The sequence below is a fragment of the Streptomyces puniciscabiei genome, from assembly GCF_006715785.1.
In the GTDB taxonomy this organism is placed as follows: domain Bacteria; phylum Actinomycetota; class Actinomycetes; order Streptomycetales; family Streptomycetaceae; genus Streptomyces; species Streptomyces puniciscabiei.
Genome location: NZ_VFNX01000001.1, coordinates 5,659,101 through 6,120,473 on the forward strand (window position 1 = coordinate 5,659,101; position 461,373 = coordinate 6,120,473).

Genomic DNA, 461,373 nt, shown 5'->3' on the forward strand with positions numbered 1-461,373 from the left:
CTTGTCAGGGGGCATGCATGTTCGCAACCCGGCGCGCCCCCTGGCTGCGCCTCACCGGCCCCGACCCCACGCGGGCCCCCGACTTCCCCTGGGAGGGAACGAAAAGTGAGGATCAAGCGCAACACTCCCCACATCGGCACTGCGAGACGGACCCGGCTGATCGCCGTGGCCACCGGTCTCCTCGCCGCGGCCGCGTTCGCCGCCCCCACCGCGAACGCCGACGGCGACCACGCGTTCAGCGCCGCCCAGCTCAGCAAGGCCAACGACGCCGTTCTCAAGGCCGACGTACCCGGTACGGCCTGGGCGGTGGACAGCAGGACCGACCGCGTCCTCGTCACCGTCGACAGCACCGTGTCCAAGGCCGAGATCGCCAAGATCAAGCGGCAGGCCGGCGCCAACGCGAACGCGCTCACCATCAAGCACACCCCGGGTAAGTTCAACAAGCTGATCTCCGGCGGCGACGCCATCTACGGCGGCCAGTACCGCTGCTCGCTCGGCTTCAACGTGCACAGCGGCAGCACGTACTACTTCCTCACCGCCGGTCACTGCGGCCAGGTCGCCTCGACCTGGTACAGCAACTCCAGCCACACCACGGTGCTCGGCACCAACGTCGGCTACAGCTTCCCGGGCAACGACTTCGCCCTGGTGCGGTACACCAACTCCTCGATCTCGCACCCGAGTGCCGTGGGCAGCCAGTCCATCACGAGCGCGGCCACGCCGTCCGTGGGACAGACCGTGTACCGGCGTGGTTCCACCACCGGTACGCACAGCGGCCGGGTCACCGCGCTGAACGCCACCGTCAACTACGGCAGCGGTGACATCGTCTACGGTCTGATCCAGACCACGGTGTGCGCCGAGGGCGGCGACAGCGGCGGTCCGCTGTACGGGGGGACCGTGGCCTACGGGCTGACCTCCGGCGGCAGTGGTGACTGCACCTCCGGTGGTACGACGTTCTTCCAGCCGGTGACCGAGGCGTTGAGCTACTACGGGGTCACGCTGCCCTGACGGGTTCGGCTTCGAGTCCGGTTTCGGGTTCTGGTTCGGCGAGCCCCCGCATGCCGCTTGGCGTGCGGGGGCTTCCTCGTGGGTGTCGGGCGTTCGGTTTCGGCCAGTCGGTGTCGTCACCGTCCGGTGTGGGTCACGTGCGCGTCGTGTTTGCTGTGCGAATTCCCCCTGGGCTGACTGTCCACGGTCAAGCAGGGAGGGGGCGCAAGGCCTCTCTACGCGCGTCCTGAAGTCAACCTTGTGTGCTCCCCGCGTCGTTCGGAAGAGTGGACGCTCGTCAACCAGCCTTCCGGTCCGGCGAGTCCCCACAGCTCGCGGACCATCCCCCCACAGGAGGACGTGAGTTGAAGCACCGACGCATACCCAGGCGGCGGGTCGCCGTGGCCGGCGCGGGCATCGCCGCACTGGTCGCCGCGGGTGTCACCTTGCAGAATGCGAACGCCAGTGAGCCTGCGAAGTCGGCTACGGAGACGAAGGTCCTGTCCGCTCCGGCGGCCGGAAACCTCGCCTCGACGCTGCTGAGCCGCCTCGGGTCCGAGGCCGCGGGTGGCTACTACGATGCCTCGGCCAAGAGCCTCGTCGTCAACGTGGTCGACCAGAAGGCGGTGCACGCCGTCGAGGCGGCCGGGGCCAAGGCGAGACTCGTCGCCAACTCGTCGGCCGAACTGGACGGCGCGCGGACCGTCCTGAAGAAGGACGCGACCATTCCGGGGACGTCCTGGGCGACCGATCCGGTGAGTAACAAGGTCGTCGTCACCGCCGACAAGACGGTCTCCGGCGCGAAGTGGGCCAAGCTGAGCAAGGTGGTCGGCGGGCTCGGCGGCAGGGCGGAGCTGAAGAGGTCGAAGGGGGAGTTCAAGCCCTTCATCGCCGGTGGTGACGCGATCAGCGGGTCCGGCGGGCGCTGCTCGCTCGGGTTCAACGTGGTCAAGGACGGGCAGCCGTACTTCCTGACCGCCGGGCACTGCACCGCGGCGATCTCCGCCTGGTCGGACTCCAGTGGCCAGGAGATCGGGCAGAACGCGGAGTCCCACTTCCCGGGGACCGACTTCGGGCTCGTGAAGTACACGGCGCAGGTGGACCACCCGAGTGAGGTCGATCTGTACGACGGGTCCACGCAGAAGATCACCGGGGCCGCCGAGGCGACGGTGGGGATGAAGGTGACGCGCAGTGGGTCGACGACCCATGTGCACGACGGTACGGTCACCGGGCTGAACGCCACGGTGAACTATCAGGAGGGCACCGTCAGCGGTCTCATCCAGACCGATGTGTGCGCCGAGCCGGGGGACAGCGGTGGGTCGCTGTTCTCGGGGAGCAGCGCCATCGGGCTGACGTCGGGTGGTAGCGGCGACTGCACCTCCGGCGGGGAGACGTTCTTCCAGCCGGTGACCGCCGCGCTCTCCGCCACGGGGGCGCAGATCGGCTGACGCCTTCTTTGGATGTGCGTTCCGTGGAGTCCCGTCCCGCCGTGCGTGGGGGCGGGGCTCCGTCGTATGTGGCGGGCGTGGACGGGGGCCGCCGTCGTATGCGTCGGGCGTGGGTGGGGGCCGCCCCGGACGCCGTTTGTGCAGGTCGGAAGCCGTCGAGCGGATGTCGTACGCATGTTCGAGAATGGGGGTATGGTGGGGGTGGAAGTAGGGAACTGATGTTCGAGAGCTGTTCGGGGCTCACGAGTGCGGGAGGTGCGTGTGCCGGGCTTCGCGCATCTGCACACCGTCTCCGGGTTCTCCCTCAGGTACGGGGCATCCCATCCGGAGCGGCTGGCCGAGCGTGCCTCGGAGCGGGGGATGGATGCGCTCGCGCTCACCGATCGGGACACCGTCGCGGGGGCGGTGCGCTTCGCCAAGGCCTGCGCCGGGGTGAGGGTGCGGCCGGTCTTCGGGGTGGATCTGGCCGCGGCCCCCGCGGAAGCGCTCCGACGGGAAAAGCGCCGCGCCCCGGTCCGGGGTGGCGCCTTCATCGACGAGTCGACCCCCCGGGTCACCTTCCTCGCCCGGGACGGCGCCCGGGGCTGGGCCGACCTGTGCCGGCTCGTCACGGCGGCGCACGCGGGAGAGGGAGCGCCCCTGCTGCCCTGGCCGGACAATCACGGCGACGGTCTGACCGTACTGCTCGGTCCGGGGTCGGACGTGGGGCGGGCCCTTGCCGCGGGGCGGCCCGATCGGGCCGCGAGGCTTCTCGGGGCCTGGCGTGAGGTCTACGGCGATGCGCTGCGGCTGGAGGCCGTGTGGCACGGGCGCGGGGGCACGGGGCCCGGCTCGCTGCGGCTGGCCGCCCGTACCGTGGGGTTCGCCGCCGAGCAGGGTGTCCGGCCGGTGCTCAGCAACGCCGTCCGGTATGCCGATCCGGGGGCGGGGCCCGTTGCCGATGTGCTGGATGCCGCGCGGCGGCTGGTACCGATCGATCCGCGCGGGGAGCTGGACTCCGGGGAGGCCTGGCTGAAGGACGCGCGGGCGATGATGGGGGTTGCCGAGCGGGTCGTGGAGGCTGCCGGGTACCGGCGGGACACCGCCCGGCGGCTGCTGGAGCAGACCCTGGCCGTGGCCGAGGAGTGCCGGGTCGACCCCGAGGGGGATCTCGGTATCGGGACCGTGCACTTTCCCGAGGCGCATCTGGTGGGTGCCGGGCGGCGCACCGCCCAGCGGGCCCTTGCCTCGCGGGCCGTGGCGGGGATGGTGCGGCTCGGGTACGACGGACGGCGTGCGTACTGGGAGCGGATGCACCATGAGCTGGACATCATCGCCCACCATGGCTTCGCCTCCTACTTCCTGACGGTTGCTCAGGTGGTCGACGACGTACGGAAGATGGGGATCCGGGTGGCCGCCCGGGGGTCCGGGGCCGGATCGCTCGTCAATCACCTTCTGGGGATCGCGCACGCCGATCCGGTCGAGCACGGGTTGCTGATGGAGCGCTTCCTCTCCAAGGAGCGGGTGGTGCTGCCCGACATCGACATCGATGTGGAGTCCGCGCGGCGGATCGAGGTGTACCGGGCGATCATCGGGCGGTTCGGGGAGGAGCGGGTCGCGACCGTGTCCATGCCGGAGACCTATCGGGTGCGGCATGCCATCCGGGATGTGGGTGCCGCCCTGTCCATGGATCCGGGTGAGATCGACCGGGTGGCCAAGTCCTTTCCGCACATCCGGGCCCGGGACGCGCGCGCCGCCCTGGCGGAGCTGCCCGAGCTGAAGCAGCTGGCGAGGCAGCTGCAGCGGGAAGGGGAGCGGTACGGCAGGCTGTGGGAGCTCGTCGAGGCGCTCGATGCCCTGCCGCGCGGGGTCGCCATGCATCCGTGCGGGGTGCTGCTGTCCGACGCCACGCTGCTCGCCCGGACGCCGGTGGTGCCGACCAGCGGTGAGGGGCTGCCCATGTCGCAGTTCGACAAGGAGGACGTGGAGGACCTCGGGCTGCTCAAGCTCGACGTGCTGGGCGTGCGGATGCAGTCGGCCATGGCGCACGCGGTCGCCGAGGTGGAGCGGGTGACGGGGGAGCGGATCGATCTGGACGCGGTGCCGGCGGGGGATCCGGAGACGTATCGGCTGATTCGTTCGACCGAGACGCTGGGGTGCTTCCAGATCGAGTCGCCGGGGCAGCGGGATCTGGTGGGGCGGCTGCAGCCGAGTACCTTCCATGATCTGGTCGTCGACATCTCGCTGTTCCGGCCCGGGCCCGTCGCCGCCGACATGGTGCGGCCCTTCATCGAGGCGCGGCACGGGCGGGCGCCGGTGCGTTATCCGCATCCCGACCTGGAGCGGCCGCTGGAGGGGACGTACGGTGTCGTCGTCTTCCACGAGCAGGTCATCGACATCGTCGCCATCATGACCGGGTGCGGACGGGGCGAGGCCGACCGGGTGCGGCGGGGGCTGTCCGACCCGGAGTCGCAGGGGCGGATCAAGGTGTGGTTCGCACAGCAGGCCGCGGCCAGGGGATATGACGCGGAAACGATTCGGCGTACCTGGGAGATCGTGGAGGCCTTCGGGTCCTACGGGTTCTGCAAGGCGCACGCGGTCGCGTTCGCCGTGCCGACGTATCAGTCGGCCTGGCTGAAGGCCCATCACCCGGCCGCCTTCTACGCCGGGCTGCTCACGCACGATCCGGGGATGTATCCCAAGCGGCTGCTGCTGGCCGACGCGCGGCGGCGCGGGGTGCCCATCCTGCCGTTGGACGTGAACGTGTCCGGGGTCGCTCATCGGATCGAACTGGTGTCCGGGTCCGGGGTGTGGGGGCTGCGGCTCGCCCTCTCCGATGTGCACGGCATCAGCGAGGCCGAGGCGAAGCGGATCACGGACGGGCAGCCGTACTCCTCCCTGGTGGATTTCTGGGAGCGGGCCCGGCCGAGCCGGCCGCTGGCGCAAAGGCTCGCCCAGGTGGGGGCCTTGGACGCCTTCGGCGCCAACCGGCGCGATCTGCAACTGCACCTGACCGAGCTGCACCGGGGCGCCCGGGGCGGCGGGGGCGGTCAGCTCCCGTTGGCGGGTGGACGCAAGACCGCACCTGCGGGGCTGCCGGATCTGACGTCGGCGGAACGGCTCAGCGCCGAGCTGGGCGTGCTGTCCATGGACGCCTCGCGCAATCTGATGGACGACCACCGGGAGTTCCTGAAGGAGCTGGGCGTGGTCTCCGCGCGTCGGCTGCGCGAGGCGCGGCACGGCGAGACCGTGCTGGTCGCGGGCGCCAAGGCGGCCACCCAGACCCCGCCGATCCGCTCCGGCAAGCGGGTCATCTTCTCCACGCTGGACGACGGCACGGGGCTGGTCGACCTGGCGTTCTTCGACGACTCGCACGACGCGTGCGCCCACACCGTCTTCCACTCGTGGCTGCTGCTGGTGCGGGGAGTGGTGCAGCGGCGCGGGCCGCGCAGCCTGAGCGTGGTGGGCTCCGCCGCCTGGAACCTCGCAGAGCTGGTCGAGCTGCGTGCCGAGGGCGGGCTCGAGGAGGTGGCGGCGCGGCTCGCGGAGCCGGTGGCCGCGGGCACGGGTGACGATCCGACCGGTGGACGGCGGATCCAGCTGCCGACCGGATACGAGATGCATCCGTGGGCCGATCTGCGGCCCGCGGGGCAGGAGGCCTCACAAGGGCCCGCTGCCGTACGGAAGTTGTGGCACCAGAGTCCGGGGAGTGCGGGATGACCATCCTCTGCGTACGTTTCCAGCTGCCGCCCATGTACGAGGCGGCCCTGCCCGGACTGCTCGGGTTGCTGGAGGACTTCACCCCGGTCGTTCAGGCGCTGCCGCCGGACGGGGCGCTGGCCGATCTGCGCGGTGCCGAGCGCTACTTCGGGCGCAGCGCGGTGGAGCTGGCCTCGGTGATCCGGGTGCGGGCCCTCGCGCGGTACGGCGTCGACTGTGTGATCGGCGCCGGTCCCGGCCCGATGCTGGCCCGTATGGCGCTGCAGGGCGCCCGGCCCGGGGTGACGTGTGTCGTGCCCGAGGACCCGGAGGGCATCGCGGAGTTCCTCGCCGAGCGGCCCGTCTCCGCGCTGCCCGGCGTCGGCGCGGCGACCACCCGCACCCTGGGCGAGTACGGCCTGGACACCCTGGGCCTGGTCGCCGCCGCGCCGCTGTCCACGCTCCAGCGGCTGATCGGCGCGAAGGCCGGCCGCGAGCTGCGCGAGAAGGCGAGCGGCATCGACCGGGGCCGGGTCGTGCCGAACGCCGTCTCGCGGTCGCTGGCCACGGAACGCGCCTTCGACCTCGACGAGCTGGATCCCGGCCGGCACCGCGGTGCGCTGCTGTCCGCCGCCGAGGAACTGGGCGCCCGGCTGCGCGCGGTGGAGAAGATCTGCGGCACCCTGACCCTCACCGTGCGCTACGCCGACCGCTCCTCCACCACCCGCAGCCGCACCCTGAAGGAGCCGACCGCGCACTCGGCGGCCCTGACGAAGGCGGCCTACGGCATGTACGAGGCGCTCGGCCTGCAGCGCGCCCGGGTCCGCGCGCTCGCCCTGCGCGCCGAGGGTCTGGCCCCCGCCGACCAGGCCTCCTACCAGCTCACCTTCGACCCCGCGGACGAGAAGGCCCGCCGCATCGAGGAGGTCGCGGACCGCGCGCGGGCGAAGTTCGGGCCCAGGGCGGTGATGCCGGGGGCCCTGGGGCGTGGCGGCGGCTCCACGGCGGTCAGTTGGCCCAGGGCGGCGTGATACGGGTGCCGTCGGCCAGCTCCGCCTCCAGACCGATGGAGGTGGTGACCCAGGAGAGCGCGGTGTGATCGGTCGGGTTCTCCACGCCGAAGGCCGTGCCGGGGCCGACGATCACCGTGTCGCCCGCGCCGATGCGTTCGGTGCGGCCGTCGAGGGTGATCAGCAGTTCGCCCACGAGCAGATGGAAGATCTCCTCGCGGTTGACGGTGTGGGCCGGCGCCTTGGTGCCCGCCGGGATCTCCCCGCGCCAGGCGCAGAGCTCCTTGCTTCCGGTGAGCGGGGTGGCGTACGAGACGAAGCGGGCGCCGTGGATCTCATGGGTCGTGGCCTGGGACGAGCGGACGACGGGCATGCGGTGATCTCCGTTCATGTGGACAAGCGGGCAAGTGGTCAAGTAGCTTGACTATATGGTCAATCTGCTTGACCAACCTGTCAAGGGTGTTTCAATGCCTCCGTGCAGAACTCCGAAGCCATGGCCCTGTCCGCCGCCCTGCTCGCCGTCGCCGGCGACCTCACGCAACGCATCCACGACGGGGTCGTGGCGCGCGGCTTCACCCATCTGCGGCCGGCGCACGGCTTCGCCTTCGCGCGGCTCGCGCCGGACGGCGCCACCGTCACCGATCTCGCGGCGCACCTCGGGGTGACCAAGCAGGCCGCGAGCCAGCTCGTGGACGAGATCGTACGCAAGGGGTACGCCGAACGGCGGCCGCATCCGCAGGACGCGCGGGCCCGGCTGATCGTGCTGACCGAGCGCGGCTGGGCCTGCACCCGCGCGGCGGAGGCGGCGGCGGCCGAGGTCGCGGGCAGGTGGGCCGAGGTGCTCGGTGAGGGTGAAGTGCGCGCACTCGGGGAGCGTTTGGCGCGGATCGCTCCCTCTGGTCCGATCAGACCGGCGTGGTGACGGTCTGTCAGGGGTGGATGGCGCTCCAGTTATCACTGGAAGTTTTACTGACGCGTAACTTCTCAACTCGGGCTACTCGCCCGTAACTTGACAGGTGAACAGCATCCTCGTGATCCGGATCACAGGGTTAGGCCCCCACCTCCCTTGAGCCGCAAGGAGATCACCCGATGCTGCCCTGGAAGCGAGTGCTCAGACCCCTCGCCGCGCTGCTCCTCACCGCCGCAGTCGCCACCGTGCCCGCCGCAACGGCTGCCGCCGCGGACACGGCTCCCAGCAGTGGCTGGAACGACTACGACTGCAAGCCCTCCGCCGCCCATCCCCGCCCGGTGATCATGGTGCACGGCACCCTGGGCAACTCGGTGGACAACTGGCTCTCCCTCGCCCCCTACCTGAAGGACCGAGGTTACTGCGTCTACTCCCTGGACTACGGTCAGCTGACCGGCGTTCCCCTCTTCTACGGCCTCGGCCCCGTCGACAAGTCGGCCGAGCAGCTGTCGGCCTTCGTGGACAAGGTGCTCGCCGCGACCGGAGCCGCCAAGGCCGACCTGGTCGGCCACTCCCAGGGCGGCCTGATGCCCCGCTACTACCTGAAGTTCCTCGGCGGAGCCGCCAAGGTGAACGCCCTCGTCGGACTGGCTCCCGACAACCACGGCGCCTCGCTGAGCGGACTCACCAACCTGCTGCCGTACTTCCCCGGCGCCTCGGACCTCGTCAAGGCCACCACCCCAGGCCTCGCCGACCAGATCCCCGGCTCCGACTTCCTCACCAAGCTCAACGCGGACGGCGACACCGTCCCCGGAGTGCACTACACGGTCATCGCCACCAAGTACGACGAGGTGGCCACTCCCTGGCGGAGCCAGTACCTGAGCGGCTCCGACGTCCACAACGTCCTGCTCCAGGACCTCTGCCCGCTCGACCTCTCCGAGCACGTCGCCATCGGCCTGTTCGACCGCATCGCCTTCCACGAGGTGGCGAACGCGCTCGACCCGGCCCACGCCGGCGCCACGACCTGCGCATCCGCCTTCAGCTGACGTGCCGCCGGGACCTGTCCGGCCTGAGCCGCCGGACAGGCCCCGGGAACCTCACCGGCGGTGCGCGCCACCCGCCGCACGCCGCCGCACCGACAGGAACAGCGCCGCCGAGCCGAGCGCCAGCGCCGCCGCGCCGCCGATCGCGACGTACGAGGTGCCGGAGGAGGCGCCGGTCTCCGCGAGATCACGCGAAGTACCGGCCGCCTTGGGCGAGTTGGGCGCGCCGGGCGCGGTCGAGGGCTGCCCCGCGGGCTTCCGCGCCGCGGTCGGCGTGCCCTCACCGCCGTGACCGTGGTGCCGCATCGTCGACTTGTCGGCACCGGCCGCGATCTGCCGCTCGGAGGGCGCGGAGGCGGTCGGAGCGGGGCCCGGCCCCGTGCTCCCCGCGCCGGTGCCGCCGAAGTCCACGTCCGAGCAGGAGTAGAACGCCTCCGGGCTGTCCGAGCGCTGCCAGATCGCATACAGCAGCTGCTTGCCGGACCGCTCGGGAAGCGTGCCGGAGAACGTGTAGAAGCCGCCCGAGGCGACCGGGTCGGTGACCGTCGCCACCGGGTGCTCCAGATCCAGCCCGGACCAGGCCAGCGGCCCCGCGGGGTCGTAACCGGGCTTGGTGAGATACACCTTGAAGGTGCCCTTGTGCGGTGCCGTCACCCGGTACCTGAAGGTGTACGACCCGCTGTGCACGCGCGTCGCCGGCCAGTCGGCGCGGGCCAGGTCGAGGCCCTTGAACTCCTCGTTGTTCGCGCTGCACAGCTTGCCGTCCGGGATCAGCTTCCGGTGCTGCCCGGCGGCGTCGCCGATCCGGATGCCGTTCCAGTCGTACAGCGCCTGGGTGCCGCCGGCCGCCACGGCCGCCCTGCACGCGGCCGACTTCGGGCTCTCCGGACCCTCCGCGTAGCACTGCGAGACACGGCTGACCGGGTCGCCCATCGAACCGTGCGCGGACGCCGGAGCGGCGGCGAGCACGGTCAGGGCGAGGGGTGGCAGACCGAGCACGGCGACGACGGCGGCCGCGCGACGGGCACGAGCGGGCATGCGGAACTCCTCGGAAAACGGTCCTTCGATGGGGGCGGAACCCGGGGGAACCCGTGGGGGTGATCCGAAGCTAGCCCCGGGAAACCGGGAAATCGCCTGGTGCAGGCGGAGGATGGAGATCCTTATGGTGCCGTTAAGGCGGGACTAACCGGGGGCTCAGGAAGGGGGGAGAGACCCGGTGGCTCACCTGCTCCCAAGCAGCGCGGCTGTCCACGTCGGTTCGGGTTCGTTCGCAGCCGGACGCCTCAGTTGGCTCCCCGATTGGCTCCCGGCAGCGCGTACACGTGTTGCCTCGCTGAGCCTGGGCACATGGCTCCGGAGGGCAGGCGCCAGGAGCACGGACATAGGCCTCTGAACTGGGTGAACGTCTAAGGTGCTCCCGCCGCACACGTCCCTCACTCGCTGCTCTCTCGGCGGGTCCGCACGGTGAGCGCTACGGCGGTCTACCGCCTGCAGGGGGCGCCTTGGCGGCGGACGGGCACGGTTGTGGCTCGCGCTGAGCGACCGGGCGCTTAGAAGAGAGGCGGGCGCTTCCACTCACCTAGGCCATTGACCTGGGCGTGTGCAGGTGCAGGTCAGCGGACCACGCCAACTTAGCCGTGTATTCACCGGAGGGGGGTATTCCAGTGGAATCTCTGGGCATCCCGCTGACTGTCGTAAACAAGGTGTTGTAGCACTCAGGGGGCAGCCGCACGATCCCGGCTACGCCGTCCAGGTCCGCGTCGGGCACCCTCGCACGACAGTGAGGACATACCCGGTGCGTCGAGGTCTGTGTCGGAGGTGTGGCAGGCGTCCCGCAGTAATTGCCCTTGACGGTCGGTGGGTAGTTCCTCCACCGGCCGCGAGTCTGGTTCTCTGCCCACGGCATCAACCACAACGAGCGATTCGTGACCGACAAAGGTGCTTGCTACCGGGCTCACTCATGCGCTTGGGCCCTGCTCGGGTCACGCCACCAGCGGATCACCCTGTGTAGATCATTGAGCCTTTTCAGCGTGGCCACCGATCGGGTGATGACCTTGGTGCCCGCAACGGACAGGGCTCCCGTGCCGTTGGGTGAGGTGTTCGAAGTCTCAACCTGCCGGTCCAGGAGCCCTGTTGGTTCCCTATCCTGCCGCACTCGACCTGCCTCATGCGCTGGTCGAGTGGGTCACGATGCTTATCGTCACCCGCGAGGGTGACCGCCGCTGCAAGCTCCCGCCGCACCAGCGCGCCCTCGTCGCTCTCGCCTACCTGCGCAAGCACGAGACTCTCGCGCAGATCGCCGCCGGGTTCGGCATATCCGTCGGCACCGCCCACGCCTACACCACCGCCGTCGTGCGGCTCCTCGCCGACCGGGCGCCGGGCCTGCTCAAGACCCTGCGCGAGCACGACCCGGACTACGTACTCCTGGACGGCACCCTCAGCGAGTGCGACCGCCTGGGCGACGGACGCGCCGATTACTCCCACAAGCACCGGCGCCACGGCGTGAACGTGCAGGTCGTCACCGATCCCGTAGGCCAGCTTCTGTGGATCTCGCCGGCCTTGCCGGGCCGTGCTCACGATCTGACCGCCGCACGCACCCACCGCATCATCCGAATCTGCGAACGCCAGGGCGTCCCGATCGTCGCCGACCGCGCCTACATCGGCGCCGGCTCCTGGGCCACCACCGCCATCCGCCGCCCGCCCAACGGCGAACTGTCACCGACCGAGCGGACGCTGAACCGGGCACTCGCCCAGGCCCGCGCTCCCGTCGAACGAGGTGTCGCCCGCCTGAAGTCCTGGCGGATCTTCCGCCGCAGCCGCTGCAGCCCGAACCGCATGACGGACATCGCCGCCGCAGTCCTCACCCTGGAGAGGCAACGTTGAAAAGGCTCATTGGCCGGCTTCCTTTGGTTTGTAGCACCCGGGGGTGGGGTGAGGTTCTAGGCTGATCAGACCTACTGATAGCTCGTCAAGGGGGGCGTGGTGCTGGTAGAGGCGTTGTTGGCGTTGGCGGCGACGGGTGGCGGTGCCATCGTGCAGGCGGCCGGGACGGACGCCTGGAACGGGGTGCGCGATGGTATCGCTCGAGTGCTCGGTCGTGGTGAGCCAGCACGGGAGCAGGCGGAGTTGGAACGACTAGACCGGACGCGGGTGGTTCTGGATGCAGCGAGTGAGGGCGAGTACACGCTGGTCCAGGCGGCCCAGGCTGCGGTTTGGCAGAGCCGGTTGGAGATGCTAATGGAGGAACTGCCGGATGTGCAGCGGCAGCAGGTTGCGGCGGAGCTTCAAGCTGTGATTGAGCAAGCCAGTGCGGCCAGCAGAGGGTCGTCCGTGCACAACGACTTCAGCGGTTCGACGTTCGAGAAGTCTGCAGTGCTGGGTAGTGGCACGCAGCACAACACCTTCAACTGACAGACGGAGGTGAATCCGGTGGGGGGTAAGAGCAACAAGGCCAAGCGGCGGAACAAAAAGGGCACCGTGCCTGCCCAGCGCGCTGGTGCATGGGCCGGGGGCGGTTCGGGGCAGGGAGTTGACTTCTCAGGGAGTCAGTTCAGTTACGCCGCTGCTCAACAGCGTGGGACGCAGTACAACACGTTCGTGCAGCAGTACGCACCGGCGCCGTCCGCGCTCGACGCTCTGCCGGACTTGCCGCCGGAGTTCATGGGCCGGGACGAGGACCTGGCGCCGCTAGTGGACCTGTTCGACCCCGATTCTGGTGTCGGACGCCCTGTGGCTGTGGTCGCAGGCATGGGCGGAGTTGGCAAGACGACCCTCGCTCACGCCGTCGGTCACGAGGTCTTGAAACGAGGGTGGTTCACCGGCGTACTTCTGGTGGATCTGCGCGGCTACGATCCCCAGCCGGCCCAGCCGGAGCAGTCGCTGGATGCGCTCATGCGCCGGCTGGGGGTACAGCCCAAGCACATCCCCCCCACTGCACCTGACCGAGAGGTGTTCTACCGCTCCCACCTCGCCGATCGTGGCCGGAAGGGGGAGCGGCTTCTTGTGATCGCCGACAATGCCTCCAGCGCAGCCCAGGTCAGGCCTCTCCTGCCCCCCGCACCACACGGCCTGATCGCCACCTCCCGCAAATACCTGCCTGGGATCGGACGGCCGAGGTCCCTGCACCAGCTCCAGCCCGAGGACGCAGTCGCCCTGCTGGACCTGGCCCTGCGCGAAGCGAACCCCGACGACCAGCGCGTTGAAGAGGATCGGGAAGCTGCCGAGCGGGTGGCAATGGCCTGCGGATGCCTGCCTCTGGCCTTGCAGATCGTCGCTGCGCTCCTCGTGCAAGACCCGGGCCAGCCTCTCGCCGAACGCGCTGAACGCCTCACTGCCGGTGAGGGGCGACTGGACAGCATCAACGACGGCGAACGCGACCTGCGCGCCGTGTTCGACCAGACCCTCGACAGCCTCCTCCCTCAGCAGCAGGATCTCTTCCGCATGCTGTCCCTGAACACTGGCCCCGACATCTCCACTCCGGCGGCAGCAGCCCTTACCCACCACCCCGAAGCGGCGATTGACAACCAGCTTGGCCAACTTGCCGCCGCACACCTCATCAGCCGCAGCACCACCCGAGGCCGATGGCAAATGCACGACCTCCTCCGCGACTACGCTCAAGAACAAACTCAAAGACATCTGGAAAATAATCGCACCGCCCGCCGTAAATTCGGCCAAGCGCGTCAACGCCTCGCCGACTATTATGTCAAATGGGCAGAAAGCGCAAGAACTCACACTGATTTCTCCGGCCAGCTGCAGCCTTCTGTAGAATTCGATGGCCGGGAAGAGGCGTTGCGATGGATGGATGGTGAGCGCGCCAACCTCATCGCGATGGCGCATTTCGAGGCTCCTTCCGAAAACTCCGCTCGCCTCTGTTTTGCCCTCACTGAATATCTGAAGTATCGTGAGCGTCATTATGACGCTTTGGTGGTAAGCGCACTAAATTTGGACTCGCTTCGCGCCCTGAAAGATCGTCGCAATGAACCCGGCGCGTGGGGCAACCTTGGCTATGCCTTGGATTCCCTACATCGCTACGACGAGGCGCTCTCCGCTCACACCACCGCGCTGTCCCTCTTCGAGCAGGCCGGCGACACTGTCGGCCAGGCAGGGGCCTGGGGCAACGTTGGCAACACTCTGGAGTCGCTGCACCGTTACGACGAGGCTCTCGCTGCTCACACCACTGCTCGCACCCTCTTCGAGCAGACCGGCGATGCGCGTGGCCAGGCCGCCGCCTGGGACAGCACTGGTGATGCATTGCGGCAGCTACACCGTTACGACGAGGCTCTCGCTGCTCACACCACCGCTCGCGCCCTCTACGAGCAGACTGGAAATACTGAGGGTCAGGCCATCTCCTGGTGCAACACCGGCTACACCCTGGAGTCGCTGCACCGTTACGATGAGGCTCTCTCTGCTCAGGCCACTGCTCGCGCCTTCTACCAGCAGACCGGCGATGCGCGTGGCCAGGCCGCCGCCTGGGACAGCACTGGCACCACTCTGAGGTGCCTGCACCGTTACGACGAGGCTCTCGCTGCTCACACCACCGCTCGCACCCTCAGCGAGCAGACCGGCTACATTCATGGCCAAGTCGTCTCCTGGGGCAGCACTGGTGGTGCATTGCGGGATCTGCACCGTTACGACGAGGCTCTCGCTGCTCACACCACTGCTCGCACCCTCAGCGAGCAGACCGGCTACATTCGTGGCCAAGCTACAGCTTGGGGCGATATCGGCAACACTCTGGAGTCGCTGCACCGTTACGACGAGGCTCTCGCTGCTTACGCCACTTCTCGCACTCTCTACGAGCAGATTGGCTACGTTCGCGGTCAAGCCATCGCCTGGAACAATACTGGTGATGCATTGCAGGATCTGCACCGTTACGACGAGGCTCTCGCTGCTCACACCACCGCTCGCACCCTCTACGAGCAGGCCGGCGACACTGACAGCCAGGCAGGGGTCTGGGGCAATGTCGGCAACACTCTGAGGCTCGTGCACCGTTATGACGAGGCTCTCGCTGCTCACACCACTGCTCGCACCCTCTTCGAGGAGACTGGAAACACTGACGGTCAGGCTGCCGTCTGGAACGGCACCGGCAACGCATTGCGGAAGCTGCACCGTTACGGCGAGGCTCTCGTTGCTTACGCCACTTCTCGCACTCTCTGTGAGAAGGCTGGTAATACTGATGGCGAGGCCATCGTCAGTGACAACGCTGGTGAAGTGTTGCGGGAGTTGCACCGTTATGACGAGGCTCTCGCTGCTCACACCACTGCTCGCGCCCTCTATGAGCAGACTGGCGACGTGGATGGCCAGGCCGCCGCTTGGGACAACGCTGGTGAAGTGTTGCGGGAGCTGCACCGTTACGACGAGGCTCTCGCTGCTCACACCACTGCTCGCGCCCTCTATGAGCAGACTGGCGACGTGGATGGCCAGGCCGCCGCTTGGGACAACGCTGGTGAAGTGTTGCGGGAGCTGCACCGTTACGACGAGGCTCTCGCTGCTCACACCACTGCTCGCGCCCTCTATGAGCAGACTGGCGACGTGGATGGCCAGGCCGCCGCTTGGGACAACGCTGGTGAAGTGTTGCGGGAGCTGCACCGTTACGACGAGGCTCTCGCTGCTCACACCACTGCTCGCACCCTCTACGAGCAGACTGGTAACAACCAGGGCCAAGCCGTCGTTTGGAACAACACCGGAGCGGTTTTCCGAGGTCTCCATCGCTATGACGAAGCCGTGGCCACTGGCCGGCGTGCGGCAGAGATGCTGGAGCACTTAGGGGACTTCACAAATACTGGAGTGGCTTTTGGCGAGCTGGCGAAAAGCCTCGATCTAGCTGGCTCCACTCCCACGGTGGTAAGGGAGACCTGGCTGCGTTCGGCGAGCGCCTATGACACAGCTGGCGCAACGCAAAAAGCGGATCAGTCACGTGCAAGCGCAGACAATGGCGTCTAGATACCTGGCCATTTCATTTGGGCAGTCTGCGGTAGCAGATGAGTGTGGCTGCCAGGGCGGTGAAGGCCAGGAAGTGGCTGGCCTTGCGTTCGTAGCGGCGGTGTAGCCGTCGGCATCCGCTGAGCCAGGCGATGGAGCGTTCGACGACCCACCGGTGTCGGCCCAGATGTTGGGAGCTCTCGACTCCGCGTCGGGCCATGCGAGGGATGATGCCCTGCGTGCGTAACCATCGCCGCAGGTGAGAGTAGTCGTATCCCTTGTCGCCGTGGAGTTTGGTCGGGCGTCGTCTGCGGGGTCCGCGTCGGGAGCGGATGGGCGGTATCCCGCGGACGAGGGGCTCGAGGGCCTGGCTGTCGTGCAGGTTGGCGCCGGAGGTGCCGATTGAGAGGGGTAGCCCGTTCCGGTCGACGATGAGGTGGATTTTCGATCCGGTCTTACCGCGGTCGGTCGGATTCGGTCCCGTCAGTGTCCCCCTTTGACCGCGCGGACACTGACGGAGTCAATCGCGCACCGCGACCAGTCCAACTCGCCCTGACCACCCAGTTCGTCGAGCACCAGGCGATGGGGCTTGGCCCACACACGAGCCTCGGACCACTCGGTGAACCGCCTGAACGCGGTCACCCCAGACGGGCCGAACCCGGGAGGGAGCTGGTTCCACGTGCAGCCTGACGTGGCCACGAACACGATGGCGGCCAAGACTTCGCGATCTCCATGGCTTCGACGCCGACCACCACCCTGCGGGCGGGTCGGAGCCGGCGGCGCAACCCGCTGGAACAACTCCCGCAAACGGTCCGGCACCAACCGCTCGACAAGCTCACTCGCCATCCCGCCAGCATCCCGCAAGATCACACCAAACGAAATGGGCTGTAAGGCCGGACTAACCGGGGGCTCATGCTGCCCACTCCCGGTGACTTCGTCACTGCGGGCCGTAGTACAGGCGCAGGAACTCCTCCATCGCCGCGTTGACCCCGGCCCGGTCGCCGGTGGCGAGCAGGTCGAGCAGCAGACCGCGGACGGTGGCGAGTCCCAGCCTGGCGCGGTGCCGGGCCGTGACGGGATCCGCCCCCGCGCCGGTCTCGGCGGCCACGAGCGGCTCCAGCCAGTCCGACACGAGCCCTTCGAGGACCGGGACGGCCTCGGGACGGCCGCGCAGCGCGTGTCCGCAGATCTCGAAGAAGAGCCGCTCCTGACCGGCCAGCCGAGGGTCCGTCAGCTGCCGCCACAGCAGCCGCGCGACATCGGCGGGCGAGAGTCCGGGCTCCAGGTGGAGCCGGGACAGCAGCTCACGCCGGCGCCGCTCCGACGCCCGGACGATCTCCACGAGCAGCTGTTCCCTGGAGCCGAAGTAGTGGATCAGCATGCGGTGGCTGACGCCGATCGCGGCGCCGAGGCGGCGCAGGCTCAGATCCGCGATGCCGTGCGCCGCGACGTGGTCGACAGCCGCGTCCACCAGGCGCGCGCGCCGGTCCCGGTCCGCGCCCTGCCCGGCTTCGCCCTGCCCGGCCTCGCCCTCGGGATCCGGGTCGCCCGTGTGTGACACGACGCGAGTGTACCCATCGGTACAGGCCACATGTACCGTGTGGTACATGAAGCCTGTCACCGTGTCGATCGACGTGGCACAGACGCCCGAGCAGGTCTACGACTTCCTCGATGTCATGGCTCACCACGAGCGGTTCACCGACCACTACCTGACCGGCTGGCGTTACAGCGGCCCCCGCCGGGGTGTCGGCTCAGGTGCCGCGGTCACCGCCGCACTGGGCGGTGTGCGGACCGACGTCACCATCGAGGTGGTCGAGGCCGAGGCGCCGCGACGGATCGTCGAACGCAACGTCAGCGCGGCCGGCCGCCGCCAGGCCCATGGCACCTACGTCATCGCCCCCCTGCCCGCGGGCGGGAGCCGTGTCTCGTTCACCTACACCTGGGCCCGCGCCCCGCTGGCCGACCGGCTGCTCGCCCCCGTCGTGCGGACCGCCATGCGGCGCGCCAATCGCACGGTCATGCGGCGCCTGGCCACCGAACTGGCTCACCACGTCCGCACCACCGGATCCTGACGGATAGCGTGCGTCCATGATCGAAGAGAACCCGGAGCGTGTGCGGCCGGCCGTCGCCGAGGAGGTGCCGGCCGTCAAGGCGGTGACGGACGCGGCCTACCACCACTACATCGAGCGCATCGGTGTGGTGCCGCAGCCCATGGAGGCGGACCACGCCGCGAACGTGGCCGCCGGCAAGGTGTTCGTCACCGGGGAACCCGTCGACGGACTGGTCGTGGTCGAGGCGTTCGCCGGCCACCTCTTCCTGGACAGCATCGCCGTCCATCCCGACGCCCACGGCCGGGGCGTCGGACGGCGGCTCCTGCACTTCGTCGACGCACGCGCGCGTCAGCTGGGTCTCGGCGAGATCAGGCTCTACACGAACGCGTTGATGTGGGAGAACCAGAAGATCTATCCGAAGTACGGATACGAGGTCGTGGAACGCCGTGTCGACGGGCCCTACGACCGGATCCACTACCGCAAGCGGCTGGAGTGACGGCCGCGGCGGGTCAGCCGTCGGGCCACCAGGTGCGCGCGATGTCCTTGCGCACCTCGGGTCGTCCCGCGGGGCGGTCCTCCGCCTCGTCGCGGAGCCGGCGGCTGTCCGTCTTCTTCAGGGGCTTCTGCACGGTGACGCGGCGCATGGCTGCCTCCTTCAGTGCCTACCGGGTTTCCGCGTTGTCACGGTGGTAGACGCTTTTGGCGAGAGTTCCTCATCGGAGCCGGGTTGTCAGTGGCGGCTGTCACTCTTCGGGTACGACGAGCACGCGTGAGGGCACGGTTGCGGTGCGTACTCGAAGGGGTGCCAAGCTGACCGAGCGTGTCAGACCAGCAACCCTTCGAAGCCACCGGTGCGGGCCAGCCGCTCCAGTTCGTCCAGGGCGGCCACGGCGGCGGACGCGGCCTCCGGGTCCGTCTCCGTCAGGCCGCTCTCGGCGAACTCGTCCTCGTCCAGCCGCCGTACGTCCGCGCCGTCGGCGGAGCGCCACAGGTCCAGGTCGAGGTCCTCCACGACCAGTTCGCCGTCGGTGCGGACGGCCGGCCGGGTGATGTCGCAGTACCAGCCCTTCAGGGTGCCGTCGGCGGCGCGCACCTCCTTCACCGAGTACCAGCGGTTCCGCCAGTAGTACTCGGTGAAGACGTCGCCCGCCTCGAAGCGGACGAAGCCGAAGTCGCGGACGCCGGAGCCCGCCCAGGGCGCGCGTACGGCGATGCGGGTGCCGTCGTCCCGGAGCAGCCCGGCCGGGTAACGGATCTTCGTCCGGCCCGCCTTGACCAGGACGATCTCCAACCGGGCCGTCGGTTCAGCCGAGTTCGCGGACATAGCGCACCTCCGTGGCGCAGATCTCGTATCCGAGCCATGCGTTGACCGCGAGCATCGGGCCGTTGCCGGTGTCGTTGCCCGTGAGCGCCTCCGTGCAGCCGGCGGCGCGGGCGCGGTGCAGTGCGTGGACCTTGGCGAGCTTGGCCAGCCCCCGCCCGCGGTACGCCCGCGCGGTGCCGGTCATGGCGGTGCCGTACCGGGAACCGCCGTCGGTGTAGGCCACGCTGAAGGCGGCGGGCCGGCCGTCGGCCAGCACGACGGTGGTCAGCTCACGGTTGAGCAGCGGGTGCTCCCAGGTCTCCTCGATCCAGGCCTGGTAGTCGGTGAACTCCGTGTCCACGTCACTCGGTTCGTCCGCCGTCGTCTCCGCGTCCAGCTCGAACAACGGGCGCGGGTCGGCCACGAAGTCGGCGGCCGTACGCACGTCGACGCCGGCCGGGGGAGCCGGCAGGGGCGGCAGCGCGGTCCGGGCCAGATCCAGGCGCAGGAAATGGGCGGACCGCCCGGGCCCGTAGCCGCGCCGTTCGGCGAAGGCCCGGTTGGCCGGCTCGTCCAGCAGCCAGGCGAACAGCTTCGTCGCCCCGTGTCGGGCCAGGTGCTCCTCGGCCGCACGGACCAGCAGGCCGCCCGCGCCGCGCCGCGTCCGGTCCGGGCGCACATAGATGTTGAGCAGCCCGTGACCCGGCTCCGGGCTGTCGTGCGCGAGGGCCACCTGCGCGGTGCCGATGACCTCGCCGTCCTCCTCCGCGACCAGGGATCTGAACCGGGCCTCGGGCGGTGTACGGGTGAGGTGGTGGAGGATGGCGTCCGGGGGCCACAGGATGTAGGGCAGGGCGAGATGCCGTACCCGGGCGAAGGCCTCGACATCGGATCGGTCGGCGGGGCGCAGGTCGCGCACGATCACTGTCATGGGCAGGCACGGTAGGCGCAGGCGTACCGGGGATGCCTCTTATTTTCCGCCGGGTACGGGACAATCGGCCCGTGAGCCTGAAGATCCGCATCGATGACAGCGCGCCCCCGTACGAGCAGGTGCGGGCGCAGATTTCCGAGCAGGCGCGGTCCGGGGCACTGCCGGTGGGATACCGGTTGCCGACCGTGCGGGGGCTGGCCGAGTCCCTGGGCCTCGCGGTGAACACGGTGGCCAAGGCGTACCGGGCGCTGGAGAGCGACGGGGTGATCGAGACGCGGGGACGCAACGGAACGTTCGTGGCCGCCGCCGGCTCGGCCGCGGAGCGTGAGGCCTCCCTGGCCGCTCAGGCGTATGTGGAGCGGGTGCGGAGGCTGGGGCTGGGGGAGTCCGAGGCGCTGGCCGCCGTGCGCGATGCCCTGCGGGCGGCTTACGGGGAGTAGGGGGTTCGCGGGTTTCGGGCGGAGGCGGCCGGCGGCGGTCACCGGACTTCGGCAGGTTCCGGGACCCGTGTCACCGTCAGCCCAGCCCGTCCCGCCGCTCTCCCGAACGTCACCGCGTCCCGCACCGCCGCACCCCCCGGATCGTTGTTGAAGTACGCGTACACGTCCGCCGCCTGCTCCCATGTCGTCGCGATGCGGTCGACCCATGTCTCCAGGGACCGCTTGCCGTAGCGCGGCCAGGGGCGGGCCCGGCCCTGGTGGAAGCGGACGTAGCCCCAGTCGGTGGTGCGCCACAGCGGGGTGACCGGGCGGGCCAGGACGTCCGCCCAGCACAGGGCCGCGCCACGGGCCGACAGGACGTCCCGCACCTCGGGCGTCCACCAGGAGTCGTGGCGCGGCTCGACCGCGACCCGCGTACCGGACGGGAAGCAGGCCAGGCAGGCGTCCAGCAGCATGGGGTCGGCGCGCAGGGTCGGGGGGAGCTGGAGGAGGACGGGACCCAGGCGGTCGCCGAGGCCGGCCGCGTGGCTCATCAGGCGGTCGACCGGCTCCTCGGGATCCTTCAGGCGCTTGATGTGGGTCAGATAGCGGCTGGCCTTGACCGCGACCACGAAGTCCTCCGGCACCCGGTCCCGCCACGCCTCGAAGTTCTCACGCGAGGGAAGACGGTAGAACGCGTTGTTGACCTCCACCGTCGCGAAGAGGCGTGTGTACTCCTCAAGCCACAGCCGCGCCGGGACCCCGGCCGGATAGACGAGGTCCCGCCAGTCCTTGTACTGCCACCCGGAGGTGCCGACGAACCAGGTCACAGCACCATCAAAGCACTACAGGTACAGACCCGCGTCCGCGCCGTCCCGTGCCCCCGGCACCGAGGTCGGTGCCGTGCCCCGGCGCAGCGCGTACAGCTCGGCCAGCGTCGCCCCGTCCCGGCCGATGGCATCCTCCCGGCCGGGGGCCTCACCGCCGAGCCAGTCCACCGCCTCCCGGTGGGTCAGCTTGCCCACCTCGATGCGGGCCAGACAGCGGCCGGGGCGGACCACGGCCGGATGCAGGCGCTCCAGGTCCTCGTTGGTGGTGACGCCGACCAGGACGTTGCGGCCCTGTCCGAGCAGGCCGTCGGTGAGGTTCAGCAGCCGGGACAGGGCCTGGCCCGCCGTGTGCTTGGCCTCGCCGCGGATCAGCTCGTCGCAGTCCTCCAGCAGCAGCAGACGCCAGCGGCCCTTGCCCGCCGAGTCCTCCTCGCCGATCGCGATGTCCATCAGATAGCCGACGTCGGAGAACAGGCGCTCGGGATCCAGCACGCAGTCGACCTGGCACCAGTCGCGCCAGGAGCGGGCCAGGGTGCGCAGCGCCGAGGTCTTGCCGGTGCCCGGAGGGCCGTGCAGGAGGAGCAGACGGCCCGCGATGTCCTCCGGGGTCGTCCCCATCAGGCGGTCCATCGCCTCCGCCACGGGTGCCGTGTAGTTGGGCCGGACCTCGTCCCAGGTGCCCGCGGAGATCTGCCGGGTGGTGCGGTGCGGGCCGCGCCGGGGGGAGACGTACCAGAAGCCCATGGTGACGTTCTCGGGCTGTGGCTCGGGCTCGTCGGCGGCGCCGTCCGTGGCCTGGTCGAGGACCTTCTTGGCCAGTTCCGCGCTGGTCGCGGTCACCGTGACGTCCGCGCCGCGGTTCCAGCGGGAGACCAGCAGGGTCCAGCCGTCGCCCTCGGCGAGGGTGGCGCTGCGGTCGTCGTCCCGGGCGAGCCGGAGCACCCGGGCGCCGTCGGGCAGCAGGGTCGCGCCGGACCGGACGCGGTCGATGTTCGCCGCGTGCGAGTACGGCTGCTCGCCCGTCGCGAAGCGGCCGAGGAACAGCGCGTCGACGACGTCGGAGGGCGAGTCGGAGTCGTCGACGTGGAGCCGGATCGGCAGAGCGTCGTGTGGGTTCGCAGACATGCGGCCATGATCCGGCAAGGGTGCGCTCCGCGCACGGCATTTCCACCGCTTGTCCCGGGTGTTCCCGGACAGCGCCCAGTGTTTCCAAGACCTGCCCGAGCCGTCGGTTCCGCCGTTACTGTTGTCCCCGATGGGACGTCATGGGTGGGAATCGGATACTCGGCGGTGGCGGCTCACCGCCCTGCTCGGAGTGGGCGCCGCCGTGCTGGCCCTGGCGGTGACCCTGTTCGGCACGCTGTCCGGCGGGCCCAGCACGGCCGGCACCATACGCGACGGCGACACGGTGCACGGCAGCCCCGCGAGCCCGAGCGCGAAACCGGAGCCGTACGTCGGCTGGGGCTTCACGCACACCCAGTACAGCGCCGACGAGGGTGCCGGGGCGGCGACCGCGCGCGTGGGGAAACTGCTCGGGCAGAACGCCGGGCTGGCGCAGAACCAGCACATCATGGGCTGGGGCGCCGACAACCCCGAACCGGTCAAGGGCCACTACGACTTCGGCGCGCTGGACCGCCGTGTCGACTTCGTGCGCGCCTCCCGCGGCACCCCGGTGATCACCCTGTGCTGCTCCCCGGACTGGATGAAGGGCGGCAGTGCCGGGGTGGACAACACGAACTGGAGCCAGGCGGCCCTGGAGACGGCGCCCACGCCCGACCACTACCAGGACTTCGCCGACCTCGCCGCCACCGTGGCCCGCCGCTACCCGGACGTGAAGCACTTCATCGTCTGGAACGAGTTCAAGGGCTTCTGGAACGACGCCCGGTCCCGCTGGGACTACGAGGGTTACACGAAGCTGTACAACCTCGTGTACCGGGCGCTGAAGAAGGTCGACAAGGACATCATGGTCGGCGGGCCGTACCTGGTGATGGACAGCGTCGATCCGCGCGACCAGAACGCCTCCGGCGCGCTGAAGGGTCCCTGGGGCGCCATGGACCAGCGGGTGCTCGACGCCTTCTCCTACTGGAACGCGCACAAGGCGGGCGCCGACTTCACCGTGGTCGACGGCTCCAGCTACACCCGCGACGACGACCTGCTGCCCGACGAGTTCGCGGCCACCGACAAGCTGACGGCGGTCAGCGAGTGGGTACGCCGGCAGACCCACGGGCTTCCCCTGTGGTGGGCCGAGTACTACGTGGAGCCCGGCGACGGCAACGACGACCGCAAGGGCTGGACCGAGCCGCACCGGGTCGCCGTCCAGGCCACCGGGATGATCGCCATGGTCAAGGGCGGCGCGGAGTCCGGCTTCTACTGGAACCCGGAGGAGAAGACCGGCACCGGCTGCGCCGGCTGTCTGTGGACGCCCACCGACGGCGGCGGCGGGGGCCAGGCGCTTCCCATGTACGACCTGGTGTCCCGGTTCGCCAGGGCGTTCCCGCCCGGCACCACGTACGAGACGGTCCAGGTCGCGGCCGACGACGTGCCGGTCGTCAAGGTCCTGGCCAGTGCCAAAACCGTCCTCGTCGTCAACACGCGGAACCGGACGATCAGCGCCCAGGTGGACGGCAAGCGGTTCGACATGCGGCCGTACGAGGTGAAGTGGCTCGACCGCTGATCCGGCCGAGCCGCCCTCACTTCATGGTCAGGAACCGCTGCACCAGCGAGGCCAGCACCACCGCCAGCAGCGGCAGCGCGAACCAGAACGTGCCCTGGAGCAGCCGCAGTTGACGTACGCCGGGCCCGACCGCGACCCGTACGACCTCCCGCGCGGCGAGCAGCAGCATCAGGACCACGGCGGACAGGGCGCCGATCACCGACCACGGGGTCCAGGTGACCTGTGGCCCGATCGGCCCGGGCTTCGGCCTCGGTACCGCGCCCGCCGGCTGCTTGCGCAGGGCGAACACGGTGACGTCGTCGTTGACCAGGACCTTCGTCAGCTCCTGCCGGTTGTCCAGGTTCTCGATCAGCCGCGGCCCCCAGGCCGTGGCGTAGCCCGCGTCCAGCTGCAGATAGGTGACCTGGCTCTTGTTGATCATCAGGTACGAGTTCGGGCCGGCGTCCTTGAGCGCCTTGACCAGGCCCGAGACCAGCACCGGGTCGGTCGGCGCCAGGGTCGGCACATAGTTCACCCGTTCCATGTCCTTCGATCCCCACGGCATGGCCGGGGTCACGTCGTTCACCGTGTCCTGGGTCAGCCACAGCAGCCGCAGGGTGGGCTTGTCGTGGGCGTACACCCAGTTCATGGCCGCGACCTCGCCGGGCCGGGTGCGCTCGAACGGCTCGTTGCCCCAGCGGGCCACCAGGAAGCCGCCCATCAGCAGCAGCCCGGCCAGCAGCGCGGCCAGCGGCGCGAGGCTCACCCGGTCCTTCTCGCGCTCCTTCGCCGTGACGCCGGTGCGCGGGAACAGGGCGAGCGCGCCGAGCAGGGCCGCGCCCGGCACCGCGAACATGAAGACGCGCAGCGCCATCTCACCGCCGTACGACTGCATGCCGAAGCCGAGGAACGGCACGAAGGTGAGCACCAGCAGGGAACGCTCGCGGTAGCGGTGGAAGCGCCGGCGCCACCAGCCCCAGCAGGCGAAGGCCATGACCGAGCCGGCCAGCAGCACCCGGGTGTACAGCACCAGCTTGTGGGTCGAGCTGCCGCCCTGGATCCGGCCGGAGACGGAGGTCGAGACGTTGCTGCCGACTCCGCCGACCCCGCCGAACAGGTCGTTGAAGTGCCCGGACCAGTACGGCTCGGCCATGAAGCCGACCCAGACGGCGACGACCACCGCGAACAGCAGCGGCAGGCCGCGCAGTTCGGACCGGCCGAGCAGGACGAGGGCGGCGAGCACGCCGAGCATGACGAACGGGGTGAGCTGGTGGGCGGGGACGCTCGCCGCGTACAGGCCGATCAGCACCAGGAGCAGGACGGCCCGCTGGCGTCGGTCCGCCGGCTCCACCTCCGCCTCGCCCGGGCGGAACTTCGTCCAGATGACGCGCGGCGGGCGGAACCAGACCAGCAGGATCGCCACGAACATCAGGTACAGCAGGTAGGTGAAGCCCTGCGGGGAGAAGTAGTCCTGACCGACCCAGCCGCACAGCACGAACAGCCAGACGCCGGTCCACTTCGCCCGCCAGCTCGCCCGCAGCGACCGTGTGATCAGGAACATCGGCGCCAGGTAGGCGAGTTGGACGGCGGTCGGCCACCAGCGGATGACCTCGGTGAAGTCGGTGACCCCGCAGGCCCGGCCGACGAACGCGGCCACCGCGAAGAAGCCGGGCCAGCTCCAGCGGGCGTCCAGGTCCGGTACGGCGGACCCGGTGCGGTCGATGTAGTCGATGAACCCGAGGTGCTGCCAGGCCGTCGGGAACCGCGGCTCGGTCTCGATCACCGCGGGCAGCGCGTGCAGCGAGACGACCGTCGCCACCAGCGTGAGCAGCAGCAGCGCCCGGTGCTCGCGGCGCAGCCACAGCAGCGCGGCGAAGACGGTGACCAGCAGGGCCGCTCCGACGAGGGTCGGCAGCGGCAGCACGGAGACCAGCCCGAGCCCGCCCATCCGGTCCAGATCGGCCTCGCCGAGCCGCAGCGCGGGCACCCAGTACAGCAGCAGCGCGGCGATCAGCAGACAGCCGAGGACGACACCGGTACGGGTGGGCAGCAGCCGCTGCCCAAGCGGCACGGGAGCCCGCGGCTCCTCGGGCGCGGGCCCCTCGGCCTCGGGTCCGTCCGGTACGGGCTCCTGCGGAAGGGGCGCGTCGCTCTCCACCACGGAGTCCATTTTCCCGAGGGACACCGCCAACTCCTCCTCGGTGAACGGCGCGTCGACCTCCGCCGCCTCCGCCTCCCTCAGCAGTTCGGCCTCGGCCGGGCCCAGCGAGGCCTCGCTGCCGGGCTCTCGCTCTTCCACCGGAAGCCCCACCGGACGGCCCACCGGAAGCGCCCGTGGCGGCACCGGCGTGCCGGCGGGCGGGGTGCCGGGGCCCGGGCGGACGTCCGGGCGGCGCTCCACATGGTCGAAGTCGACATGGATGCCGAGGGCGAGGGTGTCGGAGTCCAGCGCCCAGGCCGGGCTGTGCCGGCGCGCCGGGGCGGAAGCCGGGACCTCTCGTGTGCCCAGGTCGGCGAGGTCCCCGTCGGGCGGAGCCGTGTCGGGCACGGCGTCGGTCGCCGTCCGGACCGTCCGCCACAGCCTCGGCGCGGCGATCGCGGCGATCACCGCGAGGCTGGCGGCCTCGGCGACACCCGCGCCGGTCAGCCCCATCCGGGGCAGGAGCAGCAGGGTCAGGCCCAGCACCAGCACGCACAGCAGGCCCTGGAGCCAGGCGAGTCCGGCGGTGCGGCTGCGCGCGCGCAGCACCGCGAAGTAGGTCTCGATCACGACCCGCAGCACCGAGCCGACCGCGAGCCAGCGCAGCAGCGGGGTCGCCGCGTGCGCGTAGCCCGAGCCGAACACGCCGAGGATCCAGGGCGCGCCGATGATCCACAGGGCCGCGATCGGCAGCATGATGCGGGCCATCCGCTTCAGTGCGGCGCGGGTGTAGCCGGCCAGCCGTCCCGGGTCGTGCGAGCCCTCGACCGTGAGGGACGCGCCCATGTTGATGGCGAGCAGGTCGGTGGTGCCGCCGATGGTGGTGGCGATGTAGAAGTAGGCGTTCTCGGCGGAGCTGACCTGGGAGGCGACGATCACCGGGACGAGGTAGATCACCGCGAGCGAGAACAGCGAACCGGTGTAGTCCCCGGCCAGGAACCTGCCGACCTGCTTCAGTGTCGGCGGTCCGGCGTGTCCCTCGGTCGCCTCGACGTGCCGGGGCACCAGGCGCCGGAACACCAGCCACCCCAGCGGCACCGCCGAGGTGGCGATCGCGGCCACCCAGGAGACGAAGACTCCGGTGGTCGCGAGGGCGGTGGCGAACGCGACGAGCAGGGCCAGCTTCACGGCCGAGAACACCGTGTTGCCCACCGGCACCCAGGTCGCGCTGCGCAGTCCGGTCAGCACACCGTCCTGCAGGGTGAGCACGTTCCAGGCGATGACGGCCAGGATGAAGCCGAGCCCGTTGACCGTCCCGTGCAGGAACCGGTACGACGGCCCCCAGGTGTCCAGGGTCAGCAGGAACACCCCGGCGGCCACCGCCACCAGCAGCGAACTGCCCGCGTACGTGCTGAAGATGAGCCGCCCGGTGCGTCTGCCGGCCACCGGGATGAAGCGGGCCAGGGCGCCGGTCAGGGTGACCGCGGTCAGGCCGGCGAGGAACTTCATCGCGGCGATGGCGGCCGACCCCTGCCCGACCGCGTCCTCGGAGTAGTAGCGTGCCGCGGCCAGCCAGAAGCCGAGCCCGAGGACGGCGGAGATGCCGGTGTTGAGCATCAGCGCGTAGGCGTTGCGGAACAGCGGGCTGCCGCCGGGGGACCGGCCCGTCCGGGGCAGCCGGAGACGGCGCCCGGACCTCTCGGGCGCCTGTGCGTCGGTCGTCGTGGACTCGGTCGTGGTCGTCGTGTCAGACACGGGAACGGATGGCCTTCCGGCGGACCTGACGTGCTCTGCGGACGAGGGCGTAGCCCTTGGTGAGGGCGCGGTCCCTGGCGAAGGTGCGGGCGACGGCCCGGCCGTGCAGCAGCCGCTCGAACTCCTCCACGCCGGTGGAGCGCCGGACCGTGACCCGTTGCAGCGCGTACGGCCCCTGGCGGCGGCGGGCGAGGGCGTTGCCGACGGCGAGGGCCTGGACGTAGCCGTCCTCGCGCACGGCCCGGCGGACCCTGCGGTCGGAGTAGCCGTAGGGGTAGGCGAACGACACCGGCCGGGCACCGAGTTCGTCGGTGAGGATCCGTGTGCAGCGGGCCAGATCCGTGCGCAGGGCTTCGTCGCCCAGCTGGTCGAGCTGCGGGTGGGTGTGGCTGTGCCCGCCGATCTCGACCCCGGCGGCGGTCAGTTCGCGCACCTGCCGCCAGTCGAGCATGGCGTCCAGGCCGCCCCCGGTGTCGTACGCGCCCCTGATCCAGCCGGTGGAGACGAACAGGGTGGCCGGGAAGCCGTGCTTGGCGAGGACGGGCAGGGCGTGCCGGTGCACGCCCTCGTAGCCGTCGTCGAAGGTGATCAGCACCGGCCGGGCGGGCAGCGGGCGGCCGGAGCGCCAGCGGTCCGCGAGCTCGGCGGTGGTGACCGGGGTCAGCCCCAGGTCGCCGATGAGCGCCATCTGCTCCGTGAACGCCTCCGGCGCGACCGACAGGGCACGGGTGGCGTCGTTGGGGGCGGTGGCCACGGAGTGGTACATCAGGATCGGTACGGGAGTGTCAGCCATCGGTGCCCCCTTGGTGCCGTTCGCCGCCGTGTCCGGCGCGCTCGATGGCGTCGGCGTCGGCCGCTACGTCCCGGTCGCCGGTCGGTCCACCGCCGACCGGGGCCGCCTCGGCGCTGCCCGTGGGCCGCCGGCCGACCTGCTGGACCGGCGCCGACGAGAAAGCCGTACCGTTCCGGCGTGCCTTCAGGGTCCCCACCGCATAGCCGCCGGCGGCGCTCAGCACCCCGGCGACGATCGCGCCAGCGCGTCCGGCGCCGCCCGGCCGGGCGAGCAGGGCGTCCCGCAGGCCACGAGCGACCCCGGCGGGCAGCACCCTGGTGGTGTACCGGCGTTCGGACTCCAGGCCCTTGTCCGCGCCGACGCTCCTCGCGACCAGCGCCTTGGACAGGCCCTCGGCGTAGGTGCGGGTGCGGAAGTAGGCGAAGTGCTCACGGGGTTCGGGGACCCGGTGGTGGATCACCGCGCGGTCGTCGATGAGCAGCACGGCGTCGGGGCGGGCCCGGGTGAGGCGGATGCACAGCTCCGTCTCCTCGCAGCCGAGGGGGCGCCGGTCGCCGTCACGGCCGATGCCGGTCGCGAAGCCGCCCGCCGCCTCGAACGCCGTACGCCGGAAGGAGGCGTTTCCGCCCAGGACGTTGCGGACCCGGACCCGGCCCGGCGGCAGCCCCTTGTAGGTGCAGCCCACCACCCAGTCGAACTCCTCCGGGAACCAGGCCGGCCGCCGGCCCGAGGCCCAGACGGGCACCGTGCGGCCGCCGACCGCCATGACCCGCGGATCGGCGTAGCCCTCGGCGAAGCGGCGCAGCCAGTCGCGTTCGGCCACGGCGTCGTCGTCCAGGAAGGCGATGACCTCGCCGTGGCAGGCGGCGATGCCGGTGTTGCGGCCGGCGGACAGGCCGCGCGGGCCCGCGTTGGCCAGCACCCGGACGTCCGCGCTCTGCTTGTACTCGCGCTCCAGCCGGTCCTTCAGGGCCGGGTTGTGGTCCACGACCAGGAGCGTCTCCAGCGCCGGATACGACTGCGCGCGCACCGAGGAGACCGCCGCGAGGATGTCCTCCCAGCGGTCCTCGGTGTACACGCAGATCACGACGGAGATGCCGGGATCTCTCAAGACACCTCTCCCCGGACCGCGTCGAGCATCGGCGAGTGGTGTTCCTGGCGGCGCAGCTCGCGCCGGTTGGAGCGTTCCTTGAGGATGACCTTGAGCACCCGGAACCCGTCGCGCACGGCCCGCAGGTTGCTGGTGCCGTGGATGCGCAGGTACTCGTGGCTCGGGATCTCCTGGACCTTCAGACCGGCCTTGACCACTCTGATGTTCATCAGCGTCTCGACCTCGAAGCCGGTGCAGTCGAGGTCGATCTTGTCCAGGCAGTGCCGCCAGAACGCGTTGTAGCCGTAGCACAGATCGGTGTAGCGCGCGCCGAACTTGCGGTTGACCACCGCGCACAGGGCCCGGTTGCCGAGCTTGCGGATGAAGGTCATGTCGTCGGTGCCGCCGCCGTTGGCGAAGCGCGAGCCCTTGGCGAAGTCGGCGCCGGAGACCAGCGCGGAGACGTAACTGACGATCTCGCCGCCGTCGGCCGAGCCGTCCGCGTCGACCATCACGATGATGTCGCCGCTGCACGCCTCGAACCCGGTGATCAGGGCATCGCCCTTGCCCCTGCCGTGCTGTTCGACGACCTTGACGTCCGGCCACAGGGAACGGGCCACCTCGACGGTGTCGTCCGTGGAATTGCCGTCCACCAGGACGACTTCGTGTATCCAGTCCGGGAGTGTCTTGAAGACGTAGGGCAGATTCTCCGCCTCATTCATGGCGGGAATCACCACGCTCACCGGCGGAGTGATCGCCAGGTGGGAGGAGATCGGCCGGTAGTGCGTGGCGATTAAAGGATCTTGCCCGGCACTGGGCGGGCGCAGGACGGAACTCATGAGTCTTTTCCCTCTCGTCCGGTGGACCGCCCACCCCCGGGCGGCCCGGCTCTTTGTCCGGTTCGAAAGGGGGGTTCTCATCTTCGGCACGGAACACCGATCTCCCAATCGGTCTCTGTGCACGCCGATGAGCTGGCAAAGTGGCCGGTCCGCCGGAGAAGAACGGCAGCCGGTCGCGCGGCACGACTCGGTCACAGTTGCGGTCACCGAGCACGGCACCCCCCTACCGCGCCCCGCGCCGGTGGACGCCGCGGCCCTGAGCCCTCCCCTGGAGCCGTGTGCCGACGTGCCGGTGCGGGTGAGATGTACGACGGTATTGACGATTGAACCCGAAAGGCAACCCCTGGGGGACTGCCTCACAGTTTTGTTGGTTTGGCCGTTACACAACTTTGGCCGGTGTTGCTCGCTGTTGTGTGCGTTTTCCGGAAATCTGTTCCCGGATCACGACCAGGAGCAGAAGCAGCAGGCTCAGCACGGTCACCGCGATCACCCCGCCGCGGACCGACCAGCGGTGCACCGCGAGCATGCCTTGGGCGATCAGCATGTTGACGACGACCGAGCCCGCAAGGGCGCACAGCGCGCGGCCGAAGGGATCCAGCCCGCGCAACGCCGCGGCGAGCGCCGTGGCCGGCGCCGCGAGCAGGAAGAGCAGGCTGCACGGGCCGCGCAGTGGAGAGTCGGAGTCGGCGAGAGCGAGCAGCGCGCCGGTCAGTGCCACGGCGGTCGCGGCCCCCGCGAGCAGCGGCAATGAAGATGTCTTGGTGTGGATGGTCTGCATGGCCGACTTTGCCCCCCGACGTGCCGGATGCCGGGCTTCAATGTGGCGCAGTCCATGGGGGGCCGTCAAGACGGCAATTGTCGAACCGTCAACAGGGCTCCATGTCCATGTAATAGGTGAGCGGTGAACGTTTCGCGTTGATCCTGTTGAGACCCCAAAAGTCTTGGCATGGACACTTCCCGTCAACACGCGTAGTTGCTACGACAGTTGTGGCAGAGATCCTGCTAAAGGGAGGTTCCATGAGACGTTCCCGACTTACCGGATTCGTGACCTCGCTCCTCCTCGCCGCCGGCCTCGGTCTCACCGGCGCCGGCCATGCGGCCGCCGCCACCGGAGGCTATGTGGCCCTCGGCGACTCCTACTCCTCCGGAGTCGGCGCGGGCAGCTACATCAGCTCCAGCGGCTCCTGCGATCGCAGCACCAAGGCGTACCCGTACCTGTGGAACGCCGCCCACAGCCCGTCCTCGTTCGCCTTCAACGCCTGCTCGGGCGCCACGACGGACGACGTCATGGCGAACCAGCTCGGCTCGCTGAACTCCTCCACCTCACTGGTGTCCCTCACCATCGGCGGGAACGACGCCGGCTTCTCCGACGTCATGACGACCTGTGTGATCCAGTCCGACAGCGCCTGCATCGACCGGATCAACACGGCCAAGGCGTACGTCGACTCCACGCTCCCCGGCAAGCTGGACACCGTCTACAACGCGATCAGCGCCAAGGCCCCCGGCGCCCGGGTGGTCGTGCTCGGCTATCCCCGCTTCTACCTGCTCGGCCAGACCTGCCTCGGGCTCTCCGACACCAAGCGGTCCGCGATCAACGGCGCGGCCGACTACATCGACGCCGCCATCCAGAAGCGCGCCCAGGCCCACGGCTTCGTCTTCGGCGACGTCCGCACCGCCTTCTCCACCCACGAGATCTGCTCCGGCGACTCGTGGCTGCACAGCGTCAACTGGCTCGACATCGGCGAGTCGTACCACCCCACCGCCGCCGGTCACTCGGGCGGCTATCTGCCGGTGTTCACGAACAACGCGTGACCCGAACGGGCTCGCCCCTCAGGGTGAACTCGACGGCGAGCCCGATGCCGATGCGGAGGCCCCGCCCGACGGGGTCTCCGTCGCCGTGGCCGTCTTGCAGCTCACCGAGAACGGGACCGCGTCCGACGTGGTCTGCACCGGAGCACGCACCTTCACCTTGATCCGATCCTCGGTCGTCCCGCTGCCGCGGTACACCGTCAGGGTCACCCGCACCTGCCGGGTCTTCCCGCCTCCCTCCGGGAACGACAGCGTGTGCCACCCCGGGTCGGACACGGATCCGCGGGTCGTCACCCAGCGGTACTCCACCTGCGCGGGCAGCCGCCCCACCGTGAACGTCGCCGTGAACGAGGGCGTCTGCGCGGCGGGCGGCGGACAACTCCCCGAGTACGTCGTGTGCGCGCCGGCCACCGTGACATCCACGGACTGCGCCGGCTGTGTGTCCGACGACGTGCTGCCGCTCGACGGCGGCGGCGACGACGTGCCCGCGTCCGTGCTGCCGTGCGCGGTCGGCGTCCGCGCGCCGCCGGTCACCCGGGTGCCGCCGCCCGCGTTCTGCTGACCGCCGCCGTGGTGACGGTTCAGCAGCGCGTACGTCAGCCCCGCCAGCGCGAGCGCCAGCACGAGCAGGCCCGCCACCAGTACCGCGCCCGCCCGGCGGGTGCGCTGCGGCCCGTCGGGCGCCATGGACGTCGTGGGTGCCGGAGTGCCGGACACGGGCAGCGGCGGCGTGGGGGAGAGCTGTGGGTGCGGGGCCGCGACCGTCGGGGCGGTGTACGGCGGCACCGGCAGCGTGGCCGCCCGGGGCGTTCCCCCGGCCGCGACGATCCGCAGCTCGTGTTCCGCCCGTTCGGCGCCGAGCCGCTCGGCGGGGTCCTTGCGCAGCAGCCCCTCGATGACCTCGGCCAGCGGACCGGCCCGGTGCGGCGGCGGCAACTCCTCGTCCACCACGGCCCGCAGGGTGCTGATCGGGGTGTCGTACCGGAACGGTGAGACGCCCTCCACCGCCGCGTACAGCAGCACCCCCAGCGACCACAGGTCCGACTCGGGCCCCGGGGTCCGCCCCAACGCCCGCTCCGGAGCGAGGAATTCGGGCGAGCCGATCACCTCGCCGGTCATGGTCAGCGCGGAGCTGCCCTCGACCGAGGCGATCCCGAAATCGGTCAGCACCACCCGCCCGTCGTTCGCGAGCAGCACATTGGCCGGCTTCACGTCCCGGTGCAGCACCCCGGCGGCGTGCGCCGCGCGCAGCGCGGACAGCACCTCGGCGCCGATGTGCGCGGCCCGCTGCGGCGACAGCGGACCCTCCGCCTCCAGCTGGTCGGCCAGCGACAGCCCGCGCACCAGCTCCATCACGATCCACGGCCGGCCGCCCTCCAGAGCCACGTCGTACACCGTGACCACATTGCGGTTCGCGACCCGCGCCGCCGCCCACGCCTCCCGCTCCAGGCGCGCGTACATCCGCTCCACGTCGGAGGCGGGCAGCCCGGCCGGGGCCCGTACCTCCTTGACGGCCACCTCGCGGTGCAGCACCTCGTCCCGGGCGCGCCACACGGTGCCCATGCCGCCCTCGCCCAGCGGGGACAGCAGACGGTAGCGGCCCGCGATCACACGTTCGCGGCCCGGCTCTTCGGACACGGGCGCCCCCAAGGCAAGTCGCGGTGATGTCTCTCCGTCGCGTGATGTCACCTCAAGTTAGCTCAGCCGAGCGCGGATGCGGCCCCTTTGACCACCAATCCGGCACCCAGCGCCATGACGATCAGCGCGGAGGCGAGCGGCACGCAACGGCGCACCAGCCCGGCCACCGGGTGGGCGGTCCAGCGCGGCCGCCGCTCCAGCACCCGGCTCACCCCCGAACCCAGCCGCACCACCGCGAACCCGGCCGCGGTGAGCGTCAGCGCGAGCCCGGCGCCGTAGGCCACGACGAGCAGCAGCCCGAACCAGGCCTTCCCGAGGGCGGCGGCACCGACGAGCACCACCACGGCGGAGGGACTGGGCACCAGGCCCCCGGCGAACCCCAGCAGGATCGTGCCGCGGAGGGTGGGGGCGGTGGGGTGGGTATGGGTGTGGCCGCCATGGGTGTGCGTATGGCCGCCGTCGTCGTGGGTGTGGTTCCCGTGGCTGTGGGCGTGCCCTTCATGGGCGTGGGCATCACTGGAGTGGTCGTGACTGTGGGCGTGTCCTCCATGTGTGTGCTCACCATGGCTGTGCTCCCCATGGAGCGCGGGCTGGTGATGGCGGGCCGACCACACCCTCCGTACGAGGCCCGCGCCCGCCAGCAGGACCAGCGCCCCGCCCGCGACTCCCAGCCAGGCGATCACCGAGGGCGTGGCCGCGGAACCGGCCGTGACGAGCAGGCCCAGGGCGACCACGCCGAGGGTGTGGGTCACGGTGACCGAGGCGGCCAGCGGCAGGACGTCCCGGAGCCTCGCCCGGCCCCCGCGGGCCGCCGCCGCCGCGGCCATCAGGGTCTTGCCGTGGCCCGGCGCGAGCGCGTGCAGCGCGCCCAGGACGACCGCGACGAGCAGCGCGAGGACGCCGAAGCCGACGGTGAGGTCGTGCCGGGCCACCAGGTCGTCCAGCGCCCGGGTCCAGCGGTCGGCGCCCCGCGGCAGGATCGCCGCCCCCGGCGCCGCCTGCCGCTCCTCCGCGAGGGCCGGCCCGCCGGGGCGCAGCCGCACGGAGGCGGCGGTGGTGTCGGCCGGGGAGGACAGCAAGTCCTTGGGGTACACGGTCAGTTCGTGCGACACCGACGTCTTCGGCACGTCCGTCGCGGTGAGTGTCATACGGTCGCCGCGCGCGGTGATCTCCCGCCAGCCGGGTCCGCCGCCGGTCCCCGCGCTGTGGAAGCCCAGGGTCACGGTGGCGCCCCGGGGGAGCGGGGCGGTCAGCCGGCACTCCACACGGAGGGTGTGCAGCCCGGCCTGGCCGGGACGCAGCCGCGCCGTGGCGCCGGCGGCGGTCAGGGGGGCCGTACGGCCGTCCACGGTGAGCCTGCTGTCCTCGGCGGCCCGCGCACACCGCTGCCGGGCCCACTCGCCCGTGCCCAGCCGCTCGAGGTCGGGCCCGGCCTGGGTGGCCGGGATCTCGGCGAGGTCCTCCACATGGTCGACGCGGAGCTGTCCGGGAGCGGCGACCAGGCCGTCGTAGCGGTTGACGGTGAAGTTCCCGAGCGGATGGGCGCTCGCCGTGCCGGCCGGCAGCAGCGCGAGCGCGCACCCGGCGAGGAACAGGAGGGGCAGGCGCAGGGACGAGGGACGCAGTTTCACTTCGCCGCCCCCAGGGCCTTGCGGGCCTCGGCCGCGCCGAGCGGGGAGAAGCCGGGGTTCAGGCGCAGGGCCGAGGTGAGGGAGGCACGGCCGGCCGCGCGGTGGCCCGTGGCCAGCTCGATCATGCCGCGGTGGTAGAGGAAGGCGGCGTTGCGGTATCCGGTGGCGGTGGCCCGGCGGGCGTACGGCAGCGCCTCGGCGTCCCGGCCGTTCGCGTGCAGCGCCCAGGCCAGCGCGTCCGCGGTGTGCACGGTGTGCCGGCGGGCCCATTCGGCGCGCGCCGCGCGCAGGGCGGCCGCCTTGTCGCCGTGGTCGGCGGCGGCCAGCGCGGTGTCCAGGTCGGCGTTGACGCCGTTGGCCCGGGCCAGCGCGATCCACGCGTCCACGAGGGCGTACTGCCGTCGCGCCCTGGCCCGGTCGCCGGCCGCGCCCCGCGCCTCGTACAGCTCGCCCAGTTCGACGAGCGGGCCCGGCAGCGGATACCTGGACACCACCGTCTCCATCCCCTTGATCGCCGATGCGCGGTCGCCGCTCGCCGCCTGCGCCCTGGCCCGGCCCTCCAGCGCCGGCAGATAGGTGTCGTCGGCGGCGAGAGCACGGGCGTAGTAGGTGAGGGCTGTCCTGTAGTCGCCCTGGTTCCAGGCAAGTTGGCCGAGCTGGGCGGCCACGTACGCGGTGTCGCCGGGTGACGTGGCACCCGCCAGCGCCTGTTCGAGGACCCGGCGTGCGGTCGCCACGTCACCCCGTAGTTCGTGCACATACGCGTACCGTGTGAAGACCGGCACTCCCGGCTTGCGCGCGTCGGCGGTCCCGGCGGCCTTCGACGCCTGGGCGTACTGGCCGAGTTCGACCAGGGCGTCGACCCGTGAGGACAGCGCGCGCTCGCTGTACGGGTTCTGCCGCAGCGCCCGGTCCGCGTAGGTCAGGGCGTCCTTGAAGTCGTGCCGGGCGGCGGCGAGGGCGGCCTGGCCGGCCAGCGCCTGGTCGTTGCCCGGGGCCAGCGCGAGGGACCGCCGCAGCGCCTTGTCCGCCTGCGGGTACCGGGAGGGGTCGCCCTTGGTCCGCGCCTGCTCGACGTAGGCCAGGCCCAGCGTGGCCCAGCTCCCGGAGTCCTTCGGCTGGGTGCGCAGGTGCGCCTGGAGGGTGGCGATGCCCGCGTCCAGGTCACCGCCGCCGAGCGCGCCGGGGTCCACGGCGGTGGAGGCGGCCGGCACGGTGGCGGGCGCCGGGCCGGCCCCGAGGGCGATGGCCCCGCCGGTCAGCGCGACGGCCAGCAGAGCGGCGCAGCCGGCGAGTTGCGCGGTCCGCCAGCGCCGCCCCGCAGCAGCGAACCGCCGAACGGCGGCCACCCGCTGGTCGGGGCCGACGTCCGAGGCCGATTCCGAGGGTTCTTCGGCCGCCACCGTCGGGCCGGCTGCCAGTACCGGCTCGGTTGCCACCGTCGGGCCGGTTGCCGGTGTCGGTTCGGTTGCCACCGTCGGCGCGGTGGCCGGTGTCGGTTCGGTTGCCACCGTGGGCCCGGCTGCCGGTGTCGGTTCGGTTGCCACCGTCGGCGCGGTGGCCAGTGTCGGCCCGCCGCCCGCCGCTGGCCCGCCGCCCGCCGCTGGCCCGCCGCCCGCCGCCGGCCCGCCGCCCGTCGTCGGCCCGCCGCTGTCCTTCTGCCCGTCCATGTCCTCGTCCTGTCCGCGCGGGCCCATGCCGTCTCCTGCGTCCGTCTGTCGTAAGGGAGGCGCGGCCCGCCGTGGGGGAGGGGAAGGTACGGGCCGCGCCGGTATGGGGTGGGTGGGGATCAGTAGGGGCGCCGGATGCGCCGGCGCCACCAGCCGACGGCGGTGCCGAGGAGCAGGATCCCGGCAGCGCCCGACGCCGCCGACGCGGCGATCAGCACGGTGTTGTCCGAGCCGCCGGCGGAGGACCCGGCCGGTTGCAGGGCGTCACCCAGCTGGCTGCGCACGTCCGTGCCCGCGGTCGTGCCCTTGGCGAGCGGGCCGCGCGAGCCGGAGGTGGGCTCGGCGACGTACGGGAAGTACTTCTCGAAGCCCTTGTCGTTCTTGTCCACCGCGTCGCCCAAGTCGTTCTTCGAGCCGACCAGTTCGCCCTCGACGACCTGCAACGCCTCGTCGATCACGTCATCGGTGAGCCGGCGCCCGTTCGGGAAGCCCGCGTTGTCGCCATCGAGCACGCCGAGACGCTTGGGGTGCATGGCCGGCTTGACGGAGGTGTTCAGGCGCAGTTCCTCCGAAGCGCGCACGTTCGGGGGCTGGTTGAGGCCCTTGACGCCCTTCAGGAAGACGTCGACCAGGTCGTTGCGGGGCTCGCTGGGGGCCTTGATCTTGTAGATCGACTCGATGAGCTTCGGGAGCTCGGGGTTGGTGACGTTCTTCAGGAACTGGGCGTCGTACGCGGGCTGGGAGGCGTTGAACCTGTCCTTGTCCTTCTGCGGGTTGACGACCTCGTTGACCAGCGGGTTGCCCAGGCGCGAGACCTGGGTGTAGTACCCCTGCGCGTTGCGGCGCTGGGTGGTGGACCAGATGCCGACGATCGGCTGCCCGGCCGACTCGCGGATCAGGTCGTTGGGCACCTGCAGGGCGATGGTGTTGACGTTGTAGCCCTTGAGGGTGTCCCGGCCGACCTCGCTGAGGTTGCCGCCGTAGAGCAGGTCGAAGACGCGCAGGTCCGCGAAGAACGGGTCGTCCGCCTGTCCGGCGAAGGTCGCGGCACCCCCCGGCGTCTTGTAGACGGCCTGCGCGCGCAGCTTGCCGTAGTCCGGCATGGACGCCTTGCCGACGTCCGAGGGCGCCACCGGCACGTTGTCCGCGAGCCGCGTCCTCGACATCACGTGGTCGTTCTTGAGCCGGAGCAGATCGATGTCGTACGTCTGCGTGATGTTGAGGTCGGGGTCGTCGAGGCTGGTGACCGGGCCGGTGTTGTAGAGGAACGTGTTCCCGTTCTTCGTATGCGTCTTGAAGGTGTAGCGGAAGACCATGTCGTCCCGCGCGTCACCGTTGCTGTCGATGTGCAGGTCGTACTGCGCGTCGTCGGCGAACGTGTAGAAGTTCGGCCCGCCCGCGGGCTCCTCGAACGGGATCCAGTTCGCCACGATCGTCGTGGTGTCGGGCTTGTCCGGGCTGACGAACGCGTACAGGTCGGTGTTGTCGTACTGCGGGGTCCCCGAGATCAGCGGGGCCTCCCGGTGGGAGGAGGCGGAGGCCGCCCCCGGTGCCAGCGCGGCGGCGCCGGCGGCGGTGAGCCCTCCGGCGGCCAGCGCGCCGCAGATGAGCGTGACCACACCGGTGCGTCCCGTCCCGCTCCTGGAGAAGAGAGGTGTCATGCCGTCCGTCCTCAGTGCCGACTTGCCTTTGACGGACGGGTATACGGAGCGGAAGCACCGATCGGATTGGTCGGCGGAGAAAAAGTTTTGGGCACCTCGTGACCCGCGTTTTCGGCCCGCTGATCCGTATCTCCCGCGGGAGGTGTGCGTTCGTGCGGATGCGTGGAGTGCACGGCAGGGCCGGCTGCGGCCACAGAGAGGGGGCCCGGGCGCGGGCGGACGAGCTGCTGGTGCTCGTCGCGGACGGCGACCAGCGGGCGTTCGAGGAGCTGTACGCACTGGTGTCCGGGCCGGTGTACGGGCTCGTACGGCGGGTGGTGCGCGACCTCGCCCAGTCCGAGGAGGTGGCCCAGGAGGTGCTGCTGGAGACCTGGCGCTCGGCCGCCCGGTACGACCCGGGCCGGGGCAGCGCCCTGTCCTGGATCCTCACCCTCGCCCACCGCCGCGCCGTGGACCGGGTGCGCAGCGCCCGCGCGGCCGGCGAACGCGAGCAGCGCGAGGCCCTACGGGCCGGGGAGCCCGCGTTCGACCAGGTCGCCGAGGAGGTCGAGGCCGGCATGGAGCGCGAGTGGGTACGCCGCTGTCTGCGCCGGCTCACCGATCTGCAACGCCAGTCCGTGACCCTCGCCTACTACGACGGCTACACCTACCGTGAGGTGGCCGAGCGGCTGTCGCTGCCGCTCGGTACGGTCAAGACGCGGATGCGCGACGGGCTCACCCGGCTCCGCCAGTGCCTGGGAGGCGCCGCATGAGCATCCTCGGCAAGCTGCTGCGCCGCGAGGACCTGCACTCCCTCGCCGCGCCCTACGCGCTCGACGCCCTCGAACCGGGCGAGCGGCGCCGGTTCGAGAAACACCTGCAAGGGTGCGACCGCTGCGCCGGCGAGGTACGGGAGCTGGCCGAGGACGCGGTCCGCCTCGCCTGGTCCACGGCGGCCCACGCGCCCCCCGCGCTGCGCGAGCGGGTGCTGACCGCCGTACGCACCATCCCGCAGGAGCAGGTCCGGACGCCGGCCCAGGAGCGCACGCCGCAACTGCCGCCGCACGTCTGGGGCACCCAGCCCCCGCCGGGACGCACCCGTACGCCCCGCCCGCGCCCCCTGTTCGTGCCGCTCGCCACGGCCACCGCGGCGGCGGCCCTCGTCGTCGCCTCGCTCTTCGCCGTGCAGGCCCAGCGCACCCAGGACCGGCTCACCGCCGAGCAGGCCCGGGGACGTGAGATCGCCCACGTTCTGGCCGCACCCGACGCCCGCGCCACCACCGGCAAGGACGCACGGGGCCGCGCCATCGGAGTGATCGCTTCCGCCTCGCAGGGAGAAGCCGTCGTCACCCTCAGCGGATACGGCAGCCCGCCCGCCGGCCGCGTCCGTCAGCTCTGGCTCATGCGCCCCCGTGCGCAACCGCGCTCCCTCGGGCTCTTCGCGGGCGACACGCCCTTGGTCGCGAAAGGTCTCGACACCTCCTCGACGTCACTCGCCGTAACCGTCGAGCCTGACGGCGGGTCAGCGCAGCCGACCGGCCAGCCCATTGTCCAACTCACCCTGAAATCGGTCGGATTCGGAGAGTAGTCAACGAAGGATGGTCAACCGCCTTGCGGGGAAGGTGAATCCTGTGGACGCGATACACGCGTGCCCCCCTGGGGCGATAGGGTTACTCTGCCCGGGCCGGGTGGACTCGTACGGGTGGGGAGTGACATGGAGCAGATAACAGTGCGCAGCAGGGCCAGGGTCCCTGCGATCACCTGTGGCAGCAGCGCGACCAGTTCGCGCCTCGACCGCCATCTGTCGGTGCTGGCGGGTCCCGCCGTTCCGCAGCGGGAGACGGCCGAGGCGACCTCGCTGATGCGTGAGCTGACGGCGCGTGACACCGCACAGCAGCGCAGCGACCGGGGCAGGCGGGTCAGCCGCGTCTCCCTCTTCGCGCCGCTGCGCCGACTGCGTCGTTCGCTGTTCGGCGGTCACTGAACAGCCGCTGAGCGGCCATGGAGAGCCGCTGAGCAGCCGCTGAGCGACCGTCGAGCCACCACCGAGCCGCCGCCGACCCGGCCGGGCGGCCCCCGGAACCGCTCCGGGCCGTCGGCGCTCAGGCCACCACACCGTCCCGGCGCATCGCTGCGATCTCGTCGTCCGTCATCCCCACGGCATGCAGCAGCGCCCCGGTGTGCTGCCCGAGCGCGGGCACATCACCCATCCGAGCCTCGTCCCCGCCCGGCAGCGTGATGGGAGGCAGCAGCGCCTTCAACGGCCCCACCGGCGACCCCACCTCACGCCACCGCTCGCGGGCCGCCAGCTGTGGATGCCCGGCCAGTTCGTGCAGGTCACGCAGCCGGGCACAGGCGATCTGGGCCTTCTCCAGCCGGGCCAGCGCCTCCTCGGCGTCCAGCGCGCCGAGCGCCTCCGCCACCAACGCGTCCGTCTTCTCGCGGTTCGCGACCCGTGACGCGTTCGTGGCATACACCGGGTCCGTCCCCAGTTCCGGGCGACCTATGACCTGTTCGGCCAGCCGCCGCCACTCCCGGTCGTTCTGCACGGACAGCAGCACCCGCCCGCCGTCCGCCGTCGGATAGGCGTCGTAGGGCGCGATGACGGCGTGCGCGAGGCCGGTGCGCGCCGGGGGCTCACCTCCGTGCATCGCATGGTGCAGAGGATGCCCCAGCCACTCGGCGAGCGCCTCCAGCATCGACACCTCCACCGGCCCGCCCCGGCCGGTCGTCCCGCGCCGGACGAGCGCCGCCAGGACCCCCGAGAACGCGTACATGGCCGCCGCGATGTCCGCCGCCGGCACGCCCGCCTTCACCGGCTGATCCGGCGTCCCGGTGACCGACACCAGCCCCGCCTCGCACTGCACGAGCATGTCGTACGCCCGCTTGTCCGCGTACGGGCCGAAGGAGCCGTACCCGGAGATGTCCACGGCGATCAGCCGCGGATGCGCCGCGCACAGCGTGGGCGCGTCGAGGCCGAGCCGGGCCGCCGCCCCGTGGGCGAGGTTCTGCACGAACACGTCCGCGTCCGCGATCAGCCGCCGTACGACGTCCAGGCCCCGCGGATCCTTCAGATCCACGGCGATGGACTCCTTTCCGCGGTTGCACCACACGAAGTGCGAGGCGAGACCGCGGGCCGCCGTGTCGTACCCGCGCGCGAAGTCGCCGCCGTCGACCCGTTCCACCTTGATGACCCTGGCCCCCAGATCGGCGAGCTGCCGGGTCGCGAAGGGCGCGGACACCGCCTGTTCGACGGCGACGACGGTGATGCCCTCCAGGGGCAGGGGCTGGGTGTCCGTGGGCTGTTCCATGCCCGGATCATGGCTCGTGACCGACGGGTTTGTCAGTAGTGCGGCGCCGGCCCGTCACCGTTGCCCGTGCGCGTACCGGCGCACGGCGAGCGGCAGGAACAGCGCGGTCAGGGCCAGGCTCCAGGCGAGCGCCCCGGCGACCGGGTGGGCCACCGGCCAGGCGGAGTCCGGCGGGACGGCGGCGTTGCCGAACAGGTCCCGCAGGGCGGCCGTCACCGCGCTGATCGGGTTCCACTCGGCGAGGGTGCGCAGCCGGCCCGGCAGGTGGTCCGTGGGGATGTAGGCGTTGGACAGCAGCGGCAGCACGAAGGAGGAGGCGCCGAGCTGCCCGGCCGCGTCCTCGCTGCGGGTGAGCAGCCCCAGGAAGATCCCGGCGCAGGTGCAGGCGAACCGGAAGAGCAGCAGCAGCCCCACCGCACCGGCCGCGTCGAGCACGGACCCCTCGATCCGCCAGCCCACCGCGAGCCCCACCAGCAGCAGGGGCACGGTCCCGACGCTCGTCACGACGAGGTCCGCGGCCGCCTGTCCCAGCGGGACGGCGGCCCGGCTCACCGGCATCGCGCGGAACCGGTCCGTCACGCCCCGGTGGGTGTCCGCGGCGGCCTGGAACATGCCGGTCATCAACCCGCCCGCCGCGGTCGCGACGAGCAGCCCCGGCACCAGGAAGGACCGGTACTCGCGGCCGGGCATGGCCAGCGCGCTGCCGAACACATAGCCGAAGAAGAGCAGCATGTTGACCGGCATCATCTGGGTGAGGATCGCCAGCCCCGGACTGTTGCGGACCCGGCGCAGCTGCCGGCCGGTCATCGCCAGTCCGTCGTACGCCAACGCGCTCATGCGACAAGCTCCTTGCTGTCGGGGGATCCCTGGCCGGACTCACCGGTGAGCCGCAGGAAGACCTCGTCGAGGGTGGGCGGGCGCAGGCTCGCGTCCAGCAGCGGCACGCCCGCCGCGTCGAGGGCGCGCACCAGGCGCGGCAGGGTGAGGGTCGGGTCGGTGCTGACGGCGCCGACGGCGTTGCGTTCGCGGTCGAACACGGGCTCGCTGCCGGTGAGTTGATCGAGCACGCCCGCCGCCCGCGCCAGTGCCTCCGGGTTCGCGACCACGGCCTCCGCGCGGGACCCGATGAGCGCCTTGAGCTCGGCGGGCGAGCCGGTGTGCGCGACCCGGCCCCGGTCCACCAGGGCGATGTCGTCCGCGAGGTGGTCCGCCTCCTCCAGGTACTGGGTGGTCAGCAGCACGGTCGTACCGTCCGCCCGCAGGTCGCGCACCGCCTGCCAGATGCGGGCGCGGCTGGCCGGGTCGAGTCCGGTGGTCGGCTCGTCGAGGAACAGCACGTCGGGGCGGCGGACGAGACTCGCCGCGAGGTCCAGCCGGCGCCGCATGCCGCCGGAGTAGGTCGAGGCCCTGCGGCCGGCGGCCTCGGTCAGCCCGAAGCGCTCCAGCAGCTCGTCCGCCCGCCCGGCCGGCCCGCGCACCCGGTGCAGCCGGGCGAACAGGCGCAGGTTCTCCCGGCCGGTGAGGTCGCCGTCGACCGAGGCGTACTGCCCGGTCACGGCGATGTGGCGGCGCACCGCGTCCGCGTCCCGGACGAGATCGTGTCCGGCGACCCGCGCCGAGCCGGCGTCCGGCCGCAGCAGCGTGGTCAGCAGCCGTACGGCCGTCGTCTTGCCCGCGCCGTTCGGCCCGAGCAGCCCGCAGACCGACCCCTCGGCCACGGCCAGATCCAACCCGCGCAGGGCGTGCACAGCGCCGAAGCGCTTCTCCAGACCTTCACTAAGTACAGCGTACGTAGTAGCCATGCGGCGACCATACCGCACTACGTACGCTGTACGTAACTAGGATGGTGGCCGAGGTGATGATCCATGGCAGTCCGAGGGGCCGTCCCCGAGGTGATCTGGGCGCGCCCCGAGCGCACCGGCCGGGGGCCCAAGCCGGCGTACACCCGCGACGACATCGCGGCGGCCGCCGTCCGGATCGCCGACGCACGGGGGCTCGACGCGGTGTCCATGCGGCACGTCGCGGCCGAGCTGGGCTGCGGCACGATGTCGCTGTACAACTACGTCCCCCGCAAGGAGGACCTGTACGAGCTCATGGTGGACGCGGTCAGCGCGGAGCAGGTCCCGTGGGAGCCGAGCGGGGACTGGCGGGCCGACATGCTCCGGGTGGCCCGGGAGACGCGGTCGCTGATGCACCGGCATCCCTGGGTGCCGCGGCTGATGTCCCCGGTGTACGGCGTGAGCCCGCATGCTCTGCGGTATCTGGAGCACTGCCTGGCCTGCCTGGACCCGCTGGAGGAGTCGTACGGCACCAAGCTGGAGCTCGTCGCGATGCTGAACGGCGTGGTGACGACGTACGTCCGCAATGAGCTCGACACGGCGGAGCGGGTGCGGGCGCTGCCGTGGTCGGAGGACGAGGAGAACGCGGTCCGGGTCGCGTATCTCGGGCGGCAGGTCGCCTCCGGCGCGTATCCGAGGATGGCGGCGGCGTTCGCGGAGGACGCGGGGCCGATCGATCTGGAGGCGGTGTTCGAGCGGGCGTTGGGGCGGGTGCTCGACGGCTTCGACCCGCACCGCGGCGACCGGTGAACCGGGAGCGCGTGGGGCGTCAGCTCATGCTCGTCGAACAGACGCTGACGGCCGCTCGCCGCCACGGCGTCCCGCTGTGGCTGCGAGGCGGCTGGGCCATGGACTTCTTTCTGGGGGAAGTCACCCGGGACCACGGCGACATCGACTGGTTCGCCCGGGCCGAGGACGCGGCGTCGCTCGCCGGGCTGCTGGCGGGGCTCGGCCACACACCGGTCCCCGGACCCCCGCCCGACCTCCAGCTCGACCTCGTCAAGGACGGGCTGGACAGCAGCTTCACCCTGGTGGACCGGGACGCGGCGGGACGCGTGGTCGTCGCGGGCGGGCCCTGGGCCGGAACCCCGTGGCCGGACGGGCTGTTGGATGCGGAGCCGGGCCGGATCGGAGACGTCGAGGCGCCGATCGTCAGCCCTCCGGCCCAGATCGAGATCAAGCGCATGATGCCCGTCTGGGATCCCTCACGGCCTCGTCGTGCCAAGGACGCCGAGGACGTCGCACGGCTGGAGGCCGCCCTGAAGCTCCGCTAGACCAGGGTGAACTGGCCTTCCGGGCCCTCCTCGTGATGGTCCAGGACGGAGGCGGGGCGGCGGGAGGCGTCGGGTACCGGCAGGACGCCCGCCTCCCGGAGGTCGGTCGCCGTGATCGGGGCTGCCACCTTCAACTCGGCGCGCCGGGGCCGCAGTTCGGCCAGCAGGGCCAGGACCGTGATCAGTTCCAGGAGTTCCGACGTCCAGGTCTGCGGCCAGGTGGCCGGGCGGATCGCGGCCAGGGTGCCTGGTTCGGCGGGGGTCGTGCGGGTGGTGAACCAGGACTCCAGGACCCGGACTCCGGCCACCTCGTGGTCCCAGGCCTCCGGCGGGACGGGGGAGATGCGGCCCTCGTCGAGGTGGAGGGTCTCGTCGTCCGCGTCGTAGAGCAGAGTGCCGGGCCGGGGCGGCAGGGGCGCGCGGACGTAGGGGCGGCGGCCGCCCGGCAGCTTGGGGCGTTCACCGTCGCGGCGCATCAGCCACAGCATGCGGCGGCCCACTTCGACTCCGGCCGACCAGAGCTCGGGGTCGTCGGTGAGCGGGACGGTCAGGTCGGGGCCGGTGGCGGTCAGGATCCAGGCGAGGACGTCGACCGGAGCGGGCATCCCGCCCAGGCGGTCGCCGAGGTGGGCCGTCAGGCCCGGAGCGAGATTCGGTTCACTGCCGCCGGGGCGGCGGTACAGCGGGCGGACGCGGCCGGTGCGCAGAGTGGGCAGCAGCGAGGTCGCCAGGAGCGGGTCGGCCCCGTCCCCCGTCTCCACCGTGAAGACCTGGTGCGCGTCCGCCACCCGCCACAACTCCGGGCGCGCGGTGTCGATCAGCCGGTGGTCCGGGATCAGCCACTGCTCGTCGAAGGGCGCCGCCAGGACGCGGACCGGCTCGGCGCAGGGTCCCTCGGCGCGGGCCAGCCGCTCGGTTCCGGTGGAATGGCCGGGGAGTTGGCCCACCGCCGAGCCGAGGGTGCGGGCCCGGGTCGGCTCGAAGAGGGCCTCGCGGTCCGGGCCCTCGGCCTTGAGCAGCGCCTCCCAGCGGGCCTTCAGCGAGCCCGGATCAGGAGCCGTCGGCCAGGCACGGCCCGGTCGCAGCGGTGCGACGGACCACGGCATGAGGTCCGCCAGCAGCGGAGCGTCGTCGTGCGTCACGCAGGGCATGGTACGGCCTGGACCGGACCCGGTATCAGGTCGCGTCCAGGGTCACCGTGAACGAGAAACGGTCCCCCCGGTACTGGATCACCGCCACGTCCAGCACCCGTCCGTCACTGTCGTACGTCACCCCCGTGTAGTGCAGGATCGGACTCAGCAACGGAACCTGGAGCAGCCGGGCGGTCTCCGGATCGGCCAGCCTCGCCTCCACCGTGTCCGTGATGCGGCTGATGTCCGCCCCGACCACGTCCCGCAGCACCTTCGTCATCGGCCAGCGGACCAGGTCCTCCAGGTCGATGCGCGCGCCGAGTTCGGGGCGCACGTGGTTCACCGCGTGGTTGGTCGGCTCGCCGGTCTTCTCGTCGCTGCGGAGGCGGTGGTACGTCATCACCTCCGCGAGGCCGGGGAAGTACTCGGTGACACCGGCGGGCACCGGTGTCATGCCGTGGTCCAGCAGTTCCGTCGTCATCCCGGACTGCTGGGCCACGATCGCGTCGACCGAGCCCAGCAGCCGGACGGGCGCGCCCCGCCGGACGCCGGGCTCGATGAACGTGCCGCGCCGCCGGTGGCGGCTGATCAGTCCCTCGTCCTCCAGCTCCTTCAGCGCCTGCCGCATGGTGAGCACGCTCACGCCGTAGTGCTCCGCCAGCTGCTCCTCCGTGGGCAGCCGCAGCGGGTCCTCGGGGGAGCGGCCGAGTATCGAGGCGCGCAGCGACTGCGACACCTGGTACCACAGCGGCAGCTTGCGGTTCAGGACGATCGAATCCGGAGCGAAGGAGGTCACTTGGCTATCCGTACCCGTCGATGAACGTCAGGCGCAACACAGGCGTCATGGGGGCTCAGCCGCGGAAATGGCGCTCGAGGCCCCGCCACACGTCGTCGTAGCGCTGCTGGAGGTGGTCCGCGCCGGCCGCGTGCGGGGTGAGGGTCACCGGCCAGCGGGTCTCGAACATGAACGCCAGCCCGTCGTCGATCTTCTGCGGCTTCAGCTCGGCCGCGCTCGCCCTGTCGAAGGTCTCCCGGTCCGGGCCGTGTGCCGACATCATGTTGTGCAGCGAGCCGCCGCCGGGCACGAAGCCCTCCGCCTTGGCGTCGTACGCGCCCTCGACCAGGCCCATGTACTCGCTCATCACGTTCCGGTGGAAGTACGGCGGCCGGAAGGTGTCCTCGCCCACCAGCCAGCGTGGGGCGAAGACGACGAAGTCGACACCCGCCAGGCCAGGGGTGTCCGAGGGGGAGGTCAGGACCGTGAAGATGGACGGGTCCGGGTGGTCGTAGGAGATGGTGCCGATCACATTGAAACGGCGCAGGTCATAGATGTACGGCACATGGTTGCCGTGCCAGGCGACCACATCGAGGGGGGAGTGGTCGTAGGTGGCCGTCCAGAGGTTGCCGCAGAACTTGTTCACCACCTCCACCGGGCCGGTCACGTCCTCGTACGCGGCGACCGGCGCCTGGAAGTCCCGGGCGTTGGCGAGACCGTTGGCGCCGATCGGGCCGAGGTCGGGGAGCTGGAAGGGCGCGCCGTAGTTCTCGCACACATAACCCCGGGCGGAATCGTCCATCAGCTCCACACGGAAGCGCACCCCACGGGGAATCAGCGCCACATGGGCCGGCTCCACGGCGAGCCGGCCGAACTCGGTGTGCAGCAGCAGACCGCCGCGCTCCGGCACGATCAGCAGTTCGCCGTCGGCGTCGGAGAAGACGCGCTCCATCGAGGCGTTGGCGTGGTAGAGGTGCACGGCCATGCCGGTGCGCTGGGTGGCATCGCCGTTGCCGCCGAGCGTCCACAGGCCGGCCAGGAAGTCGGTGCCGGCCGACGGCTCGGGCAGCGGGTTCCAGCGCAGCCGGTTGGGGTCGGGCACGGTCTCGGTGAAGGGGGCCGTGCGGATCGCGCCGTTGTCGGTGCGGGTGAACACCGGGTGCGCGGCCGAGGGGCGGATGCGGTAGAGCCAGGAGCGGCGGTTGTGCGCCCGCGGCTCGGTGAACGCCGTGCCGCTCAGCTGCTCCGCGTACAGCCCGAGCGGTGCCCGCTGGGGCGAGTTGCGGCCCTCGGGCAGCGCGCCCGGCACCGCTTCCGACGAGTGTTCGTTGCCGAAACCGGTCAGGTACGACAGTCCCGCGGCGGTCTTCCGCGCGTCCCCGCTCATGATCGCTCCCTTGCGCTCCTGATTCCTATGCAACACCGTAGGAATAGGTGGACGCGGACGCAAGAGGGCCGCGCGTACTCCGCCGGAGGGACGCCGAGGGGTGGACGGAACCAGACTTCAGGCGGATCCGGGAGGCCGGAGCGTTGTCCTAATCTCCGGAACATGCCGAGGACGCCGTGGACCCGCAGGACCCTCGCCGCGCTCGCGGCGGGCGTCCTGCTGCCGCTCGGCGTGGCGGCCTGCTCGAGCGGGCACGCCCACGGCGGCACGGTCGCGTCCTCGCCGGTCGGCAAGGTCCTGGACGACACCGACGGGACCGGCCGGCATCTGCGGGAGGTCGGCAGGAAGGACGCGCCGCAGGTCGCGGTCGAGGTGACCCCGGACTCCGGCGGCGGCTGGGACGTCCGGCTGACGTTCCACCGCTTCCGCTGCTCCGTGCCCGGTGCGCGGCCCACGGCGGTCGGCGGGCGCGGGCTCGTGTACCTCTTCGTCGACGGCCGCCGGATCACCCCGCTGCGTTCCCGCGAGTACCACCTGCCCGACGGTCTCGTCCGGCACGGCACCCACCACGTCACCGCCCGCCTGTACGCCGACGACGGCACCGTGTGGGCCGTGCACGGCAAGCCCGTGCAGAGCACCGCCGACATCACGGTGTCCGGCGTGGACACGGCGTCGGCGAAGCCCTCGGCCCACGCGGGCGCGGCGTCGGTGCAGCCCTCGGCGTCGGTGCAGCCCTCGGCCCACGCGGGTACGGCGTCGGCGAAGCCTCCCACCGGCGCGGGCACGGCGTCGGTGAAGCCTCCCACCGGCGCGGCGACCCCGACCGCCGGGGAATGAGTGCATCAGCCACTCTTCTTCGTACAGGAGGGCGAGGTTCACCCCGCCCCGGCGGAGAGGCATCATGAAGCCCGTGCCCCACGCGACATCGCTCCGCCGCGCGCCCGTCCAGCGGCGCAGCGCCGAACGCCTGACCAGGATCCTCGACGCCTGCGCCGAACTCCTCGACGAGGTCGGCTACGACGACCTGAGCACCCGCGCCGTCGCCCTGCGCGCCGGCGTGCCCATCGGCTCCGTCTACCGGTTCTTCGGCAACAAGCGGCAGATGGCCGACGCCCTCGCCCAGCGCAATCTGGAGCGGTACACCGAGCGCGTCACCGAGCGGCTGAGGAAGGCGGACAAGGGCGACTGGCGGGCCGCGATGGACGCGGTCCTGGACGAGTACCTGGCCATGAAGCGCACCGCACCCGGCTTCTCCCTGGTCGACTTCGGCAACCAGATACCCGTCGGCGCCCGGCACGCCGAGCCCAACACGCGCGTCGCCGACCGCCTCACCGACCTGCTCTCCGGCTACCTCGGCCGGACCCCCGACGAGGACCTGCGCCGGGTCTTCCTGGTCGCCGTGGAGAGCGCGGACACCCTCGTCCAGCTGGCCTTCCGGACGGACCCGCACGGCGACGAGGCGATCATCACCGAGACCCGGGAGCTGCTGCGCGCGTATCTGGGGCGCGTGCTCGACTGACGATCACCGGAGACACCTCCCCTCCGTGCATACCGGTCGGTATGCTCACCTCGAGCCGCCACGCGCTCACCCGGCACCGCCGCCGACCCCCGGGAGGACCCGTGTCCCGCACCGCCCTGCGAATCTGCCCCCTGTGCGAGGCCACCTGCGGGCTGACCCTCACCATCGAGGGCACCCGAGTCACCGGCGCCCGCGGTGACCGCGAGGACGTCTTCAGCAAGGGCTTCATCTGCCCCAAGGGCGCGTCCTTCGGGGCCGTCGACTCCGACCCCGACCGGCTGCGCACCCCGCTCGTGCGCCGGGACGGCGAACTGCGCGAGGCCACCTGGGAGGAGGCCTTCGACGCGGTCGCCGCCGGTCTGCGCCCGGTCCTGGAGGGGCACGGCCCGAACGCCGTGGGCGTGGTCCTCGGCAACCCCAACGTGCACACCGTGGCCGGCGCCCTCTACCCGCCGGTCCTGCTCGCCGGCCTCGGCACCCGCAGCGTGTTCACCGCCTCCACGGTCGACCAGATGCCCAAGCACGTCTCCAGCGGGCTGCTCTTCGGCGACGCCAACGCCATCCCCGTACCGGACCTGGACCACACCGACCACCTGCTGCTCATCGGCGCCAACCCGCTGGAGTCCAACGGCAGTCTGTGCACCGCCCCCGACTTCCCCGGCAGGCTCAAGGCGCTCAAGGCGCGCGGCGGCCGGCTGACCGTGGTGGACCCGCGCCGCACCCGCACCGCGAAGCTCGCCGACCGGCACCTGGCCATCCGCCCCGGCGCCGACGCCCTGCTGCTCGCGGCGATGGCGCACACCCTCTTCGCGGAGGACCTGGCCGACCTCGCCGACCTCGCCCCGCACGTCCAGGGTCTCGCCGAACTCCGGGAGGCGATGAGCGACTTCACTCCCGAAGCCGTGGCCGAGGCCTGCGACATCGACGCGGAGACCATCCGTACCCTTGCCCGTGAACTCGCCGCCGCCCCCACCGCCGCCGTCTACGCCCGCATCGGCAGCTGCACCGTCCCGCACGGCACCCTGGCCAGCTGGCTGGTGGACGTCCTCAACATCCTCACCGGCAACCTGGACCGCCCCGGCGGCGCCCTCTTCCCGCAGGCCGCCACCGACAGGACGCCCCGCCCGGCCGGACCCGGGCGCGGCTTCGCCCTCGGCCGCTGGCGCTCGCGGGTGCGCCGACTCCCCGAGGCCAAGGGGGAACTGCCGCTCTCCGCGCTCGCCGAGGAGATCGACACCCCCACCGGCGAGGGCGAGCCGGTCCGCGCACTGATCGTGGTGGCCGCCAACCCCGTGCTGTCCGCGCCCGACGGCGACCGCCTCGACAAGGCCCTGGACTCGCTGGACTTCATGGTCAGCGTCGACCCGTACCTGAACGAGACCTCCCGGCACGCCCACGTCGTCCTGCCCCCGCCCCCGCCCTCGCAGAGCCCGCACCACGACTTCGCCTTCAACACCCTCGCCGTGCGCAACCAGGTCCGCTACACCCGCCCCGCGGTCCCGCTGGAGCCAGGCCGCATGGCGGAGAGCGAGATCCTCGCCCGGCTGATCCTGGCGGCCACCGGCATGCACGGCGCCGACCCGGGCGCCGTCGATGCGATGGTCATCGACCAGACCCTCGGCAAGGCCGTGACGGAGGCGCATTCGCCGGTGTACGGCCGCGACCCGAAGGAGCTCACCGGGCAGCTCACCGGCGACACCGGCCCCGAGCGGCGGCTGGACATGATGCTGCGCCTCGGCCCGTACGGCGACGGCTTCGGCGTACGGCCCGACGGGCTGAGCCTGGCCAGGCTGCTCGCCCACCCGCACGGCATCGACCTCGGCCCGCTGCGCCCCCGCCTGCCCCAGCCGCTGAAGACCCGCAGCGGCAAGGTCGAGCTGCTGCCCGAGCCGATCGCCGCCGACCTGCCCCGCTTGCGTGAGGCCCTGCGGGAGCGGCCGGAAGGGCTCGTCCTCGTCGGCCGCCGCCACCTTCGCTCCAACAACAGCTGGATGCACAACGTGCCCGCTCTGACCGGCGGTTCCAACCGCTGCACCCTGCACATCCACCCCGAGGACGCGGCCCGGCTCGGCGTCCGGGACGGTGCGGACGTACGGGTGAAGGGCGCCGGGGGAGAGGTGGTGGCGCCGGCCGAGGTCACCGACGCCGTACGGCCTGGGGTGGTGAGCCTGCCGCACGGCTGGGGCCACGACCGTCCCGGCACCCGCCTCGGCCACGCCGCGACCGCGCCCGGAGTCAACGTCAACCAGCTCCTCGACGGCAGCCTGCTGGACCCGCTCTCGGGCAACGCTGTCTTGAACGGGATCCCCGTCCACCTCACCGCAAGCCTGTGACCTGGACTTTCGCGCTTATTGCTCACACGTCAACGTCTTGTTAACGCCAGTCGACGGGACCTAACGTCATCGCACCGCCGACCCCCAGGTGGGATGTTCAAGGGCGAACGTTAGGTATCCATTCATGCTGACCATCCTCGGCTTCGCCATGATCGCGACCTTCCTGGTCCTGATCATGCTGAAGAAGATGTCGCCGATCGCGGCGCTCGTGCTCATACCCGCGCTGTTCTGCGTGTTCGTGGGCAAGGGCGCCGAGCTCGGCGACTACGTCATCGACGGCGTCACCGGCCTCGCCCCCACCGCGGCGATGCTCATGTTCGCGATCGTCTACTTCGGTGTGATGATCGACGTCGGCCTCTTCGACCCGATCGTGCGGGGCATCCTCAGGTTCTGCAGGGCCGACCCGCTGCGCGTCGTCGTCGGTACGGCGGTCCTCGCCGCGATCGTCTCCCTGGACGGCGACGGCTCCACCACCTTCATGATCACCGTCTCGGCGATGTACCCGCTGTACAAGCGCCTGAAGATGTCCCTGGTCGTGATGACCGGTGTGGCCGCCATGGCCAACGGCGTGATGAACACGCTGCCATGGGGCGGCCCGACCGCCCGTGCCGCGACCGCGCTGAAGGTCGACGCGAGCGACATCTTCGTGCCGATGATCCCGGCCCTCGCCATGGGCCTGCTGTTCGTCCTCGTCCTCGCCTACGTCCTCGGCCGCCGCGAGCGCCGGCGGCTCGGCGTGCTCACGCTGGACGAGGTGCTGGTGGAGGAGCCCGCCGAGACCGTTCTCGTGGGCGCCGGCTCCGGCAAGTCACCGGCGCGGACGGGCGGTTCGGGTCACGGCAGCGGCGCCGGCCTGCCCGAGGACGAGGGCTTCCAGGGCCTCGACCCGCACCGCCCCACCCTGCGTCCCGGGCTGTACTGGTTCAACGGGCTGCTCACGGTCGCCCTGCTCACCGCCATGATCATGGAATGGCTGCCGATCCCGGTGCTGTTCCTGCTCGGCGCGGCACTCGCGCTGACCGTCAACTTCCCGCACATGCCCGACCAGAAGGCCCGGATCGCCGCGCACGCCGAGAACGTCCTGAACGTCTCCGGCATGGTCTTCGCCGCCGCCGTCTTCACCGGCGTCCTCCAGGGCACCGGGATGGTCGACCACATGGCCAAGTGGCTGGTCGGCAACATCCCGGCCGGCATGGGCCCGCACATGGCCCTCGTCACCGGCGTGCTGAGCATCCCGCTGACGTACTTCATGTCCAACGACGGCTTCTACTTCGGCATCCTGCCGGTGCTCGCCGAGGCCGGACACGCGCACGGGGTGTCCTCGCTGGAGATCGCCCGAGCCTCGATCATCGGCCAGCCGCTGCACATGTCCAGCCCGCTCGTGCCCGCCGTCCACGTCCTGGTCGGCATGGCCAGGGTGGAGTTCGGCGACCACACCCGGTTCGTGGTCAAGTGGGCCGCCCTGACATCCCTGGTGGTGCTCGGGGCAGCGATCCTCTTCGGCCTCGTCTGACACCTCAAGGAGGAAGATCCATGGCGCCCGGTGGGAACCGCGGCTGGCTGCTCCGCCTCGTCCTCGCCTTCGGCTTCGCACAGGGGGCGGTGTCGATGGCCAGGCCCGCGGTCTCCTACCGGGCGCTCGCGCTGGGCGCCGACGAGCGGGCGGTCGGCGTCATCGCGGGTGTGTACGCGCTGCTCCCGCTGTTCGCCGCCGTACCGCTCGGCCGGCGCACCGACCACGGCCGCTGCGCACCCCTGCTCCCGGCGGGCGTGGTCCTGATCTCCGGCGGCTGCGCGCTCAGCGGGCTGGTGAACTCCCTCTGGGCGATGGCCCTGTGGAGCGGGGTGATGGGCCTCGGCCACCTCTGCTTCGTCATCGGCGCCCAGTCGCTGGTCGCCCGGCAGTCCACGCCGCACGAACAGGACCGCAACTACGGCCACTTCACCATCGGCGCCTCCCTCGGCCAGCTCATCGGCCCCATCGCCGCCGGCGCCCTGATCGGCGGCCCCGACATGGCCCGCAGCAGCGCGCTCGCCCTCGTGGCGGCGGGCGCGGTCGCGGTGGTCGCGTTCGCCTCGCTGTGGCGCATCGAGGACCGTACGGCCCTCACGTCCTCCGTGCCGCAGGGCGACCGTGTGCCGGTGGGCCGCATCCTGCGCGCCCGTGGCGTGCCCGCGGGCATGCTGATCAGCCTCTCCGTCCTGTCCGCGACGGACATCCTCACCGCGTATCTCCCGGTGGTCGGCGAGCACCGGGCCATCGCCCCCTCGGTGGTCGGCGTCCTGCTCAGCCTCCGCGCCGGCGCCACGATCGCCTGCCGTCTGGTCCTCACCCCACTGCTCCGGCTGCTCGGCCGCCCCGCGCTGCTCACGCTGACCTGCCTCCTGGCGGCGGTCCTGTGCGCGTCGGTCGCGTTGCCGGTGCCGGTCTGGGCGCTCGGGCCGATGCTCACGGCGCTGGGTTTCTGCCTGGGCGTGGGCCAGCCGCTGTCGATGACGACCGTGGTGCAGGCGGCGCCCGAGGCGGCCCGCTCCACGGCGCTCGCGCTGCGGCTGACCGGCAACCGGCTCGGGCAGGTCGCCGCGCCCGCCGCCGTCGGCCTGGGCGCGGGCGTGGCCGGGGTGGCGGCGCCGTTCGTGATGCTGGGGGCGCTGCTGCTGCTGTCGTCGGCGGTGGCGCTGCGGTCGCCGGAGCGGCCCGAGGGGCGGAGGGACCTCCCGAGGCGGGGGCGGGCGCGCTCCGGATTGCGCCGGACGAGCGGTCTCTGACGGCCCGCCGGGTGTCGGTTCGTCAGGAAGGGTGTGCATCAAGCACAGTCCAGTCGAAAGAACGATTTGTATGAAAATCGTCTGACTCGGAGGAATGTGCATGTCCACCCAGACCTCTCCACGTGCCTTTCGCTCCCGTGCGGGCGCCACTGTCGTTCTCACCGCCCTCGCCGCGGCGGGTGCGTCGTGGGTGGTGGCACCGACCGCGGCGGCCCAAGGGGCGAACGGCGACATCAGAGTGCACAGCGTGGGCGGGCGGCCCGGAACGGGGCAGGACGATCCGGTGGTCTGCAAGTTCTACCTCGACGCCGTCAACTTCGACATCCTGCCCAACATCCCCTACATCATCCAGGCGCAGCCCCCGCTGCCCAGCGCCGCCACCGTCACCGGTGTCATCCAGCTCGCCGAGGGCGCCGGACACACCGACGTGATCGGCCTGGCCGACGGGAACTACAAGCTCACCTGGGTCGCGGCGGGTGCCGTCAAGGAGAAGCTCTTCCGCGTCAACTGCCACGACCGCCACGACGAGCACGGTCCGAACGGGCAGATCGAGGACCACGACCACGACCACGACCGCCACGACCACCGGCAGGACGGACCGGGCTGGGGCGACAGGGACGACAACGATCCGCCGCGGGGCGGTGTGCACGCGGGCGGCGGCGGGCTCATCGACAAGGCCGCCGCGTACTCGCCCGTGGCCGCCGCGGGTGCCGTGGGCCTGATCGCGGTCGGCGGTGGCGTGTACGCCCGGCGGAACCGCCGGCGGCCTCATGGCGCCGCGTAGCCGCCGCAGACGCAGGCCCTGGTACCGGACCCGCGCCTACCGCCTCACCAGGACGGCACTGCTGGTGACCGTCCTGGTGGCGGTGGGGAGCCGGTGCGGCGGCGGACACCCCGGGCCCGGCCGGGCGGGCGACCCGGACGCGGTGGCGGCCGCCGGCGGACCCGGCGCGGACGGGGAGGCGTCCTGCGAGCCCCCGCCCGGACCGCCGCCGCACCCGTTGCCCCGGTCCCGGCCGACGTCCTTCCGCATCCCCTTCCTGGGCGTCGACGCACCGGTCACGGCCCTCCGGCTCGACAAGGACCGGCAGCTTCAGACCCCGCCCGTGGACAAGCCCAGGCTGGTCGGCTGGTACGAGGGCGGCCCGACCCCGGGCGAGCCCGGCACCGCGATCGCCGTCGGCCACCGGGACACCACCACCGGCCCGGCCGTCTTCACCGCGCTCGCCCAGGTCAAGCCCTGCAAACTCATCGAGGTGGGGCGCGCCGACGGCCGTACCGCCGTCTACACCGTGGACCGGATGAAGGTCTTCGACAAGGCGGGCTTCCCGGACAAGGAGGTCTATGCCCCGGCCGGACGGCCGGAACTGCGCGTGCTGACCTGCGGCGGCTTCTACAACCGACGGACGGGCTACACGAGCAACGTCGTGGTCTTCGCGCACCTGACCGCGACCAAGTGAGGGGACGGGCCGTGCGATGTCTTCCCCCGGCCCACGACAGTCCGTTAACTTCCGTGACTCACAGGCCCCGTTCGACCCGCGGGGTCTTCGGACCACGGAGCAGCGGCGCTCCGGACAGCCCCCGGGGGCGGCAGGCATGACACGCGCCATCGAACTGCACGACGTGAGCAAGTCCTACACACGCGGCACGCGCGTGGTCGACGGGCTCTCGCTGGACATCGCGCCCGGCGAGTTCCTGGTCCTGCTGGGCCCGTCCGGCTGCGGCAAGTCCACCGTGCTGCGGATGATCGCCGGCCTGGAGGACATCGACGAGGGCGAGCTGCTGCTCGACGGCGAGTACGCCAACCACTGGCAGCCCTCCGAGCGGGGCATGGCCATGGTCTTCCAGAACTTCGCCCTTTATCCGAACATGACCGGCCGCGACAACATCGGCTTCCCGCTGCGGATCGAGGACCCCGGCACCGACCCCGCCCCGCGCGTCTCGGCCACCGCCCGCATGCTGGGCATCGAGGACCTGCTCGACCGTTTCCCCAGCCAGCTCTCCGGCGGCGAGCGCCAGCGCGTCGCCATGGGCCGGGCGATCGCCCGCCACCCCTCCGCCTTCCTGATGGACGAGCCGCTGTCCAACCTCGACGCCAAGCTGCGGGGCCATCTGCGCGCCGAAATATCCCAGCTGACCCGCGAGTTGGGCGTCACCACGGTGTACGTCACCCATGACCAGGCCGAGGCGATGTCCCTCGGCGACCGGGTCGCCGTGCTGCGCGGGGGCGTGCTCCAGCAGGTCGGCGCCCCGCGCCAGGTCTACGCACTGCCCCGCAACGTCTTCACCGCCGCCTTCATCGGCACCCCGCGCATCAACCTGCTGCGCGGCCTGGTCCGCGCCCCGCTGGACGGCGCCATGACCATCAGCCTGGGCAAGCAGGCCCTGCGGCTGCCCGAACCGCTCTGCCTGGACCACCAGTTGCTGCGGGTGCAGCAGGGCCGCGAGGTGATCGTGGGGGTGCGCTCGGAGGCCGTGCGCATCGCCAGGCACAGCTCCGCCCGGGCGGGCGAGGTGGCGATCACCGGGCTGGTGGAGCACGTGGAGTTCCAGGGGCACGAGATCCTCGTCCACTTCGACACCGGCTCGCGCCCCGCCGTCGTACCCGAACTGGAGGCCCCGCGGCCCGCCGCCCGTCCGGCGCGCCGGCGGCGCGGGGAGGGCCCGACCGTGCTGGACCGGCTGCGGGAACGGGCCGGTTCGCGGCGCGCCGGGCCGGTGGTGGTGCTCGAACACCCCGGCGACACCGGGCCCGAGCCCGCGCCCCCGGAGGGCCGGCTCCCCGGCGACCTGGTGGTGCGCACCACCCCGGACCTCCGGCTGCACCACGGCATGCAGGTCCCGCTCCTCGTCGACCTCGCCCATCTCTTCGTCTTCGACCACCAGGGCGACCGCATCTGCCCGTCCCCCGACCGGCTGCCCGACCTGGACGAGTGAGGTACGGCACCTGCGCGAATGAGCAGTCACCTCCCCGGCGATGATGTCCTGGTACGTCCGGCGCCGAACCGCGCCCGGCGCCGGGGGTGCGTCTGGCGCAGAAAAACTAACGCCGCTAGTTTGTGTGCCGGACCACGCAGACCCGCCGGGAGGAAGCAGCATGAAGGCACACGACGGCCTCTACATCGACGGCGCCTGGCGCCCCGCCGAGAGCACGGATGTCATCGAGGTCGTGAACCCGGCCGACGAGCAGGTCATCGCCCGGGTCCCGGCGGGCGGCGCCCTGGACGTCGACACCGCCGTACGCGCGGCCCGCGCCGCCCTGCCCGCCTGGGCCGCCACGCCCCCGGCCGAGCGCGCCGCACGACTCACCGCCCTCCGGGACGTCCTCGTGGCCCGCAAGGACGAGATCGCCGAGACCGTCACCGCCGAGCTGGGCGCCCCGCTGCAGTTCTCCCAGGCCGTGCACGCGGCGGTGCCGATCGCCGTCGCCGGCTCCTACGCCGAGCTGGCCGCGACCCACTCCTTCGAGGAGAAGGTCGGCAACTCCACCGTCCTGCACGAGCCCGTGGGCGTGGTCGGCGCGATCACCCCCTGGAACTACCCGCTGCACCAGATCGTCGCCAAGGTCGCCCCGGCGCTCGCCGCCGGCTGCACGATCGTCCTCAAGCCAGCCGAGGACACCCCGCTCACCGCCCAGCTCTTCGCCGAGGCCGTGCACGAGGCGGGCGTACCGGCCGGTGTGTTCAACCTGGTCACCGGCCTCGGCCCGGTCGCCGGGCAGGCCCTCGCCGAGCACCCCGGCGTGGACCTGGTCTCCTTCACCGGCTCCACGGCCGTCGGCCGGCAGATCGGCGCGGTGGCGGGCGCGGCCGTCAAGCGGGTCGCCCTCGAACTCGGCGGCAAGTCCGCCAACGTCATCCTGCCGAGCGCCGACCTCGCCAAGGCGGTGAACGTCGGCGTGGCCAACGTGATGTCCAACTCCGGGCAGACCTGCAGTGCCTGGACCCGCATGCTGGTCCACCGCGACCGGTACGAGGAAGCGGTCGAGCTGGCCGCCGCGGCCGCCGCCAAGTACGGCGACCGCATCGGCCCGGTCGTCAACGCCAAGCAGCAGGCGCGGGTGCGCGGTTACATCGAGAAGGGCATCGCCGAGGGCGCCCGCGTGGTCGCCGGAGGTCCCGAATCCTCGCGCGAGAAGGGCTACTTCGTCAGCCCCACGGTCTTCGCGGACGTCACCCCGGAGATGACCATCGCCCAGGAGGAGATCTTCGGCCCGGTCCTGTCGATCCTGAGGTACGACGACGAGGAGGACGCCCTGCGTATCGCCAACGGCACGGTGTACGGCCTCGCGGGCGCCGTCTGGGCCGGCGACGAGGCCGAGGCCGTGGCCTTCGCCCGCCGCATGGACACCGGCCAGGTCGACATCAACGGCGGCCGCTTCAACCCCCTCGCCCCGTTCGGGGGATACAAGCAGTCCGGGGTCGGCCGGGAACTCGGCGCGCACGGACTCACCGAGTACCTCCAGACCAAGTCCCTCCAGTTCTAAGGAAGTACCCGACCCATGGCCGTACGAGCCGCCGTCCTGCCCGCCATCGGCGCAGCCCTGGAGATCACCGGCATCGAGCTGCCCGACCCGGGCCCCGGACAGGTCCGGGTGCGCCTCGCCGCCGCCGGTGTCTGCCACTCCGACCTGTCCCTGTCCAACGGCACCATGCGTGTCCCCGTCCCGGCCGTCCTCGGCCACGAGGGCGCCGGCACGGTGGTGGCCGTCGGCGAGGGCGTCAGCCATGTCGCCGAGGGCGACGCCGTCGTCCTCAACTGGGCGCCGTCCTGCGGCAGTTGCCACGCCTGCGCGCTCGGCGAGGTCTGGCTGTGCGCCAACGCCCTGAACGGCGCCGCCGACGTCTACGCCCGCACCACCGAGGGCACCGACCTCCACCCGGGCCTGAACGTGGCCGCGTTCGCCGAGGAGACGGTGGTGTCGGCGTCCTGCGTACTGCCCCTCCCGCAGGGGGTGCCGCTGGTGGACGCCGCCCTCCTCGGCTGCGCCGTCCTCACCGGCTACGGCGCCGTCCACCACTCGGCGAAGGTCCGCGAGGGCGAGACGGTCGCCGTCTTCGGTGCGGGCGGCGTCGGTCTCGCCACGCTCCAGTCGGCCCGCATCGCGGGCGCGTCCCGGATCATCGCCGTGGACGTCTCCGAGTCGAAGGAGGAGCTGGCCCGCGCGGCCGGCGCCACGGACTACGTCCTCGCCTCCGAGAACACACCCCGCGAGATCCGCGCCCTCACCGGCAGGCAGGGCGTGGACGTCTCGGTGGAGTGCGTGGGCCGCGCGATGTCGATCCGCGCCGCCTGGGACTCCACCCGCCGGGGCGGCCGTACGACGGTCGTCGGCATCGGCGGCAAGGACCAGGAGGTCACGTTCAACGCGCTGGAGATCTTCCACTGGGGCCGCACCCTGTCCGGCTGCGTCTACGGCAACACGGACCCGGCCCGCGACATCCCGGTGCTCGCCGAGCACGTGCGGGAAGGCCGCCTGGACCTCTCCGCGCTGGTCACCGAACGGATCGCCCTGGAGGGCATCCCGGCGGCCTTCGAGAACATGCTCGCGGGCAAGGGCGGCCGGGCGCTGGTGGTCTTCTGACACCAGGCGCAAGGCTCAGCCGACCTTCTCGGGCCGCGGCTTCCCACCGGCCGCGACCCGGGAAGCGCGGCCGCCGCGGGCCCGGGACCGCGACACCGCCACACCCGCGAGACACAGCACCCCGCCGCCCAGCATGAGCACGCCCGGCACCTCGCCGAGCACCAGCCACGACATCAGCACCACCAGCGCGGGCACGGCGTACGTCGTCGCGCCCATGCGGCTGGCGGTGGTGCGGGCGAGGGCGTAGGCCCAGGTGGTGAAGGCGAGCGCGGTCGGGAACACGCCCAGGTAGACCATGCCCAGGGTGGCCGACAGGGGCGCGTGCCCGGCCTGGTGCACCAGTTGCCCGGCGAACGGCAGACACGCCACCGCCCCGACCAGACACCCGAAGGTCGTCACCTGCAGGGCGCTCGCCCGTCCCAGGGCCGGCTTCTGCGCGACGACGCCGGCGGCGTACGCCACGGCGGCGAGCAGGCACAGCACCACGCCGAGTACGGAGTTGCGGCCGCCGCCCGACATGGACAGCCCCACGGTCACCGCGCCCGCGAACGACACGGCCATCCCGGCCAGCAGTCGCGGCGGCATCGGGTCACCGAGGAGCCGGGCGCCGAGCAGGGCGATCAGCAGCGGGCCGACGTTCACCACGAGGGCGGCGGTGCCGGCGTCCACCTGCTGCTCGCCCCAGTTCAGGACGACCATGTAGAAGCCGAACCACAGCACACCGGAGAGCAGGATCCCGCGCCAGGCGGCCCTCGGGGGCAGTCCCTCCCGGCGTACGGCCCAGATGACCCCCAGCGCGAGCGCACCCGACGCCAGCCGCCCCAGGGCCAGCGCGCCGGGGGAGTACTCCCGCCCGGCACTCCGGATCGCCACGAAGGCCGACGCCCAGAGGACGACGGTGACGATTGCTGCGCAAGCCGGCAGCAGGTGTTGGCGTGGGGCGGTGTTCATCATGCTCCCGAGGTTAGGTATGGGTGTGTGTCCTGGCTGGCGGATATCGGACAGGACGCCCGGGGTGGGGCTGGGCGGGGGTTGGGTCGCTTACTGGCGCTGGCGAGGTGCCGCTGCGCCCACCCGTGCCGCCTGGGGGTCACCCCAGGCCCTTAAGGCACTGGGGGAGGCACGACTGCCCGCAGCGGCGGCGGTGCTTCGAAGGCGCAGGGCACTGCAGTTCCCTGAGGGGCGCGGGGAACTGCGTGACCAGCCACCGACGACCCGCACCCGGCAGACAACGCAACCCACCGCCCCAGTAGCCGAACTCAGCGCAGGCCGCCAGAAGGAATACCGAGCAACTCCGACAACTCCCGCTCCCCCGACGGAGTCACCTTCACGGCCCGCGCGGAGCCGATCCGCACACACCACCCGACCTCCAGCGCGTGCCGGCACAACGCGGCCCCCGCCGCCCCCGCGAGATGGGGCCGCCGCTCGGTCCAGTCCAGGCACGCACGGGCCAGCGGCCGCCGACTCGGCACGTCCAGGGCAATCCCCGCCGAGGCGAACCACTCCAGCCCCGCGTCCGTGAGCGCGAACCCGGTGTCCTGCCGCAGCAGCCCCCGCAGAGTCAGCGCATCGGTGACCGCGATACCGAGCCGCCCCGCGAGATGGTCGTAACAGGTACGGCCCCGGGCCATGGCCGACCCGGCACTCGACTCACGCAGGGTACGAGGAGCCCGCCGTACGGCCGCCGGAGGCACCTGCGCCGCCAGGTCCTCGACAAGCTGTGCCACATGCGCGTCGGCCAGCCTTACATACCGGTGCCGCCCCTGCCGTTCCTCCGTGAGCAGGCCCCCGGCCACCAGCTTGCCCAGGTGCTCGCTGAGCGTCGACGCGGCGACCCCCGCGTGCCGGGCCAGCTCACCGGCCGTCCAGGCCCGCCCGTCGAGCAGCGCCAGCAGACACGCGGCACGGGTCTCGTCGGCGATCAGGGAGGCGAGCGCAGCCAGTCCGGCGGCCTGCGGATCCTTGGCGGTCATAGCGCCCAGCATGCGGCACGGACACTTCGGCGCCCACCGAACTATCGCTGCACGCCCTGCTGCACCTGCTGCCGTACCTGCTCGTACTGCTGCGCCAGCCCGTCCAGCAGCGCGGTGAGCCCCGTCTCGAAGGCCCGCTCGTCGATCTTCTCCTGCTGCTCGGCGAGCAGATGGGCCTGGCCGAGGTGGGGATAGTCGGCGGGGTCGTACGCGCTCGCGTCGTCCACGAAGCCCCCGGCGAACGAACCGAGTGCGGAGCCCATGATGAAGTACCGCATCAGCGCGCCGATGGAGGTCGCCTGGGCGGGCGGCCAGCCGGCGTCGACCATGGCGCCGTACACGGCGTCGGCCAGTCGCAGGGCGGCCGGCCGCCGCCCCGGACCCCGGGCCAGCACCGGGACGATGTTCGGGTGGTCGCGCAGGGCGGCCCGGTAGGAGACGGCCCAGTCGTGCAGCGCGGTGCGCCAGTCCCGGCCGTCCTCGAACATCGACAGGTCCACCAGAGCGCTCACCGAGTCGGCGACCGCCTCCAGGATCTCGTCCTTGGTGCGGAAGTGGTTGTAGAGCGACGGCCCGCTCACCCCCAGCTCGGCGGCGAGCCGGCGGGTGGAGACGGCCGCCAGGCCCTCCCGGTCCACGAGTTCCCGGGCCGTCTCGACGATCCGGTCGGTGCTGAGGAGGGGCTTGCGCGGTCGGGCCATGGCGCACATAGTAGGGCTGCAGCTGTAAACTAGCAGTGCTAATTTAAATGTACGGTTTTCAAGATTCGTCATCGGTGTCGTCTTCTGTGGGGTGATCGCATGGTGAACCTGGGGCTCAGCGAGGAACAGGCCGCCGTACGGCAGCTGGCGCGGGACTTCGTGGAACGCGAGATCGCCCCGCACGTCGTCGCCTGGGACCGCGCCGAGGAGGTCGACCGGGGCATCGTGAAGAAGCTCGGCGCGGTCGGCTTCCTCGGGCTGACCATCGACGAGGAGTACGGCGGCTGTGGCGGCGACCATCTCGCGTACTGCCTGGTCACCGAGGAGCTGGGGCGCGGCGACTCCTCCGTGCGCGGGATCGTGTCCGTGTCCCTCGGGCTCGTCGCCAAGACGATCGCCGCCTGGGGCGACGAGGAGCAGAAACGGCGCTGGCTGCCGGGACTGACGGCCGGCGAGCACGTCGGCTGCTTCGGCCTCACCGAACCCGGCACCGGCTCCGACGCGGGCAACCTCAGCACCCGCGCCGTACGCGACGGCGACGACTACGTCATCAACGGCACCAAGATGTTCATCACGAACGGGACGTGGGCGGACGTCGTGCTGCTCTTCGCCCGCTCCACCGACGCCCCCGGCCACAAGGGCGTCTCCGCCTTCCTCGTGCCGGCCGACACGCCCGGCCTGACCCGCCGCACCATCCACGGCAAGCTGGGCCTGCGCGGCCAGGCCACCGCCGAACTCGTCCTCGAGGACGTGCGGGTGCCCGCGTCCGCGATGCTCGGCGAGGAGGGCAGGGGCTTCTCCGTGGCCATGTCCGCGCTGGCCAAGGGGCGGATGTCCGTGGCGGCGGGCTGCGTCGGCATCGCGCAGGCCGCGCTGGACGCGGCCGTGCGGTACGCCGGTGAGCGCGAGCAGTTCGGCAAGCCCATCGCACGGCACCAGCTCGTGCAGGAGCTGATCAGCGACATCGCCGTCGACGTGGACGCCGCCCGGCTGCTCACCTGGCGCGTCGCCGATCTGATCGACCGCGGTCAGCCGTTCGCCGTCGAGTCCTCCAAGGCCAAGCTGTTCGCCTCCGAGGCCGCCGTCCGCGCCGCCAACAACGCCCTCCAGGTCTTCGGCGGTTACGGCTACATCGACGAGTACCCGGCCGGCAAACTCCTGCGCGACGCCCGCGTGATGACCCTCTACGAGGGCACCAGCCAGATCCAGAAGCTGCTCATCGGGCGTTCCCTGACCGGGGTTTCGGCGTTCTGAGTACCGATCTGAGTACGCGAGCGGATGTGGCGCAGGCCACATCCGCCGATGCTCTTCCCATGAGTGACACACCGGTCAAACAGCAGAGCACGGCCGCCTTCTACGGTCAGGCCGTCGCGTCCTTCGCAGTCGCCATGGTGGCCACCGCCGTCGGCATCTACCAGCTCGGCGCCGACGCATGGGTGCGCGCCTTCCTGGCCATCGCCGTCCTCTATCTCGTCACCTCCGCCTTCACCCTCGCCAAGGTGATCCGGGACCGGCAGGAGGCCGGGCAGATCGTGAGCCGGGTCGACCAGGCGCGGCTGGAGAAGCTCCTCGCCGAGCACGACCCCTTCGAGAAGATCTGAGCAGGCACGCTAAGCGCTCGCTCACCGTCGGCGGTATGGTGGTGCTCCTGTCATCGAGAGGGGCGAGCGAGCGATGAGTACGGCGGAGGAGACGACCGGCGGCGAAGTGGAGCCGTGGGAAGAGGTCACCCCGGACGCGGCCCGGCGGCTGCTCGTCGCCGCCGTGGAGGCCTTCGCCGAGCGCGGCTACCACGCGACGACCACCCGAGACATCGCGGGCCGCGCCGGCATGAGCCCGGCCGCGCTCTACATCCACTACAAGACCAAGGAAGAGCTGCTCCACCGGATCAGCCGGATCGGCCACGACAAGGCCCTGGACATCCTGCGTACGGCCGCGCAGCGCAAGGGCACCGCGACCGAGCGGCTGGCCGACGCGGTCAGCTCCTTCGTCCGCTGGCACGCGGGACGGCGCACCACCGCCCGGGTCGTGCAGTACGAACTCGACGCCCTCGGCCCCGAGGCCCGCGCCGAGATCGTCGCGCTGCGCCGCCAGGTCGACGCCGAGGTGCGCCGGATCATCGAGGACGGCGTGGCCTCGGGCGAGTTCGACGTCCTGGACGTCAAGGGCACCACGCTCGCCGTGCTGTCGCTGTGCATCGACGTGGCCCGCTGGTTCACCGTGGACGGTCCGTTCACCCCCGAGGAGGTCGGCGCGCTCTACGCCGACCTCGTGCTCCGGATGGTCGGGGCGAAGTAGCCGCCCGCGCTCAGAGGTAGTACCGGGCCACCGACTCCGCGACGCACACCGGCTTGTCGCCGCCCTCGCGCTCCACGGTGAAGGCGACGGTCACCTGGAGGCCGCCGGTGACGTCCTCGACGCCGGTGATCTTCGCGGTGGCGCGCAGCCGGGAGCCGACGGGGACGGGAGAGGGGAAGCGGACCTTGTTGGTGCCGTAGTTCACGCCCATCTTCACGCCCTCGACGCGCATCAGCTGCGGCCCGAAGAGCGGGAGCAGGGAGAGCGTGAGATAGCCGTGGGCGATGGTCGTCCCGAAGGGGCCCGCGGCGGCCTTCTCCGGGTCCACGTGGATCCACTGGTGGTCCCCGGTGGCCTCGGCGAACAGGTCGACGCGCTTCTGGTCGACCTCCAGCCAGTCGGTGTACCCCAGCTGCTCGCCGACGGCCGCCTTCAGCTCGTCGGGGGAGGTGAAGGTCCTCGGTTCTGCCATGTTCCCGGCCTCTCGCTCGCATCTCACTCGCGTGTCTAAGCAACTGCTTAGCATGGTCGGGTGAGGGGCGCCTGTCAACGGATCGCGGCCGGCACCGGGCGACTAGGCTCTGAGGAGTGCCCCAGATCCCCGAGAAGATCCACGAGCTGACCGTCGGCCAGTTGTCCGCGCGCAGCGGCGCCGCCGTCTCCGCCCTGCACTTCTACGAGTCCAAGGGCCTGATCAGCAGCCGCCGCACGTCCGGCAACCAGCGCCGGTACAGCCGCGACACCCTGCGCCGGGTCGCCTTCGTGCGGGCCGCGCAGCGCGTCGGCATTCCGCTGGCCACGATCCGGGACGCCCTGGCCGAACTGCCGGAGGAACGGACGCCGACCCGGGAGGACTGGGCGCGGCTGTCGGAGAAGTGGCGCTCGGAGCTCGACGAACGCATCAAGCAGCTGAACCGGTTGCGCGATCACCTGACCGACTGCATCGGGTGCGGGTGTCTTTCCCTGGAGAACTGTGTGCTGTCGAACCCGGATGATGTGTTCGGGGAGCGGTTGACCGGGTCGCGGTTGTTGGCGGAGGGGCGGTCCGGTCCGGCCACCGGGGTGGGGTGAACTGCCGTCCGCCGGGTGCGGGCCGAGTGCGGCTGGTCGCGCCCACGCGGCGGAGCCGCATGTCAGCACAGCCCCGCGCCCCTTACGGGGCGCCGGGTGAGCGACCCCACCCTGGCCCCGCCCCGGCGGACGGCACCTCACTCGTACTCGGTGCCCCCCTTGCGCGTCAGGTACGCCGGGCTCACCGCCTTGGCGATGGCCCTGCCCCCGGTCACCGGGCTGTACCGCTCCACCGCGGGCCGTATCACCACCCCCTCCCGCAGATGCAGCCCCCGCCCGGACACCGTCTCCCGCCCGCTCGCGAACTCCAGCACCCGCTCGATGTCGTACGGCCCCGCGTACAGCCGGGGCACCACCGGCAGCTCCCCCTCCAGCAGCTCCGCCGCGTCCAGCCAGCGCACGCTGCCGTCCACGTCCGCCGAGACGTCGAACGCCGCGTACCCCAGCGTGTCCCGCCGCCCGTCGGCGCCGTACGACAGGTCCTGCACCCCCGCGCCGTACACCTCCCCGAAGACGCCGACCCGGCGTGCCCCGAGCCGCTCGGCCAGCCTCGCCGCCGCCTCGGCGACCCCGTGCCCGCGCACCGCCCGCCAGTACAGGTTCCGTGGATCCTCCTTCAGCGCCAGGGACTTGGCGCCGAACCCCTTGGAGGACACATACACCCGGCCCTCGTCCGCGACGTACGTCAGCAGGCAGGCCGAGCCGTGCAGCTTCTCCGTCAGGACGACCGGCTCGCCCGGGGTGAAGATGTCCGGGTACCGCTGGACGTTCTCGATGTCGACCCACGGCAGCAGGTCGGGAGCCGACTCCACCTCGCCGTTCATGGTCGGCGGGATCGGCGGCACCCACTTGGTGATGCCCAGCCGCTCCGCGAAGTCCGTGCCCTCGGCCGCCGCCCGCGCCAGGTCGACGTCCGCCAGCGCCTTCGGCCGGCACACGATGCCCTGCGACAGCTCGCCGCGCAGCCGCACCGCCTTGACCCGGTTGGCCTCGCCGCCCGCCAGCCGCCCGGTCAGCCCCAGCTCCTCGACCAGCCCGGCCGGGAGCACGGACTGCTCCGCGATGTAGACGGCGGCCTCGCCCGTGCGGTACGCGCCCTTGGCGACGACGGCCCGGTACAGACCCACCTGGGCCAGTTCGAGCGCGTCGGCGTTCGGATGCTCGTGGACGGTCAGCACTTCCGCGGTGACCCGCAGCGTGGACATGGGACTCCCCGTGTTCATCGGTTCGGTTTCATCGACTCCACTGTCCGCACGGGAATCGGGTGGAGCCAGCCGATTTACGGCTGGTAGCGTCGCTCGGGGAACGAGCCGTACTGGACCAGCCCCTCCGCGACCAACTGGGCGTTGCCGGACGCCCGTTGACCGTCGGGGAGGAACAGCGTGTCCTCCAGGCCGATGCGGGTGGCGAGGCCCAGCCTTCCGGCCAGCCGCAGCACCGGCCAGGTGCCGCCCTCCTCGCCGTGCAGAAGCACCGGCCGGTCGTGGGCGCTGCCCAGCTCGGTCAGCAGGGTCCGCGCCGAGGCCTCGGCGGACGCCGGGTCCGGGTCGGTCACCTCCGCCAGCACGCGCAGCACCCTGGGCCCGAGGGGTGAGACCGCGAACCGGGCCGCGCCGTCGGTGCCGGACCGGATGCCCGCCTCGACGCCCACGCCCATGGCGATGAGCTGTTCGGCGACCGCTTCGGCCCCCGGCTCATGCCAGTTGACCGAGGCGAAGTCGGGCAGCACGGGCCAGGCGCGCACCCGGGCGAGCCGCGCCGCCGGGTCGGGCTCGGCCCAGGCACCGGTCGTCACCCCGACCGGCACCGGCACCCGCGCCCGGATCGCCTCCAGCGCGGGGGCGAGGACGCGCGGGGAGAGACTGTCGTGTCCGCACGGCGTCTTCGGGTGCACGTGGACTTCCGTGGCACCGGCGGTCACGGCCTGCGCTGCGGAACGGGCGAGGTCGTCGGGGACCATCGGCACGTTTGAGCTGTCCGCTGGGGAACGACGGCCGTTCAGGCATACCTGCATGGTGCTCCGGGTGAGGTGGCCGTGATTCCGGGGTGCCACGACAGGTCGTGGGTCGTGTGCGGCGCGGTCGTGACTGGTCGCGCCCACGCGGCGGAGCCGCATATCAACACAGCCCCGCGCCCCTTTGGGGCGCTGCAGTGCCGTCGGCCTTCAGCGCCGGCAAGCGGCCTCCCCCGGGCCGAGCCCCCGCAGGGGTGCGGCATCCCCCTACGCACCCCCCAACCCCCTGTCCTCAGGCCGACATCAGCAGTCGCCCCCGCCTGGCGTACTCCAGTGCCTGCGGAGTGAGCACGGGGCGCGGGACGAGGATGCCGCAGTCCGTGCAGACCGGGCCGGACGACGGCTCGTGGTCCAGGCCGTACCGCCAGACCAGGCGGTCGCCGCCGCACACCGGGCAGGTTGAGCCCGGCTCCCGGTTCAGCGCGGCGATCAGCCGGCGCAGCACCTCTGCCAGTGGCGCGTCCGGGTGCAGCCGCGGGTCGTCGCACCAGGCGACCCCGAAGCCTCCCCAGGTCAGCCGGTGCCAGTCGTCCACGCTGCCCGGCCGGCGCAGCCCGTCGTGCTTCTCCTTTCTGCGCCGCTCGGTGAAGTCGGTCTCATAGGCGAGCCAGACGGACCGGGCTTCCTCCAGCTCCTCCAGTGCGGCCACGAGCCGCGCCGGGTCGGGGGAGCGGTCCTCGGGGCCGAAGCCCGCCCGGGAGCACAGATGGTCCCAGGTCGCCCGATGCCCGTAAGGGGCGAACTTCTCAAGGCACTTGCGCAGTGAGTAGCGCCGTAGTGCCAGATCGCAGCCCGGATCGCGTACCTGTCTCGCCAGACTCCGGAAACCGGCCATCGCCCTGCACCTCCGTCACACCTGCACCTGTACTTCGGTCACTTCGGCGTCGTCGCACGGACGTCGCCGAATAGACGTATCGACAGGCGATTCGGCTCCATCTCTTCGCGTGCTGTCTTCTGCTTTCTGCTTGCGGACTCCGGAAAGTGACGCATGTTCATCTTTAAAGCTGGGGATACCGGCGGTAACCTTCGGCCACCCCTGTCGCTAGGAGCTGCCATGCCACGGCGAACCCCACGTACCACGCTTGACAGACTGAGAACGTCCCGCCGCTTCGCCGGGTTCCTGAAGACGGCGTCCATATGCGTCCTCGTCGCCGGACTTCTCTCCCCCCTCTCCCAGACCGCGGCCGCCGCCACCGCCTCGAACGACTACTGCGGCGGCCAGTGCTCGGACATCCTGCCGCCCGGTGAGAACGGCAACGCCACGCTCGCCCAGATCCTGCTCAACCAGGCCTTCGGCACCCAGCCCTCGCACGCCGAGGACCAGCTCGGCCCGTACGCCGGCCTGGCCACCGGCTACAAGGGCCTCACGGACGCCACCATCGACAACTTCTTCAACGACGCCTCCTTCGGCGTCCCGTCCGACCAGGTCGCCTCCACCGAGAAGCCGGGCGGCCGCGGTGACGTGACGATCGTCCGGGACAAGAAGACGGGTGTGCCGCACATCACGGGCACGACCCGGTACGGCACCGAGTACGGCGCCGGTTACGCGGCGGCCGAGGACCGGCTGTGGCTGATGGACGTCTTCCGGCACGTGGGCCGCGGCCGGCTGACCTCCTTCGCGGGCGGCGCCGCCGCCAACCAGGGCCTGGAGCAGCAGTTCTACCGCAACGCGCCCTACACCGAGGCCGATCTGCAGGCGCAGATCGACAACGCGGTGGCCAGGAACGGAGCCCGCGGGCAGCAGGCCCTCGCCGACGTCAAGGCCTACCTGGACGGCGTCAACGCCTACATCGACGCCTCCGACAGCGGCCGTTACTTCCCCGGCGAGTACGACCTGACCGGCCACAAGGACCCGATCACCAACTCCGGCACCATCGACCACTTCAAGGTCACCGACCTCGTGGCGCTGGCCTCCGTCATCGGCTCCCTGTTCGGCTCCGGCGGCGGTGGCGAGGTCAACAACGCCGTCTCCCTGCTCGCCGCGCAGGCCAAGTACGGCGTCGAGGAGGGCACCAAGGTCTGGGAGTCCTTCCGCGAGCGCAACGACCCCGAGGCCGTCCTGACCGTGCACGACGGCCAGAGCTTCCCCTACGGCGGCAAGCCCGCCGACGCCAAGGGCGAGGCCCTGCCCGACGCCGGCTCGGTCACCCAGGAACCGCTGGTCTACGACCGTACGGGCAGCGCGACCAGCGCGGCCGCCAAGGCCACCTCCGCCACCGCCGCGAGGACCACGCTCAGCTCGGCCAGGCGTGGCATGTCCAACGCCCTTGTCGTGAGCGGCAAGTACACCGCCGGCGGCCACCCCATCGCCGTCTTCGGACCGCAGACCGGCTACTTCGCCCCGCAGCTGCTCATGCTCCAGGAGATCCAGGGCCCGGGCATCAGCGCGCGCGGCGCCTCCTTCGCGGGCCTGAGCATGTATGTCGAACTCGGCCGCGGCCAGGACTACTCCTGGAGCGCGACCACCTCGGGCCAGGACATCATCGACACCTACGCCGTCGAGCTGTGCCAGGACGACCACCACTACCTCTACCACGGCACCTGTACGGCCATGGACGAGGTCGAGCAGAAGAACTCCTGGTCACCGACCACGGCCGACAGCACGCCGGCGGGGTCGTACACCATGCGGGTGTGGCGGACGAAGTACGGGCCGGTGGAGTACCGGGCGACCGTCGGCGGCAAGAAGGTCGCCTACACCACGCTGCGGTCCTCGTACCTGCACGAGGCCGACTCGATCATCGGCTTCCAGATGCTGAACGACCCCGGCTTCGTCAAGGGCCCGAAGGACTTCCAGGCCGCGGCCCAGCACATCAACTACACCTTCAACTGGTTCTACGCCGACTCCCAGCACACCGCGTACTACAACAGCGGCGACAACCCGGTCCGGGCGGCCGGCGTCGACGCCGAGTTCCCGGCCTGGGCGCAGCCGGCGTACGAGTGGCGGAACTGGGACCCGGCCACCAACACCGCCGACTACACCCCGGCCTCGGCCCACCCCAACTCCATCGACCAGGACTACTACGTCTCCTGGAACAACAAGCAGGCCCGGGACTACTCGGCCGCAGGCTGGGGCGACGGCTCCGTGCACCGCGGCAACCTGCTCGAGGACCGGGTGAAGAAGCTGGTCGCGGCCGGCGGGGTGACCCGGACCAAGCTGGTGCAGGCCATGGCGGACGCGGCCCTCGCCGACCTGCGGGCCGAGGACGTGCTGCCGAAGCTGCTCAAGGTGATCAACTCGTCGACGGTGACCGACTCCACGGCCGCCGCGGCGGTGAGCAAGCTGCAGGCGTGGGTGGACGCGGGCGCGGGGCGCACGGAGACGTCGGCCGGCTCGCACACCTACGCCAACGCCGACGCGATCCGCATCCTGGACGCCTGGTGGCCGCTGCTGGTCAAGGCCGAGTTCGAACCGGGCCTCGGCAGCGACCTGTACGCGGCCTTCACCGGCAACCTGCCGGTGGACGAGGCCCCGTCGGCCGGCCACGGCCCGACCGGCTCGCACGCCGGAAGCTCCTTCCAGTTCGGCTGGTGGAGCTATGTCGACAAGGACATCCGGGCGGTGCTCGGGGAGAACGTGCAGGGCGGGCTCGCCCAGAAGTACTGCGGCGGGGGCAGCCTCAGCGCCTGCCGGGACGTGCTGATCAGCACCCTCGACCAGGCGGCCGGGACGACCGCCGCGCAGGTCTACCCGGGTGACGACCAGTGCTCGGCCGGCGATCAGTGGTGCGCCGACTCGATCGTCCAGCGCACCCTGGGCGGCATCAAGCACGGCAGGATCAGCTGGCAGAACCGGCCGACGTTCCAGCAGGTGGTGGAGTACACGTCGCACCGGTGACCAAGGGGTGGCGAACCGGCGTCGGCCAACGGCTGTTGGCCAACGCCGGTGGGCCGCTGCCAACGGCCGTTGGCCACCACCGGCGGGCCAACGGCCGTCGGCGGCGGGTCACGTGACGCGGCCCGCCGCCAGCACCAGCCGCGCCAGTTCGGGGTGCACGATGTCGCTGTGCGCCCCGGCCGGCGGGCCGCCGTGGCAGACGACCGAGGCCGCGTCCACGTTCACGCACCCCGCCGCGGGCAACGGTCCGCCCAGGGCCGCCGCGAGGTCCAGCCGGGTGGTGCCCGGCACGGCCTGCACCCCGTCGTGCCCCATCGCGCCCCACTCCGGCCCCAGCACGGCCGCGATCTCGCTGCCCGCGCACGAGCGGTCGTCCCCGGACAGCCGGGACGCCAGCGGATAGAACGTGCCGAGCGCCGCGTCGAAGTGCGAGTAGCAGCACACCAGCGGGCCGTCGATCCGCCCCTGCCGGCCCTTGAGCGCCCCTGCCTTGTCCGGGGCCTGCGGCAGCCGGTCCGCGAAGGCGTAGTGGGAGAAGGCACCCTGGAGGAGCGTCACGGACTTCACCGTGCCCACCCCGTCCGGCAGCCCGCGCAGCGCGAAGGAGACCAGCCGCCCGCCGAAGCTGTGCCCGACCAGATGCACCCGCACCCCGGCCGCCGCACGCGCCAGCTGCCCGATCACCGGCCCGAGCCCGTGCTCGCCGACCGTTCCGGCCCGCCGCTTCATCGTGTAGTACGTCGCCTGCCGCAGCAGTTCCTTGGCGCCCTCCCAGGGGTTCGGGATGCTGAACCCGGCCGGTGCGCCGGGCGACCGGACGGCCGCCAGCGCCTCGGCGAACTCGTCGCAGGCGGTCGCCGGGTCCTCGGTGAACACCAGCGGCTCGCCCTCCTCGTCGGTGTCGGCCGCGCCGCGTCGCCGCCCCTCGTCCACCAGCAGCCGTACCAGCCGCCCGAAGTCGGCCAACCCGTCGGCGCCGCCCGGCCGTTCGTCCAGCATGCGGGCCAGCTGGTCGATGACCGGGGCCCGCCCCGGGAAGGTGTCCAGCAGGGCACGCCGGGTGTCCTTGTCCAGCGCCGGGCCCGGTGCCGTCTGAGCCGCAACTGCCGCCACCGACTTCGGGAAGTCGGGGATCGGCTCGTCGCTGAACCGCATCGACGGCCAGATCACACCGACGTACCCGAGCCGGGCCCGGGGCGCGAGTCCCGGGACCGGCGCGAAGAACTGCCGGTACAGCGCGGTCGCGCCCGAGCGGTCGTTGTTCCAGCCGTGCGCGAAGACGATCAGGTCACGGACGCCGTGCTCCGTGACCTGCGCCATCAGATGGTCGCGTTCGGGGCCGTCCACGTCCCCGTCCGCGTCGAAGGTCAGCTCCCAGTAGGGAGTCACGCTCATCCCGGGATCCGCCATGCCAGGCTCCCTCGTCCCGCCGGAAACGATGCGTCACACTGTGTCGCGGACGCATCGTCCTGCTCCGGGGCAAGGTTGGCCATACACCGCGCCTCAGCTGTACAGCAGATATTCCTTGCGAAGCCGCCGGAACGCGGCCAGCTCCTCCTGCCAGGCGCCGGTCACCTCGTCGGTGGTCGCCCCGGCGTCGATCATCGTGCGCACCCGGGTGGAGCCGGTGAGCTTGTCGATCCAGTTGTCCGGCCGCCAGGCGAAGCCGGACCAGGCCTTCCGGACGGTCACCAGCAGCGCGATCCCGGTGCGGACCGGGTCGTAGGCGGCCCGGTCGTGCACGTGGATCTGCACCCCGCCGACCGTCCTGCCCTGGAACTTGGAGAACGTGGGCGCGAAGTACGCCTCCCTGAACCGCACGCCGGGCAGCGCGAGTTCGTTCATCGCGGCGGCCCAGCGGCCGTCGACGCCCTCGGCGCCGAGCAGTTCGAACGGCCTGGTCGTGCCCCGGCCCTCCGAGACGTTGGTGCCCTCGAACATGCAGGTGCCGGAGTAGACGAGCGCGGTGTCGGGGGTCGGCATGTTCGGGCTCGGCGGCACCCAGGGCAGCCCCGAGGCGTCGTGGAACCGGGTCCGCCGCCAGCCCGTCATCAGGACGGTGTCCAGCGCGACCGGCCTGCTCAGGAACTCCCCGTTGAACAGCCGGGCGAGCTCGGCGACGGTCATGCCGTGCGCCTGCGCGATCGGCTGCCGGCCGACGAACGTGGCGAACTCCTTGTGCAGGACCGGCCCCAGGGCCTCGCGGCCGGTGACCGGATTGGGCCGGTCGAGGACGACGAACCGCTTGCCCGCGAGCTGCGCGGCCTCCATGCAGTCGTACAGCGTCCAGATGTAGGTGTAGAAGCGGGCGCCGACGTCCTGGATGTCGAACACGACCGTGTCGACGCCGGCGGCGGTGAAGACGTCGGCGAGCTGCTGTCCGCTCTTCAGGTAGGTGTCGTAGACGGGCAGCCCCGTCGCCGGGTCGTCGTAGCGGCCCTCGGAGCCGCCGGCCTGCGCGGTGCCCCGGAAGCCGTGCTCGGGGCCGAAGACCGCGGTCAGCCGGACGCGCGGATCCCGGTGCATGACGTCGACGATGTGGGTGGTGTCCTGGGTGATGCCGGTGGGGTTGGTGACGATGCCGACGCGCCGGCCCTTGAGCAGGGAGTAACCGTCGGCTGCGAGTCTTTCGAAGCCGGTGTGCAGTTCCGCACGGTGGGCGGGCGTGGGCGTGAGGGCCGCCATGGTTGCCGATGCGAGCAGGTTCCGTCGGGACAGATGCATGACCAGAGGTTGGTGCGGTGGCCCTTCCTTCACACATACCGACCGGTTAGTCTGAGGCGTCAGAGCCGACGCGCGCCGCGCGAAGTCGTGTCGAGGGAGACCGATGGTGGAAGCCGTGCAGGATGCGGGAGTGGTCGTCACCGGGGCCGGCGGAGGGATCGGGGCCGCGCTGGCCCGGCGGTTCGCCGCCGAGGGAGCCCGGGTCGTCGTCAACGACCTGGACGGCGACAAGGCCAAGGCGGTGGCCGAGGAGATCGGCGGGATCGCCGTGCCGGGTGACGCCTCCGCCGTCGTCGCCGACGCCCGTGACGCGCTCGGCGGCACCGTCGACGTCTACTGCGCGAACGCCGGTGTCGCCTTCGAGGACGGCGGCGCGGGCGGGCCGCTCGACGAGAGGTCCTGGGCCCTCGCCTGGGACGTCAATGTGATGGCGCACGTCCGCGCCGCCCACGCGCTCCTGCCGGACTGGCTGGAGCGGGGCGCCGGGCGGTTCGTCTCCACCGTGTCGGCCGCCGGGCTGCTCACCATGATCGGCGCGCCCTCCTACAGCGTCACCAAGCACGGCGCCTACGCCTTCGCCGAGTGGCTGTCGCTGACCTACCGCCACCGGGGCCTGAAGGTGCACGCGATCTGTCCGCAGGGCGTGCGCACCGACATGCTGGCCGCGACCGGCAGCGCCGGGGACCTGGTGCTGCAGCCGACCGCGATCGAACCGGAGGCCGTTGCCGACGCCCTGTTCCGGGGTATCGCGGAGGACCGTTTCCTGGTCCTGCCGCACCCCGAGGTGGCCGAGTACTACCAGGCGCGGGCCACCGACCCGGATCGCTGGCTGAGCGGCATGAACCACATCCAGCGCAAGTGGGAGGGGGCCCGGTGAGCGCCTCCCCGTACGCGGCGCGCCCCTGGCTGGCCCTGCTCGACGACGCCCAGCGCGGCCCGATCGACCCCGCCGACTCGCTGGTGCACGCCCTGCGGGCGGCTGTGGCCGAGGCGCCCGAGCGCACCTTCCTCGCCTACTTCGACGCGCGGCTGAGCTACCGCGAGGTCGACGAGCTGAGCGACTCCGTCGCCGCCCACCTCGCCGCGCGCGGCCTGGAACGCGGTGACCGGCTTGCGGTGCTGCTGCAGAACTCCCCGCACTTCGTGCTCGCCGTCCTCGGCGCCTGGAAGGCCGGCGCGACCGTCGTCCCGGTCAACCCGATGTACAAGTCCGCCGAGATGGAGCACATCCTGCGGGACGCCGAGGTGGCCGCACTGGTCTGTTCCGAGCGGGCCTGGGAGTCGTACCTGCGGCAGACGGCGGCCGGCTCGCCGGTGCGGATCGTGCTCACCGCATCCGAGTTGGACTTCCAGACCCGCGACGACGCGCGCGTGCTCGGGTTCGAGCGGCTGCCCCAGGCGCCGGACACCGACGACCTCGTGGCCGTCGCCCGGCAGAGCGGCAGGGCGCCCGAGGGCCGCGACCCGCGCCCGGACGACATCGCGCTGATCAGCTACACCTCCGGCACCAGCGGCACCCCCAAGGGCGCCACCAACACGCACGGCAACATCATGCACAACGCCGAGCGGCAGCGGACCGGGCTCGCACTGCCGCAGGCGCCGGTCTACTACGCGCTCGCGCCGCTGTTCCACATCACCGGCATGGTCTGCCAGTTCGGGGCCTGCCTGAACAGCGCCGGCACGCTGGTGCTCGCCTACCGCTTCGAGCCCGGACTGGTCCTGGAAGCCTTCGCCGAGCACCAACCGCACTACACGGTCGGCCCGTCCACCGCCTACATGGCGCTGGCCGCCCACCCGGACGCCACCCGCGAGCACTTCGCCTCCTTCGTGAACCTCTCCTCCGGCGGCGCGCCCGTGCCCCCCGCGCTGGTGGAGAGGTTCCGCGAGCGCTTCGGGCCGTACATCCGCGTCGGCTACGGCCTCACCGAGTGCTCCGGCCCGTGCGCCGCCGTCCCGCCCGGCCTGGAGGCGCCCGTGGACCCCGTCTCCGGCACGCTGTCGGTGGGCGTGCCCGGGGCCGACACGCTCGTGCGGATCGTGGACGAGCAGGGCGAGGAGGTGCCCTTCGGGGAGCAGGGCGAGATCGTCGTCCGCGGGCCCCAGGTGATCCCCGGCTACTGGCGGCGCCCGGACGCCACCGCCGAGGCCTTCCCGGACGGCGAGCTGCGCACCGGCGACATCGGCTTCATGGACCCGCAGGGCTGGCTCTACGTCGTCGACCGCAAGAAGGACATGATCAACGCGTCCGGCTTCAAGGTGTGGCCGCGCGAGGTCGAGGACGTGCTGTACACCCACCCGGCGGTGCGCGAGGCGGCCGTCGTCGGCGTCCCCGACGGCTACCGTGGCGAGACCGTCAAGGCGTACATCAGCCTGCGTCCGGGCGCCGGGACGGACCCGGATGAACTCGCGGTGTACTGCAAGGAGAGACTGGCCGCCTACAAATACCCGCGGCAGGTGGAGATCCTGCCCGACCTGCCCAAGACGGCAAGTGGGAAGATCCTCCGGCGGGAACTGCGTTCCCGAGCGCAGGACATTCGGTAAGCATCACGGAAAGGCAGGTGGCGGCAGTGCCCAGGACGACGGACGGAGACGGGACGCCCGTTCCGCAGCGGCTGCTGGCCGCCGCCACCCGGCTCTTCGCCGAGCAGGGATACGACCGCACCTCCGTGCAGGAGATCGTGGAGGCGGCCGGGGTCACCAAGGGAGCGCTGTACCACTACTTCGGCTCCAAGGACGACCTCCTGCACGAGGTGTACGCGCGCGTGCTGCGCATCCAGCAGGAACGGCTCGACCACTTCGCCCGCATGGACGCGCCGGTGGAGGAACGGCTCAGAGCCGCCGCGGCGGACGTGGTCGTCACCACGATCGACAACCTCGACGACGCGATGATCTTCTTCCGGTCCATGCACCACCTCAGCCCGGAGAAGAACAAGCAGGTCCGCGCCGAGCGCCGGCGCTACCACGAACAGTTCCGCGCGCTGATCGAGGAGGGCCAGCAGGCCGGCGTCTTCTCCACGGCGACCCCGGCCGACCTGGTCGTGGACTACCACTTCGGCTCCGTCCACCACCTGTCCACCTGGTACCGCCCCGACGGGCCCCTCACCCCGCAGCAGGTCGCCGACCACCTCGCCGACCTGCTGCTGCGGGCGCTGCGTCCGTGAGGTGACGGACGAGGGCCGCGGCAGCCGGGTTCCGGGGCTGCGGGCCGCGACCCGCGAGAACGACCGTACGGCCGGGCTCCGGCTGCCGTATGCGCACGCACGGCAGCCCGGCCCGCTCGCCGATGGCCCGGGGCACGAACGCCACCCCGATCCCGGCCCGGACGAGGTCCACCAGCAGCCCGATCTGGGTGACGTCACAGGTGATACGGCGGTCCAGGCCGCAGTGGGCCGCGAGGCGCCGTACGGCCGTCTCCAGGCCGGTTCCCGCACGGAAGTCGACGAAGGGCTCGTCGGCGAGGTCCCTGATGAGCGTGCGGCCCGCCTCGGCCAGCGGATGTCCCGGCGCGGTGATCAGCACCAGCTCCTCGTGCCAGGTGGCGTGCGCGTGCAGACCCTCGGGCAGGTCGCGCGCCTCCGGGGCGACGAACGCCAGGTCCAGCTCGCCGGCTCTCAGCGCCTCGGTCAGCTCGGCGACGGTCGCGTCCCGCACGGAGACCTGGATGCCGGGGAAATCCCGGTGGAAGCCGGCGAGTTCGGCGGGCAGGTCCACGCAGGTCAGGGTCTGGATCGTACCGATGGACACGCGGCCGACGGCCAGTCCCGCCACGGCCGCGACCGCCTCCCGGGCCGCTTCGGCGCCCGCGAGCAGCGCGCGGGCCTGGGGCAGCAGGGCCCGGCCGGCCTCGGTGAGCACCACCCGGCGGCCCGCACGGTCGAACAGGTCGGCGCCCAGCTCCCGTTCCAGGTTCCGGACGGACGTGCTGAGTGCGGACTGCACGATGAGCTCGGCGCGTGCGGCGGCGGTGAAGCTGCCCTCGTTCACCACCGCCATGAAGTGGCGCAGCTGACGCATCTCCATCCATCTATTCTAGAGATGCGGACCAGCGAAACCATCTGTTGGACCGGTGGGCGGCCTGCGGGCCACGCTGGACGCATGACTCGCAGACCGTATCTCCTGCACCGGTTCCTGGCGTTCCTCCGCACCCTCGCCCGCGAGGACCACCATTACTCAGGCGGCTACTAGAGGTAGCTCACAGGTACTTCTTCAGCTCCCGCCGCGCCAGCGACCGCTGGTGCACCTCGTCCGGGCCGTCGGCCAGCATCAGGGTGCGGGCGCTCGCGTACAGCTCGGCCAGCGGGAAGTCCTGGCTCACCCCGCCCGCGCCGTGCAGCTGGATCGCGCGGTCCAGGATGCCGGCCACCGCGCGCGGCGTGGCAATCTTGATGGCCTGGATCTCGGTGTGGGCGCCCTTGTTGCCGACGGTGTCCATCAGCCAGGCCGTCTTCAGCACCAGCAGCCGCAGCTGCTCCACCGTCACCCGCGCGTCGGCGATCCAGTTCTGGACCACTCCCTGCTGGGCCAGCGCCTTGCCGAACGCCGAACGGGAGACGGCCCGCCGGCACATCAGCTCGATCGCCCGCTCGGCCATGCCGATCAGCCGCATGCAGTGGTGGATCCGGCCGGGGCCGAGCCGGGCCTGGGCGATGGCGAAGCCGCCGCCCTCCTCGCCGATGAGGTTGGTGACCGGCACGCGCGCGTGGTCGAAGACGACCTCCGCATGGCCGCCGTGCGAGTGGTCCTCGTAACCGAAGACCTGCATGGCGCGCTTGACGGTCACGCCGGGGGTGTCGCGCGGCACCAGGACCATGGACTGCTGGCGCCGGATGTCGGGGCCGTCCGGGTCCGTCTTGCCCATCACGATGAAGATCTTGCAGTCCGGGTTCATCGCGCCGGAGATGTACCACTTGCGGCCGGTGATGACGTACTCGTCGCCGTCGCGCTCGATGTGCGTGGTGATGTTGGTGGCGTCGGAGGAGGCCACCTCCGGCTCGGTCATCGCGAAGGCCGAGCGGATCTCACCGGCCAGCAGCGGCTCCAGCCACTGCTTCTTCTGCCGCTCGTCGCCGAACTGCGCCAGCACCTCCATGTTCCCGGTGTCGGGCGCGGCGCAGTTGGTCGCGGTGGGCGCCAGATGCGGGGAGCGGCCGGTGATCTCGGCGAGCGGCGCGTACTGGAGGTTGGTGAGTCCCGCGCCGTACTCGCCGTCGGGCAGGAACAGGTTCCACAGACCCTGCCTGCGGGCCTCGGCCTTCAGTTCCCCGACCACGGCCGGGGTGTCCCACGGGGAGGCGAGCGCGGCCCGCTGCTCCTCGGCGACCGCCTCGGCCGGGTAGACGTACTCCTCCATGAAGGCGAGCAGCTTGGCGCGCAGTTCCTCGGTGCGCGCGTCGAACGCGAAGTCCATGTCCGGTCAGCCTTCCTGAAGGGTCGTCAGTCCGTGGTCGATGAAGACGGGCACGAGGTCGCCGATCCGGTCGAAGCCGCGCCCGACCGTCTGGCCCAGCGTGTACCGGTAGTGGATGCCCTCCAGGATCACGGCCAGCTTGAACCAGGCGAACGCCGTGTACCAGGAGACGCCGGAGACGTCGCGCCCCGAGCGCTCGGCGTACCGCTCGATCAGCTCCCGCGGGGAAGGGTGCCCCGGGGCCTCGGCGGTGGTGGAGACGGGCGAGTCGGCCATCCCCAGCGGCCGGCTGTACATCACCAGCAGGCCCAGGTCGGTGAGCGGGTCGCCGAGCGTGGACATCTCCCAGTCGAGGATCGCCTTGATCTGGTCGTCGTCCCCGATGAGGACGTTGTCGAGCCGGTAGTCGCCGTGCACGACGGCCGGGGCGGGGGAGGCGGGCAGCTCTCTTCCCAGGGCCGCGTGCAGTTCGTCGATGCCGGCCAGTTCGCGGTTGCGGGAGGCGTCCAGCTGCTTGCCCCAGCGGCGCAGCTGCCGGTCCAGGAAGCCCTCGGGGCGGCCGAAGTCCTCGAGGCCCACCGCGGCCGGGTCCACCGCGTGCAGGTCGACCAGCGTGTCCACCAGGGACAGCACCGCGTTCCGGGTGCGCTCGGGGCCGAGCGGGGCGAGCTGCTGGGCGGTGCGGTAGGGGGTGCCCTCGACGAACTCCATGACGTAGAACGGCGCCCCGAGAACCTTCTCGTCCTCGCACAGCAGCACCGGGCGCGGGACCGGCACCCGGGTCGGGTGCAGGGCGCTGATCACGCGGTGCTCGCGCTTCATGTCGTGCGCGGTGGCCAGGACGTGGCCGAGCGGGGGCCGGCGTACGACCCACCGGGAGGTGCCGTCGGAGAGCGCGTAGGTGAGGTTCGACCGGCCGCCCTCGATCAGCCGGCCGGTGAGGGGGCCGGTCACCAGACCGGGGCGCTCGCGGTCGAGGTGGGCGCGCAGCCGGTCCAGGTCGAGTCCGGGCGGGTGGTCGGCGCTCATGCATCACTCCTACGAACGGATGAACAGGACCCGACCCATGATGCCGACCGGTCGGTATGCCGTCCAGTATGCGGAGCGATCAGGCGGCCGAACGTGACGGGAGCCACGATAGGCCGACGGCCCCCCGGCGCGCTGCCCGGAGAGCCGTCGGCCCCGGTTGCGGTGTCGTCAGTGGTCGTCCCAGTGGCCCTCGTGCTCGGCGTGCCGGTGGCCGCCGTGCAGATAGTCCACGTGATCGCCGTGCGGCACCTGCGCGTGCCCGCACTCGTCGTAGTGCACGTGCTCGTGGCCCTCGTGGACGGTGTGCCCGGCCGGCTCGCACTCGTCCCAGTGGCCCTCGTGCTCGCGGTGCAGATGCCCGTCGTGCGCGTAGTCCAGGTGGTCGCCGTGCGGCACGGCGCAGTGCCCGCAGCCCGGACCGTGGCTGTGCGTGCGGTGTTCGGTGTGTTCCTGGTGAACGGTGGTCATGGTGCTCACCTTCGGGGGTACCACTTGCGTGGCCGACGAGTACCCCGGAGGGTCGAGTGCATGAAGGGCATCAGCTACCGCCGCTACGGCGGACCGGAGGTGCTGGAGTACGGCGAGGTGCGCGACCCGAAGGTCGGCCCCGACCAGGTGCTGGTCAAGGTCCGTGCCGCGGCCGTCAACCCGGTCGACTGGAAGTGCCGCGAGGGGTATCTCGACGCGCTGCTGGACGCCGTCTTCCCGGTGGTCCCCGGCTGGGACGTCAGCGGGGTGGTCGTCCGGCCCGGCGCCGCGGTCACGGAGTTCGCCGTCGGCGACGAGGTCATCGGCTACTGCCGCGAGGACTTCCTCTCCCGCGGCACCTTCGCCGAGTACGTCGCGGCGCCCGTGCGCACCCTGGCCCGCAAGCCGCGCAACCTGTCCTTCGAGGAGGCCGCCGGCCTGCCGCTCGCCGGGCTGACCGCCTACCAGGTGCTGGTGAAGGCGCTGGAGGTGGGGCGCGGCGAGAGCGTGCTGGTGCACGCGGCGGCCGGCGGCGTCGGCTCCCTCGCCGTCCAGATCGCCGCCCACCTCGGCGCCCGGGTCATCGGCACGGCGAGCGAGCGCAACCACGACTATGTGCGCGGCCTCGGCGGCGAACCGGTGACCTACGGCGAAGGCCTGGCCGGACGGGTGCGCGCGCTCGCCCCCGAGGGCGTGGACGCGGTCTTCGACACCGTCGGCGGTGACACCCTGAAGACCTCGGCCGACCTGCTCGCCCCGGAGGGCCGGCTGGCGTCGATCGCCGACCCGGAGGTGGTGCGCTACGGCGGCCGCTACTGCTTCGTCCGCCCGGACGCCGAGGACCTGGGCACGCTCGCCCGGCTGGCCGAGCGGGGCGTCGTCTCGGTGCACGTCCAGGAGACGTTCCCGCTGGAGCGGGCCGCGGACGCGCACCGGCTGAACCAGGAGGGCCGCACCCGCGGGAAGATCGTGGTCACCGTGGACGGGCAGGAAGCGGAAGGCAGCGTCTGGACCAGGGGTGAGGAGCGCACCCTGTACCGCACCAGCCAGGAGGGCACGCTCTAGGACAGGACCTAGACGACCAGCGCGGCCGCGCACACCGCCAGTGCCACCGCGCACAGCGCCGCCGCCGTCGCGTGCCGGGGGGCGAGCACCGGCGGACGGGGACCGGTCGCCAGGGTCCGGATCCGGCGGTGGGCCACCCACAGAAAGCCCAGGAAGAGCACGCAGCACGCGGCGCAGACCGTCGCCCCGGTGACCGAGGCGCCGCCGTGCAGGGCGGCCCTGAGGGCGAGCACGGCGGCCACGGCGGCCGAGAGGGTCGTACGGCGCCAGGCCAGCCGGGTCCGCTCCGGCTGCAGCCCCGGATCGCGTCCGGCCGCGCTCACCCCGCCCATCCGGCCAGCACCACCACGACCATCGCCACGGCCACCACCGCGACGACCAGGCTCAGCAGCGCCGGGAACCGGGACGCGGGCAGGTCCTCACCGCGCCGGATCGCCCGCTCGCAGCGCACCCAGTGGTTCACCGCGCGCAGCGAGCAGAGCACCCCGGCGCCGAGCAGGGCGAGCGCGAGACCGACCCGCCACGCCCAGCGCAGGTCCGGCAGGAACTGGTCCACCGCGAATCCGCCGCCGATCAGCGCGAGCGCCGTGCGCAGCCAGGCGAGAAAGGTGCGCTCATTGGCCAGCGAGAACCGGTAGTCGGGCGTGCCGCCCTCGTCCCGCACCTGTTCCGGCGCGAACCACAGCCGGATGTTCGTCACGAAATCGCTCACGCGGCCGACCCTACCGGGCGGTCACCGGCTCGCCCGGAACGCCTTCAGCCGCTCGTACGCCGCCAGCCCGTCCGGCACCCACTCCCAGTCGCCGAGCCGCCGCTCGACCTCCTCCTCGGGCAGGAAGTCGTGCCACTGGACCTCCTCCGCCTGGGGGTGCACGGGCAGCTCGCAGCGCACCTCGTACACCGCCGACCACCAGCTGTTCCCGGCCCCGTCGTGGTACAGGAACTTGAAGAGATACGTCGGCCGGGGCAGCCCCGTCACGCCCAGCTCCTCCTCGGCCTCCCGCAGCGCGGCCTCGTCGTAGGACTCGCCCGCTCCGACGACACCGCCGACGAACATGTCGTACAGCGCGGGGAAGACCAGCTTGGTGGCGGTGCGCCGGTGGACGAAGAGCCGGCCGGCCGCGTCCCGGGCCTGGACGAACACGCACCGGTGACGCAGTCCACGGGCGTACGCCTCGCCGCGCGGGCACTGGGCGATCACCTGGTCGTGCTCGTCGACGATGTCGAGGATCTCGTCAGCAGGATTCATGCCCCACATCCAAGCAGGCGCCCGCTCAGCGTCGCTGCAGGTCCCGGGCCGGCGGCTCCGCCTCCGTCGCGCCGCACGGCATCGCCGGGTGCAGGCCGAGCAGCACGATGCCCGCGACCACCGCCGCGAGCCCGGCGGCCTCCCAGGCCAGCGCCGCGGTGTCGGTGCGCAGCCGGTCGCCGAGGAAGCCGACGCCGCACAGGATCCCGGCGAGCGGCTCGGCGGCGGTGAGCGCGGGCAGCGACATGCGCAGCGGGGCGGTCTCGAACGCGCTCTGCACCAGGACCAGACCGGTCACCCCGCAGGCCAGCACGCCGTACGGCTGCCAGCCGGTGAACAGCTCGGTGAAGCCGCCCTCGGAGAAGCGGATGCCGCTCACCCGGGTCAGCGCGTCCTGCACGCCGTACAGCAGCCCGGCGGCGGTGGCCAGCAGCACCGGGCCCCAGCTCAGCCGGGACCGCTTGCCGTACGTGGTGAGCACCAGGGCGGCGCCGACCATCGCGCCGATGATCAGCCAGTGCCGCAGTGGATCGGAGATGGCGCTGCCCGCCCGCGGCTCGCCCGCCATGATGAACGCGCTCACCCCGCCCGCGAGCAGCAGCAGCCCGGCCCAGCCCTGACGGCCCAGGGGCTGCCCGGTCTGGTACCGGGAGAGGGCCAGGGCGAACAGCAGATTGGTCGCGAGCAGCGGCTCGACCAGGGAGATCTCGCCCTTGCCGAGCGCCATCGCGCCGAGCACCATGCCGGCGATCATCAACCCGAGCCCGCCCAGCCAGCGCGGCACCCGCATCAGGTCGAGCAGCAGCCGGAAGGACAGGAAGTCGCTCATCGGTGCCTTCTGCGCCGCGTTCTGCTGGAGCACGAACCCGAAGCCCAGACAGCAGGCAGCACTCACGGCGAGAAGGAGAACCAGAACGGACACGCTGCGTACCTCGATCATCCGGCCGGACCACGGGTGCGTAGTGGCCGACTGTAGCGTTCCCGGGACGGCAGTGACCCGGAAGTGCGCGGAACAGGGCAGTGGACTCGCCATGCTCCGGGGCCGGCCGGCCCGGCGCCATGGCGTACGCCACAGCGGGCCGTCGGGTACCGCCGCCCGGGCCCGGGGCCACCTGCGCGGAGTTCCCCAAGTTCCCTGTGAGTCGCGGTAGTTGAAGCCAGTAACAGCCCTGTTCTGCTTGACGCAAACCTTGGCTGGGGGTTTGCTGTGCGTGATCGGTCGATGGCAGCCCGAGAAACAGGAAGTCCCGCGGTGCCCCCTCTCCCACCCCTGCTCGGCGCGCGCCGGGCCCCCACGGACCAGTCCGGCGACACCGCCCCGGACGACTCCGGCCCCTTCGACGGCGGCTTCGACGACACGTTCGACGACACGTTCGGCGACGCCCGCGCCGACGGCTTCGACGACGCCCTCGACGACGCCGAACTGCGCACCGCGCGCGCCGCGTTCACCCAGGGCCGGCGGCAGGCCGCCCGCTCCCTGCTCCGGCACACCGGCGACGACTGGGACCGCCGCGGCCACCGCCTCACCGTGCTCGCCCGGGACCCGTACGCCGTGGCCTGGGCCCGCGACTGGCTGCACGCCGAGCCCGGCTCGGCCGACGCCGCCGCGCTGTACGCCCTCGCCCTGGTCCAGCGCGCCCTGCGCGGCAAGGAGGACCCCGACCGGGCCCGGGAGGCCTGCGCCACCGCCGCCGCGCTCGCCCCGGCCGACCCCACCCCCTGGCTCGGCCGGCTCCAGCTCGCCCACGGCCTCGGCCCGGAGTGCGAGGTGCTCGCCGTCTTCGCCGAGCTGTGCCGCCGCCACCCCGAGCACCACCACGCCCACCATCTGCTCCTCGCCCGCCTGGCCGAACGGCCCGCCGGCGGCCGGGCGGCCGAGGATCACGAGGTGTACGACCTCGCCGAGCTGTCCGCCGCCGAGGCCCCGGCCGATTCCCCGCTCGCCGTCCTGCCGGTCGTCGCCCACGCCGAGCGCTACCGGGTCCTCGCCGCCACCGGCCTCGCCCCGGCCGACCCCGCCGCCTCCGGACACTGGGCAGGGCCCCGGGCCCGCCGCATCCTGCGCGCCTGCTTCGACTGGTGGCTGGAGTGGGAGCACGACGAACACCCCCGCCGCCACATCGACCTCAACCACCTCGCCTTCGCCCTGTCCTGTGCCGGCCGCCCGGCCGAGGCGGCGGTGCTGTTCCAGCGCATCGGCCGGCATGCCACCCGGGCGCCCTGGTCCTATGCCCACCGCGACGCCCGCGCGGCCTTCCGGGCGGCCCGCGCCCGGGCCCTCGGGCACTGAACGGCACGCCTCTGCGGGACGTACGTAAGAAGTGATTACAGAACTCTGACCAGTGACCCGATTCCCTGGCCCCGCGGGGCCCCGAGTGCTCGAATGAATGAGTGAACTCTGAACAATCCGAGGAGCAGGGCGGCAAACCCGTCGGCCGCCGCGTCTTCCTCGGCACCCTCGGCCTGGGCGCGCTCGGCGTGGTCGCCGCGCCCACGCTGCAACGCGGCCTGGAGGGCTTCCTCGGCTCGGTCGCCGGCAAGGACCCCACGGGCCTGACCGGCCTGCTGCCCAACGGCGGCGGCTTCCGCTACTACTCCGTCGCCGCCTCGGTGCCGCACCTGAACGCCACCGACTACCACCTGAAGATCGGCGGCCTGGTCGACCGCCCGCGCACCTACAGCCTGGCCGACCTGCGCGCCCTGCCGCAGACGCGGCTGGTCAAGGACGTCCAGTGCGTCACCGGCTGGCGGGTCCCCGGCACCCCCTTCGAGGGCGTCCGCCTCTCCGACCTGCTGGACGCGGCCGGCGTCCGCCCCACCGCCAGGGCGATCCACTTCACCTGCTTCGACGGCACCTACACCGAGAGCCTCACCCTCGCCCAGGCCCGCCGTCCGGACGTCCTGGTGGCCCTGCGCATGCAGGACAAGGACATCTCCCACGACCACGGCGGCCCGGTCCGCCTCTACGTCGCCCCCATGTACTTCTACAAGTCGGCCAAGTGGCTGTCCGGGATCACGGTCACCGACCGGGTCGAGCCCGGCTACTGGGAGAAGCTCGGGTACGACGTCGACGCCTGGGTCGGCCGCTCGAACGGACGCACCGATGAGCCTACGAGCTGACACCCCGGCCCCGCCCGGCACCCGTGTCCGCCGCTTCGGCCCGGCCCAACGCTGGGTGCACCGCACCACGGCCGCACTGATGGGGATCTGTGTGGCCACGGCGGCCGTCCTCTACATCCCGCAGCTGGCGGTCATGGTCGGCCGCCGGGAACTGGTCGTCCGGATCCACGAGTGCGCCGGCGTGGCCCTCCCCGTCCCGGTCCTGCTGGGCCTCGCCTCCCGCGCCTTCCGGGCCGACCTGCGCTTCCTCAACCGCTTCGGCCCGCACGACCGGCTCTGGCTGCGCGCGGCGCTCGTCCGCGACAAACGCCGTTCCTCCCGTCCGGCCGGCAAGTTCAACGCCGGCCAGAAGATCTACGCCGCCTGGATCGCCGGCGCCACCCTGGTCATGCTCGGCACCGGTCTGCTGATGTGGTTCACCCACCTCGCCCCGCTGATGTGGCGCACCTCGGCGACCTTCGTCCACGACTGGCTCGCCCTGACCATCGGCGTGGTCCTGGCCGGCCACATCGGCATGGCCCTGGGCGACCCGGAGGCGAGACGGGGCCTGCGCACGGGGACGGTGAGCGCGGAGTGGGCGAAACGGGAACACCCCCTGTGGCGTGGTTAGTGCGCGAAGTCCAGCAACACCTTGCAGGACCGGCTTCGGTCGGCGGCCAGCGCAAACCCCGCCTCGGCGTCCCGCAGCGGAACCACCGCACTGACCAGCCCGTCGAACTCCCCCCGCCCGGCCAGCAGTTCCAGCGCGTGGCCGAACTCGGCGCCGAACCGGAACGCCCCCCGCAGCTCGATCTCCCGGCTCACCAGCAGATTCCCGGCGAACGGCGACTGCCCGGGCGGCAGCATCCCGAGCTGTACGACGACACCTCCGCGCCGCACCAGCCGCAGACACGTGTCCAGCCCGGCCGCGACCCCCGACGCCTCCACGGCCACGTCCACCTCCCCGGGCCACCCGGGATCATCCGGATCGTCGGCCCGTACGAGCGTGTCCGCCCCGGCCACGGCGGCGTGACCCAGCGCCTGAGGCACCAGGTCCGTCACCGTCACCCGCGCCGCGCCGGCCGCCTTCGCCGCCGCGACGACCAGGCACCCGATCGGCCCCGCGCCGGTCACCAGCACATGGGCCCCGGACACGTCCCCGGCCCGCCGCACCGCGTGCAGCGCCACCGACAGCGGCTCGGCGAGGGCGGCCCGCCGCAGCCCGAGTCCCTCCGGCAGCGCCCGCACCTGCCCGGCCTGTACCGCGATCCGCTCCGCGAAACCGCCCTGGACGTGCGGAAAGCGGGCCGCGCTGCCCAGATACCGGGTGTCGCGGCACACGTTCGCCCGCCCGTCGGCGCACTCCGGGCAGCGCCCGCACGGGGTGGCGGGGTGCACGGCGACGGCCGTACCCGGCGCGGGACCCGTGGCCCCGGCGCCGTAGGACACCACCGTGCCCACCACCTCGTGCCCGAGCAGCAGCGGCTCCCGGAGCCGGAAGTCCCCGACCCCGCCGTGCCGCCAGTAGTGCAGATCGGAGCCGCACACCCCGCCGTAACGGACGGCCACCAGGACCTCGCCGGGCCCGGGTTCGGGCGCCGGCAGCTCCGCCAGCCGCAGCTCGCCCGCGCCGTGGATCACACAACCCAGCATCGCCGCAGCCCCTTTCACAGGACGCTCGTCATGCCACCGTCTACGTACAGGATCTGGCCGCCCATGAAGTCGGAGGCCGGCGAGGCGAGGAAGAGCAACGCGCCCACCAGGTCCTCGGTACGGCCCCAGCGGCCCGCCGGGGTGCGCCGGCGGACCCAGGCGCTGAACTCCTCGTCCTCCACCAGCGGCCGGGTCAGCTCGGTCTCGATGTAGCCGGGTCCGATGCCGTTGACCTGGACGCCGTACGGCCCCCAGTCGGCACACATGCCCTTGGTGAGCATCTTCAGTGCGCCCTTGGTCGCCGCGTACGGCGCGATACCGGGCCGTACGACCTCGCTCTGCAGCGAACAGACGTTGACGATCTTGCCGTGGCCGCGTTCCGTCATCCACCGGGCGGCCTCGCGGCCGACGAGGAACGCGCTGGTGAGGTTGGTGTCCAGGATCCGGTGCCAGTCGGCCTCGGCGAACTCCAGCAGCGGAGCGCGCAGTTGCATGCCCGCGTTGTTGACGAGGATGTCGAGCGGGCCCACCCGCTCCTCGACGTCCGCGATCCCGGCGGCCACGGCCGGTGCGTCGGTCACGTCGAACACCGCCGTGTGGATCCGGTCCCCGGGCAGTCCCGAGGCCGCCTCGGCCAGCCGGTCCGGGTCGCGCCCGTTGAGGACCACCGTGCAGCCGGCCTCGGCCAGGCCCCGGGCCAGCGCGAGGCCTATGCCCCGGCCGGCGCCCGTGACCAGGGCGGTGCGGCCGCTGACGTCGAAGAGCGGGTGACTCATGCCCGTACCCCTAGATGATCAGTGAGAGCAGCAGGACCAGGCCGCCGGCGACCACCGAGAGGATCGTCTCCATGATCGACCAGGTCTTCACGGTCTGCCCGACACTCAGCCCGAAGTACTCCTTCACCAGCCAGAAGCCGGCGTCGTTGACGAAGCTGAAGAAGAGCGAGCCGGCGCCGATCGCCAGGACGAGGAGGGCGGTGTGGGTGGTCGACGTGCCGGCCGCGAGCGGCGCGACCAGTCCGGCCGCGGAGACCGTCGCCACCGTCGCCGAGCCGGTCGCCAGCCGGATCACCACCGCGATCAGCCAGGCCAGCAGCACGGCCGGGATCGACCAGTTCCTGGAGATGTCCAGGATCATCTGGCCCACGCCGGAGTCGATCAGCGTCTGCTTGAAGCCGCCGCCCGCGCCGACGATCAGCAGGATGCCGGCGATCGGCATCAGGCCCTTCTCGACGGTCTGCTGCAGCCGCTCCTTGCTGAACCCGGCGGGCCGGCCCAGCGTGAAGAAGCCGACGAGCACGGCGGCGAGCAGGGCGATCAGCGGGGAACCGATGACGTCGAAGACGCGCTGGGTCGTGTTCGCCGGGTCGTCGACGACGATGTCCACCAGCGCCTTGAGCAGCATCAGCACCACCGGCAGCAGCACCGTGGAGAGCGTCGCGCCGAAGCCCGGACGGCGCTGCAGCTCCTCCGAGGGGCGCTGGGGCAGCATCCGGTCGGGGGCCTGGACGTCGACCCAGCGGGCAGCGACCTTGGAGAACAGCGGACCCGCGACGATCACCGACGGTATGGCGACCAGGATGCCGAACGCCAGGGTCACGCCCAGGTTGGCGTGCAGCGCGTCGATCGCGACCAGCGGGCCGGGGTGCGGCGGGATCAGGCCGTGCATCACGGACAGACCGGCCAGCGCCGGGATCCCGATGCGCATCAGGGAGTAGTTGCCGCGCTTGGCGACCATGAGCACGACCGGGATCAGCAGCACGATGCCGACCTCGAAGAACAGCGGCAGGCCGATCACGGAGGCGATCAGCACCATCGCCCAGGGCATCGCCCGCCCGCCGGCCTTGGCCAGGATCGTGTCGACGATCTGGTCGGCGCCACCGGAGTCGGCGAGGAGCTTGCCCAGGATCGCCCCGAGCGCGATCAGGACGCCCACGCCGGCCACCGTGGTGCCGAGCCCGGTGGTGAAGCTGGTGATGGCCTTGTCGAGCGGCGCTCCGGCGGCCGCCCCGAGCGCCAGTGACCCGATGGTCAGCGCCAGGAAGGCATGGAGCTTGAACTTGGTGATGAGCAGGACGATCACGGCGATGCCCACCAGGACGGCGATGCCCAGCTGGGCGTGTCCGGCGGAGGTGATCGGCGGAGGCGCGTCCGCTGCCAGCATCTCGACGCTGAGTCTGGTCACGGGGGTTCCCTTGCGTTACGGGGGACGGGGGTGAGTGCTACGCGGTGGTGTCGGGAAGCGCCTCGAGTGCCTTCACGGCACGCTCGGTGATCTCCTGGGGGCTGCCGTTGACGTCCACGGCGACTCCCGCCTCGTCCGGCTCCAGGGGCTGCAGCGTGGCGAACTGGGAGTCCAGCAGCGCGGTCGGCATGAAGTGCCCCTGCCGCTGCCTCATCCGGTCCTCGATCAGCTTCCGGTCCCCGGTGAGGTGCACGAACACCACTCCGGGAGCGGCGGCCCGAAGCCGGTCGCGGTACGCCCGCTTCAGCGCCGAGCTGCTGACCACCCCGCCCAGTCCGGCCCGCCCGTGCGCCCAGTGGCCGATGGCGTCCAGCCAGGGCCACCGGTCGTTGTCGTCGAGCGGGATCCCGGCCGACATCTTGTCGATGTTGGCCTGCGGGTGGAAGTCGTCGCCCTCGCCGTACGGGACGCCCAGCCGCGCGGCGAGCAAGGGACCGATCGTGGTCTTGCCCGTCCCCGCGACGCCCATCACGACGACGACCTGGGGGGTTCGCATCACTGCCTCGCTGTCTTCCTCGACATCCGACGCCACGGCGGCGTCGCCACACTGAAACCCATTAGGTACGACGAATTCAAGAGTCTGTGACATATAAGTCTGACTTTTTCCGTCGGTGATCCACGCCGTACGCTGACTGCATGACCACACCGGGCCGGGGCCTGCACGGCCATGTACTGGACACCCTCGGCCCCGCGATCACCGCGGGCGAGTACCCGCCGGGCAGCGTGCTGCGCACCGACGAGCTGGCACAGCACTTCGAGGTGTCACGCTCCGTGATGCGGGAAGCGGTCCGGGTCCTCGAATCCATGCACCTGGTCGAGTCCCGCCGCAGAGTGGGCGTGACGGTCCGCCCCAAGTCCGAGTGGAACGTCTACGACCCGCAGGTCATCCGCTGGCGGCTGGCCGGCGCCGACCGCCCGCACCAGCTGCGCTCGCTGACCGTGCTGCGCTCCGCGGTCGAACCGGTCGCGGCCGGGCTCGCCGCCACGCACGCCACGGCGGAGCAGTGCGCCGAACTCACCGAGTGCGCACTCGGCATGGTGGCCAACTCGCGCGGCCACAAACTGGAGGAGTACCTGGTCCACGACATCGCCTTCCACCGGGTCATCCTCAGCTCCTCGGGCAACGAGATGTTCGCCCGGCTCGGCGACGTCGTCGCGGAGGTCCTGGCCGGCCGCACCCATCACGAGGTCATGTTCGAGGACCCCGACCCGGCGGCGGTCACCCTGCACGTCCAGGTGGCGGAGGCGGTCCGGGCGGGCGACGCGACCCGCGCCGAGCAGCTGACCAGGGAGATCACCGTGGGCGCCCTGCAGGAACTGGACATCCTCGCGCCCTGAGCGGGGCTGTTCCAACGGGTCTATTCCAAGAAGTCCCCGTCCACGTACACCCAGGCCCCGTCGACCCGCTCGAACCGGCTCCGCTCGTGCAGCGAGCCGCCCCGGTAGGAGGCGCGGAACGTCACCGTACCGGTGCTGTGGAAGGCGGACCCGTCGGTGGCGTCCAGGATCTCCAGCCCCGTCCACCGCATCTCCGGGTCGAGCTCCAGCCGCGCGGGCCGGGTCCGCGGATGCCAGGTGCGCAGCAGATACCCCGCGTCCCCCTTCACGAACGCGCTGTACCGCGACCGCATCAGCAGCTCGGCGGTCGGCGCGCTCGCGGCTCCCGCGTGGAAACGGCCACAGCAGGCGTCGTAGGGCTGGGGGAGTCCACAGGGACAGGTGCGCGAGGTCATGGCCCACATTGTGCCCGGAGCAGGGGAGGCGTCCGTCGCGGGCGGGGTGCACAGTGGAAGGGCAGTGCAGCCCAGGGAGGCGGACCATGACCCGACCCGCGACCAGCCGTCCTCCGGCCGTCAAGGAGTGGCGGCTGAACCTGTACCTCTCCGAGCACGACCCGGACACCACCGCCCGGATCGTCCTCGACACCGGCGACAACGTCCTGGAGAGCCACGCGGAGGCCCGCCGCAACCCGTACGACCCCGATGTACCGGAAATAGGCGACGAACTCGCCGCCGGACGCGCCCTGATCGCCATGGGCCGGATCCTGCTGCGCGCCGCCGACGGCGACATGAAGGCCGTGGGAGCGGCCGACACCGAGGAGGACCTGTCCCCCCTGTGGCTGGACCGGGAGTGACCCCGGGCCGAGAGTGACGCCCTTCACCTGCCCTTGCGCAGGAACCGCCGCAGCCTCGTCAGCGGCCAGGTGTTGATCACGTCGTCCCGGCCGAGCCAGCCCCGCTCCGCCGTGCCGACGCCGTAACGCAACTGCCCGAGGTGCGGCACGGAGTGCGCGTCGGTGTTCACGGCGAACTTCACGCCGTGCTCCCTGGCCCGCAGGATGTCCTTGTCGCACAGGTCGAGACGGTCCGGCTGGGCGTTGACCTCCAGCGCGGTGCCGGTGCGCGCGCAGGCCGCGAACACCTCGTCCCAGTCGGCGTCGACGCCCGCCCGCTTGCCGATCAGCCGGGTCGTCGGGTGCCCGATGATGTTGACGTACGGGTTCTCGCAGGCCCGGACCAGCCGCCGGGTCATGGCCCTGCGGTCCAGGTCGAAGTGGGAGTGCAGCGAGGCCACGCAGAGGTCGAAACCGGCCAGGAAGTCCTGGGGCCAGTCCACCCCGCCGTCCGGGTCGATGTTGAGCTCCGTGCCGTGCAGCAGCCGCATCCGGTGGTGGGTGCCGTCCAGCTCCCGCAGCCGCTCCCGCTGGGCGAGGACCTTCTCGTCGGTCATGCGCTGCATGTACAGGTTGGGCGCGTGATCGGTCACCGCGTAGTACGCGTACCCGCGTTCGGCGGCCGCCGCCACCATCTCCTCCAGCGGGGCCAGCCCGTCGGTGAGATCGGTGTGGGTGTGCAGGTCGCCCCGGACATCCTTCTCGGTCACCACCTCGGGCAACTCGCCGTGCAGGGCCGCCTCGATCTCCCCGCGGTCCTCCCGCAGCGTCGGTGTGATCCACGGCAGCCCGAGCCGGGCGTACACCTCCTCCTCAGTGCGGGAGGCCAGCGAGTTCCCGCTCTCGGCGTCGAACAGGCCGTACTCGGACAGCTTCAGCCCCAGATGCACGGCGATGGTACGGGTACGGATGTTGTGCGCCTTCGAGCCGGTGAAGTACTGCATCCCGGCGCCCCACGACTCCGGCGGCAGCACCCGCAGATCGACCTGGAGCCCCTTGACCGTGCGGATCGACGTCTTCTTCGAGCCCCGTGCGACGACCTCCGCGGTGGCCGGCAGCTCGCACAGCGCCGCCATGAACGGCTCGGACTTCCTCGCCGCGACGATGACGTCCAGGTCCCCGACGGTCTCCCGCATCCGGCGCAGCGAGCCGGCGTACGAGCACCGCTTGCACCCGGTCACCCCGGACAGCTCGGCGACGACCTCCTCGGCCGTGTCCAGGGCCAGCGACAGCGGCACCCGGGCGCCCGCCCGCTGCAGCAGCTCGATGCCGTGCCGGATGTTCTCCTGCGTCTTCTCGCCGAAGCCCTTCAGATCGGCCAGCGCGTCCGCCTCGATCGCCGCGGTCAGCTCGTTCACCGACGAGATGTGCAGGTCCTCGTAGAGCCGCAGCGCCTTCTTCGGGCCCAGGGTGGGGATCGTGATCAGCTCCCGCACCCCGGCGGGGATCTTCGCCCGGCGCTCCTCGACCACCGCCATCTTCCCCGTGCGCAGGTACTCGGCCACCTTGTCGGCGATCGACCTCCCGACGTTCGGGATCTCCTTCAGGCCGTCCTCGTCCAGCTTGGAGATGTCGGCCGGATACCCGCCGATGGCACGCGCCGCCTTCTCGTAGGCGCGCGCCTTGAACGCGTCGCCTCCAGTGATCGCGATGAGGTCCGCGTACTCCCGCAGGAGCGCCTCGACCTCGTCATTGGGCCGGGCCACCCCACAAGTGTGGAACCCGGCCGAGGGGAGAAGCAAAAGGCCCCTGCTGAGCAGGGGCCTTGCTGGTGTCCGAGGGGGGACTTGAACCCCCACGCCCGATAAAGGGCACTAGCACCTCAAGCTAGCGCGTCTGCCATTCCGCCACCCGGACAAGGTGTCTGTCGTGCTCCGGAATCCCTTTCGGCGGGGTTTCCCTCGCGGCGACGAAGGAAACATTACCAGGCTTTCGGGGGTGGCCGATCACCCCCCCGCCGGAGCCCGGCGCACGTGAACGGCGTGTGACGGGCCGGGACCGGTCTTGGGCGGCGGACGGGGGAGAGGGAGGATGAGGAGGACCACCAGCAGCGACAGCGCGGGAGGAAGCACGTGAGCGAGACGGACACGGCCAGGAGCGTCACCGGCGAGGACGAGGTCGTGGACCTCTGCCGCGAGCTGATCCGGTTCGACACCAGCAACTACGGCGACCACTCCGGCCCCGGCGAGCGGGCGGCCGCCGAGTGGGCCGCGGAGAAGCTCGCCGAGGTCGGACTCGAACCGAAGATCTTCGAGTCGCACCCCGGCCGCGCCTCGACGGTGGCCCGCATCGAGGGGGAGGACCCGTCCCGGCCCGCGCTGCTGATCCACGGCCACCTGGACGTCGTACCGGCCAACGCCGCCGACTGGACCCACGACCCGTTCTCCGGCGAGATCGCCGACGGGTGCGTGTGGGGGCGCGGGGCCGTCGACATGAAGGACATGGACGCCATGACCCTGGCGGTCGTGCGCGACCGGCTCAGGAGCGGGCGGCGGCCCCCGCGGGACATCGTGGTCGCCTTCCTCGCCGACGAGGAGGCCGGCGGCACCTACGGCGCCCGCCACCTGGTCGACCACCACCCCGAGCTGTTCGAGGGCGTCACCGAGGCGATCAGCGAGGTCGGCGGCTTCTCCTTCACCGTCAGCGAGCAGCGCCGGCTCTATCTGATCCAGACGGCCGAGAAGGGCATGCACTGGATGAAGCTGACCGTGGCCGGCACCGCCGGGCACGGCTCGATGATCCACCGCGACAACGCCATCACCGAACTGTCCGAGGCCGTGGCCCGGGTCGGCCGGCACAAGTGGCCGGTGCGGGTCACCAAGACCACCCGGGCCTTCCTCGACGAACTGGGCGACGCCCTCGGGACCGAGCTGGACCCGGAGGACATGGAGTCCACCCTGGCCAAGCTCGGCGGCATCGCCAAGCTGATCGGCGCGACCCTGAGCAACACCGCCAACCCGACCCAGCTGAACGCCGGTTACAAGGTCAACGTCATCCCGGGCCAGGCCACCGCGCACATCGACGGACGCTTCCTGCCGGGCCACGAGGAGGAGTTCCTCAGCGACCTCGACCGGCTGCTCGGGCCCCACGTGCGACGCGAGGACGTGCACGCCGACAAGGCCGTCGAGACCAGCTTCGACGGCGCCCTGGTGGAGGCCATGCAGTCCGCGCTGCTCGCCGAGGACCCCACCGCCAAGGCGATCCCCTACATGCTCTCCGGCGGCACCGACGCCAAGTCCTTCGACGACCTCGGCATCCGCGGCTTCGGCTTCGCCCCGCTGAAGCTGCCGCCGGAGCTGGACTTCGCCGGCATGTTCCACGGCGTGGACGAGCGGGTGCCGGTGGACGGCCTGCGGTTCGGCGTCCGCGTCCTGGACCGGTTCATCGACGCGTCGTGACGCTCTGGGCCGAGATGACCCGGATATTCGGCCGCTCGTACGAGATCGACTGGAACGGGTGAATGCGACGATCGGTTCGTAGCTTCATTAGTTCCTCCTCGTTACAGGTGATGTGACTCCGCACCTTGGGGTCGCTTTGCCAACAAGGAGGAATAATGATCAAGAAGGTCGTCGCTGCTGCGGCTGCCACCGGTGGGCTGGTTCTCGCGGGCGCGGGCCTCGCTGTCGCCGACGCCGGAGCCCAGGGTGCCGCCGTGCACTCCCCGGGTGTCGTCTCCGGCAACGTCGTTCAGGTGCCCGTGCACGTCCCGGTGAACGTCTGCGGCAACACGGTCAACGTGATCGGGCTCCTGAACCCCGCCTTCGGCAACACCTGCATCAACAAGTGACGGCGACCTCCTGAGGGGGGCGTCATTTTCGAGCCGTCGGCCCCGGAGCGCGTGCCATGCGCTCCGGGGCCGACCGGCCTATTGCGCGCGGGAGCGATCCGCCAGGGTCGCCACGCGCTCGCGAGGCACAGCAGGATCGAAGGCAGGGGAAAATCAGAATGCGACACGGCACCCGCAAGGGCCTGATGACAATGGCGGCGGCCACCGGTGTGATCGCCGCCGCGAGCGGCTATGCCCACGCCGACGCGGGCGCGTCCGGCGCCGCCGTCGGCTCGCCCGGCGTACTGTCCGGCAACACCGTGCAGGCGCCGGTCCACGTGCCGGTGAACGTATGCGGCAACACCGTGAACGTCGTCGGGCTGCTCAACCCGGCCGCGGGCAACACGTGTGCCAACCACGGCGGTGCCTCGGGCGGTCATGGCGGCTCCGGCGGCTCGCACGCGGGCGGCCACAGCAGCGGCTCGCCGGGCGTCGGTTCCGGCAACACGGTCCAGGCGCCGATCGACGCCCCGGTGAACGTATGCGGCAACAGCGTGAACGTCGTCGGGCTGCACAATCCGGCCGCGGGCAACACGTGCGTCAACCACGGCGGTGCCTCGGGCGGTCATGGCGGCTCCGGCGGCTCGCACGCGGGCGGCCACAGCAGCGATTCGCCGGGCGTCGGTTCCGGCAACACGGTGCAGGTGCCGATCGACGTCCCGGTGAACGTATGCGGCAACAGCGTGAACGTGATCGGAGTCGGCAACGACGCCGCGGGCAACGACTGCGGCAACGGTGGCGGCGACCACAGCCGGCCACCGGGCGGCGGTCACGGCAACCCGCCCGGACAGCCGGGTCACCCCGGACAGCCGGGTCACCCCGGACAGCCGGGTCATCCGGGTCACCCCGGTCACCCGGGACACCCGGGTCACCCCGGAAGCCCGGCGACGCCGCCCGGCCACGGCGGCCACACGCCTCAGGGGCCCCATGGGCCGAGCCAGGTCCACCAGCAGGGCGGTCGCTCCGGCCACTCCCTGACCGGAGGCCAGCTCGCACACACCGGCAGCGATCTGCCGGTGGGTCTCGCGCTGCCGGTCGGCGCGGGCGCGCTGCTCGCCGGCGCGGTGCTCTACCGCAAGGCGCGGGCCACGGCCTGACCCGCGGCACCTCCCGGTGCCGTACGGCGCGGCAGACGGAGCGGGCCCGGCCAAGGCGGCGGGGCCCGCTTTCGTTCAGATGTGCCGCCTCACCACGTGGCACGCACCTGGCGGATGATCCGCCGGCGCAACCGCACCCTGCGGCTGCCGTCGCGCAGCAGGCTCAGTCGGTCCAACTCCCAGTGTCCGTACTCGGCATGGTCCGTCAGCAGACGCGTGGCCTCCTTGCGGGACACCCCGCGAGGCACGTACACGTCGACAAATTCGTATTCCGGCATCGCATCTATTGTGCGGGCTGGGGCCCGGTACGGATAGCGTCTGCACTATGTCTGATGCTGCGCAGCCCACCGCTGCCGAGGTACGCGCCGCCGCCGAGGCCGTCAAGACCGCGCTCGACCGTCATCTGGCCGCGGTCGAACGCAGGTCGGGTGAGGACGACCCGGCCGTCCTGGAGGCGTTCAACCAGCTGGCCGCGGCCGCCGAGGTGTACGACGAGCTGCTCTACGACCGCTACGACGAGGTCACGCCCTTCGAGATCCCCGGTGCGGAGGAGCTGCCGCCGTACGCGGGCCCCGAGGAACCGAACGCGATCAGCGTGCTGATCCGCCGCGACTACGCCGTGGTGGAACCCCAGCGCCTGCTGGCGCAGGCCCAGCGGGTCGAGGCGGCGGAGTACGAGGCCGCGGGCGGCCTGACCGAGGACGCCGCCGCCACGGTTCCGGGCGCGCTGGGCATCCTGTTCGGCGAGTTCGAACCGGACGAGATCGCCTCCCGGCACAAGGAGTTCGGCCTGGAGGAGGGCGACTCCACGCTCTGGGTGACCGCGGCGGACGAGGCACCCGAGGCGGGGGAGTGGCTGGAGGCGCCGTTCGAGCACATCGATGCGCAGGGTGTGGTGTGCCGGTTCGACGTCAGCGCCGTCTTCGACGAGGAGGACGAGTCCGACGAGGAGGACGATCTCGAGTTCGTCGAGGACGAGGCGGAGGACGCGGACGAGGACGTGGACGAGGTCGAGGACGGGGTCGAGGTCGAGGGCGCCGAGAGGTGAGGCCGGCCGGCGGTGCCGTGGGGCCGGCCTGAGGCCGGTACGGCACCGCCGATCTCCGCCGTCATGGCTGATCGCCGTTGCGAAGGAGACGGCCTGCGCGGCCGAAACAGGGTGCGCCCCGGGAAACAGGGCGCGCGGCGCAGGGAAGATCAGCTCGCCGGCACCTGTGTGCGCAGCAGCGTCTGCAACCGGGTCGTGCGGGGCTTGGCCCGCGTCTGGGCCACCGCCTTCGGCAGGGCCTGTTCCACGCCGTGGACCACGGACAGATGCCGCTCCGCCCGGCCGAAGGCCGTGTACACCCAGGGTCTGCTGAGCGCCTGCGCGGCGTCGCCGGGCAGCACGACGACCGCCGCCGGCCAGCGGGCGCCCACCGCCTGGTGTGCGGTCAGCGCCCAGCCGTGCCGTACGGCCCCCTCCACCTGCTCGCGCGGTACGACCACCGGGGCGCCCGCGCACGACAGGTGCAGCCCCTCCGCGTCGGCCTTCACCACCACGCCCGGCACCGTACGCCCCGGAGCGGGGGAGTAGGCGATCCGGTCGCCGGGGTCGAAGCCGCCGAAGCGGCCCGGGCCCGGGTTGAGGCGCTCCTTCAGCGCGGAGTTGAGGGCGCGGGTGCCCGCGGCGCCGCCGTGCCCGGGGCTGATCACCACGGTCTGGTCGGCCGGGACACCGATCGCCCGCGGCACCGAGTCGGCGACCAGCTGGACGGTCCGGTGCACGGCCTCGCCCGCGTCCCGCACCGGGACGATGACGACCTCCTTGCCCGGAGCGGCGACCTGGTTCAGCTCGCCGATGCCGATGCCGGACACCAGCTCGCCGATCGGGCCCGGGTCGGGCAGGCGGGAGGCCAGCTGCGGGCAGACCCGGGCGGCGAGCAGGTCGGCGAAGACCCGCCCCGGTCCGGCCGACCACAGCAGAGCCGGGTCGCCGCTGAGCACCAGCCGGGCCCCGTCGGGCAGCGACTCCACCAGCATCGCGGCGCTCTCCACGTCGAGCTGCGGCGCGTCCAGCACGATCAGCAGGTCCAGGTCCAGCGCGCCGTCCGCGTCCCGGCCGGGTCCCTCGGCGCCGGACAGCAGGCCGGCGACCGTGCCCACGCCGTGTTCCGCCGGGTCCGGGCCCAGCAGGGCGGCGAGGCGGTGGCGGCCGTCGGGCGTGTGGCAGACGGCGAAGGCCCGCAGTCCCGCGGTGCGGGCGGCACCGAGCAGGGCGGCCGGTTCGGCGCGGGCCGCCTCCCCGCCGGTGTGCAGCACCAGGCCGTGCCCGGCGACCGCGCGGACCAGCTCGGCCGCGCCTCCCGAGACGCCGTCGGCCGCCGCCTGCCAGGCCTGCTCGGTCTCCTTGGGCAGCGAGTTGACCAGCCGGGCCAGGCCGTCGGCGAGGCTCTCCTCGGCCAGTGCGTACCGCTCCAGGCCGACGAGGACCCTGACCGGCCGCTCCTCCGCGTCCTCGCCCTCGTCCTCCTGAGCCGTCTGCGGCGCGGCGGCTCCCGGTTCCTCCAACGCGTCCTGGAACGCCAGCGCCTCGCCCTCGGCGAGCGTGCTCTGCACCGCCGCGTCCGGGTCGGGCACGCCCTGCTTGCCCAGTGCCGAGGCGAGCGTGGGCAGTTCCAGCGCGGTGTGCCCGGCCAGGGCCGCCTGCTCCAGCAGCCAGACGGTGATGGCGCGAGCCCGCCGCTCGTCGCCCGGGCCGCAGGCCGCGCCGAGCAGGGCCCGGGCGAAGCCGTCGGCCTGGTCGGGCCGTACGCCGCTGATTCGCAGCAGCTGCCAGGGGTCCTCGCGCAGCGCCGCGCCGGCGCCCTCGCCGAGTGCCGCGGCCACCTGGGCAGCCAGGGTCTCGGGCGCACCGCCCTCGGCCAGCACCCGGCGGACGCCGTCCACCGTCTCGGGTGCCGGGGCGGTGGCCGCGACGGCGGCCGGGGCGGGCGCGGGCTGCGGCCGGCGTACGGGCTCCGGGGCCGGGCGGCGCGGCGCCGGCGCGGGCTCGGCGAACACCGTGGCCACCGGCTTCTCGCCGCTCTCCACCGCCCGCACCGCCGCGAGCAGGTCGGCCGCCTTGCCGCTGAGCTTGGCGCCGCTCTCGACGGGGCCCCTCTTCTCGGCCTTGCGCCGCTCGATCCGCTCCCGCTCGAGCCGCTGCGCGGCCAACTCCGCCTCGGCCTCGGACAACTGACTGGAGTCAGAGCCTTCGCTCTCGCCGCCGCCTTCGCTCTCGCCCTCGCCTTCGCCCTCGGCCTCGGACGGCTGCGCGGAGTCGGCATGTTCGCCTCCGGCCCCGGGCTGCAGGGTGCCGCCCGCGGCTTCGCCCTCGGTGCCGCCCGAGCCCGTCGCCTCCGCGGCGCCCTCACCCCCGGCACCGGTGGGACCGCCCGCGGCGCCGCCACCGCCGGCCTTCCCGGCCTGCTGCGCCGCACCCCTGGCGTCCGCACGGCCGTCCTCGCGCGCCGCGTCCTGACCCGCGGCCTCCGGGCTGTCCGGCGTCCCCGGCCCGGCTTCCTCCGTGGTCTCCGGCTCCGTGCTCACAGCGTGCTCCAGTCGTGATCGGGATAGCGGTGCACGGGCGCCGACACATCGTCCAGCGCCCGGCAGATCTCGTCAGGAAGACTAAGGGCCTCCACTGACAATGCCGCCGTGAGCTGCTGCGCGTTGCGCGCACCGACGATCGGCGCGGCCACGCCGGGCCGGTCCCGGACCCAGGCGAGGGCCACCTGGAGCGCGGTGACGGCGAGCCCGTCGGCGGCCGTCGTGACCGCGTCCACGATGCGGGTCGCCGTGTCGTCCAGGTACGGCTCCACGAACGGCGCGAGATGCTCGGAGGCGCCGCGCGAGTCCGGGGGAGTGGCGTGCCGGTACTTGCCGGTCAGCACGCCCCGGCCGAGCGGGGAGGAGGGCAGCAGGCCGACGCCGAGGTCCAGCGCGGCGGGCAGCACCTCCCGCTCCACGCCCCGCTGCAGCAGTGAGTACTCCATCTGCGTGCTGGCCAGGCGGGTGCGGATGCCCGGCGCCGCGAGCTGCCAGGTGGCGGCCTTGGCGAGCTGCCAGCCGCAGAAGTTGGAGACGCCCGCGTACCGGGCGCGGCCGCTGCTGACCGCTATGTCCAGGGCCTGGAGGGTCTCCTCCAGCGGGGTCCCGGGGTCGAAGGCGTGGATGTGCCACACGTCGACGTAGTCCGTGCCCAGGCGGGCCAGGGAGGCGTCGAGGGCGGCGAGCAGATGACCGCGGGAGCCGTCGAAACGGCGGTCGGGGTCGGGAACGCTGCCCGCCTTGGTGGAGATCACCAGGTCCCGGCGCGGCACCAGGCCGTCCATCAGCTGCCCGAGCAGGTACTCCGCCTCGCCGTTGCCGTACACGTCCGCGGTGTCGACGAGGGTGCCGCCGGCCTCCCAGAACGCCTTCAGCATGTCCGCGGCGTCGTGCTCGTCGGTGTCCCGGCCCCAGGTGAGGGTGCCGAGTCCGATCCGGGACACGCGCAGGCCGGTACGGCCGAGATGCCTCTGCTCCATGCGGGCGAGATTACTGGCCAGAACCGGTGCGGTGGGTGGCCTGTGGACAACGGAGTCGGGCCGTGGGCCGGTGCTTTCGGGTGCCCTGTGCCTGCCCCCGGCGTCCGTCCCCGCGCTAAGGTCACCCCGACAAGGACGTTACTCACGGGTAAGGGGAATCGGCCATGCAGCTCGGGATCAACCTCGGCTACTGGGGTGCCGGAATGGACGGGGACAATCTGGCCGTGGCCCAGGAGGCCGACCGGCTGGGCTTCTCCGTGTGCTGGGCCGCCGAGGCCTACGGCTCGGACGCGGCCACCGTGCTCAGCTGGGTCGCCGCCCAGACCGAGCGCATCGACGTCGGCTCGGCCATCTTCCAGATCCCGGCCCGCCAGCCCGCGATGACCGCGATGACCGCCGCGACGCTCGACTCGCTGTCCGGCGGCCGTTTCCGGCTCGGTCTCGGGGTGTCCGGACCGCAGGTCTCCGAGGGCTGGTACGGCGTCAGGTTCGACAAGCCGCTCGCCCGCACCCGCGAGTACGTGGAGATCGTACGCAGGGCCATGACCCGGGAGCGGCTGACGTACGAGGGCGAGCACTGGACGCTGCCGCTGCCCGGCGGCCCGGGCAAGCCGATCAAGCTGACCGTGCATCCGCAGCGCGAGCACATCCCGCTGTACATCGCCGCCATCGGCCCGAAGAACCTGGAGCAGACGGGTGAGATCGCCGACGGCGCCCTGCTGATCTTCCCCGCCGCCGACCACCTGGAGGAGACCACCCTGAAGCACCTGCGCGCCGGGCGCGAGAAGGCCGGCAAGACCCTCGACGGTTTCGACGTCTGCCCGACCCTGCCGATCGCCGTCGGCGACGACAAGGACGTGGCCCGGCTCGCCGACACCTTCCGGCCCTACACGGCGCTGTACGTCGGCGGCATGGGCAGCGCCAAGCAGAACTTCTACAACCAGCTCGCCCAGCGCATGGGATACGAGAAGGAAGCCGCCGAGATCCAGCAGAAGTACCTGTCCGGCGACAAGCAGGGCGCCGCCGCCGCGATCCCGCAGGACCTCATCGACAAGACGACCCTGCTGGGTTCCGTCGACCGCATCGCCGACCGGATGAGGGCCTATGCCGCCGCCGGCGTCACCACGCTCAGCCTGTCCCCGGCCGGATTCACGCTGGACGAGCGGCTCGCCTCCCTCCGGGCCGGTCACGAGGCCCTGGAACGCGCCGGGCTGGCCTAGGTCTGCCCCGGGGAGCTTCAGCGGCCGTGGTGGGGGCTCGGGGGTCTTCCCCGCCACGGCCGTCGTGAGGAACAACGCGCCGCGCGCCGCCGGGTTACGACTCCGGTGTCATCCTTTCGGCCGAGTGGGCGTGCACAGCTGTTGCGGGTCCCCAAATGCTCGCATTTGACTCATTTCATGCTTTCGGCCAAGAGTGTGTTCCAGGAGATCCTCGACAACGACGAGTCGTTCCGGCTCTTCTGCTCCATCGCCGCCGGCGGGGAGTCCCAGGGCGGCTGGGAGAACGGGCGGATCGCCGCGCTGGTGCCGCAGGGCGAACGCGCCCTGGCACCGAAGATCGCCCGGCACGGAGCCGACGAGGACAAGCACGGGCGCATCTTCACCGCCCTGCTGAGGAAGCGCGGGCTCACCCCGGTCGCCGTACCGCCCGAGACCGACTACACGATGCTCCTGGAGCGGCACGGCATCGGCCTCGCCCACGACCGGCTCAGGCGGGACGAGCCGCTCGGCGAGCGGGACATCATCGTCTACCTCGCCCACAGCCGCGTCACCGAGCAGCGCGCCGCCGAGCAGATGAAGCTGCTGCTCACGCTTTTCGCCGACCATCCCGAGGTGGGCAGGGCCGTCCGCATGATCTCCGACGACGAGGACAGGCACCTCGCCTACACCCACGAGGAACTGCTGCGGTTCGCCGCCGCCGGGCACGGCCGGCTCATCCAGCGCACCCTGCGCGAGTGCGCCCTCGCCGAGATCCGCATCCACCGGGACGTCAGCCTGGCCGTGATGGCCCGCATGGGCCGGGTCCTGGGCTGGTCCAGGACCCGATACGCCCTGCTCGCGGCCGGCATCCACGCGCTGTACGCCTACGAGCGGCTGGCCGGCTGGCGCCGCATGGTCACCCTCCGCATGCCCGAGCGCCGCGACCCCCTCGGCGGCCCCGCCACCACCGCCCCCGAGTTCGCCTGAGCCGCCCCCAGGGGCCTCACAGCCAGCCGCGACGCTTGAACAGGCGGTACAGCAGCACCTCCAGAGCCGCCATCACGGCGATCACCGCCGGATACGACCACAGCCAGTGCAGCTCCGGCATGTGGTCGAAGTTCATGCCGTAGATCCCCGCGATCATCGTGGGGACCGCGGCCATCGCCGCCCACGCGGAGATCTTCCGCATGTCGTCGTTCTGCCGCACGCTCATCTGCGCCAGATGCGCCGACAGGACGTCCGACACCAGCCGGTCCAGGGCTTCCACGGACTCGTTCACGCGCGTCAGATGGTCGCCGACGTCCCGGAAGAACGGACGCGCCTTGTCGTGCACGAACGGCACCGAGCCGCCGAGCGCACCGGTGCCGGCCAGCCGGTTCAGCGGCAGCGCCAGCGGGCCGGTGGCCCGGCGGAACTCCAGGATCTGCCGCTTGAAGCCGTAGATCCGGGACGCGGTGCCCCGCGAGCCGCCGCCCTCCGGGCGGAACACCTCCGCCTCCAGCTCCTCCAGATCGGTGCCCAGCTCCGTCGCCACCTCCAGATAGTGGTCGACGACGGCGTCGGAGATCGCGTACAGCACGGCGGTCGGGCCCTTGTCGAGCATCTCCGGCTCCTCCTCCAGCCGGCGCCGTACCGCGGCCAGCGGCGAGATCGCGCCGTGGCGGACGGTGACCACGAAACAGTCGCCGACGAAGACCATGATCTCGCCGGCCGAGACGGTGTCGCTCTCCGTCTCGTACGCGACCGGTTTCAGCACCATGAACAGCGAGTCGTCGTACACCTCCAGCTTCGGCCGCTGATGCGCGTTCAGGGCGTCCTCGACCGCCAGCGGATGCAGCCCGAACTCCTCGGTGACCAGGTCGAACTCCCGCTCGGACGGCTCGTACAAACCGATCCACACGAACCCGCCCTCGGCCCGAGCCTCGGTGAGCGCGTCCGACAGGTCCTCCGGGCCCTCGGTGCGGTGCCCGTGCCGATAGATGGCGCAGTCGACGATCACGGAGCGCATTCTCCCTTCGCCCGGTCTCCGGTGCATGTGCTGATACGCCTACCCTGGGCCGCATGCCCACGCTGATCCTCGTCAGGCACGGACGGTCCACCGCCAACACCTCCGGAGTGCTCGCCGGATGGACGCCAGGTGTCACCCTGGACGAGCGCGGCGCCGCCCAGGCCGCCGCGCTGCCCGCCCGGCTCGCCGCACTGCCGATCTCCGAGGTCGTCACCAGCCCCCTCGAGCGCTGCCAGGAGACCGTACGGCCGCTGCTTCAGGCCCGCCCCGGCCTGCGCGCCCACACCGACGAGCGGATCGGGGAGTGCCACTACGGCGACTGGTCCGGCCGCAAGCTCGCCGAGCTCAAGGACGAGCCGCTGATGGAGGTCGTCCAGGCCCATCCGTCCGCCGCCGCCTTCCCCGGCGGCGAGTCCATGCGGGCCATGCAGACCCGCGCCGCCGAGGCCGTACGCGAGTGGAACGCGCGCGTGGAGCACGAGCACGGCGCCGACGCCGTCTACCTCATGTGCTCCCACGGTGACATCATCAAATCCCTGGTCGCCGACGCCCTCGGACTCCACCTCGACCTGTTCCAGCGGATCTCCGTGGAACCGTGTTCGGTCACCGCGATCCGCTACACCAGGCTGCGGCCGTTCCTCGTTCGCCTCGGCGACACCGGGGATTTCGCCTCGCTCGCCCCGCGCGAGGATCCTGGTGAGGACGACGCACCGGTCGGGGGTGGTGCGGGCGCACCGTGATCGTCGGCCGCAGTAGGGTGAAGCGATCCACACAGTCGCGTGTCCGCAGGCGGCCCGCACCGCTGAAACCCCCAACCCGCCCCCCGCACTCACTCTCAGCACTCACTCTCAATGGAGACAGGACGTGTCCCGTCAGGTGTTCCTCTACGACCCGCCGGACCGCTTCGTGGCCGGCACGGTCGGACTGCCCGGACGCCGTACGTTCTTCCTCCAGGCCACCGCAGGCTCCCGGGTGACCAGCGTGGCTCTGGAGAAGACCCAGGTGGCCGCGCTCGCCGAGCGCATGGACGAACTGCTCGACGAGGTCGTACGGCGCAGTGGCGGCAGCGCCGCCGTCCCCGCCATGGCGCCCACCGAGATCTCCGACACCGCCCCGCTGGAGACCCCCATCGAGGAGGAGTTCCGCGTCGGCACCATGGCGCTGGCCTGGGACGGCGAGGAACAGCGCATGATCGTCGAGGCGCAGGCCCTGGTGGAGCTGGACGCCGACACCGAGGAGGACCTCGCCGAGGCCGAGGAGCGCCTCCTGCAGGACGAGGAGAACGGGCCCCCGATGCTGCGGGTCCGGCTGACCGGCGCGCAGGCCCGGGCCTTCGCCAAGCGCGCCCTCGACGTCGTCAACGCCGGGCGGCCGCCGTGCCCGCTGTGCAGCCTCCCGCTCGATCCGGAAGGACACGTATGTCCGCGCCAGAACGGATACCGCCGCGGAGCATGACGCCCACCGACGCCGCAGCCGGCTCGGCCGTCGCCGAGCTGCTCGCGCGGGGTGAGCTGACCGTACGCGGCCGGATCCGCGAGGCGTCCAACGCCGCGCTGTTCTGCACCATCGCCCTCGACGGACAGGAGGCCACCTGCATCTACAAGCCGGTGGCCGGGGAGCGGCCGCTGTGGGACTTCCCCGAGGGCACCCTGGCCGGCCGCGAGGTGGCCGCCTTCGAGGTCTCCGAGGCCACCGGCTGGGGACTCGTCCCGCCGACCGTGCTGCGCGACGGGCCCTACGGCGAGGGCATGTGCCAGCTGTGGATCGACGTCCAGGCCGAGGCCGAACTGCTGGCCCTGGTCGACGCGGAGGAACCGGAACCGGGCTGGAAGGCGATCGGCCTGGCCGAGGTCGGCGAGGGCCGCACCGCGCTCCTCGTGCACGCCGACGACGAGCGGCTGCGCCGGCTCTCCGTCCTCGATGCGGTGATCAACAACGCCGACCGCAAGGGCGGCCATCTGCTGCCCACCCCGGACGGCCGGCTCTACGGCATCGACCACGGCGTCACCTTCAACGTGGACAACAAGCTGCGCACCCTGCTGTGGGGCTGGGCCGGGGAGCCGCTGACCACCGAGGCCGTCGACGTCCTCGAGGGACTGCGGGGCGCCCTGGGCGGGCCGCTGGGCGAGCGGCTGACCGCGCTGATCACCCCGGCCGAGATCGACGCCACACGCGCGCGTGTCGAGGCGCTCCTCACCGCCGGAGTGCATCCCGGGCCCAGCGGTGAGTGGCCCGCGATCCCCTGGCCACCCGTGTGAGCACGATCGTGGCCCCGCAGTGAGCACGGTCGCCGCCAGCACATCGCCCGCGGATGTACAAGACCGCAGAACCGGCCATCAGCCGTGATCCCGTTCGTATACGCAGCTGGTGGCCGGTTAGGCTCATGTACATGCATGCCTGGCCCGCTTCCGAGGTCCCCGCCCTGCCTGGTCAGGGCCGCGACCTGAGGATCCACGACACCGCGACCGGCGGCCTCGTCACCCTCGACCCCGGTCCCGTCGCCCGTATCTACGTCTGCGGCATCACCCCGTACGACGCGACCCACCTGGGGCACGCGGCGACCTACAACGCGTTCGACCTCGTGCAGCGCGTGTGGCTCGACACCAAGCGGCAGGTCCACTACGTCCAGAACGTCACCGACGTCGACGATCCCCTCCTGGAGCGCGCGGAGCGGGACGGCGTCGACTGGGTCGCCCTCGCCGAGAAGGAGACCGCCCTCTTCCGCGAGGACATGACCGCCCTCAGGATGCTCCCGCCGCAGCACTACATAGGTGCCGTGGAGGCGATACCCGGCATCGTCCCGCTCGTGGAGCGGCTGCGCGACCTCGGCGCCGCCTACGAGCTGGAGGGCGACATCTACTTCTCCGTCGAGTCCGACCCGAACTTCGGCAAGGTCTCCAACCTCGACGCGGCCGCCATGCGGCTGCTGTCCGCCGAGCGCGGCGGCGACCCGGACCGTCCGGGCAAGAAGAACCCCGTCGACCCGATGCTGTGGATGGCGGCCCGTGAGGGCGAGCCCAGCTGGGACGGCGGCTCCCTCGGCCGGGGCCGGCCCGGCTGGCACATCGAGTGCGTGGCCATCGCCCTCGACCACCTCGGCATGGGCTTCGACGTCCAGGGCGGCGGCTCCGACCTCGCCTTCCCGCACCACGAGATGGGCGCCTCGCACGCCCAGGTGCTCACCGGCGAGTTCCCCATGGCCAAGGCCTACGTCCACGCCGGCATGGTCGCCCTGCACGGCGAGAAGATGTCCAAGTCCAAGGGCAACCTGGTCTTCGTCTCCCAGCTCCGCCGGGACGGCGTCGACCCCGCCGCCATCCGCCTGGCCCTCCTCTCCCACCACTACCGCGCCGACTGGGAGTGGACCGACCAGGTCCTCCAGGACGCCCTGGCCCGCCTGGGCCGCTGGCGCGCGGCCGTCTCCCGGCCGGACGGCCCGACCGCGGACGCGCTGGTGGAGGACATCCGAGAGGCCCTGGCGAACGACCTGGACGCCCCCGCCGCCCTCGCGGCGGTGGACCGCTGGGCGGCCCGGCAGGAGGAGCAGGGCGGCACCGACACGGGCGCGCCGGGCGTGGTCACGCGCGCGGTCGACGCACTGCTGGGCGTGGCGCTCTAGCTCCGGCGGGTGTGACGCACGCGTAAGGGGCGGTTCCCCCCTGGGAACCGCCCCTTACGGTGTCCTCACTCCTCCGAGCCGTCCTCGTCGTCACCCTCGGCCGCATCCGGCCTGGGCGGTTTCGGGGGCCGGCTCCTTCCGCCGGGGTTGTCCCTGCGGAACGAGCCGCCGTCCCCGCCGTCGGCTGTCGCGTGCCCGCCCGGCGGGCTCACGTCCCGGCGCCGCAGATACCGCTCGAACTCCCGGGCGATCGCCTCGCCCGACGCCTCCGGCAGCTCCGCGGTGTCCCGGGCCTCCTCCAGCGTCTGCACGTACTCGGCGACCTCGCTGTCCTCGGCGGCCAGCTGGTCCACGCCCACCTGCCAGGCCCGCGCGTCCTCCGGCAGCTCGCCCTGCGGGATCCGCAGGTCCAGCAGGTCCTCCAGGCGGTTGAGCAGCGCCAGCGTGGCCTTCGGGTTGGGCGGCTGGGAGACGTAGTGCGGTACGGCCGCCCACAGCGACACCGCCGGGACACCGGCGTGGGTGCACGCCTCCTGCAGGACGCCGACGATGCCCGTCGGGCCCTCGTACTTGGTCTCCTCCAGGTCCATGCGCTGGGCCAGGTCCGGGTCTGACGTCACGCCGCTGACCGGCACGGGACGCGTGTGCGGGGTGTCACCGAGCAGCGCGCCCAGGATGACCACCAGCTCCACGCCCAGCTCGTGCGCGAAGCCGAGCAGCTCGTTGCAGAACGAGCGCCAGCGCATGGACGGCTCGATGCCGCGGACCAGCACCAGGTCGCGCGGCTTCTCGCCGCCGACCCGCACCACCGACAACCTTGTCGTCGGCCAGGTGATCTTGCGCACACCGGCGTCCATGAACACCGTGGGCCGGTTCACCTGGAAGTCGTAGTAGTCCTCGGCGTCCAGCGCCGCGAACACCTCGCCCTTCCACTCGCGTTCCAGATGCGCGACCGCCGTGGAGGCGGCGTCGCCGGCATCGTTCCAGCCCTCGAACGCGGCCACCATGACTGGGTCGATCAGCTCGGGAACCCCCTCCAGCTCGATCACCCAGTGCCTCCTTCCGACGTGCCCTCGCTTGACTCACCAACCTTACGGCGTCCGGCGGGGGCGCCCGCAGCCCCCTTGCGTGGGCCAGTGACCGGATCACTGCCCCGTTCGCCACCGCGGAACACCCCCCGTCAACGGGAGCCCGGACGGATCCGCACAGGTGTGTCCCCGCTGTCACCGGGTGCTGAGCAGCGGTTTCACAGGGTGCTGCGCAGCCACTGCTCCACGCTCGCGATGTGCACGGTCGCCCAGGAGCGGGCCGCCTCCGCGTCCCGGTCGCGCAGTGCGGCCAGGATCGCCCGGTGCTCGCGCAGGGTGCGGCCGACCGCGTCCTCCTGGGTGAGGCCCCGCCAGATCCGGGCCCGTGTGGTCGGCCCCGACAGGCCGTCCAGCAGCGAGCACAGCACCGAGTTGCCGGCGCCGCGCACGATGCCGCGATGGAACTCCAGGTCCGCGGCGACCAGCTCCTCCACCGACGGTTCGTCACCGAGCGCGTCCAACTGGGCCGACAGCGCCTCCAGTTGCTGTTCGCCGATCCGGAAGGCCGCCATCGCGGTCGCGGCCGGCTCCAGGATCCTGCGCACCGCGAGGAACTCCAGGACGGTGTCGTCGCGGTGGAAGTCCACGACGAAGCTCAGCGCCTCCAGCAGCAGTTGCGGATCGAGGCTGGTGACGTACGTGCCGTCGCCCTGCCGTACGTCCAGGATCCGGATCAGCGACAGCGCCCGTACGGCCTCCCGCAGCGAGTTCCGCGACAGGCCCAGTTCGGCGGCCAGCTCGCTCTCCTTGGGCAGCCGGTCCCCAGGCCGCAGCGCACCGGAGACGATCATGCCCTTGATCTTCTCGATCGCCTCGTCGGTGACTGCCATGACCGGCCTCCCTGGTCGCCCGGACATCGGATGTCTCAGCGGCCATTATGCGGGCGGTGCGTCGAACCACTCCTTGCCGCAGGCACAGTGCCGCACCCAGCCGGCGAAGCCGGGCCCGGCGGTGGTGCACCCGAACTCCGCCGCGAAGGGAAACGCGCCCTCACCGGTGATCTGCCATATGTGACCCCGGTGCGGACCGGTGACGATCAGATGCCCGTCCATGCCGCAGCCGTCCGTGCCGAGCAAGAGCGAGCCGTCTCGGCCGACCCGCTCGATGACGGCGTCCGGATCCTCGTAGGGCCCCTCGTCCTCCTCCCACAGCCATGCCTCGCAGAGCGGGAACGGCTCGGCCAGGTCCTGCTTCGCGCCGCCCTCGACCAGCCCCACCAGCCCGTACTCCGGCGGCCCCTGGCAGGATCCGTCGGTCACCTCGGCCACGAACGTCCGGTACGGCTCGGGCAGCACCACGCGGTGCTCCGCCTCGAAGGCGTGCACGGCCGCCCAGCCGAGGGCGGACGCGCCGCCGTCGTCCACCCCGAAGGCCTCCCGCAGCGCCACCAGTTCGGCGGGATCCGCCTGATCATTGTTCATGCCCCCGTTGTTCATGCCCTCCATGGAAGCACCCGGCACTGACAACGCCCCCCGGGCAGGCGAGAGGGGCGGCCCCATCGGCGTGGGGTCGCCCCTCCCGGTCGTCCGGACCCGGTGCGGCGGTCCGGCGCTGCGGAGACGGCCGGTCCCGGTCAGGGGGGCGGACCGGCCGTCACCGAGGCCTACTTCTCGTCGAGCAGGTCGGCCTACTTCTTGTCGAGCAGGTCCTGCACCTTCGCCCGGACATCGTCCGTGGCCAGGCCCCGGATGGTCAGCGTGGTGCGGCGGCGCAGCACGTCGTCCGGCGTCTCGGCCCACTCGTGGTCGCGGGCCCAGACGACCTGCGCCCAGATCTCCGGCGCGTCGGGGTGGACGCGCTCGGCCAGCTCCGGGTTCTCGTTCGCCAGGCGGGCGATGTCGAAGGCCAGGGAGCCGTAGTGGGTGGCCAGGTGCCGGGCGGTGTCGGCGGCCATGCGCGGGCCCGGAGCCGGGCGGTCCACCAGCAGGCGGTGGGCGACGGCGCGCGGGTTGGCGACACCGGGCAGCGGCAGCTTCTTCGGCAGGGAGGAGATGGGCTCGAAGTCGTCTCCGAGCGGGTGGCCCGGCAGCGCCTCCAGCTTCTGCATGACCGTACGGCCGATGTGCCGGAAGGTGGTCCACTTGCCGCCCGCGACGGACAGCATGCCGCCCTTGCCCTCGGTGACGACCGTCTCGCGCTTGGCCTTGGCGGTGTCGCCGGGGCCGCCCGGCAGCACGCGCAGGCCGGCGAAGGCGTAGGTGATGAGGTCCCGCTGGAGCTGCTGGTCCCGGACGGAGAACGCGGCCTCGTCCAGGATCTGGGCTATGTCCTTGTCGTTGACGGACACGTCCGCCGGGTCGCCCTCGTACTCCTCGTCGGTGGTGCCGAGCAGCAGCATGTCCTCCCAGGGGAGGGCGAAGGTGATGCGGTACTTGTCGATCGGGGTGGCCAGCGCCGCCTTCCACGGGGACGTGCGCTTCAGGACCAGGTGCGCGCCCTTGGACAGGCGGATGGACGGCGCCGCGTTCGGGTCCTCCATCCGGCGCAGGTGGTCGACCCAGGGGCCGGTCGCGTTGAGCACCAGGCGGGCGTTCACGCCGAACTCCTCACCGGACAGCCGGTCGCGGAGGTCGGCGCCGGTGACCCGGCCCTTGGTGAAGCGCAGGCCGGTGACCTCGGCGTGGTTGAGGACGACCGCGCCCGCCTCGACGGCCGCGCGGACCGTCATCAGCGCCATGCGGGCGTCGTTCATCTGGTCGTCGCCGTACACGGCCACGGCCTTGAGGTTCTCGGTGCGCAGCTCGGGCACGTCCTGCGCCGCCTTGGCGGGGGAGAGCAGGTGGCCCACGCCGTCGCCGAACGCGGAGAGCGCGGAGTAGGCGAAGACGCCCGCGCCGAGCTTCGCCGCGCCGTGCGGGCCCCCCTTGTACACGGGGAGGTAGAAGGTGAGCGGGTTCGCCAGGTGGGGGGCCACCTGGCGGGAGACCGCACGGCGCTCGAAGTGGTTCTCCGCCACCAGCTTCACCGCGCCGGTCTGCAGGTAGCGCAGACCGCCGTGGAGCAGCTTGGAGGAGGCGGAGGAGGTGGCGCCGGCGAAGTCGCCGGCGTCGACCAGAGCCACCCTCAGGCCGGACTGCGCGGCGTGCCAGGCGGTGGAGATGCCCAGGATGCCGCCGCCGATCACCAGAAGGTCGTACGACGCCTTGGAGAGTTGCTCCCTGGTCTCGGCCCGGCTCGGGTTGGAGCCGGAGGCCGGGTGCGTCCCCAGGGCAGGCACGGAACTCAGGGTGGACTGACTGGTCATGTCGGGTACTTACTCCTCGTCAGAGATGTCTGAGCCGGTGCGGTCCGCTCAGCTCTCGTCCTCGATCCAGCCCATGGTCCGGTCGACGGCCTTGAGCCAGTTCTTGTACTCACGGTCGCGGGTGTCCGCGTCCATCTGCGGGGTCCATTCGGCGGCCCGGCGCCAGTTGGCGCGCAGTTCGTCGGTGCTGGACCAGAAGCCGACGGCGAGACCGGCGGCGTAGGCGGCGCCGAGGCAGGTGGTCTCGGCGACCATCGGGCGCACCACCGGTGCGTCCAGGACGTCGGCGAGGGTCTGCATCAGCAGGTTGTTGGAGGTCATGCCGCCGTCCACCTTCAGGGCCACCAGCTCGTCGCCGGAGTCCTTGACCATGGCGTCGGCGATCTCCCGGGTCTGCCAGGCGGTGGCCTCCAGGACGGCGCGCGCGAGGTGCGCCTTGGTGACGTACCGGGTCAGACCGGCGATCACACCGCGGGCGTCGGAACGCCAGTGCGGGGCGAACAGACCGGAGAAGGCCGGCACGAAGTAGGCGCCGCCGTTGTCCTCGACCGAGAGCGCGAGCGTCTCGATCTCGGCGGCGGTGGAGATCAGGCCCATCTGGTCGCGCATCCACTGCACCAGTGAGCCGGTGACGGCGATCGAGCCCTCGAGGGCGTAGACCGTCGGCTGCTCGCCGATCTTGTAACCGACCGTGGTCAGCAGACCGGCGTAGGAGTTGATGATCTTGTCACCGGTGTTCATCACCATGAAGGTGCCGGTGCCATAGGTGGACTTGGTCTCGCCCTCGGAGAAGCAGCACTGGCCGAACAGGGCCGCCTGCTGGTCGCCGAGCGCGGAGGCGACCGGGATGCCGCCGAGCAGGTCGCCCAGCTTGCCGCCGGTGACCTCGCCGTAGACCTCGGCGGAGGAGCGGATCTCCGGCAGGATCTGCAGCGGCACGCCGATGGACTCGGCGATCTTCTCGTCCCACTCCGTGGTGTGCAGGTTCATCAGGAGGGTGCGGGAGGCGTTGGTGACGTCGGTGACGTGCTTGCCGCCGTTGACACCACCGGTCAGGTTCCAGATGACCCAGGTGTCCATGGTGCCGAAGAGGATGTCGCCGGCCTCGGCGCGCTCCTTCAGGCCGTCGACGTTGTCGAGCAGCCAGCGGGCCTTGGGCCCGGAGAAGTACGAGGCCAGCGGCAGGCCGGTCTCGCGGCGGAAGCGGTCCTGGCCGACGTTGCGGCCCAGCTCCTTGCACAGGGCGTCGGTGCGGGTGTCCTGCCAGACCAGGGCGTTGTAAACGGGCTCACCGGTGTTCTTGTCCCACAGCACGGTGGTCTCGCGCTGGTTGGTGATGCCGATGGCCTTGATGTCGTCGCGGGTGATGCCGGCCTTGGCGATGGCTCCGGCGACGACCTCCTGGACGTTGGTCCAGATCTCGTTGGCGTTGTGCTCGACCCAGCCCGGCTTGGGGAAGATCTGCTCGTGCTCCTTCTGGTCGACGGCGACGATACGGCCGTCCCGGTCGAAGACGATGCAGCGGCTGGAGGTCGTGCCCTGGTCGATCGCGGCGATGAAGGGGCCTGCGGTGTGGGCGTCGGTCACTGTGTTCTCCAAAAGATCCGTGGTGATAGGCGGTGCGTACGGCGCGTGCTTCGAAGTGATTTCTAAGCGAAGGCGACGTTGTATATGCCTGCGGCGATGGCGCCGCCGACCAGCGGACCGACCACCGGGATCCAGGCGTACGCCCAGTCGGAGCCGCCCTTGTTGGGCAGCGGCAGCAGGGCGTGCACGATGCGCGGGCCCAGGTCACGGGCCGGGTTGATCGCGTAGCCCGTCGGGCCGCCGAGGGAGAGACCGATCGACACCACCACGAGCGAGGTGATCAGTCCGCCGAGGATGCCCAGACCGTTGCCCTTGTCGTTCAGGCCCTGCGTGAGGACCGCGAGGATCAGCACGACCGTGCCGATGATCTCCGTGGCGAGGTTCTGCGCCGCGTTCCGGATCTCCGGACCGGTGGAGAAGATGCCGAGGACCGGGCCCGCGCCCTTCTCCTGGGCCTCGACCGCCTTGGCCGCGGTGGCCTGCGCGCCCGGACCGCCGACGATCTCCTTGTCGGTGAGGTGGGCGTGGAACTGGCCGTAGTAGGCGACCCACACCAGAGTCGCGCCGATCATCGCGCCGAGCAGCTGACCGGCGAGGTAGACCGGGACGTTGCTCCAGTCGCTGTTCTTGATGGCGAGAGCCACCGTGACGGCGGGGTTGAGGTGGGCCCCGGACAGCGGTCCGGAGATGTACACGGCCGTCAGCACGGCGAAGCCCCACCCGAAGGTGATGGCGAGCCAACCGGCGTTACGGGCCTTGGAGGCCTTCAGCGTGACGGCCGCGCAGACGCCGCCGCCGAGCAGGATGAGTATGGCGGTACCGATGGTCTCGCCGATGAAGATGTCGGAGCTGGACACCCGCGACTCCTTTGTCCTTCGTCCAGGGGTAGCCGAACCCCGGGTCCCTCCGGTGGTTCTGGCGCCCTCGGGGGTGAGAGCGATTGCCGGCCCTTGGCGTTGTCACACTCTAGCGCGTATTGCCGGTAGGTGTTCGACAATGCCGACCGATGGACGGGAGTCTTGCTTCGGCGTTACGCATGCGTCAAGGGTTCTGTTATCGAAAACAGGATCGTTATTGATCGCTGACGGTTATCACTCTTCGTACGCTGACGTGCGCATTAGCCCGATATGCCGGTTTCAGGGTAGGGCGAGAACCGGAACGCCGCCCGGCGTTCCGATCGTCCCCCCGGGGGATCTCCCGGCCTGTCTGCAAGGAGCGCCGAGCGCTCAGAACCGTCCCGCGCCCAGGTCCCTGGACACCGCGCGGGCACAGTCGCGCACCGCCGCGATCAGCTCGGGACGCAGCTCCCCGTCCCGGCACAGCCGCTCCACGGCACCGGTGATGCCGACGGCGCCCACGGGCATGCGGCGCCGGTCGTGGATGGGCGCGGCGACCGACGCCACGCCCTCCCAGGTCTCCTCGACGTCGGCCGCGTACCCGCGCGCGCGTGTCACGTCGAGGAGGTGCTCGAAGTCCGTCCAGTCGCACACCGTGCGGTCGGTGAAGGGCTTGCGGTCGGCCTCCAGCGCCTCGCTGTGCGCCACCGGGTCGTAGGCCGAGAGCACCTTGCCCAGCGCGGTGGAGTGCAGCGGCTGCATGGCGCCGATCTCCAGCACCTGCCGGCTGTCGTCCGGCCGGAAGACGTGGTGCACGATCAGCACGCCCTGCTGGTGCAGGACCCCCAGGTACACGCTCTCCCCGCTGGACCGGGCCAGGTCGTCGGTCCACACCAGGGCCCTGGCCCGCAACTCGTGCACGTCCAGGTAGGTGGTGCCCAGCCGCAGCAGCTCCGCGCCCAGCTGGTAGCGCCCCGAGGCGTCGTCCTGCTCCACGAAGCCCTCCTGCTGGAGGGTGCGCAGAATGCCGTGGGCGGTGCCCTTGGCGAGGCCCAGTGACGAGGCGATGTCCGACAGGCCGAGCCGCCGCTCGCCGCCCGCGAGCAACCGCAGCATCGCGGCCGCCCGTTCGAGCGACTGGATGTTCCGTGCCATCGCCGTCCTGCCTCCGTCCCCTTCGACAACCGCTCGGTATTCAACACCGTTCGGCAATGTCGAACACTACCGGTCCATGCCGACCTCCCGCTAACCGTCGGTCGACACTTGTTACATCACAGGTGACCTGCGCTTGACACACCCGCCACCGGCGTCCGCCTCGTGGACGCCGGTGCCCATCCAAGCCGACTCCCGGTTACGCTGACGCCGTGCGGCATGCCCGCCTGCCAGGAAACCCTGCCCAGGGGCACCGCATAGCCGACAGCCGTCGCACAGAGGGAGCCCCTTCATGGCCTCGTTGCCACCGTCCCCTTCCGCCGACAGCCGGACCCGTGCGTCCGCGCTCCGAGAGGCGCTCGCCACCCGCGTGGTGGTCGCCGACGGAGCCATGGGCACCATGCTCCAGGCCCAGGAACCCACTCTCGACGACTTCCAGCAGCTCGAGGGCTGCAACGAGATCCTCAACCTCACCCGCCCCGACATCGTCCGCTCCGTCCACGCGGCGTACTTCGCCGTGGGCGTCGACTGCGTCGAGACCAACACCTTCGGGGCCAACCACTCCGCCCTCGGCGAGTACGACATCGCCGAGCGCGTCCACGAGCTGTCCGAGGCCGGCGCCCGGGTGGCCCGCGAGGTCGCCGACGAGTTCACCGCCGAGGACGGCCGGCCGCGCTGGGTGCTGGGCTCCATGGGCCCCGGCACCAAGCTGCCCACCCTGGGCCACGCCCCCTACACCACCCTGCGCGACGCCTACCAGCGCAACGCGGAAGGCCTGGTCACCGGCGGCGCCGACGCACTGCTCGTGGAGACCACCCAGGACCTGCTGCAGACCAAGGCCGCCGTCCTCGGCGCCCGCCGCGGCCTGGACGCCCTCGGGCTGGACCTGCCGGTCATCGTCTCGGTGACCGTCGAGACCACCGGCACCATGCTCCTCGGCTCCGAGATCGGCGCCGCGCTCACCGCGCTGGAGCCGCTCGGCATCGACATGATCGGCCTGAACTGCGCCACCGGTCCGGCCGAGATGAGCGAGCACCTGCGCTACCTCGCCCGCAACGCCCGCATCCCGCTGTCCTGCATGCCCAACGCGGGCCTGCCCGTCCTCGGCAAGGACGGCGCCCACTACCCGCTGACGGCGCCCGAGCTGGCCGACGCCCAGGAGACCTTCGTCCGCGAGTACGGCCTGTCCCTGGTCGGCGGCTGCTGCGGTACGACGCCGGAGCACCTGCGTCAGGTCGTGGAGCGGGTCCAGGGCCTGACCCCGCCCGCGCGCGACCCGCGCCCGGAGCCCGGTGCCGCCTCGCTGTACCAGTCGGTGCCGTTCCGGCAGGACACGTCCTACCTGGCGATCGGTGAGCGGACGAACGCCAACGGCTCGAAGAAGTTCCGTGAGGCGATGCTTCAGGGCCGCTGGGACGACTGTGTGGAGATGGCGCGGGAGCAGATCCGCGAGGGTGCGCACATGCTCGACCTGTGCGTCGACTACGTCGGCCGGGACGGCGTGGCGGACATGGAGGAGCTGGCGGGTCGTTTCGCCACCGCCTCCACCTTGCCGATCGTGCTGGACTCCACCGAGGTGGATGTCATCCGGGCCGGGCTGGAGAAGCTGGGCGGCCGTGCGGTGATCAACTCGGTGAACTACGAGGACGGCGCCGGCCCGGACTCCCGGTTCGCGAAGGTCACCCAGCTGGCCCGGGAGCACGGCGCCGCACTGATCGCGCTGACGATCGACGAGGAGGGGCAGGCCCGTACCCCGGAGAAGAAGGTGGAGATCGCCGAGCGGCTGATCGAGGACCTGACCGGGAACTGGGGCATCCGTGAGGAGGACATCCTCATCGACACCCTGACCTTCACCATCTGCACCGGTCAGGAGGAGTCCCGCAAGGACGGCCTCGCCACCATCGAGGCGATCCGCGAACTGAAGCGGCGCCACCCGGATGTGCAGACCACCCTCGGCCTGTCGAACATCTCCTTCGGTCTGAACCCGGCCGCCCGGATCCTGCTGAACTCCGTCTTCCTGGACGAGTGCGTGAAGGCAGGCCTGGACTCGGCGATCGTGCACGCGTCGAAGATCCTGCCGATCGCCCGGTTCAGTGAGGAAGAGGTCGCCACGGCCCTGGACCTGATCTACGACCGCCGCGCCGAGGGTTACGACCCGCTGCAGAAGCTGATGCAGCTGTTCGAGGGTGCCACCGCGAAGTCGCTGAAGGCGGGCAAGGCCGAGGAGCTGGCCGCGCTGCCGTTGGAGGAGCGCCTGAAGCGGCGGATCATCGACGGTGAGCGCAACGGTCTGGAGGCCGATCTCGACGAGGCCCTGGAGGACCGGCCGGCCCTGGACATCGTCAACGAGACGCTGCTGGACGGCATGAAGGTCGTCGGTGACCTGTTCGGCTCGGGGCAGATGCAGCTGCCGTTCGTCCTGCAGTCCGCCGAGGTCATGAAGGCGGCCGTCGCCTACCTCGAACCGCACATGGAGAAGTCCGACGCCGAGGGCAAGGGCACCATCGTGCTGGCCACCGTGCGCGGCGACGTGCACGACATCGGCAAGAACCTCGTCGACATCATCCTGTCCAACAACGGCTACAACGTGGTCAACCTGGGGATCAAGCAGCCGGTCTCGGCGATCCTGGAGGCGGCCGAGGAGCACCGGGCCGACGTGATCGGCATGTCGGGGCTGCTGGTGAAGTCCACGGTGATCATGAAGGAGAACCTGGAGGAGCTCAACCAGCGCGGTCTCGCGGCCCGTTTCCCGGTCATCCTCGGCGGCGCGGCCCTGACCCGCGCCTATGTCGAGCAGGACCTGCACGAGATCTACGAGGGCGAGGTCCGCTACGCCCGTGACGCCTTCGAGGGCCTGCGCCTGATGGACGCCCTGATCGGCGTCAAGCGCGGCGTGCCGGGCGCCAAACTGCCCGAACTCCGCCAGCGCCGGGTCCGGACCACCGCCGCCGTCGAGGTCGAGGAACGCCCCGAGGAGGGGCACGTCCGTTCCGACGTCGCCGTCGACAACCCGGTGCCGAACCCGCCGTTCTGGGACACCCGCGTCGTCAAGGGCATCCAGCTCAAGGAGTACGCGAGCTGGCTCGACGAGGGCGCGCTGTTCAAGGGCCAGTGGGGACTCAAGCAGGCCCGCACCGGCGAGGGGCCGACGTACGAGGAACTGGTGGAGAGCGAGGGCCGTCCCCGGCTGCGCGGCCTGCTGGACCGGCTGCAGACGGAGAACCTGCTGGAGGCGGCCGTCGTCTACGGCTACTTCCCGTGCGTCTCCAAGGACGACGACCTGATCATCCTGGACGAGCACGGCAACGAGCGCACCCGGTTCACCTTCCCGCGCCAGCGCCGTGGCCGCCGCCTGTGCCTGGCCGACTTCTTCCGCCCGCAGGAGTCGGGGGAGACCGACGTCGTCGGCCTGCAGGTCGTCACCGTCGGCTCGCGCATCGGCGAGGAGACCGCGAAGCTCTTCGAGGCCAACGCCTACCGCGACTACCTCGAACTGCACGGCCTGTCCGTCCAGTTGGCGGAGGCGCTCGCCGAGTACTGGCACGCGCGCGTGCGCGCCGAACTCGGCTTCGGCGGTGAGGACCCGGCCGACATGGAGGACATGTTCGCCCTGAAGTACCGGGGTGCCCGCTTCTCCCTCGGCTACGGCGCCTGCCCCGACCTGGAGGACCGCGCCAAGATCGCCGAGCTGCTGAAGCCCGAGCGGATCGGCGTCCACCTGTCCGAGGAGTTCCAGCTGCACCCCGAACAGTCCACGGACGCGATCGTGATCCATCATCCGGAGGCGAAGTACTTCAACGCGCGGTGAGCCGTCCGGCGGTGGGGCCGGTTCGCCGGCGCCTCCGGTTCGCCCCTCCGAGGCGCCTCACCCGGGCACAGCGACGGCCCTCCGGCCTGCGCCGAGGGTGAATTTCGGCATACCCCCGTGCACGAGTGATAAACGAGGCGTTTCCGTCGCCGGAGACGTACACTGGTCGGTCCACCAGGCCGGTTCCCTGTCCGGGAGCCGGCCTGATCGTCCCTCAAGGAGGTGCGCCCGGATGACCAGCACGGTTCCCGCGCTCGGAACCCTTACGGCCGAAGGCTCCGCCCTGCAGGCGGTGCTCCTCGACATGGACGGCACCCTGGTGGACACCGAGGGCTTCTGGTGGGACGTCGAGGTCGAGGTCTTCGCCGCCCTCGGCCACACCCTGGACGAGTCCTGGCGGCACGTGGTGGTGGGCGGGCCCATGACCCGCAGCGCCGGCTTCCTCATCGAGGCCACCGGCGCCGACATCACCCTCGCCGAACTCACCGTGCTGCTCAACGAGGGCTTCGAGGACCGCATCGACCGTGCCCTGCCGCTCATGCCGGGCGCCGCCCGCCTGCTCGCCGAACTCCACGAGCACGGCATCCCCACCGCCCTGGTCTCGGCCTCACACCGGCGCATCATCGACCGCGTGCTGAGCATCCTCGGCGCCCACCACTTCACCCTGTCCGTCGCCGGCGACGAGGTCTCGCGCACCAAGCCCTTCCCCGACCCGTACCTGCTCGCCGCGGCCGGGCTCGGCGCCCGGCCGGACAGATGCGCGGTGGTCGAGGACACCGCGACCGGTGTCGCCGCCGCCGAGGCCGCCGGCTGCCGGGTCGTCGCCGTACCCTCCGTCGCCCCCATCACCCCGGCCGCCGGACGCACCGTGGTGACCTCTCTGGAACAGGTCGACCTGGCATTTCTGCGCGGCCTGATGACGGAAATGCCCTAGTCGTTCACCCAGCGTGAAAAGTCCATTGGCCCGGCTGGACAAATTTCCGAGGAAGTACACCCAAGTGGAATTCAGGGGCGGTCGCCCGGCCGAATTCCACTGACTCCCCACACAGTTGGAAGCGTGACGTTCCTCACCCTGAAAGCCCTCGACAACTCCGGTCCAGTGTGCTGAACGGCCCCGCTCGGCCCGCATCGACGGGTCTTTGTGTCCCGATTGATGGGATGCTGCACTAATCCTGCCGCTGTCGGGTTTTCGGTGTGTCCGCACCCGGTTTCACTGCGTGATGGGGGGTCAACTCACGCGGCCGTGAACCCTCGTGCGGGCGCGGACTAATCTCATCGCGAGAACATCGCCGCAACCCCCCGTGATCCGCCGCACCACCCATGCATGTCGGATACACGGACCCGAACAGCTCTGGAGAAACTCCCGCATGAACCGCAAGACTTTGGTGCTGCCGGCGGTGGCCGGCCTGCTCACCCCGGTTCTCGCCGCGTGCGGCGGATCCGGCAGCGGGAGCAAGGGCGGCGACGCCATCGTCGTCGGCACCACGGACCGGTTCACCACCACCAGCGACGCCCCGGCGCCCCTCGACCCGGCCTACGCCTACGACGTCGGCACCTGGAACATCCTGCGCCAGACCGTGCAGACGCTGATGGCCCAGCCCAAGGGCGAGGGCGACCCCGTGCCGGACGCCGCCGAGAGCTGCTCCTTCACCGACAGCGGCAGCGAGCGCTACGCCTGCAAGCTCCGCGACGGACTGAAGTTCGCCGGCGGCGACCCGGTGACCGCCCAGGACGTCAAGTACTCCATCGAGCGCGCCCTGCGCATCAAGTCCAGCAGCGGTGTCTCCTCCCTGCTGAACACCATCGACACCATCGAGACGCAGGGCGACCGCGAGGTCATCTTCCACCTGAAGACCGCCGACGCCACCTTCCCGTACAAGCTGTCCACCCCGGTCGCGGGCATCATCAACCCGAAGGACTACCAGAAGGACAAGCTGCGCGACGGCTTCGAGGTCGACGGCTCGGGCCCCTACACCTTCCAGGCCGACGTCAGCGGCAACGCGATCACCACCGCCACCTTCACCAAGAACCCCAACTACAAGGGGTCCGTGAAGGTGAACAACGACAAGGTCGTACTGCGCTCCTTCACCGACGCCGACGCCATGGGCGCCGCCATCGACAAGGGTGACATCGACGTCATGACCCGCACCATGTCGCCCGCGCAGATCCAGAAGCTGGACGCCGGCAGCGACGACAAGGTCGACCTGGTCGACATGCCGGGCCTGGAGATCCGCTACCTCGCCTTCAACACCGACGCCTCCAGCGTGAAGTCCAAGGCCGTACGCCAGGCCATGGCCCAGATCGTCAACCGCGCGGAGATCGTCTCCAAGGTCTACGGCACCCAGGCCGAGCCGCTGTACTCGCTCGTCCCCGCCACCGTCACCGGCCACTCCAACTCGTTCTTCAACAAGTACGGCAACCCCAGCGTCGCCAAGGCCAAGGACCTGCTGACCAGGGCCGGCATCACCACCCCGGTCAAGCTGACCCTGCACTACACCACCGACCACTACGGCTCCGCCACCAAGAAGGAGTTCGAGGTCCTGCAGAAGCAGCTCAACGACAGCGGCCTGTTCGACGCGTCCATCCAGGGCCACCCCTGGGAGACCTTCCGCCCCTCCGAGCAGAAGGGCCAGTACGACGTCTACGGCATGGGCTGGTTCCCCGACTTCCCGGACGCCGACAACTTCCTCGCGCCCTTCCTGGACAAGGACAACTTCCTCGGCTCGCCCTACTCCAACAGCACCATCCAGCACACCCTGATCCCGGAGTCCCGCCGCGAGGCCGACCGGCTCAACGCCGGCAAGAGTCTGACGGCGATCCAGGACATCGTCGCCGACGACGTTCCGATCCTCCCGCTGTGGCAGGGCAAGCAGTACGTCGCCGCACGAAGCGACGTCACGGGCGTCGCCTACGCCCTCAACTCCTCGTCTACGCTGCAGCTGTGGGAGCTCGGCCGCGGTGTGAGCGGCTGACGGCTCTCTCGTCCGGGGCCGGCGACGGCTGCCCCGGACTGCCCGGGACCAGGACGGCGGCCCCGGGGTGACGAACCGACGACAAGGCACATTTCAAGTGAACATGCGCAACCAGTGGCCAGTCCTGCCCATCGTGGCGGGACTGGCCTCCGGCCTGTTGACCGGCTGCGGCTCGGGGAGCGGTGATTCCGGGGGTACCGGCTCCTCCGTGGTGATGGGGATGTCCGACGACGTCCTCGCCACGGACCCGGCCTCCGGCTACGACCCCGGCTCCTGGCTGTTGTTCGACAACGTCTTCCAGTCGCTGCTCAGCTTCCCCAAGGGCCAGACCGAACCCCAGCCGGAACTCGCCAGGCAATGCACCTTCACCGACTCCCGGGCCACCGTCTACCAGTGCATCCTCAAGGACGGCCTGAAGTTCAGCAACGGTGACCCGCTCACCTCGAAGGACGTCAAGTTCTCCTTCGACCGCATGCTGAAGATCAACGACCCCGCCGGGCCCGCGGTCATGTTCCCGATGCTCGGCAGCATCGACACCCCGGACGCGAAGACGGTCGTCTTCCACCTGAAGTCCTCCGACGCCACCTTCCCCAGCAAGATCGCCTCGGGCGCCGGCTCCATCGTCGACCACCTCCAGTACGACGCGGGCGGCCTGCGCACCGACCACCAGGCCGTCGGCTCCGGCCCCTACAAGCTCGACTCGTTCGACAAGGACAAGGCGGTCTTCTCCGTCAACGGCAACTACCGGGGCACCGCCAAGGTCAAGAACTCCGGCGTCACCCTGAAGTTCTTCCACGGCGACCGGGCCGCCCTGAAGAAGGCCCTCCTCGACGGCAACGTCGACATCGCCTACCGAGGTCTGTCCGCCGCCGACATCGCCGGACTCGACCAGCAGGAAGGCAAGGGCGTCGACGTCATCGAAGGCAGCAGCGCCGAAGTGCAGCACCTGGTCTTCAACATGAACGACCCGGTCGCCGGAAAACTCGGCGTCCGCAAGGCCATGGCCTACCTCGTCGACCGCGACGCCCTCATCAAGAACGTCTACCAGGGCACCGCCACCCCGCTGTACTCGATCATCCCGGCGGGCATCGTCGGCCACAACACGGCCTTCTTCGACACCTACGGCGCCCGCCCCTCACAGGCCAAGGCCGCCGCGGCACTGCGCGCCGCCGGCATCACCGGCAAGGTCAGGCTCACCCTGTGGTCCACGCCGTCGCGTTACGGCCCCGCCACCGACGAGGAGCTGAAGGCCATCGCCGGGCAGCTCAACGCCAGCGGCCTGTTCGACGCCGACGTCAGGTCGGTCGCCTTCGACCAGTACGAGAAGGGCATCGCGGCCGGCAAGTACGGCGTCTACGTCAAGGGCTGGGTCCCGGACTACCCGGACGCCGACAACTTCACGGCCCCCTTCTTCGGCAAGGGCAACGTGCTCGACAGCAACTACAGCAACCGCACCATCACCGGCACCCTCATCCCCGACACCGCCGCGCAGAGCGACCGGGCCGCCACCGACAAGGACTTCGGCAGGCTGCAGAACATCGTCGCCACCGAACTGCCCGTCCTGCCCGTCTGGCAGGCCAAGCAGTACGCGGTCGTCCGCGACGGCGTCTACGGCCTGGAGTACTGCCTGGACGCCTCCACGGTGTTCCGGTTCTGGGAACTCAGCAAGAGCTGACGGCCGTTGACACCGAGGGCGCCCATCTCCACGCGGGAGGGGCGCCCTTCGCCGTCGTACGGGACCGGTGCGCCCTTCGCCGTCGTACGGGACCGGTGCGCCCTTCGCCGTCGTACGGGACCGGTGCGCCCTCACTGCGCGCCGGGACGCACCAGACCGCTCTCGTACGCGTACACCGCCGCCTGCACCCGGTCCCGCAGACCCAGCTTGGTCAGCACATGCCCCACGTGCGTCTTCACGGTGGTCTCGCTGACGAACAGATCAGCCGCGATCTCCGCGTTCGACAGACCGCGCGCCACCAGCTTGAGCACCTCCACCTCACGGTCGGTGAGGGTGTTCAGCGTGTCCGGCACCGGCTCCTCACCCGAGGGCAGGTGCCCGGCGTACTTGTCCAGCAGCCGGCGCGTGATGCTCGGCGCCAGCATCGCCTCACCGGCCGCCACCACCCGGATCGCCTGCACCAGTTCGTTCGCCGGCGCGTCCTTCAGCAGGAAGCCGCTCGCCCCGGCCCGCAGCGCCTCCACCACGTACTCGTCCAGATCGAACGTGGTCAGCACCAGCACCTTCGCCGGACCGTCCCGGCCCGGACCGGTGATCTGCCGGGTCGCCTCCACCCCGTCCATCCGCGGCATACGGATGTCCATCAGCACCACGTCCGGCTGCAGGGCCCGCACCTGATCGAGAGCCTGCAGGCCGTCACCGGCCTCGCCCACGACCGCGATGTCCTGCTCGGCCTCCAGGATCATCCGGAAACCCGTACGCAGCAGGGGCTGGTCGTCGACCAGTAGGACACGGATGGCCACCTGACACTCCTTCGCTAGTCCGGGCCCATTCTGCCCTGCGACACACTCCCGGACTCGCGCACCCTCACCGGCAACGGATACGGCGGGGGAGTACCGCCGAACTCCGGGCAGTGCGCCTGGTGGTCGCACCAGCCGCACAGCTTGGTCGGCCGCGGCCGCCACTCCCCGGTCTCCGTGGCCTGCCGGATGGCCTCCCACAGCGCGTGCAGCTTGCGCTCCACCCGCTCCAGATCGGCCGGCACCGGGTCGTACGTCCGCACATCCCCGCTGCCGAGATAGACCAGCTGGAGCCGCCGCGGCACGACCCCCTTCAGCCGCCACACCACCAGGGCGTAGAACTTCATCTGGAACAGGGCGCCCTCGGAGTACTCCGGCCGCGGCGCCTTGCCCGTCTTGTAGTCGACGATCCGCACCTCACCGGTCGGCGCCACGTCCACCCGGTCGATGATCCCGCGCAGCCGCAGCCCCGACTCCAGCTCGGTCTCCACGAACAGCTCCCGCTCGGCCGGCTCCAACCGCGTCGGATCCTCCAGCGTGAACCAGCGCTCGACCAGCCGCTCGGCCTCCTGAAGCCAACCGGCCAGCCGCTCCCCGCCCGGGTCGTCCGCGAACAGCTCCATGAGCTCCGGCCTGCTCTCCCGCAGCCGGTCCCACTGGCCCGGAACCAGCGCCTTCGCCCGGGGCGCGGTCCGCTCCGCCGCGGGCGCGTCGAACAGCCGCTCCAGCACCGCGTGCACCAGGGTGCCCCGGGTCGCCGCCGCGCTCGGCTTCTCCGGCAGCCGGTCGATCACCCGGAACCGGTACAGCAGCGGGCACTGCATGAAATCGCCGGCCCGGGACGGGGACAGCGAGGTGGGCGGCACGGCGACGCGCTCGGTGCCGTCCCGGGGCGCGGCGGCCGCGGTCACCTCCGGCCCGGGTGGTGCGTCGGAAGGGGCGGGGGTCCCGGGCGCGGAGGGTGCGCCGGAGCCGGACGGCGCCTCCGCAGAGGCCGGCACCGCAGCGGCCGGCACCGCAGAGCCGGGCCCGGGGGCCGCGCCGGAAACGGTGGGTGCCCCGGCCGTGGGGGATGCCCCGGCCGCCTCCGCAGCTCTCGAGGGACCCGGCACCGGCGCCGGCACCGGGACCGGCTGAGCCGTCATGGGCGTCGGCTGCGGCGCCCTGGCCGGATCCCTCTGCTCGGCGCCCCCCGGCAGGGCTCCCGCGTCCTCGATGCTGCTGTCCATGTCCACAGACCTTACGGCCCACCACTGACAGTGACCCAGCCGCCGCCCGCGACCGGCCACGCGACCGTGGGGCGAACACAAGGGGTGCCGGGGCGAAACGCGTCACCAAGGCCGCATACCATCGACCACAGACCCTTCCGTCCGCCAGGTACGGAAGACGCTTCGAACGAGGGGACACCGTGGACGTGAGCGGCGGGAGCGGGCAGCCGCGGTCCGGCAACGACAAGCCGGCCGAGCACCCCGCGGGTCCAACGGCCCCGACGACCGACCCCACCCACACCGGCCCGGAGCCCCATCCCGACACGCCCACCACGAACGCCGGGGACACCGACGACACCGGCGCGGACACCACCACGACACCCCAGGGCACAGACAGCACCCACGGAGTCCCGGACACCACCCCGACCGACGCCGGGCCGGCCGGCACCGGCGCCACCACCGGGGACACCGACCGCACGGACACCCCCAGCGGCGCAACGACCGGCCCAGCCCAGACCCCCGACACCCCCGGCCCGCCCGCCCCACCCGAAGACACTCCGGCCGGCACCGGCACCCCGCCCGGCACCCACCCCGAGCACCGCTCCCTCGCCCACTCCGGGATCGCCAAGGGCGAGCCGCCCCGGCCGAGGCCCAAAGAGCCCGGCGGCGGCATCCTCATGGGCCGCCCCTTCGGCGTGCCGGTGTACGTCGCACCGAGCTGGTTCCTCGTCGCCGCGCTCATCACCTGGGTCTTCGGCGGCCAGCTCGACCGCGTGCTGCCCGAACTGGGCGCCGCCCGCTACCTGGTCTCCCTCTTCTTCGCCGTCGCCTTCTACGCCTCCGTACTGGTCCACGAGCTCGCCCACACCGTCGCCGCGATCCGCTTCAAGCTCCCGGTCCGCCGCATCCAGCTGCAGTTCTTCGGCGGCGTCTCCGAGATCGAGAAAGAGGCCGAGACCCCCGGCCGCGAGTTCGTCCTGGCCTTCGTCGGCCCCCTGCTCTCCCTCGTCCTGGCCGGCCTGTTCTACCTCGCCATGAAACCCGTCGAGCCCGGCACCGTACCCGGCGTCCTCCTGGCCGGCCTGATGATCTCCAACCTCATCGTGGCGATCTTCAACCTCCTCCCCGGTCTGCCCCTCGACGGCGGCCGCATGCTCCGCGCCGTCGTCTGGGCCATCACCGGCAAACCCATGAGCGGCACCGTCGCCGCCGCCTGGGTCGGCCGCGCCCTCGCCGTCGCCGTCCTGATCGGCCTGCCACTGCTCAACCAGTCCGGCGCCCTCGGCGGCAGCAGCGAGGACACCGGCGGCATGGACACCGTCACCGACGCCCTGCTCGCCGCCATCCTCGCCGCCATCATCTGGACCGGCGCCGGCAACAGCCTGCGCATGGCCCGCCTGCGCGAACACCTCCCCGAACTGCGCGCCCGCACCCTCACCCGGCGCGCCGTACCCGTCGGGACCGACACCCCGCTGTCCGAGGCACTGCGCCGCGCCAACGCCGCCGGCGCCCGCGCCCTGGTCGTCGTCGACGCCCACGGCAACCCCCTCTCCCTGGTCCGCGAGTCCGCCATCGTCGGCGTACCCGAGCACCGCCGCCCCTGGGTCGCCGTCAGCGGCCTCGCCCAGGAACTCACCGACGGCATGCGCGTCTCCGCCGAGCTCGCCGGAGAAGAACTCCTCGACGTCCTGCGGGCCACCCCCGCCACCGAATACCTGGTGGTCGAGGAGACCGGCGAGATCTACGGCGTCCTGTCCGCGGCAGACGTGGAGAGGGCCTTCGTCAAGGCCATGGCCCGGCCCAGCTAGTGGTCGGTGACCCGCCCGGCTGCCGGTAGTCTGGTCACATGTCCGAACCGACCGGTGCCGCCCGCAGGCGCGGGCCCTTCAAGGTCGGGGACCAGGTACAGCTGACCGACCCCAAGGGCCGCCACTACACGTTCACGCTCGAAGCCGGGAAGAACTTCCACACCCACAAGGGTTCCTTCCCGCACGACGAACTGATCGGCGCTCCCGAGGGCAGCGTTGTCCGCACCACCGGCAACGTCGCCTACCTCGCGCTGCGCCCCCTGCTCCCCGACTACGTCCTGTCCATGCCCCGCGGGGCAGCCGTCGTCTACCCCAAGGACGCGGGGCAGATCCTCGCCTTCGCCGACATCTTCCCCGGCGCACGCGTCGTCGAGGCCGGCGTCGGCTCCGGCTCGCTCAGCAGCTTCCTGCTGCGCGCCATCGGCGACCAGGGCATGCTGCACTCCTACGAGCGCCGCGAGGACTTCGCAGAGATCGCCAAGCAGAACGTGGAACGCTACTTCGGCGGGCCCCACCCCGCCTGGCAGCTCACCGTCGGCGACCTCCAGGACAACCTGTCCGACACCGACGTCGACCGCGTCATCCTCGACATGCTCGCCCCCTGGGAATGCCTCGAGGCCGTCTCCAAGGCACTCGTCCCCGGCGGCATCCTCTGCTGCTACGTCGCCACCACCACCCAGCTCGCCCGGACCGTGGAGTCCATCCGGGAGATCGGCTGCTTCAACGAGCCGACCGCCTGGGAGACCATGATCCGCAACTGGCACATCGAAGGCCTGGCCGTCCGCCCCGACCACCGCATGATCGGCCACACCGGCTTCCTGCTCACCGCCCGCCGCCTCGCCGACGGCGTCGAGCCCCCCATGCGCCGCCGCCGCCCCGCCAAGGGCGCCTACGGCGAGGACTACGCCGGACCCAACGCCGACGGCGGCGCCGGCCGCTGACCCACCCGCACAGAGCACAACGCCAAGGCGCCGTGCCGCAGTTCCCGCACACTCACGGGAACCGCGGCACGGCGCCCGCACGTTGACGGGGCACCAGGGACACCGCCCCACGGCGCGCACGCCCGCCACCCGCGCGAGCCCGCCCGCAGCAATCCCCGACCCCGCCGTTCCCCCGCACTGTGACGTGTGGCACCATGCTGGCCACCCCCACCGGCACAGCCCTCACAGGAGACACTCCTAGTGCAGCAATCCGCCGTTCCGGAGCTCGCCCACACCCACACCCGGCCCATCCACTGGGTCGCCACCGCCACAGCCGTCGCCGGCGTCGTGGCCCTCTCCTCCGTCGTACAACCCGGATCGGCCACCGCCGCCCAGGCCCACACCGACACACGCGGCAAATCCGCTCCCGCGGCCCTCGCACCGCCCAGCACCACCGGCGTGGACTTCCCCCTGTCATGCGGCCCCGTCAAAGCCGTCGTCGCCAAGAAGGCCACCGGAGACCTCGACGGCGACGGCCGGCCCGAAACCGTCGCAGTGGTCCACTGCGACTCCGCCATGGGCACACCCCCCGACGGGGTCTACGTCCTCACCCGCTCCCCGGACAACGACACCCCCCGCGTCGTCGCCACCCTCGTCGACCCCGAGGACCGGCTCACCGTCACCGACTTCTCCCTGCACGCGGGCACCGTCGGCGCGACCCTGCTCGGCTACTCCTCCGACGCCGTCCCCAACTGCTGCCCCGACCTGAAAACCCCCACCACATGGCACTGGAACGGCAACGCGTTCGTCCGCTCCACCCCCTCCGACGCCCACAGCGTCTGAGCCGGGGCAGCGCCTGACCCGGGGCCCGGCCGGACTCACCCCGCGTCGGGCCCGTACACCTCAACCTTGTCCGAAACCCGGCGCACATGAATGCATTCCCCCGGACACTCCCGCGCCGAGTCCACCACATCCGCCAGCAGCGGCAACGGCACCGGCACCGTCGCACCCACGGACTGCAGCAGCTCCTCGTCCGCACCCTTCACATAGGCCAGCCCGTCGATGTCCAGCTCGAACACCTCAGGGGCGTACTGGGCGCAGATCCCATCACCGGTACACAGATCCTGGTCGATCCAGACCTCCAGCGCCTCCCCGCCCGGGGCCTCCTGCTGCACGGTCACCTCTCCTGCCGTCGAATGCGCCGGGCGGGACCGGCACCCCCAGGGCCAGCCGCGTCCGCACCAGCGGCCGTTGAACACCCCCGACCCTACCCCCGCCCCGAATCCAGCCACGTTCCACCACCACCGGGTTTCCACCCCCACGCCCTCGGGTAGCAGCGCCGACCAGGGCGCAGACCACACCGGCCATGAAACCCACCACTTCAAGCCAGGCAGACCGTGACACCCCCCGCCCGAACCGTCGCTCTGCGTGATAATCGCGCGAGCGCCCTGAGGGCTGCCCACCCCCGCGCCCAACCGCCCCGCAACGGACAACTCCGGCCACTCCCGAAGGGTTTTGACCACCCGATGCCCGGAACAACCTGCTTCCGCATCACGTTGAGTGGGTATCCCCTCCGTGCGAGGGAGAGCGCACCGGGTGACCGACGACACACCTTGACAGTCTCTGTGATCTAGGGGTTTCAATCGACACCCACCCAGGTAGGGTCTGGAAGCGTCCAGCTCCCCTTGGAGGAGGTGAGGACCGTGGCAGCCCACGACGACGACATGAACCGCGGCATCCGCCCGGGACGAGGGTCCGACGACCCGGCCGGGCAGATCGCCTACCTTGAGCAGGAGATCGCCGTCCTGCGACGCAAGCTCGCCGACTCTCCGCGACACACGAGGATTCTCGAAGAGCGGATCGTCGAGCTGCAGACCAACCTGGCCGGCGTGTCCGCCCAGAACGAAAGGCTGGCCAACACCCTCCGCGAGGCCCGCGACCAGATCGTGGCCCTCAAGGAAGAGGTCGACCGGCTCGCCCAGCCGCCCGCCGGCTTCGGCGTCTTCCTGCAGGCCAACGAGGACGGCACCGCCGACATCTTCACCGGAGGCCGCAAACTCCGGGTGAACGTCAGCCCCAGCGTCGACCTCGACGACCTCAGGCGCGGCCAGGAAGTCATGCTCAACGAAGCGCTCAACGTGGTCGAAGCCATGGAGTTCGAGCGCGTCGGCGACATCGTCACCCTCAAGGAAATCCTCGAGGACGGCGAGCGCGCCCTCGTACTGGGACACACCGACGAGGAACGGGTGGTACGGCTCGCCGAGCCGCTGCTGGACGTCACCATCCGCCCCGGCGACGCCCTCCTGCTCGAACCCCGCTCCGGCTACGTCTACGAGGTCGTCCCCAAGAGCGAGGTCGAAGAACTCGTCCTCGAAGAGGTCCCCGACATCGGCTACGACCAGATCGGCGGACTCGGCAACCAGATCGAAGCCATCCGCGACGCGGTCGAGCTCCCGTACCTCTACCCCGACCTCTTCAAGGAGCACGAGCTGCGCCCACCCAAGGGCGTCCTGCTCTACGGCCCCCCCGGCTGCGGCAAGACACTCATCGCCAAAGCCGTCGCGAACTCACTCGCCAAGAAGGTCGCCGAGGTCACCGGCCAGGCCGCAGGCAAGAGCTTCTTCCTGAACATCAAGGGCCCCGAACTGCTCAACAAGTACGTCGGCGAGACCGAGCGGCAGATCCGCCTCGTCTTCCAGCGTGCCCGCGAGAAGGCCAGCGAGGGCACCCCCGTCATCGTCTTCTTCGACGAGATGGAATCCCTCTTCCGCACCCGAGGCTCCGGCGTCAGCTCCGACGTGGAAAACACCATCGTCCCCCAGCTGCTCGCCGAGATCGACGGCGTGGAAGGCCTGCAGAACGTGGTCGTCATCGGCGCCTCCAACCGCGAGGACATGATCGACCCCGCCATCCTGCGCCCCGGCCGACTCGACGTGAAGATCAAGATCGAGCGCCCCGACGCCGAGGCCGCCAAGGACATCTTCGGCAAGTACCTCACCGAACGCCTCCCGCTGCACGCCGACGACCTCGGCGAACACGGCGGCGACAAGGCCACCACCGTCCAGAGCATGATCCAGACGGCGGTCGAGCAGATGTACGCCGAATCCGAGGAGAACCGCTTCCTGGAAGTCACCTACGCCAACGGCGACAAGGAAGTCCTCTACTTCAAGGACTTCAACTCCGGCGCCATGATCGAAAACATCGTCGGCCGCGCCAAGAAAATGGCGATCAAGGACTTCCTCGAAAAGAACCAGAAGGGTCTCCGAGTCTCCCACCTCCTCCAGGCCTGCGTGGACGAGTTCAAGGAGAACGAAGACCTCCCCAACACCACCAACCCCGACGACTGGGCCCGCATCTCCGGAAAGAAGGGCGAACGGATCGTCTACATCCGTACCCTCATCACCGGAAAGCAGGGCGCGGACACCGGACGCTCCATCGACACGGTGGCGAACACCGGTCAGTACCTGTAACAGCAGGGCGGCTGCGGGTGCCCTCACCGGGGGACCCGCAGCCCTCGCGTTTTCAGGCCACGACCGGAGCAGCCAATGACGCAAATGATCTCCCCACCAGCGCAAAGGCGTTCTAGGCTCGTTCCTACCGCCGAGTCGCGCAGTGCGGGGACGGGCACCGCACACGCACCGGAGCGCCAGCGGTACGCGAGCGGCGCCCACGACCGAGGGTGCCGCCGGGCAAGGAGGGCCGCATGACCGTACGGCGAGTAATGGGCATTGAGACGGAGTACGGAATCTCCGTCCCCGGCCACCCCAACGCCAATGCCATGCTCACCTCGTCCCAGATCGTCAACGCCTACGCGGCGGCGATGCACCGGGCCCGCCGGGCCCGCTGGGACTTCGAGGAAGAGAACCCGCTACGGGACGCGCGAGGCTTCGACCTCGCCCGGGAGGCCGCCGACGCCAGCCAGCTCACCGACGAGGACATCGGCCTCGCCAACGTCATCCTCACCAACGGAGCGCGACTCTACGTCGACCACGCCCACCCCGAATACAGCGCCCCCGAGGTCACCAACCCCCGCGACGCCGTCCTCTGGGACAAGGCCGGCGAACGCATCATGGCCGAGGCCGCCGAACGAGCCGCCCAGCTCCCCGGCGCCCAGCCCATCCACCTCTACAAGAACAACACCGACAACAAGGGCGCCAGCTACGGCACACACGAGAACTACCTGATGAAGCGGGAAACCCCCTTCTCGGACATCGTGCGCCACCTGACCCCCTTCTTCGTCTCCCGCCAGGTCTTCGCCGGCGCCGGCCGCGTCGGCATCGGCCAGGACGGCCACGAACACGGCTTCCAGATCAGCCAGCGCGCCGACTACTTCGAAGTCGAGGTCGGCCTGGAGACGACCCTGAAGCGCCCCATCATCAACACGCGGGACGAGCCGCACGCCGACGCGGAAAAGTACCGCCGCCTCCACGTGATCATCGGCGACGCCAACCTCTCCGAGATCTCCACCTACCTCAAACTCGGCACGACCTCCCTCGTCCTCGCCATGATCGAGGACGGCTTCATCGCCGTGGACCTCGCCGTCGACCAGCCCGTACGCACCCTCCACCAGGTCTCCCACGACCCCACCCTGAAGCGCCTGGTCACCCTCCGCAGCGGCCGCACCCTGACCGCCGTCCAGCTCCAGATGGAGTACTACGAGCTCTCTCGCAAATACGTCGAGGAGCGCTACGGCGCCGACGCCGACGAACAGACCAAGGACATCCTCACCCGCTGGGAGGACACCCTCACACGCCTCGAGAACGACCCGATGAGTCTGGCCGGCGAGCTGGACTGGGTCGCCAAGCGCGAGCTGATGGAGGGCTACCGCCGCCGCGACAACCTCGACTGGGACGCCGCACGCCTCCACCTCGTCGACCTCCAGTACGCCGACGTACGCGCCGAGAAGGGCCTCTACAACCGCCTGGCCGCCCGCGGCCGCATGAAGCGGCTCCTGGACGAGGCGGACGTCGAGCAGGCCATGAGGAAGCCGCCAGAGGACACACGGGCCTACTTCCGCGGCCGCTGCCTGGAGCAGTACGCCGACGACGTCGCGGCGGCGAGCTGGGACTCGGTGATTTTCGACCTCCCCGGCCGGGACTCCCTCCAGCGCGTTCCAACCCTGGAACCGCTACGCGGAACGCGAAATCACGTCAAGGAGCTGCTGGACCGCTGCCGCACCGCGGAAGACCTGGTCAGGGTCCTGTCAGGCGGCTGAGCGGGCCAGGGGGGTACTCGGTGCGGCCCCGGCGGGCAGGGTGGAAACCCGGCCCGCCGGGAATCATCGGGGTGGCCCCCGTACGTTGGAGAAACTGCGGGGCCGATGTCGGACCCGGCTTGTAGGGTCTGATCATCACCGATCGGCAGGCGAACTGAGCGGGGTGAGGGTTATGGCAACCAAGGACACCGGCGGCGGTCAGCAGAAGGCGACGCGGGCCACCGAAGAGGTCGAGGAGCAGACGCAGGAAGCGCAGGCTTCGGAGGACCTCAAGGAGCGGCACGAGAAGTTGTCGGACGACGTGGACTCGGTGCTGGACGAAATCGATGATGTGCTCGAGGAGAACGCAGAGGACTTCGTTCGAAGCTTCGTTCAGAAAGGCGGCCAGTAGCCTTTGAATCGAAGGCTGCAGGGGGATCTGTCTTGGGGAGCGAAGAAGGCGTTAAGCGCTGCTCGCGGTGTAAGCAGCACAAGCCGCGGGCAGCGTTCGCGCGAAACAAGTCGATGAGGGATGGCCTCCAGGTCTATTGCCGTGAGTGCGCGGCGGCCTACCACCAGCAGCGGCAGGTGGCTAAGGGGCGCAACGTTCGGCCAAGGGTGAAAGTGCCGCCGGGCCACAAGTACTGCCGGACTTGCGGCGAGATCAAACCGCACAGCGAGTGGTCGCGGAACAGCAGCGCCTCGGATGGCCTGGCGACTCTCTGTAAGGCGTGCAAGGCGATGAAGGGTCGGCAGCACCATCTCAAGCGAAACTACGGCCTCACCGAAGCCGAGCGGGACGCAATGATCGCCGCTCAGCGCGGCCTCTGTGCGATCTGTCTGGCTGCCGCGCCCGCGCATGTGGATCACTGCCACAAGACGGGTAGGGTCCGTGGCGTACTGTGCTTCAACTGCAATTCGGCCATCGGCAAGTTGCGCGACGACCCAGGCGCTGCTCGCCGAGCCGCCGCCTATCTGGAAGGAAACTTGTGGAAGCCAACTCTCGTGGCACCGGGCGTCTACCAGCTGCCTTCCTGACGCCAGGGTCCTCATCCTTCATGGACTTCCTGTCCGAGCACCAGCCCGAGCTGTTGCCCGGAAACCGGCAGCTGCCGCCCACCCAGGGGGTGATCGAGGCGCCCCACGGCACCACCATCGTCGCCGTGACCTTCCCGGGGGGCGTGGTGCTGGCCGGCGACCGTCGGGCCACCATGGGCAACGTCATCGCTCAGCGGGACATCGAGAAGGTGTTCCCGGCGGACGAGTACTCCGCCGTGGGTATCGCCGGTACCGCCGGCCTGGCCGTGGAGATGGTGAAGCTCTTCCAGCTGGAGCTGGAGCACTTCGAGAAGGTCGAGGGTGCTCAGCTGTCGCTGGAGGGCAAGGCGAACCGGCTGTCCACCATGATCCGCTCCAACCTGGGCATGGCCATGCAGGGGCTGGCGGTGGTCCCGCTCTTCGCCGGGTACGACGTGGACCGGGAGAAGGGGCGGATCTTCTCGTACGACGTGACGGGTGGCCGCAGCGAGGAGACCAACTTCGCGGCGACGGGCTCGGGCTCGATCTTCGCGCGTGGCTCGTTGAAGAAGTTGTTCCGTGACGACCTGAGCGAGGAGCAGGCGACCACCCTGGTGGTGCAGGCCCTCTATGACGCGGCTGACGACGACTCGGCGACCGGTGGTCCCGATGTCGCCCGCCGGATCTACCCGATCATCACCGTGATCACCGAGGACGGTTTCCGTCGGCTGACGGAGGAGGAGTCCTCCGGGCTCGCTCGTGCGGTGCTGCAGAGGCGCCTGGAGGAGCCGGACGGTCCGAAGGCCGCCCTGCTCTGAGTGCGGGCCCCGGTTCTTATCAAGGTGATCCAGTGACCATGACAGAAAGGGACGGATAACCGGTGTCGACGCCGTTCTATGTCTCCCCCCAGCAGGCCATGGCCGACCGTGCGGAGTACGCCCGGAAGGGCATCGCCCGTGGCCGGAGTCTTGTGGTGCTGCAGTATGCCGACGGCATTGTGTTCGTCGGTGAGAACCCGTCCCGTGCGCTGCACAAGTTCAGCGAGATCTATGACCGGATCGGTTTCGCGGCCGCCGGCAAGTACAACGAGTACGAGAACCTGCGCATCGGTGGTGTCCGGTACGCCGACCTGCGCGGTTACACCTATGACCGTGATGATGTGACCGCCCGTGGTCTGGCCAACGTCTACGCCCAGACGCTCGGCACGATCTTCTCCTCGGCGGCGGAGAAGCCGTACGAGGTGGAGCTGGTCGTGGCGGAGGTGGGGGAGACCCCGGAGGGGGACCAGATCTATCGGCTGCCGCATGACGGGTCGATCGTGGACGAGCACGGCTCGGTCGCGGTGGGTGGTAATGCCGAGCAGATCAGCAGTTTCCTGGATCAGCGTCACCGGGACGGGATGTCGCTGGCGGAGGCTCTGAAGCTGGCCGTGCAGGCGCTGTCGCGTGACACGAACGGCAGTGAGCGGGAGATTCCGGCGGAGCGCCTCGAGGTGGCGGTGCTGGATCGTACGCGTCCGCAGAAGCGCAAGTTCAAGCGGATCGTCGGGCGTCAGCTGTCGCGTCTGCTGGCGGCGGACGGTGCGGCCACCGAGGCGGAGAGTGCCGAGGAGGACAGCTCCGAGGAGGAGTGACCCGCCGCTCTGTTTGTCTGCTCTCGTGTGCCCCGGCCGTTCTCCTGGCCGGGGCACAGGGCGTTCCGGGACCGGCGCGGGCCGTCTAGGCGGCCCGTGGCGGTGCGGTGGAGCCCCGCACGACCAGCTGGACCGGGATGTCCCCGCTCTGCGGCTCGCGGCCTTCCAGGACGGCGAGGAGCGCGTGCATGCCGCGTTCGCCGAAGAGTTCGGCGTCGAGTCGTACGGTGGTCAGTTCGGGGTCGATGGCGGTGGCGAGGCCGAGGTCGTCGACGCCGGTGACGGAGATGTCGTCGGGGATGCGCAGGCCGAGGCGGCGCAGGGCCTTGTAGGCGCCGGCGGCGAGTTTGTCGTCGTCGCAGACGACGGCGGTGGGCCGGGGTCCGGGTGCGGTGAGTGCGGCCTCGGTGGCGGTGAGGGCGCCTTCGATGGAGATGGGTGCCCGGGCCGTACGTACGTGGGTGCCCGGTACGGCGGCGAGGCGTGTCGCCAGTTCCCGCGCGCGTACGTCGAAGGTCCAGGAGGGCACGTCGGCGGCGAGGTGCAGGATGCGGCGGTGGCCGAGGCCGAGGAGGTGGTCGGTGACCTGGCGGAAGCCGTCGGCGATGTCGAGGTTGACGGTGGCGGCGCCGAGGCTGCCTGCTGGGTCGCTGTCGAGCATCACGAGGGGCAGTTGGTCGCCGTGGATGGCGGTGAGGGCGTCGGCGGCCATGGAGGAGGCGATGACGCCGTCGAGGGCGGTCTGCGCGGAGGCGAAGGGGTCTCGGGCGGGGCCGATTCCTTCGGGGGAGGGGTAGAGGACGACGCCGAAGCCGTTTTCGGCTGCCACGCGTGCGGCGCCGGTGTAGACGACGGCGAAGAACTCTGTCGTGAGTGCGGGTACCACGAGGAGGACGGTGCGGGTGTGGCCGAGGCGGAGGTTGCGGGCGGCGAGGTTGGGGCGGTAGCCGAGTTCGCGTGCGGCGTGGCGGACTCGTTCGGCGGTGGTTTCGGAGACCCGGCCGCGCCATTTGTCGCCCAGCACGAGGGAGACGGCGGCTTGGGAGACTCCGGCCGCCTGGGCGACGTCCCGGCTGGTCGGGCGCGTGCTGCTGCGTGCCACCGTGGGCCTGCCCCTTCATGTGGACGTGTGAACAGCGCACATGGTACGTATGAGAAGCGACGTTATACGTAAAACTTGAGGCTGGAGGGCGCACATGGCCACGGGATATCTGGAGATACTCCGGGCGCGGCATGCGCTGCGGCTGCTCACCGGCACCCTGGTGGGCCGGCTGCCGAACGCGACGGCCGCGATCGCCCTGGTGCTGTTCGTGCGCGCCGAGGGCGGTACCTACAGCCTCGCCGGTGCTCTCGCCGCGGTCTACGGCGTCGCCAACGCGGTGGGCCAGCCGGTGCTGGGGCGGCTCGTGGATCTGCACGGCCAGCCGCGTGTCCAGTTGCCGGCGGCGGTTCTCGCGGCCGTGTCCATGGCGGTCTTCGCGTTCTCCGGCACCGATCCGCTGCCGCTGGCGTACGGGGCGGTGGCGGCGGCCGGTCTGTTCACTCCGCCGCTGGAGGGGGGCCTGCGTGCGCTGTGGCCGTCGGTGCTGGGCCGTGAGGAGCAGGTGCACACGGCGTACGCCATGGACGCGATCGCGCAGGAGGTCATGTTCACGGTCGGGCCGCTGCTGGTGACGCTGTGCGTGTCGTTGTGGGACGCGCGCGCGGCTCTGCTGGTGCTGAACCTGCTGGGTGTGCTGGGTGCGCTGTCCGTGGTGGTGTCGCCGCCCTCGCGCGCGTGGCGGTCGGCGCCGCGTGAGGCGCACTGGCTGGGTGCGCTGCGCTCGCCGGGTCTGCTCGCCCTGCTGGGTGCCTTCCTGTTCGTGGGGATCGCGCTGGGCTCGATCACGGTGGCGTCGGTGTCGTACGCCGACGGTCATGGCGGTGACGCGGTGTACGGCTGGATGATGGCGGGGCTGGGGCTGGGTGCGCTGGCCGGTGGCACGGTGTACGGGGCCCGTCGGTGGGCGGGTTCGCCGGAGCGGCGACTGCGGGTGCTGGTGGCTCTTCTGGCGGTGTGTTACCTGCCGTTGCTGCTGGTGCCGGGCGCGGTGGCGATGGTGCTGCTCACGGTGGTCTCGGGGGTGTTTCTCGCGCCGTGCATCGCCTGTGCGTTCATCATCGTGGACCGGCATGCGCCGGGTGGGACGGTCACCGAGGCGTTCTCCTGGCTCGTGACGACGTTCACGGTGGGTGCGTCGGTGGGTACGGGGGTTGCGGGGCCGGTGGTGCAGGCCGGTGGCACGGTGTGGGGGTTCGCGGTTCCGGGGGCGGCGGGGGCGGTGTCGTTGCTGGTGCTGCTGGCCACGGGGAGGGTCCTCGCAGCTCCCGCGCGGGGCGGGGTCGTTGCGTGTTCACCGGAAAATGATCCAAATCGTGCTGTCGAACCCCGTTTCAGCTCGGGGGATCGGGCGTAATGTTCAGTCATGGACCGCCGCATTTTCGGGCTGGAGAACGAGTACGGCGTCACGTGCACGTTCAGGGGACAGCGGCGCCTGTCTCCTGACGAGGTGGCGCGGTACCTCTTCCGCCGTGTCGTGTCATGGGGCCGCAGCAGCAATGTCTTTCTGCGAAACGGCGCCCGGCTCTATCTCGACGTGGGCTCACATCCGGAATACGCGACCCCGGAATGTGACAACGTGATCGAACTGGTCACCCACGACAAGGCCGGCGAGCGCATTCTCGAAGGACTCCTGGTGGACGCGGAGCGACGCCTGCACGAGGAGGGAATCGCGGGCGACGTCTACCTGTTCAAGAACAACACCGACTCGGCGGGCAACTCCTACGGCTGCCATGAGAACTATCTGGTGGCGCGGCACGGGGAGTTCTCGCGGCTCGCGGACATCCTGATCCCGTTCCTGGTGACCCGGCAGCTGCTGTGCGGTGCCGGGAAGGTGCTGCAGACGCCGCGTGGTGCGGTGTACTGCGTGAGTCAGCGTGCGGAGCACATCTGGGAGGGTGTGTCCTCGGCGACGACCCGTTCGAGGCCGATCATCAACACCCGTGACGAGCCGCACGCGGACGCCGAGCGTTACCGCCGGCTGCATGTCATCGTCGGTGACTCGAACATGTCCGAGACGACGATGCTGCTGAAGGTCGGTGCCACGGATCTGGTGCTGCGCATGATCGAGGCGGGCACCGTGATGCGTGACCTGACGCTGGAGAACCCGATCCGGGCGATCCGTGAGGTCAGCCATGACATCACGGGCCGGCGCAAGGTGCGTCTGGCCAGCGGCCGGGAGGCGTCGGCGCTGGAGGTGCAGCGGGAGTACTTCGACAAGGCCGTGGACTTCTGCGACCGGCGCGGGATCCGTACGGGTACGGTCGCGCAGGTCCTGGAGCTGTGGGGCCGTACGCTGGACGCGATCGAGACCGAGGAACTGGACCGGATCGCCACCGAGATCGACTGGGTGATGAAGTACAAGCTCATCGAGCGGTACCGGGCCAAGAACAACATGACGATGTCGCATCCGCGGGTCGCGCAGATAGACCTCGCGTACCACGACATCCATCGTCGTCGGGGTCTGTACTACCTGCTGGAGAAGAAGGGTCAGGCGGCCCGGGTCTGCAACGACTTGAAGATCTTCGAGGGCAAGTCGGTTCCGCCGCAGACCACTCGGGCGCGGCTGCGCGGTGACTTCATCCGGCGGGCACAGGAGCAGCGCAGGGACTTCACGGTCGACTGGGTGCATCTGAAGCTCAATGACCAGGCGCAGCGCACCGTGTTGTGCAAGGACCCGTTCCGTTCGGTGGACGACCGGGTGGAGAAGCTGATCGCCGGGATGTGACGAAAAGCGGGCGAGTCGAGCGTTTCGGGTGCCTATTGCCGCGTAATGCCGGAACGCCACACGGGCGTCGTACGTTTTCCGTACGGCGCCCTTCTCGCGTCGTAGAGTTGCGCGCACGCCATCCGCAAGATCGATCGATTACGAGGCTCTTCCGTGCGCCGACGTTCCCTTCTCCTCGCTGCCGTACCCGCAGGACTGGTCACTGTCGCCGGTTGCGGTGACGGCAAGTCCGGCTCGAGCAAGGCGAGTGCCTCGCCGTCGCCCTCGGTGTCCTCGGTGCCTCCGCCGAAGATCGTCGAGGGGCCGTTGCCGGCGATCACGGCGGGCACCAGGTTCGGTGAGAAGCCGACGGTGGCCAAGGGTCCGGGCGAGCCGTCGAAGAACCTGGCGGTGAAGACGGTGATCGCGGGCGGTGGTCGTACGGTCGCGGAGAACGACTTCGTCCAGGCGAACTACCTGGGTCAGATCTGGGACACGGGCAAGGTCTTCGACAATTCCTACGACCGCAAGGTCCCGCTGGTCATTCAACTCGCGCAGGGCAGCAGCATCGACGGCTGGCGGTACGGGCTGACGGGCAGGAAGGCCGGCAGCCGTGTCCTGATGGCGGTGCCGCCCACCTGGGGCTACGGCACGTCGGGTGAGCCGCAGGCGGGCATCAAGGGCACCGACACGATGGTCTTCGTCGTCGACCTGATCGATGTCTTCAACTCCAAGAGCTCCTCCCACGGCAAGCCGGTCCCGCAGACCGACGCGGCGCTGCCGAAGGTCGCCACGAACACGGACGGCGCCGCCCCCAAGGTCACCGTGCCCAAGGCCGCCCCGCCGAAGAAGCTCGTGTCGGTCTACGTCCTGGAGGGCGACGGCCCCGCGCTCAAGGCGGACCAGGCGGCTCTGTGCCAGTTCCAGGGTCTGGTGTGGGAGAGCGGCAAGACCTTGGGGCAGACGTACGGCTCGGGACGGCTCAGCCAGCTCTCGCTGCCGCGCATCGAGCAGCTGGTCAAGGGGCTGGCGCAGGGCCTGACCGGCAAGAAGGTGGGCAGCCGCGTGCTGGTCGTCGTACCGCCGGAGCTGGGCTACACCACCCCTCCGGCCGGGGGTGTCATCAAGAAGGACTCCACGCTCGTCTACACGGTGGACATTCTCGCGGCGATGTAGCCGGCGTTGTCCGGGCCGGTCGGAGAGCCGGTGTCCATGGCGGGCGGCAGGGTGCGGAGATGAAAGACTGTCGGCGTTTCGTGTCGTACACAAGCAGGAGCTTTTGACGTGAGCATCGATAAGCCCGAGATCGACTTCCCGGGTGGCGAGCCCCCGGCGGACCTGGAGATCAAGGACATCTGGGAGGGCGACGGGCCGGTGGCGCAGGCGGGTCAGACCGTCACCGTCCACTACGTGGGTGTCGCCTTCAGCACCGGCGAGGAGTTCGACGCCAGCTGGAACCGTGGCACTCCGTTCCGCTTCCCGCTGGGCGGCGGCCGTGTCATCAAGGGCTGGGACCTGGGTGTGCAGGGCATGAAGGTCGGTGGCCGTCGCCAGCTGACCATCCCCGCCCACCTCGCCTACGGCAACCAGAGCCCGACCCCGGCGATCAAGCCGGGCGAGACGCTGATCTTCGTGGTGGACCTGCTGGGCGTCTGAGCCCCGCCCGGTTCCCTTCTGATCGACACCTGATCGACCGGCCGGATCCGACCGGTTCCGATCACCTGGGGCCCATGCCTGCCCGGGCATGGGCCCTCGGCTTTTGCCACCGCACCCGGGAGCGGTACGGTCATCGGTCGGAAGCACTAGGAAAGGTGAAGGGCGTCGATGGCCATTGCCAAGGCCGAGCGGCTGATGAACCTCGCGCTGTGTCTGCTCGGCACACGGCGGCCTCTCAGCAAGCGTGAGCTGCGGGAGTCCATCGAGGCCTACCTCGAAGCGGGCAGTGACGACTCCTTCAACCGGATGTTCGAGCGGGACAAGGACGATCTGCGCGAGCTGGGCCTGGTCATCGAGACGGTGGAGAACCTGGACGGCGAGGTCGGCTACCTCGCCCGCCGGGACAGCAACCGGCTGCCGCCCATCACCCTGGACGCCGAGGAGGCCGCGGCGCTGGGGCTGGCCGCGAAGGTGTGGCAGCAGGCCCGGCTCGCCGGCGCGGCCAGCGGTGCCCTGCAGAAGCTGCGCGCCGCGGGGCTGCCCGAGGACGTCGACCCGTACGAGGCGCACGGCGCCCTGGAGCCCCGTATCCCGGTGCACGAGGCCGCCTTCGAGCCGCTGATGCTGGCCTGCCGGGACCGCCGCCCGGTCGTCTTCGACTACCGCAAGGCCTCCGCCGCCCACCCCGAGCCCCGGCATGTGGAGCCATGGGCGCTGGAGTGCTGGCGCGGCCACTGGTACCTGGCCGGTTTCGACCGGGACCGGGGTGCCGAGCGCGTCTTCCGGCTCTCCAGGATCACCGGCCGGGTCCGCTCGCGCGGTACGGGCTTCACCGCGCCCGTGCCCGACGTCGTCACCGTGCGCGAGACCGTGGCGAGCTGGGCGGGCGAGATCGCCGACGGTACGGCGCTGATCCGGCTGCGCTCCGGCGCGGGTTACCCCCTTCGGGCGAAGGCCACCGGGGTGCGGGAACTCGGCGACGGCTGGGACGAGTTGGAGATTCCGTACGGGCACGGCCTGGACGCCTGGCTGGTGGAGTTCGGGCCGGACGTGGTGGTCCTGGAGCCGGCCGAGCTGCGTGCGGACGTGGTGGACCGGCTGCGTGCCGTGGCCAAGGGCTGACAGGGGGAAGCAGGACTGTGGCAGGCAAACCGGTCAGGCCCGTGAACGCCATCGACCAGACCCGGCGGATGCTGTCCCTGGTGACGTATCTCAGGGAGCGGCCCGGCGCCCGCATCGCGGACGTCGCGCGCGCCTTCGGGATCACCGAGGACGAGCTCGTCGCCGACCTCGATCTGCTGCCGATGTGCGGCACCAGCTTCCGCGGCGGCGACCTGCTGGACATCGACACCGACGGCGAGCGGATCTGGTGGCACAATCCGGCCGCGCTGGGCGAGGAGGCTGCCGAGCCGCTGCGGCTGGCCGCCGACGAGGCCACCGCGCTGCTGGTGGCCGCCCGCGCGGTCTCGACCCTGCCGGGCCTGCGCGAGAGCGACCGTCAGGCCCTGCTGCGGGCCACCGCGAAGGTGGAGGCCGCCGCCGGTGAGACCGCCGGTGCCAGTTCCCGGCTGTCGGTGACCTTCGAGTCCGAGGGCGGGGTCTTCGCGGACGTCGACCGGGCGATCTCCGAGCGCCGCCGGCTGTGGATCCGCTACTACTCCCCGGCCCGTGACGAGGTCACCGAGCGCGAGATCGACCCGATCCGCCTGGTCAGCGTCGGCCACACCTATGTCGAGGCCTGGTGCCGCCGCTCCGAGGCCCGGCGCACCTTCCGCCTCGACCGGGTCGCGGAGATCCGCATCCTGGACGAGCCGTCCGCGCCGCCCGAGATAGAGCTGCGCGACCTTTCCGAGGCCCTGGTGCAGCCGGCCGCCGAGGACCCTGAGGTCGTCGTCGAGGTCGGCCCGGGCGGCCGCTGGGTGGCCGAGTACTACCCGCACGACAGCGCCGATGAGCTTGCCGACGGCGGGCTGCGTATCACTCTGCGCACCCCCGACCCGGCCTCCCTGCGCCGCCTGGCCCTGCGGCTCGGCCGCGACGGCCGGATCGTCTCCCCGCCGGAGCTTGCGGAGAGCGCCCGGAGCGCGGCGGCGCAGGCCCTGGCGGCGTACGACACGGCGCCGTCGGAGTGAGCCGCCGGGGCGCGGGGCCGTGGTGAAGACGCGGCTCCGCCGCGGGGGCGCGACGAGCCACAACGGTGCCGCAGACGCCGGACGGCGGACTGTGGCACTCCAGCGACGCGCTGGGCGAACGACCGAGAGAAGGAGCGAGGGCTGTGAGCGAGTCTCCGGTGTCCGGTTCGGGTGAGATGACGGTGGCGGCCGCCTTCGCCGGGATGAAGAGAGCGGTCCCCGTGGTGTTCAAGGCGGGCTGCCCGGACTGCCGGGGCCGCTTCGAGCTCGCCGCGAGCGCGCTGCGGCTCGCCATCGGTGCCACCAGCCGGACGACGTTCTACTCCTTCACCTGCCCCGAGTGCGGCGCCGCCGTCCGCAAGCCCGCGGGGGAACGCATCGTCGAGCTGCTCACCGGCGGTGGGGTCCGCACGCTGCGGCTGCACACCACCGTCTAGTCTCGACGTCATGTTCTGGCCGATGTTCGCGGTAGTGCTGGGTTTCCTGGGTCTCGCGGTGCTGGGGGTGCTCGCCGTCCGGGTCTTCCTGGAGGCGCGGCGTCTCGGGCACCAGGTCGCCGACTCCGCGCGCCGCATCAACAGGGCGGCCGAGGACCTGGAGCGGGCGGCGGCCGGCGCGGCCCGGGCTGTGGACGCGCTGTGACGATCGCACGGCTGTGCGCTTTGGGTCACTTCGCCCTGTCACCCGACCGGTCCGTCCAGGTACGCTGCTGATCGCGGCCCGGAGAATTGAGGCGCGGTCCGCAGAGGGAGTGGGAGTACGCACGGGGATTGTTCTACGTTCACCCCCGGGCGTTACGATCGCTGCCAGCACGATGGTCAGACAGTTGTCCGACCCGTCGGACAGGCCCCGCCGCCCCGCCTCAGCGAGAAGGTGAAGACTTATGTTTCGTGGCGCACTCGAGCCGTGGCACCTGGTGCTGCTGATTCTCGTGATCGTCCTCGTGTTCGGCTCCAAGAAGCTTCCGGACATGGCGCGTTCGCTCGGCAAGTCCGCGCGCATCCTGAAGAGCGAGGCCAAGGCGATGAAGGAAGAGGGCAAGCAGGCCTACAACGCCCCTGAGCCCGCCGAGGAGCCGTCCCCTGCCCAGCGCACCATTCAGGCCGCGCCCGGCGACGTGACCAGCTCGCGGCCGGTCAGCGAGCCGACGGACACGACCCAGCGCTGAGGCGAGGACCGGGACATCCGGTCCGCTGCATGAGATGAGGATGTGGGTTGCTCAAGTCTGCCCGCAAGAAGGAGAGAGATCCCGAGGGGCGGATGCCGCTCGGGGATCACCTGCGTGAGCTGCGCAACAGGCTCGCGAAGGGCATCCTGGCGATCATCGTCGTCGCGGTGATCGCGGCCTTCTTCTACAAGGACATCATCGACATCATCACCAGGCCGGTGCTGGACTCGGTCGGTTGCGGGCAATCCTTCGGGGAGCTGGCCAAGACCAAGAACGTTCACTGTGCGCACATCACGGTCAGCGGCCTGCTGGCGCCGTTCACGCTGGCTCTGAAGGTGGCGCTGACCACGGGCGTCGTGCTGGCGGCACCGATCTGGCTCTACCAGCTGTGGGCCTTCGTCGCGCCGGGTCTGCACCGGCACGAGAAGAAGTACGCCTACGCGTTCGTCGGATTCGGCTTCCCGCTCTTCCTCGGCGGCGGCTACCTCGCCTACAACATCCTGCCGATGACGGCGAAGGTGCTGATCGACCTGACGCCCAGCGGCGCCGAGAACCTGCTGCCGCTGGACGACCTGCTCGACCTGGTCACGCGCATGGTCGTCGTCTTCGGACTCGCCTTCGAGATGCCGTTGCTGCTGGTCATGCTGAACCTCACCGGCGTCCTGTCCGGCCGGCGGATGCTCGGCTGGTGGCGCGGCATGGTGGTCGGCATCGCGGCCTTCGCGGCCGCGGCCACGCCCAGCCCCGACCCGGGGACGATGCTGGCACTGGCGGCGCCGATCTGGGCGCTGTACTTCATCGCCGTGGCCATCTCGCTGCTCAACGACCGGCGCCGGGCGCGCCGCGAGGCGGCGGGTCCCGCCGACGACGAGGCCTCCGAGCTGGACCTCACGCCCGAGGACATCGGCGAGGTCGAGCCCGTCGCCGCCAGCCGGGCCCTGCCCGAGCAGGCCGGCCCGGACCGGATCAACGGCTACGACGACGTCACCTGAGCCCGGCGCCCCGCGCCCGGCGAACCACGCACGATGCCCCCGCTCCCTGATGAGGGACGGGGGCATCGGCGTTGGTCGATCAGCCCACGTTCCGGATAATGATCGTCCTGTTGTCAGTGGGGCCCGGTACGCTCGAAAGCACGATGACAGAGGACCTCTCTCCGGCCGAGCGGTACGCGGCAGCCCGCAGGCGGGCAGCCGAGCAGGCCACCGCGCTCGCGTCCTTCCGCGAGATGTACGACTTCGGCCTCGACCCCTTCCAGATCGAGGCCTGCGAGGCACTCGAGGCGGGGAAGGGCGTACTGGTGGCCGCCCCCACCGGCTCGGGCAAGACGATCGTGGGCGAGTTCGCCGTCCACCTCGCCCTCGGGCAGGGCAAGAAGTGCTTCTACACGACACCCATCAAGGCGCTGTCGAACCAGAAGTACGCCGACCTGTGCCGCCGCTACGGCACCGGCAAGGTCGGCCTGCTCACCGGCGACAACAGCGTGAACTCCGACGCCCCGGTGGTCGTGATGACCACCGAGGTCCTGCGGAACATGCTCTACGCCGGCTCCCAGACCCTCCTCGGCCTCGGCTACGTGGTCATGGACGAGGTGCACTACCTCTCCGACCGCTTCCGCGGCGCCGTCTGGGAAGAGGTGATCATCCACCTCCCCGAATCGGTGACCCTGGTGTCGCTGTCGGCGACCGTCTCCAACGCCGAGGAGTTCGGTGACTGGCTGGACACCGTGCGTGGCGACACCGAGGTGATCGTCGCCGAGCACCGGCCCGTGCCGCTGTTCCAGCACGTGCTGGCCGGGCGGCGGATGTACGACCTGTTCGAGGAGGGCGAGGGCCACAAGAAGGCCGTCAACCCCGACCTGGTCCGTCTCGCCCGCATGGAGGCGACCCGGCCGTCGTACCAGGACCGCAGACGCGGCCGCGCGATGCGCGAGGCCGACCGGGAGCGCGAGCGCAGACAGCGCTCGCGGGTGTGGACACCGGGACGGCCCGAGGTCATCGAGCGACTGGACTCCGAGGGCCTGCTCCCGGCCATCACCTTCATCTTCAGCCGCGCCGCGTGCGAGGCGGCCGTGCAGCAGTGCCTGTACGCGGGCCTGAGGCTGAACGACGAGGAGGCGCGGGAACAGGTCCGTGCCCTGGTCGAGGAGCGCACCGCGCACATCGCGCCGGAGGACCTGCATGTCCTCGGGTACTACGAGTGGCTGGAGGGCCTGGAGCGCGGTATCGCCGCCCATCACGCGGGCATGCTGCCGACCTTCAAGGAGGTCGTCGAGGAGCTGTTCGTCCGCGGCCTGGTCAAGGCGGTGTTCGCGACCGAGACCCTCGCGCTCGGCATCAACATGCCCGCCCGCTCGGTGGTGCTGGAGAAGCTCGTGAAGTGGAACGGCGAGCAGCACGCCGACATCACGCCGGGCGAGTACACCCAGCTCACCGGCCGGGCCGGCCGCCGGGGCATCGACGTCGAGGGCCACGCCGTCGTGCTGTGGCAGCGCGGCATGAGCCCCGAGCACCTCGCCGGTCTCGCGGGTACCCGCACGTACCCGCTGCGCTCCAGCTTCAAGCCGTCGTACAACATGGCGGTCAACCTGGTCGAGCAGTTCGGCCGGCACCGCAGCCGCGAGCTGCTGGAGACGTCCTTCGCGCAGTTCCAGGCCGACAAGTCGGTCGTCGGGATCTCCCGCCAGGTGCAGCGCAACGAAGAGGGTCTGGCCGGTTACAAGGCCTCCATGACCTGCCACCTCGGCGACTTCGAGGAGTACGCGCGGCTGCGCCGCGAGCTGAAGGACCGGGAGACCGAGCTGGCCCGGCAGGGCGCGGCCCAGCGCCGTGCGGAGGCCGCCGTCGCCCTGGAGCGGCTGAAGCCGGGCGACGTCATCCACGTCCCCACCGGCAAGTACGCCGGCCTGGCCCTGGTGCTGGACCCCGGTCTGCCCGCCGGCCGGTCCAACGGCCACCGCGGCCTGGACCACCTCGACGGCCCGCGCCCGCTGGTGCTGACCGCCGAGCGGCAGGTCAAGCGGCTGGCGTCGATGGACTTCCCGGTGCCGGTCGAGCCGCTGGACCGGATGCGGATCCCGAAGTCGTTCAACCCGCGCTCGCCGCAGTCCCGCAGGGACCTCGCCTCCGCGCTGCGCACCAAGGCCGGGCACATCCCGCCGGAGCGGGCCCGCAAGAAGCGCTCGCAGGCCGCCGACGACCGCGAGATCGCCCGGCTGCGCACCGCGATCCGCGCGCATCCCTGCCATGGCTGCAACGACCGTGAGGACCACGCCCGTTGGGCCGAGCGCTACCACCGGCTGCTGCGCGACACCTCACAGCTGGAGCGCCGCATCGAGGGCCGTACGAACACCATCGCGCGGACCTTCGACCGGATCGTGGCCCTGCTGACCGAGCTGGACTACCTGCGCGGCAACGAGGTCACCGAGCACGGCAAGCGCCTGGCCCGGCTGTACGGCGAACTCGACCTGCTGGCCAGCGAATGCCTGCGCGAACGGGTCTGGGAGGGGCTCGGCCCGGCCGAACTCGCCGCCTGCGCATCGGCGTTGGTGTACGAGGCACGGGTCGGCGACGACGCGATGGCGCCCAAGCTGCCCTCGGGCAGCGCGAAGGCCGCACTCGGCGAGATGGTCCGGATCTGGGGCCGGCTCGACGGTCTGGAGGAGGAGTTCCGGATCAACCAGACCGAGGGCGTCGGGCAGCGTGAGCCGGACCTCGGCTTCGCCTGGGCCGCGTACATGTGGGCCTCGGGCAAGGGGCTCGACGAGGTGCTGCGCGAGGCGGACATGCCCGCGGGGGACTTCGTGCGCTGGTGCAAGCAGGTGATCGACGTGCTGGGCCAGATCTCCGCGGCGGCTCCGGCGGAGGGCTCGACCGTGGCGAAGGCCGCGCGCAAGGCCGTCGACCAGTTGCTGCGGGGAGTCGTCGCCTACTCCTCGGTGGGGTAGCCGCACCTGCGGGTGCCAGGGGGGCCGTTTCGGCCCCCCTTTTCACTTATCACGGTGAGTCACTTCCGCACGCCCGTACATAGTAACCGAACGTGTTCGAATCGAAGCCGAGCGTGTAAATGGAGCCGAGCGTACTCCTGCCGCACGGGCGATTTCAGGTGCTTGCCGAATATGACACGGCGATGATCCGGTCGGACTAAGCTCGCCCGCGGCGCACCGAGTTGAGGCGAATTCGTGCGTCTGTTCCCAAACATGCGATAGATCCCGACAGTTCCATGAACCTTCCCCCTCAAAGCTCCCCCGACACCCAGCCGATTCATCTCAGAAGGCATCCATGGTGAGTGTTCAGAAGCCTCCCGGTGGCCGTGAACGTCGTTACGCGCGCGTCCTGTTGCCGCCGGCCATAGTGATGGCCGGCGCGACCGCCGCGGCCGTAGCCCTGGGGCCGGCGTCGGCCCGGATCGCCGTCGGCGTGGTCGGGGCGGTGGCCCTGCTGCTGATCCTGGCCACCGGCTCGGAGGCCGCCCGCCGCGGCAGGAGGCTCCACGAGGAACAGGCCGAGCACGCCCGTCACACCGCGTATCTGGAGCACCGGCTCGCCGCCCACGACGACCTCATCCAGCGCTTCGCCACCGACGTCATCCCCCACGGCCATCTGCGGCTGCGGGCCGGAGAACCGCTGCGCGACGTGATGGTCAACGGCTACGACGCCGACCCCGAACTGCGCGGCCTGCCCGACTCCTACCGGGAGCTGTTCCGCGCCGCGATGCGCGCGGTGGACCGCGAGATCAACATGCGCGACGCCACCGAGCGCTCCTTCGTGAGCATCGCCCGCCGCGTCCAGGCCATCGTCCACCAGCAGTCCAACGAACTGCGGGAGATGGAGGAGGACCACGGCCGCAACCCCGAGGTCTTCGACGACCTGCTGCGCATCGACCACGGCACCTCGCTGATCGGCCGTCTCGCCGACACCATCTCCGTCCTCGGCGGCGGCCGTCCCGGCCGCCAGTGGCCGCTGCCGGTCTCCCTCTACAGCACGCTGCGCGGTGCCATGTCGCGCATCCTGGAGTACCGCCGCATCCAGCTGAACTCCATCGTCAACATCAACATCAAGGGCACCTCCGTCGAGCCGGTCATCCACGCCGCCGCCGAGCTCTTCGACAACGCCACCCGCTACTCGCCGCCCACGGCCAAGGTGCACGTCACCGCCACCGAGGTGCAGGCCGGTATCGCCATCGAGATCGAGGACGCCGGCGTCAGCCTCAGCGAGGAGTCCCGCGCCCGCATCGAGAAGATGATCGAGGACGCCAAGAACCTCGACGACGCCCACAACCTCGGCGAGAACCCGCGCCTCGGCCTCGCCGTCGTCGGCCGGCTGTGCAAGATGTTCGACATGGAGGTCTCGCTGCGGGCCTCCGCCTACGGCGGTTGCCGCGCGATCCTCGTCGTCCCGCGCGTGATGACCACCACCGAGCCCGGTGTCGGCGCCGCCCACGGCATCGGCGCCACCGGCACGCCGATTCCCGCGCTCGGCGCGGTCGAGGGCCCCAAGCGCCCGCCGAAGCGGCGCCGCCCCACCAGCCCCAAGATCCCGGCCGGGATCTCCATGGAGGACGACGTCCCGGTGGTCACCGAGTGGACGGCGGGCGGCCTGCCGCAGCGCCGCAGCCGGATGAAGACCCCGATCAGCCAGCGCTTCGCCGAGCAGGCAGAGGTCGAGCAGGCCGAACGCGAGGGCAGGCCCACCATCTGGTCGCAGCCCAAGCCCGCACCGGAGCCCGAGATCGACCCCGAGCGCAAGAAGCTCATGGAGCGGCCGCTCGGCCAGGGCATCGAGGACTTCTGGAACGGCCTGCGCAAGGGCATGCCCGAGGACGCCACCGGGCCCGAACTCACCGACTTCACGAGGCACCCGGAAAAGTACGTGCACCTGCTCAACGACTATGCGGACGAGCCCGTCGAGGGCACCACCGAGGCCGACGACGAGGGGGACCTCAAGTGATCCAGCAGCGAGGCAACATCGACTGGATGCTCAAGCAGCTCAACGACGGCGTGCCGGGCATCGAGATGATCGTGGTCCTCTCCGCCGACGGACTGCGCATCGCCCGCTACGGCGGCGACCCCGACGCCTGCGACCGCGTGGCCGCCGCCTGCGCGGGCGTGCAGAGCCTGGCCGGCGCCATCATCAAGGAGCTGCCCGGCGCCGGCGACATGAAGGTCGTGGTCTTCGAGATCGAGGGCGGCTACTTCTACCTGATGAACGCCGGTGACAACGCCTACCTCGCCGTGCTCGCCGACGTCACCTGCGAGCCGGGCCGGATGAGCGGCATGATGCGCGACCTCGTCGTCCGGATCGGGGCCCACCTCACCAGTCCGCCCCGGCGGAACGGGCAGACCGTATGACTCCTCCACGACGCAAACGGCGCGAGCCGAAACCCCCGCCGCCCCCGCAGCCCCCGGCGCCCGCACCGGCGGACGGTGAGGCCGAGCCCAAGAACCCCGAACGGCTGTACACCGTCGCCGGATCCGAGGACGGCGCACGCGCCGAACTCGACCTCGTGACGTTGATCGTGGCGCGCGACGCGCCCCAGATGGCCGCCTCACCGGAGCAGGCCTCCGTCCTGCGGCTCTGCGCCAACCCCCTGTCCGTGGCCGAGCTCTCGGCCTACCTGAACCTGCCGTTCAGCGCGATGACCGTCCTGATCACCGAGCTGATCACGGCCGAACTGGTGCAGGTGCGCGCCCCGGTCGTCCGCCGGGCGCTCCCCGACCGTTCACTCCTCGAAGCGGTGATGCATGGACTTCAACGGCTCTGACACCATCCCCGGACCACGCACCGAGGACCATCTGCCGCACACGGCCGAGACCGCGGTGAAGATCGTGATCGTGGGCGGTTTCGGTGTCGGCAAGACGACCATGGTCGGTTCCGTCAGCGACATCAGGCCGCTGACCACCGAGGAGACCATGACCCAGGCCGGCATCGGCGTGGACGACAACTACGGCTCCGAGTCCAAGACCGCAACCACCGTGGCCATGGACTTCGGCCGCATCAGCATCACCGACAAACTGGTGCTCTACCTCTTCGGCACCCCCGGCCAGGAACGCTTCTGGTTCCTGTGGAACGGACTGTTCGAGGGCGCGCTCGGCGCGGTCGTCCTCGTCGACACCCGGCGTCTGGAGGTCAGCTTCGACGTCATGGGCCGCCTGGAGGAGCGCGGCGTGCCCTTCGTCGTCGCCGTCAACTCCTTCCCGGACGCGCCCCGTTACCCGGTCGAGGAACTGCGCACCGCGCTCGACCTGACACCGGAGATCCCGATCGTCGAGTGCGACGTACGCCGCCGGGCCTCCAGCAAGGACGTGCTGATGACCCTGATGCGCTTCCTGCACTCGATCGCCCTGTCCCGCGCCCTCGCCTGAACCCCGGCCGACCGACCCCCACCCTTTTCGTTCCGGAGCGACACCGTGACGTCTGAACCCTCGTCCCTGACCGACACAGACCCCACCCCCGTAACGCCGCCGGGCTGCCCCGCGCACCGCACCGGCCCCGGCGGGCTGCACCGGCTCTACGGCCCCGACGCGGAGGACCTCGGCGGCCTCTACGAGCGGCTGCGCGAGCAGCACGGTGCCGTGGCCCCCGTCCTGCTGCACGACGACGTACCGATGTGGGTGGTCCTCGGGCACGCCGAGAACCAGCACCTGGTGCGCAGCCCCTCCCTGTACACCCGCGACAGCCGGATCTGGACCCCGCTGCTGGAGGGCATGGTCAAGCCCGACCACCCGCTGATGCCGCACATCGCCTGGCAGCCGATCTGCTCGCACGCCGAGGGCGACGAGCACCAGCGGCTGCGCGCGGCGGTCACCGCGGCCATGGACACCATCGACCACCGCACCGTGCGCCGCCACATCGGCCGCCACACCCAGGAACTGGTCAACAGCTTCTGCGAACGCGGCCGGGCCGACCTGGTCTCCCAGTTCGCCGAGCATCTGCCGATGGCCGTCATGTGCGAGATCCTCGGCATGCCCGAGGAGTACAACGACCGGATGGTGCAGGCCGCCCGGGACGCCCTGAAGGGCACCGAGACCGCCATCCAGAGCCACGCCTACGTCATGGACGCGCTGAGCCGGCTCACCACCCGGCGCCGCGCCCGGCCCGAGGAGGACGTGACCAGTCACCTGATCACCCACCCGGCCGGACTCAGCGACGACGAGGTCCGCGAACACCTGCGGCTCGTCCTCTTCGCGGCCTACGAGGCCACCGCGAACCTCCTCGCCAACGCGCTGCGCATGGTCCTCACCGAGCCGGGCTTCCGCGCCCAGCTCAGCGGCGGCCAGATGACCGTGCCGGAGGCGATCGAGCAGTCCCTGTGGGACGAGCCGCCGTTCAGCACCGTCCTCGGCTACTACGCCAAGCAGGACACCGAGCTGGGCGGGCAGCGCATCCGCAAGGGCGACGGGCTGCTCTTCGCACCCGCGCCGGGCAACCTCGACCCGCGGATCCGCCCGGACCTGTCCGCGAGCATGCAGGGCAACCGCTCCCACCTCGCCTTCGGCGGCGGCCCGCACGAGTGCCCCGGCCAGGACATCGGCCGCGCCATCGCCGACGTCGGCGTCGACGCGCTGCTGATCCGCCTGTCCGACATCCAACTCGACTGTGCCATCGAGGATCTGCGCTGGCGTTCGTCCATCGCCTCCCGGCACCTGGTGTCCCTGCCCGTGCGCTTCGAGCCGAAGCCGCAGCAGGACGTCAACGTGCTGCCGAGGCCCACGCCCGTCCCGCCGCAGCGCACCTGGCAGACCGGCGCCCCGCGCCCCGAGCAGCCCGCGGCCGCCGAACCCCGCCCCACCCCGCCCCCTCCGGTGGCGCCCGAGTACGCTGCCACGGCTCCGGCCGCGGAACCGGTGGCCCGCCGGACGGGCGTCTGGCGGCGGCTGCTCAACTGGTGGCGGGGGGAGTGACCGAGCCCGAGGGGGCGCGGCTGCTGCGGCGGAGGCTCAGTCCCCGCGGGCCCAGCCGTCGTACGACTCCCAGGCCCGGAGCACCCGTCCGCTGACGAAGGTGTGCTCCGCGCCGGTGACCGGATCGGTGAACTCCAGCCTCCGCGCGAGCAGTTGCAGCGGGCGCCGGAAGTCGCCGTCCGGCACCGGGGCGGTCACCTCCGGGTACAGCGGGTCGCCGAGGATGGGCACACCGAGCGCGTTCAGATGCACCCGCAGCTGATGGGTCTGCCCGGTCGCCGGGACGAGCCGGTACCGGGCCAGCCCGCCCCGGCGCCCGGCCGGCTCGACGTACGTCTCGGCGTTCGGCTCACCCTCGACCTCGCGGGCCGCCTGCACCCCGCGCTCCTTGACGATCCGGCTGCGCACGGTCCGGGGCAGGACCAGCGAGGGGTCGTACGGGGCGATCGCCTCGTACTCCTTGCGTACCCGCCGGTCCCGGAACAGCGTCTGGTACGCCCCGCGCTCCTCGGGCCGCACGGTGAACAGCACCAGCCCCGCCGTCAGCCGGTCCAGGCGGTGCGCGGCGGTCAGCGTCGGGATGCCCAGCTCGCGCCGCAGCCGGGCCAGCGCGGTCTCGGCCACATGGCTGCCGCGCGGGGTCGTGGCGAGGAAGTGCGGCTTGTCGGCTACGACGATGTGCGCGTCCCGGTGGACGACCTCCACCGGGAACGGCACCGGCACCTCGGCGGGCAGCTCCCGGTGGAACCACACGAACATCCCCGGCTCGTACGGCGCGTCCGGCGCCACCGCGCGCCCGTCGGCGCCGACGATCAGCCCGGATTCCAGCATCGACTCGATCATCCCGGGTGCGGCCCCCGTCAGCCGCTGCACCAGATGCTCCCGCACGGTGGCCCACGTCCCGCCGTACGGCAGCCGGACCCGCACGGGGTCGACCCCGTCGCGCTGGGGGAGCGGGGCAGGAGGGGGTGGCGTACGGCGTCTCATCGGGGTCAAGGGTACGAGGCGGAAATCGGTGGGCCGGCGGCCGTGCGGTCGGCCAGGATGCGCATCATGCCGTATCTCACCAGCCCGGTCGTGCCGGCCGGCAGCCTCAACCGTGCACCTCAGCCCAGCCTTCCCGCCGGCGACGGCCTGCTGCTGCGCCCCTGGCACGCGCGGGACGCGCCCGCGGTGCACGCCGCCTTCCAGGACCCGTTGATGCACCAGTGGCACATCAGGGCCGCCGACTCCGAGGAGGAGGTCGCCGGCTGGATCACCCAGTGGCGCAGCTCCTGGGAGGAGGAGCGCGAGGCACAGTGGGCCGTCGTGGACGCGGACACCGACGCACTGCTGGGCCGGGTCGCGCTGCGCCAGATCCTGCTCGCCGACGGCTGCGCCGAGGTCGCGTACTGGACGGTGGCACGCGCGCGTGGCCGGGGTGTCGCGGTCCGGGCCACCACCCCCCTGTCCCGCTGGGCGTTCGAGGAGGTCGGCCTGCACCGCCTCGAACTCTCGCACGCCACCGCCAACGAGGCCTCCTGCCGCGTGGCCGCCAAGGCCGGTTTCGCCGCCGAGGGCACCCGGCGCAGCGCTCTGCTCCATCCCGACGGCTGGCACGACATGCATCTCCACGCACGCGTGCGGGGCGACTGAAAGGGGCGCGCCATTCCCCGAAACGCGATACATCGTGTGTATTGACCATCGCGAGCGGAACGCGATATGTTCGTGTGCGGATATTCGGAAACGAGGTGATGCCATGGCCATGAAGCGTCGCAAGCTCGGCAACCCGCTGGCGCTCGCGGTGATGGCGACCCTCTGGCAGAAACCCATGCACCCGTACGAGATCGCCCAGACCCTGCGCCGCCAGGGCAAGGACACCAGCACGAAGATCAACTACGGCTCGCTCTACACGGTCGTGCAGAACCTTCAGAAGCACGGCTTCGTCGAGGTGACCGACGTGGAGCGGCAGGGCAACCGCCCCGAGCGCACGGTGTACGGGCTGACCGACGCCGGGCGCGAGGAGCTGACCGAGTGGCTGTCGGACCTCGTCGCCGTCCCGGTGAAGGAGTACCCGATCTTCGAAACCGCCCTCTCGCTCATGGGCGCGCTGCACCCGGACGAGGTCGTGCGGCTCCTCGAGGAGCGGCTCAGTGCTCTGGAGATCCAGGTGGCGAGCGGGCGGGGAGCGCTGGAGAAGCTGTACGAGACGCTGCCGCGGCTCTTCCTCGTCGAGACCGAGTACCAGCTGCACATGACCGAGGCGCAGGCCGAGTGGGTCCGCGGCTTCCTGGCCGAGATCAAGGAGGGCACGCTGCCGAGGATCGACGAGTGGCGGCACTACCACGAAACCCGGGAGCTGCCACCGGACCTCACCGCGACCACCTGAGAGAACACGACCCCGGCGGGGCTGTTGCAGCAGCTCCGCCGGGGTCTCGAACCCCGAAACGGATCCGCCGTGCGCGGCTCCGGGCCATCGAGGTGCGGCACACCCAGGATAGCCCGGCGCTCTTCACGTGGATCTTCCATCCCTCACACACGCAGGAGAGCAGTCGTCATGAACACCCGTGCGCCCGCCGTGGAGGCGCGCCGGCTCGTCAAGACCTATCCCGGTGACGTCACCGCCCTGAGCGGCATGGACATCACCGTGGCACCGGGCACCGTCTTCGGACTCCTCGGCCCCAACGGCGCCGGCAAGTCCACCACCGTCAAGATCCTCACCACCCTGGCCCGCCCCGACTCCGGCACCGCCACCGTCGCCGGGCACGACGTGCTGCGCCACCCCGACCGGGTGCGCCGCGCGATCGGCGTGGTCGCCCAGCAGTCCGGCGCCGACCCGGTCGCGACCGGCCGGGAGAACCTGCAACTCCAGGGCCGCCTCTACGGTCTGACCGGTACGGCACTGAACCGGCGGGTGGACGAGCTGCTGGAGCGGTTCGCCCTGGCCGATGCCGCCCGCCGGCCGGTCAAGGGCTACTCGGGCGGCATGCGGCGCCGCCTGGACGTCGCCCTCGGGCTGGTGCACCGGCCCGAGGTGCTCTTCCTGGACGAGCCGACCACCGGCCTCGACCCGCAGGCGCGCACCGCGATGTGGGAGGAGATCGGCCGGCTGGCCGGTGAGGAGGGCCTGACCATCCTGCTCACCACGCACTATCTGGAGGAGGCCGACCGGCTCGCCGAGCGCGTCGCGATCGTCGACCGGGGCCGGATCGTGGTCGAGGGCACCCCGGACGCCCTCAAGGGCGAACTGCGCGGCGACGCCGTCCACCTGGAGCTGAGCGAGCCGGTCGGCGAGGCCGGACGCACGCTGCTCACCGGCGCCCTGACCGCACTGCCCGGGGTGCACGAGGCGCTGTGCGAGGGGCGCCGCATCAGCGTCCGCGCCGACGACGGGGCGGCCAGTGTGCCCGCCCTGCTCGCCGCGCTGGACCGGGCCGGGGTCACCGTCTCCTCGGCCACCGTCGCCCGGCCCTCGCTGGACGACGTCTATCTGCGCCACGCGGGCCGCCGGTACGCGGAGGCGGAGGCCGAGACCCGGGCCGTGCTCGCCGGAGGTGTGCGATGAGCGCCGCCCTCACCCAGACCTGGTACATGACCCAGCGTCAGCTCAGGGTGTTCGCCCGGCAGCCCGCCTACGCGGCCATCACCCTGATCCAGCCGGTGATCTGGCTGTTCCTGTTCGGCAACCTCTTCAAGAAGATCGTCCAGCTGGGCGGCTTCGGCACCACCTCCTACCTGGACTACCTGGTGCCGGGCGTGGTGGTCATGAGCGCGCTCAGCTCCAACATGTGGGCCGGGATGGCCACCTTGGAGGAGATCCAGCGCGGCACTCTCGACCGTTTCCTGACCACCCCGGTCAGCCGGGCCGCGCTGATGAACGGCAACGTCGTCAACAACGGCCTGGTCACGGCGTTCCAGTCGCTGGTCATCGTGCTGCTCGGCCTGCTCGGCGGCGCGGAATACCCGGGCGGCGTCGGCGGCGTCGCGATCCTCGTGCTGTCGGCCGTCCTGCTCGGCACGGTCTTCGGGGCCCTGTCCAACGCGCTCGGCATGCTCGTGCGCGAACGCGAGTCGATCATCGGCATCAACACCTTCCTGCTGCTGCCGCTGACCTTCCTCTCCAGCGCCTTCATGGCACCCTCGCAGATGCCCGGCTGGATGCGGCACATCGCCGACTTCAACCCGCTCGACTGGGCCATGGTGGCGGGCCGTTCGGCGATGTCCGAGCATCCCGACTGGGGTGACGTCCTGGGCCGCGGCGGGGCACTGCTGGCGCTGGCCCTCGCGGCGGTGTGGCTGTCGATCCGCACCTTCCGCTCGTACCAGCGGTCGGTGTGATGATGTAGGGCATGCCGCCCTACGACCTCGCGAACCGGCTCGTCGTCGGTGTCGCCTCCAGCGCCCTGTTCGACCTGCGGGAGTCGGACGCGGTCTTCCGCGAGCAGGGCGAGGAGGCCTACCGGGCCTACCAGGAGGAGAACGTGGACCACACGCTCCGGCCCGGGGTCGCGTTCGCGTTCATCCGCAGGCTGCTGTCGCTGAACGACCTCGGCGAGCCGGGAGACCCGCTCGTCGAGGTCATCATCCTCTCCCGCAACGACCCGGACACGGGCCTGCGGGTGATGCGGTCGATCGAGGCCCATGAACTGCCGGTCAGCCGGGCGGTGTTCATGCAGGGCAGGGCGCCGTACGCGTTCATGACCGCGCTGAACATGTCCCTGTTCCTGTCCGCGAACGGCGACGACGTGCGCGAGGCGGTGGTGGCCGGCCTGCCGGCCGGGCATGTGCTCGGATCGTCGTACGCGGACGACCCGGACGACCGGGAACTGCGGATCGCGTTCGACTTCGACGGGGTGCTCGCCAGTGACGCCGCCGAGCAGGTGTACCAGTCCGGCGGCCTGGAGGAGTTCCGCGCGCACGAGACCCGCAACGCGGCGACCCCGCACGACCCGGGACCGCTGCGGGACTTCCTCGCCGGGGTGAACCGGATACAGCGCCGGGAGGAGGAGCGGCGCAGGACCGACCCGGACTACCCGAGCCGGGTCCACGTCACCCTCGTGACCGCGCGCGCCGCGCCGGCTCACGAGAGGGCCGTGCGGAGCCTGAAGCAGTGGGGCGTGACGGTCAACGGCGCCTTCTTCCTCGGGGGCATCGAGAAGGGCGCGGTCATGAAGGTGCTCAAGCCCCACATCTTCTTCGACGACCAGGTGACACACCTGCACAGCACGTCCCGGACCACACCGAGCGTGCACATCCCGTTCGGGAAGATCAACGAGAGTTGAGCGGGGGCCGCGCTCAGGCCGCCGCCGGGCCGCTCTCCTGCTCGGCCTCGATACGGGCGTTCCACTCCCGCTTGGAGGCCTGCCAGCCGTCCTCGTTGTGACCCAGGCGCCAGTATCCGGAGATCGACAGGTCCTCGCGCGGTATGTCCAGTTCGACCCGCAGCAGCCGGCGCAGCTCCTTCACGAAGCCCGCCTCGCCGTGCACGAACGCGTGCACCCGGCCCTCGGGGAACGCAAGCGCGCGTACGGCCTCCAGCAGGGCCTCGCCGACCGGCCGGTCCCCGCGGTGCAGCCAGACGACCTCCACATCCGAGTCGATCTTCTGCTCCTCCTCGGGGCCGGACACCTCCACGAAGGCATGTGCCCGGGTACCGGCGGGCAGTGCCTCCAGGGACCGTGCGATCGCGGGCAGCGCGCTCTCGTCACCGGCGAGCAGGTGCCAGTCGGCCGTGGGGTCGGGGGCGTAGGCGCCGCCGGGGCCCATGAAGCGCACGGTCTCGCCCGGCCGCACGCGGCATGCCCACGGGCCGGCCAGGCCCTCGTCGCCGTGGATGACGAAGTCCAGGGTCAGCTCGCGGTGTTCGGCATTCCAGGCGCGCACGGTGTAGGTGCGGGTGACCGGCCACTGCTCCCGCGGGAACTCCGCGCGGATCCGCTCCAGGTCGAAGGGTTCCGGGTAGGTCACCCCGTCGGGGCCGAAGAGCAGCTTCACATAGTGGTCGGTGCAGGTGTCCGCCGCGAAGTCGGCCAGACCCTCGCCGCCGAGCACCACGCGCTGCATGTGCGGGGTCAGCCGCTCGGTGCGGACCACATGGGCGGTGCGGGTCTTGCGCGGCTTTCGAACCGGACGCTCTGCCATCACGACCTCCAGCAGGATGGTTAGGTTTACCTAAGTTAGCATCTCGCTTCCCTGGAACACCCCTTTTCCGAGCGGCGGCTGAGAGCCCTTTGCCGGAATATTCCGGTCGAGGTCATGCGGGACGCTCGGCGAGCGTGGTCAGCAGCCGCTGCAGGGAGCCGCCGAGCCCCCATCGCGCGGCCAGCCGCTCCAGTGCCGCCGGGTCCCGCGGGGCGTGCGGCAGGGTCGTGTCGACGTCCGGCAGCGGTACGTCGTCCGCCACCCGTACCACCTTGGGCGCGACCGCGACATACGGCTGGGCCTCGGTCAGCCGCTTGCGCTGCGACGGCGTGAGCCTGGCCCGCGGGTCGTCGACCGCCGCCATGATCCCGGCCAGGTCGCCGTACTCGGCGAGCAGCTTGGCGGCCGTCTTCTCGCCGATCCCGGCCACGCCCGGCAGGCCGTCGCTCGGGTCGCCGCGCAGCAGCGCCAGATCCGCGTACCCCCGCCCGTCGACGCCATACTTCGCGCGCAGCACCGCCTCGTCGGTCAGCTGCAGGGTGCCGACGCCCTTCAGCGGATACAGCACCCGGATCCCGCGCGCGTCGTCCACCAGCTGGTACAGATCCCGGTCGCCGGTGACGATGTCCACCGGGCCCCGGGCCCGCGCGGTGAACGTGCCGATCACGTCGTCCGCCTCGTACCCCGCGACGCCGACCCGGGCGATGCCGAGCGCGTCCAGCACGTCCTCGATGACCGGCACCTGCGGGGAGAGGGTGTCGGGCACCTCCTCCACGTCCGGCGCGTCCTCGTGTTCCTCGGCGACCCGGTGCGCCTTGTAGGTCGGGATCAGGTCCACCCGCCACTGCGGACGCCAGTCGGCGTCCATGCAGGCCACCAGCTCCTGTGGCCGGTGGTCCCTGACCAGCCGGTCGATGAAGTCCAGCAGCCCGCGCACGGCGTTCACGGGCGTGCCGTCCGGCGCCTTCACGGAGTCCGGGACGCCGAAATAGGCGCGGAAGTACAGCGATGCGGTGTCGAGGAGCATGAGTCGTCCGGTCACGCTCGCATCATGCCGTACGGCACTGACACTCACCCGGCACCGACAGTCACCCGGTAAGCGACAGCAGCCAACTCCAGCGCGGCTGCTCCAGAACGAGCGCCGCGCAGGCCAGCAGGGTCGCGGGCACGGCGGCCCAGGCCGGCCACAGCCACCACGCGGACACCACCGCGGCGACCAGCTGCAGCAGCACGAACACGATGGTGACCCAGCCGGGGACGGGCAGGAGCACCTTGGTCTTGTCGCCCGGAGTGGCGAAGACCGCCGGCACACCGATGAGCACCACCAGCGACAGCACGGCCGGCGGCCAGGAGTACCCGGCCAGGGCCCAGGGCGTCGCCACCCAGGCGACGAGCTCCGTGGCGAATCGGAAAGCGGACGGGACTCTGTCGTCGGGTCGTTCCACGGTTGCCCCCTCAACTGCGGTAGGCGGGCATCGTAGACCCGCTGTGAGGTGAGCCACTTAAAAGTTTGACCATCTCGATCGCGGGGAGGTGCCGCCACTGTCCTGTCCCCGAGACGAGAGGTACGCGTGCAACCCAGGCTTGAGGCCGGGCACCTGTTCAAGGTGTTCGGCAGACGACCGGACCGAGCGGTGGAACGCCTGCGGCAGGGCGCAGACCGGAAGGAGCTGCGCGCCGACGGCACCACCGCCGCCGTGATCGACGCCTCCTTCCGCGTCGAGGCGGGCGAGATCTTCGTCGTCATGGGCCTGTCGGGCTCCGGCAAGTCCACCCTGCTGCGCATGCTCAACGGCCTGCTGGAGCCTACGGCGGGCAGCGTCCGCTTCGACGGCCAGGACCTGACCGCGCTCACCGCCCGCGAACTGCGCGAACTGCGCTCGAAGAAGATCAGCATGGTGTTCCAGCACTTCGCGCTGTTCCCGCACCGCAGCGTCCGCGACAACGCCGCATACGGCTTGGAGGTGCAGGGCGTGCCCCGCGCCGAGCGCGAGCGTCGCGCCGACGAGGCGCTCGCCCTGTGCGGCCTGGCCGGCTGGGAGGGCTCCTGGCCCGACGAGCTGTCCGGTGGCATGCAGCAGCGTGTGGGTCTCGCCCGCGCCCTCGCCACCGACGCCGACCTGCTGCTGATGGACGAGTCCTTCAGCGCGCTGGACCCGCTGATCCGCCGGGACATGCAGGACCAGCTGCTCCAGCTGCAGCAGACCCTGAAGAAGACCATCGTCTTCATCACGCACGACCTCAACGAGGCCATGCGGCTCGGCGACCGCATCGCCGTCATGCGCGACGGCCGCATCGTGCAGACCGGCACCGCCGAGGACATCCTGCTGCGCCCCGCGAACGACTACGTCGCCTCCTTCATCCAGGACGTCGACCGCTCCCGCGTGCTGACCGCCGCCGCCGTCATGGACACCGACCCGCGCGGCGACGAGGCCGACTGCCGCTGTGAGACGGCGACCCCCGAGACGCCGTTCGCCGAGCTGTGCGCCATCAGCGCGCGGCTGAGCCACCCGGTCGCCGTCGTGGACGCCGACCGCACCCTCGTGGGGGTCGTGCCCCGCCGGCGCCTGGTCGGTTTCCTCGGCGACGAGCAGGGTCCGCCGGCGGCCTGCGGCAACGGCGGGGAGAAGGTGATCGGCCGTGCCTAGGATCCACCTCGGCGACTGGGTCGACTCCGGCGTCAACTGGCTGGTCGACCACCTCTCCTGGCTCTTCGACGCCGTCAAGGCCGTCATGGAGGGCATGTACAACGGCATCGACACCGTCCTCGGCGCACCCCAGCCACTGCTGATGGCCGGCATCCTCGCCGTCCTCGCCTGGTGGCTGCGGGGGCTGTCGGCCGGTGTGCTCGCCTTCGCCGGATTCGCGCTGGTCGACTCGCTCGCCCTGTGGGACCAGGCCATGTCCACGCTCGCCCTGGTGCTGGTCGCGACCCTGATCGCGCTGGCGATCTCGCTCCCGCTGGGCATCTGGGCGGCCCGGTCCAAGGCGGTCAGCGCAGCCGTACGGCCCGTCCTGGACCTGCTCCAGACCATGCCGTCGATGGTTCTGCTGATCCCGGCCATGCTGTTCTTCGGTCTCGGCACGGCCGCCGGTGTGGTCGCCACCCTGATCTTCGCGCTCGCCCCCGGCGTCCGCATGACCGAGCTCGGCATCCGCCAGGTCGACGCCGAACTCGTCGAGGCCGCCGAGGCGTTCGGCACCGCCCCGCGCGACATCCTGTGGCGCGTCCAGCTGCCGCTCGCCCTGCCGACCATCATGGCCGGCGTCAACCAGGTGATCATGCTGGGCCTGTCCATGGTCGTCATCGCCGGCATGGTCGGCACCGGCGGCCTCGGCGGCGCCGTCAACGAGGCCATCGGCCAGCTCGACATCGGCTACGGCTTCGAGGCGGGCGTCGGCATCGTCGTCCTCGCCGTCTACCTGGACCGCATCACCGGCGCCCTCGGCACCCAGCTCTCCCCGCTGGGCCGCAGGGCCGCCGCCAAGACCCGCACGCGCGCGTGGTCGTACCGCCCGAGCCCGGCCGTCGCGGTCGTCGGCGTGGTCGTGCTCGCACTCGTCGCGGGCGGCATGGGAATCTTCGGCACGCCCGCCGGTACCTCCTCCGAGGCCTCCGGCACGAACGTCGGCAAGGGCAAGCAGATCAAGATCGGCTACATCCCCTGGGACGAGGGCATCGCCTCGACCTTCCTCTGGAAGGAGATCCTTGAGGAGCGCGGCTTCAAGGTCACCACCACCCAGTACGCGGCCGGCCCCCTCTACACCGGCCTCGCCACCGGCCAGCTCGACTTCGAGACCGACTCCTGGCTGCCCACCACCCACGCCGAGTACTGGAAGAAGTACGGCAAGCAGCTCGACGACCTCGGCAAGTGGTACGGACCGACCTCCCTGGAGCTGACCGTCCCCTCCTATGTGAAGGACGTCAACTCCCTGGCGGACCTGAAGGCCCACGCCTCCGAGTTCGGCGGGAAGATCATCGGCATCGAGCCCAGCGCCGGCGAGATGGGCCTGCTCAAGAGCAAGGTCCTCAAGGAGTACGGCCTCGACGGCACGTACCAGGTGATCGACGGCTCCACCCCGGCCATGCTCGCCGAGCTCAAGCGCGCCTGTGCCAGGAAGCAGCCGGTCGTCGTCACCCTGTGGTCCCCGCACTGGGCCTACAGCGACTACGGCCTGAAGAAGCTCAAGGACCCCAAGGGTGCCTGGGGCGGAGGCGACGGCGTGCACACCCTGGCCCGCAAGGGCTTCGCCGCCGACAATCCGCAGATCGGCCGCTGGCTGAAGGACTTCTCCATGACCGAGAAGCAGCTCACCGGCCTGGAGGCCCGGGTCCAGAAGGCGGGCAAGGGCAAGGAGCAGGACGCCGTCCGCGCCTGGCTGCGCGAGAGCCCCGGCCTCGTCGACAAGTGGGCCCCGGTCGCCAGGAAGGACGCCAGGAGCCAGGCCGCCGACTGAGCCGAGAGCCTGGCGGCCGGGTGACCTGACGACTGGCCCGGACCGCCACCCGAGGGGCGGGCAGCGCCGGACGCCGACGAGCGTCCGGCGGGGCCCGCCCTTCGCGGTCTCGACGGGTCCTTGAGGCCCGCTGCACCGGGCACGGCAAGGATCAGGCCAACCACGGTCCGTGACGACCCTTGGCCCACACCCGGGGCCCCCGCCCTGCTGGTCGGCATATTCACCCGCGGCCGCGACCCCGCCCAAGACCGGCCCGGGGCCCCGTCCCACTGGCGCGAACCGTGAGGGTGGGGGCCCGGCGGCATGACGGGGATGTGACAGCCGCGTGAAACGGTTTGCCGAACATGCGTAGGGTGCAGAGAAGTCATCAGAAGAGGTGTGCCCCGAGCCGGGCACCCGGAGAGCGGCACGACGAGCGAGGGAGGGAGCCGGAGCGATGGGCGACCACAAAGAACAGCCCGTGCGGGTGGGCGCGGCCGTCCGGCGGCGCCGCCGTGCCCTGGAACTGACCCTCGCCGTCGTGGCCGAGCGCAGCGGTCTGTCGGTGCCCTTCCTCAGCCAGGTCGAGAACGACCGGGCCCGCCCCAGCCGCACCTCGCTGGAGAAGCTCGCCGACGCCCTGCGCACCACGGCCGTCGAACTCCTCGCCGCCGCCGACCCGGCGGCCAGCGTGGACGTCGTCCGCGCCGACCCGGTCGCCGAGGGCGGCTTCCAGCCCCGGACCCGCTCCCTGGTGCGTGGCCACCACCAGCTGCACGCCTCCGAGTTCACCGGCGACCACGATGCCGGCCGGGAGTTCCAGCACCGCAACGACGAGCTGATGTACGTCGCCGACGGCGCGGTGGAGATCGAGGCGGAGGGGCGCGCCTATCGCCTCGGGCGGGGCGACACCCTGTATCTGACCGGTGGGGTGCGGCATCGGTGGCGGGCGACGGTGCCGGACACGCGGGTGATCGTGGTGGCGGTGGCCGAACACATCGAGGCCGTGCAGGACCGGTCGCGGTAGTGCGGGTCGTCTCCCTGGTCCCGTCCCTCACCGAGGCGGTGGCGGTGACGCTGCCCGGGGTGCTGGTCGGCGCCACCGACTGGTGCAGCCGTCCGGCCGGCCTGGACGTCACCCGGATCGGCGGGACGAAGAACCCCGAGCTCGACCGCATCCTCGCCCTCGCCCCCGACCTGGTGATCGCCAACGAGGAGGAGAACCGCGCCCCCGACCTGGAGGCGCTGCGCGCCGCAGGCCGTGACGTGCTGGTCACCGAGGTGCGGAGCGTTCCGCAGGCCTTCGCCGAGCTGGCGCGGGTGCTCGGCGCGTGCGGTGCGCCGGGACGGCCCCGCTGGCTCCAGGATGCGGAGGCGGCCTGGGCGGAGTTGCCGGAGCCGGCCGAGCGCCGGACCGCGGTCGTACCGGTCTGGCGGCGGCCCTGGATGGTCCTCGGCCGGGACACGTTCGCCGGCGATGTCCTGGCCCGGCTCGGCGTCGACCACCTGTACGCCGGCCATCCCGACCGCTATCCCCGCGTCCCGCTGGACGAGCTGCGGGCAGCCGACCCGGGCCTGGTGGTGCTGCCCGACGAGCCCTACCGCTTCGCCGCCGACGACGGTCCGGAGGCCTTCCCCGGTCTGGCCTGCGCCCTGGTCAGCGGGCGGCACCTGACCTGGTACGGCCCGTCACTGGCCGAGGCGCCGCGGGTGCTGACCGAGGCGCTGCGAGCAGCTCGCCGCTGAGCAGACCCCGTACGGTGCCGGCGGCGGCCACCGCCCAGGCGGCGGCGAGCAGGGCGTACAGCCCGACGGCCAGCGCGTCGTAGACCGCCAGGCCGGTGTGGCGGGCGAGCGCCATGGCGCCGGTGACACAGGTGCCCACGGGGAAGGTGAACGCCCACCAGCTCATCGCGAACCGCATGCCCTGCCGGCGGGCCCGCACCACGTGCGCGATCGCCAGCGCCAGCCAGAGCAGCGCGAACCCCATGACCGGCACCCCGTACAGGACGGCGAGGACGGCGAGGCCACGGGCGTCCGCGGCCGGGACCACCCCGGGCGCCGCGTCCCCGATCTTGGCGACCGCGGTGGTGGACTGGCCGAGGGGACCCAGGACCAGGAACAGCGTCGGCGTGAGCGCGAGCGGCAGCGGCCCCGAGACCAGCCGGGCGAAGACCAGTGAGAGCATGAGCAGCGTCGCGAGCAGGCTCAGCCCGAACAGCGCGAGACAGGCCAGCAGAAGGGTCGCGCGGGGCTGCCCCGCGGGCAGGTGCGGCACCAGCAGCGGGCCGAGCGCGGCCGACACCATGGGCGCGACCAGCGGCAGCAGCCAGGCGGGCGTCGCCTGTGCGGGCTCGACACGATGCCGTACGGCCATCAGGTACGGCACGGCCACGGCGGCCGCAAGCCCGACCACCGTACCGGCGGTGAACAGCACGGCGTCCAGGACGACGGCCGTGGCCGAGCCGATCAGGTCCTTCCCGGCCGTCAGGGCACCGCCGCCGACCGCCAGCAGGGCCATCGACAGACAGCCGTAGAACGGGGCCACGGCGGGGTCCAGGAGATCCGCGCGGGCCCGGTCGCGGTGGTGGGTCCAGTGCAGGGCCCGGGCCGCGAGCAGGGCCACCAGCAGGACCAGGGACACCGCCCAGGCTCCGGCGAACACGGCGCGCAGACCCGCCGCGTGTGCGGGCAGCGCGACGCCGGCCGAGCCGAGGATGGCCGTGCCCATGACGGCGGCGTACCAGTTGGGGCCCAGGTGGCGGACGTGGGCGGCGCGGGGGCGGGAAGCGGCGGGCAAGGGCCGGGCTGCGGTGACCATGGCCCCACGGTCTCGTCGGCGCCCGCCACTGACCAGGGAGGTCCTTTCTATCAGGGCATAAGCTGTGTTTATGAGCGAGGTGAAGGGACAGCGAGAGGGCCGAGAGGGCACTGAACCCGAGCGCACGGCGTCGCTGGCGCACCGGGTGCCCGACCTGTCCGCGCTGGAGCTGCTGCTGGCGGTGGCGCGGCTGGGCAGCCTCGGTGCGGCGGCGCGCGAGGTCGGCATCACGCAGCCCGCCGCCAGCAGCAGGATCCGCTCCATGGAACGGCAACTGGGGGTGGCCCTCGTGGACCGCTCGCCGCGCGGTTCCCGGCTCACTGACGCGGGCGCCCTGGTGACGGACTGGGCCCGTCGGGTGGTCGAGGCCGCGGCGGCCTTCGACGTGGGCGCGCGGGCACTGCGGGACCGGCGGGACTCGCGCCTCAGGGTCGCGGCGAGCATGACCATCGCCGAGTACCTGCTGCCGGGCTGGCTGCTCGCGCTGCACGCCGAGCGCCCCGACACGGCGGTGTCGCTGCTCGCGGGCAACTCGGCGAAGGTCGCGGAACTGCTGCTGGGCGGGGAGGCGGACCTCGGGTTCGTGGAGGGTCTGTCGATACCGACGGGGCTGGACTCCGCCGTCATCGCCCGCGACCGCCTGATCGTCGTCACCGCGCCCGGCCATCCCTGGGCCCGCCGCCGGCGCCCCGTGACGGCGGAGGAGCTGGCGGGCACCCCGCTGATCCTGCGCGAGCGCGGTTCCGGCACCCGGCAGGTCCTGGACGCGGCGCTCGGCGGCCTCGCCCGGCCCCTGATCGAACTGTCCTCCACCACGGCGGTCAAGGCATCCGCCGTCAGCGGCGCGGGCCCCTCCGTCCTCAGCGAACTGGCGGTGGGGGAGGAGCTGGCCATGCGGCGCCTGGTCAGCATCCCGGTGGAGGGCGTGTCCCTGCGCCGGGACCTGCGCGCGGTCTGGCCCACGGGTCACCGCCCGACCGGCCCGGCACGGGAGTTGCTGTCGCTGACACGGGGATGACGGGGGCCGCTTCGTGGCGCGGCTCGGCTGGAGCTGAGCGGGGGTGGGTGTCGCTGGCCCGCGCTTGCGGGGTGCCGCCGCGCCCACCCGTGCCGCCCCAGCGGCACGACTGCCCGCAGCGGCGGCGGCGCCTCGAAGGCGCCGGCACTGCAGCGCCCCGAAGGGGCGCGGGGAACTGCGCGATCAGCCACGACGGACCCGCACCCGGCAGCGATCCACAACCCCTACGGCGCTGCCCCGCTCGCCGCCACGGCGGCCCCGTACTCGGCAGCGGTCCGTAACTCCTACGGCGCTGACCCGCTCGCCGCCACGGCGGCCCCGCACTCGGCAGGGGTCCGTAACCCCTGCGGCGCTGACCCGCTCGCCGCCACAGCGGTCCCGCACTCGGCAGGGGTCCGTAACCCCTGCGGCGCTGACCCGCTCGCCGCCACAGCGGTCCCGCATCGAAAACCCTTGGCCAGGCCGCGCAGCGACCCGGCACCATGCTCGGCATGATCGTCACCGCCCCGCCCGCCGCAGGCGTCCGCGCCCCCTGGGAAGAGCTCCCCGCCGCCGTCCGGGACGCCGTGGGGGAGGTGCTCGGCGCGCCGGTCGTACGGTCGCGGACACAGCCCGGCGGTTTCTCGCCGGGCGTTGCCGCACGGGTGCGGACCTCGGCGGGGGGCACCGGGTTCGTCAAGGCGGTGAGCGGCGCAGCCAACCCGCACAGCCCCCGCCTGCACCGCCGGGAGGCCCGGATCGCCGCCGCGCTCCCGGCCGCCGTACCCGCGCCGCGGCTGCTCGGGACGTACGACGACGGCACCTGGGTGGCGCTGGTCTTCGAGGAGGTGGCAGGCCGTCAGCCGCATGTGCCCTGGCGTCCGGACGAGTTGCGCCGGGTTCTCGACGCGGTGACCGTGCTCGGCCGCGCCGGCACACCGTGTCCCCTCGACGTCCCGCCCGTCGCCGAGGAGCTGGCGGACACCTTCAACGGGTGGCGTCGGCTGCTCGACGGCGAGGCCGGTGACGTGCGGGAGCGGCTCGGTGCCTGGACCGCCGGCCATCTGCCCGACCTCGCCGCGCTGGAGGCCGGCTGGGCCGAGGGTGCCTCGGGGGACACCCTGGCCCATGCCGACCTGCGCGCGGACAACGTGCTGCTCACGGCCGACGGGGGCGTCGCCTTCGTGGACTGGCCGCATGCGATGCGCGCCGCGCGCTGGTTCGACCTGCTCGTCATGCTGCCGTGCGTGCGGGCCCAGGGCGGGCCCGATCCGGAGGAGGTGTTCACCGGGCACCCGCTCGGCCGGGGCGCCGACCCGGACGCCGTGACCGCCGCGCTGGCCGGCCTCGCCGGCTACTTCCTGGGCAGCTCCCTGAACCCGGCACCACCGGGCCTGCCCACCCTGCGCCCCTTCCAGCGCGCCCAGGGCGACGCGGCTCTGGACTGGCTCAGAAGGCGGCTGGGAAAGCGGCTGTGAGAGGCCGGTCCTACGGCCGCCCGCCCGTGCCCCGGGCGGCGGCTGTGACCAGGGCCGACATCACCCGCAGGTCGTCGCCCATCTCGGGGTGCCACTGCACGCCCAGCGCCCAGCCGCGGTCCGCGGGCAGCTCGACCGCCTCCACCGTGCCGTCCGCCGCGTGGGCCGACGGCACCAGGCCCGCGCCGAGCCGGTCCACGGCCTGATGGTGGTAGGTGGGCACGGTCGTCTCCTCCGGGACGATCCCGGCGTACAGGCTCCCCGGTACCGGTTTGACCGGGTGGCCGCCGAAGACGCCGACCACCTCCGCGTGCCCCTCCAGGTGCTGGACCAGCGTCCCGCCGAGCGCCACGTTCAGCAGCTGCATGCCCCGGCAGATGCCCAGCACCGGCATTCCGGCCTCCAACGCGGCCTCGATCAGGGCCAGTTCCCAGGCGTCGCGAGCCGGTGCGGGCGGACCGGTACGGGGCTCGCGCTCGGCGCCGTACCGGGCCGGGTCCACGTCCGGACCGCCGGCGATCACCAGCCCGTCCAGCCGGGCCAGCGTCGCCGCCGCGCGCTCGGGTGCGTCCGGCGGCAGCATCGCGGCCAGCCCGCCGGCCCGCTGCACCAGCCGCGGATAGCCGGCCGGCAGCAGCGCCGCGTCCAGCTCCCACACGCCCCAGCGCGCGCCGGACTCCAGATAGGTGCTGATGCCGATCAGCGGTCGTACGGTCATTGCCGCCCTCCCCGGAAGCCGAAGGTTCACACTCGCTGACGGTTCGCACTCGCTGACGGTTCGCACTCGCCGGCGGTTCGCACTCGTCAAAGGTTCACAGTCGTACCTTTCCAGAACCGTCTCACGCCAGGAAGCCCCGCAGCAGCGCCGCCGTGCCCGCGCAGTGCTCGCGCATCATCTCCCGCGCGCCGTCCGCGTCGCCGTCCAGCACCGCCTCGACCAGCGCGGTGTGCTGGCGCTGCGAGTGCTCCAGGTTGCGCACCAGCAGCGGGATGCAGTCCAGCAGGTCGTTCACCGTGGCGCGGACCGCCGCGTACTGCGCGGTCAGGGAGGGCGAGCCGCACAGCTCGGCGAGGGTCAGGTGGAGCAGGGTGTCCAGACGGCGATAGTCCGCCAGCGGGGCGTCGTGGGTGCGGGCCAGTGCCTCGCGCAGCCGGTCCGCCTGCTCGTCGTCGAGCCCGTGCGCCGCGCACAGTCCGGCCGCGCCGACCTCCAGCACCTCGCGGAACCGCAGTACGTCCTCGATGTCGACCTCGGCGATCCGCCGCCGCAGCTCGTCCTCGCCGCCGGCGTCCGCGCGCGGCAGGACGAACGTTCCGCCATAGCGGCCGCGCCGCGCCTCCACCAGCCCCTGGTCCTGGAGCACCTTCAGCACCTCGCGCAGCGTCACCCGGCTGATCCCGAGCCGCTCCGCCAGGTCCCGCTCGGCCGGCAGCCGCTGGCCGCCCGGCACCAGCCCCAGCCGCACGACCTGGAGGATCTGCTCCAGCGCCTCCTCGAAGCCGTTGCCCGCCCGTACCGGCCGCAGCACCGGAGCGAGCCGGTCGACTCCGGGCACCTGGGCCCCGGGCCACTCCGTCTCCCGCGACATCTGCCGCACCCCCTTCCCAAGCAATGGTTCTGAGCAATACCTTATGGCTCCCGGCCCGGCCGAAAAAGCGCTTCAGGCGCCGAAGGAGGCTTCTCCCGTGGCAGACCGCACACCCCCGCTCAGCGTCGAGGAACTGCACGCCCTCGTCGCGAGCGGTGAGATCGACACTGTCGTCCTGGCCTTCCCCGACATGCAAGGGCGGCTGCAGGGCAAGCGGTTCGCCGCCCGTTTCTTCCTCGACGAGGTCCTGCGGCACGGCACCGAGGGCTGCAACTACCTGCTCGCCGTCGACACCGAGATGAACACCGTCGACGGCTACGCGATGTCCTCCTGGGACCGCGGCTACGGCGACTTCGCCATGCACCCCGACCTCGCCACCCTGCGCCGCATCCCCTGGCACCCCGGCACCGCCCTGCTCGTCGCCGACCTCGCCTGGAACGACGGCTCCCCGGTCCTCGCCGCGCCCCGCCAGATCCTGCGCCGCCAGCTCCAGCGGCTCGCCGAGCTCGGCTACAGCGCCCAGGTCGGCACCGAGCTGGAGTTCATCGTCTTCAAGGACAGCTACGAGGCGGCCTGGGACGCGGGCTACCGGGGCCTGACCCCGGCCAACCAGTACAACATCGACTACTCCATCCTCGGCACCGGCCGCATCGAGCCCCTGCTGCGCCGGCTGCGCAACGACATGGCGGGCGCCGGCCTCACCGTCGAGTCCGCCAAGGGCGAGTGCAACCCCGGCCAGCACGAGATCGCCTTCCGCTACGACGAGGCCCTCGTCACCTGCGACCAGCACGCGCTGTACAAGACCGGCGCCAAGGAGATCGCCGCCCAGGAGGGTGTCTCGATCACCTTCATGGCCAAGTACAACGAGCGCGAGGGCAACTCCTGTCACATCCACCTCTCGCTCGCCGACGCCGACGGCGACAACGCGATGGCCGACGGCGACGGAATGTCCGACGTCATGCGGCACTTCCTCGCCGGACAGCTCGCCGCGCTGCGCGACTTCTCGCTCCTCTACGCCCCGAACATCAACTCCTACAAGCGGTTCCAGCCGGGCTCCTTCGCGCCCATCGCCGTCGCCTGGGGCCACGACAACCGCACCTGCGCGCTGCGCGTCGTCGGCCACGGCCGCTCGCTGCGCTTCGAGAACCGCCTCCCCGGCGGTGACGTCAACCCCTACCTCGCCGTCGCCGGTCTGGTCGCGGCGGGCCTGTACGGCGTCGAGCAGAAACTCGAACTGCCCGAACCCTGCCCCGGCAACGCCTACACCGCGGACTTCGAGCACGTGCCGACCACCCTGCGCGAGGCCGCCGAACTCTGGGAGAACAGCCCCATCGCCAAGGCGGCCTTCGGCGACGAGGTCGTGGCCCACTACCGCAACATGGCGCGCGTCGAGCTGGAGGCCTTCGACGCCGCCGTCACCGACTGGGAGCTGCGCCGCTCCTTCGAACGCCTGTGAAAGGTCACCACGTGTCCGACCCGCACCAGCTCGTCGTCCTCAACCCCGCCACGGAAGAGGTCGTCGCCACCGTCCCCGCCGCGAGCGAGGAGGACGTGGCCGCAGCCGTCGTACGGGCCAAGCGCGCCCAGACGGGATGGGCCGCCCTCGCCCCCGCCGACCGGGCCCGGCTGCTGCGCCGCTTCGCCGACACCGTCGACGCCCACCTCGAGGAACTCGCCCAGCTGGAGGTCCGCGAGGCCGGCCACACCGTGGGCAACGCCCGCTGGGAGGCCAGCAATGCCCGCGATCTGCTGCTGTACGCGGCCGGGGGCGCCGAACGCCTGCTCGGCAAGCAGATCCCGGTGCCCGGCGGCTGGAACGTCACCTTCCAGGAGCCCCTCGGTGTCGTCGGCGTGATCGCCCCGTGGAACTTCCCGATGCCGATCGCCGCCTGGGGCTCCTTCCCGGCGCTCGCGGCCGGCAACGCGGTCGTCCTCAAGCCCGCCGAGACCACCCCGCTCACCGCGCTCCGGCTCGCGGAACTCGCCCTGGAGGCGGGCCTGCCCGAGCACGTCTTCCAGGTGCTGCCCGGGTACGGCCAGACCGCCGGACGCGCCCTGGTCGACCACCCGGACGTCGCCAAGATCGTGTTCACCGGCTCCACGCGCACCGGCCGCGAGGTCATGGAGCGCTGCGCGAGGCTCGTCAAGCCGGTCACCCTCGAACTCGGCGGCAAGAGCCCCAACGTCGTCTTCGCCGACGCCGACCTCACCACCGCCCTCGACCCCTTCTCCTTCCTGGACAACTCCGGCCAGGACTGCTGCGCCCGCACCCGGATCCTGGTCCAGGAGACGGTGCTGGAGGAGGCCCGCGAGTTCCTCGCCGACGCGCTGGCCGCCGTCGTCGTGGGCGATCCGGCGGACGAGAAGACGCAGATGGGTCCGCTGATCTCCCGTCAACAGCTGGATCGCGTACGGTCGTACGTCCCCGAGGACGCGCCCGCCCTGCGCGGCAGCGCCCCCGACGGCCCCGGCTTCTGGTTCCCGCCGACGGTCCTGACGGGGGAGCGGCCGGACGGCCGGGCGGCCCGCGAGGAGATCTTCGGCCCCGTCGCCGTCCTGCTCCCCTTCACCGACGAGGAGGACGCGGTCCGCCTCGCCAACGACACCCCCTACGGCCTCTCCGGCTCCCTGTGGACCCGGGACCTCGGCCGCGCCCTGCGCGTCTCCCAGGCCGTCCGCGCGGGCAACCTGTCCGTCAACTCCCACTCCAGCGTCCGCTACTGGACCCCGTTCGGCGGCTTCAAGCAGTCCGGCCTCGGCCGCGAGCTGGGCCCCGACGCCCTGACCGCCTTCACCGAGACCAAGAACGTCTTCATCAGCAACGTCACCCCCAGCACGGAGGGCCCCGCACAGTGACCGACAACAGTGTTTGCCGCCGCCTGGTCGGCCGTACCGCCGTCGTGACCGGAGCCGGCAGCGGCATCGGCCTCGCCACCGCCCGCCGGCTCGCCTCCGAGGGCGCCCACGTGGTCTGCGCGGACGTGGACGAGGTCCGCGGCAAGGCCGTGGCCGACGAGGTAGGCGGGCTCTTCGTCAAGGTCGACGTCACCGACCCCGAACAGGTCGAGGCGCTGTTCAAGACGGCGTACGACACCTACGGCAGTGTCGACGTCGCCTTCAACAACGCCGGCATCTCCCCGCCCGACGACGACTCCATCCTGGAGACCGGCCTGGAGGCCTGGAAGCGCGTCCAGGAGGTCAACCTCACCTCGGTCTACCTGTGCTGCAAGGCCGCCATCCCCTACATGCGGCGGCAGGGCAAGGGCTCCATCATCAACACCGCGTCCTTCGTGGCGCGCATGGGCGCGGCGACCTCGCAGATCTCGTACACCGCCTCCAAGGGCGGCGTGCTCGCGATGTCCCGGGAGCTGGGCGTGCAGTTCGCGCGTGAGGGGATCCGGGTGAACGCCCTGTGCCCGGGCCCGGTCAACACCCCGTTGCTGCAGGAGCTGTTCGCGAAGGACCCGGAGCGGGCCGCGCGTCGCCTCGTCCACATCCCGGTCGGACGGTTCGCCGAGGCCGAGGAGATCGCCGCCGCCGTCGCCTTCCTGGCCAGCGACGACTCCTCCTTCGTCAACGCCACCGACTTCCTGGTGGACGGCGGAATCGCGGGCGCGTACGTCACGCCCCTGTAGGCGGCGTCAGAGGAACGTGTGTCCCTCACCCCGGTAGGTGGGCACGGTCGCGGTGACCGTGTCCCCCTCGATCAGGTGCAGGGCGTCGAACCGCTCGCACAGCTCGCCCGCCTTGGCGTGCCGGAACCACACCTTGTCGCCGATGAGCAGGTCGTCGGCGGGCGAGCCGAGCAGCGGGGTCTGCACCTCGCCGGGGCCCTCCTGGGGGTCGTACTCGAGGCCCTCGGGAAGGTACGGCACCGGCAGGCGGTCGGGACCGGCTGCACCAGAGGCCGGGTAGCCGCCGCCGAGCACGGTGACCACGCCGACCCCCGGCCGCCGTACGACGGGCTGGGCGAACAGGGCCGCCGGACGGCCGGTGAACGACGTGTAGTTGTCGAAGAGCCGGGGCACGTACAGGCCCGAACCGGCGGCTATCTCGGTCACCGCGTCCTCGGCGGCGGTGTGCTGCACACTGCCCGTGCCACCGCCGTTGACGAACTCCAGGCCGGGGACGACGGCCCGCACCGCGCGGACGACCGCGGCCCGCCGCTCGGCCAGCTCCCGGCGCGCGGCCGCCTGCATCAGCCGGATGGCCCGGGACCTCAGCGGCCGCCCGGCCACCGCGTCCCCGACGCCCGCGATGTGCCCCTCGTACGCCATGATCCCGACCAGCCGGAAGCCCGGCCGCCGGGCCACCGACCGGGCGAGCTCGGCGAGTTGGGCGGGGGAGTGCAGCGGAGAACGCCGCGCGCCGACCCGGACCCGGCCGCCGAGCAGCTTCAGCGAGGTGTCCAACTCCAGGCAGACCCGCACCACTTCGCGGCCGCCGTCGCGGGCGGCGTCGATGAGGTCGAGGTGTGCCGGGTCGTCCACCATCACGGTCACCGCGCCGGCGAGCTTGGGATCGGCGGCCAGCTCGGCGAAGCCGGCCCGGTCGGCGGACGGATAGGCCAGCAGGATGTCGTCGAACCCGGAGCGCGCGAGCCACAGCGACTCGGCCAGGGTGAACGACATGATGCCCTGGAAGCCGTCCTGGGCCAGGACGCGCTCCAGCAGGGCCCGGCAGCGCACGGACTTGCTGGCGACCCGGACCGGCTTGCCCGCGGCCCGGCGGACGAGATCGGCCGCGTTGGCGTCGAAGGCGTCCAGGTCCACGATCGCGAGAGGGGCGTCGAGATGGGCGGTGGCCCGGTCGTAACGGGCCCGGTCGGCGGCGCGCGCAGTCATGACGGAAGCGTGCCAGACAGGATTACCGCAGGGTAGGGGGACGTACCGGGCAGATGCCCCGCCGCTGCGGACTGGTTCCTTCTCCACCCCGGACAACCCGTAGAGTGACGCGCACGTACGGCGGAACGCGCCCGGCCGCTTCGGCTGAACCGGGATGCCGGTCCGGCCGTACGGGTATGCGTGCCCGGGAGCCTTCGCGCCGGGCGCGGCCGAGCAGCGCAGCGGCCCGCGTACATGAGGACGGCCCGGGCACGAGGAAACGGGGGGTGCATGACCACGGAAGCGCGCCACGCTCCCATCCCGCCGCGCCCCTCGCACCCACCCCGCCCGTCCACCCCGCCCACCGACCCCGACGACGAGCCGTCGGTCTTCACCCCGCCCGCCGGTCGCACGTCCAGTATGGACACGGCAGGCGAGCCGGGCACCTCTCCGGAGCCGCACGCGAACGATGGCCGCCCGTCCGCCGGGGGTTTCGCCGGCAGCCGCGGGTCTTCGGATGGATCACCGGCGGTCGAGGGCCGTGCGTCGGCCGCGGGCCTCGCCCGTGGGGGCGCGGCTTCGGCCGGTGTGGCTGCGAGTGAACTGCGGGGGCCCGCCGGAGGCTTCACGCCGGAGGGCTCCGCCCATGTCGCGGGGACCCGGGGCGACTCCCCGCCCTCGACCGGACGGACGCCAGGCGGTGACTCGGCTTCGGACCGAGGGGCTGTGCGCGAGGGCTCGGCTTCGGCTGTGGGGTCCGTCGGCGGTGGTTTGCCGTCGGCTGGTCGGTCGGCGGACAGCGGCTCGCCCTCGACCGGACGGACGGCAGGCGGTGACTCGGCTTCGGATCGAGGGGCTGTGCGCGAGGGCTCGGCTTCGGCTGCGTGGTCCGTCGGCGGCGGCTCGCGTCGGTCGGCGGGCGGTGGCGCGGCTTCGGATCGAGGGGCTGTGCGCGACGGGTCCGCTTCGGCCGGTCGGTCGGCGGACAGCGGCTCGCCGTCGGCTGGTCGGCCGGCGGGCGGTGACTCGGTTTCGGATCGAGCGTCCGTGCGCCACGGGTCGGCTTCGGCCGGTCGGTCCGGCGGCAATGGCTCGGCTTCCCGCGAGGCCGCTGGGGGTGACGGTCAGGTCCCCCGTGGAGGTGTCGGTGGTCGTGTCGGGCAGGGGGGCCGGCCCGGCGCGCCGCGTCCTGTCGTACCCGCCGCCGGTGAGCCGGTGAGCCCGCCTCCGCCGCCTGCCTCGGCCCGGTTCCCCGACGCGCCGCCGAGCACGGGGCGCGGGGCGCACCGCCCCGGCCGGGAGCCCCGTCGGCCGGGAGCCCCGGTGGAGACCCCCTCGGAGACGACGACCAGGCTCCGCCCGATCACCGCCTCGGAGCCGGCGGTCCCGCGCCGGCCGGTCACGGCGTCGGAGCAGCCGGCCGGTTCCGCGCGTCCGGTCAGCGCGTCCGAGACCACGGCGCGGCTGCGCCCGGTGACCGACGCGCCGAAGGCGCCCCGCCCCGGTGCCGCGCCCGGCCGGCCCTTCGCCGGGCCGGGGGCAGAGCGTCGTACCGCCTCCGCGGTGTCCGCCGGGCGTTCGCAGACGGGTGCCTGGAGTCCCATGGCGCCGGCGCATCCCCTCGGCCCACCGGCGGCCGGCACCTTGGCGCCGGATCCCGCGCTGTCCTGGAGTGCCGCGGTGGCCGCGGGGTCCGTGACGGGGGCCAGGGAGCCCGCGGCGTTCGGTGGGCGGCCCTGGTACCGGGTGGGCCCCCGTACCGCCGCCGCTGCCGCCTGCCTCGTGCTCGGTCTCGGTCTCATCGGCGGTGCCGCGACCGGGAGTTGGCTCACCGACGACGGCGGGGACGACCCCACCGGCGACCACTTCGCCACCGCCGGGGCACTCTGGCACAACGCGCCGGTCGACCAGCTGTTCCCGCCCACCGTCCAGGGCACCGGCGCCGGCCCCGGCGGCGCCGACCGGACCTGGACCAGGATCGCCGTGGCCCCGGACACCGGCTGCGCGCACGCCTTCGACCCGCTGCTGTCCAAGGTGCTCGCCCCGGTCGGCTGCCAGCGGCTCCTGCGCGCCACCTACACCGACGCCACCCAGAGCTACGTCACCACCGTCGGCCTGCTGTTCACCAAGGCCGACCCGGCCGCCATGTCCGCCCTCGCCCACCGCTTCCGCACCGAGCGACTGGACCGGCGCGCCGACCTGATGCCCCGGGCGTACGCGGCCAAGGGCACCACCGCGGCCGGCTTCGGCGACAAGCAGCGCGCCTCCTGGACCATATCCGTCCTCACGGACGCCCCCGTCGTCGCCTACGCCGTCTCCGGCTGGGCCGACGGCCGCAGCGTCGGTGCGCCCCAGCCGGCCGCCGACGCCGTCAGCTCCGGTGCCTCCACCGCGCCGGCCCAGGCCGGGCTCGGCAACGAGGCCCAGGGCCTGGGCGACCGCATCGAACGGCGCCTGCGCCAGAGCATCGGCACGGCCACGGAGAAACCCTCATGAGGCGATCGAGGCGATCGATACGCGTCCGCCACCGCGTGGCACCCGCGGGCACGGCGCTGAGCCTGCTGCTCGCCGGTGCCCTCGCCCTGGCGCCGGCCACCGCCGCGTACGCCGACGGCATCCGTGCCCAGCAGTGGGGCCTGTCCGCGCTGCGCCTGGACGAGGCCTGGCGGACCACCAAGGGCCGGGGCGTCACCGTCGCCGTCCTGGACACCGGCGTCGAGGCCGACCATCCGGACCTCGTCGGCAACGTCCTGCCCGCCAAGGACATGATCGGCTTCGGCGCTGCGCAGGGCGACCGCGACTGGGCCCGGCACGGCACCGCCATGGCCGGCATCATCGCCGGACACGGCCATGGCCCGGGCGACAGCGCCGGCGTCATGGGCGTCGCACCGGAGGCGAAGATCCTGCCCGTGCGGGTGATCCTGGAGGACGGCGACCCCGCCCGCACCAAGGCCCGTACGACCCGCGGCAACGCCCTGGCCGACGGCATCCGCTGGGCCGCCGACCACGGCGCCGACGTCATCAACCTCTCCCTCGGCGACGACTCGAACTCCGCGCACCCCGAGCCCAGCGAGGACGAGGCCGTGCAGTACGCCCTGAAGAAGGGCGTGGTGGTCGTCGCCTCCGCGGGCAACGGCGGGGACAAGGGCGACCACGTCTCCTACCCCGCCGCCTACCCGGGCGTCATCGCCGCCACCGCCGTCGACCGCTACGGCACCCGCGCCTCCTTCTCGACCCGCCGCTGGTACGCCGCGGTCAGCGCGCCCGGCGTCGACGTGGTCATCGCCGACCCCGACCACAAGTACTACGAGGGCTGGGGCACCTCGGCCGCCTCCGCCTTCGTCTCCGGCGCGGCGGCGCTGGTCAAGGCCGCCCACCCCGAGCTGAGCCCGGCCCAGATCAAGAAGCTCCTGGAGGACACCGCCCGGGACGCGCCGGTCGGCGGCCGGGACGACTCCCGGGGTTTCGGCATGATCGACCCGGCGGCGGCCCTGCGGGCGGCGGACCGGCTCAAGCCGCAGAGTCTGCGCGCGGCGTCGTACGGGAAGAGGTACTTCGGCGCCGGCCCGGACAGCCCCAGGGCGGCGTCCTCGACCGCCGACTGGGCGGGCCCCCTGGCCGGCGGCACCGGCGGGGTCCTGCTGGTGGCGGGCGTGGTGCTGTGGCGGGGCCGCAGGCAGCGGTCCTGACGCGACAGGACCCCGGGCCCCGGTGCCCGGAGTCACTCGCCGGTGAACGCCGACACCGCCGCCCGCGCCGCCGCCTCCACCAGCGCGATGCCCTGCGCCTGCGTCCGCGTGCCCTTGGACAGCACGGCCACCAGGTAGTCCGTGCCGCCCACCGTCACCCGCCCGATGCTGTTCACGTCCCACAGGCCTGTCGTACTGCGCGGCAGCCAGCCGTTCTTCAGCGCCCAGGAGTTGCCCTCCGCGGCGCCCGACACCCCCCACTGCTGGTCCGCCTCGACCGACTCCATCAGCCCGCGCACATAGCTCCGGGAGGCCGCGCTCAGCTCGGAACCCTCCCCGAACACCTGCCGGAGCAGGGCGAGTTGGTCCGCGGCCGTGGTCTGCGTCAGTCCCCACAGCTCACCCTCGCCACCGGAGGTCGCGGTCAGCCCGAAGCGCTTGTTCGCCGCGTTCAGGCCGTCCGCACGTCCGACCGTGTGCCACAGTGCCGTCGCGGACGCGTTGTCGCTGTTCTCGATCATCTTCGTGGCGTACGCCTTCTCGGTGGCCGTCAGCCTCCGGTCCGCGTCCTGCGCCTGGAGCAGCAGCGTGGCCAGGATGTCGACCTTCACGATGCTCGCCGTGTCGAAGGCCGCGTTCCCGTACGCGGCGCTCTCCCCGGAGTCCACCGCCAGCACCGCCGCCGACACCTGCGCGCCCGACGGCACGCTCACCGCCGACATCGCCTTGCCCAGCAGCGCCGTCCGGTCCACCGCCGGCTCCGTCCCGGGTCCCACCGAGGCCTCCTCGCCCGCCCCGGCCGAGGGGGAGGCCGAGGTCGTCGCCGCCGACGATACGGCCGCCGGTCCCGAGTGCGCCCGCGCCTTCACATACTCCGTGCCCCCCGCCGTGACCCCGCCCACGGCGACCACGGAGAGGGCGACGGAGAGCAGCGGACGGCGCCGGGGCCGGCGCGCACGACGGCCACGGCGGGCTCCGGAGGACTCCATGCCCGCGATGCTCGAGGCCGGGACCGTGCGCCCTGTTGGCCGGACGTGAGAGGTGGATCAGGGAAGGCTGAGATTCCGGTGAAACCGGTGACGGCGGCGTTTCCGGCCCCGCACAAGCGCCGCGGCCTGCCCCCTATAAGGTCGGTGACCGTGGCGAACAAGAACATTCCCGACCCCGGCTTCTCCGACGACGACGGCTCCGCCGACCCCCGGCTGAGCGCGGCGCTCGCCGCCTGGGCCGAGGACCGCGGCGCCCTCGGGCCCGTCCTCGAGGCGCTCCGGGGCGCCCGCCTGCTGGTCCCGGTCGTCGCCGTGCTCGGCGAGGTCGAGGAGGACGAGAAGGGCTTGCGCCGCGAGAAGACCAGCGACATGGCCGTACCCACCCTGAAGGCAGGCCACCGCACCGCCCTGCCCGCCTTCACCTCCACCGACTCCCTGGCCCGCTGGGACCCGGCGGCCCGCCCGGTCGCCGTACCCCTGCACCAGGCGCTCCAGGCCGCCGCCCACGAGAAGGCCGACACGGTCGTGCTGGACCTCGCCGGACCGGTGCCGTTCGAGCTCACCGGCCCGGCCCTGCTCGCCCTCGCCGAGGGCCGCACCAGCACCGACCCGCTCGCCGACCCGGCCGTGATCGAGGCCGTCCGTACGGCCGTGGCGGCGGAGCCCGCCGTACTGCGCGCCCACCTCGGACCCGGGCAGGCCGACGGCACCCTCGCCCTGGTCCTCGACCCGGCCGCGGTGCCCGCCGAGGCCGCCCGCGCGGTCGCCCAGCGGCTCGCGTCCGACGAAACACTGAGGGCCCGCCTGGTGCGCGGCCTCGACCTGGCACTCCTGCCGGCCGGGACCACGCCTCCGGGCGAGCCCTTGTACGTGAAGGGGTGAATCCACCCCCTTCGGCTAGCCGTAGACCGGGCCGGTGTACTTCTCGCCCGGCCCCTGGCCCGGCTCGTCCGGGACGATCGAGGCCTCGCGGAACGCCAGCTGCAGGGACTTCAGGCCGTCGCGCAGCGGGGCGGCGTGGAAGGAGCTGATCTCGGTCGCGCTCGCGTCCAGCAGCCCGGCGAGCGCGGTGATCAGCTTGCGGGCCTCGTCCAGGTCCTTGCGCTTCTCGCCCTCCTCGCTCAGCCCGAGCTTCACGGCGGCGGCGCTCATCAGGTTGACGGCGACCGTCACGATCACCTCGACGGCGGGGACCTCGGCGATGTCCCGGGTCATCGCGTCGAAGTCGGGGTTCTCAGGAGGGGTCTCACTCATGCCCCACACGATAGGCGGCCCCGTCACGGCGTCGCGATGACGGGTTCCGATTCGCCCTTCCGCGCCCGTGCTGCTAACCTTGTGTAACGACCGGCTGGACCACTGTGCCCAGCCCACAAGTGGAGGCTCCGATCTCCCACCTGACCGTCCCCCGGGACGGCGGGTCACCCGGTCAGGCGGCCACCATCGTTCCGTACGGACGATGGAGTCGCCCGAAAGCGCGCCCCGCGGCATCGCGGCGGTGCTCCGGTAGTGTGTTGGAGCCCCGCCTGTGATCGTCCGGGGCATTTTTTGTGCTTCGGCGCGGTTAGGTCTTACGAAAAGAGACATACGCGGCTGTCCGCCAGACTGCCGTGTGGTGCTACCGAGGAGGATCCATCAGCGCCGAGCCCCGCATCAACGACCGGATTCGCGTTCCCGAGGTGCGACTTGTCGGTCCCAGTGGCGAGCAGGTCGGCATCGTGCCGCTCGCGAAGGCACTGGAGCTTGCGCAGGAGTACGACCTGGACCTGGTCGAGGTCGCGGCGAACGCCCGTCCGCCCGTGTGCAAGCTCATGGACTACGGGAAGTTCAAGTACGAGTCGGCCATGAAGGCCCGTGAGGCGCGCAAGAACCAGGCGCACACGGTCATCAAGGAGATGAAGCTCCGGCCGAAGATCGACCCGCACGACTATGACACCAAGAAGGGTCACGTCGTCCGGTTCCTCAAGCAGGGCGACAAGGTCAAGATCACGATCATGTTCCGTGGTCGCGAGCAGTCCCGGCCCGAGCTGGGCTACCGACTGCTGCAGCGGCTGGCGGAGGACGTCCAGGACCTCGGCTTCGTGGAGTCGAACCCGAAGCAGGACGGCCGGAACATGATCATGGTCCTCGGTCCGCACAAGAAGAAGACCGAGGCGATGGCCGAGGCCCGCCAGGCGCAGGAGGCCCGCAAGGCCGAGGCGAAGGCGAACCCCGGTCGGTCGCAGAACCCTGCCGAGGCTGAGGCGCCGTCCGAGGAGCCTGCCGAGGCGTGATCCCGGGGGACTCCGGTCCCCGAGGATGTAACCGATACAAGAGAGCGACGCTCCACCGTGCCCGGTTTCACGACCGGGCACCGGAGCGCCACCGACGAGGAGATAACGGCGCTATGCCGAAGAACAAGTCGCACAGCGGTGCCAGCAAGCGCTTCAAGATCACCGGCTCCGGCAAGGTGCTCCGCGAGCGCGCCGGCAAGCGCCACCTGCTCGAGCACAAGTCGTCCCGCGTCACGCGTCGCCTCACCGGCAACGCCGAGATGGCCCCGGGCGACGCCGCGAAGATCAAGAAGCTTCTCGGCAAGTGACGCGGCGGCGCCGTCTGAGCGCCGTGCGTCGGGACCGGGACCGAATCGTTTCCGGGTCGTGTGAGGACCACCACGACCCCGCTACAAGGAGTTAACAAGTGGCACGCGTCAAGCGGGCAGTCAACGCCCACAAGAAGCGCCGGGCGATCCTCGAGCAGGCCTCCGGCTACCGCGGTCAGCGTTCGCGCCTGTACCGCAAGGCCAAGGAGCAGGTCACCCACTCGCTGGTCTACAACTACAACGACCGCAAGAAGCGCAAGGGCGACTTCCGTCAGCTGTGGATCCAGCGCATCAACGCCGCTGCCCGCGCCAACGGCATCACCTACAACCGCTTCATCCAGGGTCTGAAGGCCGCGAACGTCGAGGTCGACCGCAAGATCCTGGCCGAGCTGGCCGTCAACGACGCGGGCGCGTTCGCCGCGCTCGTCGAGGTCGCGCAGAAGGCGCTGCCGTCGGACGTCAACGCGCCCAAGGCTGCGTGACGCTGCGCTGGCTCTAGGCCGACGTTCACTGGACCCGCAGGCTTTACGGCTTGCGGGTCCTGTTGTTGGGGCCTGGGTGGTCTTTCGGCTGCGGGTGCGTCGTGGCTGGTCGCGCCCACGCGGCGGAGCCGCATATCGATGCAGCCCCGCGCCCCTTTCGGGGCGCTGCACCGCCCCGGTGCCACAAAAGGAAGACTTTCTTGAGGTGAGCAAGAGGATGCCCCCCGTCAGCCCCGAGCTGATCTCCCCCCGGTCCGCACGTGTCTCCGCCGCCCGGCGGCTCGCCAAGCGGAACTTCCGGGGCAAGGACCGGCTGTTTCTCGCGGAGGGGCCGCAGGCCGTCCGGGAAGCGGCCGGGCATCGGGTCGACGGCACCCCCACCCTCGTCGAGCTGTTCGCCACCGTGGAGGCCGCTGAGCGGTACGCCGACATCGTCGGGGCCGCGCGGAGCGTCGGGGCCCGGGTGCACCTGGCCTCCGAAGAGGTCGTCGCCGACATCTCCACCACCGTCACTCCGCAGGGGCTGGTCGGGGTGTGCCGGTTCCTGGACACGCCCTTCGAGGAGGTCCTCGCCGCCCGGCCGAGGCTGGTCGCCGTACTGGCACATGTGCGGGACCCCGGGAACGCCGGGACCGTGCTGCGCTGCGCCGACGCCGCCGGCGCCGAGGCGGTGATCCTCACCGACGCGTCCGTGGACCTCTACAACCCCAAGGCCGTACGCGCCTCCGTGGGCTCCCACTTCCATCTGCCCGTCGCCGTCGGCGTGCCGGTCGAGCGGGCCGTCGAGGGGCTGAAGGAGGCGGGGGTGCGCATTCTCGCCGCCGACGGGGCAGGGGACCGCGACCTCGACGACGAGCTCGACAAGGGCACCATGGGCGGGCCCACGGCGTGGGTGTTCGGCAACGAGGCCTGGGGGCTGCCCGAGGAGACCCGGGCACTCGCGGACGCCGTGGTGCGCGTCCCGATCCACGGAAAGGCCGAGAGCCTGAACCTCGCCACCGCCGCCGCCGTATGTCTCTACGCGTCGGCTCGTGCACAGCGCGCCTCCGGAGGGTGCCGCTCCGTCACCCAGAGCTAGTAGGGTGACCAGCTCGGGGCCCTGCGCGGTCTGAGAGGTGGGGTACGGGGATGAGTGTGGCCGGCACGAGCGCCGCGCCGGAGGGGCGGGACGCGCAGCGTACGCCCGCGCCCCGGCAGGGTGACCACGGCTGCGGTCTCGACCCCGACCAGTTGCCGGACGGCCTCGTCGTCGCCGACGAGCGCGGCCGCGTCGTCTGCTTCAACGCCGCCGCCGCACGGATCACCGCCCAGCGCCCCGCCGACGCCCTCGGACAGCCCCTGGAGAAGGCGCTGCCGCTGGAGGATCTGGAGGGCCGCCGCTGGTGGCAGCTCACCGACCCCTACGGGGGCCTGGCGATCCGGGTGCGGCAGCCGGAGCGGAATCTGCTGCTGCCCGGCGGGCGGGAGGTGCTGGTCTCCGCCCGGTATGTGCGGGAGCGGCCCCTGGGGCCCGTCCGGCGGGTCGTCGTCTCCCTGCGGGACACCGAGGCCCGCCGCCGCACCGAGCGCAGCCACGCCGAGCTGATCGCGACGGTCGCCCATGAACTGCGCTCCCCCCTCACCTCCGTGAAGGGCTTCACCGCCACGCTGCTCGCCAAGTGGGAACGCTTCACCGACGACCAGAAACGGCTGATGCTGGAGACCGTCGACGCCGACGCCGACCGGGTCACCCGGCTCATCGCCGAGCTGCTGGACATCTCGCGGATCGACTCCGGGCGGCTGGAGGTGCGCCGGCAGCCCGTCGACATCGGGGCCGCCGTCTCCCGGCACATCCAGGCCTATGTCGCCGCGGGCCAGCGGGCCGACCGCTTCCTGCTGCGCATCGAGCAGCCACTGCCCGCTCTGTGGGCCGACCCCGACAAGATCGACCAGGTGCTCAGCAACCTCATCGAAAATGCCGTGCGGCACGGCGAGGGAACCGTCACCATTGACGTCACGCCCACCGCGTCCCCGCGGGAGGGTGAGGAGAACGGCACGTCGGTCACGGTGAGCGACGAAGGGCCCGGCATCCCGGAGGAGTCCATGAACCGCGTCTTCACCCGCTTCTGGCGGGGCAGCAAGCGCGGCGGCACCGGCCTCGGGCTGTACATCGTCAAGGGCATCGTCGAGGCCCACGGCGGCACCATCACGGTCGGCCGCGCCCCCGGCGGCGGCGCCGAGTTCCGATTTACGTTGCCCGTGGCGGCCCCCGCGTATCTCGCGTAGTGGCCCACGGGCGCATTCGTCTACCTCCACCCCGTTAGACTCGGCCTTTGGCACCTTTGTGTCCTTCACGCGGCTGTCACAGCGCTGAGAGTCGGTGTCGGGGACCATCCGCCAGCCAATCGGAAGCACGGGAAGAGATGTCGGCACCCAATAAGTCGTACGACCCTGTCGAGGTCGAGGCGTTGAAACCGGAAGAGATCGAGCGCATGCGGGACGAGGCGCTCGCCGCCTTCGCCGCCGCGGACTCCCTCGACGCGCTCCACGAGGCCAAGGTCGCCCACACCGGCCCCGCCTCCCCGCTGGCCCTCGCCAACCGCGAGATCGGCGCCCTGCCCCCGCACGCCAAGGCCGAGGCCGGCAAGCGCGTCGGCATGGCCCGCGGCGCCGTCAACAAGGCCCTCGCCGGCCGGCAGGCCGAGCTGGAGGCCGAGCGTGACGCCCGCGTACTGGTCGAGGAGGATGTCGACGTCACGCTGCCGTACGACCGCGTCCCGGCCGGCGCCCGCCACCCGCTGACCACGCTCTCGGAGCGCATCGAGGACATCTTCGTGGCCATGGGCTACGAGGTGGCCGAGGGCCCGCAGGTCGAGGCGGAGTGGTTCAACTTCGACGCCCTGAACATCGGCCCCGACCACCCGGCCCGCGGCGAGGCCGACACCTTCTTCGTGCAGGGTCCCGACGGTGGCACCGAGTCCGGTGTCGTGCTGCGCACCCACACGTCGCCCGTGCAGATCCGCTCGCTGCTCGACCGCGAGCTGCCGGTCTACGTGATCTGCCCCGGCCGCGTGTACCGCACCGACGAGCTGGACGCCACCCACACGCCCGTCTTCCACCAGGTCGAGCTGCTCGCCGTGGACGAGGGCCTGACCATGGCCGACCTCAAGGGCACCCTGGACCACATGGTCCAGTCGCTGTTCGGCGAGGGCATGAAGACGCGGCTGCGGCCGAACTTCTTCCCCTTCACCGAGCCGAGCGCCGAGATGGACATGCTCTGCTACGTCTGCAAGGGCGAGTCCGTCGGCAACCCCGACCGCCCCTGCCGGACCTGCTCGTCCGAGGGCTGGATCGAGCTCGGCGGCTGCGGCATGGTCAACCCGCGGGTGCTCACCGCCTGCGGTGTCGACCCGGAGAAGTACAGCGGCTTCGCCTTCGGGTTCGGCATCGAGCGGATGCTGATGTTCCGCCACAACGTGGAAGACATGCGAGACATGGTCGAGGGTGACGTCCGGTTCACCCGGCCGTTCGGGATGGAGATCTGATGCGGGTCCCGCTTTCTTGGCTGCGGGAGTACGTCGACCTGCCGGCGACGGAAACCGGCCGCGACGTCCAGGAGAAGCTCGTCTCGGCCGGGCTCGAGGTCGAGACCGTCGAACAGCTCGGCGCCGACCTCAAGGGCCCGCTGGTCGTCGGCCAGGTGCTGACCATCGAGGAGCTGGAGGGCTTCAAGAAGCCGATCCGGTTCTGCACCGTCGACGTCGGCCAGGCCAACGGCACCGGCGAGCCCCAGGAGATCGTCTGCGGCGCCCGCAACTTCGCCGTCGGCGACAAGGTCGTGGTCGTCCTTCCCGGCGCCACGCTGCCGGGCGGCTTCTCCATCTCCGCCCGCAAGACCTACGGCAAGACGTCCCACGGCATGATCTGCTCCACCGACGAGCTGGGCATGGGCGACGACGGCACCCACGGCATCATCGTGCTGCCGCCGGAGACCGAGGTCGGCAAGGACGCCATCGAGCTGCTGGAGCTGGTCGACGAGGTCCTGGACATCGCCGTCACCGCCAACCGCGGCGACTGCCTGTCCATCCGCGGTGTCGCCCGCGAGGCCGCCATCGCCTACGGCCTGCCGCTGCGCGACCCGGCCCTGATCGACGTACCGGCCCCGAACGCCTACGGCTACCCGGTCCAGGTCGCCGACCCCTTCGGCTGCGACCGGTTCGTCGCCCGCACGGTCACCGGCCTGCGCCCCGAGGCCCGCTCCCCGATCTGGCTGCAGCGCCGGCTGCAGAAGGTCGGCATGCGCCCGATCTCGCTCGCCGTCGACGTCACGAACTACGTGATGATGGAGCTGGGCCAGCCCCTGCACGCCTACGACCGCAAGCTGGTCCAGGGCACCATCGGCGTACGCCGGGCCCAGGAGGGCGAGAAGCTCGTCACCCTCGACGGCGTCGAGCGCAAGCTGCACGCCGAGGACCTGGTCATCACCGACGACCGCGGCCCGATCGGCCTCGCCGGTGTGATGGGCGGCGCCAACACCGAGATCGCCGACCACGAGGTCACCGAGGACGGCGTCAACGGCACCACCGACGTGGTCATCGAGGCCGCCCACTTCGACGCCGTCGCGATCGCCCGTACGTCCCGCCGCCAGAAGCTGCTGTCCGAGGCGTCCCGCCGCTTCGAGCGCGGCGTCGACCCGCAGGCCGCGGCCGCGGCGGCGCAGCGCACGGTGGATCTGCTGGTGCTGCTCGCGGGCGGCACGGCCGAGGCGGGCGTCACCGAGATCGTCGCGCCGTCCGCGCCGCACACCATCACCATCCCGGCCGACCACCCCGACAAGGTCGCGGGCGTCGTCTACGGCCGTGAGACCGTCGTCCGCCGCCTGCAGCAGGTCGGCTGTGACGTCTACGGGCAGGACGAGCTGATCGTCACCGTCCCGTCCTGGCGGCCCGACCTGGTCGACCCGAACGACCTCGCCGAGGAGGTCATCCGCCTCGAGGGCTACGAGAACCTGCCCTCCACGCTGCCCAAGCTGCCCTCGGGCCGTGGTCTGACCCACCGTCAGCGGCTGCACCGCCGGGTCGGCCGCGCGCTGGCCGGCGCGGGCTATGTCGAGGCGCCGAACTACCCCTTCCTCGGCGAGCAGGTCTTCGACCAGCTCGGCCTGGCGGCCGACGACCCGGCCCGCCGTGTCGTCAAGCTGGTCAACCCGCTCAGCGACGAGGAGCCCGCGCTGCGTACGACGCTGCTGCCGGGCCTCCTCGGTGCCCTGCGGCGCAACGACGGCCGGGGCTCGCACGACCTGGCGCTGTTCGAGACCGGGCTGGTGTTCCACCCCGGTGCGGAGCAGCGGGTCGCCACGCACCTGCCCGTCGACCGGCGTCCCACCGACGAGGAGATCGCCGCGCTGAACGCCGCGCTGCCCGAGCAGCCGCGGCACGTGGCCGTCGTCCTCACCGGCGCCCGCGAGCAGGCCGGCTGGTGGGGCAAGGGCCGGCCGGCGGACTGGGCCGACGCGGTGGAGGCGGCGCGCGCCGTCGCCCGTGAGGCCGGAGCCGAACTGATCGTCCGCAAGGGCCAGTACGGCCCCTGGCACCCCGGCCGCTGTGCCGAGCTGGCGGTCGTCGCCGACGGCACCGAGCAGGTCATCGGCCACGCGGGCGAGCTGCACCCGCGGGTGCTGAAGGCGCTCGGACTGCCCGAGCGCACCTGTGCGATGGAGCTGAACCTGGACGCCCTGGAGGCGGTCGGAGACGGCGCCCCGCAGGCGCCGGGCATCTCCACGTTCCCGGTCGCCACGCAGGATGTGGCGCTCGTGGTCGACAGGCCCGTCCCCTCCGGGGAGGTCGAGGCGGCGCTGCGTGACGGTGCGGGTGAACTCCTCGAGTCCATCCGGCTGTTCGACGTCTATGAGAACGCGGAGCAGCTGGGCGAGGGCAAGAAGTCGCTCGCGTACGCGTTGCGCTTCCGCGCGGCTGACCGGACGCTGACCGTGGACGAGGCTTCGGCGGCTCGGGACGCGGCGGTTGCCCTCGCGGGTGAGCGTACGGGTGCAGTCCTGAGGGGCTGATCGCCGTAGCGGGTTCTGTGCGCGGCCGGCTGCGGGTCCTCCGTGGCCGGTCGCGCGCACGCGGCGGAGCCGCATGTCGAACACAGCCCCGCGCCCCTTTGGGGCGCCGCAGTGCCGTCGGCTTCGCATGCCGCCGCCCGGGGCAGTCAGCCGGCCCTGAGCTCACGGATACCCTCGAGCGCCAGTGCCTCGGCGTGCCGGTTGCCGAGGCTCCGGGCCAGTTCCAGGGCCTCGCGGTGCAGTCGTAGCGCCTCGTCCGGGTGGCCCGCGAGGCGGTACGTCTCGGCGTAGCCGTTGAGGAAGTGGATCTTCCAGTGTTCCTCGAACAGCTCGTCCAGCAGGGCGAACGCCTCCCGGTGGCTGGCCAGGGCCTCCTCGTAGCGGCCCATCTGCCGCAGTGCCACGCCCATGCAGTTGAGGCACCACGCCTGGTTGTTGAGGTGCCCGTCGTCGCGGGCCAGCGTCAGGGCCTGGCGCAGTTGCTCCGCCGACGCCTCCGGGTCCTCCTGTACGACGGCCAGGCCGAGCGTGATCCGGGCCGTCAGGCCGGGCGGCCACGCGGGGTCGGTGTGGGCGAGCTCCAGCACCTGCCGGGCCAGTCGGGCCGCCTCCTCACGGTGTCCCAGCTGGAGCAGTGTCCAGGCCTCCGAAGCGGCCGCGTGGGCCGCTCCCGTCGGGCAGCCGGCCGCGGGGTCGAGCGGCGGCCGGCCCTCGGTGAAGCCGTGCAGGTCGACATAGAGCTGTGCGTCGGGGAAGCCGGCGGTGAGCCGATGCGCGGCGTGCACCGCCAGACAGGTCTTGCCGACGCCCGCCATGCCGTCCACGGAGACCGCCCGATGGCTCTCGACGGCGGCCAGCACGGCGGCGAGCTGCTCCTCGCGCCCGGTGAAGTCGGGCACGTCGCGCGGCAGGTCGTTGCGGGCCGGCGGGCGGCCCTGGCGGGTGCTCTTCGGGGGCGCGGGCAGGGGGTTCGAGGCCCGTTCCCACACCGGACGCAGCGGGCGGGGGTCGCGCTTGACGAGGCGGCAGAGGTCCACCACCGCGGGCCAGGGCGGCACGGTCTGCCCGTTGAGGTAGCGCGAGAGCGACGAGGAGCTGAGGCCGGTGTCCCGCGCGAGGGCCCGCACACCCAGCCCGGACACCTCCTGGAGCAGACGCAGCCGGGCCGCCAGCTCCTCCTGAGGGTCGTTCTTCGCCGTCCGTTCGTGCGCCTGCACTGTTCCCCCCGTCGTCGGGTCCCGCGCCGACGGAAGTCTTCCGGGCCAAGTCGCCGCTGGTCAAGGCCGTTTGAGCTGTCCCACGGTGTCCCATCGCCGTGGTCCGGGCGAGCGTTCGGCGCTGTCATGGAGTCACGCCCCGACGACAGCGGGGCACCGACCACCGAAGGAGCGGACCGAGATGCAGTCCCGTATGCAGAACCCCGCCGTCGTCCTGTCCGACGCGATGCAGCCCATCCAGCAGCTGTTCAAGGCCGTGCACTCCGGCGGAGTGGACCCGCAGACGCTGGAGCTGGTGCATCTGCGGGTCAGCCAGATCAACGGGTGCAGTGCCTGCGTCGACGCCGGCGCCAGGACGGCCCGCAAGGCGGGAGTGAGCGACGAGCGGCTGGCCACGGTCGCCGCCTGGCGGGAGGCCCCGTACTTCACCGACGAGGAGCGGGCGGCCCTCACGCTGGCCGAGGCCGCGACGCGGCTCGCCGACCGTCCCGACGCGGTGAGCGACGAGGTCTGGGACACGGCCGCCACCTACTACGACGAGAAGCAGCTGGCCGCGCTCGTCCTGATGATCGGCGTCACCAACCTGTTCAACCGGCTCAACGCCACCACCCGTCAGATCGCCGGCGCGTGGGGCTGACCCCCGCCGTCCCCCGTCCCGCCCTCACGCAACCGAAGGAAAGCGAAGGAAAACCGCCATGAGCGACGCACAGCGGACCGCCCGCCGCACCACCGCCGCCTCCGGGGGGGGTTCACGGACGAGGAACGAGCGGCGATGAAGGAACGGGCCAAGGAGCTCAAGGCGTCCGCGCGCGGCGCGTCGCGCGCCGCCAAGGCGGCGGAGGACGAGGCCGCCGTGCTCGCCAGGATCGCCGAGATGCGGGAGCCGGACCGGGCCATGGCCGAACGGATCCACGCCGTCGTCAAGGCCGCCGCGCCCGAGCTCGCCCCGAGGCTCTGGTACGGGATGCCGGCGTACGCCCTGGACGGCAAGGTCGTCTGCTTCTTCCAGAGCGCGGAGAAGTTCACGTCGCGCTACGCGACCTTCGGCTTCAGTGACAGGGCGAACCTCGACGAAGGCACCATGTGGCCCGCCTCCTACGCCCTGAAGGAACTGACCGCCGCCGACGAGGCGAGGATCGGCGAACTCGTGAGGAAGGCCGTCGGCTGAGGCCCGGCGGAGGGGTTCACCCCCTCGGCGAGCTGCATAAATGCGACTTGACCGGCGCGGGCTCACTCGTTCGGGTGGGAACCGGCGGTGATCCGGTCCTCCCGGGCCATGCCCTGGACAGAATCGGACCGGCCTTTCGGGGTCGGTCCGTCTGCTCTTTCAGGGCCCACATGGGGGACCAGAGGCATGATCCGCATCAAGGCACGGGCACCCACCGCGCGGGCAGCAGCACTGCCCACGGTCTGGGGAGCCGTGGCGGTCGCCTACAAGTTCGGCTGCCCGCTCGCCCAGCAGAACGGCCTCGGCGCGCGCATCGTCACCAGCGCCGTCTTCTTCGCCGTCGGCACCGGGCTGATAGCCCATGTCCGGCGCGCGCTGCTGCGGGAGCTGCGGCAGGTCCGCCGGGTGGCGCGGGCCGCGCAGAGCGTCGTACTGCGTCCCCTGCCCCCGCGCCTCGACGGGCTGCGCGTCGCCGCCGCCCAGCTGTCCGCGGACCGGGGCGCGAGCGTCGGCGGCGACCTGTACGAGGCGATCGCCACCGAGCACGGGGTGCGGGTGGTGATGGGCGACGTACGCGGGCACGGTCTCGCCGCGCTCGGCACGGTCGCCGCCGTCCTCGGCAGTTTCCGCGAGGCCGCGCACGACGAACCCGAACTCGGCGGTGTCCTCGCCCGGTTGGACCGCGCCCTCGCCCGGCACCTGCGGGAACGGGCCCGTGCCGAACACCCCGCGCACGGCGGCCAGGAGCCCGACCAGCCGGTCGCCGAGGAGTTCGTCACCGTCCTGCTCCTGGAGATCGACCGCGACGGCCGGCTGCGCGCCCTCAACTGCGGTCATCCGTGGCCGTATCTGCTCAGCGGCACGAGAGTCGAACCGTTGACGCGCGTCGACCCGCTGCCGCCGCTCGGCCCGTTCCCGCTTCCCGCCGAGCTGGAGGCCGAGTCGTGCGGTCATCTGGTTCCGGGTGAGTCCCTGGTTCTCTTCACGGACGGGGTGGAGGACGCGAGGGACAGCCGGGGGCGGTTCTTCTCACTGCCGAGGACGCTCCGCGAAGTCGTACGCGATCATCCCGTCTCTCCGCAGACGGTCCTGCGCACCGTTTTCAGGGCGCTCCTGCACCACACCTCCGGCAAACCCACGGACGACATAGCACTACTGGTCCTGCGCAACGATCGCACGCGGGGCGAGGCGTCCTGCCCCGGGGCGCGGCACCCCCGTAGCCGGCCCGGCCAAGCCACCGCTTTTCGAGGGGGAGCCGGCGGCTTGGCCGGCACTTAAGTCAACCGGTCCGGCACGCTGAGCGACACCGCGTGTACAGCGCGGATGCACGTGTTCCGTTCACACCCCGTGTGAAGGCGAGCGCACTACGCTGAACCGCACCAGGCCACTCGGGGGGCATCCCATGCAGCCCAACACTCTGCTCGACGCGATCCTGGACGAGGCGGGGATCTCGCACGCGGGTCTCGCCGCCCACGTCAACCAGGCGGGCCGGAAACGGGGCCTCGCGCTGCGGTACGAACACACCGCCGTGGCACGGTGGCTGAAAGGCCAGCGCCCGCGCGGCCAGGTGCCGGACCTGATCTGCGAGGTGCTCGCCGCCCGCCTGCACCGTCCCGTCACCCTCGACGACATCGGCCTGGGCGTGCCCGGCGAGCCCGGCACCCCGCACGCCGGCTCGCTGAACGGCTTCGTGGAGCGGGCGACGGCCCTGTGGCGCTCCGACGAACAGCAGCGGCCGCATGTGCTGGGCGCCCCCGCCGTCACCGGCACCCCGGCCGTCATGCCGGTCTGGGAGTGGGAGAACCCGCCCGAGGACGTCGACGTCTCCCGCGGCGGCCGGCACCGGGTCACCGCGGCCGACATCGAGATGCTGCGCGCCGCGCGGACGCACTACGAGCAGATGTACCGCAAGGCCGGCGGCATCGCCACCCGCACCCGGATCGTCGGCTTCCTCAACGCCGAGGCGGCACCACTGCTGCGCGGCAGCTACACCGACGCCACCGGACGCCAACTGCACCGCGCCACGGGCGGATTGGTGGCGATCGCGGGGATCTGCGCGTACGACTCCGACGCCCACGGTCTCGCCCAGCGCTACTTCCACCAGGCGCTGCGGCTGGCGAAGGCCAGCGGGGACCGGGGACTCGGCGCGTACGTCATAGCGCTGCTGGTCAACCAGTCGCTGTTCATGCGGGAGTACCGGCAGGCGGTCGCCTTCGCCGAGGCCGCGCTGCGGGCCGCCGGCAAGCACATCACCCCGGCGCTCGCCTCCGACCTGTACGCGATGCAGGCCAAGGCGTACGCCCACCTCGGCGACTCCGCGGGCGCCCTGTCCTGCATCCGGCGCGCGGAGGCGGAGGCGGAGCGGATCCGGCGCGGATACGAGCCCGACGAGACGGGGTACGTCCAGCCGGGCCTGGTCAATGTGCAGGTGGCCGAGGCGCTGCTCAGCCTCGGCGAGCTGGCCGCCGCCCGGGAGCATGCGGCAGCGGCGGTGGACAACCCCGCCCACGACCGGGGTCGGGTGCACCGGCTCGCCATGCTCAGCACCATCGAGCTGCGCCAGGGCAATGCCGACAAGGCGGTGGTCACCGCCGTGCAGATGGCCGAGCAGGCACGCGGGATGGAGTCCCAGCGGCTACGCGACAGACTCCGCGCGGTACGCGAACACCTGGTGCGCTGTGGCTCGGCCGGCACCGCCGAGGCCGCCGAACTCATCGACGGGGCACTGCGCGTACCGCTGTAGGCCCACTGTGGGTGCACAGTCCCTGCTGCGATATTGCCACTTACTCGTCGGAAGGTGGCAGAACCGTGCAGTGGACGAAAAAGAGCGAACAAACTGTGTACGCAAACCGCTGGTTCAGCGTCAACCTCGCAGATGTCGAGCTGCCGGACGGCCGGCACCTCGACCACTTCCTGATCCGGCTGCGGCCCGTGGCCGTGGCCACCGTGGTCAACGAGGCCAACGAGGTGCTGCTGCTGTGGCGGCACCGCTTCATCACCGACAGCTGGGGCTGGGAACTGGCCGCGGGGGTCGTCGAGGACGGCGAGGACATAGCCGGCGCGGCCGCCAGGGAACTGGAGGAGGAGACCGGCTGGCGGCCGGGACCCCTGCACCACCTGATGAGCGTGGAGCCGTCCAACGGCCTGACCGACGCCCGGCACCACATCTACTGGTCCGACCGGGGCGAGTACATCGGGCATCCCGTGGACGACTTCGAGTCGGACCGCCGGGAATGGGTCCCCCTCAAACTCGTTCCCGACCTGATCGCCCGTGGGGAGGTCCCGGCCGCCAACATGGCGGCCGCGTTACTCCTGCTGCACCACCTCAGGCTCGCCGAGGGCTAGCGGGCCAGCGCCTGCCAGACCGTCACGAGGAGGGCGCCCAGGGAGGTGAGTGCGGCGAGCGAGGGCAGCGGCCAGCGTGTGTGTTCCAGTGAGTTCAGGCGGTCGTCCAGCTCGTCCAGCTCCTTGGCGGTCTCCTCGGTCCGGTGCCGCAGCAGCGCCAGCCCTCCCTCGACGCGCGCGTAGGCCACGTCGAGGCGGCGCCGTAACTCTGCGAGTTCTCCCTGGACCACGGGATGCTCCGGATGGGCGGTCACGTGTCCACTCCTTTCCGTCGTCGGACGTTGTTGCATCCCTTGCATCAGCATCAGGAGTCAACTCGCCCGGCGGACGCGTGGGGAGCGTGTGCGACGGGCATATGCGTGCCCGTCGCACACACGGAGTGTGAAGCGCCGTCGTCCGTGGTCAGCCGTAGGTGTAGAAGCCCGAGCCGGTCTTCCGGCCCAGCCGGCCCGCCTCGACCATGCGCTGGAGCAGCGGGGGAGCGGCGTACAGCGGCTCCTTGTACTCGGCGTACATGCTGTTGGCGATGGAGACGATGGTGTCCAGGCCGATCAGGTCGGACAGCTTCAGCGGGCCCATCGGGTGGGCGCAGCCCATCTCCATGCCGTTGTCGATGTCCTCGCGGCTCGCGATGCCCGACTCGAACATCCGGATCGCGGAGAGCAGATAGGGCACGAGCAGCGCGTTGACCACGAAGCCGGAGCGGTCCTGGGCGCGGATGGCGTGTTTGCCGAGCACCTTCTCGGCGAAGACCTGGGCCCTGCTGAGGGTGCCCTCGGAGGTGGTGAGCGCGGGGATCAGCTCGACCAGCTGCTGCACCGGGGCCGGGTTGAAGAAGTGGATGCCGACCACGTGGTCCGGGCGGGAGGTGGCGACCGCCAGCTTCACCAGCGGGATCGAGGAGGTGTTGGAGGCGAGGATCGCGTCGGGGCGGGTCACCACCTGGTCCAGCACCTGGAAGATCTCCGTCTTCACCGGCTCGCTCTCCACGACGGCCTCGATCACCAGGTCGCGGTCCGCGAACTCGCCGAGGTCGGTGGTGAAGGTGATCCGCGCCTGCGTGGCGTCCCGCTCCTCCTCGGTGATCTTGCCGCGCTCGGCGGCCTTGGCCAGGGAGTTGAACAGCCGGGTACGGCCGATCTCCAGGGCCTCGCCGGTGGTCTCGGCGACCTTCACGTCCAGTCCTGCGCGGGCGCACACCTCGGCGATGCCTGCGCCCATCTGGCCGCAGCCCACGACTCCGACGCGCGCAATGTCTCCCGCTGGGATGCCCGTCACATCGTTCCCTTCGCTGGTTCTCCGGCTCGCTCGCAGGAAATCCGGGTCTCGGCGCCTGCTCCGATCGAGCACGTTACCGTCAAGTATCGATGATCGATCGGCCGGGTGGGTGCATCCTGGGGCGCGAAACGATCCGTGACGTAGCGGATCCGGAGCGTATGGGGGTGTGCGGATGGGGGAGCTCTCGCGGCGGGCCTTCACCCTGGCGGCGCTGTCGTCCCTGGCCATGGGGCCGAGCGCGGCGGCGGCAGCCGGTCGGCGGCCCCGCGCGGCCGCCGAGATGCGCGGTGTGTGGCTCGCGACCGTGTCCAACCGGGACTGGCCGTCCCGGCCCGGGCTCACGGCCGCCGCGCAGCGGGCGGAGCTGATCGCCCACCTCGACAGGGCGGCCCGGGACCGGCTCAACACGGTGATCTTCCAGGTACGGCCCACCGCCGACGCCCTGTGGCCGTCACCGTACGAGCCCTGGTCCGAGTACCTCACCGGCGCCCAGGGCCGCAGCCCCGGCTGGGACCCGCTGGGCACCGCGGTGCGGGAGGCCCATCGACGGGGCCTGGAACTGCACGCCTGGTTCAATCCGTACCGGATCGCGAACCACGCCGACCCCGGCCGGCTCGTCCCCTCGCACCCGGCCCGCGAACACCCCGACTGGGCGGTGGCCTACGGCGGGAAGCTCTACTACAACCCCGGCCTGCCCGAGGTCCGCGCCTTCGTCCAGAAGGCGATGCTCGACGCGGTCGCCCGCTACCCGGTCGACGCCGTGCACTTCGACGACTACTTCTACCCGTATCCGGTCGCCGGGCAGACCTTCGACGACGATGACGCCTACGACCGCTACGGCGGCGGCTTCGCCGGCCGGGCCGCCTGGCGGCGGGACAACATCAACAGGCTGGTGAAGGAGATGGCCGCCGGCATCAGGAAGGTCCGGCCGGGCACCCGGTTCGGGATCAGCCCCTTCGGGGTGTGGCGCAACGCCTCCACCGACCCCCGGGGCTCGGACACGAGGGCGGGCGTCCAGACGTACGACGACCTGTACGCGGACACCCGTACCTGGGTGCGCAGTCACTGGATCGACTACATCGTCCCGCAGCTGTACTGGAACATCGGCTTCGCCGCCGCCGACTACGCGAAGCTGGTCGACTGGTGGGCGGCGGTCGCGAAGGGCACGAAGACACACCTGTACATCGGCGAGGCCCTGTACAAGGCCGGGGCCGCCCAGCAGCCCTCGGCCTGGCAGGACCCGGTCGAGCTGTCCCGGCACCTCACCCTCGCCGCCGGGTACCCGCAGGTGCGCGGGCACGTGTTCTTCGCCGCCGCGGACGTGGCGGCCGATCCGATCGGGGCGATGTCACGGGTGATCAACGACCACTACGGGCGATCGGCGAAGCCGCCCCGCTGATCCCTCTCCTCCCGGTGCTTGACCTGGCAGTCGGGTCCGGGGGACATGATCGCCTCGTGTCCGTCCTTGAACTTCACGCGGTAGGGCGGGCTGCCCTCGGCACCCAGTACTTCGACTACTTCCGATTCCTGGTCGTGTTGGCCGACCACCCTGCCGTGCTGGACAAGACGGTCGCCCTTGGATGCACGCATCTGCAGGCCCTCCTCATGATCACGACCGCTGTGTGACGGCGATGCACACGAGCACGGCGACGGCGGTCACCGGAGCGGCCGCCGTGAAGTGCTCGCCCAGCAGCAGCGCCGACCACACCAGTGTGAGCAGCGGCTGAGCCAACTGCAACTGGCTGGCCCGGGGGATGCCGATGAGCGCCATCCCCCGGTACCAGACGACCAGGCCGAGGAACTGCGAGCCCAGCGCCACCCACAGCAGACCGGCGATGCCGTGCCCGGTGAGCTGAACGGGTTCGTACGTGAGCGCCACCGCGGCGGCCGGCACGCTCAGCGGCAGGCACAGCACCAGCGCCCAGCCGATCACCTGCCAGCCCGGCATGACCCGGGCCAGCCGGCCGCCCTCGGTGTAGCCGGCCGCGCACACCAGCAGGGCCGCGAACAGATAGCCGTCGGCGACCGTGAGCGCGCCGCCGCTCTGCCCGACGGTGAAGGCCACCACGGCCGCGGCACCCGCCAGCGCGGCCAGCCAGAACCGCCGCGAGGGGCGGCTGCCGGTGCGCAGGGCCGAGAACACGGCGGTGGTCAGCGGCAGCAGCCCCACCACGACGGCGGCGTGTGCCGTGGTGGAGGTCTGCAGGGCGAGCGTCGTCAGCAGGGGGAAGCCCAGCACGACACCGGCGGCGACGACGGCGAGGCCCGGCAGGTGCCGGCGCGCGGGCAGCGGAACCCGCAGTCCCAGGAGACAGCCGCCCGCGACGAGCGCGGCGAGCACGCTGCGCACGGCCACCAGCGACCAGGGACCGAAGCCCTGCAGGCCCCACGCGGTGGCCGGGAAGGTCAGCGAGAAGGAGGCGACGCCGAGGGCGGCGAGACCGGTGCCGAGGCCGCGGTGCTCCCCGTCGACGCTGACCGCTATCGAGCTAGGGGCAGTAGCGCTACTCTGTGTTCTCATGCACCAGCGTAGCAGCGTGAGTGAACTGGCAGAACACCTCCGACGCGACCTTGACCGCTACTCTCCGGGTGGAAAGCTGCCGTCGAGCCGGGAGCTGGTCGAGCGATTCCACGTAAGCCCGGTGACCGTCTCGCGCGCCCTTGCCCAGCTGGCCGCCGAGGGCCTGGTGGTCACCCGGCCAGGGGCGGGCGCCTTCCGGGCCCGGCCGCGCACGACCGAGGCCCCGGGCGGGGACACCTCCTGGCAGGAGGTCGCGCTGAGCGCGGACGGCGCCGCCGAACTCGTACCGCGCACGGTGGACGCCTCCGGGGTCACGGTCTCCCTGGCCGCGCCGCCGCCCGGCGTGCTGGAGTTCAACGGCGGCTATCCGCATCCCTCCCTCCAGCCGGAGCGCGCCATGGCGGCGGCCCTGGCCCGGGCCGGGCGGCGGCCGGGCGCCTGGGGCAGGCCGCCGCTGGAGGGACTGCCGGAGCTGCGGGAGTGGTTCGCCCGCGGGATCGGCGGGGCCGTCACCGCGGCCGAGGTGCTGATCGCGGCCGGCGGCCAGTCCGCCCTGGCCACCGCCCTGCGCGCCCTCGCCCAGCCCGGCGCCCCCGTCCTGGTCGAGTCGCCCACCTACCCCGGCATGCTGGCCCTCGCCCGCGCCGCCGGACTACGACCGGTCCCGGTGCCCGTCGATCCCGACGGCGTACGCCCCGAACTGCTTGCCGACGCCTTCCGGGCCAGCGGCGCCCGGGTGTTCGTCTGCCAGCCCCTGTTCCAGAACCCCACCGGTGCCGTCCTGGCCCCCGACCGGCGCGCGGAGGTGCTGCGCATCGCCCGCGAGGCCGGCGCCTTCGTCGTCGAGGACGACTTCGTACGGCGGCTGGTGCACGCCGACTCCGGCCCGCTGCCGCGCCCGCTCGCCGCCGACGACCCGGACGGCGTGGTCGTGCACGTCGGCTCGCTGACCAAGGCGACCTCGCCCAGCTTCCGGGTGAGCGCCCTGGCCGCGCGCGGCCCGGTGCTGGAACGCCTGCGCGCCATCCAGGTGGTGGACAGCTTCTTCGTCCCCCGGCCCCTGCAGGAGGCGGCCCTGGAACTGGTCGGCTCTCCGGCCTGGCCCCGTCATCTGCGGGTGCTGTCGGCCGAGTTGAAGGACCGTCGCGACGCGATGACGGCCGCGCTCGCCCTGCACCTGCCCGAACTCGCCCTGCCGCACGTCCCGTCCGGCGGCTATCACCTCTGGCTCCGGCTGCCCGAAGGCGCCGACGAAACGGCCCTCACCGCCGCCGGCCTCCGCGCGGGCGTCGCCCTCACCCCCGGCCGCCCCTACTTCAGCGCCGAACCTCCCGCGGCCCACCTGCGGTTGAGCTTCGCCGCCGTCGCCGGCACGGGGGAGATCACCGAGGGGGTACGGCGGCTGCGGGCGGCCTGTGACGAGGTGTTCTAGGGCACGGTGACCAGGGCGCAGGTGAACTCCAGCGACCCGAACAGCTCCGGGGTCAGCCGGACTCCGGTGATCCGGTGGGCGAGCGCGAAGGCGGCCTCGGTGTGCTTGGTGAAGTCCCGCTCGTCGTCCGCTCTCAGGTCGAAGCCGGACTCCCGCATCTCGGTGAGGAGTCCGTCGGGGTCGGTGCCATGGCGATGACCGGGGAACAGCGGCTCGAAGCCGAGACATATCTCGCCGTCCTCCGACCAGTAGAAGCTGTTCACCGCGTTGACGTTCCGGAAGTGTGAGACCACCGTACGGCCCCGGCTGACGGGATCCATCAGTTCGGAGCGGTTGCCCACGTACCCGTTGTACTCGACCATCAGCGTCCAGTCGCCGACGGCCGCGAGACCGACGAGCAGTCTGTCGTCCCCGTACTCGTCCCAGGCGTCGTAGGACGGCTCGGCCAGCGCCGCCACCCCGGTCACCCGCCCGTCGGGTTCCGCCCGCAGTTCCCGCAGCAACCGGTCGGGTGTCATGTCCTGCACCAGCGTGATGCAGTAGGCGTCCAGGAGGTCCTGGTGCCGCTCCCTGAGCCAGCCGTAGTCGGCGGCCGTCGTGATCTCGGTCATGAGTGCAGCCTGCCAGGGACCACTGACAACGCGGGGTGCGCGAGAGGCCGGACGCCCGGCCGCAGGACCGCGCTGACACGGGGGGCGCGTCCGGTGGGTAGGCGGCCACTCACGCTGAGTAGCTCACAGGGGGCAGGCCTTGACCTTCGCACACGACCGTCACACCATCACCGCATGCCACTGAGGGTGACGTTCGTCGCCGCCGCACGCAGTGCCCCCCTGCTCGCGGAGCGCTTCGACGACGACCGGCCGCTGGACCAGGCCGGCTGGGACGAGGTGCAGCGCGCCGCCGGGGACCTGCTGCCGCTGGCGGCCGCCGAACTGCGGTACTGCTCGCCGACGCCGCGCAGCCGGGCCACCGGCGACGCCCTGGGCTATGCCCCGCTGGTCCAAGTGGCGCTGCGGGACTGCGACATGGGCCGCTGGCGCGGACTGACCCTGGGCGAGGCGATGGCTCGTGAGCCGGAGGCGGTGGACGCCTGGCTGGCCGACCCGCGCGCCACCCCGCACGGCGGCGAGTCCCTGCTGACCTTCATCTCCCGGGTCGGCGGCTGGCTGGACACCCGGCCGGTGGAGGACGGCGGCCGGATCGTCGCCGTCGCCGAACCCGCCGTCATCCGCGCGGCCCTGGTCTACGCCCTGAAGGCGCCGCCCTCGACCTACTGGAACATCGACGTACGGCCCCTGTCCACGTCCACCGTCACCGGCCGCGCGGGCCGCTGGAACCTCCGCCTCGACGCCGTCTCGGCTCAGCCCTCGCGCACGTAGTCCGTGATCAGCACCAGATCCTTCGCCGGGCCGCCGACCTGCCACACCGAACGCCAGCGGTCGGAGTCCTGGACGGTGAACTCGCCGCGGTAGAGATCGGCCGCGCACGGATGCTCCGCGACGTACCGCCCCGCGCTCAGGTCCAGCTCATGGAACGGCCGCCCGTCCGCGAACCGCACGTCCGCCGTCCCCGGCGCGGGCCCCGGCAGGAAGCGCAGCGTGCGGGTGGCGGGCCGGGTCACGCCCTGCCAGGTGAAGGCGCCGGACTCCTCGTGCAGGAGACCGCCGGTCCGCAGCGCGGTGAAGACGGTCGTCCCCGAGAAGTGCCCTTCGTCCCCACTCGCCAGATCCCGCACGCCGCGCTCGACGTGCCAGCGCCCGGTGAGATGGGCCAGCACATCGACGACCGGCCAGAACCCGCCCATCGCTCACCCCTTCCCGGAAACCTCTTCCCCATTGTGCCGTCCGAAGTGCTGACCGCGGTCGGCCGGCCGGGCGCGGAGCCGCGCACGATCCGACGGAGATGCGGTCCAGGTCGCTCGCATAGTCGTTGCATAAAACTGCGGCGCTACGTATAGTCATGCCATCACGAGGAGGATGGACATGGCGGTACGTGCGGCGGTGGCCGGAGCGAGCGGATACGCGGGCGGTGAGGTCCTGCGCCTGCTCCTCGCGCACCCCGATGTCGAGATCGGTGCCCTGACCGGAAACTCCAACGCAGGTCAGCGGCTCGGCGCGCTGCAGCCGCATCTGCTGCCGCTGGCCGACCGCGTGCTCACCGAGACCACGGCCGAGGCGCTCGCCGGGCACGACGTGGTCTTCCTCGCGCTGCCGCACGGGCAGTCCGCCGCCGTCGCCGAGCAGCTCGGCCCGGACGTCCTCGTGGTCGACATGGGCGCCGACTTCCGGCTGAAGAACCCGGCCGACTGGGAGAGGTTCTACGGCTCCGAACACGCCGGCACCTGGCCGTACGGCCTCCCCGAACTTCCGGGCGCCCGCGCCGCGCTGGAGGGGTCCAAGCGCATCGCGGTGCCCGGTTGCAACCCCACCGCCGTCACCCTCGCCCTGTTCCCGGCCTACGCCGCAGGGATCGCCGAGCCGGAGGCGGTGATCGTCGCCGCATCCGGCACCTCCGGCGCCGGCAAGGCACCCAAGCCGCATCTGCTCGGCAGCGAGGTCATGGGCTCCATGTCGCCGTACGGCGTCGGCGGCGGCCACCGGCACACCCCCGAGATGATCCAGAACCTCAGCGGGGTCGCCGGGGAATCCGTGCGGGTCTCCTTCACGCCGACCCTGGCGCCGATGCCGCGCGGGATCCTCGCCACGTGCAGCGCCTCCGCCGTCGCGGGCGTGACGGCGGACTCCGTCCGCGCCGCCTACGAGAAGGCCTGCGCCGACGAGCCCTTCGTCCACCTCCTCCCCGAGGGCCAGTGGCCCGCGACGGCGTCCGTCCACGGTTCCAACGCCGTTCAGGTGCAGGTCGCGTACGACCAGTCCGTGGGCCGCATCATCGCGATCAGCGCCATCGACAACCTGACCAAGGGCACCGCGGGCGGTGCCGTCCAGAGCATGAACATCGCCCTGGGTCTCCCCGAGACCACGGGTCTTTCCACGATCGGAGTCGCACCGTGAGTGTCACGGCAGCCAAGGGATTCACGGCGGCGGGCATCGCCGCCGGGATCAAGGAGAACGGCAACCCCGACCTGGCCCTCGTGGTCAACAACGGGCCGCGCCGTGCCGCCGCGGGCGTCTTCACCTCCAACCGTGTGAAGGCCGCGCCGGTGCTGTGGTCCGAGCAGGTCCTGAAGAGCGGCCAGGTCTCGGCCGTGGTCCTCAACTCCGGCGGCGCCAACGCCTGTACCGGCCCCAAGGGCTTCCAGGACACCCACACGACCGCCGAGAAGGTCGCCGAGGTGCTCGGCCGGGGCGCCATCGAGGTCGCCGTCTGCTCCACCGGCCTGATCGGCGTGCTGCTGCCCATGGACAAGCTGCTCCCGGGCATCGAGACGGCCGCCGCCCAGCTGTCCGAACACGGCGGTGAGAAGGCCGCCATCGCCATCAAGACCACCGACACCGTCCACAAGACCTCCGTGGTCACCAAGGACGGCTGGACCGTCGGCGGCATGGCCAAGGGCGCGGGCATGCTGGCCCCCGGCCTCGCCACCATGCTCGTCGTCCTCACCACCGACGCCGACCTCGACAACGAGACCCTCGACCGCGCCCTGCGCGCCGCCACCAGGGTCACCTTCGACCGGGTCGACTCCGACGGCTGCATGTCCACCAACGACACCGTGCTGCTGCTCTCCTCCGGCGCCTCCGGCATCACCCCGGAGTACGCCGAGTTCGCCGACGCCGTACGACAGGTGTGCGACGACCTCGGGCAGCAGCTCATCCGGGACGCCGAGGGAGCCAGCAAGGACATCAAGGTCGAGGTGGTCAACGCGGCGAGCGAGGAGGACGCCGTCGAGGTGGGCCGTTCCATCGCCCGCAACAACCTCCTCAAGTGCGCCATCCACGGCGAGGACCCCAACTGGGGCCGCGTGCTCTCCGCGATCGGCACCACCTCGGCCGCCTTCGAGCCGGACCAGCTCAACGTGGCCATCAACGGCGTGTGGGTGTGCAAGAACGGCTCGGTCGGCGAGGACCGCGAGAAGGTCGACATGCGCTACCGCGAGGTGCACATCGTCGCCGACCTCGCCGCGGGCACCGAGACCGCGACGATCTGGACCAACGACCTGACCGCCGACTACGTCCACGAGAACAGCGCCTACAGCTCATGAGCACCACGCGTAAACACACCGCGCTGCCCAAGGCGCAGATCCTCATCGAGGCCCTGCCCTGGCTGGTCAAACACAACGGCAGGACGGTCGTCATCAAGTTCGGCGGCAACGCCATGGTCGACGACGAGCTGAAGGCCGCGTTCGCGCAGGACGTGGTGTTCCTGCACCACGCCGGTCTCAAGCCGGTCGTCGTGCACGGCGGCGGCCCGCAGATCAGCGCCGCCCTCGACCGGCACGGCATCGTCAGCGAGTTCAAGGCGGGCCTGCGCGTCACCACCGAGGACGCCATGGACGTCGTACGGATGGTCCTCGCCGGGCAGGTCCAGCGCGAGCTGGTCGGGCTGCTCAACCGGCACGGACCGCTCGCCGTCGGCCTGACCGGCGAGGACGCGCACACCATCACCGCCACCAAGCACCAGCCCGAGATCGACGGGGAACTGGTCGACATCGGGCGTGTCGGCGAGATCACCGGCATCGACACGGGCGCGATCGAGGCGCTGCTGGCGGACGGCCGTATCCCGGTGGTCTCCTCGATCGCCCGCAGTCAGGACGACGGACATGTCTACAACGTCAATGCTGATACGGCGGCTGCGGCACTCGCTGCTGCTCTGGGCGCCGAGACCCTCATGGTCCTCACCGACGTCGAGGGCCTCTACGAGGACTGGCCGAACTCCGACGAGGTGATCAGCCGTCTCACCGCTTCCCAACTGGAGAAACTCCTCCCGGAGTTGAGCTCCGGCATGGTGCCGAAGATGGAGGGCTGTCTGCACGCCGTGCGCAACGGGGTGCACACCGCCCGCGTCATCGACGGCCGGGTCCAGCACTCGATCCTGCTGGAGATCTTCACCGACGAAGGCATCGGCACGATGGTCGTGCCCGACGAGATTCCGGGCGAACAGGGGGAGTCATGAGCAACCTGGAAATGACCGAGCGGTGGCAGGGCGCGCTCATGAACAACTACGGCACCCCCCGCCTGCCGCTCGTGCGCGGCGCGGGCGTCAAGGTGTGGGACGCCGAGGGCCGGGAGTACCACGACTTCGTCGGCGGCATCGCCACCAACGCCCTCGGCCACGCCCACCCGGCGATCGTCGAGGCCGTCGGCAGGCAGATCGGGCAGCTCGGCCACATCTCCAACTTCTTCATGGCCGAGCCCACCGTCGCCCTCGCCGAACGGCTGCTCCAGATCTTCGGCCGCGAGGGCCGGGTCTTCTTCTGCAACTCCGGCGCCGAGGCCAACGAGACCGCCTTCAAGATCGGCCGGCTCACCGGGCGGACCCACATGGTCGCCGCCACCGGCGGCTTCCACGGCCGTACGATGGGCGCCCTCGCGCTCACCGGCCAGCCCGCCAAGCAGGACCCCTTCCTGCCGCTGCCGGGCGAGGTCACGCACGTGCCCTACGGTGACGCCCAGGCGCTCGCGGCGGCGGTCACCGAGGAGACGGCCCTGGTGATCATCGAGCCGGTCCAGGGTGAGAACGGGGTCGTCGTGCCGCCGGCCGGCTATCTGAAGGCCGCCCGCGCGATCACCGCCGCCACCGGCGCCCTGCTGGTCCTGGACGAGGTGCAGACCGGCATCGGCCGCACCGGGACCTGGTTCGAGTACCAGGCCCACGAGGGCGTCCTGCCCGATGTCGTCACCCTCGCCAAGCAGCTCGGCGGAGGACTGCCGCTCGGCGCGACCGTGGCCTTCGGCCGGGCCGCCGAACTGCTCCGGCCCGGCCAGCACGGCACCACCTTCGGCGGCAACCCGGTCGCGTGCGCCGCCGGACTCGCCGTACTCGACACCATCGCGAACGACGGGCTGCTGGAGAACGTCAAGCGGCAGGGCGAGAAACTGCGCGAGGGGATCGAGGGCCTCGGCCACCCGTTGATCGATTATGTGCGGGGTGCCGGCCTGCTCCTGGGTATCGTGCTCACCGGGCCGCACGCGCCACAGGTGCAGCAGGCGGCCCAGGAGGCCGGGTTCCTGGTGAACGCGCCCGCCCCCGACGTCGTACGGCTCATGCCGCCGCTGAACCTCTCCGACGCCGAGGTGGGTGCCTTCCTCCAGGCGCTGCCCGGCATCCTCGACGCAGCGAACCCAGTGGATGGGGACGGACGATCCGCAGAATAGGACGACGATGAGCCAGGCGCAGGACCACGAGCAGGCGGCGGGTGCCGGACCGGCCGTGCCGCAGACGCGTACCGCGCGGCACCGCCGGATCGTGGACATCCTCAACCGGCAGCCGGTGCGGTCGCAGAGCCAGCTGGCCAAGCTGCTCGCCGACGACGGGCTGAGCGTCACCCAGGCGACGCTCTCCCGGGACCTCGACGAGCTGAACGCGGTGAAGATCCGCAACACCGACGGCGAGCTGATCTACGCGGTGCCGAGCGAGGGCGGTTTCCGTACCCCGCGCGCACCGCTCGGCGAGTCGGCCAAGGAGGAGCGCATGCGGCGGCTCTCCCAGGAGCTGCTGATCTCCGCGGAGGCCTCCGCCAACCTGGTCGTCCTGCGCACCCCGCCAGGGGCCGCCCAGTTCCTCGCCTCGGCCATCGACCAGGCGGAACTGCACGACATCCTCGGCACGATCGCCGGCGACGACACGCTGCTGCTGATCAGCCGGGACCCGAGCGGCGGCCAGGCCCTGGCGGACCACCTGCTGCGACTGGCGCAGAACGGGCACTGAGCCCGCATGCGGCGCCCCGCCGGGCGGCGGAGAATGACAGTGTGATCCTCCGCGGCGGGCGGGCAGGTGGGCGGGCAATCCCGTGGCGGCCGTCGGCCGTATACGAGGGTGTGTCGGGTTTCCGGTTCCCCGTGGGCCGCCTCCCGGACGAAGCCCTGCTGGCCGGGATGGCCACCGGCGATCCGCAACTTGCCGTGATCTTCGTACGCAGGTTCCAGCACCGGGTCTTCGGGGTCGCGATGGCCGTCACCGGGGACGAGCAACTCGCCGAGGACGTCGCTCAGTCGACGTTCGAGCGCGCGTGGCGGCACGCCCAGATCTACGACTCGCGCCGCGGTTCGGTCGCCACCTGGCTGACGACCATCGCCCACAACCTCGCTGTCGACGCCCTCCGGGCCCGGCGGACCGAGCCGATGGCACCCGAGGACCTGGACGCGGTCATCGGCGTCGTCACCGAGACCCCCGAGCGGTGGGCGCTGGCCGACGAGGCCTCCTCCCAGCTGCGGGCCGCCGTGGCGCGGCTGCCCCGGGAACAGGCCAGGGCCCTGGTGATGGCCGGCATCTACGGCATGACGGCCCAGCAGATCGCCGACACCGAGCGCATCCCGCTGGGCACCGCCAAGACCCGGATCAGGGCCGCCATGGCGAAGCTGCGCACCTCTCTCGCGCCTTTGAAGCGAGGCGACCATGTCCAGTGACGCGTACTGCGACAAGCTCCGGGAGATCGGCCCCGAGCTGGCGCTGGGCGTGCTGCCCGGTCGGGAGCGCGCCGAGGCGGTCGCCCATCTGGACCGGTGCGCGGAGTGCCGGGAGTACGTACGCCAGCTCACCCTGGTCGGCGACCGGCTGATCGGTCTGCTGCCGGACAGCGAACCGCCGGCCGGGTTCGAGACCCGGGCGGCGCGCAGGCTGGCCGAGCAGGCTCCGGCGGCCGAGACGCCCGCGGCCGGCCGGGCGTCAAGGAAGCTGCGCGGGCGGGCCCGGCGCGCCCGGCTCCGGCTCGCGGCCGTCGCCACCGCGCTCACCGTCGCCGTCGGGTTCGCCGGCTGGGCGGTCGGCACCGCCGTCGAGGAGGTCGTGGCCTCGACCGCGCCCGCCACCGAGTCCGAGCCCATGCTGGTCGGCGACATGACCTCGGCCACGACCGGCGGCAAGGTCGGCGAGGTCTACGTCCACCCCGCGGTCCCCGGCTGGGTCTTCGTGTCCGTCGACTCCGCCGGCCCGCGCGGCTCCTACACCGGCAAGGTCACCTGTCTCCTGGAGCACACCGACGGCACCACCGTCCGGGTCGGCGACTTCCCCCTGACCGCCGGACACGGCGAGTGGGGCGTGGCCGCGCCCGGCGATCTGTCGACCATCTCCGGCGCCCGGCTGACGACACCCGGCGGTACGGTTCTGGCCACGGCGCACCTGGAGACGGGGCACGTCGTGCAGCCGGCGTAGCCGAGGGGCCCGGCGGCGAGCCGCCTGCGGACGCGATCGGCGGGGCCGCCTCCTCGAACTGCGGACACCAGGCGTCCGCGTCTGCGCCGCCGCCGTCGGGATTCGTCCACGTCTCCCCGCAGCAGACGTCGAAGAGGACGTCACCGCACGCGACCTCGTACACGGTGACGCCGAGGCCCCACCCGTCGGCCGCGGCGGTGAACGTGACGGACGGACAGCAGGTCGTGGGAGATGACCACGGTCGTCCGCCCGGCCGGGAGCCGGCGCGGCGGACCCATGATCCGCTGTCCCAGGACCGGAGCCGGACGGCGTTCTGGACGATTTCCCGGAGGACACTCCGCAGGAAGCCGGGCGTCAGCCCAGCCGCGCCGCCAGCCCCCCGGTGCACCGCACCTCGTCGCCCGCGGTGATCAGCAGCCCCTCCACGTCCGGCAGGGACTCCAGCCAGGCCAGCCCCGCCCGCGAGCCCATCGCGAACGCCGCCGTGGCCCAGCAGTCGGCCCAGGTCAGCCGTGGCCCCACCACCGTGACCGACACCAGGTCCGTCACCGCCGACCTGCCCGTGCGCGGATCCACGATGTGCGCGCCGCGCTCGGCCGTGCCCGAGGTCGCCACGGACAGCTCGGCCACGCCCGCCGAGGAGATCACCGCCGCGAGACCGCCGGGCCGGAGCGGATCGGCCACCCCCACCCGCCACGGCCGCTGCGGCTCCGGCGTGCCCAGGAGCTGGACGTCCCCGCCGCCGTTGACGCTCACCCCGCGCACCCCGGCCACCTGCGCCAGCAGGCGCGCCGCCCGCTCGGCGGCCCAGCCCTTGACGATGCCGGTGGGATCGAGCGAGCCCCGGTATCGGGTGCTGAACCAGCCCTCGCTCACCCGTTCCGCCTCGGCCGCGAGGTCCAGCACCTCGGCCACCTCCGGCGGGCACCCCGCCACGGTCAGCTCGCCCCGGGCCAGCCGGGACACCTCGCTGTCCTCGCGGTAGGTGCTGAACACAGCGTCCGCGCGGTGCAGTCCGGCGACGGCCTCGGCCAGCGTCTCGCGCACCGCGGCTGGTTCCCCGCCGCGGACGTCGAAGGAGAAGACGGTCCCCATGACCTCCTCCGCATGACGCACCGCGGCGGGAGCCTCGGCCGGCTCGGCCACCGTGTCAGCCACCGGCCTGGTCCAGCGCCGACTGGAGCGACTGCTGGTAGCCGGTGCTGGTGTAGGTGGCGCCGGAGACGGCGTCGATGTGCGCGTTGCCGGCCGTGACGGCCTCCTGGTTGAGCCTGGGGACGGCCATCGCCGTCTTCTGGTCGCTGAGCCCGCCCTTGGGCGCCTGGACGGCCTCCGCCTTGGTGATCTTGCCGGCGCTGACGGTGATCCGCACCTGGACCGGGCCGTACTGCGTCTGCGCGACCTTCCCGGTGACGGTGCGGGCCTGCGCCGTGCCGGACGAAGCGGACCCGGCCGAGGCTCCCGTCGAGGACCCGGCCGACGTCTTCATCCTGTCCAGCGCCGACTGCAGCGACTTCTTGTAGCCGTTGCTCGTGTACGTCGCCCCGGACACCGCGTCGATCTGCGCGCTCTGCGCCGCCACGGCCTCCTGGTTGAGCCTGGGGACGGCCATCGCGGTCTTCTGGTCGCTCAGTCCGCCCTTGGGCGCCTGGACGGCCTCCGCCTTGGTGATCTTGCCCCCCGCCACGGTCAGCCGTACCTGCACCGTCCCGTACTGGGTCTGCGTCGCGTCACCGGTCACCGTGCCGGAGCCCGTGGAGGCCTGGGCGCCGCCCTGCTGACCGCCCTGCGGGGACTGCTGCCCCGCGACCGGCTGCTGCGGGGCCGCGCCCGCCGCCGACGCCGCGGCCGGATCGGACGCCGGCTTCAGCGCCAGCAGCAACACGACACCGGACACGGTCGCGGCGGTGGCCAGCACGACCCGCCGAATGGGGTGGCTCTTCCTCATCGCTTTGGTAGCTCCCGCTCACATCTCGAACGACTCGTGATGGATGCGGCCGGCGGGGACTCCCGCGCCGCGCAGTGCCTCGTACACCGACTGCGCGAACCCGGGCGGGCCGCACATGAAGACATCGTGGCGGTCGATGTCCGGGATCTTCCGCTCCAGGTTCTCCGCGGAGATGTCCGGCCGCTCCCCGTCCGGGCTGTTCACCGCGTACATCAGCCGGGCGCCCCGCTCATCGGCGATCTTCGCCAGCTCGTCCCACAGCGCCAGGTCCTGGGTGCTGTTGGCCCGGTACAGCAGGGTGATGTCCCCGGCCGCGCCGGGCAGCGTCTCGAACAGCGCCCGCATCGGCGTGATGCCGACCCCGCCCGCGACCAGGAGCACCTTGCCCCGGCTGCGGCGCTGCGCGGTGAGCGCGCCGTACGGGCCCTCGGCCCACACCCGGGTACCGGGCGTCAGCTCGCGCAGCCGCTCGCTGTGGTCGCCGATCGCCTTCACCGTGATCCGCAGCATGTCCGGGCGGGGCGCCGCCGACAGCGAGTACGGGTGCGAGCTGAAGCGCATGCCCGGCGCGAGGAACCGCCAGCGGAAGAACTGGCCCGCCTCCGCGCCCATCCGGTGCAGCTTCCGCCCGCCGATCAGCACGGACACGATGCCCGGCGTCTCCTCGATGACCGCCTCGACCCGCATCCGGTGCCGGAGGTTCAGCCGGATCGGGGTGAGGATCCGGTACCAGATCAGCAGGGCGGTGACCGTGCCGTACAGGCCGTACCAGAAGGTCTTCGCCATGGGCTCGACCGCGAAATCGTTGCCGGTGGTGATCTGGTGCCAGAACGTCAGGAACACGGCCGCGTACGTCATCAGGTGCACGTGGTACCAGGTGTCGTACGGCATCCGGCGGCGGACCACGCCGATCGACGTCAGCCCGATCAGCACGAACAGGCCGGCGCCGATGGCCGCCTTGCCCATGTCGGGCAGCTGGTTGATGGAGTCGATGGTCTGCTGCACGATGTCGCCGAGGGACTTGCCCGCCTGCAGCGCGTACCCCCACATGGTGAGGAACACGTGCGCCAGGATCAGGCAGAGCGTGTACCGGCCGCTCATCGCGTGCCAGCGCGCCACCCGGTCCGAGCCGACCCGCCGCTCCAGCGCCGGGACGCGGGCCATCTGCAGCACGACCAGCGCCATCAGATAGCCGGCCAACAGGCCGGTGATCCGGCCCGCGTTGAGGATTCTGCCGTTGTTGTCGGCGATGGACGGCGTGTTGTGCCACCAGAGCCACAGCACGGCCGCCGCGCCCGCCCAGACGGCGAGCAGCAGCGGTACGGCCGGGCTGCGGCGCGGGCGGATGCGGCGCATCGTCTGTCGGCGGGCGGCACGTCCGCCTGCGAGCGTGGTGGACACGGTTCCTCCGTGGGGACTTGACCCTTGGCCCACAGATACGCGCCGCGTGCGCCGAGCGTTCAGCGGGCCGGCCTCACAGTCCAGCGGAATCCAGCGCGGACTGTAGTGACTGCTTGTATCCGGTGCTGGTGTACGTGGCGCCCGACACCATGTCGATGTCCGCGCTCTGCGCCGCCAGTGCCTCGCGCCGCAGCTGGGGCAGCGCGTAGCTGTTGATCTCCTGGTCGCGCGGGTTGTCCGACGGGTACTGCACCGCCGTCACGTCCGTGAGCCTGCCGCTCACGATCGTCACCCGCACCTGGACCGGGCCCCAGCGGGTCTGCACGGTGTCGCCGGTGGCGGTCCTGGAGCCGGTCTTCGTACTGGAGGAGGAGCCGCTCGACGAGCCCGAGCCGCTCGACGGGGCCGAACTGCTCGACACGGAGGGCGACTTGGTGTCGGCCGTGGCCAGCACGGGGCTCGTGTGCGGCTTCAGCGAGAGCAGCAGCACCATCCCGGAGACGGTCGCGGCGCTCGCCAGCACGATGCGGCGCAGGGGACGGCTCTTCTTCAACGCGTGCACGTCGACAACCTCACAGCTCGAACGACTCGTGGTGGATACGGCGGTCCGGGACCCCGGCCGCCCGCAGTGCCTCGTACACGTCCTGCGCGAAGCCGTGCGGCCCGCATATGTAGACGTCGTGGCCCGCGAGGCCCGGGAAGGTGGCGCGCAGCGACTCCGCCGTGATGGCCGGGTGCTCGCCCTCAGGGCCGTTGAGCGCGTACAGCACCTGTGCGCCGCGCCAGCGGGCGATCGCCTCCAGCTCCGCGCCGAGCGCCAGGTCCTCGGTACGGCGCGCCCGGTACAGCAGAGTGACCTCGCCGGGCAGCGTCTCGAACAGCGCGCGCAGCGGGGTGATGCCGACGCCGGCCGCGATCAGCAGGGAGTGGTGGCTGGTGGCCCGGTCGGCGGTCAGCGAGCCGTACGGGCCCTCCGCCCACACCCGGGTGCCGGGCCGCAGCAGGGCGACGGCCGCGCTGTGGTCGCCCAGCGCCTTGACCGTGATGCGCATCAGATCCGGGCGCGGCGGCGCCGACAGGGAGTACGGCGTCGAGGTCCAGCGCAGGCCCTCGCCGAGGAACCGCCAGCGGAAGAACTGCCCCGCCCGCGCCCCCAGCTCGTCCAGGTGCCGCCCGCGTACGACGACCGAGTACACACCCGGTGCCTCCCTGTGCACCGAGTCCACACGCAGCTGGTGGCGCCGGTTGAGGCGGACCGGGGCGAGCACGCGGAACCACAGCACCAGGGCAGCGACGCCCAGGTAGAGCGCGTACCAGACGGCGGTGGCGACCGGCTTGCCGTTGAACTCGTTCCCCAGCGTCAGCTGGTGGAAGAAGGCCAGGAAGACGGCCGCGTACGTCAGCAGGTGGACGTAGTACCAGAACTCGTGGCTCGTGCGGCGGCGCACGGCCCGGGCCGAGGTGATGCCGACCGCGAAGAGGATCACCGTGCCGGTGGTGGCCTTCAGCATGTCCGGATAGTCCAGGACGACGGTCACCGCCTCGTGCCAGAGCGAGGCCCGGTCCTGGGCGGCGTACCCGGTGAGGATCAGCACGATGTGCGCTACGAGCAGGCAGACCGTGTACCGGCCGGCCATCGCGTGCCAGCGGGCCACCCGGTCCGAGCCGATCCGCCGCTCCAGCAGCGGCACCCGCGCCATCAGGCCGACCAGCACCGCGCAGGCGTACCCGCACAGCAGCCCGGCGATCCGCCCGGCGCCGGTCAGCCAGCCGGCCGTACCGACCACGGATCCGGTGTCCGCCCACCAGAGCGCGACCACGGCCGCCGCCCCGGCACACAGCGCGGCCAGCACGGGCCCCGCGGGGGAGCGCCGCGCGGTCACGGGCGGGGCCGCCCGCCGCACATCCACGGTGGTCATCAGTCGCCGTCCCTTCGTCCGTCGTACCGGGCCACTGTGCGGCGGAAAGCTCTGAGCGACCTCTGAGAAAGGCCCTGACCAGGCCCTTTCAGAGCGGACTGAGAGCGGGTTCTCATCCTGTGCTCAGCGGCACGGTGAGGGCACTCAGAGAAAACTCAGAGGGGAGGCGGTCCCTCGCACCCCTCTTCAGGGGTGATGCTGGAAGGCGCGATGAACACCACCCGTTCCGGCCGCCCGGCCCTCACCCGACCCGACGGCACCCGCGTGCGCGTCCTCGTCGTCGACGACGACCCCGACCTCGCGGAGGTCCTCACCGGCGCCCTGCGCTACGAGGGCTGGGAGGTGCGCGCCGCCGGGGACGGCGCCTCCGCCCTCACCACCGCGCGCGAGCTGCTGCCCGACGCCGTCGTCCTGGACGTGATGCTCCCGGACACCGACGGCTTCACCGTGCTGCGCCGGCTGCACGAGGTGAAGCCCGACGTCTGTGTGCTCTTCCTCACCGCCCGGGACGCGGTCGAGGACCGGATCGCGGGCATCACGGCGGGCGGTGACGACTACGTCACCAAGCCCTTCAGCCTGGAGGAGGTCGTGGCCCGGCTGCGCGGCCTGCTGCGCCGCGCGGGCATGGCCCGGCAGCAGGAGGAGGGGCCCCGGCTGGTCGTCGGTGACCTGGTGATGGACGAGGAAGCCCGCGAGGTCAGCCGGGCCGGCGAACTGATCGAACTCTCGCCCACCGAGTTCGAGCTCCTCCGCTTCCTCATGCGCAACCCGCGGCGCGTGCTCAGCAAGGCGCAGATCCTCGACCGGGTCTGGTCCTACGACTTCGGCGGCCGGGCCCATGTGGTCGAGCTGTACATCTCCTACCTGCGCAAGAAGGTCGACGCGGGCCGCGAGCCCATGATCCACACCGTGCGCGGCGCGGGCTACGTCCTGAAACCGGTGGCCAAGTGAGCCGCCTGCACCTGCGTGACCGTCTGTCCCGGCTGCCCCGCCCCCGCACCCTGCGCGCCCGGCTCACCGCCGGCCTGGTGGTGCTGCTCGCGATCAGCTGCGCCGCGGTCGGCGCGGCCGCCGTCGTCGAGCTGAACGGCTTTCTCACCCGCCGGCTCGACCAGCAGATCCTGCAGGCCGGACCGGCCTTCCCGCAGAGCCTGGAGCACGGCACCTACCAGCCCGCGAAGCCCTCGGACCAGGACGGCGACGAGCACGGCGACACCCGCCGCCAGGCCGCCGAGACGTTCGGTGCCCGTCTGCTGGACGGCCGGGTCACCAACGCGGCCGTGGTGCCCGCCGGCGACCGGCAGGACCCTCGGATCACCCTGACCGCCGCGGACCGCGCGGCCCTGGCCAGGCTTCCGGTGGACGGCCGGGGCCACACCGTGTGCCTGTCGCACCTGCACGGCTACCGGCTGATGGCGTGGCGGGGCAAGGATGGCGACGTCCTGGTGACGGGCCTGCCGACGGAGCCGGTACGGGCCGCGGTTACCCGCCTCGAACTGGTCGCCGTGGTCGTCCTCGGCCTGGCCCTGACCGTCGCCGGGGTGGCCGGGGCGCTGTGGGTCCGCTGGTCGCTGCGCCCGCTGAGCCGGGTCGCCGCGACCGCTACCCGGGTCAGCGAGCTGCCCCTGGCCAGCGGTGAGGTGGCGCTGCCGCCGCGCACCCCGGACCTCGACCCGCGCAGCGAGGTCGGCCAGGTGGCGGCGGCGTTCAACCGCATGCTCCGGCACGTCGAGGACGCCCTGACCAAACGGCACGCCAGCGAGGAGCGGCTGCGCCGCTTCGCCGCCGACGCCAGCCACGAGCTGCGCACCCCGGTCGCCTCGATCCGCGGCCATGCCGAGCTGGCCCTGCTGCACCCCGGCCCGGTACCGCCGGAGGTCACCCGCGCCCTGCAGCGCATCACGGCCGAGTCCGCCCGCATGGGGGAGATGGTCGACGACCTCCTGCTGCTCGCCCGCCTCGACGCGGGCCGCCCCCTGGAACGCCGGCCCGTCGACCTGACCCACCTGGTCCTGGACGCGGTCACCGACGCCCGCGCCACCGGCCCGGACCACCGCTGGACCCTGGACCTGCCCGAGGACCCGGTGACGGTCCCGGGCGACGCCCACCGCCTCCAACAGGTGTTGGCCAACCTGTTGGCCAACGCTCGTGTGCACACACCCGTTGGCACCAAGGTGACCGTGACGCTCGAGACCGGCACCGACGCGGCCGTCCTGTCCGTCCACGACGACGGACCCGGCGTTCCCGAGGACGTCCAGCCCGGCGTCTTCGAACGCTTCACCCGGGCCGAACACCGCCGCCCCACCGGCACCTCCGGCTCCGGCACGGGCCTCGGCCTGTCGATCGTGGCGGCGGTGGCAGAGGCGCACGGGGGGACGGTGGGGCTGGAGAGCAGACCGGGATCCACCACGTTCACGGTGCGGCTTCCGGCGAGCTGAGCCCTTCAGTACCGGGTGACGGCAGTGGGCCCGTCCACCGTCCCGATGGCCATGTGCGGCTTCTGCCCCGGTTCCGCCCACTGCAGGATCCGCTGCATCGCGTCCTCCGGCACCGACACACACCCGGCCGTCGCCGCCTGCCCGTTCACGTGGAGGAAGATCCCGGCCCCTCGCCCCCGTACGGGCTGGTCGTAGTTGAACCCGATGACGAGGCCGTACGCGTACTGAGTCGAGTATGAGATGAGGTGCTCGGACTCGGAGGCGCGGCAGTCGGCGGGCAGCGGATCCACCCAACGGTTGTACGCCGCCGCGTCGTTGTCCTGGCACCACCAGGAACTCTCCTTCACCGCCCGGTACTCGACGCGCGTCCCGCTCGGTGCCGCCTTGATCCCGAACCCGAAGGGAAGGCCGTACAAGCCGGTCGGTGTCGTGTTCGTGCCCTGCTGCCGCGCGGCCCCCTCCACCAGCCCGTTCGCTCCGAAGCGGGCCGGTGCCGAACCGGCCTGCACCCACTGCCCGTCCTTCAGGTCCCACCAGGTGACCGTCCCCGATGTCGAGCCGGTAGCCGGTGCCTGAGCGATGATCAGCTGGCCGCCTCCGCCGGTGTCCGCCATCTGCGCGGGCAGCGGCACGGGCCCGGGACCCGGTGCGACACCGAGCAGCCCGAGCGAGGAGGCGGACACGAGGGCGAGCACGACACCGGGGCGCATGGCTCAGACGGTAGACGGCGGCAGCGGCAACGGCAGCCCGGGTAGTCCGTCCAGGCTCGTCGCGACATGCTCCTTCTTCTCGAAGTACGCGTTCAGCGTGACGTCGTCCTCCCGCGCGAAACGCCTCTCGTGCAGGTCGCGGTCGCTCTCGTACGCCATGTAGGGGACGGCGTACCCGCAGGTGTCCCGGAGCAGTTCCGCGTGGACGACGATGATCGCGCGCAGCCCGTGCAGGCTCGGGTCGATGCCGGGGAAGTGGGTGAGGAGCTCCTCGAACCGCGGGTCGTCCCGGAAGACGGGCTCGCCCCGGCCGTGCACGCGCACGATGTTCGGCGGGCCCTGGAAGGCGCACCACATCAGGGTGATCCGGCCGTTCTCCCTGAGGTGCGCGATGGTCTCGGCGTTGGACCCGGCGAAGTCCAGGTACGCCACGGTCAGTTCGTCGAGCACGGCGAAGGAGCCCTTGAGGCCCTTGGGGGAGAGGTTGACCGTGCCGTCGCCGGACAGCGGGGCGGTCGCGGTGAAGAAGAGGGGCTGCTCCTCGATGAACGTCCGGAGCCTGCCGTCGATGCGCTCATAGGTCTTTCCCATGTCTGACGAGTATCGGCGCAACTCCTTCGGCTGTCTAAGGAATTCACGGAGGAGTCCGCCACTCGGACCCACCGGGGCCGCCCCGGCCGGCGCCGGCCGGGGCGGCCTGGGCTGCCTGCTACCTCACTTCGTGAGGGTGCAGGCGGCCAGGGAGTCCAGTCCGGTGGGCCTGGTGGTGGTGCGGCCGATGGCGATGGCGATGCGGTCGATGGTGGAGGTCCGCTTGTCCTTGAGGGGGCCGAGGATGGCGTTGTTGACGAAGTTGGGTCCGCCTTGGCCGACGGTGGTTTGCAAACGCTTGTTGGCTTCCTGGATCTGGGTCTGCAGGAGGGTGAGGTTGCGGTCGACCTCGGCCTTGGCGGAGGCGGGGACGGCCGGGAGCTCGGCGGCGACGTCCGGGCAGGTGATCGTGCCGACTCCGGCTCCGGAGGCGCCTCCGGCCGTCGTGCTCGCTCCGGCGCCCGACTGCGGGCTCGCGCCCGTGCCCGCCGCGCCGGCCCCGCCGCCCGCCGCGCCGGCGCCGCCCGCCGTGCCGGTCCCGCCCGCCGCGCCCGTGCCGCTCGCGTTCAGCGTGCAGGCGGCCAGGGAGTCCAGTCCGGTGGGCCTGGTGGTGGTGCGGCCGATGGCGATGGCGATGCGGTCGATGGTGGAGGTCCGCTTGTCCTTGAGGGGGCCGAGGATGGCGTTGTTGACGAAGTTGGGTCCGCCTTGGCCGACGGTGGTTTGCAAACGCTTGTTGGCTTCCTGGATCTGGGTCTGCAGGAGGGTGAGGTTGCGGTCGACCTCGGCCTTGGCGGAGGCGGGGACGGCCGGGAGCTCGGCGGCGACGTCCGGGCAGGTGATCGTGCCGGGGCTCGCCAGCGTGCGTGCCTGCGCCGCGCCGCCGCTCTTGGCAGGTGTTCCGGCGAGGGCGGAGCCCGCGATCACCGCGCCGGACAGCGCCACGGCCGCGGCCCCGCCGATGACCGCCACGCGACGCTTGTTGTACTTCGGAAGAGCCCTGGACATACGGATGCCTCACTCGGTCGGGAAGTGTCGTGGGTTACCAACGCGGCGCCTGCGTTCACCGAGCAGTACGGGAAAGCGGTTTCCCGCGTTCAAAGACCCTCGCGATTGACGAATCATGCAGAGCTCTGCATACTCATGCATGACAGCAGGTGCAGTGTGAGGAGAAACCCGTGACCGAGCGCGTCGTACTCGCCTATTCGGGCGGCCTGGACACCTCCGTCGCCATCGGCTGGATCGCCGAGGAGACGGGCGCCGAGGTCATCGCCGTCGCGGTGGACGTCGGCCAGGGCGGCGAGGACCTGGACGTCATCCGCAAGCGCGCCCTCGCCTGCGGCGCCGTCGAGGCCGAAGTGGCCGACGCCAAGGACGAGTTCGCCGAGGAGTACTGCCTCCCCGCGATCAAGGCCAACGCCCTCTACATGGACCGCTACCCGCTGGTCTCGGCCCTCTCCCGGCCGGCGATCGTCAAGCACCTGGTCGCCGCCGCCCAGAAGCACGGCGCCACGACCGTCGCCCACGGCTGCACCGGCAAGGGCAACGACCAGGTGCGCTTCGAGGCCGGCATCGTCGCCCTCGCCCCCGACCTGAAGTGCATCGCCCCGGTCCGCGACTACGCCATGACCCGGGACAAGGCGATCTCCTTCTGCGAGGCCAAGCAGCTCCCGATCGCCACCACCAAGAAGTCCCCGTACTCCATCGACCAGAACGTCTTCGGACGCGCCGTCGAGACGGGCTTCCTGGAGGACATCTGGAACGCCCCGGTCGAGGACATCTACGAGTACACCGCCAACCCGGCGCAGCCCCGCGAGCCCGACGAGGTGATCATCACCTTCAAGGAGGGCGTCCCGGTCGCCGTCGACGGGAAGCCGGTCACCGTCCTGCAGGCGATCCAGCAGCTCAACGAGCGCGCCGGCGCCCAGGGCATCGGCCGGATCGACATGGTCGAGGACCGTCTCGTCGGCATCAAGTCCCGCGAGGTCTACGAGGCTCCCGGCGCGATCGCCCTGATCACCGCCCACCAGGAGCTGGAGAACGTCACCGTCGAGCGCGAACTGGCCCGCTACAAGCGGCAGGTGGAGCAGCGCTGGGGCGAACTCGTCTACGACGGCCAGTGGTTCTCCCCGCTCAAGCGCGCCCTGGACGGCTTCATCAACGAGGCCAACGAGCACGTGACCGGCGACATCCGGATGACCCTGCACGGCGGCCGCGCGGTCGTCACCGGCCGTCGCTCCGAGTCGTCGCTCTACGACTTCAACCTCGCCACCTACGACACCGGCGACACCTTCGACCAGTCCGCGGCCAAGGGCTTCATCGACATCTACAGCCTGTCGTCGAAGATCGCGGCCCGGCGTGACCTGGCCTGAGTACGGTTCGTCCATCCACCCTCTCTCTAGGAGCAGCGCAAGTGAGCAGCAACAGCGGTGACGTACGGCTCTGGGGCGGCCGTTTCGCCGACGGTCCTGCCGAGGCCCTGGCGAAGCTGTCCGCGTCCGTCCACTTCGACTGGCGGCTCGCGCCGTACGACATCGCCGGTTCGCGTGCCCACGCGCGCGTGCTGCACAAGGCCGGCCTCCTCACCGAGGACGAGCTGCAGCGCATGATCGCCGGGCTGGACCAGCTGGAGGGCGACGTCGCGTCCGGCGCGTTCGTCGGCACCATCGCCGACGAGGACGTGCACACCGCCCTGGAACGCGGTCTCCTGGAGCGCCTCGGCCCCGACCTGGGCGGCAAGCTGCGCGCGGGCCGCTCGCGCAACGACCAGGTGGCGACCCTGTTCCGGATGTACCTGCGCGACCACGCGCGGATCATCGGCGGCCTGATCGCCGACCTCCAGGACGCCCTGATCGGCCTGGCCGAGGCGCACCCGGACGTCGCCATGCCGGGCCGCACCCACCTGCAGCACGCCCAGCCGGTGCTCTTCGCCCACCACGTCCTCGCCCATGTGCAGTCGCTGTCCCGGGACGCCGAGCGCCTGCGCCAGTGGGACGAGCGCACGGCCGTGTCCCCGTACGGATCCGGCGCCCTCGCCGGCTCCTCCCTCGGCCTGGACCCGGAGGCGGTCGCGCGGGACCTCGGCTTCGAGCACGGCAGCGTCGGCAACTCCATCGACGGCACGGCCTCCCGTGACTTCGTCGCCGAGTTCGCCTTCATCACCGCGATGATCGGCGTGAACCTCTCCCGGATCGCGGAGGAGATCATCATCTGGAACACGAAGGAGTTCTCCTTCGTGACCCTGCACGACGCGTTCTCCACGGGCTCGTCGATCATGCCGCAGAAGAAGAACCCGGACATCGCCGAGCTGGCGCGCGGCAAGTCCGGCCGCCTGATCGGCAACCTGACGGGCCTGATGGCGACCCTCAAGGCCCTCCCGCTGGCCTACAACCGCGACCTCCAGGAGGACAAGGAGCCGGTCTTCGACTCCTGCGACCAGCTGGAGGTCCTGCTCCCCGCCTTCACCGGCATGATCGCCACCCTCACGGTCAACCGCGAGCGCATGGAGGAGCTGGCCCCGGCCGGCTTCTCGCTCGCCACCGACATCGCCGAGTGGCTGGTCAGGCAGGGCGTGCCGTTCCGCGTGGCGCACGAGGTCGCGGGGGAGTGCGTCAAGGTCGCCGAGGCCGAGGGCAAGGAACTGGACGACCTCACGGACGAGCAGTTCGCGAAGATCTCCGCCCACCTCACCCCCGAGGTCCGCACGGTCCTCAACGTCCCCGGCGCCCTCGCCTCCCGCAACGGGCGGGGCGGTACGGCCCCGAGCGCGGTCGCCGTGCAGCTGACGGAGGTCAAGGCGGACGTGGCCGCCCAGCACGCGTGGGCGACGGCCAAGCACGTCTGAGAGACCGTACGAGTACACGAAGGGCCCGGACATCCCGTCCGGGCCCTTCGTGCTGCCCGGGGCCGCTCGGGCCACGGACTCGGGCAGCAGGCAGGGCCACGGACTCGGGTAACAGATGAGATTCGGCCACTGGCCGAAACCTTGACGGCCGGATACGCGGAGGTAACTATTCCGCCTACCGGTCGGCATTGCCGAACGCCGGTCGATCATCGTCGAGCATGAAAGGGACGTCATGCGCGCCAGACGTACACGACGGACAGCCCGCCTCCTCGCCGTCACCGCGGCGGCCGCGCTCTGCGCCCTCGGCCTCACGACCTCCGCGAGCGCCGCAGACACCCCGCCACCCGGCGCCAACAACTGGTCCTGCAAGCCGGACTCGGCCCATCCGCAGCCCGTGGTCCTGGTCAACGGCACCTTCAAGACCTCGTACGAGAACTGGCTGACCCTCTCGCCCGACCTCGTCGGCGCCGGATACTGCGTCTTCTCCTTCGACTACGGCGACCTGGAGACGGCCCCGATCCCGGACTCGGCCGCCCAGCTGCGCGACTTCGTGAACGCCGTGCTCGGTGCGACCGGCGCCAGGAAGGCCGACATCGTCGGCCACAGCCAGGGCGGCATGATGCCCCGGTACTACGTGAAGTTCCTCGGCGGCGCGACCAAGGTGGACGACCTCGTCGGCATCGTCCCCTCCAACCACGGCACCACCAACCCACTCGCGCTCGCGGCCGGCGCCACCGTCTGCCCCTCCTGCGTCGACCAGACCGCCGGCTCGGACTTCCTGAAGAGGCTCAACTCCGCCCCGGAGACGCCGGTCGGCCCGGACTACACGGCGATCGCCACCAAGAACGACGAGGTCGTGCTGCCTTACACCAGTGCCTTCCTCGACGGCCCCGCCTCCTACGTGACCAACGTGCTGCTCCAGGACCGCTGCCCGCTCGACACCACCGAGCACGACCAGGCGCCCAAGTCCCCGCTCGTCGAGCAGTGGGTCCTCAACGCCCTGGGGCGGAAGGGACCGGCCGACCCCGCCTTCGTGCCACGCTGCGTCAGCACGGGCTGAACCGCCCGCGGCTGGGTACATTGGAGGCCCTCAGCCGATCGTGCAGGGAGCCCCCATGCCGTTCAGCCGCCTGGCCGCCGCGACCACGCCCACCGCGCACCTCGGCCTCGGTCTCGCCGCCGTCGGCCGTCCGGGCTACATCAACCTCGGCCGGGAGGACGACCTCCCGGCCGAGCGCACCGTGGACGCCCTGCGCACCCGCACCATCGAACTCCTCGACGCCGCCTACGCCCAGGGCGTGCGCTACTTCGACGTGGCCCGCTCCTACGGCCGTTCGGAGGAGTTCCTCGCCGACTGGCTGAACGCCCGCCCCGACATCGACGACGTGGTCGTCGGCAGCAAGTGGGGCTACACCTACACCGCCGGCTGGTCGGCGGACGCCGAGACGCACGAGGTCAAGGACCACAGCCTCGCCGCGTACGAGCGGCAGCGCGCCGAGACCGACGCCGTGCTCGGCGACCGGCTCGACCTCTACCAGATCCACTCGCTGACGCCGGACAGCCCGGCCCACACCGACAAGGATCTGCACGCCCGGCTCGCCGAGGCCGCCGCCCAGGGCCTGACCATCGGCTTCTCCACCAGCGGCCCCGCCCAGGCGGACGTGATCCGCGCCGCCCTCCAGGTGACCACCGACGGCGAGCCCCTCTTCCGTACCGTGCAGTCGACGTACAACGTGCTCGAGACCTCGGCGGCCCCCGCGCTCGCCGAGGCGCACGACGCCGGGCTCACCGTGATCGTCAAGGAGGGCATGGCCAACGGGCGGCTGGCCGCGCCGCAGGCTCCGGAGGCGCTCAGGGCCGTCGCCGAGGAGGCCGGTCTCGGCTGCGACGCGGTGGCCCTCGCCTGGATCCTGTGCCGGCCCTGGGCGGGCGTCGTGCTCTCCGGCGCCGCGACGGTCACCCAGCTCGTCTCCAACCTCCACGCTCCCGCGGTCGACCTGGACGAGGACCAGCTGACCCGCCTCGCCGCGCTCGCCGAGGACCCGCGCGCCTACTGGGAGCGGCGCGGACAGCTGCCCTGGCACTGAGCGTCCCTGGTCCGACCAGGCGTCTCTGGCCCGACCAGCCACTATGAGCCATGCATGCCCAGTGTGAGACAAAGATGTCTCACATGGGCTACCCTTGTCTCATGGCTCTCGACCGTGACCAGGTGCTGCGCAGCGCGGCCGCCCTGCTGACCCGCAAATCCACCGCGACCATGGACGAGGTCGCCAAGGCCGCCGGGATCAGCCGGGCGACGCTGCACCGTCACTTCGCCGGGCGCGACGCTCTCGTACGGGCGCTGGAGGCGCTCGGCATCGAGGAGTGCGAGGCGGCGGTGGACCGGGCCCGGCTGGACGAAGGGCCGGCGGGCGAGGCGGTGCGGCGGCTGGTGCGCGAGATCCAGCCCGCCGCCGGACTGCTCGCCTTCCTCTACGGCGAGAGCCAGCTGTGGGAGGGCGAGCGGCTGAGCGACGGCTGGCCCCGCCTGGACACCCGCATCGGAGCGGTGTTCCAGCGCGGACAGCAGGCCGGCGAGTTCCGCATCGACCTCACCCCGGTCTGGCTCACCGAGGCGCTGTACGGACTGATCGCCTCGTGCGCCTGGGCCACCCTGGACGGCCGCGTAGCCGCCCGGGACTTCCCGACGATGGTCGCCGAGCTGCTGCTCGGCGGCGCGCTACGAAGAGAGGAATCATGACCAGCACCCTGCAGCCGGCCGCGACGGCGGAGGCGGTGACGCGCCCGGGCCGCTGGCTCGCGCTCTCCGTCCTCGTCCTGGCCGTGCTGCTGGTGGCCGTCGACGCCACCGTCCTCGGCCTGGCGACCCCCTACATCAGCGAAGACCTGAACCCCTCCGGCACCCAGCTCCTGTGGATCGGCGACGTCTACTCCTTCGTCATCGCCGGTCTGCTGGTCTCCATGGGCAGCCTCGGCGACCGCATCGGCCGCAAGCGGATCCTGCTCGGCGGCGCCACGGCGTTCGGCGCGATATCCGTGCTCAACGCCTACGCCACCACACCGGAACTGATGATCCTGGCACGGGCGCTGCTCGGCGTCGCGGGCGCGACCCTGATGCCCGCCACCCTCGCCCTGATCCGCAACCTCTTCCACGACCCGCGCGAGCGCAGCCTGGCCGTCGGCATCTGGGGCGCGACCGCCTCCGCCGGCACGGCCGTCGGCCCGATCACCGGCGGTTTCCTCCTCGAGCACTTCTGGTGGGGTTCGGTCTTCCTGATCAACCTGCCGGTGATGGCGGTCCTGGTCCTGGTCGGCATCCGCACCCTGCCCGAGTCCCGCAACCCGAACCCGGGCCCCTGGGACGTGAGCAGCGTCGTCCTGTCACTGGTCGGCATGATCGCCGTCGTGTACGCGGTCAAGGAGGCCGCCACGCACGGGTTCACCCGGCCGGTGCTCGCCACGGCACTGCTCGGCGCGACGGCCCTCTACGGCTTCGTCCACCGTCAGCTCACCATGCCGACCCCGCTGCTGGACATGCGGCTGTTCGGGCGCCGCGGCTTCAGCGGGGCGGTCCTCGCCGACCTGCTCACCGTGCTCGGCATGTCCGGCCTGGTGTTCTTCCTCTCCCAGTATCTGCAACTCGTCCAGGGCAGGCGCCCGTTCGAGGCGGGCCTGGCCGAACTGCCCGCCGCGGTCGGCGCGGTGGCGGCCGGTCTGATCGCGGGCCGCGCGGCTCGCCGCTTCTCGGTCCGCGCGGTGGTCTCGGGCGGCCTCGCGGCGGTCGGCCTGGCCCTGGCCGCGCTCACCGCAGTCGGCCGGTCCACCGGCTACCCCGTCCTCGGGGCCGCGCTCCTGGTCGTGGGCATCGGCGCCGGCCTCTCCTTCACGGTCACCGCCGACGTGATCCTCTCCAGCGTGCCCAAGGAACAGGCAGGCGCCGCCTCGGCGGTCTCCGAGACGGCGTACGAACTGGGCGCGGCCCTCGGCATCGCCCTGCTCGGCTCCATCGTCACGGGCACCTACCGCGACTTCACCGGCCCGGCCGGCACCCCGGCCCAGGCACACGAATCACTGGGCGCGGCAGTGCAGGCGGCAACAAAAATGCCCCCGCACACGGCGGAGGCACTCCTGACCGCGTCCCGGGAGTCCTTCGTCCACGGCCTGCACCTGGCCTCGGGCGCGGGAGCGGCGGTCCTGCTGGGAACGGCGATTGCGGCGTGGTTCCTGCTGAAGGGGCAGAAGCTGGAAGGAGCCGGGTGAGTGAAGCGCTCCGAAAGGGGCGCGGGGCTGTATCGATGTGCGGCTCCGCGGCGTGGGCGCGACCAGCACCCACGCAGCCGCACCCGAAAACCGGCCGAACTGCCAGGGCGCTAGGCGGCCTTCGCCTTGGTCGCATACATGTCCACGTACTCCTGCCCCGACAACCGCATGACCTCGGCCATCACGGAGTCGGTGACCGCCCGCAGCACATACCGGTCCCGGTCCATCCCCTCGTACCGGGAGAACTCCATCGCCTCACCGAACCGCACGGTCACGCGGCCGGGCCGCGGCATCCCCGCCCCGCCCGGCTGCAGCTTGTCCGTGCCGATCATCGCGAAGGGGACCACAGGCGCGCCCGTCATCAGCGTGAGGCGGGCGATGCCGGTACGGCCCCGGTAGAGGCGGCCGTCGGGAGAACGCGTGCCCTCCGGGTAGATGCCGAAGATCTTGCCCTCCTCGAGGACGCGCCGCCCGGTCATGAGCGCCGCCACACCACCGCGCCCGCCGTCGCGGTCCACCGGGATCATGCCGACACCCGTGAAGAACCACGCCATCAGCCGCCCCTTGAGGCTCTTGCCGGTGACGTACTCGTCCTTGCCGATGAAGAAGACCTGCCGGTCGCACACGAGCGGCAGGATCATCGAGTCGATGAAGGTGAGGTGATTGCCGGCCAGGATCACCGGGCCGTCCCCCGGGATGTGCTCCACGCCCTCCACCTGTGGGCGGAACATCAGGCGCATGATCGGTCCGAGCACTGCCTTGATGAGCGCGAAGCGGGACAACGGGTCCTCCGATGTCGAGGGGTCGATATGAGTCTGTGCAGGTGAGGACATTACTCGCGGCCCCGGGCGCGGCGCACATCGGGTACGGCCGGTTCACCGAGGTCTTACGAAGTGTTGACCGGGGTTTACCTGCGGTGACGTCTCGGGGACGCCCCGTAACACCGCTGAGACGGTGTGACGCAGATCGCGCGAAGCCCTCACCCACTCGGCTGCCAGGGCCCCCGCCGCCGAGGCGACGGGCCGTCACCACCCGCCTCCCACAGGACATACCGCGTCACCCGGGTGTTCCGTCGGGGTCCTCCCTTCGGTCATGTGCGCGCCCCTACGATCGGCCCGCATGCACGAGCGGACGGCAGGAGGGGCGCTGATGGGCGGCGACCAGGCGAACGAGCAGACGGCGAACGAGAAGACCCAGGGCACCGGGCGGCGGGCGCTCCTCGGCGCTGCGGTGTTCGGCGCGGGCGGAGCGGTGCTCGGGCTGCCCGGCGCGGCCGAGGCCGCCGGGACCCGGTCGGCCGTACCGGGCGGCCGGGGTCTGAAGAGCCTGCCGGTCCCGACGGTCATCGGCCACCGGGGCGCCAGCGGCTACCGCCCCGAGCACACCTTCGGCTCGTACAACCTGGCCCTGGACCTCGGCGCCGACGTCGTCGAGGCCGGCGACCTGGTGCCCACCAAGGACGGCCATCTGGTCTGCCGGCACGAGCCGGAGATCGGCGGCACCACGGACGTCGCCTCGCACCCGGAGTTCGCCGACCGCAGGACCACCAAGATGCTGGACGGCGTCGCGACGACCGGCTGGTTCACCGAGGACTTCACGCTCGCCGAGCTGAAGACGCTGCGCGCGGTCGAGCGGATACCGGCCAACCGGCCGCACAACACCCTCTACAACGGGCGCTGGGAGATCCCCACCTTCGAAGAGGTCCTGAAGTGGCAGGACGAGCAGACCCGCAAGCGGGGCAAGCAGGTCTGGATCTACCCCGAGACCAAGCACCCCACCTACTTCCGCAAGCTGGGCCTCGGCCTGGAGGAACGGGTGGCGAAGCTGCTGCGCAAGTACGGCAAGGACGGCCGGAACTCGCCCGTCGTCCTGCAGTCCTTCGAGCCCACCAGCATCCAGAAGCTGAACCAGCTGGTCGACAACCCGCTCGTCGTGCTGCTCTCCACGGCGGACAGCCGCCCCTACGACTTCGTGGAGGCCGGCGACCCGCGCACGGTCGCCGATCTGATCACGCCCAAGGGCCTCAGGGAGATCGCCGGCTACGCCCAGGGCATCGGCCCGACCCTGGACCTGATCATCCCGAAGGACGCGAACGGCAACCTCACCCGGCCGACGCCCCTGGTCTCCGACGCGCACAAGGTGGGCCTGATCCTGCACCCCTACACCATGCGCAACGAGAACCCCTTCCTCCCGGCCGAGTACCGCAAGGGCAGCGCGGCCGACGGCTACGGCGACCCCTTCGGCGCCTTCAAGACGTACTTCGCGACCGGCATCGACGGTGTCTTCACCGACAACGCCGACACCGGCCTGCTCGCCCGCGCCGACTTCCTGGCCGGCTGAGCACGTCAACCGATAGTCCTGTTGTCACTCCGTTCGGGGTGACTGTGCGCCGCCCCGGAAACCTCCCCCCGGGGCGGCGCGTCGTTCCGCATATGACGCACGAGTTGGTAGCCGCCCTGGGCCCGCTGCTCACCGCCGAGGCCTCGGCCGAGGCATATGCGGCCGGGAGCGAGCCGGGCGACCTGGAACAGGCCGTCTGGCTCCGCCTGCTGGAGCGGCTGGAGAGCGACGGGCCGCCGCCGGACCCCCAGGGCTGGCTGCGCAGGGCCGTCCGCGCCGAGGCCCGCCGCAGCCGCCGTACCACCCGCCGGGAGCGCCCGTACGGAACCGAGCCGGCCGACGAGGCCCGCACCGACCCCGAGAGCCACGTCCTCACGGCCGCCCGGTACCGCGCGCTGCGTGACGCGGTGGGCCGGCTGCCCGGCCGCTGCCCCCGGCTCATCGAGGCCCTGCTGTCCCCGAAGGACCTGACATACCGGGAGATCGCAGGGGAGTTGGGTATCTCACAGGGCAGTCTTGGCCCGGAACGCTCCAGATGTCTGGGATGTCTGCGCCGATTGCTCACGCCGGAGGTTGCGGCCCGCGAAGTGCGGGGATAGGAGTGAGGGACGACAGGTGATCAGGTGAGCGGGAGGCGTGCGCACATGGGCATGAGCGTGACCATCTCGGTGGCGACCGAGCAGGACGCGGAGCAGATCTTCCGGCTCCAGTACCTGTGCTTCCAGAGCGAGGCGGCGCTGTACGGCAACTACCGCATCGACCCGCTCGTCCAAACACTGGACTCCGTCCGCCAGGAGGTCGCCTCCGACTGCGTCTTCGTCGCCCGGCTCGGCGAGGAGGTGGTCGGCTCGGTGCGCGGCAAGGTCACCGAGGACGGCGCCGCCGACATCGGCAAGCTCTGTGTCCACCCCCGCCTGCAGGGCCACGGCATCGGCGCGCGGCTGCTGCGCGCGGCCGAGGCGGCGCTGGCCGAGGAGCGCGGCGCCACCCGCTTCCGCCTCTTCACCGGCCACCGCAGCGAGGGCAACCTCCGCCTGTACCGCCGCTCGGGCTACGAGACGGTGGGCCGCTCCAAGGGCGCCGACGGAGTGGAACTGATCATCCTGGAGAAGCAGGCGGGGGCTTACGCGGCTACTGCCTGACGGTGGTGTCCCGCGTCCTCCGCAACCAGTACATGGCGGAGACCGGCAACAGCACGGGAATGAAGATGTACCCCGCCCCGTAGTACGACCACACGGTCGTGTCCGGGAACGCCGAGCGGTCGACCAGCGTCCACGTGCCGACGATCAGCACACCCGCGAGCTCGGCGGCGCAGCACACCAACGCCGCCCGCCGGGCCGTCTCCCCGCCCCGGATCAGCGTGTACGTGATGAACCCGTACACCAGGCCCGCCACCGCCGACAGCGCGTAGGGCAGCGGCGCCCGGCCGAACTCCGTGCTGATCTGGTACGCGGAACGCGACACCGCGCCGACCACCATCACGCCGTAGAACCAGACGAGCAGCATGCCCGGCCCGCTGATCAACCGGGTCGGCTTCTCCTCCACCGCCGTCACCTCAGCCTCCCCAGATGTCATAGAGCCGCACCTCCAGCACGGCCAGCACCACACCGCCCGCGGCCACCGTCACCGAGCCCCACCGGGTCCGCTCGGCCAGGGACATGAACCCCGCAGCCGGAACGCAGGCGAACGCGCCCAGCAGATACGCCACGAAGATCGTCGTGCCCTGGGCCGGCTTCTCGCCCCGCGCCAGCTGCACGATCCCGACCACCAGCTGGATCACCGCCAGCAGCGACACCACGGCCATGCCGATGAAGTGCCAGTCCTTGGTCGGCTGGTCCCGGTGGGCGGCCCAGCCGCACCAGGCGGCGAGCAGCAGCGCGGCGACCCCGGTCACCAGCGTCAGGGCATTGAGCATGCCGTGACCTTATTACGGCCGAAACGGGCGCCGGCCCCCGGCCCCGCCCGCGAGCCATGGGGTCTAGACCACATCGTAGGGTCTGGGCATGACGATCCACGCGCACGCCCTCCTGTTCGACAACGACGGCACCCTCGTCTCCTCCCTCGACTCCGTCGAGCGCTGCTGGACCCGCTGGGCCCGCGAGTACGGCATCAGCGCCGAGGAGTTCGGACGCGTGGCACTGCACGGGCGGCCCGCCGCCGAGATAGTCGCCGACCTGCTGCCCGCCCACCTGGTCCCGGAGGCGGTCGCCCGGGTCGAGCAGCTGGAGGTGGACGACGTGCCCGGCGGCGGCGTACGGCTGCTGCCCGGCACGCGGGACTTCCTCGACTCGCTGCCCGCCGAGGTCTGGGCCGTCGTGACCTCCGCCACCCGGCGGCTCGCCGAGGCCCGGCTGGACGCCGTCGGCATCCTGCCCAAGACGCTGATCGCCGCCGACGACATCACGCGCGGCAAGCCCGACCCCGAGCCCTATCTGCTCGCCGCCCGGCGGCTCGGCGTCGACCCGGCCCGCTGTGTCGTCTTCGAGGACGCCCCCGCCGGCCTCCAGGCGGGCCGGGCCGCCGGAATGACCACCGTGGCGTTGGCCACAACCCACCGCGCGGACGAGCTCGACGCCGACCTCGTGGTGGAGGACCTGTCGGCCCTGTCCGCACTGGTCACCGACGGGGGCGTGGAGATCTCCGTCCGCGGCTGAGTCCCAGGTCCGGGCTGTCCGCCGCTGTCCACTATCCGGACAGCGGCGACCGGTCAGGACCGTGGGTCTGGTTTACTGATCGCATGACCACGACGAGCTGCCGCACCCTTGCGACCGAGGCGACCATGACGCCCGGTGCTCGTTGTATGTGTCGCCTGATGTGCCGAATGTGAGCCTTCCAGAGGGCCCCCGCATCAGCTGAGCCATGAGGGTTCCCCCGCTCGAGCGAAGCCGGGAGTGGGGGAGCCCCGAAGCGAGAGCCGTGGCATGTCCGTGCGCGCAGTCCGTACGAGACGCACATCCACTTCCATGCCTGAACCGCATGCACCCGTGCCCGGGCACACCCACGCCCGCGCACTCGACAGTGACGGAAATCCTGTGATCACCACCTCGGGCCTGACCAAGGTCTACCGCTCCCGCGGCCGCGAGGTCACCGCCCTCGACGGCGTCGATCTCCACGTCCGCGAAGGCGAGGTCTACGGCGTCATCGGCCAGTCCGGCGCCGGCAAGTCCTCCCTCATCCGCTGCGTCAACCTGCTGGAGCGCCCCACCTCCGGCACCGTGACCGTCGCCGGACAGGACCTCACCGCCCTCGCCGGCCGCGGCCCGCGCGCCGGCCGCGAACTGCGCCGGGCGCGCAGCCGTATCGGCATGGTCTTCCAGCACTTCAACCTGCTCTCCTCGCGCACCGTGCAGGACAACGTCGAGCTGCCGCTGGAGATCCTCGGAAAGTCCGGGAAGGAACGTTCCCGCAAGGCGCTGGAGCTGCTCGACCTGGTCGGCCTCGCCGACAAGGCGAAGGCCTACCCGGCCCAGCTCTCCGGCGGCCAGAAGCAGCGCGTCGGCATCGCCCGCGCCCTGGCCGGCGACCCCAAGGTGCTGCTCTCCGACGAGGCCACCAGCGCCCTCGACCCCGAGACCACCCGCTCCATCCTCCAGCTGCTGCGCGACCTGAACCGGCAGCTGGGCCTGACCGTCCTGCTCATCACCCACGAGATGGACGTCGTGAAGGCGGTCTGCGACTCCGCCGCCCTCATGGAGAAGGGCAGGATCGTGGAGGCCGGCACGGTCAGCGAGCTGCTGGCCACCCCCGGCTCGGAGCTGGCCGCCGCGCTCTTCCCGGTGAGCGGTGAGCGCACGGACGCCGACCGCACCGTCATCGACGTCACCTTCCATGGCGAGGCCGCGACCCAGCCGGTCATCTCCCAGCTCGCGCGGACCTACAACATCGACATCTCGATCCTCGGGGCCGCCATCGACACCGTCGGCGGCCTGCAGATCGGCCGGATGCGCATCGAGCTGCCCGGCCGCTATGAGGACAACGTGGTGCCGATCGGCTTCCTGCGCGAGCAGGGCCTGCAGATCGACGTGGTGGGCCAGGAGGCTCCGCTGGTGAAGGAAGGTGCCAAGTGACCTGGTCGGAGATGCAGCCGCTGCTGTCGCAGGCGTGTACCGAGACGTTCCAGATGGTGCTCTGGTCGACCCTGATCGCCGTCGCCGCCGGCCTCCCGCTCGGCATCCTCCTCGTCCTCACCGACCGGGGCGGCCTGCTGCAGAACGTCCTCGCCAACAAGGTGATCGGCCAGATCGTGAACATCGGCCGGTCCATGCCGTTCATCATCCTGATGGTCGCCCTGATGAGCTTCACGCGCTGGGTCACCGGGACGACGATCGGCACGACCGCCGCGATCGTGCCGCTCGCCATCGGCGGCATCCCGTTCTTCGCCCGGCTGGTCGAGACGGCTGTCCGCGAAGTGGACAACGGTCTCGTCGAGGCCGTGCAGTCCATGGGCGGCAACACCTGGACGATCGTCCGCAAGGTTCTGATCCCCGAGTCCCTGCCCTCGCTGATCGCCTCCACCACCACTACGGTCATCGCGCTCATCGGCTACTCCGCCATGGCCGGCACGGTCGGCGGCGGCGGCCTCGGCGACCTCGCCGTCCGCTACGGCTACCAGCGCTTCGAGACCGAGCTGATGTGGATCACCGTGGCGATCCTCGCCGTCGTGATCTCCCTGATCCAGTTCGCCGGCGACTTCGCGGCCCGCTCCCTGCACAGCCGCGGCGGCCGCTCCGGCCCGGCCCCGAAGCTCCGCCTGCTGAAGGCGAAGGAGCCGGCGGCGGCCGACGTCAGCAAGGTCGCCTGAGCGTCCCTCAAGACTCCCCGTCCACCCATACACGGGGTCGCACCACCCTTAAGGAAAGGCACTTTTCGTGCGTAACACCGCCAAGCTCACCACCGCCGTCCTCGCCGCCGGAACCCTCACCTTCGGGCTGACCGCCTGCGGCTCCGGCAGCTCCTCCAGCTCGCACGACTACAGCGGCCCGCTGGTCGTCGCCGCGAGCCCGACCCCGCACGCCGAGATCCTGAACTTCGTCAAGGACAAGCTGGCGAAGAAGGCGGGCCTCGACCTGCAGGTCAAGGAGTTCACCGACTACATCACGCCGAACACGGCGACCGAGGACGGCTCGGTGGACGCCAACTACTTCCAGAACCAGCCGTACCTGGACGACTTCAACACCAAGCGCGGCACCCACATCGTGCCGGTCGTCACGGTGCACCTGGAGCCGCTCGGCCTGTACTCCCACAAGGTCAAGAAGGCCGACGCCCTGAAGAGCGGTGCGACCATCGCCGTCCCGAACGACGCCGTCAACGAGGCCCGCGCCCTGAAGCTGCTCGCCGCGGGCGGGCTCATCACCCTCAAGCCCGGCGCCGGCAACGAGGCCACCCCGCAGGACATCGCCAAGAACCCCAAGAACCTGAAGTTCAAGGAGGTCGAGGCGGCCCAGACCCCCCGCTCCCTGGACGACGTGGACGCCGCCGTCGTGAACGGCAACTACGCCATCTCGGCCGGTCTGAAGCCCGCCAAGCAGGCCCTCGTCCTGGAGTCCGCCACGAACAACCCGTACGCCAACTTCGTCGCCGTGAAGAAGGGCAACGAGAAGGACCCGCGGGTGAAGAAGCTCGCCAAGCTCCTCGTCTCGCCCGAGGTCAAGAAGTTCATCGAGGACAAGTACCAGGGCTCGGTCATCCCGTCCTTCTGACGCCGGTCGCAACGCACGGGGTCCGCGCCCTCACCGGGTGCGGACCCCGTCGTGCGGTTCGGTGGTTTCATGCTGCATGCTGGGCAGTTCAGCAGGCCCTGAAGGTTTTTCCGAAGTTACGGAGTGGCGCATGACTGGCACCTTTCCCAACGTCTCCATCAGCACGGAGCGGTTGGTCCTGCGCCCCTTCGAGGAGTCCGACATCGAGGCCTTCGCCGAGATGATGAACGACGAACTGGTCACCACCTGGACCTCCGTCCCGCAGCCCTACACCGAGGCCGACGCCCGCGCCTGGATCACCGAACTCGCCCCGGCCGAACGCGCCGAGGGCCGCGGCATCGTCTTCGCCGTCGACGAGTTCCTCACCCAACGCCTCGTGGGCATCGTCCATCTGCAGAACACCGACTGGCGGGTGCGCTCGACGGAGATCGCCTACGTCATCGCCCCCTGGGCCCGCGGCGAGGGCTATGCCTCCGAGGCAGCCCTGGCCACCGCGCAGTGGCTGTTCCACGACCAGAAGTTCGAACGTCTGGAGCTGCGCACCGCCGCCGACAACACCGCCTCCCAGCAGGTCGCCCAGAAGATCGGCTGCATCAGCGAGGGTGTCCTGCGCGGCGCCTGGATAGCCCGCAGCAGGACCGGGGACGGGACGTGGACGGACGTCCGCACCGACGTCATCGTCTGGAGCCTGCTGCCGGAGGACCTGGCCGACACGAGCGGTTTCACCTCCTACTCCGACTGGAACTGACCCCCCCGAGCCTCACCAGGTACGCTCAGGGAGCCGGCTACGGGCCCGCACCCCTGACGACCTGCGAAGACCTGGAGAGAGACGACGATGGCCGATCGGGTCACGGTGATCGGCTGGGACGGCTCGCCGCTGACCGACGCGGCACGCGCCGCCCTCGGCGCCGCCACGCTCGTGGCCGGCGCGGCCCACCACCTGGCGCTGCCCGAGGTGCCGCCCACCGCCGAACGCGTCCGCCTGGGCAGCGTCGCGCTCGCCGCCCGCCGGATCGCCGCCCACCGCGGCACCGCCGTCGTGTTCGCCGACGGCGACCCCGGCTTCTTCGGTGTCGTACGCACCCTTCGTGCCCCGGAGTTCGGCCTGGAGGTCGAGGTCGTCCCCGCCGTCTCCGCCGTGGCCGCCGCCTTCGCCCGCGCCGGCATGCCCTGGGACGACGCCCAGGTGGTCGTCGCCCACCCGCGCACCCTGCGCCGGGCCGTGAACGTCTGCCGCGCCCACACCAAGGTCGCCGTCCTCACCGCACCCGGGGCCGGACCCGCCGAACTCGGACTCCTGCTGGAGGGCGTCCACAGGACCTTCGTCATCTGCGAGGAACTGGGCACCGAACGCGAACAGGTCACCGTGGTCACCTCCGACAAGGCCGCCGACCACACCTGGCGCGACCCCAACGTGGTCATCGTCATCGGCGGACCCGTCGGGGCCGGTGACGGCGGCGGCTGGATCGCCGGGCGCGACCCGGGCGCCGGCCCGCGCGGCTGGGTGCAGCCCGACGCGTCGTACGGCGACGGACTCGGAGGCGGACCGGGCGGCGGACCCGGTGGCGGTCTCGGCGAGGGCGAGACCGAGCTGCTGCGCGCCGCCCAACTGGCCCGTCTCGGGCCCCGGCTCGGCGACCTGGTCTGGGACATCGGCTGCGGCTCGGGCGCCTTCGCCGCCGAGGCCGCGCGCGCCGGAGCCGCCGTCATCGCCGTCGACCGGGACCCGGCGGCCTGCGCCCGGACCGACGCGGCCGCGCGCCGGTACGGCGTCCAGCTCCAAGTGGTCCGGGGCACCGCCCCGCACGTCCTGGAGAACCTGCCCGAACCGGACGTCGTGAGGGTCGGCGGCGGGGGAGCGGCCGTGGTCTCCGCGGTCGCCGACCGGCGCCCGCAGCGCATCGTCACGCACGCCGCGACCCGCGACGCGGCCGAACTCGTCGGGCGCGACCTGACCGAGCACGGGTACCGGGTCGAGTGCGCCCTGGTGCAGTCCGTGCAACTCGACACCCGCGCCTGGACCGAGACCGAGCGGAGTGTCGCGTTCCTGCTCAGCGGGGTGCTGCTGGATCGCAACCCGTGATCCTGTTGTCGTACTGCGCGCGGTAGGCTGGCCGATCGTTGTGCCACACCGGGCGGCCCGGAACTTCGTTCGTCAATGTCCGGAAAGCACGCCCGTTTTGGGGTGGGTGTGGTACTGCGGAACCGGAGGACGCGCAACGTGGCGCAGTCCACAGCGGGCTGTCGCGGATCATGCTGTCGCGACGGCGCGACGGCCGGGACAATGCCACTGAATGGCTTTGTCGCCTTTTCCGGCGGGTCGTTCGTGCCGCTGGGCACGGACGCTCGTTCTTCACTACGGGCGGTCGGTGCGCCGTTCCGGGTGAGCTGGTCGTAGGAGCACTAAACCGATGGGCGAGGGGTACGCATGACCGACACCGGCCAGGTCCCGGCCGAGGGGCAGCCGGAGAGCGCAGGCATGGTGGAGCAGCCGGGCGTCGCCGCGCACGGTGCGTACACCTACCTCTCCGAGGCACCCGCCGAGGACGAAGACCTGCTGCTGCCGGGTGCCCAGGGCGCGTGGGGCAACGAAGTGCCGCCACCCGCTCCGGAACCGGTCGTCGAGGCCGTCCACGAGCCGGGCCCGCACGAGACGGCCGGCCGCGACAGCGGCTCCGTCGACCTCAGCGGCGTCCGCCTGCCGAACCCGGCCCCGGCGTCCGCGCCGTCGTCGCCGATCCTCTCGGCGCCGCAGGACCAGCCGGCCGCCCCGCAGGCGCCGCGCCGTCCGCTGCACCTCGGCCCGCCGATTCCCGACGCCTCCGCCAGCCCGGTCCGCTCCCTCGCCGACCGCGGCCCGGCCGGAGCGCCGGTACGGCAGCCCGGTCCGGCCACGCCCGGCCCCGAGTACCTCGACGCCCAGCCGCTGCGCGACATGGCGCCGCAGAGCGCGGCCCCCTGGGGTGCGGCGCCCGCCGCGGTCGCCGAGGCCGGCGTGCCGGCACCTGCGGCGGTGGCCCAGGTCGGCACAGAGACACAGGCTGCCGAAACGGTTGACCCGGCCGCCGCCTCCGGGCCCGCCGCCGACCCGTCCGGCGCCGCCCAGGCCGCCGTCGCCCGCCTCGCCAACCAGGCGGCCGCACCGGCACCGGGCACGGCACAGGTGGTCCACGGCCACGACGGAGTGCAGCCGGTCCATGGCCACGACGGTGTGTACGAGGCCCCTGCGGGGGCGGTTCCCGAAGGCGTTCAGCCGCTTGCCCCGGGTCACGGGGCCGAGGCCGCTTTCGAGCCCGCCGCGCCCGCAGGCCCGGAGGGGCCGCAGGCGCCTCTTCCCGGTCAGGGTGCCGAGGGCGTCCAGCAGGTCCTGGGCGACGGGGGCGAGGTCGGTCAGGGAGTGGCCGGTACGCATCACGAGGACGTCGTGGCCGCCATGGGCGGTGGCCTCGGCGCCGAGGACAGTGCCGGTGCCGGTGCGCCGGTGGCAGAGGCGGAGGCCGGGCAGGCTGCCGAGGGTGCCCGGGTCGCGCCCGAGGCCGGGCAGGCCGCCGCCGTGGAGCCGGACGCGGCAGCCGATCCGGCTGCGGCCCAGCCGGTCGCCGATGGCGCCCCCGCGCCGGAGACGGCGCCGCTGAACCCCGAGCCCGTGCCCGGTCAGCTGCCGCACGAAGCGCGGGCAGCCACGGGCGCCGAGCCGTCCGCGCCGGCTCAGCCCCCGGCTCCCGCTCATCCCGGTGAGGCGTCGGAGCAGGGCGAGGGCACGCCGGTCGCCGACGGCGGGCCGGTCGCCACGCCTGCCGCGGGGACGGTCGCCGCGCAGGGCGCCGCCGAGACCGCGGACGCCGCTGCCGCACAACAGGCGCCGGACACCGCCCAGTTCGCCGGAGAGGCCGCCCCCGCGCAGGGTGAGGCCACCGTCCCCGCGCAGGGTGAGGCCGCCGCCCCGGCACAGCCCGAACCGAACAGCCCCGTTGCGGTGGAGCCGCAGCCCGCCGCCCCTGACGCGATCGCCGCAGCCGAGGAGGCGTCCGCCGTCCAGCAGGTGCCCACGGCAGCCGAGGACGCGTCCGCCGGGCAGCAAGTGCCCGCCGCAGAAGCCGTACCGGCGACCGAAACGGCGGCCGTGCCCGAGCACGGGACCGCGGACCACGTGCCGGAGGCCGCGCAGGCGGAGCTCCCGGCCCCCTCGCCGACGCAGGACGCCGCCCCGGCGGCGCCCACCGCCGACGGCACCGGCACGCCGGAGCCGCAGCCCTACCCGGCGCAGGGCCCCCAGCTGGCCGAACCCGTCGCCCTCGCGGCCGAGGCCGTGTCCGGCGAGGCACACCCCGTATCCGAAGCCGTGCCCGGCCCGGCGCAGCCCGCCGCCGTACCGCAGCCCGCCGCCGTACCGCAGCCGCAGCCGCAGCCGCAGGCACAGCCCGAGCCGACCGCGCAGGACGCGGCCCAGCAGGACGCTGACGCCCGGACGGCCCCGGCGAACGGCCTGGACGCGCCCGCCGGACCGCAGACGCAGCCCGACGAGCCCGTCGCCGCGCCGGTCGCCGACGGCACCCCGGCGCCGGCCCCCGCCGAGCAGGCCGAGCCGCTGCCGTCCAACGTTCCGCTGCAGGCGCACCCGGAGCAGCCGATCGGGCAGTTCGTGCAGGTCGAGGGCCAGGTGCCGACCACCCCGCACCTGGCGCCGACCCCGCCGCAGCCCTTGGTCCTCGCCACTCATGAGGCGCCGGAGCCCGTGGGCATGGTGCCGGCACCCCGCGAGGCCGAGCCCGAGACCGCGGCGGCCCCCGATGTCGTACAGCACGCGGAGGACCTGCAGACCAGGGCCGCCGACCAGGAGGAAGAGAGCACGGCCGCAGTGGCGGAAGCACCGCAGTCCACCGGCCCCGCCGCGCCCGGCTACAACGACGCCGAGCGGGAGGCCGTCCTCAAGGTCATGCGTGAGCGCCGCGACATCCGCAACGGCTTCCGGGGCGACCCGATCCCGCACGAGGTGCTGCTCCGCGTCCTGGAGGCCGCCCATACGGCGCCCTCCGTGGGCCACTCGCAGCCCTGGGACTTCGTCGTCATCCGCTCCGCCGAGACCCGGCGGACGATGCACGAACTGGCGATGCGTCAGCGTGAGGCCTACGCCAAGTCGCTGCCGAAGGGCCGGGCCAAGCAGTTCAAGGAACTGAAGATCGAGGCCATCCTCGACACCCCGGTCAACATCGTCGTCACCGCCGACCCCACCCGCGGTGGCCGGCACACCCTCGGCCGGCACACCCAGCCGCAGATGGCGCCGTACTCCGCCGCCCTCGCCGTCGAGAACCTGTGGCTCGCCGCCCGCGCCGAAGGCCTCGGCGTCGGCTGGGTCAGCTTCTTCGACGAGCGCGAGATGGTCCGCGCGCTCGGCCTGCCCGAGCACCTGGAGGTCATCGCCTACCTGTGCGTCGGGTACGTCGACGAGTTCCCGGACGAGCCCGAGCTGATGCAGGCCGGCTGGTCCAAGCGACGCCCCCTGTCCTGGGTGGTGCACGAGGAGACGTACGGCCGCCGCGCCCTGCCCGGAGAGGAACCCCACGACCTGCTTGCCGAGACCGTCGCACAGATCCGCCCGCTCGACGCCAAGGCGCTCGGCGAGGCCTGGGAGCGCCAGAAGCGCATGACCAAGCCGGCCGGCGCGCTCGGCATGCTGGAGATCATCTCCGCGCAGCTGTCCGGGCTGTCCCGGCAGTGCCCGCCGCCGATCCCGGAGCCCGCGGCCGTCGCCATCTTCGCGGGGGACCACGGCGTGCACGCCCAGGGCGTCACCCCCTGGCCGCAGGAGGTCACCGCTCAGATGGTGGCCAACTTCCTCGGCGGGGGAGCGGTCTGCAACGCCTTCGCGGGCCAGGTCGGCGCCGAGGTGTGCGTCGTGGACGTCGGCGTCGCCGCCGACCTCCCGGCCACCCCCGGCCTGCTGCCCCGCAAGATCCGCGGTGGTACGTCCGACATGACCACCGGCCCCGCGATGACCCGCGAGGAGGCCAAGGCGGCCATCGAGGTCGGCATCGAGACCGCCCGCGACCTGGTGGCGGCCGGGAACAAGGCGCTGCTCACCGGGGAGATGGGCATCGCCAACACCACGGCTTCGGCTGCCCTCATCTCGGTCTTCACGGGTGCCGACCCGGCGGAGGTGACCGGTCGCGGCACCGGCATCAACGACGAGACCCTGGCCCGCAAGACCGAGGTCGTCCGCCGCGCCCTGGAACTCCATCAGCCGGACCCGGCCGACCCGATCGGCGTCCTCGCCGCGATCGGCGGCTTCGAGCACGCGGCCATGGTCGGCCTGCTGCTCGGCGGCGCCTCACTGCGTACGCCGGTGATCCTGGACGGCGTCAGCGCCGGTGCCGCGGCCCTGGTGGCCCGCGCCATCGCCCCCGAGGTCCTCGCGGCCTGCATCGCCGGCCACCGCAGCGCCGAACCCGGCCACGTGGCCGCCCTCAACAAGCTGGGCCTGCGTCCCCTGGTCGACCTCGACCTCCGCCTGGGCGAGGGCACGGGCGCCCTGCTGGCCCTGCCGCTGGTGCAGAGCACGGCCCGGGCGATGCACGAGGTGGCCACGTTCGACTCGGCCGGGGTCACCGAGAAGTAGAGGTCACGGGGGCACACCGGGGCGGTCCGGCGTTCCAGCAGCCGGACCACCCCGTGCCCGTACCCCTGCCCACAGCTAAAATCCGCACGTCAGGGCCGCTCCGGAGCCGCAGCGCGCCCACCGCACCGCCCTGCACGAGGAGCCGTCCCTCATGGCCGAACACCCCGCCTACCCCGTAGGCCTCCGCCTCTCCGGCCGCCGCGTGGTCGTCCTCGGCGCCGGCACGGTGGCGCAGCGCCGTCTCCCGGCACTCATCGCGGCCGGTGCGGACATCGTCGTCGTGTCCCCCGAGGCGACCCCCTCCGTCGAGGCCATGGCGGAAGCGGGCGAGATCACCTGGGCCAGGCGGCCGTACCGGGACGGCGACCTCGCCGAGGCCTGGTACGCCCTCATCGCCACCAGTGATCCCGAGACCAACACCGCCGCCTCCGCCGAAGCGGAGCGGCACCGCGTGTGGTGCGTGCGCTCCGACGACGCCGACCGGGCGACCGCCTGGACCCCGGCGACCGGGCACAGCGAGGGCGTCACCGTCGCCGTGCTCACCACGGATGCCCGCGGCCGCGACCCCCGCCACACCGCCGCCATCCGGGACGCGGTGGTGGAGGGCCTGCGCGACGGCACCCTGGTGGCACCCCACCACCGCACCCGCACCCCCGGTGTCGCCCTGGTCGGCGGCGGCCCCGGCGACCCCGACCTGATCACGGTGCGCGGCCGCCGGCTGCTCGCCGAGGCCGATGTCGTCATCGCCGACCGGCTCGGCCCGCGCGACCTGCTCGCCGAACTCCCGGCGCATGTCGAGGTGATCGACGCGGCGAAGATCCCGTACGGCCGTTTCATGGCCCAGGAGGCCATCAACAACGCCCTCATCGAGCACGCCAAGCAGGGCAAGTCGGTGGTACGGCTCAAGGGCGGCGACCCGTTCGTGTTCGGCCGGGGCATGGAGGAGGTCCAGGCACTCGCCGAGGCCGGTATCCCGTGCACGGTCGTCCCGGGCATCTCCAGCTCGATCTCGGTTCCGGGGGCGGCCGGCATCCCGGTCACCCACCGGGGCGTGGCGCACGAGTTCACGGTCGTCAGCGGCCATGTCGCCCCGGACGACGAGCGCTCGCTGGTCGACTGGGCCTCGCTGGCGAAGCTCACCGGCACGCTGGTGATCCTGATGGGCGTCGACAAGATCGGGAAGATCGCCGAGACGCTCGTCGCCCACGGCAGGTCCGCCGACACCCCGGTCGCGCTGGTGCAGGAGGGTACGACGGCCGCGCAGCGCCGCGTCGACGCGACCCTCGCCACGGTCGCCGAGACGGTGCGGACCGAGGAAGTGAAGCCCCCGGCGGTCATCGTCATCGGCGAGGTCGTGACGGTCGGCCCCCGGCCCGCCGCCTGACCGTCCACCGCTTGATCACGCGTAACCCGGGGTAACCTACTCGTTCCCAGCCGTTGGCAGCACACCCAGGACAAGGCAGTATCACCCTGTGGCCGATCTCATCACCGTCGAGGATCCCGACGACCCGCGCCTGCGCGACTACACAGGCCTGACCGACGTCGAACTGCGCCGCAAGCGCGAACCCGCCGAGGGTCTGTTCATCGCGGAGGGCGAGAAGGTCATCCGCAGGGCCAAGGAAGCCGGTTACGAGATGCGCTCCATGCTGCTCTCGGCCAAGTGGATCGACGTCATGCGCGACGTCATCGACGAACTCCCCGCCCCGGTCTACGCCGTGAGCCCCGAGCTCGCCGAGCAGGTCACCGGCTACCACGTGCACCGCGGCGCGCTCGCCTCCATGCAGCGCAAGCCGTTGCCCACGGCCGGCGAACTGCTGCGCTCCGCCCGCCGGGTCGTGGTCATGGAGTCGGTCAACGACCACACCAACATCGGCGCGATCTTCCGCTCGGCCGCCGCCCTCGGCATGGACGCGGTCCTGCTGTCGCCGGACTGCGCCGACCCGCTGTACCGCCGGAGCGTCAAGGTCTCCATGGGCGCGGTGTTCTCCGTGCCGTACGCCCGCCTGGAGACCTGGCCGAAGGGCCTGGACTCGGTCCGCGAGGCCGGCTTCACCCTGCTCGCGCTCACCCCCGACGACAAGGCACGCGCCCTGGACGAGGCCGCCCCGCACCGGATGGACCGGGTCGCCCTGATGCTCGGTGCCGAGGGGGACGGACTGTCCACCCAGGCCCTGGTCGCCGCCGACGAATGGGTGCGCATCCCGATGTCCCACGGCGTCGACTCGCTCAACGTGGGCGCGGCCGCGGCGGTCGCCTTCTACGCGGTGACCGCCGGCCGCCCGGAAGCCTGACCCCTCCGGCCGGCTTCCGGACCGCGGGTCACGTGTCCAGGCCCTGACCCGGCGTCGGCCCGTACCGGTCGGTCACCGGCCGGCCGGTGACCGCCGACGGATGGCTCGGCTGTGCGAGCCGCTGGTGCCGGCCGCCGTCGTCGCCGAGGCCGCGGGCCGGGCCCTGGCAGCCCTGGGCCACCGCGATGCCGAGCGCCACGAGCAACGTCACCACGACGAACACGAACAGCCGCTGACGCAGCAGCCGGGGATTGGCCGGCCGCAGCCCGGTGCCGGTCGTACGCTGCACCGGCCGCCCCGAACCGTTGCGCCGGGCCGGACGGGTCCCGTTGCCCGAGCGCCGGTCACCGCCGCGCGGCGGCGGGGTGGGACGTCCTGAACCCGGCCGCGCCGAGGCCCCCGTGCCGTTGCCGCGCGGGCCGCCGCCGGTCCGCGCGGACGCTCCGCCGCGCGCCGGCGCACCGCCCCGGGCGGGCGCACCGCCGCGCGGCACCGGGGTGCCGGGGGCGGTGCGCCTCTGGGTGCGCTGCTGCTCGGGGTAGGTGTCCACGAGCCGCCCGGTGGGCCGGTCCGCCTCCGCGGCCCGCGGCGCCGGCGGCCGTACGTCGGTCAGGCCCTGCGCCTCGCGGGCGGCGATCTCCTTCAGCCGCAGCGACAGCTGCAGCGTGCTGGGCCGGTCCTCGGGGTCCTTCGCCAGGCAGGCCCGCACCAGCGGGGCGAGCGCGTCCGGTACGCCGTGCAGCTGCGGCTCCTCGTGCACCACCCGGTACAGCATCACCTCGGAACTGCCGTGCCCGAAGGGCGAGTCGCCGGTGGAGGCGTAGGCGAGGGTCGCGCCCAGGGAGAACACGTCCGTCGCCGGGGTGACGGCCGCGCCGCGCACCTGCTCGGGTGCGAGGAACCCGGGGGAGCCGACCGCCGTACCGACATGGGTGAGTGTGGAGGCGCCGGTGGCCCAGGCGATGCCGAAGTCGATGATCCGCGGCCCCTTGGGGGACAGCAGGATGTTGGACGGCTTGAGGTCCCGGTGGACCACGCCGGCCTCGTGCACCGCGACCAGGCCCTCGGAAAGGGCCGCGCCGACCGCCGCCGTGTCGGCCGCGCTCAGGGGGCCCTCGTCGGCGACCTTGTCGTGCAGGGAGGGGCCGGGCACGTACTGCGTGGCGAACCAGGGCCGCTCGGCCTCCAGGTCCGCGGCGACCAGCCGGGCCGTGCAGCCGCCCCTGATCCGCCGGGCCGCCGAGACCTCCCGGGCGAACCGCGACCGGAACTCCTGGTCCTCCGCGAGATCCGGCCGGATCACCTTCAGCGCGACCCGTTGCCCCTTCTTGTCGGAGCCGAGGTAGACCACGCCCATCCCACCCGCGCCGAGCCGTCGGTGAAGCCTGAACGAGCCGACGACGCGCGGGTCCTCGCGCCTCAGGCGCATCATCGCCATGTTCATCCCCGCTGCCCGGTCCCTGTGACGTGGCACAGCTTACGTTTCCACGGCCGCCTGCGCGCAGAGGCCGCGCCCTCCGGTCCGGACGGATTGTGCCGACCGCCGGTACGAGGTGAAACGCGGTCAGGAAGCGGGCCGGCACGGGGTCCTTGGAGCGTGGGAACCCTCAACCGATCATCGCTGTCCGGGTGTTGAGGTCGCGAGAGGCCAGGACCTGCGGGTCGGGGCAGCCGTCCGGCGCCCACCGCGGACCGACCGCGGACCCGGACGCGGGACGGGCCGCGCACCGGACGCGGCACATCTCCCACACCCGTCCGGAGTGATCGAAGTCACTCCTCGTGCTCGCCGGACCCTTCGGAAATGACCGGACACAGCGGGCGGCCCCTTCCGGGAAGACCCCGAGACCCCGACCCGCGTCTCCACCCAGGGGAGTACGTCCCGAGTTGTGGCTCATCCTCGGGGAGGCCCGGCAATCGGTACGAGGGCATGACGCCCGGCAGGCGCCCCGCACCTAGATTTGAGGTCAGGCGGCGGGTGCAGCACTCGTCCCCCGAGGTCAGACACCCGCCGCTGCCGACGACAACCGACACGGTCAGGAGAGGGACCATGGCCCACACGGCACCGCGACGCCCGGCGTTCGCACCGCGCCGCACGGGCCGTCGCCACCCCCTGGTGGCGACGCTCATGGCCCTTCCCCTGGCGGCCCTGCTCCTGCTCGTCTTCGACGGCTGGGAGACGGTGGCCACACAGGCGTCGTCCGTGGGTGCGATGCTGGGGCGCTGAGCGGCGACCCCAGGCCCGGAAGAGCGGTCCGGGCGGGGACATCCATCCAGGAAACCCCGTGGGGACGGGGGTGCGGCGGACGGCACAAATGCCGGCGCAGCTGGGGAGCTGCGCCGGCATGCGCCGTTTTCGGGCGCGGCGCGCGTGGGACGGAGGCGGGGGCACGCCGTGGAGGTGCGGCGCATTGCCGCGTGCGGGTGCGTCGTGGCTGCTCGCGCCCACGCGGCGGAGCCTCACATCGATCCAGCCCCGCCCCTTCGGGGCACCTCCCGCCGTCGACGTCCACCCGGCCGCGGCGGGTGTACGGCCTGCGCGGCCTGCGGGCGGTCGTGCTGCTTGGCGCGGTGCCCACCCAGCACCGCGCCAGCCGTACGAACTGCGCAGCGTGCGGGCAGCCGTGCCGCTGGGGTGGCGCGGGTGGGCGCAGGCGGCACCCCGCCGGCGCGAGCGAGCCTCCCCACCCCCGGTCGGCACCAGTACCCTCACCAGCGCACCCCACCGTCCCGAGGCACCGTTGACCACTGACACCCCCGCCCTCATACCCGCGCTCACCGCGAAGGTCAGGGCCGCCGCACACCCCGGCACCGGCGGAGCCCCCTGCGTCTGCGGCACCGTCCCTCTCGCCGACCGCCCCGACGCCACCGTCGTACGGCACGCCGGAACCGTCGCCAAGGCTCACGCCCCCGGTACCGACCCCGCCGAGCTGACCCGGCGCCTCGCCGTGGCCGCCGGCCTCCCCGACGTACTCCTCCCCCCGCTCGCCCCTGTCCCCGCACCCGTGCTGAACCGCCTGGCGACGTTCTGGCCGTACGGCACCCCCGTGGACCCCGACGACCGGGACGCGGCGCCCTGGGAGGCCACCGCCGTCCTCCTCGCCCGGTTGCACCGCACGCCGCCACCCGCCGGCCTGCCCCCGATGCGCGGCCCCGTCAACGCCGCCCGCGCCGTCGCCCGGCTGCACTCGGTCCTGCGTTCCACGCCGCATCCGGCGGCCGGCCCGGTCCTCGCCGCCTGGGCCGCGCTGCCCGCCTGGGCCCGGGCCGAGGCCCCCATGCCCGGCACCCCTGCCCTCTGCCACGGCGACCTGCACCTCGGCCAGCTCGTCCGCCACCCGGCACCGGACGGCCCCTGGCGCCTGATCGACGTCGACGACCTGGGAGCCGGCGTCCCGGCCTGGGACCTCGCCCGGCCCGCCGCCTGGTATGCCTGCGGCCTCCTCCCGCCCGACGAGTGGACGCGCTTCCTCGGCGCGTACCAGCGGGCCGGCGGCCCGGCCGTACCCGCGGCCGGCGACCCCTGGCCCGCCCTGGACGTCCCGGCCCGCGCGCTGACCGTGCAGACGGCCGCCCGCGCCGTCGCCAAGGCGCTCGCGGCCGGCCGTCCGCTGGACGAGGTGGAACAGGCGACTGTCGACGCATGTGCCCGAATGACCCCGATTCCGCACCAGTTGGCGCCCGGCGTGACGGACTAGGCTGCAACCGGCCAGGGCTGGACGGAGTCTGTCCTGGGGAGACGCGAAGCAGGACCGACCGGCGAGGAGTTGAGCCGACCATGCATTGTCCGAAGTGTCACGCGCCGATGCACACCTACAACCGCAGCGGCGTCCAGATCGAGCAGTGCAGCGGCTGCCGCGGCATCTTCCTCGACTACGGCGAGCTGGAGGCGCTGACGCAGCTGGAGGCCCAGTGGTCCAAGCCCGTCCCGCCCGCCCCGCAGGCCTACCCGGCGCCGCCGGCACCCGCCTGGGGCGCCCCGCACGGCGGTCACCACGCCGGCCACGGGCACCACGGCCCCCACGGCCACCACAAGAGCTGGGCGCACATGCTGTTCTCCAGCTGAGCACACGAACAAGCCCCCGGTCGCGAGACCGGGGGCTTGCCGCTGTGTGGACGATACTGGGATTGAACCAGTGACCTCTTCCGTGTCAGGGAAGCGCTCTCCCGCTGAGCTAATCGTCCGCGGGCCGTGACCCGGGGGTCACGGACAGTGCGCGATACTGGGATTGAACCAGTGACCTCTTCCGTGTCAGGGAAGCGCTCTCCCGCTGAGCTAATCGCGCGGGTGGGGATCTTCGAGAAGACCCGTGGATCCTGCGAGAAGATCCAGTGGACGATACTGGGATTGAACCAGTGACCTCTTCCGTGTCAGGGAAGCGCTCTCCCGCTGAGCTAATCGTCCTTGGAGGTGGAGACGGGATTTGAACCCGTGTAGACGGCTTTGCAGGCCGTTGCCTCGCCTCTCGGCCACTCCACCAGGAGTGTAGGGGATCGGGACGACCCCTTCTTCCTTCGAGCGGACGACGAGGCTCGAACTCGCGACCTCAACCTTGGCAAGGTTGCGCTCTACCAACTGAGCTACGTCCGCTTGTCGTTTCGGTCCGCTTCCGCGTCCCGGCGACGTGTTGAACTCTAGCGGATTCCCGGGCCAGTACAAAAACGCGTTTGCGCAGCGTGCTGCGCTGCCCCCGGCGGACCCCGTGGTCAGAGCCCCCTCCGGGACATCCCGGGGCCACCTGTCGGACACCCGACCTAGACTCGACCACGTGCTTCACCACCTTTCCGGCCTCCCTCCCCTGGCCCGCTTCGGCGACCGCGTCGCCACGGGTCTCGTCGACGTGACCAGCGACCCGGCCGCCCTGGACTCCACGGGCTTCTGGGCCGTCTGCGCGGACTTCGAGGGCGGCCTGACCTGCGCCCGCTTCGCGGACGTGCGCGAGGAGCCGGTGCCCGCCCCGGTGCCGGGCGGCTGGCGGGGCCCGGCGGTGGGGGAGTGGACCTCCTCCCTGGACCGGGCCGCGTACACGACCGCTGTCCGCCGGATACGCGAGCACATAGCGGCCGGCGAGGTCTACCAGGCCAACCTCTGCCGGGTGCTCGGCGCGCCGGTCGCCCCGGACGCCGACGTCGACGCCCTGACCGCCCTGCTGGCGCGCGGCAACCCGGCGCCGTACGCGGGGACGATCAGGCTGCCCGAGCACGGCGTGGAGATCGCCACCGCCTCGCCCGAGCTGTTCCTGCGCCGTCGCGGGCGTGTCGTGGAGTCGGGGCCGATCAAGGGCACCGGACGCACGGAGGCGGACCTGCTGGAGAAGGACTACGCCGAGAACGTGATGATCGTGGACCTGGTCCGCAACGACATCGGGCGTGTCTGCGCGACCGGCAGCGTCACCGTCCCCGATCTGTGCGCCGTGGAGAAGCACCCCGGCCTGGTCCACCTGGTCTCCACGGTCCGCGGCGAGCTGCGGGACGGGGCGGGCTGGCCGGACCTGCTGGCCGCCGCCTTCCCGCCCGGCTCGGTGACCGGTGCCCCCAAGTCGAGCGCCCTCACGATCATCGAGGCCCTCGAGACCGCCCCGCGCGGGCCGTACTGCGGGGGCATCGGCTGGGTCGACGCCGACCGGGGCACGGGCGAGCTGGCCGTGGGCATCCGCACCTTCTGGATCGACCGGGGGGCCGGGATGCTGCGCTTCGGCACCGGCGCCGGCATCACCTGGGGCTCCGACCCCGAGGGTGAGTGGCGGGAGACCGAGCTGAAGGCGTCCCGGCTGCTCGCGGTAGCGTCGGGGGCGTACGAGGCAAGTGGAGAGGTGTTGGCATGAGGATCTGGCTGGACGGCGGGCTGCGGGACCTGGAGTCCGCCCGCGTCTCCGTCTTCGACCACGGGCTGACCGTCGGCGACGGCATCTTCGAGACGGTGAAGGCGGTCCACGGCAGGCCGTTCGCCCTCACCCGGCACCTGGACCGGCTGACCCGCTCGGCCCGGGGCCTCGGCCTGCCCGACCCCGACCACGACGAGGTCCGCGAGGCCTGCGCGGCGGTCCTGGAGGCGAACCCGATGCCGCTCGGCCGGCTGCGGATCACCTACACCGGCGGCCACGGCCCGCTCGGCTCCGACCGCGGCGAGCAGGGCCCGACCCTCGTGGTCGCCCTCGGCGAGACCACCCGCCGCCCCGACACCACCGCCGTGATCACCGTCCCGTGGACCCGCAACGAACGCGGCGCCCTCACCGGCCTGAAGACCACCTCGTACGCGGAGAACGTCGTCGCCCTCGCCCGCGCCCATGAGCACGGCGCGTCGGAAGCACTGTTCGGCAACACGGTCGGACAGCTCTGCGAGGGCACCGGGTCGAACGTCTTCGTCGTCCTCGACGGCGAGATCCACACCCCGCCGGTCGCCTCCGGCTGCCTGCCCGGCATCACCCGCGCGCTGACCGTCGAGTGGACCGGCGCCAAGGAGACCGACCTGCCGCTGGACGTACTGCGGGGCGCCGACGAGATCTTCCTCACCTCGACCCTGCGCGACATCCAGGCCATCCACCGCGTCGACGACCGCGAGCTGCCCGGCACCCCCGGCCCGGTGACCGCCAAGGCCATGCGGATCTTCGACGAGCGGTCCGGGCAGGACCTGGACCCCTGAGCCGGGGACGGGCCGAGGACGGTGCGGAAAACGGGCTGACTCGGTGGCCGGCCACGGGTAGAACACCTGTGATGACCACGACCCTGCGGCCGGTCGAGCCGCTGCAGCAGCACCCCGACGGCACCCGTTCCCGTCGCTACCAGGTGTGCGTGAACAGCCGCCCCGTCGGCGAGATCCACCTCGGCACCTCGCCGTCCCTCGGCGACTCGGTGGCCCGCGTCGTCGACCTGCGGATCGCCGAGCCCGACCGGCGGCGCGGCCGGGGCACGGTGGCCGCGCTCGCCGCCGAGGAGGTGGCGCGCGGCTGGGGCTGCACGCAGATCGAGACCCTGGTCCCCGCCTCGGCCGACATCGCCCTGCGCCTGTTCGGCGCCCTCGGATACACCCTGCGCAACCGCGGCATGGAGAAGCGCCTCGGCACCACCCCGCCCGGGCTGCCGCCGGGCAACAGGGCGCGGCCCATGACCGAAGCCGAGTTCGCCGCGTGGCTGGCGTCCGAGACCGAGCGGTACGCGCGCTCGTGGATCGAGCGCGGTGTCCCCGAGGCCACGGCCCACGCCAAGGCACGCAGGAACCACGAGGCACTGTTGCCGGACGGTCTCGCGACCGCCGGCATGATCTGCAGCGTCCTGGAGCACGAAGGGACCCGGGTGGGCACGCTGTGGGTCGCCCTGCAGGACACCAGGGCGTACGTGTTCGACGTAGCGGCCGACGCGGCCCAGCGCGGCCGGGGACACGGCCGCACGCTGATGCTGCTGGCCGAGCGCCAGGCGATCGAGGCCGGCCGGCCGGTCCTAGGCCTCAATGTGTTCGCGGGCAACACCCCGGCCGAGCGGCTGTACGAGTCACTCGGCTACGAGACGACGACCCACTCCCTCGCCAAACCCCTGCTCTAGGCACCGGCCGGGCTCCCGCGGTGCGTCCCGCGGCGTGTCCCGCGGCGTGTCCTGGGGCGCGGCTCAGGCCTCCTGGCCGCCCAGCAGCCGGTCGGCGATCTCCTCGATGCGCGTCCGCAGCCCCTCCTGGCTCTTGCCGCCGTCGAGGCGTTCCCCGCCGATGACGTACGTCGGCGTGCCGGTCACCCCGATCGCCTTGCCCTCGGCCTGGTCGGCGTCCACGATCAGGATGTGCCGGCCGTCGATCAGCGCGGTGTCGAACTCCTCGGCGTCCAGGCCCAGTTCACGGGCCACCTCGACCAGGAAGGGCTCGCCCCCGCGATCCAGCTCCTCGACCCGCTCCAGCACGGCCTCCACGTACGGCCAGCCCTTGCCCTGCACCAGCGCCTCCTCGGCGGCCTGCGCGGCGGCGAAGGCGTGCTTGTGCTTCTCCAGCGGGAAGTGCCGCAGCCGCAGCTCGAGACGGTCGCCGTAGCGGGCACGCAGGGCCCGGACGTCGTCCAGGGCGGTGCGGCAGTCGGGGCACTGGAGCTCGCACCAGACGTCGAGGACCGGGGCATCGCTGCGTGCGGGGGAGGAGTCGCTCATGCCGACCAGTCTTCCAGGCCGGACGCGGGCGACCCAATCGGGACGGCACGGCCGCCGTGCGGCTGCGGGATGCCACCGCCGTACGGCACGGCACCGGGATGCCACCGCCGTACGGCACCGGGACGCCACCGCCGTACGGCACCGCACCGGCACCCCAGTAGGAGACGACCCGGAGATGTCCCTGATGTCCGGCGCGGGCGTGGCATCGCGAGGACGGGGCGGGGCAGGATGGAGGTGGACGGGGGCCGCGCGCCGTGCCGGTGCGCCGCGTCCGCCGAGCGTCGCCCTCCATCCGACCGAGCCCGCCAGGAGGACCGGATGATTGCCGAGACCGTCTGCTCCGCCGTCTCCGTGGCAGGCCTGGGCATCGCGGTGGTCACGGCCTACCGCAGGCGTTTCCTCGCGGCGACCCGCATCGCCGCCTACTCACTGGTGCCGGTCGGCCTGGTGATGACCGGGGTCGTCGGCTGGCTCGCCGACACCGCCTTCAGCCCCACCGCCTGGGCGGGCTTCGGGGTGCTGGGCGCGGCCTGGCTCCTGTTCGCGGGCACCCGGGCGGTCGAACGCCGGCGCGGTGGCACCCGCGCCGAGCGCAAGGCGGCCCGCGGCGACCGGTCCGATGCCGTGGCCCCGGGGGCCTCCGCGCCTTCCCTGGGCCCGAGCACCCGGCCCGCGACCGGCTCCGCGACCGGCTCCGCCACCACCCCGCGGGCCAAGGGGTCCACCGACGACTTCAGTGACATCGAGGCCATCCTCAAGAAGCACGGCATATGACCGACCGCATGCCGCGCCAGGGCGCTCTGCCCCGTCCTACTGAATCGACACAGAGCGACGCGCGCACGTCCGGAACCGTTCACAACCCGAAGCAAGTCGGGCGAGACGGCGCGTTATGTGGCAACTCCCGCATCACGCGGGTGTGTTGATCGCGTACGGGGTCCGTCCTGCGTCATGATCTGCGGCGAGATGCTGGACACGAGACAGAGCGAGGCCGCGCCGCCGAAGGACGAGCCGCGCGGGTGCCTCTTCGCCCTATCCCAGCCACCGCTGATGATCTTCCTTGCGGTGATCGGGTGTCTGCTGCTCATGGCTGCGCTGCACGACCTGCTGTTGCTGTGAGCCGTACACGTCCGTCCCGGCGCCACCCGCCGGGACCGACGTCGCTCCGACTCTGTTGCGACCAGCGACAACGCACCCGCATGCCGCGCACGACAAGAACCCCCCTGAGGCGCTTCCCCGCGCGCTCGTCACCCCGTCGCTTCCTTGCGGCGCGCCCGGTACGCGGCCACGTGCAGGCGGTTTCCGCAGGTGCGGCTGTCGCAGTAGCGGCGCGAGCGGTTGCGGGAGAGGTCGACGAAGGCGCGCCGGCAGTCCGGTGCCTCGCAGCGCCGCAGTCGCTCCCGCTCCCCGGCCACCACGAAGAAGGCCAGTGCCATCCCGCAGTCGGCGGCGAGATGGTCGGCCACGGAGGCGCCGGGTGCGAAGTAGTGCACATGCCAGTCGTAGCCGTCGTGGTCGGTCAGGCGCGGGGTGGTGCCCGCCGCGGCGACCAGTTCGTTGATCAGCCCCGCTGTGGTGCGGGCGTCCGGCGCCGCGAAGATCGCAGCGAACCGCCCCCGGACCCTGCGCACCGCCGAGAGATCGAACTCCGACAGCACACCGACATCGCTGATCTTGTGGTTTCGTACGAAATCCGCGAGAGCCGGGACATCAGGCAGTCCGTCGTCCGCCGCGTCGTCCTCCGGCGCGGTGTTCACCAGATCCACCACGGTGTCGAGGGCGCACCGGGTGTCGTGGGTGATCAGCACGTTTCGCTCCCTGGCCTGAGGGTCGGGCGGACGCCCGCCGATGCTGGCCGATGGTAGCGACAACCCCGCCCACCGCACCGGTCCGCGCCCGACCGGGACTGCCCGTAGAACGCCTTCGCGCCCGAGCTGGTTCCCGCCCGCGCCGGCCTGCGCGGGGGAGGCCCGCGGTAGGTCGGAGGCACAGACCGGCGCCGTCGCGCGTGAATCGCTCACGGTGACGGCGCCGGGCTGTGCCGTATGCGGTTGTCTTGGCCCGAGCCGTCTCCCCGAGTGGACGGCGCCGGGCTGCTTTCGGCCGCGACCTAGCTCTCCGCCAGGATGTGCGAGAGCTCCTGATCCAGATCGAAGTGCCGGTGCTCCGTGCCGGGTGGCACGGCGGCGTCGGTCCGCTTCAGGAAGGACTCCAGGGCTCGCGCCGGGGCCTCGAGCAGGGCCTCCCCCTCCGGGGAGCTGAGGGCGATGCACACGACGCCCTGACCGTGGCTGCGCGACGGCCAGACACGGACGTCGCCGGTTCCGGTGGGCCGATGGAGCCCCTCGGCGAGGAGGTCGCGGGCGAACACCCACTCGACGGTCTCCTCGGCTCCGGTGTGGAAAGTGGCGTGCACGGCGTAGGGGTCGGCCGTGTCGTACCGCAGGCCTGCGGGGACAGGCAGGGAGGACTCGCTCGACACAACGAGGCGCAGGTGCAGCTCGCAGCTGACCGTGGTGTTCATAAGCGCCAGGGCCTTTCGCTCAGTGTGCGCTCGGGGATTCGCACGTCGGCGAAATCGACATGCCACCTACGATGCCGTTGTAAACCCCTCTGAGGGTTTTGCGTGTCTTTACGTAACTCTTCCGGCCGAGAACTCGTACGAGATCTACGACCATTCCGGTGACTGGATTCACTCCGGTAGGGTTTGTCTGTATGAATACGGGGAGTGACGAGCCGGGCGAGGTCGTCGTGGTGGCGGACAAGGCGAGGACGGACCGGCAGGAACCCGGGCAGAACGACGGACAGGACACCGGTGGCGGCCTCGGTTCCCGGGCGCCGGAATTCATCAAGACGCGTCGGCTGCTGCACCTGAGCTGGCAGGTCGGCGTCTTCGTGGTGGGCCTCGGGGTCGTCGTCGCCGGTGTCGTCATGCTGCCGCTGCCGGGGCCCGGCTGGGTGGTGATCTTCGGCGGCATGGCGATCTGGGCGACCGAGTTCGTCTGGGCGCAGCTCGTGCTCCGCTGGACGAAACGCAAGGTCACCGAGGCGGCCCAGCGGGCCCTCGACCCCAAGGTGCGCCGGCGCAACATCGCGCTGACCGTGATCGGGCTGGTGGTCGTGGCCGTGCTGGTCGGGATCTACGTGTGGAAGTTCGGCCTCGTCATGCCGTGGAAGATCAAGAGCCAGTGACCCGGCTCCGCCGCCCGGACGTCCGCCGCCCCGGTCCGTGGTCGGAAGCACCGCCTGACATGGGGTAATGTTCTTCCTGCGCCCGGGCGATTAGCTCAGTGGGAGAGCGCTTCGTTCACACCGAAGAGGTCACTGGTTCGAACCCAGTATCGCCCACCCGGACCGACGGCCCACCTGCGAAAAAGCAGGTGGGCCGTCGGCGTATGCGCTTCCCCGCCGGGCCACCGCACCCCACCGACCGACTCCGGCGCCGAGCAGCGGGTTCAGGCGTCCTACCGGTGTGCTGCGAGACCCCGTCGACGACTGGCCGATCCGGGCTCCCTGCTCGCCTTTCGGCGGCCCGAGTCGGCCCCAGGTCTCCTGCGCGGCTTTCGGTGGCGAGAGGCGGCTCCAACCCTTGTGCGGGACTGCTGCGACCAGTGGTTCCGGCCTCGGGCGGGGCTTCGGGCGGGTGGTTGATCCGGGTCTCCTGCGTGGTCTTCGCCGGCAGGGGGTGGCTTGCGGGCTGGGGCGTGGTTTTGGGTGGCGGCGGGTGGTTGCAGGGCTTGTGCGGGACTGCTGCGACCAGTGGTTCCGGCCTCGGGCGGGGCTTCGGGCGGGTGGTTGATCCAGGTCTCCTGCGCGGTCTTCGCCGGCAGGGGGTGGCTTGCGGGCTGGGGCGTGGTTTTGGGTGGCGGCGGGTGGTTGCAGGGCTTGTGCGGGACTGCTGCGACCAGTGGTTCCGGCCTCGGGCGGGGCTTCGGGCGGGTGGTTGATCCAGGTCTCCTGCGCGGTCCTCACCAGCAGGAGGTGGCTTCCGGGGCTGCGGCGCGGATTCCGGTGGCCAAAGGTGGTTCCAGGGCCCCTGCGGAACTGCGGCAGGCAGCGGTTGGTCTCCTGCGCGGACCATGGCGGCGAGCTGCCGGCTCTGCGCTTCGAGTACCGGCTCGAGGTGCGAGCACTGCATCCACGCACCCTGCTCCGGCTCCAGGCATCCCTTCTCCGGGATGAGCAGCGGCTCCCAGACCTTCGCCGAGGTTGCCGGGCTGGCGATCGGTGCAGGACCAGGTGGGCCGGTGCCCGAGTCGCCGAACCAGCATCCGTCGTCGCGGCCGCATCCCCGTGCGCCTCGACCCGGCGCCGCCGTAGGAAGCGCCCCCGACCCGGGTCTGCCGCCTGCACGCTTCTCGCGCCGAGCTCAGCGCGCAATCGGCCGGCCTTTGCCGCCCGGCGACATCCCTCGTGCGCAGCGGCACGGCGCCCGATCGCGAACGCGGCCACCAACCGTCCGCCGCCAGCCTTCCCGCATCACCAGGTCCTCTCCGCGCCGCAGGCGACCAGCAGCGAAGCCGAAACAACCCGCAGGCCGACGGCTCGGCAGATCGACAGATCGATAGACCGACAGAGCCGACGGCCCCTCGCCCGCGCGCGACGGCCGTCAACCCGACCGACCCGCCGGCACATCACAGAACCGGCACTCGACCGCCCTGCGCCGTGTAGACGACTGCGCGCCGCCCCCCGCCGAAAGCCCGCAGCCTCCGCCACGCACACGCTTCGGACCCCGCCCGCACGCCCACCACGGGCACCCACCGACGGGCACCCTCCGGCCGGCGTGGTCCAGGCGTACTCGCCGCCCTGCCCGGCCGAGAGGCCCCGGCCGCCTCGATTCAACCTGTCGGCCCCACCCCGCTCACCTGCGGGAACCGGCAGCGCAACAGTTACAGGGACAGTCGCGGGAACGGCCGGCGGCCCGACCCCGGACCGGCGCCGTCCGCAAGAAAATCCTGTCCGACGCATTGACGCACCCCGAACCCCTCCGTAACTTGTGCCAGCAAGCGCTTACTTGAAACGATTCATGACGCGGCGACGATGCTGCGGGGAGGGCCCCACCATGGGAACCAGCAGGAATCCGGAGAGGCGTACGATCCTGAAGGCCGCAGGGGCCTCGGCGGCCGCGCTGGGCCTCGCCGCGACGACCGGGTGCGGGGGCGGAAGCGGTTCCGGGGACGGGACGGTGTCGATCCGTTACTCATGGTGGGGTGCCGAGGAGCGGGCCAAGAAGATCAACCGGACCATCGCCCTCTTCGAGAAGAAGTACCCGAAGATCAAGGTCAAGACCGACTTCCAGACCTACGCGTCCTTCTGGGAGAAGTTCCAGACCCAGGCCGCCGGCGGAAATCCCCCGGACGTTTTCCAAAATGCCGTCACCTTTCTCCGGAAGTACGACAAGCGCGGAATTCTCCTCGACCTCAAGTCTCAGGTGCAGGCAGGTAATCTGACTCTGAATCACTTCCGGGACGGCGTGACGAAGGTCGGCGAGGTCGACGGAAAGCAGCTCGGAATTCCTGTCGGTTCCAACACCATGGCCCTCGTCATCGACAAGAAGGTGTTCCAGAGGGCCGGCGTCGAGCCGCACCCGGGATGGACCTGGGACGACTACTTCAAGGCCCTGAAGACCATCCACGACAGGACGAGGGTCCCCGGGGACACCGGCTACTTCACCATCATGTACCTCTACGACCTCTACCTCCGCCAGAACGGCAAGGCCTTCTACACCAAGGACGGACTCGGCTTCGACAGGGCCGATCTGACGGAGTGGTGGACCGACGGCTACAACCGGGTCAAGGCGGGCATCGTCACCGACCCGAAGGTCGTCCAGCAGGACAGCCCCAAGTCCTCCCTCTCCGCCGGCCACGGCGCCTCCGAGTTCACCTGGGACAACTTCACCGTCCGCTACTCCGCCGAGGGCAACAGCACCTACGGCCTCGCGCCCATCCCCACCACGGACGGCAGGCACACCGGCCAGTACCTCGCCTCCCTGATGCTCAGCGCCTCCGCCCACACCTCCCACCCCAAGGAGGTCGCCCAGTTCATCGACTTCATGGTCCACGACCCCGAGGTCGGCAAGATCATGGGCTACGACCGGGGCATCCTCGCCGGCACCGAACAGTACGAGGCGTACAAGCCGACCGACGCGGTGAACAAGGAGATCGCGCAGTACGAGGCCGACACCGCCGAGGCGGGCGTCCTCGGCGCGATCACCCCGCACCCCTCCGGTGCCGACACCATCGAGGCCGCCTTCCTGCGCATCGGCGGCGACCTCGGACAGGGCAGGACGAAGGTCGCGGACGCGGTGAAGCAGTTCTTCACCGAGGCCGAGGCCGCCTTCCAGGCCTGATGGGAACCGCCGTGACGCTCGTCAAGGACTCCGTGCGCGCGACCCGCAAGGCACGCTCGGCCGCCACCGCCACCCCGGGGCGGCCGGGCCGTCGGCGCGAGAACCTCGCCGGTTACCTCTTCATGTCCCCGTGGATCGCCGGTTTCCTGCTGCTGACCGCGGGCCCCATGGCCGCCTCGCTGTACTTCGCGTTCACCGACTACAACCTCTTCAACACCCCGAAGTGGGTCGGGCTCGACAACTTCACCAAGATGTTCGACGACCCACGCTGGCAGAAGTCGGTGGAGGTGACCGCCAAGTACGTGGTCATCGGCACCCCGCTGAAGCTGCTGCTCGCCCTCGGCGTCGCCCTGCTGCTGGCGCAGAGCCGCCGCGGCCAGGCCTTCTACCGGGCTGCCTTCTACGCCCCCTCGCTGATCGGCGCGAGCGTCTCCGTCGGCTTCGTCTGGCGGTCGCTGTTCTCCGACGGCGCGATCGTGGACCGCACCCAGTCCTTCTTCGGCTGGCACGTCGGCGGCTGGGTCGGCAACGCCGACTGGGTGCTGTACTGCCTGGTCGCGCTGACGGTGTGGCAGTTCGGCGCCCCGATGGTCATCTTTCTGGCGGGGCTGAAGCAGGTGCCGAGGGAGCTCTACGAGGCCGCCGAGATGGATGGCGCGGGCCCGTTCCGGAGGTTCTGGAGCATCACCCTGCCGATGATCTCCCCGGTGCTGTTCTTCAACGTGCTGCTGGAGACCATCCACTCCTTCCAGATCTTCGGCTCGGCCTACGTCGTCTCCAACACCTCCTGCGGACCGGCCGACGCCACGCTCGTCTACACCTGCTACCTGTACCAGCAGGGCTTCAAGAACGCCCAGATGGGCTTCGCCTCCGCCATGGCCTGGATGCTGCTGCTCGCCGTGGCCCTGGTGACGGCCGTCCTCTTCTGGTCCCAGAGGAAGTGGGTGCACTACGAGGAGGACGCCCGATGAGCGCGACCACGACGAAACCGGTCCTCACCCGCCGGCGCACCGGCTCCCTCGCCTGGCATCTCGGCGCCCTGCTGATCCTCGCCGTCATCCTCTACCCGGTGATCTGGGTGATCGGCGCCTCGTTCAAGCCCGGCAAGGACATCATCAACAGCCTCACGCTGGTGCCGTCGCACCCGATCCTGTCCAACTTCAAGGGCCTCGCCGACGGCATAGCGGATGTCAGCGTGTGGACGTTCTTCCAGAACTCCCTCTTCTACGCGCTCGGTGCCGTCGCCGGCGTGCTGATCTCCTGCTCGCTGACCGCGTACGCGTTCGCCCGCATCAGGTTCGCCGGGCGCAACCTGCTCTTCTCGCTCATGATCGGCACGCTCCTGCTGCCGTACCACGTGCTGCTGATCCCGCAGTACGTGATGTTCCAGAAGCTCGGCTGGATCAACACCTACACCCCGCTGCTGATCGGCAAGTACCTCGCCGTCGACGCCTTCTTCGTCTTCCTCATGGTGCAGTTCATGCGGGGCCTGCCCCGCGAACTGGACGAGGCGGCCCGGCTCGACGGCTGCGGGCATCTGCGCATCTACTGGTCGATCGTGCTGCCGCTGTGCCGGCCCGCGCTCATCACCAGCGCGATCTTCACCTTCATCAACGCCTGGAACGACTTCATGGGCCCGCTGATCTACCTCAACGAACCCGGCAAGTACACGGTCTCGCTGGGCCTGATGATGTTCCGCGACTCCGACGGCGTGGCCGCCGACTACGGCGGCATGATCGCCATGTCCCTGGTCGCGCTGCTGCCCGTGCTGCTGTTCTTCCTCGCCTTCCAGCGGTATCTGATCGACGGCATGGCGACCTCCGGACTGAAGGGCTGAGGCGACCGGCATGGCCGAAGCGCGCGTGAAGGCACGCAAGGAGTCCGTTGTCGCCCAGCGGTTCGCCGTCTTCGCCGAGTGTCTGCTGACCGGCGTGTGGATCGCGGTGGCCTGCCTCGGGGTCGTCACCTACCCGGCCGCCTTCGCCGCGGGCGCCCGCCATCTGCGCCGCCGTACCGGCCACCGGCGAGGCGGCTGGCGGGAGTTCGCCGCCGATGTCCGGGCCGCCCTGCGCGGCGGCTGGGCGGTGGGGCTCGCCGGCTGGGTCCTCGCGGCGCTGGCCCGGGTGGACGTACAGGCCGTACGCGCCGGGCTGCCCGGCGGGCCGCTGGTGGGGGCCGTGGGGCTGTTCGCGCTGATCGGGCTCGCCGTGGCCGGCCTGCGCGCGGCGGCCGTCTGGGCGCCGGGGGAGCGCTGGCGGGCGCTGCTCGCCGCGGCGGGGCGCCGTACCGTACGCGACCCCGCCGGATCCTTCCTGCTGGTCGGCGGGGCGGTCCTCACCGTCTGCTCCGCCCTGCTCATCGCCCCGCTGGCGGTCCCCGTGCTCGGGGCCGTCGCGGCGGCGGCCGTCGCCGTGGAGGAGCGCTACCGGCGCCGCTGACGGCTCCCGAGGCCGGTGCCCTGGGCGCCGCGCGTTTCTCTGTCATGCCCCTGACCAGCCACCCATCCCCGTACGGAAGGAAAGGCATGTCTCCCATCCCGCGCAGATCCCTGCTCAAGGCGGCCGCCGCGGTCGGCGCCGCCACCCGGTTCAGCTGGGCGCTCGGGGCACAGGACGCGCAGGCCGCGCCCGCCGCCGCGGCCGACGGTGCCGACCCCGTCACCCTGGACTGGCTGGAGGACGGCGGTCTCGGCGCGGCGCCCGGCTCCACCGTCGGCGTGCCCTGGCCCCTGGGCGCCTACCAGGAGGACCAGACCTTCGCGCTCACCGACGCCGGCGGCAAGGACGTACCCGTACAGAGCTGGCCGCTCGCCTACTGGCCCGACGGTTCCCTCAAGTGGACGGCCCACGCGGTGAGTTCCGGCAGCGGGAAGCTGACCCTCACCGCCGGGACGCCCGCCGCACCCGGCCAGAAGGTCACGGTCGACAGGACCGGCGGCACCGTCGACGTCTCCACCGGCGTCATCACCGCGAGGATCGGCAAGAGCGGCGCCACCCTGATCAAGTCCGTCACCCGCGGCTCGACCGAGATCGCGAAGAACGGCCGGCTCGTCCTCGTCCGGCAGCCCGAGATCGAGGACGAGGACCAGGGCACCGTGAGGACCGAGCGGTTCGACGGCGCCGTCGACGAGGTGACCGTCGAACAGGACGGCCCGGTCCGCGCGGTCGTCCGCATCGACGGCAAACACCGCAAGGGCGACCGCGGTTGGCTGCCGTTCTCGCTCCGCCTGTACTTCTACGCGGGCGCCGACTCCTTCCGCATGGTGCACACCATCACCTACGACGGCACCCAGGAGCCCGGCAGGGCGAGCGGCGACTTCGTCCGCGGCCTCGGCGTCCGCTTCACCGTGCCGATGCGCGACGCGGCGTACGACCGGCACATCCGCCTCGGCGGCGAGGGCACCGGGCTGCTGCGCGAGGCCGTCCAGGGCATCACCGGACTGCGCCGCGACCCGGGCGCCGCCGTGCAGTCGGCCCAGTACGAGGGCAGGAAGCTGCCCGACCCCGCCACCTGGGACCAGCGGGTCACCACCCGCCTGCAGTACATCCCGCACTGGGGCGACTACACCCTCTCCCAGCTCTCCGCCGACGGCTTCACCGTCCGCAAGCGCACCAAGAAGGGCTACGGCTGGATCGCCGCCGGCGGCGGCAGGCGAGCCTCCGGCTTCGGCTACGTCGGCGGCGCGAGCGGCGGACTCTCCTTCGGGCTGCGCGACTTCTGGGAGAAGTTCCCCGCCCAGCTGGACATCCGCGACGCCCACACCGGCGAGGCCACCGTCACCCTCTGGCTCTGGTCGCCCGAGGCCCAGCCGATGGACCTGCGCTTCTACCACGACGGCATGGGCCAGGACACCTACGCCCAGCAGCTCGAAGGCCTCAACATCACCTACGAGGACTACGAGCCCGAGTTCGGCACCCCCTACGGCATCGCCCGGACCTCCGAACTCCTCTTCTGGGCCAACGACTCCACACCCGACGCCGACGCCCTGGCCGGGCAGCTCCAGGCGGTACGGGTGCTGCCGCAGCTTGCCGCGCCCCCCAAGCAGCTCATCAAGGCCAAGGTCTTCGGCCCCGGCCTGTTCTCCGAGCCGGACCGCTCCACCCCGGCGAAGGCGAAGATCGAGGACCACCTCGACTTCCTCTTCACCTACTACAAGGACCAGGTGGAGCAACGCCGTTGGTACGGCTTCTGGGACTACGGCGACTTCATGCACACCTACGACACCGTGCGCCACCAGTGGAGGTACGACGTCGGCGGCTACGCCTGGGACAACTCCGAGCTCTCGCCGGACCTGTGGCTCTGGTACGCGTACCTGAGAAGCGGCCGCAGCGACCTGTTCCGCTTCGCCGAGGCGCTCACCCGGCACACCGGCGAGGTCGACGTCTACCACCTCGGCAAGTGGGCGGGCCTCGGCACCCGGCACGGTGTGCAGCACTTCGGCGACAGCGCCAAACAGCAGCGCATCGCCAACACCACCTACCGCCGCTTCTACTACTTCCTCACCGCCGACGAACGCGTGGGCGACCTCATGCACGCCAACGTCGACTCCGACGAGACCTTCCTCGTCCTCGACCCCCAGCGCAAGGTCCGCACCGGCCCCTACACCCCCGACCGGCACGCCCTGTCGATCGGCTTCGGCACGGACTGGAGCGGCCTGGTGTCGGCCTGGCTGACCGAGTGGGAGCGCAAGGGCCCCAAGTGGGAGAAGGCCAGGGCGCGGGTGCTGTCCACCATGGAGGGCATCGCCGCCCAGCCCAACGGCTTCGTCCAGGGCAGCGGGCTGTACGACCTCGACACCGGGAAGTTCGCGGTCGCCGGCCAGCCGGTGGTCTCCGTCTCCCACCTCTCGGCGGTCTTCGGCCTCAACGAGCTTGCCGCCGAGCTGATCCACCTGGTCGACATGCCCGCGTTCAAGTCGGCCTACCTGGACTACTGCCGCTATTTCAACGCCACCAAGGCCGAGCAGAAGGCCCGTTACGGCTCCGACTTCGGCACGCTGCTGCTGTTCCAGGGCCACTCGCGCCTCGACGCCTACGCCGCCGTACAGACCGGTGACGCGACCCTCGCCAAGCGCGCCTGGACCAAGTTCTACGGCTCGGACGGCTACACCGAGTCCTCGCCGTGGAGGACGGAACAGCTGACCGGACCGGCCACCCTGGTCGAGGGCAGCGAGGCGAGCTGGGTGTCCAGCAACGACACCGCGCTCTACGGGCTCGCCGCCATCGAGAACCTGGCGCTGCTCGGCGACAGGATGCCGGGCCGGCGGTGAAGGGGAGCGCCGTCGCACGGGCGGCGGCGCTCACCCACCGAGTGTGGTCCGGCGCCCGGCGCGGCGCATGAGTACGCGTACTCAGATGTGTGCACCCGTCCGGGGCAGACTCTGCCCATGGACTGGACCCACTACCGTTTCCGCAGCCTGTGGTCCCTGCCGGCGCCGCCCGCCGCGGTGTACGCGGTGCTGGAGCGGCCCGAGGACTATCCGGGCTGGTGGCCGCAGGTCCGCTCGGTGACGCGGCTGGACGCGGACACGGGTGTGATCACCGTTCGCTCCCTCCTGCCCTACGCCATGACCTTCACCGCACGGCAGCTCCGCCGCGACCCCGACGCCGGTGTGCTGGAGGTCACCCTGTCCGGTGACATGGAGGGCTGGGCGCGCTGGACGGTCACCGCCGAGGGCACCGGGACCCTCGCCCGCTACGACCAGGAGGTCCACGTGCACAAGCCGCTGCTCCGTCGGTTCGCCGTACCCGGCCGCCCGGTCTTCCGCGCCAACCACCGCCTGATGATGCGGTCCGGGCGGCGCGGACTGCTGCGCAGGCTGGAAGCGGTTTGAAGGAACCCCGCCGGGACCTGTATTGTTCACTGCGTTCCCGGGCGATTAGCTCAGTGGGAGAGCGCTTCGTTCACACCGAAGAGGTCACTGGTTCGAACCCAGTATCGCCCACCGGGAGAGGCCGGTCCGCAGCAGCGGACCGGCCTTCTGCGTGCTCGGCGGGCTCACGCCGCCGCCGGCAGCTCCGGCCTGAGCGGCCAGTCCGTGCTGACGATCTCGTCCGAGCCGCTGCGCGCGAACCAGGCCTGCAGCCCGCGGGCCTGCGCCGCGTGCCAGCCCGTCTGGAGCGTGTGCAGCTCGGCGGGGGACAGGCGCTCGAGGCGGGTCGCGAAACGCCGGCCCAGGGCCCGTACGACGTCCAGCGCGGCCAGTGCGTCGGCCGCGGCGTCATGAGCGCCCTGCAGCGTCACGCCGTAGTGCTCGCACAGGTCGGTCAGGGTGCGGCGGCCCTTGCGGTAGCGGTCCAGGTGTTTGTCCAGCACGCGCGGGTCCAGCACCCTGAGCGGCGTCGACTCGAACCAGCGGTCCAGCGACGACGCCCGGTGCCGGCGCAACTCCCGGTCCAGCAGGGTGAGATCGAAGGGCGCGTTCATCACCACCAGCGGGCGGCCCATCGCCGCGTGCTCCGCCAGCTGCTCGGCTATCTCGTACATCACCGGCGCCGGCCATCGGCCGTTGTGCTGCAGGTGCTCCTCGGTCAGCCCGTGCACCGCCGTGGCCTCCGCGGGCACCGGCACCCCCGGGTTCACCAGCCAGCGGGTGACCCGCGGCCGGGTCCCCGGCGCGTCCTGGACGACGACGGCGGCCGACACGATCCGGTCGGTCTCGACGTCCACGCCCGTCGTCTCCGTGTCGAAGGCGGCCAGCGGCCCCTCGTACCAGTACGTCATCCCAACCCAACTCCTCGTTCACCCAGGGCAGGTGACGTTCCGTCTTCTGCCCGTTTGGTGATACCCGGGCTGTTTGCGGCGTACGCCGGGAGGAGACAACAGGAGTACGGGTCTTTGCAGTTCAGCGGCCCTCAGCGGGGAAACACTTGGTTTGGAAGGCTGTTGGTCATGGCCATTGCGCAGCCCGAGCGGGGCGGGCTGCTGCCCGATCGCACGGGCCCCCTCCGCGGCACGCTCGCCACCACGGCCTGCATGGAGACACTGCAGGTCGGCTATCTGCACGCGGTCGCCGCCGCGGCCGGCTGCTCGCTGTCCCAGCCCTTCCCGGACAACGGCATCGACTGGCACGTCAGCCACAGCGCGCCCGGACACACCGTCGACGACGAGGTGACCATCAAGGTGCAGCTGAAGGCCACGTACCAGGTCGCGCCGAACCCTCCGGGCCGCACCTTCTCCTTCACCCTCGACAACGACCATCTGCGCAAGCTCGCCCGCACACCCGTCTCGGTGCACAAGATCCTGGTCGTCATGCTCGTCCCGCGCTCGCAGGACGACTGGCTGCGCGCCAGCCACGACCGGCTCGACCTCAGGCACTGCTGCTACTGGGTCAACCTGGCCGGCCACCCGATCACCGGCCGGCACCGGACCACCGTGCGGATCCCGACCACGCGCATCTTCGACGACCGGGCGCTCTGCGAGATCATGACGCGGGTCGGGACGGGAGGCAGGCCATGAGGAGCCGTCCGTACGAGGAGCTGCCGCGCCAGGTCCGGCCGCACCCCGACGACCTCCCCTGGAACCGGCCCCCGGACCCCGCCGAGGTCGACCCCGCCGTGCTCGGCGCCCTGCTGCACCGGCACGGCTGGCAGCGGCGCGGCGGAGCCCCCGGGCGCTACGGCCGCTGGACCCCGCCGGGGCCGGGCGGCGGCGGGACCAGCCTGCTGGTGCCGGAGAGCCGGGCCTTCCCGGACAGCGACGACCTGCTCGGCGAGGCCCTGGACGCCCTCGCCCGCAGCGGGACGCCCGCCGCCCGCGAGGTGCTGATCTCCCTCGCCGTGCCCAGCGACGAGATCCGCTGGTGGCGCGACACCCCGAGCGGGCCCGTCGGCGCCGCGCCCTGGGCGGCCGACGGGCAACTGCGCGGCGCCGCCCGGCAGATGCTGCTCGCCGCCGCGCTCGCCACACGCGCGCGTGCCGGGTACTACGGCGCCCGCCACCGCCGCTCCGCCGCCGCCCTCCTGCAGGACGTCCTCGTCGGCCCCGCCGCCGACGGCCGCCACCTCACCGCCTTCGTGCCCGTGCCCACCGGCCGCCCCCTCGCCGTCCGCCTCCACCAGGCCCTGTACGCCGCCCGCGAGGCCGTCGACTACCGGCGGGCCACCGGAGGCATGGACGCCTTCGACGGCGCGGTGGAGGCGGGGGTCAGCCGCGAGCTGACCGAGGCGCTGGCCGCGCTCGTGCGAGGCACCGAAGGGGCCAGGATCGCCGTCGCCTGGGCACCCGGCTCCGGCGTGCCCGAGGGCTGCGCTCCCTCCGCCGAACCCGTCGAGTTCTCACCCGGCGACCTGCCCGCGCTGCGCGAGGCCGCCGCCCGCTACCTGCGCGACGAACCCTCCGTTCCGGTCCGCGTCACCGGCGCCGTGATCCGCATGCGCCGCTCCGGACCCGGCGGCGAGGGCACCGTGCGGCTGCGCGTCCTGTCCGGCGCCGACGTCCCGCACGTCCGCGTCACCCTGGACGAGGAGGACTACCGCATCGCCGGCCACGCCCACCTCGTCGGCCTCCCGGTGCGGGTACACGGCAGGCTGGAGCGGCGCGGCGGCTTCCGCCGGCTCACCGGCGCCTCCGGCGTCGTACCCGTGCAGGTGGACGAGGGCGAGCGGGACCGGCTGATGAAGTCCCTGCAGGAGAACCTCGACTTCTTCGAGGAGGCGTGCGGGGAGGCGTACGGGGACGAGGACTGAGGCAGTAGGGGAGCGGGGACTGAGGGTGACCGTTTCGCGGTCGGCGCCGTCGGGTCGGTACGATCGCCTGTGCGCGCGCTCCTGGTACGGCGCCGCACCCCATCTTCAGTCAGGAGAGACCGGTGTCAGACGTCCGTGTGATCATCCAACGCGATTCCGAGCGGGAAGAACGCGTGGTGACGACGGGCACTACGGCCGCCGACCTCTTCGCGGGCGAGCGCTCGATCATCGCCGCGCGCGTGGGCGGCGAGCTGAAGGACCTCGCGTACGAGCTGTCCGACGGTGACGAGGTCGAGGGCGTCGAGATCTCGTCCGAGGACGGCCTGAACATCCTGCGCCACTCCACCGCGCACGTCATGGCGCAGGCCGTGCAGGAGCTGTTCCCCGAGGCCAAGCTGGGCATCGGCCCGCCCGTCAAGGACGGCTTCTACTACGACTTCGACGTGGAGAAGCCGTTCACGCCCGAGGATCTCAAGGCCATCGAGAAGAAGATGCAGGAGATCCAGAAGCGCGGGCAGCGCTTCTCCCGCCGTGTCGTCACCGACGAGGCGGCCCGCGAGGAGCTGGCGGACGAGCCGTACAAGCTGGAGCTGATCGGCCTCAAGGGCTCGGCGTCGCACGACGACGGCGCGGACGTCGAGGTCGGCGCCGGCGAGCTGACGATCTACGACAACCTGGACGCCAAGACCGGCGAGCTGTGCTGGAAGGACCTCTGCCGCGGTCCGCACCTGCCCTCGACCCGCCTCATCCCGGCGTTCAAGCTGATGCGCAACGCGGCCGCCTACTGGCGCGGCAGCGAGAAGAACCCGATGCTCCAGCGCATCTACGGCACCGCCTGGCCGTCCAAGGACGAGCTGAAGGCGCACCTGGACTTCCTCGCCGAGGCCGAGAAGCGCGACCACCGCAAGCTCGGCACCGAGCTGGACCTCTTCTCCATCCCGGAGCAGATCGGCTCCGGCCTCGCCGTCTTCCACCCCAAGGGCGGCATCGTCCGCCGGGTCATGGAGGACTACTCGCGGCGCCGCCACGAGGAAGAGGGCTACGAGTTCGTCTACACCCCGCACGCGACGAAGGGGAAGCTCTTCGAGACGTCCGGGCACCTGGACTGGTACGCCGAGGGCATGTACCCGCCCATGCAGCTCGACGAGGGCGTGGACTACTACCTCAAGCCCATGAACTGCCCGATGCACAACCTGATCTTCGACGCGCGCGGCCGCTCCTACCGCGAACTGCCGCTGCGCCTCTTCGAGTTCGGGACCGTGTACCGGTACGAGAAGTCGGGCGTCGTGCACGGCCTGACCCGCGCCCGGGGCTTCACCCAGGACGACGCGCACATCTACTGCACCCGTGAGCAGATGTCCGAGGAGCTGGACAAGACGCTCACCTTCGTCCTCGGCCTGCTGCGCGACTACGGCCTGACCGACTTCTACCTGGAGCTGTCCACCAAGGACCCGGAGAAGTTCGTCGGCTCCGACGAGGTCTGGGAGGAGGCGACCGAGACCCTGCGCCAGGTCGCCGAGAAGCAGGGCCTGCCCCTCGTGCCCGACCCGGGCGGCGCCGCCTTCTACGGCCCGAAGATCTCCGTCCAGGCCAAGGACGCCATCGGCCGGACCTGGCAGATGTCGACCATCCAGCTCGACTTCAACCTGCCCGAGCGGTTCAACCTGGAGTACACCGGCCCCGACGGCTCCAAGCAGCGCCCGGTCATGATCCACCGCGCGCTCTTCGGCTCCATCGAGCGGTTCTTCGCGGTCCTCCTGGAGCACTACGCGGGCGCCTTCCCGGCGTGGCTCGCCCCGGTCCAGGCGCTCGGCATCCCGATCGGCGACGCACACGTGGAGTACCTGGAGAAGTTCGCCGCGGCGGCCCGGAAGAAGGGCCTGCGCGTCGAGGTGGACTCCTCCTCGGACCGCATGCAGAAGAAGATCCGCAACGCCCAGAAGCAGAAGGTGCCCTTCATGGTCATCGCGGGCGACGAGGACATGTCGAACGGCTCGGTGTCCTTCCGCTACCGCGACGGCTCCCAGGAGAACGGCATCCCGTTCGACGAGGCCATCGCGAAGATCGCGCAGGTCGTCGAGGAGCGGGCCCAGGTCTGATCCGGCGCCCGCTCGCGTACGAAGGCCCCCGGGGGTTCAACGTCCCGGGGGCTTCTCGTCGCCCTCGCGCGAGAAGGTCTGCATCAGCCAGGACGAGAACGAGCCCGTCACCGCGCCCAGCAGGGCGAGGCCGCCGATCATCATGCCGGTCGCGATCACCCGGCCCATCGCGGTGACCGGGGTGATGTCCCCGTAGCCGACCGTGGTGAGGGTCGACGCGGCCCACCACACGGCGTCCCCGAAGGTGTGCATGGTGGCGCCGGGCGCCCCGCGTTCCGCCTGGTAGACGGCGAGGGCACCGGAGAAGCCGAGCAGTACGGTGGACAGCCCGGCGTAGGAGATCACGCGCGCGTGCAGCGAGAGCCGGGGCTGCCCGGCCTTCCGCTGGACGGCGTCGTAGAGCGGGACGATCCGCAGGGGACGCAGCAGCGGCAGGAGGACCACCACTGTGTGCAGCAGATGTGTGGTGACGAACCGCAGACCCTGCCCGCTGAGCCGCCAGCGCACCGCGTAGTCCGCCGCGAACACCAGCCAGAGGCCCAGCATCACGGACAGACACACGACATGCCAGAAGGGGGGCATGCCCGTGGCCAGGACATGCGTGGCATACGCCGTCAGGAAGACCAGCGACGCCACGAAGAGCGGGATCTCGGTGCGCTGCGTCCAGCGCACCGAACGGCTGTCGTCGTCCACCGGCCAAGCTTGGCCGGTGACCTTCCTCCCACCGCCCCGGCGACACGCCGCGAACGGGCGAAGCCATATGCTGCCTAGCATGACGAGTGAGCCGGAGCAGCAGATCGGAGTGGGGACGCAGGACGCGTTCCAGCGCCTGTGGACGCCCCACCGGATGGCCTACATCCAGGGCGAGAACAAGCCGACCGGTCCGGGGGCCGACGACGGCTGTCCCTTCTGCGTGATCCCGGCCAAGTCCGACGAGGACGGACTGATCGTCCGGCGTGGTGAGCACGTGTACGCCGTCCTCAACCTCTACCCGTACAACGGCGGTCATCTGATGACGGTCCCCTACCGCCATGTCGCCGACTACACGGACCTGACCGGTCCGGAGACCGCGGAGCTCGCCGAGCTGACCAAGCAGGCGATGACGGCCCTGCGCACCGCGTCCGGCGCGCACGGCTTCAACATCGGCATGAACCAGGGCACCGTCGCGGGTGCCGGCATCGCCGCCCACCTGCACCAGCACATCGTCCCGCGCTGGGGCGGCGACACGAACTTCATGCCGGTGGTCGGCCACACGAAGGTGCTGCCGCAGCTGCTGGCGGACACGCGGAAGATGCTGGCGGAGGCCTGGCCCAGGGCGTGATCCCTTGTTGCCGGCCGGCATCGAGCAGCCCGTCCGGCGGTCCAGGACGAGGCCGTCCACGGCCGAAGCAGGGGTCTGGGGGGCGGCAGCCCCCAGGGACGGCACCCACCAGGCACCCGCAGCGGCCGGACCGCCGGAGGCCTACGCGTCGTAGAGGTCCGCCTTCTTCGGCAGCGGATCCTGCACCTGCGTGCTGAGGAACGCCGACCGCGTGCCGAACTTCTCCGTGTCCACGCCGTTCTCCTCCAGCACCCTGATCGCCGCCGAGTGCACCACCCGCAGCACCGGCGTGGCCGCGCGCAGCGCGTCGTCGGCCATGAAGCGGTGCCGCCAGGGCTGGTCCGCCCAGGCGTGCCGCAGACCGAACGGCTCCGGCAGGACCAGCGAGCCGCCGAGCCAGTTGAGCAGCGGCGGGTACCAGCTCAGCGGGGCCCGTGTCGCGAGCCGGACCACCTCGTCCGTGGTGACCAGCGGCAGCATGATCTTCCTGGTCTCCCACGGCTTGAGCGACTTGGCGACCTCCTTGCTCGGCGGCTCGGGCTTGGACGTGAACAGCGGGTTCACCGGTCCCAGCGCGTGCCCGGTGACCTCGATGCGCAGCGTCTCGTGCAGCACCGTCACCGTGATCAGCATGGTGAGGACCAGCTGGCCGTCCCACAGCGTCCACTGCACGCCCAGGTAGTGCCGGTCGCCGCTGCCGAACTGCTGCTTGTTGCAGATCTCCTGTATCGCGTGCGGTTTGACCTGGAAGGCCTCGACGTCGGTGCCCCCGGGCCGGGCCACCTCCGTGGCCTTCTCGCCGATCGGCGTGACGATCCAGTGCTTGATGGACGGCTTGGGGAAACCGCCGGTGTTCAGCGGGCCGCGCTCCAGCAGGGCGAGCTGGTCGTGGATCGCGCGTACGACGTCCCAGCTGCGGAAGGGGTGGATCTCCCGGGTCGGGTCGGCGGGCACCAGATCCTCGGCGAGCTGCCAGGAACCCCAGCGGGTGCCCATGCCGAGTATGCCCTTGGGGCCGGCGTAGAAGACCGAGTTGGACTGCTGCTCGGCGCTCAGCCGGGCCAGCGACTGGCGCAGCTCCTCGGCCGCGGTCTGGCCGGGACCCCGCGGCACGGCCTCGGGCACCTTGGCGCCGACGCTGGTGCCCGACAGCAGGCCGCCCCAGCGGGCCCGCAGGTCCTTGGCCGTGCGCTCGCAGATCTGCTTGGCCCAGAACCAGCCGAGCACGGGGAGCACGACGCACCCCCGTGAGTACCACGCCCAGAATCCGCTGAACGGCATCTTGATCAGGAACAGAGCGGCGAGCAGACCGACACCCAGCAGCAGGGCGGTGCCGAGTGCACCCGCGCGCCTGTCCTCGCTCCTGGCGACGAACGTGCGCAGCTGGAAGACGAGCAGCCAGGCGATCAGCCCGGGCAGGAAGAGCACCCCGCACAGGACCGTCACCGCGGTCAGGCGGTTGTCGCGTTCCCGGCGGATGTTGTTGGCCGCGAGGCAGTGCTCGACGACGAACTGCGGCTCGGAGCCGAAGGACTGGATGAGCGGCTTGCGGTCGGGAGCGAGCATCCGGGCGACCACGGCCCGCGAGAACGCCTCACCGAGATTGGGCCGCAGCAGTGCGATCCTGCCGGGCTTGAGGGTCGACTGGTGCCACTCGTTGTCGGCCTTCTTGATCTCCTCCAGCGGGCTGTCCCGGTACGCCGCGGAGGCCAGCGCGGCGGTCGCCGCCTGACTCGCGTCGCCCGAGACGGGTACCTGTGGCCCGTCCCACTCCGTTCCCAACGACATTCCCGCCCCCATCGCCGCCGGTGTCGCTCCTGCGGCCTTCCCGACTTCCTCGCTCCGCACACCTGTTGAACAGGCCGACGCGCCGATTACCCGTCACAACCGGACGACTGCGGCACGACGCGATCAGGTGATCAGCGTATCCGCCGCCACCGACAACCGGCGGGCGGACGGCCGAAGCCGCCCGCCCGCGCACCCGGCTCGCGGGTGCCGAACTATCCGTTCTCACCCGCCTGTTCGCGGATCCGCTCGGCGATCTGCGGCGGCATCGGCTCGTGCCGGGCGTAGGAGCGGTCGAACCGTGCCGTGCCGTGCGACAGCGAGCGCAGGTCGACGGCGTACCTGCCGATCTCGAACTCGGGCACCTCCGCCTTGATCACGGTCCGCCCGGAACCCACCTGTTCGGTGCCGAGCACCCGGCCGCGCCGGCTGGACAGGTCGCTCATGACGGCGCCCACATAGTCGTCGCCGACCAGCACGGACACCTCGGCCACCGGCTCCAGCAGATGGATCCGAGCGCCCGCCGCCGCCTCGCGCAGCGCGAGCGCGCCCGCGGTCTGGAAGGCGGCGTCGGAGGAGTCCACCGAGTGCGCCTTGCCGTCCAGCAGCGTGACCCGCACGTCCACCAGCGGGTATCCCGCGGCGACGCCCTTGGCGGCCTGTGCCCGTACGCCCTTCTCCACGGACGGGATGAACTGCCGCGGTACGGCGCCGCCGACCACCTTGTCCACGAACTCGATGCCCGAGCCGCCGGGCAGCGGCTCCACCTCGATCTCGCAGATGGCGTACTGCCCGTGCCCGCCGGACTGCTTCACATGCCGCCCGCGCCCGGTGGCCCTGTTCGCGAACGTCTCCCGCAGGGAGACCTTGTGCGGGACGACGTCGACCTGCACGCCGTAGCGGCTGCGCAGCCGCTCCAGGGCGACGTCCGCGTGCGCCTCGCCCAGGCACCACAGGACCACCTGGTGGGTGTCCTGGTTCTGCTCCAGACGCATGGTCGGATCCTCGGCCACCAGCCGGGCGAGGCCCTGCGAGAGCTTGTCCTCGTCGGCCTTGCTGTGCGCCTGGATGGCGAGCGGCAGCAGCGGGTCCGGCATCCGCCAGGGCTCCATCAGCAGCGGGTCGTCCTTCGCGGAGAGCGTGTCCCCGGTCTCGGCCCGGCCGAGCTTGGCCACGCACACCAGGTCGCCGGCGACGGCGTGCGTCACCGGGCGCTGCTGCTTGCCGAACGGCATGGACAGGGCGCCGACCTTCTCGTCGACGTCGTGGTCCTCGTGGCCGCGGTCGGCGAGCCCGTGCCCGGAGACGTGCACCGTCTGGTCGGGGCGCAGGGTGCCGGAGAAGACGCGCACCAGGGAGACGCGGCCGACGTAGGGGTCGGAGGAGGTCTTGACGACCTCGGCGACCAGCGGGCCGCCGGTGTCGCACGGCTTCAGCTCGCGCGGCTTGCCGTCGATGGTGGTGACCTCGGGCAGCGGGTGCTCGAACGGGGTCGGGAACCCGCCCGTGACCAGCTCCAGCAACTCGACCGTGCCGAGCCCCTGTTTGGCGCCCTCGGCGGCTGGGGCGGCCGCCAGGACGGGGAAGAACGAGCCGCGGGCGACGGCCCGCTCCAGGTCCTGGATCAGCGTCTTGACGTCGACCTGCTCACCGCCGAGATAGCGGTCCATGAGGGTCTCGTCCTCGCTCTCGGCGATGATCCCCTCGATGAGCCGGTTACGGGCCTCCTCGATGTCCGGCAGCTGGTCCTCGCCGGGCTCGGACTCCTTGCGCTCCCCGGTCGAGTAGTCGAACAGCTTCTGCGAGAGCAGCCCGATCAGCCCGGTCACGGGCGCGTGCCCGTCGGGACCCTCGGGACCGCGCAGCGGCAGATACAGCGGCAGCACCGCGTCGGGGTCGTCGCCGCCGAAGGCCTCCGCGCAGATCCGGGTCATCTCCTCGAAGTCCGCGCGCGCGGCCTCCAGGTGCGTGATCACGATCGCGCGGGGCATGCCGACGGCCGCGCACTCCTCCCACACCATCCGGGTGGAGCCGTCCACGCCGTCCGAGGCCGAGACGACGAAGAGGGCCGCGTCCGCGGCGCGCAGACCGGCCCTGAGCTCCCCGACGAAGTCGGCGTATCCGGGGGTGTCGAGCAGGTTGATCTTGATGCCGTCCCATTCGACCGGCACCAGGGACAGCTGTACGGAGCGCTGCTGCCGGTGCTCGATCTCGTCGTAGTCCGAGACGGTGCCGCCGTCCTCCTTCCGGCCCGCCCGGTTCACCGCCCCCGCGGCCAGCGCGAGGGCCTCCACCAGAGTCGTCTTGCCCGAACCGGAGTGGCCGACCAGCACCACGTTCCGTACGGATGCGGGCTGGTCGGCCTCCAGAGCCCTGCCGGCGGCCCCGGGGTGGTGCGTCTGAGTCTTGTCGCCCATGATCCTGCCTCCCGTGCACGGTGAGGTCACTGTGGGCGCGGACACGCGGGACCCGCGTGCACTGGCGGCTCCGGCGACGCCCGCGGTTATTCGAGCTTTCCACTCCCGTCACGCTGCGTCCATACGAACGACAGCCGCGGCCGCCGATCGCGCCGCCGCGCGCCCCGTGCACGGCGGCGCGCGCCGGTTCACGCCATGGGCCGCGGGTGCCCGCCCGCCACGCGCACACGCGCGTGGCTACGATGGGCCAGCCGGAGGCCACCAGGGGCCGCGGCGACACCGACCGTCGGGAAGGCCATGCTGAACAAGTACGCGCGTGCATTCTTCACGCGTGTCCTCACACCGTTCGCCGCGTTTCTCATCCGCCGGGGCGTGAGCCCCGACACGGTCACGCTCATCGGCACGGCCGGTGTGGTCGCGGGCGCGCTGGTCTTCTACCCCCGGGGCGAGTTCTTCTGGGGCACGGTCGTGATCACCCTGTTCGTCTTCTCCGACCTGGTCGACGGCAACATGGCCCGCCAGCTGGGCCGCTCCAGCCGCTGGGGCGCCTTCCTGGACTCCACCCTCGACCGGGTCGCCGACGGCGCCATCTTCGGCGGCTTCGCGCTCTGGTACGCCGGCAACGGAAACAACAACGCGCTGTGCGCCGTCTCGATCTTCTGCCTGGCCAGCGGCCAGGTGGTGTCGTACACCAAGGCGCGCGGCGAGTCGATCGGGCTGCCGGTCGCCGTCAACGGCCTGGTCGAACGCGCCGAACGGCTGGTGATCTCGCTGGTCGCGGCCGGTTTCGCGGGCCTGCACAAGTTCGGTGTGCCCGGCATCCAGTGGCTGCTGCCGATCGCCCTGTGGATCGTGGCCGTCGGCAGCCTCGTCACGCTGGTCCAGCGCGTCGTCACCGTCCGCCGCGAGTCCGCCGAGGCCGAGGCCGAAGCGGCCCGGCAGAGCCCCAGTGAGGCCGCGAAATGAGCGCCGGCGAACGGCTCACCGACGCGCTGTACGGGCTCGGCTGGAGCACCGTCAAGAAGCTCCCGGAACCCGTCGCGGTCCGTCTCGGCCAGTCCATCGCCGACCTCGCCTGGAAGCAGCGGGGCAAGGGCGTACAGCGCCTGGAATCCAACTACGCGCGCGTGCTGCCCGACGCCGGCCCGGAGCGGCTGCGCGAGCTGTCCCGCGCGGGCATGCGGTCGTACCTGCGCTACTGGATGGAGTCCTTCCGGCTGCCCGCCTGGAGCCGCGAGCGCGTGAAGTCGGGCTTCGACCCCAAGGACATACATTTCCTGACCGACGGGCTGGCCGCCGGCGGGGGTGTGATCCTCGCGCTGCCGCACATGGCCAACTACGACCTGGCCGGCGCCTGGGTCACCACCAAGCTCCAGACGCCGTTCACGACGGTCGCCGAGCGCCTGAAGCCCGAGACGCTGTACGACCGTTTCGTCGCCTACCGCGAGGGCCTCGGCATGGAGGTCCTGCCGCACAGCGGCGGCTCCGCCTTCGGCACCCTGGCCCGCAGGCTGCGCGACGGCGGCCTGGTCTGCCTGGTCGCCGACCGGGACCTGTCCGCCTCCGGCGTCGAGGTCGACTTCTTCGGCGAGAAGACCCGGATGCCCGCGGGCCCGGCCCTGCTCGCCCAGCAGACCGGCGCGCTGCTGCTCCCGGTCACGCTCTGGTACGACGACTCGCCCGTCATGCAGGGCCGTGTGCATCCCCCGGTCGAGGTACCCGAGTCAGGTACCCGGGCGGAGAAGACGTCTGTCATGACACAGGCGCTGGCCGACGCCTTCGCCACCGGGATCGCCGACCATCCGGAGGACTGGCACATGCTGCAGCGGCTGTGGCTCGCCGACCTCGACCCCGCGAAGGGACCCTCGTGAGAATCGGGATCGTCTGCCCGTACTCCTGGGACGTGCCCGGCGGCGTCCAGTTCCACATCCGCGACCTCGCCGAGTACTTCCTCCGGCTCGGCCACGACGTCTCCGTGCTCGCCCCGGCCGACGACGACACCCCGCTGCCGCCGTACGTCGTCTCGGCCGGCCGCGCCGTCCCGGTGCCCTACAACGGCTCGGTGGCCCGCCTGAACTTCGGCTTCCTGTCGGCCGCGCGGGTGCGGCGCTGGCTGCACGAGGGCGCCTTCGACGTGGTCCACATCCACGAGCCGACCTCGCCCTCGCTGGGCCTGCTGACCTGCTGGGCGGCCTCCGGCCCGATCGTGGCCACCTTCCACACCTCCAACCCCCGCTCGCGCGCGATGATCGCCGCGTACGCCATCCTGCAGGCGGCCCTGGAGAAGATCAGCGCCCGGATCGCGGTCAGCGAGTACGCCCGCCGGACGCTGGTCGAACACCTCGGCGGGGACGCGGTGGTCATCCCCAACGGCGTCGACGTGGACTTCTTCGCCAAGGCCGAGCCGAAGCCCCAGTGGCAGGGCGACACCATCGGGTTCATCGGCCGCATCGACGAGCCCCGCAAGGGCCTGCCGGTCCTGATGGAGGCCCTGCCGAAGATCCTGGACGCCCGCCCGCAGACCCGTCTTCTGGTCGCCGGCCGGGGCGACGAGGAGGCGGCCGTCGAGGACCTGCCGAAGGAGCTGCGCTCACGCGTCGAGTTCCTCGGCATGATCAGCGACGAGGACAAGGCACGCCTGCTGCGCAGCGTCGACCTGTACGTCGCGCCCAACACCGGCGGCGAGAGCTTCGGCATCATCCTGGTCGAGGCGATGTCCGCGGGCGCGCCCGTGCTCGCCTCCGACCTCGACGCCTTCGTGCAGGTCCTCGACCAGGGCGAGGCGGGCGAGGTCTTCGCCAACGAGAACGCCGATGCCCTCGCCACGGCCGCCGTACGGCTTCTGGCGGACCCGGCCCGCCGCACCGAACTGCGCGAACGCGGCAGCGCCCATGTCCGGCGGTTCGACTGGTCGACGGTCGGCGCCGACATCCTGTCCGTCTACGAGACCGTGACGACCGGCGCGGCGGCGGTCGCGGCGGACGAACGAACGACGGGCCTGCGTGCCCGCTTCGGCCTCGCCCGGGACTGACCCCGCGGCGCGTGCCGGGTCGGCCCGGGCCTGAGGCTGCGGCGCGGGTCGGGTCGGCTCGGGCCTGAGGCTGTGGCGCGGGTCGGTGCGGCGCGTGGCTGGGGCTGTGGGCGTGGGGTTGGCGGTCCGTGGCTTGGGTTGTGGGCGCAGGGTCGGGCCGGTTCGGGACCGGGGCCGCGGACGGTCCGCAGCTTGGGCTGTGGGCGTGGGGTCGGGCGGCTCCGTGGCTTGGGCTGGGGCGCGGTCAGGCGGGTACGGAACCGAGGCCGCGGGCGTGGTTGGGGGCTTGGGCCGCGGGCGTGGGCTGCGTAGGGCCGGGACTGAGGCTGTGGCGCGGTTCGAGCTGGCTCGGGACTGAGGCGCCGTGCGGTCCGGCCGGCGCGGGACTGAGGCTGTGGCGCGGGTCGGTGCGGCGCGTGGCTGGGGCTGTGGGCGTGGGGTCGGGCCGGTTCGGGACCGAGGCCGGGGGCGTGGTTCGGGCGGGTCCGGGGCTTGGGCTGTGGGCGTGGGGTGGCCTCGTTCGGGACCGAGGATGTGGGCGCGGTTGGAGGCCTGGGCTGTGGGCGTGGGTCGGGCAGGGCCGGGACTGAGGCTGCGGCGCGGTTCAGGCGGGCCCGGGACTGAGGCTGCGGCGCGGGTCGGTCCGGCGCGTGGCTGGGGCTGTGGGCGCGGGGTTGGCGGTCCGTGGCTTGGGTTGTGGGCACGGTACGGACGGGTGCGGGACTCGGGCCGTCGGCGCGGGTCCGGTCGGTCCGGGGCGGCGGTTGTGTGCGACCGGGGCCCCGCGCGCTCCATGTCGGCCGACCGCCGCCTGTGCCTTTGCCTGCGAGAACCAGGGCGGCGCAGATGCTCCGCACGGGTCCGAGTGCCGGTCCCTCCACGGGCCCGCGTCCCCCCGAACGCGGGGCAGCCTCGACCACGGGCGGCCCGGCGCGGCCCCGGTCTCGGCTCGTGGCCCTTCGGCGCACCGCAGGTGCAGACCCGCGATCGGCCCGAACCACCCGCAGCGTGGCGTCCGAGGCCAGGCCGCGTCGACCCGGCCGACGGCGGCCGTAGCCGGTGTGGGATCGCCAGGAGGGGCGGGTTCCGGCAGCCGATAGCCTTCCGGCGTGACCGCAACCCTCATCTGGATCCTTGTCGCGCTCGTCGCGATCGGCGTGTACCTGAGCTGGACGGCCGGGCGGCTGGACCGGCTGCACGTGCGGATGGACGCCGCGCGCGCCGCGCTCGACGCGCAGCTGCTGCGCCGGGCCTCCGTCGCGCAGGAACTGGCCACCTCGGGCGTGCTGGACCCGGCCGCCTCGATCGTGCTGTACGAGGCCGCGCACGCCGCCCGGCAGGCGGAGGAGGAGCAGCGGGAGGTCGCCGAGAGCGAGCTGAGCCAGGCGCTGCGCGCGGTCTTCGAGGACCCGGGCCAGGTGGAGGCCGTACGCGAGGCCCCTGGGGGCGACGAAGCGGCCCGTGAGCTGGCCGAGGCCGTCCGCAGGGTCCCGATGGCCCGCCGCTTCCACAACGACGCCGTGGGAGCCGCCCGCAGGCTCCGCGAACACCGCAAGGTCCGCTGGTTCCGGCTGGCCGGCCACGCCCCGTTCCCGCTGGCCTTCGAGATGGACGACGAGCCGCCGGCCGCCCTGGTCGAGCGGGTCTCCTGAGGCCCGGGTCGGCGAAAAGGATCCACCGGCTTGCCATTGGCCCTTGCTGTGGCCTGCTCCACTGACGTTTCCTCGTCGGTGCAGCAAACCCTCTTTCCCATCAGTGAGGTCACCCGTGTCCACCATCGAGAACCAGGCTCCCGAGATCGGCACCGCGCGCGTGAAGCGTGGCATGGCCGAGCAGCTCAAGGGCGGCGTGATCATGGACGTCGTCACGCCGGAGCAGGCGAAGATCGCCGAGGACGCGGGCGCCGTCGCCGTCATGGCCCTGGAGCGGGTCCCGGCCGACATCCGCAAGGACGGCGGTGTCGCCCGTATGTCCGACCCGGACATGATCGAGGGCATCATCAACGCCGTCTCGATCCCGGTCATGGCCAAGTCCCGCATCGGCCACTTCGTCGAGGCCCAGGTGCTGCAGTCCCTCGGCGTCGACTACATCGACGAGTCCGAGGTCCTCACCCCGGCCGACGAGGTCAACCACTCCGACAAGTGGGCCTTCACCACCCCGTTCGTGTGTGGTGCCACCAACCTGGGCGAGGCCCTGCGCCGCATCGCCGAGGGCGCCGCGATGATCCGCTCCAAGGGCGAGGCCGGCACGGGCAACGTGGTCGAGGCGGTCCGCCACCTGCGCCAGATCAAGAACGAGATCGCCAAGCTGCGCGGCTTCGACAACCACGAGCTGTACGCCGCCGCCAAGGAGCTGCGCGCCCCGTACGAGCTGGTCAAGGAGGTCGCCGAGCTGGGCAAGCTCCCGGTGGTCCTCTTCTCCGCCGGCGGCGTCGCCACCCCGGCCGACGCGGCCCTGATGCGCCAGCTCGGCGCCGAGGGCGTGTTCGTCGGCTCGGGCATCTTCAAGTCCGGCGACCCGGCCAAGCGCGCCGCCGCCATCGTGAAGGCCACCACCTTCTACGACGACCCGAAGATCATCGCGGACGCGTCGCGCAACCTCGGCGAGGCCATGGTCGGCATCAACTGCGACACCCTTCCCGAGACCGAGCGCTACGCGAACCGCGGCTGGTGATCCACCCCGGTAGACCCCAGAGGACTGCACGAACAGATGACTGACGCACCCGTCATAGGCGTCCTGGCCCTCCAGGGCGACGTACGGGAGCACCTCATCGCCCTGGCCGCGGCCGACGCCGTGGCCAGGCCGGTGCGGCGCCCCGAGGAACTCGCCGAGGTCGACGGTCTCGTCCTGCCCGGCGGCGAGTCCACCACCATCTCCAAGCTGGCCATCCTCTTCGGCGTGATGGAGCCCCTTCGCGCGCGCGTGGCCGACGGAATGCCCGTCTACGGCACCTGCGCGGGCATGATCATGCTCGCCGACAAGATCCTCGACCCGCGCTCGGGCCAGGAGACCATCGGCGGCATCGACATGATCGTGCGCCGCAACGCCTTCGGCCGGCAGAACGAGTCGTTCGAGGCCGCGGTCGACGTCAAGGGCGTCCCGGGCGATCCTGTGGAGGGCGTCTTCATCCGCGCCCCCTGGGTGGAGTCCGTCGGCGCCGGGGCCGAGGTGCTCGCCGAGCACGACGGTCACATCGTCGCCGTCCGTCAGGGCAACGCGCTCGCCACGTCGTTCCACCCGGAACTGACCGGCGACCACCGCGTGCACTCCCTGTTCGTCGACATGGTGCGCGCCAACCGAGCGTGAGAGTCCTTGTAGGATCTCTGACGTTCGTACAGAGATTGGTTACGCGAAGGAGACAGGCAGATGTCCGGCCACTCTAAATGGGCCACGACGAAGCACAAGAAGGCCGTGATCGATGCCAAGCGCGGCAAGCTCTTCGCGAAGCTGATCAAGAACATCGAGGTCGCGGCCCGCATGGGCGGTGCCGACCCGGACGGCAACCCGACGCTGTACGACGCCATCCAGAAGGCGAAGAAGCAGTCGGTCCCGAACAAGAACATCGACTCCGCGGTCAAGCGCGGCGCGGGCCTGGAGGCCGGCGGCGCCGACTACGAGACGATCATGTACGAGGGCTACGGCCCGAACGGCGTCGCGGTGCTCATCGAGTGCCTCACCGACAACCGCAACCGCGCCGCCTCCGACGTCCGCGTCGCCATGACCCGCAACGGCGGCTCGATGGCCGACCCGGGCTCGGTGTCGTACCTGTTCAACCGCAAGGGCGTCGTCATCGTCCCCAAGGGTGAGCTGACCGAGGACGACGTCCTCGGCGCCGTCCTGGACGCCGGTGCCGAGGAAGTCAACGACCTCGGCGAGAACTTCGAGGTCATCAGCGAGGCGACCGACCTGGTGGCGGTCCGCACCGCCCTCCAGGAGGCCGGCATCGACTACGAGTCCGCCGAGGCCAACTTCGTCCCGACCATGCAGGTCGAGCTGGACGAGGAGGGCGCCAAGAAGATCTTCAAGCTGATCGACGCGCTCGAGGACAGCGACGACGTGCAGAACGTGTTCGCCAACTTCGACGTGAGCGACGAGATCATGGAGAAGGTCGACGCGTAACGCTCCGCGGGTTCAGCGGAATCACGGCGGGCCGGTGGGACACGTACCACCGGCCCGCCGTCATTGTCAGTGGCACCCGATAGCCTGCACAAACAGCTGAGCGAGTCGGGAAGGGAAGGGTTCGGTGCGGGTACTGGGGGTGGATCCGGGGCTGACCCGGTGTGGTGTCGGCGTCGTCGAGGGGGTCGCGGGCCGCCCGCTCACCATGCTCGGCGTCGGTGTCGTGCGCACGCCCGTGGACGCCGACCTCAGCCACCGCCTCCTCGCCGTCGAGCAGGGCATCGAACAGTGGCTGGAGGAGCACCGGCCCGAGTTCGTCGCCGTCGAGCGCGTCTTCAGCCAGCACAACGTGCGCACGGTGATGGGCACCGCCCAGGCCAGCGCCGTGGCCATGCTGTGCGCCGCCCGTCGCGGCATCCCCGTCGCGCTGCACACGCCGAGCGAGGTCAAGGCCGCCGTCACCGGCTCCGGACGCGCCGACAAGGCGCAGGTCGGTGCCATGGTCACCCGGCTGCTCCGGCTCTCCGCGCCACCGAAGCCGGCCGACGCCGCCGACGCCCTCGCGCTCGCCATCTGCCACATCTGGCGCGCCCCCGCGCAGAACCGGCTCCAGCAGGCGGTGGCCCGCCAGACAGTCCACGCAACGAAAGGCCGTACGGCATGATCGCCTTCGTCAGCGGCACGGTCGCCGCGCTCGCCCCGGACGCCGCGGTCGTCGAGGTAGGCGGGGTGGGCATGGCCGTCCAGTGCACGCCGAACACGCTGTCCACGCTCCGCATCGGCAAGCCGGCCAAGCTGCACACCTCCCTCGTCGTCCGTGAGGACTCGCTGACCCTGTACGGCTTCGCCGACGACGACGAGCGCCAGGTCTTCGAGCTGCTGCAGACCGCGAGCGGTGTCGGCCCGCGCCTGGCCCAGGCCATGCTCGCCGTGCACACGCCGGACGCGCTGCGGCGCGCCGTCGCCACCGGTGACGAGAAGGCGCTCACCGCCGTCCCCGGCATCGGCAAGAAGGGCGCCCAGAAGCTGCTGCTGGAGCTGAAGGACCGGCTCGGCGAACCCCTCGGCGCGCCCGTGGTCGGCGCCCCGGTCAGCCAGGGCTGGCGGGACCAGCTGCACGCGGCCCTCATCGGCCTCGGCTACGCCACCCGCGAGGCCGACGAGGCCGTGGCCGCGGTGGCGCCCCAGGCCGAAGCCGCGGGCGGCACCCCGCAGGTCGGACAGCTGCTGAAGTCCGCTCTGCAGACCCTGAACCGCGCCCGCTGACCCCCTAGCCGAAGGCACACATCACATGAACTGGGACGACACGGCCGACACCCCCGCCCCCGAGCGGCTCGTCGGTGCGTCCGCCGACCGGGAGGACCAGGCGGTCGAGGCCGCCCTGCGCCCCAAGGACCTCGGCGAGTTCATCGGCCAGGAGAAGGTCCGCGAACAGCTCGACCTCGTCCTGCGGGCCGCACGCGCGCGGGGCGCCACCGCCGACCACGTACTCCTGTCCGGCGCGCCCGGTCTCGGCAAGACCACCCTGTCGATGATCATCGCGGCCGAGATGGGCGCCCCCATCCGGATCACCTCCGGCCCCGCCATCCAGCACGCCGGCGACCTCGCCGCGATCCTCTCCTCCCTCCAGGAGGGCGAGGTGCTCTTCCTCGACGAGATCCACCGCATGTCCCGGCCCGCCGAGGAGATGCTGTACATGGCGATGGAGGACTTCCGCGTCGACGTCATCGTCGGCAAGGGCCCCGGCGCCACCGCGATCCCGCTGGAGCTGCCGCCGTTCACCCTGGTCGGCGCCACCACGCGTGCGGGCCTGCTGCCGCCCCCGCTGCGCGACCGCTTCGGCTTCACCGCGCACATGGAGTTCTACGAGCCGCACGAGCTGGAGCGGGTCGTGCACCGCTCGGCGAGCCTGCTGGACGTGGAGATCGAGCCGGACGGCGCCGCCGAGATCGCCGGCCGCTCCCGGGGCACCCCCCGCATCGCCAACCGTCTGCTGCGCCGCGTCCGCGACTATGCGCAGGTCAAGGCGGACGGCGTGATCACCCGTGAGATCGCCGCGGCGGCCCTGGCCGTCTACGAGGTCGACGCGCGCGGCCTCGACCGACTCGACCGCGCCGTCCTCCAGGCCCTGCTGAAGCTCTTCGGCGGCGGCCCGGTCGGCCTGTCCACGCTGGCCGTCGCGGTGGGGGAGGAGCGGGAGACCGTCGAGGAGGTCGCCGAACCGTTCCTCGTCCGGGAGGGCCTGCTGGCCCGCACGCCGCGCGGCCGGGTCGCCACCCCGGCCGCCTGGGCGCACCTCGGCCTGACCCCACCGCCCTCGGCGAGCGGGGCGACGACCGGGGGGACGACCGGGGGAAACGGACAACAGGACCTGTTCGGGACCTGACGGCGCGACGTCGTCTCCGGACGGCGAGGGCATTGGCCTCGGCAGGAACTCAGGTGCAATGCTGAGCGTTGTTCCATGCACGCGGACTCGCTTAGACTCCGCCGATGCCGCCTTCGCGGGCGGCGCCGACCCACACCCCCATCAACAGGCCGCTCTCCGTCGCGGTCGCGCGAAGGAAACCCCGTCCCGTGAATGCCTTTACCCTTCTCCCCTTCATCGTGCTCATCGCGGCAATGTTCCTGATGACGCGCTCGGCCAAGAAGAAGCAGCAGCAGGCCGCCACCATGCGGAACGAGATGCAGCCCGGCTCCGGTGTCCGCACGATCGGGGGAATGTACGCGACGGTCAAGGAGGTCAACGAGGACACGGTCCTCCTCGACGCCGGCCCGGGCGTCGAGCTCCTCTTCGCCAAGAACGCGATCGGTGCCGTCCTCACCGACGACGAGTACAACCGCATCGTCCACGGCATCGAGCACGACCTGAAGTCCGACGCCGACATCGTCCCGGACGACGCCTCCTCCCTCACCGAGAGCGACGAGTCCGACTCGCCCGCTGCCGCCGCCTCCGACGACAAGGCCGTCGACCTCGGTAAGAAGGACGCCGACGAGGACGGCACCGACACGGCCGAGGCCGCCGAGGCCAAGGCGGACGACGAGCCGAAGAAGACCGACGGCGACTCCGACGCGAAGTAGTCACGCCCCGGTGGTGCGCTGCGCGGCACGATCACGCCCCGCGCACCACCGGGCGTCTGTTTCCCGCACGGAACAGCCCGACACCATGTCATGGCCGACCGCGCCGACCGCGTGGGGCGGCCCGAGAGGGAGTACGAGAAGGTGGCAGCACCCAAGAGGGGCCGGAGCGCGAGCGCCCAGAGCAAGCCAGGGCGCTCGCTGGCCCTCATCCTGATCGCCATCGTGGCGCTCACCGGAGGCATGTTCCTGTCCGGGAACAAGACTCCGCGTCTCGGCATCGACCTCGCCGGTGGCACGAGCATCACGCTCAAGGCGAAGGCCGACCAGGGGTCCGCGATCAACAAGGCCAACATGGACACCGCGGTCGACATCATGAACCGCCGTGTCAACGGCCTCGGCGTCTCCGAGGCGGAGGTGCAGACCCAGGGGACCGACAACATCATCGTCAACATCCCCAAGGGCACCAACTCCAAGGAGGCCCAGCAGCAGGTCGGCACCACCGCCAAGCTGTACTTCCGCCCGGTCCTGGCCAGCGAGCCCAGCGCCGGCGCCACGCAGACCCCGTCGCCGAGCGCGACCCCCAGCGGCGGCTCCTCGCCGAAGCCGGGCACGAGCCCCTCCACCAGTGCCTCCTCCAACCAGAAGGCGTCCTCGTCCTCCTCGGGCTCCCCGTCGCCCAAGGCCTCGGCGACCTCCCAGGGCCGTGCCGTCAGCGACGCGCTGAAGGCCGGCTCCACCCCCACGCCGAGCTCGTCCGCCTCCGGCAGCACCAAGCCGTCGGCCACCCCCTCGGCCACCCCCTCGGGCTCCTCCAGCGCCGCCACCGCCGCCGCCAAGCTCCAGGCGCAGTACGCCGCCCTGGACTGCACCAAGCCCGCCGAGCGGGCCAAGGTCGGAGGCGCCGCCAAGCCCGGCGAGCCCACCATCGCCTGCGGCCAGATCAGGAAGGTCTGGTACAAGTACATCCTCGGCCCGGTCGCCGTCGACGGCACCGAGGTGAAGAAGGCGCAGGCCGTCTTCGACACCCAGGGCGCCTCCGGCTGGCAGGTCCAGATGACCTTCAGCAACAGCGGCGCCAAGAAGTTCGCCGACATCACCGGCGAGCTGGCGAAGAACCAGCAGCCGCAGAACGAGTTCGCCATCGTCCTGGACGGCGACGTCGTCTCCAGCCCGTACGTGCAGCAGGCCATCACCGGCGGCCAGGCGGAGATCTCCGGCAGCTTCACGCAGCAGGACGCCCAGAGCCTCGCCAACATGCTGTCGTACGGCGCCCTGCCGCTCACCTTCCAGGAGCAGTCCGTCACCACCGTCACCGCCGCACTCGGCGGTGAGCAGCTGCACGCCGGTCTGCTCGCCGGCGCGATCGGTCTCGGCCTGGTCGTGATCTACCTGGTCGTCTACTACCGCGGCCTGTCGATCGTCGCCATGGCCTCGCTGGTGGTCTCCGCGATCCTGACCTATGTGATCATGTCGCTGCTCGGCCCGGCCATCGGCTTCGCGCTGAACCTGCCGGCCGTCTGCGGTGCCATCGTCGCCATCGGTATCACCGCCGACTCGTTCATCGTGTACTTCGAACGCATCCGGGACGAGATCCGCGAGGGCCGCTCGCTGCGCCCCGCCGTCGAGCGGGCCTGGCCGCGCGCCCGGCGCACCGTCCTCGTCTCCGACTTCGTGTCGTTCCTGGCCGCCGCCGTCCTGTTCATCGTGACCGTCGGCAAGGTCCAGGGCTTCGCGTTCACGCTCGGCCTGACCACCCTGCTCGACGTCGTCGTCGTCTTCCTGTTCACCAAGCCGCTGATGACGCTCCTCGCCCGCCGCAAGTTCTTCGCGAACGGGCACAAGTGGTCCGGCCTCGATCCGCAGAGCCTGGGTGCCAAGCCGCCGCTGCGCCGCACCCGCCGTCCCGCCGGTCCCGCCGCCGGCCCTGTCGACCCGAAGGAGGCCTGAGCGATGTCGAAACTCGGCAACCTCGGCGCTCGACTGCACCGCGGCGAGATCTCGTACGACTTCGTCGGCAAGCGCAAGATCTGGTACGGCGTCTCCATCCTGATCACCATCACGGCCATCCTCGGCCTGGCGGTGCGCGGGCTGAACATGGGCATCGAGTTCAAGGGCGGCGCGGTCTTCACCACGCCGACCCACATGAGCACCTCGGTGACCCAGGCGGAGAACTACGCCAAGGACGCCTCAGGCCATGAGGCGATCGTGCAGAAGCTCGGCAACGGCAGCCTGCGCATCCAGATCGCCGGTATCGACACCGGCCAGTCCGACAAGATCAAGCAGGAGCTGGCCAAGGACCTGAACCTCAACCCCGAGAAGCTCGCCGCCGACCTGGTCGGACCGAGCTGGGGCCAGCAGATCGCCAACAAGGCCTGGGAGGGCCTGGCGATCTTCATGGTGCTCGTCGTGATCTACCTGGCCATCGCCTTCGAGTGGCGCATGGCCGTCGCGGCCCTGGTCGCGCTGATCCACGACATCACGATCACGACCGGTATCTACGCCCTGGTCGGTTTCGAGGTCACGCCCGGTACGGTCATCGGTCTGCTGACGATCCTCGGTTACTCGCTCTACGACACGGTCGTCGTCTTCGACAGCCTCAAGGAGCAGACGAAGGACATCACCAAGCAGACCCGCTGGACCTACAGCGACATCGCGAACCGCTCGATCAACGGCACGCTGGTCCGGTCGATCAACACCACGGTCGTCGCCCTGCTGCCGGTCGCCGGTCTGCTGTTCATCGGCGGTGGCTTCCTCGGCGCCGGCACGCTGAACGACATCTCGCTGTCGCTGTTCGTCGGCCTCGCGGCCGGTGCCTACTCGTCGATCTTCATCGCCACGCCGCTCGTCGCCGACCTCAAGGAGCGCGAGCCGGCGATGAAGGCCCTCACCAAGCGGGTCCTGGCCAAGCGTGCCCAGGCCGCCGCCGAGGAGGACCTCGCCGCGGACCGCGCCGACGACGACTCCGACGCGGCCCCCGCCGTCGTGGGCCCCCGCAACCAGCCCGCGTCCCGCAGCCGGGGCCGCGGCCGGCCTTCCGGGAAGCGCCGATGACCGAGATCAGGGAACTGCTGCTCAGCCGCATCCGGGACGTCGCCGACTACCCGGAGCCGGGCGTGATGTTCAAGGACATCACCCCGCTCCTGGCGGACCCGGCGGCCTTCACCGCCCTCACCGACGCACTGGCCGAGACCGCCGCGAACTCCGGCGCGACCAAGATCGTCGGTCTGGAGGCCCGGGGCTTCATCCTCGGCGCCCCGGTCGCCGTCCGCGCGGGCCTCGGCTTCATCCCGGTCCGCAAGGCGGGCAAGCTGCCCGGAGCGACACTGCGCCAGGCGTACGACCTGGAGTACGGCTCGGCCGAGATCGAGGTGCACGCGGAGGACCTGACCTCCGGCGACCGCGTCCTGATCGTCGACGACGTCCTCGCCACAGGCGGTACGGCCGAGGCCGCGATCCACCTCATCCAGCGCGCCGGTGCCGAGGTCGCGGGCCTGGCGGTGCTGATGGAACTCGGTTTCCTGGGCGGCCGCGCCCGTCTGGAGCCTGCCCTGGGCGGGGCCCCGCTGGAGGCACTCCTCCAGGTCTGACCGAACCGCTGCACGAGCGGCCTGCGACCTCACCGCAGGCCGCTCCGCGTTTCCCACCGACATCACGCGTGGCCCCACCCGTGCGGCAGGCGGTGCGGGTGGTGGGTGGTGGGTGCCGGCTGCGGGGGTGCCCGCCGCTGACGGCCGCGCGACATGTACCCGGTCCACAACGCCCCGCACAGCCCCCACCCCGGGCAGGACCTCCCGAGCCACCCCCGGCGGTCGATGGCCGCCCATCACCAGCCCCCGGCAGCCGCCCACGGCAAGGGTGGCCCAGCGGGGCAACCGGTCCAGGGGGATGCATGCCGGACGGGTCCGCCCGCCACCGGCGGTCGCCGGCGGTGGAGGTGTCTCACCGGGTGGTCACCGGCCCCCGGAGATGCGAGCCGCACGGATCCGGGTGTCATCAGGCCCTCCGACCCCGGCAGCCTCGATGGCGAAGGCGACCCGTCCGGGGCCGTCTGCCTACCCCTCCGGCGGTCGATGGCCGACTGTCTCCAGCCCCCGGACGACCCCCGCAGCCGCTGACAGCGAGGGTGCCGCTCCGGGCCCACGGCCGATCCCCGGCATCGGCCGAGGGCGATCGCGTCCCAGCAGGGCGACCCGCACCCGGCCTCGGAAGGTGCGGGGGTGACAGCGTGGCAAACCCGCAGCCGGCCGAAGGCGAAGCCGAGGCCACCGGCAGGACACCCGCCGCACGCCCCGGAAACACCTGGAGGCCACCTCCAGGAATCCCGCGGAGACCTCGCGCGTTTCACGGGTAGACGGTCCTCACTTCCGGCTGAAGGCGATGACCAGCCGCAGGATCGCTACCATGGGGTCTCCGGAGCCTGACCGGGGGACCCGGATCGCGCACGAGGAGTCCTCTTGCCAGACGAGGCCCAGCACCTGACCGCCGCAAAGCCCGAGCCCGCCTCGGCCGCCGCGGCGAAGCCCGCGCCGCACGTGTCCAACGCGAAGAACGACACCCGCGGGCCGATCGAGCACGCCCAGTCCGCGCCCGTCGAGAAGGCTGCCGAGGCCTCGCGTCCCAAGCCCGCACCCACGGAGCGCCCGGCCCAGCCGCCCGTGGTGCGCCCGCCCATGGTCCAGCCCGGCCGCACCGGCTCCTCCAACCGCGTCCGCGCCCGCCTGGCCCGTCTCGGCGTGCAGCGCGCGAACCCCTACAACCCGGTTCTCGAGCCGCTGCTGCGGATAGTGCGCAGCAACGACCCGAAGATCGAGAACTCGACCCTGCGGCAGATCGAGCGCGCCTACCAGGTCGCCGAGCGCTGGCACCGCGGCCAGAAGCGCAAGAGCGGCGACCCGTACATCACGCATCCGCTCGCCGTGACCACCATCCTCGCCGAGCTGGGCATGGACCCGGCCACGCTCATGGCCGGCCTGCTGCACGACACCGTCGAGGACACCGAGTACGGCCTGGACCAGCTGCGCCGCGACTTCGGCGACACCGTCGCCCTGCTGGTGGACGGCGTCACCAAGCTGGACAAGGTCAAGTTCGGCGAGGCCGCGCAGGCCGAGACCGTGCGCAAGATGGTCGTGGCGATGGCCAAGGACCCGCGCGTCCTGGTCATCAAGCTCGCCGACCGCCTGCACAACATGCGCACCATGCGCTACCTCAAGCGCGAGAAGCAGGAGAAGAAGGCGCGCGAGACCCTCGAGATCTACGCGCCGCTCGCCCACCGGCTCGGCATGAACACCATCAAGTGGGAGCTGGAGGACCTCGCGTTCGCGATCCTCTACCCCAAGATGTACGACGAGATCGTCCGGCTGGTGGCCGAGCGGGCGCCCAAGCGGGACGAGTACCTCGCCATAGTGACCGACGAGGTCCAGGCCGACCTGCGCGCCGCCCGCATCAAGGCGACCGTCACCGGGCGCCCGAAGCACTACTACAGCGTCTACCAGAAGATGATCGTGCGGGGCCGCGACTTCGCCGAGATCTACGACCTGGTGGGCATCCGTGTCCTCGTCGACACCGTCCGCGACTGTTACGCCGCCCTCGGCACCGTGCACGCGCGATGGAACCCGGTCCCCGGCCGGTTCAAGGACTACATCGCGATGCCCAAGTTCAACATGTACCAGTCGCTGCACACGACGGTCATCGGGCCCAACGGCAAGCCGGTCGAGCTGCAGATCCGCACCTTCGACATGCACCGCCGCGCCGAGTACGGCATCGCCGCGCACTGGAAGTACAAGCAGGAGGCCGTCGCCGGCGCCTCCAAGGTCCGCACGGACGTGCCCAAGGCCTCCGGCAAGGACAAGGACGCCATCAACGACATGGCGTGGCTGCGCCAGCTGCTGGACTGGCAGAAGGAGACCGAGGACCCGGGCGAGTTCCTGGAGTCGCTGCGCTTCGACCTGTCCCGCAACGAGGTCTTCGTCTTCACCCCCAAGGGCGATGTCATCGCGCTGCCCGCCGGGGCCACCCCCGTGGACTTCGCGTACGCCGTCCACACCGAGGTCGGCCACCGCACGATAGGAGCGCGGGTCAACGGCAGACTCGTACCGCTCGAATCCACCCTGGACAACGGCGACTTGGTGGAGGTCTTCACCTCCAAGGCGCCCGGCGCGGGCCCTTCACGTGACTGGCTGGGTTTCGTCAAGTCCCCGCGCGCCCGCAACAAGATCCGGGCCTGGTTCTCCAAGGAGCGCCGCGACGAGGCGATCGAGCAGGGCAAGGACGCGATCGTACGGGCGATGCGCAAGCAGAACCTGCCGATCCAGCGCATCCTGACCGGGGACTCGCTGGTCACGCTCGCGCACGAGATGCGCTACTCGGACATCTCCGCGCTGTACGCGGCGATCGGCGAGGGGCACGTCTCCGCGCAGCACATCGTGCAGAAGCTCGTGCAGGCGCTCGGTGGCGAGGAGGCGGCCACCGAGGAGATCGACGAGTCGGTCCCGCCGTCCCGCAGCCGTGGCCGCAAGCGCCGCTCCAGCGCCGACCCCGGTGTCGTCGTCAAGGGCGTCGACGACGTATGGGTCAAGCTGGCCCGCTGCTGCACGCCCGTACCGGGCGACCCGATCATCGGTTTCGTCACGCGCGGCAGCGGCGTATCGGTTCACCGCAGCGACTGCCTCAACGTCGAGTCGCTGTCCCGCGAGCCGGAGCGCATCCTCGACGTCGAGTGGGCGCCGACGCAGTCCTCGGTCTTCCTGGTCGCCATCCAGGTGGAGGCGCTGGACCGCTCCCGCCTGCTGTCGGACGTCACCCGCGTGCTGTCCGACCAGCACGTCAACATCCTCTCGGCGGCCGTCCAGACCTCCCGCGACCGCGTGGCCACCTCCCGGTTCACCTTCGAGATGGGCGACCCGAAGCACCTCGGGCACGTGCTGAAGGCCGTACGCGGTGTGGAGGGCGTGTACGACGTCTACCGCGTGACGTCCGGACGCTCGCGGTCGTAAGCAGCCGTAGCCATGGAGAAGGCCCCGTACGCGCCGTACGGGGCCTTCTCCATGCGGACCGGGGGGATCAGCCGCCGAATTCCTGCAGGCCCTTCAGAGCCTGGTCCAGGAGCGCCTGGCGGCCCTCCAGCTCGCGCTCCAGCTTGTCGGCCTTGGAGCTGTTGCCCTGGGCGCGGGCCTGCTCGATCTGCGCCTTCAACTTGTCGACGGCGGCCTGCAGCTGACCGGTCAGACCCTCGGCACGCGCGCGTGCCTCCGGGTTCGTCCGGCGCCACTCGGCCTCCTCGGCCTCCTGGATCGCCCGCTCGACCGCGTGCATCCGGCCCTCGACCTTGGGACGCGCGTCCCGCGGGACGTGACCGATGGCCTCCCAGCGCTCGTTGATCGAGCGGAAGGCGGCGCGCGCGGACTTCAGGTCGCCGATCGGCAGGAGCTTCTCGGCCTCCTCGGCCAGCTCCTCCTTCAGCTTGAGGTTCTCGGACTGCTCCGCGTCCCGCTCGGCGAACACCGAGCTGCGGGCGGCGAAGAACACGTCCTGGGCGCCGCGGAAGCGGTTCCACAGGTCGTCCTCGTGCTCGCGCTGGGCGCGGCCCGCGGCCTTCCACTGCGCCATCAGATCGCGGTACTGGGCCGCCGTCGGACCCCAGTCCGTCGAACCGGACAGCGCCTCGGCCTCGGCGACCAGCCGCTCCTTGATCCGGCGGGCCTCCTCGCGCTGCGCGTCCAGCTGCGCGAAGTGCGCCTTGCGCCGCTTGGAGAACGCCGACCGGGCGTGCGAGAAGCGGTGCCACAGCTCGTCATCGGACTTGCGGTCCAGACGCGGCAGGCCCTTCCAGGTGTCCACCAGCGCCCGCAGCCGCTCACCGGCCGCCCGCCACTGGTCGGACTGCGCCAGCTGCTCCGCCTCGGCGACCAGGTCCTCCTTGGCCTTGCGGGCCTCGTCGGACTGCTTGGCCCGCTGCGCCTTGCGCTCCTCACGGCGCGCCTCGACCGTCTCCACGAGCTTGTCCAGCCGCTGGCGGAGCGCGTCCAGGTCGCCGACCGCGTGGTGGGCGTCGACCTGCTCGCGCAGGTGGGCGATCGCGGCCTGGGCGTCCTTCGCCGACAGGTCGGTGGTCTTCACTCGCTTCTCGAGGAGGCCGATCTCGACAACCAGGCCCTCGTACTTGCGCTCGAAGTAGGCCAGCGCCTCCTCAGGGGAGCCGGCCGCCCAGGAACCGACGACCTGCTCGCCGTCGGCCGTACGCACGTACACGGTCCCCGTCTCGTCGACGCGGCCCCACGGGTCGCTGCTCACAGCGCCTCCTCCACATGATGCCTGCGGAGGGCCTCAGCACCCCCGGGCATCGTCCACAGTTTCGTCACGGCCAACATAGGCGACCAGCGGGTTGCCTGTCCGCATCCAGCGCGACCGAAATTCCGCAGTTGGCCGTGTTGGGCCTCAGGCCGGCGTCAGGACTTCGTCACCGTCGCCTTGTTGATCACCACGGTCGCGTTGGGAGCGGTGTTGCCCGAGGTCGGGTCGGCCGGCTGGGCACCCGCGGCGGCGATCTTCTGCAGCACCTTCATGCCCGCGGCCGACACCGTGCCGAACGGGGTGTAGCTGGGCGGCAACGGGCTGTTCTTGTAGACCAGGAAGAACTGGCTGCCGCCGGTGTGCTTCTGACCGGTGTTGGCCATCGCCACCGTGCCCGCCGGGTAGGTGTTGCCCTTCAGGCTCTTGTCCTTGAGGTTCTCGTCGGGAAGCGTGTAGCCCGGCCCGCCCATGCCGGTGCCCTGCGGGTCGCCGCACTGCAGCACGAAGATCCCGTCCGTGGTCAGGCGGTGGCACTTGGTGTGGTCGAAGAAGCCCTGGCCCGCCAGGAAGTCGAACGAGTTCACCGTGTGCGGGGCGGCGGCCGTCTTCAGCGCGATGTCGATGTCGCCGCACGTCGTGGCGAGCTTCATCGTGTACTTCGCCGACGTGTCGATCGTCAACGCCGGCTCCTTCTTCCAGCTCAGCTTCTTCGCCGAGCCGGCCGCCGGCTTCGCGCACGGGTCCGGGGCCTTGCTGGTCGGCGAGGCGCTGGGCGTGACGTCCGCGGCGGTGTTCGTCTTCTTGTCGTCGTTCTTCAGCACCCCGGTCGTGTACAGCGCCACACTTCCGATCACGACCACGCCCAGTACCGACGCGATCACGGAGTTGCGCACGCGGGCCTTGCGACGCGCCTGTGTGCGCCGCTGCTGCTGCCGCAAGAACTTCTCCCGGGCGAGCTGACGCCGCCGCTGCTCCTGGCTGACCACCGGGTTCTCTCCTCATGCGTGTCGTGTGTCGACCGGTACGCGTGCGTGCTCGTGAGCCGACCGTTGCGTGTAGCCCCGTACCGTATATGGGTTCGCTGAGGAAACGGCAGCGCCGGTAGGCTCTGGGCCACAGCTTGTGGTCACCCGTATCGACACAACGAAGGACGATCGTGCTCATTGCCGGGTTCCCCGCCGGGGCCTGGGGGACGAACTGTTATCTCGTCGCCCCTGCCGCCGGTGAGGAGTGCGTGATCATCGACCCCGGCCACCAGGCCGCCGAAGGCGTCGAGGAAGCACTGAAGAAGCATCGGCTCAAGCCCGTCGCCGTCGTCCTCACCCACGGGCACATCGATCACGTGGCCTCGGTCGTCCCGGTCTGCGGCGCGCACGACGTGCCGGCCTGGATCCACCCCGAGGACCGGTACATGATGAGCGACCCCGGGAAGGCGCTCGGCCGGTCCATCGGGATGCCGCTGCTGGGCGAGCTGACCGTGGGGGAGCCGGACGACGTCCGGGAGCTGACGAACGGCACCACCCTCGAACTGGCGGGCCTGGAGTTCTCCGTCGCGCACGCGCCGGGCCATACCAAGGGGTCGGTGACCTTCCGGATGCCCGAGACCGCCGACATCCCGTCGGTGTTCTTCTCCGGGGATCTGCTGTTCGCCGGCTCCATCGGACGCACTGACCTGCCGGGCGGATCCATGGAGGACATGCTCGAGTCGCTGGCCCGTGTGTGCCTGCCGCTCGACGACTCCACCGTGGTGCTGTCCGGCCACGGCCCCCAGACGACCATCGGCCAGGAGCGCGCCACCAACCCCTATCTGCGGCAGGTGGCGGCCGGCCAGGGAGCCTCCCCGGCTCCCCGACGAGGAATGTGACGAGAGAACTCCGTGAGCACTTTCAAGGCCCCCAAGGGCACCTACGACCTGCTGCCGCCCGACAGCGCCAAGTTCCTGGCCGTCCGCGAGGCGATCGCCGCGCCGCTCAGGAGCTCCGGCTACGGCTACATCGAGACGCCCGGTTTCGAGAGCGTGGAACTGTTCGCGCGGGGTGTCGGTGAGTCCACCGACATCGTGACGAAGGAGATGTACGTCTTCGAGACGAAGGGCGGCGACAAGCTGGCCCTGCGCCCGGAGACCACCGCGCCCGTGCTGCGCGCGGTCCTGGAGGCCAACCTGTACAAGACGGGCAACCTCCCGGTGAAGGTCTGGTACTCGGGCTCGCAGTACCGCTACGAGCGCCCGCAGAAGGGCCGCTACCGGCACTTCTCGCAGGTCGGCGCCGAGGCGATCGGCGCGGAGGACCCGGCCCTCGACGCCGAGCTGATCATCCTGGCCGACCAGGCGTACCGCTCGCTGGGCCTGCGCGACTTCCGCATCCTGCTGAACAGCCTCGGCGACCGGGAGTGCCGCCCGGTGTACCGGGCCGCGCTGCAGGAGTTCCTGCTCGGCCTCGACCTGGACGAGGACACCCGCCGCCGCGTCGACATCAACCCGCTCCGGGTCCTCGACGACAAGCGCGAGTCGGTCCAGAAGCAGCTCACCGGCGCGCCCCTCCTGCGCGACTACCTGTGCGACGCCTGCAAGGCCTACCACGAGGAGGTCCGCGAGCTGATCACCGCGGCGGGCGTGGCCTTCGAGGACGACCCGAAGCTGGTGCGCGGCCTGGACTACTACACCCGCACCACCTTCGAGTTCGTGCACGACGGCCTGGGCTCGCAGTCGGCGGTGGGCGGCGGCGGCCGCTACGACGGACTGTCCGAGATGATCGGCGGCCCCGCGCTGCCGTCGGTCGGCTGGGCCCTCGGCGTCGACCGCACGGTCCTCGCACTGGAGGCGGAGGGCGTGGAGCTGGACCTCCCGTCCACCACGTCGGTGTACGCCGTCCCGCTCGGCGAGGAGGCCCGCCGGGTGCTGTTCGCCAAGGTCACCGAGCTGCGCAAGGTCGGCATCTCGGCGGACTTCGCCTACGGCGGCAAGGGCCTGAAGGGCGCCATGAAGAACGCCAACCGCAGCGGCGCCCGCTACGCACTCGTGGCCGGCGAACGCGACCTCGCCGAGGGCGTCGTCCAGCTCAAGGACATGGAGTCCGGCGAGCAGACGGCGATCGGCGTGAACGAGATCGTGGCGGAACTGGAGTCCCGGCTCGGCTAGTCGAGCAAGGAGTGGGCGCCGGGAACGACCCCCCCGGCGCCCTCTCACTGTTCCAGCAGGCCGTACCGCATCGCGCTGGTGACCGCCGCGGTCCGGTCGTCCACCCCCAACTTGCCGAAGATCCGCAGCATATGGGTCTTCACGGTCGACTCCCCGATGTACAGGCGCCGGCCTATCTCCGCGTTCGTGCAGCCCTCGGCCACCAGCCGCAGCACCGCCGTCTCCCGTTCCGACAGCCGGGGGCGTTCCGGCTTGGTGCGGAGCTGGTCCACCAGGCGGGCCGCGACCGACGGGGCCAGTACGGTCTCGCCGCGCGCGGCCGCCCGTACCGCTTCCGCCAGTTCCCGGCGGGGCAGGTCCTTCAGCAAGTAGCCCGCGGCGCCCGCCTCCACGGCCCGCAGGATGTCCCGGTCGGTCTCGTACGTCGTCAGCACGATCACCCGGCACGGCAGACCGGCCGCCGTCATCCGCACGATCGAGTCCACGCCGCCACCGCCCGGCATACGCAGGTCCATCAGCACGATGTCCGGGTGCAGTTCGGCAGCCAGCGCCTCCGCCTGCGGCCCGCTCGCCGCGTCGCCGACCACCTCGAGGTCCGGTTCGGCGCTCAGCATGGCGCGCAGTCCCTCCCGTACCACGGGGTGGTCGTCGGCCAGGACGATCCGGATCACGGCACCTCACTCACAACAGCGGCAGGAACGGGCAGGCGTACGGTCACCGTCGTACCGCCGCCGGGTGCGCTGCGGACGGTCGCCGTGCCGCCCGCCTCGGCGGCGCGGGCGCGCAGCCCCGCCAGACCGTATCCGGTGCGGACGGCGGCGGGGTCGAAGCCACAGCCGTCGTCGCGGACGGAGAGCGTCAGCGTGCCGTCGGCGTAGCCGAGGCGGACCTCCACCCGCGTCGGAGTCCCGGCGTGTTTACGGGCGTTGGTCAGCGCCTCCTGGCAGGCGCGCAGGGCCACCACCTCCACGCTCGCGGGCAGCGGGCGCACCGGGCCGGTGACCTCCAGCGCCGCCTCGTGCCGGGCGGCCAGCCGGTCGAGCGCGTCCCGCAGCGAGGCTCCTGCCAGATCGGCGGGCGCGCCGTCCGCCACCAGCGCGCGGGCCTCGGCCAGGTTCCGGCGGGCCGTGTCGTCCATCAGCGCGAGGTGACGCCGGGCCTGAGCGGGGTCGGTGTCCAGCTCGGCCTCCACCGCCTGCACCAGCATGAGCAGGCTGGTGAAGCCCTGCGCGAGCGTGTCGTGGATCTCCCGGGACAGCCGCTCGCGCTCGGCGAGGGCGCCGTGCGCCGCCGACAGCCGGGCGACCTCGCTCCTGCTGGACTCCAACTCCGCGATCAGCTCGGCGCGTTCCCAGCTCTGCTCGATGATCCGGATGATCCAGCCGCCGATCACCACGGAGAACATCAGACCGACCACGGCGAACAGTGCGTTGGCGAAGAAATCCTCGGCAGCGGGCCGCCACAGCAGCGCCCAGCCCGCGAGCGGGAGCAGGTTGACCACGGTGACCGCGACCAGCGCGCCTCGCGTGCGCAGGGTCATGAAGCACTGGGGGATCAGCGCGAAGGCCAGCAAACGGGTTTCGCCTGCCAGCACTCCCGACGGCAGGAACAGGGCCAACGCGCCCACCAGGTAGTACAGGGCGCGGCGTTCGTCCGGCGGGTTCTGGCCCAGCAGCGGGCGTCCCACCAGCAGGTACCAGGGCACGAGCGGCACGAGCAGCCCGGCCGCGACGGCCCGGACCGGCCACACCGGGTGCTCCGCGCCCATCAGCATGGCCAGCGTGGCCGCCCAGGCCAGCGCGAAGTACGCGTCCCAGACCCGGATCGACCGGTCCCAGGCATGGACGCCCCGGGCCCGGTCTCCCCTCACCCCTCGCGCCGGTTCTTCCACCGGAAGGTCAGCAAGCACAGCACCAATCCTCCGACGCACCAGGCGCCCAGCACCAACGCGATCCGTCCGAACTCCCATGCGTGCGCCTGTTCCAGGACCTTCGCCGAGTCGGGCAGGAAGACGCCCCGCAGGCCCTGGCACAGCCACTTGAGCGGGAACAGCGCGCCGATGTCGAGCATCCAGCCGGGGATGGTGCCGATGGCGATGTAGACCCCGGAGACGAACTGGAGCACCAGGAAGGGCAGGACGACGACGGAGCCGGCGCTCTTCGCCGACTTGGGCACCGAACTGATGGCGATGCCCAGGAGCGCGCACGCGGTCAGCCCGAGCACGAAGATCCACGCGAAGTCGAACCAGCGGCCGGGGTCGGACGGCAGGTGGACGTCGTAGCACACCGTGCCGACGGCCAGCAGGATCGCGGTCTCCAGGACGGCGGTGAACAGGACCAGCCAGATCTTGCCCAGGAAGTAGGCCGCGGGCGGCATCGGGGTGCCCCGCAGCCGCCGCAGCACCTTCTCGTCCCGTTCGACGGCGATGGAGATGCCCAGCGACTGGAAACTCGTCGACATGATCCCGGAGGCCGTCATCGCGGGCACGTACAGCTGGGAGGCGGTGACCCCGGTGTGCCCGACGTCGTCGTGGAAGATCGACGCGAACAGGAACAGGAACACCACCGGGAACGAGAACGTGAACACCACCTGCTCGCGCAGCCGGAAGAACTGCCTGATCTCCAGCCCGCCCCGCAGCAGTCCGAGCCGCCAGGCGCCGGGCGGGGATCCGGCGGACGCGCGGTCGGTGGCCCGTACGGCGGTCGTGGTCATCGGGCGGCCTCCTGACCGGTCAGCCGGAGGTAGACGTCCTCCAGGGTCGGGCGGGTCACGGTCAGCCCGGGTATCTCGCCGTCGAAGCGGTGCATGAGCGCGGCGACGGTCTTCGTGGGTGTGCCGGTGTGCTCCACGCGCGCGGAGCCGTCGGATTCCGTCCAGCCGACGGTCGCGCCGGCGCCGTACCGCTCGCGCAGGCCGGCCGGCGTGCCCTCGGCGACCACCCGCCCCCTGGCGACGACCGCGAGCCGGTCGGCGAGAGCCTCGGCCTCCTCCAGGTAGTGCGTGGTGAGCAGGATCGTGGTGCCCTCGTCGGCGAGCAGCCGGATCAGGTCCCAGAACTGGCGCCGGGCGGCCGGGTCGAAGCCGGTGGTCGGCTCGTCCAGGAGCAGCAGCTCGGGGTCGCCGATCACGCCGAGCGCCACGTCCAGGCGGCGCCGCTGGCCGCCGGAGAGGGCCTTGATCCGGCTGTCCGCCTTCGCCTGGAGGCCGACCAGGCGGATGACGTCCTCCGGGTCGCGCGGGCGGGGGTAGTAGCGGGCGAAGTGCCGTACCGTCTCGCCGACCGTCAACTCCGCGGGCGCCGATTCGTCCTGCCAGACGATTCCCACACGGGATCTCCACGCGCGCGTGCCCGTCGCCGGGTCCGCGCCGAGGACACGGACCTCGCCGCCGTCCCGTGACCGGTTGCCCTGGAGGATCTCCACCGTGGTGCTCTTGCCCGCGCCGTTGGGCCCGAGCAGGCCGAACACCTCACCGTGCCGGATGCCCAGGTCGAGCCCGTCCACCGCGGTCACGCCCCCGTACCGCTTGCGCAGCCCCCGGACGTCCACCGCGAGTTCGTTCGCGTGTGCTGTCATGACCACGAGCATCGGCCGGAACCGAACGATCCGTGACCACCGTGCGTACCTCCTTATGTCCTTCGAACGGTGGACACACGCGTACGTGCGGCACAATGAGCCGTGCCCGAAGATGGTCCGACTCTCAAGTGACGGAATCGGCGTGATGAGCAAGACGACAGTCAACGACGTCTCCACGGAGTCGGGTCCCGAGCGTCCCGCCGACGCCCCGCGCACGGTGGGCGGCAGCCGTGCCTTCGCCCTGCTGCTGGTGATCACCGGCGCGGCCGGACTGCTGGCCGCCTGGGTCATCACGCTCGACAAGAACAAGATCCTCGAGGCGAAGCTCGCCGGGAAGACGTTCACGCCGGGCTGCAGCGTCAACCCGATCGTGTCCTGCGGCAGCGTCATGGAGAGCAAGCAGGCGGCGGCCTTCGGCTTCCCGAACCCCTGGCTCGGCCTGGTCTGCTACGGCATCGTCATCTGCGTCGGCATGAGCCTGCTGGGCCGCGCCCGGTTCCCCCGCTGGTACTGGCTGACCTTCAACTTCGGCACGCTCTTCGGCGTCGGCTTCTGCACCTGGCTGCAGTTCGAGTCCCTGTACCGGATCAACGCGCTGTGCCTGTGGTGCTCGCTGGCCTGGGTCGCCACGATCACCATGTTCTGGTTCGTGACCTCGTTCAACGTCCGCAACGACCTCCTGCCGGCCCCCCGCTGGCTGAAGTCCTTCTTCGGCGAGTTCACCTGGGTGGTGCCGGTCACGCACTGCGGCATCATCGCCATGCTGATCCTGACCCGCTGGGGCAGCCAGCTCTGGGCCTGACCCCGGCCCCGGCCGCGTTGTCAGTGCGGTGATTTAGGGTTTTGGACGTGGAACCCGACCTGTTCACCGCGGCAGCAGAAGAACGCCAGGAGAAGGACCCGGCAGCGAGTCCCCTGGCGGTGCGCATGCGCCCGCGCACGCTCGACGAGGTGGTGGGCCAGCAGCATCTGCTGAAGCCCGGCTCGCCGCTGCGGCGGCTGGTCGGCGAGGGGTCCGGCGGCCCGGCCGGACCGTCCTCGGTGATCCTCTGGGGCCCGCCCGGAACCGGCAAGACCACCCTGGCGTACGTCGTCTCCAAGGCGACGAACAAGCGGTTCGTGGAGCTGTCCGCGATCACCGCCGGCGTCAAGGAGGTCCGCGCGGTCATCGACGGCGCCCGCCGCGCCACCGGCGGCTTCGGCAAGGAGACCGTCCTCTTCCTGGACGAGATCCACCGCTTCAGCAAGGCCCAGCAGGACTCCCTGCTCCCGGCGGTCGAGAACCGCTGGGTGACCCTGATCGCGGCCACGACCGAGAACCCGTACTTCTCGGTGATCTCGCCCCTGCTGTCCCGCTCGCTCCTGCTGACCCTCGAACCGCTCACCGACGACGACATCCGGGGCCTGCTCAAGCGCGCCCTGACCGACGAGCGCGGCCTGAAGGACGCCGTCGGCCTCCCCGAGGAGACCGAGGAGCACCTGGTGCGCATCGCCGGCGGCGACGCCCGCCGGGCCCTGACCGCCCTGGAGGCCGCCGCCGGAGCCGCCCTCGACAACGGCGAGAGCGCGATCAGCCTGGAGACGCTGGAACAGACGGTGGACCGCGCGGCGGTGAAGTACGACCGCGACGGCGACCAGCACTACGACGTCGCCAGCGCCCTCATCAAGTCCATCAGGGGTTCCGACGTCGACGCCGCCCTGCACTACCTTGCCCGCATGATCGAGGCAGGCGAGGACCCCCGCTTCATCGCCCGCCGCCTGATGATCTCCGCCAGCGAGGACATCGGCCTGGCCGACCCGAACGCCCTGCCCATCGCGGTCGCCGCCGCCCAGGCCGTCGCCATGATCGGCTTCCCCGAGGCCGCCCTCACCCTCAGCCACGCCACCATCGCTCTCGCGCTCGCCCCCAAGTCCAACTCGGCGACCACCGCGATCGGCGCCGCCATGGAGGACGTACGCAAGGGCCTGGCCGGCCCGGTCCCGCCGCACCTGCGCGACGGGCACTACAAGGGCGCCGCCAAGCTGGGCCACGCCCAGGGCTACGTGTACCCGCACGACCTGCCCGAGGGCATCGCCCAGCAGCAGTACGCCCCGGACGCCCTGAAGGACCGCGAGTACTACACCCCGGGCCGGCACGGCGCCGAGGCGCGGTACGCGGACGCGGTGGAGTGGACCCGCAAGCACCTCGGTCGCAGGCGGTCATGAGCGCCCTGTAGACTTGCCCGAAGTGCTGAGTCCCGCGCAGTCAGAGCGGGACACCCGGCCGGAGTCCGGCCCCCGGGGCCAGTCCTCGGGAAAACGGACTCCAGGAGCGTCGCGCACCGTCGAACGGTGTCGCGGGCAGCCCACCACCACCCGGAGACCCGGGACGGTCGGTGGGCCACTCGCGTGCTGCACGTATGTGCCCAGACCAGGGAAGCGGCTGCCCGGCAGGTCCCGCAGGGACCCGGCGGGTTTTCCCGGCTGCGGATGCGACCTCCCTAACCCTGACGAGCCGAAAACTACGAAAGAGATTGAGACAGTGGCGAACCAGTCCCGCCCCAAGGTCAAGAAGTCGCGTGCCCTCGGCATCGCGCTGACCCCGAAGGCCGTCAAGTACTTCGAGGCCCGCCCCTACCCGCCGGGTGAGCACGGCCGTGGCCGCAAGCAGAACTCGGACTACAAGGTCCGTCTGCTGGAGAAGCAGCGTCTGCGCGCGCAGTACGACATCTCCGAGCGCCAGCTGGTCCGCGCCTACGAGCGCGCGTCCAAGGTCCAGGGCAAGACCGGTGAGGCCCTGATCGTGGAGCTCGAGCGCCGTCTCGACGCCCTGGTCCTGCGTTCGGGCATCGCCCGCACCATCTACCAGGCCCGTCAGATGGTCGTCCACGGCCACATCCAGGTCAACGGCCAGAAGGTCGACAAGCCGTCCTTCCGTGTCCGTCCGGACGACGTCGTGCAGGTCCGCGACCGCTCCAAGGACAAGACGCTCTTCACGATCGCCCGTGAGGGTGGCTTCGCCCCCGAGGGCGAGACCCCGCGCTACCTGCAGGTGAACCTCAAGGCCCTGGCGTTCCGCCTGGACCGCGAGCCGAACCGCAAGGAGATCCCGGTGATCTGCGACGAGCAGCTCGTCGTCGAGTACTACGCCCGCTGACCCCAGCCACGGCGTAGTACTTCAGCCCGCTGTCTCCCCGTCCGGCCCTGCCGGACGGGGAGACAGCGGGTTCGTGTTTCCCGCCCCTCACGTTGCAGGCAGGTCCGGTCGTTCGGACAGTGCGGGCCGGTGGGGGCCGGCCGCGCCCCGCGGCGGAGCCGCATCTTGACACTGCCCCGCGCCCCTTCGGGGCACGTCGGCCCCCCGCGGAGCCGGCAGCGCACCCAACGGTCGAACCGCACCATGCCCCAGCGCCCGGTCAACCGCCGTAGCGCGGTCCAGCAGAGCACCTTCCCGCACGCACGCCTCGTACCGGGCATCCCCCAGTGACTGCCGCGCCATCGCCTCGCACCGCTCGTGCGGCGCGTTGTAGTACGCCGAGCCGAACAGCGGCAGCCCCACCGACGGCCACTGCCGGCCCGCCGCGCCCTGCAGCACCGCCGCCTCGGCCGGGTCCCCCTCCGCGGCCGTCACCAGCGCCAGCAGCTCGATCGTCAGCACCGTGCCGAGCAGGTCGTGGAAGGCGTGCGCGTTGGCCAGACAGTCCGCCAGCAGCTCCCGCGCGCCCGCCGTGTCCCCCTCCTGCCAGGCCGCGTACGCCAGCACATAGAGCGCGTAGGAGCGGGCCCAGCGCTCCCCGTGGTCCTCGCACACCCGGCGCACGTCCTCGCACAGCCGTACCGCGTCCCGCAGGTCCCCCTGGAAGGCCCGGGCCATCGCCAGCTCCACCTGGGCCATCAGCACATTGCTGTTGAGTTCGCCGATCTCCTGGTAGCGGTCCAGCGCCGACCGCAGCAGCGTTTCTGCACGGGCCATGTCATCGGTGACCAGCGCCAGGCAGCCGGTGCGGTGCTCCGCGTACGCCGACGCCGTGGGATCAGCGACCCGCTCGGCCTGCTCCCGGCACTCCCGCAGCGCCGCCAGCGCCGGCACACTGTCGCCCTGGAGGATCGCCACATAGCCGAGCACCCACAGCGCCTTCAGCCGTGACTGCTCGTACTCCGACTCCAGCTCCACGCTGCGCGTCAGCCAGCGGCGGCCCTCCGCGAGCCGCCCGCAGCCGACCCAGCAGAACCACAGCGAGCCGGCGAGGTACTGGCCGAGATGAGCCTCCCCCGGCTCCGTGAGACAGAACTCCAGCGCCGCCCGCAGATTGGGCAGCTCCGCCTCGACCCGCGCAGCGACCTCGAACTGCCGCGGCGAGAACCAGTCCAGCTCGCACCAGGTCGCCAGGCCCACATACCAGTCCCGGTGCCGCCTGCGCAGCCGGCCCGCGTCCCCGATGCCCTCCAGCCACTCGGCGCCGTAGACCCGGACCGTGTCGAGCATCCGGTAGCGCGGGCCGGCCGGGGTCTCCTCGCGGTTCACGACCGACTGGGCCAGCAGCTGCGACAGCACGTCCAGGACGTCCTCGGCGGGCAGCCCGTCGCCGCTGCACACGTACTCGGCGGCCTCCAGGTCGAAGGTCTGCGCGAACACCGAAAGACGCGCCCACAGCAGCCGCTCGGCGGGCGTGCACAGCTCGTGGCTCCAGCCGATCGCCGTGCGCAGCGTCTGGTGGCGGGCCGGCGGTCCCCCGGGGACGGAACGCGCCCCGGCGCCCGTGGCCAGCAGCCGGAACCGGTCGTCCAGCCGCTGCAGGAGCTGCGCCGGGGACAGTGCCCGCAGCCGCCCGGCCGCCAGCTCCAGTGCCAGCGGGATCCCCTCCAGCCGCCGGCACAGCTCGCGCACCTCGGCGCCGTCGGACACCTCCAGGCCCTGCTCCCGGGCCCGGTCGGTGAACAGCTCCACCGCCTCCTCCTCACCGAGCGGCGCCAGCGGGAACAGCCTCTCGCCCGCCAGCCCCAGCGGACGCCGGCCCACGGCCAGCACCCGCAGCCGGGGCAGCTTCCGCAACAGTTCCGCCGTCAACTCGGCGCAGGCGTCCACCAGATGCTCGAACCCGTCCAGCACCAGCAGGGCCGGACGGCCCGCGAGATGTTCCAGCAGGGCATCCCGGGGGAGCCGGGCGGTGTGGTCGGTCAGTCCCAGCGCCTCCGCCACCGCGTACTCCACGAACTGCGGATCGCGCACCGGCGCCAGTTCCACGCGCCCCGCCCCGGTCTCCCATCCGGCGGCGACCCGCGCGGCCAGCCGGGACTTGCCGACCCCGCCGACCCCGGTGACGGTGACCAGCCGCGCCCGTCCGAGCGCCTCCGTCAGCTCGGCGAGTTCGGCCGAGCGCCCGACGAACGTGGTCAGTTCCAGGGGTGGATCGCCGTCGGAGAAGGGATCTGGGCGCTGAGGACCTCGCATGGGACACGGAGCGTACTGAACCGTGTTCACTGCGTACAATGGCTTCCCGCAACTCCGTCCTCGCCTCCCCGGTAATCCGGTACGGAGCCCAGGCCATGGCGCGATAGGCTCGGACACGACCTTTTCGATGGTGAGGCACGTTTCAGGGAGCGGGTGCGCACAGTGTCCGGTGGAGAGGTGGCCGGGATCCTGGTGGCCGTCTTCTGGGCGATCCTGGTCTCCTTCCTCGCGGTGGCTCTCGCGAGGCTGGCCCAGACGCTCAAGGCGACCACCAAGCTGGTGGCGGACGTGACCGACCAGGCCGTCCCGCTGCTCGCCGACGCCTCGGCGGCCGTGCGTTCCGCCCAGACCCAGATCGACCGCGTCGACGCGATCGCCTCCGACGTCCAGGAGGTCACGTCCAACGCCTCCGCGCTGTCGACCACGGTCGCCTCCACCTTCGGCGGCCCGCTGGTCAAGGTCGCGGCCTTCGGCTACGGCGTCCGCCGGGCGCTGGGCGGCCGCAAGGAGGGCGTGCCCGCAAAGGCGCCCCGGCGTACCGTGATCGTGGGCCGCACGGTCCCCGCCGCACGACGCAAGCGGAAGTAAGGACTGAGACCGAGCGATGTTCCGCCGTACGTTCTGGTTCACCACCGGTGTCGCCGCCGGTGTGTGGGCGACCACCAAGGTCAACCGCAAGCTCAAGCAGCTGACCCCGGAGAGCCTCGCCGCGACCGCGGCGAACAAGGCCCTGGAGACCGGTCAGCGCCTGAAGGACCGCGCGGTGGGCTTCGCGCTCGACGTCCGCGACAACATGGCCCAGCGGGAGGCCGAGCTGGAGGAGGCCCTCGGGATCCACGAGAACCCCGAACTCCCCGCGCCCCGGCGGTACACCGCCATCGGGAACAACCGCGACAACAGCAGCACACCGAAGTACATCGAAACGTCGTTTTCTTCGCAAGCGAAGCACTCGTACAACCGGAATGAGGACCACTGATGGAGTCGGCCGAGATTCGCCGCCGCTGGCTGAGCTTCTTCGAGGAGCGCGGGCACACCGTCGTCCCTTCGGCGTCGCTCATCGCGGACGACCCGACTCTGCTCCTCGTCCCCGCCGGCATGGTGCCCTTCAAGCCCTACTTCCTGGGTGAGGTCAAGCCGCCGTTCCCGCGCGCCACCAGCGTGCAGAAGTGCGTGCGCACCCCCGACATCGAAGAGGTCGGCAAGACCACGCGCCACGGCACGTTCTTCCAGATGTGCGGCAACTTCTCCTTCGGCGACTACTTCAAGGAAGGCGCCATCAAGCTCGCCTGGGAGCTGCTCACCAGCCCCCAGGACAAGGGCGGTTACGGCCTCGACCCCGAGCGCCTGTGGATCACCGTCTACCAGGACGACGACGAGGCCGAGCAGATCTGGCACGAGGTCGTCGGCGTGCCCAAGGAGCGCATCCAGCGCCTGGGCATGAAGGACAACTTCTGGTCCATGGGTGTGCCCGGCCCGTGCGGCCCCTGCTCCGAGATCAACTACGACCGCGGCCCCGAGTTCGGCGTCGAGGGCGGCCCCGCCGTCAACGACGAGCGGTACGTGGAGATCTGGAACCTCGTCTTCATGCAGTACGAGCGCGGCGAGGGCACCGGCAAGGACAACTTCGAGATCCTCGGGGACCTGCCGAGCAAGAACATCGACACGGGCCTCGGCCTGGAGCGGCTCGCCATGATTCTGCAGGGCGTGCAGAACATGTACGAGATCGACACCTCCATGGCCGTCATCAACAAGGCCACCGAGCTGACCGGCGTCCGCTACGGCGACGCCCATGCCTCGGACGTCTCCCTCCGCGTGGTCACCGACCACATGCGCACCGCCACGATGCTCATCGGCGACGGCGTCACCCCCGGCAACGAGGGCCGCGGCTACGTCCTGCGCCGCATCATGCGCCGTGCCATCCGCAACATGCGCCTGCTCGGCGCCACCGGCCCGGTCGTCAAGGACCTCCTGGACACCGTGATCCAGATGATGGGCCGGCAGTACCCCGAGCTGGTCACCGACCGCGAGCGCATCGAGAAGGTGGCCATCGCCGAGGAGAACGCCTTCCTCAAGACGCTGAAGGCCGGCACCAACATCCTCGACACCGCCGTCACCGAGACCAAGCAGGCCGGCGGCACGGTCCTGGCCGGCGACAAGGCCTTCCTGCTCCACGACACCTGGGGCTTCCCGATCGACCTCACCCTGGAGATGGCCGCCGAGCAGGGCCTCTCCGTGGACGAGGAGGGCTTCCGCCGCCTGATGAAGGAGCAGCGGGAGCGCGCCAAGGCCGACGCCCAGGCCAAGAAGACCGGCCACGCCGACATGGGCGCCTACCGCGAGATCGCCGACACCGCCGGCGAGACCGACTTCATCGGCTACAGCGACACCGAGGGCGAGTCGACCATCGTCGGCCTCCTCGTCGACGGCATCTCCTCCCCGGCCGCCACCGAGGGCGACGAGGTCGAGGTCGTCCTGGACCGCACCCCCTTCTACGCCGAGGGCGGCGGTCAGATCGGCGACACCGGCCGGATCAAGGTCGACTCCGGTGCCGTGATCGAGATCCGCGACTGCCAGAAGCCGGTCCCGGGTGTGTACGTCCACAAGGGCGTCGTCCAGGTCGGCGAGGTCACCGTCGGCGCCAAGGCCCACGCCTCGATCGACGCCCGCCGCCGCAAGGCCATCGCCCGCGCCCACTCGGCCACCCACCTCACCCACCAGGCCCTGCGCGACGCCCTCGGCCCGACGGCCGCCCAGGCCGGTTCCGAGAACCAGCCCGGCCGCTTCCGCTTCGACTTCGGCTCCCCGTCCGCCGTTCCGACGGCCGTGATGACCGACGTCGAGCAGAAGATCAACGAGGTGCTCGCCCGCGATCTCGACGTGCACGCCGAGATCATGGGCATCGACGAGGCGAAGAAGCAGGGTGCCATCGCCGAGTTCGGCGAGAAGTACGGCGAGCGGGTCCGTGTCGTGACCATCGGCGACTTCTCCAAGGAGCTGTGCGGCGGCACGCACGTGCACAACACCGCCCAGCTGGGCCTGGTGAAGCTGCTCGGCGAGTCCTCCATCGGCTCGGGCGTCCGCCGTATCGAGGCCCTGGTCGGCGTGGACGCCTACAACTTCCTCGCTCGTGAGCACACGGTCGTCAACCAGCTGACCGAGCTGCTCAAGGGGCGCCCGGAGGAGCTGCCGGAGAAGGTCTCCTCGATGCTCGGCAAGCTGAAGGACGCCGAGAAGGAGATCGAGAAGTTCCGCGCCGAGAAGGTGCTGCAGGCCGCCGCGGGCCTCGCCGAGTCCGCCAAGGACGTGCGCGGCGTGGCCGTGGTGACCGGTCAGGTCCCGGACGGCACGACCCCGGACGACCTGCGCAAGCTGGTCCTCGACGTGCGCGGCCGCATCCAGGGCGGACGCGCCGCCGTGGTCGCCCTCTTCACCGTCAACAACGGCAAGCCGCTGACGGTCATCGCCACCAACGAGGCCGCCCGCGAGCGTGGCCTGAAGGCCGGTGATCTGGTCCGTACCGCCGCCAAGACCCTCGGCGGCGGCGGTGGCGGCAAGCCGGACGTGGCCCAGGGCGGCGGCCAGAACCCGGCCGCCGTCGGCGAGGCCGTCGAGGCCGTCGAGCGGCTCGTCGCCGACACCGCCAAGTGACGGCGACGAAGACGGCGAAGAAGATGACGAAGAAGACGGCGAAGTAAGGAAACGGTCGGAAATGCGCAGAGGGCGTCGGCTTGCGATCGACGTCGGGGACGCCCGGATCGGGGTCGCCTCGTGCGACCCCGACGGGATCCTCGCCACTCCGGTGGAGACCGTCCCCGGCCGGGACATCCCCGCCGCCCACCGCCGCCTGCGTCAACTGGTGGAGGAGTACGAGCCGATCGAGGTCGTCGTCGGTCTCCCTCGCTCCCTCAAGGGGGGCGAGGGCCCGGCCGCCGCCAAGGTCCGCGCCTTCGCCCAGGAACTGGCCAAGGGCATCAAGCCGGTGCCGGTGCGCCTGGTGGACGAGCGGATGACGACCGTGACGGCCAGTCAGGGACTGCGCGCCTCGGGCGTGAAATCCAAGAAGGGCCGGGCCGTCATCGACCAGGCGGCCGCCGTGATCATCCTGCAACAGGCCCTGGAATCCGAACGAGTGTCAGGTAAAGCACCCGGCGAGGGCGTCGAAGTGGTCATCTGATCGCGATACGGTAACGTTCCGCGCGATGTGGCGGTGTTCGAACAGCCGGCACACAGCAAGAGGCGGAACGGAAGCGGGCCGACCGGCCACGTGACCGGTCGGCCTCGCGGCTCTAGGGGATCGATGACTGAGTATGGCCGGGGCCCGGGCTCCGAACCGTGGCATCCGCAGGACCCGTTGTACGGGGACGGCGGATGGGAAGGGCAGCAGGCCCACATGGGCCAGCAGCCTGCCTACGGCGGCCAGCCGCAGCAGCAGTACCCGCAGCAGCCGCAGTACGGCGACTGGAACCAGCAGCAGCACAACCAGCAGCAGCACAACGGATACGGCCAGGACCAGTACCCGTACTACGACGAACAGGGTCACCAGCAGTACGCCGGCCACCCCCAGCAGCAGTACCCGCAGCAGGGCGGCTGGGAGGCGGCCGGTCCCCACGGCCAGATGCCCTACCCCGCCGACCCCGGCGACCCGTACGGCCATCAGCCCGTCGGCTACGGCGGGGAGCAGCCCGACTTCTACGGCACCGAGGACGCCTACCCGCCGCCGGTGCCGCCCGGCCGCAGGCACTCCGAGCCGGAAGCGCACCCCGAGCCCGAGGCCGTCCCCGAGGAGGAGCACCCCTTCTTCACGGGAGGCGGCGACGATGACGACGACGAGGAGCACGAGCTCCAGAGCCGCCGTGACCGGCGCGGCGGCAGCAAGAAGCCCACGAAGAAGGGCAAGAAACAGCGCAACGGCTGCGCCTGCATGGTCGTCGTCCTGGTCCTCGGCGGCGGCATCGGCACGGTCGGCTACTTCGGCTACCGGTTCTACCAAAATCGTTTCGCCCCGGCGCCCGACTACACGGGCGACGGCACCAACCAGACGGTGACGGTCGAGATCCCCAAGGGCGCGGGCGGCTGGGACATCGGCAACCGTCTCAAGCAGGCCGGGGTCGTCAAGAGCGCCGAGGCCTTCGTGCACGCGCAGGGCTCGGTCCCCGGCGGTGGCAGCATCCAGGCCGGCGTGTATCTCCTCAAGAAGGAGATGTCCGCCGCCAGCGCCGTGAAAATGATGCTGGACCCGAAGAGCCAGAACATCGTCATGGTCACTCCGGGCGAGCGCAACGCGGGCGTCTACCAGGCGATCGACAAGAAACTCGAACTTACCTCCGGCACCACCGAGAAGGTCGCCAAGAAGGAGTTCAAGAGCCTCGGTCTGCCGGCCTGGGCGCAGAACACCGCGAACAGCAACGAGATCAAGGACCCGCTGGAGGGGTTCCTCTACCCGGGCAACTATCCGGCCGCCAAGGGCATGAAGCCGGACGCGATCCTGAAGCAGATGGTCGCCGAGGCCGCGTCCAAGTACGACGCCTACGGCCTCACCTCGAAGGCGCAGGCCCTGGGCCTGAAGAACCCGTTCGAACTCGTCACCGTCGCGAGCCTGGTGCAGGCGGAGGGCAAGACTCACGACGACTTCCGCAAGATGGCCGAAGTGGTCTACAACCGGCTCAAGCCCACCAATACCGAGACGAACCAGTTCCTGCAGTTCGACTCGACCTACAACTACGCCAAGGGCACCAGCCACATCCATATCTCCCTCAAGGAGATCAACAGCGACCCCAGCCCGTACAACACGTACACCCACAAGGGGCTCCCGCCCGGTCCGATCGGCAACCCCGGCGAGGACGCGATCACGGCGGCCCTGAACCCGACACACGACGGCTGGATCTATTTCGTGGCGACCGACGGAGTGAACAACACCGAATTCGCCAAGAACCTCGCCGAATTCAAGCGACTCAAGGAAAAGTTCGATGCCAGCTCGGGCAACTGACGCCCGCCGGGCCGCCGTGCTCGGTAAGCCCATCGCCCACTCCCTCTCCCCGGTGCTGCACCGGGCCGCGTACGACGAGCTCGGGCTCACCGGGTGGTCGTACGAGCGCTTCGAGGTGGACGAGGCCGGGCTGCCCGGCTTCCTCGAGAAGCTGGGGCCGGAGTGGGCGGGGCTGTCGCTGACCATGCCGCTGAAGCGGGCGGTGATCCCGCTGCTGGACGAGATCAGCGAGACGGCAGCCTCGGTCGACGCCGTGAACACGGTCGTCCTCACCGAGGACGGGCGAAGGCTCGGCGACAACACCGACATCCCGGGCATGGTGGCCGCGCTGCGCGAGCACGGCATCGAGCAGGTCGAATCGGCCGCGATCCTGGGCGCCGGTGCCACCGCCTCCTCCGCGCTCGCCGCGCTCTCCCGTGTCTGCACCGGCGAGGTCGTCGCCTACGTCCGCAGCGAGGCCCGCGCCGCCGAGATGCGGCAGTGGGGCGAGCGGCTCGACGTGGAGGTGCGGACGGCGGACTGGGCGGACGCCGAGCAGGCCCTGCGCTCCCCGCTGGTGATCGCCACCACGCCCGCCGGCACCACCGACGCCCTCGCCACCGCCGTACCCGAGCGCCCCGCCACCCTCTTCGACGTGCTCTACGATCCCTGGCCCACCGAGCTGGCGGCCCGCTGGTCCATGTTCGGCGGCGCCGTGGTCAGCGGCCTCGACCTGCTGGTCCACCAGGCCGTCCTGCAGGTCGAGCAGATGACCGGCCGCTCCCCTGCGCCCCTGGAGGCCATGCGCCGCGCCGGTGAGAAGGCGCTCGCCGCGAACTGACCGTCCGGCGCGCGTCCGCCTGCTGGACCTGCGACCGGATTCCGGCCGCGGACGTGGGAGGATCGGAGGTGGCGGGCCGGGGTCGCGCACCCGGTCGCGCCGTCGCCGTACGCGAGGATGCGTGTACGCAGGGCAGTACCGGGCGCGAACACTGAGGAGCACCGTTGAGCAGGCTGCGTTGGCTGACCGCGGGGGAGTCCCACGGTCCCGCACTTGTCGCGACGCTGGAGGGGCTTCCCGCCGGCGTGCCGATCACCACGGAGATGGTGGCGGACCACCTGGCGCGGCGGCGGCTCGGCTATGGCCGCGGTGCGCGGATGAAGTTCGAGCGTGACGAGGTCACCTTCCTGGGTGGTGTCCGGCACGGCCTCACCCTCGGCTCCCCGGTCGCGATCATGGTGGGCAACACCGAGTGGCCCAAGTGGGAGCAGGTCATGGCGGCCGACCCGGTCGACCCGGAGATCCTCGCGGGTCTGGCCCGCAACGCCCCGCTGACCCGGCCCCGGCCCGGCCACGCCGACCTGGCGGGGATGCAGAAGTACGGCTTCGACGAGGCCCGCCCGATCCTGGAGCGCGCCTCCGCCCGCGAGACGGCGGCCCGGGTGGCGCTGGGCGCGGTGGCGCGGTCGTACCTGAAGGAGACCGCGGGCATCGAGATCGTCTCGCACGTGGTCGAGCTGTGCTCGGTGAAGGCTCCGCAGGGCGTGTACCCCACGCCGGCCGATGTCGAGAAGCTGGACGCCGACCCGCTGCGCTGCCTGGACGCGGACGCCTCGAAGGCGATGGTCGCGGAGGTCGACCAGGCCCACAAGGACGGCGACACGCTCGGCGGTGTGGTCGAGGTGCTGGCGTACGGCGTCCCGGTCGGCCTGGGCTCGCACGTGCACTGGGACCGCAAGCTGGACGCCCGGCTCGCCGGTGCCCTGATGGGCATCCAGGCGATCAAGGGCGTCGAGATCGGCGACGGCTTCGAGCTGGCCCGGGTGCCCGGCTCCAAGGCGCACGACGAGATCGTGGGCACGCCCGAGGGCATCAAGCGCGTCTCCGGCCGGGCCGGCGGCACCGAGGGCGGCCTGAGCACCGGCGAGCTGCTGCGGGTGCGGGCCGCGATGAAGCCGATCGCGACCGTGCCGAAGGCCCTGCGGACCGTCGACGTCACCACCGGCGAGGCCGCCCAGGCCCACCACCAGCGCTCCGACGTCTCCGCGGTGCCGGCCGCCGGCATCGTCGCCGAGGCGATGGTCGCGCTCGTCCTCGCGGACGCCGTCGCCGAGAAGTTCGGCGGTGACTCCGTGGCCGAGACCCGCCGCAACGTGCAGTCGTACCTCGACAACCTGCGGATCCGGTGAGCGCCGTGCCCGCCGTCGTACTGGTCGGACCGATGGGCGTCGGCAAGTCCACCGTAGGCCAACTGCTCGCCGAGCGCCTCGGGCTCGGCTACCGGGACACCGATGAGGACATCGTCGCCGCCGAGGGCCGCACCATCGCCGAGATCTTCGTCGACGAGGGCGAGCCCGCCTTCCGCGCGCTGGAGAAGCGGGCCGTGCACACCGCGCTCGCCGAGCACGAGGGCGTCCTCGCGCTCGGCGGCGGGGCCGTCCTCGACGCCGACACACGCGCGCTTCTCGCCGGGCACCGGGTGGTCTACCTGTCCATGGACGTGGAGGAGGCCGTCAAGCGCACCGGCCTGAACGCGGCCCGGCCGCTGCTCGCGGTCAACCCGCGCAGGCAGTGGCGTGAGCTGATGGAGGCCCGGCGGCACCTGTACGAGGAGGTCGCCACCGCGGTCGTACCGACGGACGGCCGTACGCCCGAAGAGGTCACCCGAGCAGCGCTGGACGCACTGGAGTTGAAGGAAGCATGAGCGAGGCAGTCACCCGGATCCAGGTCGCCGGCAGCGCGGGCACCGACCCCTACGAGGTGCTGGTCGGGCGCCAACTGCTCGGCGAACTGGGCGGGTTGATCGGTGACCGGGCCAAGCGGGTCGCGGTGATCCACCCGGAGGCGCTGGCCGAGACCGGCGACGCGCTCCGCGCCGACCTGGCCGGGCAGGGCTACGAGGCGATCGCCATCCAGGTGCCGAACGCCGAGGAGGCCAAGACCGCCGAGGTGGCCGCCTACTGCTGGAAGGCGCTCGGCCAGTCGGGCTTCACCCGCTCCGACGTCGTCGTGGGCGTGGGCGGCGGCGCGACCACGGACCTCGCCGGCTTCGTCGCCGCGACCTGGCTGCGCGGGGTGCGCTGGATCGCCGTCCCGACCACCGTGCTCGCCATGGTGGACGCGGCGGTCGGCGGCAAGACCGGCATCAACACCGCCGAGGGCAAGAACCTCGTCGGTGCCTTCCACCCGCCGGCCGGCGTCCTGTGCGACCTGGCCGCGCTGGACTCCCTCCCGGTCAACGACTACGTCTCCGGGCTCGCCGAGGTCATCAAGGCCGGTTTCATCGCCGACCCGGTGATCCTGGACCTGATCGAGTCCGACCCGGAGGCCGCCCGGACCCCGGCGGGCCCGCACACGGCCGAGCTGATCGAGCGCTCCATCCGGGTGAAGGCGGAGGTCGTCTCCTCGGACCTGAAGGAGTCGGGCCTGCGCGAGATCCTCAACTACGGCCACACGCTCGGCCACGCCATCGAGAAGAACGAGCGGTACAAGTGGCGGCACGGCGCCGCGGTCGCGGTCGGCATGCACTTCGCCGCCGAACTCGGCCGTCTGGCGGGCCGGTTGGACGACGCCACGGCGGACCGCCACCGCACGGTGCTGGAAGCGGTCGGCCTGCCGCTGCACTACCGCTACGACCAGTGGCCCAAGCTGCTGGAGACGATGAAGATCGACAAGAAGTCCCGTGGCGACCTGCTGCGCTTCATCGTCCTCGACGGCCTCGCCAAGCCGACCGTCCTGGAGGGCCCGGACCCGGCCGTGCTGCTGGCCGCGTACGGCGAAGTGGGCCAGTAAGTCCCACGCTGTTCCGTCCGCCCGGTTCCAGATCTCGACTTCCTTTGCGGAATGGGCACTTCCGGCCGCCCCCGGCCGTTTCACCACACGACGGCGGGGGACGGTACCGTTCGGTAGGCAGCGGGGTTCGCCCCGCTGCCGGCGCGAACTGCTTGTACGAGACGGAGTGGCAACGGATGCAGCACGCAGTGGGGTCTCCGCTGCCGCCGCCCCACCAGCCGGGGCAGGTGCCGCACGCCGGCTGGGCGTCGGCCGCACACCACCCGGGCCCGCCCCCGGGAGCCTCCCAGGGGCCCGCCCCCGTGCCCCCGCCGCCGGGCTTTCCGGTCCACACCGGCGCTGTCCCGCCGACACCCCCGCAGCCCCCGGCGCCCCAGCCCCCGGCCGCACAGCCCCCCGCCGTCCCTCCGGCCCCCGACACCACCGGTCACGTCCCGCTGCCGCCCGGCGGCCCCGTCGGCGTGCCCAGCGTTCCCCCGGCTCCCGCCGCGGCCCCCGACCCGGCGACCACCACGCTGGCCGTGCTGCTGATCGGCCCGGCCGGCGCCGGCAAGACCAGCGTCGCCAAGTTCTGGGCGGACCACCGCCGCGTGCCCACCGCGCACATCAGCCTGGACGACGTCCGCGAATGGGTCCGCTCGGGCTTCGCCGACCCCCAGTCCGGCTGGAACGACAACTCCGAGGCCCAGTACCGCCTGGCACGCCGCACCTGCGGCTTCGCCGCACGCAACTTCCTCGCCAACGGCATCTCCTGCATCCTGGACGACGCGGTCTTCCCGGACCGCCCGGTCGTCGGGCTCGGCGGTTGGAAACGCCACGTGGGCCCCGGCCTGCTGCCCGTCGTCCTCCTCCCCGGCCTGGACATCGTCCTGGAACGCAACGCCGAACGCACCGGCAACCGCCGCCTCACCGACGAGGAGGTGGCCCGCATCCACGGCCGCATGGCGGGCTGGTACGGCTCGGGCCTGCCGATCATCGACAACTCGCAGCTGGACGTCCCGGGCACGGCCCGTGTTCTGGACGAGGTCCTGGCCAGGGCGATTGCAAGCCCACCGAGCTGGTAGGCAGGGGGGCGACCGGTCCAACTCAGGGGCGCGGGGCTGTGTCGATGTGCGGCTCCGCCGCGCGGGCGCGACCGGCCACCCACGGACCCGCATCCGGCGATCACGGACACCGCCCCGCACAACCCCACTCGGACCCGCTCAACCAGCGCAAGTCGGTCAAAACTCCTACGCTCATCTCATGTCAGAGGTGTACGCGAACCGCCGATCCCGGCTGAGGGACCACTTCACCGCGGCCGGCTCCGCGGCAGCGCTCGTCACCCGCCCGGCCAATGTGCGCTACCTCGCCGCCGTGGCCCCGCAGGGGTCCGTCCTGCTGCTGGGCAAACGCGAGGACGTGCTGGTCTGCGCGGCTTCCCCGGACGACCGGCCGACAGAGGGGCGTCCCGACGAGGCACTGGCGCTCCACGTCCTTCCCGAGCCCGGAGGCGACCCCGCCGTGGCGGCCGCCGGTCTCGCCGGGAGCCAGGGTGCCGACTCCCTCGCGGTCGAGGAGCACCACCTCACCGTGGCCCGCCACAGAGCCCTCGCCTCGATGGTCCCCAAGCTGCGGCTTGCCGACCTCGGCGCAGCCGTGGAGCAGCTCAGGGTGGTCAAGGACGAGGAGGAGATCTCCTGCCTGCGCATCGGCGCCGAGATCGCCGACCAGGCCCTCGGCGAGCTGCTGGAGTCCATCCTGGTCGGCCGCACCGAACGGCACCTCGCCCTGGAACTGGAGCGCCGGCTGGTCGACCACGGCGCCGACGGGCCGGCCTTCCCGACCTCGGTGGCCACCGGGCCGAACTCCGGCCGTCGCGGGCACCGCCCCACCGACCGGCGGGTGGAGGAGGGCGACTTCCTCTCCGTGTGCCTCGGGGCGACCTATCGCGGCTACCGCTGTGAGATCGGCCGTACCTTCGTGATCGGCACCTCGCCCGCCGAGTGGCAGATCGAGCTGTACGACCTCGTCTTCGCCGCCCAGCGCGCCGGACGCGAGTGCCTGGCACCGGGCGCCGTCTACGGCGACGTGGATCGTGCGGCACGCCAGGTACTGGACTCCGCCGGCTATGCGGAGGCCCTGCCTCCGTTGACCGGACACGGTGTCGGACTCGAAATCGACGAGGACCCGCAGTTGGCGCCCTCGGCCATGGGTAAACTGGACGCTTGCGTGCCGGTCACCGTCGAACCGGGGGTCCACCTCCCGGGCCGGGGCGGTGTCCGGATCGATGACACGCTCGTCGTACGCCCCGAGGCGGACGGCGGACCCGAGCTACTCACCATCACGACCAAGGAGCTGCTCGCGCTGTAGCGCGTGACCCGGGGTCGTACGTCAGTCCAGGAGATTCCGCAACCGTGGCTTCCACGAACGACCTCAAGAACGGCATGGTGCTCAAGCTCGAAGGCGGCCAGCTCTGGTCCGTCGTCGAGTTCCAGCACGTCAAGCCCGGCAAGGGCCCGGCCTTCGTGCGCACCAAGCTGAAGAACGTGCTGTCCGGCAAGGTGGTCGACAAGACCTTCAACGCCGGCGTCAAGGTCGAGACCGCCACTGTCGACAAGCGCGACATGCAGTTCTCGTACATGGACGGCGAGTACTTCGTCTTCATGGACATGGAGACCTACGACCAGCTGCACATCGACCGGAAGGCCGTCGGCGACGCCGCGAACTTCCTGGTCGAGGGCTTCACCGCCACCGTCGCGCAGCACGAGGGCGAGGTCCTCTTCGTCGAGCTGCCCGCCGCGGTCGAGCTGACCATCGCCGAGACCGAGCCGGGCGTCCAGGGCGACCGCTCCACCGGTGGCACCAAGCCCGCCACCCTGGAGACCGGCCACCAGATCCAGGTCCCGCTCTTCATCACCACCGGTGAGAAGATCAAGGTCGACACCCGCACCAGCGACTACCTCGGCCGGGTGAACAGCTAACCGTGGCTGCCCGCAACACGGCCCGCAAGCGCGCCTTCCAGATCCTCTTCGAGGGCGACCAGCGCGGCGCCGACGTCCTGACGGTCCTCGCGGACTGGATCCGGCTGTCCCGGTCCGACACCCGCCAGCCGCCGGTCAGCGAGTACACGATGCAGCTGGTCGAGGGCTATGCCGAGCACGCGAGGCGGATCGACGAGCTGATCGCCCAGTACGCGGTCGGCTGGACGCTCGACCGGATGCCGGTCGTGGACCGCAACATCCTGCGGCTGGGCGCGTACGAGCTGATCTGGGTCGACGAGACTCCGGACGCCGTCGTCCTGGACGAGATGGTGCAGCTGGCGAAGGAGTTCTCCACGGACGAGTCGCCCTCGTTCGTCAACGGCCTCCTGGGCCGTCTGAAGGAGCTCAAGCCGTCCCTGCGCCGGGACGAGGCGTAGCACCGCCCGGCACGCTATCGCCGGAGGGCCCGCAGCATGCCTGTGCTGCGGGCCCTCCGGCGTTCTTCCAGCGCGCGTGAAAAGCCGCCGGGGTGGCCGGAACCGCAAAGTTCCGGCCACCCCGGCGGCACGTTTCTGCTGAGGCGGTCGAAGCGGCTACGCGTCCTCGTGCGTGGCCACCGCGCGGCGGGCGTCCGCGTCCAGGACACCCCAGCTGATCAGCTGCTCGGTGAGGACCGAGGGGGACTGGTCGTAGATGACGGCGAGTGTGCGCAGGTCGTCCTGGCGGATGGAGAGCACCTTGCCGTTGTAGTCACCGCGCTGGGACTGGATCGTGGCCGCGTAGCGCTGCAGCGGGCCCGCCTTCTCGGCGGGCACCGTGGCCAGCCGCTCCAGGTCCAGGACCAGCTTCGGCGGCGGCTCGGCGGCGCCGCCCGGCGTGGTGCCCGGCAGCAGCTCCTGCACCGGAACGCCATAGAAATCGGCCAGCTCGGCGAGCCGCTGTACGGTCACCGCACGGTCGCCGCGCTCGTAGGACCCCACCACCACGGCCTTCCAGCGACCCTGGGACTTCTCCTCGACACCGTGGAGGGAAAGGCCCTGCTGGGTGCGGATGGCCCGGAGCTTGGCCCCGAGCTGTTTGGCGTATTCGCTGGACATATAGCTCCCCGGACACTGTGTCGACGCGGCCGGACTGGCTTCCCGCCGCGCGGCTGGTAACTCACTGTGAGGTTACGCAGCGTGACTCTCCTGCGTCAAGCCGAATGGTCCACACCGACTCTTCCGTGGTAGTGGCAGCGCATTGGGCCAGGGGGGTGATCGGGGCCCTCTCCATGACCTGCTAGGGTTGATGGCGCAAATCAGACGTCCTTTAAGGTCCGTCCCGTGAGGCGGAGAAGGAGGTCCTTTTCGTATGGACAAGCAGGACTCGCACGCCACCCCGCATGCGTCCGATGCGCGGCCCGTTCTCGAGGGCCCCGACATCGCACGGGTGCTGACCCGTATCGCCCACGAGATCGTCGAGCGCGCCAAGGGCGCCGACGACGTGGTGCTCCTCGGCATTCCGACCCGGGGCGTCTTCCTCGCCCAGCGGCTCGCCGCCAAGCTGGAGGAGATCACCGACCGCAAGATCCCGGTCGGCTCCCTCGACATCACCATGTACCGCGACGACCTGCGCATGCACCCGCCGCGTGCGCTGGCCCGCACCGAGATCCCCGGTGACGGCATCGACGGCAAGCTGGTCGTCCTCGTCGACGACGTGCTCTTCTCCGGCCGCACCATCCGCGCCGCCCTCGACGCCCTGAACGACATCGGGCGCCCCCGTGCGGTCCAGCTCGCGGTCCTGGTCGACCGCGGCCACCGCGAACTGCCCATCCGCGCCGACTACGTCGGCAAGAACCTCCCCACGTCGCTGCGGGAGACGGTCAAGGTCCAGCTCGCCGAGGAGGACGGTCGCGACACCGTGCTGCTCGGCGTGAAGGCCGGCCAGTAGCAACTCGGGCGCCGGGCTGCTCAGGCATGCCCGCACGCGCGCCGGTTCGCCCCGAATCTCCCTGAATGAACTGCCTTACGGAGCCTGACAGATGCAGCGTCATCTCATCTCGGCCGCCGATCTCACCCGCGACGACGCCGTCCTGATCCTCGACACCGCCGAGGAGATGGCCCGGGTCGCCGACCGGCCGATCAAGAAGCTGCCGACCCTGCGCGGCCGCACGATCGTCAACCTCTTCTTCGAGGACTCCACGCGCACCCGGATCTCCTTCGAGGCCGCCGAGAAGCGCCTGTCCGCCGACGTCATCAACTTCTCCGCCAAGGGGTCGAGCGTCTCCAAGGGCGAGTCCCTGAAGGACACCGCGCAGACCCTGGAGGCCATGGGCGTCGACGCCGTGGTCATCCGGCACGGCGCCTCCGGAGCCCCCTACCGCCTGGCGAACTCCGGCTGGATCGACGCGGCCGTCATCAACGCCGGCGACGGCACCCACCAGCACCCCACCCAGGCCCTGCTGGACGCCTTCACCATGCGCCGCCGGCTGATCGGCCGGGACGCCGGGCTCGGCCAGGACCTGTCCGGCAGGCGGATCACCATCGTCGGCGACGTCCTGCACAGCCGGGTCGCCCGCTCCAACGTGGACCTGCTGCACACCCTCGGCGCCGAGGTCACCCTGGTCGCCCCGCCCACCCTGGTGCCGGTCGGCGTCGAGACCTGGCCCTGCGAGGTGTCGTACGACCTGGACAGCACGCTGCCCAAGTGCGACGCGGTGATGATGCTCCGCGTCCAGCGCGAGCGGATGAACGCCGCCTTCTTCCCCACCGAGCGCGAGTACTCCCGCCGCTACGGCCTCGACGGCGACCGCATGGCCAGGCTGCCCGAGCACGCCATCGTGATGCACCCCGGCCCGATGGTGCGCGGGATGGAGATCACCGCCGAGGTCGCCGACTCCGACCGCTGCACCGCCGTCGAGCAGGTCGCCAACGGCGTCTCCATCCGGATGGCCGTGCTGTACCTGCTGCTCGGTGGCAACGAGCCCGCCGTCACCCACACCCGCCCCACCGGTCCCGAGGAGAAGTAAGACCATGAGCAAGACCCTGATCCGTGGTGCGAAGGTGCTCGGCGGCGAGCCGCAGGACGTGCTGATCGACGGCGAGGTCATCGAGGCGGTCGGCACTGGGCTGTCCGCCGAGGGCGCCGAGGTCGTGGAGGCCGACGGCAAGGTGCTGCTGCCGGGCCTGGTCGACCTGCACACCCACCTGCGCGAGCCGGGCCGCGAGGACTCCGAGACGGTCCTCACCGGCACCCGCGCGGCCGCGTCCGGCGGCTACACGGCCGTCTTCGCCATGGCCAACACCTTCCCCGTCGCCGACACCGCCGGTGTCGTGGAGCAGGTCTGGCGGCTCGGCAGGGAGCACGGCTACTGTGACGTGCAGCCCATCGGCGCCGTCACCGTCGGCCTGGAGGGCAGGAAGCTCGCCGAGCTGGGTGCCATGCACGAATCGGCCGCCGGCGTCACCGTCTTCTCCGACGACGGCAAGTGCGTCGACGACGCGGTGATCATGCGCCGCGCGCTGGAGTACGTGAAGGCCTTCGGCGGTGTCGTCGCCCAGCACGCGCAGGAGCCGCGGCTGACCGAGGGCGCCCAGATGAACGAGGGCGTCGTCTCCGCCGAGCTGGGCCTGGGCGGCTGGCCCGCCGTCGCCGAGGAGTCGATCATCGCCCGGGACGTGCTGCTCGCCGAGCACGTCGGCTCCCGCGTCCACATCTGCCACCTGTCGACCGCCGGCAGCGTCGAGATCGTCCGCTGGGCCAAGTCCCGCGGGATCGACGTCACCGCCGAGGTCACCCCGCACCACCTGCTCCTCACCGACGACCTGGTGCGGACGTACAACCCCGTCTACAAGGTCAACCCGCCGCTGCGCACCGAGCGCGACGTGCACGCCCTGCGCGAGGCGCTGGCGGACGGCACGATCGACATCGTCGCCACCGACCACGCCCCGCACCCGCACGAGGACAAGGACTGCGAGTGGGCCGCGGCCGCCATGGGCATGGTGGGGCTGGAGACCGCGTTGTCAGTGGTCCAGGAGACCATGGTCGACACGGGCCTGCTGGACTGGGCCGGCGTCGCCGACCGCATGTCCGTCAAGCCCGCGCAGATCGGACAGGCCACCGGGCACGGCCGTCCCGTCTCGGCTGGTGAGCCTGCCAACCTCACCCTCGTCGACACGGCATACCGTGGCCAGGTGGACCCCGCGGGCTTCGCCTCGCGCAGCCGCAACACCCCCTACGAGGGGCGCGAGCTGCCGGGCCGTGTGACGCACACGTGGCTGCGGGGCAAGGCCACGCTCGTCGACGGGAAGCTCACGTGACACCTGTAATCCTGCTGGCCGAGGCGAAGAGGTCGGCCGAGGTCACCGACTGGCCGGCGCGCATCGGCTGGCTCGTCGGACTCCTGCTCTTCATCGCGCTCGTCTACTGGCTGATGCGCGAGGGCTGGAAGTGGCGCGGCACCCTGCAGAGCGACCTGCCCGCGCCACCCAGCGCGCCGGAGGAGACCAGCCCCGCCAGACTTGAGCTGAGCGGCCGCTACCACGGCTCCACCACCGCGGGCCAGTGGCTGGACCGGATCGTGGCCCACGGCCTGGGCACCCGCAGCCGGGCCGAGCTCACCCTGACCGACCAGGGGCTGGAGGTCGAGCGTCCCGGAGCGAGCGACTTCTTCATCCCCACCGCCGCGCTGCGCGGGGCCCGGCTGGACAAGGGCATCGCCGGCAAGGTCCTCACCGAGGGCGGGCTGCTGGTGGTGACCTGGGCGCTCGGCGACAAGCTGATCGACTCCGGCTTCCGCTCCGACCACGCGGCCGAGCACACCGAGTGGGTCGACACCCTGAACCACATGATCAACGACACGGAAGGCGCACGATGACGACCTCCACAAGGGGAGCTGCCAGGGTTCCCGCCGTACTCGTCCTGGAGGACGGCCGCCTCTTCCGCGGCCGTGCCTACGGGGCCGTGGGGGAGACCTTCGGCGAGGCCGTGTTCTCCACCGGTATGACCGGCTACCAGGAAACCCTGACCGACCCGTCGTACGACCGGCAGATCGTCGTCGCGACCGCACCCCAGATCGGCAACACCGGCTGGAACGACGAGGACGACGAGTCGAGCCGCATCTGGGTCTCCGGCTATGTCGTGCGCGACCCCGCGCGCGTGCCGTCCAACTGGCGCGCCAAGCGCTCCCTGGACGACGAGCTGGAGCGCCAGGGCGTGGTCGGCATCTCCGGCATCGACACCCGCGCCCTCACCCGCCACCTGCGCGAGCGCGGCTCGATGCGCGCCGGCATCTTCTCCGGAGAGGCGATCGCGGCCGAGTCCGAGCTCCTCGCGCGCGTGCAGGCCCAGCCGCACATGAAGGGCGCGAGCCTCTACGAGGAGGTCGCGACCAAGGAGGCTTACGTCGTCCCGGCGATCGGCGAGAAGAAGTTCACCGTCGCCGCGATCGACCTCGGCATCAAGGGCATGACCCCGCAGCGGATGGCCGAGCGCGGCATCGAGGTGCACGTCCTGCCCGCCACCGCCACGGCCGACGAGGTCTACGCGGTCGACCCGGACGGCGTGTTCTTCTCCAACGGCCCCGGCGACCCGGCGAGCGCCGACGGTCCCGTGGCCCTGATGACCGCCGTTCTGGAGCGCAGGACGCCGTTGTTCGGCATCTGCTTCGGCAACCAGATCCTCGGCCGTGCCCTCGGCTTCGGCACCTACAAGCTGAAGTACGGCCACCGGGGCATCAACCAGCCGGTCCAGGACCGTACGACCGGCAAGGTCGAGGTCACCGCGCACAACCACGGCTTCGCGGTCGACGCGCCGCTCGACAAGGTCAGCGAGACGAAGTTCGGTCGCGCCGAGGTCTCGCACGTCTGCCTGAACGACGACGTCGTGGAGGGGCTGCAGCTGCTCGACCAGCCGGCCTTCTCCGTCCAGTACCACCCCGAAGCGGCAGCGGGCCCGCACGACGCCGCCTACCTGTTCGACCGCTTCGTTTCCCTGATGGAGGGCCAGCGTGCCTAAGCGCACCGATATCCAGTCCGTCCTGGTCATCGGCTCCGGCCCGATCGTCATCGGCCAGGCCGCCGAGTTCGACTACTCCGGCACGCAGGCGTGCCGCGTGCTCAAGGCCGAGGGCCTGCGCGTCGTCCTCGTCAACTCCAACCCGGCGACGATCATGACCGACCCGGAGATCGCCGACGCCACGTACGTCGAGCCGATCACGCCCGAGTTCGTCGAGAAGATCATCGCCAAGGAGCGCCCCGACGCCCTGCTGCCCACCCTGGGCGGCCAGACGGCCCTGAACACCGCCATCTCGCTGCACGAGAACGGTGTCCTGGCCAAGTACGGCGTCGAGCTGATCGGCGCCAGGCCCGAGGCGATCCACAAGGGCGAGGACCGCGACCTGTTCAAGGAGGTCGTGGAGGAGGTCCGCAGGAAGATCGGGCACGGCGAGTCCGCCCGCTCGGTCATCTGCCACTCCATGGACGACGTCCTGAGCGGCGTCGAGACCCTCGGTGGCTACCCGGTCGTCGTCCGCCCGTCCTTCACCATGGGCGGCGCCGGCTCCGGCTTCGCGCACGACGAGGAGGAACTGCGCCGCATCGCCGGCCAGGGCCTCACGCTCTCCCCGACCACCGAGGTGCTCCTGGAGGAGTCCATCCTCGGCTGGAAGGAGTACGAGCTGGAGCTGATGCGCGACAAGCACGACAACGTCGTGGTCGTCTGCTCCATCGAGAACTTCGACCCGATGGGCGTGCACACCGGTGACTCCATCACCGTCGCGCCCGCGATGACGCTGACCGACCGCGAGTACCAGATCCTGCGCGACATCGGCATCGCCGTCATCCGCGAGGTCGGCGTCGACACCGGCGGCTGCAACATCCAGTTCGCGGTGAACCCCGAGGACGGTCGCGTGATCGTCATCGAGATGAACCCGCGCGTGTCCAGGTCCTCGGCGCTCGCCTCCAAGGCGACCGGCTTCCCGATCGCCAAGATCGCCGCCAAGCTGGCCGTCGGCTACACCCTGGACGAGATCCCGAACGACATCACGCAGGAGACCCCGGCCTCCTTCGAGCCGACGCTCGACTACGTGGTCGTCAAGGCCCCGCGGTTCGCCTTCGAGAAGTTCCCGCAGGCCGACTCCACGCTGACCACCACCATGAAGTCGGTCGGCGAGGCCATGGCCATCGGCCGCAACTTCCCCGAGGCCTTCCAGAAGGCGCTGCGGTCGCTGGAGAAGAAGGGCAGCCAGTTCACGTTCACCGGTGTCCCCGGTGACAAGTCGCTGCTCCTGGAGGAGTCCCGGCGGCCCACCGACGGCCGGATCAACACGGTCATGCAGGCCATCCGCGCCGGCGCCACCCCCGAGGAGATCTTCGAGTACACGAAGATCGACCCGTGGTTCGTGGACCAGCTCTTCCTGATCAAGGAGATCGCGGACGAGCTGGCCGAGGCCCCCGAGCTGACCCGCGAGCTGCTCGCCGAGGCCAAGCGGCACGGCTTCTCCGACCAGCAGATCGGCGAGATCCGCGGCCTGCGCGAGGACGTCGTCCGCGAGGTCCGGCACGCCCTGGGCATCCGCCCGGTCTACAAGACGGTCGACACCTGCGCCGCCGAGTTCGCCGCCAAGACGCCGTACTTCTACTCGGCCTACGACGAGGAGACGGAGGTCGCCCGGCGCGAGAAGCCGGCCGTCATCATCCTCGGCTCCGGCCCGAACCGCATCGGCCAGGGCATCGAGTTCGACTACTCCTGCGTCCACGCCTCCTTCGCGCTGTCCGACGCCGGGTACGAGACCGTGATGGTCAACTGCAACCCGGAGACCGTCTCCACCGACTACGACACCTCCGACCGGCTGTACTTCGAGCCGCTGACGCTGGAGGACGTGCTGGAGATCGTCCACGCCGAGCAGCAGGCCGGCCCGGTCGCGGGCGTGATCGTGCAGCTGGGCGGCCAGACCCCGCTCGGCCTGTCGCAGGCCCTGAAGGACAACGGCGTGCCGATCGTGGGCACCTCGCCCGAGGCGATCCACGCCGCCGAGGACCGCGGCGCCTTCGGCCGGGTGCTCGCCGAGGCGGGCCTGCCGGCCCCGAAGCACGGCACGGCCACCACCTTCGAGGAGGCCAAGGCCATCGCCGACGAGATCGGCTACCCGGTCCTGGTCCGGCCGTCGTACGTCCTGGGCGGGCGCGGCATGGAGATCGTGTACGACGAGACCCGCCTCGCCGCCTACATCGCCGAGTCGACCGAGATCAGCCCCTCCCGGCCGGTGCTGGTCGACCGCTTCCTGGACGACGCGATCGAGATCGACGTCGACGCGCTCTACGACGGCGAGGAGCTGTACCTCGGCGGCGTGATGGAGCACATCGAGGAGGCCGGCATCCACTCCGGCGACTCGGCGTGCGCCCTGCCCCCGATCACCCTCGGCGGCTTCGACATCAAGCGGCTTCGCGCCTCCACCGAGGCCATCGCGCGCGGTGTCGGGGTGCGCGGTCTGATCAACATCCAGTTCGCGATGGCGGGCGACATCCTGTACGTCCTGGAGGCCAACCCGCGCGCCTCCCGTACGGTCCCCTTCACCTCCAAGGCGACCGCGGTGCCGCTGGCCAAGGCCGCCGCCCGCATCTCGCTGGGCGCGACCATCGCCGAGCTGCGCGCCGAGGGCCTGCTGCCGAAGACGGGCGACGGCGGCGAGCTGCCGCTGGACGCGCCGATCTCCGTCAAGGAGGCCGTCATGCCGTGGTCGCGCTTCCGCGACATCCACGGCCGCGGCGTCGACACGGTTCTCGGCCCGGAGATGCGCTCCACCGGCGAGGTCATGGGCATCGACTCCGTCTTCGGCACGGCGTACGCCAAGTCGCAGGCGGGTGCCTACGGCCCGCTGCCCACCAAGGGCCGCGCGTTCATCTCGGTCGCCAACCGCGACAAGCGCTCGATGATCTTCCCGGCGCGTGAGCTGGTCGCCCACGGCTTCGACCTGCTCGCCACCTCCGGCACCGCCGAGGTCCTCAAGCGCAACGGCATCAACGCCACCGTCGTGCGCAAGCAGTCCGAGGGCACCGGCCCGAACGGCGAGAAGACCATCGTCCAGCTCATCCACGACGGCGAGGTCGACCTCATCGTCAACACCCCGTACGGCACCGGCGGCCGCCTCGACGGCTACGACATCCGTACGGCGGCCGTCGCCCGGTCCGTGCCCTGCCTGACGACCGTCCAGGCGCTCGCCGCGGCCGTGCAGGGCATCGACGCCCTCAACCACGGTGACGTGGGCGTCCGCTCGCTCCAGGAACACGCGGAGCACCTGACCGCGGCCCGCGACTAGCAGCCCTTGAGGGGGACACCGGAAACGGTGTCCCCCTCTTCATGAGGACCCCTGAGGACTTTCCGAGATGTACGACCTCTTCTTCCGTCTGGTTTTCCGACGGATGGACCCCGAGAAGGCCCACCACCTGGCCTTCCGCTGGATCCGTCTCGCCGTGCGCATCCCCGTGCTGCGTACCTTCGCCGCGGCCGCCCTCGCGCCCCGCTACAAGGAGCTGCGCACGGAGGCCTTCGGGCTGCGCATGCACGGCCCCTTCGGGCTCGCCGCCGGCTTCGACAAGAACGCCGTCGCGATCGACGGCATGTCGATGCTGGGCTTCGACCACGTCGAGATCGGCACGGTCACGGGCGAGCCGCAGCCCGGCAACCCGAAGAAGCGGCTGTTCCGCCTGGTCGCGGACCGCGCGCTGATCAACCGCATGGGCTTCAACAACGACGGCTCGCTGGCCGTGGCGGCCCGCCTCGCCTCGCGCCGGCCGGTCTTCAGGACCGTCGTGGGCGTCAACATCGGCAAGACGAAGGTCGTCCCGGAGGCGGAGGCCGTCGGCGACTACGTGAAGTCGGCCGAGCGGCTCGCGCCGTACGCGGACTACCTGGTCGTCAACGTCTCCTCGCCGAACACGCCCGGCCTGCGCAACCTGCAGGCGGTGGACCACCTGCGCCCGCTGCTCACCGCCGTCCGCGAGGCCGCCGACCGCACGGTCGCCCATCGCCGTGTCCCGCTGCTGGTGAAGATCGCCCCCGATCTCGCCGACGAGGACATCGACGCCGTCGCCGACCTGGCCGTGGAGCTGGGCCTGGACGGCATCATCGCGACCAACACGACCATCGCGCGCGAGGGTCTCGGCCTGAAGTCGTCGCCTTCGCTGGTGAAGGAGACGGGCGGTTTGTCCGGCGCCCCGCTCAAGCAGCGCTCGCTGGAGGTCCTGCGCCGCCTGTACGCGCGTGTGGGCGACCGGATCACCCTCGTGGGCGTGGGCGGCATCGAGACCGCCGAGGACGCCTGGCAGCGCATCCTGGCCGGTGCCACGCTGGTCCAGGGCTACAGCGCCTTCATCTACGAGGGCCCGTTCTGGTCCCGCGCGATCCACAAGGGCCTCGCCGCGCGCCTGCGCACCAGCCCGTACGCCACTCTCGCCGACGCGGTCGGCGCCGACGTGAGGAAGCCCGCATGACGTCGTACGAGCCCTTCGGTGCCCGTTTGCGCCGCGCCATGGACGAGCGCGGCCCGCTGTGCGTCGGCATCGACCCGCACGCCTCCCTGCTCGCCGAGTGGGGCCTGGACGACGACGTGGCCGGTCTTGAGCGGTTCAGCCGTACGGTCGTCGAGGCGGTGGCCGACCGGGTCGCCGTGATGAAGCCGCAGAGCGCCTTCTTCGAGCGCTTCGGCTCCCGGGGCGTCGCCGTGCTGGAGAAGGTGGTCCAGGAGGCCCGCGCGGCCGGCACGCTCGTCGTGATGGACGCCAAGCGCGGCGACATCGGCTCGACCATGGCCGGGTACGCCGAGGCCTACCTGCGCAAGGACGCCCCGCTGTTCTCCGACGCCCTGACCGTCTCGCCGTACCTCGGCTACGGCTCGCTCAGCCCGGCCGTCGCACTGGCCCGGGAGAGCGGCACCGGCCTGTTCGTGCTGGCGCTGACCTCCAACCCGGAGGGCCCCGAGGTGCAGCACGCGGTCCGTGCCGACGGCCGCACGGTCGGCGCGACCATGCTGGCCCATCTGGCCGCCGAGAACGCGGGCGAGGAGCCGCTGGGTTCCTTCGGGGCCGTCGTGGGCGCCACGGTCGGCGAGCTGTCGACGTACGACCTCGCGATCAACGGCCCGCTCCTCGCGCCCGGCGTCGGTGCGCAGGGCGCGACGGCGGCCGATCTTCCGAAGGTCTTCGGGCCGGCCGTGCGCAACGTCGTGCCGAACGTCAGCCGGGGTGTCCTGCGGCACGGTCCCGACGTGGGGGCGCTGCGCGGGGCCGCCGAGCGCTTCGCGGAGGAGATCCAGGCGGCCGTCTCCGGCGCCTGACACCTGCGACACGTGCTCGGCTGAGCGGCCTGGTGGCGACTTGAGTGTGAATACATCCTCAAATCGGGGGCATTATGTCTGAAATGTCCGGCCTGGCGGAGGCTGACCAGGACTTTTCCGCTGTTCTCGCTGACTCTGGCGGACTTGACCGCTAGTCTCCGAGCTGTGGGGGCACCCCCACACCCATTAGGTAGTGGGGGAGAACGGGCGAAGCGTGTTGCTCGTAGCTCCCCAGGTGTGGGGCGACTAGGTTCCTCACCGGTCCGTATCCGACAGTTCGACATCCGAGGTGACGTAGGCGTGGCTCTTCCGCCCCTTACCCCCGAACAGCGCGCAGCCGCGCTCGAAAAGGCCGCCGCGGCTCGCCGGGAGCGGGCCGAGGTCAAGAATCGACTCAAGCACTCCGGCGCCTCCCTGCACGAGGTCATCAAGCAGGGCCAGGAGAACGACGTCATCGGCAAGATGAAGGTCTCCGCACTGCTCGAGTCGCTGCCCGGCGTGGGCAAGGTCCGCGCCAAGCAGATCATGGAGCGTCTGGGCATCTCCGAGAGCCGCCGCGTGCGCGGTCTCGGTTCCAACCAGATCGCTTCCCTGGAGCGTGAGTTCGGCAGCACCGGCTCCTGAGTCCCGGCCTTGCCGGACCGGGAGTCCCGGGCACTCCGGGATTGCTGGAATAATCGCTGCATGAGTGAACGTCCGCGGCTGACCGTGCTCTCCGGCCCCTCGGGGGTCGGCAAGAGCACGGTCGTCGCCCATATGCGCAAGGAACACCCCGAGGTCTGGCTCTCGGTGTCGGCCACCACCCGCAAGCCGCGCCCCGGCGAGAAGCACGGAGTCCACTACTTCTTCGTCACCGACGACGAGATGGACAAGCTGATCGCCAACGGCGAGCTGCTGGAGTGGGCCGAGTTCGCCGGCAACCGCTACGGCACGCCCCGTGCTGCCGTGCTGGAGCGGCTGGAGAAGGGCGAGGCGGTGCTGCTGGAGATCGACCTCCAGGGTGCCCGGCAGGTCCGCGAGTCGATGTCCGACGCCCGGCTGGTGTTCCTGGCTCCGCCCTCCTGGGAGGAGCTGGTGCGCAGGCTGACCGGCCGGGGCACCGAGCCGCCCGAGGTCATCGAGCGCCGTCTGGAGGCGGCCAGGACCGAGCTGGCGGCCGAGCCGGAGTTCGATACGACCCTGGTCAACACCTCCGTCGAGGACGTGGCGCGCGAGCTGCTAGCCTTGATGGACGTTGTGTGATCGTGACTGTGATCACGATGTTTCATTCTTTTCCATCCATCGGAAGGTAGAGCGTGTCCTCTTCCATCACCGCGCCCGAGGGCATCATCAACCCGCCGATCGACGAGCTTCTCGAGGCCACCGACTCGAAGTACAGCCTCGTGATCTACGCGGCCAAGCGTGCCCGCCAGATCAACGCGTACTACTCGCAGCTCGGCGAGGGTCTCCTCGAGTACGTCGGTCCGCTCGTCGACACCCACGTCCACGAGAAGCCGCTCTCGATCGCCCTGCGCGAGATCAACGCGGGTCTGCTGACGTCCGAGGCCGTCGAGGGCCCCGCGCAGTAACCGTTCGTTCTCGCACGACAGGCCCGGCGGCACGACCGCCGGGCCTGTGGTGTGTCATGGAGGCGTAGGTTCAACGAATGGGAGTCCCGGTGGACAAGCCGAGAGTCGTTCTGGGCGTCAGCGGCGGCATCGCCGCCTACAAGGCCTGTGAGCTGCTGAGAAGGTTCACGGAGTCGGGCCACGACGTCCGCGTGGTCCCCACCGCCTCGGCGCTGCAGTTCGTCGGCGCCGCCACTTGGTCCGCCCTGTCCGGCAACCCCGTCTCGACGGACGTGTGGGACGACGTCCACGAGGTCCCGCACGTCCGCATCGGCCAGCACGCCGACCTGGTGGTCGTCGCACCCGCCACCGCCGACATGCTCGCCAAGGCCGCCCACGGCCTCGCCGACGACCTGCTGACCAACACCCTCCTCACCGCCCGCTGCCCGGTCGTCTTCGCGCCCGCCATGCACACCGAGATGTGGGAGCACCCGGCCACCCAGGAGAACGTGGCCACGCTGCGCCGCCGCGGCGCCGTCGTCATCGAGCCCGCGGTCGGCCGGCTCACCGGCGTCGACACCGGCAAGGGCCGGCTGCCCGACCCGGTGGAGATCTTCGAGGTGTGCCGCCGGGTGCTGGCCCGCGGTGTCACCGCGCCCGACCTCGAAGGACGGCACGTGGTGGTCTCCGCCGGCGGCACCCGCGAGCCCCTCGACCCGGTCCGCTTCCTCGGCAACCGTTCCTCCGGCAAGCAGGGCTACGCCCTCGCCCGCACCGCCGCCGCCCGCGGTGCCCGGGTCACGCTGATCGCGGCCAACACCGGCCTGCCCGACCCGGCGGGCGTGGACGTCGTCCGGGTCGGCACGGCCGTGCAGCTGCGCGAGGCCGTGCTGAAGGCGGCGGCGGACGCCGACGCGGTGGTCATGGCCGCCGCCGTGGCCGACTTCCGCCCGGCGGCCTACGCCGCCGGCAAGATCAAGAAGAAGGACGGCCAGGACCCCGACCCGATCGTGCTGGTGCGCAATCCGGACATCCTGGCGGAGATCTCGGCCGAGCGCGCCCGCCCCGGTCAGGTGATCGTCGGTTTCGCCGCCGAGACCGACGACGTCCTCGCCAACGGCCGCGCCAAGCTCGCCCGCAAGGGCTGTGACCTGCTCGTGGTCAACGAGGTCGGGGAGCGCAAGACCTTCGGCTCCGAGGAGAACGAGGCCGTGGTGCTGGGCGCCGACGGCAGTGAGACCCCCGTGCCGTACGGGCCCAAGGAAGCCCTGGCCGACACCGTGTGGGACCTGGTGGTACCGCGCCTCGGCTGACGGGCGGCGGGCCGCCGGGCGACCGCGACGGCGGGTTCGCGCCACGTTCAATTCGGGTGTGGCGGCCCTGGCCAAGGTCGCCCGGCATTGTGCAGAATGCCCGTGCCGCAGGTCACAGCGCTCCCGAGAGGCGAGACACGTGCCCCATCGGCCGAGTGCGACCGATAAACTGTTCACGGTCGACGCCGGGCGCAGCCCCGCGCGTCGCCGCAAATGATCAGCCAGCAGCCGCTGCAACCACAGGGAGCGTTGTGTCCCGTCGCCTGTTCACCTCGGAGTCCGTGACCGAGGGTCACCCCGACAAGATCGCTGACCAGATCAGCGACACCATTCTCGACGCGCTTCTGCGCGAGGACCCGACCTCCCGGGTCGCCGTCGAGACGCTGATCACCACCGGCCTGGTGCACGTGGCCGGCGAGGTGACGACCAAGGCCTACGCGGACATCGCGACCCTGGTCCGCAACAAGATCCTCGAGATCGGCTACGACTCCTCCAAGAAGGGCTTCGACGGCGCCTCCTGCGGCGTGTCGGTGTCGATCGGCGCGCAGTCGCCGGACATCGCGCAGGGCGTGGACACGGCGTACGAGAGCCGGGTCGAGGGCGACGACGACGAGCTGGACCGACAGGGCGCCGGCGACCAGGGCCTGATGTTCGGCTACGCGTCGGACGAGACGCCGACCCTGATGCCGCTGCCGATCTTCCTGGCGCACCGCCTGTCGAAGCGCCTGTCCGAGGTGCGCAAGAACGGCACCATCCCCTACCTGCGCCCGGACGGCAAGACGCAGGTCACCATCGAGTACGACGGCGACAAGGCCGTCCGCCTCGACACCGTGGTCGTCTCCTCGCAGCACGCCTCCGACATCGACCTGGAGTCGCTGCTGGCGCCCGACATCCGCGAGTTCGTCGTGGAGCCGGAGCTGAAGGCGCTGCTGGACGAGGGCATCAAGCTGGAGACCGACGGCTACCGCCTGCTGGTCAACCCGACCGGCCGCTTCGAGATCGGCGGCCCGATGGGCGACGCCGGCCTGACCGGTCGCAAGATCATCATCGACACCTACGGCGGCATGGCCCGCCACGGCGGCGGTGCCTTCTCCGGCAAGGACCCGTCCAAGGTGGACCGCTCGGCCGCGTACGCGATGCGCTGGGTCGCCAAGAACGTCGTGGCGGCGGGCCTGGCCTCCCGCTGCGAGGTCCAGGTCGCCTACGCGATCGGCAAGGCCGAGCCGGTCGGTCTGTTCGTGGAGACCTTCGGCACCGCCAAGGTCGACACCGAGAAGATCGAGAAGGCGATCGACCAGGTCTTCGACCTCCGCCCGGCCGCGATCATCCGTGACCTGGACCTGCTCCGCCCGATCTACGCCCAGACCGCCGCCTACGGCCACTTCGGCCGCGAGCTGCCCGACTTCACCTGGGAGCGCACGGACCGCGTGGACGCCCTGCGCGCCGCCGTGGGCCTGTAAGCCCCGGTCACCCTTCGCACCGAGGCCCGGTTCCCCCTCGCCGGGGGGCCGGGCCTCGGCGTGTCGCCGGTCGGCCGGCACCAGCCGGATCCGGCGCCACTTCCCCCAATGCGAGTCGGCGGTGATCACCTCGCCGGTGACCCTCTGTCCCGGGCGCACCGGGAAACCCTGGTCCGCGGTCCCGCCACCGGTGGCGAATCGACTGGCGGGCCCGGCCGGGCGGTGCCTACCCTGACGCCGTCGGCGCCGCCCGGTGCGAAGGCCGCGGCTACTTCGTGGAGTGCGCCCTTCGGGGCGTGCGGTGAAGCTGAATCCGTACCGCTGCCGATCCTGATCTCGGGCGCACGTCGGTTGTCAGTGCCGTTTGGTAAGAATGCAAGCGTGAGCAGCGAGAACGGGGCACCCCGGGCGGACGGGGACGGCGGGGCCGAAGGGGCGCCGCCGGAGCAGCTCGCGCTCATCCGGGAGAGCGTGCGGAAGGCGAAGGTGCCCCGGGCCAAGCCGCGGACCTGGCGGGGAGCCGCGCTCGCCCCGCACCTGCCCGTCGCCCGGGTACTGGTCGACAAGGGCGTCCTGCATCTCGACCGGTACTTCGACTACGCCGTGCCCGCGGACCTGGACGAGCAGGCCCAGCCCGGCGTGCGGGTCCGGGTGCGGTTCGGGGCCGGCCGGAGCCGGGTGCGCGAAGGGCGCCGCGAGGGTGGCGGGCTCATCGACGGATTCCTCGTCGAGCGGCGGGCCGAGTCCGACTACTCCGGGCCGCTGGCAGCGCTGGCCCAGGTCGTGTCGCCGGAACCGGTGCTGAGCGAGGAACTGCTGGGTCTCGCCCGGGCCGTTGCCGACCGGTACGCCGGAAGCCTCGCCGACGTCCTCCAGCTGGCCGTGCCGCCGCGCAGCGCCCGGGCCGAGCAGCGGCCCTCACCCGCGCCCCTGTCCCCGCCGAAGGCGCCGGAGACCGCCTCCTGGGGGCGGTACGAGCACGGGGAGGCATTCCTCCAGGCCCTCGCCTCCGGCGGGTCGCCCAGGGCCGTCTGGAACGCGCTGCCGGGCCCGCTGTGGAGCGAGGAACTGGCCCGGGCCGTCGCCGCCGCGCTCGCCTCGGGCCGCGGCGCCCTCGTCGTCGTACCGGACGGGCGGGCCGCCGCGCGTGTCGACGCCGCGCTCACCGCGCTGCTGGGCACGGGCCGGCACGCCCTGCTCACGGCCGAGGCGGGCCCCGAGAAGCGGTACGCGCAGTGGCTCGCCGTGCGCCGGGGGTCTGTGCGGGCCGTGGTGGGGACCCGCGCCGCGATGTTCGCGCCCGTGCAGAACCTGGGGCTCGTCGCCGTCTGGGACGACGGCGACGACAGCCACAGCGAGCAGCACGCCCCGCAGCCGCACGCCCGGGATGTGCTGTTGCTGCGGGCCGCTCTGGACAAGTGCGCCTTCCTGCTGGGGAGTTGGAGCTGCACCGTGGAGGCCGCCCAGCTCGTGGAGAGCGGCTGGGCCCGGCCGCTGGTCGCCGGGCGGGAGCAGGTGCGGCGGGCCGCCCCGCTGGTCCGGACGGTCGGGGACGACGACCTCGCCCGCGACGAGGCCGCCCGCGCCGCCCGGCTGCCGACGCTCGCCTGGCAGGCGGCACGCGAGGGGCTGCGGCACGGACCGGTGCTCGTACAGGTGCCGCGGCGTGGCTACGCGCCCCGCATGGCCTGTGCCCAGTGCCGGGCGCCGGCCCGGTGCCGGCACTGCTCCGGGCCGCTGCAGGGGCAGGACGCGGGGGTGCTGCGCTGCGGCTGGTGCGGGCGCGAGGAGAGCGCGTGGCACTGCCCGGAGTGCGGCGGCTTCCGGCTGCGGGCCCAGGTGGTGGGGGCCCGGCGGACGGCCGAGGAACTGGGCCGCGCCTTTCCCGCCGTCCCCGTACGCACCTCGGGGCGGGAGCACGTGCTGGACACGGTGCCGGGCACGCCCGCCCTGGTGGTGAGCACACCGGGGGCCGAACCGGTCGCCGAGGGCGGCTACGCGGCGGCCCTGCTGCTGGACGGCTGGGCGATGCTCGTACGACCCGACCTGCGGGCCGGGGAGGACGCGCTGCGGCGGTGGATCGCGGCGGGCGCGCTGGTGCGGCCGCAGAGCGAGGGGGGCACGGTGGTCGTGGTGGCCGAGCCGACCCTGCGGCCGGTGCAGGCGCTGGTGCGCTGGGACCCCGTCGGGCACGCGGTGCGGGAACTGACCGAGCGGGCCGAGCTGGGCTTCCCCCCGGTGTCGCGGATGGCGGCCGTGTCCGGGCCGCCCGCGGCCGTCGCCGAGTTCCTGGCCGCTGTGGAACTGCCGCCGGACGCCGAGGTGCTGGGGCCGGTGCCGGTGCCGCCGACGCCGCCCGGGCGGCCCCGCAGGGCCGGGGAGCCGCCGCCGGGAGAGCACTGGGACCGGGCGCTGGTCCGGGTGCCGCCGGGCAGCGGGGCGGCGTTGGCTGCCGCGCTGAAGACCGCGCAGGCTGCTCGGCTGGCGCGGGGGAGCGGGGAGGCGGTGCGGGTGCGGATCGATCCGCCGGACATCGGGTGACGGGTGGTCTTCCGGCGGGTCTCCTGCGGGGTCGTCCGCCGTCGGCGGCTGTCCGCTCGCCGGGGTGGTGGCCGTCGTCGGGACGGGTGCGTGGCTGCCCTCCCGGGTGTTGCCGGGAGGGCAGGGGGAGACGTCAGCCGTTGCGGGGGCTGGGGAAGGCCGTCGGGCGGGCCTCGTCGCGGTCGCGGAGGGCCGGGCTGCCGGCGGTGGGCTGCGTGGGCATCGAGCGGGCCGCGGGGACCGTCGGGACCGTGGGCAGGCCGGCGTTCACACTGAGCGTGCGCGTGCCCGACGGCTCCGTGGCCCGCTCGGCCTCGGCGGCCGCCTGGGCCGCGGCGCGGCGGGCGCCGTAACGGCGGTGCACCGCCTGCTTGGTGACTCCGAGCGCCGAGCCCACCGCGTCCCACGAGAAGCCGAGTGAGCGGTCGAAGTCCACGGCGGCCGTGACCAGGGTTTCGACGCTGTCCCGGAGTTCCTGGGCGAGACGCACCGTCGGGGCGGGCGCGCGGCCGTAGACGACGAAGCCCGTGGACGGGCCGGAGCGGCGCGGGCGGTAGACGTTGCCCAACTGGGCGGTGAGCGTGCGCAAGGCGTCCACCTGCCGGCGGACTCGCTCGATGTCCCGCACCAGCAAGTGCAGGCTGGCCCGGGCCTGGGCGTCGTGGGTGGCGTGGTCGGCCATGAACAAGCCTCTCGAACCGGCGTTGAAAGGAATTGGGCCGCGAAAGCGGCCCCATGTGGTCAACTCTTTCTTGACCAACGCGTGGGCGCTCCGCTGGTCACGGGGTGGGGGCGTACGGGCATATGCGTACGCCGGTCGTCCGGGTGCGCGCCGTACGTGGTGTGGTGGTCCGGGTCCGGGTCCGTCGTTCGCGTGGGCGTGCGTCCGTGGGCAGGGCTCGTGCGCGCTTGCTTGGTCATAGACTGGTGCGCTGCCCGTCCAACCCCCGCCCGAGAGGCCCGATCCCGCCCATGAAGCTCGTCTTCGCCGGTACCCCCGAGGTCGCCGTTCCCGCCCTCGACGCTCTGATCGCCTCCGGGCGGCACGACGTGGCCGCCGTCGTCACGCGGCCCGACGCGCCGGCCGGGCGTGGGCGCAGGCTGGTCGCGTCGCCCGTGGCCGAGCGGGCGGAGGAGGCCGGGATCGAGGTGCTGAAGCCGGTCAGGCCGCGGGACCCGGAGTTCCTGGAGCGGCTGACGGAGATCGCGCCGGACTGCTGCCCCGTCGTCGCCTACGGCGCCCTGCTGCCCCGCGTGGCCCTCGACATCCCCGCCCACGGCTGGGTCAACCTGCACTTCTCGCTGCTGCCCGCCTGGCGGGGAGCCGCTCCCGTGCAGCACGCCATCATGTCGGGCGACGAGATCACCGGGGCGTCGACGTTCCTCATCGAGGAGGGACTCGACTCCGGGCCCCTCTACGGCACCGTGACCGAGGAGATCCGGCCCACCGACACCAGCGGCGACCTGCTCACCCGGCTCGCCTTCGCGGGCGCGGGGCTGCTCGCTGCCACCATGGACGGCATCGAGGACGGCACCCTGAAGGCCGTACCGCAGCCCGCCGAGGGCGTCACCCTCGCGCCGAAGATCACCGTCGAGGACGCCAGGGTCGACTGGTCGACGCCCGCGCTGCGCGTCGACCGGGTCGTGCGCGGCTGCACCCCGGCGCCCGGCGCCTGGACCACCTTCCGCGGCGAGCGCCTCAAGCTCATCCAGGTCACCCCGGTGCCCGAGCGCACCGACCTCGCGCCGGGGCGGATGGCCGTCGGCAAGAACAGCGTCCACGTGGGCACCGGTTCGTACGCCGTCGAGCTCCTCTGGGTGCAGGCGCAGGGCAAGAAGCCGATGCGGGCGGCCGACTGGGCGCGCGGCGTACGCATCGCCGAGGGCGAGAAGCTCGGCGGCTGAGCCCCGGGCAGCGGGGGCGGCGGTCCGCCGACGTAGGCTGGACACCGCACCCCCTCTTCACATCCGGAGCACCTTTTTCGTGAGCGAGCAGTCCCGGCGGCCTCGTAAGCCCGCCAAGCCGTACCGTCGTCCGCAGAAGGACCCCGTCCGCATCCTGGCCTTCGAGGCGCTGCGCGCGGTCGACGAGCGGGACGCGTACGCCAACCTCGTGCTGCCCCCGCTGCTGCGCAAGGCCCGCGAGAAGGAGGGACCGGAAAAATTCGACGCGCGGGACGCCGCCCTCGCCACCGAGCTGGTCTACGGCACGCTGCGCCGGCAGGGGACGTACGACGCGGTGATCGCCGCCTGTGTCGACCGGCCGCTGCGCGAGGTGGACCCGCCCGTGCTCGACGTGCTCAGCCTCGGTGTGCACCAGCTGCTCGGGACCAGGATCCCGACGCACGCCGCCGTGTCCTCCGCCGTGGAGCTGGCGCGGGTGGTGCTCGGCGACGGGCGCGCCAAGTTCGTCAACGCCGTGCTGCGCAAGGTGGCCCAGGACGACCTCGACGGGTGGCTGGAGAAGGTCGCGCCGCCCTACGACGAGGACCCGGAGGATCACCTCGCCGTCGTGCACTCGCATCCCCGCTGGGTCGTCTCCGCGCTCTGGGACTCCCTCGGCGGCGGGCGGGCCGGCATCGAGGAACTGCTGGAGGCCGACAACGAACGGCCCGAGGTGACCCTGGTCGCGCGGCCGGGCCGGGCCACCGCCGAGGAGCTGCTCGGCGAGGAGGCCGCCGTACCGGGGCGCTGGTCGCCGTACGCCGTGCGGCTCGCCGAGGGCGGGGAGCCGGGCGCGGTGCGGGCCGTGCGCGAGGGGCGGGCCGGAGTGCAGGACGAGGGCAGCCAGCTGGTCGCCCTCGCGCTCGCCGGCGCGCCCCTGGAAGGCTCCGACAGCAAGTGGCTGGACGGGTGCGCCGGGCCCGGCGGGAAGGCCGCGCTGCTGGCCGCCCTCGCCGCCGAGCGCGGCGCCACACTGCTCGCCTCGGAGAAGCAGCCGCACCGCGCGGGCCTCGTCGCCAAGGCGCTGGCCGGCAACCCGGGGCCGTACCAGGTGATCGCCGCCGACGGCACCCGGCCGCCGTGGCGGCCCGGCACCTTCGACCGCGTCCTCATGGACGTGCCGTGCACCGGACTCGGCGCCCTCCGCCGCCGCCCCGAGGCCCGCTGGCGCCGCCGCCCCGAGGACCTGGACAACTTCGCCCCCCTCCAGCGCGCCCTGCTGCGCACGGCGCTGGACTCGGTGCGGGTCGGCGGGATCGTCGGCTACGCGACCTGCTCGCCGCATCTCGCCGAGACCCGCGCGGTCGTCGCCGACGTCCTCAAGCAGCGTCCCGACGCCGAACTGATCGACGCCCGTCCGATGCTGCCGGGGGTTCCGGCGCTGGGCGAGGGCCCGGACGTACAGCTCTGGCCTCACCTGCACGGCACGGACGCGATGTACCTGGCCCTGATCCGCAGAACCGCCTGAACGCCCTTGGGTGCAGCGCCCCGAAAGGGGCGCGGGGAACTGCGCGAGAAGCCCCACCGGCCGGTGGTCGAATCACAACCGCGACGGACCGCCGTTACAGCCCGGCGCAGCGGCATGGCAGGCTTGGGGCATGGCCGTGCAGATCAACCCCAGCATCCTGTCCGCCGACTTCGCCCGCCTCGCGGAGGAGGCCAAGGCGGTCCAGGGCGCCGACTGGCTCCACGTCGACGTCATGGACAACCACTTCGTCCCGAACCTCACGCTCGGCGTGCCGGTCGTGGAGTCCCTGGCCCGTGCGACGGACACCCCGCTGGACTGCCACCTGATGATCGAGGACCCCGACCGCTGGGCGCCCCAGTACGTCGAGGCGGGCGCCTCCTCCGTGACCTTCCACGTGGAGGCCGCCGCCGCGCCCGTGCGACTCGCCCGGGAGATCCGCGCCAAGGGCGCCCGCGCCTCCATGGCGCTGAAGCCCGCGACGCCGATCGAGCCGTTCGAGGACCTGCTCCCCGAGCTCGACATGCTGCTGATCATGACGGTCGAGCCCGGCTTCGGCGGCCAGGCGTTCCTCGACATCATGCTGCCGAAGATCCGCCGCACCCGTGAGCTGATCGGCAAGCACGGCCTGCAGCTGTGGCTCCAGGTCGACGGCGGTGTCTCGGCCTCGACGATCGAGCGGTGCGCGGACGCGGGAGCGGACGTCTTCGTGGCAGGCTCGGCGGTGTACGGCGCGAAGGACCCGGCGGAGGCGGTCCGTGCCCTGCGCGCGCAGGCCGAGTCGGCTACCGCCAAGGCATCCTGGGCATGCGACCACTGAGCCACAGATACGTGAACGGTTAAGTGAACGGCCCCCATCAGGGCGGATCCGTAGCGCCGAATCTGCAAGGATGAACGGCGAATCCAGAGTGTGAACAGCAGTGAGGAGATCGCCGTGTCGGGTATGTCGGCGGGCCGGTCAGCCATGCGGATGGGACCCGCTGAGCTGGTGCAGGCGGCGGCCATGGCCCGCCGCTTCTACCTCGAGGGCAAGTCCAAGATCCAGATCGCGGAGGAGTTCGGCGTCAGCCGCTTCAAGGTGGCCCGGGTCCTGGAGACCGCTCTCGAACGGGATCTCGTACGCATCGAGATCCGTGTCCCGGCCGAGCTGGACGCCGAGCGCTCCGACGCGCTCCGCGCCCGCTACGGCCTGAGGCACGCCGTCGTGGTCGAGTCCCCGGCCGAGGCCGAGGAGACCCCCGACCCCGAGAACCTCGGCGAGGTCGCCGCCGACCTGCTCGGCGAGCTCGTCAACGAGGGGGACGTGCTCGGGCTGGCCTGGGGCCGGTCCACCATTCACATGGCGGCGGCGCTCGACCGGCTGCCCCCGTGCACGGTGGTGCAGCTGACCGGCGTGTACGACGCAGGGACCTCGGAGCGCGGCTCGGTCGAGGCCGTGCGCCGCGCCGCTCAGGTGTCGGGCGGCGACGCCCACCCCATCTACGCGCCGATGCTGCTGCCGGACGCGGCCACCGCGGCCGCGCTGCGCAACCAGACCGGGATCGCCCGGGCCTTCGAGTACTTCGACAAGGTCACGGTCGCCTGTGTGTCCATCGGCTCCTGGGAGCCGGGCATCTCGACCGTGCACGACATGCTCAGCGACGAGGAGCGGGCGCACTACGCCTCGCTCGGCGTCGCCGCCGAGATGGCCGCGCACCTCTTCGACGCCGAGGGACGCCGGATCGGGCGGGACCTGGGGGAGCGGTGCATCACGGTCAAGGCCGACCAGCTGCGCCGTATCCCGGAGGTCGTGGCGATCGCCGGCGGTCAGCGCAAGGCGTCCGCGATCGACGCGGTGCTGCGGTCCGGGCTGGTCACCAGCCTGGTCACGGACACCTCCGCCGCGGACTACCTGATGACGGCCGGACCGACGCCGAAGCCGACGCTCGGCCGCGCGGACCCCGACGGCCACTGACGACTCCGCGGGCTGCCACCGGACTCACCGCACCGCGCCGGGCGGGCCGCGCGGATCGTGTCCGGCACCGGTGGATCGTGTCTGGGCTGGGCGGGGCGTGACTGGGTCTGGTGGCGCTGACCGGGTCTGGCGGGTCGTGTCTGGGCTGGATGCGCCGTGTTCGGGCTGGACAGGCTGTGACCGCGTCTGGCGGTCCATGTCTGGACTGGACGGGCCGTGACCAGGTCTGGCGGCCCGTGTCTGGTGCCGGCGGGTCGCGCCCGTCCTGACCGTGGTCTGCTCCTGCCCTGGCGGGGTGTGCTCCTGCCCTGGCGGGGTGTGCTCAGGTCCTGGCGGGGTGTGCTCCTGGCCTGGCGGGTCGTGGGGGCATCGGGGTGGGGCGGGCGTGGCAGCATCGTCGGCATGTTGCCGCGGTTCCTCGCTCACAGGCCTCGCCGGTCCTTGCTCCCCGCGGTCGCGGGACTGCTGGCCCTCGTCCTCGCCGTCCTGCTGGCTGGGTGCTCGTCGGGCCCGTCCGGCGCGTCCGCCGCGGCCGTGTCCACTCCCGCCTGGGCGCACGGCATGGCCACCGTCCGGGAGTCCCGGCTGCCGGCCGAGGCCCGGCAGACCCTCGCCCTGATCGACAAGGGCGGCCCCTACCCGTACCCCAGGGACGGGGTCGTCTTCGGGAACTTCGAGCGGCGCCTGCCGAAGCACCAGCGCGGCTACTACCACGAGTACACGGTGCGGACGCCGGGCTCGCGCGACCGTGGCCCCCGGCGCATCATCACCGGCCGGGGCGGGGAGATCTACTACACCGATGATCACTACAACTCGTTCCGGGCGGTGCTGAAATGACACAGGTCGTGGTCACCCTGGACCTCGACGGCGTCACCGACAAGGCCGGTCTGATGGACGCCGTGGCGCGGACGCTGGCCCTGCCCGACTGGTTCGGCCGGAACTGGGACGCGCTCCTCGACAGCCTCTCCGATCCGTCGGTCTGGCCCCGGGAGGCGGCGGACCGGGGGCTCCTCCTCGTCGTCACCGGCTGGCGGCCGTATGCGGACGGCCGCCCGGAGGAGTGGCGGATGGCGCGGGAGGTGCTCACCGAGGCCGCCGACCGCACCGGCCCGCTCACGGTCGCCCTCGCCCTGGAATGACGACCTCACCGCGTGATGGTGTGTCAACTTCCGCCGCTGGATAGGCTCCTGCCGATGCGGAGCGATTCGGGACGGGGGTCCAGCGACAGGTGGCGTACCAGATTCCGCCGGGGCCGGCGCACTTCGTGGACCGTGAGCACGAGCAGGCACGGGTCCTGCGGCTGGTCACGGAGCGGCGGACGGCGGAGGGCGCGGCCCGGCCGCTGTGCCTGCTGCTGACCGGGTACGGCGGCACCGGCAAGACGGAGCTGGCCTTCCGGCTGGCCCGGGCCCTGCACGAGCGCTACCCGGACGGTGTGCTGTACGTCGACCTCGACGACGTCCGCCGGGACGGCGCCGTGGAGGTCGCGGACGTCCTCGGCGAGCTGCTGCGCGGCCTCGGCGCGGAGTGGATCGCGCCCGTGTTCCGGGAACGGGCCCGCCAGTACTGGTCCCTCACGCACGGCAGACGGATCGCCGTCATCGTCGACAACGCCCGCTACGGCACCGAGGTGGAGCCGCTGCTGCCCGCCTCGGGAGACAGCCTGGTCATCGTCACCAGCCACGGCCCCCTGTACGACCTCCAGGCCGGGGCGGCCGTCGAGCTCCCCCTCGGTCCGCTTGAGCCCACCGATGCCCTGGACCTGCTGGAGCTGGTCACCCGGGACGCCCGGTTGTCCGCCGAGCCGGAGCAGACGCGCAGGCTGCTGGCGCTGTGCGCGGGACTGCCCGCCGCGCTGCACGTCGCCGGGCAGTGGCTGCGCCGGCACCCGGAGCGCCCGCTGGCCCGGCTGCTCGGCCGGCTGACGTCCGAGCTGCACGACAAGGGCATCCCCGTGGTGGAACAGGTGTGGGACGCGGCCCACGACAGCCTCGGCCCCGACGCCGCCCGTCTCTACCGGCTGCTGGGCGCCTTCCCCGGCCCCTCATTCACCCTCGCCGCCGTCGACGCCCTGCTCGGCCGGGGTGCCGAGGCCGCCGAGGACGCGCTCGACGAGCTGCGCGCGGCCGGGCTCCTGGACGGCCGGGATCCCGACGGCCGCCAGCGGCTCCCGGAGCTGCTGCGCGCCCACGCCCGGCGCCGGGCGGAGGCGTGCGGTGATCCGGCGGAACGCGAGGAGGCGCTGCGGCGGCTCGTCCGCTGGTACGCGCGCCAGGCCCAACGCGCCGACCTGGCCGCCGCCGGGCCCCGGCTGCGGACGGCCGGCGCCGTCGGCCTGGTGCCCGGCACCCGTGACGTGCTCTTCGAGCGGCCCGGGGACGAGGAGGGCGACCGGGCGGCCCGGGCGTACCGGTGGCTGGAGGCCGAACGGCACGCCCTTTTCGGCTGCGTCCGCCTGGCCCACGCGGCAGGGGCGGCCGGCGACTGGGGACTGGAGGAGGTCGCGGCGCTCTGCGAACCCCTCTGGACGCACTTCCTGAACCATCCGCACTACGCCGACCACATCGAGGCCTTCCGCACGGGCGTGGCCGCCGCCCAGCGCGCAGGTGATCCGCGGGTGCTGGTGCGCATGCGCTGCCAGCTGGCCCGGCCGCTGTGGGAGCAGGGGGAGTTCGAGGAGGCGGAGCAGCAGCTCACCCAGGCGTGGTCCACGGTCCGGACCGCCTTCGGAACCACCCCGGAGGAACGCAAACTCGCCGCCTCCGTCCGGGAGTTCCTCGGCATGCTGCGGTCGGCGCGCGGCGACTGGGCGGGCGCGGCCGAGGACTTCGCGGCGGCGCGGGCCGTGCACGAGGAGATCGGCAACGCGTACGGTGCCGCGCTCCAGGCCTACCGCCTCGGTGAGGCACTGGCCCGCCTCGGTGAACCGGCCCGGGCCGAGGCCCTGTTGGAGGAGGCGCGCACGCGGTTCGCCGCGGACGGGCGGACGCGGCTGACCGCGCGGGCCGCGTTCGCGCTCGGCGGGGTGCGGGCCCGGCTCGGCCGGACCGAGGAGGCGCGCGAGCTGTACCGGGCGGCACTGTCCGGCACCCGGGCGGTGCGCGGCGCCCGCGACGAGGCACGGGTCCTGGACGCCCTCGCCGAGCTCGCCGACCGGACGGGACAGGAGACCGAGGCCGCGGAGCACCGCACGGCGGCCCACGAGATCCGGGTGCGCCTGGGGCTCGCCTGACAAGAGGGGCCGTCGGGCTCGCTCACACCGGTGTGGCGGCCTCCTCGGGGGTGGCGGGTGTCAGCCGTACCTCGGCCGTGTGGGGGCCGACCGCGCAGGTGAGGGTCGTGTGGTCGGTGCCCGGGCGGGCGACGAGCACGGCGTGGACCGCGGAGAGCACGGGGACCGGATCCACGGGCGCGGTCCGCCGGTCCTGCCGCTGAGGGGCGATGCGGACGGACAGCAGGGGGCCGGACCGGGTCCGTACCAGGCAGTGGGCGGCCGAGACGACGACCGCGGCGGTACGCCGGCCGCCGGGATGGTCCCCCAGGATCCGGGCGGTCCACAGGTCGGCCGGCTCGGCCGGCGCGCCCGGGTGCTCTCCCGCCCGGCGGTACAGCAGCGCGGCGCTCTGGGTGTACCGGTGGTGGGCGGAGCCGACCTCGGCGGCGAGGTGGTGCGCCGGGGCGGGCAGCGGCAGGTGCGCGGGGTGCCGGAGCACCCGGATCGGTGGCCGTTCGTCGTGCTCGCCGTGCTCGTCGTGCTCGTCGTGCTCGCCCAGTTCGTCGAGCTCGACGCGCACCGCGAAGGCAGCGGGTGTGTGCGGTGCCGGTGCGGGGTCGGGGAGCAGGCGGGGCACCACCGGATGGGCGGGCGGGGCGAGGCCGAGCAGGTCGTACACGGCCTCCCGGAGGCGGTCCAGCGCGTGCCCTCGTTCGGCGAACACCGACTCCGTCAGCGCGCGGATGCCGCCCGGCCGGTGGGCGCTCAGGGCCGCCGGGATGCGGCGCGGGTCCCCGTCGAAGCGCGGCACCCGGTCGAGGAGGTCGGCCATGGGGCTGCCGGGAAGCAGCTCGACCCCGCCGTCGTAGGCGCCGAGCAGCGGGCGGTCGAGGGCCGCGGGGTAGAGGGCGGCCGAGCCGTGGTCGGTGATCAGCACGTCGGCGGCGAGGGCGACCGAGGCCCACTCCTCGTACCCGCCGGGCAGGATCAGGCCCGCCCGGCGCGCGGGGGCCAGGTACTCCTCGAGGTCGAGTGCGCCGCGCCGGACGCGTTCGTTGGGGTGCAGCACCAGGGCGAGCTGGTACTCGTCGTGGGGGAGGGCGGCGGCCAGGTCGGCGGGGAGGCCGGGACGGCGGCCGATCAGGGACTCCGGGCCCCAGGTGGAGAACAGCACGACCAGGGTGCGGGAGCCGGTGCGCAGGGCGGCGCGGTAGCGGTCGCGGCGGGCCCGCGACTCCAGGAACCGTTCGAGGAGCGGATCGCCCACGACCGTCGAGCGGGCCGCCGCCTCGGGGCTGACCCGGGCCAGCCGGGATATCTGGCTGGGGTGCGAGAAGAGGTACCGGGTGGCGAGCGGGGCGCCGTCGGGGAGCAGGAGGTGGGCGGGGTCGAGTCCGGAGGCGGAGTCCGCGGTGCCCTCGCCCGGGAGGGACTTGTTGAATCCCGCGCCGTGCGGGAGCAGCGCTCGGGGGCCGTGGAGTGCGTGCAGGTCGCCCTTGGGGCTGGCGGCGAGGACGAGCGCGAAGGAGCGGTCCCTGGCCTCCGGCCAGGGCAGGGTGCGCCCGCCCGCCCGTTCGATGGCGGTCAGCGCGTCGAGCGAGAACTCCGAGCCGGGGACGAGGGTGAAGTACCGCCGGACACGCGCGTCACCCTCGAAGACCGGCAGGGTGTCGAGCAGTCGGTGCAGCGCGTTCTGCGACCGCGCGGCGAACAGCACGGAGACCTGCGCCCCGTCACGCCCGTCGCCCGTCGCCCGTCGCCCGTCGCCCGTCGCCCGTCGCCCGTCGCCCGTCGCCCGTCGCCACAAGTGTCTTCTCCAGTCTACTTGGCATGCACCTGCCCCATGGGGGTGTTTCCGCAGGTCGATGCGGGCCCGCCGATGCTTCCCGGGCTCGGCGTGGCGATCGTACCCGTGGCCGAATCCGCCCCGCCGGTGTGCCGTGGCCCTGCAGAATGCGCCGCATGAACGAATGGCTCATCGCCCTGTCCGCCGCTCTCATCGGCGCCGGATCCGCGCGCGGCGGCAGTGTCATCTCCGCTCGCTCCACGCGCGCGGCGGGGGAGCGGCAGGCGGAGGCGGCGCTGGAGGCGCTGCGGCTCAGTGCCGAGGAGCAGCGCGCGGCGCGCGTGCACGACCAGCGTCGGCAGGCGTGCGTCCGTTTCCTGGACGCGGTGGGCGCCGTCACCGAGACCCGTCGTACCGGCGCCGGTCAGCCCGGCGACCGTACCGACCTGCAGCGGGCGCTCGACATCGTGCAGCTGGAGGGCCCGGCCGAGGTGGCGGCTGCCGCCCGCGTACTCGTGGATCTGGTCCGGCGCGATGCCCGCCCCGACGCGCTCGACGCCGCCCGGGAGGCCTTCCTGGAGGCTGCGCGCCGCGCCCTCCGCTGAGGCGTTCGGCGGATCCTCCGAAGATCCACTGGGCACCCTGGAGGTTCCGCCCGGGCATGGCCGGGGCCGTGGCATGGGACAATGAAGTACGTGCTCTTTCCCCCTGGCGCACCCGTCGGGGGGTCACCTCTGATCGACTGGGATGTGCAGCACGTGCGTTTCCTCAATGACATCCAGCCCGCGTACGACCTGACGTACGACGACGTGTTCATGGTGCCGAGCCGCTCCGCGGTGGGCTCGCGTCAGGGCGTGGACCTCGCCTCGCCGGACGGCACGGGCACCACCATCCCGCTCGTCGTCGCCAACATGACCGCCATCGCCGGCCGGCGCATGGCCGAGACGGTGGCCCGCCGCGGCGGCCTGGTGGTCATCCCGCAGGACATCCCGATCGACGTCGTCACCGACGTCGTCTCCTGGGTGAAGAGCCGCCACCTGGTGCTCGACACGCCGATCGTGCTGGCCCCGCACCAGACCGTCGCCGACGCGCTGGCCCTGCTGCCCAAGCGCGCCCACAACGCCGGTGTGGTCGTGGACGAGGAGCAGCGGCCCGTCGGCGTCGTCACCGACGCGGACCTCACCGGCGTCGACCGCTTCACCCAGCTCGAAGTGGTCATGTCCAAGGACCTGCTCCTGCTGGACGCCGACATCGACCCGCGCGAGGCCTTCAACACCCTCGACCACCACAACCGCCGCTACGCCCCGGCCGTCGACAAGGACGGCAAGCTGGCCGGCATCCTCACCCGCAAGGGCGCCCTGCGCGCCACGCTGTACACCCCCGCCGTCGACAAGCACGGCAAGCTGCGCATCGCCGCCGCCGTCGGCATCAACGGCGATGTGGCGGGCAAGGCCAAGCAGTTGCTCGACGCGGGCGTGGACACGCTCGTCATCGACACCGCGCACGGCCACCAGGAGTCGATGATCAGCGCCATCAAGCTGGTGCGCGCGCTCGACCCGCAGGTGCCGATCGCCGCCGGCAACATCGTCTCCGCCGAGGGCGTCAAGGACCTGATCGACGCCGGCGCGGACATCATCAAGGTCGGTGTGGGCCCCGGCGCCATGTGCACCACCCGGATGATGACCGGCGTGGGCCGGCCGCAGTTCTCCGCGGTGCTGGAGTGCGCCGCCGAGGCGAAGAAGTACGGCAAGCACGTGTGGGCCGACGGCGGTGTCCGGCACCCGCGCGACGTGGCCATGGCGCTCGCGGCCGGCGCGTCCAACGTGATGGTCGGTTCGTGGTTCGCGGGCACGTACGAGTCCCCGGGCGACCTCCAGCACGACGCCAACGGCCGTGCCTACAAGGAGTCGTTCGGCATGGCCTCCGCGCGCGCGGTGCGCAACCGCACCTCGGAGGAGTCGGCGTACGACCGCGCCCGCAAGGCGCTGTTCGAGGAGGGCATCTCCACCTCGCGCATGTTCCTCGACCCGGCCCGCCCGGGCGTGGAGGACCTGATCGACTCGATCATCGCGGGCGTCCGCTCCTCCTGCACCTACGCCGGTGCCGCCTCCCTGGAGGAGTTCGCCGAGAAGGCGATCGTGGGCATCCAGAGCGCGGCCGGCTACGCCGAGGGCAAGCCGCTGCACGCCAGCTGGAACTGATCCAACTCGCCTCCGCACGGCCCCCGTTGTTCCCGCTCGCCGGGAGAACGGGGGCCGTTGCGCTGCAACGGGTCGACAGCCGGTGCACAACGATTTGTCATTCCGGGCCGAGCAACGCAATGATCATGCGGGGACGCGCAAGGTTGCTGCATTACGCCCGTGAAGGCCACCCCCGTAAGGTGCTGCGCTGTACGTGGCGTGGCGGGGACCCCGCTCGGTGGGCCCCTGCCCGCGCAGGGCTACCCCCGGTCCCCGTCCGCAATGACCGGCAGGATGAAGGAGCCAACGCGTGCTCGACCAAGGCGCACCCCCGCACGACCGCACAGCGACCGCCCCCGCAGCCCAGGGCGTCGCCGCGCGCCTCATGCGGCGCAAGCCCGTGGAACGCCTGGTCGCGGAGGGCGGCCACGGCGAGGGAGGTGCGCTTCGGCGCTCCCTCGGCCTGTGGCAGCTGACCATGATCAGCATCGGCGCCACGCTCGGCACCGGCATCTTCGTCGTGCTCGGCCAGGCCGTCCCCAAGGCGGGCCCGGCCGTCACCCTCTCCTTCGTGATCGCCGGTCTCACCGCGCTGTTCTCCGCCCTGTCCTACGCCGAGCTGGCGGGCACCATCCCGGTCTCCGGCTCCTCGTACTCGTACGCATACGCAACGATGGGCGAACTGATCGCCTGGGTCTGCGGCTGGTGTCTGCTGCTGGAGTACGGCGTGTCGGTCGCCGCCGTGGCCGTCGGCTGGGGCGAGTACCTGAACGAGCTGCTGTCCGGCACCATCGGTGTCACCATCCCGAAGGCCTTCGCCAACCCGCCCGGCGTCGACGGCGGTGTCTTCAACCTGCCCGCCCTGATCGTCGTGATCCTCGCGATGGTGTTCCTGATGGGCGGCGCCAAGGAGTCCGCGCGGGCCAACACCGTCATGGTGTCCGTGAAGATCGCCGCGCTGATCCTGTTCTGCGCGATCGGCTTCATGGGCTTCAGGTCCGGCAACTACTCGAACTTCATGCCGCTCGGCATGGCGGGCGTCAGCGGGGCCGCCGGCACGCTGTTCTTCTCGTACATCGGCTTCGACGCCGCCTCCACCGCCGGCGAGGAGGCCAAGGACGCCCAGCGCGACCTGCCCCGCGCGATCATGCTGTCCCTGGTCATCGTGACCGCCCTGTACGTGCTGGTCGCCGCCGTCGCCGTCGGTGCCAGGCCGTGGCGCAGCTTCAGCGACTCCGAGGCCACGCTCGCCCAGATCATGAAGGACGTCACCGGGCAGAGCTTCTGGGGCACCCTGCTGGCCTTCTGCGCCGTCATCGCCATCGCGAGCGTCGTGCTGACCGTGCTCTACGGCCAGACCCGCATCCTGTTCGCCATGTCCCGGGACGGGCTGGTGCCCAAGATCTTCGCCAAGGTCCACCCGAAGACCGGCGCCCCGCGCGCCAACACGGTGATCGTCTCGGTGTTCTGCGGTGTCCTCGCCGCCGCCATCCCGCTGGGCCAGCTCGCGGACGCGACCAGCATCGGCACGCTGTTCGCCTTCGCGCTGGTCAACGTGGCCGTCGTGGTGCTGCGCCGGACCCGCCCGGCCATGCACCGCTCCTTCCGGATCCCGCTGTCGCCTCTGCTGCCCGCGCTGGGCTTCGCCTTCTGCGTCTGGATGATGGGCAGCCTGTCCGCCGTCACCTGGATCGTGTTCGGTGTCTGGATGGCCGTCGGGCTCGTGTTCTACTTCGTATACGGCTTTCGCCGTTCCCGTCTCGCGACCGGTGACGGCCTCGCGGTGACGGCAGAGAAGTGACCGAACCGAAGAAGTGAACCACCCCCTGTGCTGAACGATCTCGACGAACGCATCGTGCACGCCCTCGCCGAGGACGCCCGCCGCTCCTACGCGGACATCGGGCAGATGGTCGGCCTGTCCGCCCCCGCGGTGAAGCGGCGCGTGGACCGGCTGCGCGCCACCGGAGCGATCACCGGATTCACCGTGCGGGTGGATCCGGCGGCGCTCGGCTGGGAGACCGAGGGCTACATCGAGATCTACTGCCGGCGGAACACCTCGCCGGACACCATCCAGCGGGGCCTGGAGCGTTACCAGGAGGTCGTGGCCGCGTCGACCGTCACCGGGGACGCGGACGCGATCGCGCAGGTCTTCGCGTCCGACATGCGTCACTTCGAGCGGGTGCTGGAGCGGATCGCCGGGGAGCCGTTCGTGGAGCGGACCAAGTCGGTGCTGGTGCTGTCGCCGTTGCTGCGCCGCTTTTCCTCCGGGGCGCCGGGGTAGGCGGCTGCCGGCTCGGGGCGCCTTCACCGTTGCCGGGTGCGGGTACGCCGTGGTTTCTCGCGCAGTTCCCCGCGCCCCCGAGGGAGCTGCGGTCCAGCATGCCTGAAGGGGCGCGGGGAACTGCGCGACCAGCCACACGCGACCCGCACCCGGCGATGGTGAAGGCGCCCCGAGCTCTACTCCGCGGTCTTCCGCGCCAACGCGTTGCTGCCTATCGAGTTCCGCACGCTGAAACTGACCGCGTCCGGGCGGTACCGGTCATCGGACCACTCGACGGGTCGGCCCTCACGGGTCGTGGTGACGCGTCGCACCCGCAGCAGCGGACTGGTACGGCGGATCCCCAGCAACTCGGCGTCCCGCGCGCCGCAGGCGACCGCGTCGATCACGTGCTCGCCGTACGCGAAGACGAGACCCGTGTCGTCGTACAGCCGCTGCGTGACCGAGGGACAGTCCGGCTCGATCGACTCCACGGCGGGAGAGATCCAGTCGGCGTAGACCGTGCGCTCCAACAGCACCGGCTCGCCGTCCAGGCCGCGCACCCGGAGCACGTGCAACACCCGTGTACCGACAGCCAGTTGGAGACGTACGGCGTCCTCGGCCGTGGCCGGGCGGTACTCCTGGGCCACCACATGGCCCGTCGCCTCGCGGCCCATCGCGCGGGCCCACTGGGCGAAGCTGCGCAGTTCCTCGAAGCTCTGGCTGCGGCGGCTGGCGAGGACGACGCGCCGGGCGCCCTGGCGGGAGCCGATCAGGCCTTCGGAGGTGAGGGTCGCGACGGCCTGGCGGACCGTGCCGCGTGAGACGCCGTAGGCCGCGGCCAGCTCCGACTCCGAGGGCAGCCGGCTGCCGACCGTGTACTCCTCGCGGTCGATCGCACGCCGCAGCTCGTCGGCGATCTCCTCGTGTCGCGCCGTCATGCTTCCCCTCTGCTCAGGTCGCTGTGCACAGCGTGACCAGCCTAATCGAGACCTGAGCGTGATCTGCAACGGTCTGGATTGTGCAGCCAAGCAGCGCCCAAAGTTTCGCTCACGTTTACAGACAGGACACCGCGAGCGGGCGTACTGTGACGCAACTTGTTCAGACAAGTTCTCCGCACTGCCTCAACCCTCGTGTGCACCCCCTGGAGAGACCGTGACCGTGTCCCTGCCGAGAAACGCCGCACTCGGCGGCTGTATCGCCGTCGTCGCCGCGCTGGCGCTCAGCGCCTGCGGCGCCGCTCCCGACAACGCGTCGAGCACCACCAAGGACGGCAAGAGCGCCGCCACCGCCACCTCCGCAGCCGCCTTCGGCGGTATGGACGCCCTGGTCAAGGCGGCCAAGAAGGAGGGCACGCTGCACATCATCGCGGTGCCGCGCGACTGGGCGAACTACGGCGCGATCATCGACGGATTCCAGAAGAAGTACGGCATCAAGATCCAGGACGAGAACCCCGACGGCACCAGCGAGGAGGAGATCAGCGCCGTCACCACCCGCAAGGGCCAGGACCGCGCCCCCGACGTTCTCGACCTGGGCTCCTCGTTCGCGCTGAGCGCCGCCCAGCAGGGCCTGCTCGCGCCCTACAAGGTGGCCTCCTACGGCGACATCCCCGAGGCCCAGAAGGACCCGCAGGCCCGCTGGTACAACGACTACGGCGGCTATGTCTCCATCGGCTGCGACGACAAGCGCGTCAAGGAGTGCCCCACCAGCTTCAAGGACCTGCTCAAGCCCGAGTACAAGGGCCAGGTCGCCCTCAACGGCAACCCCACCAAGTCCGGCTCCGCCTTCGGCGGCGTCTACGCGGCGGCGCTGGCGAACGGCGGCTCCTTCGACAACATCCAGCCCGGCCTGGACTTCTTCGCCAAGCTGAAGAAGAGCGGCAACTACACGCCCGTCGAGTCCACCCCGGCCACCGTCGAGAAGGGCGAGACGCCGATCTCGATCGACTGGGACTACCTGAACGCCGGTTACGCCGACGAGTTCAAGTCCAAGGGCCTGGACTGGAAGGTCGCCGTCCCGAGCGACGGCCAGTACGCCCAGTACTACTGCCAGGGCATCAACAAGGACGCCCCGCACCCGGCGGCCGCCCGTCTGTGGCAGGAGTACCTGTACAGCGCCGAGGGCCAGAACCTGTGGCTCAAGGGCTACGCCCGCCCGGCTCTCATGGCCGCGATGGAGAAGGCCGGCACGCTGGACAAGACCGCCGCCGCCAGGCTCCCCCAGGTCACCGGTACCCCCACCTTCCCGACCGAGACCCAGCAGAGCAAGGCCAAGACGGTCATCGCGCAGGGCTGGGGGAAGGCCGTCTCCGGATGACCGCCGCCCTCCCGCGCGCGGACGTGGCGCCCGTCGCTTCGGCGAAGCGGCGGCGCCGCGCCCCCGGCTGGCTCGCCGTCGTACCGCTGCTGGTCTTCGTCGCGATCGCCTTCGGCCTGCCCGCCGTGGCCATCGTGAACGGCGCCTTCTCGGTCGACGACGCCACTACGGGCGCCACCACCTACACCGGCGCCAACATGACGGCCTCGCTGCGGGGCCCGTACCTCACCGCCCTGCTCGGCAGCGTCAAGCTGTCCGCGCTCTCCGCCGCGCTCGGCGCCCTGCTCGGGCTGCCGCTCGCCCAGGCCGTGGTCTCCTCCCGCTCCCGCTGGCTGCGCGAGGCCGTGCTGACCGCCTCCGGCGTGCTCGCCAACTTCGGCGGGGTCCCGCTGGCCTTCGCCTTCGTCGCCACCCTCGGCAACGCGGGCGTCCTCACCGTGCACCTGGGCCTGAAGGACAGCGGCTGGGACCTCTACAGCTTCTGGGGCCTGGTCCTCGTCTACCTGTACTTCCTCATCCCGCTCATGGTCCTCACCATCACCCCCGCGCTGGACGGCCTGCGCTCCCAGTGGCGCGAGGCCGCGCTGAACAACGGCGCCACCGGCGTGCAGTACTGGCGGCACGTGGCCCTGCCCGTGCTGACGCCCTCGCTGCTCGGCGGCCTGGTGCTGCTGTTCGGCAGCGCCTTCGCCGCCTACGCCACCGCCGCCGCCATGGTCGGCAGTGCCGTGCCGCTGGTCACCCTGCAGATCGCCGACGCCCTGTCCGGCAACGTGCTGGTCGGCCAGGAGAACGTCGCCCTCGCCCTCAGCCTCGACATGGTGCTGGTGGCGGGCCTGGTGATGGCCGTGTACCTGCCCCTTCAGCGAAGGAGCGCCCGATGGCTCGACGCCTGACCCCGTGGCGGTGGGTCGTCCTCGGCCTCGCCGCCCTGTACTTCCTGGTACCGCTCGCCGCCTCCGTGATCTTCACTGTGGACGTGCCCGGCCAGGGCCTCACCTTCGACGCCTACACGAAGATCCTCTCCGCCGACGGCTTCCTCTCCAGCCTGCTGCTCTCGCTGGAGCTGGCCGTCGCCACCATCGCGGTCGTGCTGCTGCTGATGGTGCCCGCCGTGGTCGCGCTCCGGCTCGGCGCGCCCCGGCTGCGCCCGGTGGTGGAGGTGGTGTGCTCGCTGCCGCTGGTGGTGCCGCCCATCGCGTTCGTCACCGGGATCGCCACCGTGCTGAAGTGGGGCCCGCAGTATCTCTCTCGGACGCCGCTGTTCGAGACGTTCGTGGTGATCCAGAACGACAGCTTCCCCGTCGTGCTCGTGCTCGCCTACGTCGTGATGGCCCTGCCGTTCGTCTACCGGGCCCTGGACGCCGGCCTCCGCGCCATGGACGTGCGGACCCTCGTCGAGGCGGCCCGCAGCTGCGGCGCCTCCTGGCCCAAGGCCCTCGTCCGGGCCGTCCTGCCCAATCTGCGCGGGGCCCTGCTGAACGCCTCCTTCCTCACCCTGGCCCTGGTCCTGGGCGAGTTCACGGTCTCCCATCTGCTCGGCTACACCCCCTTCGCCGTGTGGATCTACAACGTCGGCGGCGAGCAGGCCCAGATGTCCGTCGCCGTGTCCGTGCTCAGCCTGCTCGTCACCTGGGCCCTGCTCCTCGCGCTCGCCGGTGCCGGCGGCGGCCGCAACCGAACCGCTCCTTCCCGGGGATGACCTACATGACCGCCACCCTGCCCGAGACCCGCACCCAGGCCGCGACCGTCGAATTCCGTTCGCTGCGGCGGGAGTTCGGGACCACCGTCGCCCTCGACGGGCTCGACCTGACCGTCCGCCCCGGGGAGTTCCTGGCCCTGCTCGGCCCCTCCGGCTGCGGCAAGACCACCGCGCTGCGCATGCTCGCCGGGTTCGAACACCCCGACTCCGGCGCCGTGCTGGTGGACGGCGAGGACGTCACCCACGTCCCCGCCCACCGCCGGGACGCCGGCATGGTCTTCCAGTCGTACAGCCTCTTCCCGCACCTGAACGCCGTCGACAACGTCGCCTTCGGGCTGCGCATGCGCGGCGTCCGCACGGCCGAACGGCGCGCCCGCGCCGCCGAGTTGCTGGAGCTGGTCGGGCTCGCCGACAAGGGCGAGCGCTATCCGCACCAGCTCTCCGGCGGCCAGCAGCAGCGCATCGCGCTGGCCCGTGCCCTGGCCCTGCGCCCGCGCGTGCTCCTGCTCGACGAGCCGCTGTCCGCGCTCGACGCCAAGGTGCGGCTCACCCTGCGCGAGGAGATCCGACGCCTTCAGCAGGAACTCGGCATCACCACCCTGTTCGTCACGCACGACCAGGAGGAGGCCCTGTCGGTCGCCGACCGGGTCGCCGTCATGCGCGCCGGCCGCCTCGAACAGTGCGCGGAGCCCGCCGAGTTGTACGGCCGCCCCGCCACCGCCTTCGTCGCCGAGTTCGTCGGCACCATGAGCCGGATCCCGGGCGAGCTCAAGGACGGCACGGTCGAGGTGCTCGGGCAGCGGCTGCCGGCCGACGGCGAGGTGCCGGACGGTGCGGTGGACGTGCTGGTGCGGCCCGAGGCCGTCCGGGTGCGCCCGGACGAGCAGGGCAGCGCCCGGATCGTCGCCACCGCCTTCCTCGGCGCGGTGGTCCGGGTCACCGTACGCCTCGCCGACGGCACCGAGGCCAAGGCCGACCTCCCCGCCCACGAGGCCACCGGCCTCGGCGCCGGAGCCCCCGTCGGCGTGTCCCTGCCGGAGCGCCCGGTGCTCGTGGCCGAACGTATCCAGAAGTGAGGAATTTCCCGAACGTGACCCCCCACATCCATCAACTCCCCCTTCAGGCCGTTCTGTTCGACATGGACGGCACGCTCGTCGACACCGAGCGGCTGTGGTGGGAGGCGGTCGAGCAGGTCGCCGGGCGCCCGCTGACCGAGGCCGACCAGCCGGACGTGCTCGGCCGCCCGGTGGAGCACACCGCCGCCTGGCTCGGTACGGCGACGGGCCGGGCGGCGGCGGACCTCGCGGCCGAGCTGCACCGCGAGTTCGCCGACCGCGTCCGCACCGGGATCGTGCCCCGCCCCGGCGCGCACGCCCTGCTGGACGCGCTGGCCGCCGCCGGCGTCCCCGTCGCCCTGGTCACCGCGTCCCCGCGCGCGGTCGCCGACGTCGTCCTCGACGCCCTCGGCGCCGACCGGTTCGCGGCCTCCGTCACCGCCGACGACACCGCCCGCACCAAGCCGGACCCCGACCCCTACCTGGCCGCCTGCCGGGCCCTCGGCGTCGACCCCGCCGCCTGTGTGGCCGTCGAGGACACCGAGACCGGCGTCGCCTCCGCGGAGGCCGCCGGGTGCGCCGTCCTCGCCGTACCGTCCCTCGCGCCCATCGGCGCGGCGCCCGGCCGGACCGTGCGGGAGAGCCTCGCCGGGGTGACGGTCGAGGAACTGGGGCAGATGGTCGCGCCCGAGCTTCGGGTGATGAGCTGGAACCTGTGGCTCGGCGGCAGTGAGGTCGACGACCACCGGGCCAAGCAGCTCAAGGTCATCCTGGAGAGCGGCGCCGACGTCGTCGGGCTCCAGGAGACGGGCGGAACCGCCGCCCAGGAGCTCGCCGAGGCGCTCGGCTGGCACCACCACCGGGCCGGCGAGAACCTCGGCGTGATCAGCCGCCACCCCATCACCGCCCGCTTCGGCGACCCGGACGTCGGCTTCTACGGCGCCGCGGGCGTCCGCATCGCCGTGGCGCCCGGCCGCGAGGTCGACGTCTGGACCGCGCACCTGCACTACACGCCGTACGGGCCCTATGAGGCGGTCTTCGACGGGTTGCCGGCGCAGGAGCTCATCGCCCACGAGGAGCTGCGGCTGGCGCAGATGCGGGACGCGCTGGACCGCATCGCCGAATCGTCCGCCGAAGGCATCCCGGTCGTCCTGGTCGGCGACTTCAACTGCCCCTCCCACCTGGACTGGCCGGACGTCGCCTGGCCGGTGACCAGGGCCGCCGAGGACGCGGGCTTCGCCGACTCCTACCGAGAGGTGCATCCGGACCCTGCGGCCGAGCCCGGCCACACCTGGTCGCCGATCCACCCGGTGCACGAGGACGGCAGCGGACGGCCCGAGCCGCAGGACCGGATCGACTACGTCCTGCACCGGGGCCTGACCGTGCGGGACGCGCGCACCCTGGTCACCGGCAGCCCGCGGCCCTGGCCCGATGTCGCGGGCAACGACTGGCCCTCCGACCACGCGGCGGTCCTCACCACCTTCGCCCCGACCAGGACATAACCCGGGGTTACCGCAGGTCACCATTGCGGTCCGGGTGACCATCCCGTAGGTTGTGCCGGACTTTCTACCGACTGGTAACACCGGCAGGTACTTCATGCGCTGGCCCCTCGGCCGTCCCACCACCGTCCGTTCGCGGATCGTGGCGCTCGCGCTCGCCCCGGCCGTCGCGCTGATGGCGCTGTGGAGCTTCGCGATGGTGTCCGTCACCGCCGAACTGCGCGCGTTGATCCGGCTCCAGGGGGTGTACGAGGACTTCGGCACCCCCGTGGACACGGCGGTCGGGCAGATCCAGATCGAGCGCCGGATGTCCGCCGCCTACCTGGGCGCCCGCCTCGACACGGCGACGGCCGGTCAGCTGCTCGAACAGCAGCGCCGTACCGACCGGGCCGTGGACGCCATGCGGCAGGCCGTCCGGGACGGCGACCGGGGCCGGCTCACCGAGCGGCAGCGGCAGACACTGGACGCCATGGACGCGGCGACCGGCAAACTGGACGGGCTGCGCTCGCAGGTGCTGTCCCGGCACATCACCTGGGACCGGGCCGTGGACGAGTACAGCGCACTGGTCGAGCCCGGCTTCGACGTGCAGTCCACGCTCACCGCGCTCCAGGCCGGACAGCTCGCCCGCGAGGCGCAGGTCGTCATCGAGCTGGTGCGGGTGCGGGAGTTCGTCTCCCGGGAGGACGCGCTGGTCGCCGGGGCGCGGGCGGCCGGCACACTGACCGACCGGCAGTACGACACGCTGACCGCCACCATCGAGGACCGGCGGGTGTTCCAGCGCACGTACGTGCCGGACCTGCCCGCCGACTCGCGCGCCCTGTTCGAGGACTTCCAGCGCGGGGACCTGTACGGCTCGCTGGTGCGCGGCGAGGACGCACTGCTGCGGGCCGGGGCGGCGGGCGCCGGCCGGGCCGTAGCGGCGGACACCTGGCGGTCCACCACCGACCGGGCCGTCAAGCGGTACATGCAGCTGTGTACGCGGTCCGCCGAGAACTCGGCGGCACGCGGGCGGGCGTTCGCCTACCGGGAGCTGACCAAGTCGGCCGTCGCCGGCGTGGTGGGGCTCGCGGCCGTGGGGCTGTCGCTGTGGTTCGCGGTGCGTGGTGCGCGGCGCATCTCGCGGCGCCTGGAGACCCTGCGGGACGCGGCGGACGTACTGACACAGCGTCAGCTCCCCGAAGTGATGCGCCGGTTGAGTGCCGGTGAGGACGTGGACGCGGTGGCGGAGGCGCCGCCGCTGGCCGCCGACGAGGTGCGCGACGACGAGATCGGGCAGGTGGGCCGGTCCTTCAACACAGCGCGGCTCGCCGCCGTCGAGGCCGCCGTCAGACAGGCGACCCTGCGCCGGGGACTGTTCGCGGTGCTGCTCAACATCGCGCGCCGCAACCAGGCGCTGGTGCACCGGCAGTTGAAACTGGTCGACACCCTGGAACGGCGCACCGACGACCCCGACGTCCTGCGGGAGCTGTTCCGCATCGACCACCTCACCACGCGCATGCGCCGGCACGCGGAGAGCCTGATCATCCTCTCCGGCGCGGCCCCGGGCCGCCGCTGGCGCCGGCCCGTGCCGATCGCCGACGTCGTCGCCTCGGCCGTCGGCGAGATCGAGGACTACGCGCGCGTGGTGGTGCCGCCGATGCCGGAGATCGGCGTCGCCGCGGACGCGGTCGCCGACGTCGTCCATCTCGTGGCCGAACTCCTGGAGAACGCCACGGTGTTCTCGCCGCCGCACACCCAGGTCACCCTGCGCACCGGGCGGGTCGGCAGCGGGTTCGTGATCGAGATCGACGACCGGGGCCTCGGCCTCGACGCCGAGGCGCGCACCCACGCCCACGCCACCCTCACCGACCCCGACGCCTTCGACCCCACCCGCCACGACCGCCTCGGCCTCTATGTCGTCGGCCGCCTCGCCGCCCGCCACGGCATCGAGGTGAGCCTCGGGGACTCGCCGTACGGCGGCACGACGGCGGTGGTCCTGCTGCCGGAGGGGGTGCTGGCGGTGGCGGGACAACGTGAACAGGGCGCAGCAGTACGCGAGTTGCCGACCCGGGCGCGGGCGGCTGTGCCCGCGCCCGGTGAGCCGCGGACCGGACCCGCCGGTGAACCGCCCACCCGGAACCGGCTCGCGTCCGTGCCCGCGCAGGGCGCGGGAGCCGTGTCCGAGCCGGCGTCGGACACCCCGACGACCGGAGCCGCCGACGGTTCGGGTGCCGGCTCCGCGCCGTCGTCGGGGGAGCGGCTGACGGCCCTGCCGGAGTCCGAGTCGCCGGCCGGTGCCCGGCTGTCGTCCTTGCCCGCGCGCGGCTCCGAGGCCGTCTCCGAGTCGCCGGCCGGTGCCCGGTTGCCGTCCTTGCCCGCGCGCGGCTCCGAGGCCGTCTCAGAGTCGCCGGCCGGCGACCGGTTGCCGTCCTGGTCCGCGTCCGGGACGCCGGCGCCTCCGCCCGCCCTGCCCACCCGGACCCGGCAGGCCTCCCTCGTCCGGGAGCTGCGGGACGAACCGCCGCCGCGCGACACCGCCCCCGGGCGCGAGGTCGACGCCGAGGAGATGCGCGCGATCTTCGGCGCCTTCCAGCGTGGCCTCGACCGCGGCCGCAAGGGTCTGCCGACGACCGGCGAGGCTGCCCGGAGTTCCGGTACTGCCGAACCGACGGGACCGCAACCCCCCAGCGCCGCGAGGAACCGCGCGACCGGCCCTCACGCACCCGCACCCGAAGACGCACCCACACCCGCCCCCTCGGACGACACGATCACCGACACTGTGACCACCCACGCCCACGAAGGGACGGACACCGACGATGCCCGGTGACGAACACAGGACCGAGCAGCCCGCCGAGACCAGCGGAGCGCTCGGCTGGCTGCTGGACGACCTCGTGGCGCGCACCGAGCACGTCCGCCAGGCCGTGCTGCTGACCGCCGACGGTCTGCCGATCAGCAGCTCGGACGGGATGCGCCGACGGGACATCGAGCACCTGGCCGCCGTCTGCTCCGGCTTCCACGGTCTGGCCCGCTCGGCGGGGGAGCGGTTCGACGCGGGCGAGGTGCGGCAGACCATGGTGATGCTGGACGACGCCTACCTCTTCATCACCCCGGCCGGGCACGGCAGCCGGCTGGCCGTCCTCAGCGAGGCCGGCACCGACGTCGGCCAGCTCGCGCACGAGATGGCCCTGCTCGTCCGCCGCCTCGGCCGCCACCTGGACGCGGCGGCCCGCACCCCCAGATGATCCCGCGGTGAGCGACGAGCACTGGTACGAGGACGAGACCGGGTCGATGGTGCGGCCCTACACGGTCACCCACGGCCGCACCCGGCCCTCGGGCGCGCACGCCATCGACCTGATGTCCCGGGTCACCGCGCTGGACGCCGACGCGCCGGGACCGCGCGTCGACCATGCCCGTGCCGCCCTGCTCGACCTGATCCGGCGCGGCCCGCGTCCCGTGGTGGAGCTGGCCGCGGACGCCGACCTGCCCCTGACCGTCCTCCGGGTGCTGCTCGGTGACCTGGCCGAGGCGGGCCTGATCCGGATCGACGAGCCCCGCCGCCACCGGACCGGCGGCCCGGCCACCGACCCGGGGCTGCTGCGGGAGATCATGGAGCGGCTGCGGGAGATCTAGCCATGTGTCTGCGAGCTCGGGGTCGAGGAGTCGCCGGTGCCGGAGGTGCTCGCAGGACGGCACGGTCGGCGCCCGGCGGAGCAGGCTCGCCGCGCCGCTGGTCGGTCTCGGACGGCGGCGGCTCCGCCCTCACCGTCGACCCGGTCGGCACCGGCAAGTAGCCGGCACCTAGAGCTTCGGCTCCCAGGGCACGACCCTGAAGTCACCGGTGCCCCGCTTCACCTTCTCGAAGGGGGCGGAGGACACACACCTGGGCAGGTCCCCGGGCCCGATCCCGTCGTCCGTCGCGGCCCAGCTGTAGCCGAGCCGGTCGACGCCCCCGGTGTCGTGCACGGTGACTCCGACCCTGTGCCCCACCCATTCGGGATGGTCGGAGTCGGTGATCACCCCGGACACCACCGCCACCTTGCCGCCCGTCACCAGACAGTCCACCGTCGCCTTCGCCCGGCCGTTCATGTGGGGCGAATAGTGGCTCCAGGCGAAGGTCCCGGTCGCCTTCAGCGGATCCGCGGTGTCCGCCGCCGCCAGATGCGCGTCGAAGCTGAAGGTGATGTCGTCCCCGGCCGACCGGTACAGCTTGGCCGAACCGGTCAGTGACGCGGCCTCGCGCACGGGGTGGTGCGCCCCGCCGCCCGAGGCCAGTGCCGCCCCGGCCGTACCGGCGGTGATCAGCAGGGCGGCTGCGAGGGTCACGGCGGCGATCTTCGTACGGCGCTTCACGACGGCCTTCATGAGGGTCCTTTCCGCAGGTCAAGCGCGTGAACTGAACGATCACCACTCTCCCGGCGCCGGCCCTTCGGCACATCGCTCCGCAGGCGGGACCCCGCCTCCCCCGTCCGGCGGGGAACCCCAGCGGTCACCTGCGCCCCAGGGGGGACGGAACCGGGCCCGAGGGTGCGCAACGAATCGCCGCCCGAGCCGCGCACCACGCAACAAACCGCGCACGGGCGCGCAACGGCTCCTTCTTGTCCGGCCGAGCGCGCCGACCGTACCTTCTTCATGGCCCCAAAAACGTCGAGGCCACCCCCAAAGCCCCTTTCCGGTGAGGATCCGCATGCGCACCGCCCTGCTCCAGAGCTCCGGCCGCCCCGGCTCGATCGTCGAGAACCTCAAGGTCCTCGACGAGGCCGCGGGCCGTGCCGCCGCCGCGGGCGCCGCGCTGCTCGCCGCACCGGAGATGTTCCTGACCGGGTACGCGATCGGTGACGACATCGCCCGCCTCGCCGAGCCCGCCGACGGCGCCTGTGCCGACGCGATCGCCGAGACCGCCGGCCGGCACGGCATCGCCATCGCCTACGGCTACCCGGAGCGCGGCGGCGAGACGGTCTACAACTCCGCCCAGCTGATCTCCGCCGACGGCACCCGGCTCGCGAACTACCGCAAGACCCACCTCTTCGGCTGCTTCGAACGCGACCACTTCACACCGGGCGAGCAGCCGGTCGTCCAGGCCGAGCTGAACGGCCTCACCGTCGGCCTGATGATCTGCTACGACGTCGAGTTCCCGGAGAACGTCCGCGCCCACGCCCTGGCCGGCACCGACCTCCTCGTCGTCCCGACCGCGCAGATGCACCCCTTCCAGTTCGTCGCCGAGTCGATGATCCCGGTGCGCGCCTGGGAGAACCAGATGTACGTCGCGTACGTCAACCGGGTCGGCCAGGAAGGGGAGTTCGAGTTCGTCGGCCTCTCCGTCCTCGCCGGTCCCGACGGCGTCGCCCGCGCCCGGGCCGGCCGCGCCGAGCAGCTGGTGTTCGCCGACGCCGACCCCGCCTTCCTGGCCGCCTCCCGCGAGGCCAACCCGTACCTGCAGGACCGCCGCCCCGGTCTGTACGGGTCCCTCGGCTGAGCCGCCGCAACAGCCTCCCCCTGTTTCACCTCGTGCAAGGAGTCCGTACCCCATGACGTCCACGGTGCCCAACGCCGTCGAGCACACCGACGAGCAGCAGCCGCCGATCACCATGTTCGGCCCGGACTTCCCCTACGCCTACGACGACTTCCTCGCCCACCCGGCGGGCCTCGGCCAGATACCGGCGACCGAGCACGGCACCGAGGTCGCGATCATCGGCGGTGGCCTGTCCGGCATCGTCGCCGCGTACGAGCTGATGAAGATGGGCCTCAAGCCGGTCGTCTACGAGGCCGACCAGATCGGCGGCCGGCTGCGCACCGTCGGCTTCGACGGCTGCGACGAGTCGCTCAACTGCGAGCTGGGCGCGATGCGCTTCCCGCCGTCGTCCACCGCCCTGCAGCACTACATCGACATGGTGGGCCTGGAGACCCGTCCCTTCCCGAACCCGCTGGCCGAGGCCACCCCCTCGACCGTCGTGGACCTCAAGGGCGAGTCGCACTACGCCGAGACCATCGACGACCTGCCCCAGGTCTACCGTGACGTCGCCGAGGCCTGGAACAAGTGCCTCGACGAGGGCGCCGACTTCTCCGACATGAACCGCGCCATGCGCGAGCGCGATGTCCCGCGCATCCGGGAGATCTGGGCGAAGCTGGTCGAGAAGCTCGACAACCAGACCTTCTACGGCTTCCTCTGCGACTCCGAGGCCTTCAAGTCCTTCCGGCACCGCGAGATCTTCGGCCAGGTCGGCTTCGGCACCGGCGGCTGGGACACCGACTTCCCGAACTCCATCCTGGAGATCCTGCGCGTCGTCTACACCGAGGCCGACGACCACCACCGCGGCATCGTCGGCGGCTCCCAGCAGCTGCCGCTGCGCCTGTGGGAGCGCGAGCCGGAGAAGATCGTCCACTGGCCGTACGGCACCTCGCTGAAGTCCCTGCACGTGGACGGCGAGCCCCGCCCGGCCGTGACCCGGCTGCACCGCACCGCGGGCAACCGGATCACCGTGACCGACGCGAACGGCGACATCCGGACCTACAAGGCGGCGATCTTCACCGCCCAGTCCTGGATGCTGCTGTCCAAGATCGAGTGCGACGACTCGCTCTTCCCGATCGACCACTGGACCGCGATCGAGCGCACCCACTACATGGAGAGCTCGAAGCTGTTCGTCCCCGTGGACCGGCCGTTCTGGCTGGACAAGGACGAGGAGACCGGCCGGGACGTCATGTCGATGACCCTGACCGACCGCATGACCCGCGGCACCTACCTGCTCGACAACGGGCCGGACCAGCCCGCCGTGATCTGCCTGTCGTACACCTGGTGCGACGACAGCCTGAAGTGGCTGCCGCTGTCCGCGAACGAGCGGATGGAGGTCATGCTGAAGTCGCTCGGCGAGATCTACCCGAAGGTCGACATCAGGAAGCACATCATCGGCAACCCGGTGACGGTCTCCTGGGAGAACGAGCCTTACTTCATGGGCGCGTTCAAGGCCAACCTGCCCGGCCACTACCGCTACCAGCGGCGCCTGTTCACCCACTTCATGCAGGAGAGGCTGCCGGAGGACAAGCGCGGCATCTTCCTCGCCGGTGACGACATCTCCTGGACGGCCGGCTGGGCCGAGGGCGCCGTCCAGACCGCGCTGAACGCGGTCTGGGGCGTGATGCACCACCTCGGCGGCGAGACCGACCCGGCCAACCCCGGCCCGGGTGACGTGTACGACGAGATCGCCCCTGTGGAGCTGCCCGAGGACTGACCGAACAACGAGCAAGGACCAAGGCGCGGGCGCCCGGACTCAGACTCCGGCCGCCCGCGCCTTTTCAAACACCTCCGCGGCGACGTCCGTCAGCTCCCGCGCGTCCCGCGCGGTGCCCTGGAGGTCGATGAGGATCTCGTCCAGGCCGATGCCGGCGTACTCCACGAGGTCCGCCACGATCTGCTCGGCATCGCCCTGGAAGGGCCGGCGGTCCGCCCCGTCGTACGGCTTCGCCTGGCGGTCGGCGTTCACCCGCAGCACCGTCCGGATGGGTTTCGTACGGCCACGCTCCTCCGCCAGCTCCCGCAACTGCCGCCACTGGGCGGCGACCGCCTGCGCACCGGTGGCCACCGGCAGCCAGCCGTCGGCATGGTCGACGAGCCTGCGGAAGGTCCGCCCGCTGCTCGCGGCCAGCATCAACGGGATCGGCCGGGCGGGTTTGGGCCCCACCACGGCGGAAGTGATCTTGGCCAATTGCCCGTCGTGGACGACCGGATCCGGACCCCACACGGCCCGGCACACCGCGATGATCTCGTCCAGGACCGCGCCACGCTCGGCGATCGGCCGGACGCCCGAGGCCGCGTACTCGTCGAGGGACCAGCCGGTGCCGAAGCCCGCGATCACCCGGCCCCCGCTCGCCGCGTCCAGCGAGGCCAGGGCCTTCGCGAGCTGGAACGGCAGGTGCAGGGGCGCCACCAGCACGCTGGAGCCCAGCTCCGCCCGCTCGGTGGCCGCCGCGGCCAGGGTGAGGGTGACCAGCGGGTCCGCCACATTGCGGTACTGGTCGGGCCAGGGCAGGCCGTCGACGCCGTACAGACCCTGGGTGGCGGGCTCGGGGAACAGGGCCCGCTCGAAGACCCACAGGCTGTCATAGCCGATCCGTTCGGCGGCGCGTGCCACCGCGCGCACGTCGGTGCCGATCGAGTACTGCCGCATCTGGGGAAGACTCAGGCCCAGCCGGGTCGCCATACCGCTGCTCCTCTGCGATTCGATGCTTGCCGGGCAACGTAGGGCGATCACCGGGGGATTCCGAGGCGGCTCGCCCAGGGGCGAGATCCGGCCAGGTCAGTCGGCGAGCGGTGTCAGCAGCATCCGCCCCGCGAACCCCACCGCCGCGTCCAGCCGTTCGGCGAACTCCTCGGCCATGCCGCCGCGGTGCCGCAGCGCCCACAGGGCCCGTGCCGCCATCCAGGCCGCGTCGCGGGCCCGCTCCAGGCTCCAGGAGCCCAGCAGATGGGTGAGCGGGTCGGCGATCTGCAGCAGGTCGGGGCCCGGCATCAGATCCTCGCGGATGCGCTCCTCCAGCGCGACGAGGACCTCGCCCACGCGGTCGAACTCGTCCTCCAGATCGGCCGGTTCGCAGCCGAGCGTACGGCAGGAGGCCACCACGGCGAGCGCCAGGTCGTGCCCGATGTGCGCGTTGATGCCCGCCAGCGCGAACTGCAGTGGCCGTACCCCGGGATGGCGGCGCAGCTGGAACAGCGGACGCCAGCAGGCGGGCGGTCGGCGGTCGTGGGCCACCGCGTCGACCGCGGCGAGATACCGCTCGGCGAACCGCACGTCCAGCGCGGTCGCCGCCCGTGGGTCCGGGAACTGCCCGGAGTCCAGGCGCCGGTCGAGCTCCTCGGTGACGGTGAGGTAGACGCGGTTGAACACGGCGACACCGTCCCGCTCGGGCAGCGTCGCGTCGAGGGACCGCATCCGGGAGACGACCGCGTCGACGGGAGTCGTGAAGTGTTCCAGCTGCGCCATGGGGGAAGGGTCCCAGCCCCGGACCGGACGACGAGGCGACCGGCCGGACACATCGCCGGAACGGGGGAACGGACCGCCGCGGCCCGGCCGGACGTCGCTCCGGCGTACGCCTACGACTTGGCGCGCGGCGTCTGCCGGTCGCCGGCCTCCTCGTCGTAGGCGGAGGTGCCCTCGTCCAGCAGCGGCTGCTGCCGCTTGAGGTGGGCCGGGGCGAAGGCGCGCAGCGCGTGGTAGCCGGTGATGACGACCAGAGTGCCGAGGGCGATGCCGCTGAGCGAGAAGGTGCTGGTGAACTTCAGGCTGACATTGCCGACGCCGATGATGATGCCCGCGGCGGCCGGCACCAGGTTCAGCGGGTTGCGCAGGTCCACCTTGGCGTGCAGCCAGATCTGGGCGCCGAGCAGGCCGATCATGCCGTAGAGGATCACGGTGATGCCGCCGAGGACACCGCCCGGGATCGCCGCCACGACCGCGCCGAACTTCGGGCAGACACCGAAGAGCAGGGCGAAGCCGGCCGCGGCCCAGTAGGCGGCGGTGGAGTAGACGCGGGTCGCGGCCATCACGCCGATGTTCTCGGAGTAGGTGGTGTTCGGCGGGCCGCCCACCGCGGTGGACAGCATGGAGGCGACGCCGTCCGCCGAGATCGCCGTACCGAGCTTGTCGTCCAGCGGGTCGCCGGTCATCTCGCCGACCGCCTTCACATGGCCCGTGTTCTCCGCGACCAGCGCGATCACGACCGGCAGCGCGACGAGGACCGCCGACCACTGGAAGGACGGTCCGTGGAAGTGCGGCAGGCCGATCCAGTCGGCCTTGGAGACACCGGAGAGGTCCAGGCGCCAGTGGCCGGTGACCTTGCCGCTCGGGCTCATGGAGTGGATCTTGCCGAAGATCCGGTCGAAGGCCCAGGAGACGCCGTACCCGAAGATCAGCCCGAGGAAGATCGCGATCCGGGACCAGAAGCCGCGCAGGCAGACCACGGCCAGCCCGGTGAACAGCATGACCAGCAGGGCCGTCCACTGGTCCTGCGGCCAGTAGGTGGAGGCGGTCACCGGGGCCAGGTTGAAGCCGATCAGCATGACCACCGCGCCGGTGACGATCGGCGGCATGGCCGCGTGGATGATCCGCGCCCCGAACCGCTGCACCGCGAGCCCCACCAGGAACAGCGCCACACCGACGACGAACACCGCGCCGGTCACCGTGGCACTGGTGCCGCCCTGGGCGCGGATGACGGCGGCCACGCCGACGAACGACAGGGAACAGCCCAGATAGCTCGGCACCCGGCCGCGCGTGGCGATCAGGAAGATCGCGGTCGCCACGCCCGACATCATGATCGCCAGGTTCGGGTCGAGGCCCATCAGGACGGGCGCGACGAAGGACGCGCCGAACATCGCGACCACGTGCTGGGCGCCCAGGCCCACCGTACGGGGCCAGGAGAGCCGTTCGTCGGGCCGTACCACCGCTCCGGGCGCGGGCGTGCGCCCGTCACCGTGCAGCTTCCAGCGCACGCCGAGGTCCATGGTGGGGTTTCGCTTTCTTACGTACGTGAAGACGGTCCGAACCATTGTCAGGGGTAACGAGCGGCTCTACGCTCGCACGGTCCTGTTCATGAACTCAGTTCACATATCTGATCAGAAGTTCGTCGGACGAGATCGGAGTGCTTGATGAGTGGAAGATCCCGTGCGGCCGTGCTGCTGGCCGCGTTGGTGACCTTCGGGGCCGCGCTGGTGCCGTCGGCGCACGCCGCGCCCCGGGCTCCTCGGACCGTCGTCCTCGACGGCGCCCGGCTCCAGCAGACCCGCGCCCGACTGGACCGCGACCCCCGACTGCGGCGCGTGCTCGGGGACTTGACCGCCCGGGCCGACACCTGGCTGGACCAGGGCCCGTGGACGGTCGTCGACAAGCCGCGGCCCGCACCGGGCGGCGACGTTCACGAGTACCTGAGCCAGGCCCCCTACTGGTGGCCCACGACCACCCCGACCGCCGACAACCCCTGGGGCTGCCCGTACGTCCAGCGGGACGGGCAGCGCAACCCGGAGGTCGACAGCGGCACGGACCGGCAGGACGCCGAGAAGGTCTTCGACTCCACGTACGACCTCTCGCTCGCCTGGTACTACACGGGCAAGCCCGCCTACGCCGTCAAGGCCGGGCAGATCCTGCGCACCTGGTTCCTCGACCCGGCCACCCGGATGAAACCCCGACCTGGAGCACGCCCAGTTCATCCCGTGCAAGTACGACGGCCGGGCCATCGGCATCATCGACTTCTCCCAGTCGTACACCAGCGTCCTCGACGCCCAGGCGATCCTGGCCACCGGCGCCCCCGGCTGGAGCGCGCAGGACCGCGCCGCGATGAGCCGGTGGAACACCGGCTTCCTGGACTGGCTGAAGAACAGCGACTTCGGCAAGCAGGAGGGCGCGGCCGCCAACAACCACGGCACCTTCTACGACATGCAGCTCGCCGCTCTCGCCTGCGCCACCGGAGACACCGCCCTGGCCCGGCGGACCGTGCTCGACGCGCGCGCCAGGCGGATCGACCCGCAGATCGCGGCCGACGGCAGCCAGCCCCAGGAGCTCGCCCGCACCCGCAGCTGGCACTACTCCACCTTCGACCTGGTCGCCTACACCCGGCTCGCGGCCATCGGCCGGCACGCGGGCGTGAACCTGTGGTCGTACCGCGGCCCGGACGGGCAGAGCCTGTTCCAGGCCGTCGACTATCTGCTGCCGGCCGCGACCGGCGCCGCCGCGTGGCCGCATCCGGAGCTGGAGTTCCACCGGTACGCGGCCACCGATGTCGTGCACGCGGCCGCCGACGCCGGGGACGCGGCGGCCGGGGCGGCCGTGGCGAAGCTTCAGGCGCCGCCCGGGGGAGACCTGTGGGCGCTGCGGCCCGCCGCGGAGCAGCTGGACTCGATAGCGGGCTGAGCGGACTGCAGGGGCCGGCCCGGCAGGGCTCCTGAGCGGTCGCTTAGTATGGACCGTCCGCGATGTACCGTCCCAGCAGCTGTTCAGGAGCTCCTCCCGTGACCGCCGAAGCCCCGGCCGCCCCCGTCGTCTCCTACGGCCGGCTGATCCCCGTCACCGTGCACTTCGACGACCTCGACGCGCTCGGGCTCCTGCACAACGCCCGCTACCCCCTGCTGGTCGAGCGCGCCTGGACCGAGCTGTGGAGCGAGCACGGTGTCCGCTTCGACGGCGACTGGCACGCGGCCGGCGACGCCTGCAACGCGGTCCGCGAACTGCGCATCAGCTACGAGGCACCGGTGACCAGCCCCGGCCCCTACGCCGTCCACCTCTGGCTGGACCGCCTCGGTACCACCGGCCTGACCTACGGCTTCCGCTTCTGCTCGGCCGACGGGACCCGGACCTACGCCCAGGGCACCCGGGTCCTGGTCCGCCTGGACGCGTCGACCCTGCGGCCCGCGCCGTGGAGCGACGCCTTCAGGGCCGCGGGTCGGGAACTGCTGCGGCCGGCCGGCTGACCTCGGTCCGGCCGCCGCGCTCGGCGGTGCGCAGCACACCGGCGAAGCCCGCGAGCCCGCACGCCAGGGCCGTCACCACGCCGAACGACACCACCAGGCTGGTCGCCTGGGCCACCCCGCCGATCAGGCTCGGCGCGATCAGGCCCGAGGTGTAGGTGATCGTCGCCACGCCCGCGATGGCCTGGCTGGGGTGGGGCCCGGCGTGCCCGGCCGCCGCGAAGCACAGCGGTACGACCACCGCGATACCCAGCCCCATCAGCGCGAACCCGCCCATGGCCACCGCCGGGTGCCCGGCGGCGACGATCAGCAGACCGCCCAGCACGGCCAGGACACCGCCGGCCCGCACGGTACGGACCGCGCCGAATCGATTCACCACCGCGTCCCCGGCGATCCGGGCCACCGCCATCGTCAGCATGAAGCCGGTCGTGCAGGCCGCGGCCACTCCGGCCGAGCTGTCCAGCCGGTCCCGCAGGAACACCGCCGACCAGTCCAGGCTCGCGCCCTCCGCGAACACCGCGCAGAAGCCGACCGTGCCGATCAGCAGCGCCGAGCGCGGCGGCAGCGCGAACCGCGGCGGGGGCTCCTCGTCCTCGGCCGGCTGCAGGTCCAGCACCCAGGTGCAGGCCACCAGGCCGAGCGCGGTCAGCACGGCCGCGGCGAGCGAGAAGTGCAGACGGGCGTCCGAGCCGAGGTGCGCCGCGAGCGTGCCGGCGGCCGAGCCGATCAGCGCACCCGCGCTCCACATGCCGTGCAGCCCCGACATGATCGACTTGTCCAGCAGCCGCTCGATCTCGACACCGAGCGCGTTCATCGCCACGTCGGCCATGCCCGCGCTCGCCCCGTAGGCGAACATCGCCAGGCACAGCGTGTACAGGTTCGGCGCGAGGGACGGCAGGACCAGGGAGAGCGTCCACAGCGCGAGCAGCCCGCGCAGGGCCGTACGGCTGCCGAAGCGGTGGCTGATCCGGCCCGCCAGCGGCATCGCGCAGGAGGCGCCGAACGCGGTGAAGGCCAGCGCGAAGCCCAACTGGCCCGCGCCAAGCGAGGCGTGCTCCTGGATCCACGGCACCCGGGTGGCGAAGGAGCCGGTCACGGCGCCGTGCACGGCGAACACGGCCGCCACGGCGTACCGGGCGCGCCTGACTTCGTCGCGCGCGCATCCCACGTCACCCATGTCCGATCCCTCCCCAGGGTCGCCGCTGCGGCATGCGCCGTAAACTATCAGGGACCCTGCCTGATAGATAGACGGTTTTACGGCCGCCGTCGGCGCCCCCAGGTGCGCCGATCTGGAAGGATGCCCGTCATGCCCGCATCACCCAGCACCGCCCGGGCCATCAACGACCGCCTGGCCCTGCGCCTGCTGCAGCACGAAGGGCCGCTCACGGCCGGGCAGTTGAAGCAGCTGACGGGGCTGTCCCGGCCGACGGTCGCCGACCTCGTGGAACGGCTCACCGCCGCCGGGCTGATCACCGTGGTCGGCGAGTCCGGCGAACAGCGCCGGGGTCCCAACGCCCGGCTCTACGGCATCGTCGCCGACCGCGCCCACCTGGCCGCGCTCGACGTCCGCACCGGCGGTGTCTTCGTCCTCGTCTCCGACCTGGTCGGAGAGGTGCTGGCCGAGGCGTCCGTGCCGATCGGCGGCGACACCGGGACCGGCCCGGCCGTGGAGCAGGCGGTGGCGGCGGTGGAGCGGACCGCGAAGGAGGCCGGGGCGGACCGGCTGCACACCGTCGGTATCGGCGCGCCGGGCCTCGTCGACCCCGCCACGGGCGACCTGCGCGACTCCGGCGGGCTGCCCGCCTGGCACCGCAGCCTGGCCGCGGCCCTGCAGGAGCGGATGCCCGGAGCCCGCGTCACCGTGGAGAACGAGACCAACCTCGCCGCCCTGGCCGAGCAGCGCGAGGGCGCGGCGCGGGACCGGGACACGTTCGTCCTGCTCTGGCTGGGGCACGGCGTCGGCGCGGCGGTCGTCCTCGACGGCACGCTCCGCCGCGGCGCCTCGGGCGGCACGGGAGAGATCGGCTTCCTCCCGGTGCCGGGCACCGCCTCCCTCCCCTCGTCGAGCGACTGCGACGGCGGCTTCCACTCCCTGGCCGGCGCGGCGGCGATCGGCGCCCTGGCGGCGGAGCACGGCCTGCCGGTACCGGCGACGATGGACGGACCGGGCGCGGCGGTGGTGATCCGGGAGGCCGTGGCGGAGGTGACGGGTCAGGGGGGCGACTCCGGCGCGGCTCGTCCGGGGGCCGAAGGGCCCGCCGAGCGGTTTCTCCACGCCCTGGCCGACCGGATCGCCATCGGCGCCGCGTCCGTGGTGGCCGTGCTCGACCCCGGGTGCGTGGTGCTCGGCGGGGAGGCCGGGCAGGCGGGCGGCGCGGTGCTCGCCGGGCTCGTGGAGGAGCGGCTGCGCCGTATGTCACCCCTGCTCACAGAGGTACGGGCGAGCACCCTCGGCGGCGCGGCGGTCCTGCGCGGCGCCCTGCTGACCGCCCGTGACCGCGCCCAGGAGGAGCTGTTCGCACCCCAGGACCGGAACTGACGGAGCGTCAGGAAAGAGAGCGGTCGTCGTGGGGACCGCCGGAGGGAACGCGCCCGTCCCGCCCCCCGACGCTCAGCCGGCCGGTGTCCCGGCCGGTGTCCGCCCGGCAAGCGGCCCCAGCGATGGCTGCAGCCGGTGGCGCAGCACCGCTCCCGGCCGCGCCCGTCCGCCGGTCGAAGGACTTGGACCGGCAGGCGGAACGCCTTGATGCGCTCGCGGTCCGGGGTGAGGGCGGCCGCCCTGTCCAACCGGATGCCGATCGGGTCACCCGCGACGAGGACCGACGGGGTGTGGGCCGCCGGAGCCTCGCGCGGCGGACGGCCGCCAGGGCGTCGTCGCGGGTGGCGCGGGCCTGGACGCAGAAGGGGTGCGGATCCCGCAGCACGGGGTGCAGATCCCGCAGCACGGCGGACTGCTCCTCGGCGTCCAGACCGGCGAACCAGGTGAACCCCTCGGGCAGCGGCCGCAGGCCCTGGGCGAGTTCGTCCAGCGCCGACGCCCGCGCGTCCGCCCCGTCCCCCTCGCCGCCGCCCTGTCAGCCGCCGAAGCGGCGCCCCAGGTACTCCTCGAACGTCGTCTTGCCCACCGCCTGTTCCGGCGCCAGCAGCCCGCCCTCGCGGCAGGCGCGGTAGGTCCGGCCGAACAGCGGCAGCCGTGCCACCGCCCGGCGCCGCCCGGTCGCCCGGAGATAGGCGCGGGCCAGCGAGTCCAGGGTCCGTACTTCGGGGCCGCCCATGTCCGCCACCCGCCCGGCCGGCGCGGCGAGCGCCAGCTCCACCAGGCGGTCCGCGACCTCGGTCACCTCCACCGGCTGGTCCTGGACCCCGGCCGGGACCAGCATGACGGGCGGCTTGGCCAGTCCGCCGAGGATCGTGACCAGCAGGTCGTGGAACTGGGTCGTGCGCAGGACGGTCCAGCCGAGCCCCGACTCCTCGATCCGCCGCTCCACGGCCAGCTTGGTCCTGTAGTAGCCGAGCGGCACCCGGTCGACGCCGACGATGGAGATGTAGACCATATGGCCCACCCCGGCCCGCCGTGCCGCCGCGATCAGATGGTCGCCGGAGGTCTCGTCGCCGCCCCGCTGCGTGGTCGCGCAGTGCACCACGGTGTCCACGCCGGCGAGCGCGGCGTCGAGACCGCTCCCGCCCACGCGCAGATCGACGGTGTACGGCTGCGTGTGCCGGCTGAGCACCCGCACCTCGTGCCCCTCCGTCCGCAGCCGCTCCGTCACGCACCGGCCGAGCGTGCCGGTCCCGCCGGTCACCAGGATCCTGGGCATGCTGTTCCCGTCCCTTCGGACTCCGGGTGCCCCCGCTCGGAGCACCTTCGCCAGCTGAGACCACGCAGCCCCGGAGAATGTGACAAGCCCCGGCCGGCTCTGCTACGACCGCGTCAGCTGCCGCCGCATGTAGGCCAGCTTGTCCGGGTTCATCACGGTACGCACATGAGCGATCAGCCCGTCCCGCAGCTCGAAGGACGCCACCCCGGCGAGTACGTCGCCCGCCCACGCGACCAGCGCGCTCGCGCCGTTGACCTCCGCCACCACGATGTCCAGGCCGCCCGTGAACCGCCCGGCCCCGCCCACCAGGAAGCGCACGACCTTCTCGCGCCCCTCGACCGGACGCCTGGCCGCGGACACCTTGCCGCCGCCGTCGCCCCAGTAGGTGACGTCCGCCGCCAGCATCTTCTCCAGAGCGGCCAGGTCACCCTCGCGGGCCGCCGTGAGGAAGGACATGAGCAGTTCCTCCTGCCGCTCGGGCGCCGGCTCGAAGAGGCCCTCCGGCACGGCGACCCGGGCCACCGCCCGCCGGTACAGCTGGCGGCAGTTGGCCTCGCTCAGCTCCAGGACCTCCGCGATCTCCCGGTGGGCGTAACCGAACGCCTCGCGCAGCACGTACACCGCGCGCTCGGTCGGCGTCAGCCGCTCCAGCAGGACCAGCAGTGCCATGGAGACCTGCTCGCGCCGCTCCGCCGACTCCAGGGGGCCGAGCGTCCCGTCGGAGGTGGCCACCGGCTCCGGCAGCCAGGTCCCGGGGTACTCCTCGCGCCGCGCCCGGGCCGAGGTCAGCCTGGTGAGGCAGAGGTTGGTGACGGCCTTGGCGAGCCAGGCCCCCGGGTGCTCGATCGCCGCCCGGTCGACGCCGCTGAACCGCAGATACGCGTCCTGCACCGCGTCCTCCGCCTCGTGGGCTGAGCCGAGCAGACGGTAGGCCAGGCCGAACAGGCGGGGCCGGTGGGACTCGAACTCGTCGGAGGGCGGCGATGGCGTCATGCGCCTCAGCCTGCCAGAGCCCGGCGACGTCCTGATCATGGAGCCCCGACGCCCAGGTCGCCCCGGCGTCCCGGCACGGCGTCCCGGCACGGCGTCCTGGCGGCCCGGCGGCGGGCAAGGGCCGTCGTCACCGCCACCGGACCCGCCCGCACGATAAAAGGACTAGACCAGTACGGTCAATGGTCCGGGCCAACGGTCAATCCGTACCAGGTGTCCAGCAGTTGTGCGGTTCCGGCTGCGCCGTGCAAGGCCGGCGGCACGTGCTGTGAGGGAACCCACACCCTCCGCCTGTCTGGAGCGCCGTCCGGCGTGGCACACTGGGCCTGTACCAGAAGCAGCGCACTCCGGGGTCGGTGAAAGTCCGAACCGGCGGTTACAGTCCGCGACCCGGTCGCTTCCAGCGGCCGGTTGACCAGGTGAAATTCCTGGACCGACGGTTAAAGTCCGGATGGGAGGCAGTGCGCGGCGGGCGGGCACATCCCTGTGCGCGTCGCCGTATCTGGGGCTTGTCCGTACGCGGACGGCCCTCTTTCGGCGTCGCCCCGGCGTGCTCACCCGTACATTCTGTCGTCATCGACAGGCCCCGGAGTCCGTGCCCGAAGAGGCAGGAGGACCCGGGAAGTGTTCACCGGAATCGTCGAAGAGCTGGGTGAGGTCACCGCCGTCGAGAACCTCGACGACGCCTCCCGCTTCCGGCTCCGCGGCCCCGTCGTGACCGAGGGCGCGCGGCACGGCGACTCCATCGCCGTGAACGGGGTCTGTCTCACCGTCGTGGAGCACGAGGGCGACGAGTTCACCGCCGATGTGATGGCGGAGACCCTGAAGCGTTCCAGCCTCGGCGCCCTCACCGTCGGCTCCCGCGTCAACCTCGAACGCCCGATGGCCGTGGGCGCGCGTCTCGGCGGGCACATCGTGCAGGGCCATGTCGACGGCACCGGCGAGGTGCTGGAGCGCAAGCCCTCCGAGAACTGGGAGATCGTCAAGATCTCGCTCCCCGCGGACCTCTCCCGCTACGTCGTCGAGAAGGGCTCCATCACCGTCGACGGCATCAGCCTCACGGTCGTGGACGCCGGCCCCGACCACTTCACCGTCAGCCTCATCCCGACCACCCTCGACCTGACCACGCTCGGCCACAAGCAGCCCGGCGACCCGGTCAACCTCGAGGTCGACGTCGTCGCCAAGTACGTCGAGCGCCTGCTCGGCGACCGCGCCCAGGGGGCCGGCAAGTGAACTGGCTGAACTCCGAGGCCTTCACCCTCTTCGGCCAGCGCATCATCTGGTCGGACATGACCGGCAACATCCTCGGCCTGATCACCCTGGCCCTCGGCTGGCGCCGCTCCCTGTGGACCTGGCCCGTGCAGTTCCTCTCCGGCCTCGTCCTGTTCGCCGCCTTCTACGGCCACCTCACCGGCAGCGCCGGCAAGCAGGCCGTCGTCATGGCCGTCGCGCTGTACGGCTGGTGGCAGTGGCGGCGCAGCCAGGGCCGGGCCGAGGACGGCCACATCGCCCCCCGGTTCGCCAGTTGGCGTGAGCGCGCGGCGATGCTCGGCGCGGCCGCCGCGGGCACGGTCGCGGTGGCCCTGCTCTTCACGGCCTACCCGTCGCTGTCCTGGGACCCCTGGCCCGACGCCTACATCTTCGTCGGCACCATCGTCGCCATGTACGCCCAGGCCAAGGGCATGGTCGAGTTCTGGATCGCCTGGCTGCTGGTCGACCTCGTCGGCGTACCCCTCAACTTCGCCAACGGCTACGCCTTCTCCGGTTTCGTCTACGTCATCTACGGCGCACTCGTCCTGTGGGGCATGCGCGACTGGTGGCTGCGCTCCCGCCGGAACCCGCAGCCCGTCCTGGAAGGAGCCCCGGCATGACCTCGGCACTGCCCCTGTACGACACGGACGCCCCCGAGAACTTCGGCCTCGACCCCGTCGAGCGGGCCATCGCCGACATAGCGGCCGGCCGCCCGGTCGTCGTCGTGGACGACGAGGACCGGGAGAACGAGGGCGATCTCGTCATCGCCGCCGAGATGGCCACCCCCGAGATCGTCGCGTTCATGATGAGCGAGTGCCGGGGACTGATCTGCGCCCCCATGGAGGGTGAGGAACTGGACCGGCTGCGGCTGCCGCAGATGGTCCAGGAGAACACCGAGTCGATGAAGACCGCGTTCACCATCTCCGTGGACGCATCCGCCGCCCACGGCGTGAGCACCGGCATCTCGGCCGCCGACCGCGCGACGACGCTCCAGCTGCTCGCGAGCGGCACGGCGGAGCCCACGGACTTCGTCCGCCCCGGGCACATCTTCCCGCTGCGCGCCAAGCCCGGCGGCGTCCTCGTCCGCAACGGCCACACCGAGGCCGCCGTCGACCTCGCCCGGCTCGCGGGGCTCCGCCCGGCCGGCGCCATCGTGGAGATCGCCGGCGAGGACGGCCGCATGCTCCGCCTGCCCGAGCTGATCCCCTTCGCCCGCAAGCACGGCCTGACGATCATCTCCATCGAGGACCTGATCGCCTACCGTCGCAGCAGCGAGCCAACCGTCCGCCGCGAGGCCGAGACCCGCCTGCCCACCCGGCACGGCACCTTCACCGCCTACGGCTACCGCTCCACCGTCGACGGCGTCGAACACGTCGCCCTCGTCCACGGAGAGCTCGGCGACGGCGAGGACGTCCTGGTCCGGGTCCACTCCGAATGCCTCACCGGGGACGTCTTCGGCTCCCTGCGCTGCGACTGCGGCCCCCAGCTGGACACGGCACTGAAGCGCATCCAGGACGAGGGCCGGGGAGTCGTGGTCTACCTGCGCGGCCACGAGGGACGCGGCATCGGCCTGCTGTCCAAGCTCCGGGCGTACGAGCTCCAGGAGCGCGGCCGGGACACGCTCGACGCCAACCTGGAACTCGGCCTGCCCGCCGACGCCCGCGACTACGGCGCCGGCGCCCGGATCCTCGCCGACCTGGGCGTGCGCAGCGTCCGGCTGCTGACCAACAACCCCGACAAGACCGACGCGCTGCTGCGGCACGGCCTGAAGGTCACCGGCCGGGAGCCGATGCCGGTCCAGGCCGGCGAGCACAACCTGCACTACCTGCGCACCAAGCGCGACCGCATGGGACACGACCTGCCCTGGCTGGACACCCCGGCCGTGGCGGCCAGCCAGTAAGCACGACAGACGGCACTGAAGCACGACAGCAAGGCACTTAGGAGACACGTGAGCGGCAAGGGTGCACCGGCGTTGTCCGTACGCAACGCGAGCGACCTCAGGGTCGCCGTCATCGCGGCGCAGTGGCACGAGAAGGTGATGGACGGTCTGGTGAACGGCGCCCTGCGCGCCCTGCACGAACTGGGGATCGACGAGCCGACCCTGATCCGGGTCCCGGGCAGTTTCGAACTCCCGGTGGCCGCCAAGGTGCTGGCCGGGCGCGGGTACGACGCCGTGGTCGCCCTCGGCGTCGTCATCCGCGGCGGCACCCCCCACTTCGACTACGTGTGCCAGGGCGTCACCCAGGGCCTCACCCAGGTCAGCATCGAGACCGGGGTGCCCGTCGGCTTCGGCGTGCTCACCTGCGACACCGAGGAGCAGGCCCTGGACCGGGCCGGCCTGGAGGGCTCGAACGAGGACAAGGGCCACGAGGCGGTGACCGCGGCGGTCGCGACCGCGGCGACGCTCCGCTCAGTATCCGAACCCTGGCACTGAGGCACCGGCCGGAGCGCGTAGGGTAAGGACCACCATGTCCAAGAAGACGTTCGAGGAGCTCTTCACCGAGCTCCAGCAGAAGGCCGCCCACGGCGATCCCGCCACCTCCCGCACCGCAGAGCTGGTCGGCAAGGGCGTCCATGCCATCGGCAAGAAGGTCGTCGAAGAGGCCGCCGAGGTCTGGATGGCCGCCGAGTACGAGGGCAAGGACGCGGCCGCCGAGGAGATCTCCCAGCTGCTGTACCACGTCCAGGTGATGATGGTCGCCCGCGGGATCTCCCTGGACGACGTCTACGCCCACCTGTAAGCACGCCCGCCGTCAGAGTCGTAACAGAACACCCCTTCACGCAAAGGAAGCCGACCTCATGCTGCGCATCGCCGTCCCCAACAAGGGTTCACTGTCCGGCCCTGCGGCGGAGATGCTGCATGAGGCCGGCTACCAGCAGCGCCGCGAGTCCAAGGAGCTGCGGATCGTCGACCCGGAGAACGAGGTCGAGTTCTTCTACCTCCGCCCCCGAGACATCGCGATCTACGTCGCCTCCGGCCGCCTCGACCTGGGCGTCACCGGCCGCGACCTGCTGATCGACTCGGGCGCCGACGCCGAGGAGATCCTGCCGCTCGGCTTCGCCCGCTCCACCTTCCGCTTCGCCGCCAAGCCCGGCACCGCGAACGGCGTCGAGGACCTCAAGGGCAAGACGGTCGCCACCTCCTACGAGGGCATCGTCGCAGGCCACCTCACGGACGCCGGCGTCGACGCCGCCGTCGTGCACCTCGACGGCGCGGTGGAGACCGCGATCGAGCTCGGCGTCGCCGAGGTCATCGCCGACGTCGTGGAGACCGGCACCAGCCTGCGCAACGCCGGCCTGGAGGTCTTCGGCGAGCCGATCATGAAGTCCGAGGCCGTCGTCATCCGCCGCACCGGCACCGACGGCGAGGAACCGAAGGTCCAGCAGTTCCTGCGCCGCCTGCAGGGCGTCCTGGTCGCGCGGACGTACGTGATGATGGACTACGACTGCCGCGTCGAGCAGCTGGAGAAGGCCGTCGCGCTCACCCCCGGCCTGGAGTCCCCGACCGTCTCCCCGCTGCACAACGAGGGCTGGGTCGCGGTCCGCGCCATGGTCCCCGCCAAGGAGGCGCAGCGGATCATGGACGACCTCTACGCTATCGGCGCCCGCGCCATCCTCACCACGGCCATCCACGCCTGCCGCCTGTAAGGGGCCCGCGCGAGATGTCCGACACGCCCGCCACCCCCTCCCTTCCCGTCACCTTCCGGCCCGGCCATACCCGGGCGATCCTGCTCACCGCCGGGGTTGTGATTTTCCTGACCATCTCCGGGATCGGGATGCTGCTGGAGCAGCTCGGCCCGGGGGAGCGGGCGAGCTTCGTCGTCACCGGGGCGCTGATCTTCTGGGTGCTGGCCCAGCTGGCCCGGGTGAGGGTCGTCGCCGACGAGGCCGGCGTCACCGTGGTCAACATCGCCGGCAAGCGGCGCCTGGAATGGGCGGAGATCGTCCAGGTGAACCTCCGTCCGGGGGACCCCTGGGTGTTCCTCAACCTCAGCGACGGCACCAGCCTGCCCGCGCTCGGCATCCAGCCGGGCCTCGCCAGGCAGCGCGCCATCGCCGACGCGCAGGCCCTGCGGACCCTCGTCGAAGCCCGAGCCACCGCCCACCCGGCGGACGGCCGGGGCTGACTCGGGGCAAGATCAGGGCTGACTCGGGGGCGTCCACCCTGCCCGAGTGGCCCGTGTCTTGATTAATCTGGTGACGGAGGCCGTTTCGCTGCGGCCCCGCCCCTGGAGCACCACCCGGTGCACAGGGGTTCCTGCTACCCGAGGAGTGACTCCCTCCAGCGATGGACGGATCGTCCTGTAGTACCTGCGCCGCCCCGACCCGACATACCGGGAAGGCGGTGGCAGCGTGACCATCTCCCTGCTGCTCCTCGGAGCGGCTTTCCTGCTGATCCTCGCCAACGGCTTCTTCGTGGCGGCCGAGTTCGGACTGGTGACCGTCGAGGCGACGGACGCCGAGAAGGCGGCCGCCGAGGGCGACCGGCGGGCCCGCAGGGTCGCCGAGTCGCTGAAGGAGCTGTCCTTCCAGCTCTCCGGCACCCAGCTCGGCATCACCATCACCTCCCTGGTCGTCGGCATGCTCGCCGAACCGGCCCTGGCCCGGCTGCTGCACGGCCCGTTCGCCGCCCTCGGCATACCGGGCGGCGCCGTCTCCGGTGTCGCCGTGGTGGTCGGCATGCTGCTGGCCTCCGCGATCCAGATGGTGATCGGCGAGCTCGTGCCGAAGAACTGGGCGGTGTCCAAGCCGCTGCCGGTGGCCCGGTTCGTGGCCGGCCCGCAGGCCCGCTTCTCCCGCCTGTTCCGCCCGGTGATCGCCGCGCTCAACACCGTCGCCAACCGGCTGGTGCGGGCCCTCGGTGTCGAACCCGCCGAGGAGCTGGCCTCCGCCCGCACCCCCGGCGAACTCGTCTCCCTGGCCCGGCACTCCGCGCAGGCCGGAGCCCTGGAACAGGACACGGCCGACCTGTTCGTGCGCACCCTGTCCCTGGGCGAGCTGACCGCACAGCACGTCATGACCCCCCGCGTGAAGGTCAGCGCCCTGCAGGACACCGCCACCGCCGAGGACGTCGTCAACCTCACCCGGGCCACCGGCCTGTCCCGCTTCCCCGTCTACCGGGAGAAGATCGACGAGATCGTCGGCATGGCCCATCTGAAGGACGCCCTCGCCGTCCCCGTGCACGACCGGCTGCGCACCCCGGTGAGCCGCATCGCCCGCAAGGCGCTGCTGGTCCCCGAGACCCTGCCGGTCCAGCCGCTGCTCACCCGGCTCCGCTCCGAGCAGCCCATCGCGGTCGTCGTCGACGAGTACGGCGGCACGGCGGGCGTGGTCACCCTGGAGGACATCGTCGAGGAACTCGTCGGCGAGGTCCGCGACGAGCACGACGCCAAGGACATCCCCGAGCTGGCCCCCGCCCCGCCGGAGGACGGCCGGCCCGCCTGGGACGCCGACGGCAGCTGCCGCGTCGACATCCTCCAGCGCATAGGCCTCGACGTGCCCGAGGGGCCGTACGAGACGGTCGCCGGACTCGTCGCCGACCTGCTCGGCCGTATCCCGGCCCCCGGCGACCGGGCCGAACTGCCCGGCTGGCGGCTCTCGGTCCGCCAGGTCGGCCACTACCGCGCCGAACGGGTCCGCCTGGTCAGGACGGCCCCCGCGGTGAACGTGATGGAGGCCGCCCGATGAGCGTCCTCCAACTGGTCTTCGCAGCGCTGCTCGTGCTCGCCAACGGCTTCTTCGTCGGCGCCGAGTTCGCGCTCGTCTCCGTGCGCCGCAGCCAGATCGAACCGCTGGGCACGGCGCGGGCCCGCCAGGTCCTCTACGGCCTGCAGCGCCTGCCCCAGATGATGGCCGCGGCCCAGTTCGGCATCACGCTCTGCTCGCTGACGCTGGGCGCGGTGGCCGAGCCGACGGTGGCGCATCTGCTGGAGCCGGTGTTCGCGGCGGTCCGCCTGCCCGACGGCATGGTCCACCCGCTGGGCTACGTCATCGCCCTCGCCGCGGTGGTCTTCTTCCACCTGGTCATCGGCGAGATGGTGCCGAAGAACCTGGCGATGGCGGCCCCCGAGAAGGCGGCGCTGTGGCTGAGCCCCGGACTGGTCTACTTCGCCCGCCTGTGCAAGCCGATCACCGTGACCCTCGGCGCCTGCGCCCAGGGGATCCTCCGGCTCTTCCGGGTCGAGCCCAAGGACGAGGTCGAGGCCGTCGTCACCAGCGAGCAGCTCAACCGCCTGCTGGAGGACTCCGGACAGGCGGGGCTGCTCGACCCCGAGGAGCGGGAACGCCTGGAGGACGCGCTGGAACTGGGCTCCCGCCCGGTGACCGACGTCCTGTTGCGCCGGGAGTCCCTGGTCACGGTGGCCCCGTCGGTCACGCCGGGCGAGATCGTCGAGCTGACGGCCCGCACGGGTTACTCCCGCTTCCCGGTCTCGGCGACGGACAAGGGCCCCTTCATGGGCTATGTCCACGTCAAGGACGTCCTGGACCTGGAGCACTCCGACCGCGCCGTCCCGCAGCACGTCTGGCGCCCCATGACCACCCTGCGGGCCGAGCTGCCCCTCGACGACGCGCTGACGGTCATGCGGCGGGCGGCGACGCATCTGGCCCAGGTCGCGGACGCCTCCGGCAAGGTGCTGGGTCTGGTGGCCCTGGAGGACGTGCTGGAGCTGCTGGTGGGCGAGGTCCGGGATCCGGCCCACCGGGAGCTGCCCGCGGTGAAGGCCGACGTGAAGCTGGCGGAGCCGAGGGTGAGCGGGGAGCCGGAAGGAGCGCTCGCCTGAGCGCTCGGGTGGAGGCGGGGAGCCGCGCGGTTGCGGCCAGTGGTCGGCTGGTCGCGCCCGCGCGAGCGGAGCCGCAGGTCAGACACAGCCCCGCGCCCCTTTGGGGCGGCTTCACACCCCCGGCGGATCCTGTGGCCCCCGCCCCGACAGCACCTCCCCGTACGCCTGCATCAGGTCCGGCAACCGCAGCGTCGCCAGGTCCTCCCGGGACAGCGTTCCCGCGTACGCCGACAGCCGGAGATCCCGGTACGCGCAGCTCTTCTCGTACAGGGTGCGCAGGAACCGGCCGTTGCCCAACTCGTCGATCCACCCCTGTTCGACCACGTGCCCGGCGATCGAGCGCAGTTCCTCCAGCGCCTCCTCGTCCCACACGTCCCCGTTCTCCGCGGCCAGCACCTTGCCGATCTCGGTGAGTTCCTGCGGCCGGTAGGAGGGGAAGTCGACGCGGGTCGTGAAGCGGGAGGACAGCCCGGGGTTCGCGGCCAGCAGGCGGTCCATGCCCTCGGGGTAGCCGGCGAGGATCACCACCAGGTGGTCCCGGTTGTCCTCGGCCCGCTTCAGCAGCACCTGCAGGGCCTCGTCGCCGTAGGCGTCCCCCTTGCCGTATCCCGAGTTGGACAGCGAGTACGCCTCGTCCACGAACAGCACGCCGCCGATCGCGGAGTCGATCAGCTCGTTGGCCTTCACGGCCGTCTGCCCGAGGTACTCGCCGACCAGATCGGCCCGCTGCGCCTCCACCAGGTGGTCACCGCCGAGCAGCCCGAGGGCGTAGAACACCCGCCCCAGGATCCGGGCCACCGTGGTCTTCCCCGTCCCCGACGGCCCCGAGAAGACGAAGTGCCGTTTCGGCGGCTGCACCGGCAGCCCCTGACCGGCCCGCAGCCGGGCCATGTTCAGCTGCGCGGACAACGCCTTGACCTGCCGTTTCACCGGCTCCAGCCCCACCATGCGCTCGAGCTCGGCGAGCGCCTCCTCGAGCAGGGCGGGATCGGTCGGACCGGCCGGAAGGGGGGAGGAGACGCCGGTCTTCACCCGTACCGCCGGATCGGTCACCGACGGCAGGGGCCCCGTCGGCAGGTCCGGCTCCGGCAGCCGCAGGTCGCGGCCCTCGGTGCCGAAGAGCGGATCGAAGCCGTCGGGCCCGTCCACGCTGTCCTGCCCGGCACCGGTCAGGGTGATCGAGGCCAGGTCGGCGGTGTCGTCGTACCCGTCCCCCTCGGCGATCGCCGCGAGCCGTGCCGAGGTGTCCATGAAGGCCGGGTCGACGCGGTGGACCGCCCGGTACAGGGGGAGCGCCGCCGCCGAGCGTCCCGTGCCCTCGTGCGCCCGGGCCAGCCAGTAGCGCAGCTCCTTGCGCTGCGGCTGCTCGCTGCGGCAGCGCATCAGCGCCGCAGACAGCAGCGGTTCGGCCTGGCCGTACATCTCCAGCCGGACTCTGGCCATGCCGCCGAACAGGCCCGCCTCGATGCCGAGCATGGGATCGTCCAGCAGCGGGTCGGTGTGCCGTACCAGCTGCTCCCAGTCCTTGACCAGGTAGGAGCGGCAGGCGTGCAGGAAGCGGACCTGCGGGTCGGTGTCGACCGGGGGCAGCCCGGCGAGGGCCCGGTCCAGCTCGGGCACGTGCCGGCCGTCCAGCCAGTGCGAGGCGTGCGCCAGCAGCAGATCGCGCGGGCTCTCCAGTACCGGCTGCACCCACCAGCCCAGCCAGTACCAGGAGTTGAGCGTCCTGCGGTGCCGGGCGCGCTGTTCGCCGAAGCGGTCCCGGTGCCGGAACATCCTGAGCAGCGAGGTCGTCGTGTCGACCCGGAGCGCGTGCAGCCCGAGCCAGCCGTCGGCCATGCCCGGGTCCATCCGCACCGCGGCGCGGAACTCCTCCTCGGCCTGCGGGTAGGCGCCCATGGTGTAGGCGTCCACCCCGCGCAGCCAGGCCAGGTCGGCCGGGGCCTCGGGGCCCTGCGTGCCGAAGTCCATCCCGTCCCCCCACAGACCATGCCCCCGTGGTTCACCACCGGGCAGTCACCCGACGGCCGCCGCGGTCGAACCGCCGGGCCGCGGACCGGAGTTACCGGTGCGCGAGGCAGCCTCGAAGGTCGCACCGAGGGCATCGTACCCGCGCGACGACCGTGGGCCGAAGGGTGCCGCACCGGCCGTTCGGCGAGGTGGGAGCAGACGGGGCGCACCCGCCATTGGTGACCGTGGGTGAGCGGATCGGTGCGCGGGGCGCCCGGAAAAGGGCTCGCGGGCAGAACGAAGCCCCCGGTCACGGGGGAACAACCGGGGGCTTCGCGTGTGGGGGCGGTCACCCAGGACCGCTCATTGAGAACGTAAGACCTGTACGGCCCCCCGGTCAAGCGGAGTTGAGGCACTCGGAGAAGTTCCCCCGCAAGGGTCTTCACGACTTCACCACAACGCCGACGAACCGTCACTCTGGGTCACGCTTTGGTCCGGTCCAGCGGTTGACCTAGGTCCCGGCAGTACCTCGTACCCCTTCGGCGTCTGCTGCACCAGAAGATCGGCATGGGGGCGCGAGGGGTCCACGGCGAAGTGCGCTTGCTCCGCCCGGACCCAGCCCTCCCAGAACTCCCGCTGTTCCGCCCCGTCCCGCAGCCGGCCGCGGGTCCAGGACTCCTCCCGGGGCAGCTCCATCCACAGCAGCAGCGCCAGATACGGCCGCAGCGCCCGTCGGCCGGCCCCGACCCCCTCGACGAGGACCACGGGCGCGGCCGCCAGCGGGCGCGGTGTGCCGAAGCGGCGGGCGCGCCAGTCGTAGGGCGTGTAGGCCGCGCTCCCGCCACGCGCGAGCGGGTGGATCACCTGGGCCATCAGTCGGTCGGTCCACTCGAAGAGCTGCTCATGGCTGGCGATGTCGTCGAGGTGCAGCACCGGGGCCCCGCCGAGCGCGGCGGCCAAGTGCCCGGTGAAGGTGGACTTTCCCGAGCCGGCGTGCCCGTCGACCCCGATCAGCCGGACCGGACCGAGGGAGGGGGGAAGCCCGCGCAGCCGGGCGGCGAGGTCGCGAATGGTGGTTCCCCCGGGGTGGGTACGTGTGGGCGGTTTTCCGGAAACAGTGTAGTAGTGATGGTCGCGGTTTGAACCATCGGCTGGCAGCCAGTCAAAGGCCGGGATAAACATTCGCGAATCCCCTGACCGATATGTCGAATTAGGCGTTCCGGGTGCGCCCGCCGCTGAGTAAGGTGCCCTCCAGCGCAACCACTGTGCGCCGTACGGGTACTGGCAGGGGGACATGGCCGCGGAGTTATTCGAAGGGCACTATGTGTGGCATCCGGCGGCCGACGACCGTGTCCTGGCGAGCGTATGCGTCGATGTGCGCGCCGGACGTTATCGATACGCGTACGAGGCCCTCGCCGAGACGCGTACCGACTTCGCCCTGCGTGCCCATCGCTCGCTGGTCCTCGCCTCCGAGGCGGCCGGCACTGATCTGGTCGAGCGCTGGCTCGCCGAGGAGCCGACGCCCGAGGCGGCGCTGATGTGGGCCCGGGTCGCCGTGCAGCGCGCGCTGCGGGCCGCCGACGCCCGCGACGAGCGCGCCGAGGCCCTGGAGCGGATCGCGCTGACCGCCTGTGACCGCGCCGCCGCCATGGACCCCGGGGACCCCACGCCCTGGGTCGCCAAGCTGGCCATGGCCCGGCTGCACCGGCTGCGCGATCCGGCCCCGCGGGGCCTGCTCACCGCCCCGCCCGGCCCCTGGCGGCTGTTCACGCACGTGCTGTCGCTCGACCCGTGGCACCGCGAGGGTCACCATCGCTTCCTGTCCTGCTTCTTCACGCGGTACGGCGGCTCGGTCAACGCGGCCTGGGACGTGGCCGCCTTCCTCAGCCAGCGGGCGCCCGCCGACTCCGCCCTCCGGCTGCTGCCCCTGGTGGCCCTGGTGGAGAGCTACAACCCCACCCAGCTGCTCGCCGACCGCGTCTGGGAACAGCCGCAGTGGCGCTCCACCGCGCTGGCGATCTACCAGAACTGGCTGCCGACGGTGGGCCGTTACCGCTTCACCCCGGTGCTCGACCTGGCCTACCTCGCGCACGCGCTGGTCATGGCCCAGTGCGAGTTCGAGGCCAGGGCGGTGTTCGCGGCGATGGGCCCGTACGCCTCACGCATGCCCTGGAGCGCCTTCGGCGACCCCGCCGAACAGCTCTCCCGGGCCCGGCGCGCCTGCGGACTGCCCGTACCGCGGCCCGACTGACCTGCACATGCTCCGCCCCTTCACTCGGATTCACCCCCGGATCCACTCAGAGAAAGGCCGAACTGTGTCGGAACGGACATCGATGTCCCGGGCGAAGGCCCGCGCGGGTAAGGACGCGGTCGTGCTCGACGACGACGCGACCCTGCACGCGATGGGCTATCCGCGGAAACTCACCCGGCGTTTCCAGGCGTTCGACAATTTCGCGATCTCCTTCACGATCATCAATATCCTCTCGGGGATTTTCTCGTCCTTCGGATTCGGTATGAACGCGGGCGGGCCCCGCATTCTCGTGTTCGGCTGGATCGGGGTCTGTGTCATGGTGCTGCTCATTGGCGCCGCCATGGCAGAAGTCGCCTCGGCCTATCCGACGAGCGGCGCCCTGTATTTCTCCGCCGGTAAACTTGCAAAGCGCCACAAGGGCGCCTGGTCCTGGTTCACCGGCTGGCTGAACTTCGTGGGCCAGATCGGCGGCACCGCGGCCACCGGCTACGCGGCCGCCACCTTCATCCAGGCCTTCGTGCAGCTGCAGTGGCCCTCCTACCAGCCGACCGCGCACCAGACGGTGCTGATCACGGCCCTGATCATCGTCGTGCAGGGCCTGGCCAACACCTACACCGTGCAGCTCGTCGCCGTACTGAACCGCATTTCCGTGTGGTGGCTGCTGATCGGACTCGTGGTGATCGTCGGCGCACTCATAGTGATGCCGGATCATCATCAGCCGGCGTCCTTCGTGACGCATTTCGCGAACAACACCGGCTTCACGAGCGGACTTTACGGTGGCATGCTCGGCCTGCTGGTCACGAGCTGGACGTTCACCGGGTTCGACGGCAGCTTCCACATGTCCGAGGAAACGGTCCACGCCACGGTGAACGCGCCCAAGGGGATCACCCGCGCCATCGGCTATTCGGCGATCACCGGGCTGATCCTGATGCTGGCACTGGTCTACAGCATCGGCGACTACGCCAAGGAGGCCGGTTCGCCGGTGGGCCCGCCCGTCCAGATCCTCATCGACGGCCTGGGCCTCGGCGCCGCCAAGGTCATGCTCCTCATCGTCATCGGGGCCATGCTCTTCTGCGGCCTCGCCAACCTCACCAGCAACACCCGGCAGATCTTCGCGTTCTCCCGCGACGGCGCCATGCCCGGTTCCCGCTGGTGGCACTCGGTCTCGCCGCGCACCCGTACGCCCGTGAAGGCGGTGTGGCTCGCGGTGGCCTGCTCGCTGGCCCTGGTGGTGCCCGGCTGGTGGTCGCACACCGCCTTCACCGCGATCGTCAGCGTCAACGTGGTCGGTCTCTTCCTCGCCTACGCCGTGCCGATCTTCCTGCGGCTGCGGCTCGGTGCGGAGTTCCAGCCCGGGCCCTGGCACCTCGGCCGCTGGGGGCGGCCGGTCGGGTGGCTCGCGGTGATCTGGATCGTGCTCAGCAGCGTCCTGTTCATGCTGCCGCAGGCCTCGCCGATCACCGTCGACACCTTCAACTACGCGCCGATCGCGCTCGCCGTCGTCCTGGTCGTCGCGACGGTGTGGTGGTTCGCCACGGCCCGCCGCCGCTTCCAGGGTCCGATCAGCTATGGCCGTCCCGACGAGGTCGCCGCGATGGACCTCGTCTGACGCCGAACGCCTTTCCGAGGGGCGTGGAGCTCGGGTGGTGAGGGGGAGCTGCGCGGCTGCCGGCCGGTCGCGCAGCTCCCCGCCCACCTCCGTCACCCCCCCCGCTCGCCGCGGGCACCCGCCCCATTCCCCCTTCCAGTGGACCAGACCAATATTGGTGGCGCGGCATGCGTCGAAGTGCTGGCAGGGCCCTGCCGGCTGCTCCATAGTTGGCGCACGAACCGCACCGGATCACCGGACACCTGGGGGTAATCGCGCCCATGAGCAGAGCCCGACAGCCGTCCCGCAGAACCGTCCTCACCGCAGCCGTCGCCGTGGCGGTGGCCGGCGGAACGGTCCCCGCTGCCGCCGCCGCGCAGCAACCCGGCACCGACGCCGACGACCCCGGCCAGGCGCCGGCCCGCCCGATCGACTACCACGCCTGGACCACGTACAGCCAGTGGCGGCTCGGCGCCGCCCAGGGAGTCCGGGCCGTCGCGGGTGCCCGCCCCGGCGTCCTGATCGGCGCCCCCGCCGGCCGCACCGACTACACCGACCCGCACACCGGGACGACCGCCACCTGGGAGTACGCCACCTGGACTTCCCCGGTCCACCGGCTCACCGTCCCCGCCACCGAGGTCGTCTCCTCCTGGAACGCCCACACCCCCGCGGGCACCTGGCTCCAGGTGGAGCTGCGGGGCACGTACACCGACGGCACCGAGACCCCGTGGTACGTGATGGGCCGCTGGGCGGCCGGTGACCAGGACATCAAGCGGACCTCGGTGGACGGCCAGGCCGACGGCAGGAGCGCCGTCTGGACCGACACCTTCGCCATCGACGACGCGAGCACCGGCCTGCGCCTGACGTCGTACCGGCTGCGGCTCACCCTCTACCGCAGGCCGGGGACGCACCTGACGCCGACCGTGTGGCGGCTCGGCGCCATGGGCTCCGACATCCCCGACCGCTTCACCGTCCCCGCCTCCACCCCCGGCCTCGCCCAGGAACTGGCCGTACCGCGCTACTCGCAGGAGATCCACAAGGGCCAGTACCCGCAGTACGACAACGGCGGCGAGGCCTGGTGCAGTCCCACCTCCTCGCAGATGATCATCGAGTACTGGGGCGGCCGGCTCACCCCCGAGCAGCTGTCCTGGGTCGACCCCTCCTACACCGACCCGCAGGTGGACAACGCTGCCCGCTTCACCTACGACTACCAGTACCAGGGCTGCGGCAACTGGCCGTTCAACGCCGCCTACGCGGCCACCTTCGAGGGCCTGCAGGGCGTGGTCACGCGCCTCGCCTCGCTGACCGACCTGGAGACGCTGATCGCGGCCGGCATCCCGGCCATAACGTCCCAGTCGTTCCTGAAGACCGAGCTGACCGGCGCCGGCTACGGCACCTCCGGCCATCTGATGACGGTGATCGGCTTCACCGCCGACGGCGACGTGATCGCCAACGACCCGGCCTCGCCGGGCGACGACGCGGTGCGCCGGGTCTATCTGCGGCGGGAGTTCGAGAACATCTGGCTGCGCACCAAGCGGTACAACGCCTCCGGAAAGGTCGTCTCCGGCACCGGGGGAGTCTGTTACCTCTACTTCCCGGCCCATCCGAGCCCGCGCCAGCGCAAGGCGCTCGCGGCGGTGGGTGTGCGCTGACCCGTGAGCACGACCGTGTGAGCAAGCTCATCGCCGCGAACGCGGTCGCGGGTGGCAAGGTGGCCACATGGACCTGACCGCACACCCGGCCACCACCCCCCGCGCCCGCACCGGCGGCCCCCGGGAAGACGGCCCGGAGATCCTCGAGCACGTCATGGGCTGGGTGCTCGTCGCGGTCCTCGCGATGCTCGTGACCCAGCTCGGCCTGCTCTGAGGCCGGGCTCGGCCCGCTCTGAGGCCGGGCTCGGCCCGCTCCGAGTCGGCCCGCTCACGTGTGCGGCATGTTCTGACATACTGCGGAGGTCCCGCCGACCGCCTGGAACAGGGCCGAACTTGAACATGCCGCATCAGCGTGCCTCCGTCCGTCCCCGGATGCGCGGTACCGAGCGCTCGGTGGCGCGTCGCGCCGAACTCATCGCCATCGGGCGGAGGTTGTTCGCCGACACGTCCTACGACGCGCTGTCCATGGACGACATCGCCCGCCAGGCGCATGTCGCCAAGGGGCTGATCTACTACTACTTCCAGTCCAAGCGCGGCTATTACCTGGCGATCGTCCAGGACTCCGTCGCCGATCTGGTCACCTTTGCCGCGAAGGGCCTCGAGATACCCGCGGTGGACCGGGTCCACCGCACCATCGACGCCTATCTGCGCTACGCCGAGCACCACCAGGCCGCCTACCGCACCATCGTCAGCGGGGGCGTCGGCTTCGACGCCGAGGTCCACGCCATCCGGGACGGCGTCCGCGAGGCGATCATCGCCACCATCGCCGAAGGGGCCTACGGCCGCAGCGACATCGCCCCGCTCGCCCGGATGGGCCTGCTCTCCTGGGTGTGCAGCGTGGAGGGCGCGACCCTGGACTGGATCGACCGCCCCGAGCTGTCCCGCGACACCATGCGCGAGCTGCTCGTGAAGACGCTCGGCGGAGCCCTGCGCGCCGTCGAGGAGCTGGACCCGGCCTACCCGGCGCCGCAGCCGGCCCGCCGCGAGGCCTGACGCACCGGGGAGCGGGGGCTCGTGGTCCCCCGCTCCCGAGTCCCCTTGGGGCGGGGCTAGTCGATGGCCTTGATCAGCTCACCGTTCGCGGTGTCACCGCTCAGCTCCCAGAAGAAGGTGCCGCCGAGGCCCTGCTGGTTCTTGTACGTCATCTTCGTGGCGATGGTCGCCGGGGTGTCGTAACTCCACCAGTTGTTGCCGCACTTGGCGTAGGCCGTGCCGCCCACGGTGCCGGTCGCCGGGCACTTGGCCTTGAGCACCTTGTAGTCGTCGATGCCCTGCTCGTAGGTCCCCGCCGCCGGTCCGGTGGCCGTCCCGCCGGGTGCGGCCTGGGTGACCCCGGTCCAGCCGCGGCCGTAGAAGCCGATGCCAAGCAGCAGCTTGGACGCCGGGATGCTGAGGCCCTTGAGCTTGGCGATGGTCGCGGAGGTGTTGTAGCCCGCCTTCGGGATGCCCGAGTAGGAGGTCAGCGGGGAGTGCGGGGCGGTCGGGCCGGTGGCGTCCCAGGCGCCGAAGTAGTCGTAGGTCATCGGGTTGTACCAGTTCACGTACTGCGCGGCGCCCGCGTAGTCCGCCGCGTCGATCCTGCCGCCGCCGGAGGCGTCCGCCGTGATCGCGGCCGTGACCAGGCCACCGGAGCCGAACTTCGACCGCAGCGCCGCCATGACGTTCCTGAACGCCTCCCGGCCGCTGGTGTCGCAGGTGTTGCCGCAGCCGTTCGGGTACTCCCAGTCGATGTCGATGCCGTCGAACAGCCCGGCCCACTTGGAGTTCTTCACCAGGTCGTAGCATGACTGGGCGAAGGCGGCGGGGTTCTTCGCGGCCTCGCCGAAGCCGCTGGACCAGGTCCAGCCGCCGAAGGACCACAGGACCTTCAGACCCGGGTGCTTCTTCTTCAGCTTCAGCAACTGGTTGAAGTTGCCGCGCAGCGGCTGGTCCCAGGTGTCGGCGGCGCCGTCCACCGACTCGGCGGCGGTGTAGGCGCGGTCGGTGGCCGCGTAGGAGTCGCCCATGGCGCACTTGCCGCCGGTGACGTTGCCGAAGGCGTAGTTGATGTGGGTCAGCCTGGCGGCCGAGCCCGAGGTCTCGACGTTCCTGACGTAGTACTTGCGGTCGTAGGTGCCCCATTCCGTGAAGTAGCCGACGACCTTGGAGCCGGCCTTGACCTGCGGTGCGGACGGGGCCGCCGCGGTGGCGGTGCCCGCGCCGGCGAGCAGTCCGGCGCCCAGGACGGCGGTACAGGCGGTCGCGGTGAACGCCCGCAGCCGCGAGCGGTGGGGAGTGTGCATCGGGTGTCTCCTCGTGGGGGGAGGGGAACGCGCGCCGATTGGCATGAACGCGGTAAAGCGTTGGTCATGCACAGTAGGAGGACTAGACCACTCCGTCAATGGTTCGGACCAATCTCGCCGGTCGTTCCGCCCCTGCATAACGTTCCGGCTGGATTCTTGGAGTAAGCGGTCGTTAACTGGTGACGGAAGGGCGCTGATCGGGCATACTCACAGCGCACAGCCGCTGGTCAGCCGCTTCCGAGACCCGGGAGCGGGCGCCTTCGGCCATCACGGAAAGACCAGGCGGAGCCGCCCCCACCCGACGGGCCAGACCGCCGGTGCCCGACCAGGGAGGAGACCGACGCCATGTCCGAGCGCGACCCGCAGCCGGTGGAGCGTCAGCTGCCGACGGAGGAGGCGCGGGATCTGCTCGCCCTCGTCCGGGACATCGCCCAGCGCGAGATCGCGCCGAAGGCCGCCGAGGAGGAGGACGCGGGCCGCTTCCCGCGCGAGGTCTTCACCCTGCTGTCCGAATCCGGCCTGCTCGGTCTGCCGTACGACTCCGAGTACGGCGGCGGCGACCAGCCCTACGAGGTGTACCTCCAGGTCCTGGAGGAGCTGGCCGCGGCCCGCCTCACCGTGGGCCTCGGCGTCAGCGTGCACACGCTGGCCTCCTACGCGCTCGCCACCTACGGCACCAAGCAGCAGCAGGTTGAGCACCTGCCCGCCATGCTCGGCGGCGGCCTGCTGGGTGCGTACTGCCTCTCCGAGCCGTCCTCGGGCTCCGACGCGGCCTCCCTGCGCACCAAGGCGGTCCGGGACGGCGACCAGTGGGTGATCAACGGGACCAAGGCCTGGATCACGCACGGCGGCATCGCCGACTTCTACACCGTGATGGCCCGCACCGGCGAGGACGGCCCGCGCGGGATCACCGCCTTCCTGGTCCCCGGGGACGCGCCGGGGCTGAGCGGGGCGCTGCCCGAGAAGAAGATGGGCATGAAGGGCTCGCCCACCGCACAGGTCCACCTCGACAACGTCCGGGTCGGCGACGACCGGCGGATCGGCGAGGAGGGCCAGGGCTTCTTCATCGCCCTGTCCGCCCTCGACTCCGGGCGGCTCGGCATCGCCGCCTGTGCGATCGGCCTCGCCCAGGCCGCGCTGGACGAGGCGGTCCGCTACGCCACCGAGCGCCGCCAGTTCGGCCACCCCATCGCCGACTTCCAGGGCCTGCGCTTCATGATCGCCGACATGGCCACCCAGATCGAGGCCGGCCGCGCGCTCTACCTCGCGGCGGCGCGGCTGCGTGACGCCGGCAAGCCGTTCGCCAAGCAGGCCGCCATGGCCAAGCTGCACTGCACCGACACGGCCATGAAGGTCACCACGGACGCCGTGCAGATACTCGGCGGCTACGGCTACACCGCCGACTTCCCGGCCGAGCGCTACATGCGCGAGGCCAAGGTCCTGCAGATCGTCGAGGGCACCAACCAGATCCAGCGGATGGTCATCGCACGTCACGTGGCGGGACCCGAAGGCCGCTGAACTGCCCGGTGAGCACGGTCGGGGCCGCCAGCCTGATCCACTCCGGGTCGTGGCGGCCCGGCAGCGTCCGGCCCCGGTCGGCCCAGGTCCGCATGAGATCGCGGTAGATGGGCGGGTCCTGCGGCACGGGCGGCGGAACCGATTCTGCCGAGCGGGGAAGGAAGATCCGGCGCTGACGCCCGGTGGCCGAGTGCAAGGCGGTCATACCTGGGCAACGCGCCGGCGGCCGGACAGGTCACCGCCTCTCGGAATCGAGCGTCAGTTCAGCGCGTCCCGCCCCCGCTCTGGCCTCCTGCAGCCGACTGACGTACCGTCAGCCGACCATCGCTGCAGGGGGTGTCCGTGGCCGACGACCGTCCCGTACCGCTCGACGAGTATCCGGTGCACCAGGTACCGCTGTCCATGAAGCACGTGGCGACCGGCGACCGGAACGCCTACGACCGCTGCATCTTCCACGTCTTCGACCACGCCGGCCGGGCCCTGCTCATCCTCGGCCTCGGCGTCTACCCCAACCTCGGCGTGATCGACGCCTACGCCACCCTGCGCACCGGGGACACCCTGCACGCCGTGCGCGCCTCGGACGCCCTGGGCGAGGACCGGATGCGGCTCGTCGTCGGACCGCTGCGCATCGAGGTCCCGCGGCCGCTGCGGGAACTGCGCCTGATCTGCGAGGACGAGCAGCTGTCGTACGACCTCACCTGGACGGCCGCCTTCCCCGCGCTCTGGGAGCCGCACCACCTCCAGCGCCGTGGTGACCGGCTCACCCTGGAGGGCCGCCGCTTCGTCCAGGCGGGCACCGCGCAGGGCGTGATCCGGGCCCGGGGAGCGGAGTTCCGGGTCACCGCGGACGACTGGACCGGCACCCGGGACCGCAGCTGGGGCGTGCGCCCCGTCCCGGGCGAGGACGGCGGGCGGCTCGCCGCGGACCACCCCGCCGAGGGCTTCCACTGGATCTGGTGCCCGGTCCGTTTCGAGGACCGCTTCCTGATGGTGATCACCCAGGAGGACGCCGACGGCCACCGCTCCCTGAACGAGGCGACCCTGGTCCGCCCCGGCCGGCGCGACCGCCAACTGGGCTGGCCGCAGGCCGAGATCGGCTACCGCTCCGGCACCCGCCACCCGGAACGTGCGGTCATCCATCTGGGGGACGCGCGGGAATCACGGAAGCTCGACGTCGACATCCTCACCTCCTCACCGCTCGCCCTCGGCGCGGGCTACCCGCCGGCGGACGACTGGCAGCACGGGACCTGGCGCGGGCCCGGCTGGACCGACCGGCGCACCTACGACATGACCCAGCCGCACCCCCTGGCCGGTTACGGCGTCACCGACCACTCCGCCCGCTTCCGGCTGGACGGACAGACCGGTCACGGCATCTTCGAGCACGGCTCGTTCGGCCGGCACGACCCGAGCGGCTTCACCGGCTTCGACTCGGTCGCACCCTGAGCGACCGTCGTTCCCCGAGCATCCGTCGGCCCTTGAGCAATCGGTCGCCCTCCGAGGAAGGAGCCCGGCATGGCCACGGCACCGCGCCCCCGCACCACCACCCGCGACCCCGAGGATCTGACCCGGCGCCTCACCGCCTGGCTCGGCACCCGGCTGCCCGGCGCCAAGGCCACCGGCGTCGCCGTCCCCGCCTCCAACGGCATGTCCAGCGAAACCCTGCTGTTCGACCTCGAGCACCCCGAAGCGCCGTGCACCGCCTGCGCGTTGCGGCTGGCGGCGGACCCGGCGGCGTACACCGTCTTCCCCGTCTACGACATGGCCCGCCAGTACCGCACCCTGCGCCTGGTGGCCGAGCACACCGACGTGCCCGTACCCCGTGTGCTGTGGCTGGAGGAGGACCCGGGGCCGCTGGGAGCGCCGTTCTTCGTCATGGAGCGGGTCGCCGGGCGGGTACCGCCGGACGTCATGCCGTACACCTACGAGGGCAGTTGGCTGCACGGGGGCGAGCGACGCCGAGCGCGCGCACCTGGAGGCGGCCACCGTGGGTCTGATCGCCCGCCTGCACGGCCAAGTGCCGCTCGCCGAGGCCGGGTTCCTCGCCTCACCCGGTGCGGAGGACGCGCTGCGCCGGCACGTGACCGCCCAACGCGCCTACTACGCCTGGGTGATCGACGGCCTGCCCCGCTCACCCCTCATCGAGGCCGCCTTCGACCGGCTGGAGGAGCTGTGGCCGCGCGAGGCGGGTGAGCCCGTCCTCAGCTGGGGCGACGCGCGCATCGGCAACATCGTCTACGACGGCTTCGACCCCGTCGCCGTCCTGGACTGGGAGATGGCGGCACTCGCCCCGCGCGAGGTCGACCTCGGCTGGCTCGTCTATCTGCACCGCTTCTTCCACGACCTCACGGTCGCCTCCGGACAGCGCGGCCTGCCGGACTTCCTGCGACGGGACCGCGTCGAGGCCCGCTACGCACGTCTGACCGGCCACACCCCACGGGACATGGACTTCCACACGCTCTACGCCGCCCTGCGGCACGCGATCGTCATGCTGCGCGTCGCCTACCGGCAGGTGCACTTCGGGGAGGTCGCCGTCCCGGCGGACCCGGACACACTGATCCTGCACCACGGCAGCCTGCGTGCCATGGTGCAGGGCACGTACTGGGTGCGGTGAGGCGGCTCAGGCGGCCTGGCGGCGCATCGCGGGTACGCGCATCGGGCGCGAGCCCGGGCCGCCGACGTGCGAGAAGGGCTGCGTACGCCAGTCAAGCCCCTGGGGGAGCGTCAGCAGCAGGGCGGTGTCCTGCTCCTGCGGCGTGCCGGACTCGTCCGCGGGGCGGGCGTCGGCCGCCGCACGGCCCGTGCCCGCACAGACCGTGAGGCCGAACGGGTTCCACGGCGAGGCGCACAGCGCGTGCTCGGGCAGGACCTGCTCGTCCGCCAGCAGCGCGATCGGCTGGGCGCAGTCCGGGCAGATCACCCGGTACATCTCGAAGGTGTCGTAGGCGTCCGGTTCGTCGTCGAAGGCGTCGGGTTCGACGCCCTCCGGCTCGGGCTCGACGACGGGCTGCTGCCGCTTGGACGCGGATCGACCAGGGCGATGGACACTCTGCATGGGATTCTCCCCCTAAGGCTGGGCCGTTACGGCGCTGCGGCCTCGACCACAGCAAGCACTTCCCGCCCGCCCTCGGCGGTAATCACGAGAACATCACGGAGCTCACTCCGGGTGTGTGGCGTTCGTCACATGCCATGTGCAGGTGCGTAATACGGGCCTTGTGCGGCGCCTTTTGTATCGAACCGGCTATGACCTGCGCTCTCGGCTATCCCGGAGATCAAGCGCACTGTAGGTTTTGGCGCCATGGAGGAGCTGGACCGACAGATCGTGCAGCTGCTCGTCAAGGACGGGCGGATGAGCTACACCGACCTGGGCAAGGCCACGGGCCTGTCCACGTCCGCCGTGCACCAGCGGGTGCGCCGGCTGGAACAGCGTGGCGTCATCCGCGGCTATGCCGCGGTTGTCGACCCCGAGGCCGTCGGGCTGCCGCTCACCGCCTTCATCTCGGTGAAACCGTTCGACCCCAGCGCCCCCGACGACATCGCGGACCGCCTCGCGGGCGTCCCCGAGATCGAGGCCTGCCACAGTGTCGCGGGCGACGAGAACTACATCCTCAAGGTGCGGGTGGCCACCCCGCACGAACTGGAGGAGCTGCTGGCGAGGCTGCGCGGCCTGGCGGGGGTGTCGACGCGCACGACGGTGGTCCTGTCGACGCCGTACGAGGCACGGCCGCCGCGGATCTGATCACGCGTTCCGGCACGCCCCCAGGTGCGGCCCCGCCCCGGCGGCAGGGGAAACTGTCCGCTATGAGCGACCGCACCGCCGACCCCCAGACCGACAAGACCGTCCTCCTGCGCCGAGGCGAGGTGCACAGCCCCGCGGACCCCTTCGCCACGGCGATGGTGGTGGAGCGCGGCCACGTCGCCTGGGTCGGTTCCGAGGGCGCCGCCGACGCCTTCGCCGACGGCGTGGACGAGGTGGTCGACCTCGACGGCGCCCTGGTGACCCCGGCCTTCACCGACGCCCATGTGCACACCACCGCCACCGGCCTCGCCCTGACCGGCCTCGACCTGTCCGGCGCACCCACCCTGGAGGCGGCCCTCGCCCTGGTCCGCGACTTCGCCGCCGGCCGCCCGGACGACCGCGTCCTGCTGGGCCACGGCTGGGACGCCGCCCGCTGGCCCGGTGGCCGCCCGCCGACCCGCGCCGAACTCGACGAGGCCACCGGCGGCCGCCCGCTGTACCTCTCCCGCGTCGACGTGCACTCGGCGGTCGTCACCACCGCCCTGCTGGATCTGATCCCCGGCGACGTCCCCCGGGCGGACGCCCCGCTCACCGCCGACGCGCACCACACCGTCCGCGAGGCCGCCCTCGCCGCCATCACCCCGGCCCAGCGCGCCGAGGCCCAGCGCACCGCCCTCGCCCACGCGGCCTCCCTCGGCATCGGCTCGGTGCACGAGTGCGGCGGCCCGCAGATCTCCTCCGAGGACGACTTCACCGGCCTGCTCGGGCTCGCCGCCGAGGCGCCCGGCCCCCGGGTCGTCGGCTACTGGGCCGAGCAGAACGTCGAAAAGGCGCGGGAGCTGGGCGCGGTCGGCGCCGCGGGCGATCTGTTCGCCGACGGCGCCCTCGGCTCGCACACCGCCTGTCTGCACGAGCCGTACGCCGACGCGGGCCACTCCGGCACCGCCTACCTGGACGTCGCCGCCGTCGCCGCCCATGTCGTCGCCTGCACCGAGGCGGGCCTGCAGGCCGGCTTCCACGCGATCGGCGACGCCGCCGTGACCGCCGTCGTGGACGGCGTGCGCGCCGCGGCGGAGAAGCTCGGCCTCGCCCGCGTCCGCGCCGCCCGGCATCGCGTCGAGCACGCCGAGATGCTCACCCCCGAGACCGTCGCCGGCTTCGCCGAGCTGGGCCTGATCGCCTCCGTGCAGCCCGCCTTCGACGCGCTGTGGGGCGGCGAGGACGGCATGTACGCCCGGCGGCTGGGCGCCGAACGGGCCCGCACCCTCAACCCCTTCGCGGCTCTGCTGCGCGCCGGCGTGCCCCTGGCCTTCGGCTCGGACACCCCGGTCACCCCGCTCGACCCGTGGGGCACCGTGCGTGCCGCCGCGTTCCATCACACGCCCGGGCACCGGATCTCCGTCCGGGCCGGCTTCACGGCGCACACGCGTGGCGGCTGGCGGGCCGTGGGCCGGGACGACGCCGGCGTCCTGGTGCCGGGCGCGCCCGCCGACTACGCGGTCTGGCGCACCGATGAACTGGTCGTCCAGGCCCCCGACGACCGGGTGGCCCGCTGGTCGACCGACCCGCGCTCCGGCACGCCCGGACTGCCGGACCTCACCCCGGGCCGTGACCTGCCGGTCTGTCTGCGCACCGTGGTGGGCGGACGGACGGTGTTCGTACGGCCGGGCGAGTGATCTACCGGGGTGGCGCGGTGGCGACCCGTCACCGCCCCGCCACCGCCCGACCTGCGCATCCTCCCCCCAGGCCGTGCCGTCCGGGCAGTCGCCGCAGGCCAGAGGGCTGTTGACAGTCGGCGGCCGGGGGCCGGTAGGTTCGGCCGAGTCCACCACCGGACGCCCGACCGGGGATCGTTCGCACAGCTCGTCGCAGCGCTGCTGGGTCAGGGACGGTGTGCCGCACCGGGGCACCGTCGCTTGGGAGCCAGGCTCAGCGCCCGCGCCGCCGAGGGAACGTTCCAGCCGGTCGGCAAGGTGTGACCCGGGTGGGGCCCGTGCGCTCAGTAGACAACGGCTCTCGGTCGATCCGCAGCCAGCGGGTCCCAGGTCGGCCCGAAGGGCGCCGGGCCCCCATCCGCCGTGGCGGGAACGCGAGCGACGCCCCGTCAAGGAGCGGAAACACGCATTCTTACCCCACTCTTGTGGAATCGACACCACCATGAGAACGAGCTGTCCCATCTACCCAGGCGGCGGCCACTATGGTGGACGTCTGCGTACGACCAGAAGGGGCAGCAGTGAACGACGGTGACGGGACCCTCGCGGCCAAGGCCCAGGGGAGGCACTTCGGTCCGCTCGGCACGGCCTTGGTGATCATTCCGACCTACAACGAGGCGGAGAACATCAAGACCATCGTGGGCCGGGTACGCAAGGCCGTCCCCGAGGCGCACGTACTCATCGCGGACGACAACAGCCCCGACGGCACCGGCAAGCTCGCCGACGAACTGGCCGCCGAGGACGACCACGTCCAGGTGCTGCACCGCAAGGGCAAGGAAGGCCTCGGCGCCGCCTACCTCGCGGGCTTCCGCTGGGGCATGGAGCACGGCTACGGCGTGCTGATCGAGATGGACGCCGACGGCTCGCACCAGCCCGAGGAACTGCCCCGGCTGCTGACCGCCCTCCAGGGCGCCGACCTGGTGCTCGGCTCGCGTTGGGTGCCCGGCGGGCGGACCGTGAACTGGCCCAAGTCCCGCCAGTTCATCTCCCGCGGCGGCAGCTTCTACTCCCGCCTCGCCCTCGGTCTGCCGCTGCGCGACATCACCGGCGGCTACCGCGCCTTCCGCCGCGAGACGCTCGAGGGTCTGGGCCTTGACGAGGTCGCCTCGCAGGGCTACTGCTTCCAGGTCGACCTGGCCCGCCGCGCGGTCAAGGCCGGCTTCCATGTGGTGGAGGTGCCCATCACCTTCGTGGAGCGCGAACTCGGCGACTCCAAGATGAGCAAGAACATCGTGGTCGAGGCGCTGTGGCGGGTCACCGCCTGGGGCGCGAGCGACCGGCTCGCCAAGCTCACCGGCAGGAACAAGCGGAACTCGTAGGGGCACACCCTTATCCGGTGCTGAGCCGCCGCCAGGCACACTGGGAGCATGACGACTGGCGCTCCGACCTCTCCCTACACCACCGCCCGGCCCCGACGCTCCCGGCTGCGCAGGTATCTGCCGCTGGGCATCGCCGCCTGGCTGGTGCTGGAGATCTGGCTGCTGACCCTGGTCGCGGGCGCGGCCGGGGGGCTCGCCGTGTTCCTGCTGCTCGTCGCGGGCCTCATGGCCGGCTCCGTGGTGATCAAGCGGGCCGGCCGCCGTGCCTTCCAGAGCCTGAACGAGGCGCTGCAGCGGGGCGGTTCACCGGAGCGCGGCGGCGGAAACGGCCTGATGATGCTCGGCGGTCTGCTGCTGATCATCCCGGGACTGGTCTCCGACGCGGCCGGACTGCTCCTGCTGCTGCCGCCGGTGCAGAAGGCCGTGGGCCGGTATGCGGAGAACGCCCTGGGCAAGAGGCTGCGCACGGCGCGCCCGGGCAGCCTCGGCGACGCTTTCCAGCAGGCCCGGATGCACCGTCCCGACGGCAAGGTGGTGCAGGGCGAGGTCATCCGGGACGACCGTCCCGAGCCGGGCGAGCAGTACCCGCCGCTGACGCGCTGACCCGGTCCAGGACACCCTCAGGACACACCAAAACCGCGGGCGCCGTACGTGAACCTCACGTACGGCGCCCGCGGTATGTGCGCGTTATGCAGACTTACGGCTGTCCCGAGGGTGAACGGCGATGTTCATCGCCCCCGAGCGCAGAACCGCCAGGCGCTCCTCGAGGACCTCTTCGAGCTCCTCACGGGTGCGCCGCTCCATCAGCATGTCCCAGTGGGTACGCGCGGGCTTGGCCTTCTTCTCCTCAGGGCCGTCGCCGTCGACGAGGAGTGCCTGGGCTCCGCATACCTTGCACTCCCACTCCGGCGGGATCTCCGCCTCGACCGAGAAGGGCATCTCGAAACGGTGCCCCTTCTCGCATGCGTACTCCACGGCCTGGCGCGGGGCCAGGTCGATACCGCGGTCCGTCTCGTAGCTGGTCACCACGAGGCGCGTACCGCGAAGAGCTCGCTCACTCATGAATCGTGCCTCCCGGGCTTGTCGCCCACAGGACAGGTGTCGCTGTCGTCGTCATCCGGTCAACGTCCGGTCGGCGGTAAAGATTCCCGTTCCGTGTCCCGTTCCGGGTCATGCGTCGCCGTCGTAGCCGCCCCTTGTTCTACCCACCGGCGCCCGGTTTGTCACATCTGCTAGCAGATGTCACCCAGCGTTTCGGCATCTTTGACGCGCAGTAACGGTACGCCTGGCAGGCCAAAGGCGTACACTACCGCCCTTTGGCGTTGAACGCTAAATCGGTGCTAAATCTTCTCCGGAACGGGATTGCCCGCCTCGCCGATGGCCCGCCGCACCGGGACCCGCGCCAGCAGCACGAAACCGATGACGAAGAAGGCCACCAGCGAAATGATGGCGGACCGATAGCTTCCGGTCAGCTGGTACGTCATGCCGAACAGCAGCGGCCCGAGCCAGCTCATCCCGCGGTCGCTCATCTCGTATGCCGAGAAGTACTCGGCCTCCTTGCCGGGCGGCACGAGGTGGGAGAACAGCGACCGGGACAGCGCCTGGCTGCCGCCGAGGACCAGGCCGATCCCCCCGGCCAGCACGAAGAAGAACAGCGGTGCCCTCGCGGGCAGGAAGTAACCGGCCGCCAGGGTCGCCGTCCAGGCCACCAGCGAACCGAGGATCGTCCGCTGGGCGCCGTACGTCCGCGCCAGCCGGCCCATCGCCAGCGCCCCGGCCACGGCCAGCACCTGCACCAGCAGCACGGCCACGATGAGGGTCGACTGGGAGAGCCCCAGTTCCTGCGAGCCGTAGACGGAGGCCTGGGTGATCACCGTCTGGATGCCGTCGTTGTAGATGAGGTACGCCAGCAGGAAGGCGAGCGTCAGCGGGTGCCGGCGCATGTCCCGGACCGTCGCCGCGAGCTGCCTGAGCCCGGGCGCCGCGGCACGGTCCACGCGCGCGTGCCGGTCGCGCAGCCTGCGCAGCGGTACGAGCGTGAACGCACCCCACCACAGGCCCGCCGAGGCCAGGCAGACGCGGACCGCGGCCGTCTCGGTCAGGCCGAAGGAGCCGTGCGCCGAGTACAGGACCAGGTTGGCGACCAGCACCGTGGAACCCGCCGCGTAGCCGAAGGCCCAGCCCCGTGAGGAGACCGCGTCGCGCTGCTCGGGCGGGGCGATCTGCGGCAGGTAGGAGTTGTAGAGCATCATCCCGACGGACTGCGCCGCGTTGGCCACCACCAGCAGCGCCCCACCGAGCAGATACCGGTCGCCGTCCAGGAAGAACATGCCCGTGGTCGCGGCGGCCCCGGTGTACGCCGCCGCCGCGAGGAGCGGCTTCTTGCGGCCGGTGCGGTCGGCGGCGCTGCCCACGATCGGCATGACCACGACGGCGATGATCACCGACAGGGACACCGTGTAGGCGAAGAAGGACCCCGCCCGGACCGGGACGCCCAGCGGATGCACATAGCCGTGGGCGTCCGCGGCCCGCTTGGCCACCGCCGTGAGGTACGGCCCCAGGAAGACCGTCACCACGCTCGTCGAATAGACCGAGCACGCCCAGTCGTAGAAGTACCAGCCGCGCTGCTCGCGCCGGAGGCCGGCGGTGTCCTCCGCCGCGTCCCTCCGCACGGTGTCCGTGCCCACCCCTTGCCCTCGCTTCCCCGCTCAACTGCTTCAAGTGCGAAGGCTCGGGCCGGCGGCCGGGTGGTCAGACCCAGACGCCGCGCTCCTCCATGACCTTGCGCAACGTGTCGATGTGATCGGTCATGATGCCATCGACTCCCAGGTCCAGGAGCCGGTGCATGCGCTCGGGCTCGTTGATCGTCCACACGTGCACCTGCAGCCCGTACGCGTGGGCGGCGCGGACGAAGCGGTGGTCGACCACCGGGACGCCCGACTGGGCCTCGGGTACCTGCGCGGCGACGGCGGACCGGCGCACGGCGGCCGGCAGGCCCCAGGAGCGCAGCCGCAGATTGAGCACCCCACGGGTGCCGAACGAGGTGGCCAGCTTCGGCCCGGCCAGCCGCTGGGCGCGCAGCACCCGCGCCTCGGAGAACGAGCCCACGCAGACCCGGTCCCAGGCGCCCGTGCGCTCGATCAGCTCCAGCAAGGGGCGCAGGGCGGGCTCGGCCTTGACGTCGACGTTCCAGCGGACCGCGGGGAAGGTCTCCAGCAACTCGTCGAACAGCGGCACCGGTTCACGCCCGGCCACGCGTGCCTGCCGTACGTCCTCCCACGGCAGGTCCGCGATGCGGCCCGCACCGTCGGTGACCCGGTCCAGCGTCGAGTCGTGGAAGGCGACGAGCCGGCCGTCGGCCGTGGCGTGCACGTCGGTCTCGATGTAGCGGTAGCCCAGCTCGACCGCGCGCCGGAACTGCGCCACGGTGTTCTCCAGCCCGTCGGCGGCCCCGCCCCGGTGGGCGAAGGCGATCGGTCCGGGATGGTCGAGGTAGGGGTGGCGTATGGACGGTGTCGTGAGGCTCACGATCGCAGTATGACCTGCTCCGGTGTCGCGGTGGCAACGACCGTACTGCCGCCCGGTGCGGCCGGGACGGCGAACACCCGCAGGAACAGCTGCGCCAGCGGCCCGATCGACACCGCGTAGAGCACGGTGCCGACGCCGATGGTGCCGCCCAGCAGGAACCCGGTGACCACCACCGCGACCTCGATCCCCGTCCGCATCAGCCGGATGGAGCGCCCGGTGCGCCGGTGCAACCCGGTCATCAGCCCGTCGCGGGGGCCCGGGCCGAAGCGCGCGGCGATGTAGAGGCCGGTCGCCGCGCCGTTCAGCACGATCCCCGCGAGCAGCAGCGGGACGCGGACGGTGAGGGAGTGCGCGTCCGGCACGAGGGCGAGCGTGCCGTCCATCGCGAGGCCGACGACGAAGACGTTCGAGACGGTGCCGAGCCCGGGCCGCTGGTGCAGCGGGATCCACAGCAGCAGCACCGCGGCTCCCACGATGATCGACACCACCCCGATGGTCAGCCCGGTGAGCTCGGCGAGGCCCTGGTGCAGCACGTTCCAGGGCTCCAGGCCCAGACCCGCGTCGACGAGCAGCGCGGAACTCGCGCCGTAGAGCGCGAGACCGGCGTACAACTGGATCAACCGTCGTCCGGTACGGCGCCGAGTGGACATGAAGTACCCCCCTGGGTGGTGGCAGTGGCCTGACGCATGTCACTCTGTGGCTTGGGAAGAATCGTCATCCATGGCCAATTCGGGGAAGGTGGACTGATTGTCGTGGCGCAGTGGACCTCTGCGATGGGAGCCGCGCAGCTCGCCCGGCTGCTCAAGTCCCAGCAGGACCGCCCGGCCGGCCCGGGCACCCGCCGTCCGCCCGCCTACCGCGCCCTCGCCGACGGCATCCGGCTGCTGGTGCTCGAGGGTCGCGTACCGGTGGCCGCCCGCCTGCCCGCCGAACGCGAACTGGCCCTCGCGCTCTCCGTCAGCCGCACCACCGTCGCGGCCGCGTACGAGGCGCTGCGCGGCGAGGGCTTCCTGGAGTCCCGGCGCGGCGCCGGCAGCTGGACCGCCGTCCCGGCCGGCAATCCGCTGCCCGCCCGTGGTCTAGAGCCGCTGCCGCCCGAGGCCCTGGGCTCGATGATCGACCTGGGCTGTGCCTCACTGCCGGCTCCCGAGCCGTGGCTGACCCGCGCCGTACAGGGCGCCCTGGAGGAACTGCCGCCGTACGCCCACACGCACGGCGACTACCCGGCCGGCCTGCCCGCGCTGCGCTCGATGATCGCCGAGCGCTACACCGCCTGCGGGATCCCCACCATGCCCGAGCAGATCATGGTGACGACCGGCGCGATGGGCGCCATCGACGCCATCTGCCACCTCTTCGCGGGGCGCGGCGAGCGGATCGCCGTGGAATCCCCGTCGTACGCCAACATTCTGCAGCTGATGCGGGAGGCCGGTGCCCGCCTGGTGCCCGTCGCGATGGCCGAGGGGCTGTCCGGCTGGGACCTGGACCGCTGGCGCCAGGTCCTGCGCGAGGCCGCACCCCGCCTCGCGTACGTCGTCGCCGACTTCCACAACCCCACCGGTGCGCTCGCCGACGAGGACCAGCGGCGCCGGCTGGTGGACGCGGCGCGTTCGGCCGGCACGGTGCTGGTCGCCGACGAGACGATGACCGAGCTGTGGCTCGACGAGGAGCTCGCGGACAGCGGGATGCCGCGCCGGGTGTGCGCCTTCGACCCGGCCGGCTCGACCGTCATCACGGTCGGCTCGGCGAGCAAGGCGTTCTGGGCGGGCATGCGGATCGGCTGGGTGCGGGCGGCGCCGGACGTCATCCGCAGCCTGGTCGCCGCTCGGGCGTACGCCGACCTCGGTACGCCGGTGCTGGAACAGCTCGCCGTCAACTGGCTGTTCAGCACGGGGGGTTGGGAGCAGGCGGTGGAGCTGCGCCGGGCCCAGGCCCGGGAGAACCGGGACGCGCTGGTGGCTGCGCTGCGGCGCGAGCTGCCGACGTGGGAGTTCAGCGTGCCGAAGGGCGGGCTGACCCTGTGGGTCCGCGCCGGCGGCCTGTCCGGCTCCCGCCTCGCCGAAGCCGGCGAGCGGACCGGCGTCCGCGTCCCGTCCGGCCCCCGCTTCGGCGTGGACGGCGCGTTCGAGGGCTATCTCCGGCTGCCGTTCACCGTCGGGGGAGCGGTGGCGGAGGAGGCGGCGGTCCGCCTCGCGGCGGCGGCTCGGCTGGTGGAGAGCGGTGGTACGGGGGGTGTGGAGGCGCCGGGCACGTTCGTGGCGTAGCCGGGCGCCTGACAACTCGGGGCGCGCTGCGCGTCGGCGGCTGCGGGTGCGTGGGGGTTGTTCGCGCAGTTCCCCGCGCCCCTTCGGGGCGCTCCAGCTGCGGCTCCCCAGGGGCGCGGGGCTGTGTTGACATGCGGCTCCGCCGCGTGGGCGCGACAAGCCACGACGGATCCGCGCCCGGCAGCCGGCCCGAACCCCGACGGCGCTACCCCGCAGCGTCCGCGGCCACCGCAGCCTCCGCAGCCACCGCCGGTTTCGTGAGATCCGCCGGCTTCGTGAGATCCGTCGGCTGCGGCGGCTCCGTCGGCTCAGCCCCCACGGCAGTGGCCCGCGCCGGCAGCAACTCCAGCACCGCCTGCCGGTCGGCGTCACTGGTCGCGTCGTCGTACGGATCCGGCGTACGCGGCACCTGAAGCCGGTGCACCGGACCCGACCCCAGCCGCGCGTACCCCCGCCCCGGTGGCACATGCCCGAGCGGTGTGGTGTGCGGCGGGGCGCCCAGTACCGCCTCCACCTGCCGGGGCGCCGCGGGCCCGAGCACGACACGCGCGCGTGTGTGCTGCCGTACCGCCTCGCCCAGCGCCTCCGCGCTGTCGAACTGCTCGGCCACGACGACGGTCACGTTCGCCGCCCGGCCGTGCCGCAGCGGCACCTGGAGCAGCGCCTGCGGATCCTTGCGGCCGTCCGCCGCGGCGAGGTGGGCGAAGACGGACGGGCGGTCCAGCATGATCCACAGCGGGCGGCGGGCGTCGGCCGGTGGCGGTTCGCCCGCCTGCCGGGCCAGGTTGACGGCGATGAGCCGCCGCTCGGTCTCCTGTGCCGCCCACTCCAGGCTCGCCAGCGCACCGGGCAGCGCGCACTCCACGGCCAGCACGCCGTCCCGGCCGGTCAGGCACGCGTACTCGCCGGTGCCGCCGCCGTCCACGATCAGGACGTCGCCGTGCCGGAGGGCCTGCAGGGCGATCGAGCGCAGCAGGGTCGAGGTGCCGCTGCCGGGCTGTCCCATGGCCAGCAGGTGCGGCTCGGTGGAGCGGATGCCGGTGCGCCAGACGACCGGTGGCACGTCGATCTGCTCCTCCCCGTAGGAGAGGGGGAGTGTGCGCTGGACCTCGCTGGGGTCGGTGAAGCCGAGGACGGTCTCGCCGGGCGCGGTGACGAAGTGCTGGGCCGGGATGTCGGCGGGCAGGGGAGGCAGGACGGCGACGGTGAGCTGGTTGCCCTCCTCGTCCCACACGAACCGGTACTCGCGGCCCCGGCCGGCCTTCGCGGTGAGCAGTTGCTCGATCCGCGTGCGGGCCTCGGGCTCGCCGTCCGGGAAGTACGCGGGATAACGGATCGCCAGGTGGCCGACGCGCCCGGCCTCGTCGAACTCGTGAGTGGTGAAGGCCTTCTGCCATTCCCCGCCGTGCGCGTACAGCGGCGCCGGGTCCTCGGGGCCGGAGAAGTGCGGCACCAGGGCTTCGTAGAGGGACTGGAGCCGTTCGGTCTGGGACTCGTCGGGTCCTTCCGGGGCCGGCGGGGTGCGGTCGCGGCCCTGCCAGGCCGCCGCCGCCATCACGGTGATGACGGCGAGCAGCGGTCCGTACGGCATCAGCGCCACGGCCAGGACGACGGAGGCCACGAGGAACAGCAGGGGCCCACGCTTGTCCTGGGGCGTGTCCGTCCATCTGCGCCGCCCGGCCGAGGCCAGCCGGCGCAGCCCGCGCGTAACGGTGATCAGCGGGTGGAGGACATCGGTCGCGCTGTCGGCCGCCGTCCGGGCCAGCTCCCGGCTCCGGGCGAGCTGCGTCCGGGCGATCTGGGCGCTGTCCTTGCTCAGGATGCGGGGGAGAGGGCGCCGGGCCACTGCTGTCTCCTGACGGTGCGTGCGGGCGGGACGAGCGGGGTCAGAACTTGATGCCGCCGAGGAGACTCGCCAGGCTCTCGCCGCCTGCCTTGATGCTCGGGGCGATGCCCGTGTTGGCGAGGTAGAAGCCGAACAGGGCCGAGGTGCAGGCGTGTGAGCCCTTGAGGCCGTCCTTGCGGAAGAAGAGGAAGACGACGACGCCGAGCAGCATGACGCCCGAGATGGAGAGGATCATTTGAGGCCTCCTGGTGTCGAGGGGGGACAGTCACCCTGAGTTCTTCCAGGATCACAGCATGTATCTATACTATTAAAGGTGCAACTGGGTGAAATCTGGTTGATTTCGCCCGGTCGGCGGAGCGGACCACGGCCCGGCTGAGCTGGGCGGTTGCCTCCGGCGGCGCCTGTCGGTGATCTTTACCTCGGGCACAACGGGTCATGTGCCGCGCGAGCCAGTACCCTGGCGATTCACTCGTACGGCCGCGTTCCGCTCGCGCTGCCGTACGCTCCCTGCAGTCCCCGAAGTTCCCAGGAGAGGCGGTCCGGCCGATGAGTGAAGCCCCCGACCCCGAGGTCGTGGAGCTGGCGACCAAGATCTTCGATCTGGCCCGGCAGGGGCAGACCGAGGCGCTCGTCGCGTACGTCGACGCCGGCGTTCCGGCCAACCTCACCAACGACCGCGGCGACTCCCTGGTGATGCTCGCCGCCTACCACGGTCACGCCGACGCGGTACGCGCCCTCCTCGCCCGGGGCGCCGCGGCGGACCAGATCAACGACCGGGGCCAGACCCCGCTCGCGGGCGCCGTCTTCAAGGGCGAGACGGAAGTGATCAAGGCGCTCCTGGAGGGCGGCGCCGACCCGGCGGCGGGGACGCCGTCGGCCCTCGACACCGCCCGCATGTTCGGCAAGACAGAACTCCTGGAGCTGTTCGGCGCGCGCTGACGCGCCTGTCCTGACCAGGTACGACACGGAAAACGGGGGAGGCGGTAAAGGGCCGCCGGAAATACGGTCGCGGCAGCGCAAACGGCCGGGTCATCATGGCGACGTGGTTCACGGACGCGATGGCTGGGCAGGGGTTGCCGCACCGCGCGGGCCGTGATGCGGTCCGCATGGGCCACCGACGAGAGGCAGAGAGAGATGGTCTACAGCAAGCAAGAGACGGCGGGCGCTCCGACGTTGTGTCACGCGGCCAGGTAGTGCGTGTTCCCCGGATGCGTCGACGCTTGATGTGAGGCTGTTTCCCATGTTCGATCCGGTCATAGCGCCCAGCGGTACGCTGCTCGGCCTGCTCCAGCGGGGCCGCGGCGACGGCACACTGCACGCGCTCACCGCCCCGCGCGCCGAAGCCCTCGCGGCCCTGGACCACTGTGTGCTGCGCGATCCCCGCCACGACTGGCAGGTGGAGAACCGCTCCCTCTACTACGCCCGGCTCTACCTCGACCTGAACGGCGAGCTGGACGCGATCGAGGCGCACCTCTTCGACCCCGAGGACGTCCTCGACACCGACGAGTCCCGCACCGGCCTCGCCCTGGCCGTCCTCGGGCACCTCGCCTCCTACGGCAGGCGGGACGCGCTCGAACTGCTGCGCCGGTACGCCGCCCACGGGTCCAACTGGGCCTGGGCCCTGGACGAGCTGGCCCTCAGGGACGACGACGCGGGCCTGCGTGCCCTCGCCGCGCCCGTCCTGGCCCGCTTCCCCGCCGACGCGGAGGGCGAGGCCGAGCTGGCCGCCGCCGTCCGCGACGCCTTCGAGCCGCGGCCATGGCGCCTGTGGGCGGAGGATCCGCGCGAATCGATCGCCACGCGCGTGCGTGCCGCCCAGGAGACCGGCTGTTTCGACCGCTGGCAGCGCCAGATGCGGCCCAGCGGCCCGCGCCCCGGCTGGAGCGTGCGCGCCGTCTTCGAATGGGCGCAAGCGGGCCTGGACCGCGGCGCCGCCCTCCATGTGCCGGCCGCCCGGTGTCTGGTCGCCGTGGCCGGCCCCGAGGACCGGCCGGAGATCGTCCAGGCCGCCCGCGACGGCATCGACGGCGCCCGCTGCACCGCGCTGCGCTATCTCGCCGACAGCAACGACCCCGACGCCCTCGGCCTGATCGAGGCCGCCGTCGCCGACGGCACCACCGTCGTCGTGGAGGCCGCCGTCGACGCCTTCGAACGGATGCGCGGCGTCGCCGTCGTCGACCGTGCCCGCGGCTGGGCCCAGCGCCCCGACGCGCTCGGCGCCGCCGCCGGACGCATACTCGCCTGCCACGGCGGCGTCCAGGACCGCGACCTCGTCCTCGGTGCCCTTCGTGAGGCCGTACGCGGCGAGGGCCCGGACGCACCCACGCTGTGGACCCTCGTCGACGGCGCCGGACGTCTCGGCATCGCCTGCGCGGCCCCCGTCCTGCGCCACATCTACCGTGAGACGGCCTCCTCCCATCTGCGCGGCCGCGCCGCCCGGGCCCTGGCCGCGACCGACCCCTCCTTCGCCACCGGCTTCGCCGTCGAATGCCTGTGGGACTGCGAGGAGACCACCCGCGAAATCGCCGCCCGGCACGCCGAGACCGGTGACGCCCGGGTCGTGGAGCGCCTGCGCCGCCTGGCCGCCGATCCGGCCGAGGAGGCGGAGGTACAGACGGCGGTGCGCAGCCGCTTCGGACCCGACGCCGCCCTCGGCTGACCTCCCGCATGCACTCGGCCCGGGCGGACGCCCGCCCGCCGGGTGAACACCGGGTGTCCCGCAGGTCAGGCGGTCATGACGGCCGCCTGACCTGCGCGGGTGTGCAGCTCAACGCTCATGGGACGTTCCCCGGGCGGAAAGATCGACGTTGACGCGGCCACGTCCGGCGCGGCGACAACACCGGTATGCGTGTCGTCATCGTGACCGAATCCTTTCCCCCCGATGTGAACGGCGTGGCCCACTGCGCGCTCCAGACCGCCCGGCACCTCGTAGATCGCGGTCACCATCCGCTCGTCGTCGCCCCCGCCCCCGCTCCGGGCAGCGGACCGGACACGGACGCCCCGTGCCCGGTCGTCCGGATCCCCTCCCTCCCGCTCCCCGGCTATCCCCAGGTCCGCGTCGCCCTGCCCAGCCGGCGCCTCGCCGCCGCGCTCGTCCAACACCGCCCCGACGTGGTCCATCTCGCCAGCCCCTTCGTCCTCGGCGTGCGCGGCATGGCCGCCGCCGCCAAGCTGGGCATCCCCGCCGTCGCCGTCTACCAGACCGACCTGGCCGGATACGCCCGCACCTACATGGGTGCCGGCGAGGCGGCCGCCTGGCGGCGGATCCGCTCCGTGCACGCCGCCGCCGACCGCACCCTCGCCCCCTCCAGCGCCGCCCTCATCGATCTGGAGGAGCACGGCGTGCCCCGGGTCCGGCTGTGGCCGCGCGGCGTGGACACCGTACGTTTCCGGCCAGATCTGCGTGATGCGGCGCTGCGCCGCGAACTCGCCCCCAACGGCGAGCTGATCGTCGGCTACGTCGGCCGGCTCGCCCCCGAGAAGCACGTCGAACTCCTCGCCGGCGCCTGCGCTCTGGAAGGCGTCAAGGTCGTGGTCGTCGGCGACGGGCCCAGCCACGCACACCTCAGCGAGGCCCTGCCCGGCGCCGTCTTCCTCGGCCGCCGCACCGGCGACGACCTCGCGCGGATCTTCGCCTCGCTGGACGTGTTCGCGCACACCGGCCCGTTCGAGACGTTCTGCCAGACCGTCCAGGAGGCCATGGCCAGCGGGGTCCCGGTGGTCGCACCCGCCGCCGGCGGCCCGCTCGACCTGGTTGCCCACGGCCGCACCGGATACCTGGTCCCGCCGCGCGACGCCGGCGCCGTCGAGGCGGCCGTCCGCGAACTGGCCGCCAACCCGGAGCGGCGCAGGGCGTTCGGCGCCGCCGCGCGCACGATGGTCGAGGGCCGCACCTGGGCCGCCGTCGGCGACCAGCTGATCGCCCACTACGACGACGTGCTCGCGGCACGGAAGACGGCGGTGGCGGCATGACCGGCCAGTCCCTGCGTATCGTCCGGCTCGCCAACTTCGTCGCCCCCGCCTCCGGCGGCCTGCGTACCGCCCTGCGCGAGCTGGGCAAGGGCTTCCGGGCGGCGGGCCACGAACCCGTCCTGATCGTGCCCGGCGAACGGCACACCGACCGTGACACCGAGCAGGGCCGCGTCATCACCCTGCCCGGCCCGCTGCTGCCCGGCACCGGCGGCTACCGCGTCCTCACCGACAAGCGGCGCGTGGCCGCCCTGCTGGAGGAGCTCGCGCCGGACCGCCTGGAGGTCTCCGACCGCACGACCCTGCGCTGGACCGGCCGCTGGGCCCGCCGCGCGCGGGTGCCCGCCGTGATGGTCTCCCACGAGACCGCCGACGGCGTCCTGCGCACCTGGGGCCTGCCCGAGCACCTCTCCCGCCGGGCCGCCGACGCTCTCAACACCCGTACCGCGCACGTCTACTCACGGGTGGTGTGCACCACGGAGTTCGCCGAGCGGGAGTTCGTCCGCATCGGCGCACGCAACGTCGTACGCGCCCCCCTGGGCGTCGACCTGATGGAACGCCACCCCGCCCTGCGCGACCCGGGCCTGCGTACCCGGCACGCGCGCGGGGACGAGGTGCTGCTCGTGATGTGCTCCCGGCTGTCCGTCGAGAAGCGCCCCGGCACCGCCCTGGACGCCCTGGACGCGCTCATACGACGCGGGCGGCGCGCGGTGCTCGTGGTGGCCGGGGACGGGCCGCTCAGGGCCCGGCTGGAACAGCGCGCGCGGGAGCACGGGCTGCCGGTGACGTTCCTCGGACACGTCTCCGACCGGGCCGCGCTCGGCGCCCTCCAGGCGAGTGCGGACATCGCCCTCGCGCCCGGGCCCGCCGAGACCTTCGGGCTCGCCGCACTGGAGGCCATGGCGTGCGGTACGCCCGTCGTGGCGAGCGCGTCGTCCGCGCTGCCCGAGGTCATCGGCTCCGCCGGGGCGACCGCGGCCGACCGCGGCGAGGCGTTCGCGGACGCCGTGGAACTGCTCCTGGACCGCGGTGAGAGCGCCCGGCGGGAGGCGGCACGCGCGCGTGCGGAGTGCTTCGGCTGGGGTACGGCCGTGGAGGCGTTCCTCGCGGCCCACGACGCGGAACTGCTCCGCCCCGGCGGTGCCCGTCGCGACGTGCCGGAGGGCGTGGCATGAGCCCCGTCCGCTTCGTCGCCCTCGGGGACTCGCTGACCGAGGGCGTGGGCGATCCCGCCGGGGACGGCTGGCGGGGCTGGGCCGCGCTGCTGGCGCCCGCCCTCGCCGAGACCCCCGGTGCCGTGGAGTTCACCAAGCTCGCGGTCAGCGGCGCGCAGACCCGCGACGTCCTGGAGCGGCAGACTCCGGCCGCACTCGAACTCCGTCCCGACCTGGTGTCGGTGGTGATCGGCGTCAACGACACGCTGCGCCGCACCTTCGACATCCAGGCAGTGGCCGCCCGCCTCGACGAGGTCTACGCGGCGTTCACCCGCGAGGGCGCCACCCTGCTCACGGCCTGCCTGCCGGATCCCGGCGCGATGCTCGGTCTGCCGAGCGCCCTCGCCCGTCCGCTGGCCCGCCGGCAACGGGCCGTCAACACGGTCGTCCACGCTCTGTCCGAGCGCTACGGCGCCGTCCACCTGGACGCCACGGACGGTGCCTGGATCAGCGACCGGACCCTGTGGAGCGCCGACCGGCTGCACCCCGGCGAGCGCGGCCACCGGCAGCTGGCGGTCCGCTTCCACGTGCTGCTCAGCGAGGCGGGCCGGGCGACGGGCCGACCGCCGTCCCCGGCACCGGAGTTCCCCGCCCCCACCCGGGCGGCTAGCCTGCTCTGGCTGGCCACGGCCGGCACCGCCTGGGTGGCCCGGCGCTCCCAGGACCTGCTCCCGCAACTGCTGCGCCTGGCCGCCGACGAACTGCACCACCGGGCCCGCGGCACCAGCGCCCGCCTGGACCTGAGCGCCTCCACGGCGGCCTCCGCGGCCCTGGCGGCCCTGTCGGAGGACTCCGGCCGCCGGATCGCCGGCGCCCAGCGACGCCCCGCCGGCACGCATCCGACGGTGCCCTCTGCTCCCGTACGGGCGGGCATCAGGGCGAGCACGGCCCTTGAAGCCGCGGCGGGGACGGCTTGCACGGTCATGGCGGCGGACCGGGTCGGGCAGGGGATCCGGTGACGGCGGGTACGGTCTGCTCCGCGATGGCGCGGCCGACGCGGCCGGCGAGGCCGTGACGGTGGCGGATCCGGTCGGTGAGGTCCTGACGCTCCAGGCCCTGCTGGGGCTCACCGGGCGGGACACGCTCGGGTGCGGGGTGCCGCGGCGGGCGGGCGTCCGGCGGGCTGCGGCGACGGAGACCGCGCAGGAGGTACGCGCGCGTGGGGCGGAGTCCCACGCCCGCCGCCTCCTCCTCCAGCGCGCCTTCCCGCCGCCTCCTGCGCACATGAACGAACGGGAGCCGCCCGCACCGGCGTGAACCGGGAGCCTCCGCACCGGCGGCGATCGGCCCCTCCGCACCAGCGCCCGTACGCGCGCGTGCCCCCACAGCGCCGTATCCAGCCGTGAGGCCGGCCGACCCCGGAGGCGCCTGGCGCCCCCGACCCGTCGGTCTCAGACGATGCCGACCAGCCGGTACTGCTCGTCGCGCGCGTCGGTCAGGAACATCTGGCCCGGGGCGTGGGTGATGGCGAACGGCGGCCGGGAGGCCATCACCGCCGCCTGCGGGGTCACTCCGCACGCCCAGAACACCGGGATGTCACCGGGCGCGAAGGCCACCGGGTCGCCGAAGTCGGGGCGGGCCAGATCCCCGATACCGAGGGCCGCGGGGTCCCCGCAGTGCACCGGGCCGCCGTGCACGGCCGGCAACAGACCGCTCTCCCGGATCGCGGCGCGAATGTGCTCCGCGGGCACCGGCCGCATGGACACCACCATCGGCCCGCGCAGCCGCCCCGCCGCCCGGCACGCGCGCGTGGTGACGTACATCGGCACGTTACGGCCCTGCTCGACATGCCGGATCGGCACGCCCGCCCGGGCCAGCGCCCACTCGAAGGTGAAGCTGCAGCCGAGCAGGAACGACACCAGGTCGTCCCGCCAGTGCGCGCGCACGTCGGTGGGCTCCTCGACCAACTCGCCGTCCCGCCACACCCGGTAGCGCGGCAGATCCGTGCGCAGGTCGGCGCCCTCGGCGAGGACGGTCGAGGTGGAACCGGCGTCCGTGACGTCCAGCACCGGGCACGGCTTGGGGTTGCGCTGGCAGAACAGCAGCATGTCGTACGCCCAGTCGGCCGGCACCGAGATGAGGTTGGCCTGTGTGTGGCCCGCCGCGACCCCGGCCGTCGGGCCCGCGAGGCCGTCCCGGAAGCGGGCCCGGGCGGCTTGCGGACTCCACGCGTGCGCGCGCTCGTCGACTGCGGTGACGGGGAGGTCCTCGGTACGCGGGGTCTGCGTCATGCCGGCTCCTCGGGACGTGAGCAATGCCGTCCCGAGCACGATAGAGGATCGTTCAACGATCCTTCAATACCCATGTTGTTTCGTTCCGGTCTGTGCGATTGAATTCCGGCATGGCAGAGCAGCTGACGGCACTGGCCGACGACCGTGCGCTCCTGGGGCGTACCAGCACCGCGGAGCGGGTCTCGGACATCCTCCGGAGTCGTATCGCCGACGGGTACTTCCCGCCCGGCACCCGGCTGTCGGAGGACGGCATCGGCGGGGCGCTCGGGGTCTCCCGCAACACCCTGCGCGAGGCGTTCCGGCTGCTCACGCACGAGCGCCTGCTGGTCCACGAGCTCAACCGCGGGGTCTTTGTGCGGGTTCTGACCGTGGAGGACGTCGAGGACATCTACCGCACGCGCTCCCTGGTCGAGTGCGCCGTCGTGCGCGGGCTCGGCGAGCCGCCGTACCGGCTGGAGGGGGTCACGGCGGCGGTCGCCGAAGGAGAGCGGGCGACCGCGGAGAAAGACTGGAAGGCGCTGGGCACCGCCAACATCCACTTCCACCGGGAGCTCGTCGCCCTCGCGGGCAGTGAACGCACCGACGAACTGATGCGCAGTGTCTTCGCCGAGCTGCGGCTCGCCTTCCACGTCGTCGACGACCCGCGCCGACTGCACGAGCCCTACCTCGCCCGCAACCACGAGATCCTGCAGGCGCTGCAGGCCGGGGACCGGAACGGGGCGGAAGAACTGCTGGAGACCTATCTGGCGGACTCGCTGGAGCGGATCGTCGAGGTGTACCGGCGAAGGGTGGGCGAGGAAGCCTCCCCGTAGCCGAAGAGCGACCCGCGGCCCTTTCGGTCAAACCGGCGGAGCCGCACCGTTTGGGTCGATGTCAGACCCAGGACCTAATCTGTGCACCGTGACTTCGCCTGCATCGACGGACAGTGTTCCGCCCCAGCTCAGCGCGGGGCCGCGCCCGGCTCCGGGCCCGGCCGCCGACGAGGGGCTGGCGCGGCGGCTGCGCGCGCTCGCCTGCACCGCGCCGCTGCACGACCTCGACGCGCGCAAGGCCAACCTGGCCGGTGAGTACTCGGTGTACGGCATGGCCGAGGTGGCCCTCGCCGCCATCGACCTGGTCACCCTCAACATGGACTTCGACACCGGCGCCGACCACGAGCAGATCGTGGCCCGGCTCATCCCGCGCATCGCCGCCCAGGCCCCGCACCGGCCGCCCGCCGAGCACGAGCGCGTGGCCCGCTGGGTCCTGGAGAACCTGATCAACGTCGGCAGCGTCGACCGCGGCTTCCGCGCCGTCTACGGCACCTTCGCGCCGGATGGTTCATACGTCCGCCGGGACTACGACTTCAAGCTGATCGAAGAGGTCCCCGGCCCCGGCGGCACGGTGTACCTGCGCACGACGGACGAGGCGGTCAACGTCCTGGTCGGCGCCCTCGACACCGACGTCACCAGCGCCCAGATCGCCGCCGAGGTCAAGCTGGAGGTGCTGATCAGCCGCGGGCGGCTCGCCGACGCCCAGCTCGCCGCCGAGCAGGCCCGCTACCGCACGGTGCAGTACTCGGAGACCCTGCGCCGGGCCCTGGAGGCCACCCGGCGCAACGTCCGCGCGGTCGACTGGCTGTCCGCCGTGCCGGACATGATCGCCGAGGCCCTGGACCACGTCGCCGACCGCTACCGCCACGAGAACGCGATCCTCACCAACATCCGCAGGGCACGGGACGAGACCGAGGAGCCCGAGCACAAGCGCCGCGCCGCCGAGCTGGTCGACATCGTCAAGGACTGCATCCGGCGCCACACCCAGCTCCAGTCGCGGCTGCTGGAGGCCGGCCCGCTGTTCCGCGCCGAACAGGACCGCCAGGCCTTCGCCGCACCCGCGGCCACGTCCGGAATAGACCTCTACGGCCATCTCGTCGCCCCTGTCCTGCCGTTGCCCCTGGAGCAGGCCATCCGGGTCACCGACGCCTTCTTCGCGAACGGCACGGGGCTGCGGACGCCCGTGTCCGTACGGGTCGCCGATCTCGTCGACATACTGCTGACGCCGCCCGTCGAGCGGGAACACCTGGGTGCGGAGATGCCCGAACCCGACCTGATCGCCACGCCCGACGACAGCCGGTTCAGCGAGGAGCAGCTGGCCGCCGCGACGGAGCTGCTGGACCTGCCGGCCGACGCGCCGCGCAGGCTGTCGGGGCTGCTGGCCGAGGCCCGGCGCTCCGGTGACCCCGATCTGGCCTATCTGGTGGCCCTGTTGGCGGTGCACGCGGCCAGTCCGGCTGTCGGCACCGCGTACCGGCAGGGTGAGGAGAAGCTGCTGTTCGCCGTGGACGACGGGACCGAGCTGGACGATCCCGAGTTCGGCGGGGCAGACCTGATCTTGGGGACCGCCCTGCTGGACGCGGCGGGGATGGCGGCGGACCGGACGGAAGCAGCATGAGTCAACAACAGCGCGACAAGGAGCCCCAACCGTGAGCGAGCACGTCGAGTGGAGTGAGGCGGAGTCGTCGGCACCGTCGGCGCCCGCCGCCGTCACCCCCGCCGACGCCGCCGACGCGGCGCGGCTCGTCGCCTTCGGGCTCCAGCCCAAGCTGCAGCCCGCGCGCGACCAGGAGTACACGGAGCTGCTGCGCCGCTACCGCGAAGACCCGGCGTTCGCGCGGCTCGCCGACGCCGTCGCCACCGGCCTGGGCCTCGTCGTGCTGGAGGTGTCCCCGCGCGCGGGCATGGCCGTGACGGCCGCCGAGGACTCGGTGTTCGCCGTCCGCATGGGTGACTACGCGCGTCGCACCGCCGCCGACTCCGGCGACCGCTTCCTGCACGGGCTCGCCCACCTCGCCGTCGCCGCACTGGCCTTCCCACGCCCGGAGGACCTGGCCGACGACACCTACATCGGACGCGTCACCGTCAACGGCGTCGACGCCTTCGTACGGCAGGCCTGCCGGCGCCTGGAGGAACGGGCCGAGGAACTGGGCGAGAACACCGACCCGGCGACCGACGCGCCCGGGCTGGAGGCCGCCTGGCGCATCTGGGCCAGACGCAGCGCCACCGGCGCCACCAAGGACGCCCGCCGCCCGGCCGCCTCCACCACCGGCATCGTGGCCAAGGCACTCGCCTTCCTCACCGACTCGGGTTTCCTGCAGCGCACCGGCGACGACGGCGGCGGCACCTACCGCACCACGGCTCGCTACCAGCTCCAGGTCCGCGACATGGCCGGCAGCGCCGCCATGGCCGAACTGCTCGAGCTGGGCGTCGTACCGGTGACCGACGGCACGGCCAGCCTGCTGCCCGCCGAGGACACCGGGGATCTGGAACTGGTCGCCGACGCCGGGCTGCCGTTCCACTCCTGAAACCCTCCGAACCACCGCACCTTTCCGAAGACTTAACGCGAGAGTCCGCCATGTACGAGCTGTCCCGGGTCCGCCTCTACTCCATCGGTCCCGCCGGTGCGCGCTACGCCGACACCGTGCTTGACCTGCGGGGTGTCGGCGAGCCCGTGCCCGACCCGGCGCCCACGCAGGCGGAGTTCTTCGAGGAGGAGCCGTCCGGCCCGCCCCGCCGGCCCGCGCCCGCGGGCGTGCTCTTCCTGGAGAACGGCGGCGGCAAGTCCGTCCTGCTCAAACTGATCTTCTCGGTGATGCTGCCGGGCCACCGCAACACCCTCGGCGGCGCCAGCTCCGGTGTGCTGCGCAAGTTCCTGCTCGCCGACGACTGCGGACACGTGGCGCTGGAGTGGCAGCACGTGCAGACCGGCGAGTGCGTCGTCGTCGGCAAGGTGAGCGAATGGCGCGGACGGCAGGTGTCCAACGACCCGCGCAAGTTCGCCGAGGCCTGGTACTCGTTCCGGCCCGGCCCCGGACTGAGCCTGGACAACCTGCCCGTCGCGGAGTCCACCGCCGTACGGCCGCCCGTCGAGGGCACCTCGGGTGCCCAGGGCCGGCGCCGCACCATGAAGGGCTTCCGTGACGCCCTGACGGAGGCGGGCAAGGCCTACCCGCACCTGGAGGTGCACTGGGAGGAGATCCACGACCGCTGGATCGAGCACCTCGGCGACCTCGGCCTCGACCCCGAACTCTTCCGCTACCAGCGGGAGATGAACGCCGACGAGGGCGAGGCGGCCGGTCTCTTCGCGGTCAAGAAGGACTCCGACTTCACCGACCTGCTGCTGCGCGCCGTCACCGACACCCGCGACACCGACGGCCTCGCCGACCTCGTCAGCGGCTTCGGCAACAAGCTGGGCAGACGCGCGGAGCTGATCGCCGAACGCGACTTCACCGCCGGGTCGGTCGACCTGCTCGGGCGGATCGTCGAGGCCGCCGAGGCCCGCTCACGCGCGCGTGACATCCACGCCGGCGCCGAGCGCCGCACCCGCACCCTCGCCCGGCGGCTGTCCGCGCGGGCGGTGCGCGAGCGCGTGCGCGCCGCCGACCTCGCCCAGCGGGTCACGGCCGCCGCCTACGCCGTCACCCACTCCGAGGGCGCCCGTGAGCGCAGCGCCCTGATCGCCGCCGAACTCGCCTACCGGCACGCCTCCCTGGCACTGGCCGCCGCCGAGAAGTCCGCCGCCGCGCAGAAGCGCGAGCTGGCCGACGCCCGCACCCTGCACTCCGCCTGGCAGGCCGCCGAGGCCGTGCTGCGCCACCGCGCCGCCGCCGACCGGGTCGCGCGCGTGTCCGCCGCCATCCAGGAGGCAGAGCGCGACGCGGCGCCCGCGCTCGCCGCCCGTGCCAAGGCCGCCGTGGACCTCGTACGGGCCCTGCACGCGGCCGCGGAGAGCGCCGAGGCCCTCGCCAACGAGGGGGAGGAGCGCTCCGCCGCGCTTCAGGAGGTCAGCGAGTCCGCCTACCGCGACTCGACGACCGCGGCGACCGAGGCCCAGCGCGCCCGCAGCGAGGCCGGACATCTGCGCCAGCGCCTCGCCGAGGTCGAGCAGGAGACCGCCGAGGCGGTCCGGGCGGGCTGGCTCGACGACACCGCCCCGGACGCCGACCCGGCGCGGGCCGCGCTCGCCGCCAGCGACGCCGAGAAGACCGCCGTGGCCACCTGGGACGCGGCCCGCGAGGCCGCCCGCAAGGCCGCCGAGCACGCGCGCGAGGCGGCCTCCGCCGAGGCCCGCGCGGAACTGACCGCCGCGCGCGCGGCGGACGCCGCGACGGCGGCCGAGCGGTCCTACCAGGCCGAGCGGCGCCTCGCCGAGTCCCTGGCCGCCGAGGAACGGCTCGCCGAACTGCTCAGCCTGCCGGGTGCGCCCGCGACCGGGCAGCCCGGAGTGCCCGGGCCCCGCTCGGGGGCCGACGACGCCACGGGGACGCGGCCCCGGGCGGGCGCGGACGGGGGAACGCACGCCCCTGCGGGCGGACGCGACGGCGTACCGCAGCCGACGGGGCCGGGCGCGCCCGGCACCCTTCGCCCGCTCGCCGAAGGCTCCCTCACCCCCGAGGAACTCGACCGCTTCGCCGACGAGTTGCGCGAACTCCTCGACGATGCCGTCTCGACCGCCGAACGGCACCTCTTCGAGCTGCGCACCGCCGCCGCCGACGACTCCCGGATCCTCGGCGCGCTCGGTGACGGCGGACTGCTGCCGCCGGGCCCGGACGTCCTGGCCACGGTGGAGTTCCTCGGCGAGCACGGCATCCCGGCGCTGCCCGGCTGGCGCTATCTCGCCCAGGCCGTCGATCCCGCCGACCACGCGCGCGTGCTCGCCGCCCGCCCGGAGCTGGTCGACGGCGTGATCATCACCGACCCCGACACGCACGCGCGTGCCCGCGAGACGCTCGGTGACGCCGCCCTGCTGCCCCGCTCCGCCGTCGCCGTCGGCACCGCCGCCGCCCTGCTCGCCCCGCCGCCCGCCGACAGCGCCGCCGCCGCAGACGTCTTCCTCGTGCCGCCGAACCCGGCCATGCACGACGAGCACGCCGCCGACGAGGAACGGCAGGCACTGCGCGCCCGGGCCACCGAGCGGGACGAGGAGATCCGCGCGCTCGCCGCACGACTCGGCAAGGACCGCGAACTGGCCGCCCGGCTCGCCTCCTGGCGCACCGGCTGCCCCGCCGGACGCCTCACCGAACTGCGCCAGGCCGCCCAGGAGACCCGCGCGTTCGCCGAGGAGGCCGAGGCCGAACTGGCCGAGGCCCGCACGGTGCGCGCGGAGGCCGACGAGGCCGCCGCCGAGGCCGCCCAGGTCCGCGACGAGCGGCAGGAGGCCGCGCAGAAGGCCCGCCGCGCCGCCGACGCCCTAGCCGGACTGGCCTACCGGCTCCGCGAGCGCGCCGGCTGGCAGGTGAAACTGCGGGAACTCGCCGACGAGGCCGCCGAGTCCGAGGCCCGGGCCCAGGCCTGCCTGGAGCGCGCCCGCGCCGCCGACGAGGACCGCCGCGCCGCCCAGCGCGCCGCCGACGACGCCCGCCGCACCGCACGGGCCCTGCGCGCCGAGCGCTCCGAGATCGCCGGCGCCCCCGACGACGTACCGGTCGAGGACGCCGACGCCCCCAAGGCGTCCCTGCCCGCCCTCCGCGAGGCCTACCGGGCCGCCTCCCAGGTGTACGAGAAGGTCGGCGTCGGCGCCGATCTGCGCGCCGAGCAGGCCCGCGCGGAGAGTGACGAGAGTGCCGCCCGCGCCGAACTCGACCGGCTCAGCAACAAGGTCCGCACCCGCGCCGAGCAGCTTCTGGAGTCGCCCGACGGCTCCGACGGGCCCTCCCGGCAGGCCGCCGCCGCCCGCGCGGAGGAGCTGGTGCAGCTCCTGGAGACCCGCATGTCCAGCGCGAGCGAGCAACTCGGCCGACTGCGCGGCGAGGCCGAACGGCACGCCCCGGAGGACGGCGCGGCACACACCGAGCTGCCCGAGGAACTCGTCCCGCGCGACGCCGAGCACGCCCAGGCGCTGCTGCGCACCGCGACGGGCGAACTCGCCGCCCGCACCGAGGCGCTGGCCGAGGCCCGCGAGGCCCACGCGGAGCTGCTGGAGGCCCACCGGGCCGCCGAGGACGCGGCCGGCGGCTTCGACGAGATCGCCGCGATGCTCCGCGACCTGCTGCGCGAGCACACCCCCGAGGAGGAGCAGGAGGAGCCGGAGCCGTACCCCGGCAGCCTGGAGGAGGCCCGGCACTCCGCCGCCGAGGCCCGCCGCTCGCTGCGGGGCTGTGCCGCCGACCTGTCCGCCGCCGAGGCGGCCGTGCGCGAGGCGAGCGACGTCCTCGTCCGGCACGCCAACTCCACGCGCTACGAGCAGGTCCGCACCCCCGCCCGGCAGCAGATCCGCGAACTGCCCGCGTCCGCGCTGCCCGAGCACGCACAGAAGTGGGCCGACGCCTTCGCGCCCCGCCTGCGGGTCCTGACCGACGAGCTGGCCCAGCTGGAGCGCAACCGCGACTCGATCGTGGACCGGCTGCGGGGCCTGGTGGAGTCCGCCCTCGCGACCCTGCGGTCCGCGCAGCGGCTGTCCAGGCTGCCCGAGGGGCTCGGTGAGTGGTCCGGCCAGGAGTTCCTGCGCATCCGCTTCGAGGAGCCCGACCAAGCCACGCTCACCGAGCGCCTCGGCGAGGTCATCGACGACGCCACGCGGGCGGCCGTGAAGAAGAACTCCGACCTGCGCCGGGACGGGATGTCGCTGCTGTTGCGCGGGGTCGCGGCCGCGCTGCAGCCGAAGGGCGTGGCCGTGGAGATCCTCAAGCCCGACGCCGTGCTGCGCGCCGAGCGCGTGCCCGTCGGCCAGATGGGCGATGTGTTCTCCGGCGGCCAGCTCCTCACCGCCGCGATCGCCCTGTACTGCACGATGGCCGCGCTGCGGAGCAACGACCGGGGCCGGGACAAGCACCGGCACGCGGGCACGCTGTTCCTGGACAACCCGATCGGCCGCGCCAACGCGACCTACCTGCTGGAGCTGCAGCGGGCCGTGTCGGACGCCCTCGGTGTGCAGCTGCTCTACACCACCGGTCTGTTCGACACCACCGCCCTGGCCGAGTTCCCGCTGGTCATCCGCCTGCGCAACGACGCCGACCTCAGGGCCGGCCTGAAGTACATCAGCGTGGAGGAACACCTCCGGCCGGGGCTGCCCCAGCCGCCTCGGGCCGGAGAGGCGGTGCACAGCGAGATCACGGCGACGCGCATGTTCAAACGCCCGGCCCCCGCAACCCCCTGACCGGGGGCGCCGGACTGTGCCGACCTGCGGCTCCGCTGCCTCAGGAGTGCGACAACTGCCCGGTGCCACCCCGCCGGCGTATCCGCTCCTGCTCCCGCAGGGCCGCGCGCTCCGCACGCCGGCGGGCCCGCCGCTCGCGGCGCAGTGCGCGGGCCGTGCTGCTCGGCTCGGAGACCACGCCGTACCGCTGGTTCCACACCTGGCGGGTCACCCACACGTCGACCACGGCCCAGGTGGCCACCACCGTGCTCACCACGCTGCTGATCACCATGGGGAAGGCCAGCCAGGACCCGGCCAGCGTGCACAGGAACGCCACCATCGCCTGGATCAGCGTCACCGCGATGATGATGAGGGCCCGCACCGCTGCCGTACGCACCGGATCCGGCAGCGGGTGCCGCCGGGCGGGCTCCTCGACCCACAACGGCCGGTAGTGCTGCTGCCGTTCCCCGGCGGACTCCCGGGCGCGCCCACGCGCCGGAATGTCGCGATCCGGTGCCTCCTCGCCCCGTCGCGCCGCCGAGCGCCCCGCCACGCTCTCCTCGGGCGCCACGCGCCACTCCACCGTGCCCATCACCGTGTCCCTCCCCACCGCCGGCAGACCGATCGCCCCGGCGTCGCAAAGACTCCGACTCCCCAGTGGCTGCCCGGCTTGCGCTGTTTTACGCCGCCCGGGTGCAGGATGCGGCTCCTGTGGCCCATTCCGCCCCCATTTCCCGTAGAGAAGGACGAACGACCGCGCCCGATGATTCCCGAGCGGGGAAAAATTCCAGCCAACCGCCCGGTCACCGCAGCACCCGCCGGCCAGGCACGGGCAGCGGATCGCGGTGGCAATCTCCCGCAATGCCCGGACAACTCGGCATCTCTCGCCGCCGGAGCGGAAGTTCGCCCTCCGGACATGTCTTCGAGTTATCTGTGAGGCGGTAGTAGGCTCGCGCCGTTTGTTGACGGACCTGTGCACCCCCGGCCGGCGGGGGTCGAGCTGGGGGAGGCCATGCGCTTTCGCGGGAAGTCGATCCGCCGGAAGATCGTGGCGCTGCTTCTCGTGCCGCTGGTGTCCCTGACGGCCGTCTGGGGCTTCGCGACGGTACTCACCGGGCGCGAGGCCGCCCGGCTGTTCCAGGTGTCGGACGTCAAGCAGGACATCGGCTACCCCGCCGAGGACACCGTGCGCGTACTGCAGCAGGAGCGCCGCCAGGCCCTGGTCTACCTCGCCGATCCGAGAGCCGCCGACGCCCTCTCCGCGCTGCAGCGCACCCGCGCCGCCACCGACCGGGCGATCGCCGGGATCCGCAGGAACGCCGGCGGCCATCACGTCTTCGACGGCCTGGACGCGGCGGACAACGAGCGTCTCACCGCCGTCCTCGACGCCTTCGACGGCCTCGGCTCCCTGCGCCGCAGCGTCGAACAGCGCACGGTCACCCGCGCCCAGGCCCTCGACCGCTACAACCACCTCGTCGATCCCTGCTACACGCTGCTCGCCTCCCTCGAAGGCGTCGACGACGTCGGCCTGGACGCCCAGGCCCGCGCGCTCGTCGACATCAGCCGCGCCCGCGAGCTGCTCTCCCGCGAGGACGCCCTGCTCGGCTCCGCCCTCGTCGTCGGCCGCCTCACCCGGGACGAGACGCGGCACATCTCCGACCTCGTCGCCCAGCGCACCGTCCTGTACGACGTCAGCCTGCCGCTGCTGCCCGCCGACGAGCGCGACCGCTACGAAGGCTTCTGGGAGAACACCACCACCGCCCCGCTGCGCACCGCCGAACAGAGCGTCCTGCGCACCGACTCCGGCACTCCTCGCGGTGTCGACGCCCAGAGCTGGGACTCCGCGGCGGCCGACGTCCTCCACCAACTGGGCACCCTCGACGACCAGGTGGGCGACCGCCTGCAGAGCCGGGCCCGCCCGGTGGCCATGGGCGTCATCCTGCAGGCGGCCGTCGCGGGCCTGCTCGGTCTGGTCGCGCTCGTGGTCTCCGTCTTCCTGTCGGTCCGGATCGGCCGCGGCCTGGTCCGCGACCTGCGCCAGCTGCGCCTGGAGGCGCACGAGGCCTCCGGCGTACGGCTGCCCAGCGTGATGCGCCGCCTGTCCGCGGGTGAGCAGATCGACGTCGAGACCGAGGTGCCGCGCCTGGAGTACGACAAGAACGAGATCGGCGAGGTCGGCCAGGCCCTCAACACCCTCCAGCGGGCCGCCGTGGAGGCCGCCGTCAAACAGGCCGAACTGCGCTCCGGCGTCTCCGAGGTCTTCGTCAACCTCGCCCGTCGCAGCCAGGTGCTGCTGCACAAGCAGCTCACCCTCCTCGACACGATGGAACGCCGCACCGAGGACACCGACGAACTCGCCGACCTCTTCCGCCTGGACCACCTCACCACCCGTATGCGCCGGCACGCCGAGGGCCTGGTGATCCTCTCCGGCGCCGCACCCTCCCGGCAGTGGCGCCGCCCGGTCCAGCTGATGGACGTGGTACGCGCCGCCGTCGCCGAGGTCGAGGACTACGAACGCATCGAGGTACGGCGGCTGCCCAGGGTCGCCGTCACCGGCCCGGCCGTCGCCGACCTCACCCACCTCGCGGCCGAACTCCTGGAGAACGCCACGGTCTTCTCGCCCCCGCACACCGCCGTCCAGGTCCTCGGTGAGCGGGTCGCCAACGGCTTCACCCTGGAGATCCACGACCGGGGTCTCGGCATGCCGGCCGAGGCACTGCTGGAGGCCAACCTGCGCCTCGCCGAGACCCCCGAGTTCGAACTGTCCGACACCGACCGGCTCGGTCTGTTCGTGGTCAGCCGCCTCGCCCAGCGCCAGAACATCCGGGTCTCGCTGCAGCCGTCGCCCTACGGCGGCACCACCGCGGTCGTCTTCATCCCCGACGCGCTGCTGAGCGACGACGTACCCGACACCAACGGCCTCGGCTTCCGCCTCGACCGGGACCGCCCGGCGAAGGGGCTCGGGCAGGCGGGCCGTGGCGCCGGACGGTCCACGGCACCGGCCCAGCTGCCCGGCCTGCCGACGTCCCTGCTGGACGGCCCGGTCGAACTGGAGGCGCCGGTGGATCTCGACGCCATCGACGACTTCCCCGGCGTCCTGGGTGACGAGGACAGCGAGCGCGGCGGACTGTTCCGGCCCCGCAGCTCCCGCACCGAGGACCAGGCGCCGCCTACCGCCGACCGCGCGGCACGCGACGAGGCCGACGACCGCGGGCCCGTACCGCTGCCGCGCCGGCAGACACCCAAGCTGGTCAGCTCGCACGGCAGGCCCGTCACCGACCAGCGCCCCCGCCGCGACGAACCGGAACAGCAGCCGCCCGTCGCCGCCCGCCGCCCCGAGACGGGCGCACTGGCCCCGCTGCCCTCCCGCCGCCGCAGCACCACCTCCCGGCGCTCCGCCGAAGACACCGACCGAGGCCGGCAACGCGACACGGCTCCCGCCGACGGCAGTGGCGCGACGCCCGACGTCCCGGCCCTGCCCCGGCGTACCCGGCCGCCCGAGCCCGCTGCCGACGGCAGTGGCACGACGTCCGACGTCCCGGCCCTGCCCCGGCGTACCCGGCCGCCCGAGCCCCCCGCCGACGGCACCGGCACCACGGGCCCGTCCGGCACGGGCGAGCGCACGCCCGGGCAGTCCCGTCCCGGCGACACCCGCGACACCGGCAGCCACGCGGCCACACAGCCGGCCGGTGGGCCCCTGCCCCGGCGCGTACGGCAGGCCAGCCTGGCACCCCAGCTCAAGCAGGACACCGTACGGCGCGCCGAGGGCGCGGCGCAGCCGGCCGACCGCGACGCCGAGGAGGTCCGCAGCCGGATGGCCTCGCTGCAGCGCGGCTGGCAGCGCGGCCGGGAGGAGAACGCCGGCGGCGACACAGACCACGACGGCACAGCACAAGGAACGACTAAGGGGGACGGTCGATGACCGCACCGAAGGCGACCGGCCACACGGCGACCGACAAGGGGCAGCTGAACTGGCTCCTGGACGATCTGGTCGACCGGGTCTCCAGCATCCGTAAGGCCGTCGTCCTGTCCGGCGACGGGCTCCCGACGGGGGTGTCCAAGGACCTGACCCGGGAGGACAGCGAGCATCTGGCCGCCGTGGCATCCGGCTTCCACAGCCTCGCCAAGGGCGTGGGCCGCCACTTCGACGCGGGCGGCGTCCGGCAGACGGTGGTCGAACTGGACGACGCCTTCCTGTTCGTCACCGCCGCCGGGGACGGCAGCTGCCTCGCCGTTCTGTCCGACGCCGACTCCGACGTCGGACAGGTCGCCTACGAGATGACGCTCCTGGTCAAGCGGGTCGGCGTGCATCTGGGCACCGTCCCGCGCACCGATCTGCCCGCAGGCGGGTAGTGGGATGACATGAGCGCAGACGGTCAGGGAAGAAACCACTGGTTCGACGACGAGGCCGGACCGGTCGTCCGTCCGTACGCCATGACACGCGGCCGTACCACGAGTCCGGCGCAGCACCGGCTCGATCTGATCGCGGTGGTCGTCACGGAACCCGGCGCGGGCGATCCGGAGACGGACCCGACGCTGGCGCCGGAGCACGTGCAGATCGTCGGGCTGTGCCGGCAGGCACCGCAGTCGGTCGCCGAACTCGCCGCCGAGCTCGACCTGCCGACCGGCGTGGTGCGGGTCCTGATCGGCGACCTCGTGCATGCGGAACTGGTCCATGTCACACGCCCGGTGCCCCCGGCCGAGCTGCCGGACGAGAGCATTCTGCGCGACGTGATCAACGGCCTCCGGGCGCTGTGACCCCGTCAGGCAAGACCCCTGAAGCAGGAGAAGAAACCGATGATCCTCGGGCGTTCTGAGCGCGGCAAGCCCCCGGTCGAGCCCGTCACGCTCAAGATCCTGGTGGCCGGCGGCTTCGGCGTGGGCAAGACGACCCTCGTCGGCGCGGTCAGCGAGATCAGGCCGCTGCGCACCGAGGAACTGCTCACCGAGGCCGGCCGCCCGGTCGACGACACCAGCGGTGTGGAGGGCAAGCACACCACCACCGTGGCCATGGACTTCGGCCGCATCACCCTGCGCGAGGACCTGGTCCTGTACCTCTTCGGCACGCCCGGGCAGGAACGGTTCTGGTTCATGTGGGACGAGCTGTCCGAGGGTGCGCTCGGCGCCGTCGTCCTGGCCGACACACGGCGCCTCGAGGACTGCTTCGCAGCCGTCGACTATTTCGAGCGGCGTGCCATCCCCTTCCTCGTCGGCGTCAACTGCTTCGAGGGAGCGGCCCGTTACCCGGCCGAGGCGGTCCGGCAGGCCCTCGACCTGGACGACGGCGTACCCGTCCTGCTCTGTGACGCGCGGGAGAGGGAATCGGTCAAGGAGGTGCTCATCGGAGTCGTCCGGCATGCCATGGAGTACGCGGCCGACCGCAGGCAGGCAGCCCTCGGCTGACCCACGGGCACGGCCCGTACCCCCGCCGACAGGGGTACGGGCCGTGGTCCGTGAGGCTCCCGCACGCGCGCGTGCAACGTGGCGAGCCTCCACGCGCGCGTGCCCCGTGAGGACCTCTCACGCGCGCGTGCCCCGTGAGGACCTCTCTCGCGCGCGCGTGCCACGCACCGTTACGCGCCGTCCTCTTCCTCCAGCCAGCCGAAGCTCTTCTCCACGGCCTTGCGCCAGTTGCGGTACTCGCGGTCGCGCACCGACGGCTCCATCGCCGGCGTCCACTCCGCGTCCCGCTGCCAGTGCGACTTCAGCTCGTCCAGGTCGTTCCACACGCCGGTCGCGAGTCCGGCCGCGTAGGCGGCTCCCAGGCAGGTCGTCTCCGACACCCGTGGCCGGATGACCGGTACACCGAGGACGTCCGCCTGATGCTGCATGAGCAGATTGTTCTTCGTCATGCCGCCGTCGACCTTCAGGGTGGTGATCCGCACCCCGGAGTCCTGGTACATGGCGTCCACGACCTCCCGGGTCTGCCAGCTCGTCGCCTCCAGCACCGCGCGCGCGAGATGCGCCTTCGTGACGTACCGGGTGAGGCCGGTGACGACACCGCGCGCGTCGGAGCGCCAGTAGGGCGCGAACAGGCCCGAGAACGCGGGCACGATGTAGGCGCCGCCGTTGTCCTCGACGCCCGCCGCCAGCGTCTCGATCTCGTCGGCCGTGCGGATGATGCCGAGCTGGTCGCGGAACCACTGGACCAGCGCGCCCGTTATCGCTATGGATCCCTCCAGGCAGTACACCGGCGCCTCCCCGCCGATCTTGTAGCCCATCGTCGTCAGCAGCCCGCTCTTGGACGGCACCGGCCGGTTGCCGGTGTTCAGCAGCAGGAAGCTGCCGGTGCCGTAGGTGTTCTTCGCGGTGCCCACGTCGTAGCAGGCCTGCCCGAAGACGGCGGCCTGCTGGTCGCCCAGCGCGGAGGCCACCGGCACCCCGGCGAGCTGCCCGACCGCCGTGCCGTACACCTCGGCGGAGGACCTGATCTCGGGCAGCACCGCCTCGGGCACGTTCATGGCGGACAGGATGGCCGGATCCCACTGGAGCGTCTCCAGGTTCATCAGCATGGTGCGGCCGGCGTTCGTGACGTCGGTGACATGCCGGCCGCCGTCGGTGCCGCCGGTGAGGTTCCAGATCAGCCAGGAGTCGATCGTCCCGAAGGCGATCTCGCCGCGTTCGGCCCGCTCCCTCAGGCCGGGCACATGGTCCAGCAGCCAGGCCGCCTTGGGCCCGGAGAAGTAGCTGGCCAGCGGCAGCCCGGTCTGCTCACGGAAGCGGTCCTGCCCGTCCGCGCCGCCGAGTTCGTTGCACAGGGCGGCGGTACGGGTGTCCTGCCAGACGATGGCGTTGTGCACCGGCTTGCCCGTGGCGCGGTCCCACAGGACGGTGGTCTCCCGCTGGTTGGTGATGCCGAGCGCGCTCAGCTGGTCGGCGCGCAGCCCGGCCTTGGCGAGCGCCCCGGCCACCACGGCCTGCACCTTGGACCAGATCTCGGTCGCGTCGTGCTCCACCCAGCCCGGCTTCGGGAAGATCTGGCGGTGTTCGCGCTGGTCGACGGCGACGATGGCGCCGCTGTGGTCGAAGACGATGCAGCGGCTGGACGTGGTGCCCTGGTCGATGGCGGCGACGTAGGTGTCGGCGGTGTCCGTCATGGCAGTCCCCTGGGTCGCTGGGTCGGGTCGCTGGTCTTGAGGGGCGCGTGCGGGGTGGGAGGGCGGCGTGCGGCGCCGGGAGCGGGCGTGCGGGCTCGAAGGAGGCAGGGCCGGGGGTGATGTACGGGGTCGTGGGTGATGCACGGGGTCGGACGTGACGTACGGGATCAGAAGGCCGCGTTGTAGATCGCGCCGGCGAGTGCTCCGCCGATCAGGGGTCCGACGACCGGGATCCAGGCGTAACCCCAGTCGGACGTGCCCTTGTTGGGGATCGGCAGGAAGGTGTGGACGATCCGCGGTCCGAGGTCGCGGGCCGGGTTGATGGCATAGCCGGTGGGCCCGCCGAGGGAGAGCCCGATGCCGACGACGAGCAGGGACACGATCAGCACCGTGGTGCCGGACTCGCCGAGTCCCTTGGTCAGCCCGAAGGCGAGGATCGGCAGCACCAGCGAGACGGTCGCGATGATCTCGGTGATGAGGTTGGCGACCGGGTTCCGTATCTCCGGGATGGTCGAGAAGATCCCGAGCGTCGGCACCGGTTCGCCGGCCGTTCCCTCCGTCGTGCCGCCCTTGCGGACGTTGGCCTGGAACTGGGCGAGGTACACCAGGTAGGCCAATACGGCCCCGAGCATCGCGCCGACGAGCTGGCCCAGCAGATACACCCAGACCTTGCCCCACTTGCCGGTGTCGATGGCGATGCCGATGGTGACCGCGGGGTTGAGCTGGCCGCCCGAGAGCGGAGCGGCGGTGTACGCGCCCGCGAGGACGCCGAAGCCCCAGCCGAAGGCGATGACGACCCAGCCCGAGGCCCGCGCCTTGGAGTATCTGAGGGTGACGGCGGCGCAGACACCGGCACCGAAGAGGATCAGGATCGCGGTGCCGATCACTTCGCCGACGAAAATGTCTCCGTTGCTCATGGCGGCTCCCTTGGCGCCGGTTGGGGGCGATCAGCCCCGGCCGTCCGTGCAGGAACGTTCCCTTGGCGACGTCAGCCGTAGGCAGGAAGCCCTACGCCCCGCCCGGCCTCCGTGGCGAGCATGCCGTCGCAGCCGTATCGCCAGGGAGGAACGAGCCGTGGAACAGGACAGACCCCTGGCGCAGTGCCTGATAACGCCGAGAATGTACGGCGATGTCGGCTGACACCGGGAAGTGTTCACCGGCGTTCCGGGGGCGTCAAGGTTGCGGACGGCGACGGTGACGACGGCCGGCCCCGCGGCCCGGCGGCGACGGTGCCGGCGACGCACCCGACGCCCAGGTCACCGCTGCCGCGACTCGACGGACGCAGCCGGAAGCTCGTTCACCGACCCGGCTCGACGGTCGCATACCCGGCCTGCGCCGGCGCCGCCGCCGTGCCGCGGCGGACCTCATGGCCAGGCAGTCCGGCCCGTCCGAGCACCCAGCTCGCGCCGCGCAGCGCCTTGGCCGCCTGCTTCAGCGGAGCGAGCTGGGCGGCGGCCTGACGGTGGTCACCCACGCTCCCCGGCGCACACACCACGGTCGCGAGGGAGAGCGTGACCGGCCGGTCTCCCGCCGACCAGCGCGCGTCGAGCACGGCCGCGACCAGCGGGTCGAGCGCCTGCTCCTCGGCCAGCACCAGGAAGTCGTCCCCGCCGATGTGCCCCACGCGCGCGTGCCCGGAGGCCGCCTGCTGCAGGGCCCGCCCCACCGACCGGATCAGCTCGTCGCCCGCGGCGAACCCGGCACCGTCGTTGACCTGCTTGAAGTGGTCGATGTCCAGCCAGCTGAGCGCGAAGGACCGGCCGTCCGCGATCCACCGGTCCACCTCGCTGGTGATCGCGTCCGAACCGGGCAGCCGGGTCAGCGGGTTGAGCCCGGCGGCCTCCTCGACCCGGCTCTCGGCCAGCGCCCGCACCAGATCCGCGAGCCGTACGACGCCGACGCACCGGCCGTGCCGGTCGACCACCGCGACATCGTCGGAGGTCCGGTCCCGGCCGCCGACCGCGACGACGTCCAGCACCTCCCAGGCGGTGGCGTCCACGCCGACCGTGCGGGGCGCGTCCCCCAGCTTGAAGGCCGGCCGGTCGGCGTACAGGGCGTGCCCGTAGCGGCCGGACATCGACAGCAGGAAACGTGAGCGGTGCACCGAGCGCACGGGCCGGCCGGCCTGGTCCACCAACAGCACTCCGGACACGTCCGGCGATCCGGTGAGCAGCGCCCGCACCTGCCCCGCCGAGGCGGTCACCGGCAGGACGGCGGCGGGACGCACGAACTCCCGCACCGAGGGCCCGGACCGGGGCACACCGATGGTGCCGGGGGAGCGGGGCGGAACGTATACGTCCGCCGCGGGGATCCGGGCCGGCGGCGCGAACAGCTCGCCCTGGCCCAGCTGCGCCCCGGCCGACAGCGCCACCCCGTACTGGAGCTCGGTCTCCACGCCTTCCACCGCCACCAGGGCCCCCAGCTCCTCGCACAGCGTCCGCATCGCGCGCACCGCGGCCGGCCGGGCGAGCAGCGAGGCGTCGAGTTTGACCAGGTCGGGGGAGAGGTCGGTGAGCAGCCGGAGCGGTACGTCGCCGTCGCCGATGCCGTCCGCGCTGATCCGGAAGCCCTGCTCGCGCAGCGCGGCCACCGCCTCCAGCAGGGCGCGTTGCGGCACGTGTGTGTAGGGCGGGGCCACATCCAGCGTCACCTCCCAGGGCAGGCGCCCGGCCGCGCGAACGGCGTCGTGCAGCGGGGCCAGGCCGCCGAGGTCGGCGAGGGTGGCCGCGAACACGTTCAGATGCAGCGGCAGCAGGGTTTCCTTGTGTGTCGCGGCACGGAGCGCCAACACCGTGAGCCGGCCGTCGAGTTCGGGGTCTCGGCGGGCTTCGGCCAGGATGTCACCGGTCTCCGGGCGGGCGAGCGTCTCCAGTGCGGCGACCGCGCCCGTCCTCAGGTTGACCACCGGCTGGAAGGCGAAGCGGAGAGTGTCCGTCCAGGAGTGCACGTGGAGCATGATGGCGCTGCCCGGGTGTGCCCAGGCCCAGTTCATGAGACGTTCACGCAGGATTCCGGGCTGATCACTCAGCGTGGAAGACCTCCGTGGCCTCTGCTGTCACACGCCCGCCCTCCGCCGGCGTCATCTCACCGCGATCACCGACGACCCGTGCCCGAAGAGTCCCTGGTTGGTGGAGATTCCCACGTGCGCCCCGGCGATCTGCCGCTCGCCCGCCGTGCCTCTCAACTGCCAGGTCAGCTCGCAGACCTGGGCGATTGCCTGGGCCGGTACCGCCTCCCCGAACGAGGCAAGACCCCCACTGGGGTTGACGGGTATGCGGCCACCCGGGGCCGTCGCGCCCTCCCGGAGGAGCTTCGCGCCCTCGCCCCCGCCACACAGCCCCAGGTCCTCGTACCACTGCAGCTCCAGTGCGGTGGACAGGTCGTAGACCTCGGCCAGGGACAGGTCGCCGGGGCCGACGCCGGCCTCCTCATAGGCGGCGCGGGCGATGGAGGCCCGGAAGGTCTCATCGGGAGCGCCCACCGCGACGGTGGAGTCCGTGGCGATGTCCGGCAGGTCCAGCAGCGTGTTGGGGAAGCGCGGGGTCACCGTCGAGACCGCCCGGATCCGCACCGGCCGCGTCGCCCCGTGCCGGCGCGCGAACTCCATGCTGGAGAGCACCAGGGCCGCCCCGCCGTCGGACGTGGCGCAGATGTCGAGCAGCCGCAGCGGATCGGCGACCACCGCGGACGCGGCGACCTCCTCGGAGGTGACCCGCTTGCGGTAGCGGGCGTACGGGTTGAGCGCGCCCATTGCGGCGTTCTTCACCTTGACCAGGGCGAAGTCCTCCGGAGTGTCCCCGTGCACCGCCATCCGCCGCCGCGCGTACAGCCCGAAGTACGCCGGATTGGTCGCGCCCAGGACCCGGAAGCGCAGCCAGTCCGGATCGTCCGGCCGGTCGCCGCCCGCCGGCCGGAAGAAGCCCTTGGGTGCCGCGTCCGCCCCCACCACGAGGACGACGTCCGCGAGCCCGGCGAGTATCTGTGCCCGGGCCGCCGCGATCGCCTGCGCCCCGGAGGCGCACGCCGCGTACACACTGGCGACCCTGGCCCCCTGCCAGCCCAGGGCCTTGGCGAAGGTCGCTCCCGCCACATACCCGGGATACCCGCCACGCACCGTGTCGGCCCCCACGACCGAGCCGACGTCCCCCCAGTCGACACCGGCGTCCGCGAGCGCCGCGCGGGCCGCCGCCGTCCCGTACTCCACGAAGGAGCGGCCCCACTTGCCCCATGGGTGCATGCCCGCGCCCAGCACTGCCACGTCCATCGTCACGCCCTCACCCCCGTCGGCCGCCAGTGCCAGGTCGTCCGGGTCGTCTCCGCGTCCTCGTGGAGCACTCCGGGGACGACCTCCACCTGCATGCCCACCGTCAGATCGGCGACGGTGACCCCGGGAGCCGCCTGTCCCAGCACCACGATCCGCTCGGCCTCCAGCTCCACCGCGATCAACGCGTACGGCACCCATGGAAGTTCCGGATCGCTCACATAGGGTGACGGCGGCCGGTATCGGCTGTCCGTGTACGACCAGACGCGCCCGCGGCGCGACAGCGGCACCTCCTCGAGGTCTCCGCCGGAACACCAGGGATTGCGGCAGTGGGTGTCCTCGCGGGGAAAGAACACCGAGGCGCATGCGGCGCACCGGGTGCCGAGGAGCCGGAAGTCGTCCGCTGTGCCGGCGAACCATCCGTCGACCACAGGCATGCGTGTCCGGGACATTGGCCCTCCTGATACCTGACGGGGTGTCAGAAGTGTGTCACGGGCATCCGGAATTGGGCAGTGCAGGAGACATGACACGACTCACCGGTGCAGTCCGCGGTCTCGTCACCGCCTTCGCCGCCCTGCTGGCCATGGCCACCGCCCCCGCCACCGCCGGGGCGACGACGGACCCCAAGGCCCCGAAGGACTTCGTGGCCCTGAGAACCGTGGATCCGACGATCATCCAGGAGATGCGCTACTTCACGCCGCACAACTTCGTCGGCGAGCGCATCGAGGGCTACGAGCAGCCGATGTGCATCCTCACCCGCCCCGCCGCCGAAGCCCTCCACAAGGCGCAGCTCACCCTGCTGCGCAAGGGCTACACCCTCAAGGTGTACGACTGCTACCGGCCACAGCGGGCCGTGAACCACTTCGTCCGCTGGGCCGAGGACCTCGGCGACCAGTCGATGAAGGGCGAGTTCTACCCGAACGTCGACAAGACCCGCCTGTTCGCGGACGGCTACATCGCGGAGAAATCCGGCCACAGCCGCGGCTCGACCATGGACCTCACGATCGTGAAGCTCCCCGCGAGGCCGACCCGGCCCTACCACCCCGGACAGCCACTCGTGCCCTGCTTCGCGCCCAAGGCCGAGCGTTTCCCCGACAACTCCGTCGACATGGGCACCGGATTCGACTGCTTCGACACCCTCGCGCACACGCTCGACCCGCGCGTCCAGGGCGAACAGCGCGCCAACCGCCTGCTGCTCAAGAGCACCATGGAGAGCCTCGGCTTCGTGAACCTCGCCGAGGAGTGGTGGCACTACACGTACAAGCCCGAGCCCTACCCGGACACCTATTTCGACTTCCCCGTGTCCTCGAAGTCGCTCAACTGCGGCCACTGAGCAACCTCCGGAAGATGTCACTCCTCTGATCGGATACAGTCCGCGCGTGTCCGAAACTCAGCACTCAACTGCCAACTCCGCACCGGACTCGTACTGTTCGAGTTGCGGAGCGCCCTATGGAGAGGGCGTTTCCGGCTGGCCGCGCACCTGCCCGACCTGCGGGACCGTCGCCTACCGCAATCCGCTGCCGGTCGCGATCGCGCTCCAGCCCGTGTACGACACCAAGGGCACGGCCCTGGTCGTCATCACCCGGACCGTCGCCCCCGCGCGCGGGGGCACGGCACTGCCCGGCGGCTACATCGACGACCGGGAGGACTGGAAGCAGGCCGTGGTGCGCGAGCTCAAGGAGGAGACCGGCATCGACGCGGCCGCCCGGGACGTGCGGCTCGTGGACGCCATGAGCTCGCCCGACGGTCACCTCCTGCTGTTCGGACTGCTGCCGGAACGCCCGGTGGAAGGACTCCCGCCCGCCGACCCCACGGACGAGACCGAGGGCTGGCAGCTGTTGCGCAGGCCGGAGGAGCTCGCCTTCCCGTTGCACACCGTGGCCGTACGGGCCTGGTTCGAGGGCCGGTACGTCTGACCGGCGCCGCTCAGCCGAGCCCCCGCACCCGCACCGGGTGGGGCGGCTCGGCGGAACCGCCCTCCCGCTCCCGGGTGACCACCACCCGAGGGCCCTGCCGACGGGCGACGTAGCGTTCGATCTCCGGCTCGTCCCACCCGTCGCCCGCGTCCGGCACCACCAGACCGCCGCCCGTCCGGCCACGCGCGGGTGCCCACACCTCCAGCTCCAGGCCGCCGTCGGCGCCGCGCACGGGGATGACCGCACCCGCGCGCGCGAACACCGGTATCCGCGACAGCGGCGCGTCGACGAGCACCTGCGCCGGGCCCTCGTACGACTGCTCCGTCACGGTGTCGTACCAGCGGCCCCGCGGCAGCTGCACCGCCCGCCGGTCGGCACCCGGATCCAGCACCGGAGCCACCAGCAGGGCGTCCCCGAGCAGAAACGTGTCCTCGCAGTCGCGCAGCGCCCGGTCCTCCGGCGCCCCCCACCACAGCGGCCGCACATAGGGCGCGCCGGTGCGCCGGGCCAGGTGGGCCAGCGTCACGAAGTACGGCAGCAGGCGTCGCCGTTCGAGGAGCGCCACGCGCGCGTGCTCCAGCACCTCGGCGCCGAACTCCCAGGGTTCCCGGCGCCCCGCCCGCAGACTCGCGTGCGTGCGGAACAACGGCAGGTAGGCGCCGAGCTGGAACCACCTGAGATACAGCTCCGGCGACGGACTGCCGTCGAAACCGCCCACGTCCGGGCCCGAGTACGGCACCCCGCACAGCCCGAGCCCCAGCACCAGCGACAGCGAGGCCCGCAGCCCGGGCCAGCCCGTCGCCACGTCCCCGGACCAGGTGCCCCCGTACCGCTGCATCCCCGCCCAGCCCGACCGGGAGAACAGGAAGGGCCGCTCCCGCGGCGACAGCTCGCGCAGCCCCTCGTAGCCCGCCCGGGCCATGCAGAGCGCGTACACGTTGTGCGCTTCCCGGTGGTCGCCCCCGCGTCCCTCCAGGGCGTGCCGGGCCGAACGCGGCAGGGTCGGCTCCCCGAAGGCGCTGAACGACGTGGGCTCGTTCATGTCGTGCCAGAAGCCCGCGAAGCCCTGCCGCAGCCGCTCCTCGTACAGCCCGCCCCACCACGAGCGCACGCGCGCGTGCGTGAAGTCCGGGAAAACCGACTCCCCGGCCCACACCACACCGCGCACCGTCCGTCCGGAGGCGTCCCGTACGAACGCGTCCACGGCCGCACCGCCGTCGTACACCGCGTTGCCCGGCTCCGCCTTCACGGCCGGGTCGACGATCGACACCAGCCGGATCCCGTCCCGGCGCAGCTCGTCGGCGAGCTGCGGCAGCTTCGGGAACCGCTCCTGGTCGACGGTGAACACCCGGTGGTCGTCGTAGTGGTCGATGTCCAGGTGCACGGCGTCCAGCGGCAGATCGCGCTCCTGGTAGCCGACGACGATCCGGCGCACCTCCTGCTCGCTGCCGAAGCCCCACCGCGCGTGCTGGTGGCCGAGCGCCCACGCGGGCGGCAGCGCGGGCGCACCGGTCAACGAGGCCCAGGTGTGCAGCACGCGCGCGGGAGTGCCCACCATCACCCAGCAGCGCAGCGGCCCGCCGTCCATCCGCAGTTCGCAGCGCCCCACCCGGTCGTGCCCGGACCCGGCGCCCTCCTCACCCTCGCGCAGCACGACCGTGCCGTCCCACGTGGTGTCGTGGAAGACCAGATGCGTGCCGGCGTCGCCCACCACGAGCTGCACCGGCATGGTCACGTACAGCGGATCGTCGCCGGGGCCGAACGCCCGGCCGGGATCGGTGTTCCACAGCCGGTACGTGCCGTCCCGCAGCCGGGGCCCGGACGCCCGGCCGCCCAGACCGAAGAAGTGGGCGTCCGCCGCCACCTCCGACCGCTGCATCCAGCGCGCCGTACCCCCGCCGACCGGCTCCCACCAGCGCGGCGGCAGATCCCGTCGCAGGGTCACGCCGCCCGGCGTGCACACCTCCACCGCGCCGTGCCGCGAGACGGTGACGGTCACCCGCTCGGCGACCACCCGCCAGCCACCGTCCTTGTCCGGCTCCAGCAACACGCGTGGATCCGGCTCCGGGCAGCTCCCCGCGAGCGCGTACGACGGCTGCGGACCGGCCCCGTCCCATCCCCAGAACACCGCCCCGTTCACCGCGACGATGATCCGCAGCTCGGACCGGCTGAACCGGATGACACCGCCCCCCGGACCGGGCGCCACGCCCGTCACCTGTCCCGGTACCCGCGCCCGCTCGGCCCCCCGCGGCGGCAGCCCGGCCGCGTCGATCCGCCTCCTGCGCCACGCGGCCCGCACGGTACGCAACCCCTGTGCCGCCCTCCCCGAACCGATCACACTCACCGAACGCACCAGGTCACGACCGTCCATGCTGCTCACCCTGCCACTGAGCGCCCCACGCGCGCGTGTCGTTCAACTGCCGTTCACCCGTGCCGGGACCGGATCTTCACGACGCCGACCGTGTGGGGCACACCCTGGTGCAGAAGTCGATCACATGGCATCGTCCCTGTCAGCCGCGTCACGCGCACACCCCAGCCCGTGCGCGGACCGACGCACACGAAGCGCACAGCCCGGGAGCCGCCCCCATGACGACCGCGAACCCCCAGCCGCTCTGGCAGCCCGATCCCGAGCGGATCGCCCAGGCACGCATCACCCAGTTCCAGACATGGGCAGCCGCACACCACGGCGCCCCGGCCGAAGGCGGCTACCCCGCCCTGCACCAGTGGTCCGTCGACCAGCTGGACACCTTCTGGAAAGCCGTCACCGAGTGGTTCGACGTCCGGTTCTCGACGCCCTACGCGCGCGTACTCGGCGACCGCGCCATGCCCGGCGCCCAGTGGTTCCCCGGCGCCACGGTCAACTACGCCGAGCACGCCCTGCGCGCCGCGGCCGACCGCCCGGACGAGGCCGCCCTCCTGTACGTCGACGAGACCCACGAACCGCGCCCGGTGTCCTGGTCCGAGCTGCGCCGCCAGGTCGGCTCGCTCGCCGCCGAGCTCCGTGCCCTGGGCGTCCGCCCCGGCGACCGCGTCAGCGGCTACCTGCCCAACATCCCCCAGGCCGTCGTCGCTCTCCTCGCCACGGCCGCCGTCGGCGCCGTGTGGACCTCCTGCGCCCCCGACTTCGGCGCCCGCAGCGTCCTGGACCGCTTCCAGCAGGTGGAACCCGTGGTCCTGTTCGCCGTCGACGGCTACCGCTACGGCGGCAAGGAGCACGACCGCCGGGAGATCGTCGCGGAACTGCGCCGTGAGCTGCCCACCGTGCGCGCCCTCGTCCACATCCCGCTGCTCGGCACCCAGGCCCCCGAGGGGGCGCTGGAGTGGTCGGCGCTGACGGCGGGGGAGGCCGAGCCCGTCTTCGAGCAGGTCCCGTTCGACCACCCGCTGTGGGTGCTCTACTCCTCCGGCACCACCGGACTGCCCAAGGCCATCGTCCAGTCCCAGGGCGGCATCCTGGTCGAGCACCTCAAGCAGCTCGGCCTGCACTGCGACCTCGGCCCCGAGGACCGCTTCTTCTGGTACACCTCGACCGGCTGGATGATGTGGAACTTCCTCGTCTCCGGCCTGCTCACGGGCACGACGATCGTCCTGTACGACGGCAGCCCCGGCTATCCGGACACGGGCGCCCAGTGGCGGGTCGCCGAACGCACCGGAGCGACCCTGTACGGCACCTCCGCCGCCTACGTCATGGCCTGCCGGAAGGCCGGCGTCCACCCCGCGCGCGACCACGACCTGACGGCGGTGAAGTGCGTCGCCACCACCGGCTCCCCGCTGCCGCCCGACGGCTTCCGCTGGCTGCACGACGAGTTCGCGGAGAGCGGGGCCGACCTGTGGATCGCCTCCGTGAGCGGCGGCACCGATGTGTGCTCCTGCTTCGCCGGCGGGGTCCCGACCCTCCCGGTGTACACGGGTGAACTGCAGGCGCCGGGTCTCGGCACCGACCTGCAGGCCTGGGACCCGAGTGGCAAGCCCGTCATCGACGAGGTCGGCGAGCTGGTCGTCACCAACCCCATGCCCTCCATGCCGATCCGCTTCTGGAACGACCCCGACGGCAGCCGCTACCACGACAGCTACTTCGACACCTACCCCGGCGTCTGGCGGCACGGCGACTGGATCACCGTCACCTCACGCGGCACCGTGATCATCCACGGCCGCTCCGACTCCACCCTCAACCGGCAGGGCGTGCGCATGGGCTCGGCCGACATCTACGAGGTCGTCGAGCGCCTGCCCGAGATCAGGGAGTCCCTCGTCATCGGCATCGAGCAGCCCGACGGCGGCTACTGGATGCCGTTGTTCGTGCACCTCGCGCCGGGCGCCGTCCTCGACGAGGCACTGCTGAGCCGCATCAAGCAGACCATCCGCGAGCAGCTCTCGCCGCGTCACGTACCCGACGAGGTCATCGAGGTGCCCGGCATCCCGCACACCCTCACCGGCAAGCGCATCGAGGTCCCCGTCAAGCGCCTGCTGCAGGGCACCCCCCTCGAGAAGGCGGTCAATCCGGGCTCCATCGACAACCTCTCCCTGCTCGGCTTCTACGAGCAGCTCGCCCGCAAGCGCGGCTGACCGCGCGGCGCAGGCATCACCCCCCATAGGTGGCCTCGGACTCGCCCAGCACGGCGGCGAAGTCCGAGGCCAGCCGCGCGGCATCGGCCGGCTCGAGACCGGCGGCCGTGATCCGCACCCCCGGCCCGGAAGCCAGCCGGAACCGCGCCCCGGCCGCGACCCACCAGCCGTACGACCGCAGCCCGTTCACCACCGCCGACTCGTCACGCACGGGCACCCACACGTTCATCCCGCTCGCCGCGTGCGCCGCCACACCCCGGGCGGCCAGCTCGCCGGCCAGCGCGGTGCGTCGCCGCGCGTACGTCTCACGCGCGCGTGCCACCAACGCGCGCGTGCCCGCGTCCGTAAGGAGCCCGTGCACGGTCTCCTGCAGCAGGTGACTGACCCAGCCCGAGGTCAGCAGCAGCCGGCCGTCGTGCCGGGCCAGCGTGACCGGATCACAGGCCGCGGCCGCCCAGCGCAGATCGGTCCCCAGGAACTTGCTCACGGTCCGCACATGCACCCAGCGGGCCAGTCCGGCACCCGTCACGGTGTGCAGGGCGGTGCCGGCCACCTCGGAGGCGTGGTCGTTCTCCACCACCAGCACATCGGGCGCGTTCCGCAGCACCTCGGCCAGCGCCTCGCGACGGGCGGCGGAGAAGTGTCCGCCGTACGGATTCTGCGCCCGTGGACTGAACACCACCGCCCGCACCCCGGCGCCGAGCGCCCCGCGCAGGGCCTCGGGGCGGATCCCCTCGTCGTCCACCGCGACCGGGACGGTGCGCAGCCCCAGCGCCGCGACCAGATCCAGCAGGTGGTGATAGCCCGGGTCCTCCACCGCCACGCCGTCCCCGGGACGCAACTCGACCGACAGCACCCGGCCGAGCAGGTCCAGCGCCCCGTGCGCGAACGTCACGTGCTCCACCGGGACACCCTCCGCGCCCAGCCATGCGCGCACCGCCTCCTCGAGCCGCGCCAGCCGGGGCGTGGAGCGATGGGAGCGGGCGCCGGGGGAGAGGCGTGACGGCGGCAGGAGGGCGGGCAGCAGCGCCGGGTCGGGATGCCCGCCGGCCAGGTCCCGCAGTCCTTCGGGCACCCGGGGAGGCCGCCGTGACGCGACCGCCGGAGCCGGTGCGACCACCGTGCCGCCCCGTCCGCGCGTGACGACGATGCCCCGCCGCCGCAGCTCCTTGTACGCCGCGGCGACCGTGCCGGGACTCACCCCCAGCTCGTCGGCGAGCCGCCGCACGGGCGGCAGCGCGACCCCCGGCGCCAACGCGCCTTCCGACACGCCGCGTTCGACGGATGCGGAAACTCCCTTGGCCGTCGTACCAGTGATCTCATATTGTGTTGCCACGTAGAACATTATGTATCAGTACATAACTGCGGACAAGTCGCTCATGGGGGATCAGTGCACGACAAGCCCGAGGCCGCCGTCCGGCCCGCACGCATACCAGGAGGCCGCGACGGACGCCGGATGCTCCTCATCACCTTCATCGACCGCATCGGCAGCGGCCTGTGGGCATCCGCCTCCGTCCTGTACTTCACCTACGCCTCCGGCCTCTCCGTCGCCCAGGTCGGCACCCTCGCCGCCGTCTCGGGCGCCGTCGGCATCGCGGGCGCACCCCTCGGCGGACGCATCGCCGACCGCTTCCCCCTCACCCGGATCCTGACCGCGCTCCAACTCCTGCGTGCACTCGCGTCCTTCGGCCTCCTCACCACCGACCACTACCTCCCGCTGCTCGCGATCTCGGCCGTCGGCAGTCTCGGCGACCGCGCCTCCAGCGTCCTCACCAAGCTTTACGCAGCCCGCATCGCCGGCCCCGACCGTGTCCGCTACCAGGCCGTCAACCGCACCGCCTCCAACGCCGGCTGGGCCATGGGCGGCCTCGCCGCCGCGGCCGCCCTCACCGTCGGCACCACCGCGGCCTACCGCTGGCTCCTCACCGGCGACGCGCTCTCCTTCCTGGCGATCGCGCTCCTCACCCTCACCTGCGCGGAACCCCCCTCCAGCAGCCGCGTCGCCGCCTCCGGCACCACAGCTCGCGACGCGAGGCCGGCCAATCCCTGGCGCGACCGCACCTACCTCGGATACGTGGCGACCGATCTGGTCCTCTTCCTCGACGACTCCGTCTTCCAGGTCGGCCTGCCCCTGTGGATCGCGCACACCGAGGGCGTACCGCACGGCCTCGCCCCCCTGCTGCTCGTCCTGAACAACCTGATGGTCGTCGCCTTCCAAGTCCCGCTCGCGCGGTACGGCACCACCACAGCGGCAGCCCGACGACTGCTCGTCCCCCTGTCCGCCGCCTCCGCCGCCGGCGGCGTCACCATGGCCCTGTCCGCCACCGGCGGCACCCTCGCGGCCATCTGCCTGCTCACCGCGGCCGCCACCCTCTTCACCCTGGCCGAGATGCTGCACGCCGTCGTGTCCTGGGAACTCTCCCTGGCCCTCGCCCCGGACACCGCGCCGGGCGCCTACCTCGGCGTGCACGGCCTCGCCCAGGCCGGCCAGCGCAGCATCGGCCCGCTCGCCGTCACCGCCGCCATCGCCACCGGGCCCCTCGGCTGGACCGTCTTCGGCGCCGCGATCGCCGCGACCTGCGCACTTCAGCATCGACTGGTCCGCGACCGCCTCCGCCGAAGCCCGTTGTCAGTGCCGCCGGTTACGGTGAGTGAGCACTGATCGACTGCGCACTTTGGGGGAAACATGGCGCACACCGACCACCGGACCATGCGACGCGTCCTGCGCCGTGAGATCGCCGGCACCATCGGCCTGCTCACCGACGAACACGACTTCCGCGCCATGCGGCGCTACCGCAGCTTCACCTTCGACGACCACGCGACCTACCTGAAGCAGGTCGAGGCCGTCCTCAAAGCCCGCGCCGAGCAGGGCACCCACACCACACTCGCCCTGTTCGACCCCGAGGACTACGCCGCCTACTGCGCGGAAGCCGGCCTCGACCCGGAAGCCCCGACCAGCCGGACCCGCTTCACCGCGGAACTCGCGGCCACCGGCCCCACCATCCCCTACGACGGCCAACCCCTCGCCACCCTCGTACCCGCCCTCGTCGACGAAGCCGTACGCCAGGCGACCTGGGAGTACGCCACCACCCTGCTGTCCCGCCTCGGCCCCTGCCCCACCTGCGGCGAGGACATCGGCCGGGCCGCCTTCACCCGCGCCTCCGAGCTCCTGGTCCGCATCCTCGACACCGCACCGCCCGGCGACCGGCACCTCGTGTGCAGCGTCTCCGGACCACCGGACACCCTCGTCTCCGTGCTGCACGGCGACCAGCACAGCGACGGCGGCATTCGCCTGGACGAGGCCGAGGCCCTGGAATTCACCAGCGTCCTCGCGCTCGGCCTCGCCACCCGCAGCCCCGGCGGACTCGTCCTGCGCACCAGCGCCCCGGACACGGCCGACCGCGTCTATGGCTGGCGACTGCGCTCCGGAGGCCTCGAAGCACTCACCGCCTCCGAAGTGTTCGACGCCTACTGCACGGACGTCGAATCCGGCGACCTCATCTCCCCGGAATCCGGCGTCGACTACTGCGAGCCCCCCGACCTCGGCGACCAGGACACGGCCCCCAGCCACCGGCACTGACCCGGCCGGCGCCCGAAGGCGCTGACCGGCCCGAGAACACGCCGGACGCACCAGGGGCGCCCCACCCGAAGGCGGGACGCCCCTGCACCCGGCACACACACCCTGCCGCCGGTACGGCTACTCGCCGGACAGCACCGCCTGAGCCGCGCTGCGCGCCTCCTCGGCGCTGTCCGAGGCACGCGCGGCCGCCGCCGCCCGCTCGCACTGCGCCAGCGTGTACTTCGCCAGGGTCGCCCGGACATAAGGAATCGACGCCGCACCCATGGACAAGGAGGTGACACCCAGACCGGTCAGCACACAGGCCAGCAGCGGGTCGGACGCGGCCTCGCCACAGACACCACAGCTCTTGCCCTCGGCCTTGGCCGCCTCCGCGGACAGCGCCACCAGGTCCAGCAGCGCGGGCTGCCAAGGGTCCTGCAGCCGGGACACCGCACCCACCTGCCGGTCGGCCGCGAACGTGTACTGCGCGAGGTCATTGGTCCCCAGTGACAGGAACTCGACCTCCTGCAGGATCGAACGCGCCCGCAGCGCGGCCGACGGGATCTCCACCATCGCGCCGAACTTCGCCCGCAGCCCAGCCGCACGGCAGGCGTCCGCGAACGCCTTCGCGTCCGCACGGTCCGCCACCATGGGCGCCATGACCTCGAGGTAGACCGGCAGCCCCTCGGCGGCCTTCGCCAGCGCGGTCAGCTGCGTACGCAGGACCTCGGGATGGTCGAGCAGGGTCCGCAGACCCCGCACGCCCAGCGCAGGGTTCGGCTCGTCGGACGGGGTCAGGAAGTCCAGCGGTTTGTCCGCACCCGCGTCCAGCACACGCACGACCACACGGCCCTCGGGGAACGCCTCCAGCACCTGCCGGTAGGCCTCCACCTGCTTCGCCTCGGAAGGAGCGTTCTTGCTGTCGTCCAGGAACAGGAACTCGGTACGGAACAGACCGACACCCTCGGCCCCGGCCTCCACCGCGGCAGGCACGTCCGCCGGACCGCCCACATTGGCCAGCAGCGGCACCTTGTGCCCGTCCGCCGTCGCACCCGGCCCGGTAGAAGCGGCCAGCGCGGCCTTGCGCTCGGCGGCCGCGGCCTCCAGCTGCGCCTTCTTCGCCTCGCTCGGGTTCACGAAGATGTCACCGGTGCTGCCGTCCACGGCGATCACCGTGCCCTCGGCCAGCTCACCGGCACCCGGCAGCGCCACGACCGCCGGCACCCCCAGCGCCCGCGCCAGGATCGCGCTGTGGCTGGTCGGCCCGCCCTCCTCGGTCACGAAACCGAGCACCAGCGAGGGATCCAGCAGCGCGGTGTCGGCGGGAGCAAGGTCCCGCGCCACGAGTACATAGGGCTGGTCACTGTCCGGGACACCCGGCATCGGAACGCCCAGCAGCCGGGCGACGATACGATTCCGCACATCATCGAGGTCGGCCACCCGACCGGCGAGGTACTCACCCGCACCGGCCAGCAGCTCCCGGTACGCCGCGAACGCGTCGTACACCGCACGCTCGGCCGTGCTACCGACGGCGATCCGCCGGTCCACGTCCGCCATCAGCTCGGGGTCCTGGGCCATCATGGCCTGCGCCTCGAGCACGGCCTGGGCCTCGCCCCCCGCCAGGTTCCCGCGCGCCATCAGATCGGCGGCCACGGCGTCCACGGCCTGGCGGGCCCGCCCCTGCTCGCGCTTGGCGTCCTCCGCGGGGATCTGCTTGGCCGGCGGCTCCAGGACCGCCGTACCCATGTGCCGTACCTCGCCGATGGCCACGCCATGGCTCACGCCGACGCCTCGCAGCGTTGTCTCCATCTCACCCGTCTCCGATAGTGCGGCGGGTCCCGCCGCCGCGATGGTTGTCCTGATCGCCGTCCGATGACGGCACTGCCGTCAGTTCCAGGCGAAGAGGCTGTCGCCGGCCTTCACGTCTCCGCTGTCACGGAGGTCGGAGAGGGACTCGGCCGTGGCTTCGAGAGCGACGACGGGGCAGACCGGCGACTTGCCGGCGGCTTCGACCGCGGAGGGGTTCCAGCGCACGATGGCCTGGCCGCGTGTCACGGTGTCGCCCTTGTTGACGAGCAGCTCGAAACCCTCGCCGTTGAGCTGCACGGTGTCGATGCCGAGATGGGTGAGCACGCCGTGCCCACTTTCGTCCACCACGACGAAGGCGTGCGGGTGCAGGGAGACGATGACACCGTCGACGGGCGCCACGGCCTCGGACGGCTCACGCACGGGGTCGATCGCGGTGCCCGGGCCGACCATGGCCCCGGAGAAGACCGGATCCGGCACTTCGGCCAGTCCGATGGCGCGTCCAGCGAGAGGGGACGTCACGGTGGTCATGGGAAGCCTCCCAAGGAGTGGAGCTGCTTACGGGCCGTCACTGCCTGTCCCGGACGGCGCTGGCAGCAGCGTATGTCATATGAAGTGGCGGTTCCGTATGGAAGCTACCAGCTAGTGGTCTAGACCACCAACCCCGTGGATTTGCACGGTCTTCGAGGCTCCGTGTACAGTCGTACCCCTGCTTGGGACGGAGGCCGCGAGAGCGCCCTCGAACAGTCACAGCAGAACCCAAACTCGTCAGATCCTATCTCTGGATCCGCTTCTGCATGTCCGCAGGAGGGTGGTCAGAGAGACGGAAAAACCCTGGTAGAGTTTGAAACACCGAAGGGAAGCGCCCGGAGGAAAGCCCGAGAGGGTGAGTACGAAGGAAGCGACCGTTCCTTGAGAACTCAACAGCGTGCCAAAAGTCAACGCCAGATATGTTGATACCCCGTCCGTCGGAACAATCCGATGGTCGAGGTTCCTTTGAAATAACACAGCGAGGACGCTGTGTGCGAGGGGACTATTCCTCCTCTCGCACCGCTCTCGTGGTGTTCATCCCGATTACGGGAAAACATTCACGGAGAGTTTGATCCTGGCTCAGGACGAACGCTGGCGGCGTGCTTAACACATGCAAGTCGAACGATGAAGCCCTTCGGGGTGGATTAGTGGCGAACGGGTGAGTAACACGTGGGCAATCTGCCCTTCACTCTGGGACAAGCCCTGGAAACGGGGTCTAATACCGGATACGAGGTTCGCAGGCATCTGTGAACTTGGAAAGCTCCGGCGGTGAAGGATGAGCCCGCGGCCTATCAGCTTGTTGGTGAGGTAATGGCTCACCAAGGCGACGACGGGTAGCCGGCCTGAGAGGGCGACCGGCCACACTGGGACTGAGACACGGCCCAGACTCCTACGGGAGGCAGCAGTGGGGAATATTGCACAATGGGCGAAAGCCTGATGCAGCGACGCCGCGTGAGGGATGACGGCCTTCGGGTTGTAAACCTCTTTCAGCAGGGAAGAAGCGCAAGTGACGGTACCTGCAGAAGAAGCGCCGGCTAACTACGTGCCAGCAGCCGCGGTAATACGTAGGGCGCAAGCGTTGTCCGGAATTATTGGGCGTAAAGAGCTCGTAGGCGGCTTGTCACGTCGATTGTGAAAGCCCGAGGCTTAACCTCGGGTCTGCAGTCGATACGGGCAGGCTAGAGTGTGGTAGGGGAGATCGGAATTCCTGGTGTAGCGGTGAAATGCGCAGATATCAGGAGGAACACCGGTGGCGAAGGCGGATCTCTGGGCCATTACTGACGCTGAGGAGCGAAAGCGTGGGGAGCGAACAGGATTAGATACCCTGGTAGTCCACGCCGTAAACGGTGGGAACTAGGTGTTGGCGACATTCCACGTCGTCGGTGCCGCAGCTAACGCATTAAGTTCCCCGCCTGGGGAGTACGGCCGCAAGGCTAAAACTCAAAGGAATTGACGGGGGCCCGCACAAGCGGCGGAGCATGTGGCTTAATTCGACGCAACGCGAAGAACCTTACCAAGGCTTGACATACACCGGAAAGCATTAGAGATAGTGCCCCCCTTGTGGTCGGTGTACAGGTGGTGCATGGCTGTCGTCAGCTCGTGTCGTGAGATGTTGGGTTAAGTCCCGCAACGAGCGCAACCCTTGTTCTGTGTTGCCAGCATGCCCTTCGGGGTGATGGGGACTCACAGGAGACCGCCGGGGTCAACTCGGAGGAAGGTGGGGACGACGTCAAGTCATCATGCCCCTTATGTCTTGGGCTGCACACGTGCTACAATGGCCGGTACAAAGAGCTGCGATACCGTGAGGTGGAGCGAATCTCAAAAAGCCGGTCTCAGTTCGGATTGGGGTCTGCAACTCGACCCCATGAAGTCGGAGTCGCTAGTAATCGCAGATCAGCATTGCTGCGGTGAATACGTTCCCGGGCCTTGTACACACCGCCCGTCACGTCACGAAAGTTGGTAACACCCGAAGCCGGTGGCCCAACCCCTTGTGGGAGGGAGCTGTCGAAGGTGGGACTAGCGATTGGGACGAAGTCGTAACAAGGTAGCCGTACCGGAAGGTGCGGCTGGATCACCTCCTTTCTAAGGAGCACTTCTTACCGGGTTCGCTCGGTCAGAGGCCAGTACATCGGCGAACGTCCGATGCTGGTTGCTCATGGGTGGAACGTTGATTATTCGGCACGGTCCAGGATGGACCAGGCGCTAGTACTGCCCCTCGGGGCGTGGAACGCTGATCTGGTCGGCTGATCGTGTCGGGCACGCTGTTGGGTGTCTGAGGGAATGGTTTTCCTCAGTCGCCGGCCCCAGTGAACTCGAGCCTGTTGGTTCGGGGTGATGGGTGGCTGGTCGTTGTTTGAGAACTGCACAGTGGACGCGAGCATCTGTGGCCAAGTTTTTAAGGGCGCACGGTGGATGCCTTGGCACCAGGAACCGATGAAGGACGTGGGAGGCCGCGATAGTCCCCGGGGAGTCGTCAACCAGGCTTTGATCCGGGGGTTTCCGAATGGGGAAACCCGGCAGTCGTCATGGGCTGTCACCCGCTGCTGAACACATAGGCAGTGTGGAGGGAACGCGGGGAAGTGAAACATCTCAGTACCCGCAGGAAGAGAAAACAACCGTGATTCCGGGAGTAGTGGCGAGCGAAACCGGATGAGGCCAAACCGTATGCGTGTGAGACCCGGCAGGGGTTGCGTATACGGGGTTGTGGGATCTCTCTTCTATCGTCTGCCGGCGATAGGGCGAGTCAGAAACCGTTGATGTAGGCGAAGGACATGCGAAAGGTCCGGCGTAGAGGGTAAGACCCCCGTAGTCGAAACGTCAGCGGCTTGCTTGAGAGACACCCAAGTAGCACGGGGCCCGAGAAATCCCGTGTGAATCTGGCGGGACCACCCGCTAAGCCTAAATATTCCCTGGTGACCGATAGCGGATAGTACCGTGAGGGAATGGTGAAAAGTACCCCGGGAGGGGAGTGAAATAGTACCTGAAACCGTGTGCCTACAAGCCGTGGGAGCGTCGGATGCAGCTTGCTGCATCTCGTGACTGCGTGCCTTTTGAAGAATGAGCCTGCGAGTTTGCGGTGTGTTGCGAGGTTAACCCGGGTGGGGAAGCCGTAGCGAAAGCGAGTCCGAATAGGGCGCTGTAGTAGCACGCTCAAGACCCGAAGCGGAGTGATCTAGCCATGGGCAGGTTGAAGCGGAGGTAAGACTTCGTGGAGGACCGAACCCACCAGGGTTGAAAACCTGGGGGATGACCTGTGGTTAGGGGTGAAAGGCCAATCAAACTCCGTGATAGCTGGTTCTCCCCGAAATGCATTTAGGTGCAGCGTCGTGTGTTTCTTGCCGGAGGTAGAGCACTGGATAGGCGATGGGCCCTACCGGGTTACTGACCTTAGCCAAACTCCGAATGCCGGTAAGTGAGAGCGCGGCAGTGAGACTGTGGGGGATAAGCTCCATGGTCGAGAGGGAAACAGCCCAGAGCATCGACTAAGGCCCCTAAGCGTACGCTAAGTGGGAAAGGATGTGGAGTCGCACAGACAACCAGGAGGTTGGCTTAGAAGCAGCCACCCTTGAAAGAGTGCGTAATAGCTCACTGGTCTAGTGATTCCGCGCCGACAATGTAGCGGGGCTCAAGCGTACCGCCGAAGTCGTGTCATTGCAGCTTTAGCCCCAACGGGTGCTGTGATGGGTAGGGGAGCGTCGTCTGCCGGGTGAAGCGGCACTGGAAGGTAGTCGTGGACGGTTGACGAGTGAGAATGCAGGCATGAGTAGCGATTCACACGTGAGAAACGTGTGCGCCGATTGACTAAGGGTTCCTGGGTCAAGCTGATCTGCCCAGGGTAAGTCGGGACCTAAGGCGAGGCCGACAGGCGTAGTCGATGGATAACCGGTTGATATTCCGGTACCCGCTGTGAAGCGTCAAACATCGAATCCAGTGATGCTAAGCCCGTGAAGCCGCCGGCTGAGTCTTCGGACGAGGTCGGAGTGGTGGAGCCGGTGACCCGAGCTGGTAGTAGGTGAGTGATGGGGTGACGCAGGAAGGTAGTCCATCCCGGGCGGTGGTTGTCCCGGGGTAAGGGTGTAGGACGCAGGGTAGGCAAATCCGCCCTGCATGTGTCTGAGACCTGATGCCGAGCCGATTGTGGTGAAGTGGATGATCCTATGCTGTCGAGAAAAGCCTCTAGCGAGTTTCATGGCGGCCCGTACCCTAAACCGACTCAGGTGGTCAGGTAGAGAATACCGAGGCGTTCGGGTGAACTATGGTTAAGGAACTCGGCAAAATGCCCCCGTAACTTCGGGAGAAGGGGGGCCACACCTGGTGATCCAATTTACTTGGTGAGCTGGGGGTGGCCGCAGAGACCAGCGAGAAGCGACTGTTTACTAAAAACACAGGTCCGTGCGAAGCCGTAAGGCGATGTATACGGACTGACGCCTGCCCGGTGCTGGAACGTTAAGGGGACCGGTTAGCTCCATTTCGGTGGGGCGAAGCTGAGAACTTAAGCGCCAGTAAACGGCGGTGGTAACTATAACCATCCTAAGGTAGCGAAATTCCTTGTCGGGTAAGTTCCGACCTGCACGAATGGCGTAACGACTTCTCGACTGTCTCAACCATAGGCCCGGTGAAATTGCACTACGAGTAAAGATGCTCGTTTCGCGCAGCAGGACGGAAAGACCCCGGGACCTTTACTACAGTTTGATATTGGTGTTCGGTTCGGCTTGTGTAGGATAGCTGGGAGACTGTGAAGCATGCACGCCAGTGTGTGTGGAGTCGTCGTTGAAATACCAGTCTGGTCGTGCTGGATGTCTAACCTGGGTCCGTGATCCGGATCAGGGACAGTGTCTGATGGGTAGTTTAACTGGGGCGGTTGCCTCCTAAAGGGTAACGGAGGCGCCCAAAGGTTCCCTCAGCCTGGTTGGCAATCAGGTGTTGAGTGTAAGTGCACAAGGGAGCTTGACTGTGAGACCGACGGGTCGAGCAGGGACGAAAGTCGGGACTAGTGATCCGGCGGTGGCTTGTGGAAGCGCCGTCGCTCAACGGATAAAAGGTACCCCGGGGATAACAGGCTGATCTTCCCCAAGAGTCCATATCGACGGGATGGTTTGGCACCTCGATGTCGGCTCGTCGCATCCTGGGGCTGGAGTCGGTCCCAAGGGTTGGGCTGTTCGCCCATTAAAGCGGTACGCGAGCTGGGTTTAGAACGTCGTGAGACAGTTCGGTCCCTATCCGCTGTGCGCGTAGGAGTCTTGAGAAGGGCTGTCCCTAGTACGAGAGGACCGGGACGGACGAACCTCTGGTGTGCCAGTTGTTCTGCCAAGGGCATGGCTGGTTGGCTACGTTCGGGAGGGATAACCGCTGAAAGCATCTAAGCGGGAAGCCTGCTTCGAGATGAGGACTCCCACCCACTTGATGGGGTAAGGCTCCCAGTAGACGACTGGGTTGATAGGCCGGATCTGGAAGCCAGGTAACTGGTGGAGGTGACCGGTACTAATAGGCCGAGGGCTTGTCCTCAGTTGCTCGCGTCCACTGTGTTGGTTCTGAAACCACGAACAGCCCCATGCCTTGCATGGTTCGGTTGTCAGTTTCATAGTGTTTCGGTGGTCATAGCGTGAGGGAAACGCCCGGTTACATTCCGAACCCGGAAGCTAAGCCTCACAGCGCCGATGGTACTGCAGGGGGGACCCTGTGGGAGAGTAGGACGCCGCCGAACTACCTTTACAGCTCCGGCTCTTGGGCACTGCCCAGGGGCCGGAGCTTTTTTGCGTTGAGGTAAGGTCAGGGGGCATCGTCGGCTCTTTTCGCACAGGAGGCCCCCGGGTGGAGGTCCAGGAGACGCGTGTCCAGACGGACCGGGTCCTCACCATCCCCAACATCCTCAGCATGGCACGGCTCGTCGGCGTACCCGTCTTCCTGTGGTTGATCCTCAGGCCCGAGTTCGGGGGCCCCAAGAGCGACGGCTGGGCTCTCCTCGTGCTGGCCTTCAGCGGGGTCAGTGACTATCTGGACGGCAAGCTCGCCCGGCGCTGGAATCAGATCAGCAGCCTCGGCCGGCTTCTCGATCCTGCCGCCGACCGGCTGTATGTCCTTTCCACGCTGCTCGGTCTCACCTGGCGGGAGATCCTGCCGCTCTGGCTGACCGCCCTCCTGCTCGCGAGGGAGCTGATGCTTCTGGTGATGGTGGGCATCCTCCGCCGGCACGGGTATCCGCCGCCCCAGGTGAACTTCCTCGGGAAGGCAGCCACCTTCAACTTGATGTACGCCTTCCCCCTGCTGCTTCTCAGCGACGGGAGCGGTTGGATCGCGTCACTCGCTGCTATTTTCGGATGGGCGTTCGCCGGGTGGGGTACAACCCTCTACTGGTGGGCAGGAGTGCTCTACGTAGTACAGGTCCGCCGCTTGGTCCGTGCGGACGCCATGGCCGATTGAGCTCGGCGATTGTCCGGACGTTACGCCACGATGGCCCGCGGTGGAAAAGTGCGGGACAATCTGGACGGGTGAAGTCGGCTAGACCGTCGTCTCTTGTGAGGAGGACGCTTCCGACATGAAGGCCGTCGTGATGGCCGGAGGCGAAGGCACCCGCCTGCGCCCCATGACCTCTAGCATGCCCAAGCCGCTCCTGCCCGTGGCCAACCGCCCGATCATGGAGCACGTGCTGCGGCTGCTCAAAAGGCACGGGCTCACCGAGACCGTTGTCACCGTCCAGTTCCTGGCATCGCTCGTCAAGAACTACTTCGGCGACGGCGAAGAGCTCGGAATGGAGCTCACGTATGCCAATGAGGAGAAGCCACTCGGTACCGCCGGAAGCGTCAAGAACGCCGAAGAGGCGTTGAAGGACGATGCCTTCCTCGTCATCTCCGGCGATGCCCTGACCGACTTCGACCTCACGGAGCTGATCAATTTCCACAAGGAGAAGGGCGCGCTGGTCACGGTCTGTCTGACCCGGGTGCCCAATCCGCTGGAGTTCGGCATCACCATCGTCGACGAGGAAGGCAAGGTCGAGCGTTTCCTGGAGAAGCCGACCTGGGGGCAGGTCTTCTCCGACACGGTCAACACGGGCATCTATGTCATGGAGCCCGAGGTATTCAACTACGTCGAACCCGATGTTCCGGTCGACTGGTCCGGTGACGTCTTCCCGCAGCTGATGAAGGAGGGCAAGCCGATCTACGGCTTTGTCGCCGAGGGCTACTGGGAGGACGTCGGCACCCACGAGAGCTATGTGAAGGCCCAGGCCGACGTTCTCGAGGGCAAGGTGAACGTCGACATCGACGGCTTCGAGATCTCCCCTGGAGTGTGGGTGGCGGAAGGTGCCGAGGTGCACGCCGATGCCGTACTGCGCGGGCCGCTGTACATCGGCGACTACGCGAAGGTCGAGGCCGGCGCGGAGATCCGGGAGCACACCGTCGTCGGCTCGAACGTCGTCGTCAAGAGCGGGGCGTTTCTGCACAAGGCCGTGGTGCACGACAACGTGTACGTCGGGCAGCACAGCAATCTGCGTGGCTGTGTCGTCGGCAAGAACACCGACATCATGCGTGCCGCGCGGATCGAGGACGGCGCGGTCATCGGTGACGAGTGCCTGATCGGTGAGGAATCGATTGTTCAGGGCAACGTCCGGGTCTACCCGTTCAAGACCATCGAGGCCGGCGCCTTCGTCAACACGTCCGTCATCTGGGAGTCCCGGGGCCAGGCCCATCTGTTCGGTGCCCGTGGTGTGTCCGGCATCCTGAACGTGGAGATCACACCGGAACTCGCCGTGCGGCTGGCCGGCGCCTACGCGACCACCCTCAAGAAGGGCTCCACGGTCACCACGGCCCGCGACCACTCCCGAGGCGCCCGTGCGCTCAAGCGGGCGGTCATCTCCGCCCTGCAGGCCAGCGCCATCGACGTACGCGACCTGGAGAACGTACCGCTGCCCGTGGCCCGGCAGCAGACCGCGCGTGGCAGTGCCGGCGGCATCATGATCCGGACCTCGCCGGGTGTGCCGGACTCGGTCGACATCATGTTCTTCGACGGCAACGGCGCCGACCTGTCCCAGGGCAGCCAGCGCAAGCTGGACCGGGTGTTCGCGCGGCAGGAGTACCGGCGGGCGTTCCCCGGTGAGATCGGTGACCTGTACTTCCCGGCGAGCGTCTTCGACTCGTACACCGGATCGCTGCTGCGGAACGTCGACACGACCGGGATCGCCGATTCCGGCCTGAAGGTCGTCGTAGACGCCTCCAACGGCAGTGCCGGCCTGGTGCTGCCCAGCCTGCTCGGCAAGCTGGGCGTGGATTCCCTGACCATCAACCCCGGTCTGGACGAGTCCCGGCCCACGGAGACCGAGGAGATGCGGCGCAAGGGGCTGGTGCGGCTGGGCGAGATAGTGGCGTCCTCGGGGGCCGCGTTCGGTGTCCGGTTCGACCCGGTCGGCGAGCGACTGTCGCTCGTGGACGAAAAGGGCCGGATCATCGAGGACGACCGCGCGCTGCTGGTGATGCTGGACCTCGTCGCCGCGGAGCGGCGCAGCGGCCGGGTGGCGCTCCCGGTCACCACGACCCGGATCGCCGAGCAGGTCGCCGCGTACCACGGCACCCAGGTCGAATGGACCACCACCTCGCCGGACGACCTCACGCGCGTCGGCGGTGAGGAGGGCACCATCTTCGGCGGTGACGGCAAGGGCGGCTTCATCGTCCCCGAGTTCAGCAGCGTCTACGACGGCACCGCGGCCTTCGTACGGCTGATCGGGCTGGTGGCGCGCACACAGCTCACCCTGAGCCAGATCGACGCGCGGATCCCGCGGGCGCACGTCCTCAAGCGGGACCTGGCCACGCCGTGGGCCGTCAAGGGCCTGGTCATGCGGCGGGTGGTCGAGGCCGCAGGGGATCGCTTCGTCGACACGACGGATGGTGTGCGGGTCGTGGAGACGGACGGGCGCTGGGTGATGGTGCTGCCCGACCCGGCCGAGGCCGTCACCCACCTGTGGGCCGAGGGCCCCGACGACGCCTCGGCGCAGGCCCTGCTGGACGAGTGGTCGGCCGTCGTGGACAGCGCCGGACGGTAAGGGGACGCGCCGGGGGCAAGACCACCGGACGGCAGAACCCCCGCACGCGCGCGTGCCGGACAAGTGTCCCCCAAGGGGGCCTGTCCGGCACGCGGGTGGGGCCGTTCGGAGGTACTCCTCTCGACATGCGACGATGTGCGGCATGCCGCAGCAACCCCCCGTTCGGAGCAGCCCCCCGCGGTCGCAGCGCCCGGACGCCTCCATGTCGTTGATCACCAACGTCATGGACCACAGCCTCGACGACGGGTACGCCGAGGCCGCCGCCCGCAGGAAGTCCCAGGGCGAGGGCGGCCTGCCCAGGACCCTCAGGGCGAAGCTCGGTCTCGCGGCCGGCCTCGTCCTCGCGGCGCTGGTCGTGACCGTCGGGGCGGCACAGACGCAGGCGGCGGCGCCCGTGGTCGCCAAGGAGCGGCAGGAGCTGATCGACCGCATCGACAGTGAGACGGCGAACGCGGACAAGCTGGAGGGCACGGTCGACAGGCTCCGGGACGACGTCAGCGCGCGGCAGCGGGTGGCGCTGAAGTCGAGCGGCGGCAGCGCACAGGCGGACCTGGTGGGCGTGCTGTCGGGCGCCACGGCGGTCCACGGTCCGGGCGTCAAGCTCGTCGTGGACGACGCCAAGGAGGCCAGCTCCGGTGGTGGCGGGACCAACCCGCGGGAGACCTCCGGATTCTCCGACACCGGCCGGGTGCGCGACCGGGACATGCAGCGCGTGGTGAACGGGCTGTGGCAGTCCGGCGCCGAGGCCGTCTCCATCAACGGGCAGCGGCTGACCGCCCTGTCCGCGATCAGGGCCGCGGGAGACGCGATACTGGTCGACAACAGGCCGCTGGTGCCGCCGTACACGGTGCTGGCGGTGGGGGACGGGCGCAGGTTGAGCACCGATTTCCAGAACAGCGCGGACGGCTTGTATCTGCACGCGCTGGAGCAGGACTTCGGCATCCGCGCCATCATCTCCACGGAGGGCGACCTGCGCTTGCCCTCCGCACCGAGTGTGATCGTACGCACGGCACAGCCGGGCACCGAGAAGACTGAGAAGGGCACATCGTGATCGCCGTACTGGGCCTCGTCGTGGGAGTCGTGGCCGGCCTGTTGGTCCGGCCCGAGGTTCCGGCGGTCGTCGAGCCGTATCTGCCGATCGCCGTCGTCGCGGCGCTGGACGCCGTGTTCGGCGGTCTGCGGGCCATGCTCGACGGGATCTTCGACGACAAGGTCTTCGTGGTGTCGTTTCTGTCGAACGTGGTCGTCGCCGCGCTGATCGTGTTCCTGGGTGACAAGTTGGGCGTCGGTGCGCAGCTGTCCACGGGTGTCGTGGTCGTCCTCGGCATCCGGATCTTCTCCAACGCCGCGGCGATCCGGCGGCACGTGTTCCGGGCGTGACATCGATGAGCGAGCAGAACGAGCAGAACGAGCCGGACGAGCAGCCGGAGCAGCAGAAGACGCCGGAGACGCCGGAGTCCCCGCAGAAGGCGGGCGAGCCGGAGAACAGGCTGCGCAGGGAACTGCCCGAGGAGGTACCCGCGCGGGCACCGGAGCGGGAGCAGCAGGCCGAAGGGCAGCTGACCGGACGGCAGCGGCTGATCAAGGGAGTGTGGCCGCCGCGGTTCACCCGGGCCCAACTCATCGTCGCCGTGCTGCTGTTCGGCCTCGGCTTCGGCCTGGCGGTGCAGGTGGCCTCCAACAGCGACACCGACAGCGCGCTGCGCGGCGCACGCCAGGAGGATCTTGTTCGCATCCTCGATGAACTGGATTCGCGTACTCAGCGTCTTGAGGACGAGAAGCAGGGACTCGAGAAGCAGCGCCAGGAACTGCAGAGCAGCTCCGACCAGGCGGCGGAGGCTCGCAAGCAGACGGCCGAGAAGGAGAAGCAACTCGGCATTCTGGCGGGCACCGTGGCGGCGCAGGGTCCCGGCATCACGATGACGATCGAGGACACGAAGGGGACGGTCAAGGCGGACATGCTGCTCGACGCGATCCAGGAGCTGCGCGCGGCCGGTGCGGAGGCGATCCAGGTGAACGGGGTCCGGGTGGTCGCGAGCACCTACTTCACGGACTCGGACAACGGAGTCGGCGTCGATGGGAACAAGATCAACGCCCCCTATCGTTTCAAGGTCATCGGCAAGCCACAGGAT

412 protein-coding genes, 8 tRNA genes, 3 rRNA genes, 3 pseudogenes and 1 riboswitch (1 of these 427 cut by a window edge) are annotated in these 461,373 nt (G+C 71.7%); of the genes and pseudogenes, 282 read left to right on the top strand and 144 right to left on the bottom strand.

Features of this window, described 5'->3' with window-relative positions:
• Window positions 1-105 precede the first annotated feature (105 nt).
• From FB563_RS26190 to FB563_RS26205, 4 genes are all read left to right on the top strand, one after another.
• The gene (locus FB563_RS26190) at window positions 106-1,005 is read left to right on the top strand and encodes a S1 family peptidase (RefSeq protein WP_055709534.1); all 900 of its coding nucleotides are present in this window, start codon (window positions 106-108) and stop codon (window positions 1,003-1,005) included.
• Window positions 1,006-1,349: 344 nt separating this feature from the next.
• Window positions 1,350-2,432, top strand: coding sequence for a S1 family peptidase (locus FB563_RS26195; protein ID WP_142218933.1), 1,083 nt, complete (start codon window positions 1,350-1,352; stop codon window positions 2,430-2,432).
• Between the two features lie 261 nt (window positions 2,433-2,693).
• The gene (locus FB563_RS26200; RefSeq protein ID WP_142218934.1) at window positions 2,694-6,131 is read left to right on the top strand and encodes a DNA polymerase III subunit alpha; all 3,438 of its coding nucleotides are present in this window, start codon (window positions 2,694-2,696) and stop codon (window positions 6,129-6,131) included.
• On the top strand, window positions 6,128-7,141 hold the full coding sequence (locus FB563_RS26205) for a DNA polymerase Y family protein (RefSeq protein WP_055709649.1): 1,014 nt from the start codon (window positions 6,128-6,130) through the stop codon (window positions 7,139-7,141). The genes FB563_RS26200 and FB563_RS26205 overlap by 4 nt, the downstream gene beginning before the upstream one ends.
• Here the strand turns inward: FB563_RS26205 and FB563_RS26210 are convergent.
• Window positions 7,119-7,493: a cupin domain-containing protein gene (locus tag FB563_RS26210; protein ID WP_055709650.1), complete on the bottom strand. Its 375-nt coding sequence runs from the start codon at window positions 7,491-7,493 to the stop codon at window positions 7,119-7,121. The genes FB563_RS26205 and FB563_RS26210 overlap by 23 nt on opposite strands.
• Before the next feature lie 102 nt (window positions 7,494-7,595).
• Between FB563_RS26210 and FB563_RS26215 the strand changes: the two genes are divergently transcribed.
• Together FB563_RS26215 and FB563_RS26220 are read left to right on the top strand one after the other, a co-directional pair.
• Window positions 7,596-8,042: a MarR family winged helix-turn-helix transcriptional regulator gene (locus FB563_RS26215; protein ID WP_055709651.1), complete on the top strand. Its 447-nt coding sequence runs from the start codon at window positions 7,596-7,598 to the stop codon at window positions 8,040-8,042.
• Window positions 8,043-8,209: 167 nt separating this feature from the next.
• Complete coding sequence (locus FB563_RS26220; protein ID WP_142218935.1) at window positions 8,210-9,073, top strand: esterase/lipase family protein; 864 nt, start codon at window positions 8,210-8,212, stop codon at window positions 9,071-9,073.
• A 51-nt stretch (window positions 9,074-9,124) separates the two neighbouring features.
• Here the strand turns inward: FB563_RS26220 and FB563_RS26225 are convergent, their stop codons facing one another.
• Complete coding sequence (locus FB563_RS26225; protein ID WP_055709748.1) at window positions 9,125-10,108, bottom strand: lytic polysaccharide monooxygenase auxiliary activity family 9 protein; 984 nt, start codon at window positions 10,106-10,108, stop codon at window positions 9,125-9,127.
• Between the two features lie 1,095 nt (window positions 10,109-11,203).
• On the opposite strand from FB563_RS26225, the gene FB563_RS26230 reads away from it, so the two are divergent.
• The 3 genes from FB563_RS26230 to FB563_RS26240 all read left to right on the top strand — a co-directional run bounded on the left by FB563_RS26230 (window position 11,204) and on the right by FB563_RS26240 (window position 16,009).
• On the top strand, window positions 11,204-11,953 hold the full coding sequence (locus tag FB563_RS26230) for a transposase family protein (protein ID WP_142218408.1): 750 nt from the start codon (window positions 11,204-11,206) through the stop codon (window positions 11,951-11,953).
• A gap of 96 nt (window positions 11,954-12,049) precedes the next feature.
• Window positions 12,050-12,481, top strand: a complete 432-nt coding sequence (locus FB563_RS26235; protein WP_055710589.1) for a hypothetical protein — start codon at window positions 12,050-12,052, stop codon at window positions 12,479-12,481.
• 186 nt (window positions 12,482-12,667) lie between these two features.
• Window positions 12,668-16,009, top strand: coding sequence for a tetratricopeptide repeat protein (locus tag FB563_RS26240; protein ID WP_142218936.1), 3,342 nt, complete (start codon window positions 12,668-12,670; stop codon window positions 16,007-16,009).
• Between the two features lie 13 nt (window positions 16,010-16,022).
• Here FB563_RS26240 and FB563_RS26245 read toward each other — a convergent pair.
• Together FB563_RS26245 and FB563_RS26250 are read right to left on the bottom strand one after the other, a co-directional pair.
• A protein-coding gene (locus tag FB563_RS26245) for an IS5 family transposase (RefSeq protein WP_199833023.1) occupies window positions 16,023-16,834 on the bottom strand; the annotation gives its coding sequence in 2 pieces (ribosomal slippage) (window positions 16,023-16,481 and window positions 16,484-16,834; 810 coding nt in all).
• A gap of 91 nt (window positions 16,835-16,925) precedes the next feature.
• Entirely contained in the window at window positions 16,926-17,549 is a 624-nt protein-coding gene (locus FB563_RS26250; RefSeq protein ID WP_055710039.1) for a TetR/AcrR family transcriptional regulator, read from the bottom strand.
• 46 nt (window positions 17,550-17,595) lie between these two features.
• Here FB563_RS26250 and FB563_RS26255 point away from each other — a divergent pair, with 46 nt between their 5' ends.
• A complete protein-coding gene (locus FB563_RS26255) occupies window positions 17,596-18,060 on the top strand; it encodes an SRPBCC family protein (RefSeq protein ID WP_055710026.1) in 465 nt (154 codons plus the stop codon).
• A 16-nt stretch (window positions 18,061-18,076) separates the two neighbouring features.
• Entirely contained in the window at window positions 18,077-18,535 is a 459-nt protein-coding gene (locus tag FB563_RS26260; protein ID WP_055710027.1) for a GNAT family N-acetyltransferase, read from the top strand.
• A gap of 13 nt (window positions 18,536-18,548) precedes the next feature.
• On the opposite strand, the gene FB563_RS44965 is transcribed toward FB563_RS26260, so the two are convergent.
• The 3 genes from FB563_RS44965 to FB563_RS26275 form a co-directional block, all read right to left on the bottom strand.
• Window positions 18,549-18,683, bottom strand: coding sequence for a hypothetical protein (locus tag FB563_RS44965; RefSeq protein ID WP_107100781.1), 135 nt, complete (start codon window positions 18,681-18,683; stop codon window positions 18,549-18,551).
• A 179-nt stretch (window positions 18,684-18,862) separates the two neighbouring features.
• On the bottom strand, window positions 18,863-19,363 hold the full coding sequence (locus tag FB563_RS26270; protein WP_055710028.1) for a ribonuclease FAU-1 family protein: 501 nt from the start codon (window positions 19,361-19,363) through the stop codon (window positions 18,863-18,865).
• Window positions 19,344-20,273 carry a GNAT family N-acetyltransferase gene (locus tag FB563_RS26275; RefSeq protein WP_055710029.1) on the bottom strand — a complete coding sequence of 310 codons (930 nt, stop codon included), beginning with the start codon at window positions 20,271-20,273 and terminating at the stop codon, window positions 19,344-19,346. The genes FB563_RS26270 and FB563_RS26275 overlap by 20 nt, the downstream gene beginning before the upstream one ends.
• A 71-nt stretch (window positions 20,274-20,344) precedes the next feature.
• Here FB563_RS26275 and FB563_RS26280 point away from each other — a divergent pair, with 71 nt between their 5' ends.
• On the top strand, window positions 20,345-20,713 hold the full coding sequence (locus tag FB563_RS26280) for a GntR family transcriptional regulator (protein ID WP_055710030.1): 369 nt from the start codon (window positions 20,345-20,347) through the stop codon (window positions 20,711-20,713).
• A 38-nt stretch (window positions 20,714-20,751) separates the two neighbouring features.
• Here FB563_RS26280 and FB563_RS26285 read toward each other — a convergent pair whose 3' ends face one another.
• Complete coding sequence (locus FB563_RS26285) at window positions 20,752-21,522, bottom strand: DUF72 domain-containing protein (protein WP_055710031.1); 771 nt, start codon at window positions 21,520-21,522, stop codon at window positions 20,752-20,754.
• Between the two features lie 15 nt (window positions 21,523-21,537).
• A complete protein-coding gene (locus FB563_RS26290) occupies window positions 21,538-22,647 on the bottom strand; it encodes a DUF5925 domain-containing protein (protein ID WP_055710032.1) in 1,110 nt (369 codons plus the stop codon).
• 130 nt (window positions 22,648-22,777) lie between these two features.
• Between FB563_RS26290 and FB563_RS26295 the strand changes: the two genes are divergently transcribed.
• The gene (locus FB563_RS26295) at window positions 22,778-24,196 is read left to right on the top strand and encodes a GH39 family glycosyl hydrolase (protein WP_055710033.1); all 1,419 of its coding nucleotides are present in this window, start codon (window positions 22,778-22,780) and stop codon (window positions 24,194-24,196) included.
• 16 nt (window positions 24,197-24,212) lie between these two features.
• Here FB563_RS26295 and FB563_RS26300 read toward each other — a convergent pair whose 3' ends face one another.
• The 5 genes from FB563_RS26300 to FB563_RS26320 form a co-directional block, all read right to left on the bottom strand.
• Window positions 24,213-28,070 carry a polysaccharide biosynthesis C-terminal domain-containing protein gene (locus FB563_RS26300; RefSeq protein WP_055710034.1) on the bottom strand — a complete coding sequence of 1,286 codons (3,858 nt, stop codon included), beginning with the start codon at window positions 28,068-28,070 and terminating at the stop codon, window positions 24,213-24,215.
• Window positions 28,063-28,863 carry a polysaccharide deacetylase family protein gene (locus FB563_RS26305; protein WP_055710035.1) on the bottom strand — a complete coding sequence of 267 codons (801 nt, stop codon included), beginning with the start codon at window positions 28,861-28,863 and terminating at the stop codon, window positions 28,063-28,065. Before FB563_RS26305 ends, FB563_RS26300 begins: the two co-directional genes overlap by 8 nt.
• Window positions 28,856-29,974: a glycosyltransferase family 2 protein gene (locus FB563_RS26310; RefSeq protein WP_234358063.1), complete on the bottom strand. Its 1,119-nt coding sequence runs from the start codon at window positions 29,972-29,974 to the stop codon at window positions 28,856-28,858. Before FB563_RS26310 ends, FB563_RS26305 begins: the two co-directional genes overlap by 8 nt.
• A complete protein-coding gene (locus FB563_RS26315; protein ID WP_055710036.1) occupies window positions 29,971-30,792 on the bottom strand; it encodes a glycosyltransferase family 2 protein in 822 nt (273 codons plus the stop codon). The genes FB563_RS26310 and FB563_RS26315 overlap by 4 nt, the downstream gene beginning before the upstream one ends.
• Window positions 30,793-31,171: 379 nt before the next feature.
• Complete coding sequence (locus FB563_RS26320) at window positions 31,172-31,570, bottom strand: hypothetical protein (protein WP_107100783.1); 399 nt, start codon at window positions 31,568-31,570, stop codon at window positions 31,172-31,174.
• Between the two features lie 239 nt (window positions 31,571-31,809).
• Between FB563_RS26320 and FB563_RS26325 the strand changes: the two genes are divergently transcribed.
• On the top strand, window positions 31,810-32,604 hold the full coding sequence (locus tag FB563_RS26325; RefSeq protein WP_055710037.1) for an SGNH/GDSL hydrolase family protein: 795 nt from the start codon (window positions 31,810-31,812) through the stop codon (window positions 32,602-32,604).
• Between the two features lie 18 nt (window positions 32,605-32,622).
• Here FB563_RS26325 and FB563_RS26330 read toward each other — a convergent pair whose 3' ends face one another.
• From FB563_RS26330 to FB563_RS26345, 4 genes are all read right to left on the bottom strand, one after another.
• Entirely contained in the window at window positions 32,623-34,239 is a 1,617-nt protein-coding gene (locus FB563_RS26330; protein WP_055710038.1) for a serine/threonine-protein kinase, read from the bottom strand.
• Window positions 34,240-34,301: 62 nt separating this feature from the next.
• Complete coding sequence (locus FB563_RS26335) at window positions 34,302-35,870, bottom strand: HoxN/HupN/NixA family nickel/cobalt transporter (RefSeq protein ID WP_208766311.1); 1,569 nt, start codon at window positions 35,868-35,870, stop codon at window positions 34,302-34,304.
• Window positions 35,867-37,567 carry a tetratricopeptide repeat protein gene (locus FB563_RS26340; protein WP_244329034.1) on the bottom strand — a complete coding sequence of 567 codons (1,701 nt, stop codon included), beginning with the start codon at window positions 37,565-37,567 and terminating at the stop codon, window positions 35,867-35,869. Before FB563_RS26340 ends, FB563_RS26335 begins: the two co-directional genes overlap by 4 nt.
• A 92-nt stretch (window positions 37,568-37,659) precedes the next feature.
• A complete protein-coding gene (locus FB563_RS26345) occupies window positions 37,660-39,201 on the bottom strand; it encodes a DUF4331 domain-containing protein (protein WP_142218937.1) in 1,542 nt (513 codons plus the stop codon).
• A gap of 158 nt (window positions 39,202-39,359) precedes the next feature.
• On the opposite strand from FB563_RS26345, the gene FB563_RS26350 reads away from it, so the two are divergent.
• The 3 genes from FB563_RS26350 to FB563_RS26360 all read left to right on the top strand — a co-directional run bounded on the left by FB563_RS26350 (window position 39,360) and on the right by FB563_RS26360 (window position 41,164).
• Entirely contained in the window at window positions 39,360-39,953 is a 594-nt protein-coding gene (locus FB563_RS26350; RefSeq protein WP_055710630.1) for a sigma-70 family RNA polymerase sigma factor, read from the top strand.
• Window positions 39,950-40,768 carry an anti-sigma factor gene (locus FB563_RS26355; protein ID WP_142218938.1) on the top strand — a complete coding sequence of 273 codons (819 nt, stop codon included), beginning with the start codon at window positions 39,950-39,952 and terminating at the stop codon, window positions 40,766-40,768. The genes FB563_RS26350 and FB563_RS26355 overlap by 4 nt, the downstream gene beginning before the upstream one ends.
• Window positions 40,769-40,894: 126 nt before the next feature.
• A complete protein-coding gene (locus FB563_RS26360) occupies window positions 40,895-41,164 on the top strand; it encodes a hypothetical protein (protein WP_055705789.1) in 270 nt (89 codons plus the stop codon).
• Window positions 41,165-41,282: 118 nt separating this feature from the next.
• On the opposite strand, the gene FB563_RS26365 is transcribed toward FB563_RS26360, so the two are convergent.
• From FB563_RS26365 to FB563_RS26375, 3 genes are read right to left on the bottom strand one after another with little or no spacing between them, the layout of a single operon-like run.
• The gene (locus FB563_RS26365) at window positions 41,283-42,491 is read right to left on the bottom strand and encodes a CaiB/BaiF CoA transferase family protein (protein ID WP_055705788.1); all 1,209 of its coding nucleotides are present in this window, start codon (window positions 42,489-42,491) and stop codon (window positions 41,283-41,285) included.
• 54 nt (window positions 42,492-42,545) lie between these two features.
• A complete protein-coding gene (locus FB563_RS26370) occupies window positions 42,546-43,328 on the bottom strand; it encodes an ABC transporter permease (RefSeq protein ID WP_055705787.1) in 783 nt (260 codons plus the stop codon).
• Window positions 43,325-44,293 carry an ATP-binding cassette domain-containing protein gene (locus FB563_RS26375; RefSeq protein WP_055705786.1) on the bottom strand — a complete coding sequence of 323 codons (969 nt, stop codon included), beginning with the start codon at window positions 44,291-44,293 and terminating at the stop codon, window positions 43,325-43,327. The genes FB563_RS26370 and FB563_RS26375 overlap by 4 nt, the downstream gene beginning before the upstream one ends.
• Window positions 44,294-44,356: 63 nt before the next feature.
• On the opposite strand from FB563_RS26375, the gene FB563_RS26380 reads away from it, so the two are divergent.
• Window positions 44,357-45,079, top strand: a complete 723-nt coding sequence (locus FB563_RS26380) for a TetR/AcrR family transcriptional regulator C-terminal domain-containing protein (protein WP_055705785.1) — start codon at window positions 44,357-44,359, stop codon at window positions 45,077-45,079.
• A gap of 11 nt (window positions 45,080-45,090) precedes the next feature.
• Complete coding sequence (locus FB563_RS26385) at window positions 45,091-45,603, top strand: nucleotidyltransferase domain-containing protein (protein ID WP_234357709.1); 513 nt, start codon at window positions 45,091-45,093, stop codon at window positions 45,601-45,603.
• Here the strand turns inward: FB563_RS26385 and FB563_RS26390 are convergent.
• From FB563_RS26390 to hmgA, 3 genes are read right to left on the bottom strand one after another with little or no spacing between them, the layout of a single operon-like run.
• A complete protein-coding gene (locus tag FB563_RS26390) occupies window positions 45,600-46,754 on the bottom strand; it encodes a type ISP restriction/modification enzyme (protein ID WP_055705783.1) in 1,155 nt (384 codons plus the stop codon). The two genes, FB563_RS26385 and FB563_RS26390, sit on opposite strands and share 4 nt — an antisense overlap.
• A gap of 25 nt (window positions 46,755-46,779) precedes the next feature.
• Window positions 46,780-47,529 (bottom strand): GntR family transcriptional regulator, encoded by a 750-nt coding sequence (locus FB563_RS26395; protein WP_055705782.1) that lies wholly within the window; start codon window positions 47,527-47,529, stop codon window positions 46,780-46,782.
• Between the two features lie 55 nt (window positions 47,530-47,584).
• Entirely contained in the window at window positions 47,585-48,895 is a 1,311-nt protein-coding gene (gene hmgA, locus FB563_RS26400) for a homogentisate 1,2-dioxygenase (protein WP_055705781.1), read from the bottom strand.
• A 162-nt stretch (window positions 48,896-49,057) separates the two neighbouring features.
• Between hmgA and FB563_RS26405 the strand changes: the two genes are divergently transcribed.
• The 10 genes from FB563_RS26405 (at window position 49,058) to FB563_RS26450 (ending at window position 61,100) form a co-directional block, all read left to right on the top strand.
• Window positions 49,058-49,732, top strand: a complete 675-nt coding sequence (locus FB563_RS26405) for a hypothetical protein (RefSeq protein WP_063797068.1) — start codon at window positions 49,058-49,060, stop codon at window positions 49,730-49,732.
• A 64-nt stretch (window positions 49,733-49,796) separates the two neighbouring features.
• Complete coding sequence (locus tag FB563_RS26410; protein WP_055705780.1) at window positions 49,797-50,414, top strand: TetR/AcrR family transcriptional regulator; 618 nt, start codon at window positions 49,797-49,799, stop codon at window positions 50,412-50,414.
• Window positions 50,415-50,515: 101 nt separating this feature from the next.
• The gene (locus FB563_RS26415) at window positions 50,516-52,747 is read left to right on the top strand and encodes a molybdopterin oxidoreductase family protein (protein ID WP_055705779.1); all 2,232 of its coding nucleotides are present in this window, start codon (window positions 50,516-50,518) and stop codon (window positions 52,745-52,747) included.
• 124 nt (window positions 52,748-52,871) lie between these two features.
• Window positions 52,872-54,260, top strand: a complete 1,389-nt coding sequence (locus FB563_RS26420; protein WP_055705778.1) for a CitMHS family transporter — start codon at window positions 52,872-52,874, stop codon at window positions 54,258-54,260.
• Between the two features lie 20 nt (window positions 54,261-54,280).
• Window positions 54,281-55,516 carry an MFS transporter gene (locus FB563_RS26425; protein ID WP_055705777.1) on the top strand — a complete coding sequence of 412 codons (1,236 nt, stop codon included), beginning with the start codon at window positions 54,281-54,283 and terminating at the stop codon, window positions 55,514-55,516.
• 100 nt (window positions 55,517-55,616) lie between these two features.
• A complete protein-coding gene (locus FB563_RS26430; protein WP_055705776.1) occupies window positions 55,617-56,300 on the top strand; it encodes a hypothetical protein in 684 nt (227 codons plus the stop codon).
• Window positions 56,287-56,976, top strand: a complete 690-nt coding sequence (locus FB563_RS26435) for a class F sortase (protein WP_055705775.1) — start codon at window positions 56,287-56,289, stop codon at window positions 56,974-56,976. Before FB563_RS26430 ends, FB563_RS26435 begins: the two co-directional genes overlap by 14 nt.
• A 136-nt stretch (window positions 56,977-57,112) precedes the next feature.
• A complete protein-coding gene (locus FB563_RS26440) occupies window positions 57,113-58,453 on the top strand; it encodes an ABC transporter ATP-binding protein (protein WP_055705774.1) in 1,341 nt (446 codons plus the stop codon).
• 160 nt (window positions 58,454-58,613) lie between these two features.
• A complete protein-coding gene (locus FB563_RS26445; protein WP_055705773.1) occupies window positions 58,614-60,002 on the top strand; it encodes an aldehyde dehydrogenase family protein in 1,389 nt (462 codons plus the stop codon).
• Between the two features lie 15 nt (window positions 60,003-60,017).
• Window positions 60,018-61,100 carry a Zn-dependent alcohol dehydrogenase gene (locus tag FB563_RS26450; RefSeq protein WP_055705772.1) on the top strand — a complete coding sequence of 361 codons (1,083 nt, stop codon included), beginning with the start codon at window positions 60,018-60,020 and terminating at the stop codon, window positions 61,098-61,100.
• Between the two features lie 15 nt (window positions 61,101-61,115).
• On the opposite strand, the gene FB563_RS26455 is transcribed toward FB563_RS26450, so the two are convergent.
• The 3 genes from FB563_RS26455 to FB563_RS26465 all read right to left on the bottom strand — a co-directional run bounded on the left by FB563_RS26455 (window position 61,116) and on the right by FB563_RS26465 (window position 63,774).
• The gene (locus FB563_RS26455; protein ID WP_167528512.1) at window positions 61,116-62,054 is read right to left on the bottom strand and encodes a DMT family transporter; all 939 of its coding nucleotides are present in this window, start codon (window positions 62,052-62,054) and stop codon (window positions 61,116-61,118) included.
• A gap of 305 nt (window positions 62,055-62,359) precedes the next feature.
• On the bottom strand, window positions 62,360-63,073 hold the full coding sequence (locus FB563_RS26460) for an ArsR/SmtB family transcription factor (RefSeq protein WP_055705791.1): 714 nt from the start codon (window positions 63,071-63,073) through the stop codon (window positions 62,360-62,362).
• Between the two features lie 41 nt (window positions 63,074-63,114).
• Window positions 63,115-63,774: a TetR/AcrR family transcriptional regulator gene (locus tag FB563_RS26465; RefSeq protein ID WP_055705771.1), complete on the bottom strand. Its 660-nt coding sequence runs from the start codon at window positions 63,772-63,774 to the stop codon at window positions 63,115-63,117.
• 102 nt (window positions 63,775-63,876) lie between these two features.
• Between FB563_RS26465 and FB563_RS26470 the strand changes: the two genes are divergently transcribed.
• The 3 genes from FB563_RS26470 to FB563_RS26480 all read left to right on the top strand — a co-directional run bounded on the left by FB563_RS26470 (window position 63,877) and on the right by FB563_RS26480 (window position 66,072).
• On the top strand, window positions 63,877-65,028 hold the full coding sequence (locus FB563_RS26470; protein ID WP_055705790.1) for an acyl-CoA dehydrogenase family protein: 1,152 nt from the start codon (window positions 63,877-63,879) through the stop codon (window positions 65,026-65,028).
• Window positions 65,029-65,087: 59 nt separating this feature from the next.
• Window positions 65,088-65,375 (top strand): YiaA/YiaB family inner membrane protein, encoded by a 288-nt coding sequence (locus tag FB563_RS26475; protein WP_055705770.1) that lies wholly within the window; start codon window positions 65,088-65,090, stop codon window positions 65,373-65,375.
• 73 nt (window positions 65,376-65,448) lie between these two features.
• The gene (locus FB563_RS26480) at window positions 65,449-66,072 is read left to right on the top strand and encodes a TetR/AcrR family transcriptional regulator (protein WP_055705769.1); all 624 of its coding nucleotides are present in this window, start codon (window positions 65,449-65,451) and stop codon (window positions 66,070-66,072) included.
• Window positions 66,073-66,082: 10 nt separating this feature from the next.
• Here the strand turns inward: FB563_RS26480 and FB563_RS26485 are convergent, their stop codons facing one another.
• Window positions 66,083-66,544: a MaoC family dehydratase gene (locus FB563_RS26485; RefSeq protein WP_055705768.1), complete on the bottom strand. Its 462-nt coding sequence runs from the start codon at window positions 66,542-66,544 to the stop codon at window positions 66,083-66,085.
• Window positions 66,545-66,660: 116 nt separating this feature from the next.
• Between FB563_RS26485 and soxR the strand changes: the two genes are divergently transcribed.
• Window positions 66,661-67,143: a redox-sensitive transcriptional activator SoxR gene (gene soxR, locus FB563_RS26490; RefSeq protein WP_055705767.1), complete on the top strand. Its 483-nt coding sequence runs from the start codon at window positions 66,661-66,663 to the stop codon at window positions 67,141-67,143.
• A gap of 137 nt (window positions 67,144-67,280) precedes the next feature.
• Here soxR and FB563_RS26495 read toward each other — a convergent pair whose 3' ends face one another.
• From FB563_RS26495 to FB563_RS26505, 3 genes are all read right to left on the bottom strand, one after another.
• A complete protein-coding gene (locus FB563_RS26495) occupies window positions 67,281-68,348 on the bottom strand; it encodes an RNA ligase (ATP) (protein WP_142218939.1) in 1,068 nt (355 codons plus the stop codon).
• Between the two features lie 74 nt (window positions 68,349-68,422).
• Window positions 68,423-69,157 carry a 3-keto-5-aminohexanoate cleavage protein gene (locus tag FB563_RS26500; protein WP_055705333.1) on the bottom strand — a complete coding sequence of 245 codons (735 nt, stop codon included), beginning with the start codon at window positions 69,155-69,157 and terminating at the stop codon, window positions 68,423-68,425.
• Window positions 69,158-69,389: 232 nt separating this feature from the next.
• On the bottom strand, window positions 69,390-69,992 hold the full coding sequence (locus tag FB563_RS26505) for a hypothetical protein (protein ID WP_055710213.1): 603 nt from the start codon (window positions 69,990-69,992) through the stop codon (window positions 69,390-69,392).
• A gap of 219 nt (window positions 69,993-70,211) precedes the next feature.
• On the opposite strand from FB563_RS26505, the gene FB563_RS26510 reads away from it, so the two are divergent.
• Window positions 70,212-72,992, top strand: coding sequence for a penicillin acylase family protein (locus tag FB563_RS26510; protein WP_055710212.1), 2,781 nt, complete (start codon window positions 70,212-70,214; stop codon window positions 72,990-72,992).
• A 108-nt stretch (window positions 72,993-73,100) separates the two neighbouring features.
• On the opposite strand, the gene FB563_RS26515 is transcribed toward FB563_RS26510, so the two are convergent.
• Entirely contained in the window at window positions 73,101-74,402 is a 1,302-nt protein-coding gene (locus FB563_RS26515) for an alpha/beta hydrolase family protein (RefSeq protein ID WP_055710211.1), read from the bottom strand.
• Window positions 74,403-74,495: 93 nt separating this feature from the next.
• The gene (locus FB563_RS26520; RefSeq protein ID WP_055710210.1) at window positions 74,496-75,716 is read right to left on the bottom strand and encodes an exo-beta-N-acetylmuramidase NamZ family protein; all 1,221 of its coding nucleotides are present in this window, start codon (window positions 75,714-75,716) and stop codon (window positions 74,496-74,498) included.
• A gap of 103 nt (window positions 75,717-75,819) precedes the next feature.
• Here FB563_RS26520 and FB563_RS26525 point away from each other — a divergent pair, with 103 nt between their 5' ends.
• From FB563_RS26525 to FB563_RS26535, 3 genes are read left to right on the top strand one after another with little or no spacing between them, the layout of a single operon-like run.
• Window positions 75,820-76,593 carry an SDR family oxidoreductase gene (locus FB563_RS26525; RefSeq protein WP_055710209.1) on the top strand — a complete coding sequence of 258 codons (774 nt, stop codon included), beginning with the start codon at window positions 75,820-75,822 and terminating at the stop codon, window positions 76,591-76,593.
• Window positions 76,590-78,257 (top strand): class I adenylate-forming enzyme family protein, encoded by a 1,668-nt coding sequence (locus tag FB563_RS26530; RefSeq protein WP_055710216.1) that lies wholly within the window; start codon window positions 76,590-76,592, stop codon window positions 78,255-78,257. Before FB563_RS26525 ends, FB563_RS26530 begins: the two co-directional genes overlap by 4 nt.
• Before the next feature lie 26 nt (window positions 78,258-78,283).
• Window positions 78,284-78,877 (top strand): TetR/AcrR family transcriptional regulator, encoded by a 594-nt coding sequence (locus FB563_RS26535; protein ID WP_055710215.1) that lies wholly within the window; start codon window positions 78,284-78,286, stop codon window positions 78,875-78,877.
• On the opposite strand, the gene FB563_RS26540 is transcribed toward FB563_RS26535, so the two are convergent.
• The 4 genes from FB563_RS26540 to FB563_RS26555 form a co-directional block, all read right to left on the bottom strand.
• Window positions 78,816-79,736, bottom strand: coding sequence for a LysR family transcriptional regulator (locus FB563_RS26540; protein WP_055710208.1), 921 nt, complete (start codon window positions 79,734-79,736; stop codon window positions 78,816-78,818). The two genes, FB563_RS26535 and FB563_RS26540, sit on opposite strands and share 62 nt — an antisense overlap.
• A 172-nt stretch (window positions 79,737-79,908) precedes the next feature.
• A complete protein-coding gene (locus tag FB563_RS26545; RefSeq protein ID WP_055710207.1) occupies window positions 79,909-81,123 on the bottom strand; it encodes an acyl-CoA dehydrogenase family protein in 1,215 nt (404 codons plus the stop codon).
• 6 nt (window positions 81,124-81,129) lie between these two features.
• Window positions 81,130-82,152, bottom strand: coding sequence for a phosphotransferase family protein (locus FB563_RS26550; protein WP_055710206.1), 1,023 nt, complete (start codon window positions 82,150-82,152; stop codon window positions 81,130-81,132).
• A gap of 168 nt (window positions 82,153-82,320) precedes the next feature.
• Window positions 82,321-82,620, bottom strand: a complete 300-nt coding sequence (locus FB563_RS26555; RefSeq protein WP_055710205.1) for a hypothetical protein — start codon at window positions 82,618-82,620, stop codon at window positions 82,321-82,323.
• 60 nt (window positions 82,621-82,680) lie between these two features.
• Between FB563_RS26555 and FB563_RS26560 the strand changes: the two genes are divergently transcribed.
• Window positions 82,681-83,685: an NADP-dependent oxidoreductase gene (locus FB563_RS26560; protein WP_055710204.1), complete on the top strand. Its 1,005-nt coding sequence runs from the start codon at window positions 82,681-82,683 to the stop codon at window positions 83,683-83,685.
• A gap of 8 nt (window positions 83,686-83,693) precedes the next feature.
• Here the strand turns inward: FB563_RS26560 and FB563_RS26565 are convergent, their stop codons facing one another.
• The 4 genes from FB563_RS26565 to FB563_RS26580 are packed head-to-tail and all read right to left on the bottom strand — an operon-like array spanning window position 83,694 to window position 85,856.
• A complete protein-coding gene (locus FB563_RS26565) occupies window positions 83,694-84,017 on the bottom strand; it encodes a DUF202 domain-containing protein (RefSeq protein WP_055710203.1) in 324 nt (107 codons plus the stop codon).
• A complete protein-coding gene (locus tag FB563_RS26570) occupies window positions 84,005-84,397 on the bottom strand; it encodes a YidH family protein (protein WP_055710202.1) in 393 nt (130 codons plus the stop codon). The genes FB563_RS26565 and FB563_RS26570 overlap by 13 nt, the downstream gene beginning before the upstream one ends.
• Before the next feature lie 21 nt (window positions 84,398-84,418).
• Complete coding sequence (locus FB563_RS26575; RefSeq protein ID WP_055710201.1) at window positions 84,419-84,934, bottom strand: NUDIX hydrolase; 516 nt, start codon at window positions 84,932-84,934, stop codon at window positions 84,419-84,421.
• Between the two features lie 25 nt (window positions 84,935-84,959).
• On the bottom strand, window positions 84,960-85,856 hold the full coding sequence (locus tag FB563_RS26580) for a DMT family transporter (RefSeq protein WP_167528513.1): 897 nt from the start codon (window positions 85,854-85,856) through the stop codon (window positions 84,960-84,962).
• Window positions 85,857-86,186: 330 nt separating this feature from the next.
• On the opposite strand from FB563_RS26580, the gene FB563_RS26585 reads away from it, so the two are divergent.
• The 3 genes from FB563_RS26585 to FB563_RS26595 all read left to right on the top strand — a co-directional run bounded on the left by FB563_RS26585 (window position 86,187) and on the right by FB563_RS26595 (window position 88,664).
• Complete coding sequence (locus FB563_RS26585; RefSeq protein ID WP_055709998.1) at window positions 86,187-87,224, top strand: hypothetical protein; 1,038 nt, start codon at window positions 86,187-86,189, stop codon at window positions 87,222-87,224.
• A 101-nt stretch (window positions 87,225-87,325) separates the two neighbouring features.
• Window positions 87,326-88,054: a molybdopterin-dependent oxidoreductase gene (locus FB563_RS26590; RefSeq protein WP_055709999.1), complete on the top strand. Its 729-nt coding sequence runs from the start codon at window positions 87,326-87,328 to the stop codon at window positions 88,052-88,054.
• On the top strand, window positions 88,038-88,664 hold the full coding sequence (locus FB563_RS26595; protein WP_055710000.1) for a cytochrome b/b6 domain-containing protein: 627 nt from the start codon (window positions 88,038-88,040) through the stop codon (window positions 88,662-88,664). Before FB563_RS26590 ends, FB563_RS26595 begins: the two co-directional genes overlap by 17 nt.
• Here FB563_RS26595 and FB563_RS26600 read toward each other — a convergent pair.
• Genes FB563_RS26600 through FB563_RS26615 form a run of 4 tightly spaced genes read right to left on the bottom strand, consistent with a single transcriptional unit; the run spans window position 88,661 to window position 92,426 of the window.
• Window positions 88,661-89,686 (bottom strand): L-idonate 5-dehydrogenase, encoded by a 1,026-nt coding sequence (locus tag FB563_RS26600; RefSeq protein ID WP_055710001.1) that lies wholly within the window; start codon window positions 89,684-89,686, stop codon window positions 88,661-88,663. The genes FB563_RS26595 and FB563_RS26600 overlap by 4 nt on opposite strands.
• A 14-nt stretch (window positions 89,687-89,700) precedes the next feature.
• Window positions 89,701-90,462: an SDR family oxidoreductase gene (locus FB563_RS26605; protein ID WP_055710002.1), complete on the bottom strand. Its 762-nt coding sequence runs from the start codon at window positions 90,460-90,462 to the stop codon at window positions 89,701-89,703.
• A 10-nt stretch (window positions 90,463-90,472) separates the two neighbouring features.
• Window positions 90,473-91,870, bottom strand: a complete 1,398-nt coding sequence (locus tag FB563_RS26610; protein ID WP_055710003.1) for a GntT/GntP/DsdX family permease — start codon at window positions 91,868-91,870, stop codon at window positions 90,473-90,475.
• Between the two features lie 37 nt (window positions 91,871-91,907).
• A complete protein-coding gene (locus tag FB563_RS26615; protein WP_055710004.1) occupies window positions 91,908-92,426 on the bottom strand; it encodes a gluconokinase in 519 nt (172 codons plus the stop codon).
• Between the two features lie 140 nt (window positions 92,427-92,566).
• Between FB563_RS26615 and FB563_RS26620 the strand changes: the two genes are divergently transcribed.
• Window positions 92,567-93,268 (top strand): FadR/GntR family transcriptional regulator, encoded by a 702-nt coding sequence (locus tag FB563_RS26620; protein ID WP_142218940.1) that lies wholly within the window; start codon window positions 92,567-92,569, stop codon window positions 93,266-93,268.
• Between the two features lie 20 nt (window positions 93,269-93,288).
• Here FB563_RS26620 and FB563_RS26625 read toward each other — a convergent pair whose 3' ends face one another.
• Entirely contained in the window at window positions 93,289-93,663 is a 375-nt protein-coding gene (locus FB563_RS26625; RefSeq protein WP_055703644.1) for a YchJ family protein, read from the bottom strand.
• 86 nt (window positions 93,664-93,749) lie between these two features.
• Here FB563_RS26625 and FB563_RS26630 point away from each other — a divergent pair, with 86 nt between their 5' ends.
• On the top strand, window positions 93,750-94,064 hold the full coding sequence (locus FB563_RS26630) for a dsRBD fold-containing protein (RefSeq protein ID WP_055703643.1): 315 nt from the start codon (window positions 93,750-93,752) through the stop codon (window positions 94,062-94,064).
• 23 nt (window positions 94,065-94,087) lie between these two features.
• Here FB563_RS26630 and polX read toward each other — a convergent pair whose 3' ends face one another.
• Both polX and FB563_RS26640 read right to left on the bottom strand, forming a co-directional pair.
• Window positions 94,088-95,809 (bottom strand): DNA polymerase/3'-5' exonuclease PolX, encoded by a 1,722-nt coding sequence (gene polX, locus FB563_RS26635; protein WP_055703642.1) that lies wholly within the window; start codon window positions 95,807-95,809, stop codon window positions 94,088-94,090.
• 63 nt (window positions 95,810-95,872) lie between these two features.
• Window positions 95,873-95,960 (bottom strand) — tRNA-Leu (locus tag FB563_RS26640).
• A gap of 215 nt (window positions 95,961-96,175) precedes the next feature.
• Between FB563_RS26640 and FB563_RS26645 the strand changes: the two genes are divergently transcribed.
• From FB563_RS26645 to FB563_RS26655, 3 genes are all read left to right on the top strand, one after another.
• A complete protein-coding gene (locus FB563_RS26645; RefSeq protein ID WP_055703641.1) occupies window positions 96,176-97,501 on the top strand; it encodes a M20/M25/M40 family metallo-hydrolase in 1,326 nt (441 codons plus the stop codon).
• 155 nt (window positions 97,502-97,656) lie between these two features.
• Complete coding sequence (gene chpH, locus FB563_RS26650; protein ID WP_055703640.1) at window positions 97,657-97,890, top strand: chaplin ChpH; 234 nt, start codon at window positions 97,657-97,659, stop codon at window positions 97,888-97,890.
• Between the two features lie 158 nt (window positions 97,891-98,048).
• Entirely contained in the window at window positions 98,049-99,026 is a 978-nt protein-coding gene (locus FB563_RS26655; protein WP_055703639.1) for a chaplin, read from the top strand.
• 89 nt (window positions 99,027-99,115) lie between these two features.
• Here the strand turns inward: FB563_RS26655 and FB563_RS26660 are convergent, their stop codons facing one another.
• The gene (locus FB563_RS26660) at window positions 99,116-99,304 is read right to left on the bottom strand and encodes a DUF5703 family protein (RefSeq protein WP_014671721.1); all 189 of its coding nucleotides are present in this window, start codon (window positions 99,302-99,304) and stop codon (window positions 99,116-99,118) included.
• A 47-nt stretch (window positions 99,305-99,351) separates the two neighbouring features.
• On the opposite strand from FB563_RS26660, the gene FB563_RS26665 reads away from it, so the two are divergent.
• Window positions 99,352-100,074 (top strand): hypothetical protein, encoded by a 723-nt coding sequence (locus FB563_RS26665; protein WP_055703638.1) that lies wholly within the window; start codon window positions 99,352-99,354, stop codon window positions 100,072-100,074.
• Window positions 100,075-100,223: 149 nt separating this feature from the next.
• Here FB563_RS26665 and FB563_RS26670 read toward each other — a convergent pair whose 3' ends face one another.
• Entirely contained in the window at window positions 100,224-102,596 is a 2,373-nt protein-coding gene (locus FB563_RS26670) for an ATP-dependent DNA helicase (RefSeq protein WP_055703637.1), read from the bottom strand.
• On the bottom strand, window positions 102,593-103,576 hold the full coding sequence (locus tag FB563_RS26675) for an aldo/keto reductase (RefSeq protein WP_055703636.1): 984 nt from the start codon (window positions 103,574-103,576) through the stop codon (window positions 102,593-102,595). The genes FB563_RS26670 and FB563_RS26675 overlap by 4 nt, the downstream gene beginning before the upstream one ends.
• A 164-nt stretch (window positions 103,577-103,740) precedes the next feature.
• Here FB563_RS26675 and FB563_RS26680 point away from each other — a divergent pair, with 164 nt between their 5' ends.
• Both FB563_RS26680 and FB563_RS26685 read left to right on the top strand, forming a co-directional pair.
• Window positions 103,741-104,796, top strand: a complete 1,056-nt coding sequence (locus FB563_RS26680) for an LLM class F420-dependent oxidoreductase (RefSeq protein ID WP_055703635.1) — start codon at window positions 103,741-103,743, stop codon at window positions 104,794-104,796.
• A gap of 177 nt (window positions 104,797-104,973) precedes the next feature.
• Window positions 104,974-105,762, top strand: coding sequence for a hypothetical protein (locus FB563_RS26685; RefSeq protein WP_055703634.1), 789 nt, complete (start codon window positions 104,974-104,976; stop codon window positions 105,760-105,762).
• 16 nt (window positions 105,763-105,778) lie between these two features.
• Here the strand turns inward: FB563_RS26685 and corA are convergent, their stop codons facing one another.
• Window positions 105,779-106,774, bottom strand: coding sequence for a magnesium/cobalt transporter CorA (gene corA, locus FB563_RS26690; protein ID WP_055703648.1), 996 nt, complete (start codon window positions 106,772-106,774; stop codon window positions 105,779-105,781).
• Window positions 106,775-106,836: 62 nt separating this feature from the next.
• Between corA and FB563_RS26695 the strand changes: the two genes are divergently transcribed.
• The 4 genes from FB563_RS26695 to mshC all read left to right on the top strand — a co-directional run bounded on the left by FB563_RS26695 (window position 106,837) and on the right by mshC (window position 110,402).
• Entirely contained in the window at window positions 106,837-107,523 is a 687-nt protein-coding gene (locus FB563_RS26695) for a histidine phosphatase family protein (protein ID WP_055703633.1), read from the top strand.
• 124 nt (window positions 107,524-107,647) lie between these two features.
• Window positions 107,648-108,238, top strand: a complete 591-nt coding sequence (locus FB563_RS26700; RefSeq protein ID WP_055703632.1) for a DUF3090 domain-containing protein — start codon at window positions 107,648-107,650, stop codon at window positions 108,236-108,238.
• A complete protein-coding gene (locus FB563_RS26705) occupies window positions 108,235-109,041 on the top strand; it encodes an SCO1664 family protein (RefSeq protein WP_055703631.1) in 807 nt (268 codons plus the stop codon). The genes FB563_RS26700 and FB563_RS26705 overlap by 4 nt, the downstream gene beginning before the upstream one ends.
• 131 nt (window positions 109,042-109,172) lie before the next feature.
• A complete protein-coding gene (gene mshC / locus FB563_RS26710; protein ID WP_055703647.1) occupies window positions 109,173-110,402 on the top strand; it encodes a cysteine--1-D-myo-inosityl 2-amino-2-deoxy-alpha-D-glucopyranoside ligase in 1,230 nt (409 codons plus the stop codon).
• A gap of 65 nt (window positions 110,403-110,467) precedes the next feature.
• Here mshC and FB563_RS26715 read toward each other — a convergent pair whose 3' ends face one another.
• The 7 genes from FB563_RS26715 to FB563_RS26745 all read right to left on the bottom strand — a co-directional run bounded on the left by FB563_RS26715 (window position 110,468) and on the right by FB563_RS26745 (window position 118,312).
• Complete coding sequence (locus tag FB563_RS26715) at window positions 110,468-111,451, bottom strand: PAC2 family protein (RefSeq protein ID WP_055703630.1); 984 nt, start codon at window positions 111,449-111,451, stop codon at window positions 110,468-110,470.
• A 197-nt stretch (window positions 111,452-111,648) separates the two neighbouring features.
• Entirely contained in the window at window positions 111,649-112,320 is a 672-nt protein-coding gene (locus tag FB563_RS26720) for a FadR/GntR family transcriptional regulator (RefSeq protein ID WP_055703629.1), read from the bottom strand.
• A gap of 45 nt (window positions 112,321-112,365) precedes the next feature.
• Window positions 112,366-112,911: a hypothetical protein gene (locus FB563_RS26725; protein ID WP_055703646.1), complete on the bottom strand. Its 546-nt coding sequence runs from the start codon at window positions 112,909-112,911 to the stop codon at window positions 112,366-112,368.
• A gap of 206 nt (window positions 112,912-113,117) precedes the next feature.
• On the bottom strand, window positions 113,118-114,734 hold the full coding sequence (locus FB563_RS26730) for a glycerol-3-phosphate dehydrogenase/oxidase (RefSeq protein ID WP_055703628.1): 1,617 nt from the start codon (window positions 114,732-114,734) through the stop codon (window positions 113,118-113,120).
• A gap of 48 nt (window positions 114,735-114,782) precedes the next feature.
• Entirely contained in the window at window positions 114,783-116,321 is a 1,539-nt protein-coding gene (gene glpK, locus FB563_RS26735; RefSeq protein WP_055703627.1) for a glycerol kinase GlpK, read from the bottom strand.
• Between the two features lie 62 nt (window positions 116,322-116,383).
• Window positions 116,384-117,178, bottom strand: a complete 795-nt coding sequence (locus FB563_RS26740) for an MIP/aquaporin family protein (RefSeq protein WP_055703626.1) — start codon at window positions 117,176-117,178, stop codon at window positions 116,384-116,386.
• A gap of 369 nt (window positions 117,179-117,547) precedes the next feature.
• On the bottom strand, window positions 117,548-118,312 hold the full coding sequence (locus tag FB563_RS26745; RefSeq protein WP_055703625.1) for an IclR family transcriptional regulator: 765 nt from the start codon (window positions 118,310-118,312) through the stop codon (window positions 117,548-117,550).
• Between the two features lie 289 nt (window positions 118,313-118,601).
• Here FB563_RS26745 and metH point away from each other — a divergent pair, with 289 nt between their 5' ends.
• The 4 genes from metH to FB563_RS26765 all read left to right on the top strand — a co-directional run bounded on the left by metH (window position 118,602) and on the right by FB563_RS26765 (window position 126,764).
• A complete protein-coding gene (metH, locus tag FB563_RS26750) occupies window positions 118,602-122,117 on the top strand; it encodes a methionine synthase (protein ID WP_055703624.1) in 3,516 nt (1,171 codons plus the stop codon).
• 232 nt (window positions 122,118-122,349) lie between these two features.
• A complete protein-coding gene (locus FB563_RS26755) occupies window positions 122,350-123,051 on the top strand; it encodes an HAD family hydrolase (RefSeq protein WP_055703623.1) in 702 nt (233 codons plus the stop codon).
• A 433-nt stretch (window positions 123,052-123,484) separates the two neighbouring features.
• On the top strand, window positions 123,485-125,089 hold the full coding sequence (locus FB563_RS26760; RefSeq protein WP_055703622.1) for an ABC transporter substrate-binding protein: 1,605 nt from the start codon (window positions 123,485-123,487) through the stop codon (window positions 125,087-125,089).
• Window positions 125,090-125,186: 97 nt separating this feature from the next.
• Entirely contained in the window at window positions 125,187-126,764 is a 1,578-nt protein-coding gene (locus tag FB563_RS26765; protein WP_055703621.1) for an ABC transporter substrate-binding protein, read from the top strand.
• Window positions 126,765-126,895: 131 nt separating this feature from the next.
• On the opposite strand, the gene FB563_RS26770 is transcribed toward FB563_RS26765, so the two are convergent.
• Both FB563_RS26770 and FB563_RS26775 read right to left on the bottom strand, forming a co-directional pair.
• Complete coding sequence (locus FB563_RS26770) at window positions 126,896-127,567, bottom strand: response regulator (RefSeq protein ID WP_055703620.1); 672 nt, start codon at window positions 127,565-127,567, stop codon at window positions 126,896-126,898.
• Window positions 127,568-127,581: 14 nt separating this feature from the next.
• Window positions 127,582-128,475: a RecB family exonuclease gene (locus FB563_RS26775; protein ID WP_267888623.1), complete on the bottom strand. Its 894-nt coding sequence runs from the start codon at window positions 128,473-128,475 to the stop codon at window positions 127,582-127,584.
• Window positions 128,476-128,972: 497 nt separating this feature from the next.
• Between FB563_RS26775 and FB563_RS26785 the strand changes: the two genes are divergently transcribed.
• The 3 genes from FB563_RS26785 (at window position 128,973) to FB563_RS26795 (ending at window position 132,343) form a co-directional block, all read left to right on the top strand.
• Complete coding sequence (locus FB563_RS26785; protein WP_142218941.1) at window positions 128,973-130,580, top strand: site-2 protease family protein; 1,608 nt, start codon at window positions 128,973-128,975, stop codon at window positions 130,578-130,580.
• 38 nt (window positions 130,581-130,618) lie between these two features.
• Window positions 130,619-131,521 carry a tRNA (adenine-N1)-methyltransferase gene (locus tag FB563_RS26790; RefSeq protein ID WP_030608343.1) on the top strand — a complete coding sequence of 301 codons (903 nt, stop codon included), beginning with the start codon at window positions 130,619-130,621 and terminating at the stop codon, window positions 131,519-131,521.
• 240 nt (window positions 131,522-131,761) lie between these two features.
• Window positions 131,762-132,343, top strand: a complete 582-nt coding sequence (locus FB563_RS26795) for a hypothetical protein (protein ID WP_142218942.1) — start codon at window positions 131,762-131,764, stop codon at window positions 132,341-132,343.
• 35 nt (window positions 132,344-132,378) lie between these two features.
• Here the strand turns inward: FB563_RS26795 and FB563_RS26800 are convergent, their stop codons facing one another.
• Entirely contained in the window at window positions 132,379-132,681 is a 303-nt protein-coding gene (locus FB563_RS26800) for a ferredoxin (RefSeq protein WP_167528530.1), read from the bottom strand.
• Window positions 132,682-133,203: 522 nt separating this feature from the next.
• On the opposite strand from FB563_RS26800, the gene arc reads away from it, so the two are divergent.
• From arc to prcA, 6 genes are all read left to right on the top strand, one after another.
• Window positions 133,204-134,970 (top strand): proteasome ATPase, encoded by a 1,767-nt coding sequence (gene arc / locus FB563_RS26810; RefSeq protein ID WP_055705750.1) that lies wholly within the window; start codon window positions 133,204-133,206, stop codon window positions 134,968-134,970.
• A 233-nt stretch (window positions 134,971-135,203) separates the two neighbouring features.
• Window positions 135,204-136,715 (top strand): depupylase/deamidase Dop, encoded by a 1,512-nt coding sequence (gene dop / locus FB563_RS26815; protein WP_341874434.1) that lies wholly within the window; start codon window positions 135,204-135,206, stop codon window positions 136,713-136,715.
• A 172-nt stretch (window positions 136,716-136,887) separates the two neighbouring features.
• A complete protein-coding gene (locus tag FB563_RS26820; RefSeq protein ID WP_055705752.1) occupies window positions 136,888-137,106 on the top strand; it encodes a ubiquitin-like protein Pup in 219 nt (72 codons plus the stop codon).
• Between the two features lie 32 nt (window positions 137,107-137,138).
• On the top strand, window positions 137,139-137,732 hold the full coding sequence (locus FB563_RS26825) for an endonuclease VII domain-containing protein (protein WP_079048725.1): 594 nt from the start codon (window positions 137,139-137,141) through the stop codon (window positions 137,730-137,732).
• Window positions 137,684-138,529, top strand: coding sequence for a proteasome subunit beta (prcB, locus tag FB563_RS26830; protein ID WP_055705753.1), 846 nt, complete (start codon window positions 137,684-137,686; stop codon window positions 138,527-138,529). The genes FB563_RS26825 and prcB overlap by 49 nt, the downstream gene beginning before the upstream one ends.
• A gap of 62 nt (window positions 138,530-138,591) precedes the next feature.
• Entirely contained in the window at window positions 138,592-139,344 is a 753-nt protein-coding gene (gene prcA / locus FB563_RS26835; protein WP_055705754.1) for a proteasome subunit alpha, read from the top strand.
• Between the two features lie 85 nt (window positions 139,345-139,429).
• Here prcA and FB563_RS26840 read toward each other — a convergent pair whose 3' ends face one another.
• Window positions 139,430-140,446, bottom strand: a complete 1,017-nt coding sequence (locus tag FB563_RS26840; protein ID WP_055705755.1) for a LacI family DNA-binding transcriptional regulator — start codon at window positions 140,444-140,446, stop codon at window positions 139,430-139,432.
• A 94-nt stretch (window positions 140,447-140,540) separates the two neighbouring features.
• Here FB563_RS26840 and FB563_RS26845 point away from each other — a divergent pair, with 94 nt between their 5' ends.
• From FB563_RS26845 to FB563_RS26920, 16 genes are all read left to right on the top strand, one after another.
• On the top strand, window positions 140,541-141,800 hold the full coding sequence (locus FB563_RS26845; RefSeq protein WP_142218943.1) for an MFS transporter: 1,260 nt from the start codon (window positions 140,541-140,543) through the stop codon (window positions 141,798-141,800).
• 9 nt (window positions 141,801-141,809) lie between these two features.
• Entirely contained in the window at window positions 141,810-143,171 is a 1,362-nt protein-coding gene (gene pafA, locus FB563_RS26850) for a Pup--protein ligase (protein ID WP_055709514.1), read from the top strand.
• Window positions 143,172-143,324: 153 nt separating this feature from the next.
• Window positions 143,325-144,326: an FKBP-type peptidyl-prolyl cis-trans isomerase gene (locus FB563_RS26855; RefSeq protein WP_055709515.1), complete on the top strand. Its 1,002-nt coding sequence runs from the start codon at window positions 143,325-143,327 to the stop codon at window positions 144,324-144,326.
• Between the two features lie 108 nt (window positions 144,327-144,434).
• The gene (locus tag FB563_RS26860; protein WP_055709516.1) at window positions 144,435-144,806 is read left to right on the top strand and encodes an FKBP-type peptidyl-prolyl cis-trans isomerase; all 372 of its coding nucleotides are present in this window, start codon (window positions 144,435-144,437) and stop codon (window positions 144,804-144,806) included.
• A gap of 168 nt (window positions 144,807-144,974) precedes the next feature.
• On the top strand, window positions 144,975-145,928 hold the full coding sequence (locus FB563_RS26865; RefSeq protein WP_055709517.1) for a helix-turn-helix transcriptional regulator: 954 nt from the start codon (window positions 144,975-144,977) through the stop codon (window positions 145,926-145,928).
• A gap of 17 nt (window positions 145,929-145,945) precedes the next feature.
• A complete protein-coding gene (locus FB563_RS26870) occupies window positions 145,946-146,938 on the top strand; it encodes a helix-turn-helix transcriptional regulator (protein WP_055709518.1) in 993 nt (330 codons plus the stop codon).
• A gap of 176 nt (window positions 146,939-147,114) precedes the next feature.
• Window positions 147,115-147,375, top strand: coding sequence for a hypothetical protein (locus FB563_RS26875; protein ID WP_055709525.1), 261 nt, complete (start codon window positions 147,115-147,117; stop codon window positions 147,373-147,375).
• A 10-nt stretch (window positions 147,376-147,385) separates the two neighbouring features.
• Window positions 147,386-147,580, top strand: coding sequence for a hypothetical protein (locus FB563_RS26880; RefSeq protein ID WP_055709519.1), 195 nt, complete (start codon window positions 147,386-147,388; stop codon window positions 147,578-147,580).
• A gap of 241 nt (window positions 147,581-147,821) precedes the next feature.
• Window positions 147,822-148,106, top strand: coding sequence for a Sec-independent protein translocase subunit TatA (gene tatA, locus FB563_RS26885; RefSeq protein WP_055709520.1), 285 nt, complete (start codon window positions 147,822-147,824; stop codon window positions 148,104-148,106).
• Between the two features lie 47 nt (window positions 148,107-148,153).
• Complete coding sequence (gene tatC, locus FB563_RS26890; protein ID WP_199832992.1) at window positions 148,154-149,098, top strand: twin-arginine translocase subunit TatC; 945 nt, start codon at window positions 148,154-148,156, stop codon at window positions 149,096-149,098.
• 98 nt (window positions 149,099-149,196) lie between these two features.
• Complete coding sequence (locus tag FB563_RS26895; protein ID WP_055709522.1) at window positions 149,197-152,049, top strand: DEAD/DEAH box helicase; 2,853 nt, start codon at window positions 149,197-149,199, stop codon at window positions 152,047-152,049.
• Window positions 152,050-152,383: 334 nt separating this feature from the next.
• Entirely contained in the window at window positions 152,384-154,051 is a 1,668-nt protein-coding gene (locus tag FB563_RS26900; protein WP_234358009.1) for an ATP-binding protein, read from the top strand.
• On the top strand, window positions 154,048-154,452 hold the full coding sequence (locus FB563_RS26905) for a roadblock/LC7 domain-containing protein (RefSeq protein WP_055709524.1): 405 nt from the start codon (window positions 154,048-154,050) through the stop codon (window positions 154,450-154,452). Before FB563_RS26900 ends, FB563_RS26905 begins: the two co-directional genes overlap by 4 nt.
• The gene (locus FB563_RS26910; RefSeq protein ID WP_142218944.1) at window positions 154,449-154,865 is read left to right on the top strand and encodes a DUF742 domain-containing protein; all 417 of its coding nucleotides are present in this window, start codon (window positions 154,449-154,451) and stop codon (window positions 154,863-154,865) included. The genes FB563_RS26905 and FB563_RS26910 overlap by 4 nt, the downstream gene beginning before the upstream one ends.
• Window positions 154,846-155,466, top strand: a complete 621-nt coding sequence (locus tag FB563_RS26915) for a GTP-binding protein (RefSeq protein ID WP_142218945.1) — start codon at window positions 154,846-154,848, stop codon at window positions 155,464-155,466. Before FB563_RS26910 ends, FB563_RS26915 begins: the two co-directional genes overlap by 20 nt.
• 45 nt (window positions 155,467-155,511) lie before the next feature.
• Window positions 155,512-157,005 carry a cytochrome P450 gene (locus FB563_RS26920; protein WP_142218946.1) on the top strand — a complete coding sequence of 498 codons (1,494 nt, stop codon included), beginning with the start codon at window positions 155,512-155,514 and terminating at the stop codon, window positions 157,003-157,005.
• Window positions 157,006-157,041: 36 nt separating this feature from the next.
• On the opposite strand, the gene FB563_RS26925 is transcribed toward FB563_RS26920, so the two are convergent.
• On the bottom strand, window positions 157,042-157,992 hold the full coding sequence (locus tag FB563_RS26925) for an RluA family pseudouridine synthase (protein WP_142218947.1): 951 nt from the start codon (window positions 157,990-157,992) through the stop codon (window positions 157,042-157,044).
• 66 nt (window positions 157,993-158,058) lie between these two features.
• Between FB563_RS26925 and FB563_RS26930 the strand changes: the two genes are divergently transcribed.
• The 5 genes from FB563_RS26930 to FB563_RS26950 all read left to right on the top strand — a co-directional run bounded on the left by FB563_RS26930 (window position 158,059) and on the right by FB563_RS26950 (window position 162,266).
• The gene (locus FB563_RS26930; RefSeq protein WP_055703427.1) at window positions 158,059-158,640 is read left to right on the top strand and encodes a GNAT family N-acetyltransferase; all 582 of its coding nucleotides are present in this window, start codon (window positions 158,059-158,061) and stop codon (window positions 158,638-158,640) included.
• Window positions 158,641-158,743: 103 nt separating this feature from the next.
• A complete protein-coding gene (locus FB563_RS26935; protein WP_055703426.1) occupies window positions 158,744-159,373 on the top strand; it encodes a PadR family transcriptional regulator in 630 nt (209 codons plus the stop codon).
• A gap of 168 nt (window positions 159,374-159,541) precedes the next feature.
• Window positions 159,542-160,549 carry an ATP-binding cassette domain-containing protein gene (locus FB563_RS26940; protein ID WP_055703425.1) on the top strand — a complete coding sequence of 336 codons (1,008 nt, stop codon included), beginning with the start codon at window positions 159,542-159,544 and terminating at the stop codon, window positions 160,547-160,549.
• Window positions 160,546-161,322: an ABC transporter permease gene (locus FB563_RS26945; protein WP_055703424.1), complete on the top strand. Its 777-nt coding sequence runs from the start codon at window positions 160,546-160,548 to the stop codon at window positions 161,320-161,322. The genes FB563_RS26940 and FB563_RS26945 overlap by 4 nt, the downstream gene beginning before the upstream one ends.
• 11 nt (window positions 161,323-161,333) lie before the next feature.
• Window positions 161,334-162,266, top strand: coding sequence for a 5'-nucleotidase (locus FB563_RS26950; protein ID WP_055703423.1), 933 nt, complete (start codon window positions 161,334-161,336; stop codon window positions 162,264-162,266).
• 13 nt (window positions 162,267-162,279) lie between these two features.
• On the opposite strand, the gene FB563_RS26955 is transcribed toward FB563_RS26950, so the two are convergent.
• From FB563_RS26955 to FB563_RS26965, 3 genes are all read right to left on the bottom strand, one after another.
• Window positions 162,280-163,125 (bottom strand): siderophore-interacting protein, encoded by an 846-nt coding sequence (locus FB563_RS26955; protein ID WP_055703422.1) that lies wholly within the window; start codon window positions 163,123-163,125, stop codon window positions 162,280-162,282.
• A gap of 112 nt (window positions 163,126-163,237) precedes the next feature.
• A complete protein-coding gene (locus FB563_RS26960) occupies window positions 163,238-164,167 on the bottom strand; it encodes a 5'-3' exonuclease (protein WP_079048466.1) in 930 nt (309 codons plus the stop codon).
• A 46-nt stretch (window positions 164,168-164,213) separates the two neighbouring features.
• Window positions 164,214-164,570, bottom strand: a complete 357-nt coding sequence (locus FB563_RS26965; protein WP_055703420.1) for a hypothetical protein — start codon at window positions 164,568-164,570, stop codon at window positions 164,214-164,216.
• Window positions 164,571-164,696: 126 nt separating this feature from the next.
• Here FB563_RS26965 and FB563_RS26970 point away from each other — a divergent pair, with 126 nt between their 5' ends.
• The 4 genes from FB563_RS26970 (at window position 164,697) to FB563_RS26985 (ending at window position 169,308) form a co-directional block, all read left to right on the top strand.
• A complete protein-coding gene (locus tag FB563_RS26970) occupies window positions 164,697-165,773 on the top strand; it encodes a quaternary amine ABC transporter ATP-binding protein (protein ID WP_055703419.1) in 1,077 nt (358 codons plus the stop codon).
• The gene (locus FB563_RS26975) at window positions 165,766-167,583 is read left to right on the top strand and encodes an ABC transporter permease/substrate binding protein (RefSeq protein ID WP_055703418.1); all 1,818 of its coding nucleotides are present in this window, start codon (window positions 165,766-165,768) and stop codon (window positions 167,581-167,583) included. Before FB563_RS26970 ends, FB563_RS26975 begins: the two co-directional genes overlap by 8 nt.
• A 436-nt stretch (window positions 167,584-168,019) precedes the next feature.
• Window positions 168,020-168,589: a helix-turn-helix domain-containing protein gene (locus FB563_RS26980; RefSeq protein ID WP_055703417.1), complete on the top strand. Its 570-nt coding sequence runs from the start codon at window positions 168,020-168,022 to the stop codon at window positions 168,587-168,589.
• The gene (locus FB563_RS26985) at window positions 168,589-169,308 is read left to right on the top strand and encodes a helical backbone metal receptor (RefSeq protein WP_055703416.1); all 720 of its coding nucleotides are present in this window, start codon (window positions 168,589-168,591) and stop codon (window positions 169,306-169,308) included. The genes FB563_RS26980 and FB563_RS26985 overlap by 1 nt, the downstream gene beginning before the upstream one ends.
• On the opposite strand, the gene FB563_RS26990 is transcribed toward FB563_RS26985, so the two are convergent.
• On the bottom strand, window positions 169,220-170,383 hold the full coding sequence (locus FB563_RS26990) for an SLAC1 family transporter (RefSeq protein WP_142218948.1): 1,164 nt from the start codon (window positions 170,381-170,383) through the stop codon (window positions 169,220-169,222). The genes FB563_RS26985 and FB563_RS26990 overlap by 89 nt on opposite strands.
• Window positions 170,384-170,453: 70 nt before the next feature.
• On the opposite strand from FB563_RS26990, the gene FB563_RS26995 reads away from it, so the two are divergent.
• Window positions 170,454-171,401 carry a LysR family transcriptional regulator gene (locus FB563_RS26995; protein WP_142218949.1) on the top strand — a complete coding sequence of 316 codons (948 nt, stop codon included), beginning with the start codon at window positions 170,454-170,456 and terminating at the stop codon, window positions 171,399-171,401.
• Window positions 171,402-171,892: 491 nt separating this feature from the next.
• Entirely contained in the window at window positions 171,893-172,858 is a 966-nt protein-coding gene (locus FB563_RS27000; RefSeq protein WP_055707228.1) for a phosphotransferase, read from the top strand.
• A gap of 10 nt (window positions 172,859-172,868) precedes the next feature.
• On the opposite strand, the gene FB563_RS27005 is transcribed toward FB563_RS27000, so the two are convergent.
• Window positions 172,869-173,576 carry a gamma-glutamyl-gamma-aminobutyrate hydrolase family protein gene (locus tag FB563_RS27005; protein WP_055707223.1) on the bottom strand — a complete coding sequence of 236 codons (708 nt, stop codon included), beginning with the start codon at window positions 173,574-173,576 and terminating at the stop codon, window positions 172,869-172,871.
• Between the two features lie 121 nt (window positions 173,577-173,697).
• On the bottom strand, window positions 173,698-174,447 hold the full coding sequence (locus tag FB563_RS27010; RefSeq protein WP_055707229.1) for a FadR/GntR family transcriptional regulator: 750 nt from the start codon (window positions 174,445-174,447) through the stop codon (window positions 173,698-173,700).
• Window positions 174,448-174,544: 97 nt separating this feature from the next.
• Here FB563_RS27010 and FB563_RS27015 point away from each other — a divergent pair, with 97 nt between their 5' ends.
• From FB563_RS27015 to FB563_RS27025, 3 genes are read left to right on the top strand one after another with little or no spacing between them, the layout of a single operon-like run.
• Window positions 174,545-175,903, top strand: coding sequence for a glutamine synthetase family protein (locus tag FB563_RS27015; RefSeq protein WP_055707224.1), 1,359 nt, complete (start codon window positions 174,545-174,547; stop codon window positions 175,901-175,903).
• A gap of 11 nt (window positions 175,904-175,914) precedes the next feature.
• The gene (locus tag FB563_RS27020) at window positions 175,915-177,303 is read left to right on the top strand and encodes an aldehyde dehydrogenase family protein (protein WP_055707225.1); all 1,389 of its coding nucleotides are present in this window, start codon (window positions 175,915-175,917) and stop codon (window positions 177,301-177,303) included.
• Window positions 177,300-178,082, top strand: a complete 783-nt coding sequence (locus tag FB563_RS27025) for a 3-oxoacyl-ACP reductase (RefSeq protein WP_055707226.1) — start codon at window positions 177,300-177,302, stop codon at window positions 178,080-178,082. The genes FB563_RS27020 and FB563_RS27025 overlap by 4 nt, the downstream gene beginning before the upstream one ends.
• Window positions 178,083-178,088: 6 nt before the next feature.
• Here the strand turns inward: FB563_RS27025 and FB563_RS27030 are convergent, their stop codons facing one another.
• Entirely contained in the window at window positions 178,089-179,291 is a 1,203-nt protein-coding gene (locus tag FB563_RS27030; protein ID WP_055707227.1) for an amino acid deaminase/aldolase, read from the bottom strand.
• Between the two features lie 1,302 nt (window positions 179,292-180,593).
• On the opposite strand from FB563_RS27030, the gene FB563_RS44175 reads away from it, so the two are divergent.
• Window positions 180,594-181,766, top strand: coding sequence for a hypothetical protein (locus tag FB563_RS44175; protein WP_324615825.1), 1,173 nt, complete (start codon window positions 180,594-180,596; stop codon window positions 181,764-181,766).
• Window positions 181,763-182,959, top strand: coding sequence for a type VII secretion-associated serine protease mycosin (gene mycP / locus FB563_RS27040; RefSeq protein ID WP_055704001.1), 1,197 nt, complete (start codon window positions 181,763-181,765; stop codon window positions 182,957-182,959). Before FB563_RS44175 ends, mycP begins: the two co-directional genes overlap by 4 nt.
• 32 nt (window positions 182,960-182,991) lie before the next feature.
• On the opposite strand, the gene FB563_RS27045 is transcribed toward mycP, so the two are convergent.
• Window positions 182,992-183,948, bottom strand: coding sequence for a serine hydrolase (locus FB563_RS27045; RefSeq protein WP_055704002.1), 957 nt, complete (start codon window positions 183,946-183,948; stop codon window positions 182,992-182,994).
• Window positions 183,949-184,098: 150 nt separating this feature from the next.
• Here FB563_RS27045 and FB563_RS27050 point away from each other — a divergent pair, with 150 nt between their 5' ends.
• Window positions 184,099-184,830 carry an SseB family protein gene (locus FB563_RS27050; RefSeq protein ID WP_055704032.1) on the top strand — a complete coding sequence of 244 codons (732 nt, stop codon included), beginning with the start codon at window positions 184,099-184,101 and terminating at the stop codon, window positions 184,828-184,830.
• 15 nt (window positions 184,831-184,845) lie between these two features.
• On the opposite strand, the gene FB563_RS27055 is transcribed toward FB563_RS27050, so the two are convergent.
• The gene (locus tag FB563_RS27055; RefSeq protein ID WP_063797018.1) at window positions 184,846-185,202 is read right to left on the bottom strand and encodes a DUF1844 domain-containing protein; all 357 of its coding nucleotides are present in this window, start codon (window positions 185,200-185,202) and stop codon (window positions 184,846-184,848) included.
• 353 nt (window positions 185,203-185,555) lie between these two features.
• Between FB563_RS27055 and infC the strand changes: the two genes are divergently transcribed.
• From infC to pheT, 7 genes are all read left to right on the top strand, one after another.
• On the top strand, window positions 185,556-186,218 hold the full coding sequence (infC, locus tag FB563_RS27060) for a translation initiation factor IF-3 (protein ID WP_079048523.1): 663 nt from the start codon (window positions 185,556-185,558) through the stop codon (window positions 186,216-186,218).
• A gap of 113 nt (window positions 186,219-186,331) precedes the next feature.
• Entirely contained in the window at window positions 186,332-186,526 is a 195-nt protein-coding gene (rpmI, locus tag FB563_RS27065) for a 50S ribosomal protein L35 (protein WP_003977225.1), read from the top strand.
• Window positions 186,527-186,624: 98 nt separating this feature from the next.
• Window positions 186,625-187,008: a 50S ribosomal protein L20 gene (gene rplT, locus FB563_RS27070; protein WP_004002577.1), complete on the top strand. Its 384-nt coding sequence runs from the start codon at window positions 186,625-186,627 to the stop codon at window positions 187,006-187,008.
• A 217-nt stretch (window positions 187,009-187,225) separates the two neighbouring features.
• Window positions 187,226-188,086: a TrmH family RNA methyltransferase gene (locus tag FB563_RS27075; RefSeq protein ID WP_055704033.1), complete on the top strand. Its 861-nt coding sequence runs from the start codon at window positions 187,226-187,228 to the stop codon at window positions 188,084-188,086.
• 50 nt (window positions 188,087-188,136) lie between these two features.
• Complete coding sequence (locus FB563_RS27080) at window positions 188,137-189,273, top strand: sensor histidine kinase (protein ID WP_055704005.1); 1,137 nt, start codon at window positions 188,137-188,139, stop codon at window positions 189,271-189,273.
• A gap of 137 nt (window positions 189,274-189,410) precedes the next feature.
• A complete protein-coding gene (pheS, locus tag FB563_RS27085) occupies window positions 189,411-190,532 on the top strand; it encodes a phenylalanine--tRNA ligase subunit alpha (protein WP_055704006.1) in 1,122 nt (373 codons plus the stop codon).
• Entirely contained in the window at window positions 190,532-193,054 is a 2,523-nt protein-coding gene (gene pheT, locus FB563_RS27090) for a phenylalanine--tRNA ligase subunit beta (protein ID WP_055704007.1), read from the top strand. The genes pheS and pheT overlap by 1 nt, the downstream gene beginning before the upstream one ends.
• A 146-nt stretch (window positions 193,055-193,200) precedes the next feature.
• Here the strand turns inward: pheT and FB563_RS44970 are convergent, their stop codons facing one another.
• Window positions 193,201-194,271 (bottom strand): tetratricopeptide repeat protein, encoded by a 1,071-nt coding sequence (locus FB563_RS44970; protein ID WP_055704008.1) that lies wholly within the window; start codon window positions 194,269-194,271, stop codon window positions 193,201-193,203.
• 181 nt (window positions 194,272-194,452) lie between these two features.
• Here FB563_RS44970 and FB563_RS27100 point away from each other — a divergent pair, with 181 nt between their 5' ends.
• From FB563_RS27100 to FB563_RS27120, 5 genes are all read left to right on the top strand, one after another.
• Window positions 194,453-194,908 (top strand): carboxymuconolactone decarboxylase family protein, encoded by a 456-nt coding sequence (locus tag FB563_RS27100; RefSeq protein WP_055704009.1) that lies wholly within the window; start codon window positions 194,453-194,455, stop codon window positions 194,906-194,908.
• A gap of 135 nt (window positions 194,909-195,043) precedes the next feature.
• Window positions 195,044-195,439, top strand: coding sequence for an iron chaperone (locus FB563_RS27105; protein ID WP_055704010.1), 396 nt, complete (start codon window positions 195,044-195,046; stop codon window positions 195,437-195,439).
• Between the two features lie 186 nt (window positions 195,440-195,625).
• Window positions 195,626-196,717: a PP2C family protein-serine/threonine phosphatase gene (locus FB563_RS27110; RefSeq protein WP_055704011.1), complete on the top strand. Its 1,092-nt coding sequence runs from the start codon at window positions 195,626-195,628 to the stop codon at window positions 196,715-196,717.
• 124 nt (window positions 196,718-196,841) lie between these two features.
• A complete protein-coding gene (locus FB563_RS27115; protein WP_055704012.1) occupies window positions 196,842-198,182 on the top strand; it encodes an NsdA family TPR-like regulatory protein in 1,341 nt (446 codons plus the stop codon).
• Window positions 198,183-198,247: 65 nt separating this feature from the next.
• Complete coding sequence (locus FB563_RS27120) at window positions 198,248-198,784, top strand: NUDIX hydrolase (RefSeq protein ID WP_107100501.1); 537 nt, start codon at window positions 198,248-198,250, stop codon at window positions 198,782-198,784.
• Here the strand turns inward: FB563_RS27120 and FB563_RS27125 are convergent.
• A complete protein-coding gene (locus tag FB563_RS27125; RefSeq protein ID WP_055704014.1) occupies window positions 198,781-199,038 on the bottom strand; it encodes a hypothetical protein in 258 nt (85 codons plus the stop codon). The two genes, FB563_RS27120 and FB563_RS27125, sit on opposite strands and share 4 nt — an antisense overlap.
• 148 nt (window positions 199,039-199,186) lie before the next feature.
• Window positions 199,187-200,062: a 3-hydroxybutyryl-CoA dehydrogenase gene (locus FB563_RS27130; RefSeq protein WP_079048524.1), complete on the bottom strand. Its 876-nt coding sequence runs from the start codon at window positions 200,060-200,062 to the stop codon at window positions 199,187-199,189.
• Window positions 200,063-200,234: 172 nt separating this feature from the next.
• Here FB563_RS27130 and FB563_RS27135 point away from each other — a divergent pair, with 172 nt between their 5' ends.
• Complete coding sequence (locus tag FB563_RS27135; protein ID WP_199832704.1) at window positions 200,235-201,461, top strand: glycoside hydrolase family 10-like protein; 1,227 nt, start codon at window positions 200,235-200,237, stop codon at window positions 201,459-201,461.
• Here the strand turns inward: FB563_RS27135 and FB563_RS27140 are convergent.
• Complete coding sequence (locus tag FB563_RS27140; RefSeq protein ID WP_079048525.1) at window positions 201,431-201,652, bottom strand: DUF1918 domain-containing protein; 222 nt, start codon at window positions 201,650-201,652, stop codon at window positions 201,431-201,433. The genes FB563_RS27135 and FB563_RS27140 overlap by 31 nt on opposite strands.
• Before the next feature lie 19 nt (window positions 201,653-201,671).
• Window positions 201,672-202,583, bottom strand: coding sequence for a DMT family transporter (locus FB563_RS27145; RefSeq protein ID WP_079048526.1), 912 nt, complete (start codon window positions 202,581-202,583; stop codon window positions 201,672-201,674).
• On the opposite strand from FB563_RS27145, the gene FB563_RS27150 reads away from it, so the two are divergent.
• On the top strand, window positions 202,582-204,015 hold the full coding sequence (locus tag FB563_RS27150; RefSeq protein WP_199832705.1) for an aminotransferase-like domain-containing protein: 1,434 nt from the start codon (window positions 202,582-202,584) through the stop codon (window positions 204,013-204,015). The two genes, FB563_RS27145 and FB563_RS27150, sit on opposite strands and share 2 nt — an antisense overlap.
• Here FB563_RS27150 and FB563_RS27155 read toward each other — a convergent pair.
• On the bottom strand, window positions 204,012-204,626 hold the full coding sequence (locus FB563_RS27155; RefSeq protein ID WP_055704016.1) for a DUF6461 domain-containing protein: 615 nt from the start codon (window positions 204,624-204,626) through the stop codon (window positions 204,012-204,014). The two genes, FB563_RS27150 and FB563_RS27155, sit on opposite strands and share 4 nt — an antisense overlap.
• A gap of 174 nt (window positions 204,627-204,800) precedes the next feature.
• Between FB563_RS27155 and FB563_RS27160 the strand changes: the two genes are divergently transcribed.
• On the top strand, window positions 204,801-205,394 hold the full coding sequence (locus FB563_RS27160) for a histidine phosphatase family protein (RefSeq protein ID WP_055704017.1): 594 nt from the start codon (window positions 204,801-204,803) through the stop codon (window positions 205,392-205,394).
• Here FB563_RS27160 and FB563_RS27165 read toward each other — a convergent pair.
• Window positions 205,376-205,819: a DUF6314 family protein gene (locus FB563_RS27165; RefSeq protein WP_055704018.1), complete on the bottom strand. Its 444-nt coding sequence runs from the start codon at window positions 205,817-205,819 to the stop codon at window positions 205,376-205,378. The two genes, FB563_RS27160 and FB563_RS27165, sit on opposite strands and share 19 nt — an antisense overlap.
• A gap of 178 nt (window positions 205,820-205,997) precedes the next feature.
• Between FB563_RS27165 and argC the strand changes: the two genes are divergently transcribed.
• The 7 genes from argC (at window position 205,998) to FB563_RS27200 (ending at window position 212,283) form a co-directional block, all read left to right on the top strand.
• On the top strand, window positions 205,998-207,026 hold the full coding sequence (argC, locus tag FB563_RS27170) for an N-acetyl-gamma-glutamyl-phosphate reductase (RefSeq protein WP_055704019.1): 1,029 nt from the start codon (window positions 205,998-206,000) through the stop codon (window positions 207,024-207,026).
• Complete coding sequence (gene argJ, locus FB563_RS27175; protein ID WP_055704020.1) at window positions 207,023-208,174, top strand: bifunctional glutamate N-acetyltransferase/amino-acid acetyltransferase ArgJ; 1,152 nt, start codon at window positions 207,023-207,025, stop codon at window positions 208,172-208,174. Before argC ends, argJ begins: the two co-directional genes overlap by 4 nt.
• A complete protein-coding gene (argB, locus tag FB563_RS27180; protein ID WP_055704021.1) occupies window positions 208,171-209,085 on the top strand; it encodes an acetylglutamate kinase in 915 nt (304 codons plus the stop codon). Before argJ ends, argB begins: the two co-directional genes overlap by 4 nt.
• On the top strand, window positions 209,082-210,287 hold the full coding sequence (locus FB563_RS27185) for an acetylornithine transaminase (RefSeq protein WP_055704022.1): 1,206 nt from the start codon (window positions 209,082-209,084) through the stop codon (window positions 210,285-210,287). Before argB ends, FB563_RS27185 begins: the two co-directional genes overlap by 4 nt.
• Window positions 210,288-210,294: 7 nt before the next feature.
• Window positions 210,295-210,840, top strand: coding sequence for an arginine repressor (locus tag FB563_RS27190; protein WP_055704023.1), 546 nt, complete (start codon window positions 210,295-210,297; stop codon window positions 210,838-210,840).
• A gap of 167 nt (window positions 210,841-211,007) precedes the next feature.
• Window positions 211,008-211,538 (top strand): RNA polymerase sigma factor, encoded by a 531-nt coding sequence (locus FB563_RS27195; RefSeq protein WP_199832707.1) that lies wholly within the window; start codon window positions 211,008-211,010, stop codon window positions 211,536-211,538.
• Complete coding sequence (locus FB563_RS27200; protein ID WP_055704025.1) at window positions 211,528-212,283, top strand: hypothetical protein; 756 nt, start codon at window positions 211,528-211,530, stop codon at window positions 212,281-212,283. Before FB563_RS27195 ends, FB563_RS27200 begins: the two co-directional genes overlap by 11 nt.
• A 354-nt stretch (window positions 212,284-212,637) precedes the next feature.
• Here FB563_RS27200 and FB563_RS27205 read toward each other — a convergent pair whose 3' ends face one another.
• From FB563_RS27205 to FB563_RS27225, 5 genes are all read right to left on the bottom strand, one after another.
• Window positions 212,638-213,441, bottom strand: coding sequence for an FAD:protein FMN transferase (locus tag FB563_RS27205; RefSeq protein ID WP_411573164.1), 804 nt, complete (start codon window positions 213,439-213,441; stop codon window positions 212,638-212,640).
• Window positions 213,434-214,231: an FMN-binding protein gene (locus FB563_RS27210; protein ID WP_199832706.1), complete on the bottom strand. Its 798-nt coding sequence runs from the start codon at window positions 214,229-214,231 to the stop codon at window positions 213,434-213,436. Before FB563_RS27210 ends, FB563_RS27205 begins: the two co-directional genes overlap by 8 nt.
• 18 nt (window positions 214,232-214,249) lie before the next feature.
• Window positions 214,250-215,632, bottom strand: a complete 1,383-nt coding sequence (locus FB563_RS27215; RefSeq protein ID WP_055704026.1) for a ferredoxin reductase family protein — start codon at window positions 215,630-215,632, stop codon at window positions 214,250-214,252.
• A 73-nt stretch (window positions 215,633-215,705) separates the two neighbouring features.
• Window positions 215,706-216,194: an FMN-binding protein gene (locus FB563_RS27220; protein WP_055704027.1), complete on the bottom strand. Its 489-nt coding sequence runs from the start codon at window positions 216,192-216,194 to the stop codon at window positions 215,706-215,708.
• 10 nt (window positions 216,195-216,204) lie between these two features.
• Window positions 216,205-217,551, bottom strand: a complete 1,347-nt coding sequence (locus FB563_RS27225) for a ferredoxin reductase family protein (protein WP_055704028.1) — start codon at window positions 217,549-217,551, stop codon at window positions 216,205-216,207.
• 210 nt (window positions 217,552-217,761) lie between these two features.
• Between FB563_RS27225 and FB563_RS27230 the strand changes: the two genes are divergently transcribed.
• The gene (locus tag FB563_RS27230) at window positions 217,762-218,502 is read left to right on the top strand and encodes a response regulator transcription factor (protein ID WP_055704039.1); all 741 of its coding nucleotides are present in this window, start codon (window positions 217,762-217,764) and stop codon (window positions 218,500-218,502) included.
• Entirely contained in the window at window positions 218,499-219,989 is a 1,491-nt protein-coding gene (locus FB563_RS27235) for a sensor histidine kinase (RefSeq protein WP_234357569.1), read from the top strand. Before FB563_RS27230 ends, FB563_RS27235 begins: the two co-directional genes overlap by 4 nt.
• A 5-nt stretch (window positions 219,990-219,994) precedes the next feature.
• Here the strand turns inward: FB563_RS27235 and FB563_RS27240 are convergent, their stop codons facing one another.
• From FB563_RS27240 to FB563_RS27250, 3 genes are all read right to left on the bottom strand, one after another.
• Window positions 219,995-220,699 (bottom strand): L,D-transpeptidase family protein, encoded by a 705-nt coding sequence (locus FB563_RS27240; RefSeq protein ID WP_055704029.1) that lies wholly within the window; start codon window positions 220,697-220,699, stop codon window positions 219,995-219,997.
• 3 nt (window positions 220,700-220,702) lie between these two features.
• Window positions 220,703-221,290 carry a pyridoxamine 5'-phosphate oxidase family protein gene (locus FB563_RS27245; protein ID WP_055704030.1) on the bottom strand — a complete coding sequence of 196 codons (588 nt, stop codon included), beginning with the start codon at window positions 221,288-221,290 and terminating at the stop codon, window positions 220,703-220,705.
• Between the two features lie 123 nt (window positions 221,291-221,413).
• Window positions 221,414-222,298, bottom strand: coding sequence for a hypothetical protein (locus FB563_RS27250; protein ID WP_208766312.1), 885 nt, complete (start codon window positions 222,296-222,298; stop codon window positions 221,414-221,416).
• Between the two features lie 170 nt (window positions 222,299-222,468).
• On the opposite strand from FB563_RS27250, the gene FB563_RS27255 reads away from it, so the two are divergent.
• The 6 genes from FB563_RS27255 to FB563_RS27280 all read left to right on the top strand — a co-directional run bounded on the left by FB563_RS27255 (window position 222,469) and on the right by FB563_RS27280 (window position 229,394).
• Window positions 222,469-223,662 (top strand): argininosuccinate synthase, encoded by a 1,194-nt coding sequence (locus tag FB563_RS27255; RefSeq protein WP_055706275.1) that lies wholly within the window; start codon window positions 222,469-222,471, stop codon window positions 223,660-223,662.
• 41 nt (window positions 223,663-223,703) lie between these two features.
• Complete coding sequence (argH, locus tag FB563_RS27260) at window positions 223,704-225,134, top strand: argininosuccinate lyase (protein ID WP_055706276.1); 1,431 nt, start codon at window positions 223,704-223,706, stop codon at window positions 225,132-225,134.
• Between the two features lie 232 nt (window positions 225,135-225,366).
• Window positions 225,367-226,194: an alpha/beta fold hydrolase gene (locus FB563_RS27265; protein WP_055706277.1), complete on the top strand. Its 828-nt coding sequence runs from the start codon at window positions 225,367-225,369 to the stop codon at window positions 226,192-226,194.
• Between the two features lie 55 nt (window positions 226,195-226,249).
• Window positions 226,250-227,221 carry an aldo/keto reductase gene (locus tag FB563_RS27270; protein ID WP_055706278.1) on the top strand — a complete coding sequence of 324 codons (972 nt, stop codon included), beginning with the start codon at window positions 226,250-226,252 and terminating at the stop codon, window positions 227,219-227,221.
• 101 nt (window positions 227,222-227,322) lie between these two features.
• The gene (locus FB563_RS27275) at window positions 227,323-227,874 is read left to right on the top strand and encodes a TetR/AcrR family transcriptional regulator (RefSeq protein WP_055706279.1); all 552 of its coding nucleotides are present in this window, start codon (window positions 227,323-227,325) and stop codon (window positions 227,872-227,874) included.
• Window positions 227,871-229,394: an MFS transporter gene (locus FB563_RS27280; protein WP_055706280.1), complete on the top strand. Its 1,524-nt coding sequence runs from the start codon at window positions 227,871-227,873 to the stop codon at window positions 229,392-229,394. Before FB563_RS27275 ends, FB563_RS27280 begins: the two co-directional genes overlap by 4 nt.
• A gap of 110 nt (window positions 229,395-229,504) precedes the next feature.
• On the opposite strand, the gene FB563_RS27285 is transcribed toward FB563_RS27280, so the two are convergent.
• Window positions 229,505-230,176: a lysophospholipid acyltransferase family protein gene (locus FB563_RS27285; protein ID WP_055706281.1), complete on the bottom strand. Its 672-nt coding sequence runs from the start codon at window positions 230,174-230,176 to the stop codon at window positions 229,505-229,507.
• A gap of 367 nt (window positions 230,177-230,543) precedes the next feature.
• Between FB563_RS27285 and FB563_RS27290 the strand changes: the two genes are divergently transcribed.
• The 3 genes from FB563_RS27290 to FB563_RS27300 all read left to right on the top strand — a co-directional run bounded on the left by FB563_RS27290 (window position 230,544) and on the right by FB563_RS27300 (window position 232,876).
• Entirely contained in the window at window positions 230,544-231,734 is a 1,191-nt protein-coding gene (locus tag FB563_RS27290) for a glycerophosphodiester phosphodiesterase (protein ID WP_055706282.1), read from the top strand.
• 92 nt (window positions 231,735-231,826) lie between these two features.
• Entirely contained in the window at window positions 231,827-232,333 is a 507-nt protein-coding gene (locus FB563_RS27295) for an RNA polymerase sigma factor (protein WP_055706283.1), read from the top strand.
• Between the two features lie 45 nt (window positions 232,334-232,378).
• Window positions 232,379-232,876 (top strand): GNAT family N-acetyltransferase, encoded by a 498-nt coding sequence (locus FB563_RS27300; RefSeq protein WP_055706284.1) that lies wholly within the window; start codon window positions 232,379-232,381, stop codon window positions 232,874-232,876.
• On the opposite strand, the gene FB563_RS27305 is transcribed toward FB563_RS27300, so the two are convergent.
• The gene (locus FB563_RS27305; protein WP_199832818.1) at window positions 232,866-233,309 is read right to left on the bottom strand and encodes a hypothetical protein; all 444 of its coding nucleotides are present in this window, start codon (window positions 233,307-233,309) and stop codon (window positions 232,866-232,868) included. The genes FB563_RS27300 and FB563_RS27305 overlap by 11 nt on opposite strands.
• A complete protein-coding gene (locus tag FB563_RS27310; protein ID WP_055706286.1) occupies window positions 233,290-233,649 on the bottom strand; it encodes a hypothetical protein in 360 nt (119 codons plus the stop codon). Before FB563_RS27310 ends, FB563_RS27305 begins: the two co-directional genes overlap by 20 nt.
• Window positions 233,650-233,737: 88 nt before the next feature.
• Between FB563_RS27310 and FB563_RS27315 the strand changes: the two genes are divergently transcribed.
• The 9 genes from FB563_RS27315 (at window position 233,738) to FB563_RS27355 (ending at window position 246,340) form a co-directional block, all read left to right on the top strand.
• Complete coding sequence (locus tag FB563_RS27315) at window positions 233,738-234,388, top strand: HAD family hydrolase (protein ID WP_055706287.1); 651 nt, start codon at window positions 233,738-233,740, stop codon at window positions 234,386-234,388.
• A gap of 378 nt (window positions 234,389-234,766) precedes the next feature.
• Window positions 234,767-235,801: a methionine ABC transporter ATP-binding protein gene (locus FB563_RS27320; protein WP_055706288.1), complete on the top strand. Its 1,035-nt coding sequence runs from the start codon at window positions 234,767-234,769 to the stop codon at window positions 235,799-235,801.
• Window positions 235,798-236,535 carry a methionine ABC transporter permease gene (locus tag FB563_RS27325; protein WP_055706289.1) on the top strand — a complete coding sequence of 246 codons (738 nt, stop codon included), beginning with the start codon at window positions 235,798-235,800 and terminating at the stop codon, window positions 236,533-236,535. Before FB563_RS27320 ends, FB563_RS27325 begins: the two co-directional genes overlap by 4 nt.
• Before the next feature lie 67 nt (window positions 236,536-236,602).
• Window positions 236,603-237,433, top strand: coding sequence for a MetQ/NlpA family ABC transporter substrate-binding protein (locus FB563_RS27330; RefSeq protein WP_055706290.1), 831 nt, complete (start codon window positions 236,603-236,605; stop codon window positions 237,431-237,433).
• A 130-nt stretch (window positions 237,434-237,563) separates the two neighbouring features.
• Window positions 237,564-238,181: a GNAT family N-acetyltransferase gene (locus FB563_RS27335; protein WP_055706291.1), complete on the top strand. Its 618-nt coding sequence runs from the start codon at window positions 237,564-237,566 to the stop codon at window positions 238,179-238,181.
• Window positions 238,182-238,268: 87 nt separating this feature from the next.
• Window positions 238,269-239,516 carry a precorrin-6y C5,15-methyltransferase (decarboxylating) subunit CbiE gene (cbiE, locus tag FB563_RS27340; protein ID WP_055706292.1) on the top strand — a complete coding sequence of 416 codons (1,248 nt, stop codon included), beginning with the start codon at window positions 238,269-238,271 and terminating at the stop codon, window positions 239,514-239,516.
• A 345-nt stretch (window positions 239,517-239,861) separates the two neighbouring features.
• Window positions 239,862-244,049, top strand: coding sequence for a nicotinate-nucleotide--dimethylbenzimidazole phosphoribosyltransferase (cobT, locus tag FB563_RS27345; protein ID WP_055706293.1), 4,188 nt, complete (start codon window positions 239,862-239,864; stop codon window positions 244,047-244,049).
• A gap of 151 nt (window positions 244,050-244,200) precedes the next feature.
• The gene (gene cobA, locus FB563_RS27350; protein ID WP_055706294.1) at window positions 244,201-245,433 is read left to right on the top strand and encodes a uroporphyrinogen-III C-methyltransferase; all 1,233 of its coding nucleotides are present in this window, start codon (window positions 244,201-244,203) and stop codon (window positions 245,431-245,433) included.
• Between the two features lie 88 nt (window positions 245,434-245,521).
• On the top strand, window positions 245,522-246,340 hold the full coding sequence (locus tag FB563_RS27355; protein ID WP_055706295.1) for a TrmH family RNA methyltransferase: 819 nt from the start codon (window positions 245,522-245,524) through the stop codon (window positions 246,338-246,340).
• A gap of 28 nt (window positions 246,341-246,368) precedes the next feature.
• Here FB563_RS27355 and FB563_RS27360 read toward each other — a convergent pair whose 3' ends face one another.
• A complete protein-coding gene (locus tag FB563_RS27360; RefSeq protein ID WP_079048778.1) occupies window positions 246,369-247,784 on the bottom strand; it encodes a serine/threonine-protein kinase in 1,416 nt (471 codons plus the stop codon).
• 603 nt (window positions 247,785-248,387) lie between these two features.
• Here FB563_RS27360 and FB563_RS43085 point away from each other — a divergent pair.
• The 3 genes from FB563_RS43085 to FB563_RS27375 all read left to right on the top strand — a co-directional run bounded on the left by FB563_RS43085 (window position 248,388) and on the right by FB563_RS27375 (window position 250,403).
• The gene (locus tag FB563_RS43085; RefSeq protein WP_030343942.1) at window positions 248,388-248,564 is read left to right on the top strand and encodes a hypothetical protein; all 177 of its coding nucleotides are present in this window, start codon (window positions 248,388-248,390) and stop codon (window positions 248,562-248,564) included.
• Between the two features lie 514 nt (window positions 248,565-249,078).
• Entirely contained in the window at window positions 249,079-250,035 is a 957-nt protein-coding gene (locus FB563_RS27370; RefSeq protein WP_142218950.1) for a phosphotransferase family protein, read from the top strand.
• A gap of 80 nt (window positions 250,036-250,115) precedes the next feature.
• Complete coding sequence (locus FB563_RS27375) at window positions 250,116-250,403, top strand: TFIIB-type zinc ribbon-containing protein (RefSeq protein WP_079048958.1); 288 nt, start codon at window positions 250,116-250,118, stop codon at window positions 250,401-250,403.
• A gap of 47 nt (window positions 250,404-250,450) precedes the next feature.
• On the opposite strand, the gene FB563_RS27380 is transcribed toward FB563_RS27375, so the two are convergent.
• The 5 genes from FB563_RS27380 to FB563_RS27400 form a co-directional block, all read right to left on the bottom strand.
• Window positions 250,451-250,522: transfer RNA gene (locus FB563_RS27380), tRNA-Val, on the bottom strand.
• Window positions 250,523-250,551: 29 nt separating this feature from the next.
• Window positions 250,552-250,623, bottom strand: a tRNA-Val gene (locus FB563_RS27385).
• Between the two features lie 47 nt (window positions 250,624-250,670).
• Window positions 250,671-250,742, bottom strand: a tRNA-Val gene (locus FB563_RS27390).
• A 1-nt stretch (window position 250,743) separates the two neighbouring features.
• Window positions 250,744-250,817: transfer RNA gene (locus tag FB563_RS27395), tRNA-Cys, on the bottom strand.
• A gap of 38 nt (window positions 250,818-250,855) precedes the next feature.
• A tRNA-Gly gene (locus FB563_RS27400) sits at window positions 250,856-250,928 on the bottom strand.
• A gap of 178 nt (window positions 250,929-251,106) precedes the next feature.
• Between FB563_RS27400 and FB563_RS27405 the strand changes: the two genes are divergently transcribed.
• The 3 genes from FB563_RS27405 (at window position 251,107) to FB563_RS27415 (ending at window position 253,876) form a co-directional block, all read left to right on the top strand.
• Window positions 251,107-252,162, top strand: a complete 1,056-nt coding sequence (locus FB563_RS27405) for a chorismate-binding protein (RefSeq protein ID WP_055708470.1) — start codon at window positions 251,107-251,109, stop codon at window positions 252,160-252,162.
• Window positions 252,159-252,980 (top strand): aminotransferase class IV, encoded by an 822-nt coding sequence (locus FB563_RS27410; protein WP_055708469.1) that lies wholly within the window; start codon window positions 252,159-252,161, stop codon window positions 252,978-252,980. Before FB563_RS27405 ends, FB563_RS27410 begins: the two co-directional genes overlap by 4 nt.
• Window positions 252,981-253,051: 71 nt before the next feature.
• A complete protein-coding gene (locus tag FB563_RS27415; RefSeq protein ID WP_055708468.1) occupies window positions 253,052-253,876 on the top strand; it encodes a GNAT family N-acetyltransferase in 825 nt (274 codons plus the stop codon).
• A gap of 63 nt (window positions 253,877-253,939) precedes the next feature.
• Here the strand turns inward: FB563_RS27415 and FB563_RS27420 are convergent, their stop codons facing one another.
• Complete coding sequence (locus FB563_RS27420; protein ID WP_055708467.1) at window positions 253,940-254,464, bottom strand: DsbA family protein; 525 nt, start codon at window positions 254,462-254,464, stop codon at window positions 253,940-253,942.
• Window positions 254,465-254,782: 318 nt separating this feature from the next.
• On the opposite strand from FB563_RS27420, the gene FB563_RS27425 reads away from it, so the two are divergent.
• Window positions 254,783-255,238: a hypothetical protein gene (locus FB563_RS27425; RefSeq protein WP_055708466.1), complete on the top strand. Its 456-nt coding sequence runs from the start codon at window positions 254,783-254,785 to the stop codon at window positions 255,236-255,238.
• Window positions 255,239-255,427: 189 nt separating this feature from the next.
• Window positions 255,428-255,580 carry a hypothetical protein gene (locus FB563_RS43090; protein WP_165289388.1) on the top strand — a complete coding sequence of 51 codons (153 nt, stop codon included), beginning with the start codon at window positions 255,428-255,430 and terminating at the stop codon, window positions 255,578-255,580.
• Between the two features lie 128 nt (window positions 255,581-255,708).
• On the opposite strand, the gene FB563_RS27430 is transcribed toward FB563_RS43090, so the two are convergent.
• Window positions 255,709-256,269 carry a CGNR zinc finger domain-containing protein gene (locus tag FB563_RS27430; protein ID WP_055708465.1) on the bottom strand — a complete coding sequence of 187 codons (561 nt, stop codon included), beginning with the start codon at window positions 256,267-256,269 and terminating at the stop codon, window positions 255,709-255,711.
• A gap of 302 nt (window positions 256,270-256,571) precedes the next feature.
• Window positions 256,572-256,985, bottom strand: coding sequence for an SsgA family sporulation/cell division regulator (locus FB563_RS27435; protein WP_004002642.1), 414 nt, complete (start codon window positions 256,983-256,985; stop codon window positions 256,572-256,574).
• A 191-nt stretch (window positions 256,986-257,176) separates the two neighbouring features.
• On the opposite strand from FB563_RS27435, the gene FB563_RS27440 reads away from it, so the two are divergent.
• From FB563_RS27440 to FB563_RS27480, 9 genes are all read left to right on the top strand, one after another.
• On the top strand, window positions 257,177-257,653 hold the full coding sequence (locus FB563_RS27440; protein ID WP_055708464.1) for a TIGR02611 family protein: 477 nt from the start codon (window positions 257,177-257,179) through the stop codon (window positions 257,651-257,653).
• 84 nt (window positions 257,654-257,737) lie between these two features.
• Window positions 257,738-257,809 (top strand) — tRNA-Val (locus FB563_RS27445).
• 1,714 nt (window positions 257,810-259,523) lie between these two features.
• Window positions 259,524-260,810: an ABC transporter substrate-binding protein gene (locus FB563_RS27450; protein ID WP_055708369.1), complete on the top strand. Its 1,287-nt coding sequence runs from the start codon at window positions 259,524-259,526 to the stop codon at window positions 260,808-260,810.
• Window positions 260,810-261,781, top strand: coding sequence for a carbohydrate ABC transporter permease (locus tag FB563_RS27455; RefSeq protein ID WP_411573210.1), 972 nt, complete (start codon window positions 260,810-260,812; stop codon window positions 261,779-261,781). The genes FB563_RS27450 and FB563_RS27455 overlap by 1 nt, the downstream gene beginning before the upstream one ends.
• A complete protein-coding gene (locus FB563_RS27460; RefSeq protein WP_055708370.1) occupies window positions 261,778-262,647 on the top strand; it encodes a carbohydrate ABC transporter permease in 870 nt (289 codons plus the stop codon). Before FB563_RS27455 ends, FB563_RS27460 begins: the two co-directional genes overlap by 4 nt.
• 10 nt (window positions 262,648-262,657) lie before the next feature.
• The gene (locus FB563_RS27465) at window positions 262,658-263,248 is read left to right on the top strand and encodes a hypothetical protein (protein ID WP_055708371.1); all 591 of its coding nucleotides are present in this window, start codon (window positions 262,658-262,660) and stop codon (window positions 263,246-263,248) included.
• A gap of 86 nt (window positions 263,249-263,334) precedes the next feature.
• On the top strand, window positions 263,335-266,079 hold the full coding sequence (locus FB563_RS27470; protein WP_055708372.1) for an exo-rhamnogalacturonan lyase family protein: 2,745 nt from the start codon (window positions 263,335-263,337) through the stop codon (window positions 266,077-266,079).
• A 117-nt stretch (window positions 266,080-266,196) separates the two neighbouring features.
• Window positions 266,197-266,643 carry an SRPBCC family protein gene (locus tag FB563_RS27475; protein WP_055708373.1) on the top strand — a complete coding sequence of 149 codons (447 nt, stop codon included), beginning with the start codon at window positions 266,197-266,199 and terminating at the stop codon, window positions 266,641-266,643.
• A 39-nt stretch (window positions 266,644-266,682) separates the two neighbouring features.
• Window positions 266,683-266,754: transfer RNA gene (locus FB563_RS27480), tRNA-Val, on the top strand.
• Between the two features lie 53 nt (window positions 266,755-266,807).
• On the opposite strand, the gene FB563_RS27485 is transcribed toward FB563_RS27480, so the two are convergent.
• Window positions 266,808-267,533 (bottom strand): 3'-5' exonuclease, encoded by a 726-nt coding sequence (locus FB563_RS27485; protein WP_055708374.1) that lies wholly within the window; start codon window positions 267,531-267,533, stop codon window positions 266,808-266,810.
• 168 nt (window positions 267,534-267,701) lie between these two features.
• On the opposite strand from FB563_RS27485, the gene FB563_RS27490 reads away from it, so the two are divergent.
• The 3 genes from FB563_RS27490 to thrS all read left to right on the top strand — a co-directional run bounded on the left by FB563_RS27490 (window position 267,702) and on the right by thrS (window position 271,596).
• Window positions 267,702-268,268: a DUF4365 domain-containing protein gene (locus FB563_RS27490; RefSeq protein WP_055708375.1), complete on the top strand. Its 567-nt coding sequence runs from the start codon at window positions 267,702-267,704 to the stop codon at window positions 268,266-268,268.
• Window positions 268,265-269,497 carry a hypothetical protein gene (locus tag FB563_RS27495; RefSeq protein WP_055708376.1) on the top strand — a complete coding sequence of 411 codons (1,233 nt, stop codon included), beginning with the start codon at window positions 268,265-268,267 and terminating at the stop codon, window positions 269,495-269,497. Before FB563_RS27490 ends, FB563_RS27495 begins: the two co-directional genes overlap by 4 nt.
• A gap of 122 nt (window positions 269,498-269,619) precedes the next feature.
• Complete coding sequence (gene thrS / locus FB563_RS27500) at window positions 269,620-271,596, top strand: threonine--tRNA ligase (RefSeq protein WP_055708377.1); 1,977 nt, start codon at window positions 269,620-269,622, stop codon at window positions 271,594-271,596.
• Between the two features lie 36 nt (window positions 271,597-271,632).
• On the opposite strand, the gene FB563_RS27505 is transcribed toward thrS, so the two are convergent.
• A complete protein-coding gene (locus FB563_RS27505; RefSeq protein WP_055708378.1) occupies window positions 271,633-272,289 on the bottom strand; it encodes a potassium channel family protein in 657 nt (218 codons plus the stop codon).
• 67 nt (window positions 272,290-272,356) lie between these two features.
• Here FB563_RS27505 and FB563_RS27510 point away from each other — a divergent pair, with 67 nt between their 5' ends.
• Window positions 272,357-272,917 carry an HIT family protein gene (locus tag FB563_RS27510; RefSeq protein WP_055708379.1) on the top strand — a complete coding sequence of 187 codons (561 nt, stop codon included), beginning with the start codon at window positions 272,357-272,359 and terminating at the stop codon, window positions 272,915-272,917.
• Window positions 272,918-273,058: 141 nt separating this feature from the next.
• Here the strand turns inward: FB563_RS27510 and FB563_RS27515 are convergent, their stop codons facing one another.
• Together FB563_RS27515 and FB563_RS27520 are read right to left on the bottom strand one after the other, a co-directional pair.
• Window positions 273,059-274,705, bottom strand: coding sequence for a hypothetical protein (locus FB563_RS27515; protein WP_055708380.1), 1,647 nt, complete (start codon window positions 274,703-274,705; stop codon window positions 273,059-273,061).
• A 212-nt stretch (window positions 274,706-274,917) separates the two neighbouring features.
• A complete protein-coding gene (locus FB563_RS27520; protein WP_055708381.1) occupies window positions 274,918-277,119 on the bottom strand; it encodes an elongation factor G-like protein EF-G2 in 2,202 nt (733 codons plus the stop codon).
• Window positions 277,120-277,416: 297 nt separating this feature from the next.
• Here FB563_RS27520 and pgsA point away from each other — a divergent pair, with 297 nt between their 5' ends.
• The 15 genes from pgsA to FB563_RS27595 all read left to right on the top strand — a co-directional run bounded on the left by pgsA (window position 277,417) and on the right by FB563_RS27595 (window position 294,339).
• Window positions 277,417-278,085, top strand: coding sequence for a phosphatidylinositol phosphate synthase (pgsA, locus tag FB563_RS27525; protein ID WP_055708382.1), 669 nt, complete (start codon window positions 277,417-277,419; stop codon window positions 278,083-278,085).
• Window positions 278,082-278,990 (top strand): phosphatidylinositol mannoside acyltransferase, encoded by a 909-nt coding sequence (locus FB563_RS27530; RefSeq protein ID WP_055708383.1) that lies wholly within the window; start codon window positions 278,082-278,084, stop codon window positions 278,988-278,990. Before pgsA ends, FB563_RS27530 begins: the two co-directional genes overlap by 4 nt.
• On the top strand, window positions 278,987-280,150 hold the full coding sequence (locus tag FB563_RS27535; protein WP_055708384.1) for a glycosyltransferase family 4 protein: 1,164 nt from the start codon (window positions 278,987-278,989) through the stop codon (window positions 280,148-280,150). The genes FB563_RS27530 and FB563_RS27535 overlap by 4 nt, the downstream gene beginning before the upstream one ends.
• Window positions 280,151-281,259: 1,109 nt before the next feature.
• Window positions 281,260-281,802, top strand: a complete 543-nt coding sequence (locus tag FB563_RS27540; RefSeq protein ID WP_055710115.1) for a LemA family protein — start codon at window positions 281,260-281,262, stop codon at window positions 281,800-281,802.
• 115 nt (window positions 281,803-281,917) lie between these two features.
• Window positions 281,918-282,823 carry a pyridoxal 5'-phosphate synthase lyase subunit PdxS gene (gene pdxS / locus FB563_RS27545; RefSeq protein WP_055710114.1) on the top strand — a complete coding sequence of 302 codons (906 nt, stop codon included), beginning with the start codon at window positions 281,918-281,920 and terminating at the stop codon, window positions 282,821-282,823.
• A gap of 36 nt (window positions 282,824-282,859) precedes the next feature.
• Window positions 282,860-283,456: a pyridoxal 5'-phosphate synthase glutaminase subunit PdxT gene (gene pdxT / locus FB563_RS27550; protein ID WP_055710113.1), complete on the top strand. Its 597-nt coding sequence runs from the start codon at window positions 282,860-282,862 to the stop codon at window positions 283,454-283,456.
• Between the two features lie 60 nt (window positions 283,457-283,516).
• Window positions 283,517-284,269 (top strand): YebC/PmpR family DNA-binding transcriptional regulator, encoded by a 753-nt coding sequence (locus FB563_RS27555; RefSeq protein ID WP_055710112.1) that lies wholly within the window; start codon window positions 283,517-283,519, stop codon window positions 284,267-284,269.
• Between the two features lie 124 nt (window positions 284,270-284,393).
• The gene (gene ruvC, locus FB563_RS27560; protein WP_055710111.1) at window positions 284,394-284,933 is read left to right on the top strand and encodes a crossover junction endodeoxyribonuclease RuvC; all 540 of its coding nucleotides are present in this window, start codon (window positions 284,394-284,396) and stop codon (window positions 284,931-284,933) included.
• Window positions 284,930-285,535, top strand: a complete 606-nt coding sequence (gene ruvA, locus FB563_RS27565; RefSeq protein ID WP_055710110.1) for a Holliday junction branch migration protein RuvA — start codon at window positions 284,930-284,932, stop codon at window positions 285,533-285,535. Before ruvC ends, ruvA begins: the two co-directional genes overlap by 4 nt.
• 25 nt (window positions 285,536-285,560) lie before the next feature.
• Window positions 285,561-286,655 carry a Holliday junction branch migration DNA helicase RuvB gene (ruvB, locus tag FB563_RS27570; RefSeq protein ID WP_055710109.1) on the top strand — a complete coding sequence of 365 codons (1,095 nt, stop codon included), beginning with the start codon at window positions 285,561-285,563 and terminating at the stop codon, window positions 286,653-286,655.
• Window positions 286,656-286,843: 188 nt separating this feature from the next.
• Entirely contained in the window at window positions 286,844-287,347 is a 504-nt protein-coding gene (yajC, locus tag FB563_RS27575; RefSeq protein ID WP_055710108.1) for a preprotein translocase subunit YajC, read from the top strand.
• A gap of 141 nt (window positions 287,348-287,488) precedes the next feature.
• Complete coding sequence (secD, locus tag FB563_RS27580) at window positions 287,489-289,294, top strand: protein translocase subunit SecD (RefSeq protein ID WP_199833031.1); 1,806 nt, start codon at window positions 287,489-287,491, stop codon at window positions 289,292-289,294.
• 3 nt (window positions 289,295-289,297) lie between these two features.
• On the top strand, window positions 289,298-290,398 hold the full coding sequence (gene secF / locus FB563_RS27585) for a protein translocase subunit SecF (RefSeq protein WP_055710107.1): 1,101 nt from the start codon (window positions 289,298-289,300) through the stop codon (window positions 290,396-290,398).
• A complete protein-coding gene (locus tag FB563_RS27590) occupies window positions 290,395-290,934 on the top strand; it encodes an adenine phosphoribosyltransferase (protein WP_055710106.1) in 540 nt (179 codons plus the stop codon). Before secF ends, FB563_RS27590 begins: the two co-directional genes overlap by 4 nt.
• Window positions 290,935-291,801: 867 nt before the next feature.
• On the top strand, window positions 291,802-294,339 hold the full coding sequence (locus tag FB563_RS27595) for a RelA/SpoT family protein (protein ID WP_055709887.1): 2,538 nt from the start codon (window positions 291,802-291,804) through the stop codon (window positions 294,337-294,339).
• A 67-nt stretch (window positions 294,340-294,406) separates the two neighbouring features.
• On the opposite strand, the gene FB563_RS27600 is transcribed toward FB563_RS27595, so the two are convergent.
• A complete protein-coding gene (locus tag FB563_RS27600; protein ID WP_055709886.1) occupies window positions 294,407-295,636 on the bottom strand; it encodes a DUF349 domain-containing protein in 1,230 nt (409 codons plus the stop codon).
• Between the two features lie 155 nt (window positions 295,637-295,791).
• Window positions 295,792-296,622, bottom strand: coding sequence for a peptidylprolyl isomerase (locus FB563_RS27605; protein WP_055709885.1), 831 nt, complete (start codon window positions 296,620-296,622; stop codon window positions 295,792-295,794).
• Between the two features lie 170 nt (window positions 296,623-296,792).
• Here FB563_RS27605 and FB563_RS27610 point away from each other — a divergent pair, with 170 nt between their 5' ends.
• Window positions 296,793-297,500 (top strand): MBL fold metallo-hydrolase, encoded by a 708-nt coding sequence (locus FB563_RS27610; RefSeq protein ID WP_055709884.1) that lies wholly within the window; start codon window positions 296,793-296,795, stop codon window positions 297,498-297,500.
• A 12-nt stretch (window positions 297,501-297,512) separates the two neighbouring features.
• Window positions 297,513-298,775, top strand: a complete 1,263-nt coding sequence (gene hisS, locus FB563_RS27615; RefSeq protein WP_055709883.1) for a histidine--tRNA ligase — start codon at window positions 297,513-297,515, stop codon at window positions 298,773-298,775.
• A gap of 44 nt (window positions 298,776-298,819) precedes the next feature.
• Here the strand turns inward: hisS and FB563_RS27620 are convergent, their stop codons facing one another.
• From FB563_RS27620 to FB563_RS27635, 4 genes are read right to left on the bottom strand one after another with little or no spacing between them, the layout of a single operon-like run.
• A complete protein-coding gene (locus FB563_RS27620; protein ID WP_055709882.1) occupies window positions 298,820-299,446 on the bottom strand; it encodes a response regulator in 627 nt (208 codons plus the stop codon).
• Window positions 299,443-300,645, bottom strand: a complete 1,203-nt coding sequence (locus FB563_RS27625; protein WP_234358052.1) for a sensor histidine kinase — start codon at window positions 300,643-300,645, stop codon at window positions 299,443-299,445. Before FB563_RS27625 ends, FB563_RS27620 begins: the two co-directional genes overlap by 4 nt.
• Window positions 300,642-301,487 carry an ABC transporter permease gene (locus FB563_RS27630; protein ID WP_055709880.1) on the bottom strand — a complete coding sequence of 282 codons (846 nt, stop codon included), beginning with the start codon at window positions 301,485-301,487 and terminating at the stop codon, window positions 300,642-300,644. The genes FB563_RS27625 and FB563_RS27630 overlap by 4 nt, the downstream gene beginning before the upstream one ends.
• Window positions 301,484-302,350 (bottom strand): ABC transporter ATP-binding protein, encoded by an 867-nt coding sequence (locus FB563_RS27635; protein ID WP_055709888.1) that lies wholly within the window; start codon window positions 302,348-302,350, stop codon window positions 301,484-301,486. The genes FB563_RS27630 and FB563_RS27635 overlap by 4 nt, the downstream gene beginning before the upstream one ends.
• Before the next feature lie 145 nt (window positions 302,351-302,495).
• Here FB563_RS27635 and FB563_RS27640 point away from each other — a divergent pair, with 145 nt between their 5' ends.
• The 3 genes from FB563_RS27640 (at window position 302,496) to rpsD (ending at window position 305,486) form a co-directional block, all read left to right on the top strand.
• On the top strand, window positions 302,496-303,152 hold the full coding sequence (locus FB563_RS27640; protein ID WP_055709879.1) for a vitamin K epoxide reductase family protein: 657 nt from the start codon (window positions 302,496-302,498) through the stop codon (window positions 303,150-303,152).
• A 47-nt stretch (window positions 303,153-303,199) separates the two neighbouring features.
• Window positions 303,200-304,555: a replication-associated recombination protein A gene (locus tag FB563_RS27645; protein ID WP_055705442.1), complete on the top strand. Its 1,356-nt coding sequence runs from the start codon at window positions 303,200-303,202 to the stop codon at window positions 304,553-304,555.
• A 316-nt stretch (window positions 304,556-304,871) separates the two neighbouring features.
• The gene (gene rpsD, locus FB563_RS27650; protein WP_055705441.1) at window positions 304,872-305,486 is read left to right on the top strand and encodes a 30S ribosomal protein S4; all 615 of its coding nucleotides are present in this window, start codon (window positions 304,872-304,874) and stop codon (window positions 305,484-305,486) included.
• A gap of 87 nt (window positions 305,487-305,573) precedes the next feature.
• Here rpsD and FB563_RS27655 read toward each other — a convergent pair whose 3' ends face one another.
• Complete coding sequence (locus tag FB563_RS27655) at window positions 305,574-307,781, bottom strand: ATP-binding protein (protein ID WP_234357675.1); 2,208 nt, start codon at window positions 307,779-307,781, stop codon at window positions 305,574-305,576.
• A gap of 162 nt (window positions 307,782-307,943) precedes the next feature.
• On the opposite strand from FB563_RS27655, the gene FB563_RS27660 reads away from it, so the two are divergent.
• The 13 genes from FB563_RS27660 (at window position 307,944) to nusB (ending at window position 320,936) form a co-directional block, all read left to right on the top strand.
• On the top strand, window positions 307,944-308,369 hold the full coding sequence (locus tag FB563_RS27660) for a DUF948 domain-containing protein (protein WP_055705440.1): 426 nt from the start codon (window positions 307,944-307,946) through the stop codon (window positions 308,367-308,369).
• Window positions 308,370-308,385: 16 nt separating this feature from the next.
• Entirely contained in the window at window positions 308,386-308,757 is a 372-nt protein-coding gene (locus tag FB563_RS27665; RefSeq protein ID WP_055705439.1) for a hypothetical protein, read from the top strand.
• Window positions 308,757-311,429 (top strand): alanine--tRNA ligase, encoded by a 2,673-nt coding sequence (gene alaS / locus FB563_RS27670; RefSeq protein ID WP_055705438.1) that lies wholly within the window; start codon window positions 308,757-308,759, stop codon window positions 311,427-311,429. Before FB563_RS27665 ends, alaS begins: the two co-directional genes overlap by 1 nt.
• Window positions 311,430-311,490: 61 nt before the next feature.
• Window positions 311,491-311,955 (top strand): Holliday junction resolvase RuvX, encoded by a 465-nt coding sequence (gene ruvX, locus FB563_RS27675; protein ID WP_055705437.1) that lies wholly within the window; start codon window positions 311,491-311,493, stop codon window positions 311,953-311,955.
• Window positions 311,956-312,078: 123 nt separating this feature from the next.
• Window positions 312,079-313,767: an endolytic transglycosylase MltG gene (mltG, locus tag FB563_RS27685; protein ID WP_079048685.1), complete on the top strand. Its 1,689-nt coding sequence runs from the start codon at window positions 312,079-312,081 to the stop codon at window positions 313,765-313,767.
• Complete coding sequence (locus tag FB563_RS27690; RefSeq protein WP_055705435.1) at window positions 313,748-314,587, top strand: shikimate dehydrogenase; 840 nt, start codon at window positions 313,748-313,750, stop codon at window positions 314,585-314,587. Before mltG ends, FB563_RS27690 begins: the two co-directional genes overlap by 20 nt.
• Window positions 314,588-314,751: 164 nt before the next feature.
• Window positions 314,752-315,936, top strand: coding sequence for a chorismate synthase (aroC, locus tag FB563_RS27695; RefSeq protein WP_055705434.1), 1,185 nt, complete (start codon window positions 314,752-314,754; stop codon window positions 315,934-315,936).
• A gap of 32 nt (window positions 315,937-315,968) precedes the next feature.
• On the top strand, window positions 315,969-316,451 hold the full coding sequence (locus tag FB563_RS27700) for a shikimate kinase (RefSeq protein ID WP_234357677.1): 483 nt from the start codon (window positions 315,969-315,971) through the stop codon (window positions 316,449-316,451).
• Window positions 316,448-317,539, top strand: coding sequence for a 3-dehydroquinate synthase (gene aroB / locus FB563_RS27705; protein WP_055705432.1), 1,092 nt, complete (start codon window positions 316,448-316,450; stop codon window positions 317,537-317,539). Before FB563_RS27700 ends, aroB begins: the two co-directional genes overlap by 4 nt.
• 176 nt (window positions 317,540-317,715) lie before the next feature.
• Complete coding sequence (locus FB563_RS27710; protein ID WP_142218951.1) at window positions 317,716-318,603, top strand: Pro-rich N-terminal domain-containing protein; 888 nt, start codon at window positions 317,716-317,718, stop codon at window positions 318,601-318,603.
• Window positions 318,604-318,781: 178 nt separating this feature from the next.
• Window positions 318,782-319,888 carry an aminopeptidase P family protein gene (locus FB563_RS27715; protein ID WP_055704944.1) on the top strand — a complete coding sequence of 369 codons (1,107 nt, stop codon included), beginning with the start codon at window positions 318,782-318,784 and terminating at the stop codon, window positions 319,886-319,888.
• Window positions 319,889-319,932: 44 nt separating this feature from the next.
• Window positions 319,933-320,499: an elongation factor P gene (efp, locus tag FB563_RS27720; RefSeq protein WP_014671526.1), complete on the top strand. Its 567-nt coding sequence runs from the start codon at window positions 319,933-319,935 to the stop codon at window positions 320,497-320,499.
• A gap of 2 nt (window positions 320,500-320,501) precedes the next feature.
• Window positions 320,502-320,936, top strand: coding sequence for a transcription antitermination factor NusB (gene nusB, locus FB563_RS27725; RefSeq protein WP_055704943.1), 435 nt, complete (start codon window positions 320,502-320,504; stop codon window positions 320,934-320,936).
• 156 nt (window positions 320,937-321,092) lie between these two features.
• Here nusB and bldD read toward each other — a convergent pair whose 3' ends face one another.
• A complete protein-coding gene (bldD, locus tag FB563_RS27730) occupies window positions 321,093-321,596 on the bottom strand; it encodes a transcriptional regulator BldD (RefSeq protein WP_020938842.1) in 504 nt (167 codons plus the stop codon).
• Window positions 321,597-321,849: 253 nt separating this feature from the next.
• On the opposite strand from bldD, the gene pyrR reads away from it, so the two are divergent.
• The 14 genes from pyrR to FB563_RS27800 all read left to right on the top strand — a co-directional run bounded on the left by pyrR (window position 321,850) and on the right by FB563_RS27800 (window position 338,671).
• On the top strand, window positions 321,850-322,428 hold the full coding sequence (pyrR, locus tag FB563_RS27735) for a bifunctional pyr operon transcriptional regulator/uracil phosphoribosyltransferase PyrR (protein WP_055704942.1): 579 nt from the start codon (window positions 321,850-321,852) through the stop codon (window positions 322,426-322,428).
• A 91-nt stretch (window positions 322,429-322,519) separates the two neighbouring features.
• Window positions 322,520-323,506 carry an aspartate carbamoyltransferase catalytic subunit gene (locus FB563_RS27740; RefSeq protein ID WP_055704941.1) on the top strand — a complete coding sequence of 329 codons (987 nt, stop codon included), beginning with the start codon at window positions 322,520-322,522 and terminating at the stop codon, window positions 323,504-323,506.
• Window positions 323,507-323,510: 4 nt separating this feature from the next.
• Window positions 323,511-324,797, top strand: a complete 1,287-nt coding sequence (locus tag FB563_RS27745; protein WP_055704940.1) for a dihydroorotase — start codon at window positions 323,511-323,513, stop codon at window positions 324,795-324,797.
• Window positions 324,794-325,354, top strand: coding sequence for a PH-like domain-containing protein (locus tag FB563_RS27750; RefSeq protein ID WP_055704939.1), 561 nt, complete (start codon window positions 324,794-324,796; stop codon window positions 325,352-325,354). Before FB563_RS27745 ends, FB563_RS27750 begins: the two co-directional genes overlap by 4 nt.
• The gene (carA, locus tag FB563_RS27755; protein ID WP_055704938.1) at window positions 325,351-326,493 is read left to right on the top strand and encodes a glutamine-hydrolyzing carbamoyl-phosphate synthase small subunit; all 1,143 of its coding nucleotides are present in this window, start codon (window positions 325,351-325,353) and stop codon (window positions 326,491-326,493) included. The genes FB563_RS27750 and carA overlap by 4 nt, the downstream gene beginning before the upstream one ends.
• Window positions 326,486-329,794, top strand: coding sequence for a carbamoyl-phosphate synthase large subunit (carB, locus tag FB563_RS27760; protein ID WP_055704937.1), 3,309 nt, complete (start codon window positions 326,486-326,488; stop codon window positions 329,792-329,794). The genes carA and carB overlap by 8 nt, the downstream gene beginning before the upstream one ends.
• Window positions 329,795-329,861: 67 nt before the next feature.
• A complete protein-coding gene (locus FB563_RS27765; protein WP_055704936.1) occupies window positions 329,862-330,968 on the top strand; it encodes a quinone-dependent dihydroorotate dehydrogenase in 1,107 nt (368 codons plus the stop codon).
• Complete coding sequence (gene pyrF / locus FB563_RS27770) at window positions 330,965-331,810, top strand: orotidine-5'-phosphate decarboxylase (protein WP_055704935.1); 846 nt, start codon at window positions 330,965-330,967, stop codon at window positions 331,808-331,810. The genes FB563_RS27765 and pyrF overlap by 4 nt, the downstream gene beginning before the upstream one ends.
• A gap of 300 nt (window positions 331,811-332,110) precedes the next feature.
• Complete coding sequence (locus FB563_RS27775; protein WP_003977346.1) at window positions 332,111-332,434, top strand: integration host factor; 324 nt, start codon at window positions 332,111-332,113, stop codon at window positions 332,432-332,434.
• Window positions 332,435-332,443: 9 nt separating this feature from the next.
• Complete coding sequence (gene gmk, locus FB563_RS27780) at window positions 332,444-333,052, top strand: guanylate kinase (protein ID WP_483030218.1); 609 nt, start codon at window positions 332,444-332,446, stop codon at window positions 333,050-333,052.
• A 53-nt stretch (window positions 333,053-333,105) separates the two neighbouring features.
• Complete coding sequence (gene rpoZ / locus FB563_RS27785) at window positions 333,106-333,378, top strand: DNA-directed RNA polymerase subunit omega (RefSeq protein ID WP_003982715.1); 273 nt, start codon at window positions 333,106-333,108, stop codon at window positions 333,376-333,378.
• A gap of 89 nt (window positions 333,379-333,467) precedes the next feature.
• Complete coding sequence (coaBC, locus tag FB563_RS27790) at window positions 333,468-334,670, top strand: bifunctional phosphopantothenoylcysteine decarboxylase/phosphopantothenate--cysteine ligase CoaBC (protein ID WP_055704945.1); 1,203 nt, start codon at window positions 333,468-333,470, stop codon at window positions 334,668-334,670.
• A 251-nt stretch (window positions 334,671-334,921) separates the two neighbouring features.
• Window positions 334,922-336,130, top strand: coding sequence for a methionine adenosyltransferase (gene metK / locus FB563_RS27795; protein WP_055704933.1), 1,209 nt, complete (start codon window positions 334,922-334,924; stop codon window positions 336,128-336,130).
• Window positions 336,131-336,511: 381 nt separating this feature from the next.
• The gene (locus FB563_RS27800) at window positions 336,512-338,671 is read left to right on the top strand and encodes a primosomal protein N' (protein ID WP_055704932.1); all 2,160 of its coding nucleotides are present in this window, start codon (window positions 336,512-336,514) and stop codon (window positions 338,669-338,671) included.
• Between the two features lie 133 nt (window positions 338,672-338,804).
• Here the strand turns inward: FB563_RS27800 and FB563_RS27805 are convergent, their stop codons facing one another.
• Window positions 338,805-339,353 carry a hypothetical protein gene (locus FB563_RS27805; protein WP_055704931.1) on the bottom strand — a complete coding sequence of 183 codons (549 nt, stop codon included), beginning with the start codon at window positions 339,351-339,353 and terminating at the stop codon, window positions 338,805-338,807.
• A 290-nt stretch (window positions 339,354-339,643) separates the two neighbouring features.
• Between FB563_RS27805 and fmt the strand changes: the two genes are divergently transcribed.
• The 7 genes from fmt (at window position 339,644) to FB563_RS27840 (ending at window position 347,266) form a co-directional block, all read left to right on the top strand.
• Window positions 339,644-340,576, top strand: a complete 933-nt coding sequence (gene fmt / locus FB563_RS27810) for a methionyl-tRNA formyltransferase (RefSeq protein ID WP_055704930.1) — start codon at window positions 339,644-339,646, stop codon at window positions 340,574-340,576.
• Window positions 340,577-340,655: 79 nt separating this feature from the next.
• A complete protein-coding gene (locus FB563_RS27815; protein ID WP_055704929.1) occupies window positions 340,656-342,083 on the top strand; it encodes an RsmB/NOP family class I SAM-dependent RNA methyltransferase in 1,428 nt (475 codons plus the stop codon).
• A gap of 130 nt (window positions 342,084-342,213) precedes the next feature.
• Window positions 342,214-342,900 (top strand): ribulose-phosphate 3-epimerase, encoded by a 687-nt coding sequence (gene rpe, locus FB563_RS27820; protein ID WP_055704928.1) that lies wholly within the window; start codon window positions 342,214-342,216, stop codon window positions 342,898-342,900.
• Window positions 342,901-342,990: 90 nt separating this feature from the next.
• Window positions 342,991-344,034, top strand: coding sequence for a sugar-binding transcriptional regulator (locus FB563_RS27825; RefSeq protein ID WP_055704927.1), 1,044 nt, complete (start codon window positions 342,991-342,993; stop codon window positions 344,032-344,034).
• Window positions 344,035-344,436: 402 nt separating this feature from the next.
• Window positions 344,437-344,871: a guanyl-specific ribonuclease gene (locus FB563_RS27830; RefSeq protein WP_142218952.1), complete on the top strand. Its 435-nt coding sequence runs from the start codon at window positions 344,437-344,439 to the stop codon at window positions 344,869-344,871.
• A complete protein-coding gene (locus tag FB563_RS27835) occupies window positions 344,868-345,173 on the top strand; it encodes a barstar family protein (RefSeq protein WP_055710465.1) in 306 nt (101 codons plus the stop codon). The genes FB563_RS27830 and FB563_RS27835 overlap by 4 nt, the downstream gene beginning before the upstream one ends.
• A gap of 89 nt (window positions 345,174-345,262) precedes the next feature.
• Window positions 345,263-347,266, top strand: a complete 2,004-nt coding sequence (locus FB563_RS27840; RefSeq protein ID WP_055710464.1) for an AAA family ATPase — start codon at window positions 345,263-345,265, stop codon at window positions 347,264-347,266.
• Window positions 347,267-347,288: 22 nt separating this feature from the next.
• On the opposite strand, the gene FB563_RS27845 is transcribed toward FB563_RS27840, so the two are convergent.
• Entirely contained in the window at window positions 347,289-349,055 is a 1,767-nt protein-coding gene (locus FB563_RS27845; protein WP_341874435.1) for a translation initiation factor 2, read from the bottom strand.
• Between the two features lie 155 nt (window positions 349,056-349,210).
• On the opposite strand from FB563_RS27845, the gene FB563_RS27850 reads away from it, so the two are divergent.
• The 4 genes from FB563_RS27850 (at window position 349,211) to FB563_RS27865 (ending at window position 353,495) form a co-directional block, all read left to right on the top strand.
• Window positions 349,211-349,639 carry a hypothetical protein gene (locus FB563_RS27850; protein WP_063797120.1) on the top strand — a complete coding sequence of 143 codons (429 nt, stop codon included), beginning with the start codon at window positions 349,211-349,213 and terminating at the stop codon, window positions 349,637-349,639.
• 153 nt (window positions 349,640-349,792) lie between these two features.
• The gene (locus FB563_RS27855; RefSeq protein WP_055708463.1) at window positions 349,793-351,235 is read left to right on the top strand and encodes a GuaB1 family IMP dehydrogenase-related protein; all 1,443 of its coding nucleotides are present in this window, start codon (window positions 349,793-349,795) and stop codon (window positions 351,233-351,235) included.
• Window positions 351,236-351,524: 289 nt separating this feature from the next.
• A complete protein-coding gene (locus FB563_RS27860) occupies window positions 351,525-353,015 on the top strand; it encodes an amino acid permease (RefSeq protein WP_055708456.1) in 1,491 nt (496 codons plus the stop codon).
• Window positions 353,016-353,042: 27 nt separating this feature from the next.
• Window positions 353,043-353,495, top strand: coding sequence for an Lrp/AsnC family transcriptional regulator (locus FB563_RS27865; protein WP_031174468.1), 453 nt, complete (start codon window positions 353,043-353,045; stop codon window positions 353,493-353,495).
• 176 nt (window positions 353,496-353,671) lie between these two features.
• On the opposite strand, the gene FB563_RS27870 is transcribed toward FB563_RS27865, so the two are convergent.
• The gene (locus FB563_RS27870; RefSeq protein ID WP_055708457.1) at window positions 353,672-354,412 is read right to left on the bottom strand and encodes a GntR family transcriptional regulator; all 741 of its coding nucleotides are present in this window, start codon (window positions 354,410-354,412) and stop codon (window positions 353,672-353,674) included.
• Between the two features lie 214 nt (window positions 354,413-354,626).
• Between FB563_RS27870 and FB563_RS27875 the strand changes: the two genes are divergently transcribed.
• The 8 genes from FB563_RS27875 to FB563_RS27910 all read left to right on the top strand — a co-directional run bounded on the left by FB563_RS27875 (window position 354,627) and on the right by FB563_RS27910 (window position 363,652).
• Window positions 354,627-355,787, top strand: coding sequence for an ABC transporter substrate-binding protein (locus FB563_RS27875; RefSeq protein WP_055708458.1), 1,161 nt, complete (start codon window positions 354,627-354,629; stop codon window positions 355,785-355,787).
• Window positions 355,784-356,683: an ABC transporter permease gene (locus FB563_RS27880; protein ID WP_055708459.1), complete on the top strand. Its 900-nt coding sequence runs from the start codon at window positions 355,784-355,786 to the stop codon at window positions 356,681-356,683. Before FB563_RS27875 ends, FB563_RS27880 begins: the two co-directional genes overlap by 4 nt.
• The gene (locus tag FB563_RS27885; RefSeq protein ID WP_055708460.1) at window positions 356,668-357,489 is read left to right on the top strand and encodes an ABC transporter permease; all 822 of its coding nucleotides are present in this window, start codon (window positions 356,668-356,670) and stop codon (window positions 357,487-357,489) included. Before FB563_RS27880 ends, FB563_RS27885 begins: the two co-directional genes overlap by 16 nt.
• A gap of 5 nt (window positions 357,490-357,494) precedes the next feature.
• Entirely contained in the window at window positions 357,495-358,565 is a 1,071-nt protein-coding gene (locus tag FB563_RS27890) for an ABC transporter ATP-binding protein (protein WP_107100732.1), read from the top strand.
• A 14-nt stretch (window positions 358,566-358,579) separates the two neighbouring features.
• Window positions 358,580-360,046, top strand: a complete 1,467-nt coding sequence (locus tag FB563_RS27895; RefSeq protein WP_055708462.1) for an HAD-IA family hydrolase — start codon at window positions 358,580-358,582, stop codon at window positions 360,044-360,046.
• A gap of 94 nt (window positions 360,047-360,140) precedes the next feature.
• Complete coding sequence (locus tag FB563_RS27900) at window positions 360,141-362,849, top strand: sensor histidine kinase (RefSeq protein WP_142218953.1); 2,709 nt, start codon at window positions 360,141-360,143, stop codon at window positions 362,847-362,849.
• Window positions 362,839-363,264, top strand: a complete 426-nt coding sequence (locus FB563_RS27905; protein ID WP_055706827.1) for a roadblock/LC7 domain-containing protein — start codon at window positions 362,839-362,841, stop codon at window positions 363,262-363,264. Before FB563_RS27900 ends, FB563_RS27905 begins: the two co-directional genes overlap by 11 nt.
• 7 nt (window positions 363,265-363,271) lie before the next feature.
• Window positions 363,272-363,652, top strand: a complete 381-nt coding sequence (locus FB563_RS27910; protein ID WP_234357790.1) for a DUF742 domain-containing protein — start codon at window positions 363,272-363,274, stop codon at window positions 363,650-363,652.
• 168 nt (window positions 363,653-363,820) lie between these two features.
• On the opposite strand, the gene FB563_RS27915 is transcribed toward FB563_RS27910, so the two are convergent.
• A complete protein-coding gene (locus tag FB563_RS27915; protein ID WP_055706826.1) occupies window positions 363,821-364,384 on the bottom strand; it encodes a hypothetical protein in 564 nt (187 codons plus the stop codon).
• Between the two features lie 322 nt (window positions 364,385-364,706).
• On the opposite strand from FB563_RS27915, the gene FB563_RS27920 reads away from it, so the two are divergent.
• Both FB563_RS27920 and FB563_RS27925 read left to right on the top strand, forming a co-directional pair.
• Complete coding sequence (locus FB563_RS27920; RefSeq protein ID WP_055706825.1) at window positions 364,707-365,495, top strand: carbon-nitrogen hydrolase family protein; 789 nt, start codon at window positions 364,707-364,709, stop codon at window positions 365,493-365,495.
• Window positions 365,496-365,547: 52 nt separating this feature from the next.
• Entirely contained in the window at window positions 365,548-367,245 is a 1,698-nt protein-coding gene (locus FB563_RS27925) for a flavin monoamine oxidase family protein (RefSeq protein WP_055706824.1), read from the top strand.
• A gap of 39 nt (window positions 367,246-367,284) precedes the next feature.
• Here FB563_RS27925 and FB563_RS27930 read toward each other — a convergent pair whose 3' ends face one another.
• From FB563_RS27930 to FB563_RS27940, 3 genes are all read right to left on the bottom strand, one after another.
• The gene (locus FB563_RS27930; protein WP_055706823.1) at window positions 367,285-368,214 is read right to left on the bottom strand and encodes an LLM class F420-dependent oxidoreductase; all 930 of its coding nucleotides are present in this window, start codon (window positions 368,212-368,214) and stop codon (window positions 367,285-367,287) included.
• Window positions 368,215-368,310: 96 nt separating this feature from the next.
• Complete coding sequence (locus FB563_RS27935) at window positions 368,311-368,997, bottom strand: DUF5995 family protein (protein ID WP_055706822.1); 687 nt, start codon at window positions 368,995-368,997, stop codon at window positions 368,311-368,313.
• 110 nt (window positions 368,998-369,107) lie between these two features.
• Entirely contained in the window at window positions 369,108-370,514 is a 1,407-nt protein-coding gene (locus tag FB563_RS27940; protein WP_055706821.1) for a uracil-xanthine permease family protein, read from the bottom strand.
• 144 nt (window positions 370,515-370,658) lie between these two features.
• Here FB563_RS27940 and FB563_RS27945 point away from each other — a divergent pair.
• Together FB563_RS27945 and FB563_RS27950 are read left to right on the top strand one after the other, a co-directional pair.
• Window positions 370,659-371,916: pseudogene (locus tag FB563_RS27945) on the top strand (alginate lyase family protein).
• Between the two features lie 98 nt (window positions 371,917-372,014).
• Complete coding sequence (locus tag FB563_RS27950) at window positions 372,015-372,473, top strand: acyl-CoA thioesterase (RefSeq protein ID WP_055706820.1); 459 nt, start codon at window positions 372,015-372,017, stop codon at window positions 372,471-372,473.
• On the opposite strand, the gene FB563_RS27955 is transcribed toward FB563_RS27950, so the two are convergent.
• Window positions 372,433-373,647 (bottom strand): MFS transporter, encoded by a 1,215-nt coding sequence (locus tag FB563_RS27955; RefSeq protein WP_055706819.1) that lies wholly within the window; start codon window positions 373,645-373,647, stop codon window positions 372,433-372,435. The two genes, FB563_RS27950 and FB563_RS27955, sit on opposite strands and share 41 nt — an antisense overlap.
• Window positions 373,648-373,776: 129 nt before the next feature.
• Here FB563_RS27955 and FB563_RS27960 point away from each other — a divergent pair, with 129 nt between their 5' ends.
• Complete coding sequence (locus FB563_RS27960; protein WP_142218954.1) at window positions 373,777-375,009, top strand: ROK family transcriptional regulator; 1,233 nt, start codon at window positions 373,777-373,779, stop codon at window positions 375,007-375,009.
• 128 nt (window positions 375,010-375,137) lie between these two features.
• On the opposite strand, the pseudogene FB563_RS45240 reads toward FB563_RS27960, so the two are convergent.
• From FB563_RS45240 to FB563_RS27970, 3 genes and pseudogenes are all read right to left on the bottom strand, one after another.
• Window positions 375,138-375,499, bottom strand: a pseudogene (locus FB563_RS45240) (DUF5958 family protein); the annotation flags it as partial.
• 45 nt (window positions 375,500-375,544) lie between these two features.
• A complete protein-coding gene (locus tag FB563_RS27965) occupies window positions 375,545-376,288 on the bottom strand; it encodes an SDR family oxidoreductase (protein ID WP_055709018.1) in 744 nt (247 codons plus the stop codon).
• A gap of 102 nt (window positions 376,289-376,390) precedes the next feature.
• Window positions 376,391-377,281, bottom strand: a complete 891-nt coding sequence (locus FB563_RS27970; protein ID WP_055709017.1) for an RNA polymerase sigma-70 factor — start codon at window positions 377,279-377,281, stop codon at window positions 376,391-376,393.
• A gap of 335 nt (window positions 377,282-377,616) precedes the next feature.
• Window positions 377,617-377,747, top strand: a riboswitch (FMN riboswitch).
• 155 nt (window positions 377,748-377,902) lie between these two features.
• On the opposite strand from FB563_RS27970, the gene FB563_RS27975 reads away from it, so the two are divergent.
• From FB563_RS27975 to FB563_RS28015, 9 genes are all read left to right on the top strand, one after another.
• A complete protein-coding gene (locus tag FB563_RS27975; RefSeq protein WP_055709016.1) occupies window positions 377,903-378,511 on the top strand; it encodes a riboflavin synthase in 609 nt (202 codons plus the stop codon).
• Complete coding sequence (locus FB563_RS27980; protein ID WP_055709015.1) at window positions 378,508-379,149, top strand: nicotinamide mononucleotide transporter family protein; 642 nt, start codon at window positions 378,508-378,510, stop codon at window positions 379,147-379,149. The genes FB563_RS27975 and FB563_RS27980 overlap by 4 nt, the downstream gene beginning before the upstream one ends.
• Entirely contained in the window at window positions 379,146-380,429 is a 1,284-nt protein-coding gene (locus tag FB563_RS27985) for a bifunctional 3,4-dihydroxy-2-butanone-4-phosphate synthase/GTP cyclohydrolase II (RefSeq protein WP_055709014.1), read from the top strand. The genes FB563_RS27980 and FB563_RS27985 overlap by 4 nt, the downstream gene beginning before the upstream one ends.
• 48 nt (window positions 380,430-380,477) lie before the next feature.
• A complete protein-coding gene (gene ribH, locus FB563_RS27990) occupies window positions 380,478-380,963 on the top strand; it encodes a 6,7-dimethyl-8-ribityllumazine synthase (protein ID WP_055709013.1) in 486 nt (161 codons plus the stop codon).
• A gap of 34 nt (window positions 380,964-380,997) precedes the next feature.
• A complete protein-coding gene (locus FB563_RS27995) occupies window positions 380,998-381,270 on the top strand; it encodes a phosphoribosyl-ATP diphosphatase (protein WP_055709012.1) in 273 nt (90 codons plus the stop codon).
• Between the two features lie 58 nt (window positions 381,271-381,328).
• Window positions 381,329-382,177: an ATP phosphoribosyltransferase gene (gene hisG / locus FB563_RS28000; protein ID WP_055709011.1), complete on the top strand. Its 849-nt coding sequence runs from the start codon at window positions 381,329-381,331 to the stop codon at window positions 382,175-382,177.
• 14 nt (window positions 382,178-382,191) lie between these two features.
• On the top strand, window positions 382,192-382,656 hold the full coding sequence (locus FB563_RS28005) for a PH domain-containing protein (protein WP_055709010.1): 465 nt from the start codon (window positions 382,192-382,194) through the stop codon (window positions 382,654-382,656).
• 226 nt (window positions 382,657-382,882) lie between these two features.
• Complete coding sequence (locus FB563_RS28010) at window positions 382,883-384,217, top strand: hemolysin family protein (protein ID WP_055709009.1); 1,335 nt, start codon at window positions 382,883-382,885, stop codon at window positions 384,215-384,217.
• Window positions 384,214-385,311, top strand: a complete 1,098-nt coding sequence (locus FB563_RS28015) for a hemolysin family protein (protein ID WP_055709008.1) — start codon at window positions 384,214-384,216, stop codon at window positions 385,309-385,311. The genes FB563_RS28010 and FB563_RS28015 overlap by 4 nt, the downstream gene beginning before the upstream one ends.
• A 111-nt stretch (window positions 385,312-385,422) precedes the next feature.
• Here the strand turns inward: FB563_RS28015 and FB563_RS28020 are convergent, their stop codons facing one another.
• A complete protein-coding gene (locus tag FB563_RS28020; protein WP_055709007.1) occupies window positions 385,423-387,282 on the bottom strand; it encodes an AAA family ATPase in 1,860 nt (619 codons plus the stop codon).
• Window positions 387,283-387,711: 429 nt separating this feature from the next.
• Window positions 387,712-388,332 (bottom strand): uridine kinase family protein, encoded by a 621-nt coding sequence (locus tag FB563_RS28025; RefSeq protein ID WP_055709021.1) that lies wholly within the window; start codon window positions 388,330-388,332, stop codon window positions 387,712-387,714.
• 223 nt (window positions 388,333-388,555) lie between these two features.
• On the opposite strand from FB563_RS28025, the gene FB563_RS28030 reads away from it, so the two are divergent.
• The 5 genes from FB563_RS28030 (at window position 388,556) to FB563_RS28050 (ending at window position 393,745) form a co-directional block, all read left to right on the top strand.
• Window positions 388,556-389,512, top strand: a complete 957-nt coding sequence (locus tag FB563_RS28030; RefSeq protein WP_199832967.1) for a hypothetical protein — start codon at window positions 388,556-388,558, stop codon at window positions 389,510-389,512.
• Between the two features lie 64 nt (window positions 389,513-389,576).
• A complete protein-coding gene (locus tag FB563_RS28035; RefSeq protein WP_142218955.1) occupies window positions 389,577-391,121 on the top strand; it encodes an amino acid permease in 1,545 nt (514 codons plus the stop codon).
• Window positions 391,122-391,381: 260 nt separating this feature from the next.
• Entirely contained in the window at window positions 391,382-392,752 is a 1,371-nt protein-coding gene (locus FB563_RS28040; protein ID WP_142218956.1) for a peptidase C39 family protein, read from the top strand.
• Between the two features lie 67 nt (window positions 392,753-392,819).
• Window positions 392,820-392,966, top strand: a complete 147-nt coding sequence (locus tag FB563_RS28045) for an SCO1431 family membrane protein (RefSeq protein WP_107100660.1) — start codon at window positions 392,820-392,822, stop codon at window positions 392,964-392,966.
• Between the two features lie 125 nt (window positions 392,967-393,091).
• Window positions 393,092-393,745, top strand: coding sequence for a TetR/AcrR family transcriptional regulator (locus FB563_RS28050; protein WP_055706977.1), 654 nt, complete (start codon window positions 393,092-393,094; stop codon window positions 393,743-393,745).
• 56 nt (window positions 393,746-393,801) lie between these two features.
• Here FB563_RS28050 and FB563_RS28055 read toward each other — a convergent pair whose 3' ends face one another.
• Window positions 393,802-395,034 (bottom strand): glycoside hydrolase family 18 protein, encoded by a 1,233-nt coding sequence (locus tag FB563_RS28055; RefSeq protein ID WP_055706976.1) that lies wholly within the window; start codon window positions 395,032-395,034, stop codon window positions 393,802-393,804.
• A gap of 345 nt (window positions 395,035-395,379) precedes the next feature.
• Here FB563_RS28055 and FB563_RS28060 point away from each other — a divergent pair, with 345 nt between their 5' ends.
• The 3 genes and pseudogenes from FB563_RS28060 (at window position 395,380) to FB563_RS28075 (ending at window position 399,163) form a co-directional block, all read left to right on the top strand.
• Window positions 395,380-396,552 (top strand): acyl-CoA dehydrogenase family protein, encoded by a 1,173-nt coding sequence (locus FB563_RS28060; protein WP_055706975.1) that lies wholly within the window; start codon window positions 395,380-395,382, stop codon window positions 396,550-396,552.
• Between the two features lie 342 nt (window positions 396,553-396,894).
• Window positions 396,895-397,995: an Rv3169 family protein gene (locus tag FB563_RS28070; RefSeq protein ID WP_055706979.1), complete on the top strand. Its 1,101-nt coding sequence runs from the start codon at window positions 396,895-396,897 to the stop codon at window positions 397,993-397,995.
• A gap of 69 nt (window positions 397,996-398,064) precedes the next feature.
• Window positions 398,065-399,163, top strand: a pseudogene (locus tag FB563_RS28075) (phosphotransferase family protein).
• A 6-nt stretch (window positions 399,164-399,169) separates the two neighbouring features.
• On the opposite strand, the gene FB563_RS28080 reads toward FB563_RS28075, so the two are convergent.
• Complete coding sequence (locus FB563_RS28080; protein WP_055706973.1) at window positions 399,170-399,604, bottom strand: hypothetical protein; 435 nt, start codon at window positions 399,602-399,604, stop codon at window positions 399,170-399,172.
• Window positions 399,605-399,847: 243 nt separating this feature from the next.
• On the opposite strand from FB563_RS28080, the gene FB563_RS28085 reads away from it, so the two are divergent.
• The 4 genes from FB563_RS28085 (at window position 399,848) to fxsA (ending at window position 403,922) form a co-directional block, all read left to right on the top strand.
• A complete protein-coding gene (locus FB563_RS28085) occupies window positions 399,848-400,288 on the top strand; it encodes an Lrp/AsnC family transcriptional regulator (RefSeq protein WP_043498889.1) in 441 nt (146 codons plus the stop codon).
• Window positions 400,289-400,350: 62 nt separating this feature from the next.
• Window positions 400,351-401,964: an amidohydrolase gene (locus FB563_RS28090; protein ID WP_055706972.1), complete on the top strand. Its 1,614-nt coding sequence runs from the start codon at window positions 400,351-400,353 to the stop codon at window positions 401,962-401,964.
• A gap of 557 nt (window positions 401,965-402,521) precedes the next feature.
• Window positions 402,522-403,319, top strand: coding sequence for a polyprenol monophosphomannose synthase (locus FB563_RS28095; protein WP_055706971.1), 798 nt, complete (start codon window positions 402,522-402,524; stop codon window positions 403,317-403,319).
• Between the two features lie 48 nt (window positions 403,320-403,367).
• Complete coding sequence (gene fxsA, locus FB563_RS28100) at window positions 403,368-403,922, top strand: FxsA family membrane protein (RefSeq protein WP_055706970.1); 555 nt, start codon at window positions 403,368-403,370, stop codon at window positions 403,920-403,922.
• An 84-nt stretch (window positions 403,923-404,006) separates the two neighbouring features.
• Here fxsA and FB563_RS28105 read toward each other — a convergent pair whose 3' ends face one another.
• From FB563_RS28105 to yczE, 4 genes are all read right to left on the bottom strand, one after another.
• Window positions 404,007-404,381 (bottom strand): RNA polymerase-binding protein RbpA, encoded by a 375-nt coding sequence (locus tag FB563_RS28105; RefSeq protein ID WP_003977404.1) that lies wholly within the window; start codon window positions 404,379-404,381, stop codon window positions 404,007-404,009.
• 278 nt (window positions 404,382-404,659) lie between these two features.
• The gene (locus FB563_RS28110; protein ID WP_055706969.1) at window positions 404,660-406,006 is read right to left on the bottom strand and encodes an MFS transporter; all 1,347 of its coding nucleotides are present in this window, start codon (window positions 406,004-406,006) and stop codon (window positions 404,660-404,662) included.
• A 64-nt stretch (window positions 406,007-406,070) separates the two neighbouring features.
• The gene (locus tag FB563_RS28115) at window positions 406,071-406,847 is read right to left on the bottom strand and encodes a glycerophosphodiester phosphodiesterase family protein (RefSeq protein WP_055706968.1); all 777 of its coding nucleotides are present in this window, start codon (window positions 406,845-406,847) and stop codon (window positions 406,071-406,073) included.
• Entirely contained in the window at window positions 406,844-407,497 is a 654-nt protein-coding gene (gene yczE, locus FB563_RS28120) for a membrane protein YczE (protein ID WP_055706967.1), read from the bottom strand. Before yczE ends, FB563_RS28115 begins: the two co-directional genes overlap by 4 nt.
• Before the next feature lie 102 nt (window positions 407,498-407,599).
• On the opposite strand from yczE, the gene FB563_RS28125 reads away from it, so the two are divergent.
• On the top strand, window positions 407,600-409,108 hold the full coding sequence (locus tag FB563_RS28125) for an SCO1417 family PLP biosynthesis transcription factor (RefSeq protein WP_055706966.1): 1,509 nt from the start codon (window positions 407,600-407,602) through the stop codon (window positions 409,106-409,108).
• Between the two features lie 205 nt (window positions 409,109-409,313).
• Here the strand turns inward: FB563_RS28125 and FB563_RS28130 are convergent, their stop codons facing one another.
• Both FB563_RS28130 and FB563_RS28135 read right to left on the bottom strand, forming a co-directional pair.
• Window positions 409,314-410,954 (bottom strand): hypothetical protein, encoded by a 1,641-nt coding sequence (locus FB563_RS28130; RefSeq protein ID WP_055706965.1) that lies wholly within the window; start codon window positions 410,952-410,954, stop codon window positions 409,314-409,316.
• Window positions 410,955-410,994: 40 nt separating this feature from the next.
• Window positions 410,995-411,189, bottom strand: coding sequence for a hypothetical protein (locus FB563_RS28135; protein ID WP_055706964.1), 195 nt, complete (start codon window positions 411,187-411,189; stop codon window positions 410,995-410,997).
• A gap of 311 nt (window positions 411,190-411,500) precedes the next feature.
• Here FB563_RS28135 and FB563_RS28145 point away from each other — a divergent pair, with 311 nt between their 5' ends.
• The 6 genes from FB563_RS28145 to FB563_RS28175 all read left to right on the top strand — a co-directional run bounded on the left by FB563_RS28145 (window position 411,501) and on the right by FB563_RS28175 (window position 417,394).
• Window positions 411,501-411,893: an ankyrin repeat domain-containing protein gene (locus tag FB563_RS28145; protein WP_055706963.1), complete on the top strand. Its 393-nt coding sequence runs from the start codon at window positions 411,501-411,503 to the stop codon at window positions 411,891-411,893.
• 301 nt (window positions 411,894-412,194) lie between these two features.
• On the top strand, window positions 412,195-413,613 hold the full coding sequence (locus tag FB563_RS28155; protein WP_142218958.1) for a HEAT repeat domain-containing protein: 1,419 nt from the start codon (window positions 412,195-412,197) through the stop codon (window positions 413,611-413,613).
• Window positions 413,614-413,798: 185 nt separating this feature from the next.
• Window positions 413,799-414,926: a glycosyltransferase family 4 protein gene (locus FB563_RS28160; RefSeq protein WP_142218959.1), complete on the top strand. Its 1,128-nt coding sequence runs from the start codon at window positions 413,799-413,801 to the stop codon at window positions 414,924-414,926.
• Window positions 414,923-416,098 (top strand): glycosyltransferase, encoded by a 1,176-nt coding sequence (locus FB563_RS28165; RefSeq protein ID WP_055709614.1) that lies wholly within the window; start codon window positions 414,923-414,925, stop codon window positions 416,096-416,098. Before FB563_RS28160 ends, FB563_RS28165 begins: the two co-directional genes overlap by 4 nt.
• Complete coding sequence (locus FB563_RS28170; RefSeq protein ID WP_079049067.1) at window positions 416,095-417,096, top strand: SGNH/GDSL hydrolase family protein; 1,002 nt, start codon at window positions 416,095-416,097, stop codon at window positions 417,094-417,096. Before FB563_RS28165 ends, FB563_RS28170 begins: the two co-directional genes overlap by 4 nt.
• Window positions 417,097-417,154: 58 nt before the next feature.
• Window positions 417,155-417,394, top strand: a complete 240-nt coding sequence (locus FB563_RS28175) for a hypothetical protein (protein WP_142218960.1) — start codon at window positions 417,155-417,157, stop codon at window positions 417,392-417,394.
• Between the two features lie 134 nt (window positions 417,395-417,528).
• On the opposite strand, the gene FB563_RS28180 is transcribed toward FB563_RS28175, so the two are convergent.
• Window positions 417,529-418,368, bottom strand: a complete 840-nt coding sequence (locus FB563_RS28180) for a putative hydro-lyase (protein ID WP_055709612.1) — start codon at window positions 418,366-418,368, stop codon at window positions 417,529-417,531.
• A 110-nt stretch (window positions 418,369-418,478) separates the two neighbouring features.
• Here FB563_RS28180 and FB563_RS28185 point away from each other — a divergent pair, with 110 nt between their 5' ends.
• From FB563_RS28185 to FB563_RS28200, 4 genes are all read left to right on the top strand, one after another.
• Window positions 418,479-419,180: a GntR family transcriptional regulator gene (locus FB563_RS28185; RefSeq protein ID WP_055709611.1), complete on the top strand. Its 702-nt coding sequence runs from the start codon at window positions 418,479-418,481 to the stop codon at window positions 419,178-419,180.
• Window positions 419,181-419,268: 88 nt separating this feature from the next.
• Entirely contained in the window at window positions 419,269-420,798 is a 1,530-nt protein-coding gene (locus tag FB563_RS28190) for a hypothetical protein (RefSeq protein WP_055709610.1), read from the top strand.
• Window positions 420,799-420,829: 31 nt separating this feature from the next.
• Window positions 420,830-421,708 (top strand): hypothetical protein, encoded by an 879-nt coding sequence (locus FB563_RS28195; protein WP_055709609.1) that lies wholly within the window; start codon window positions 420,830-420,832, stop codon window positions 421,706-421,708.
• A 50-nt stretch (window positions 421,709-421,758) separates the two neighbouring features.
• Window positions 421,759-426,498: a hypothetical protein gene (locus FB563_RS28200; protein WP_055709608.1), complete on the top strand. Its 4,740-nt coding sequence runs from the start codon at window positions 421,759-421,761 to the stop codon at window positions 426,496-426,498.
• Window positions 426,499-426,538: 40 nt separating this feature from the next.
• On the opposite strand, the gene FB563_RS28205 is transcribed toward FB563_RS28200, so the two are convergent.
• Entirely contained in the window at window positions 426,539-427,069 is a 531-nt protein-coding gene (locus FB563_RS28205) for a hypothetical protein (RefSeq protein WP_055709607.1), read from the bottom strand.
• A 420-nt stretch (window positions 427,070-427,489) separates the two neighbouring features.
• Between FB563_RS28205 and FB563_RS28210 the strand changes: the two genes are divergently transcribed.
• From FB563_RS28210 to FB563_RS28225, 4 genes are read left to right on the top strand one after another with little or no spacing between them, the layout of a single operon-like run.
• On the top strand, window positions 427,490-430,399 hold the full coding sequence (locus FB563_RS28210; protein ID WP_142218961.1) for a nitrate- and nitrite sensing domain-containing protein: 2,910 nt from the start codon (window positions 427,490-427,492) through the stop codon (window positions 430,397-430,399).
• Window positions 430,396-430,830, top strand: a complete 435-nt coding sequence (locus FB563_RS28215) for a roadblock/LC7 domain-containing protein (RefSeq protein ID WP_055708105.1) — start codon at window positions 430,396-430,398, stop codon at window positions 430,828-430,830. The genes FB563_RS28210 and FB563_RS28215 overlap by 4 nt, the downstream gene beginning before the upstream one ends.
• Before the next feature lie 9 nt (window positions 430,831-430,839).
• Complete coding sequence (locus FB563_RS28220) at window positions 430,840-431,235, top strand: DUF742 domain-containing protein (RefSeq protein ID WP_055708104.1); 396 nt, start codon at window positions 430,840-430,842, stop codon at window positions 431,233-431,235.
• Window positions 431,236-431,274: 39 nt separating this feature from the next.
• Window positions 431,275-431,880, top strand: coding sequence for a GTP-binding protein (locus FB563_RS28225; RefSeq protein WP_055708103.1), 606 nt, complete (start codon window positions 431,275-431,277; stop codon window positions 431,878-431,880).
• Window positions 431,881-432,050: 170 nt separating this feature from the next.
• On the opposite strand, the gene glpK (FB563_RS28230) is transcribed toward FB563_RS28225, so the two are convergent.
• The 5 genes from glpK (FB563_RS28230) to FB563_RS28250 form a co-directional block, all read right to left on the bottom strand.
• Entirely contained in the window at window positions 432,051-433,574 is a 1,524-nt protein-coding gene (gene glpK, locus FB563_RS28230) for a glycerol kinase GlpK (protein ID WP_142218962.1), read from the bottom strand.
• Window positions 433,575-433,741: 167 nt separating this feature from the next.
• Window positions 433,742-434,491: an MIP/aquaporin family protein gene (locus tag FB563_RS28235; protein ID WP_055705214.1), complete on the bottom strand. Its 750-nt coding sequence runs from the start codon at window positions 434,489-434,491 to the stop codon at window positions 433,742-433,744.
• 380 nt (window positions 434,492-434,871) lie between these two features.
• Window positions 434,872-436,521, bottom strand: coding sequence for a GGDEF domain-containing protein (locus tag FB563_RS28240; RefSeq protein WP_107100566.1), 1,650 nt, complete (start codon window positions 436,519-436,521; stop codon window positions 434,872-434,874).
• Window positions 436,522-436,653: 132 nt separating this feature from the next.
• Window positions 436,654-437,844: a lipid-transfer protein gene (locus FB563_RS28245; protein ID WP_055705215.1), complete on the bottom strand. Its 1,191-nt coding sequence runs from the start codon at window positions 437,842-437,844 to the stop codon at window positions 436,654-436,656.
• Window positions 437,841-438,266, bottom strand: a complete 426-nt coding sequence (locus tag FB563_RS28250; RefSeq protein ID WP_055705224.1) for a Zn-ribbon domain-containing OB-fold protein — start codon at window positions 438,264-438,266, stop codon at window positions 437,841-437,843. Before FB563_RS28250 ends, FB563_RS28245 begins: the two co-directional genes overlap by 4 nt.
• A 92-nt stretch (window positions 438,267-438,358) precedes the next feature.
• Between FB563_RS28250 and FB563_RS28255 the strand changes: the two genes are divergently transcribed.
• Window positions 438,359-439,168, top strand: coding sequence for a M15 family metallopeptidase (locus FB563_RS28255; protein WP_055705216.1), 810 nt, complete (start codon window positions 438,359-438,361; stop codon window positions 439,166-439,168).
• 46 nt (window positions 439,169-439,214) lie between these two features.
• A complete protein-coding gene (locus tag FB563_RS28260) occupies window positions 439,215-439,751 on the top strand; it encodes an NUDIX domain-containing protein (RefSeq protein WP_055705217.1) in 537 nt (178 codons plus the stop codon).
• A 10-nt stretch (window positions 439,752-439,761) separates the two neighbouring features.
• On the opposite strand, the gene FB563_RS28265 is transcribed toward FB563_RS28260, so the two are convergent.
• Window positions 439,762-442,122, bottom strand: a complete 2,361-nt coding sequence (locus tag FB563_RS28265; RefSeq protein WP_199832761.1) for a glycoside hydrolase family 31 protein — start codon at window positions 442,120-442,122, stop codon at window positions 439,762-439,764.
• Window positions 442,123-442,337: 215 nt separating this feature from the next.
• Here FB563_RS28265 and FB563_RS28270 point away from each other — a divergent pair, with 215 nt between their 5' ends.
• A complete protein-coding gene (locus tag FB563_RS28270; protein ID WP_055705218.1) occupies window positions 442,338-444,314 on the top strand; it encodes an acetoacetate--CoA ligase in 1,977 nt (658 codons plus the stop codon).
• Between the two features lie 16 nt (window positions 444,315-444,330).
• Here FB563_RS28270 and FB563_RS28275 read toward each other — a convergent pair whose 3' ends face one another.
• Window positions 444,331-445,650: an aminotransferase class I/II-fold pyridoxal phosphate-dependent enzyme gene (locus FB563_RS28275; RefSeq protein ID WP_055705226.1), complete on the bottom strand. Its 1,320-nt coding sequence runs from the start codon at window positions 445,648-445,650 to the stop codon at window positions 444,331-444,333.
• 120 nt (window positions 445,651-445,770) lie between these two features.
• On the opposite strand from FB563_RS28275, the gene FB563_RS28280 reads away from it, so the two are divergent.
• Entirely contained in the window at window positions 445,771-446,976 is a 1,206-nt protein-coding gene (locus FB563_RS28280; RefSeq protein WP_055705219.1) for an MFS transporter, read from the top strand.
• Window positions 446,977-447,000: 24 nt separating this feature from the next.
• A complete protein-coding gene (locus tag FB563_RS28285; RefSeq protein WP_055705220.1) occupies window positions 447,001-447,894 on the top strand; it encodes a hypothetical protein in 894 nt (297 codons plus the stop codon).
• Between the two features lie 117 nt (window positions 447,895-448,011).
• Here FB563_RS28285 and ptsP read toward each other — a convergent pair whose 3' ends face one another.
• Together ptsP and FB563_RS28295 are read right to left on the bottom strand one after the other, a co-directional pair.
• Window positions 448,012-449,682: a phosphoenolpyruvate--protein phosphotransferase gene (gene ptsP, locus FB563_RS28290; protein WP_055705221.1), complete on the bottom strand. Its 1,671-nt coding sequence runs from the start codon at window positions 449,680-449,682 to the stop codon at window positions 448,012-448,014.
• Window positions 449,683-449,760: 78 nt separating this feature from the next.
• Entirely contained in the window at window positions 449,761-450,210 is a 450-nt protein-coding gene (locus tag FB563_RS28295; protein WP_055705222.1) for a PTS sugar transporter subunit IIA, read from the bottom strand.
• Window positions 450,211-450,766: 556 nt separating this feature from the next.
• Between FB563_RS28295 and FB563_RS28305 the strand changes: the two genes are divergently transcribed.
• From FB563_RS28305 to FB563_RS28340, 8 genes are all read left to right on the top strand, one after another.
• Window positions 450,767-452,292: ribosomal RNA gene (locus FB563_RS28305) — 16S ribosomal RNA — on the top strand.
• Between the two features lie 303 nt (window positions 452,293-452,595).
• A 23S ribosomal RNA gene (locus FB563_RS28310) occupies window positions 452,596-455,715 on the top strand.
• An 82-nt stretch (window positions 455,716-455,797) separates the two neighbouring features.
• A 5S ribosomal RNA gene (gene rrf / locus FB563_RS28315) occupies window positions 455,798-455,914 on the top strand.
• The 16S, 23S and 5S rRNA genes sit together here, the layout of an rRNA operon.
• Window positions 455,915-456,021: 107 nt before the next feature.
• Window positions 456,022-456,630 carry a cardiolipin synthase ClsA gene (gene clsA / locus FB563_RS28320; RefSeq protein WP_055710653.1) on the top strand — a complete coding sequence of 203 codons (609 nt, stop codon included), beginning with the start codon at window positions 456,022-456,024 and terminating at the stop codon, window positions 456,628-456,630.
• 115 nt (window positions 456,631-456,745) lie between these two features.
• Window positions 456,746-459,241, top strand: a complete 2,496-nt coding sequence (locus FB563_RS28325; protein WP_142218964.1) for a mannose-1-phosphate guanyltransferase — start codon at window positions 456,746-456,748, stop codon at window positions 459,239-459,241.
• Between the two features lie 202 nt (window positions 459,242-459,443).
• Window positions 459,444-460,292, top strand: a complete 849-nt coding sequence (locus tag FB563_RS28330) for a DUF881 domain-containing protein (protein WP_167528514.1) — start codon at window positions 459,444-459,446, stop codon at window positions 460,290-460,292.
• Window positions 460,289-460,621: a small basic family protein gene (locus FB563_RS28335; RefSeq protein ID WP_003988855.1), complete on the top strand. Its 333-nt coding sequence runs from the start codon at window positions 460,289-460,291 to the stop codon at window positions 460,619-460,621. The genes FB563_RS28330 and FB563_RS28335 overlap by 4 nt, the downstream gene beginning before the upstream one ends.
• A 5-nt stretch (window positions 460,622-460,626) precedes the next feature.
• A protein-coding gene (locus FB563_RS28340) for a DUF881 domain-containing protein (RefSeq protein ID WP_142218966.1) crosses the window boundary here: on the top strand, window positions 460,627-461,373 show its 5' portion. It continues 150 nt past the right edge of the window; only the first 747 of its 897 coding nucleotides appear in the window; its start codon is at window positions 460,627-460,629; its stop codon lies beyond the right edge, outside the window.

Coding starts and splice junctions, on each gene's coding strand:
- FB563_RS26205 (WP_055709649.1), top strand. CDS start 6,128: ATGACCATCCTCTGCGTACGTTTCCAGCTGCCGCCCATGTACGAGGCG.
- FB563_RS26210 (WP_055709650.1), bottom strand. CDS start 7,493: ATGCCCGTCGTCCGCTCGTCCCAGGCCACGACCCATGAGATCCACGGC.
- FB563_RS26220 (WP_142218935.1), top strand. CDS start 8,210: ATGCTGCCCTGGAAGCGAGTGCTCAGACCCCTCGCCGCGCTGCTCCTC.
- FB563_RS26225 (WP_055709748.1), bottom strand. CDS start 10,108: ATGCCCGCTCGTGCCCGTCGCGCGGCCGCCGTCGTCGCCGTGCTCGGT.
- FB563_RS26255 (WP_055710026.1), top strand. CDS start 17,596: ATGAAGCCTGTCACCGTGTCGATCGACGTGGCACAGACGCCCGAGCAG.
- FB563_RS26260 (WP_055710027.1), top strand. CDS start 18,077: ATGATCGAAGAGAACCCGGAGCGTGTGCGGCCGGCCGTCGCCGAGGAG.
- FB563_RS44965 (WP_107100781.1), bottom strand. CDS start 18,683: ATGCGCCGCGTCACCGTGCAGAAGCCCCTGAAGAAGACGGACAGCCGC.
- FB563_RS26270 (WP_055710028.1), bottom strand. CDS start 19,363: ATGTCCGCGAACTCGGCTGAACCGACGGCCCGGTTGGAGATCGTCCTG.
- FB563_RS26275 (WP_055710029.1), bottom strand. CDS start 20,273: ATGACAGTGATCGTGCGCGACCTGCGCCCCGCCGACCGATCCGATGTC.
- FB563_RS26290 (WP_055710032.1), bottom strand. CDS start 22,647: ATGTCTGCGAACCCACACGACGCTCTGCCGATCCGGCTCCACGTCGAC.
- FB563_RS26295 (WP_055710033.1), top strand. CDS start 22,778: ATGGGACGTCATGGGTGGGAATCGGATACTCGGCGGTGGCGGCTCACC.
- FB563_RS26305 (WP_055710035.1), bottom strand. CDS start 28,863: ATGGCTGACACTCCCGTACCGATCCTGATGTACCACTCCGTGGCCACC.
- FB563_RS26315 (WP_055710036.1), bottom strand. CDS start 30,792: ATGAGTTCCGTCCTGCGCCCGCCCAGTGCCGGGCAAGATCCTTTAATC.
- FB563_RS26320 (WP_107100783.1), bottom strand. CDS start 31,570: ATGCAGACCATCCACACCAAGACATCTTCATTGCCGCTGCTCGCGGGG.
- FB563_RS26325 (WP_055710037.1), top strand. CDS start 31,810: ATGAGACGTTCCCGACTTACCGGATTCGTGACCTCGCTCCTCCTCGCC.
- FB563_RS26340 (WP_244329034.1), bottom strand. CDS start 37,567: ATGGGCCCGCGCGGACAGGACGAGGACATGGACGGGCAGAAGGACAGC.
- FB563_RS26345 (WP_142218937.1), bottom strand. CDS start 39,201: ATGACACCTCTCTTCTCCAGGAGCGGGACGGGACGCACCGGTGTGGTC.
- FB563_RS26350 (WP_055710630.1), top strand. CDS start 39,360: ATGCGTGGAGTGCACGGCAGGGCCGGCTGCGGCCACAGAGAGGGGGCC.
- FB563_RS26355 (WP_142218938.1), top strand. CDS start 39,950: ATGAGCATCCTCGGCAAGCTGCTGCGCCGCGAGGACCTGCACTCCCTC.
- FB563_RS26360 (WP_055705789.1), top strand. CDS start 40,895: ATGGAGCAGATAACAGTGCGCAGCAGGGCCAGGGTCCCTGCGATCACC.
- FB563_RS26365 (WP_055705788.1), bottom strand. CDS start 42,491: ATGGAACAGCCCACGGACACCCAGCCCCTGCCCCTGGAGGGCATCACC.
- FB563_RS26370 (WP_055705787.1), bottom strand. CDS start 43,328: ATGAGCGCGTTGGCGTACGACGGACTGGCGATGACCGGCCGGCAGCTG.
- FB563_RS26375 (WP_055705786.1), bottom strand. CDS start 44,293: ATGGCTACTACGTACGCTGTACTTAGTGAAGGTCTGGAGAAGCGCTTC.
- FB563_RS26380 (WP_055705785.1), top strand. CDS start 44,357: ATGGCAGTCCGAGGGGCCGTCCCCGAGGTGATCTGGGCGCGCCCCGAG.
- FB563_RS26390 (WP_055705783.1), bottom strand. CDS start 46,754: ATGCCCTGCGTGACGCACGACGACGCTCCGCTGCTGGCGGACCTCATG.
- hmgA (WP_055705781.1), bottom strand. CDS start 48,895: ATGAGCGGGGACGCGCGGAAGACCGCCGCGGGACTGTCGTACCTGACC.
- FB563_RS26405 (WP_063797068.1), top strand. CDS start 49,058: ATGCCGAGGACGCCGTGGACCCGCAGGACCCTCGCCGCGCTCGCGGCG.
- FB563_RS26410 (WP_055705780.1), top strand. CDS start 49,797: ATGAAGCCCGTGCCCCACGCGACATCGCTCCGCCGCGCGCCCGTCCAG.
- FB563_RS26420 (WP_055705778.1), top strand. CDS start 52,872: ATGCTGACCATCCTCGGCTTCGCCATGATCGCGACCTTCCTGGTCCTG.
- FB563_RS26425 (WP_055705777.1), top strand. CDS start 54,281: ATGGCGCCCGGTGGGAACCGCGGCTGGCTGCTCCGCCTCGTCCTCGCC.
- FB563_RS26430 (WP_055705776.1), top strand. CDS start 55,617: ATGTCCACCCAGACCTCTCCACGTGCCTTTCGCTCCCGTGCGGGCGCC.
- FB563_RS26435 (WP_055705775.1), top strand. CDS start 56,287: ATGGCGCCGCGTAGCCGCCGCAGACGCAGGCCCTGGTACCGGACCCGC.
- FB563_RS26440 (WP_055705774.1), top strand. CDS start 57,113: ATGACACGCGCCATCGAACTGCACGACGTGAGCAAGTCCTACACACGC.
- FB563_RS26445 (WP_055705773.1), top strand. CDS start 58,614: ATGAAGGCACACGACGGCCTCTACATCGACGGCGCCTGGCGCCCCGCC.
- FB563_RS26450 (WP_055705772.1), top strand. CDS start 60,018: ATGGCCGTACGAGCCGCCGTCCTGCCCGCCATCGGCGCAGCCCTGGAG.
- FB563_RS26455 (WP_167528512.1), bottom strand. CDS start 62,054: ATGATGAACACCGCCCCACGCCAACACCTGCTGCCGGCTTGCGCAGCA.
- FB563_RS26460 (WP_055705791.1), bottom strand. CDS start 63,073: ATGACCGCCAAGGATCCGCAGGCCGCCGGACTGGCTGCGCTCGCCTCC.
- FB563_RS26465 (WP_055705771.1), bottom strand. CDS start 63,774: ATGGCCCGACCGCGCAAGCCCCTCCTCAGCACCGACCGGATCGTCGAG.
- FB563_RS26475 (WP_055705770.1), top strand. CDS start 65,088: ATGAGTGACACACCGGTCAAACAGCAGAGCACGGCCGCCTTCTACGGT.
- FB563_RS26480 (WP_055705769.1), top strand. CDS start 65,449: ATGAGTACGGCGGAGGAGACGACCGGCGGCGAAGTGGAGCCGTGGGAA.
- FB563_RS26485 (WP_055705768.1), bottom strand. CDS start 66,544: ATGGCAGAACCGAGGACCTTCACCTCCCCCGACGAGCTGAAGGCGGCC.
- FB563_RS26495 (WP_142218939.1), bottom strand. CDS start 68,348: ATGTCCACGCTGCGGGTCACCGCGGAAGTGCTGACCGTCCACGAGCAT.
- FB563_RS26500 (WP_055705333.1), bottom strand. CDS start 69,157: ATGCAGGTATGCCTGAACGGCCGTCGTTCCCCAGCGGACAGCTCAAAC.
- FB563_RS26505 (WP_055710213.1), bottom strand. CDS start 69,992: ATGGCCGGTTTCCGGAGTCTGGCGAGACAGGTACGCGATCCGGGCTGC.
- FB563_RS26510 (WP_055710212.1), top strand. CDS start 70,212: ATGCCACGGCGAACCCCACGTACCACGCTTGACAGACTGAGAACGTCC.
- FB563_RS26515 (WP_055710211.1), bottom strand. CDS start 74,402: ATGGCGGATCCCGGGATGAGCGTGACTCCCTACTGGGAGCTGACCTTC.
- FB563_RS26520 (WP_055710210.1), bottom strand. CDS start 75,716: ATGCATCTGTCCCGACGGAACCTGCTCGCATCGGCAACCATGGCGGCC.
- FB563_RS26525 (WP_055710209.1), top strand. CDS start 75,820: ATGGTGGAAGCCGTGCAGGATGCGGGAGTGGTCGTCACCGGGGCCGGC.
- FB563_RS26540 (WP_055710208.1), bottom strand. CDS start 79,736: ATGGAGATGCGTCAGCTGCGCCACTTCATGGCGGTGGTGAACGAGGGC.
- FB563_RS26545 (WP_055710207.1), bottom strand. CDS start 81,123: ATGGACTTCGCGTTCGACGCGCGCACCGAGGAACTGCGCGCCAAGCTG.
- FB563_RS26550 (WP_055710206.1), bottom strand. CDS start 82,152: ATGAGCGCCGACCACCCGCCCGGACTCGACCTGGACCGGCTGCGCGCC.
- FB563_RS26555 (WP_055710205.1), bottom strand. CDS start 82,620: ATGACCACCGTTCACCAGGAACACACCGAACACCGCACGCACAGCCAC.
- FB563_RS26560 (WP_055710204.1), top strand. CDS start 82,681: ATGAAGGGCATCAGCTACCGCCGCTACGGCGGACCGGAGGTGCTGGAG.
- FB563_RS26565 (WP_055710203.1), bottom strand. CDS start 84,017: ATGGGCGGGGTGAGCGCGGCCGGACGCGATCCGGGGCTGCAGCCGGAG.
- FB563_RS26575 (WP_055710201.1), bottom strand. CDS start 84,934: ATGAATCCTGCTGACGAGATCCTCGACATCGTCGACGAGCACGACCAG.
- FB563_RS26595 (WP_055710000.1), top strand. CDS start 88,038: ATGAGCCTACGAGCTGACACCCCGGCCCCGCCCGGCACCCGTGTCCGC.
- FB563_RS26600 (WP_055710001.1), bottom strand. CDS start 89,686: ATGCTGGGTTGTGTGATCCACGGCGCGGGCGAGCTGCGGCTGGCGGAG.
- FB563_RS26605 (WP_055710002.1), bottom strand. CDS start 90,462: ATGAGTCACCCGCTCTTCGACGTCAGCGGCCGCACCGCCCTGGTCACG.
- FB563_RS26615 (WP_055710004.1), bottom strand. CDS start 92,426: ATGCGAACCCCCCAGGTCGTCGTCGTGATGGGCGTCGCGGGGACGGGC.
- FB563_RS26620 (WP_142218940.1), top strand. CDS start 92,567: ATGACCACACCGGGCCGGGGCCTGCACGGCCATGTACTGGACACCCTC.
- FB563_RS26625 (WP_055703644.1), bottom strand. CDS start 93,663: ATGACCTCGCGCACCTGTCCCTGTGGACTCCCCCAGCCCTACGACGCC.
- FB563_RS26630 (WP_055703643.1), top strand. CDS start 93,750: ATGACCCGACCCGCGACCAGCCGTCCTCCGGCCGTCAAGGAGTGGCGG.
- chpH (WP_055703640.1), top strand. CDS start 97,657: ATGATCAAGAAGGTCGTCGCTGCTGCGGCTGCCACCGGTGGGCTGGTT.
- FB563_RS26655 (WP_055703639.1), top strand. CDS start 98,049: ATGCGACACGGCACCCGCAAGGGCCTGATGACAATGGCGGCGGCCACC.
- FB563_RS26660 (WP_014671721.1), bottom strand. CDS start 99,304: ATGCCGGAATACGAATTTGTCGACGTGTACGTGCCTCGCGGGGTGTCC.
- FB563_RS26665 (WP_055703638.1), top strand. CDS start 99,352: ATGTCTGATGCTGCGCAGCCCACCGCTGCCGAGGTACGCGCCGCCGCC.
- FB563_RS26675 (WP_055703636.1), bottom strand. CDS start 103,576: ATGGAGCAGAGGCATCTCGGCCGTACCGGCCTGCGCGTGTCCCGGATC.
- FB563_RS26680 (WP_055703635.1), top strand. CDS start 103,741: ATGCAGCTCGGGATCAACCTCGGCTACTGGGGTGCCGGAATGGACGGG.
- FB563_RS26685 (WP_055703634.1), top strand. CDS start 104,974: ATGCTTTCGGCCAAGAGTGTGTTCCAGGAGATCCTCGACAACGACGAG.
- FB563_RS26695 (WP_055703633.1), top strand. CDS start 106,837: ATGCCCACGCTGATCCTCGTCAGGCACGGACGGTCCACCGCCAACACC.
- FB563_RS26705 (WP_055703631.1), top strand. CDS start 108,235: ATGACGCCCACCGACGCCGCAGCCGGCTCGGCCGTCGCCGAGCTGCTC.
- mshC (WP_055703647.1), top strand. CDS start 109,173: ATGCATGCCTGGCCCGCTTCCGAGGTCCCCGCCCTGCCTGGTCAGGGC.
- FB563_RS26720 (WP_055703629.1), bottom strand. CDS start 112,320: ATGGCAGTCACCGACGAGGCGATCGAGAAGATCAAGGGCATGATCGTC.
- FB563_RS26725 (WP_055703646.1), bottom strand. CDS start 112,911: ATGAACAATGATCAGGCGGATCCCGCCGAACTGGTGGCGCTGCGGGAG.
- FB563_RS26730 (WP_055703628.1), bottom strand. CDS start 114,734: ATGACCAGTCAGTCCACCCTGAGTTCCGTGCCTGCCCTGGGGACGCAC.
- FB563_RS26745 (WP_055703625.1), bottom strand. CDS start 118,312: ATGGCACGGAACATCCAGTCGCTCGAACGGGCGGCCGCGATGCTGCGG.
- metH (WP_055703624.1), top strand. CDS start 118,602: ATGGCCTCGTTGCCACCGTCCCCTTCCGCCGACAGCCGGACCCGTGCG.
- FB563_RS26755 (WP_055703623.1), top strand. CDS start 122,350: ATGACCAGCACGGTTCCCGCGCTCGGAACCCTTACGGCCGAAGGCTCC.
- FB563_RS26760 (WP_055703622.1), top strand. CDS start 123,485: ATGAACCGCAAGACTTTGGTGCTGCCGGCGGTGGCCGGCCTGCTCACC.
- FB563_RS26790 (WP_030608343.1), top strand. CDS start 130,619: ATGTCCGAACCGACCGGTGCCGCCCGCAGGCGCGGGCCCTTCAAGGTC.
- dop (WP_341874434.1), top strand. CDS start 135,204: ATGACCGTACGGCGAGTAATGGGCATTGAGACGGAGTACGGAATCTCC.
- FB563_RS26820 (WP_055705752.1), top strand. CDS start 136,888: ATGGCAACCAAGGACACCGGCGGCGGTCAGCAGAAGGCGACGCGGGCC.
- FB563_RS26845 (WP_142218943.1), top strand. CDS start 140,541: ATGGCCACGGGATATCTGGAGATACTCCGGGCGCGGCATGCGCTGCGG.
- pafA (WP_055709514.1), top strand. CDS start 141,810: ATGGACCGCCGCATTTTCGGGCTGGAGAACGAGTACGGCGTCACGTGC.
- FB563_RS26865 (WP_055709517.1), top strand. CDS start 144,975: ATGGCCATTGCCAAGGCCGAGCGGCTGATGAACCTCGCGCTGTGTCTG.
- FB563_RS26875 (WP_055709525.1), top strand. CDS start 147,115: ATGACGGTGGCGGCCGCCTTCGCCGGGATGAAGAGAGCGGTCCCCGTG.
- FB563_RS26880 (WP_055709519.1), top strand. CDS start 147,386: ATGTTCTGGCCGATGTTCGCGGTAGTGCTGGGTTTCCTGGGTCTCGCG.
- tatA (WP_055709520.1), top strand. CDS start 147,822: ATGTTTCGTGGCGCACTCGAGCCGTGGCACCTGGTGCTGCTGATTCTC.
- FB563_RS26895 (WP_055709522.1), top strand. CDS start 149,197: ATGATCGTCCTGTTGTCAGTGGGGCCCGGTACGCTCGAAAGCACGATG.
- FB563_RS26900 (WP_234358009.1), top strand. CDS start 152,384: ATGGTGAGTGTTCAGAAGCCTCCCGGTGGCCGTGAACGTCGTTACGCG.
- FB563_RS26910 (WP_142218944.1), top strand. CDS start 154,449: ATGACTCCTCCACGACGCAAACGGCGCGAGCCGAAACCCCCGCCGCCC.
- FB563_RS26915 (WP_142218945.1), top strand. CDS start 154,846: ATGGACTTCAACGGCTCTGACACCATCCCCGGACCACGCACCGAGGAC.
- FB563_RS26925 (WP_142218947.1), bottom strand. CDS start 157,992: ATGAGACGCCGTACGCCACCCCCTCCTGCCCCGCTCCCCCAGCGCGAC.
- FB563_RS26930 (WP_055703427.1), top strand. CDS start 158,059: ATGCCGTATCTCACCAGCCCGGTCGTGCCGGCCGGCAGCCTCAACCGT.
- FB563_RS26935 (WP_055703426.1), top strand. CDS start 158,744: ATGGCCATGAAGCGTCGCAAGCTCGGCAACCCGCTGGCGCTCGCGGTG.
- FB563_RS26940 (WP_055703425.1), top strand. CDS start 159,542: ATGAACACCCGTGCGCCCGCCGTGGAGGCGCGCCGGCTCGTCAAGACC.
- FB563_RS26945 (WP_055703424.1), top strand. CDS start 160,546: ATGAGCGCCGCCCTCACCCAGACCTGGTACATGACCCAGCGTCAGCTC.
- FB563_RS26950 (WP_055703423.1), top strand. CDS start 161,334: ATGCCGCCCTACGACCTCGCGAACCGGCTCGTCGTCGGTGTCGCCTCC.
- FB563_RS26955 (WP_055703422.1), bottom strand. CDS start 163,125: ATGGCAGAGCGTCCGGTTCGAAAGCCGCGCAAGACCCGCACCGCCCAT.
- FB563_RS26980 (WP_055703417.1), top strand. CDS start 168,020: ATGGGCGACCACAAAGAACAGCCCGTGCGGGTGGGCGCGGCCGTCCGG.
- FB563_RS26990 (WP_142218948.1), bottom strand. CDS start 170,383: ATGGTCACCGCAGCCCGGCCCTTGCCCGCCGCTTCCCGCCCCCGCGCC.
- FB563_RS26995 (WP_142218949.1), top strand. CDS start 170,454: ATGAGCGAGGTGAAGGGACAGCGAGAGGGCCGAGAGGGCACTGAACCC.
- FB563_RS27000 (WP_055707228.1), top strand. CDS start 171,893: ATGATCGTCACCGCCCCGCCCGCCGCAGGCGTCCGCGCCCCCTGGGAA.
- FB563_RS27005 (WP_055707223.1), bottom strand. CDS start 173,576: ATGACCGTACGACCGCTGATCGGCATCAGCACCTATCTGGAGTCCGGC.
- FB563_RS27010 (WP_055707229.1), bottom strand. CDS start 174,447: ATGTCGCGGGAGACGGAGTGGCCCGGGGCCCAGGTGCCCGGAGTCGAC.
- FB563_RS27030 (WP_055707227.1), bottom strand. CDS start 179,291: ATGACTGCGCGCGCCGCCGACCGGGCCCGTTACGACCGGGCCACCGCC.
- mycP (WP_055704001.1), top strand. CDS start 181,763: ATGAGGCGATCGAGGCGATCGATACGCGTCCGCCACCGCGTGGCACCC.
- FB563_RS27045 (WP_055704002.1), bottom strand. CDS start 183,948: ATGGAGTCCTCCGGAGCCCGCCGTGGCCGTCGTGCGCGCCGGCCCCGG.
- FB563_RS27055 (WP_063797018.1), bottom strand. CDS start 185,202: ATGAGTGAGACCCCTCCTGAGAACCCCGACTTCGACGCGATGACCCGG.
- rpmI (WP_003977225.1), top strand. CDS start 186,332: ATGCCGAAGAACAAGTCGCACAGCGGTGCCAGCAAGCGCTTCAAGATC.
- FB563_RS27075 (WP_055704033.1), top strand. CDS start 187,226: ATGCCCCCCGTCAGCCCCGAGCTGATCTCCCCCCGGTCCGCACGTGTC.
- FB563_RS27080 (WP_055704005.1), top strand. CDS start 188,137: ATGAGTGTGGCCGGCACGAGCGCCGCGCCGGAGGGGCGGGACGCGCAG.
- pheS (WP_055704006.1), top strand. CDS start 189,411: ATGTCGGCACCCAATAAGTCGTACGACCCTGTCGAGGTCGAGGCGTTG.
- pheT (WP_055704007.1), top strand. CDS start 190,532: ATGCGGGTCCCGCTTTCTTGGCTGCGGGAGTACGTCGACCTGCCGGCG.
- FB563_RS27100 (WP_055704009.1), top strand. CDS start 194,453: ATGCAGTCCCGTATGCAGAACCCCGCCGTCGTCCTGTCCGACGCGATG.
- FB563_RS27105 (WP_055704010.1), top strand. CDS start 195,044: ATGAAGGAACGGGCCAAGGAGCTCAAGGCGTCCGCGCGCGGCGCGTCG.
- FB563_RS27110 (WP_055704011.1), top strand. CDS start 195,626: ATGATCCGCATCAAGGCACGGGCACCCACCGCGCGGGCAGCAGCACTG.
- FB563_RS27115 (WP_055704012.1), top strand. CDS start 196,842: ATGCAGCCCAACACTCTGCTCGACGCGATCCTGGACGAGGCGGGGATC.
- FB563_RS27135 (WP_199832704.1), top strand. CDS start 200,235: ATGGGGGAGCTCTCGCGGCGGGCCTTCACCCTGGCGGCGCTGTCGTCC.
- FB563_RS27140 (WP_079048525.1), bottom strand. CDS start 201,652: ATGCGTGCATCCAAGGGCGACCGTCTTGTCCAGCACGGCAGGGTGGTC.
- FB563_RS27150 (WP_199832705.1), top strand. CDS start 202,582: ATGCACCAGCGTAGCAGCGTGAGTGAACTGGCAGAACACCTCCGACGC.
- FB563_RS27145 (WP_079048526.1), bottom strand. CDS start 202,583: ATGAGAACACAGAGTAGCGCTACTGCCCCTAGCTCGATAGCGGTCAGC.
- FB563_RS27155 (WP_055704016.1), bottom strand. CDS start 204,626: ATGACCGAGATCACGACGGCCGCCGACTACGGCTGGCTCAGGGAGCGG.
- FB563_RS27160 (WP_055704017.1), top strand. CDS start 204,801: ATGCCACTGAGGGTGACGTTCGTCGCCGCCGCACGCAGTGCCCCCCTG.
- FB563_RS27165 (WP_055704018.1), bottom strand. CDS start 205,819: ATGGGCGGGTTCTGGCCGGTCGTCGATGTGCTGGCCCATCTCACCGGG.
- argC (WP_055704019.1), top strand. CDS start 205,998: ATGGCGGTACGTGCGGCGGTGGCCGGAGCGAGCGGATACGCGGGCGGT.
- argB (WP_055704021.1), top strand. CDS start 208,171: ATGAGCACCACGCGTAAACACACCGCGCTGCCCAAGGCGCAGATCCTC.
- FB563_RS27185 (WP_055704022.1), top strand. CDS start 209,082: ATGAGCAACCTGGAAATGACCGAGCGGTGGCAGGGCGCGCTCATGAAC.
- FB563_RS27190 (WP_055704023.1), top strand. CDS start 210,295: ATGAGCCAGGCGCAGGACCACGAGCAGGCGGCGGGTGCCGGACCGGCC.
- FB563_RS27195 (WP_199832707.1), top strand. CDS start 211,008: ATGGCCACCGGCGATCCGCAACTTGCCGTGATCTTCGTACGCAGGTTC.
- FB563_RS27200 (WP_055704025.1), top strand. CDS start 211,528: ATGTCCAGTGACGCGTACTGCGACAAGCTCCGGGAGATCGGCCCCGAG.
- FB563_RS27210 (WP_199832706.1), bottom strand. CDS start 214,231: ATGAGGAAGAGCCACCCCATTCGGCGGGTCGTGCTGGCCACCGCCGCG.
- FB563_RS27225 (WP_055704028.1), bottom strand. CDS start 217,551: ATGACCACCGTGGATGTGCGGCGGGCGGCCCCGCCCGTGACCGCGCGG.
- FB563_RS27230 (WP_055704039.1), top strand. CDS start 217,762: ATGAACACCACCCGTTCCGGCCGCCCGGCCCTCACCCGACCCGACGGC.
- FB563_RS27240 (WP_055704029.1), bottom strand. CDS start 220,699: ATGCGCCCCGGTGTCGTGCTCGCCCTCGTGTCCGCCTCCTCGCTCGGG.
- FB563_RS27245 (WP_055704030.1), bottom strand. CDS start 221,290: ATGGGAAAGACCTATGAGCGCATCGACGGCAGGCTCCGGACGTTCATC.
- FB563_RS27250 (WP_208766312.1), bottom strand. CDS start 222,298: ATGTCCAGGGCTCTTCCGAAGTACAACAAGCGTCGCGTGGCGGTCATC.
- FB563_RS27265 (WP_055706277.1), top strand. CDS start 225,367: ATGCGCGCCAGACGTACACGACGGACAGCCCGCCTCCTCGCCGTCACC.
- FB563_RS27270 (WP_055706278.1), top strand. CDS start 226,250: ATGCCGTTCAGCCGCCTGGCCGCCGCGACCACGCCCACCGCGCACCTC.
- FB563_RS27275 (WP_055706279.1), top strand. CDS start 227,323: ATGGCTCTCGACCGTGACCAGGTGCTGCGCAGCGCGGCCGCCCTGCTG.
- FB563_RS27280 (WP_055706280.1), top strand. CDS start 227,871: ATGACCAGCACCCTGCAGCCGGCCGCGACGGCGGAGGCGGTGACGCGC.
- FB563_RS27290 (WP_055706282.1), top strand. CDS start 230,544: ATGGGCGGCGACCAGGCGAACGAGCAGACGGCGAACGAGAAGACCCAG.
- FB563_RS27295 (WP_055706283.1), top strand. CDS start 231,827: ATGACGCACGAGTTGGTAGCCGCCCTGGGCCCGCTGCTCACCGCCGAG.
- FB563_RS27300 (WP_055706284.1), top strand. CDS start 232,379: ATGGGCATGAGCGTGACCATCTCGGTGGCGACCGAGCAGGACGCGGAG.
- FB563_RS27305 (WP_199832818.1), bottom strand. CDS start 233,309: ATGACATCTGGGGAGGCTGAGGTGACGGCGGTGGAGGAGAAGCCGACC.
- FB563_RS27310 (WP_055706286.1), bottom strand. CDS start 233,649: ATGCTCAATGCCCTGACGCTGGTGACCGGGGTCGCCGCGCTGCTGCTC.
- FB563_RS27315 (WP_055706287.1), top strand. CDS start 233,738: ATGACGATCCACGCGCACGCCCTCCTGTTCGACAACGACGGCACCCTC.
- FB563_RS27335 (WP_055706291.1), top strand. CDS start 237,564: ATGACTGGCACCTTTCCCAACGTCTCCATCAGCACGGAGCGGTTGGTC.
- cbiE (WP_055706292.1), top strand. CDS start 238,269: ATGGCCGATCGGGTCACGGTGATCGGCTGGGACGGCTCGCCGCTGACC.
- cobT (WP_055706293.1), top strand. CDS start 239,862: ATGACCGACACCGGCCAGGTCCCGGCCGAGGGGCAGCCGGAGAGCGCA.
- cobA (WP_055706294.1), top strand. CDS start 244,201: ATGGCCGAACACCCCGCCTACCCCGTAGGCCTCCGCCTCTCCGGCCGC.
- FB563_RS27360 (WP_079048778.1), bottom strand. CDS start 247,784: ATGAACATGGCGATGATGCGCCTGAGGCGCGAGGACCCGCGCGTCGTC.
- FB563_RS43085 (WP_030343942.1), top strand. CDS start 248,388: ATGGCCCACACGGCACCGCGACGCCCGGCGTTCGCACCGCGCCGCACG.
- FB563_RS27375 (WP_079048958.1), top strand. CDS start 250,116: ATGCATTGTCCGAAGTGTCACGCGCCGATGCACACCTACAACCGCAGC.
- FB563_RS27410 (WP_055708469.1), top strand. CDS start 252,159: ATGAGGATCTGGCTGGACGGCGGGCTGCGGGACCTGGAGTCCGCCCGC.
- FB563_RS27415 (WP_055708468.1), top strand. CDS start 253,052: ATGACCACGACCCTGCGGCCGGTCGAGCCGCTGCAGCAGCACCCCGAC.
- FB563_RS27420 (WP_055708467.1), bottom strand. CDS start 254,464: ATGAGCGACTCCTCCCCCGCACGCAGCGATGCCCCGGTCCTCGACGTC.
- FB563_RS27425 (WP_055708466.1), top strand. CDS start 254,783: ATGATTGCCGAGACCGTCTGCTCCGCCGTCTCCGTGGCAGGCCTGGGC.
- FB563_RS43090 (WP_165289388.1), top strand. CDS start 255,428: ATGCTGGACACGAGACAGAGCGAGGCCGCGCCGCCGAAGGACGAGCCG.
- FB563_RS27435 (WP_004002642.1), bottom strand. CDS start 256,985: ATGAACACCACGGTCAGCTGCGAGCTGCACCTGCGCCTCGTTGTGTCG.
- FB563_RS27440 (WP_055708464.1), top strand. CDS start 257,177: ATGAATACGGGGAGTGACGAGCCGGGCGAGGTCGTCGTGGTGGCGGAC.
- FB563_RS27450 (WP_055708369.1), top strand. CDS start 259,524: ATGGGAACCAGCAGGAATCCGGAGAGGCGTACGATCCTGAAGGCCGCA.
- FB563_RS27455 (WP_411573210.1), top strand. CDS start 260,810: ATGGGAACCGCCGTGACGCTCGTCAAGGACTCCGTGCGCGCGACCCGC.
- FB563_RS27460 (WP_055708370.1), top strand. CDS start 261,778: ATGAGCGCGACCACGACGAAACCGGTCCTCACCCGCCGGCGCACCGGC.
- FB563_RS27465 (WP_055708371.1), top strand. CDS start 262,658: ATGGCCGAAGCGCGCGTGAAGGCACGCAAGGAGTCCGTTGTCGCCCAG.
- FB563_RS27470 (WP_055708372.1), top strand. CDS start 263,335: ATGTCTCCCATCCCGCGCAGATCCCTGCTCAAGGCGGCCGCCGCGGTC.
- FB563_RS27475 (WP_055708373.1), top strand. CDS start 266,197: ATGGACTGGACCCACTACCGTTTCCGCAGCCTGTGGTCCCTGCCGGCG.
- FB563_RS27485 (WP_055708374.1), bottom strand. CDS start 267,533: ATGACGTACTGGTACGAGGGGCCGCTGGCCGCCTTCGACACGGAGACG.
- FB563_RS27490 (WP_055708375.1), top strand. CDS start 267,702: ATGGCCATTGCGCAGCCCGAGCGGGGCGGGCTGCTGCCCGATCGCACG.
- FB563_RS27495 (WP_055708376.1), top strand. CDS start 268,265: ATGAGGAGCCGTCCGTACGAGGAGCTGCCGCGCCAGGTCCGGCCGCAC.
- FB563_RS27510 (WP_055708379.1), top strand. CDS start 272,357: ATGCTGCCTAGCATGACGAGTGAGCCGGAGCAGCAGATCGGAGTGGGG.
- FB563_RS27515 (WP_055708380.1), bottom strand. CDS start 274,705: ATGTCGTTGGGAACGGAGTGGGACGGGCCACAGGTACCCGTCTCGGGC.
- FB563_RS27520 (WP_055708381.1), bottom strand. CDS start 277,119: ATGGGCGACAAGACTCAGACGCACCACCCCGGGGCCGCCGGCAGGGCT.
- pgsA (WP_055708382.1), top strand. CDS start 277,417: ATGCTGAACAAGTACGCGCGTGCATTCTTCACGCGTGTCCTCACACCG.
- FB563_RS27530 (WP_055708383.1), top strand. CDS start 278,082: ATGAGCGCCGGCGAACGGCTCACCGACGCGCTGTACGGGCTCGGCTGG.
- pdxT (WP_055710113.1), top strand. CDS start 282,860: ATGACTGACGCACCCGTCATAGGCGTCCTGGCCCTCCAGGGCGACGTA.
- FB563_RS27555 (WP_055710112.1), top strand. CDS start 283,517: ATGTCCGGCCACTCTAAATGGGCCACGACGAAGCACAAGAAGGCCGTG.
- ruvA (WP_055710110.1), top strand. CDS start 284,930: ATGATCGCCTTCGTCAGCGGCACGGTCGCCGCGCTCGCCCCGGACGCC.
- ruvB (WP_055710109.1), top strand. CDS start 285,561: ATGAACTGGGACGACACGGCCGACACCCCCGCCCCCGAGCGGCTCGTC.
- secF (WP_055710107.1), top strand. CDS start 289,298: ATGTCGAAACTCGGCAACCTCGGCGCTCGACTGCACCGCGGCGAGATC.
- FB563_RS27590 (WP_055710106.1), top strand. CDS start 290,395: ATGACCGAGATCAGGGAACTGCTGCTCAGCCGCATCCGGGACGTCGCC.
- FB563_RS27630 (WP_055709880.1), bottom strand. CDS start 301,487: ATGACCACGACCGCCGTACGGGCCACCGACCGCGCGTCCGCCGGATCC.
- FB563_RS27635 (WP_055709888.1), bottom strand. CDS start 302,350: ATGACAGCACACGCGAACGAACTCGCGGTGGACGTCCGGGGGCTGCGC.
- FB563_RS27640 (WP_055709879.1), top strand. CDS start 302,496: ATGAGCAAGACGACAGTCAACGACGTCTCCACGGAGTCGGGTCCCGAG.
- FB563_RS27655 (WP_234357675.1), bottom strand. CDS start 307,781: ATGCGAGGTCCTCAGCGCCCAGATCCCTTCTCCGACGGCGATCCACCC.
- FB563_RS27665 (WP_055705439.1), top strand. CDS start 308,386: ATGTTCCGCCGTACGTTCTGGTTCACCACCGGTGTCGCCGCCGGTGTG.
- alaS (WP_055705438.1), top strand. CDS start 308,757: ATGGAGTCGGCCGAGATTCGCCGCCGCTGGCTGAGCTTCTTCGAGGAG.
- ruvX (WP_055705437.1), top strand. CDS start 311,491: ATGCGCAGAGGGCGTCGGCTTGCGATCGACGTCGGGGACGCCCGGATC.
- mltG (WP_079048685.1), top strand. CDS start 312,079: ATGACTGAGTATGGCCGGGGCCCGGGCTCCGAACCGTGGCATCCGCAG.
- FB563_RS27690 (WP_055705435.1), top strand. CDS start 313,748: ATGCCAGCTCGGGCAACTGACGCCCGCCGGGCCGCCGTGCTCGGTAAG.
- FB563_RS27700 (WP_234357677.1), top strand. CDS start 315,969: ATGGGCGTCGGCAAGTCCACCGTAGGCCAACTGCTCGCCGAGCGCCTC.
- aroB (WP_055705432.1), top strand. CDS start 316,448: ATGAGCGAGGCAGTCACCCGGATCCAGGTCGCCGGCAGCGCGGGCACC.
- FB563_RS27710 (WP_142218951.1), top strand. CDS start 317,716: ATGCAGCACGCAGTGGGGTCTCCGCTGCCGCCGCCCCACCAGCCGGGG.
- FB563_RS27715 (WP_055704944.1), top strand. CDS start 318,782: ATGTCAGAGGTGTACGCGAACCGCCGATCCCGGCTGAGGGACCACTTC.
- bldD (WP_020938842.1), bottom strand. CDS start 321,596: ATGTCCAGCGAATACGCCAAACAGCTCGGGGCCAAGCTCCGGGCCATC.
- pyrR (WP_055704942.1), top strand. CDS start 321,850: ATGGACAAGCAGGACTCGCACGCCACCCCGCATGCGTCCGATGCGCGG.
- FB563_RS27740 (WP_055704941.1), top strand. CDS start 322,520: ATGCAGCGTCATCTCATCTCGGCCGCCGATCTCACCCGCGACGACGCC.
- FB563_RS27745 (WP_055704940.1), top strand. CDS start 323,511: ATGAGCAAGACCCTGATCCGTGGTGCGAAGGTGCTCGGCGGCGAGCCG.
- carA (WP_055704938.1), top strand. CDS start 325,351: ATGACGACCTCCACAAGGGGAGCTGCCAGGGTTCCCGCCGTACTCGTC.
- FB563_RS27765 (WP_055704936.1), top strand. CDS start 329,862: ATGTACGACCTCTTCTTCCGTCTGGTTTTCCGACGGATGGACCCCGAG.
- pyrF (WP_055704935.1), top strand. CDS start 330,965: ATGACGTCGTACGAGCCCTTCGGTGCCCGTTTGCGCCGCGCCATGGAC.
- FB563_RS27805 (WP_055704931.1), bottom strand. CDS start 339,353: ATGGCCGACCACGCCACCCACGACGCCCAGGCCCGGGCCAGCCTGCAC.
- fmt (WP_055704930.1), top strand. CDS start 339,644: ATGAAGCTCGTCTTCGCCGGTACCCCCGAGGTCGCCGTTCCCGCCCTC.
- rpe (WP_055704928.1), top strand. CDS start 342,214: ATGGCCGTGCAGATCAACCCCAGCATCCTGTCCGCCGACTTCGCCCGC.
- FB563_RS27830 (WP_142218952.1), top strand. CDS start 344,437: ATGTTGCCGCGGTTCCTCGCTCACAGGCCTCGCCGGTCCTTGCTCCCC.
- FB563_RS27835 (WP_055710465.1), top strand. CDS start 344,868: ATGACACAGGTCGTGGTCACCCTGGACCTCGACGGCGTCACCGACAAG.
- FB563_RS27850 (WP_063797120.1), top strand. CDS start 349,211: ATGAACGAATGGCTCATCGCCCTGTCCGCCGCTCTCATCGGCGCCGGA.
- FB563_RS27870 (WP_055708457.1), bottom strand. CDS start 354,412: ATGACGGCGCGACACGAGGAGATCGCCGACGAGCTGCGGCGTGCGATC.
- FB563_RS27880 (WP_055708459.1), top strand. CDS start 355,784: ATGACCGCCGCCCTCCCGCGCGCGGACGTGGCGCCCGTCGCTTCGGCG.
- FB563_RS27885 (WP_055708460.1), top strand. CDS start 356,668: ATGGCTCGACGCCTGACCCCGTGGCGGTGGGTCGTCCTCGGCCTCGCC.
- FB563_RS27890 (WP_107100732.1), top strand. CDS start 357,495: ATGACCGCCACCCTGCCCGAGACCCGCACCCAGGCCGCGACCGTCGAA.
- FB563_RS27900 (WP_142218953.1), top strand. CDS start 360,141: ATGCGCTGGCCCCTCGGCCGTCCCACCACCGTCCGTTCGCGGATCGTG.
- FB563_RS27905 (WP_055706827.1), top strand. CDS start 362,839: ATGCCCGGTGACGAACACAGGACCGAGCAGCCCGCCGAGACCAGCGGA.
- FB563_RS27915 (WP_055706826.1), bottom strand. CDS start 364,384: ATGAAGGCCGTCGTGAAGCGCCGTACGAAGATCGCCGCCGTGACCCTC.
- FB563_RS27920 (WP_055706825.1), top strand. CDS start 364,707: ATGCGCACCGCCCTGCTCCAGAGCTCCGGCCGCCCCGGCTCGATCGTC.
- FB563_RS27925 (WP_055706824.1), top strand. CDS start 365,548: ATGACGTCCACGGTGCCCAACGCCGTCGAGCACACCGACGAGCAGCAG.
- FB563_RS27930 (WP_055706823.1), bottom strand. CDS start 368,214: ATGGCGACCCGGCTGGGCCTGAGTCTTCCCCAGATGCGGCAGTACTCG.
- FB563_RS27935 (WP_055706822.1), bottom strand. CDS start 368,997: ATGGCGCAGCTGGAACACTTCACGACTCCCGTCGACGCGGTCGTCTCC.
- FB563_RS27940 (WP_055706821.1), bottom strand. CDS start 370,514: ATGGACCTCGGCGTGCGCTGGAAGCTGCACGGTGACGGGCGCACGCCC.
- FB563_RS27955 (WP_055706819.1), bottom strand. CDS start 373,647: ATGGGTGACGTGGGATGCGCGCGCGACGAAGTCAGGCGCGCCCGGTAC.
- FB563_RS27960 (WP_142218954.1), top strand. CDS start 373,777: ATGCCCGCATCACCCAGCACCGCCCGGGCCATCAACGACCGCCTGGCC.
- FB563_RS27965 (WP_055709018.1), bottom strand. CDS start 376,288: ATGCCCAGGATCCTGGTGACCGGCGGGACCGGCACGCTCGGCCGGTGC.
- FB563_RS27970 (WP_055709017.1), bottom strand. CDS start 377,281: ATGACGCCATCGCCGCCCTCCGACGAGTTCGAGTCCCACCGGCCCCGC.
- FB563_RS27985 (WP_055709014.1), top strand. CDS start 379,146: ATGACCTCGGCACTGCCCCTGTACGACACGGACGCCCCCGAGAACTTC.
- FB563_RS27995 (WP_055709012.1), top strand. CDS start 380,998: ATGTCCAAGAAGACGTTCGAGGAGCTCTTCACCGAGCTCCAGCAGAAG.
- hisG (WP_055709011.1), top strand. CDS start 381,329: ATGCTGCGCATCGCCGTCCCCAACAAGGGTTCACTGTCCGGCCCTGCG.
- FB563_RS28005 (WP_055709010.1), top strand. CDS start 382,192: ATGTCCGACACGCCCGCCACCCCCTCCCTTCCCGTCACCTTCCGGCCC.
- FB563_RS28015 (WP_055709008.1), top strand. CDS start 384,214: ATGAGCGTCCTCCAACTGGTCTTCGCAGCGCTGCTCGTGCTCGCCAAC.
- FB563_RS28020 (WP_055709007.1), bottom strand. CDS start 387,282: ATGGACTTCGGCACGCAGGGCCCCGAGGCCCCGGCCGACCTGGCCTGG.
- FB563_RS28030 (WP_199832967.1), top strand. CDS start 388,556: ATGGCCGCGGAGTTATTCGAAGGGCACTATGTGTGGCATCCGGCGGCC.
- FB563_RS28040 (WP_142218956.1), top strand. CDS start 391,382: ATGAGCAGAGCCCGACAGCCGTCCCGCAGAACCGTCCTCACCGCAGCC.
- FB563_RS28045 (WP_107100660.1), top strand. CDS start 392,820: ATGGACCTGACCGCACACCCGGCCACCACCCCCCGCGCCCGCACCGGC.
- FB563_RS28050 (WP_055706977.1), top strand. CDS start 393,092: ATGCCGCATCAGCGTGCCTCCGTCCGTCCCCGGATGCGCGGTACCGAG.
- FB563_RS28055 (WP_055706976.1), bottom strand. CDS start 395,034: ATGCACACTCCCCACCGCTCGCGGCTGCGGGCGTTCACCGCGACCGCC.
- FB563_RS28060 (WP_055706975.1), top strand. CDS start 395,380: ATGTCCGAGCGCGACCCGCAGCCGGTGGAGCGTCAGCTGCCGACGGAG.
- FB563_RS28080 (WP_055706973.1), bottom strand. CDS start 399,604: ATGCAGAGTGTCCATCGCCCTGGTCGATCCGCGTCCAAGCGGCAGCAG.
- FB563_RS28085 (WP_043498889.1), top strand. CDS start 399,848: ATGGAGGAGCTGGACCGACAGATCGTGCAGCTGCTCGTCAAGGACGGG.
- FB563_RS28090 (WP_055706972.1), top strand. CDS start 400,351: ATGAGCGACCGCACCGCCGACCCCCAGACCGACAAGACCGTCCTCCTG.
- fxsA (WP_055706970.1), top strand. CDS start 403,368: ATGACGACTGGCGCTCCGACCTCTCCCTACACCACCGCCCGGCCCCGA.
- FB563_RS28105 (WP_003977404.1), bottom strand. CDS start 404,381: ATGAGTGAGCGAGCTCTTCGCGGTACGCGCCTCGTGGTGACCAGCTAC.
- yczE (WP_055706967.1), bottom strand. CDS start 407,497: ATGTCCACTCGGCGCCGTACCGGACGACGGTTGATCCAGTTGTACGCC.
- FB563_RS28135 (WP_055706964.1), bottom strand. CDS start 411,189: ATGATCCTCTCCATCTCGGGCGTCATGCTGCTCGGCGTCGTCGTCTTC.
- FB563_RS28145 (WP_055706963.1), top strand. CDS start 411,501: ATGAGTGAAGCCCCCGACCCCGAGGTCGTGGAGCTGGCGACCAAGATC.
- FB563_RS28155 (WP_142218958.1), top strand. CDS start 412,195: ATGTTCGATCCGGTCATAGCGCCCAGCGGTACGCTGCTCGGCCTGCTC.
- FB563_RS28160 (WP_142218959.1), top strand. CDS start 413,799: ATGCGTGTCGTCATCGTGACCGAATCCTTTCCCCCCGATGTGAACGGC.
- FB563_RS28165 (WP_055709614.1), top strand. CDS start 414,923: ATGACCGGCCAGTCCCTGCGTATCGTCCGGCTCGCCAACTTCGTCGCC.
- FB563_RS28170 (WP_079049067.1), top strand. CDS start 416,095: ATGAGCCCCGTCCGCTTCGTCGCCCTCGGGGACTCGCTGACCGAGGGC.
- FB563_RS28180 (WP_055709612.1), bottom strand. CDS start 418,368: ATGACGCAGACCCCGCGTACCGAGGACCTCCCCGTCACCGCAGTCGAC.
- FB563_RS28185 (WP_055709611.1), top strand. CDS start 418,479: ATGGCAGAGCAGCTGACGGCACTGGCCGACGACCGTGCGCTCCTGGGG.
- FB563_RS28200 (WP_055709608.1), top strand. CDS start 421,759: ATGTACGAGCTGTCCCGGGTCCGCCTCTACTCCATCGGTCCCGCCGGT.
- FB563_RS28205 (WP_055709607.1), bottom strand. CDS start 427,069: ATGGGCACGGTGGAGTGGCGCGTGGCGCCCGAGGAGAGCGTGGCGGGG.
- FB563_RS28210 (WP_142218961.1), top strand. CDS start 427,490: ATGCGCTTTCGCGGGAAGTCGATCCGCCGGAAGATCGTGGCGCTGCTT.
- FB563_RS28215 (WP_055708105.1), top strand. CDS start 430,396: ATGACCGCACCGAAGGCGACCGGCCACACGGCGACCGACAAGGGGCAG.
- FB563_RS28220 (WP_055708104.1), top strand. CDS start 430,840: ATGAGCGCAGACGGTCAGGGAAGAAACCACTGGTTCGACGACGAGGCC.
- FB563_RS28225 (WP_055708103.1), top strand. CDS start 431,275: ATGATCCTCGGGCGTTCTGAGCGCGGCAAGCCCCCGGTCGAGCCCGTC.
- glpK (WP_142218962.1), bottom strand. CDS start 433,574: ATGACGGACACCGCCGACACCTACGTCGCCGCCATCGACCAGGGCACC.
- FB563_RS28235 (WP_055705214.1), bottom strand. CDS start 434,491: ATGAGCAACGGAGACATTTTCGTCGGCGAAGTGATCGGCACCGCGATC.
- FB563_RS28255 (WP_055705216.1), top strand. CDS start 438,359: ATGACACGACTCACCGGTGCAGTCCGCGGTCTCGTCACCGCCTTCGCC.
- FB563_RS28265 (WP_199832761.1), bottom strand. CDS start 442,122: ATGGACGGTCGTGACCTGGTGCGTTCGGTGAGTGTGATCGGTTCGGGG.
- FB563_RS28270 (WP_055705218.1), top strand. CDS start 442,338: ATGACGACCGCGAACCCCCAGCCGCTCTGGCAGCCCGATCCCGAGCGG.
- FB563_RS28280 (WP_055705219.1), top strand. CDS start 445,771: ATGCTCCTCATCACCTTCATCGACCGCATCGGCAGCGGCCTGTGGGCA.
- FB563_RS28285 (WP_055705220.1), top strand. CDS start 447,001: ATGGCGCACACCGACCACCGGACCATGCGACGCGTCCTGCGCCGTGAG.
- ptsP (WP_055705221.1), bottom strand. CDS start 449,682: ATGGAGACAACGCTGCGAGGCGTCGGCGTGAGCCATGGCGTGGCCATC.
- FB563_RS28295 (WP_055705222.1), bottom strand. CDS start 450,210: ATGACCACCGTGACGTCCCCTCTCGCTGGACGCGCCATCGGACTGGCC.
- FB563_RS28325 (WP_142218964.1), top strand. CDS start 456,746: ATGAAGGCCGTCGTGATGGCCGGAGGCGAAGGCACCCGCCTGCGCCCC.
- FB563_RS28330 (WP_167528514.1), top strand. CDS start 459,444: ATGTCGTTGATCACCAACGTCATGGACCACAGCCTCGACGACGGGTAC.